This window comes from Sinorhizobium prairiense, assembly GCF_029201645.2.
In the GTDB taxonomy this organism is placed as follows: Bacteria; Pseudomonadota; Alphaproteobacteria; order Rhizobiales; family Rhizobiaceae; genus Sinorhizobium; species Sinorhizobium meliloti_A.
Genome location: NZ_CP104133.1, coordinates 399300 through 853831 on the forward strand (window position 1 = coordinate 399300; position 454532 = coordinate 853831).

Genomic DNA, 454532 nt, shown 5'->3' on the forward strand with positions numbered 1-454532 from the left:
CGCCCCTCGTAGGCGGTGCGGAACAGGCCGCGTCTCTGCAGTATGGGGACGACCAGATCGACGAAATCGTCGAGCGCGCCCGGAAGCCATGGCGGCAGGATGTTGAAACCGTCGGCGGCTTCGCTCAGGAACCACTCCTCGAGCTGATCGGCGACCTGCTCGGCGCTGCCGACGACGGTGCAGTGACCGCGTGCGGTCGCGATCCACTGATAGAGCTGGCGGATGGTGAAGCCATGCTCGTCCGCGATCTTTCGGATCAGCGCCTGCCGGCTTTTCATTCCTTCTGTCTCATTGCTGACGGGCAAGGGCCCATCGAGCGGATATCCCGTCAGGTCGAGCGTGCCGCCGGTCAGGCCATTCAACAGCGCCACGCCGTCCTCCGGCACGATCAACGCATTCAGCTCTTCATATTTGGAGCGCGCCTCCTCTTCGGTCCGGCCGACAAAAGGAGCCACCCCGGCATGATCAGCACATGGTCGGGGTTGCGCCCGGCGTGCTTCACGCGTGCCTTGATGTCGCGGTAGAACTCCTGCGCCGAAGCGAGGTTCTGATGGGCGGTGAAGATCACCTCGGCACTGGCCGCCGCAAGCCTGCGTCCGTCCTCGGATTGCCCCGCCTGCACCACGACCGGATGTCCTTGGACGGGACGCGGCGCGTTCAGCGGTCCTTTGACGCTGAAATGCTTGCCCTTGTGGTCGATGTCGTGAACCCGGCCGGCATCGAAGAAGCGGCCGGTCGCCTTGTCGCGGATGAAGGCATCATCTTCCCAGCTGTCCCATAGAGCCTTGACGGTCTCGACGTGCTCGTGTGCGCGCTCGTATCGGTCGGCGTGGCTCGGCTGCGTCTCTCTGTTGAAGTTGCGCGCGGTCTCGTCCCCGGCGGAGGTGACCACGTTCCAGCCTGCCCGCCCGTTGGACAGAAGGTCCAGCGAGGCGAACTTGCGGGCGAGCGTGTAGGGCTCCTCATAGGTCGTCGATGCCGTGGCGATGAAGCCCAGATGGGTCGTCAGCGGCGCGAGTGCTGCAAAGAGAGTGACAGGCTCGAAACCGGCGATCTTCGCATTGCCGCCTTCGCGGCCGCCAAGCCCGACGGAGAGGTTGTCGGCGAGAAAATAGGCGTCGAACAGGCCGCGCTCCGCGGTCTCGGCGAGCCTTCTGTGGAATTCGAAATTGGTGGCACCATCTGCCGGAGCGCCCGGATGCCTCCAGGCGGCAATATGCTGGCCGCCGCCGGGAAGAAAGGCTCCAAGCTTGATCTGTCTGGTCATCGCTGCCTCCGTTGGATTTGCTTCGCCGGCCGGCGTCACTCGCCTCGATTGCCGACGCAAACCGGGTTGGGTTGAAATTGCGGTTAAGCCGCCAGGCTTGCCCTGGCGGTGCGCGCGAGCGCCTGCGTTGCCTCGCCGACCGCCCTGCCGACGCGTTCATGGATCGCCTCGGAGGCGAGAGAGCCGTCGGCAAAGTCCTTGTCGGAAGCGTAGATCGCGGTCGGGATCGCCAATGCCTCGAAGAAGCCGAACAGTGGCCTCAACTGATGCTCCACCATCAGCGAGTGGCGTTCCCCGCCCCCGGTGGCGGCGAGGATGACGGGCTTGCCGCGAAGCGAGGAGGGATCAAGCAGGTCGAAGACGTGCTTGAAGAGGCCGGTATAGCTTCCCTTGAAGGTCGGCGACCCCACCACCAGAATGTCGGCTGCAAGCATCTGGCCGACGACATAGCGCGCTTCCGGTGCGAGTTCGTCGAGCCTTCTCGCAGGGGGCAGCGACGCCCCGAAGTCCTCGATATCGAAGGTCTGCGCCGACGCCCCTGCATCGACCGCCAGCCGGTGGACGATATGGTCCACGAATGCGCGTGTCCTGGACGGACGCGTGATATTGCCTGAAATACCCACCACTCGTGTCTGCGGCATCGCTTTAGCTCCTCGTGAGATCCGTGCTCGTGTGATACTCATCAAAATCTATAATCTTAGTAGACTAAAGGAACGCCGTTCTATTCCCGATGCGCGAACAAGAAGACTTTGCTTTCGAGGCCTACCTGGGGGAACAAAGCACCGGCCGCGGTGTTACCGCCAGACAAGTGCAAGACCGCCATGCATCTGCCCGACGCAACCTACCGTCTCCAATTCCGCAACGGGATGGACTTCGCAAAAGCCGTGGAGTTGATCCCGCACCTCGTCGGGCTCGGCATATCTCACCTCTACGCCTCGCCCGTTTTCACCGCGGTCCGCGGGTCAACCCATGGCTACGACATCGTCGACTACAACGAGATCGACCCGGACCTGGGTGGCTACGACGGATTTGTGCGGCTCGCCCATGCGCTGAAAGCCGAAGGACTCGGTCTCATTCTGGACATCGTCCCGAACCACATGGCCGCGCATCTCGAGAATGACTGGTGGCACAGCGCCATCGAATGGGGCCGCCTTAGCGAATTTGCCGACTATTTCGACATCGACTGGCGGGAGCCGCTTACGCTCCCCTTCCTCGGCCGGTCGTTTGCGGAAGAGGTCGCAGCCGGCAATCTGCGCCTTGCATACGACCACGGGCACCGCTGCCTGGCGCTCCGCTATTACGAGGCTCTCTATCCGCTCAATCCCGCCAGTTATGCGGCGATCCCGCGCAACGGCAATGCCGTGCTCGAAAGGCTCGCGGCTGTCGCCGGCACGGCCGAACGGAAAACCGCCGCACAATTCCACGCGGAAATCGCCTCTGTCGTCGCGACGCCATCGCTCGCTGCCGAGCTCGACCAATGTCTCGCCCGGTTCTCCGCAGACACACTCGACCGGCTGCATCGGAGGCAATCCTGGCGGCTGATGAACTGGCAGACGGCCCGGGACAAGCTCAGCTACCGGCGGTTTTTCGAGGTCGCCGGCCTCATCGGCATGCGCGTAGAAGATGACGCGGTCTTCACGGATACTCACCGACTTGCACTCGCCCTCGTCGGGGAAGCCCTGATCGATGGGCTCAGGATCGACCACATCGACGGCCTGGCCGATCCCAAGGGCTATCTCGACCGGCTCCGCCGGGAGGCCGGCGACGGCACCTATATCATCGTCGAGAAAATACTCGGCGAGAACGAAACGCTGCCGTCCGACTGGCCGGTCGACGGAACCACGGGCTACGAGTTCATATCGGCCCTCGCGGATCTCCTTTCCGACGACACTCCGTCTTCGTGGCTTTCGAGCGAGGAAAGGCGATCGGCGGCCGAAGAGGCGGTCACGGGATGCAAGCTCCAGGTCCTGAGCCGCAATTTCAATACGGAAGTCCGGCGGCTGACCGGACTGGCCGCTCGCTTCACAGGCGATGGGGCTCCGGATCAGAACGAGCGGACCGGTGAGGCCATTTCCCAGTTGATGGCTGCACTGCCCGTCTATCGGACCTATGTCGGCGACCGGGGGGCCGGAGCGCGCGACAGCCACATCCTCGACGCAGCCGCAGCGAAGGCAGCGGCGCGCGCGAGCGCCGTCGGCGCCGAGATCGCAGCGATCGTTCCCGCACTCAGGCTGCCGATCGACTCGGCCGACGGCAAGCTGCGGTCTGAATTCCGTACGCGCTTTCAGCAGTTGAGCGGCGCGGTCATGGCCAAGGCGGTCGAGGATACCTTCTTCTATCGGAGAGGCGATTACCTCGCGGCGAACGAGGTGGGTGCCTCCCCCTTATGGACGCCCGGCGGCGTCGGCCGCTTTCATGCGACGATGCAGGATCGCGCAAGCCGGATGCCGCACGGCCTGTCGGCTACTTCCACGCACGACACCAAGCGGGGTGAAGATGCGCGCGCCCGGCTGCACGTCATCGGCGAGGCACCGGACGTCTGGGCCGCAGCGGTGGACCGCTGGCACGGGATGAGTGCGGAAAACATGGGCCGACTCCCGGCCGGCGAGGAACCGGACGCTTCGGTCGAGCAATTCCTCTATCAGAGCCTGCTCGGTGCCTGGCCCATCGCGCCCCTTAGTGACGAAGGCGACCTGATCTTTCTGCACGAGCGGATGGTCGATTTTGCCGTGAAGGCGCTGCGGGAGGCAAAGCTCAGGACAAGCTGGGACGATCCGAACGAGCGCTATGAAGCAGCGATCAAGGCCTTTCTCGGCGATCTCCTGGATCGCCGGAACCGGTCCTTTCTCGGCGATTTCGAGAAAACGGCCGCACCGTTCATCCATGCCGGCCTGATCAACAGCCTCTCGCAAACGCTGGTGAAGCTAACCGCGCCCGGCATTCCCGATATCTATCAGGGCAGTGAACGCGTCGACCTTTCCCTCGTCGATCCTGACAACCGCCGCGGCTTTTCACCGCGCCCTTCACCTTCCCGGCTGCCGCAAGCGCCGCCGATCGGCGATTTCGAGGACTGCAAGCAGACGCTGATCTCGATAGGCCTGAACTATCGCCGGGGCGGCGCGGATTGTCTTGCGAGAGGCGACTATCGCGCGGTGCGCGTCGAAGGTCCGGGCGCCCGTCACGCCGCCGCTTTCATGCGTCGCGGCAGGAATGGCTTTGCGCTCACAGTCGTCCCACGGCTTGTCTTCGGCCAGACGGTCGACGGCCGCCTGTCCATCCGTCCGGAACTGTGGCGAAACGCCTTCCTCGCCTTGCCCGAGGGCTGCCAGTTCAAGCCCATGTGCAATCTCCTGACCGGCGGCGTCACCGAGCCTCGGCCTCTTCTTGCCGTGGCGGACATCCTGCGGGACTTTCCTGTCGCCTTGCTGGTCGAGGTGTGAGGGATCAACCTCACACCCGCCCCAGCCGCCGGACATTGCCGGCGAGCTCGGCGGCGAGCCTCAATGCGGCCGCCGTAGCGCCGACCATCTGCGGCAGGATCAGCCATTCGAGCGTCCAGGCGGAGCCCGACCGCTCCTGCTCGTGCACCAGCGACTGGTGGATGGCGGAAATCTGCGTCGCGTTGAAGCGGGCGAGCGTCACCAGCACCTCCGCGGCGACCGGGTTCTGCTTGTGCGGCATGGCCGAGGAGCCGCCGCCGCCCGCAAGCACGATCTCGTCTCCCGCCTGCGCCATCAGCGCCACGTCCTGACCGAACTTGCCGAGGCTGCCGGTGACGAGCGACAGGAGGTGGGCGAAATCAGCGATCGGCAGACGCTGGCTGTGCCATTGCGGGCAGTCGACCAGCGCGAGTTCCTCCGCCAGCGTCGCGCGGACGATATCGGCCTTGCCCTTGAGCTTTTCGAGCGTGCCGGCGGCTCCTCCGAACTGCACCGTAAAAATGTCCGTTCCCGTGGCATCCAGCCTGTCCTGATGGTCGAACAGCGGCTCGATCCAGCTCCGCAGGCGGTCGGCCACTGTAATCGGGAGCGCCGGCTGCATCCGCGTATGGGCGGTCAGCGTACGCTCGCCCCAGTGCCGCCCGCAAGCTTCGAGCGCCGTCACGACGTCGCCGATCCGGCCGGAGAAAAGTTCCGCGATCGCCTTCAGCCTCAGCATGAGGCTGGTATCGACCACGTCCTGGCTGCTGGCTCCGAAATGGACATGTTCCGCCGCCTCGTCGCCGACCGCCCGGCGCAATTGTCGCACGAGCTCGGGAACGACGACACCGTCGATGGCAGTTGCCCGGCGCATGGCGCCGACGTCCGGAGAGAAGCCACGGCATGCCTCGGCAATGCGATTTGCGGCCGCCTCGGGGATGACGCCGTGGCGCGCCTCGGCACGCGCAAGCGCCGCCTCGAAGGCCAGCATGGCGCGAACATCGGCGACGACGGAGAATTCCGCCGCCACTGCTTCGTCTCCCAGAAGACCGGAAAGATAGGGGTGATCGAAGGCCGAATAGGTCATGCCGCATCTCCAGCTCTCGCGCCCTTCGATTCGAAGGGAGCCTCACACGCATGCGGCAACGCGGGGGGCGGGCTGCCGAACGATCATATATCCAGGAAGACCGTTTCCTTCTCGCCCTGGAGATGAATGTCGAAGACATAATTAGGCGCCTGACCCGCCGCGACAAGCGTCTTGGCCCGGTGGTGGTGCTCGATGCGGGCAAGCAACGGATCTTCGGCATTCGCCGCCGCCTCGTCTGGGAAATACATGCGCGTGTGAAGGCCGATATTGATGCCGCGCGCGACGATCCAGAAGCTGACATGGGGGGCCATCAGCCGGCCGTCGTGGAATGGAACGCGGCCCGGCTTCACCGTCTCGAAAGCGAAGACGCCGTCCTCGTCGCTCGTCGGTGAGCGTCCCCAGCCGGTAAAGTTCGGGTCCGCCGTACCGCGCAGCTCCGACGGGGAATTGTAGAGCCCGGCTGCGTCCGCCTGCCAGATTTCGAGAAGTGCGTCCCTGAGCGGCATTCCGGCGCCGTCGATGACGCGACCGGTCACGGTGATGCGCTGCCCGAGCGTCTTGTCGTTGACCATCGAAGCGCCGAGGTCGCCATCATATACGCCGCCGATGCCGCAGAAATTCGGCGTCAGGCCGATATGGACATAGGGCCCGGCGGTCTGCGACGCCGTTTCCTTGAGGGTGCCTGGATCCTGAACCATCGGTGCCTCCTCAATTCCCTTCCGGCCTGTTTTCGAAGAAGGTCGAGCGGCGGCCACGCAGCACGATGTCGAACCTGTAGGCGCGCGCATCCATCGGCACCGTGTTGCCCCAGTCGAGAGCCGCGATCAGTTGCTCGATCGCCCGGCGATCGGGGATCGTGCCGACGATCGGACATTTCCAGATCATCGGATCGCCCTCGAAATACATCTGCGTGATCAGGCGCTGGGCGAAACCGTGGCCGAAGACCGAGAAATGGATATGGGCGGGCCGCCAGTCGTTGACGCCGTTCGGCCAGGGATAGGCTCCGGGCCTGACCGTGCGGAACCAGTACCGGCCTTCCTCGTCGGTGATCGTTCTGCCGCAGCCGCCGAAATTCGGATCCAGCGGCGCGAGATAGCTTTCCTTCTTGTGACGGTAGCGTCCGCCGGCATTCGCCTGCCAGAACTCGACGAGCACACCCCGGACCGGATGGCCGCGTTCGTCGAGGACGCGGCCGTGGACGATGATGCGTTCGCCGATCGCGCTTTCACCGGGACTGGCGAAGTTATGGATCAGGTCGTTGTCGAGCTCGCCAAGCATCGAATGGCCGAAGGCCGGGCCGGTGATCTCGGATATGGTCCCGTCGAGCGACAGCAGCGCCTTCTGCGGCGAACGCAGCACGGAGGTCTTGTAACCGGGCGCGAAGGCCGGCGGGTGCCAGGCGCGGTCGCGGGCGAAAAAGGCGCCCGTTTCGGGCTGGGCCTTCCGTCTGCCATTTTGATTGTCGGACATCGTCCTTCTCCCTCGCCCCTACCGGGCAGCCGTGCCGGCATCCATTTCCGCGAAAACCTGCTTGACGATCTTGATCGCGTGATTGGCCGCCGGAACGCCTGCATAGATGGCAACATGCAGCAGCGCCTCGCAAATATCCTCGCGCGTCGCCCCGGTATTGGCCGTGGCGCGGACATGCATGGCCACCTCCTCGTCCTGTCCAAGCGCGGCGAGCAGGGCGATGGTGACGATCGACCGCTCCCGCTTCGTCCAGCCGGGACGCGACCAGACATGCCCCCATGCCGCCTCGGTGATCAACTCCTGGAAAGGACGGTCGAAATCGGTCGATGCCGCCTCTGCCCGGTCGACGTGATCGTCGCCTAGAACGGCGCGGCGCGTCGCCATTCCCTGTCGGTAGCGCCCGGAAGGCGCGAGGGCATCGCTCATGGTTTGCCTCCAGACAACACGGATCGGAAGAAGCGTTTCAGCACCGACGTCAAGGCTTCCGGCTGCTCGACGCAGGGGATATGTCCCGCTCCGCGGATCACTTCGAAGCGCGCGCCCGCAATGAGATCGGCCGTCGAGCGGACCAGGTCGGGCGGCGTCGAACCGTCCTGGTCGCCGACGACGCAGAGCACCGGAACCGCGATCCTGCCTGCGGCTTCCGTGAAATCGGCGTCGCGGATGGCGGCGCAGGTGCCGACATAGCCCGGCACCGGCTGGCGGACCAGCATGTTGCGGTAGCCGGTGAAGGCGAGGTTTTCGGGTCGCCGGAAGGCCGGGGTGAACCAGCGTTCGAGCACGCCGTCGGCGACCGCCTCGATGCCATGCGCCTCGATCGCCGCGATGCGGGCGTCCCAGAACTCGGCGGTGCCGATCTTGTGGGCGGTGTCGGAAAGCACGAGCGCCCGCACGAGGTCGGGGCGGCGGCCGTAGAGCGATTGCGCGATGAGACCGCCGACCGAAAGTCCGCAAACAATCGCCTGTTTCACCGCGAGGCGATCGAGGAGTCCGGCGAGATCGGTCGCATGGTCCTCGATGGAATAGGGAACCTGGCCGATATCGGACAGCCCATGACCACGCTTGTCATAGAGCACGATGGTAAAATCGCCGGCCAGTCGGAGGACGACATCGCGCCAGATACGGAAATCCGTGCCGAGCGAGTTGATGAAGACGAGCGCGGGCCTTTCCGTGACCGCGCCGACCACGCGATAGTGAATCGTGACGTCGTTGATGCGGGTGAATTGCACGGCAGCTCTCCTCCGTCGTCAAATTGGATGTTTCATCTGGTTAGGTAAAATGATATTTCGTGGCTTTCCCTTAACCAGAGGGTTATGCGATCCGTGATCGACGCTCGCGTTAAGTTTCGCCATCTGCAGACATTTGTCGAGGTCGCGCGCCAGAAGAGCGTGGTGAAGGCGGCCGAACTCCTGCATGTCACGCAGCCGGCGGTCACCAAGACGATCCGGGAACTCGAAGAGGTTCTGGGCGTCGCGGTTTTCGAGCGCGAGGGGCGCGGCATCAAGATCACGCGCTACGGCGAGGTCTTTCTGCGCCATGCAGGCGCCGCGCTGACCGCGTTGCGCCAAGGCCTGGATTCCGTCTCGCAGGAGCGGTCCGGCGAATGCCCGCCGATCCGCGTCGGTGCGCTTCCGACCGTTTCGACCCGCATCATGCCGCGCGCCATCGCACTCTTCCTGAAAGAGAAGACCGGCGCACGCATCAAGATCGTCACCGGTGAAAACGCAGTGCTTCTCGAACAATTGCGCGTGGGCGATCTCGACCTCGTCGTCGGCAGGCTCGCCGCTCCGGACAAGATGACTGGCTTCTCGTTCGAGCATCTCTACTCGGAACAGGTGGTCTTCGCGGTGCACGCCGGACATCCGCTCATCTCCGGCAAGCAGTCTGTGTTCGCGCATCTGAGCGACTATCCGGTGCTGATGCCTACCCGCGCCTCGATCATCCGCCCCTTCGTCGAGCATTTCCTGATCGCCAACGGCATCGCCGGCCTTGCGAACCAGATCGAGACCGTTTCCGACTCCTTCGGCCGGGCGTTCGTTCGCTCCAGCGACGCCATCTGGATCATATCGGCGGGCGTCGTCGCCACGGATATCGCGGATGGCGTGTTGGCGGCGCTGCCGGTCGACACGAGCGAGACGAGGGGACCCGTCGGGCTTACCATGCGGACCGACGCTATCCCGTCGCTGCCGCTCTCGATCCTGATGCAGACGCTGCGCGAGGCGGCGGGGACGGCGATGGCTGCCGAAGCAAAGAGGACGGCGTAGCACCCGGGGAATTGAACCCCTCGCCAACCCTAAAGAGCCGGCATTCCGGCGGGTCGAAGCGAGCGCTTCTGAGCGGCGATGCGGAAGGGCGCGTTGGCTGCGCCGTAGCCGCGATAGCCGGCGCGCCGCTCGACAATTTCGAAGAAGAAGCCTTCTCCATAGGTCGGGCCGTAGATCTGGAAATACTCGCCGTCTTCATCGCGGTCATAGAGGATGCTCTCAGCCCTCAGTCGATCGACGAAGTCAGGTTCGAGCCCGAACCGCACCTCGATGTCGTCATAGTAGTTGCGCGAGATTGCCAATGGGCGAAAGCCGCTGCGGCGCATATGGTCGGCGGCTGCAAAGATATCGTCGGTGCGGAAGGCCACATGCTGGACACCCGAGCCAAAGCTCTCTGCTATGAAGTGGCCTGCCAGCGTGCGGTGGTTGTCCGCTCCGTTCAATGTCAGCCGGAGCGTCCCGCTCGCATTCTCCACGACCTGGCTGCGGATCAGACCAGCAGGATCGACGATATCGACCTCTGCCGATTTGTCGGCATCGAGGATAGAGGTGTAGAAAAGCAGCCAGCTCGGGAGCTCCTCCGCCTGCATGGATTGCGCCACATGGTCGATGGCGACGAGGGGCGATGATCCCTGAGGCGCCTTTCCCGACCGCACGAACTCGCGCGACCAGACGTCGTCGGCCTCGTTCAGGAAATAGATCAAGCCGCCGCCGATGCCGCGGATTGCGGCCATCGCCCCCTCTTCTTCGTTTGCCTCGGGCCGGAATATTTCGGCCCCGAGCGCGCCCGAGCGTTCGACGGCGGCCGCGGCATCGGGCACTTTCAGGCCGATCGCATAGGCCGATGCCCCGTGCACCAGGTAGCTCGAATGAGCGAAGCCATGCTGCTCGGTGTTGATGACGATGTTTACGCCTCCACGATCGCGACCCTGGCGCCATAGCGCCACCGATTTCTCGCGATGTGAGGCAACCGCGTGAAAACCCATCGTTCCCAGAAGCGACCCGAGCGCCTCCGCCTCTGCCCGATCGGCGGTGAACTCCACGAATTCGACGCCCAGCACCTCGACGCGGTCGGGCATTGCCTCCGCGCTCTTCGCGACCGGTTCGCACCGCTTCACCCGATCCATCAGGTAGACCAGGGAACGATGTCCGTCCTCGGCGATCGCCCTGGGTGATCCGCCCCGGAACTGGTCGTTGAAGATTTCGAGCGATAGGGCGCCGTCATAGCCGGTCGCGGCGACAGCCTGCATGAAATCGACGACCGGAAGATCGCCTTCGCCGGGCATGTTGCGGAAATGGCGGCTGAGATAAAGCAGATCCATGTCGATTCGCGGCGCGTCCGCGAGCTGAACGATGAAGATGCGGTCCCCCGGAATGGAGCGGATCGACCGCAGGTCGATATTGCGCGACAGGGTGTGGAAACTGTCGAGGATCAGCCCGATACTCGGGTGGTCCGCCCGCCGCACGATTTCCCAAGCATCCCGATGATCGTTGACGTGGCGGCCCCAGGCAAGCGCCTCGTAGCCGACGCGCAAGCCGCGCTTGGCCGCCCTCTCGCCCAGTTCCCGAAGGTCGTCGGCAGCGCGATCGATGCCGCCCAATGCGAGCGGGGAAACGCTGGAACAGACGAGCATCAATTCCGTTCCAAGCTCCTGCATCACGTCGAACTTGCGCTCCGCCCGGTCGAAAGCACGCGACCGGTGCGGTTCCGGCAGGCCTTCGAAATCGCGGAACGGCTGAAAAAGCGTCACCTCCAGGCCGTGATCGCCCACCATGCGGCCGACCTCCGCCGGCGAGCCGTCGAAGGTCAGGAAATCGTTCTCGAATATCTCCACGCCATCGAAGCCTGACGCAGCGACGGCGGCGAGCTTCTCCGAAAGAGTGCCGCTGATCGAAACGGTCGCGATCGAGGTCTTCATGCCGATCTCCTCTCGCCGGCCTCGTCCTTTGCCGGTCCGCGTGGCAGGGCCGGCTTGCTTCCGCAAAAAGGCGAAGCGTCGAAGGCTTGATGATGGTCACTTCTTACCTATACCGCAAATACCGTTTTTTTCGTCCTCCATAACCTGTTGCTATGTATCTCGGCCGCCGCGCGAACGGCGGGTCGATTCATCCATGACGCGGCGCAGCGTCGTGACCAGCCGCTCGGCATAGCTGGAGAGCGCGGCGTCGGCGCGATAGGCGACATAGGTCTGGAACTCCGTATCCTCGCTGATCGGAATGACGGCCAGTTCCTGGTCGGCGATACCGCCCACGGTGAAGGCGTCGATGACCGCGATGCCGAGATTCCGCTTGACCAGCGCACAAACCGTCGTGCCGAAACGCGCCCTGATCGGGGTACGATATTCGAGCTTCTCCCCCTCGAATATGCCCGCCATGATCGCCCCGTAGGGATCGCGCGGGTCGATACCGATGAGCGGATGCTCGGCGATCTCGCGGGCGGAAATTTCGGTCCGGCCGGCAATCGGATGCTCCCTGGCGGCGATGCAGACGAGGTGCCCTTTGGACAGGGGCTCGAACGTGATCGAGGGATGGGTGAGATGATAGCTCATCGCGACCAGCTCTCCCTTGCCGAGCAACAGGTAATCGATCGCCTCCTCTATCCTCAGAATATCGAAATTGATGCGGATGTCCGGGTAGAGCCGCATAAGCCCGGCGATGGCCTGCGGCATCATCGCATTCGCAATGCTCGGCACCGAGCCGAGCGCGAGTTCCACACCTCGTCCTCGCTCCAGCTGACGGATGGAAAATTGCAGGTCGTCGACCTTGCGATGGACCTCCTGGAGCTGGGCGAAGATGTCGCGCGCTTCGTCGGTCGGCACGTAACGCCCGGCCTTCTTGACGAAGAGCTTTATCCCCAGCGCGCTTTCGATATGCTTCATCGTCCGGCTGACCCCTGGCTGGGCGACATTCATCAGACGCGCCGCGCCGGCGATCGTGCCGGCGATCATCACCGCCCGGATCACTTCGATCTGGCGTAGCGTAAGCCCCATCGCACCCTCCCTGGCGGCTGCCTCACCGGCGGCAGTCGAGCAGAGCCGGTATCCGCGCGCAAGTAGCGTCCAGGGAGTTTGCGTGCGGCCTCAAAACGGCAGCCCCACATAGTTCTCCGCGAGCGCGGTCGCCGCCGCGCGCGAGTGGGTGAGATAATCGAGTTCCGCCTCCTGGATTCGCTGGTCGAAGTCGCTGGTCTCCGGAAAGCGGTGCAGCATCGTCGTCATCCACCAGGAGAAGCGCACCGCCTTCCAGACGCGGGCGAGTGCGCGGGCCGAATAGGCGTCGATGCCGGCATTCGAGCGGTCCCGATAGTATTCGAGCAATCCCTCGAACAGATAGTGCACGTCGCTCGCCGCAAGGTTCAGGCCCTTGGCGCCGGTCGGCGGAACGATATGGGCGGCGTCACCCGCCAGGAACAGCCGGTTGAACCGCATCGGCTCGGCGACGAAGGAGCGGAGCGGCGCGATGGACTTCTCGAAGGAGAGCCCCGTCACCACGCGCTCGGCGTGATGGGCGGGCAGGCGGCGGCGCAATTCGTCCCAGAAGCGCTGATCGTCCCAGTCCTCGAGCTTCTCCTCGAGCGGGCACTGGATGTAATAGCGGCTCCGCGTGTGCGAGCGCATCGAACAGAGCGCGAAGCCGCGCGGGTGGTTGGCATAGACCAGTTCGTGGTCGACCGGCGGCACGTCGGCAAGGATGCCGAGCCAGCCGAAGGGATAGATTTTCTCGAAATTGCGGATGGCCCTTTCCGGCAGGCAACGTCGGCTGACCCCGTGAAAGCCGTCGCAGCCGGCAATGAAGTCGCAGTCGATGCGCTGCGCAATCCCGTCCTTCTCGTAGGCGACATGCGGTGTCCGCCCGTCGAAGTCCCGCGGCATCACGTTCGCCGCTTCGTAAATCGAGAGCGCCCCGACCCGTTCCCGATGGTCCATCAGGTCGCGGGTGAGTTCCGTCTGCCCGTAGATCATCACCCTCCTTCCGCCGGTCAGGCCGAAGAGGTCGATGCGATGGTCGCGCCCGTCGAAGGCGAGCGAGAAGCCGTCATGGGGGAGGCCCTCGGCATGCATGCGGGCGCCGCAGCCCGCCTCCTCCATCAGCCGCACCGTGCCTTCCTCCAGAACGCCGGCGCGCACACGGCCGAGAATGTGATCCTTGGTCGCGCGATCGAGGATCACATTGGCAATCCCCGCTCCCGTCAGCAATTGCCCGAGCAGGAGCCCCGAAGGCCCGGAGCCGATAATGACGACCTGAGTGCGCATGATTGTCCTCCCACTTCCCCCCGGGAAATTGCAGTTGACCGGCCGGTATCGGCACGCGAATTCTTTCCGCTATCGTACATCGCCGGCGGCTCGGCTGTAGCGCTTTGATCTGCTGCATGCTTTTTTCCGTCAATCGCGATACGATCGAAGGAAACATGAGGGGAGAGCAGTCGTGGCCGACGAAACACAGGCGCCGGAAACCAAGTTGACTTCCACGAAGCGCCGCTGGGCGGCCGACGGCAAGTTTCTCACCGGCCGCATTGCCCGTCCGGAGACGGACCGCCTGCCGCCCGGTCAGCATCTCGTCAGGGACTGGCCGGTTCTCGATCTAGGGCAGCAGCCGCACCTGACCCACGAGACGTGGCGGCTCGACGTCACCGGCCTCGTCGAGAACCCGCTCTCGCTCGACTGGAACGCCTTCCAGGCGTTGCCTCAGAGCGACAGCCTCTCCGACATCCATTGCGTGACGACCTGGTCGCGCTATGACAACAATTGGCGTGGCGTATCCACGCGCGATCTTCTCGATCGCGTCATGCCGAAGCCGGAGGCCGCCTTTGTCATGCTGACGAGCTTTGACGGTTACACCACCAACCTGCCGCTCGCCGACTTTGCCGCCGAGGATGCGATCCTCGCGACCGCCTGGGAGGGCGCGCCGATTACGCGGGCCCATGGCGGGCCGGTGCGCCTGGTGGTCCCGCATCTCTATTTCTGGAAAAGCGCCAAGTGGCTGCAGCGCATCGATTTTCGCGCAGCCGATTCGGCGGGTTTCTGGGAGCGGAACGGCTACCACATGCGGGGCGATCCGTGGCTCGAGGAGCGCTATTCCGGCGATTGACGCCAGCGCGGGATGAGTGTGGTTTTCCGTCCGGGATTGCGGAAAAGCATTAGAGAGTGTCCGCGATTCGGAGAAAAACGGAAATGCTCTGACGCTCTCGTCTTCGACTGCAACTCGTGATTTTTGATGCTACAGTCCCCGGTTGAGGGGGGCGGTAACGCATCCCCGCGCCGAACTTGAAGCCAACATTCCTGTCCGGGAGGAAAGCATGCGCAGTCCCTGCCTGAAATCCCTGTCCATTACCCTGATCGTCGCGCTGAGTACGTTCTCGCCGCGGCCGGTCCTGGCGGCCTCGCCAGAGCCGGTCAAGGCCGAGCACGGCATGGTCGTGACCGCCCAGCATCTTGCATCCGACATCGGCGTCGAGGTCCTGAAGAAGGGCGGCAATGCGATCGATGCGGCGGTTGCGGTCGGCTATGCCCTCGCCGTCGTCTACCCGACGGCCGGCAACATCGGCGGCGGCGGCTTCATGACCATCCGCTTCAAGGACGGCAAGACGACCTTCCTCGATTTTCGCGAGCGCGCGCCTCTCGCCGCCACCAAGACCATGTATCTCGACGACAAGGGCGATCTCGTCGAGGGATTGAGCACCGAAGGCTATCTCGCCGTCGGCGTGCCCGGACCGGTCATGGGCTTCGAGTTCGCCCGCAGCCGTTACGGCACAAGGCCGCTGAAGGAGCTGATCGATCCGGCGATCAAGCTCGCGCGTGATGGATTCGTGCTCGAACAGGGTGACATCGAGTCTTTCGACGGCGAGACCGAGCGGCTCGCCAGGGATCCGGCCGCCGCCGCCATCTTCCTGAAGCCGGACGGCAAGCCTTTTGCAGCCGGTGACCGGCTGGTCCAGACCGATCTCGCCGCTTCGCTTTCGAGCATCGCCGAAAAAGGCACGGACGCCTTCTATAAGGGCGCGATCGCCGACGCGATCGTCAAGGCGAGCACGGATAAGGGCGGCATTCTCGCCAAGGAGGATTTCGAGCGCTATCAGGTTCGCGAGCTCGAGCCGGTCAAGTGCAACTACCGCGGCTATGACATCGTCTCCTCGCCGCCGCCATCGTCAGGCGGATTGATCATCTGCGAGATTCTCAACATCCTCGAGGGCTACCCGCTCGCCTATCTCGGTTACGGCTCGGCCGAGACGGTGCATGCTATGATCGAGGCGATGCGCCATGCCTATGTTGATCGCAACACCGCGCTCGGCGATCCGGCCTTTGTCGAAAACCCGGTCGCAAAGCTCGTCGACAAGAGCTACGCGAAAGACATCCGCGCCAAGATCGACCCGTTCAAGGCCGGCGTTTCCCAGGAGCTGATGCCGGCGGGCTTTACCGAAAGCAAGGAGACGACCCATTATTCCATCATCGACGACGAGGGGAATGCGGTTGCGGTGACCTACACGCTGAACGGCTCCTTCGGCGCGGGCGTCGTCGCGCCCGGCACGGGTATCCTCCTCAACAACGAGATGGACGATTTCACCGCCAAGCCGGGCACCCCCAATCTCTATGGCCTCGTGCAGGGCGAGGCGAATGCGATCGAAGCCGGCAAGACACCGCTCTCATCGATGAGCCCTACGATCATCTCGAAGGACGGCAAGCCCTTCATGGTGATCGGCAGCCCCGGCGGCGCCCGCATCATCACCATCACGCTGGAAGCGATCATCAACGTGATCGACCACGGCATGAACATCCAGGAGGCCGTCGACGCGCCGCGCGTCCACCATCAGTGGCTTCCGGACAAGGTCTTCATGGAGCCCTATGCTCTCTCGCCCGATACGCGCAAACTGCTTTCCGCCATGGGCCATGACGTTCAGGTCGACGAGAACTGGATGATCTGGGGTCAGGCAGCGGGCATCCTCGTCGGCGGCGAGAACGTTGCCGAGATCGAGGCGGGCGGCGGCGCCCGCTACAACGGCGCCGTCGACAGCCGCATCGGCGCAGGTGCGGCACGAGGATATTGAGGGCGATGGCTAAAGCGGGATGAGGAAAAATGCGTGCGGTTTTCCGCCCCCATCCCGCTCGTAGCCGGTCAATGGACAAAACATGCAGCAGCTCAAAGGGCTACAGTGACCTTTGCTCGTCTCATAAGACGCGCGGCGCTGCAGGAAACTTTTCGGAGGGCTGCAATCTCTCCTCATCCTCATCTCTGTGCTTGTCACAGAGATCCAGCAGCGCCGCGTCTGCGGCGCGGAAGAGCCTTTCCAGCCCAAAGACTTGGGCTGGCTGGATTCCTGTGACAAGCACAGGAATGAGGGACCGGGGATACGTCACGCAATGAAAGGTTACGTCTACATTCTCGCATCGAAGCGAAGCGGGACGCTATATACGGGCGGGACCCGCGCCGCCTCGCTAACTTCACGGTTTATGAAGCGCGCCGAGGAACCGCACCCTCTCCACCCTCGCCCCTGTGCTCGTCACAGGAATGAGGAAATCAAACAACCCGCCGCGGGTATCCGATCTCAACACGCCTAGCGCAATACAAGCCGCAATGCGGCTTGTGTTTCCTGAGCAGAGGCAGAAAGCGCTCCGCCATCTCGCGGGCCGGCACATGGGCGGCGGATGCGCCGATGTTCACGGCCGCGAGCACCTGCCCGCGATCATTGGCGACCGGTACCGCGATCGAGCAGAGGCCGAGCTCCAGTTCCTGGTCGATAACCGCATAGCCCTCGTCGCGAACCCGCCGCAATTCCGCCACCAGCTCTTCCGGGTCGGTTCTCGTCAGCGGTGTGTTCGCCTTCAAGTCGGAACGTCCGAGTATTTCGCGTGCCTCGGTCTCGGGTAGTGCGGCCAGCAACACCCGCCCCATCGAGGCGCAATAGGCGGGAAGACGCGAGCCGGGCGTCAGGTTGATCGACATCACCCGGCGCTGCGACGCGCGTGCCACATAGACGATCTCGGTCCCGTCGAGCACCGAGGCGGAAGCGCTCTGCCCGGCTCTTTCCGCGAGCTGGTCCAGGTAAGGCTGGACAATGGCCGGCAGCGGCGTCGCCGAAAGATAGGCATGGCCGAGCCTCAGGATCTTCGGTGTGAGCGTGAAGAACTTGCCGTCGTAATTGGCATAACCAAGCTGCGACAGCGTCAGCAGGGATCGCCTGACGGTCGCCCGGTCGAGCCCGGTGATCTTCGCGGCGTCGGCGATCGAAAGCCGCGGCTGCGACTCGCCGAAGGCTTCGATCACCCTCAGACCGCGCGCAAAGCCGCTGACGAAATCCGTTTCCCGCATCGTGTCTCCCGCCGGTTTCTGGCCTGCGATTTTGTGCGACATACGAACAAATGTCAAATTTCGCACAAAAGAAATTGACGCCTGGGAGGAACAGGCGCTTATTCGGCTCGAACATCACTGGAGGAAAACGATGGCGCGGATAGTGTCTCTCGCCGAGGCGGTGGCGGAGAATGTCAGGGATGGCGACACGGTGGCGATGGAAGGCTTCACGCACCTGATCCCCTATGCCGCGGGACACGAGGTGATTCGCCAGGGCCGGAAGGACCTGTTCCTCGTGCGCATGACGCCCGACATCCTCTACGACCAGTTGATCGGCGTCGGTGCGGCGCGGGGCATGAAGTTTTCCTGGGGCGGCAATCCGGGCGTCGGCTCGCTGCACCGCTTCCGGGATGCGGTCGAGAACCAATGGCCGCGGCCGATCGAGATCGAGGAACATTCGCATGCGGCCATGGCCAATGCTTATGAGGCGGGTGCCGCGAACCTGCCTTTTGCGTCCTTCCGCGGCTATATCGGCGCCGACCTGCCCAAGGTGAACCTCAATATCAGAAGCGTGACCTGCCCCTTCACCGGCGAGGTGCTCGCCGCGGTGCCTGCAATCCGCCCGGACGTCACGATCATCCATGCCCAACGCGCCGACCGCAAGGGCAACGTCCTGATCGAGGGGATCGTCGGCGTGCAGAAGGAAGCGGTGCTCGCCGCCAGGCGCTCGATCGTAACGGTCGAGGAGATCGTCGACGAACTCGACCCGCCCTCCCCCAATTCGGTGGTGCTGCCGGAGTGGGCGGTGACCGCCGTCGCGCATGTGCCGGGGGCGCCTTCCCGTCCTATGCGCATGGTTACTATCCCCGCTCCAACGCCTTCTACATCCGTTGGGACGAGATTGCGCGCGAACGGGAAACCTTCAACGCATGGATCAGGGAGAACGTCCTTGCCGCCACACCCGAGGACTTCGCCCGCCACGCCGCGAAGACAGCGGCCAAGGTTGCTTGAGGGGAAAGCGAAGAATGACTGATTTCACCCCCATAGAGATGATGACGGTCGCCGCGGCGCGCGCGCTTTCAAACGACGACGTCTGCTTCGTCGGCATCGGCGCGCCGTCAGCCGCCTGCAATGTGGCGCGGCTGACGCATGCGCCGGATATCACGCTGATCTATGAGAGCGGCACCGTCGGCACCAGGCCCGACGTACTGCCGCTCTCGATCGGCGACGGAGAGCTCTGCGATACCGCGCTTTTCACCGTCTCAGTGCCGGAAATGTTCCGCTACTGGCTCCAGGGCGGCCGGATAACCACGGGCTTTCTCGGCGGCGCGCAGATCGATCGTTTCGCCAATCTCAACACGACCGTCGTCGGCCCCTATGACCATCCCAAGGTGCGCCTGCCGGGAGGCGGCGGCGCGCCGGAAATCGCCGCCAATTGCGGCCGCATCTTCATCACCATGGCGCTGACGAAGCGCAGCTTCGTGGAGAGGCTGCCCTTCGTAACCTCCATGGGACACGGCGAAGGCGGCAATCATCGGGAGCGGCTTGGATTGACGACCAGTGGCCCGACCCGCGTCGTCACCGATCTCTGCATTCTGGAGCCAGATCCGGAGACGAAGGAATTGACCGTCGTTTCCATGCACCCCGGCGTCACCCGGGATCAGATCGCCGGAAATTGCGGCTGGCCGATCAAGTTCGCGGAAAACGTCATCGAAACACCGGCACCGACCGAGACCGAGCTTGTCGTTCTGCGCGACATCAACGCCCGCACCAAAAAAGCCCACGAGGCCGCGGGAAGAGAGGCCACCTGATGCGCGAAACCTATATCTGCGACTATATCCGCACTCCGATCGGCCGCTTCGGCGGCTCGCTCGCTTCGGTGCGCGCCGACGACCTTGGCGCCATTGCGCTGAAGGCGCTGATGGCCCGCAACAGGTCGGTCGACTGGGAAGCGGTCGATGACGTGATCTTCGGCTGCGCCAACCAGGCGGGCGAGGACAACCGCAACGTCGCGCGCATGTCGCTGCTACTTGCGGGGCTGCCCGTCGCCCTTCCCGCCACGACGATCAACCGGCTCTGCGGATCCGGCATGGATGCCGTGATTGCGGCCGCCCGGGCGATCAAATGCGGCGAGGCCGAACTGATGATCGCCGGCGGGGTCGAATCCATGTCGCGGGCGCCTTTCGTGCTGCCGAAGGCCGAGAGCGCCTTTTCGCGCAATGCCGAAATTCACGACACGACGATCGGCTGGCGCTTCGTCAATCCGCTGATGAAGGCACAATATGGGGTCGACTCAATGCCGGAGACCGGCGAGAACGTCGCCGAAGACTATAAGGTCTCGCGCGAGGACCAGGACGCTTTCGCCCTGCGCAGCCAGGCAAAGGCCGCGGCCGCCCAGACGAACGGCCGCCTTGCGAGCGAGCTCGTCCCCGTCACCATCCCCCAAAGGAAAGGCGAACCCGTCGTCGTCGACCGCGACGAGCATCCGCGCGCCACGACGATCGAAGCGCTCGCCAAACTCAAGGCACCCTTCCGGGAGGGCGGCACCGTCACCGCCGGCAACGCTTCGGGCCTCAATGACGGCGCTGCGGCGCTCATCATCGCCTCGGAGGAGGCTGCCAGAAAATATGGGCTGCGACCCATGGCCCGCATCCTCGGCGGCGCTTCGGCAGGCGTGCCGCCGCGCATCATGGGCATGGGACCGGTGCCCGCCTCGCAGAGGCTCATGACACGGCTCGGCGTGACGCAGGAGCGGTTCGACGTCATCGAACTCAACGAGGCTTTTGCCAGCCAGGCACTTGCGGTCCTGCGCGCGCTGGGAATCGCCGACGACGATCCCCGCGTCAACCGCAACGGCGGCGCCATCGCACTCGGCCATCCGCTCGGCATGTCGGGTGCGCGCATCACCGGAACGGCAGCGCTGGAGCTCGCCGAGACGGGTGGCCGCGCCGCGCTCGCCACCATGTGCATCGGCGTCGGTCAGGGCATCGCGGTGGCGCTGGAGCGGGTGTAGTTATCGTGTAATGCGAAATCCCGCGGGCGCTTCGACGGAAGAAGCCTCCTCGCTTGCGACATCGGCGACGGAAGCGCCGGGCGGCCCTTTCCAGAAATGATCCAGCATTCTGCTGACGGCGCCGTCCGGCCCGGCGATGAGGGCGGTCACCGAGCCGTCGCTCTCGTTGCGAATCCAACCGTCAAGGCCGAGCCTTTCGGCCTCCTCGCGTGTCCAGTCGCGAAAGCACACGCCCTGTACCCGTCCGGTAATTCTGACCAAAGCGGCCCTGCGGTCCTTCGTCATGGCGTTGCCCTCCTTTCCGCTTCGAATCTGGCGCAAATGGCGGCTAAGGCAAGCGTCTTCCTGACGCTTCCGGCGCGGGACCTCGGTCCCTTCTTTTATCAGCCGGAAAAAATTTCATTTTCGGCCTTGAAGATGCTGCACTGCAGCATTATTATATAACTGTCGATGGAACACTCCTCCTCCCAGTTCCATCGCGGGATCGGCAACCCTCCTCCTCCCAGTTGCCGGTCAGGATCGAAAGCCCGGCGCACCTCCTCCCGCGCCGGGCTTTCTCTTTCAGCCGAGGCGTCGAGCCAGCGCGATCCCGAATTCCGTTATCCCTGCAAGACCAGACCGCGGTAAGATCCGAAACATGGCCGGCACATAGCTGGGAACATTTCCGGAGATGGGGCATCCAATATCCGAGAAGGAGCCCGACCATGCCTATCGCTGAAACCGAGCTTTGCCTGAATGCGCCGCCACCTGCGCAGGACCTCTCCCGTTTCCGCGCGATCATGCAGGCACATAACCGCAAGCTCTACCGGATCGCCCGGAGCATCCTGCGCAACGACAGCGATGCGGAAGACGTGCTGCAGGAGGCCTATGTCCGTGCCTTCACGCGCTTTGAGGGTTTTCGCGGCGATGCGGCAATCACGACCTGGCTCGCCCGGATCGTCATCAACGAGGCGCTCGGCCGCCTGCGGAAAAAACGGCGGCTGATGAAACTTGCCGAAGATATGCGGCAGTCGCAAGAGGCGGAGATCATCGCCTTTCCCCTCAACTCAGGCATCGGCGATCCGGAAAAGACGATGGCACAGCGGCAAATCCTCGATCTCGTCGAAAGGCTGACGGACGATCTCCCGGACACCTACCGTACCGTATTCGTGCTGCGCGTCATCGAAGGGCTCGACAACGACGAGGCGGCCGCCCTGCTTGGTCTCAAGCCTGAAACGGCACGCACAAGGCTGCACCGGGCGCGCCGCATCCTGAAAGAGCAGTTGGAGCGGCAGATCGGCCCGGTTCTGCTGGATGCCTTTCCTTTTGCGGGAAAGCGCTGCGAGCGTCTGACCGAGTCCGTTCTTGCCCGCATTTCGCCTCGGTCGCCGGAAACAGACGGAAAATAGCGGGAACGCTTCGAGCCGCGAAGCATCCAAAGCATGGCGTTCAGACACGCTTTGATCTTCGAGGAAAGGAACATCCCATGACCATCAGACTGACGACCGCAACGGCCGTGATCGCCCTCCTTTTCGGCACCGGCTGGGCACTCGGCAACGACAAGCCGACCGACCCGCAGATCGCCCATATCGCCTACACTGCCGGCGTGCTCGATATCGAAGCCGCCAAACAGGCGATCGCGACGTCGAAGAACGAGACCGTCGTCGAATTTGCCGAGAGCATGCTGCGCGACCACGAGTCGGTTAACAAGCAAGCCCTCGATCTCGTCAAGAAGCTCAACGTCACGCCCGAGGACAACGATACGAGCAAGACCCTCTCGCAAGCGGCCGAGGCGAAGCGGCAGGAGCTGGCGAAGCTCAAGGGCGAGGAATTCGACAAGGCCTATATCGCGCATGAGGTCGCCTACCACAGGCAGGTCAACGGCGCGCTGGAAACGCTGCTGATACCGTCGGCTCAGAATGCAGAACTCAAATCGCTGCTCGAGACCGGGCTTAAGCTGTTCCAGGGACATCAGCAGCATGCCGAACACGTCGCGGCCGAATTGAAGTGAGACCGCGATGTTCATGACGCGAGCGGCAACTGTCTTATTTTCGATGGGAGCGGCCGTCGTGGCCACTCCTTCTCAGGCCGAAACCATCCGTGTGACGATCGATCGCCTCGTCTACCTGCCCGTGGAGATCGAGGCGAAGATGGGCGACGAGGTCGAGTGGATCAACAAGGATGCGCTCGTCCACACGGCGACCGTCAAAGGCGGTGCGGACGTGCTTCTGCCGGCGAAGAAATCCGGCCGGCTGGTGCTTCAGGAGGCGGGCAGCTTCGATTATATCTGCCGCTACCATCCCAACATGAAGGGCCACATCACCGTGCGGCCGTGACCCGCAGCTCCCTCCCGCCCGTAGGCGGAGGGAGCTGAAGCAACCGACAACTCAGTCCAGATCGTCGCTTTCCGGCTTCGGCGCATTTTCGCGGTTGCCGTAGATGATCTCGCGCTTGCCGACATGGTTCGCCGGGCCGACGAGACCGTCCTTCTCCATCCGTTCGACCAGCGAGGCGGCGCGGTTATAGCCGATGCCGAGGCGGCGCTGGATATAGGAGGTCGAGCACTTCTTGTCCCGCAGCACCACTTTCACCGCCTGATCGTAGAGCTCGTTGCCGTCTTCGGCGGCGATCGCGCTCTTGTCGAACACGGCGCCCTGATCCTCCTCGACCTCTTCCTCCTCTTCGTCCGCCGTCACCGTCTCGAGATATTCCGGACGCCCCTGCGTCTTCAGATGCGCGACCACATGCTCGACTTCCTGATCGGAAACGAACGGACCGTGGACGCGGGCAATGCGGCCGCCGCCGGCCATGTGCAGCATGTCGCCCTGGCCGAGGAGCTGTTCGGCCCCCTGCTCGCCGAGGATGGTGCGGCTGTCGATCTTTGAGGTCACCTGGAAGGAGATGCGGGTCGGGAAGTTCGCCTTGATCGTGCCGGTGATGACGTCGACCGAGGGACGCTGGGTCGCCATGATCAGGTGGATGCCGGCGGCACGCGCCATCTGCGCAAGCCGCTGGATCGCCCCTTCGATCTCCTTGCCGGCGACCATCATCAGGTCGGCCATCTCGTCGACGATGACGACGATATAGGGCATCGGCGAAAGGTCCATTTCCTGCTGCTCGAAGAGCGGCTCGCCGGTGCCCTTCTCGAAACCGGTCTGCACCGTCGCGAGGATCGGCTCGCCTTTTTCCCGCGCGGCCGCCGCGCGCTGGTTGTAGCCGTCGATGTTGCGCACACCGAGCCGCGACATCTTGCGATAGCGGTCCTCCATCTCGCGCACCGCCCATTTCAGCGCCATTACGGCCTTCTTCGGATCCGTGACGACGGGCGTCAGCAGATGCGGGATGCCGTCATAGACGGAGAGTTCGAGCATCTTCGGATCGACCATGATGAGCCGGCATTCTTCCGGCTTTAACCGGTAGAGCAGCGACAGGATCATGGTGTTGATCGCCACCGATTTGCCCGAGCCGGTGGTGCCGGCGACGAGCAGATGCGGCATCTTTGCGAGTTCGGCGATCACCGGTTCGCCGCCGATCGTCTTGCCGAGGCAGAGCGCAAGCTTGCAGCCGGTCTTCTGGAAATCGCCGGATTCGATCAGCTCGCGGAAATAGACGGTTTCGCGCGTGGCATTCGGCAGCTCGATGCCGATGACGTTGCGGCCGGGCACCACCGCGACGCGGGCAGAGAGCGCCGACATCGAGCGGGCGATATCGTCGGCCAAACCGATGACGCGGGAGGACTTGACGCCCGGCGCGGGCTCGAATTCGTAAAGGGTGACGACAGGGCCGGGGCGGACATGGATGATCTCGCCCTTGACGCCGAAATCCTCGAGCACGCTTTCGAGCAGTCCGGCATTCTGCTCGAGCTGCTCCTGCGTCATGAAGAAACCCTGGCCTTGCGGCGGCTCCTGCAGAAGTTCCTTCGAAGGAAACTCGTAGGCGTCGCCGCCCTGCAGCGGCTCGATGGCGCCGATCGGCGGCAGAGACGGCGACGAACGCTGTATCACGGCCGGCATGGTGATCGCCGCCCTGGTCACCGGCACTTCGGGAGGCGGTTCGCTTGCGGGCACGACGGCGGGCACGATGGGTTCGGCCGGTGCCGAAGCGGGTGCTTCGGCTATAACCGGGGCGGCTGTCTCGACGACGGCCGGCTCAGCGGCAAGATCCTGCGGCGCGGCCGAAGCCGGTTCGGCAGCGGCGGGCTCGGGCCGCCGGCATTCCACCACCCGGAACAGCGAGCTTATCGCCGTGGGCGGCTGCGGCCGGATCTCGACAGGCGTTGCCGCGGCGATCTCTGGTGGCGAGACCCTCGGCGCGGCTGCGACCGGCGTGCGAACGCGCGCGGCTTCCTTCACAGGTTCCGCGACAGCCGGCGGAACAGCCGCCGCTTCGAGCGGCATGAACTCGAAAAACGCAAAATCGGAGAGATAGGCCAGATGCGCTTCTGCCTGCTGGGGCACATCCTCCTCCACTCCGGCACTCCGGGGCGCAAGGTTCGCAACGGGCAGTGCACGCGGAACCACAGGCACCTCGTCCGCTACCGGCAGGGCCGATGACGTTTCAGGAGTGGCGGGCTCTTCCTCCGTCACGGCCGCGCTTTCGGTGATTGCCGGTTCGGCGGTGCCCGCTTCCGGCGCCGGCGAGCGTGCAGCGCTCCAGGAGGGCAGTTGCTGCGTCAGCACCCGGAGGAGCTCGGACGGACTGTAGGACGGCAGTTCCGTTTCGACCACCGACGGAGCGGGTTCGGCCGGTACTGCGTCCATCACCGTTTCGGGATCGGATGCTTCCGCCGCGGCTTCGTCGGCCTCAGCCCGGCTTTCTTCGGGCGCCGGCGGGTGACGCTTCATGAGTTCGCGCTCGGGCGTGCGCGTGAAGCGCACGTTCGGCGACAGGAAGAAATGGCTCTCCCAGCTCGGCTCGCCGGATAGGCCGGTGATCTCGGCAAGCGTGGGAAGCGGATCGCGCGTAGAGACGGTAACCTCGGCCGGAGCATAGGCGGAGCCATGACCGTAGAGGCGCGCGGCGCGTCCCGCATAGCCGGTCTCCTGGTCCCGATGGCCGGGCGCGCGCCGCGGCGCTTCCGGTGCTTCGAACAGATGGTCGTGAGCGGCCGCCTCAGGCGCCGAAGCGTCCGCGGAACCTTGCGCAACCGGATGCGGCTCCTCGAAATCAACCGCGTGATTTGCGTCATACAAAGCTGCAGGCGAGAAATTTGTCCGGGGAATGCGCATGGCCTGAAAACTCGAAATTCATCATCGAAGGGGCTGCCCTAGGGAATAGGAAATGAAGGTTAACAACTTCCTTCCGGGAGCCTCGCCGGAAGGGCGCCGGGCCGCCTTGAAAACCCTCCCAAGTGCCGTTCCGTGCTCGCGGCGCAAGGCTTTCCCGCGCTTTGGCGATGCAATTCCGTTCCGTTCAATTTCTGTTTCAGCTGTGGAAAATTTCCGATCCGCGGGCTCTGCATTTACAATCACGGCGCAGCGAACGCCTGCCGCCGTTCCGAAGGCCCGGAGCGGGTATGCGTTCGCGATCAGGCCATAGTGAAGAAAGGCACGTCACATGAGCGACAATCCCGCACTTCAAGGCTCCTTGGCCCTCATCGGCCGCCTGCTTCTCGCCGCCATGTTTATTCTTTCCGGCTTCGGGAAACTGGGTGATCCATCCGGCACGATCGGCTACATCGCCTCGGCGGGGCTGCCCCTGCCTCCGGTCGCCTATGCGATTGCTCTTGTCGTGGAGATCGGCGCAGGCATCCTCCTCGTCCTCGGCTATCGGGCCCGGTGGGTGGCGCTGATCCTTGCAGCCTTCACCCTGGCCTCGGCGATCGGCTTTCATACCGACTTCGCCGACCAGAACCAGATGATCCACTTCATGAAGAACCTGGCGATCACCGGCGGCTTCCTTCAGATCGCCGCCTTCGGCGCGGGTGCCTTCAGCCTGGACGGACGTACCGCCCCGGCCTGAACGGGTCCGCCTGCGGAGGATAATGATCCGCAGGCGGGCTTATGAATGGCGGTTCAAGGCTCAGCTGCGCGGCAGCAGGCTTTCGACTTCCGCGGCTGCGTCGTTCAGCGCCTCCTCGGGGGTTGCCGCCTGCTCGACGACGCGCGACAGGTTCTCGACGATCGTCTGCGTGACCTTGACGCCGTTCGTGCCCGGGAAGGCATACCACGGGATCATAACCGGCATCTGCTCGAGGCCGGCGCGGAAGAGCGGATTTTCCCTGTAGAAGTTTGCGAGATATTCCGGCGACTTCGCCGCGAGCTCGTTGTTCGGGACGTAGCCGGTACCCGGAACGACGACCGAAGCGCCATAAGGGCCGGCCGCGAACTTGGCGAACTTCCACGCAGCGTCCTGCTTGTCGGCGTCGCGCGTGAGGATCACGACCGCGTTGCCGCCGGTCGGCAGCTTGCCGTTCACCGGGTCGATCCGCGGAATGGCCGCGGTGCGCAGGTCGAACTTTTCGCCGACATTCTTGATCGTGTTGCGGAGCGCCCCGGTCGTCTGGAAGGCGAAACCGACCTTGCCCGCGACGAAGGCCTGCTCGCCGGCCTGCTTGGTGAGCACCGGCAGGCCGCCTTCCTTGACCATTCGGTCGAGAACTTCGATCGCCTTTTTGCCTTCCGGACCGTTGAAAGCGACCTTGCTCTCGTCCTCGGTCAGCATGCGGCCGCCCGCGCCGAAGAGGAGAGCGGAGAACATCCAGTCGTCGCCCTGCCAGCGGAAGTCGATCCCCTCGACGCCGTCGCCGAGCGCCTTGATCTTGCCACCGAGCGCAATCACCTCGTCCCAGGTCTTCGGCGGAGTATCCGGATCCCCGCCCGCTTTGCGCACGAGATCGGCATTGTAATACATGATCGGATTGGAGGTCGCGAAGGCAAGGCCCACCTGCTTGCCGTTGACCTGGGCGAGCTTCAGGATGTTCTCCGAGAAGCCCTGTTTGGCCATGTCGCCATCCTTGGCGATGAAGGCTCCGAGGTCGACCGGGACGTCGCGTTCGTTGAGCATGCGCAGGCGGTTGAGCCCGATGAAGGTGATGTCGGGCATTTCGGCCGTTCCGGCCTGGCGCATGATCGTCTGGATCCCCTCCTCGTAAGTTGCGGAAGGATTGGCGAAGGCGATCTTGATATCCGGATTTTCCTCCATGAACTTCTTGGAGATCGTGTCCATCACGTCCTTGAAGAAGCCGGGCATCGGATAATGCACAGTCAGCACTGTTTCGGCCCGGGCCGGTAGGGCAAGGGTCATCGACACCGCCGCGGCGGTGAGAAGTTGCGTGAAATGTTTCATGATGTTCTCCTGGTTCGACCGATCAGCCCTTGAGACCGGTCATGGTTATGCCCTCGACGAAGCGCTTCTGTGCGACGAGGAACGCGGCGACGAGGGGAAGGGTAATGATCAGCGTGGCGGCCATCAGCGCGCCGTAGTCGTCGCCGGCTTCCGCAGCGCGGAAATAGAGAAGGCCGAGCGGAGGGGTGGCGTAGTTCTGGTTGGTGACGACCACCAGCGGCCAGAACAGGTCGTTCCAGTGCGCCACCACCGAAAAGATTGCGAAGGCGGTGATCGCCGGCCAGGCATTGGGCACGACGACGCGTGCGACGATGCCGATCTCCGACATGCCGTCGAGCCGGGCGGCATGGATCAGATCATCGGGAATGGCACGGAAAAACTGCAGGAACAGGAAGATCGCGAAGACCGAGATCGAGAAGGGCGCGACGAGTGCCGTGTAGCTGTTGAGCACTGCCAGCCGGTCGAAGGCGACATAGAGCGGCAGCGCGGTCGCATGGATCGGCACGAGCAGCCCCAGCATCACCAGCACCATCATCAGGCGTGCGGCGCGGAACTTGAGTTTCGCCATGGCATAGGCGCAGGGAATGGCGACCACGACCTGAACAATAAAGATCATCGCGCAGACGATCACGCCGTTCAGAAGCAGGATCGGCATCGAGACGCGCGACAGCGCCTTGGTGAAGTTCTCGACATAGGACCATTGCTGCGGGATCAGCGACAGCGAGGAGGAAAAGATCTCGCTCTGCGCCTTGCCGGCCGTCGAGATCATGAAGATGTAAGGCGCAAGGAAGATGAGAGCGCCGAGCGACAGGAGCGTGAACCGCAGGATGCGGCCGGGAGAAAGGCTGTTTACGGTCATGCGTAATGCACCTTCCGGTCGAGAACGCGGTATTGCAGGAACATCAGGACGACGAGGATCGCGAGAAAGATCACCGTCATCGCCGAGGCATAGCCGACCCGGAGATAGACGAAGCCTTCCTGATAGATGGTGAAAAGCAGCACTTCGGAAGCCTTGTTCGGCCCGCCTTCGGTGAGCGTCTTCACCGTCTCGAAGACCTTGACGGAATTGATGATGCTGATGGTGGTGACGAAGAGCGTCGTCGGCGCGAGCATCGGCCAGGTGACGAGCCGGAACCGGTCCAGCCGGGATTTCGCGCCGTCCACCTGCGCGGCGGCATAGAGCTCGCCCGGGATCGCGGTCAGCCCGGCGAGAAACAGCACCATGTTGAAGCCCACCGACTGCCAGATGCCGATGATCGAAAGCCCGTAAAGCACGGTGCCGGAGGCGCCGAGCCAGTTCGGTCCGGGGATGCCGAGCTGTGCCAGGAAGGTGTTGATCGGCCCGATTGAGGGATGGAACAGGAATTGCCAGACCGTCGCCATTGCGACCAGAAGCGAGGCGACGGGCAGGAAATAGACGGTCCGGAAGAACGCCTTTGCGCGGGTCTCCGCCTCGATCAGGAGCGCGACGCCCAGCGCCAGCACGATCGATACCGGCGTGACGATCGCCGTATAGACGGCCGTGTTCCAGAGCGAACGGCGGAAGGTGCGGTCGCCGATCAGTTCCGCGTAGTTTTCCAACCCGACGAAACGGAAGCCGCCATAGCCGAGCTCGAAATCGGTAAAGCCGAGGAGCACGACCGCGAATGTCGGCAGCAGAATGAAGAGGAACAAGAGCACGATCGCGGGAGCGGCGAGCAACCAGGCGACCCGCGCTTCGCGCCGGTCGGCCCTCGCCATGGGCATATCGGACGCGATGCTAACCATGAGCCTTCTCCAGCGCCGCGGCGGCGGCAACTGTCTTTGCCCGCAGCCGCTCGCCCGAGGCGGCGAAGAGCATTGCCCGATCCGGTTCGATCTCGACCGACACCGGCATGCCGGTGGTAAGGGAGGAAGCTTCGGCCGGGCTGATCTTGGCGACGATCGTTTCGCCAATGGCGCCGAGACGGGCATGCACGATCACTTCGGAGCCGAGAAATTCCGTCCGCTCTACGCGCGCCATGAGGATGCCGTCCGGATTTCCGCTAAAACGGACGAATTCGGGGCGCACGGCCAGCATTACCGACGCCTCGCCCGAAGCCGGCTTCTCGCCAGCCAGCGTGAGCGGTCCGAAACGCACGATGCCCGACGGATCCATCCGCGTTTCCACCACGTTGATACGCGGCTGGCCCAGGAAGCGGGCGACCTCGACATGGGCGGGATCGTCGTAGATTTCCCTGGGCGACGCCAGTTGCAGGAGCGTGCCCCCGATCATCACCGCCACCCTGTCGGCCATGGACAGGGCCTCGGACTGGTCGTGCGTGACATAGAGCGTCGGCACGCCGGCGCGCCGGTGCAACTCGACGATCTCGCTGCGGGCATGGACCCGCAGATTCGCGTCGAGGTTGGAGAGCGGCTCGTCCATCAGGAAGACGCTAGGGCGGCGGACCATGGCGCGGGCGAGCGCCACACGCTGGCGCTGGCCGCCCGACATCTGTCCGGGTTTGCGATCGAGCAGATGGTCGATCTTGAGGGAGGACGCCATCTCGCGAACCTGCCGCTGGATGTCGGCGCGGATCTGGCGCTGACCGGGAAGAAGATTGCCGACGAACGGAAATCGCTCAGCCGCCGAAAGCCGCCGCATGGCGAGGGGTACTGCGATGTTCTGGCCGGCGGTCAGATGCGGATAAAGGGCGTAGGACTGGAACACCATGGCGACGTTGCGGTCGGCGGCTGCGACCGGGGAGACCTCGCGGCCGCCGATGACGATCTCGCCGCGATCCGCATGATCCAATCCCGCGACGATGCGGAGAAGCGTGCTCTTGCCGCAGCCGGAGGGTCCGACGAGCGCGACGAATTCGCCCTCCTCCGCTTCGAGGCTCACGCCCTTGAGGATCGCATTGCCGGCGAAGGACTTGGCGATGCCGCGGAGCGAAAGAATGCTCATCGCGCCGCTCCCACGAGCTTCTTCGCGGCCTGCGGATAGACCTCTTCCACCATGTGATCCAGGACGTAAGGCTTCAGCCCGGGCACCGCGACGATCTCGCTGTCGATGCGTCCTTCGCCCAGGTGGTGGACAACCGCGCCTACGAGGCGCTCGCCGGGCATTTCCCGCTCCAGCTTGTCGATGATGAAGGAGGTCGGCGGCGCCCATACGAGGTCGGTGCCGGCATGATGGCCTTGCCAGGCCCAGTGTAGATGACCGCTCGCATGGAGCTTGACATCGTTCTCCGCCATCAGCCCGTAAAGCCGCTGCCGCTGTTTCGGCCGCACGCTCCAATAGCCGGTATCGCCTTCCGCCGGATCGTCGACGAAAAGCGGCTTATGGGCGAAGATCGCGACGGGGCGGCCGTCGCGGCTCTCAAGTGCATCCGCCAGCCAGCGGAACTGCCTCTCCTCTTCCGCGTCGTCGAAGCCGAGAAGAAGGCTGTCGAGGCCGATGAGCCGCCAGCCACCGTGATCGGAGAACCAGAAATCCGGGCCGACGAGCCTGCGCCAGCGAGCGAGGCGGAAGGCGTTGACCTGCTGATCCGAGCCCGGCAGATGGCCGACATCGTGATTGCCGGGCACGATCAGCACCGGTACCGGCAGCCTGCGGAGGAGGTCCATCGCGAAGACGATGTCTTCCTCCTGGTCCGCGCCGTCGACCGTAAGGTCGCCCGTATGCACGACGACGTCGGCGCCGATCGTCTCGATCCAGCGGACAACGGGTTCCCAATTGTCGTTGAAATGGGATTTTGTCGGGCTGAAATGGGTATCGCTGATCTGCACGATCCTCATGGGAGCATGGCCTCCGGCGCGTGTTGACAGGGGCGACATGCATGAGAGGCCGTACCCCGCTCAGCGCCGCTTTGGCGCTCTCTTTAAGGGGCTCCCATGTCAGTTTGGTAACAGGCTTTCTCAGTTGTTTTTCAGTTTCTCCATGAAAGTTTCAATCTTCAGCCTATCGCTTTGCCGAGCGCGCGCTCCGAAAAATGGTTGACGCGAATCAGAGGATGAATCATTCCTCTAACGGAATAGACCGCATATTTCGCATTTCGGCGTAGCTCAGTGATTACCTGTTAGGAAATGCGGCAGGCGCATCTGCACGGCGGCGAGGCGCTATGCGGGCACGAGGAGTTTAGACCATGGATATGATGACGGCAGGAGCGACCGGCGGGGCATTGCGCAAACCGGCAGACGAGGCTATCGCCGCCGACGCGCGGGCGCTTTCCGAACAGCTGAAGGCGATGCGAGACCGGCTCTTTGCGCCGACGGCGAGGAAGACGCTCCGGAGCTTCACCTCCGGCGAGGCAGCCAAGCTCATCGGGGTTTCCGACGGATACTTGCGCCAGCTGTCGCTGGCTGGCGAGGGACCGCAGCCCGACACCGGAGCCGGCGGACGACGCTCCTATTCGCTCTCCGATATCAACGCGCTGCGTCGGCATCTGGCCGAACAGGCGATTGCCAAAGGCAATGGCGCCAAGGCGCGCGGTTATCTCAAATGGCGCGATGCCGCGAGAAGCGAGCATCTGCAAGTGATCTCGGTTACCAACTTCAAGGGCGGCTCCGGCAAGACGACCTCATCGGTCCATCTCGCACAATATCTCGCTCTGACCGGGCACCGGGTGCTCGCGGTGGACCTCGACCCACAGGCATCGCTTTCGGCGCTGTTCGGCTACCAGCCGGAACTGGACCTGACCGGCAACGATACGCTCTACGGCGCAATCCGTTACGACGCCGAGGCGCGGCCACTGAAGGATATCATCCGCAAGACCTATTTCGACGGGCTCGACCTGGTCCCGGGCAACCTCGAACTGCAGGAGTTCGAACACACGACGCCGCAGGCGCTCAGTGCGCGGCAGAGCGGTGCCGATGCGGGGCCGCTCTTCTTCGCACGGGTGCAGGCGGCGCTGACAAGCGTCGCCGACGACTATGACGTCGTCGTCATCGACTGCCCGCCGCAGCTCGGCTACCTGACGCTCTCGGCGCTCTGCGCTTCGACGTCGGTCATCGTCACCGTGCATCCGCAGATGCTCGACGTCGCATCGATGAACCAGTTCCTCTACATGACTTCGGACCTGCTCAGCGTCGTGCGCGAGGCCGGCGGCGAGCTCAATTTCGATTTCCTGCGTTATCTCGTCACCCGCTTCGAGCCGAATGACGGGCCGCAGGCCCAGATCGTCGGCTTCATGCGCTCGCTCTTCGGCGACCGGGTTCTGACCTCCGCGATGGTAAAATCGACCGCGATCTCGGATGCAGGTCTCACCAAGCAGACGCTCTACGAGGTCGGCCGGGAGAATTTCACCCGCGCGACCTATGACCGCGCGATCGAATCGCTGAACGCGGTCAACGGCGAGATCGAGGCTCTCATTCACGCGGCATGGGGGCGCTGAGTCATGGCTGGCAACAACCGGAAAAACGAATTGCGGGCGCTGTTTTCGGGAAGCGCGCCTGCCGGCGATCAGCAAGCCCCCGCCGAAGCGGCGCCGGCCGAGTTGACACCTGTCAACGCCAGGCCCGCCACCCCGCTCGATGCGCCCCGTGCGGCTTCCGGCGCAGTGAAGGCAATGGGGCTTTCTCTCGGCAGCATCACCCGCGAGGCCGAGGAAGCACGGGTGCTCAGGGAGGCGTTGACCCAGGGAGAACGTGTCGTTTCGCTCGATCCGGCTTTGGTCGAAAGCTCCTTCGTCGAGGATCGGCTGACCGATGGCGAGGTAGACGATGCGGATTTCCTCGCGCTCGTCGAGAGCATTCGCGAGAACGGCCAGCAATCGCCGATCCTCGTGCGGCCGCACCCGGAAAAGCGTGGCCATTACCAGACCGCCTACGGCCACCGGCGCCTGAAGGCGGTGCGCCGGCTCGAGCTCCAGGTAAAGGCGATCGTCCGGACGCTGACCGATGACGAGCTCGTGCTTGCCCAAGGCAAGGAAAATGCCGAGCGGCGCAACCTTTCCTTCATCGAACGGGCGCTTTTCGCCGCTGCGCTCGTAGCGCGCGGCTTCGACCGCAAGGTGATCGGCGATGCGCTCGCGGTGCAGAAAAGCGAGCTTTCGCGCCTCCTGCAGGTGGCGGACGGCGTGCCGCACGAAGTCGCCCGCGCCATCGGCCCGGCGCCGAAGGCCGGACGCGAGCGCTGGATGGCGATCGGGACGCTGCTTGAAAGGCAAGAGGCGCGCGCCAGAGCCCAGGACGAGATCGCTTCGCCACGCTTCCGCGCCGTCGATTCAGACCAGCGCTTTCAGCTCGTCTTCAATCGCCTGTCGCAAAGCGACAAGCCGGAACCGGAAAAGCCGGAGGAGCTGAAAGATGCTAAGGGGCGGGTCTTCGCGCGGCTGAAGCGTGACGGCAAAGCACCAAGGATCGAGTTCCTGCCCGGCACCCATCCGGCCGTCGTCCAGGAAGCCGTGTCGATGCTCGCCAAGTGGCATGCTGCCTTCGTCGAGAATCGGAAGACTTAGCCCGCCATCCTCACCGTCTCGCCGGGATAAAGCCGGTAGTTGAGGCAAAGGTGGCGGCATTGCACGCTGTTTTCAGCGATGTCGAGCAGCATGGCGGCCGCGGCGACACCCATGTCCGCATCCGGCATCGCCACGGTCGTGAGCGACGGCTTCATCAGCCGGCCGATCGCGATTCCGTCGAAACCGGCGACGGAAACGTCTTCGGGAACGGAGAGGCCTTCGCGCCGGAGCGCGGCGATCACCCCCAGCGCCAGGAGGTCGTTGGATGCGACAATCGCCGTTGGCGCATGCTTTTCGATGGCCTGGGAAAGCTCCAGATCTTGGTAGCCGTCGACGAAGGGGATTTGGAGCGCCGGAAGTGCCGAATACCCGCCGTCCCGCATCGCCGCTGAATGGCCGGCGTAGCGCAGGTGCGCGCGGTCGGACGAGGCGAAATAGCCTGAGACGAACTGGATGCGGCGGTGGCGATGGGCGAGAATGTGTTTGGTGATCTCGTATCCTGCCCGGTAATTGTCGACGGTCACGGCGGCTGGAAAACGCGGGACCGGCCGATTGTTGAGAAGGATCGTCGGCGGCAGCGCGGCCGAGAGCGCCTCGCTGGTCTCGGCGTTGCAGAGGGTCAGAATGAGCCCGGTCGGGCGCTGCTCCAGAAGTGCAGCGACGGCGCGGACTTCCGCCGAACAATCGTAGTTCGATTGGGCGATCAGAACGACATGCGACGCGGTCTGCATGCGGTGCTGTATGCCCGCCAGCGACGCCGCGAAGACCGGGTTGGTCACGCTCGGCACCAGCACGCCGACGACCGGGCGGCTGCGCCCGCTATTTGCGCCCGCGGAAGGCACCGGCCTGTAGCCGAGTTCGGCAGCTGCGCGGCGCACGCGGCGCACCATTTCGCCGCTCGCCGGCCCCTCGCCCCGCAAGACGCGTGAGACCGTCGCCAGCGAGCAGCCGGCATGAAAAGCTATCTGTTGCAGCGTCGCCATCCGCCGACGCCCTATCGCGGTTTCATGACAGCGGATTGAAGGTGCCGGCTTATGAAGGGCTCTAGCGGCTCGGCGGCGCGGGTCCGTAAAGCAGGAGCGTGATCAGGATGACGCCTGCTGCCGTGCCGAGATCGGAGTCCCGCCGCCAGGGATCGACGTGCCTCCGAGCACGACCGCCGCAGTCGACGGCAGGTGATATGCGTCCCCATCGCCTGGGCCGCCTTGGACGCATAGCCTGCGAGCAGCACGAACGAAGCACACCGACGCAAATGGCGCCAAAGGCACCCGGATAGCCGAGGCCGGCAGCGGCGACGGCAGGCGCGACCGGCGGGGGACTGCGCAGCACGGCCGCAACGATGACCATATCGGGCATCGCCACGGTCGCGGGCGGTGGCTTTATAAGCGTGCCGATCGAGATCCCGCCGAATCCGGCGATGGCGACGGAACGGAATGCATCGGATGGCTGAAGCGGTCGGCAAAGGCCTCGATGGAGCCGCGCCCGAAGCGTCTCAAGCGCCGCCGCACCAGAATGGACATGACCCGGGCGGCGGTCGAGAAGGTCATTGCGTCCAGCGGTCCGGCGCCGCTCCAGGGTTTCGTCAGCCGATCGGTGACTATACCGATCATATTGGCCGGCATGAGGTCCGTGCAGGGTCTCATCCATTCGAAAACGGCACTGACCGGAAGCACCTTGTCCTCGAAGGAAACGATGGGTTCGGGCATGCCCTCCTCCCAATCGTCATAGGCTTCGAGGGCGTCCTTGAAGAGCGTCTGGAGCGTAATGGGGGCGTGCCCTTCGTGAAGGGCGGGCAGGAAATTCGTCATTAGGGTCTCCTCCGATTGGATAGGCCGGAAACGCGAAATGGCCAATTCTGTCAGCGGGATGTGATTGCGAAACTCGCCACGGCACCATGTTTCGTCCGGAGACATGGAACGCGCCGTGACACTTTGAACTGCTGCATGGGCTAACCCTTCGACCGCCTCCGGTCGAAGAACCACGCAGGAGCAATCATCGAACATGCATGTGCAGTATGGGTCAAAGCGCTTGAGCGGGCAAACGCAATCCACAAAAGAAGTGGATTTTTCCGTCGCCCGCAGGCGACGCTGAGATCAGGTCTTCGGTCCAAACCATTGACTTTGCCGGCTATTTTCGGGTCTGTGGAAAACCGCGCGCAGGCTCGTTATGCGGGTTCAAACGGTTAGATGCCGGCGCGCCTGCGGCGTGTCGAGCGTCTCCGGCGGCCCCTCATGCACGAAAGCCCCGCGGTCCATGATATAGACGTGGTCGGCAAGCTCACGACAGAAATCGAGATATTGCTCCACGAGCAGGATCGCCATGCCGGTCGAATCCCGCAAATATTTGATCGCGCGGCCGATGTCCTTGATGATCGACGGCTGGATACCCTCGGTCGGCTCGTCCAGCACCAGGATTTTCGGGCGTGTCACGAGCGCGCGGGCGATCGCAAGCTGCTGCTGCTGGCCGCCCGAAAGGTCGCCGCCCCGCCGGCCGAGCATCGTCTGAAGCACCGGAAACAGGCTGAAGATATCGTCGGGGATCGAGCGTTGAGCCCGCCTCAGCGGAGCGAAGCCGGTTTCGAGATTCTCCTTCACCGTCAGCAGGGGAAATATCTCGCGGCCCTGCGGCACGTAGCCGACGCCCTGCTTGGCGCGTCGGAAGGGCGCCATGCCGTCGAGCGGCGTGCCGTTGAAAGAGATCGTGCCGCTCGTCACCGCATGCTGTCCGGTGACGGCCCTGAGCAGGCTCGACTTGCCGACGCCGTTGCGGCCGAGCACGCAGGTGATCTTGCCCATCTCCGCCTTGAACGAGACGTCGCGAAGCGCCTGGGCGGCGCCGTAATGCAGGCTGACGTTTTCGACGTTCAGCATCGGTTCAATTCCTTCCGCTCATCGGCCGAGATAGTTCTCGATCACCTTCGGATCGTTGCTGACGAAATCGATCGAGCCTTCCGCAAGCACCGAGCCTTCCGCAAGGCAGGTGACCTTGACGCCGAGATCGCGGATGAAGCCCATGTCGTGCTCGACGACGATCACCGAGCGCGTCCTGGCGATTTCCTTGAGGAGGATCGCGGTCTCCGCCGTCTCCGCATCGGTCATCCCGGCCACCGGCTCGTCCACGAGCAGGAGTTCCGGTTCCTGGGCGAGCAGCATGCCGATCTCCAGCCATTGCTTCTGACCATGCGAGAGATTGGCGGCGAGTTCGTCCCGACGCGCCGCGAGCCGCACCGTCGAAAGGATCTCCTCGATGCGGCTCTCGTCCTCTCTCGTGAGCCGATAGAACAGCGTCGCGAAGACGCCGCGGCTGCGGTTCAGCGCCAGCTCCAGATTGTCCCAGACGGTATGGTTCTCGAAGACGGTGGGCTTCTGGAACTTGCGGCCGATGCCGAGCTCGGCGATTGCCGCTTCGTCCCTCCTGGTGAGGTCGATGTCGCCCTTGAAGAAGACCTCGCCCTCATCCGGCCGTGTCTTGCCGGTGATGATGTCCATCATCGTCGTCTTGCCGGCGCCATTGGGGCCGATGATGGCGCGCAATTCCCCGGCTCCACGACGAAGGAGAGCGAGTTCAGCGCCTTGAAACCATCGAAGGAGACGGAGACGCCATCGAGATAGAGCAGGTTCCTGGGCTTCTTTCCGGTCATGGCGATCACTCCGCGGCCATCGTTTCGGCGGCCGCAAGGGTCGCCGCTTTTTCGCTCTCCCTTTCCTTCCGGGCCGCCGCGTGGGAAGCGCGCCGGCTTGCCAGATAGTTCTGCGCCGTGCCGACCACGCCCTTCGGCAGGAAAAGCGTGACGAGGACGAAGAGGCCGCCGAGCGCAAAGAGCCAGAATTCGGGGAAGGCGGCGGTGAAGATGCTTTTTCCGCCGTTGACTAGGATCGCGCCGACGATCGGTCCGATCAGCGTGCCGCGCCCGCCGACCGCCGTCCATATGACCACCTCGATCGAATTGGCGGGAGCGAACTCGCCCGGATTGATGATGCCGACCTGCGGTACGTAGAGCGCGCCGGCGACGCCTGCCATCATGGCCGAGACCGTGAAGGCGAAGAGCTTCATGTGCTCGACGCGATAGCCGAGGAAGCGGGTGCGGCTTTCCGCGTCGCGCAGCGCCACCAGCACCTTTCCGAATTTCGAGCGGACGATGCCCGAGGTGACGATGAGCGAAACGGCGAGCGCCAGCGCGGAGGCGGCGAAAAGCGCCGCACGCGTTCCGTCTGCCTGGATGTTGAAGCCCAGGATGTCCTTGAAATCCGTGAGCCCGTTATTGCCGCCGAAACCCATGTCGTTGCGGAAGAAGGCGAGCAGCAGCGCATAGGTCATCGCCTGGGTGATGATCGAGAGATAGACCCCGTTGACGCGCGATCGGAAGGCGAACCAGCCGAAGACGAAGGCAAGGAGGCCCGGCACCAGCACCACCATCAGCGCCGCGAACCAGAACATGTCGAAGCCGTGCCAGAACCAGGGCAGCTCCTTCCAGTTGAGAAAGACCATGAAGTCCGGCAGCAGCGGATTGCCGTAGGAGCCGCGTGAACCGATCTGGCGCATCAGATACATGCCCATGGCATAGCCCCCGAGCGCGAAGAAGGCAGCGTGCCCGAGCGAGAGAATGCCGCAGAAACCCCAGACGAGATCGAGCGCCAGAGCCAGGAGCGCATAGGTCAGGTACTTGCCGAAGAGTGAAACCAGATAGGTCGGCACATGCAGCGGGTGGTCCGGGGCGGTCAGGAGGTTGAGCGCGGGAACGGTGACGGCCAGTGCCAGCAGGATCGCGACGGCCGTGACGATGGTCCGATCCAGCGATTTGACGAGAAACGAGGTGATCATGCTTCCACCGCCCGGCCCTTGAGTGCGAAGAGCCCCCGCGGCCGCTTCTGGATGAAGAGGATGATCAGCACGAGCACGAGGATCTTGCCGAGCACGGCGCCGGCATAGGGCTCGAGGAACTTGTTGAGGATGCCGAGCGAGAAGGCGCCGACAAGCGTTCCCCAGAGATTGCCGACGCCGCCGAAGACCACGACCATGAAGCTGTCGATGATGTAACCCTGCCCGAGGTTCGGCGAGACGTTGTCGATCTGCGAAAGCGCCACACCCGCAATGCCCGCAATGCCGGAGCCGAGCGCGAAGGTCAGCGCATCGACCCAGGGCGTGCGGATGCCCATGGAGGAGGCCATGCGCCGGTTTTGCGTTACGGCGCGCATCTGCAGGCCCATCGGCGTCTTCTTGAGCAGAAAGAGAAGTGCTGCAAACACGGCAAGCGCAAAGACGATGATCCAGAGGCGGTTCCAGGTGATCGCCAGTCCGCCGATCTCGAAGGCGCCGGACATCCAGGACGGATTGCCGACTTCGCGGTTGGTGGGGCCGAAGATCGTCCGCACCGTCTGCTGCAGGATGAGCGATATGCCCCAGGTGGCAAGCAGCGTTTCGAGCGGGCGACCGTAGAGGAAGCGGATGACGCCGCGTTCCAGTGCGAGGCCCACGGCGCCTGTGGCAAGAAAGGCGAGCGGCAGCGCGATCGCCAGGGACCAATCGAAAAGATGAGGAAAGGAGGTGCGCACGACATCTTGAACGAGGAATGTCGTGTAAGCGCCGAGCATCACCATCTCGCCATGCGCCATGTTGATGATGCCCATGACTCCGAAGGTGATGGCGAGGCCGATCGCCGCAAGCAGCAGCACCGAGCCCAGCGACAGGCCGTACCATATGTTCTGGCCCGCATTCCAGAAGGCTTGCGCCTGTTCGATGCTGGCGAGCGCCGCCTCGATGTCCGGCTTCAGGCTTTCGTCGGCGGAGCCGAGCGCGGCAGAAAGGATCGGCAGCGCCTCGCGCCCGCCGCTTTCCTCCAGCAGCCTCACCGCGTCCTTCTTCTCCTCGACCGGCCGGTCGGAAAGAAGAAGCATCGTGGCGCGCGCCTGTTCGAGGACCGCGCGAACGGCTCCGTCCTTCTCGGCAGCCAGCGCGTTCTCGATGGCGCCAAGCGCGTCGGGATCGGGCGATTGCAGCACCGACTGCGCAGCCCTGAGCCGCTGATTTCGATCGGGACTGAGGAGCGTCAGGCTGCCGAGGGCGGTGCGCACGGCGCGCCGCACGCTGTTGTTCACCCTGATCTTCGAAAGTGCCGCCTTCGGCGCTTCGCCGGCGCTGTCGCCGGAGATCGGATCCGTGAGGGTCAGGTTCGAACCGCTCTCCTTCGTCAGGAAGACCTGGCCGTCCGCTTTGCGGGCATAGAGCCCGCCTTCACCGAGCGCCTCGAGGATGGCGACGGCTTCGGGCTTTCCGGTTCTTGCCAGTGCCGCGATGTGTTCGTCCATCTCGGACAGCTTCGCCTCGCCGAGCGCGTTCACCAGATCGCGCAGTCCCTCTTCCGCGCGAAGCCCCGGAGCCATCGCAATGAAGAAGAACAGGGCAGCCAGCACGGTTTGGATGATGCGGTACATTCGTCTCTCGCCTTGCAGTCCTCCGTCCGAAGGGACGCATTCGGACGGAGGGGATTTCGAGCTAGCGGTGCGTCATGAAAAGAGGCGTCTGGGGGAGCGACCCGACCCGGGACGCTTCCTTAGCAAGTCTTTCGTCATGAAATCAGGAACCCTTGCCGCCGCACTTGCCGGTGGCCACATTGAAGTTGCCGCAGGACATGGGCGCGCGCCAATCGGAGATCAGGTCCTTCGAGTCCGGCAGGTAGTCCGACCATTCGTCGCCGACGACGAGGCCGGGCGTTTCCCAGACAGTTTCGAACTGGCCGTCGGACTGGATCTCGCCGATCAGCACGGGCTTGGTGATGTGGTGGTTCGGCATCATCGTCGAATAGCCGCCCGAAAGGTTCGGTACCGAGACCCCGATCATGGCGTCGAGCACGGCATCGGTATCCGTGGTGCCGGCCTTCTCGACCGCCTTCAGCCACATGTTGAAGCCGATATAATGGGCTTCCATCGGGTCGTTGGTCACCCGCTTGTCGTTCTTGGTGTAGGCCTGCCAGGTCTCGATGAACTCGGCATTGGCCGGGTTGTCGACCGACTGGAAATAGTTCCAGGCAGCGAGGTGTCCGACGAGAGGCCCGGTATCGAGGCCGGCAAGTTCCTCCTCGCCGACAGAGAAGGCGACGACCGGGATGTCCTCGGCCTTGAGCCCCTGATTGGCAAGCTCCTTGTAGAACGGCACGTTGGCGTCGCCGTTGATTGTCGAGACGACCGCGGTCTTCTTGCCGGCCGAGCCGAACTTCTTGATGTCGGAAACGATCGTCTGCCAGTCGGAATGGCCGAAAGGCGTGTAGTTGATCATGATGTCCTCGGGCGCGACGCCCTTGGAGATCAGGTAGGCCTCGAGGATCTTGTTGGTCGTGCGCGGATAGACGTAATCGGTGCCGGCGAGCACCCAGCGCTCGACTTCCTCGTTCTCCATCAGATAGTCGACGGCCGGAATAGCCTGCTGATTGGGAGCGGCGCCCGTATAGAAGACGTTGCGCTGGCTTTCCTCGCCCTCGTACTGGACCGGATAGAAGAGGATGGAATTCAGCTCTTCGAAGACCGGCAGCACGGATTTGCGCGACACCGACGTCCAGCAGCCGAAGACGGCGGACACCTTGTCGACGGAGACGAGCTCGCGCGCCTTTTCGGCAAAGAGCGGCCAGTCCGAGGCCGGGTCGACGACGACCGCTTCCAGCTTCTTGCCGAGCAGGCCGCCCTTCTTGTTCTGCTCCTCGATCAGCATCAGCATGGCGTCCTTGAGCGTCGTTTCGGAGATCGCCATGGTGCCGGAAAGCGAATGCAGGATGCCGACCTTGATCGTGTCGTCGGCCGCAAAGGCGCCGTTGAACGCCGTCGTCGAAAGGACGGCAGCGAGAAATGCGCCGGTGACGCGTGCCCTGATAGTCATCTGATTGAACCCCCTTGTTCTGATCGCCGCAAGGCAAGTGGCCGTTCTCCATGGCCGTTGCTCGGGGATCATCGGGCAGCCGCGCTGCGCTGCACATACGTCATTCTACGTAGGTGGCGGGGGAAGAAGGAAGCTTGGGCTTACTGCCCGGGGTTTCTGCCGCGGTTCCAGGTCGCTACCGCGGCAGACGCGAAGGAGCGGCACGCTCCTCACAAATAGGCCGTCACCGCGGGTGGCCGGTCCCATGCATCATGGCGCCCGTCCTCATAAACGATCGGGGCATTCGCCAGCTCCTCGTCGGTCGCGTCGTCGAGACAGGCGATATTCACCGCATGGAACGGCCCGCCCATGATCTCGAAGTCGGCGCTGCCTAAGGGGTGGACGCCGCAGTGCCGGCAGAACACGTGGCGGATCATGCCCTCGCCGAAGCGGTACTCCGCCAAGGCCTCTTCGCCGGAAAGCAAGGAGAAATCCTCGGGCGTGACGAACACCTTCCAGAAACGCGTCTTGAGGCAGGAGGAACAGTTGCAGCGGAAGGTCGTCGTCCACCACACACCAGGCCGCGGCGCTGGGGAGCGTTTTCCCTCCGGCGCAAGGTCGAGTTTTGCGGAAAAGCGCACCGCGCCGCAGTGGCAGCTCCCGTGATAGGTTTTCTTCATTGCAGTTCCTCCTTCCGGGCAGCGACATAGGAGACGAGCCGGTCCATGCACTCGCCCCATCCTTCCGCATGAGAATCGCGGCTCTCGGCGCTCGTGAACGGCGCCTGGCGGAAGGTGAGACGCGTGCCGCCCGCCACGTCCTCAAGGGTGACCGTGATCAGCGTGTCGATGGCGCCCTCCTCTTCCCAGGCGAAGCTGAGGACGATACGGCTCGGGTCCACGATCTCGCGATAGATGCCGTGCGCCCAGTAGTCCTGGCCCTCAGGCGAGCGGATACAGCCGCGCCAGGCGCCGCCTTCACGGAAATCCACAGTGATCGCGGGCACCGTGAAGTCCTTCGGGCCCCACCAGCGCACCAGGTGTTCGGGTGTGGTCCAGGCTTTGAAGACGAGTTTGGCGGGCGCGTCGAAGACACGCGTGATGGTGAGCGCGATCTCTTCCTTCGGAGACGGGGCATTCATGATCTTCTCCCTTGCGGTCGGGCGAACCCGGTTCAGTCGTGATCCGATTTTTCGTTGCGCTGCAACTCGTGAAGATAGCTGTCGAGCCGGTCGAAACTGCCTTCCCAGAAGTGGCGGTAGCGCTCGACCCAATCGGCGATTTCCTTGAGCGGCGCCGCCTCCAGCCGGCAGGGCCGCCATTGGGCGTTGCGGCCCGGGATATCAGCCCCGCACGTTCCAAGACCTTCAGATGTTTGGAAACCGCCGGCAGGCTCATATCGAACGGAGCAGCAAGTTCGTTCACCGTCGCCTCGCCGGCGGCGAGGCGCGCAACGATGGCGCGGCGGGTCGGGTCGGCCAATGCCGAGAGGGTGCTGCTGAGTTGGTCCAACATTGATAAACCATCAGGTTAATTAACTTGATGGTTTATTGCAGTAGCGTGGCGTTCTGTCAAGAGCCGCGATCTGCAATGGGCGGGTGTTCTCGCTAGAGCACCTCCAGGAGGAGTGCCTACGGTGCGGAAGTAGGCAGATTCAAAGGCTTGGAGAGCTTCGGTGTTTAATGAACACTGGGCGCTCTGGCGCGGGAGTTTAGCGACGTTGCGGTTGCGGAGGGGTGCGGTGCAACCGATCAACGCATGCCGGCCGAACGCGGAGCGCAAACCACGTCGGCATGGATGAGGTGTTCCTCGGTGCCGTAGGCGATGCCGTTGTAGTCGAAGCAGAAGCGCTTCGGCAGGATGCGGAACAGGTACCGCTCGCCGCAGCTCGCCGGGATTTCGATGCTGTAATCCCGCGGCATGCTGGCGGGCAGCGGATCCGTCCACTTGCGATGGCCGATGAAGGACGCGTCCTTCAGGAGGATCGCAGAGCCGGACGTGCCGACCTCCCCCGTGACGGCTTGGAATTGATCACCCCTGGCCTCCGCCATGGTCGGGTAGTCTTCGGCGTGCGCAGGAGCCGTCCCGGACAAAGACTTCTTTTTGACGGCGATGTGAAAACGCACGTCGTCGCGTTCGGGCACCTTTCCATAGCCGTTCAGATATTTCCACTTCAGCCGTATCGCCCGGTCGAAACCGTCTCGCGGGGAGACCGGTGAAACGATCTCGGTGGAAAATTCCTGGGGACTGTAGCCGTCGCCGTTGCGCCCCGGGCTGGGGCATGCCGTGTAGAGCGGTCTGTATCCGCACTCCTCTCCGCCGGCGCTCCACAGGCATTGACTGAGCGCCCGCCATTCGGCGTCGGTAATCCGGGGCGATTGTTCGGACAGGTCGCCGCCATAATGGGGCAGCATCCATGGGTGGATCTTGCCTGCACCGCTTCTCGTCGCCCATGCCGTGCGGTGCTCGCCCACCACCGCCAGAAATTTTCGCTGGCCGAGAAGCGGCAGTGCCCGCTCGGGAGAGAGTATCGCCGTCGGCTTCTTTCCAGCGGCGTCAGCGGCAAAGCGCTGGCCCGTCTCCTGCGTCGTCAAGACATGGCACGAGGTGCACGGATGTCCCGGCATGGAGACGATCTTTGCTTCCGTCATTCGCCCCCGTCGAGCCGCCGTGTAGCTGGATCCTACGACGCGGAACGGAGCTTCTGCCCGCCCTTTCCTTTTCGGCAGAAACGCTCCGAGGCCAAAAGCGATGGAGCTCTCGTCGTCCCAGCCGTGACGATAACCGACCCTCGCCTGCTTGACGTGCGGGTCGATGACATGGGGTTCCTTGTTGTCGTGGCATGCGAAGCAATCGACCCTGAACGACCTGTCGTACAGATCTTCTGTGCGGGCTCTGCCTTCAACGTCGGAGTAGGATGCGCCACCGGGCGGCGGAAACGTTTCTCTCCAATCGAAGACTTCGCGGTCTTTCCTCCCGTCGATGAAGGAGACCTCCCCCGTCATCTCGTTGAAACCGATCGCGCCATAAAGGGCGAACCGCGGATCCCCCTCCCGCCAGTAGGGATCGGTGCTAAGCTCGAGGTTCCTGGATGACTTCCTGCAAAGGAACACCCACTCCACAGCGCCGCGCACGACGCGCCTCAGACGGGAGTTCATCCCGCAATAAGTCACCCCTGCAAGCGAAGGCTTGTCGCATCTGTCGATCCGGTCGGTCCATTTGACATGTCTGCCGAACGTATCGAGGTGCTCGAACTCCAGCGCGTTCGACTTCGACGGATTGGGCCTCAGCTCCACAAGATTGCCGCCCACTTCCAGACCGAGACGCCTCGAATCTTCAGCGAGGCAATTGCCTTCCGGCAGAGGTCCGAATACGGCGCGCAGCTCGTCGCCGAACTTGGTGACTGGCCTTTCCGTTGCGGAGGCCGGCGCCCAAGAGACTTCACGGTTCCAGGCCTCCAATGTCGTCGCGAAACCGTTCGCGCGGTCGGAAGGCCATAGCCGTGAAACCAGGTCACGAACGATGGCTTCGGCCGACCGTAATCGCAACACCATCTCGCGACAGGCGTGGAATGTTTCGTGGTTCGTCCGGCGAGGAGTCGAGCGTTCGGCTGTGGCCGCGGCCTGCCCGGGCTCGACCAGCTCCGGGGAGGAACGAGACATCCGGTAGACGCCTCGCAGTTCACGCTTGTGGCGCACTCAGGCCGGCGCCGCATAGCCTCCGCAACGAGGCTGAAGTCTACCGCTTCAGCAGCAAACGCGGCCGTCTGCGCGTTCAACGACACGAACAAGAGCAGGTATTTCAGCATCGTGGCCTTCTCTCGGCTACGCCTCGGCCGCTTATCTCGCTCTTATGCTGATCCGACCATCGGCCGGTGTAACCACAAGCCTCTTTATCAGAAAAGTTCCTCTTTCCACCGTGACGAATAGGTCGGCCAAGTAGTCTAACTGAGGCAAATTCGAGTCGAAATTCTTGATGAATACAATAACGCTCATGGTCACGTTTAGATCAGTTCCGCGATTGTCGATAATAAATCCACTTAGAATTCGTTTCGTATAAAGACCATTGTCCGATAACGGTCCAAATACGTCTTCGAAATGTCTCCCTATGCCGTCTTTCGAACTGTAACTCTCGTCGGCCGTCGACTTTCCCATTTGACAGAACACATAGGATCCGCTGTCGGCAAAAAGATTCTTCAGAGCGCCTATTTCCCTGTTGTTCATGGCCCAGGTGTACCGCGCCATCAAATCGCTGAGGGCATTTCGGTGATCGTTGGTGACATTGCTGAACGCGGGCGCGTCCTTCCATTCTTCCGCGGTGGGGCAATCTTGCGCGGCCCCGACGACAGGCATGCCAAACGTCAGGACTGCCGCTGGCACCAAACATTTGATAGTGTTGTGCATGGGAACACCTAATTGCGTTATGGGCATTCCAGCCCAGGAAAAGCGAGAAGACTGCAAAGTATTTGGACGCCATCTGTCAAAGCGCGTGAGAACGCGAAATCCTCCGCTAATGTGGCTGCATCGGCGACTTGGAAACTTCGGCTTTCAAAACAGGGTATTTCCCGTTACTAATGTAGCTTTATTGCAATAAAAGCGCAAGTTGAGGTGCCGAACCTTCGCGTCACGTGACGGGGGTACGATGAGCGATGTCGGAAAATGGCTGCAGAACATCGGGCTCGGCGATCTCGAGCAAACATTCGCGCGCGCCCGTGTCGATTTCGAGAGCCTGCACCTGCTTACGGAAGCCGACCTCCGGGAAATGCGCATCCCGATCGGCCAGCGTCGCAAGCTCATCGCCGCAATCGCGGCCATGGAGAAGACTCCTTCGCCCGACCTTGCCGATAAGAGGCTTCCCGAACGCCGGCAACTGACCATCCTTTTCTGCGACATGGTCGGCTCCACGGATTATGCGGCGAGGCTCGACCCCGAGGACTTCAGCGTCCTCACGCGCACCTACCTCAACACCTGCAACGGGCTCGCGAAATCACATGGCGGCTTTGTCGCGAACTATGTCGGCGACGCGTTGCAGGTCCTGTTTGGCTATCCGATCGCCGAGGAGGATGACGCGGAAAGGGCACTCGAGCTGGCCTTCGACATTCTGCGCGTGGCGCCTCAGGTCGAGACGCCAGACCATTCGCCTCTCAATGTGAGGATCGGCATCGCAAGCGGCCTTGTCGTGGTGGGTGACATCGAGGGGGCGCCGGCCGGCGTTTCCACCGTCGCCTTTGGCCCTGTCCCAAATCTCGCCCAGCGGCTTGAAGCGATGGCAGCGCCGCAGACGATCCTGACCGATCAGACCACCTGCCAGATGGCGCACGGCTCCTTCCTGTTCAGCGATCTTGGCGAAACGATCCTGAAAGGCTTCAGCACCCCCGTTCGCCTGTGGCGCGCCGATCAGCCGATTTCCGTCGGCAGCAGGTTCGCCCGCAAAGGTCATCTGACCGCGCTTGTTGGCCGCCAAAGCGAGATCGCACAGATCGCGGAAATCTGGCGGAGGGTCTCTCGGGAACGGCGCGGAAGAGCGGTCCTCATCAGCGGCGAGCCGGGCATAGGCAAGTCGCGGCTGCTCTTCGAGGTGAAAGAAGAGCTTTCCGGCGTGAAGACGCTTACCGCCCAGTGCTCGTCGGCCTACGCCAACAGCGCGCTCTTCCCTTTCCTTCAACTGTTTCGCCAGGAAGAGGGGATATCCGGCGCCGATCCGCCGGCCATTGCCGCCAGCAAACTGGAGGCCGCCCTCTCGGCGAGCAAGGTGCCGATCGCGGACTCCTTTCCGATCTTCGCCCGATTGCTGAACGTCGAGCAGTCTGACTACCCGCCATCCGCGCTTCCGCCGTCCCAGCAGCAGTTGACGGTCCGGCGAACATATATCGACTGGTTGCTGCGCCAGGCCGGAGCAGGCCCGATGCTGCTTGCCGTCGAGGACGAACAATGGATCGATCCGTCATCGGCAAATCTGCTCCACCGACTGATCGAAGAAGTATCGGATCTCCCCCTGCTCGTCGTTGTGACCTCCCGCGACGGCGCGCTGAAATCTGAACGCCGAAAGAGTTCCATCGAAGAGATCAGGCTCGCGCGCCTGTCGCGCGACGAAGCGAACGAACTCGTCCGGAAGGCTGCAACCGGGGTGCTGCTGGGGACGGACCTTACGCATGCCGTTCTGCGAAAGGCCGAAGGGGTGCCGCTCTTTCTCGAGGAGCTGGCACGGTCAACCTCTGAGCTCGCCGCCTCATCGGGCCCTCATCGATCGGGCGCTCACGACGCCGGTCTTTCGGTGCCGAACTCGCTCCAGTCCTCGCTCCTGTCACGGCTCGACAAGCTTGGCCCGGGCAAGACCATAGCGCAGGTCGCCGCGATCATCGGCCGCGAATTCGACGTCCGGATGCTCGCCAGCGTTGCCGACATGCCGATCGAAACATTGAAGCCGGAACTGGAGCGCCTCACCGCAGTCGGCCTGGTCGCTCCGCAACCCTTCTCGGACTGGCCGAGATACAGCTTCACCCACGCGCTTCTTCAGGAGGCGGCGAGCGGCGCTCTGCTGCGGGACAGGCGTAGACAGCTCCATGCACTGGTCGTGGATGCGATGGAGCGAACGGAGCCGTCGGCCGCAGCCGATCATCCGGAGGTCCTGGCCCAGCATCTGGACGAGGCCGGATTGTACGAGCGTGCCGCTGAACACTGGCTCACGGCCGGTTTGAAACTCGCAGCGACGTGGGCGAAGCAGGAGGCGGCCAATATGTTCGCCAGAGGCCTCGAATGCGCCCGCAAGCTGGCCCCCTCCCGCGATCGCGATGGTATGGAACTCCGCCTCGAGCTGGAGCGCGGTGATGTCCTCTACGCAACGTTCGGTTACATGACGCGCGAGGGAAGCGCTGCGTACCGCAACGTGATGCGCCTCAGCGAAGCGACGGGCGATCCGGAGGCAGCTATCAGGGCCCTGGACGGGCTTTTCGGCACGGCCTTCAACTCCGCCTCCCTCAAGGACGCCGAATGGGCGAGCGACCAGCTCCTGGAGATCGGGCAAAAACGGGACCACCTCAAGGCGCTCGTGCTTGGAAAGCAGTTCCGGGGCATGTGCGCCTTTTCTCGCGGCCAGTTCCGCAAGGCGAAGGCCCTGCTCGAAGATGCCCTTCGGCATCGCGAGAAGGCAGATCGGATCGGCAGCGATTTTCCGAGCATGGCGATGATCTATCTCTCCTGGACGCTTGAGCTTCTGGGGGAAGAGCAGGGCGCGCTTTCGCTCTTCCGGCAGGCGGAAGCCGATGCGAGAAAGCAGACCGACTACCGCCTCGCCGCATGCCTCGGCAACGGCTGCATCCTGATGGCCCTTCGCAACGACCCCGAAACGATGGAGCGCTTGACGGACGAACTCGTGCCGCTGGCGAGAAGGAACGGTTTTCAGCTTTGGCTGAACATGGGCTCCTTCTTCTCCGGATGGCTGCTCGCCATGACCCGCAAGGACGTATCGGGCCTCCAGCAGATGCGCCATGTTTGCGATAACATGGGCGAGCAGGAAATCGACAAGACCTGCTATTTGGGAATGCTCGCCAGCGGTTATCTGCAGCTTGGATTCGATACGGAAGCGTCACAAGCTATCGGTCAAGCCCTGGAACTCGCAAGGAAAACGGGCGAGAACTATTTCACGGCCGAGCTGTTGCGACTACAGGCCGAACTGCTCGTGAGAGGCGACAGCAAGCTTGAGCGAGGGTACAGGCCGCTCAAGCGTGCAATGGCACTGGCGCGCAGGCAGGGTGCCAGGACCTGGGAGGCCAAGGCAAGGCAGACCCTCGCTGGGTTCGAGGACAGGAAGGGGGCGACACGAAGCGAGGCGCGTGGGCCCATCTAGACTGGCTCATCGGTCTGCGGACGTTTTCCGCAATGCAGCAATTTCCCGGGGCGCGCGTCCGTGTTACGACATGGACGGCTGGCACATTCGGCCGGCGTTGAGATGACGAGGGACCATGGCGGCACGCCAGCGCATCATTCCCGTTCGGCGAGAATATAACCGCTGGGTCGCCAACCAGACGCTCGAAGACTATGCGCTGCGCTTCACCGCCAAGAGCGCGCGGCGCTTCTCCTCGGCGCGCATTTCGCAGACGGCGATCGGCGCCATCTCCTTCCTGGCGCTGGAAGCCATCGGCGGTGCCATTACCATGTCCTACGGCACGACCAACGCCATCGTCGCGATCCTCGTCGCGAGCCTGATGACCCTTCTCGTCGGCTTGCCGATCAGCCGCTATGCCATTCGTCACGGCGTCGACATCGACCTTCTCACGCGCGGCGCGAGCTTCGGCTATATCGGCTCGACGATCACCTCGCTGATCTATGCGAGCTTCACCTTCATCCTCTTCGCGATCGAAGCCTCGATCATGTCCGGGGCGCTGGAGCTTGCGCTCGGCATACCGCTCTGGATCGGCTACATCGTCAGCGCCGTCATGGTGATCCCGCTGGTTACCCATGGCGTGAAGCTGATCAGCCGGTTCCAGCTCGTCACGCAGCCCTTCTGGATCGTCCTGAACATTCTTCCCTTCGTCTTCATCGCGTTTGCGGACTGGGAGAAGGTCGGCCTGTGGCTCGCCTATGCGGGCATCCATCACACATCGGGTCCCCCCGGCACGCTCGCGCCGTTCCATCTCGTCGAATTCGGCGCTGCCTCGGCGGTCATCTTCGCTCTGATGGCGCAGATCGGCGAGCAGGTGGACTTCCTGCGCTTCCTGCCGCCTGACGGCGAGCGCAAGCTCCGCCACCGCATCGCCGTCTTTCTTGCCGGCTCCGGCTGGGTGATCGTCGGCGCGCCGAAGCTGCTGGCCGGCTCCTTTCTCGTCGTCCTGGCGCTCAGTACCGGCGTTCCCTCGACCAGGGCCGCCGACCCGGCGCAGATGTATTACACGGCCTTCGGCTACATCTTCCCATCGGACACGGCCGCGCTCCTGCTGATGGCAGCCTTCGTCGTCGTCTCGCAGCTCAAGATCAACGTGATGAACGCCTATGCGGGCTCGCTCGCCTGGTCGAACTTCTTCTCGCGGCTCACCCACAGCCATCCGGGCCGCGTCATCTGGCTGGTCTTCAATGTGGCGATCGCGCTCCTCCTGATGGAGCTCGGCATCTATCGTCTGCTGGAGGAAACGCTCGGTATCTTTTCGATCGTCGCCATGGCCTGGCTCTCGACGATCTCGGCCGATCTCTTCGTCAACAAGCCGCTCGGTCTCGCCCCGCCCGGAATCGAGTTCAAACGCGCCCATCTTTACGACATCAATCCCGTCGGTCTCGGCACCATGGGCGTGTCGACGCTCTTCGCCCTCGTCGCGCATTTCGGCGCGGCGGGCGAAATCGCCGCCTCGCTCGCACCCTATATCGCGCTCGTCACGGCTTTCGTCGTCTCGCCGCTGATCGCCTGGTGGACGGAGGGGAAATTCTATCTCGCCCGCAAGCCGCGCAAGAGCTGGCTCCGCGAAAACGAGATCACTTGCTCGATCTGCGAGCACCCGTTCGAACCGGAGGACATGGCCTGGTGCCCGGCCTATGCGGCGCCGATCTGCTCGCTCTGCTGTTCGCTCGACAGCCGCTGCCACGACATGTGCAAGCCGAAGGCGCGTCTGAACGCGCAGGTCGCGACCGTGGCCAAGGCAGTGCTGCCCGAAACGGTCGTCGCAAAGCTTGCGACAAGGCTCGGCCGTTACGCGATTTCGGCGGTGATCTCTATTACCGGCATCGGGGTCATCCTGGCGATGATCGCTCACCAGACCACGGCCGCCTCTCCCGAGACCGCCGACGTCGTCCAGCGGACCATCGCCATCGTCTTTTTCGTCTTCGCCATTCTAGCCGGCGTCGTGTCCTGGTTCTACGTGCTTGCCCATGACAGCCGGGTCGTTGCGGAAGAGGAATCCTCCCGGCAGAACACGGCTCTTCTGAAGGAGATCGCCGCCCACAAGAAGACGGACGCGGCGCTGCAGGACGCGAAGGAAAGGGCGGAGTCGGCCAATCGCGCCAAGAGCCGCTATGTCGTGGGCCTGAGTCACGAACTGCGCACGCCGCTCAATGCGGTGCTCGGCTACGCCCAGATCCTCGAGCGCGACGAGACCATACCGCCGCCGCGGCAGGGCGCGATCAAGGCGATCAGGCGCAGCGCCGATCATCTCTCCGGACTGATCGACGGCCTCCTCGACATTTCCAAGATCGAGGCCGGCAAGCTGCAGGTCTATTCCAACGAGATCAACATTCAGGACTTTTTGGATCAGATCGTCGACATGTTCCGCCCGCAGGCGCAGGCCAAGGGCATCGCCTTCGAGCACAACCGCGCAGCCTCGCTGCCGCAATATGTGCGGACCGACGACAAGCGCCTGCGGCAAATCCTCGTCAACCTGCTCTCCAATGCCCTGAAGTTCACGGAACGGGGGCATATCCGCTTCGACGTCGCCTATCGCAGCCAGGTTGCAAGTTTCACCATCGAGGATAGCGGCCGCGGCATCGGCGAGAAGGACCTGCCCAGGATCTTCGAGCCCTTTCAGCGCGGCGAGGCGGAATATCGCATGCCGGGCCTCGGCCTCGGCCTGACCATCACGCGCCTGCTCACCCAGACGCTCGGCGGCGAAATCTCCGTCACCAGCGAGAAGGACAAGGGCACGGCCTTCAAGGTCCGGCTGATGCTCTCTGCCGTCGACCGGCCCGCCGCGCTCAAGGACCCGGTCCGCAGGATCAAGTCCTATCGAGGACCACGTCGGACGATCGTCGTCGTCGACGACAATGCAGACCACCGCGACCTGATGGGCGAGCTGCTCGCGCCACTCGGTTTCACCGTTCTTGCGGCGGCGAGCGGGGCGGCCTGCCTGGCGCTCGTCGAACATACGAAACCGGACCTGTTCCTGATCGACATCTCCATGCCCGGCATGAGCGGCTGGGATCTGGTGATGCGGCTGAGGGAAGGCGGCCAGAGCGCGCCGGCGATCATGCTTTCGGCCAATATCGGCGACGGCTCGGCCGCCGGCGCCATCGGCCACAACGATGCGCTTGCCAAGCCCTTCGGCCTGCGCCAGCTCACCGACAAGCTCGCGATCCACCTGAAACTCGAATGGATCTACGACGACGGCCCGCAGGAAACGTCCGGCACCGGCATGACCCCTGCGGTGGCGAGCCCCGGCCATCATCATTTGAAGGAATTGATCGAGCTCGGCGAAATCGGCTACGTGAGGGGCATCGAAGCAAAATTGACGGAGATCGCCCTGAACCCGGACAACCGAGCCTTCGCCGAGGCGGCGCGCGCCTATGTCGGGGCATTCGACCTCGCGGGCTATGACGCCTTCCTCAAACGCCTGCTCGCCGGGGAGGCGAATGCCCGTGCCTGAGGCAGCGAACGTGCGAGATATCGTACTCCTCGTCGACGATTCACCGGAGGCGCTCGGCTTTTTGACCGAAGCGCTGGAACAGTCCGGCTTTTCCGTATTGATCGCGACCTCCGGCAACGCGGCGCTCAACATCGCCGATCGCATCACGCCGGACATCATCCTGCTCGATGCGGTCATGCCCGGCATGGATGGTTTCGACACCTGCACCCGGCTGAAGGCGAATGCTTCCGTCGCCCAGGTGCCCGTGGTCTTCATGACCGGCCTTACCGAGACGGAGCATGTGGTGCGGGCGCTCGAAGCCGGCGGCGTCGATTACCTGACCAAGCCTATCAATATCGACGAGCTGCGCGCCCGCATCCGCGTCCATCTCTCCAATGCGCGCTCCGCCCAGAGCGCCCGCGTCGCCCTGGACGCGGCGGGGCGGCATCTGCTGGCGGTGCGAGGCGATGGAACGGTCCGCTGGTCGACGCCGCAGGCGACCCGTCTCGTCAACGCGGCCACCGGCAGCGACGACGGTCTCGCCTTCGTCGCCGGGCGCATTGCCGAGTGGATGCGGGAGCGGGAAACCAGTCCCGGCGAAAGGCAAGGGACCTTCACCCTGCAGCGCGCCAGCCAGACGGGCCTGCAGATCTCCTATCTCGGCGCGGTCGGCGCCAATGAATACCTCTTCCGGCTGACGGCCGAGAACGGCTTGAGCGACGACGAAACGCTGCGCCAGCACTTCCGGCTGACCCAGCGGGAGTCCGAGGTGCTGCTGTGGATCGCCAAAGGGAAATCCAACCGCGACATCGGCGAGATCCTGGGCTTGAGCGCGCGCACCGTCACCAAGCATCTCGAACAGATCTATGTGAAGCTCGGCGTCGAAAACCGGGCCTCGGCGGCAGTGAAGGCGACGCAGGTGCTGCACGGGATTTGATCGGCCCGTGCGGCGGGGACCTTCCCGAAAAGCCCCGAGAGGATTGCCGGATGCCGCACGCCATCGCAAAAAAGCGCGGCCCGGAGAACCGGACCGCGCCAACCGCACCGGCGTGCGGTCTCGCCTTGGGAGGCAAGCTTATTCGGCGGGCTGGACGAGCGCCGGGATGGCTTCGGCAGACGCCCCGCCGCCGAGAGCTGCGGAAAGCTGCGCCTGGTCGAGCTCGCCTTCCCACTTCGCCACGACGATCGTCGCAACCGCGTTGCCGACGAAATTGGTCAGGGCGCGGCATTCCGACATGAAACGGTCGATGCCAAGGATCAGCGCCATGCCGGCGACCGGCACGGAGGGAACGACCGAGAGCGTTGCGGCAAGCGTGATGAAGCCGGCGCCCGTAATGCCGGCCGCACCCTTCGAGCTCAGCATGGCGACGAGGAGCAGCAGGATCTGGTCGCCGTATGAGAGCGGCGTATCGGTCGCCTGGGCGATGAACAGGGCCGCAAGCGTCATGTAGATGTTGGTGCCGTCCAGGTTGAAGGAATAGCCGGTCGGAATGACGAGACCGACGACCGAGCGCTTGCAGCCGGCCTTCTCCATCTTGTTCATGAGGCCCGGAAGCGCCGCCTCCGAGGAAGACGTCCCGAGCACCAGCAGCAGCTCCTCCTTGATGTAGCGGATGAGCGAGAGGATCGAGAAGCCGTTATAGCGCGCGACCGCGCCGAGCACGATGAAGACGAAGAGAAACGACGTCAGATAGAAGGTGCCGATCAGCATGGCGAGATTGGCGATCGAGGCGATGCCGTACTTGCCGATGGTGAAGGCCATGGCGCCGAAGGCGCCGATCGGGGCGGCCTTCATGAGAATCGCAACGAGCCGGAAGATCGGAAGCGTGAGCGCCTGCAGGAAATCGACTACGGGCTCGGCTTTCTTGCCGACGATTGCCAGCGAAATACCGAAGAGCACCGAGATGAACAGGACCTGCAGGATGTCGCCCTCGGCGAAGGCGCCGACGAGCGTCGTCGGGATGATGTTCATCAGGAAGCCGGTGATCGACTGCTCGTGCGCCTTCTCGGCATAGGTCGCGACCGCCTTGGCGTCCAGCGAGGCCGGATCGATATGCATTCCCGCGCCCGGCTGGACCACGTTTGCGACGACGAGGCCGACGAGAAGGGCAAGGGTGGAGAAGGCGAGAAAGTAGATCATCGCCTTGCCGGCCACGCGGCCGACCTTGGCGAGATCGGTCATGCCGGCAATGCCTGTCGCGACCGTCAGGAAGATCACCGGCGCGATGATCATCTTCACGAGCCTGATGAAGGCGTCGCCGAGCGGTTTGAGCTCCGTGCCGATGTCCGGATAGAAATGCCCGAGCAGGATGCCTGCGGCGATCGCCGCCAGCACCTGGACATAGAGATGGCGGTAAAGGGGTGTCTTGCCGCGGACCTCCGCGGAATGTTCGATGATCATGATGTCCTCCACGTGGCAGGCCCAGTCCGGCAACATGCCGGGCCTCCCGGGCCGCTTTCCGAAGATCGACAGCAATGGCTGCCTTGTGGAGCTGGTGAGCAACATGCGTGCCAGTGTGCCGCGGGGACCGAAGCAATTGAATTCATGAGATTTTTGGAGCGACGCACGCTTGCTGTTCGTGGGTATGTGCGGATTTCCGCACAGACAGGCTGGCGCGCTGGGCGAAATCATGCACAATGCTCGCATGGTCAGACTTCCTGCAGATACGAGCGATCCGCATGCGCTTCGCAGCCGGGCCCGACGGTCCTGGCTGGTTTTCGCGGCAGTCGCGCTGGTCCTTCTGGCGGCCGGCCTTCTTCTTGCGCGAGACTACGGCCGGTCGCAGGCGCTCGCCGGCCTTGCCTATCAGAGCCGGATCGACGCCAGCCTGAAAGCCTCGCTTCTTCGGGCAGTCGTGGAACGGCAGCGCGCCCTGCCGCTTGTCCTCGCCGACGACGCAGGCATTCGTGGGGCATTGCTTTCGCCGGACAGGCCGTCGCTCGACCGTATCAACCGCAAGCTCGAGGCGCTGGCGACAAGCGCCGAAGCCGCGGTCATCTATCTGATCGACCGGAACGGCGTGGCCGTCGCGGCCAGCAATTGGCAGGAGCCGACGAGCTTCGTCGGCAACGACTATGCCTTCCGCGATTATTTTCGGCTCGCCGTGCGCGACGGCATGGCCGAACACTTCGCCATGGGCACGGTCAGCAAGCGGCCCGGGCTTTATATTTCCCGGCGCGTCGACGGGCCCGGCGGTCCGCTGGGGGTGATCGTCGCCAAGCTCGAATTCGACGGGGTCGAGGCGGATTGGCAGGTCTCCGGCAAGCCGGCCTATGTCACCGACCGGCGCGGCATCGTCCTCATCACCAGCCTGCCCTCCTGGCGCTTCATGACGACGAAGCCGATCCCCGAAGACCGGCTCGCACCCATACGCGAAAGCCTGCAGTTCGGCGATGCACCGCTGCTGCCGCTGCCTTTCCGGAAGATCGAGGCGCGGCCCGATGGCTCCTCCACGCTGGACGCCCTGCTGCCGGGCGACTCCAACGCAGCCTTCCTGCGCGTGGAAACCATGGTGCCGTCGACGAACTGGCGGCTCGAGCAGTTGTCGCCGCTTAAGGCGCCGCTTGCCGCGGGTGCGCGGGAAGCGCAGCTCCTCACCCTTGCCGCGCTCGTTCCGCTTATCGCGCTTGCCGCATTGCTCCTGCGCCGTCGCCAGGTCGTCGCCATGCGCAGCGCCGAGGAGCGGCTGGCCCGCAATGCGCTTGAGGCGAGCGTCGAGGAGCGGACGCGCGACCTGCGCATGGCGCGCGACCGTCTCGAAACCGAGATCGCCGACCACCGGCAGACCACCGAGAAGCTCCAGGCCGTGCAGCAGGACCTCGTCCAGGCGAACCGACTGGCGATCCTCGGCCAGGTCGCGGCCGGGGTTGCCCATGAGATCAACCAGCCGGTCGCCACCATCCGCGCCTATGCCGATAATGCCCGCACCTTTCTAGACCGTGGCCAGAGCTCCACCGCCGCCGAGAACATGGAAAGCATCGCCGAACTCACCGACCGTGTCGGCGCCATCACCGACGAACTGCGCCGCTTCGCCCGCAAGGGCCATTTCGCCGCCGGGCCGACCGCGATGAAGGAGGTCGTCGAGGGTGCGCTCATGCTGCTCCGAAGCCGTTTTGCCGGACGGATGGACGCAATACGCATCGATCTGCCGCCCGATGACCTCCAGGCACTCGGCAACCGCATCCGGCTGGAGCAGGTCTTGATCAACCTTCTGCAGAATGCGCTGGAAGCGATCGGCGACAGCGAGAACGGCGCGATCCGGGTGCGCTGCGAGGACGTGGCCGGCGGTATCGCGCTGACCGTCGCCGACAATGGCCCGGGGATTGCGGCCGATGTCCGCGAAGAGCTGTTCACGCCGTTCAACACTTCGAAGGAAGACGGGCTGGGCCTCGGTCTCGCGATCTCCAAGGAGATCGTCTCCGACTATGGCGGCACGATCGAGGTCGAGAGCAGTCCCTCCGGAACGACATTTACCGTCAATCTCAAGAAGGCCTGAGCGATGAGCGCCGCCCCATCCGTGTTCCTGATCGATGACGACCGCGATCTGCGCAAGGCGATGCAGCAGACGCTCGAGCTTGCGGGCTTCACCGTCTCGTCCTTTGCCAGCGCGACGGAGGCGCTCTCCGAACTTTCCGCCGACTTCGCGGGCGTCGTCATCAGCGATATCCGCATGCCGGGCATGGACGGGCTCGCCCTTTTCCGCAAGGTTCTGTCGCTCGATCCGGACCTGCCGATGATCCTTGTCACGGGACACGGCGACATCCCGATGGCGGTGCAGGCGATCCAGGACGGCGTCTATGACTTCGTCGCCAAGCCGTTTGCCGCCGACCGTCTTGTCCAGAGCGCCCGGCGCGCAGAGGAGAAACGGCGGCTCGTCATGGAGAACCGGGCGCTGCGCCGCGCGGCCGAAGCCGCCTCCGAAGGCCTGCCGCTGATCGGCCAGACGCCGGCCATGGAGCGGCTTCGCCAGACCTTGAAACACATCGCCGACACCGATGTCGATGTGCTGGTCGCCGGCGAGACGGGCAGCGGCAAGGAGGTCGTCGCCACGCTGCTGCACCAATGGAGCCGGCGCAGAACCGGCAACTTCGTCGCACTGAATTGCGGCGCTCTGCCGGAAACGGTCATCGAAAGCGAGCTCTTCGGCCACGAGCCCGGCGCCTTTACCGGCGCCGTCAAGAAGCGGGTCGGCAGGATCGAGCATGCGAACGGCGGCACCCTCTTCCTCGACGAGATCGAGGCGATGCCGCCGGCAACCCAGGTGAAGATGCTGCGCGTGCTTGAAGCACGCGAGATCACCCCGCTCGGCACCAACCTGACCCGTCCCGTCGACATCCGCGTCGTCGCCGCAGCCAAGGTCGACCTCGGCGATCCGGCCGCGCGCGGCGATTTCCGCGAGGATCTCTATTACCGGCTGAATGTCGTGACGCTCTCGATCCCGCCCTTGCGCGAACGGCGCGACGACATCCCCTCCTCTTCTCCCATTTCCTGGCCCGCGCCTCGGAACGCTTCGGCCGCGACGTGCCCGCGATCTCGGCTGCCATGCACGCCTACCTGGCCACGCATTCCTGGCCGGGCAATGTGCGCGAGCTTTCGCACTTCGCCGAACGGGTCGCGCTGGGGGTGGAGGGAAACCTGGGAGCTCCGGCCGCAACGCCCGCCTCAAGCGGAGCAACCCTGCCGGAAAGATTGGAACGCTACGAGGCCGATATCCTCAAGCAGGCCCTCACGGAGCACCGCGGCGACGTCAAGGAGACCCTGCAAGCCCTCGGCATCCCCCGCAAGACTTTTTACGACAAGCTGCAACGCCATGGGATCAACCGGGCGGATTTTATCGACCGGGCAGGCGCGAAGAGTGGCGACGCGTAGGTGGACAGTTTGCCCCACGTTCTAACCCCTCCCCGTTCAACCAGCGTTGAACCAGGGAGTAGACTTTAGGCGGCCTGCGAGCCCTCTTCGCCCCGCTTGCGGCGAGAAGGCCGCTATTCCGCCGTCGCCTCGAAGTCGACCCTGTCGAGAAGCAGAAGCGGATTTTGCGAAGCAACCGCGAATTCGAGCGCACCGATGCCGCTGGCGGATTTGGACTTGGCCGTCAGCGTGAATGTCCCCGGTTTCGCGATGAACCGCGAAACTGCATCCACCACATTCCGCAGCCGAGGCTCCTGCGCGGCAAATTGATGCAGCATCACCGACGCCGTCATTTCCAGCATGCCGCGTGCCTGATCCTCCGTCATGCCGTTTTGTTCGGCATAGACCTGTATCCCTTTGGCGGTGAAGCCCTTGTCCTCGATCTTCAGGCTTGCTTCCCGCGCGGTGAGGCCGAACAACGCCGCCTGCGCCTTAGCCGCGTCGCCCGAAAGAAGTCGCCGCTCACGCCTCCCAGAAGGCCGGAGAGGGAAAAGCGGCCAATATCCTTTCCGCTCGTGGAGATATCCTTGATGACCAGAGTCTCGGTCGCTTCGTCCCAGGCGGCTTCGAGGTTGGAGGAGAGGACCAATTCGTTGAAGCCCAGCTTGCGAAGCTTGGCGAGAGTCTCGTCCTGCGTATGCTCCGGGATTTGAAGGGCGAAATCCTGGTATCCGGCGCGGACGTCAGTCGGAATGCCGTTTCGCGGTTTCGCGAGCGCCAGCTCGTATCCCTTCATCGTGAAGCGGATGCGTTGCGGCCGATCGCCCTCTCCAGCATCCGGAGTGTCGTTGTATTCGTCCCAGTCTTCCACGCCGGTGCTCGAGTCAGGCAGATCGGCATCGATTCCCGCCACGCGGAACGTTCCGAACTCCGGCAGCAGCGTCGTGAAAGGGAAGTTCTCATGCTGCCCATCCTGCAGAGCGACGAACTTCTTCAGCGCTTCCACGCTGGGATCCCAGGAAAAGCCCGAAATGCTTGCTTCGGAGACTTTGACGTAGTCCGCGCCCTCCGCCATCGAGAAGCCATTCACCGACGCGTCGAGCTTCCGGCCATCGAGCCGGAGCGCGAGGCGATCCATCGCCAGCTTGATCCTCTCGCCCTCTTCACCATCCTTGTCCGGCGCGTCGATCTTCAGACCCAGCATTTCCATGTCGGCCTTCCTCGTCAAATCGGCGACCGACAGAATCCGGGCGAAATAGTCTTGACGCTCCGCCACGGGCAGATCCTCGGGCGACGAGACCGAGTTGAGCTTCTCCAGAGTTTCGCGAAGTGGCTCGTCCAGCATCCGCATGCTTACGCCGCTGCTGCGAACCTCGTCATAGCCGAAGCTCGCCTCGCCATCCGAGAAGGCTATATCCTTGATCGAGAATGGCCCATAGACAGGCCTTGCCTGCCCGTCGCCCGGCCCGGCCTTTTCAGTATAGATGCGGGCCAGATAGGCGGCATCGACGTCCTGCCCCGTCATGGCTCCAAGGGAGCCCGTCAGCCGCTTCCTCTCGCCGCCCTCTCCATCGGAGGCGCCTATGGCGGCTTCGAAGCTCGCACCACTCGCCGAATAGCGCGCAATGCGGCCATCGACGATACCTTCCGAGACCACGTTCTTGTAGACCAGCTTCTGCTCGCTACCGGCAACCGTCTGCGTGATGATCACCTCAGGGGCGGTGACGCTCTTTGCCGTAAAAAGCGCCAACTGTTTCGGCAGCGAAAGGTTGCTTCCCGCGCCGAACATTTGCGCCAGCGTGTCGCGACCGAACTCCGCCTGCTCGACGATCACCTTCGGCACGGCGATCTTGCCCGGGCGCATATCGAGGTCCACGCCGCTGACCTCGAGCATGCCGTCCAGAAATAGGATCCTGGGCCGCCCGTCGATCGCGGCGACGCGAAGTTCGGATCCTTCCTTCAGCGGCAGCGTCAGGTCGCGCAGGTGAACGCGCCCGAAGAAGTCCGCTTCGACCGTGCCCACTCTGCCGCCCCGTTCGGCGATCAGCCTGCTCACGCTCTTTTCGACAGCAATCTTGTAACCGGTCGCGCCTGCGGCTGCGATTGCGATGACCGCAACGGCCGCCCAAAGCGCCTTGCGTCCCCTTTTCCTGGTCCCCGTCTCCGCCTGCCCCAAGACCTTCACCCCTTTTCGCTATGCGCATCATGGCGCTTCAGACTCGGACGGTAAGTAGATTTAGAACTTTGCATTTGCAAGCATGGCGCGAGCCCTGCGCACGGGATTTAGCCGGTGCAAAAACCATCTTGACGCCGCGGCGATAACCGTCCCTAATTGCGCCATTCACCAGGGGGGTCCCGGCAAGGGGCTGAGATACTGCTAGCGCGCGCAGTGACCCGTTGAACCTGATCCAGTTCATACTGGCGTAGGGACGGTGCAGACGTGCAGCAGCCAGGATTCCGTTTATCGGCAATTCATCGGTGATACGTCTTTTCATCCTTCCGGCTTCAGAACTGGGTCTCCAACGCGAAAACATTGGAGCCTCAAGATGAATCTAATCAAGCCTCTCGCCGCTGCGCCCTCGGTCACGCAAGGACCGCTCCCGGCATCCCGCAAGGTTTACAAGCCGGGCGAGATCCACCCGGAGATCCGCGTGCCGATGCGCGAGATCGCGCTGCATCCGACCTCCGGCGAGCCGCCGGTGACTGTTTACGATTCCTCCGGCCCCTACACGGTCGAAAACGCCGATATCCGCATCGACGCGGGCCTGCCGCGCCTTCGCAGCGACTGGGTTCTCAAGCGCGGCGATGTCGAAAGCTACGACGGCCGTGCGGTGAAGGCCGAAGACAACGGCTTTGCCACCGGCGAAAGGCTGACGCCGGAATTCCCGATTCGTCACCAGCCGCTCAAGGCGAAGCCGGGAAAAGCGGTAACCCAGCTCGCCTATGCCCGCGCCGGCATCGTCACGCCGGAGATGGAGTTCATCGCCATCCGCGAAAATCTCGGCCGGAAGGCCGCGAAGGAGGCGCTTGCCCGAGACGGCGAAAGCTTCGGTGCCTCTGTCCCCGATTTCGTAACGCCGGAATTCGTGCGCCAGGAAGTGGCGAGCGGCCGCGCCATCATTCCGGCCAATATCAACCACCCGGAAGCCGAGCCGATGATCATCGGCCGCAACTTCCTGGTGAAGATCAACGCGAATATCGGCAATTCCGCCGTCACCTCATCGATGGCCGAGGAGGTCGAGAAGATGGTCTGGGCGACGCGCTGGGGCGCCGACACGGTCATGGACCTTTCCACCGGCCGCAACATTCACAACATCCGCGAATGGATCATCCGCAATTCGCCGGTACCGATCGGCACCGTGCCGCTCTACCAGGCGCTGGAAAAGGTAAACGGCATCGCCGAGGATCTTTCCTGGGAGGTCTTCCGCGACACGCTGATCGAGCAGGCGGAACAGGGCGTCGACTATTTCACCATCCATGCCGGGGTCAGGCTTCATTATATCCCGCTCACCGTGGATCGCGTCACGGGCATCGTTTCGCGCGGCGGCTCGATCATGGCGAAGTGGTGCCTGCATCACCACCGCGAGAGCTTCCTCTACGAGCATTTCGAGGAGATCTGCGACATCTGCCGCGCCTATGACGTTTCCTTCTCGCTCGGCGACGGCCTGCGTCCCGGCTCTATCGCCGACGCAAACGACCGGGCCCAGTTCGCGGAGCTCGAAACGCTCGGCGAACTGACGAAGATCGCCTGGGCCAAGGATTGCCAGGTGATGATCGAAGGGCCGGGCCATGTGCCCATGCACAAGATCAAGGAGAACATGGACAAGCAGCTCGCCGTCTGCGGAGAAGCGCCCTTCTATACGCTCGGGCCGCTCACCACCGATATCGCGCCCGGCTACGACCACATCACGTCAGGCATCGGCGCGGCGATGATCGGCTGGTTCGGCACCGCCATGCTTTGCTACGTGACGCCGAAGGAACATCTGGGCCTGCCCGACCGCAACGACGTCAAGACCGGCGTGATCACCTACAAGATCGCCGCCCATGCCGCCGATCTCGCCAAAGGGCACCCGGCCGCCCGAACCCGCGACGACGCGCTGTCGCGCGCCCGCTTCGAGTTCCGCTGGGAGGATCAGTTCAACCTCTCGCTCGACCCCGAGACCGCGCGCAATTTCCACGACGAGACCCTGCCCAAGGAGGCGCACAAGGTCGCGCATTTCTGCTCCATGTGCGGACCGAAATTCTGTTCGATGCGGATTTCCCACGATATCCGCGCCGAGGCGCAGAAGGAGGGCCTCGAGGCGATGGCCGCCAGATATCGCGACGGCGGCGACCTCTATATGCCGGTCGATGAAAGCAATGCCGCGCCCGCTGGAGAATGAAATGCGCGTGCTGATCAGAGGTGCCGGCGTCGCCGGCCTCACCGCCGCCCATGAACTTCTCGGGCGCGGCGCCGCAGTGACGATCACAGAAAATGCCGCCGGCTCTACCGGGGCCGCTTCCTGGTATGCGGGCGGCATGCTCGCTCCCTGGTGCGAGCGCGAAAGTGCCGAGGAAACCGTCCTGAGGCTGGGGATCGGCGCCGCCGACTGGTGGGAAGCCGCGCTCCCTGCCGGCTCCGTGCATCGCAACGGCACGCTCGTCGTCGCGCAACCCCGTGACGGAGCCGAACTCAAGCGTTTCGCCTCCCGCACCTCCGGCTTCCGCTCGCTCGATGCAGAGGAGATCGCTGCGCTGGAGCCGGCTCTCGCCGGCCGTTTCCGGCAGGCGCTGTTCTTTCCGCAGGAGGCGCATCTCGACCCGCGCCGGGCACTCTCGGCGCTCCGGCAAGGGCTGACGGCACGCGGCGCGGTATTCGCCGGCGAGGACATGGACGATCGCGATTTCGCGCTCACCGTCGATTGCACCGGCGCGTCGAGCATCGGCGAGATCGACGGGCTACGCGGGGTGCGCGGCGAGATGGCCTATCTGCAGACGGACGAGGTGACGCTCTCGCGCCCCGTGCGCGTGCTGCATCCCCGCATCCCGCTCTATATCGTGCCGCGCGGCGGAGGGCTCTTCATGTGCGGCGCGACGATGATCGAGAGCGACGACGCCCGCCCGATCACCACCCGCTCGCTGATGGAACTGCTGAACGCCGCCTATGCGCTCCATCCGGCTTTCGCCGAAGCGCGCCTGATCGAGACCGGCACGGGCGTACGCCCCGCCTTTGCCGACAACCTGCCGCGGGCCTCGCGGCGCGAAAACAGGATTACAGTCAACGGCCTCTATCGTCATGGCTTCCTGCTCTCCCCAGCCACGGCCCGGGAAGTGGCGGCGCTGGCCCTGGGCGACGAGACACGCAAAGGAGATTTCCGATGAAGCTGACCGTCAATGGCGAGGAACACGACCTTCTGGCCGTTACACTCGCCGAGGTCTTGCAGCGCCTCGATTTCGAAGGCGACTGGCTGGCGACCGCCGTCAACGGCGAACTGGTCCAGAAGGCAGACCGATCCAGCTACCGGCTGCAGGACAGCGACCGGATCGAGATTCTGTCGCCGATGCAGGGAGGCTGACATGCCGCTATTCTATGGAACAGAAATCCGGTCGAGACTGCTGCTCGGAACCGCCCGCTATCCCTCGCCGGCCGTGCTCGCCGAGGCGGTGCGGCGGTCGGGCACCGATATCGTCACGGTCTCGCTCCGCCGCGAGACGGCCGGCGGGCGCCAGGGCGGCGCCTTCTTCGAGCTGATCCGCGAACTCGGCGTGCGCGTGCTGCCGAACACGGCCGGCTGCCATTCGGTCTCGGAGGCGGTGCTGACCGCGAAGATGGCACGCGAGGTTTTCGGCACGAGCTGGATCAAGCTCGAAGTGATCGGTCACCAGGACACATTGCAGCCGGACGTCTTCGGCCTCGTCGAGGGGGCCCGCATCCTCACCGGGGAAGGTTTCCAGGTCTTCCCCTATACGACGGACGACCTCGTCGTCGCCGAAAGGCTGCTGGAGGCGGGCTGCCGGGTGCTGATGCCCTGGTGCGCGCCGATCGGCAGCGCCATGGGACCGCAGAACGTGCAGGGCTTGCGCGCCATGCGCTCGGAATTTTCCGACGTGCCGCTGATCGTCGACGCCGGTATCGGCCGCCCGTCACATGCGACAACCGTGATGGAGCTCGGCTACGACGCGGTCCTGCTCAACACCGCCGTTGCCGGCGCTGCCCATCCCGCCGCCATGGCCGAAGCCTTCGCCAAGGCGATCGATGCCGGGCACGCGGCTCACGGCGCCGGCATGCTCGAGCCTCGTGACATGGCCGTCCCGTCCACCCCCGTCATCGGAAAGGCAGTCTTCTCGTGAAGCTCGATCCCTTTTATCTCATCGTCGACAGCGCCCAATGGATCGAACGGTTGGTGCCGCTCGGCGTCAGGCTCGTCCAGCTCCGCATCAAGGACCGGGACGAGGAAGACATCCGCCGTCAGTTACGGGTCGCCAGGGCAGTCTGCGCCGCCCATGAATGCCAGCTGATCGTCAACGACTACTGGCAGCTGGCGATAGAGGAAGGCTGCGATTTCATCCATCTGGGACAGGAGGATCTGGCGGAGGCCGATCTTGCCGCCATCCGTGCCGCAGGGCTCAAGCTCGGCGTCAGCACCCATGACGAGGCGGAACTGGCAAACGCGCTCGCAGCCGAACCGGACTACGTCGCGCTCGGACCCATCTATCCGACGATCCTCAAGAAGATGAAGTGGGCGCCCCAGGGGCTGGAGCGGCTTTCATGGTGGCGCGAGCGCGTTCACCCGCTCCCGCTCGTCGCCATCGGCGGCCTCAATACGGAGCGGATCGAGGGCGTCTTCGCGCACGGCGCCGACAGCGCCGCCGTGGTGACGGACATCACGCTGAATGCCGATCCGGAGGGAAGGACAAGGGAGTGGATACGGAAGACGGAGGCGTGGAGATGAAGTCGCCCATAGACAAGACGTCGGCGAAGCGCTGCTGTCCCTGAACCCGCTCGATCCATCCCCGGCACAACTCTCGAGACTTTTCTCAAGATCCGTTGTGGGTTGCAAACGCGGCATCCGATCAAAGCTCGACCACACGATTGCCGGGGTTCGGTCCCGATTTGAGGCGTGCAAGCGCTTCGGGCAGCTGCTCGAATGCAGAGATTTCCACAATCTGCGGATCGACGACGCCCTGCGCGATATCGGCGGCAATGGCGGCTCCGGCAGTCACCAGGCTGCCCCATTGCCAGTCGTCCGCATAGCCGTGCATGGCGTTCAGGCCCACCTCATGCAAGGAAATGGTCGTCGTGAAGGCGGGAAGCGGCGCCCTTTCCTGTCGGTCCTGAATGCAGACGAGGTGGCCGTTGGCCGCCAGCAAAGGCGCGAGCGTCGCGGCATGCTCGCCGCTGACCATGTCGAAGACGGCCTGCAACGGCTGTGCTCCCGTCCTTTCCCGAACCTCTTCGCGCCATTCCGCCCGATGATAGTCGGTGACGGTCGCCGCACCCAGGCGCTTGACCCTTGCTGCCTGAGAGGCGGAACAAACGGCGTGCACGACCCAACCGCGCCTGTGCGCGAGCTGCAGCAGAATGCCGCCGACGGCGCCGGACGCGCCCGTCACCAAAATGTGCGCGCCGGGTTTGAGCGGCACCTTGGATACGGCTTGAAAGGCGGTCAGCGCCGGGCAAGGGATCGTTGCCGCGGCGGCGAAGGGAAGCGTCGGCGGCAGCGGGATCAGTGCCCTTGCAGGCACGACCGTATATTCCGCGAACGAACCCGGCCGCACGAGATCGTTATGATAGGCGACCCGTGCTCCGGGTGCGACATGCGTGACACTCTCGCCGAGCTCTTCCACCTCGCCCGCACCGTCGACACCGGGAATATGTGGCCACTCCCAGGACGGATGTCCCCAATCGATGAACTTCCAGTCCACGGGGTTCAAACCGATCGCACGATTTCGCACCAGGACCTCACCCTTGCCCGGTCTCGGCCTCGGCCGTTGTTCGAGCCGCAGAACGTCCGGGGTGCCGGTTTCGTGATGAACCCAAGCCTTCATGGTGATCTCCTTCAGCAAACGGAATAGCCGCCGTCGACCGGCAGCATCGTTCCAGTGACGTAAGCGGCGTCCGATGAAAGCAGAAAGCGCACGACCGCCGCGACTTCCGAAGGCTGCGCCCAGCGCCCCATCGGAATGCGGCTGTTGATGCGATCGGCACGGTCGCGATCCGTGCGCGCTCGCGTCGACATTCGCGTTTCAACCCAGCCCGGCGCCACGGAATTGACCCTCACGCCCGCCGGCGCCCAGGCGACTGCCATGGAACGGGTCACCGCCGCCACGGCACCCTTGCTTGCGGTATAGGCCGGGGCGCCTGCCGAGCCGAAGATGGCCCACATGGAGGCAAGCATGACCACCGCACCGCCCGCAGCCTCCAACCGGGGCAAGAGTGCCGTCGCCAGCGCGAAGCCGGCACTTACATTGACCTTCATCACCGCTTCGAAATCCGCAATGTTCCATTCCCGCTCGTGGCGCAGGATGCCCGCGCAATGCACGAGACCCTGCAGGGCATTCTCGCCAGCAAGGAGAGGCAGGATCGCGTCCGGATCGGTCACATCAGCCCGGTGGAAACGAATATCCGCCGGCAGGTCGTCATCGCGGTCGAGGCCGGTGGCGATCACGCGCCAGCCTTCCAACAGGAGACGTTCGGCGGTGGCGCGGCCGATGCCGGTGCCGCCTCCGGTGATCAGGGCAAGTGGTGCGTTCATAGTACAGGACTCCTCGTAGCCGCTCTCGTCTCGACGCGCAGGACGGCATTCAAAAGCGTTCGTGCATCCAGCTCGAATGGCATGTTCTTCGCGTGGCGAACGGCGAGCGTTGCGTCCGCCAGGGCCGCGAGATCCGCAGAGGACGGCGGCGGCACGCCGAGATCCTCCAGGCAGAGCGGCAGGCCGACCGCCCGATAGAGGGCCATCAGTTCCGGCGGCGGCTCAAGACCCAGTGTTTCGAAATGGACGATCAGCGCCCAGGCGACCTGCATCCCATGCGGCACGGTGGCGCCGCGAGGCAGAAGCGGGATTCCCCGGGTAAGAGCATGGGGCAGCGAAAGCCCGCCGCTTTCGAAGCCGAGGCCGGCCATGAGAATCATCGCCTCGACGGCAGCGTCGAAATCCTCGGTAACGGCACCGGTCCCAGCGACCGACCAGGCGGCGGCCGCATGGCGCACAAGCGTCTCGTAGCAGAAGCCCGCGATACGATGGGCAAGGCGCGTCGAACTTGCCAGAAACATCGTCCCGCCGCCGTTCTTCAGACAGGCGTCCGCTTCGAACTTCTTGGCCAGCGCATCGCCGAGCCCGGCGCGGAACAGCGCCCTCGGCGCCTTCGACAGGATCGCGGTATCGACGATCACGAAGTCCGGGTTGCGCGTGAGATGACGCACTTCGAGCAGACGGTGCTCTTCGTCGTAGAGCACGAAGTTTTTGGAGGTCGGCGCATCGTTAGAGGCGACCGTCGGCAGGCTGATAAGACCGCCACCGACCCGCTCCGAGAGGGCTTTGCCGGCATCGATCGCGCGGCCGCCGCCGGCCGCGATCACCATCGAAACCGGTCCGCCAAGCTGCGCCTGAAGCTGCGAACCGGTGCATCTGCCGAGTTCGCCGGAAAAGGAGAGGACGGTGAGGCCTACCCCGGCAGCAGCGCAGCTCTCCCGGATCCTTTCGGCCAGCATATCTCGAATCACCCCGTCGATGACCAGCACCGCCGCCGAGCCGAGGGTAGCTGCACAATCCCCCACCAGGCGCAGGGCGCCGGGGCCCTGTACATAGCGGCCGGGCGCGCCGAAGACCGTGACGCTCGTATCGAACAGCTCCATAATGGATTTGTGCTTTAGCGGCATTGGGTCATCCTCCACGGACTTTCAATTACAAGATATATGATATATTTTAACATGGATAGCATTTTTCCTCGAAGGAGCCCTAATGAAACAGCGCATTTCCGGTACGACACGTGTGGTGGTGCACCTGGCCTATCCGTCCCATCATCTGCGCACGCCCACCTATTTCAACGCTTACTGCGCCGAAAGGAGCCTCGACGCCGTTCTCGTGCCGTGGCAGGTCTCGCCGCAAAATCTTGCAGCCGCTTTCGACGGGCTGCGCTGGGTCGAGAGCCTTGCCGGCGTGATCGTCACGATTCCGCATAAGACCAGCGTCGCCAGTCTGTGCGACGGCCTTTCCGAAACCGCGCGCTTTCTGGGTGTCGCCAATGTCGCGCGGCGCACGCCGGACGGCAGCTTCCACGGCGAAATGTTCGACGGCGCCGGTTTCGTGCAGGGCCTCCTTCGCGAGGGGCATGAGATCCGCGGACGTAGAGCGCTGCTGGTCGGCGCCGGCGGCGCCGCCACGGGTATCGCCGAGGCGCTGGTGCGCGGTGGCACCGAACGGCTGGCGATAGCCAACCGCTCCGCCGTCAAAGCCGAGGAGCTTGCCGAGCGGCTGCGGGAGGCTTTCCCGGGAAGCGACGCCGCGGCAGCACCGGCAGACGCCCGCGGCTTCGACCTCGTCGTCAACGCTACCTCGCTCGGCATGAAGGCGGGCGACCCGCTGCCGGTGGACCCCGGGACGCTGGAGCCGGGAGCACTGGTGGCCGAAGTCGTGATGGAACCCGACGTCACGCCTTTGCTGCGGCTGGCATCGGAACGCGGCTGCGTTGTTCATAAGGGTGTTCATATGATCACCGGTCAGATCGAGGTGCTCGCAAAATATCTCCTGGACGAGCCGGGCGCGTGAGCGCCCGGCCGATGGCTCAGGTCCGCTTCGCCTCACCGCTGACGTTCTGGAGCAGGACGGCGAAAACGATGATGACACCCTTGATGATCTGCTGCGGATAGGCGGGCACGGACAGGAGGTTCATGATGTTGCCGATGAGCCCCAGAATGAGCACTCCGATCATCGTGTTGAGAACCGTGCCCTTGCCCCCCGACAGCAATGCGCCGCCGATGACGCAGGCAGCGATCGCGTCGAGCTCCAGCCCGAAGCCGGTATTGGCCGTGCCGACCGCCGTACGCGAGGTCGCGACCACGCCGGCGAACGCGGAAAGACCGCCGGCAATGGCATAGACGAGGAATTTGTAACGGGCGACGGGGATGCCGGCGAGACGCACCGCGACCTCGTTGGAACCGGCCGCGATGACGAGGCGGCCGAACTTGGTCTGCGCCATGACCGTGACGAAGAGGATGATCAGGAGGACGGCCATCAAGACGGGCCAGGGCATGCCGAGAACCGGCACCGTGCCGCTGCCGAAGGCACGCATGAGATCCGCCGCGCCCGTATCGCGGGGGAAGCGGACCGGCTGGCCGTTCGACATCATGAACGCGATGCCGCGAGCAACCGTCATCATGGCGAGCGAGGCGATGAAGGGAGCCATGCGGAAGAGCGCGACGAGCGCGCCCGTCACCGCGCCGAGCAGAGAGCCGGCGGCAACCGCGGCCGCCATGCCGATGAGCAGGCCGACTGCCGCCTGATCCGGGAGATAGGGTAACAGCATCGCGATGACCATGGCGCCGATCGCTGCAACCGCGCCGACCGACAGGTCTATGCCGCCGGTCAGGATCACCAGCACCATGCCGATGGAGACGAGCGCAAGCGGCACGAGCTGCCTCATCAGGTTCCACAGATTCTGCGGCGTCAGAAAGACATCGGACAGCATCGCCGACGCGATGACTAGCAGCCCGAGCATGAGGAAGATGTTGTAGCGGATCAGCAAGGTGGCGACACCGGCTTTCTTGTGCATGAGGGTCACGCCTCCGTTCCCATGGCGAGGTCGATGATGGCTTCCTCGCTGATTTGATGTTTCTGAAGTTCGCCGGCGAGCCCACCCTGGCGCATGACGATGACGCGGTCCGACATGCCGATCACCTCGAGCATGTCCGAAGAGACCATGATGACGGCGGCGCCGGCTTCCGCGAGTTCGTTCATGACCCGGTAGATCTCGACTTTGGCGCCCACGTCGACGCCGCGCGTCGGCTCGTCGAAAATGAGTACGCGGCATTTCGCGGCGATCCACTTCATGAGCGCCACCTTCTGCTGGTTGCCCCCGAAAGTGTGCCTGCCGGTACGTCGGTGCCGCTGGCTTTCAGCCGCAGCTGCCGCGCAATGTCTTCGACGGCAGCGGTTTCCGCCCGGTTGCGCAGAAAGCCGAGCGCCGAGACGAACGGATTTGCCGGCGTCATCATGGCATTCACCCGGATCGGCAAGTCGAGAAGCAGACCCTGATGCTTGCGGTCCTCCGGCAGCATACCGATACCGTTGGCGACCGCCTGACCGGGCGAAAGAATGGCGATCTCGCGGCCTGCCAGCCGGATGCGGCCGGACTGGAGCGGATCGGCACCGAAGATGGCGCGCATTGTCTCCGTGCGCCCTGCCCCCACCAAACCGCTCACGCCGAGCACCTCGCCCGCGCGCACGGAAAAGGTGACGTCCCGCACCATCGGTCCGGCATTGAGCTTCTCTACCTCAAGCAGCACGTCGCCGACGGCCGCCTTGCGCTCCGGAAAGAGATCGGAGAGCTCGCGACCGATCATGTGACGGACGAGCGCCTTCTGATCGAGCGCGTCGACGGGCCAAGTGCCGACGGTCTGGCCGTCCTTCAGCACCGTCACGCGGTCGCAAAGGGCAAATATCTCCTCGAGCCGATGCGAGATGTAAAGGACGCACACGCCGCGCTGCCGCAGCATCCGGATGAGCCGAAACAGCTTCTCCGTCTCATGATGGGTAAGAACGGCGGTCGGCTCGTCCAAGACCAGGATCGTGCTTTCACGCGATAAGGCCTTGCAGATTTCCACGACCTGCTGGTAGGCCACCGGCAGTGTCCCGGCGGGCTGCATCGGATCGATGTCCTCGAAACCCATGTCCGCAAGCAGCGTTCGGGTTCGCCGCACCATGCCGGCCCAGTCGACGCGGATTCCCGGCCGCCCGAGTTCCTCTATCAGCACGTTCTCCGCGACGGACAGGTGGCCGGCAAGCGAGAATTCCTGGTAGATGACGGATATGCCCCTGGCGATCGCATCGTGCGGCGACGATATGTCGACGGCCCGGCCATCGATCCGGATCTCGCCGACGTCGCGCCGGTAGGCGCCGGCAAGGACTTTCATGAGAGTGGACTTGCCCGCTCCGTTTTCCCCCATGAGGCCGTGGACCTCGCCGCCGAACGCCTCCAGGCAAGCGCCCTGAAGCGCGGTGACACCGCCGAAGGCCTTGTCGATCTGCGACATCGAAAGATGCATCTGCTCCTCCTTCCGTGACGTACCGCCGGCCAGGCCGGCGGTACGCGGAACAACTTCAGCTGCGGATTTCCGAGATCGTGCGGAACGGAGGAACCTCGTATTTGAAGAACGGGTTCGACGGGTCCGGATCGGCGAATTCGTCGACGTTCTCCCCGGTGATGATCTCGGCCGGGAAATAGGAACCGAGCGGCAGATTGTTGGCGTCGAAACCCTTTCGGAAAATCTGCTCGATCAGGATCATGACGCCTTCACCCGTTGCGCGGCCGCTATTGGCGCCTGTCACCAGGAGATCGCCGTCCTTGATGTGCTCTAGCGCGATGCGGAAGCCGTCGGCTGCACAGGCGACCGGAATCTGGCCCTTCTTGCCGATATTCTCGATCGCTGTCAGCGCGCCGATGCCCATGAAGTCGTTTTCGGCCAGCATCAGGTTGATGCGGCTGCCGTGCCCGGCAAGCAGGTCCTCCGCTCCCTTCAGCCCGCCCTCTTCCGTCCAGCCGCCCGGCTGGATACCGACGACCTCGAAGCGGCCTTCCGTCCAGTTGAACGAGCCTCCTGTCTTCAGCTGTTGAAACAGTTCGAAGCCTTTCAGCTTGGCGTCCTCCTGGCTGAAGCCAAGGCCGAACTGGTTCGATCGTTCGAAGACGATCCCGGACAGCAGACCGGTGATGCGGCTTTCGGACGTCGAATTGCCGAGCGTGCCGATGGTTACGCCGGAAACGATCGGCACATCCATGCCGACCTGCTTGGCGGCGTAAATACCCGCTTCGAAGCCGTTGCCGAAGGGATTAGCGAGAACCGTCGTGACGAAGGGACCCGAGGCATCGGGAACCGTGCCGAGCGCGATGACGGGAATTCCAGCATCAACGGCACGCTGGGCATCGGTCGCGGCGCCAACCACATCCGTGGGATCGACGACGATGACGTCCACGCCCTTGGTGATGAAGGAATCGAAATGCGCCGAAGTCTTCGACGGGTCGCCGTCTGCAACCTGGATGTCGAGGGTGTAGCCGCCATATTCGGCCGCCTTGCGCTTTGCCGCTTCAACCACCTCGACGAACCAAGCGTTGCCGAGTGTGATCTCCGTCCAGCCGATCGCGATGTTCTTTGGATCCTTCGGCGTCTTCAGGCAGAGCTTTCTCGATGTCGCTTCTGTCGGCCATCTGAGGATCGATCACGCCGGATAGGGCCGTGTTCGGTAGGTGGGAATAGAGCTCGTGTTTCTCCGCGGCAGGCGCCGGTCCCGACAGCGCCGCGAACGTGAGCGCCGCGGCGGCGAATTTTTCATAGGTCTTCATTGGTACTCCTCCTCCTTTTTCGACTCGCGACGGTTCACGAGCCTCTTTTGTCGATACATGATATATTTTCTTCCCCGGCAAATGACTGCCGTCGCCCCTCCTTCAGCCGATCGCGGCGAGCACGACCTCCTCGATGCCCTTCTCGTCCAGCTTGTAATGGGCGTAGAGATGAGTCGGCGGCGCAATCAGCGCATATTCGTCGCGAATGCCGTGGCGGATGAGGCGCTTGCCAATCCCTTCATCCGTCAACACCTCTGCGACGGCAGCGCCCAGCCCGCCGAGCACGTTGTGCTCCTCTATGGTCATCAGGACCTTCGAGCGGGACGCCGCCTCCAGAATCGCGTCGCGGTCGATTGGCTTTACGGTCGCCATGTCGATGACGCCAATCGAACGGCCCGCGACGTTGAGGCGCCTGGCAACCTCAATGGAGGGGTGCACCGGCAGGCCGCAGGCGATGATCGTCAACTCCTCGCCGCGCGCGTGCTCTATCGCCTTGCCGAAGACGAAATCGGCCTTGGGATCGTAGAGGTCCGGCTCGCGTCCTCGCCCGGTCCGGAAATAGATCGGCCGGTCATGCGCGATGCTCGCGCGAATCGCCGCCTCGAGCTGTGGGCCGTCGGCGGTCGAAACGACCGTCAGGTCGGCTATCGACCGCATCGTGCCGATGTCCTCGGTCGCATGGTGCGACGTGCCGTAAAAGCCCATGGAGATACCGGTGTGATGACCGATCAGCCGCACCGGCAATGCGCAATAGGCTATATCCATCCGGATCTGCTCGCAGGTGAGCAATCCGAGAAACGATGCGAAGGTAGCGACATAGGGAATCATGCCGGTCGTGGCGATCCCGGCAGCCGCCGACACCATGTTCTGCTCCGATATTCCGAAGCCGACGTAACGGTCGGGATATCGCGCGGCAAATCGGTTGAGGCCGTTGGAGTATTGCAGATCGGCCGAACCCGCCACGACCGGATGTCCCTGCCCCACCAGGTCGATCAATCCGTTCGAGAGGTGATCCAGGCCGGGGTTTTTCTGATTCAATTCGCGGTAGTGCCAGGAATTGGGTGATTGCGGACGTTCAAGGGCGCGGCTCATATCATATGACCTTCGAAAGAATTTCGGCGCGGGCGGCTTCGGCATCACTCGGATCGAGATAGCCGAGATGCCAGCCGGGTTCGGTTTCCATATAGCTCACGCCCTTGCCCTTGACGGTACGGGCGATGATGCAGCATGGCCGCGTGCGCGCGCCGTCCGCCTTGGCGCGGCGAAGCGCGGCGGTCAGTTCGGCGATATCGTGGCCGTCGACCACCTGCACCTCCCAGCCGAAGGCGCGCCACTTCTCGTCGAGCGGCTCGATGCCCATGACGTCGTCTACCGCTCCGTCGAGCTGGTAGCCGTTGCGGTCGACGATCGCCACGAGGCGGGATAGCTTGTGATGCGCGGCGCCGAGGGCCGCCTCCCAGACCTGTCCCTCCTGCATTTCGCCGTCGCCCAGCATGACGAAAGTGGTGAAGGAGCGGCCCTGCATGCGCGCGGCGAGCGCCATGCCGAGACCGTTCGACAGGGCGTGGCCGATGGAGCCAGAAGAGAAGTCGACGCCCGGAACCTTGCGCATGTCGGGATGGTCGCCAAGCGGGTTGCCCAGACGCGTGTAGCCGTTCAGCACATCCGCCGGCAGGTAGCCGAGATCGGCAAGAATGGGGAAAAGCCCGACGGCCGCATGGCCCTTGCCCATCAGGAAGCGGTCGCGGTCGGCCCATTTCGGATCGCTGCTCAGGCTCATGACATCGTAATAGAGCGACGCGAAGATCTCGGCCGCCGAAAACACCGACGTATAATGGCCGACCTTGGCGATCTCGATCAGCCGGATCGTTTCCAGCCGCACGAACTGCGCACGATCGCGAAGCCGCGCAATGGTCGCCTCGTCCGGTCGGGAATCATTTTTCAATGGCGAATACAATCTGGATCCTCCTGCCCTTGCTGTCCTCGCGAGCAGCAACATTCGCTTGCCAACACCCATCTAACATCATATATCATATATGTCACTCAGAATTTGGAGGAAAATATGAACCTTCGCCTATCGAGATCCGATATCGAGGAAATTCGCAGCCGCCTTGCCATCAAAGGGCAGGCCTTCATCGACGGGCGTTTCGTCGAATCGGTTTCAGGCGAAACCTTCGACGATATTTCCCCGCGCGACGGTCAGATGATCGCCAAAGTCGCGGCTTGCGATGCGGCAGACGTCGACCTCGCCGTGAAGGCGGCGCGGCGGGCATTCGACACCGGCGTCTGGCGCGACAGGTCGCCGAAGGAGCGCAAGAAAGTGCTCCAGCGCTTTGCGGCGCTCTTCGAGAAGCACATGGACGAGCTGGCGGTCCTCGAAACGCTGGACATGGGCAAGCCGATTAGCGAAAGCCGGACGATCGACGTGAATGTGGTCCTCGATACTCTGCAATGGTACGCCGAGTGCCCGGACAAACTTTACGACGAGATCGCGCCGACCGGCCCGAACCAGCTGGCGACCATAACCCGGGAGCCTGTGGGCGTCGTCGGCGCCGTCGTGCCTTGGAACTTCCCCATGCTGATGGCCGCCTGGAAACTGGCACCGGCCCTGGCGACCGGCAATTCCGTGATCCTGAAGCCGGCCGAGCAATCGCCGCTGACGGCGCTGCGCATGGCCGAGCTCGCGGCGGAGGCCGGCATTCCGGACGGCGTTTTCAACGTGCTGCCGGGCTTCGGCCCGACCGCCGGCAAGGCGATCGGTATGCATATGGACGTCGATTGCCTCGCCTTCACCGGGTCGGGCGAAGTGGGCAAGCTCTTCCTGCAATATGCTGGTCAGTCGAACATGAAACGCGTGTTTCTGGAATGCGGCGGCAAGTCGCCGAACATCATCCTCGACGACGTGCCGGAATTGCGTGCGGCCGCCGAACGCGCGGCAACGGCGATCTGCTTCAACCAGGGCGAAGTCTGCGTCGCCCCCTCGCGCCTCATCCTGTCGGAGCGGATCCAGGACCAGTTCCTCGATATCGTCATCGAGACGGCTAGGTCGATACGGCCCGGCGATCCGCTGGATCCGGAAACAAGGCTCGGCGCGCTCGTCGAGGACGACCATCGCTCACGCGTCGAGAGCTACATCGCCAAGGGGCGTGAGGAAGGCGCCCGCCTCGTGCTCGGCGGCGACCGTCCGGACACGGAGCTCGGCGGCTATTACCTCAATCCGACGATCTTCGCGAACGTGAAAAACTCTATGGCTATAGCAAGGGAGGAAATCTTTGGACCGGTCCTCTCGACCATTACCGTGAAGGACGACGAGGAGGCCGTGCGCGTCGCGAACGATACGAGCTACGGCCTCGCGGCGGCCGTATGGACGCGCGACCTCTCCCGCGCCCACCGGATCTCACGGAAACTGCGCGCCGGGAGCGTCTGGGTCAATTGCTACGACCATGGCGACGTGACGGTGCCTTTCGGCGGCTACAAGCAATCCGGCAACGGACGCGACAAGTCGCTGCATGCGCTCGACAAGTACACCGAACTGAAGACGACCTGGATCGAGCTTTGATCGGGTGGGGCACATGGCCCCACATCTGCCCGAAACGAGCGGGTAACCTGCGCTGGGAGAGCGCCGGCCTCGCACCATGCGCGCTTCTCTCCGTCGATGACGGGGAGAAGATGCCGGCAGGCAGATGAGGGCCAAACGCAGACGAGCCATTCTAGCCCAGGCGGGAGCGATCAGCCCGCGGTTCCCGCGCGCTGCCGCTCCAGCCAGTCGACGAGGACTTTGCCCCAGGCGATGTCCTCCTGCATTGCGGCCCTGGCGCCTGCAGCATCGCGCTTTGCCAGGGCGCGAAGAAGGTCGTAATGCTTGTGTGCGCCGCTCGTCAGGTCGCGCACCGGCACTGTCATATGGAAAGTCCGAAGCAGAGGTCCCATCAGCGTCCACATGTTCTCGACCGTCGCAAAAACGAGCGGCAGGTCCGAGGCCGCGACGACCGCAAAATGGAATTGACGATTGATCAGAGAAGCCTCCTGCGGGTCCGTGCCGGCGGCGACCCTGAACGCCTCCTGCAGGTGCTCCAGATTGGCCAGTTGCTTCGACGTGATGCGCTCGGCAGCCAACGCCGCCGACTCACCTTCGAGGTGATGGCGAATGAACTGGATCTCGCGGAGCTCGGCAGGCGCGAGGTTGCGCACATGTATCGCCGTCGCCGCCTTCATTTCCAGTGCGTGTTCGCTGACGAGCCTAAAAATCGCCTCGCGGACGGGTGTGATCGATACGCCCAGCTCGTCCGCCAGACCGCTGATGCGCAGGCGCTCCCCGGGCTCGTATCGCCCGTCCATCAGTGTTCCCCGGATCGCCGCATAGACCTGCTCGGAAAGGTTGCCCCTATCCAGTTTGCTCAAACTCGTCATGGCGCCTCCATCCGCATTGCGTTCCGGCTCAAAAGTCTGATCGGCGTCAGGCATTGCTCGGCGGCAGCGGATCGATGCCGCGGATCAGATCCGACGCTTTTTCGCCGATCATAATAGCGGGCGCATTGGTATTGCCCGAAATCAATGTGGGCATAATGGAATTGTCCACAATTCTAAGATTCCTCAAACCCCGCACGCGCAGTTGCGGGTCGACGACCGCCATGTCGTCCGTTCCCATCCGGCAGGTTCCCACCGGGTGATACACCGTCTTGCCTTTGGAGCGTATATAGGACTGCAGCGTCTGATCGTCCTCGGCATCCGGCCCGGGGAATGCTTCCGCCTTCTCGACGAAAGGCGCGAAAGCGGGCTGCGCAAGGATCTCCCGCGCCAGTTTGAGACCCTTGATCGAAAGGCGCATGTCTTCGGGGTGGCTGAGATAGCGCGGATCGATCATGGGATGGTCGGCCGGGTTGGTCGACCGCAAGCGGATTTCGCCGCGGCTGTGGGGTCTGAGCACGCATGGATTGATCGTGGCACCCGCGCGCTTGATCTGCTCCTGATCCGAATCCATGAAGACGATCGGAACGAAATGAAGCTGCACGTTCGGTTCCTCCTCCTTATCGTCGACATTGACGAAGGCGCAGGCCTCCGTGACGTTCGACATGACCGGGCCTGATTTGAACAGCAGGTATTGGAGGCCGTTGCGGACGGAACGCACCAGAGTATCCTCACCAAAGTAACCGTAGCGCCCCGTGCAATAGCGGATCGCGGGGAATTCGAGGTGATCCTGAAGGTTCTGGCCTATTCCTTCGAGGCGATGCCGCACGGCAATGCCATGACGCTTCAACTCGTCCTCGGGCCCGACGCCCGAAAGCATCAGGAGCTTCGGAGTCTGAACCGCGCCAGCCGAAAGGATGACCTCCTTCTCCGCCCTGATCGTTTGCATTTCGCCGTTCCGCTGGTATTCCACGCCCACTGCCCGGTCTCCTTCGAACAGGATGCGAGTGACGAAGCAACCGGTGAGAATTTCCAGATTTCCGGACGATAGCGCCGGCCGCAGATAGGCCACGGCCGCACTGCAGCGTCTTGCGTTGCGCGTGGTGGTCTGGTTGTAGCCGACGCCGCTCTGCCGTCGGCCGTTGAAATCCGGCGTGAAAGGTATGCCGGCTTCCTGTGCACTACGCACGAAGGCGCGCGTCAGGTCGTTCACCTGCCGGAGATCGGAAACGCCGAGCGGACCCTTGGTGCCGTGATAGACGTCGGAGAACCGATCGTTGTCTTCCGCACGGCGAAAATCAGGGCAGCACGTCCGCATAGGACCAGCCTTCGGCTCCCAGCGACGACCAGGTGTCGTAATCCGCTCGCTGGCCGCGAATATATATGGTGGCGTTGACCGAACCGCCGCCACCGAGCACGGCGCCCTGCGGCATGACCGGCGCGCGGCCGCCAAGCCCCTCTTGCGCCTCGGTCTTGTAGTGGTAGAGAAGCTTCGAACCGAGAAGTTTGACGAAACCGGCGGGTATGTGGATCAGCGGATGGCTGTCGCGCGGCCCTCCTTCCAGCACGACGACCTTTCCCGTATTCGACATAGCGAGCCTTCCGGCGAGGGCACTGCCCGCCGAACCTCCCCCGACAACGACGTAATCTGCCACGGCAACCTCCACAATGATATATGATATATAGTCGCTGAGAGGGAGCGTCGTCAACGAGGAAATCGCGCGGAGGGTCGAGTGGCGACGCTGGGACAACAGCAAAAATGCCGTCCACCGCGAGGGCGCCCCCGCATGTGGGCCGATCGTCGGCCGGCGCACTTGACATTTGTCACGCGTGATGAATTATGTCAGCATCTCCGTCCGAAAGAACTTCATGCCGATCCGCGCCAACGACCAGATCATCCACAAGGCCGCCTGGCTCTACTATACGCATGGCCTGCGCCAGGATGAAGTCGCCCAGCGGCTGGAAATCTCGCGTGCTTCCATCGCCATGTATCTGCGCAAGGCGCGCGAGATGGGCATCGTCACCATCACCACATCGACGGAGCTCTTCTCCGACGACGTCCTTGCCCGCGAGCTGGAGGACGCCGCGGGACTGACGAGCGTCTGGATCGTCCCCGAGGACCGGCAGGCCATGGACCCGGCCGTCGAGATGCCCGTGGTGGCGGCCTCGGTTTTCCTGGAGCTCATCAATAAGGGGGACCGGATAGGGGTCGCCTGGGGCCGCACCGTGTATCACATAGCGGACGTCATGCCGTTTGCCGATCTTCGGGGCGTGTCGGTCGTGCAGCTCTGCGGCAATCTCGGCGCTCCCTACTCCTACCGCCCGGATCAGTGCACCACGGAAATCGCCCGTCGTCTCAATGCGGAAGGCATCAATTTCTATGCGCCCCTCGTCCTCTCATCCGAGCGGCTTGCCGAGGAGTTGCGCCGCGAGCCCGTCATCCGGGAGCAACTTGCCACGATTTCGGACTGCAAGCTCGCGCTCTACTCCGTCGGAGGCATCGAGGAGGACAGCCACCTCGTCAAATGCGGTGCCCTTTCGGCGAAAGACATGCATGCCATGGGCAAAAGGGGGGCAGCCGGCGTCATCGCCGGACAACTGATCGATCTCGACGGTCAGTGGATGGACTGCGCGCATAATCGGCGCTGCATCTCGGCAGACCTCGACTCCATCCGCGCGATCCGGAAGCGCATGCTGGTGGTGCAGGAGGACAGCAAATTCGAGCCGCTGGTGGCGGCTCTGAAGGGCGGGTTTGCTTCGCATCTCGTCGTCACCGCCTCGATGGCGCGGCGGATCATGGACCGCTGGAGCCGCGATCGTTGAATATGCGCGCCGAGCGTCCATCCGGACGCGCGGCGCACGCAATCAGGGCTTCGGCATCCAGGCCGGCATGGCGACGTCGGCATGAGCGAATTGCGGCAGCTTCACGCCGAGTTCTTCCATGTTCTTGATGTCCTGATCGCTCAGGTCCTTCTGGGTGATCAGCGTCGGCGGCACGATCACCTGACGGCCGGGATCCTCGCCGGCAAGCAGCATGGCAAGCGAGCGCACCGAGACCTGGCCGACGACGGCGGGATTCGTCGCGGCGGTCGCCACCCAGGCCGAGCCCGCCTCCCGCATGGCGGCGATGTCCGAGGTCGAAATGTCGGCCGAATAGATCTTCACGCTGGAGGAGAGGCCCGCCTCGTCGACCGCGATCTTCACACCCTTGGCGAATTCGTCATAGGGGGCGAACATCACGGTGATGTCCGGGTTGGCTGAAATCACGGAACGGGCCTGGTTGGCGACGGAATTTGCGATCGGGTTGTCCATCGTGCCGAACTGGGCAGCTTCCTCGATGCCGGAATATTTCGTCTTGAATTCCTTCCAGGTCTCGTCGCGGCGGTCGAGCGGGGCGATCCCGGCGACGTAGACGTAACCGGCCTTGAAGCTCTCGCCGTTATCCTTGATCGCCTGCTCGAGGGCGAGACGGGCGAGGTCGCGGTCGGACTGTTCGATCTGCGGGATCTTCTCGTTCTCGACATTCACGTCGAAGGCGACGACCTTGATGCCGGCATCGACCGCGCGCTGTGCAGCTTCCTTCATGGATTCGGTCAGGCCGTGCTGGATGATGATGCCATCCACTCCGAGCGCGATCGCCTGATCGACCATATCGGCCTGGAGCGCGGCGTCCTGACGGCTGTCGAAGATCTGAAGCTGCACCCCGAGCGCCTTGGCCTGCGCTTCGACGCCCGCGAGATAGGACTGAAAGAAGTCGCCGGTCGAAAGGTAACGCACGAGCGCGATCTTCACGTCGCCGGGCTTGTCGAACGGCTTCGGCATGTCGGCGGCAAGGGACGGTACGCCGAAGGCAGCCGCGCCCATAAGCGCGAGCGTCCATCTGCCCAGGGTTCTGCGAGTTATGTCCATGTCAGTCTCCTCCACTGATGAACTTTGACGGTCCGCCGAGGTCTCCTCAGCGTTTGCCTCTTTTCGAGAGCGCAAAGGTAAAGATCAGGGCGACGACGAGTACCGCGCCCTTGATGAAATCCTGCGTGTAGTACGGCGCATTCATCATCGTCAGGCCCTGCAGGAGGATGCCGACGAAAAGCGCGCCGACGGCGGTACCGAAAGCATTCGGCTTGGCCGCTCCCAGCACGGCAAAACCGATCAGCGCGGCGGCGACGGCGTCGAGCAGCAAATTGTTTCCGGAAGCGATATCGCCGCGGCCGAGGCGTGCTGCGAGCAGAATGCCGCCGATAGAGGCGAAGACGCCGGAAATGACGTAGGCCGAGATCTTGTAGGCATTGACCGGCGCCCCCGCGAGCGCGGCCGCGCGCTCGTTGGATCCGACCGCATACATTATGCGGCCGAAGCGGGTGTATTCGAGGAAGAACCAGATCGCCACGGCGAGCACCACGAGCACCACGACCGAGACCGGCACGAGGTTCGGCAGGACCAGATCGAAGCGGTGGCGCCCGAGCGCAAGGAAAGCCGGACTGAAAGTGCCGGTCGCGACCGAACCGTCGGGCAGCGTCATGCCCGCGGCAATCGAGCGGCCCTCGGTCGGGATGCGCTGAAGGCCGAGCAGCAGGAACATCATGCCGAGGGTAGCCAGAAGGTCCGGAACGCGCATGTAGACGATGATGAAGCCGTTGACCAGGCCGACGAGCGCGCCGACGGCAAGGCAGACGAGCGCCGCCGTAAGCGCGTCACCCCCCATCACCACCATGACATAGGACGAAGCCATCATCGCCGTGGTGGCGACCGAGCCTATGGACAGGTCGAACCCCCCGACGACAAGCGTCGCCGTCACGCCGAGGGCCAGAATGCCGGTGATCGACACCGATTGCAAAATGAAGACGGCGCTTTGAGGGGAGGCAAAACCTCCGGTTACGAGCGAGAAATAAAGAACCATGCCGGCGAGCAGCATGAGGAAGCCGTACTTGATCGCGGTTTCCCTGATGCTCCACGGGCCTGGAAGCACGGGGGCCGCGGCGGATTTGCTCTGTTCACTGCTCATAATGCATGACCTGCTGATGGGATTGACCGGCGATCTCCGACAGCAGGCGCTCGACATCGACTTCAGTGTTCCGATGTTCGCCGACGATGGTCTGCTCCGACATGACGAGGATGCGGTCGGCGACCTCGAACGCTTCGTCGAGTTCGGTCAGGAAGAGGATGGTGGAACGGCCCGCGGCCGAGATGCGCAGCTTGTTGCCGATGTCCCGGCGCGCGGCGATGTCGACGCCCTGGAACGGCTCGTCGAGGATGAGCAATCGGGAAGGCTCGCAGAGCCAGCGCCCGACCATCACCTTCTGCTGGTTTCCGCCCGAAAGTGTCTGCATCTCGTCGCGTTCGTTTCGGCAGATGACGCCGAGCGAGGTGATCTGCCCGCGCGCCTTCTCTCTTTCGGCCCTGCGGCTCGATATGCCGAAGCGGGAGAGCCTGCTCAGAAACGGCAGGCTGATGTTCTCGTAGATGTTGAAATCGGGCACGATACCGCTTTCGGCGCGATCCTTCGCAACGAGGAAAACGCCGCGCGCAATCGCCTGACCGGTTGTCGTCGGCGCATAGCGCAAGCCGTCAAGGGTCATTTCGCCGGCCACCGGGGAGCGCGCACCAAACAGCGTTTCGGCAAGCGCCGTCTTGCCGACCCCAACCAGGCCGGTGACCGCGACGATCTCGCCGTCGAGGAGATCGATATCGAAAGGCCGCGCATGGTCGGAGAGCTTCAGGCCGCGCACCTTGAAGATCGGCCCGCCGGCCTTGTGCACCGCGATTTTGCCGGCCGAAACCTTGCGGCCCAGCATCGCGTCGACGGCGCCCTCGTAGTCGAGGTCGGGCCCGTCGAAACGGCCCGTGATCCGGCCATCGCGAAGCGAGACGATGCGGTCGGCGAGACGGCGGATATCCGACATGCGGTGCGAGATATAGAGAATGGCGACGCCGCGTGCCTTCAGCCGGTCGACCAGATCGAAGAGGCGGTCCGCTTCGGCGCTCGAGAGGGAGGAGGTCGGCTCGTCGAGGATTAGCACCTTCGGCTCATGCGACATCGCCCGGGCAATCGCCACCATCTGCCGGTCGGCAAGCGTCAGGTCGTTGACGTTGGCGGCAAGATCGATGGAGAGCCCCATATGGGCGGCGACCGCGGCCGCCTCGCGCCGGACGCGCCGCGGATTGAAGAAGAACCGCGAGCCACGCCCGTTCAGCCGGTCGAACGTCAGATTGGTTGCGACATCGAGGTCGGCGACGACCCCGTCGTTGATGTTCTGGTGCACGGTGACGACGCCGGCGCGGATCGCCTCGGCGGGCGTCACCGGCTCGAAAGCTGCATCCGCAAGCGTTATCGCGCCGGCGTCGCGCCCATAGACGCCGGAGAGAATGCGCACGAGGGTGGATTTTCCGGCGCCGTTGGCGCCCATCAAAATCGTTACCGCGCCGGCCTTCAGATCGAGATCCACCCCCTGGAGGACCTGCACGGGTCCAAAGGATTTGCGCACGCCCTCGATGCGAAACACTGCCTGTCCGCTCATTGTCTCCTCCCGACGCTGCACGTTAGGATAGCCATTCATCAAATGTCAAGGTCATTGACATTTGCCAGAATGGCGCCTTAGCTGTGCCGTGGCGGCGGGTGGTGGAGGCCGCGCCCTGCGCAGGAGGAGGACGATATGGACAAGCAAGTCTTCGAGGCGCTCAGCGCCGAAACATTGCCGCATCGGCTCGGCGGCAATTCCGCTCTCAGGGAGAAGATCGGCGAGGACGTCTCGCACTGGACCGTCAAGGAGGTCGGCGACGGCAATCTCAACCTCGTCTTCATCGTCACGGGCAGCAAAGGCACGGCGGTCGTGAAGCAGGCGTTGCCTTATGTGCGCCTTGTCGGCGAGAGCTGGCCACTGCCTCTGAAACGCTCCTTCTTCGAATACCACGCGCTGGTGCGTCAGGCCGCGCGTGCTCCCGGCACGGTGCCGGCGATCTTCTTCTTCGACGAGACGCAGGCGCTGATCGTCATGGAGTATCTGACGCCGCACGTCATCCTGCGCCGCGCGCTGATCGATGGACGCGAATTGCCCCATATAGGCTGCGATCTCGGGCTGTTTGCCGCCCGCACGCTTTTCCGCGGCTCGGACCTTTCCATGGCGACGCGCGACAAGAAAGCGGACCTGGCGCTCTTTGCAGACAATGTCGAACTGTGCGACATCACCGAAAATCTCGTTTTTTCCGATCCCTATTTCGAAGCCGAACTCAACCGCCACACCGCGCCGCAGCTCGACCCGATCGTGACGGAGCTCCGTTCCGACCGTGACCTCAAGGTCGAGGCGCAGCGGCTGAAGCATCTCTTCTCTGCCAAGGCCGAAACGCTCTGCCACGGCGACCTGCATACCGGTTCGGTGATGGTCACGGACGCCGAGACCCGCGTCATAGACCCGGAATTCGCCTTCTACGGACCGATCAGCTTCGACGTCGGGATGCTTCTCGCCAATTTCTGGATGAGCTACTTCTCGCAGAGCGGCCAGGAGAGCACGACCGGCGCGCGCGACAGCATGCGCGTCTATCTGCTCGAGACGATCGAAACGATCTGGGAAACGTTCCGCTCCGAATTTGCCCGACTCTGGCGGACCGAGCGCATGGGCATGCTTTATCAGGCGCGCGTTTTTGAGGACAGGAACGACGCGCTCGGCGCCGAGCAGGCGCTCAATATCGTCATCGAGGAAATCTGGCGCGAGATGCTGGGCTTTGCCGGAATTGAGATCCACCGCCGCATTCTCGGTCTCGCCCACAATGCCGATTTCGAAACGATTGCCGATCCCGACCGCCGCGCCGCCTGCGAAAGCAAGGCGTTGAAGCTTGGACGTCATCTCGCCGTCAACCGGCATCGCATCCACAGCCTCAGGGACATCCGCGCCACGGCGGAGCGGCTTCAGAAGGAGACACTCGCGTGAAAATCGGAGAACGTCATTACCACACGATCTGGCTCAACGAGGATGGCCGCTCCGTCGACATCATCGACCAGCGCTGGCTGCCGCACGACTTGCGTGTCGTGACGCTGAAGACTGTTGCCGACGTGGCCGTCGCCATTCACGATATGTGGGTGCGCGGCGCGCCGCTGATCGGCGTCACCGCCGCCTACGGCGTTGCCATTGCCATGGCGAAGGACCCATCGGATGTGCATCTTGATGCCGTCTGGGACGAGCTTCACGAAACGCGACCGACCGCCATCAACCTGCGTTGGGCCCTCGACGCGATGCGGGACCATCTGCGCCCGCTGCCGGAAGCAGGACGCGCGGACGCGGCCTATGAGCGTGCCGCGGAAATCGCCGAAGAGGACGTCGAACTCAACCGCGCCATCGGTGCGAACGGCCTCAACGTCATCCGCGAAATCGCCGCAAAGAAGAAGCCGGGCGAGCCGGTTCGCATCCTCACCCATTGCAATGCCGGCTGGCTGGCAACCGTCGATTACGGCACCGCGACGGCGCCGATCTACATGGCGGTCGAGGAAGGCATACCGGTGCACGTCTATGTCGACGAGACGCGGCCGCGCAATCAGGGCGCCTATCTCACCGCCTGGGAGATGAGCAGCCATGGCGTGCCGCACACGCTGATCGTCGACAATGCCGGCGGCCATCTCATGCAGCACGGCGACGTGGACATGGTGATCGTCGGCACCGACCGCACCACGGCCAATGGCGACGTCTGCAACAAGATCGGCACCTACCTCAAGGCGCTCGCCGCACGGGACAACGACGTGCCCTTCTATGTCGCTCTGCCGTCGCCCACGATCGACTGGACGGTCCATGACGGGGTCAAGGAAATTCCGATCGAGGAACGGCCCGGCGACGAGGTGAGCTTCGTGCAGGGACGCGCGTCCGACGGCTCCATCGCCAGCGTTCGCATCTCGCCGGAGGGCAGTCCCGCGGCAAATCCCGCCTTCGATGTGACGCCCGCGCGCCTGATCACCGGACTCATCACCGAGCGCGGCATCGCCGCGCCGTCGCCGGAAGGGCTTAAAGCGCTCTTCCCGGAACGGCGCTGATACGATGCCGCGACCGGACGGAAGTCAGACCTCTATGCTGCGCCGCGAGGCCATGACATAGAGCCCGCTCGCGAGCGTCGCGACGGCGCAATAGGTGATGGCACCGAGCGGGCCGAAGCTGTCCACGAAGAGCCCGCCGAGAACAGCGCCGCTGGCGATGCCGACCTGGAAGGTCGCAACGATGAGACCGCCCGTGCTTTCCGCATGGTCGGGTGCGGCTCGCACCATCCAGGTCTGGACGGCGACGGGCAGCGCCCCGAATGCGAAGCCCCACAGGGTCACCGCCACGGCCGACACGACATCGAGCGAACCGAAGGTCACGAGGGCGAACGCCATCGCCGCGATGAGCAGCGTTCCGAGGCTCACGGCCGCCGTGATGCTGCGTTCGATGATGAGCCCGCCGGCGAGATTGCCGAAGAAGCCGCCGATGCCGTAAGCCAGCAGGATCAGGGAGATCGCCTCGATGCCGAACTCCGGGACGTTTTCGAGGAACGGGCGCACATAGGTGAAGCCGGCGAAGTGGCCCGAGACGAAAAGCAGGACGGTGATGATCCCGATTCGGATGCTCGGCATGCGCATGAGGTCGAACAGAAGCTTCATGCTCGGCGCCGACTGCGGCGGCAGCCGCGGTATGGTCGCCATCTGCACGATCAGCGTTACGGCACCGACCGCCGCAGCCATCAGGAATGCAGCTCGCCAGCCCCAGAGATCGCCGATATAGGCGCCTAAAGGCGCCGCACAGACCGTCGCCACCGAGACGCCGGTGAAGACGATCGACATGGCACGAGGCACGAGCGACATCGGCACGAGTCGCAAGGCGATCGCCGCCATCATCGACCAGAAGCCGCCGAGCCCGATGCCGAGGACGACGCGTGCGGCAAGGAGCATGGCGAGATTGGTGGCGAAAGCCGCAAGCAGGCTGGAGGCGATCAGCGCCAGGGTGAAGCCCCAAAGCACGAGCCGGCGGTCGAACCGGCGCGTGGCGATGGCGATCGTCAGCCCGGCGACCGCGCCGACGACGGCGGTCGCCGTCACCGCCTGGCCGGCCGTGCCCGTGCTGATACCGAGATCGGCGGCCATCGGCGTGAGAATGCTGACGGGGAGGAATTCTGCGGTGACGAGGCCGAACACGCCGAGCGCGAGGGAGCCCACCCCGGCCCATGCCGGATCGATTCGCTCCTCGCTTTCCGGTATGAACGTGGCGTCCAAAGTGGTCGCTGTATCTGTCATAAGAGCGGTCTCCTTGAGAGGGTCCGGCTTAGATAAGGCGTGACGCCCTGGACATTCCATGCTAGAAATTCCGCAATGCTTGATCATTCGTCCAAAACGTCCTCCTCCGCTTCGGAGGATTTTCTCAGCGAACTTCTGCGCGGACTGCGCCTCGACGGCGTCGATTACGTCCGTTGCGAATTGACCGCGCCCTGGGGAATTTCATTTCCGGCGCAGGAGGCGGCACGCTTCCACTTCATCTGCGGAGACTGCTGGCTGCGGGTGGCCGACGGAGACTGGATCGAACTGAAGCGCGGCGATGCCGTGCTTCTGCCGCGTGGCGGCGCGCATGCGCTGGCGAGTGCGCCCGGCGAGAAGCTGTCGCCGCTCGAAGCCTATTCGGTCCAGGAGGTATGCCATTGCGTCTACGACGTCTGCGGGGGCGGGCGCGGCAAGACCACCATCCTTTTCTGCGGCAGTCTGCGGTTCAACATGGATGCCATGCATCCGTTGTTGCGCATGATGCCGGACGTGATGCGCATCGACGCCCTGACGGCAAGCGAGCCGGCGATCCCGCACATGCTCGATGCCATGGCGCGGGAAGTCGGCGCCAGCCGCGTCGGCTCCGGCGGTGTGCTTGCGCGGCTGGCCGACGTGCTCGCGGCGCTCATCATCCGCTCCTGGGTGGAGCACGGATGCGGCAATACCAATGGCTGGGTGGCGGCGGTCCGCCATCCCGGGCTCGGCCGCGTAATCGCGGCCATGCACCTCGATCCGGAAAAGAGCTGGACCGTGGATTCCCTCGCCAAGCTCATGGGCGCCTCGCGCTCCGGCTTCGCGCAGCAGTTCGCCGCCGTGGTCGGCGAGACGCCGGCCCGCTACCTCACGCAGGTGCGCATGCATCAGGCACGGCAATGGCTGACCCGCGACCGCATGCGCATCTCCGTCGTCGCGCGCCGCCTCGGCTATGACTCGGAAGCCTCGTTCAGCCGCGCCTTCAAGCGTGTGATCGGCCTGCCGCCGAGCCACTATCGCGGATCCGAACCGCCAGAAGCACCGACATTTACCATCGGCGAGGGCTGAACGAGAGGCAAAGTAGGCCTACGGCACGTTTCCTTAATCGTAATCGATTGAAGGGCAAAGACATGCAGCAGATCAAAGTGCTGCAGGACTTTTGCGTGTCTGACACGCGGCGCTGTAGAGCATTTGACCCAACGCACTTCCGGCCGGAGAACCGTTACACACTTTTCCTGGACGTGCTTTAAGGCGGCCACTCCTCGGCTGTCCATTCCCGCGCGGTGTGGATGACGCGCAGGATCATGACGCTTTCGCGGTCGCCGTGGCTCATCAGTGCATATGCGATTACATAGGGCAAGCGGTTGATGGACTTCTCGTACGTGCCGATCACCCGCCCCGGCCTCCCGGTCGCCATCTCGCCGAGTGCTGCGGCCGTATCGCGAACCCGGCCCGCCACTCTTGCCGCTGCATCCGGGTCTTCCCGTGCAATAAAGAAAACCTGATCCTTGAGGTCATCCAGAGCTGCACGCGACCACTGAACAGGCCGCCTCAAACTTTATCGCCCTTGCCGGTCTCGGCCTTCCGGATCAAGCCGAAAATTTCAACCATGGCCTCTTCATGCGGAACGAGGCGGCCAGCTTCGGCATCAGCCATGCCGCGCTTGATCCCGTCGATGATTTCAAGCTCCCGGTCCACATAGGCAGCCAAGGCTTCGCCCGCGAGGAAGGAGCGGCTGCGCGAAGTGGCGCTAGCGATCCGATCGAGCTTTTTCTTTAACTCGGGGCTGACCCGAATGGTCATGGTGGTGCTGACGGGCATGACATTATCCTGTATTCGGTTGTGTACACGCTAACACAAGGTAGCGAAACCGTCCAATCTACCTTCCTAAGACGTGTGAACACGGCCGCCGTGGACGCAGTCATCAGACGCGGAAAACGAGTGGTCTACACGACCCGACCACATCGCAGAGTTGCAAAAATGCAGCACGCGACATGTTTGTCGGTTCTGCCGTAATGAGGACTCCATCTCAAGCGGATCATTTGTTATCGCTTTGGTGAAGAGCGTTGGCATGCAGAGGTCCACTTTGCCTAAGTAAAAACCGGTCTCAATCCATTTCTCACCCGTACTGCCGCCGGCCGACGAGAGTCGGTGGGGTATGAATGTGTTCATCGGGTGGTGGCATGAGACCGGTCTGGCATCGTTTAAATGTGCCAAGTGCAGCCCCGCTGTCTCAGCTCTTCACCCCCCGAACGCCGCCATGCCGTGCCCTAAGGGCTTTCTCACGCTCCCATCTTGGTGGACTTCCGAAAGGAAGGCCAAGACGGTATGTGCAATACACTTCAGGTCCGTTGGACCATCATTCCCCTAATCCCCCCTCAGCCTTGGGTAGCATGCAGCGGATGCGGCGGCGTTAGAGCCTTCGAAAGCAGCAACAAGATCAGGCTTAATGCCAATGGTCGGAAGCTTGATGCATGGCTTATCTACAAATGCTCGACGTGCGACAGGACCTGGAACCGCCCAATATTCGAACGCCGAAATGTTCGCGACATCCGTCCCGCTGTCCTCGACGCACTACAGTCCAACGATCCCTCTTGGATTCAAGCGGAGACTTTCAATCTCGAAGCACTCAGGCGGAAGTCGCAAAGGATCGATGAGTTTTCCGAATTCGAGGTTCGAAAGGAGCTGCTGCACGAGGTTGCTGATTGGGTGCACTTGGAGATCGAGCTTTCGGTTCCATTCCCGAGCAGTACGCGCCTGGATCGCTTACTTGCCTTGGAGCTAAGAATCTCGCGCTCTCAGTTGAGCGCACTCCATCGGAGCGCTTTGCTTCGGACGACACCTGATCGCACCGATCTCTTACGACGGCGAATCAGGAACGGTATTCGGGCAACCTTGGATCTTTCAGGCATGGCCGACAGGGATCTGGTGTGGAAGCCGGCTGCTATTGAAAATACTTCATAGAAGGAGCCCCCTAAGGGCGGGAACTTCAGGACCCCTTGCGGTGCTTTCCGATGGAAGACACTCCAGCTGCACTTAATCAGCGCGCTCTGCCGAAACTCGTCGTCGGTGGCCAGGATCGGTACGCCTTGCGCGTCAGGGCATCCGCCTTGGGGTTGTTGACATTGATCGGCACGCCGGCCCTCCATGTGGAGCGTTTCTTTAAATGTAGACCCCTGCATCTGCATAACCAAGCACGGCCATGCGGCAGTTGAGAGCGGGGCGCCGGCTCGCTACCGCAAGCGCCGCCCGTCTTCGGCGAAGAACCGCCTTCTGTCCTCGGGTACGGCGAAAGAAAGTCTTTCCCCTGCCTGCCAGTTCGGGCCCTCGCGCTGTTCGACGACGAGGCTCTGGCCGTCTTCGAGCTGGCAGTAGAGGTAGCGCGTTCCACCGAGATATTCCGAGAACTCGACCTGGGCAGTGATCCGTTCCGGTCCCGGCTCCGCCACGGCGATATGTTCGGGCCTTATGCCGAAAAGCAGGCGCTCGCCGTGCTTCAGGCTGCCGCCGTCGATCGCTGCCTCGAGTGTGGTCTCGCCGACCCGGATCGTCCCGTCCCCCTGCCATTCCGCATCGAGAAAATTCATCCGTGGCGAACCGATGAAGCCTGCCACGAACATGTTGGCCGGGTCCTCGTAAACGTCGCGGGGGCTGCCGGCCTGTTCGATCCGGCCGTCCCGAAGCACGACGATCTGGTCGGCCAGCGTCATCGCTTCCGTCTGATCGTGTGTGACATAGACCATCGTGTTACCGAGCTCGCGGTGCAGGCGGGCAATCTCGATGCGCATCGAGACGCGCAGTTCCGCATCGAGGTTGGAAAGCGGCTCATCGAACAGGAAGACGTCGGGCTTGCGCACGATCGCCCGGCCGATCGCTACGCGCTGGCGCTGGCCTCCGGAAAGCTGGCCGGGTCTTCGGTCGAGCAGATGGTCGATCTTGAGAATGGCCGAGACCTGCGCGACGCGGCGCTCGATTTCGGCCGAATCCGTTCGCGCCATCTTGAGCCCGAAGCCGAGATTGTCGCTGACGCTCATATGCGGGTAGAGCGCGTAGGACTGGAAGACCATGGCGATGCCGCGCTCGGAGGGGTCGAGGTCTGTCACGTCCCTGCCCTTGATTGCGATCTCCCCCTCGGTCACCTCTTCGAGCCCCGCGATCATTCGCAGCAGGGTCGATTTCCCGCAGCCCGACGGGCCGACGAAGACGACGAAATCGCCTTCCTCGATCGTCAGGTCGATGCCATGGATAACTTCCAGGCCGCCATAACTCTTGCGTATCTCGCTGAGCACGACGCTCTTGTTGCTGATGCCGTTCGCCATCCTGGAGGTCGCCTACTTTTCCGACTGGAGCCAGACGAGCATCTCTCCCGGCGCCCGGTTGTCCCAGAGATGATAGGGCACGAAGCGCGCTTTGTGCTGGCGGCGCTCAGGCCTCGTCTGTCGGTAAAGCGCCTTACCCCAGTCCTCCGTTTCCTCGCGCTCGACGGAAATGTCGATGGCAACCGCACCGTTCAGATCATCGAGCACGGCCGTTTCGGCAGCCGGCAGTTCACGGGGAAGCACAATTGCGTTCAGATCCTCGCCATTGTCCGTGGCTTCGACGCAATAGACCAGCGGGCCGCGCATCAGCGCCACGCGGCCGACATCCTGCCGGACCTTCGGATTGGCATATTGCGGCCGAAGCGCCAGCGGCAAATAAAGCGCCACCCGGTCGCCGTCCGACCATTCGCGTTCGATGCGGGCATAGCCGCCGGTCAAATGAGCCGAGAGATCGAGCATCCTACCGTTGACGCTTAGCGTCGCGCCGACCGCCCATTCCGGTATGCGCAAGGACAGCGCGAACTTCGCCGGCCTGGCGAGCTTCGTCGTGAAGGCGATCGCCCCCTCCCAGGGGTAGCTGGTCTCCTGCCTGAGCTCGACCTCGGCGCCGTTCGCGAGTTTCAGCCGCGCCGTACTTTCTCCGTAGAGATGGACTGCGATCTCGTCCTCCGCGACCGCATACATATAGGAACCGATCGAGGTCACGAGCCGCGCGATATTGGGCGGGCAGCAGGGGCAATGATGCCACTTCCATCGGTGGTGCCCGCCAGTGCTTTCGAGCGGGTTGTCGTAGAAGAAGGTCTTGCCGTCGATCGAAAGACCCGGCAAGGCGCCGTTGTAAAGCGCCTGCTCCATGACGTCGGCATAGCGGCGGTTCGGGCCGCGGCCGAGCATGCGGCTCGCCCAGAAGACAAGGCCGACGGAGGCGCAGGTCTCGGCATAGGCCGTGTCGTTGGGCAGGTCGTAATAGCAGGTGAAACCCTCGTTCGAGGCTGCCGGACCGATGCCGCCGGTAATGTACATCTGCTTCGTGGTGAGGTCGTCCCACAACGTTTCCAAGGCCGCCGTCAGGCTGTCGTCCCTGTATTCGGTCGCGATGTCGGCCATGCCGGAATAGAGATACATCGCGCGCACGGCGTGGCCGACGACCTTTTTCTGCTCGCGCACCGGCTGATGCGCCTGACCGTATTCATAGGTCTTCTGGATGAAACTCTCCGGATCGCGGCCATCCCTTTTGGCCTCTTCGGTGAAGAAATGCGGCTCGGTGCCGCGCTCGTCGATGAAGAACTTCGAAAGGTCGAGATACTTCTTCTCGCCCGTCACGCGCGCAAGCTTGACGAGAGCGAGCTCGATCTCCTCATGGCCGCAATAACCCGGAATCTGCCCTTCGCCATGCCCGAAGACCGTAATCATATAGTCCGCAAAGCGGCACATGATGTCGAGAAGCTTGCGCTTGCCGGTCGCCTGGTAATAGGCGACGGCAGCCTCGATCAGATGGCCGGCGCAATAGAGCTCGTGGTGGTCGCGCAGGTTGGTCCAGCGCCTGTCGGGCTGCACGCGCTGGAACCAGGCATTGAGATATCCGTCCCGGTCCTGCAGCTTCTCGTACATGTCGATGATCCGGTCGGCACGCGCCTCGAGTTCCGGATTGGGGCGGCGGTAGAGCGAATAGGCAATCGTCTCGATCGACTTGCCGAGGTCGGAGTCCCAGAACATCTGGGTGGTACCGCCCCAGGGTTGGATGGGGATGACGATACCGGGGCTCGGCTCACTGACGTCGATCGCCTCGATCATGCCAGCCTCGACGCAGCGGTCGAGCAGGGTTTCGGCGGTGGATTGGCAGACGGCATCCTGCCATTTGCCCCAGAATCCGCCGAGTTCGACATCGGGAACGGCAACGGGGCGGAACTGGCGGTCTTTCACGGTCTTTGTCATAAGGTTTCTTTCTCTCGGATCATTTAACCGCGCCGGCCATCAGCCCGCGCATGTAATAGCGTTGCAGAAGAAGGAAGACGAACAGGCAGGGAACCACCATCACCGCGACGCCGGCCTGCACCGCGCCCCAGTTGATCGCACCGAGACGGCCGGCGCGCACGGCGGTCATCAGAACGGGAAGCGTGTAGTTGTCGTTGCTGGACAGAAGGACGAGCGCGGCGAAGAATTCGTTCCAGGCATTGAGGAAGGCGAAGATCGACACGGTCGCAATCCCGGGCATGACCAGCGGCAGCAACACCCGCACGAGCAGTTTCAGGTCGCGGGCGCCGTCGATGCGCGCCGCCTCCTCGATTTCCTTCGGCACGGCATCGAAGGCGTTGCGCATCATGAAGACGGAGAAGGGAAGCTGCAGCGTCACATAGACGAGCATCAGCCCGATGAGCGAATTGTTGAGCCCGAGCCGCGCCAGGATGATGAAGAGCGGCGTCAGGATCGACTGGAACGGGATCATCAGAGTCGCGATGATCAGCACGAAGAGCGCGTTCTTGAAGGGAAAGCGGTAGCGGGAGAAGCCGTAGCCGGCGAGCACGCTGACGGCGACCGTCAGAGCGACCGTTCCGATCGACACGAGGAGCGAATTGAACATGTGCTGCCAGATGCCGGCACCGAAGCTGTCGAGCGCCCGGTAGGCGTCGAAACTCAGCCCCGAGATCGGCCATGGCGGCAGCGGCGGCCTGCCGGACTCGCTGTTCGGCCGGAAGGAGGCAAGAAAGGAAACGGCAAAGGGCGCCAGGAAGAAGAAGGCCGTGCCGATGCCGATGCCGTGATAGACGATCCTGTCCCGGAGCGCCTTGCGGGCGCGGATTTCGCGGCGCGTCCTCATGGGCGTTCGTCCCCCACCTTGAGCAGCCAGAGCTGGACGACGCTGAGCGTCACCAGGATCAGGAGGAGCGCGATCGACAGTGCCGCGCCGTAGCCGAGATTGAAGGACACGAAGGACTGGTTGAAGATATAGTAGACGACGGAGATCATCTTGTTCTGCGGGCCGCCGCTGGTCATGATGTAGAACTGGTCGAAGGCGAGGATCGAGCCGGTGACCGAAAGGATGAGCGCCAGCGCCATGGTCCGGCGCATCAGGGGCAGCGTCAGGTGGCGGAAGCGTTGCCAGCGGCCGGCGCCGTCGATGCGCGCGGCCTCGGTCAGTTCGGCCGGGATGGCCTGCAGCCCCGTCAACAGGATGATCATGGTGAAGCCGGCGATCTTCCAGACCACCATGACGATGATGGTGAGAAACGCGGTATCGAACTTGGCGAGCAGGTTGATCCGTCCGGAGGTGAGGCCCAGCATATCGAAGAGTGGCGCGAAAAGCCCGCTGTCGACATTGGCGAGCCACACCCAGAGCAGCGAGGCGGATGCGAGCCCCACCACGACAGGCAGAAAGACGATGGTCCGGTAGAGCGAGACCAACGGCCTTTGTTTCTCCACGAAAATCGCCAGCGGAAAGGCGACCGCGAAAATCGCTATCGTGACGATCAGAGTATAGTGAGCGGTGAAACCGAGCGCGTTGAAGAACCGCGCATCGGTGAACATCCGCGTATAGTTGCGCAGGCCGATCCAGGCCGGCTCGCCGAGCAGCGGCCATTTGTGCAGGCTCATCCACAGGGTGAACAGCACGGGCAGCACGAAGAAGAGCGTGACGAGCGCCATCGCCGGCGCGATATAGATGAGCCCGCGCCAGCCGGGTTGCCGCTTCGGGCGGCGTCGGTGCCTGGCGGATGTGAGCGCTGACGTCGTCATGTATGCACTTTCGAGAGTTTCGGGGCACTGGTGGCGGAGGGGGTTATCCCCACCCGCCATCCGCGAAGCGGCAGTTTCCTCGTGTCCGCCTTACTGCCCGGCGTCGATGATCGACTGCATCTCGTCTTGTGCGTTCGAGAACGCCCCGTCGACGTCGTCGCCATAGATCGCAGCATTGGTGAAGGTCGCCCACGGCCCGTTGGCGCTGTTGATCAGGTCGTTGAATTGCAGCGTATAAGGCGTCTGGGCAACGGCGATCGCCTCCATCCCGACCTTGAGGCGCGGGTCGAGGCCTTCGAGCACCTCATTGGCGATGTCGCCGCGGGTGGGCAGGCTGCCGAATTTCGCCATGATCTTCTGGCCTTCCGGCGAATAGGTATATTCGAGGAATTCCTTCACCTCTTCGAGCTTCGGCGTGCCCTTGGTGACGACGAAGTTGTCGCCGCCGGCGAAGGAGGACGGCTTGCCGTCGACGCCCGGGATCAGCGTCACGCCGAAATCGATCTCCGGATGCTGCGTCACCAGCGTGCCGATGGCGAAGGCGCCGAGGCTCTGCTGGCCGATCTTGCCATTGGTGAAGCTGAGGAAATTCACGCCGTTGTCGCTCGCGGCGCCCGCGGGAACGAGATCCTTCTCGACCATGTTGCGGTAGATGTCCACGGCCTTGCGCATTTGCGGCGTGTCGAGCGTCGCGGTCTTGCCGTCGGCTGAAAGGATATCGGCGCCCGCGCCCCAGGTCAGCGGCGTGAAGGTGAAGATCATGCAGCCACCGCAGCCGCCCCCGGAGAAATAGAAGCCGTAGGTGTCGCCACCGAGCGCGCGGATTTTCTCGGCATTGGCGGTGATCTCCTCCCAGGTCTCCGGCGCCTTTTCGGGGTCGAGGCCGGCCTTTTTGTAGAGGTCCTTGTTCCAGGCGAAGATCGAGGTCTCGACCGTGAGCGGCAGGCCGTAGATCTTGTCCTCATAGGTGCCGAGCTTCACATGCGAGGGCGAGAGCGAATTGAAGTAGGGCAGCGCCTTCGCCCAGTCGGTGAGGTCTTCCAGCTGACCGGCGGCGGCGAATGCCGGCGTGTAGATCAGGTCGAGCGAAAGCGCGTCCGGCGCCTGGCCGCCCGCGATCGCAGTGGCATATTTCTGCACGAGCTCGGCAAAAGGCACCTCGGTGAGCTCCACCTTGTGCTCGTGACCTGCATTGTAGGCCTTGACGACTTCCTTGAACGAGTCGCCGATACCCGAGCGGACCCACATGCTGATCGTCTCGGCCGATGCGACCGAGATCATGCTTGCCGATATGAGGGCCGTCGCTGCCATCAGTTTCGTGAACATTTCGCATTCCTCCCAAATGCGGGGCCACTCCGGGTGACCCCATCTCCTCAATCAGATCTGTCTTCCCCGCCTCCGCAGGAGTCCCGTACGACAAGCCGGCAGGGCAGCTTGCGCAGGCCGGGCTCGATCGTCCGCCCCTCTGCAAGTGCAAGCACCATCAGCCCGGCCTCCCGCCCAAGCTCCTTCAGGTTCATGTCGACGGTCGTCAGCGGCGGCCGCGTCTGAGCCGCCATGATCTCCCAATTGTCGAAGCCGATGACGGAGACATCCTCCGGCACCCTGACGCCGCGCTCGCGCAGCGCATCGACCACGCCGCGGGCGATCTGGTCGTTGCCGCAGAAGACGCCGTCGGGCCTCTCACCGCCCGCATCCCAGATGCGGCCGATCGCCTCGTGACCCCAGGCCTCCGACCAGACCCCATGCAGGACCGGCGCCCCATCGCCGGCGACGGCCCGAAATGCCTCGGCGCGCTCGACGGCGGAGGTAAATTCCAGCGGGCCTGTGATGTGCAACAGCCGCTTGCGGCCCATCTTCTGCAGCCGTCCTGCCGCCAGCCTCGCGCCATGACCGTCATCGGAGGTCAGCGTCACGCTGCCGGGCTCGCCCTTGGTGAAAGCATAGACGACGGGCACCGGCAGGCCGGCGAGATCGACCGGGAGAGACCTGTCGACCCGCTTGCCTGTCGCGATGATGCCGTCCACCTGCTTGTCCAGCATGGCGTCGACATGGATTTTCCCGAGCGCCGGGTCGTCCTCGATTGCGCAGAGGAAGACCGAAACCCCATGATCCACCAGCGCCTCGGAAATGCCGGCCATAACCGGAAGGGTGAAGCGACCATAGGTATCGTTGGTCAGAAGGCCGACTGTAAAGCTGCGGTTGCTGAGCAGGCCGCGCGCCAGTGCGTTCGGACGAAAGCCGATTTCCGCCGCGAGATTCTTGATACGCTCGCGCGTTCCGGCGGCCATGCGGCCGTTGTCGTTGAGAGCCTTGGACACGGTCGAAACGCTCACGCCGGCAACCCTTGCCAGATCGTGAATCGTGACGCGATGCCCCTTGCTGCGCTGTGAATTCAGTTTCGCCTCCTCCCAGAGAACTGCAGCTGAGAAAACCTTTTCTCAAACCGGGAGTCAAGATGGGAAAAGGTTTTCTCACGAAAAAGTATGATTTTTCCCGTTCCGCGTTAGCGATCGGCTGGCTCATCCCGCGGCGCGAGCGAGGCCGGCCGACGATACGCTCCCCGAGAGCTCCGCAGACGAGCGGCCGAGACGCTCACCCCGCGGGGTGATGCCAGGTCGAGGTTGATCGCCTATAGTAAGAGCCTGGGCTGCTCAGGAACTGCAGGCGGGGGACCTGCAGTCCGGAGCAGGTCTGCCCACTATGCAGGAGGGGCCGCCATGAGCATCGAAGCTGCAGTCGAGAGCAGGCTTGCCGACCGGATCTATTCCGCATTGCTTCACGAGACGACGTGGCAAAGTTTTCTCGACGGCTTGGCCGCTACGCTTCCGGACGGCCGATCGACCTTGTTCTATCACGACGTCGACAGTGGGGCTGGGGCATGGGAGCTTACATCGGGTCTGCCGGCCGACGTCGTCTCGGACTACGCCAGCCACTACGCGAAGCTCAATCCGTGGATGCCCGCAGCCTCTCGGCGGAAGATCGGGATCGGTGTCGTCGCCGAGCAGATGCTGCCACGCGAGCAATTCGTGAAAACACCCTTCTACAACGACTTCTTTCGACCGATGGTCGGGGAAAGCGCGGTCGGCGTGACGCTCGCCAGAGAGCGCGGACAGTCGATGCTGCTGTCGATTACCACCTCGAGAGCCGATCCCGAGAAGAACCGGGACGTGGCCGATCTCCTGACGCGGTTGGCGCCGCATCTGCGGCGGGCCTTCCGGTACGCCAACCGGCGGAGCGCCGTCGCGTCCGAAATTGGCCGTTCCGTATGTCAGAAGAGTGAGCTGGGCGTCGTCGTCGTCGACGAAGGCGCTCGCGCGATCAATTTCGGCGCCCAGGGCCAGGCGATGGTCGAAGCGGGACGGGTCCTGAGGCTGACCCCGGGGAAAACTGCATATCCGGGACAGCGATGCTGACGCGGCGCTCCATGGGATGCTCCGCCGCGGCTTCGACGGAGACACGGCCACGACCTTCGTCCTCGGTTCGACGAAGCTCACGCTCATTCGCACGTGCAAGGACTGCGAGTCTGCCTATTTCGAAGGCCCTTCCGTGATCGTGCTGATCGAATCCCAAGCAAAGGAGCCGCCCCTGGATCTCAGGGGATTTGCAAGCGCGAATGGTCTGACGGCCGCGGAGTTGCGGGCAATGCAGGGTCTGATCTCGGGGCAGAACGCGGCGCGGATCGCCGATGCCGCCGGCATCTCGCGGGAGACGGTCAGGACCCAGGTGAAGAGCCTCTACGGCAAGCTCGGCGTCAGAAGCCAGATGGAGCTTCTTCGAATAAGCGGGCTTCTGCGAATGGAAAACTGACAATCGCTGGCGGGGGAAACGATGGCGACAATAGAGAGCCCGACCCAGTCGGGTCGTGGGAAGCGCTGGGGAACGAAAATCATGTACTCTTTGATTGCGGGCGCTGCCTCGCTTGGCACGGCGATGGCGGAGCCGAGATGGGAGATGCTGCCGGAAACGCCGGACCTTCCCGCAGCAGGGCGCGAGGGAGAGGCGCCGGTGAACGGCATCAAGATCTGGCATGCGGTCTACGGCAGCGGCGAGCCCGTCATCATGCTCCACGGCGGACTCGGCAATTCGAACTATTGGGGAAACCAGATTTCCACGCTCGCCGGCTCCTATCAGGTCATCGTCATGGACAGCCGCGGCCATGGCCGCAGCACCCGGGATGAACGACCCTTGAGCTATGACCTCATGGCAACCGATGTGGTGGCGCTGATGGATTTCCTCGGCCTGCAGAAAGCCGCCATCGTCGGCTGGAGCGACGGTGCGATCATCGGACTGAAGCTCGCGATAGACCATGCGGAACGCATAAGCAGGGTGTTCGCTTTCGCAGCGAACAGCAAGCCGTCAGGCCTCTACCCACTGGACCAAAACGTGTTGTTCAAAGCCTATCTCGACAGGGCGCGCGAAGAATATGTGAAACTGTCTCCCACACCGCGCGGCTACGGCGACTTCCGTGAGCAGATGGACCGGATGTGGGAATCGCAACCGAACCTCACCGCAGAGGCTCTCGGCAGCATCGCCGTTCCCGTCTGGGTCGTGGATGGTGACCATGACGAGGTCGTCAGGCGAGAAGACACGCTGTTCATCGCGGACAGCATTCCCGCAGCGGGTTTATTGATCCAGCCGGAAGTCAGCCATTTTTCGCTGCTTCAGGGTCCGGAGCAATTTACCGATCACATCCTGCATTTCCTGGGCCGGGAATAAGGGGGCGTCGCGGCGATTGCAGCCCGGCCGTCATATGACGGCCGGGCTGCAACCGGACTCCCGTTCGGGCCCCGGCGTCTTTCAGGAAAAGCTGAGTGCCCGATCCCCCTGCTCGTCCCTGATGCGCGTCGGCAGGCCGATGCGGTTCAGGATGTCGAGGAAGGGCCGGGGCGGCAGTTCTTCGACATTTGCCATCTGCTTCACATCCCACTCGCCGCTGGCGATCAGCATCGCGGCGGCCACCGGCGGAACGCCGGCCGTATAGGAGATACCCTGCGAGCCCACTTCCTCATAGGCTTGCCTGTGGTCGGCGACGTTGTAGATGAACACCTCGTGTTCCCTGCCGTCCTTGAGGCCCTTCACGAAATCGCCGATGCAGGTCTTGCCCTCGTAGCCGGGCGCGAGCGACGCCGGGTCCGGCAGGACTGCCTTGACCACCTTCAGCGGCACCACTTCGAGGCCCTCGGCCGTCTTGACCGGCTGCTCTGAAAGGAGGCCCAGGTTCTTCAGAACCGTGAAGACGTTGATGTAATGGTCGCCGAAGCCCATCCAGAAGCGCACGTCGGCCCCGTCCATGTTCTTCGACAGCGAGTGAACCTCATCATGGCCGGTCATATAAGCCTTGCGCTTGCCGACGACGGGCAGGTCGAACTCCTTGCCGACCTCGAACATCCGGTTCGTCTGCCAGGCGCCCTTCTGCCAGGAATAGACGACGCCGGTAAATTCCCGGAAGTTGATCTCCGGATCGAAATTGGTGGCGAAATATTTGCCGTGGTTACCGGCATTGATATCGACGATGTCAACATCCGTGATCTTGTCGAAATATTCGTCCTTGGCGAGGCGCGCATAGGCATTGACCACGCCCGGGTCGAAGCCGACGCCGAGAATGGCGGTGATGCCCTTTTCCCTGCATTCGGCGGCGCGCTTCCATTCATAGTTCCCGTACCACGGCGGCGTCTCGCAGATCTTGTTCGGCTCTTCGTGGATCGCCGTGTCCATATAGGCCACACCCGTGTCCATGCATGCGCGCAGCACCGACATGTTGACGAAGGCGGAGCCGACATTGATCACGATCTGAGAGCCGGTGCTCACGATGAGCGCCTTCGTCGCCTCGACGTCGAGCGCGTCGAGCGCATGCGCCTCGAGCTTCACCTCGGTCTTCAGGCTGTTCTTTTCGCGTACGGAGTCGATGATCTTGCGGCACTTGTCGACCGTGCGTGAGGCAACATGAATATCTCCCAATACATCGCTGTTCTGGGCGCATTTGTGCGCCACGACCTGTGCCACGCCACCGGCGCCGATGATGAGAACGTTCTTTTTCATTTCGGGGGATATCTCCTTCTACCCGTCTTGCTTGCGCGAAGCCTCAGGAGAGGCTCTGCTCGTAGTCCGCGTAGGTGAATTCGCGGACGGTCCTGACGCTTCCGTCAAGTTCCCTGATGGCGATCGCCGGCATCTTCACGCCGTTGAACCAGTTCTTCTTGACCATGGTGTAGCCGGCGGCGTCCTGAAACGAGATGCGGTCGCCGACCTTCAGCTCTTCGGCGAAGCGGAACTCGCCGAAGACGTCGCCGGCGAGGCAGGACTTGCCGCAGATCATGTAGCTATGCGGCCCCTCGTTCGGCGAAACCTTGGCCGCCTCGCGATAGATCAGCAGGTCAAGCATGTGCGCCTCGATCGAACTGTCGACGATGGCGAGATTCTTGCCGTTATAGAGCGTGTCGAGCACCGTCACTTCGAGCGTCGTGCTCTTGGTAATCGACGCTTCGCCCGGCTCCAGATAGACCTGGACGCCGTAGCGGTCGGAAAATGCCCTGAGGCGCGCCGAAAAGGCCTCGACGGGATAGTCGTCCCCGGTGAAGTGAATGCCGCCGCCGAGGCTTACCCAATCGACGCGGGCGATGAGCGAGCCGAACCTTTCCTCGATCCGCGCGAGCATCCGGTCGAAGAGACCGAAATCCTTGTTCTCGCAATTGTTGTGGATCATGAAGCCGTTGATCCGGTCCATGACGCGCTCGACCTTCGCAACGTCCCACTCGCCGAGCCGGCTGAAGGGACGCGCCGGATCGGCGAGGTCGAAGCTCGAGGAACTGACCTGAGGGTTGAGCCGCAGTCCGCGCGCGATGCCCGCCGCCTGGTCGGCAAAACGCTCCAATTGCGAGATCGAGTTGAAGATGATCTTGTCGGCGTGAGAGACCACTTCGTCGATCTCGTTGTCACCATAGGCGACACTATAGGCATGGGTTTCCTTGCCGAACCGCTCGCGGCCGAGCCTCACCTCGAAGAGCGAGGAAGACGTGGTGCCGTCCATATGGTCGCGCATGAGGTCGAAAACCGACCAGGTGGCGAAGCACTTCAGCGCCAGCAAAGCCTTGGCGCCGGATTTCTCGCGCACATGGGCGATCCTTTCCATGTTGCGAGTAAGCTTGGCTTTGTCGATGAGGTAGTATGGGGTCTCGATCAAGGCAGGACCTGCTGTTCTTAAATCCGAAACGGTCCTCCTAGGAAAACGTGGCCGTTTGCGCAACCCGGCTCGGCCGGCCGAGACAAAATGCCCGCCCCGTGGCCCTTGCGGGGCGCGTCCGTCAAAGGAAGCTGCCTCCCGCGGCAGCCTGGAGCAGCGGGTCGCAAGGGGGATCGGCGAATCCCGCCTCCGCAAGCGCACTCAGCGCCTCCGCGACCTTGTGAAGGCCGTGCGCCTGGGCATGATGCATCAGCCCGCCCCGCCAGCGCGGAAAGGCGTAGCCGTGGATCTCCACGAGATCGATATCGGAGGCCCTCAGAGCCGTTCCGTCTTCGAGAATCCGCGTAGCCTCGTTGACCATCGGCCAGAGGATGCAGTCGACGATGGAGGCCTCGTCCCAAGCTCTTCGGGGCCGGCCCCGAGCCTCCTCCGCGATGAGGCGGGCGACCGTCGCGGAGGGCCGTGGCGTGCGGTCGCCGGGCGCGTAGTCGTACCAGCCGCCGCCGCTCTTCTGGCCGAAGCGCCCGATCTCCGAAAGGCGTTCGGCAACCGGCGCAAAAGTCCTCTCGCCGCGGGCGCGGGCGGCACGGCGCTGGAAGGCGGCGATATCGAGCCCGCCGAGGTCCTGCGCCTCGAACGGTCCCATCGGCAGCCCGAAGGCGCGCATGGCGGCATCGACGGCGGCGGGTGTCGCGCCGCCGAGCAGCAGCCGCTCGGCCTGGGCCCGCATCACCTTGAGAATCCGGTTGCCGATGAAACCGTCCGAGATACCCGCGCGCACGGGGATTTTGTTCAGCATCCGCGCCAGCGCGAAACCGGTCGCCAGCACCTCGGGCGCCGTCGCTTGCGTGGGCACGATTTCGAGAAGCTTCATCACCTGCGCGGGGCTGAAGAAATGCAGCCCGAGAAACCGCTCCGGGCTCCCGATGTCCGCGGCGATCCGTTCGGGATCGAGATAGGACGTGTTCGTCGCGAGAATGGCGTCAGCGCGACAGTCGGCGGCGAGCCTTCGAAAGACATCGCGCTTCACGTCCAGATCCTCGAAGACCGCCTCGATGATCAGGTCCGCCTCCGCCAGCGCCGTATAATGCGTCGTACCGGTAACGGTTGCCAGGCGCTCGGCCGCAAGCCTCACGGAGATGCGCCCGCGCTTCACCGCGCCGTCGAAGATTGCGCGCAGCCTGGCAAGCGCCCGTTCCACCGCCGCCTCGTCGCGCTCGACCAGGACGAGCGGAAGTCCGGCGTTGAGCAGGGCCGCGGCGATGCCGGTTCCCATAGTGCCGCCGCCGATCACCGCCGCCGAACGGATCGGGTGCGGCTCGATGCCGGCTAGCGCCGGCGGACGGCGTGCGGCGCGCTCGGCATGAAAAACGTGGCGCAGGGGGTTGCCCGCGGCGACGACGGCGACCCCGTCTCTATGCACGATGCTGAGGGGCACGATGCTCGTCCTCCGTGCGTCATGATTGACCGGCCGGTCGGACCATGCAAGGCTTTTATGGGCGGGAACCAGAGGGTGCAGGGAGGAAACATGTCCGATTCCGACACCGTACTGTCGGCGCTTGAAGCCGGCGTCCTGCGCCTGACGCTCAACCGGCCCGACAAGCTCAATGCCTTCAACGAGGAAATGCATCTGGCACTGCGCGCCGGCTTCGAGCGCGCCGGATCGGACGACGATGTGCGTGCCGTGATGCTGACGGGAGCCGGGCGCGGCTTTTCCGCGGGCCAGGATCTCGGGGACCGCGATCCCCGCAAGGGCGGCACGCCGGACCTCGGCCACACGATCGAGACCTTCTACAATCCGCTCCTGAAGCTGATCCGAAGCCTGGAAAAGCCCGTCGTCTGCGCCGTCAACGGGGTTGCCGCGGGGGCCGGGGCCAACATCGCCTTCGCCTGCGACATCACGCTTGCCGCCCGCTCCGCCCGCTTCATCCAGGCCTTCGCGAAAATCGGACTGGTGCCCGATTCCGGCGGAACCTGGAGCCTGCCGCGGCTCGTCGGCGAAGCGCGGGCCAAGGGGCTGGCGATGACGGCCGAACCGCTGGACGCAGAGACGGCGGCGAGCTGGGGCCTGATCTGGCGCGCCGTCGACGACGCGGCGCTGATGGACGAGGCCTCCGCACTTGCCGTGCGGCTCGCTGCCGGGCCGACCAGGGGGCTCGGTCTGACCAAGCGCGCGATCCACGCCGCCGCCGCCCATTCCTTCGACGAACAACTCGACCTCGAACGCGACCTGCAGCGCGAAGCCGGCCGCAGCGCCGACTATGCAGAGGGCGTGGCAGCCTTCCTGGAGAAGCGTAACCCGAAATTCAGCGGTCGGTGACCGATGCGGGACCTTGACGCCGGGCACCCCCTCTGAATTGGATCGGCAGGGCGGAGAGGGTATCGACGCCATCCGATCGGAGTCCGTCTACTCCCCAACATCCCGCCCCGTTTCCGCGACCGTCTTCAGCCGATGGGCGAATTCCCGCCGAAGCGTGCGGCGCAGCTCGGCCGCCTGGTGGCGGCGTTTTTCGGTTGCCGTCTCCGGATGGTACTCCGGGACCGTGACGGGACGGCCCGCTTCGTCCACGGCGACCATGGTGAAATAGCAGGAATTGGTGTGCCGCCGCGTGCCCGCCCGGATGTTTTCCGCCTCCACCCTTATTCCGACCTCCATCGAGGTACGGCCGGCATAGTTGATCGCCGCGCGGAAGGTGACGAGTTCGCCGACATGGATCGGCTCCTTGAAGATCACCTGGTCGACGGAGAGCGTCACCGCATATTGCTTGGAAAAGCGCGACGCGCAGGAGAAGGCCACTCGGTCGAGCAGGTTCAATAGCGCACCGCCATGCACCTTGCCGCTGAAATTCGCCATGTCCGGCGTCATCAGGACCGTCATCACCAGATGCCGCGTCTCCTGCTCCGTCATCATTCTTCCCCGCTTCCGGTCTTCGCCACCATGGTCAATACATCATACTGGGCGACGGTTGCGCCAGTCTGGTTGGAAACGCGGCAGTCCCATCGCACCTCCCCATAGTCGGCATTCATTCGCGGACTGATCTCCTTGCAGGTGAGGCGGACCCGAAGCGTGTCGCCGGGATAGACGGGAGCCAGGAAGCGCAGTCCGTCGACGCCGTAATTTGCGAGCACCGGCCCCGGGGCGGGATCGACGAAGAGACCGGCGGCCAGGGAAACGACGAGATAACCATGCGCGACGCGGCCGTCGAAGAACGGATTGGCGCGGGCGGTCTCCTCGTCCATATGCGCGTAGAACGTATCGCCGGTGAACTCGGCGAAATGCTCGATGTCCTCGAGCCTGACGGTGCGCGTCGCCGTGACGATCTGGTCGCCGACCCGCAGCTCTGCCAGCGACTTGCGGAAGGGGTGCTCGCCCCCGGCTCGCGCCGGCGCACCCTCCATCCAGCGGCCGGTGACCGCCGAGACGAGGCCTGGCGCGCCCTGAACGGCCGTGCGCTGCATGTAGTGCCTGACGCCCCGCATGCCGCCCAGTTCCTCGCCGCCGCCCGCCCGGCCCGGGCCGCCATGGACGAGACCCGGCAAGGGCGAGCCGTGCCCGGTCGAGGATTTCGCGCTCAGGCGGTTGCCGATCATCACGCGGCCATGAAACGGCGCCATGCCGATCACCAGCTCCTGCGCAATATCGGGATCATTGGTGAAGACGGAGGTGACGAGACTCCCCCTTCCGCGTCGGACGAGTTCAACCGCCTCTTCCGCCGTATCATAGGGCATTATCGTGCTCACGGGGCCGAAGGCCTCGACGTCGTGGACCGACCGCGCTGCGCCGGGACGATCGCAGTAGAGAAGAACGGGATTGAGGAAAGCCCCCGCCTCCGCATCGCCGGAGACGAGCTGCGGCCTTGCCGGATCGCCCGCAACGATCTCTGCATCCGTTGTGAGATCGCGGATGCGCGCCCTCACCTCTTCGCGCTGGCCGAGGCTCGCGAGCGGCCCCATCCGCACGTTCTCGTCGGCGGGATCGCCGAGCGGAACCTTGGCAAGCCGCTCGCCGAGAGCGGCGACCAGCGCGTCGCAATGGGCCCGCGGCGCAATCACCCGGCGAATGGCCGTGCATTTCTGCCCGGCCTTGGACGTCATCTCGCGCGCGACTTCGCGAACGAAAAGATCGAATTCCTCCGTTCCAGGGGCCGCATCGAGCCCGAGGACAGCCGCATTGAGGCTATCGGCTTCCATGGTGAAGCGCACCGAATTGCCGACGATCGCGGGATGGGTCTTGAGCTTGCGCCCGGTCGTGGCCGAACCGGTGAAGGTCACCACGTCCTGGACGCCGACATGATCCAGAAGATCGCGCGAGGAGCCGCAGACGAGCTGGAGCGCGCCTTCCGGAAGCAAACCGGCGTCGACGATCCGCCGCACCACCAGCTCGGCGAGATAGGCGGTCTGGCTCGCAGGCTTGACGATCGCAGGCATCCCCGCCAGCAGCGTCGGCGCGAGCTTTTCGAGCATGCCCCAGCAGGGAAAGTTGAAGGCATTGATGTGCACCGCGATGCCCTGAAACGGCGTCAGGATATGTTGGGCGGAAAACGTATCGTCGCGTGACAGCGCCTCGACGCCGCCGTCAAGGAGGACGCGGCTGTTCGGTAGCTCCCGCCTGCCCTTCGAGGCATAGGAGAAAAGTGTCCCGATGCCGCCTTCGATGTCGATCCAGCTGTCCGCACGCGTGGCGCCGGTGGCGGTGGAGAGCGCATAGAATTCCTCCTTGCGCTCCATCAGTACCTGGGCAAGCGCCTTCAGCATCATCGCCCGCTCGTGAAACGACATCCGGCGAAGCGCCGGCCCGCCCTTTTCGCGTCCATAGGCAAGCGCGGCGGCGAAATCGATGCCGCCGGAATCGACGAGCGCCACCGGCGCGCCGGTCGCGGCGTCGCAAAGGGTCACGCCGTCCTTCGCTCCGCGCATCCAGGTGCCGGCGATATAGCTTTCGAGCCGGCGCGGCCGGTCCGCCACTGCGTTCATCGGATGGTCCTCCCGTCAGTTCAGCTTCAGCGTCGGCTCGGCATCGGCGGTCACTGATCGTAGCTGACAACGATCCGGTCGCTGAGCGGATAGGATTGGCAGGTCAGCACATAGCCCTGCTCTACCTCGTAGTCTTCGAGCGCGTTGTTGCTCTCCATCTCCACCTCGCCTTCCAGCACCTTGGCGCGGCATGAGGAGCAGACCCCCGCCTTGCAGGCGAATGGCGCGTCCATTCTGTTTTCGAGCGCCGCTTCGAGCAGGCTCAGCCCCTCTTTCGGAAAGGTGAAGCTGCGCGTGGCGCCGTCGAGTGTCACGGTCGCCTCGCAGCGCGCCCGGCTATCGGCGCCGGCGGCGCTTTCGACCTTGCGCCGGGCACGGCCGGGCTGGGAGGCGGCGAACAGCTCGAACTTGATCCGATCGTCGCCAAGGCCATGCGCGCGAAGTGCTGCGGCAACCGCGAGCATCATCGGCTCAGGCCCGCAGATGAAGGCGGTATCGGCCGACCTCACATCGATCCAGCTGCGGAAGAGGGCAGTGCATTTTTCCTGATCGAGCCGCCCACTGAACAGGTCGACCTCCTGGGCTTCGTTCTCGAGGACGTGCAGGACGGAAAGCCGCCCCAGATAGAGGTTCTTGAGGTCGTCCAGTTCCTCGCGGAACATGATCGAGCTGAAGTGGCGGTTGGCATAGACAAGCGTGAATGCGGACCGCGGCTCCCGCGCGAGCACCGTCTTGATGAGCGAGAGCACCGGCGTGATGCCGCTGCCGCCCGCAAAGCCGAGATAGTGTCTTGCGGCCTCCGGCTCGATAGGCGTGAAGAAGGCCCCCATCGGCGGCATGGCTTCCAGCGTGTCGCCGGGCTCGAGCTCCTCATTCGCCCAGCTGGAGAAGCAGCCGTCATCGACGCGCTTGATGCCCACCTTCAGGGCGCCTTCGTCGAGACCGGCGCAAATCGAATACGAACGGCGCAGTTCCTCGCCGCCGAAGAGGCGGCGGAACGTCAGATATTGCCCCTGCTTGAAATCGAAGGCAGCGCGGTCCTCCTCGCGCGGCTCGAGCGTCACGACCACGGCATCGCGCGTATCGCGCCGGACGTCGATGACCTGAAGAGGATAAAAGCGTGCCATGTGAGCGTTCTTCCCGCCTCGCATTCAGATGCATTTGAAATAATCGAAGGGCTCCAGACAGTCCCGGCAGCGATAGCTCGCCTTGCAGGGCGTCGATCCGAACTGGCTGACCTTTTCGGTCCGGGCGGAGCCGCAACGCGGACAGGAGACTGTCTGCGCCGCGTCGCCCGAGAGGCCTTCGATCCGTTTCAACAGCCTGCCCTCGGCTCCGGTGCCGTCGACGGGAGCCGCAATGCCGTAGCTTTCAAGCTTTTCGCGGCCCTCGGCGCTGATCCAGTCGGTGGTCCAGGCGGGCGAGAGCTGGCGTTCGAGCCTGACACTCTCGATGCCATTCTCCTTGAGCTGCCGCTCGATATCGAGATTGATGACCGCCGTGGCGGGACAGCCCGAATAGGTCGGCGTCACCGTCACCACCAGCGTTTCACCATCCCAGCCGACGTTGCGGACGATGCCGAGGTCGGTCACGGAGATGACCGGAATTTCCGGGTCCGGCACTTGCGAGAGCCAGTGCCACACATCCGCGATCGAGGGGCGTATCGCCGTTGCCATGTGAGCCTCCTACCAGCTGGCGCCGGGATAGGCGCGCTGCAGGAACTGCATCTCGGCGAGCACATAGCCGAGATGCTCCGTATGGAGGCCGCGCCTGCCGCCCCCGTGCATATAGCGGTCCTCCGGTTTTTCGAGCGTCGCCGCGCGAAGTGTCTCGGCGGCCAGCGCCTCCCAATCGGCCCTCAAGCTCTCCGGTTCCGGCGCGACGCCGGCAGCCGCAAGGGCGAGGTCGTGCGCCTCGCTCACGAACATCTCGCCGGTATAGGCCCAGAGATCGTCCAGCGCCTCCTGCATCCGGGCGTGGCTTTCCGCCGTTCCGTCGCCGAGGCGGATCACGAGATCGCGGCTCCGTTCGAGATGATAGGCCACCTCCTTCGACGCCTTCTCGGCTATCCCGGCAATGCGCGGCGCGCAGGAGCCGCGAAGGCCTTTCAGTGCGAGATAGTGCCATGCATCGAACAGGAACTGGCGCATCAGCGTCTCGCCGTAATCGCCGTTTGGCCGCTCGGTAAGCAGCAGGTTGCGGAAGTCTCGCACGTCTCGGAGATAGGCAAGATCGTCCGCGCTGCGGCCCCTTCCCTCGACCTCGCCTGCAAGGCCGAGCCAGAGCTGCGTCTGGCCGATGAGGTCGAGTGCCGTGTTGGCGAGCGCGATGTCCTCTTCGAGAGCCGGGGCGTGGCCGCACCATTCCGAAAGGCGATGGCCGAGGATCAGCGTATTGTCGCCCATGCCGAGCAGGAAATCGAAAAGCGCGGCCCGGTCGACGGCCGCCTGCATCGCGGTTGCCTGAACCATCACATATGCCCTGCCTCGTCCGGAATGTCGAAGAAAGTCGGGTGCCGGTAGACCTTCGCATTCGCAGGCTCGAACAACGGACCCTTTTCCGAGGGCGCGCTTGCCGCTATGTCGCTCGAACGCACCACCCAGATGCTGACGCCCTCGTTGCGGCGGGTGTAGACGTCGCGGGCGTTGTTGATCGCCATTTCGGCATCCGGCGCGTGCAGGCTGCCGACGTGGCGATGGCTCAGGCCGTGCTGGCCGCGGATGAAGACTTCCCAGAGGGGCCATTCGCTGGACATAACGTTTCGCTCCCGATGTTCATTCGGCGGCAACCGGCTGCGCGCGACGTACGGCCTTTTCGGCATGTGCCGTCAGGCCGTCCCGGAACCAGGCGCCGTCCTCCCAGGCCGTCCTGCGCGCGCCGAGGCGCTCGGCATTACAGGGGCCATTGCCGGCGATCACCTCGAAGAATTCGTTCCAGTCCGGCTCGCCGAAATCGTAGCCGCCTTTTTCCTCGTTCCACTTCAGATCCGGATCGGGGACAGTCAGTCCGAGATATTCGGCCTGTGGTACCGTCTGGTCGACGAATTTCCGTCTGAGTTCGTCGTTGGAGTTCTGCTTGATCTTCCAGGCCATCGACTGGGCCGAGTGGACCGAGGCGTCGTCCGACGGGCCGAACATCATCAGCGACGGCCACCACCAGCGGTTCAGTGCGTCCTGCACCATGGCCTTCTGGGCAGGCGTGCCCTTCATCATCTTGATCAGGATGTCGTAGCCCTGCCGCTGATGGAAGCTCTCTTCCTTGCAGATGCGGATCATCGCGCGCGAATAGGGGCCGTAGGAACAGCGCTGCAGCGGCACCTGATTCATGATCGCCGCGCCGTCGACGAGCCAACCGATGGCACCGATATCCGCCCAGCTGAGCGTCGGATAATTGAAGATCGACGAATACTTGGCCTTGCCGGAATGGAGCTGCTCGTAAAGCGCGTCGCGGCTCACCCCCAGCGTTTCGGCGGCGCAGTAGAGATAGAGACCATGCCCCGCCTCGTCCTGAACCTTGGCGAGCAGGATCGCCTTGCGCTCCAGCGTCGGCGCACGGGTGATCCAGTTGCCTTCGGGAAGCTGGCCGACGATCTCGGAATGGGCGTGCTGGCTGATCTGGCGGATGAGCGTCTTGCGATAGCCTTCGGGCATCCATTCCTTCGGCTCGATCTTCTGACCCGCGTCGATCCGCTCCTGGAAAGCGCGCTCTTGCGGGTCCATGTCGTCGCGGCTTTTGACCCGAGGGGCATCCGTCTTCACCATTTGAGCATACATGCTGCTCTCTCCTCCGCCGGAGGCGTTCGGGAGTGATGTCGATGCAGTTCCTTTTGACCGATCGGTTAGAATTTAGCGCAGGACATGTCACACTTCAACGTCATTTACACATTTTTCTGTGACATTTAATGAATGAGATGGGGCGGGAATTTTCGCCCGTCTTCGTACGCGTCGCAGAATGAGGAACGAAGGAGCGCGGCAGGTTAACCGGGGCCGTCGGCTTTCCCAGGCGCAGCTTCGCCGCTCAGCATTTGAAGCCGATGCTCCGTCGCGCCGGTCGCCTTCGGCAGCGGACCGGTGAGCGTGACGCAGTTCCGCCCGACATGCAGGTCCGCCTGGGGAGACAGGCTGCGATACAGCCGGGCGAACAGGCGGCGGGCTTCGTCGCCCGGCCAATCGGCGGGCAGAATTTCGGCTGGCAGGCGCGGCTCGCGGAGCGTCACGAAGCGGAACTGGTGTACCATGAGTAGGCGTGCAGAAAGGCACTCAGCGGGAGCAATCGCCGTAGCGGTATCCGGAAGATCGGCGAGCCTGCCGAAGCAGGCAAGGAACCGCCGGTAGGCCTGCGCGTGAGGTGCGAGGTCCCAACAGCCCGAGGCAAAGGCCTTCAACTCGCTCGCGCCCTGGGCAGGCTCCGCGCGGAAGACCACGGCGGGCATGATCGCACTCGGGAACGGCCGCACGCCGACCGCGAGCCGGGGGCCAAGGCGCGCATGACCGGAGCGCTCGAGCACCTGCATCCGCTCCTCGGCCGACGAACCCATCAGCTGCACGAAGTGCCAGCTCGCTTCCTCCGGAGGTCCGAAGATCACCTGCGCCGCCGCGGCGAATTCCGCGCGTGCGGCATCCGTCAGCCGATAGAAGCTGCGCCGTCCCTCCCGTTCTCCGGCGAGCTGGCCGGCGGCGACAAGACGGGATACGGCGGTTCTCACAAGCGTCTCGCTGATGCCGACCCCGGCGCAGATCTCGATCAGGTTGCCGATCCAGATCGCGCCGCCGCGCGGCTCCACCACGTCGCCATAGATGGTAACGATGAAGCTTGCGGCCCTGAGCGGCGTTTCATCCAGAATTGCCCGGATGATCCTAGAGCCCTGCTCTGCCGAACTTTCGCCATTCGCCTGCATCCGACCGCCTTCCGAGCCCCACCCGCTGCGTGTTTTTAAACCGTAGCCGATTAAAGAACAAAAACATGCAGCAGATCAAAGCAAGCCAGCGCCGCGCGTCTGATCAGATGCGCGGCGCTGGCGTGAACGGTGCCTAGCCTGTTGCGGTGTTCGCAACCGGCGGGGCCAATGCGGCGGGTGGCCTCGCGCCGTTTATTTCACCAGGGTCAACTTCACGCTGGCAATTCCAACAGCGACATTCAGTCCGGTCTGGCCGTCAATCTTCACCGGCTGCAGCGCGATTTCCTTTTTCGAGCCGACCAGGGATTTCGCGCCCAGCCCGAGCCCGGCCGCGAATTCGGCAGAAAGGCCGGAATAGTTGCCGGCAAGAGCGCCCTTGAGCTTGGTTTTCGGCTTCGCGTAGACCGACCACACGACGCGGCTCTCCGCCGTTACGCCGATATCGAGGCCCAGCTTGTCGATCGTGCCGCTATATTTGTAAGGCGACTTTTGTCCGTCTGCTTCGAAAACGCACGTCAGCGCTTTCGACGACCCCACGACCAGCCCGATACCTGCCGCAATGTCGCAGGAGAGTGTGCCGCGTTTTACGAACTCGGCCTGAGCCTGCCCCTTGGCCTCCTCGGCCGTCGCGCCGGACACTGCGATAGCGCTGAAAGCGAGGCCGCCAACTGTCGCGCGGATCAGGACGTTACGGAATCGTTCAATCATTAAAGCTTCCTTACTGTGGGTTACGGCCTTTGAGTCAGGCATTGTCGAAAGCAGGCTTGAAGCCGCCAAGACCAGTTTCGGAAAGCGCTGCCTGTCGCAAAACATCTTGCCTGCGTGCGCTCCGTATAGCCGCTGTCCCACATCTCCCAGACCACGTCTATTGGACTACGGGCTTGCGCCCGGTCTTAGGTCTTCACCCTGAAAACCCAGAAATCTCGAGTGCGCGGTTGCGCCAGTCCGCATAACGATGCGGCCCCGGAACCGATCGGTTCCGGGGCCGTCTGGTCGCCTGACCGGGAGAAGAAATCAGGCGGCCGCTACCTTCTTCGTCACACGCGCCCATTCCGGAATCCAGTCGCGGTGCGCCGCCAGCAGATCGTCAACGAGCGACCAGATCTGGTCGAGATCGAGCTCGGCGGCGGTATGCGGATCCATCATCGCCGCGTGATAGAGGTGCTCGCGGTTCTCGGTGACGAGCGCCTGTACAGTCAACTCCTGGACGTTGATGTTGGTGCGGATCAGGGCCGTGAGCTGCGGCGGCAAGGCGCCGATATAGGTCGGCTGGATACCGGAGGAATCGACGAGACAGGGCACTTCCGCCGCACAGTTTTCCGGCAGCGAGGTGATGCAGCCATTGTTCCTGAGGTTGCCGTAGATGACCGAAGGTTCGCCGGTCCAGACCGAATTCATGATCGAGGAGGCATATTCACGGCTCTCCGCGACTTCGATCGTCTCGGCTTCCTTGAAGGCGGCCGCCTGTCCCTTCCAGCGCTCGATCTGCTCGACGCAGCGCTTTGGATATTCATCGAGCGGAATGCCGAATTTCTCGATCAGATCGGGGCGCCCGTCCTTGATGAAGTAGGGCGTGTACTCGGCGAAATGCTCCGAGCTCTCGGTGACGAAGTAGCCGAGCCGCGTCAGCATTTCGTAGCGCACCTTGTTCGGGCACCGCGGATTCCAGTGGCTGGGCTTCGGGAAGCGGCCCTCGCGGTAACCGCGGATCAGGTCCGGATAGAGATCGCGATAGCTGCCGTCCTTCTGACGGTGCTCGAACTTCAGATAAAACGCCATGTGATTGATGCCGGCGGCGCGGTAGCGGATTTCTTCGACTGGAATGTCGAGGTCCCGGGCAAGCTCGAAGGCCGTGCCCTGCACCGAATGGCAGAGGCCCACCTGTTTGATCGCCGGATATTTCTCGGCGATCGCCCAGGTGTTTATCGCCATCGGATTCACATATTGCAGAAGGATCGCCTCGGGGCAGACCTCGAGCATGTCCTCGCAGATCTTCCACAGATGCGGCACGGTGCGGAGCCCGCGCATGATGCCGCCGACGCCCAGCGTGTCGGCGATCGTCTGACGCAGCCCGTATTTCTTGGGCACTTCGAAATCGGTGACGGTGCAGGGTTCGTAGCCGCCGATCTGGAAGGCGACGACGACGAAGTCCGCTCCTTCCAGAGCCTTGCGCTGGTTCGAATGGGTTTCGATCCTGGCATCGGCGCCCAGAGTGCGCGCCAGTTTGCCGGCGACGATCTCGCTTTCGGCGAGCCGCTCGGGGTTGACGTCCATCAAGGCGATGGTCGCGGCCGAAAGCGCCGGCCGCTGCAAAATGTCGCCGATGATGTTCTTCATGAAAACGGTGGAACCGGCGCCGATGAAAGTAATCCTGGGTCGTCTCGTCATGGGATAGCCTCTGTTTGATTTCACGCGGCCACTTCGAAGGCGGCCTTAACCAGCCGCTTCGTGTAGGCAGTCTTGGGATTGTTGAGGATTTCGCTCACCGGCCCCTCTTCGACGATCTTGCCTTCCTGCATGACGACCACGCGGTGGCAGAGAGCGCGCACGACCTTCAGGTCGTGGGAGATGAAGAGATAGCTCAGGCCGCGCTCGTCCTGCAGCCGGCGGAGGAGTTCGATGATCTGCGCCTGCACCGAGAGGTCGAGCGCCGAAGTCGGCTCGTCCAGCAGGATGAATTCCGGTTCCAGCGCGACGGCGCGGGCGATCGCGATGCGCTGGCGCTGGCCGCCGGAGAATTCGTGCGGGAAGCGCGAAAGGATGTTCGAGGGCATGCCGGCGCTGACGAGCGCGTCCTCGACGCGCTTCAGCCTGTCCTTGCGGTCTTCGCCGATGCCGTTGACGATCAGACCCTCCTCTATGATCTGGCCGACCGACATTCGCGGGTTGAGCGAGGAGAAGGGATCCTGAAAGACGATCTGGATCTTCGAGCGAAGCGGCCGCATGCCCTTGCGGTCCTTGTCGTGGATCGGCTCGCCTTCGAAATAGATCTCGCCGCCATCGGTGTTGAGAAGCCGGATCAGCGCCTGACCGAAAGTGGTCTTGCCGGAACCGGACTCGCCCACCAGGCCGAGCGTTTCGTGCCGGCGAAGATTGAGGCTGAGCCCGTCGACCGCGACGAGCTCCTTGAATTCCGGCCTGAAGAACCCACCCTTCTTCAAAGTGAAGGACACACGGACATTGCGGCCGTCGAGCAGGATCGGCGCGTCGTCCGGCAACGGATTGGCAGAACCGGAGGGTTCGGAGGAAAGCAGCCGCCGCGTATAGGCGTGCTGCGGATCGGCAAACAGCGCCTCCGTCGTATTGTGTTCCTTCACCTCGCCGAGCTGCATGACATAGACGTAATCGGAGAATTGGCGGACCACCGTCAGGTCATGGGTGATCAGGATCACCGCCATGCCGAGCTCCTGCTGCAGCTTGCGGATGAGGTTGAGAATCTGCGCCTGCACCGTCACGTCGAGCGCCGTCGTCGGCTCGTCGGCAATCAGCACGTCCGGATCGTTGGCAAGCGCCATGGCGATCATCACGCGCTGGCGCTGACCGCCGGAAAGCTGATGCGGATACTGGTTGAGCCGTGCTTCCGGGTCGGGAATCTGGACATGACGCAAGAGCTCCAGCGCCCGCTCGGCGGCGGCGCGCCGGCTGACGCGGCGATGCGCCCGGATCGCCTCGATGATCTGGCTGCCGATCGTGTAGACCGGGTTCAGCGAGCTCATCGGCTCCTGGAAGATCATCGAGATACGATCGCCGCGCAGCGCCCGGCGCTCTCTCTTCGAGAATTTCAACACGTCCCTGCCGTCATATTCGATGCGCGCCTGCGGCGCGATCGTAGCGCGCTTCGACAAGAGCCCCATGACGGTGCGCGCCGTCACCGACTTGCCGGAGCCGGATTCGCCGACGATCGCCACCGTCTCGCCGCGGTAAAGCTGAAAGGAGACATCCTTCACCGCCTCGACGGTGCCGTTCTCGACCTTGAAGGATACCGCCACCTTTCGGGCATCGATCACCGGCCTCGCATCCTTCGTATCGCGGTCGCGCCGTTCCTCGGGTGCCGGGACAACACTTTCGATCGTTACCATCGGCATGCTCCTCAATAGGGGTCGATTGCGTCGCGCAGGCCGTCGCCCAGCGCATTGAAGGCGAAAACGGTGACGAGCACGAAGGCGACGGGCGAGAGGATCCAGGGATAGGAACCGATTGCGGAATAATTCGCCGTGTCCTGCAGCATCAGCCCCCAGGAGATCAGCGGCGGCTTGACCGCAAAGCCGAGGAAACCGAGGAAGGACTCGAGCAGCACCACATGCGGGATGGCGAGCGTCACCGCGACGATGACGTGGCTCATCACGTTCGGGAAGATGTGCTGGAATATGATGCGCCGGTCCGTGGCGCCGATGGCGATCGCCGCCCGCACATATTCGATCCGGGCAAGCGCCAGGGTCTTGCCGCGCACCTCGCGCGACATCTGCGCCCAGCCGAGCGCGGACATCACGATGATGACGAAGGCGAGAAAGACATTGGTCGGCGCGGTGACCGGGATCAGCGAGGCGAGCGCCAGATAGAGCGGCAATTGCGGGAAGGCGAGCACCAGCTCGACGAAACGCTGCACCCAGGCATCGAAGCGCCCGCCGAAATAGCCGGACACCATGCCGACGGTCGTCCCGACCACGGTGACGATGAAGACGACGGTGAGGGCAATCATCAGCGAGATGCGCGAGCCGTAGAGGATGCGGGACAGCACGTCGCGGCCGAATTTGTCGGTGCCGAGCAGATGCACCGGCGTACCGTCGACGGCGCCGAACAGATGCCGCTCGGCGGGGATCAGCCCGAAGAGCCTGTAGGGTGCGCCCTTGACGAAGAAGCCGAGGACCTGCGGGTTGTCGTAATCCGGTCCGATGATCGGCTGGAAGGTGACCGAATCGAGCTCCTCCGTCTCCCGCACCGGATAGCTCCTCGGCGGAAAGACGAAATTGCCCTCCTTGTCCCGGAAGCTGATCGTCTGCGGCTGCGCGAAGGCCACATCCGTCGCCTTCGGATCGACGGGCGACAGGAACTCGGCGAAGACCGCCATCAGGATCAGGAGGCAGACGAGGACAAGGCCAAGCAGGCCGGTCCACGAACGCTTCAGCCGCCGCCAGACGAGGGCGGAGTAGCTCTCGTGGTGGTGTTTTTCCCCGGGCTCGATCGCCACCGGAAGAGTTCCTTCGGCTTCGACGGTCATGCGTATACCCCCCTCCCATGCGCACGCGCGGATCGAGCGCGGCGAGCATCATGTCGGCGATGATGTTGCCGACGATCAGCGTTGCGGAGAGGACCAGCATGAATGTCGCCGTCACATAGACGTCGCCCACCCACATGGAACCGACGATCGCCGGCCCGACGGTCGGCAGCGCGAAGATGATCGCCGTCTCGATCTCGCCGGTCAGCATGTAGGGAAGCACGACGCCCTGGTACATGATCAGCGGGTGCAAAGCGTTCGGCACAGCATGGCGCATGACGACCGCACCCTCGCTCAGGCCCTTGGCGCGTGCCGTTTCGACATATTGCGCGTTCAGCGTATCGAGGAGATTGCCCCGCATCACCCGCATATTGTAGGCGAGCCCGCCGAAGGTGGCGATCGCCACGACCGGCCAGACATGTTTGACCAGGTCGACGAACTTGTCCCAGGACCAGGGCGCCCCGCCGTAGCGGGCGGAATGGAAGCTGTTGATCTCGCTCACATTGAAATGAAAGACGAGGATATAGACGATGATCAGCGCCATGAGGAAGCGCGGCACCGTCATGCCGAGGAACGATACGGTCGAAAGCAGGCTGTCTATCCAGGAATATTGCCGCGTCGCCGCGATGATGCCGAAGGCGATGCCGATCACCGACGCCAGGATGTGGCAGACGAGCGCCAGCGCCAGCGTTCGCGGCAGGCGCTCGCCGACCACGTCAGCGACGGGCTTGTTGTAGTAGAGGCTGTGGCCGAAATCGCCTCGCGTCACGATGCCCATTATCCAGTCGACGTACTGGATCGGCAGCGGCTTATCGAGGCCGTGCTCCTTGCGGTAGGCCTGCGCCTGGGCATCCGCCTCCTCGAAAGAAGCGCCGCCCTGATTGATGAGCTGCGAGCGGATGTAGTCGCTGTAATCTCCCGGCGGTGCCTGGATGATGCTGAAGGTCACCACGCTCAGGACGAGCAGCACCGGAATGGCAGAGGCGATTCGGACAAGCAGAAATCTGAACATGCCGTTTCCTTCTGTCTCGAGTTCCGCGAGAGCCATGCCTGCATCGGCTCGCGGCGGCGTGAAGGGCTTGCACCTCCGCCGGCTCCTTTCCTCGGAGCCGGCGGAGGCGGTTCAGCTTCAGTTGATCGGGCCGCTTTCGCCCGGCTTGCCGGGAAGCTGCTCGGGATAGAGTTCGTAATCGCCCTGCTTGTCGGCGGCAACGAAGACCCGTTCGCGGATGATCGTGTCTTCCGCCCAGTTGAACATGAAGATCGGCGCGCCCGGAGGAATGTTCGAGAAGCGCTTGTTGATGATCAGCGCGCCCGGATACTCCGTCAGGCCGACGGTATCGACATTGGTGGTGGCTACCTTCTGGTATTGCTTCATCAGCTCCGTTCGCTCGTCATTGTCGTTGCTGGCGATGAACTTGTTGACGATGTCGACGAGCTCCTGCTCGTGGGGCATGACATCGACTTCGCCGCCTTCCGGAGCGCGGTGATGCCAGCTCGTGCGCGGGCCGGTCGGGGCGAGCTGAGGCGTGTTCTGCACCACGGAAGCAAATTCGGCCGTGTTGCGATGAATCATCCAATCGAAGCGGCCGGCATAATTGGCGGCGTCCCGCTGCTTGCCGTCGAGTGCATTGAGGACGACCCGGAGCCCGAGCTTCTCCATCTGCCCGACCATCCCTTCGGCAAGATTACGGTCGGTGCTGTAGTCGGAATTGACGAGCAGAACGATTTCGACGTCGCGGCCGCCAAGCTTGTCGGCCGGGAAATTGACGAAGCCGTTGCCGTCCGTGTCCTTGAGCCCCACCTTTTCGAGAAGCGCCTTGGCGCCTTCGAGATCGTGGGGTAGTAGATGGTGGAGTTCCGGTCGTAGAAGCTCGTGCCGGAGGAAAGCCCGCCCGGATAGATCGCCGTGAAGGGACCCTTCACCAGGGCTTCGCCAAGCTTCTTGCGGTCGACCGCCGTGGTGACGGCCTTGCGGAAGTCCAGGTTGCGGTTGAGCTCTCGCACCGCCTTAGCGCGTTCGTCCGGGTCTCCCCAGCCATTGCCGGAGAAGTTCATGTGCATGTTATAGCCGATGACGCGCGGACCGAAGGCAAGCCGCGCCGGGGCGCTCTCATTGGCGGCGCGCTTCAGCGACTCCACGAAGTTTTCCGGCTGTTCGAGGTTCGAAATGTCGCCCGAACCCGCGATCGCCTGCACGTCGCGGTCGGCCCAGGTCGACAGCTTGTAATGGACTTCGTTCAGATAGGGGAGCTGATTGCCGGCCTCGTCGACCTTCCAGTAATAGGGATTGCGGCGCAGCACGATGATGTCGTCAGGACGATAGGCGACCGGCACCCATGCACCCATCACCGGAAGGTTCATATATTCGGCGGGGAAGCCGTTCTTGTATTCGTTGTAGGTCGTGCCGGCATATTTCGGATGCTTGGTCTTGAGGATATGCGACGGGCCGGGGCAGAAGGTACCGTAGGCCATCGCGAAAAGATGCTGGCGCGGGAAGGCCTCCTTGAAAGCCCATTCGACCGTATACTGGTCAATCTTCTTGAGCGTCGTGCCCTCGCCGAAGGTTTCGGGCGTCGCCCCGTTCAAGGGTGAAACGCTCGAGTCGAGGACATTGTCCTCCCAGTAGAACATGACGTCATCGGCATCGAAGGGATCGCCGTCCGACCATTTCGCGCCTTCGATCAGATGCATGGTCAGCTTGCGTCCGTCCTCCGACCAATCCCAGCTTTTCGCGAGATTCGGCAGCGGCTCCATATCGTCCGCCTCGACCTGGAAGAGCGGCGCGGTGCGCGTCAGGCACTCGAACATGCCGATGTCGATGCCGCCCCACCCTTGAGTCTGGCCTGCGCTGTAATTCCAGCCTTCCGGCCGGCCGCCGATCACGTGGCGCATGACATCGCCATAGACGCCCATGCCGTCGGGCATGTTGCCGGTCTTGTAGACCATCGGTTCCTTCGGAAGCCGCTCGGCCACCGGCGGCAGCTTGCCGGCCTTGACGAATTTCTCGGTGACCCATTCGGGCTCCCTGTATTCGGGCAGCGCCTTAAACTCGAGAATGGAATCGCGCGACACATAGGTGACCTTGCCCTGCGCCGGAAAGGGCGGCTGCTCCGGCACCACGGTCGGCTCGGATGCGAAGGCCTGCACGGCAAAGGCGGATATGCCGATCAGCAGGCTCGCGGTCATATTCAGTCGATGCGTTTTCATGTCCCAGGTTCTCCCTCCTGTCTTCGCCGGGCCGGGGCGGCCGGCGCTCCTCTTCCTTCGTGGCACTCGCGTCTCCTCACGCAGGTGACCTCGCGCATTACCTCAATTTGCGGGCGCTTTGCCCTGCCCCGACCGGGGGATTGCCCCTCATCCCGCCTGCCGGCCACCTTCTCCCCGCGAGTGGAGAGAAGGGGACTAGCAGCGCTCGCCGAAGTCCCCTCTCCCCGCCTGCGGGGGAGAGGGTTAGGGTGAGGGGCAATTCCGGGCAGAGGTAGCCACTCTTCTACCCAGCCACGCGCAGCTTCGCCGCTTCCTTCTCCGCGCGGATCTCCTCGATCGAGCGCACTTCGCGCCGAGCGGCGCCCTTCCACTCCCGGGTGGCGACCGTAGCGCGGGCGAGCCTTTCCTTGGCAGCGTCGATCGCATGGGCATATTGCGGCAGCCATTTGGCCTGCGCGACGACCATTTCGTCGACCATCTGCCAGACTTCCTCCGGCGTGCAGATGGCACCGACCAGCGGGTCGTGCAGCACGGCGAGCTTCAGAAGATCGATGTCGCCGGTGATCGCCGCATGAACGGACATGCGCTGGACGTTGACCGACGAGATGCAGGTGGCCGCACAGGCCTCAGGCAATGTGATGCCTGCCACCATGTTGATGCCGAAACGATCGACGAAGCCGGGCGATTCGATGATCGCATCCGCCGGAAGGTTGGTGATCACGCCGTTGTTCTTGACGTTGAAGTGGCCGCGATAGACCCGACCCGTCTCCAGCGCTTCGAGGATGCGGCTCGCATGTTCGTTCGAGCGCCTGATCGTTTCCAGCGGCCGGCCCGCCTCTTCGAGGAAGCGCGGATATTCGGTCTCGAACCAATTGCGGGTCTCGGTCGAATAGCGGAGATACCCGCCGGTTTCCCCATGGATCCAGTCCGACATGTCGATCCATCTGGAGATCTCGTCCGGACGCTTGCGGTACCAGGGCAGGTATTCGGACAGGTGTCCGTTGCTTTCGGTCGAATAGACGCCGAAGCGCTTCAACACGTCGATCCGAAGCTTCTCCTGCTTTGAAAAGACGGGATGCGCCTCGAAGGCGGCGACGAGTTCGTCCTTGCCGACCGTACGGCCGTTGAGGCGGATATCGACGAACCATGTCTGGTGGTTGATGCCGGAGCAGATGTAGTCGAGCTCGCCTTCCCCCGCGCCGAGAATCTCGGCGATCTGCTCGGCCCCGTGCTGGACGCCGTGGCAGAGACCGACCGTGTCGACCTTGCCGTATTCGATCGCCGCCCAGGTGTTCATCGCCATCGGGTTGGCATAGTTGAGGAACTTGGCGCCGGGCTCGGCCACTTCACGGATGTCCTTGCAGAAATCGAGGATCACCGGAATGTTGCGCTGACCGTAGAGAATGCCGCCGGCGCAGATCGTGTCGCCGACGCATTGGTCGACGCCGTATTTCAGCGGTATGCGGATATCGTCGGCATAGGCCTCGAGGCCGCCGACGCGCACGCAGCTGATGATGTAACGCGCGCCCTCCAGCGCCTTGCGGCGGTCGATCGTCGCGGTTACCCGCGTGGGCAGTTTGTTCGCCTCGACGATCCGGTCGAGGATGGACTTGATCATGGCGAGGTTGTGCTCGCTCAGATCCGTCAACGCGAACTCGACGTCCCGGAGCTCCGGCACGGAAACGATGTCGGTGAAGAGCTTCTTGGTGAAGCCGATGCTGCCGGCGCCGATGATGGCGATCTTAAAGCTGGCCATGGCCGTGCTATTCCTCCTCAGACTGCGACCTTCGCGCTAAAAGGGTAAAATCAATTCATTGAACTGGCCGGGATCGGCGAAGCGGTGCCCTCCTCGGCAAACCCTCGTCAAACGCCGTGGCAACCGCATGTCTTGCGCGATCTGGGGGCATTATGTGTATAATCGGATGCACGACTAGAGAGGTATTGTGCTTTCATGGGTAATTCTATGCTGCAGCAACTGATCGCCCGGGGACCCGCGATGCGGACGGTCTCGCTGCCGCGGGGACGCCAGAACCTGCACACCATGCCGACGAGCACCGGCTACGAGATCAGGACCGATGCAAGCTACGATTGGGACGGTCGCAAGCGCGGCCAAACCCCGTTCACCGTGCTGCAGTACACGATCGGCGGGGCCGGCAACCTGCGATATGAAAACCGCAGTCACCGCGTGCGTCCGGGCGAGACGCTGCTCCTGCTCGTGCCCCACAATCATCGCTACTGGCTTGAGGAAGGCGGGCGCTGGGAGTTCTTCTGGATCTCCATGAACGGCGAGGAGGCGCTGAGGATCCACCGCGCCATTCTCGCCGTCACCGGTCCCATCATAAGGTTGCAGCCGGATACCGTCGAACATCTTGCCGACTGCAGCCTGCGCCTCATGGCCGGTGGCGACACCCCGGGCAGCGCCTCGGCGATCGCCTATGAGGCGGCGATGGCGCTTTATGACGACGTGTTCGGATCGCATCCGGTTCTCAGTGACGAATACCGGAAGATGCAGCACGTGATCGATCATGTGCTGGGCAATCTCGACAAGCCCCTTCCGGTCGAGGAGCTCGCGCGCATTTCGGGGCTGAGCCGCGCCCATTTCTCCCGAGTCTTCGCCGCCAGCGAAGGCATGCCGCCGGCGGAATTCGTGCTGCAGAAGCGCCTGCAAAGGGCGGTAAAGCTGCTGACCAAGACCGCGGACCTGCCGGTCAAGGAAGTCGCCATCCTGTCCGGCTTCGAGGACCCCAACTACTTCGCCAAGGTATTCCGCCGCGTCTTCGGCGCGAGCCCGACCGAGTTCCGCACCACAGGCATGTATGCGAGCGTATCTGCCACGGGCCGCAATGCGAGGACCAACGAATCCGTGACCACGTTGGCTGCGGCTTGCGATTGAAAAAGCTGCAATAAAAATTTACTAAACAGGATACTCCAGCGCGGCACGGCAGAGGACAGGCGGAACCGAATGGTCACAATCAAGGAAATCGCGTCGGCCGTCGGCGTATCGTCGGCAACCGTCTCACGCGTCCTCAACTATGACCCGACGCTGTCGATCTCGAACAGGAAACGCCAGGCGATCATCGAAACGGCGGAGGCGCTCAACTATGCGACGCCGCGCAATCGCAGCCGCGCCGCAGCGCATGGCGTCGGCGTCGGGCTGAAGATCGCGCTCGTGCATTTTCTCGACCCCGCCCAGGAACTCGCCGATCCCTACTATGTCGGTGTCCGCCTCGGCATCGAAAGCCGCTGCCAGGCGCTGAAGAGCGAAGTCGTCAAGGTCTTCCTCACCGGCAATCCTCCGGAAGCGACGATCCTGGAGGGCGCCTCCGGCGTGGTGGCCGTCGGCCATTATTACGGCGACGAGCTCGAATGGCTGCGCCGCCACAGCCGCCACCTCGTCTTTGCCGATTACGCACCGGCCGGAGACATGGAGGACACCGTGCTCAGCGACGTCTCGCTGGCGATGACCCGGCTCCTGGAGGCGGTGCATGCCATGGGCTACCGGCGCATCGGCTTCATCGGCTGGATCGACGCTTTCTACGGGCCCGACAACATCCATTCGGAGCGCCGTTGCCGCACCTATATCGACTGGATGACCAAGGCCGGCCTTTATGATCCGGAATTGTGCATGGTGGAGCCGATGACGCCCGACAGCGGCTACAAGCTTGCCAGGGCGATGCTATCGAAGCCCAATCCACCGAAGATCCTCATCACCTGCAACGACAATATGGCGCTGGGCGCCTACAGGGCCATCCACGAGATGGGGCTCAGGATTCCCGAGGATATCGCGGTCGCGAGCTTCAATGACATTCCGGTCGCGCAGTTTCTCGGGCCGCCGCTTTCCACGGTGAAGATTCCGGCGGAGCTCATCGGCGAAACCGCCGTCGACCTGCTGCTGGAGCGCCTTTCGGGCCGAGAGGTCGCCAAGAAGGTGGTTTTCGGCACGGAAATCGTCTGGCGCGGCAGCACGCCGGCACCGGCCAAGACAGCGAACAAGGAAGATGACATCGCGGGCCGGTTCTAAAAATCCCTGGACGATATCGACTCGACCCGTCGTGGCGATACCCGCAAAGTCGCGTGTAGCCCATCTCCGCCATTCACTCTGGCAATAGCGCATCGGGCGCCGCCAGGCGCGAGCGTGACGGCTCACGTGCTTTCAAAGCACGCGTCGCAAGTGCCAAGTAAAAGTTTACTGAAAATAATTGCGCCCACTCGAGTTTTGAGAAATACTCGCCGCCGGGACAGAGAGGACTGTCTCGGGGAACACGATTTCGGGAGGAAACAATGGACATTCAGGCGCGTGCCTATCTGCCGCGTATCGCCGGTCTGGCTCTCGCGGGCGCAAGCTTCCTGGGGGTTACCGCGGCGCAGGCCAAGGAAATCACCATCTGGTGCTGGGACCCGAATTTCAATGTCGCGATCATGAAGGAGGCGGGCGCCCGCTATACGAAAACGCATCCGGACATCACCTTCAACATCGTCGATTTCGCCAAGCTCGACGTCGAGCAGAAGCTGCAGACCGGGCTTTCGTCCGGCACTGCCGACGCGCTCCCCGACATCGTGCTCATCGAGGATTACGGCGCTCAGAAATACCTTCAATCCTTCCCGGGCGCCTTCGCGCCTTTGTCCGGCACCGTCGATTATTCCGGTTTCGCCCCCTACAAGGTCGAGCTCATGACGCTCGACGGGCAAGTCTACGGAATGCCCTTCGATTCCGGCGTCACGGGTCTTTATTACCGCAAGGATTATCTGGAAGCCGCCGGCTTCAAGCCGCAGGACATGCAGGATCTCACCTGGGACCGCTTCATCGAGATCGGAAAGCAGGTCGAAGAGAAGACCGGCAAGAAGATGATGGGCCTCGACCCCAACGACGCCGGTCTCGTGCGCATCATCATGCAGTCGGCCGGGCAATGGTATTTCGACAAGGAAGGCAAACCGAACATCACCGGCAATGCGGCGCTGAAGGCGGCGCTCGAAACCATCGGCAAGATCATGCAGGCGAATATCTACAAGCCTGCCAACGGCTGGTCCGACTGGGTGGGCACCTTCACCTCCGGCGACGTCGCGACCGTCGTCACGGGCGTCTGGATCACCGGCACCGTCAAGGCGCAGCCGGACCAGTCCGGCAACTGGGGCGTCGCCCCCATTCCGGCGCTCTCGATCGAAGGCGCGACGCATGCCTCCAATCTCGGCGGCTCCAGCTGGTACGTGCTCGAAAGCTCCGAGGAGAAGGCGGAGGCCATCGACTTCCTGAACGAGATCTACGCCAAGGACATCGATTTCTATCAGAAGATCCTCCAGGACCGCGGTGCGGTCGGCTCGCTGCTCGCCGCCCGCGGCGGCGCGGCCTATGAGGCGGCAGACCCCTTCTTCGGCGGCGAGAAGGTCTGGCAGAACTTCTCCGACTGGCTGGCGAAGGTCCCCTCGGTCAATTACGGCATCTTCACCAACGAGGCCGACCTCGCCGTCACTGCGCAACTCCCGGCCGTGACGCAGGGCACACCGGTCGACGAAGTGCTGCAGGCGATCGAGGCCGAGGTCAGCGCACAGATCCAGTGATGCGGTGAATGGCGGCGGGCATGCGCCCGCTGTTTCCGGCCGCGGCTCTTGCCGCGGCCAAATTTCCGGCTGTCCGACCTTCCAGGAGGGGAACATGGTTCGAGCGCGCCGCGGTATCGGCCGATATTACGACGTCAATGGCTGGCTGTTCGTCGCGCCGGCCCTCGGGCTGATCGCCCTGTTCATGGTCTATCCCATCGCGTGGTCCCTCTGGATGTCATTCCAGTCCGGCCGCGGCATGACCATGAAGTTCGCGGGCTTCGCGAACATCGTTCGGCTCTGGAACGATCCGGTCTTCATCAAGGCCCTCACCAACACGATGACCTATTTCGTCGTGCAGGTGCCGATCATGATCCTGCTCGCGCTGATCCTGGCGTCGCTCCTCAACAACCCGCGGCTCGTCGGCCGAGGGGTTTTCCGCACGGCGATCTTCCTGCCCTGCGTCAGTTCGCTGGTCGCCTATTCGGTGCTCTTCAAGGGCATGTTCGCAACCGACGGGATCGTCAATTCGACGCTCCAGGCGATCGGTCTCGTCGCCTCGCCCATTCCGTGGCTGACGCATCCCTTCTGGGCGAAGGTTCTCGTCATTCTTGCCATCACCTGGCGCTGGACCGGCTACAACATGATCTTCTATCTTGCGGCACTTCAGAACATCGACAGGTCGATCTACGAGGTGGCGCGCATCGACGGCGTTCCGGCCTGGGCGCGCTTTACCCACCTCACCATCCCTCTGCTGAAGCCGGTCATCCTCTTCACGACAGTCATTTCGACGATCGGCACGCTGCAGCTTTTCGACGAGGTCTATAACCTGACCGAGGGCAAGGGCGGCCCGTCCAATGCCACGCTCACCTTGTCGCTCTACATCTACAACCTGACCTTCCGCTTCATGCCGAATCTCGGTTATGCGGCGACGGTCTCCTATGTCATCGTCGTCCTCGTCGCGCTCCTCGCCTTCGTGCAGTTCTTCGCAGCAAGGGAGCGTGACCGATGAACGGATTTGGACGTTTCGCGGCGATGGCGGCCACCTATGGCTTCCTCGGCCTGATGGCCTTCCTCTCCGTCTTTCCGTTCATCTGGATGGTGCTCGGCGCAACCAATTCATCGATAGACATCATCAAGGGCAAACTCCTGCCGGGCGCAGCCTTTGCCACCAATGTCGGCAACTTCTTCACGCTGGTAAACGTGCCGCTCGTCTTCTGGAACTCGGCGAAGATCGCGATCCTTGCGACCGTGCTCACGCTCGCAGTCTCCTCGCTCGCCGGTTACGGCTTCGAGATGTTCCGCTCGCGAAGACGCGAGCGCGTCTACCGGGCGATGCTGCTCACCCTTATGATCCCCTTCGCCGCGCTGATGATCCCGCTCTTCGTCATCATGGGCAAGGCGGGTCTCATCAACACGCATCTCGCCGTCGTCCTGCCGACGATCGGATCGGCCTTCGTCATCTTCTACTTCCGGCAGAGCACCAAGGCCTTCCCCTCCGAGCTCCGCGACGCGGCCAAGGTCGACGGGCTCAAGGAGTGGCAGATCTTCCTCTTCATCTACGTACCGGTCATGCGTTCGACCTATGCGGCCGCCTTCGTCATCGTCTTCATGACCGCGTGGAACAACTATCTCTGGCCGCTGATCGTGCTCCAGACCAACGAGACCAAGACGATCACGCTGGTCATCTCGTCGCTCGCCTCCGCCTACTACCCCGATTACGGCGTGGTCATGGTCGGGACGATTCTCGCGACATTGCCGACCCTAGCCGTTTTCTTCTTCATGCAACGCCAGTTCGTCCAGGGCATGCTGGGCTCAGTCAAATAGGAACGATGATGCGCTCTGTTACTTCCTTCAATAATTCGTGGGTCTTCTCCGAAGGCTTCGACGCCGCCGACGCCGGAACGCTCCGGGCGGGTCAGCCGATCAGCCTGCCGCACAACGCCGTCGAACTGCCGTTCAACTATTTCGACGAGACATGCTACCAGCGCGCCTTCACCTACCAGAAGGTGCTTGCCTGGCGCCCGGACTTCTCCGGCCGGGAGGTCTCGCTCGTCTTCGACGCGGCAATGGCCGATGCGGTCGTCTATCTCAACGGCGAAGAGATCTTGGCGCATAAAGACGGCTACACGCCTTTCGAGGCACGCCTGACGGACAGGCTCCTGGAAGGCGACAATCTCATCACGGTGAAGATCGACGGCAGCGAGAATCCGGAGATCCCGCCTTTCGGCGGCCGGATCGACTATCTGACCTATGCCGGCATCTATCGCGACGTCTGGCTGAAGGTCACCGATCCGGTTTCGATCGCCAATATCAAGATCGAAACCCGCGACGTGCTCTCCGACAACAAGGCCGTTTCCGTCCGGTGCGACCTTTCCAATCCGCAAGGGTTGCCCTTCTCAGGTACGGTCTCGGCTCTCCTCAAGAATGCGGCCGGCGAAGTGCTGGCCGAGGTCGCCGGCGAAACGGCCGGCGAGAGCCTCACCCTTGAGATGGAAGGCCTGAAGGGCCTCTCGCTCTGGGACATCGACGATCCGGTGCTGTACGAGATCGAAGCCGAGCTCCGGACCCGTCAGGGCTCCGACCGCCTGGCCTCGTATTTCGGTTTCCGTACGGCGGAGTTCACGACCGCAGGCTTCCGGCTCAACGGCCGCCCGCTGAAGATCCGCGGGCTGAACCGTCATCAGGCCTTCCCCTATGTCGGCTACGCCATGGGGCGCACCGCCCAGGAGCGCGACGCGGAGATCATGAAGCACAGGCTTCACTGCAATCTCGTGCGCACCTCGCATTACCCGCAGTCGAAATGGTTCCTCGACCATTGCGACCGCATCGGGCTCCTCGTCTTCGAGGAAATTCCCGGCTGGCAGCACATCGGCGGGGAGGAATGGAAACAGGAGGCGATCCGCAATGTCCGGCGCATGATCGAGCGCGACTGGAACCATCCGTCGATCGTCATCTGGGGTGTGCGCATCAACGAGTCGCAGGATTCGCACGACTTCTATGTCGAGACCAATCGCCTCGCCCGCGAGCTCGACCCTACACGGCAGACGGGCGGCGTGCGATACATTACCGACAGCGAATTTCTGGAAGACGTCTACACGATGAACGACTTCATCCTCGGCAACGAGGAGCTGCCCGGCTCGAACCGGCCGCGCACGGCGCTTCGCCCGCAGCAGGAATGCACCGGGCTTGCCCGCAAGGTGCCCTATCTCATCACCGAATTCGGCGGGCACATGTATCCGACGAAGATCTATGACCAGGAGCAGCGCCAGGCCGAACATGTTCGCCGGCATCTGGAAGTGCTGAATGCGGCTTATGGCGATCCCGGCATTTCCGGTGCGATCGGCTGGTGCATGTTCGACTACAACACCCACAAGGATTTCGGCTCCGGGGACCGGATCTGCTATCACGGCGTCATGGACATGTTCCGCGAGCCGAAATTCGCTGCTTATGTCTATGCCAGCCAGTGCGATCCCTCCGAGGAAGTCGTGATGAAGCCGGTGACCTTCTGGGCGCGCGGCGAGCGCAATATAGGCGGCGTGCTGCCCTTGATCGTGCTGACGAATTGCGACGAGGTCGAATTGAAATACGGCTCGCTTTCCAAGCGCGTCGGCCCGGATCGCGAGAATTTCCCGCACCTGCCGCATCCGCCGGTCGTCATCGACCACCGCCACTTCACCAAGGACGAGCTCGGAGTCTGGGGCATGAAGTGGGAAAGCGCGGAATTTACCGGCTTCGTCGCCGGCAAGCCGGTCGCCGATCTCCGCATGGCCGCCGACCCCGTGCCTACGACGCTTCACGTCGAGGCGGATAGCAAGACGCTGCGTGCGGAAGGCCGCGACAGCGTTCGCGTCATCCTGCGCGCGCTCGACCAGGCCGGCAACGTCCTGCCCTTCCTGAACGATGCAGTCGACGTCGAGGTTCATGGTCCGGCGCGGCTGGTCGGACCGGCCCGCCTCGTCCTTCAGGGCGGTTCCGCCGGTTTCTGGCTGGAGTCCACGGGCCCCGCCGGCGCCGTCGTCGTCTCGGTCGCTTCGGCGCGGCTCGGCGCGGCGAAGCTCGAGCTCGTCGCCCTGGCGGAAGGAGCGGCGAGCGCATGAGCCAACTCCAACTCAGCGATGTCCGTAAATCCTATGGTGGCCTCGAGGTCATCAAGGGCGTCGATCTCGACATAAAATCCGGCGAGTTCGTCGTTTTCGTCGGACCTTCCGGCTGCGGCAAGTCCACGCTGCTCCGGATGATCGCCGGGCTTGAGGAGATCACCTCCGGCGACCTGACCATCGACGATAGCCGAATGAACGATGTCGATCCGTCCAAGCGCGGGATCGCCATGGTGTTCCAGTCCTATGCGCTTTATCCGCATATGACGGTGCGCGAGAATATGGGTTTTGCGCTCCGCTTCGCCGGTGTCCCCAGGGCCGAGATCGAGAAGAGGGTGAACGAGGCCGCCCATATCCTGGAACTCGGGGCGCTGCTCGACCGCAAACCGAAGCAGCTTTCGGGCGGCCAGCGCCAGCGCGTGGCGATCGGCCGGGCGATCGTCCGCCATCCGAAGATCTTCCTCTTCGACGAGCCGCTTTCCAACCTCGATGCGGAGCTGCGCGTGCATATGCGCATCGAGATCGCACGGCTGCACAAGCAGCTCGCCACCACCATCGTCTACGTGACGCATGATCAGGTCGAGGCCATGACGCTCGCCGACAAGATCGTCGTCATGCGCGCCGGCGTGGTCGAACAGGTGGGCTCGCCCCTCGATCTCTATGACGACCCGGCCAACCTCTTCGTCGCCGGCTTCATCGGGTCGCCGAAGATGAATTTCCTGAAGGGCGTGATCGAAATCGACCAGGACCGGGCCTATGCGCGCCTGCCGGGCCACGGAGACGCGAAGATCCCCGTCACCCTGCAGGCGGCGGCGGGAACTGCGGTGACGATCGGCATCCGGCCCGAGCATTTCAATGAAGACGGTCCTGCAGGGCTAGCCCTCACGATCGACATGCTGGAACATCTCGGCGGAGAGACCTTCGCCTATGCCCGCCACGGCAACGGCGAGCTCATCGTGGTCGAAACGAAGAACGGCCGCGGACTCAAGGCCGGTGACCGCCTGACGGCCCGCTTCGATCCGGTTTCGGTTCTGGTGTTCGACGGAGAGGGAAAACGGCTGCGTTAGTGACGCAATTTCCCGGAATTGTTCTAATGTCGCCGGTACGAATCAAGGGAGTGAACAGCGATGCGTATTGGCTTCATCGGCACCGGCGCCATCACCGAAGCGATGGTGACGGGCATCGTCGGTTCCGGGCTCGACGTCGCCGGGATCCTCGTCTCCCCGCGCAACCGGGAAATTGCTGCCCGGCTTGCCGGCCGCTTCCCGCTCGTGCGCATCGCCAAGGACAATCAGGAAGCGGTGGACGCGGCCGACGTGCTGTTCCTCGCCGTTCGTCCTCAAATCGCCGAGGACGTGATCCCCAAGCTCAAATTCCGCAAGGGTCAGACGGTCGTCAGCGTCATTGCCGCTACCGATCGTTCCACGCTTCTCGGCTGGATCAGCGAGGAGGTGGAGCTCACGCAGGCAATCCCCCTGCCCTTCGTCGCCGAGCGCGAGGGCGTGACGGCGATCTATCCACCGAACCGCGCCGTTGCCGCGATTTTTGCGGCACTCGGAACGGCGGTCGAATGCGAGACCAAGGAGGAATATGACCTGCTTGCCGTCGGAAGCGCTCTGATGGCGACCTATCTCGGCATTCTCGACCGGACGACCGGCTGGTTCGCCGAAAAGGGTCTCGACCGCGACAAGGCACGCGCCTATATCGCCCCGCTCTTCGCCAGTCTCTCCCAGAGGGCGGTCAGGGACGAGGGGACGCCGCTCGAAGAACTCGCCCGCGAATTTTCGACCGCCGGCGGATTGAACGAGCAGGTTTTGACGGACTTCGACCGCGGCGGCGGCCACCGGGCGCTGACGGATGCGCTCGAACGCGTGCTGCTGCGGGTGCGCGGCGACGACCGGTAGAGGTCTTCAAAGCTCGGTGCCAAGACCCGCGTGGCGACGAAAACGCCCGGCGGCGAAGTCCACGAAGGCGCGCACCCTTGCAGAGACCATGCGGCCTTCCGCATGCACGATGTGGATCGGCACCGGCTCGCGCTCGTGGTCGGCAAGGACGACCTTGAGCCTGCCGGCTCTCACGTCGGGTGCCACCTGGTAGGACTGAAACCGCGACAATCCCCAGCCCGCCAAAGCGGCGGAGAGGACCGCGTCATTGGTGTTGCAGATGAGACGAGGGCTGATCGGAACGCGGATGCTGTTGTCGCGTCCGAAGAGCCATTCCGAGTGGCCGAAGAGGCCCTCTCGCCCGATGATGCGATGACGGGCAAGCTCCTGCGGGCTGCCCGGCTCGCCGAAGCGGGTGAAATAATCCGGCGAGCCGCAAAGCACTTGCCGGACCGAGCCGATCCGGCGCGCAACGAGCCCGGAGGGCGGGAGCGAGGCAATGCGGATCGCCACATCCAGGCCCTCGTCGACCAGATTGGTCACGCGGTCGACGAAGACGGTCTTAACCTGCATTGCCGGATAGTGATCGAGAAAGTCGAGGATGACGGGGAGCACGTGGATGCGCCCGAAGAGCGCGGGCGCCGTTACCGTGAGCAACCCCGCAGGTGCGGTGAAGCTGCCCGCCGCATTGGCTTCCGCCTCGGCGATCTCCCCGAGGATACGCCGGCAATCGGCCACGTAACCTTCGCCCGCCGCAGTCAGTTTCAGCGAGCGCGTGGTACGCACCAGAAGCCGTGTCCCGATCAGGTCCTCCAGCTTCGCCACCGCCCGGGTGACCGATGGCGGGCTCATATGCAGCACCTTGGCGGCCGCCGCGAAGCCGCCGCTTTCCACCACCTGCACGAAGATCCGCATCGCCTGCCAGCGATCCATCGAATGCTCCTCGATTATTTCATCAAGTGAAACGGTCTAGTGCCTCTATCGGAGCTTATCAACTCCGCGGATAACAATCATCTTGGTGTCGTTCCATCATTCAACGAGGCCGACATGAAACTCTATCACCATCCCCTCTCCGGCCACGCGCACCGCGCCCGCCTGTTCCTCTCGCTGCTCGGTATCGAGCATGAGCTGGTGGTCGTCGATTTCGCCAGGAGAGAGCACAAGCAAGCGGATTTCCTGAAGCTCAATTCCTTCGGTCAGGTCCCGGTGCTCGACGACGGCGGTACGATCATCTCGGACTCAAGCGCAATTCTCGTCTATCTGGCAAAGAAGACCGGCCGCACGGACTGGCTGCCGGAAGACGCCGCGGGGCGGCTGCCGTTCAGCGCTGGCTTTCGGTGGCTGCCGGCCAGATCGCCCATGGTCCGGCCCAGGCGCGGCTCATCAACGTGTTCAAGGCGCCCTACCGACCGGAAGAGGTGATCCCTCGTTCGCATGCGATCCTGGCGCTGATCGAGCAGGAGCTCAAAGGCAGAGGCTGGATTGCCGCCGACCGGCCGACGATCGCCGATGTCGCGCTCTACAGCTACGTGGCGCGCGCCCCCGAAGGCGACGTCGATCTCCAGCCCTATCCGGAGATCCGCGCCTGGCTCGCCCGCATCGAGGCATTGCCGGGCTTCGTCGAGTTCGCAAAGACGCCGGTGGGGTTGGCGGCTTAGCGAGCGTTATGACGACGTGCGCTTGCGGGAAGCCATCTCGCACGGCACGTGCTTTTAAGCGTATCGAAGGACTGAAACCACCCTCATCCCTGTGCTTGTCACAGGGATGAGAGCAGCGCCGCGTCTGCGGTGCGAGGAGTCCTTCAGGCCAATGACTTGGCCTGCTGGGTCCCTGTGACAGGCACAGGAATGAGGGAGTTTGGGCCGGGGGCGGATGTTATCGCCCGCGAACAAGCCCCGAGATGCCCAACATTCACGCAACCAAGGAAACAATCGTCATGGAGGCTCCCATCCTCGCACATTCGCCCTGGCACGAGGGCGAAATCGCCCTGCAGAAGAGGCTGGGTGTGGAAACGCGCATGGACGAGATCGGACGCCGCGTCATGCGCGACCACCTGATCGACCAGCACCGGGAATTCTATCCCCTTCTGCCGATGGTCGTGCTGGGCTCGGTCGACCGCGACGGCGACGCCTGGGCGACGCTCAGGGCGGGCGAACCCGGCTTCCTCCGCGCGCCGGACGAAAAAAGGCTTACCGTCGAACTCCCGCGGGAGCCGACGGACCCCGCCGAGGCGGGCATGGAGGACGGCGCTCCCCTCGCCCTGCTCGGAATCGATCTCGGCACCCGCCGGCGCAACCGGCTGAACGGCACGCTTAAGCGGCATGCCCGCGGTTTTGATCTCGGCGTCGACCAGAGCTTCGGCAACTGTCCGAAATACATCCAGCTCCGGCAGGTCCGTTTCGTACGCGACCCTTCCGTGCCACCTTCCGTACCGCCCGTTTCCAGCTTCGGGCTCAACGCCGCAGCGCGTGCTCTGGTGGCGCAGGCGGACACGTTCTTCGTCGCAACCTATGCCGATCTCGCCGGCGGCCGGCAGATCGACGTCTCCCATCGCGGCGGCCACGCCGGATTCGCGCATGTCGGCGAAGACGGCTGGCTGGTGATCCCGGATTTCGTCGGCAATCGCTTCTTCAACACGCTCGGCAACATCGCGCTCAATCCGCGCGTCGGGCTCACTTTCCCGGACTTCTCCACGGGCGGCCTCCTGCAGATGACCGGCGAGGCCGAGCTCCTGTCCGAAGCTCCGGACGGCGTGCCTCTCGACGGCGCCGAGCGCTATTGGCGTTTCCGTCCGCGCCGCAGCGTATGGCGGGCGGACGCACTACCTGTTCGCTACGACCTTGCCGGAGCGGGATGAGGAAAGTGCGTGCGGTTTTCCGACCGCATCCCGCTCCACCTCTTGGAATCGGCGATAGCAGCAGGCCGGATGTCCGGGTAATTTTTGCGTGCAGGGGAACCAACCTCCCTCGCCAAGGTTACGTGCCCATCCGCCCCCGACCAAGGAGTGCTGCCATGGCCAAGAAACCTTCTGCGCCGAACAATACGAAACCGGCCACCATTCATGACCAGAAAGCGACACGCGGCAACGGTGGAGAACTTCACCAGATCGCCGAAGGCGACACGCCCGTCCTGACGACGGCTCAGGGCGGCCCCGTCGCCGACGACCAGAACAGTCTGCGCGCCGGCGAACGCGGCCCGACGCTCATCGAGGATTTCCACTTCCGCGAGAAGATCTTCCACTTCGATCACGAGCGCATTCCCGAGCGCGTCGTGCATGCCCGCGGCTACGGCGTGCACGGCTTCTTCGAAACCTACGAGTCGCTTGCAGCCTACACCCGGGCGGATCTGTTCCAGCGACCGGGCGAACGAACCCCTGCCTTCGTGCGGTTCTCGACGGTGGCCGGAAGCAAGGGCTCGTTCGACCTCGCCCGCGACGTTCGCGGTTTCGCGGTCAAGATCTACACAAACGAGGGCAATTGGGACCTCGTCGGCAACAACATCCCGGTGTTCTTCATCCAGGACGCGATCAAGTTCCCCGACGTCATACACTCGGTAAAGCCCGAACCGGACCGGGAGTTTCCCCAGGCGCAGTCCGCGCATGACAATTTCTGGGACTTCATCAGCCTGACACCGGAAAGCATGCACATGGTCATGTGGGTCATGTCGGACCGGGCGATCCCGCGCTCCTTCCGGTTCATGGAAGGCTTCGGCGTCCACACCTTCCGTTTCGTCAATGCCAAGGACGAGTCCACCTTCGTCAAATTCCATTGGAAGCCCAAGCTCGGGCTCCAGTCGGTCGTCTGGAACGAGGCCGTGAAGATCAATGGCGCCGATCCTGATTTCCACCGGCGCGATATGTGGCAAGCCATCCAGTCCGGCAACTTCCCGGAATGGGAACTGCATGTGCAGCTTTTCGATCAGGACTTCGCCGACAAGTTCGATTTCGACATCCTCGATCCGACCAAGATCATCCCGGAGGAAGTGCTGCCGACGAAGCCTGTCGGCCGGCTGGTACTCGACCGCATGCCGGAGAATTTCTTCGCCGAAACCGAGCAGGTCGCCTTCATGACGCAGAACGTGCCGCCCGGCATCGACTTCAGCGACGATCCGTTGCTGCAGGGGCGCAACTTCTCCTATCTCGACACGCAGCTGAAGCGGCTCGGCAGCCCGAACTTCACCCATCTTCCGATCAACGCGCCGAAATGTCCCTTCCAGCACTTCCAGCAGGACGGCCACATGGCCATGCGCAACCCGGTCGGACGCGTGAACTACCAGCCCAATTCCTGGGGCGAGGGTCCGCGCGAGTCGCCCATGAAAGGCTTCCGCCATTTTCCTTCCGAGGAGCAGGGCCCGAAGCTGCGCATCCGCGCCGAGAGCTTTGCCGACCATTACAGCCAGGCCCGTCAGTTCTTCATCAGCCAGACGCCGCCCGAGCAGCGCCACATCGCCGATGCCCTGACCTTCGAATTGAGCAAGGTGGAGACGCCTGTGATCCGCGAACGGATGGTCGCGCATCTTCTCAATATCGATGAAACCTTGGGGAAAAAGGTCGGCCACGCCCTCGGCCTGGAGACGATGCCGAAACCGGCGGATGCGGCCGTTGCCACCCGCCAGGACCTCGACCCCTCGCCGGCCCTCAGCATCATCCAGCGTGGGCCGAAGCGTTTCGAGGGCCGCAAGCTCGGAATATTGGCGACGGACGGCGCGGACGCCGCGCTTCTCGACGCCCTGATAGCGGCTGTCGAGAAGGAGAAGGCGGTCTTCGAGCTGATCGCGCCGAAAGTCGGCGGCTTTACCGCCTCCGACGGAAAGCGCATCGCCGCCCACCAGATGCTCGACGGCGGCCCGTCGGTACTCTACGACGCGGTAGTCCTGCTTCCTTCCGCAGAGGCCGTCGCGGATCTGATCGACGTCGCCACCGCGCGCGATTTCGTGGCCGACGCCTTCGCCCATTGCAAATATATCGGCTATGCCGGCGCCGCCGTTCCGCTTCTCGAGAGGGCCGGCATTGCGGACCTGCTCGATGAGGGAACGATCGAACTCACCGACGCTGCGAGTGCGGCCGCCTTCCTCAAGGAGCTCGGCAAGCTGCGCGTCTGGGGAAGAGAGTCCTCGGTCAAGCTGAAATAGGCCGACGGTTTAGACGGAGTGGACGATGGCGTCGCCCGCGCATGGAAAGCCGACGAAGAAGGCCGCTCCGTCAAGCGCGGCGAAGAAGGCGGGGAGCTTTCCCCTGCCCGTCAGCACGGCGCCGATGGAAGCCCGTTCCGCGACCGGGCTTCCGGGCGGCGACGCATGGCAGTACGAGCCGAAGTGGGACGGCTTTCGCTGCCTTGCGTTCAAGTCCGGCGAGGACGTCGACATAAGGGCGAAATCCGGCAAGCCGCTCGGACGCTTCTTCCCGAGATCCTCGCCCTGCTGCGCCGATTGGAGCCGGACATGTTCGTCCTCGACGGCGAACTGGTGATCGAGGTCGACGGGCGCCTTTCCTTCGACGCCCTTCAGATGCGCCTGCATCCTGCAGCAAGCCGCGTGCAGAAGCTCTCGCGGGAAACGCCGGCCAAACTCATCCTGTTCGACATGCTGGCCGGCACCGACGGAACGGTCCTGACCGGCCAGTCCTTGACAGCACGGCGCGCTCGGCTCGAGACATTCGCCAAAGAGAACGCGGTTGCGGAGATGCTCGAGCTTTCGCCCTTCACGCTCGACGTTAAGGAGGCCGAGAGGTGGCTCACCTCATGGCAGGCGGGTGCCACCGACGGGGTCGTCGCAAAGCGGCGCGAGGGCGCGTATGAATGCGGCGAAAGGGCAATGGTGAAGGTCAAGCGGCTGAAGACGGCCGACTGCGTCGTCGGCGGCTTCCGCTACGAGAGCGACAGCTCTTTGGTCGGCTCGCTTCTGCTCGGCCTTTACGACTCCGAGGGACTGCTGAACCATGTAGGCTTTACCGCGACGATCTCGGACAAGGAGCGGCCTGCCCTGACGCGCCAGCTCGAAGCTTTGCAGGAGCCGCCGGGCTTCACCGGCAAGGCACCGGGCGGGCCCAGCCGCTGGAGCAGCGAGCGCAGCGGCGAATGGCAGCCGGTTCGGCCGGAACTGGTCGTCGAAGTCCGGTTCGACCATGTCAGCAACCGGCGCTTCCGCCACGGTACGAAACTCATGCGCTGGCGGCCGGACAAGGACCCGCGCCAATGTACCTACGAGCAGATCGTACGTCCCGAAGGATCGCCTTGAAAGCCGAGGATCCGGGCAGCGATGAGCAATGATCTCCTGATCATCCTGGGAATCGCGGCAGCGGCGGCCGTCGCATCGCCCCTGGGCGGCCTGGCGGCGATCTCGCTCAGGCCGTCGAGCCTCGTGCTCTCGATCGCGGTCGGCTTCGCGGCCGGCGTCCTCATGGGCACCTTCGCTTTCGAGATGATGCCCACCTCCATGGAACTTGCAGGTCTTCCGCTTGCCGTTGCCGGATTTCTGCTCGGCCTGGGACTCGTCTATATTCTCGACCTCTACGTCAACCGCTGGAAAATGGCTGGGCCGGAGGCGGATCAAAGGGCCGAGGTCGATCAGTTGCACCGAAGGCGCAAGCCGCGTGGGAGCAATGTCGCGGTGCTGGCCGGCGGCACGAGTGCGGAAGAGCTGATCGAAGGCATGACGATCGGCGTCGGCGCCACCTTCGAGCCGAAAGTGGCGCTTATCGTGGGCCTCGCCATCTGCATCGATAATTTCAGCGAAGGAATGAGCATCGGCGAATTGACGCTCGACGAGGAGCGGAAGAACGCGAAGCGCCGGACGCTCGGATGGACCTCCCTCATCGGCCTCTCCCTTTCGTGTCCGCCGTTGCAGGGTGGTTCCTGCTGAAAGGCCTGGTCCAGCCGGTCACCGGTTTTCTCTTCGCGACGGGAGCGGGCGGGATGTTCTACCTGACGATTACCGACCTCGTGCCGGAAGCGGAGTCGCATCAATTCCAGCAGACTTCGGCGATCGCCAACGCCGCCGGCTTCCTGCTCGTCATGGTGCTTGCCCAGATGAGCTGACTGGAACGCGTCTTGAGGCGCGTCCGTCAGACGATCGCCCGGTCCCAGCCGCCATAATGTTCTTCGCTGCGCGTCCCGCGCGGGAGGCTGAGCGCGATCAGTGCGCAGCCGATCGCGACGTCGGCAAGGGTGGCGACCGTGCTGCCGCCGGCAAGCAGGAAGGGCGAGGCCGCCACGCAGGCGCCGAGCAGCACATTCAGGAAGCGCACCGGCCGGACGACCTCCGCCATGGCGGTGACGGCAACCAGGATCACGACGCAGCCGAGAATGTGGTCGCTGTGATAGAGCGGCGGGACGCTGCCGAAAATCAAGGGCGTCGTCATCAGGACCGCGCCGAGCAATGCGCTGGCGACCAGCGTCCAGGGAAAGTTGACGCCGCCGACGATGAATTCCTTCAACAGCTCGGTGGCCGGACGGTTGAGGTCGGGCGCCGGCGTCTGGTCCTCCGAAATGGCCGGGCCGCCCATCCAGAACGTCCGCCAGAACGGCTCGCCCGCCTTCCTTACGCGCCAGAGATACTGGATGGTGGCGAGCACCTCGTCTATCGAATAGGGAATGAGCACGACGGTGCCGGCCGCCTGGATGATGCAGAGCGTACAGAGTGCGCCGATAAGCGGCGGCTGGATGATGATGAAGGAGACGCTGACGGCGCCGAGGGGCACGATCAGCAGGCCGAAGAGGAGCACCATCCAGGGCATGGTACGCCAGCGGCGGCTGTCTCCGATCGCGCCGGCCAGAATGTCCAGCGCATAGGCGAAGGCGCCGAGGCCGGCATCGGCGATCGGAAAGCCCTTGGAAACCCAGGACGTCACGACCGCCTCGCTGCCGTTGCGGACGGGTGCCTCGCCCGGCCCGAAGAACGGGTCCCACAGCCCGTCGACATGGCCCATCTGATAGGCGGCGAGATAGCGCGAGACGAAGAGGCCGACAAAGGCGAGCGCGACGATCGGCATGCGCTGCGTGAAGGAGGACGGCGAATAGCTCCAGCCGAGGGGCCGGTCGTCGTCGGCCGCGAGCGCCCGCAGCCTTATTCCGGGCGTCGGCGGAATCATCACCGCAAAGGCCACGATCAGCATGCCGGCAAGCGTATCGATGGCGTAGGCCGCGGCACTCGTCGTCCAGAAGACAAGCGGGGCCAGCATGATCCAGACGCCGAGCGCGGCCGTGATCCATTGCGCATGAGACCAGCGCCGGTACATGCCGAAAAGCGCGAATGCGGCAACGAGCAATCCGGACAGAATCTCGCTTGTCCCGAGACGGGCATTGCGTATGGCGGGTTCGTCGATCGCGTGGCCGAGCGCCGGCGGCAGCGGCACGCTGACGGGGTCGAAAAGGCCGAGCGTCGCCGGCGATGAGACGAGCCACAGGCCGAGAGCGACATTTGCCAGCGGCGCCCAGAGCGTGCGCAGCCGGTGCGCTTCCACGGCAGCGTCGACTTCGGCGTCGCTGCGCTCCAGCGGCTCCGCCAGCCTTTTCTCCGCCTGCTCGATCTCGGGATCCGAGGCGGCGACCACAGAGGGCTCCAGCTTGTTCTTCGCGTACCAGTCGGTCGGGTCTTGCTTGAGCCGCCGGATCATTTCCGGCAACGTGGCAGCTAGACTGTGCCTCGGCTCCCAGCCGAGTTTGTTGCGGGCACGGGAGATGTCGATCTCGTAATGATCGTCCGAGTTCTCGATCATCCACGGCTTGATCTCCGAGTCCTGGTCGAGCACCTCGGTCTGCATCCAAGCCCCCGGCTTTGCAAGGCTCTTGGGCAGAGCGAGCGTGCGCCAGTCCTCGCCGTGGATCAGCCGGCCGATGCGCTTCTGCAAGTCGCCATAGGAGAGGGTTTCCTCCTCGCCGATCAGCAACGCGCAATCACCGGGCAAGTCGTTGCGACGGTCGACCGTGCGCGCGAAAGCCTCGACCAGATCGTCCTTGTGCAGATAGGGCTGGCCTGCGTCCAGATCGCCGCTGAACAGATAGGCGGTCGGGAGCCGCTCGAAGATGCGGGCGATCTGCTGGGCGATGAAAGCGGCTCTGCAGTCCTCGTCATAGACGCCGGCGAGACGGAGGGTCACGGTCCTGATCGCGCCGCGATGTCTGGCGATCACCGCCTCGGTCTCGGCCTTCGATTTGGGATAGGCCCAGGCAGGGTCCAGCGGATCATCCTCGTTGATCCGCGCACCCCTGGCCGGACTGGGCGCCTGCACCAGCAGCGTGCTTGCATAGATGAACTGTTCGGTGGGAAGCCCCTGCAGCGCCTCCAATAGCCGGCGCGTGCCCTCGACATTGACGGCATCGTATTTGGGATTGTCCTTGCCGGAGGTGTCGTAATAGGCGGCGAGATGAATGACGGAAGCAAGGCGCCCGCCGCTGCGCTTACCCGCCGTCTCGATCGCCTCTCTCACGCTTTCGTCGGAGGTGATGTCGAGTTTGATCGTCTCTTCGGTCTCGGACTTGCCTTTCGGAGGGGACAGGTCGAGCCCGATGACGCGATACCGGTCCCTCAGGCGATGCGCGATCGCCTGGCCCAGGAAGCCGCTCGAGCCGGTAATGACAACGGTCGGCTGATTTGCATCTTTCGGCATGCCGAAGCAAACCGCGCTCAGGCAGGAAGGTTCCCGGTCGTGGCGTCATAGGTCAGCACTTCGCCGAGTTCAGGGGCAGAGTTTCGGATCCCATTCTGCAGTCGCGCCCGCAGACACCACCAAGCCGGCTCGGCGCACCCATCAGTGGTCTCGGGGGCCCCATTTGTCCGCGAGTGCCAGGCAATCCTTCCAAGGCAAGACCGCGCCGGTAGTCGAGATGCTGCGCAAGGACGCGGCCGCTGCTGCATGCGCCAGCCGGAGAGCCTGCTTCACGCTCCAGCCTTCATGGATGCCGTAGAGCATCCCGGCAGCGAAGGCATCGCCGGCCCCGTTCGCGCCCTTGATCTCCTCCTCGGGGATGGCGACGGACGGCAGCACCACGCCTTCCCCTTCGCGGGTGACGGCGATGGCAAAGGCGGGGCAATGCACGGCGACAAGTTTCAGCGCGCCGCGCTCCAGCACGGCACGCGCTGCGCGCATGCACGCCGCCTGGTCGGGTGCGTCGCCCAGAATTGTTTCAACGCCGGCGATTGCCCCGATTTCCAGGTCGTTGACGATGAGGAAATCGAGATGGGGCAGGCAGGGCCCGACAAGCCGCGCCATCAAAGCGCGGTCGATGCTCGCCAGCTCCAGGTTGGTTTCGAGGCCCGCAGCGCGCGCCTTCTTGAGCACCGCCACCCAGCCATTCGGCTCGTTTTGCCAGGGAGCATCGAGAATGCGATGCACGCCCGGCAGGCCGAGATGCAGATAGCGCATGCGCGTTGAAGAGAATTCGAAATGATCCGGCGTCAGCAGCGCTCCGCTTCCGGCGTGAAAGATGTGCGTGCGCCGGTGGGAACGCAGCGAGACATAAGCATCGCAGAACTGGGTGGCGGCCGCCTCAGTCACCATCATCTGACTGATGTCGATGCCGGCGGCAGCTGCCGTCTCCCTCAGGTAGCGGCCGTCGTCGTCGTCGCCGACGAGACCTATCGTCTCGACGGGGACGGACGGGTCCAGATGCTTGATGTCGAGCGCAAGGTTGCAGCCTGAGCCCCCGCCGTGGCGTTCTTCCTCGAGAAGTTCGGCAAGGCCGTCCTCGCCCGGCCAGTGGCTGACGGTGCGGTTGTAGTCTGCGCACCACGTTCCGCCCGTGACGATCCCCCGCCGGCCACCGCTCATCTGCTCTCTTCCTGTTTGAGCACCGCTTCGGTGACGACGTTGTCGGCGGCGAGATCGCGCAGCGGCGTGATGCCTTCCGTGGCAAGACCCGCATGATAGGCTTTCACTGCCTCTGAGGGCGAGACCGTACCGGAGGCAACTTCGCGCAGCAATCGCACCATCGACAGCGGGTCCTCGGCAAGGTTGATCTTGCGCCCGAACAGCGCTACTCGCGCGCCGAAACGTTCAGCCTGGTGGAGCAGCTCGAAGCAATCGCGCGTCGTGCCGGCGCCGCCACCGAGCACGCCGACGATGATGCTCGGATCGTAGGAGGCTAGCTCCTCCATCGCCTTGGCTCCATTGAACTGGATCTTCAGAAACTGCGGCCGGTCTTCCCGGGTGACGCCGGCAAGGCAGCGCATCATCACGTCGTTGACATAGTGGGGCAATACCTCAGGGTCGATGCCGCAGGCGACATTGGGATTGAAGACTTCAAGGAAATACTTGAACCTGTTGCGCGCCGCATCCTCGCGGAAGGCGCGGAAGGCTTCGAGCGCCTCATAGTCGCGGTCAAGATCGTTGTTGAAGGTGATGGAATAGAGACCAAGATCGGTGCCGGTGATCGGCGCGCCAGGCGCGGGATCGACGGACCCGGTCGTAACGCGCGAGAGGGAGGCGGTGCGGAAGGGGCGCGAGGCTGCTTTCACATAGGTCGCACCGCGGCCGACCCAGATGTCCGTCGTATCGTTGGCGCGGATTGCCGGCTTGACGGCACTGTCGCGATAGACGCCCATCTCGGTCAGCGCCTCCATATTGGAGGCGGAGGTGAGCATGATGTCCACGATATCCTGCTCCACGACGGCGCGGATATTTTCGAGAAATTCGGGGCGGGTATAGTGGCGTGACCAGCTGCCGTCCTTCTCCCGCTTGGGACCGCAGGAGGTTATCGAGGGACCCATGTCGCCGTCCTTGGCGTCGGCGATGATGAAGTCGCTGCGGGTATATTGGCCAGCGCGGATGCGCGCGAGCTTCCGGTCGAGGCGATACATGGTCTCACTCCTATTTCGGGACAAGAGGGTCAGGCAGTCGCTGCGCCGGTCATAATGGCAACGACGTCGTTCATGGAATGGGTCTTCGGGGTAACCACGGCGGCGCGCCGGCCGAGGCGCATGATGTGGATGCGGTCGGCGATGTCGAAGACGTTCGGCATGTTGTGGCTGATCAGAACGACGGGCAGGCCGCGATCCCGTATCGAGCGGATGAGTTGCAACACCTGCCCGGTTTCACGCACCCCGAGTGCCGCCGTCGGCTCGTCCATGATCACCAGTCTGCGGGCGAAAAGCGCGGCACGGGCCACGGCCACGCCCTGCCTCTGGCCCCCCGAGAGCGATTCCACCGGATTGTCGATCGCCGGCAGGCGAAATTCGAGTTCTCCCATGGCCCGGCGGGCTTCCTCGCGCATGCCTTTTTTGTCGAGGCGGCGAAAAAGGCTTCCGAGAAGCCCTGGTGCGCGCAGCTCCCGGCCGAGAAAGAGATTGGCGGCGATATCGAGCGCAGGCGCCACGGCGAGGTCCTGATAGACCGTCTCGATTCCGGCATGGCGCGCATCGAGAGGTCCCTTGAAGTGGATCGGCACTCCGTCGAGCAGAATTTCACCGCTGGTCGGGCGCACGGCGCCGGTCAGGGTCTTGATGAGCGTCGACTTGCCGGCGCCGTTGTCGCCGACGACGGCAAGGATCTCGCCGGCCCTGAGTTCGAAGTCGACGCCGTCGAGCGCAGTGACGTGGCCGTAGGTCTTCACCACGTTGCGCGCTTCGAGAACCAGGCGCGCGGAAGGCTCTTCGATGGGGGAACCGGCTGGCATCAACGCTTCCTCCGGGAGAGCTGGTCGAGTGCGACGGCGATGATGACGAGGATGCCCGTTATGAGGTCCTGCCAGAGCGGGTCGATGCCGGCGAGCGTCAGGCCGTTGCGCAGAACGCCGACGATGAGCGCGCCGATCAATGTCCCTACGAGCCCGCCTCGGCCGCCGAAAAGACTCGTGCCACCGATCACCACCGCGGTGATCGAATCGAGATTGGCGCTCTGCATGGCATTCGGGTCCGCGTTTGGGATACGCCCCAGCGCGAGCCAGGCGGCAATGCCGTAGATGAGGCCGGCCAATACATAAACCGAGAGCAGGTGGCGCCGTACTGGGATGCCGACCAGCCGGGCGGCCTCGGCATTGTTGCCGATCGCATAGACGTGCCGGCCCCATTTCGTCTGGTTCAACAAATACCAGACGCTCGCATAGAGCATGAACATGATCAGCACGCCATAGGTGAGCACGAAGCCGCCTATCTTCATCGTATTGCCCGTCCAGGCCAGGAAGGGATCGCGTACCGGGAAGGCGCCACCCTCGGAAATGAGTCGCAGCGCCGCGGTCAGGATGCCGAGAATGCCAAGTGTGACGATGAAGGGCGGGAGCCTGAGGCCGCTGACGAGGCCCCCCGCGGCAAGGCCGGCGGCCGTGCATATGAGCACGGCAATGCCCATGGAGAGAACCGGATCATAGCCAAGATTGGCCAGCTTTCCCGCGACGATCGTTCCCAGCACGCAAATGGCGCCGACGGCAAGGTCGATCCCGGCAGTCAGGATCACCAGCGTCTGACCGATCGCCAGAGCGCCTATGACGACCGTCTGCTGCAGGATGATCGACAAGTTGTGGGTGGCGAGAAAGCGGGGATTGGTCAGCGCGAAAATCACGCAGAATCCGAGCAGCACCAGAAGAGGTCCCGCCGACGGGCTGCCCAATATACGGGCTTTCAGGCTTCGCGGCGCCTCAGCTGGATATACGGTTGCTGTGTTCATGGACGTCCCGTGCCTCAGGGTTTTGTTGCGCGGCCGTTCGCCCGCGGGATCGCTGCGGCGCAGAGCGCCGCGCGATCCCGCCGCGGTAGCGGATCAGTCGCCCCAGCAGTTTTCGAGGCCCCAGGAGGTATCTTTCGAATCCAGCCCTTCGACCGGCTTGTCGGAAATGAGGACGGACCCGGTGTTGACGAACCCGCTCGGCTTCTTGCCGGTAGCCGCATATTCCACCACCGCGTCGACGCCCATGGTCGCCATCTTGTAAGGGAACTGCATAACCGTCGCGGCGATCTTGCCGTCCTTGACGTCGCGCACGCCGGCACAGCCGCCGTCGATCGAGGTCAGCATCACGTCACCTTCCTTGCCGAAAGCTTTGAGCGCCGCATGGGCGCCGGCCGCCGCTGGCTCGTTGATCGTGTAGACGGCGTTGATCTCGCTGTTCTTGGAGAGCAAATTCTCCATGCCGATCTGACCCTTGTCCTGCGCACCATTGGTGATGGCCGCGCCTGCTATGGAAGGGGTCACCCTCGGCTATTCCGAAGCCCTTCAGGTAACCGTCGTGGCGGAACGTATCGACCGTACCGCCGGGCGTGCCGTCCAGCATTGCGACGACCGCCTGCTTGTCGCCCATCGCCTTGCGGGCGTAGGCGCCCTGCTGCACGCCGGCCTCGAAATTGTCCGTGGCGAAGGTGGCGTCGACCGCATCGGCCGGATCGGTCGCCGTATCAAGCGCGATCACCAGCACGCCGGCATCCCGGGCCTTCTTGATGATGTCGAGCATGCCGGAAGAATTGTTCGGCGTGACCAGGATGCCCTTGGCACCGGCGCTGATCAGGTCCTCGATGGCGGCGACCTGTCCTTCGTTATCACCGTCGAACTTGCCGGCGCGGGCGATCAGCTTCACGCCCTTCTCCTTGGCACGCGCCTCGGCCGCCTGGCGCATCTTGACGAAGAAAGGATTGACCTCGGTTTTCGTGACGAGACCGACGATCACCTCGCTGGCGGCGGCGGAGCCCGGGCCGAAGGCAAGGCCGAAAACGAGTACGCCGGCGGCGATGCCGCCCCACAGGACGGCGGAGCGCGAGGACGCGCGAATATTGTGAAGTGCCATTAGATCCTCCTCCCAAATCCAAAGACGCCATGAACCCCTCCGGCTCTTTCGGCGTGGACGGCCTCTCCTCAAAGGCCACAGGGATTAACTCAGCCATTTTAGATGAAGTCAACTTAATATCGCCGATCTTATGTATATTTTTATACAAAATAACGCGAAGAGTCCTCCCCGGACGATAACCCGATGAGGAAAGAGGCGCGTCAGAGGCAGCGATGCGGATGAACGCTTGGGAGGACTTATGTATCTTATTTCCCATAAGTTATAATCTCTGAGGTTCGGTGCTTTCTCGCGCGCCGCTTTGCCGCTAAACCGGGCCGAAAACGGAGTTTTGCATGGCACGGCCGGTACAGGGGCCCGACAGACCCACTCTCGAAGGCGCCGGAGGTATCTTTTCCCTCATCGCGACCGGCAGCGCCGTCTCGCGCGCCGAACTGCTGGCCGCCTCCGGCTTGTCGCGGGCGACGGTGACTCAGCGGCTGAGCGCGCTCCTCGCCAGCGGGCTGGTACGCGAGACCGAGGAGACCCTGCCCAGCGGCGGACGGCCGACGCGTGTGCTCGCGATCAACGCGACGAGCGGCTTTCTGCTGGTCGCCAATGTCGGTGAGACGCACATCCATCTCGCCGCCATGGATCTGACGCCGGCGATCCTCTCCCAGATGACGCTGCCCTTTTGCGTGGCAAGCGGCCCCGAGGTGACGCTGGAACAGATTGGCCAAGCCTTCGCCGCGCTGGCGGCAGGGGCCGAAGAGACGCATGGTTTCCTCCTCGGCATCGGTCTCAGCCTGCCGACGCCGGTGGATTTCAAGCGCGGCTGCGTGGTCGGCCCATCGGTGTTGCCCGGCTGGGACGAATTCGACATCATCGGCCGTCTCAACACCCGGTTTTCAGTGCCGGTCTATGTCGAGAACGACGTGAACCTGATGACGATCTGCGAGCACAAGCGTCGCTTGCCGACCGTTGACGACATGCTCTTCGTAAAGGTCGGCACGGGCATCGGCAGCGGACTGATTGCAGGCGGACGCCTTTTCCGCGGCGCCCAGGGCGCTGCCGGCGATATCGGCCACATCCAGTTCCTGTCGGATGACGCACCGCTCTGCCGTTGCGGCAAATTCGGCTGCGTGGAGGCGCGCGCCGCCGGCTGGGCGATCGCCCGCGACCTCTCCTCCCGCGGCTTTCGCGCTGAAACCGCCCGCGATGTGCTCGACCTCGTCGAACAGCGCAAGCCCGAGGCACTGATGCTGCTGCGGGCTGCCGGGCGAACGGTCGGCGAGGTCATTTCGGATGCGGTGAGCATCATCAATCCGAGCCTGATCGTCGTCGGCGGTACTCTGGCGCGCGGCGGCGATTTGCTGCTGTCCGGCATCCGCGAGCTCGTCTATCAGCGCTGCCTGCCGCTCGCCACCAGAAACCTCTCGATAGAGCTGTCCAGCATCCATGACGACAGCGCTCTGTACGGCGCCGCCCACCTCCTGTTGGACGATATCTTCGCCCCGACGAAGACCGGTGAACTTCTCGCACGATATGCTGCGGCCGCCGCCCCGTCTACCAGAGCGGGATGAGGAAACCTGTGCTGTGCGGCTTTCCGCCTTCATCCAGCGTTTCAACTTATCGGAATCGCTCAGGTTCATGTTTTAGGTCGATCCAACGTACATCGTAATCCGGAGCCCTCGGAGGCGTGGCGTCGTCAGGCGGCGTCTCAACGGCCGTTCACGCCCCCACGCGCGCTACGACGGGAATATAGTTTTCGAGCTCCGGCGCCGGGAAATGCAGCGTCGCGCCGATCTCGGCGGAGCGGTAGAGGCCCATCAGGATTTCGACGACCGCCAGGCCGTCCTCGAAGGTTTCGAGCGGCCTTATCCCCTTGCGGAAGCATTCAACCATGTGGCGGTTTTCGTCCGTATAGCCGTAGACGCCGGCTTCGTCCTCCAGCACCGGCATCAGGCCCTGCTCGGCATTCTGCTTTTCGACGAGGTCCTCGCCCTCTGTGCCCTGCACGGCCCGCGACAGGAAGATCTTCAAGCCGGTGCCGAGCGAATTATACTCCAGCGCATATTCGGGGCCGAGGAGCTCGAGCTGAATGCGCAGGCCGGCGCCGACATAGGCCCAGGAGGTCGTTGCCTCGATCATCAGTTCGTTGCCCTCCTCGTCCTCCAGCGTCACGGTCGCCCGGGCGAAATCCTCCGATGGGCGCCGGCGGTAGTCGACATCCTCACCGAAGCGGCGGCGCAGCTCATCGGCATAGCCGGCCCGCGTCCATTTGAGGTTCGCGACCGTGCCGTTCACCGATTTGACCTTCAACGAATTGCGAGGTGCGCCGGGCGCCGTGAGCAGATGGCGCGCCACCTCGACGCTGTGGCACATCATATCGGAAAGCACCCCGCCGCCCTGCTTGTCGCCCTGCCAGAACCAGGGCTCGTGCGGACCGGCATGCTCTTCCGCGGCGCGTGCGAGATAGGGCCGGCCGGTGGTCGATGCGGCGCGCCGCCAAATGATCTCCTTGCCCCGCAGCACCGGCGTGCAGAAGACCTGGTTTTCGAGATAGCCATGGTTGAGACCTGCATCCTCGGCCAGGTGCAGCATCTCGCGTGCCTCCGCTACGGTGCGCGCAAGCGGCTTCTCGCAGGCGACGGCGAAGATCTTGCTTCGTCCCGCCTTGATCTCCCCGTGGAGCGTCCGCATGACGTCGAGCCGCGTGTAGTTCGGCGACAGAATCCAGACCGCGTCGACGTCACCGGCGGACAGGAGCGATTCGAGACTCTCATGCGCGCGGCACGCGCCGAGGTCGAGCGCCCCGACTTCGCTCACGAAGCGCGCGCGGTTTTCGGGATTGCGGCTGTAGACGCCGGTCACCTCGACATTGCGTACCCCGATGAGCGATTTCAGGTGGAAATGCGCGATAAATCCGGTGCCGACGAAGCCTACTCGCAAGGTCTGTTTCGGTAATGTGGTCATTCCTTCCTCCCCGACATCCAGCGGCGACCGCCTCGAGCCGCCCTCATGCGCTTTCAGATAAGTGGCGGCGCCGTGCTGCCGCGTACCTTCAGGACCGTGGGCAGCACGATCGGTTCGGCCCCCTCCGAGCCGCCCGCCAGAATTCCAAGGAGCACCGCCATGGCGGTGCGGCCGATCTCGGAGCGAGGCTGGACGACAGTCGTCAGCGGCGGATAGAAGGCCTTGCTCAGATAAAGATCGTCGAAGCCCACGACCGAAACGTCGCCCGGCACGTCGCGTCCGATCCGTCTCAGCTCGTGGACGGCACCATAGGCCATTTCGTCATTGGCGACGAAGAGCGCGGTCGGCGGATCGGAAGAGAGAAGAGCGAGCGGCAGCATTCCTCGCCGCTTTCGATCAGGAAGTCGCCCCGCACCTCGTAGCCGGCTGGAATCGGCAGCCCGGCAGCGCGCATCGCCAGGCGAAACCCCTCCCGCCGATAGACGCTCATCGGCTCGGGAACCGGCCCGGATATATGAGCGATCCTCCGATGGCCGAGTGAAATCAGGTGCTCGACGGCACCGCGGGCCGCGGCGACATTGTCGACCTGCACATGCGGCAGGCCAGAGCCCTCGATCATTTCCAACGCCACCACCACGGGCAGATGGTTCCAGCCGCCCGCTGGCGGCAGCTTGCCGGTCATCAGGATCATGCCGTCGGCATGCCCGTCGCGCAGCATGTTGAAATATTCGGTCTCGCGGGCCGGGTCGTCCTCGGTATTGCCCATCAGCACGGCATAGCCGGCTTCGCGCGCCGTCGCTTCGACACCCTTGAGGATGTCGAGATAGAAGGGATTGCCGACGTCGCGTACGACCATCAGCACCGTCATGGACCTGCGGGTGCGCAGGTTCCGGGCGCTGACATTCGGGCGGTAATCGAGCTCGCGCGCCAGGTCGAGCACGCGCTGGCGCGTCTCGGCGGTCACCAGCGTCGAAGCGGCGAGGGCGCGCGAGACGGTGGCCACCGACACGCCCGCCTTCTCGGCGATGTCCTTGATCTTCGGCCGGTTCCTCATGCGCGCATCGCCCGGCCCCGTCCGTAGAACATCATCAACAGGAGCAGCGTCGCGCCGAACACCATCTGGCGTCCGGACTCCTCGATGTTGATCGTCGTCAGGATGCTCTGCAGGATGACCAGCAGGACCGCGCCCGCCATGGTGCCGGTGTAGCCGCCCTTACCCCCGGCAAGCGATGTGCCGCCGAAGACGACCGCGATGATCGAGGGGAGCATGTACTGCTCGCCGACATTGGCGAAAGACGTGCCGGAATAGCCGAGCAGGCAGAGGCCGGCGATCGCGGCGAACATGCCGGAGATCATGAAGAGCGCGATGCGGACCAGCTTGACCGGCACGCCGGCCATGTAGGCCGCGTGCTCGTTGGAGCCGATCGCATAGATGCGGTGGCCGAAGACGGTGCGGTTGAGCATGAGCGCCATTAGGATGCCAATCACGATCCAGAGCCAGATGATGCCGGGAATGCCATAGGCGAGCGGTTGCGTGACGAAGCGCGAGAGCGCGGGCGCGGCCTGGCCGGAGGGAATTCCCATCCGGATGACGACGAGAAGCCCCTGCAGCACGCCCAGCATTCCGAGCGTCATCACCAGCGGCGGGATTCTGAGAAGCGTGACGCCGAGCCCGTTCAGGAGGCCGAAGAAGGCGCCGGCCGCAAGACAGGCGGCGACGGCCGGCAAGATGCCGCCATCGGCGCCGTTCATGACGTTGCCCGCGAGGATCGCCGAGAGCGAGACGACGCCGCCGACCGAGAGATCGATTCCTTCGCGTCCGCCGAGGATGACGACGTTCTGACCGGCCGCGACGATGCCGAGCAGCGAGGCGACGATCAGGAGCCGCAGGATCTGACCGCCGGTCGCAAAGCCCGGCGACAGCGCCTCGCCGAGATAGAGGAGCAGCACGATGAGCGCGAGCGCGACGACGATCGGCTGCCGGACGAAGGACACCACTCGGCTCATGAGCGCGCCCTCCTGCCGGCAAGCACGCCCGCCATCAGGACGAGGAGGATCGCGAGGCCCTGCACGAAGTTCTGCCACTCGGACGGCGTGCCCATGAAAAAGACGACCGAGTTGATGAGCCCTATCGTCAGCGCCCCGAGCAGCGAGCCGACGACGGTGCCCCAGCCGCCGGAGAGCGCGCTGCCGCCGAGCACGACCGCCGCGACGCTGTAGAGCGTCATCTTGCCCCCGACCAGCGGATCGCCGCTTGCGGTATCGCCGGTGATGCAGAAGGCGGCGAGCGCGGAAAAGAGGCCGCAGAGCACATAGCCCTTGATCCGGGTCGCTATGACAGGCAGCCCGGTCTGGTAGGCCGCCTGCTGGTCGTCGCCCACGGCAAGCAGTTGCGTGACCAGCCTGGTGCGGCTCATCACCGCGAGGAGGATGACGAGGGCCGCCAGGATGTAGAAGACGAAGGGAACCCCGAAAAGCCGGCCGCCATAGGTGCGCCAGAAGAGCGCCGGCGCCGGCGTGCCGGCAACGGGCAGGATGTAAAGCGCAAGGCCCGTGAAGAAGATGCTGGTCGCGAAGGTCGCGACGATCGCCTGCAGCCGCAAAGCCGCGACGACGAGGCCGTTCACGAGCCCGCAGGCCAGCCCGAGCAGGAGACCTATGGCCAGCGCCAGGAACACCGCGCCGGCCCCCCCTCCCCAGCGTTCCATCAGAACCACGATCGCGACATTGACCAGCGAGAGGATCGCGCCGGCAGAGAGGTCGATATCGCCGGCATAGACGACGTAGGTCTGTGCGATCGCGAGCAGGATCAGCGCCATATAGGTGCTGAGCAGCCCGGTCAGAGCCCGAAATGTCAGGCTGTTCGGCGAAAAGAAGCCGTTGAGGAGAAGGAGTACGGCGACGATCACGAGCGCGGGCAGGAAAGGATAGCGCTCCAGCAGCCTGCCGATGCCGCCGGCGCGCCGGTATGTCGGAACGGTTGCGGTCTCTGCCATCACGCGGCCTCGTAAGCGGCTTGATATAGATTGTAGCGGGTGCGGTCCGCCCCCGTGAGCTCCCGGCTGACCGATCCGCCGTTGAAGACGAGAATGCGGTTGGCGTTGCCGAGCAGTTCGGCATCCTCGGAAGAATAGAGAACGATGCCGAGCCCCTCCGCCGCCAGTTGCCGGATCAGCGCGAAGAGGTCCGCCTTGGCGGACAGGTCGATGCCCTTGGTCGGGTCGTCGAGCAGCAGCACGTCGGGGCGGTCGATCAGCCAGCGGGCGATGATCACCTTCTGCTGATTGCCGCCCGAAAGCGAACCGATCGGGTGGAAGAGGCTCGCGAATTTGGTGTGCATGCTTTCCAGCGCCGGCGCCACCCTGTCGCGCAGCTTGCCCGGCCGAGCGATCATCAGCCGGTCGCGCAGATAATGGATCGGCGTGACGTTCTCGATGATCGGTCTTCCGCTGATGACGCCGTCGCGGCTGCGGTCGCCGGAGACATAGGCGCAGCCGCGCCGGATCGCGTCACGCGGGTTCGAAGCGTCGAAGCGGCTGTCGCCGATGAGGATTTCGCCCGAGGCGATCGAGCCGGCGCCGAAGATCGCTCTGAGCACCGCCGATTGGCCCTGCCCGTGCAGCCCGCCGAAGCCGAGAATCTCGCCGCGGCCAACCTCGAAACTCACATTGCGGAAACCGCGGCCGGAAAGATCGCGCACCGTCAGCGCGGCGCCTCCTTCACCCTCCACCACCGCCGGCACTGAGGATTGCGTTGCCGGCATGTCGCCGGCACCGCCGACCATCAGCCGGATCACGGTCGCCGGGTCCGTGTCGCCCAGGTTGAGCGTGGTGATGGTCTCGCCGTCGCGAATGATGGTGACGCGGTCGCCGATCGCCTTGATCTCGTCCATGCGGTGCGAAATGAAGATGATGCCGCGCCCGCGACGTTTGAGATCGCGCAGGATTTCGAAGAAGCGCTCCACCTGGGCTCGGTCGAGCGCCGAGGTCGGCTCGTCGAAGATGAGGAGCGGCGCCTCGCTGGCCAGCGCCTTCATGATCTCGACGAGCTGACGCTGGTCGGGGCGCAGGTTGCCGACGAGTGTGTCGGCGGAAAACCCTTCGCCGCAGACGCCGTCGAAAAGGCCGATATAGCGCGCCGCGCGCTGCCGGAGTTCCCAGCGGTCGATGAAGACGCGCGATTTGACCGGCAGCTTGCCGAGCGAGATGTTTTCCTCGACCGAGCGGTGCGCGGCGAGGCTGAGTTCCTGATAGAAGATGCCGATGCCGTGGGCTCGCGCCGAGCGCGGTCCGCTGATCGTCACCGGCTGGTCGTCGACCAGGATCCTGCCGCTATCGGGCCGCACGCTGCCCGCAATGATCTTGCAGAGGGTGCTTTTTCCCGAGCCGTTGGAACCCATCAGGACATGGACTTCGCCGGCCATGAGCTCAAGATCGCCGCGGCGGACCGCCAGGGTCGCGCCGTAAGCCTTGCTCACGCCGCTCAGTTTCAATTTCGACATGGAAACTCGTCCGTTCGCTTCGGTTTGGCGGGCGCTGGCCGCGATCGGCTACTGTATGTTTCCTCAAATCCTGGCGGATTTAGGGATAGAAACATGCAGCAAGACAAAGTGGTTACCGGGAGCATGCGCGCCCAACGGGACGCGCAATGCCTCAGCGCCCCGCCGAAGGCTCACTTGAACAGCGCTTCCGCCTCCTCGATCGAAAGCGAGCTCGTATAGGAATAATAGCCGGGCTTGCCCTCGAGCTGCTTTGCGGCTTCCGCCACGTTCTTGGAGTCGATGAAGGGAATCGGCAGGTAGAGCGCGTTGCCGTATTGTCCGGCCTTTGCCGGCTCCTTCAGTTCCTTGCCCTGCAGCATCAGCACGGCGACGTCGAGGGCACTCGCCATGACGCCGGGCGGATTCACGGTCGCTCCCGAGTTCAGTTTTTCCTTGATCCAGAGGTCGATGAAGTCCTTGCGGATTTCGCCGGTCGCCGCGATCTCGCCGGCCTTGCCGGCGTCCATGATCGATTTCCAGGCGCCGGCCGCCATGCCGTCCTGCACCAGCACGCCGTTGATGTCCGGATAGGTGGCAAGAATGTTCTGCATCGCCTGCTGGCCCTGCGCCTGGTCCCAGTTGGCATTGACCTCGTTGACGACCTGGATATCCGGATAATCCTTGAAGACGCTCTTGTAGCCGGCGACGCGCATCTCGTTCGCCGGATGGCCGGCGACGCCGTTGATCGCAACCACCTTGCCCTTGCCGCCGAGCGTTTCGGCGAGCCACTTGGCGCCCGCGGCACCCCAGGCGGTCTGGTCGATGCCGACATAGATGGCATCGGGCGAAGAGACTTCCGCGTCGGTGGCGATCACCAGGATGCCGGCTTCCTTCGCCTGGGCGAAGATCGGATCGAAGGCGGTCGGGCTGTTGGGGTTGACGATGATGGCGTTCACCCCTTCCGCGATGAAGTTGCGGATATGCGCGATCTGCCCGGGCACGTCGACATTGGCGCTCTGGACGGAGACTTCGACGTCGACGCCTTTTTCCTTCCATTCCGCAGCGGCGGCCTTCGCCTCGTCGATCATCTGGGTGCGCCACTCGCTGCCGACCCAGCCGTTGGAGAGACCTATTTTAAAGGTCTCGGCGTGAGCGGATGCCGACAGGACGATGGACGCGACGGTGCCCAGCGCAAATGCGATAAGTTTCTTCATAAGATCCTCCCAAATCTTGCCGGCACATGAAGCCAGAAAATGTAATCGATTTCAATCGCCGTTTTGGGCGACGATCAAGGGCCGGGAGGGTCATTTACAGCCGCGCGTCTTATCAGACGCGCAAAGATCGTTAATCTGGGGCCTGTAATCGGCCCGATCAGTAGGCCAGGTCTCGATCACGCGGACGAAATGCGTCAGCCACGCATTGGTCTGGTGGCCGTCCAGCGCACGATGGTCGATCGTCAGCGACACATAGGCCATCGGGCGTATCTGGATCGTGTCGGCGCCGTCCACCTCGCGCACGACCACCCGCTTGTCGAGCTTGCCCACGCCCAGGATCGCCGATTGCGGCTGGTTGATAATGATCGGCGCTGCGAGCAGCGATCCGGAGACGCCATGATTGGAAATGGTGAAGGTGCCGCCCGTCACGTCCGCGCGGGAGAGCGCGTTCGAACGCGCGCGCGTCGTCAGGTCCTGCAGCCGGGCCGCAATCTCGGCAAGCGACAGGGCCTGCGCCCGATGGAGGACCGGCACGACCAGGCCCTTGTCCCCGAGGGAAATCCCCACGCCGATATTGATGTCGTCGAATGTTTCGAGCGCATCCTCGTGCCAGCGGCTGTTGACCTCGGGGACCGCGCGCATCGCCGCCACGCAGGCCGAAACCACATAAGCCGTATAGGAGAGCTTGGCGCCGTCAGCGGCAAGCCTCTTCCCATGTTCGTCCCGATGGCGCATCACCGCCGAGAAATCGGCTTCGAACACCGCCGTCACATGCGGCGCCGTCGTGACGGAGGTGAGCATATGTTCGGCGATCGCGGCGCGCATGGCGCTATGAGGTATCCTGCGCGACTTGGGTGCCGCTCCTCGGTCGCCAGCCTCGGCCGCGACCGAAGCAGTGCCCCCTGCCGGGCCGTAAACGCCCTGTCCATGTCGGCGCGCGTGACGCGACCACCCCGGCCGGTGCCGGTGACGGTGGCCGGATCCAGGCCATATTCTTCCGCTGCATGCCGCACGGCCGGCGAGTAATGCGGCGCGTGCCCCACCCCGGCAGCCTCGCTGCCGATCCGGCCGAGAACGGCGCCGGGCGGGGCATCGTCGCCATTTCGCATCAGGATTTCCGCGAGCACCCCGTCGGCGGGCGCCGACACCTCCTGGGTCACCTTGTCGGTCTCGAGCTCGACCAGCGGATCGCCCGATTTGACCGTCTCGCCGATCTTCCTCAGCCAATTGCGGACGACCGCTTTGGTCCCCTCCTGCTCCAGCGGAGCCTGAATGTCGATGAGATCGCCCATGCTCAGAACTCCAGAAGGTCGGTGATCTTCTGGCGTATGCGTTCCGTCGATGGAACCGCCCAGTCGAGCAGGATGGGATTATGAGGGCTGGGAATATCCGGCATGGTGAGACGCGAGATCGGCGCGTCGAGATCGATGAAGGCTTCGTCGGCGACCGCTGCGGCAATCTCCGCGCCGAAACCCGCCGTTGCGAGGTCCTCGTGGACGATGAGGCACCGGCGGGTGCGGCGCACGGAAGCGATGACCGCTTTCCTGTCCCAGGGCATCAGGGTTCTCAGATCGATCACATCGGCGGAGATCCCCTCGGCCGCCTCTTCGCAACGCGGCGCCATGGCGCCCCAGGTGACGATGGTGATGTCGCGACCTTCACGCGTGAACTTCGCCTTGCCGAAAGGCAGGGCGAAGGCATCGCCGGGATAGGGCCGCCGCGCCCAGGGATGGTCGAGCATGGCCCGGTGCTCGAAGAAGATCACCGGGTCGTTGCCGCGCAAGGCGGTGCGCAGGAGCCCGACGGCGTCCTCGGCATTGGAGGGAACGGCGATCTTCCAGCCGGGCTGGTGGACGAAGGCGACCTCGTTCGTCTGGCTGTGCCACGGATCGCCGCATTTGAAGAATCCCCCCGCCATCCGCACGACGATCGGCGCGGCGAAGCGGTTGCTGGTCCGCCAGCGGATCGTGCCGCAATCGTTGAGCTGCTCGATCGCGGGCTCGGCATATTTGCGGAACTGGATTTCCGGCACCGGCACGAGCCCCGCGAGCGCCATGCCCACCGCCCGGCCGATGATGCCTTCCTCCGAGAGCGACGTGTCGAAGACGCGGGCGGTACCGTATTTCTCCTGCAGCCCGAGGGTCACGGCATGGACGCCGCCCTTCGGGCCGATATCCTCGCCGAAGAGGACGACCCTCTCGTTCACCGACATCTCGTGATCGAGCGTGCGGCGGATCGCCGTAACCATGTTGATCCTCTGGCCGTCGCCCGTCACGGTTTCCGTCGTTTCCGGCGGACGGTAGCCGGCAGAGTGCTGTCCGCCCATGACCTGCATCTGGCCTTCGAAGAAGACATTGCTGGTCACTGTTTCGGGGTCGGCGACCGGCCGGGATTCGGCCTCCATGCGCGCCCGTTCGGCGGCAGCCTTCGCGTCTCTCGCAGCTTCGTTCCATTCCTCTGCGCTCAACAGGGCGGGGACGAGGTAGTCCCTCAGCCGCGGCAGGGGATCGTGTGCCCATTCGCTCCTGACGAGCTCTTCGCTCTTGTAGGTCTGGGTATCCTGGAAGCTGTGCCCTTCGAGGCGCGGCACCTCGAGCCTGAGCAGCACCGGCATCCGCCCTTCGCGTACCAGTTCCACGGCGCCCTTCGTCAGCCGGGCTGCCTCTTCGGGATCCGAGCCGTCGCCGTCGAGAACGGTCAAGTTTTTCCAGCCGGCGAGATTGCCGGCAATATTGCCCTCGGGTGTCTGGAAGCTCGACGGAACGGAGATGCCGAAGCCGTTGTCTTCGATATAGAAGAGCAGCGGCAGGCCCTGCGTCGTCGCGATCGTCAGAGCGGACCAGAAGCCGTTGGAGGCAACGGAACCGTCACCGCCCAGCACGACGGCAACATCCTTCCGATATTCCTCTTTTCCGAGAACTTCGCTGAAATAGGTGATCGCCTGCGCCCAGCCGGCCGTCGGCGTGTACTGGGTGCCCACGCCGCCGCACATCGGCAGGGCCGAGGCGCCGTGCGGGTTGGGATAGTTGAAGACGACACCGATATCCCGGCCGTCGGAATATCCGCCCGCGCGTCCCATCGCCGAGCCGAGCGCGTCCGCCGGATCGACGCCGAGCGCGAGCAGCAGCGGGCGCGAGCGATAATAGCCGCATGCCGCGTCATGCCTGCCCGTGAGGTGAAGCCCCAGGAGAATCTGCGCCATGTCATGGCCGCGCGCCGAAAATTGGTAGAGCACCTTTTTCTCCGGGACCAGCCGCTGCTCTTCCATCTCGTCGAGGGCGCGCGACAGGAGCAGAAGTTGCACGACCTTTTTCCAGTCGATGCTCTCGTTCGGTGCGTTGCGCCGGTCCTTTTTGAGTGCGGCCTGAGCCATCAGGGTCTCCTCCGGTCCTCCGAGATCAAGACTACGCCGCTCGACGCGCAAAACGGTTTCAATCTGGTCGTTTTTTAGCTAGGCTTTGATGAGAATGTTTCGGTTTTGAGGAGTTTATGATGAATTCATTCAATCTCGACGCGATCGACCGAAAGATTCTAGGAATCCTCCAGAACCGGGGCGACATCAGCCATGCAGCCTTGGCGGAGGCGGTCGGTGCCTCGCCGGCCTCCTGCTGGCGGCGCATCAAGGCGCTCGAGACGGCGGGGGTGCTGGTCAAGACCGTCAGCCTCGTCAATCCCGACCTGGTCGGACGCGGATTGAACGTCTTCTGCCAGGTGCGCATGAAGTCCCATGATCCGGTTGCGCGCCGAAATTTCGAACGGTTCGTGGAAAGCCACGAGGAAGTTCTCGAATGCTATTCCATGTCGGGCGACTGGGATTACCTGCTACGGGTCCTCGTTGCCGATGTCGCCGACTACGAGCGCCTTCTGATGCGCGGCATCCTCACCCACGAGGCAGTGGCGAACTCGTCGTCTCACTTCGCGTTGAAGAGCGTCAAATACTCCACTGCCGTTCCCGTCTAGATCGTTGAAGCGACGCCCTTTTCCCGGAAATGCTCTAAGACCTTAGTCCGATGCTTCCGGCCATAGGTCCTAGGACCGTTGCGTGCCGAGTTCCCATAACCTATGCCGGTGGTTGCGCGTTCTCGGGATAACGGAAAGCCCCAACTGCCGCCCGGGCGCGCGAGGGTCGCAGAGCGAAGACGCCCCAGCCCCAACTGTATCGCTCTGCGACCCTCGCCTCGAGCATTCCCTCCCATTTTGCCGTCTACGGCGCCGAACGTCCCCTCACATGTCGCGATTTTCTCGGAACCATCCGCCGGGCGAGACGTTAGACGCGGTCGCTTTTGCCCGAAGCGACTGGAAGCGTAAGAGGGTCGGCTCGTCATTCCCTCCCCCCTCCCCGAAGAGTCGACCGACAGGCGGCGCCCTTTCTCCTCCCTCGGGGGCGCCGCCATCGCTTCTTCGAAACGGACTGCAGGTCATGGATGCACCGTTGCCGTCGCTGGCTCCGCGTGTTCAAGTGCATCCTGCGCCAACAGCCCAGGGAACCGTGCCGTGACGACAGTGATCCTTTTCCATTCCGTCTATGGCCTGCGCCCGTTCGAGAGGGGCGTCGCCGAGCGCCTCACTGTCGCAGGCCACGAGGTGTTCACGCCCGACCTCTACGAAGGCCGGGTTGCTTCCTCGATGGAGGAGGGCTTTGCCCTGAAGGAAGAGATCGGCTGGAGCACCCTTTGCGAGCGCGCCGAGCGGGCGGTCGCGGATCTGCCTGCCGATGCCGTTCTCGGCGGTTTTTCCATGGGCGCTGCTGTCGCCGCCAGCCTGTGGCCGAAGCGGCCCGAGGCGGCCGGAATTCTCTTTCTGCACAGCATCGCCGAAATTCCGGCAAATGCACGTCGCGGGCTCCCGGTGCAGGTCCATCTCGCCGACCCGGATATCTTCGAGCCTGCAGACGAGGTCGCCGCCTGGCGTGCTGATGCCGAACGGACGCCGGTGGCACTGGAAGTCTTCATATATCCCGGTGCCGGGCATCTTTATACCGACGCCACGCTTGCCGATTACGACTCCGAGGCGGCCCGGCTCACCTGGAGCCGCATCGAACGTTGCCTTGCAGCACTTTGAGCGGACACTCGAAGTCTGCCCCTCATCCGGCTACCGCCACTTTCTCCCCGCAGGCGGGGAGAAAGGAGCAAGCCGCACGTTCTTGGATCCCCTTCCCGTCATAACCGGGAGAGAGGGGCGATCCGTGAAGCTTTGACGTTACGAAGCCTTCCCATAACCTCCGCCCGTCGGCGTCACGACGGTGAAAGTCTCGCCCGCCTCGAGCACCGTATGAGCCGAGCCCGGCAGCTCTTCGATGCGGCCGTCATTGCGGCGGACAAAATTTCGGCCGGTTTCCCCCGCCTCGCCGCCCTTCAGGCCGAAGGGCCGGATGCGGCGGTGGCCGGAAAGGATCGCGAAGTCCAGCCGCTCGCGCGCGCGGATCGTCCTCTGTGTACCGTCGCCCGCCGACCACTTGCCGCGCCCGCCCGAGCCCTTGCGGATGTGGAAGTCTTCGAGCACGACCGGGAAGCGCGTCTCCAGGATTTCCGGGTCGGTGAGGCGCGAATTGGTCATGTGCGTGTGAACCGCATCGGCGCCGTCATAGCCGGGGCCGGCCGGCGCGCCGGAGCAGATCGTCTCGTAATACTGGTAGTCGGCGTTTCCGAAAGTCAGGTTGTTCATTGTCCCCTGCGCGGCGGCCTGCGCCTCGACGGCGCCGAAGAGGCAATTGGTGACCGCCTGACTGACCTCTACATTGCCGGCGACCACCGCCGCCGGGTAGCACGGCGAAAGCATGGTGCCTTGCGGGATGACGATGCGGATAGGCCTCAGGCAACCGGCATTCATCGGGATGTCGGCCTCGACCAGTACCCGGAAGACATAGAGCACGGCGGCACGCGTCACCGGCTCCGGCGCGTTGAAGTTATCCGAGCGCTGTTGCGACGTTCCGGTGAAGTCGACCGTTGCTTCCCGGCTCTCGCGGTCGATGGATATCTTCACGACGATCCGGCAGCCCTGGTCCATCTCGTAGGAGAATTCGCCGTCCGGCAATCGGTCGAGCACGCGGCGCACGCTTTCGGCCGCATTATCCTGGACGTGGCCCATATAGGCCTCGACCACATCCTCTCCGAATTGCGCGATCATCTTCGTGAGTTCCGCCACGCCCTTCTCGTTGGCCGCGACCTGTGCCTTGAGATCGTTGACGTTCTGGAGGATGTTGCGCACCGGATAGCGCGCTCCGTTCAAGAGCTTCTCCAGTTCCTTCTCGCAGAAGCGGCCGCGGTCGATGAGCTTGAAGTTGTCGATATAGACGCCTTCCTCTTCGATATTGGTGGCCAGCGGCGACATCGAGCCCGGCGAGATACCGCCGATATCCGCATGGTGACCGCGGCTTGCGACCCAGAAGCGGATCTCGTGGCCCTCCTCGTCGAAGACCGGCGTGCAGACCGTCAGGTCCGGCAGATGCGTGCCGCCGTTGTAGGGCGCATTGATCAGGAACACATCGCCCGGATGGATGACCGGGTTCTCACGGATGGCGGTCGCGACCGAAGCGTCCATGGAGCCCAGATGCACCGGCATATGCGGCGCATTGGCGACCAGATTTCCCCTGTTGTCGAAGACCGCGCAGGAGAAATCGAGCCGCTCCTTGATATTGACCGAATAGGCGGTGTTCTGCAGCGTCACGCCCATCTGCTCGGCAATCGACATGAAGAGATTGTTGAAGATCTCCAGCATGACCGGATCGGCCTTCGTGCCGATCGCGGTGCGCTCGGGCAGCGCCTTGATCCGCCTCAGGACGATATGGTCTTTCGCCGTCAGTTCCGCCTGCCAGCCGTCCTCGACGACGATCGTCTGGTTGGCTTCGATGATGATTGCGGGCCCGGTGAGCTTCTGGCCGGGCCTGATCTGCGAACGCAGCGCCACCGGAGCGTCGTGAAACGCACCCTGCGAATAGAAGCGGGTCTGCCGGTTCGGGGCGACATCTCCGGCCGTCACGGCAAGACCTTCCGCTTCCATTTCCGCAGCCCCGCCGCCGACCGTTTCGACCTCGACCGCATCGATCACCAGAGCCTTGTTTTCGGCGACGAAGCCGAAGCGGCGCCTGTGCAGACGCTCGAATTCAGCGCGGAGCCGCGCCTGGTCGTCCGCATCCGGGAAGGTCGCTTCCACCGGCAGCACCGTGTCGGTTCCGGCATAGCGGATATGCGCGCGCAGATGTGTGCGTATCCGCTCACGGGAAATCCCCTGCGCCTCGAGTTCCGTCAGGCATTCCGATTGCAGTGCCCGGGCAAGTGCGGCAAGCGCCCTCGGCGCGGCCTCGTCGAGACTGGCCCCGAGCGCCTTCTGCCGCGTCGCGCGAATGTCGGCAAGGCCCATTCCATAGGCCGAGAGCAGCCCCGACATCGGGTGCAGGAGAATACTCTTCATGCCGAGCGCGTCGGCGACCAGGCAGGCGTGTTGCCCGCCGGCGCCGCCGAAGCAGTTGAGCGCATAGCGCGTCACGTCATAGCCGCGGCTTACGGAAATCTTCTTGATCGCCTCGACCATGTTGGCGACCGCGATGCGGATGAAGCCGTCGGCGACGTCCTCGGGGCTCCGCCCGTCGCCGATCTCGGCCGCTAGCGCGACGAAACGCTCGCGCACGGTCTCCACGTCGAGAGGCAGATTCTGTTCCGGCCCGAAGATCGCCGGAAAGTGTTCCGGCAATAGCTTGCCGAGCATGACATTGGCATCGGTGACGGCGAGCGGTCCGCCGTTGCGGTAACAGGCCGGACCGGGGTTGGCGCCGGCCGAATCCGGACCGACACGGAAGCGCTCGCCGTCGAAATGGAGGACCGAGCCGCCGCCGGCGGCAACCGTGTGGATCAGCATCATCGGCGCCCGCACCCGCACGCCGGCAACCTCGGTCTCGAAGGCGCGCTCGTACTCGCCGTCGAAATGGGCGACGTCGGTCGAGGTTCCGCCCATGTCGAAGCCGATCACGCGGCCGAATCCGGCCGCCTCGCCCGTCCGCGCCAGACCGACGACACCGCCCGCAGGTCCCGAGAGGATCGCATCCTTGCCCTGGAACATCTCCGCCGCCGTAAGCCCGCCGGACGACATCATGAACATGAGCCGGGCGCCGGACCGGGCGACGTCCAGCTCTTCCGAAACCTGCGCCACGTAGCGGCCGAGCACGGGCGAGAGATAGGCGTCGATCACGGTCGTATCGCCACGGCCGACATATTTGACGAGCGGCGAAACCTCGTGGCTGACGGATACCTGCTCGAATCCCATCGATCGTGCGATGCGGGCGACGATCGCCTCGTGGGCGGGATATCTGTAGGCGTGCATCAGGACGATGGCGACCGCCCCATAGCCATTGGCTTTCAAGTGTTCGAGCGCCCGGCGCGCTGCCGCCTCGTCGAGCGGCCGCTCGATCGTGCCGTCGGCGAGCACCCGCTCGTCGAGCTCGACGATCTCCGAATAGAGTGCCTCGGGCTTGATGATCTCGGTGGCGAAGATCTTCTTGCGTTCCTGATAGCCGATCCTGAGCGCATCGCGGAAGCCGCGCGTCGTGACGAGCGCCAGCCGCTCGCCCTTGCGCTCCAGCAAAGCATTGGTGGCAACCGTCGTGCCCATCCTGACCTCGCCGACCACGCCCGCCGGAACCGGATCGCGGGGGCCGAGGCCGAGATGCTGCCGGATGCCGTGGACCGCCGCATCGCGATAGGCGCCGGGATTTTCCGAAAGGACCTTCAGCGCGTGCAAGGCGCCCGCCGGATCGCGGCCGACCACGTCGGTGAAGGTACCGCCGCGATCCACCCAGAAATCCCAAGCTCCCGTCACGCTCATCTCCAGTTCCTCCACAATTCTGCCCGCCGCTTCCATGGGCGCTTTTTATGGGCCGGCGACGATCGGCAGGCAAGGGAAGAAGAGGCGCGCCACCACCGAAAAGGAAGCCGATACCTCTGCCGGATCTCTGGCCTCGCACCGCCATTTATGTCAGAGGAGGCACGATCCAACAGCGCGGAGGCGGAAACGGTGAAACAGCGCCACCCTACGGCGAAAGGGCGGGTCGGAGGCGCGAAAGCCGGCGAACTGCCCGGCAAGCGGGTGACGCTCGCCCGGGCGCTCTCCAAGCTCGGCTACTGCTCGAGGACGCAGGCCGAAAAGCTGATCGCCGAGGGGCGTGTCAGCGTCGCCGGCCGGAAGATCACGGATCTCTCCCATTGGGTCGACATCGAAACGGACAGGATCGCCGTCGACGGAACCGTCATCGCCGCGCAAGCCAGAGTCTATATCATGCTGAACAAACCGCGCGGCCTCGTGACCACCCGCGACGATCCCGAGGGCCGGCCGACTGTCTTCAGCTGCCTCGACAATGTCGACGTCCCGTCCCTCTCGCCGGTCGGCAGGCTCGACAAGGCCAGCGAAGGGCTTCTGCTCTTCACCAACGACACGGTGCTGGCGCAGCGTCTGCTCGATCCGGAGACCCATCTCGGCAAGGTATACCATGTTCAGGTGCGCGGCATTTTCGGCGAGGCCATGGCCGCACGGATGCTGGAAGGCGTTACGGAGGGTGGCGAACTGCTGCGCGCCGTGCGGGTCGAACTCCTGAAAAGCGGAGACAGGAACAGTTGGATCGAGGTGGAGCTTGACGAAGGACGCAACCGTCAGATCCGCCGCATGCTCGACGCGCTCGGCTTCGAGTGCCTGCGTCTCCTGCGCGTCTCGATCGGCGACATAAGCCTCGGCGACCTGCCGAAGGGAGCAAGCCGGCCGCTGACGGAGGCGGAGATCGTTTATCTCAGACACCGCACCGGGCTCTGACGAGGGCTTTCCCCGGCTGCCGGGGCGACAAGCCCGATGTCCCGAAATCCACCCATCGACAGGCGCTTTTGTTTCCAAATCCACCCATTTGACGCGCCGATGGTCGGTAAATGCATGAAACGGCGTCGGGCAGCGGTTGTCTGTGCTAAAATCCGGCCTGCTAATGGGTGAACCCAGAACCGGCGGGAGGAACCATGCCGGCTGGTCGATAATTTCATCCGGGAGGAAAAGATGAAAATCCTTAACGCGCTTCTGGGCGCAGCCGCCGCCGTTTCCCTTTTTGCCGCTTCGGCGAACGCCCAAACCTATCCGGAGCGCACGATCACCATGGTGGTGCCGTTCTCGGCCGGCGGCCCGACCGATACGGTGGCCCGCCTCGTCGCCGAGTCCATGTCGAAGGATCTCGGCCAGCAGATCATCGTCGAGAATGTCGGCGGCGCCGGCGGGACGCTCGGTGCCGGCCGCGTCGCTCAGGCCGATCCTGACGGCTACACGCTGCTTCTGCATCACATCGGCATGGCCACCAGCGCGACGCTCTATCGCAAGCTCGCCTATGACACGCTGAATGCCTTCGAATATGTCGGCCTCGTCACCGAAGTTCCGATGACCATCGTTGCCCGCAAGGATTTCGAGCCGACCGACCTCAAGGGCCTGATCGAACACGTCAAGGCGAACAAGGACACGGTGACGGTCGCCAATGCCGGCATCGGCGCGGCGTCGCATCTTTGCGGCATGATGTTCATGAGCGCGATCGAAACGCCGCTGACGACCGTGCCCTACAAAGGGACCGGCCCGGCGATGACCGACCTGCTCGGCGGCCAGGTCGACATCATGTGCGACCAGACGACGAACACGACGAAGCAGATCCAGGGCGGCACGATCAAGGCCTATGCGGTGACCTCGCCGCAGCGCCTCAAGATCTTCCCCGATCTGCCGACCGCCGAGGAAGCGGGCCTTGCCGGCTTCCAGGTCGGCATCTGGCACGGCATCTATGCGCCGAAGGGCACGCCGGCCGAAGTCACCGACCGCCTCTCCAAGTCGCTGCAGAAGGCACTCAAGGACGAGAACGTGGTTGCCCGCTTCGGCGAACTCGGCACCGAGCCGTCGAGCGAAGCCGACGCAACCCCAGCGGCGCTGAAGGCCAAGCTCGAAAGCGAGATCGCCCGCTGGAAGCCGGTGATCGAGGCCGCCGGCCAGTACGCCGACTGATCGCGCGTCAGGCCTTCAATCCGTGCGGGCGCCTAGCGAGAATGCGCCCGCACCGGCGTTGACAGCTGTCAACAGGCGATGCCTCGGCTTCCCACTTTCGGGCGACATGCATCAGCCAGCAGAACATGCGAAGATATTCGCCAAAAACCGGTGCGGCACGCTCCTCGGAAAAGGGATCGGCACTCACGGAAATAATGGGGAAACGATGAAATCCATCTCTTTCGACACGACCAACGCGCTGTGCGGCGGCATTCTGACGGCCGTCGGGCTGTTCTTCGCCTGGCAGTCGCTCGGGCTCGAGCTCGGCACCGCCTTCCGCATGGGCCCCGGCTATTTCCCGCTGGTTCTCTCCGCCGTGCTGATCCTGCTCGGTCTGATCATCCTGGTGCAATCGGCGCGCGTTCACGGCGAGCCGATGGGGCCGATCGCCATCCGCGGCATCGTCTTCATCCTGCCGGCGCCGATCTTCTTCGGGCTGACGGTGCGCGGCCTCGGCTTCGTCCCCTCCCTCTTCTTCACGGCGCTGATCGCCTGTTTCGCCTCCAGCCGGATGAAGCCGCTCTGGGCGATCGCTCTCTCGCTTGCCTTGACCATCTTTTCGGTCGGCGTCTTCAGCTACGGTCTCAACCTGCCTTTCGAGCGGTTCGGCCCGTGGACCCGGTTCTAGGAGTCGGCGACGATGGAACTCTTCAGCAATCTTGCCCTCGGCTTCGCCACAGCCGCCTCGCCGGCGAACCTGCTCTTCTGTCTGATCGGCGTACTCCTCGGAACCCTGATCGGCGTGCTGCCCGGCATCGGCGCCACGGCGACCATCGCCATGCTGCTGCCGATCACCTTCCAGCTTGAGCCGGTCTCTTCGCTGATCATGCTCGCCGGCATCTATTACGGCGCTCAATATGGCGGATCGACCACCGCGATCCTGATCAACATGCCCGGCGAATCCTCTTCTGCCGTCACCGCCATCGACGGGTATCAGATGGCGCGCAAGGGCCGCGCCGGCACGGCGCTCGCGATCGCGGCGCTCGGCTCGTTCTTCGCCGGCACGGTCTCGACATTCCTGGTCGCGCTCTTCGCGCCGCCTTTGACGGAGATCGCGCTCGAGTTCGGCGCGGCGGAATATTTCTCGCTGATGATCGTCGGCCTCGTCTCCTCGGTCGCGCTTGCGCACGGATCGGTCATCAAGGCGCTTGCCATGGTGGCGCTCGGCCTGCTTCTCGGCCTCGTGGGCACCGATATCTATACCGGCACGCCGCGCTTCACCCTCGGCATTCGGGAATATTCGGACGGCCTCAATTTCGTGGCGCTGGCGGTCGGCGTCTTCGGTATCGCCGAAATCCTCCGCAATCTCGAAAGTGAGAAGACGCGCGAAGTGCTGATGGCGAAGGTCACCGATCTGATGCCGACGCGCGAGGACTTCAGGCAGATGGTCGCTCCGGTCCTGCGCGGCACGGCCATCGGCTCGGCGCTCGGCGTATTGCCCGGCGGCGGCGCGATCCTCGCCGCCTTCGCCTCCTACACGGTGGAGAAGCGCCTCTCCGACCGGCCGGAGGAATTCGGCCGCGGCGCTGTCGCGGGTGTCGCCGGACCTGAAAGCGCCAACAATGCCGGCGCGCAAACCTCGTTCATTCCATTGCTCACCCTCGGCATTCCGGCAAATCCGGTGATGGCGCTTATGATCGGTGCGATGATCATCCAGGGCATCGTACCCGGCCCGAACGTGGCGGTGGAGCAGCCGGCGCTTTTCTGGGGCATCATCGCCTCGATGTGGATCGGCAACCTGATGCTGGTGGTCCTGAACCTGCCCTTGATCGGTCTCTGGGTGAAACTCCTGAAGATCCCCTATTTCGTGCTCTTCCCGATCATCATGGCCTTCTGCTCAATCGGGGTCTACAGCGTCAACTCCAACGTCTACGACCTCTACGCCGTCGCCTTCTTCGGCCTTGTCGGCTACCTGCTCCTGAAGCTGCGCTGCGAACCGGCGCCGCTGCTCCTCGGCTTCGTGCTCGGCCCCCTGCTCGAGGAAAACCTCAGGCGCGCCATGATCCTCTCGCGCGGCGACCCGACGACCTTCGTCACCCGGCCGATCAGTGCGACCCTGCTCCTCATCGCCCTCGCCGTGCTCGTCGTTGTCTTCCTGCCGAGCATCAAGAAAAAGCGCGAGCAGGTCTTCGTCGAGGAGGATTGAACCGGATCGGTCTGGTGCACCGGGCGCATGGCCCCATGCGCCCGCTCACTGACCGGGAAATCGATCGGTGAAGGTGTGCGTGTATTCGCCTGTCTGGAAATCCTCGAAACACTGAGACCAGCGTTTCCCGGGCCAGATATAGTCTACTCTGCCTTTTGCAGGTCGATAGACGGCTGTGTAGAGGGTGGGATGGGGGCCGCTCACGGAATAAAGCGGCGGCCGAAGGAAGCCATCCGTCAGCTTCTCCAGCGACATGGAAGGATCCTCTAGTGCTTGCAGAATAAATTGCTGTCGAGCCACCGAGAATGATGACGGTCGTGCCGCCCGCTGATGATTTGCGCATGCCTTCAGGCGCGTAATGATCGGGCGCTGGCCCGGTCCGAGGAACAGAGTGGCATAATTGCCGGCACTATCCAGTACGGTGACGTTCTGCGCGAGCGCCACAGGTATTCGGCATAGAGCTTTGACAGCCTGCTCGACCCGGTGAAAGGTTTCCAGCACGTAGCGGATCACGAGGATGATCGAGAACCCTTTGCCCTGAGAACGTCCGCCCCAAGAGTAACGCTTGCGGCCAGTCCTTCCTCATTCATCCCGTCCACGCAGCCTCCCCAAGGGCGTTGCGCCTTCGCGATCACCTTCGTCCCGGACCACTGGGTCATTTCGAAACGATCGGAGGCGACACTCGGCGGATAGTCGAAATTGCGGATCAGTGCCGGGCCCCCTTCCCCGAGCCAGACAGATTGACTGCAGCCGTAAGCATCCGGCGCGGGTCGAAAGTGACTGAGCATCCGATGAGCAACCTCATCATCTCCAACGAGAGCGCAGGCGTGCTCATAGTGAGGAACGAGTTCCGGCATGTACTGCCGTAAGGCCTCGCGACATTCTTTGGCGCTCGGACCCGATGCTCGTCGGGCCCGCCCGAAATACCAGCTCTCCGCCTCGGCTCGACCGGCGGCAAACCGCGAAAGCCAAGCTTCCCCAGGCCGTTCCTCTTGCGCCGCGACGAAGGTCTTCTCCATAGCCCGAGGAGTATAAGGACGGAATGATTGGCTTGGCAACGCAGCCTTGATGCCCGCTTTCCACCCGCGGAGACATCCAGCGAAGCACCGGCGACGGTTCTTCGCGCGTCGCCTATCGCACACGGCTCGGCGGCCGCGATCGCACCTGTGTTGTCCTCTCGGCCATCAAGATCGCGGTTGCCGCCGTCGTCGTCTTCCCGCCGCGTGGCCGAGCCCGAGATCGACCCTTGAATTCCTCCGATATCGGGCCAACTGGAAGCAATCGCGGTCGCGGCCGGTCACAGTCCCAGCATGGCCGATGCGCTGATCGCCGGCACAGCGAAAGTCCATGACCTGGTCGTGGTCACTAGGAATCTGAAGCACTTCGAACCCTTCGGGATTGGCGTGATGGCTCCCGGGGCGGACGATACGAGGAACTCCGGCGGTTCGCTGGAACAGTAAAAGTTCGATCCACGCACAAAAAATTTCGCATCGATGTCACACCGGCGGACGCTGTCTCGTCATGGTGTCGGAACCAACAAAAGGAGACCGACCATGACTGCCAGACTTGATCCCTTTGCCGCCGCCCCTTCGCTGATGAAGAGCTGGTTCAGCATCTCGACCACGATCGCTTCGAGCCTCGAGTCGAGCCTTATCGAGCTCGTCAAGATCCGCGCTTCGCAGATCAACGGTTGCGCAAACTGCATCAACATGCATACGACGGAGGCGCGTGCCAAGGGCGAGAGCGAGCAGCGGATCTACCTGCTCTCGGCATGGCGCGAGGCGCCGTGCTATACCGACCGCGAGCGCGCTGCGCTCGCCTGGACGGAAGCTTTGACGCGGCTGTCGGAGGGCCATACTCACGCCGCCGCCTATGAGGCGCTGAAGGCCGAGTTCACGCAGGAGGAGCAGGTGAAGCTCACGCTCATGATCAATGTCATCAACGGGTGGAACCGCCTCGCCGTGGGCTTCGGCCTGTGGGTCGAACCGGCAGCCGCAAAGACAATCGCCGAGAAGGCGGTCGCCTGATGACACAGGCTACGCAAGCGGATGCGGCAGCGAGTTTCGACCCGCTGCGTCCAAAGCTGATGCGCGTCGCCTATCGCATGCTCGGCTCGGTTGCCGACGCCGAGGATATGGTGCAGGAGGCCTTCATCCGCTGGATGGGGGCCGACCGCGCCGCGGTGCGCGAACCGGAGGCCTTCCTGCGCCGCACCGTCACCCGGCTCTGCCTCGATCAGCTGAAATCGGCTCGGCGCCAGCGCGAGACCTATGTGGGGCCTTGGCTTCCCGATCCCGTCGTGGAGGAGGAGGAAGAGGAAGACGTCACCTTGCCGCTGATGCTGGCGCTGGAGCGGTTGTCCCCTCTCGAGCGGGCAGCTTTCCTGTTGCACGACGTGTTCGGGCTCGGTTTCGAGGAGGTCGCGGCGACCATCCAGCGCGACGCCGCCGCCTGCCGGCAGCTTGCCGCCCGCGCACGCTCGCATGTCCGGGAGGTAAGGCCTCGCTTTCACGTCGAGAAGGAACGCGGCCTCCAGCTTGCGGAGGCCTTCTTCAAGGCCTCGCGCAGCGGGGACATGAACGCGTTCGGCGCGATGCTCGCGGCCGATGTCAGCATCCATGCGGACGGCGGCGGCAAGCGCTCGGCAGCGATCATGCCGATCGTCGGCTTTGATGCCGTTATGAAGGTCCATGAGAAGCTGGCTGCGCTTTTTCGGGCGAACGGCTCGAAACTGCTGCGCATCGGTTTCGTCAACGGGCTGCCCGGCTTCATCACGATGGAAGCCGACGGCGAAATCCAGACCACCGCCCTCGATATCGAGGGCGGCAAAATCGCTGCGATCTATGTCGTAAGGAACCCCGACAAGCTGAGGCACCTGCACTGAGCCCGACGTGAAAGCCGCTCGAAATTAGTGCGAGGCGCCCGAACCGCCGACGGCGACGATCGCAAAGGGCTGACCTTCGATGGGGATCGTGCGGGTCTCCTTTAGAGTCTCTGCATCGATCACCCGGAGGAGAGCGTGTCGCGGGTCGGTGATCACGATCTGGCCGTCGGCTGCCGCCAGGCGCGGGCGCGGATCACGCCAATGGCCGTCCTTGCTGTATGGCTCGGTGACCCTGCCCTTGCGGAGGATTTCCCCCTTGATCACGTCCAGCACATGAAGGCCGCCGTCTTCCGTCAGGATGTAGGCATTGGCCGGCATTGCAGGATCCAGGAGGAAGTCGACACGCCGGGTCGGCAGCGTGATCAGCCGATACGGTTCGCTGCTGTCGGGATCGATGAGCACGACTTTATCGTCGCCGTAATTGCCGAGGAAGAACTGCATCGCCTTGCCTCCGAGCAAGGTGCCGGTGTGACCCTTCGGGAAATCCGAGGGGTAGGGAAGCATTGTGAGCTTCGGCCCGTCGATACCGCCGGGGCGGGCGACGAGCACCCCTTCCTTGCAGCCGAAGGCGACGAGACGGGCTGATGTGGCCTCGCCATGCAGGTCGGTGCATTTGCTGATCTCGCCGATCTGCCCGCCCTTCTCGTCGATCACACGCACGCCGACGCGCGGCGGCAGTTCGTCCGGCTTCGGCTCGATTTCCGTGTCCGGCACCGAGACGAGGACGTGGCGCCCCATGCTCACGGCGACACCATGGTGCGGCCTGGTCGTATCGATGGTCCTGACCTGCGCCTTGCCTTCGAGAAGTGCGGCTTCATCGACGATGTCCGCCTTGCCGCCGCGATCGTAGAAAATGATCGCGTGATCGCCATGCGGCACCACATGGGCGGGGCGCTTGCCCTCGAGCACCACCGGGAGAAGCGCCACATCGGAGACTTCCAGATCGCGATGCTCCCCATGATCCGAGAACCCGATGCCGGTCTTGATAACGTGTACGATGTCCTCTTCCGACTGCGCGGCGAAGACCGTCTGACCGGATGCGCTGACCGTCAGGGCTGCATATCCCTTGGTGTCGTAGCGGCCCAGTTCCTTGCCGTCCGAAAAGTCGATGGCGCGTACCACCGGCTGCGTGTGATCGGCGACGAACAGGCGCCAGGCCTCCTTCGTCTCATGATCATCCGCGCGTGCGCCGGGTGCGGCCAGGACGAAAGCGGTCGCCACTGCTGCCATCAGGCGGGCCCGGGTGAGAGACAATGTCATGGGGGGTCCTTTCTTTGTTTTGAAACAGTTTTCGTCCGCGCAGTCCGTCGGCACGGCCGGGCCTATCGCGCAGCGGATATTCCCGGAGTCGCTATGTTATTACATTACTCGATAGCGACGTAATAACATTACCAAAGCCGTGCCTGTCAATCCCGAGAACGCTACAAGCGAATGCTTTTCGCCCTCGCTCCCCTGATGATCGCAGAAATGAAATCGGAGAGGATCTAGCGACGCGCCGCGCCGGGCTCGTCGCCCTTCAGATAGCTCACCACGGCATCGGCGATCATCGTGCGATGCCGCGCGATCGTCTCGGGCTCCGACAGGTCCCGACGGAAGATCGTGCCGAAGGTATAGCGGTTCGACACGCGGAAGAAGCAGAAGGCGCTGATCAGCATGTGCACGTCGATCGGGTCGGCCTTGCGGCGGAAGGTCCCGTCGCCAAGGCCGCGCTCGATGATGGCGTCGATCATCTGGATCACCGAGACGTTGAGGTCGCGGATCGCATCGGAGCGCAGCATGTGGGCGGCGCGATGGATGTTTTCGATGCTGACCAGACGGACGAAGTCCGGATTGGCCTCGTCATGGTCGAAGGTGGTCGCGATCAGCGTGCGAAGTGCCTCTTCCGGGGGCAGGTTCGCAAGCTCCAGGTCGGCCTCCAGCGTGCGGATCTTGCGATAGGACCGCTCGAGGACGGCGAGATAGAGCGCTTCCTTGCTGCCGAAGTAATAATAGATCATCCGCTTCGACGTGCGGGTGCGCTCGGCGATCTGATCGACGCGCGCGCCTGCGAGGCCATGGGTGGAGAATTCCTCCGTCGCGACTTCGAGGATGTCGTCCTGCGTCCGCTGCGGATCGTTCTTCCTGCCGTTTGCCTGCCGCTCCGCCATTTTCACCGCGCTGCTCCCCCGCTCTCCCTCAAGCCGTTTACCGATCCAATTTGCCGAAGCGAGGCGGCGGTCGAACCACGGACCTCCCGAACGATGGATCAAGACATATCACCTTGCCGAACCCTTTCAACCTCGCGGGATTGATTTTCCGAACTAGTTAGTACATTTTGCAACGAGACATGCCGAACGCCACGAAGGAGCGTGGTGGAGGGCTCCGGGCGACCGCCTGGTTGGGAGGAGAAGCCTGCGACAGGTCTGCGCCTTGCGCTGTCGCTCGCCTGTCGCTTGGGAGGAGCGGATGAGCCGCATCATCGATTTCTATTTCTTCGCGTTGAAGGTGACGATCGCGCTGCTGCTTGCCGGCATGGTCGTTCTCGTCTTCGGCAATGTCGTGCTGCGCTATGCCTTCAACCAGGGAATAACGGTGTCGGAGGAGCTGTCGCGGATGTTTTTCGTCTGGCTCACCTTTCTCGGCGCCGTGGTCGCCATGCGCGAGCACGGCCATCTCGGCGTCGACTCGCTCATCAAGCGCTTGCCGCCGCGCGCCGCGAAGGCGGCCGTGCTCTGCGGCCACGCACTGATGCTCTTTGCAATCTGGCTGGTGATCAGCGGCAGCTGGACCCAGACGCTGATCAACCTCCATGTCGGCGCGCCGGCGACCGGCATCTCCATGGCCTTCTTCTACGGTGCGGGCCTCGCCTTCGGCATTCCGGCCTTCCTGATCCTGCTCGCCGATGCCTTCGCGATCGCGACCGGCCGCATCGACGTGACCACGACCGATCTCGTACGCGACAGCGAAGACGAAGCAGCACTGGACGACCTTTCCGCCCCCGCACTCGGTCCGCTTTCGGCGAAGCATTGAGGAGGCGGCGATGACCGTATCCATCTTCCTCGGCGCCCTTCTCGGACCCATGGCTCTTGGCGTGCCGATCGCCTTCGCCCTCATCCTGAGCGGCGTGGCGCTGATGCTCTATCTCGGCCTCTTCGACGCCCAGATCGTGGCGCAGAACGTGCTGAACGGTGCCGACAGCTTCCCGCTGATGGCCGTTCCCTTCTTCCTGCTTGCCGGCGAGGTCATGAATACGGGCGGCCTCTCCCGTCGCATTGTCGCACTGGCCATGGCCATGGTCGGCCATATCCGCGGCGGGCTCGGCTTCGTCGCGATCTTCGCGGCCTGCATTCTCTCCAGTCTTTCCGGTTCGGCGGTCGCCGATGCGGCCGCACTCGGCGCGCTGCTTCTGCCGATGATGCTGAAAAGCGGCCACGACCCGGCGCGCGCCGGCGGGCTCATCGCCTCCGCCTCGATCATCGGCCCGATCATACCGCCCTCGATCGGCTTCATCCTATTCGGCGTGGTCGGCGGCGTCTCCATCACCAAACTCTTCCTCGCCGGCATATTCCCGGGACTGATGATCGCCGCGGCGCTTTCGATCACCTGGCTGATCGTCGCCCGCAAGGAGCAATTCGAACTGCCGCCGCGGCAGAGCGGCAGGCTGCGGCTCAGGGCCTTCGTCGACAGCCTCTGGGCGCTTTTCCTGCCCGTCATCATCATCGTCGGTCTGAAGTTCGGCGTCTTCACGCCGACGGAGGCGGGTGTCATCGCCGCCGTCTATTCGCTCTTCGTTTCGATGGTCGTCTATCGCGAACTGGCGCCGGCGCAACTCTTCCACGTCTTCGTCTCGGCCGCCAAGATCAGCGCCGTGGTGATGTTCCTCGTCGCCTGCGCGGCGGTTTCGGCCTGGCTGATCACCGTTGCCGACGTTCCCGGCGCGCTCGCCGCACTCCTCGAGCCCCTGATGGGCAACCAGACGGCTCTGCTTATCGCGATCATGGTGTTGATCGTGATCGTCGGCACCGCGATGGACATGACGCCGACGATCCTGATCATGACGCCGGTGCTGATGCCGGTCATCAAACAGGCGGGCATCGATCCGGTCTATTTCGGCGTCCTCTTCATCATCAACAACTCGATCGGCCTGATCACCCCTCCGGTCGGCACCGTCCTGAACGTCATCTGCGGCGTGTCGAAGCTTTCGATGGAGAATCTGATGAAGGGCGTGATGCCCTTCCTCTTCGCGGAACTGATCGTTCTTTTCCTGCTCGTCCTGTTCCCTGAACTGGTGACCGTTCCGGTCTCCTGGTTCGGACGCTGACGCGCGATTTTCGACTGTCAACAAGGCCGGCACGATACCGGCCCAACCTGGGAGGAAAACATGTTCGACAGACTGACCAAAATGGCATTGGGCCTGGCGGTGCCACTGGCACTCATGACGGCGGGCCCGGCATTCGCGGAAATCCGCGATCAGACGGTCAAATTCGCCTCGGCGAACAACAAGGGTCATCCGCAGGTGACCGGCATGGAGAAATTCGCCGAGCTCGTGAAGGAGAAGAGCGGCGGCAAAATCGAGGTGAAGCTCTTCCCGGGCGGGACGCTCGGCGGTGACGTGCAGACCGTTTCGGCGCTGCAGGGCGGCGTCATCGAGATGACGGTGCTGAACGCCGGCATTCTGGCGAGCAATGTCAAGGAGTTCGGCGCGGTCGACCTCCCCTTCCTGTTCGACAGCGGCGAGGAGGCGGACAAGGTGATGGACGGTCCCTTTGGCACCGGCCTGATGGAACGCCTGCCCGACACCGGGCTCGTAGGCCTCGCCTATTGGGAGCTCGGTTTCCGCAACCTGACCAACAACCGGCATCCGGTGACCAAGCTCGAAGACATCAAGGGCCTGAAGATCCGCACCATTCAGTCGCCAATCCCGGTCGAGCTTTTCAACGCGCTCGGCGCCAATGCGGTGCCGCTCCCCTATACCGAGCTCTATACCGCGCTCGAAACGGGAACGGTCGACGGCCAGGAGAATCCGTCCGCCAACATCATCAACGCAAAATTCTACGAGGTGCAGAAGTACATGACGCTCACCCGTCATCAGTACAATCCGCAGATCGTGCTCGTCAGCAAGAAGTTCTGGGACGGCCTCAATGACGAGGAGAAGGCCGTACTGCAACAGGCAGCCGTCGAAGCGCGCGACTTCCAGCGCAAGGTCTCGCGCGAGCAGGATGCCGCAGCACTCGAAGAGATCCGCAAGACGGGGATGGAGGTCAGCGAACTGAGCCCCGAGGAAACGCAGAAACTGCGCGATGCCGTCAAGCCGATGATCGAGAAGTTCAGTGCCGATATCGGCCAGGAGACGGTCGAGGCGCTCTTCAAGGAAATCGGCACCGCCCGCGGCCAGTGATCGTCATGCCGATCCGCCCGCAACCGGGCGGGCCGGCGCGCCGTGGCCGCAGCCGAAAACCGAAACAACCGGAACCCGACGCATGACCGAAACGCTTGTAAGATCCTTGAAGGTGGGCCTGATCGGCGCGGGCATCCAGGCATCGCTGACGCCGGCGATGCACATGGCGGAAGGTGCGGCGCAGGGCATTCGCTACGATTATGAGCTGATCGATCTCAACGTGCTGGGGGCGAGCGAGAAGGACCTGCCGCGCCTGCTCGCCGACGCCGAGCGGCGGGGGGTTGCCGGGCTCAATATCACCCATCCCTGCAAGCAGGCGGTCATTCCTTATCTCGACGAGCTCGCCCCCGAGGCGCGGCAACTCGGCGCCGTCAACACGGTGGTCCTCAGAAGCGGACGGCGTTACGGCCACAATACGGACTGGTGGGGTTTTGCCGAAGGCTTCCGGCGCGGCCTGCCGGATGCCGACCTCTCCTGCGCTGTGCAGCTCGGCGCCGGCGGAGCGGGGGTCGCCACGGCCTATGCCGCGCTCTCGCTCGGCTTGCAGCGGCTGGTCGTCTTCGACCGCGAGGCCGGCCGCGCGCAGGCGCTCGCCCGGATGCTCTCCCCTCTCTTTCCGAAAGCCGAGGTGGCAGCCGGCACCGACCTCCCCTCGGAAATGGGAAATGCCGCCGGCCTCATCCACGCGACGCCGACCGGCATGGCGAAATATCCCGGATTGCCGCTCGACGCGGAGCTTCTTTCGCGAAGCCATTGGGTCGCCGAGATCGTCTATTTTCCGCTGGAAACGGCGCTTCTCGGGGAGGCCCGGCGGCGTGGCTGCAAAACGCTCGACGGCGGCGGCATGGCGGTGTTCCAGGCGGTCGGCGCGTTTCGGCTGTTCACCGGGCTCGAACCCGACGCGGCGCGGATGCTCGGCCACTTCAGGGCGATGACCGCCTGAAGGCGCCCGGTCACGCAGGTTTCATTTGACGACCGGCTTGTGTAGCGTGTCATTCAAGGAGGCACGGGGCAACGGGCGGTTGTGATGGGGCTTACATTCTGGTTATCGGCGGCGGCGTTCGCCGTCAAGTTCAGCATAGACGAGCATTTTCTGAGCCTCCTCCGCAGGGGAGACCAGAAGGCGATGAGTGAGCTGATTGCACGGCACCACGGTGCTTTGGTCAGGCTGGCGGACAGCATCGTCAGGAACCGGGCCGTCGCGGAGGAAGTGGCCCAGGAAACCTGGCTCGCCGTCATCGCCAACCTGGGGTCCTTCGAAGGCAGATCGGCCCTTTCCACCTGGATCATTTCCATCCTCCTGAACAAGGCGAAGAACCCCGCGAAGCGCGAGAGCCGCTATGCCGCATTGGGAAAGGGGGAAGACCCGGGGCGGGATCCGGAGCAGACGCTGCGCAGCCGATTCGACGAAAGCGGCCATTGGAGCGAGGCGCCGGTCTCCTTCGATGGTCTCACGCCGGAGCGGATCGTCGCCGGGCGCCATCTCTGGGAGCATGTGCGGCAGATGATCGATCGCTTGCCGCCAGCCCAGAAGGCGGTCCTGGTGATGCGCGACGTCGAAGGGGCAGACGCTGCGGAAACCTGCCGCCTCCTGGACCTTACTCCCGAGAACCAGCGGACCCTTTTGCATCGGGCACGTACGCGCATCCGCGACGAGATCGAGACGCAGCCTGGAATGATCGTGATCTACGCAGCGGTCAGGAGTGCTGCAAGCTCGTGAAAAAGCCGCTCGTCTTCCGACTGGGCGACATTGAAGCGCAAGAAACCGCTGGCCGTATGCGTATGACTGAAGACATTGCCCGGTGCGAGCACGATGCCTCTGGCGAGCGCTTGCCTCGCGAGCTTGGCGGCATCGATGCCATCGGGCAGCCGGCACCAGAGGAACATGCCCGCCTGCGGCTCGATCCAGGGCGTGATGCCGATCCGGGCGAGTCTTCGGGCAGTCTCGGCCATCGCGCCTGCCAGGCGCTGACGCACCGTCTCAATGTGCTTGCGATAGCTGCCGTCTTTCAGGAGCGTCAGCACCAGTTCGGAGGAGAAGCCGGCGGCGCCGAAGCACGTGGCGATCTTGAGGTCGGTCAACGCCTCCACCCATTCGCGAGGCGCCACGATGAAGCCGCAGCGCACCGCCGCCGAAAGCGTTTTCGAGAAGCTGCCTATGTGCACCACCCTTTCGAGCCCGTCGAAAGCCGCAAGGCGCGGCGCCGGCGTCTCTTCGAAATCGGCGAAGATATCGTCCTCGATGATCGTCAGCCCGGCCTGCTCCGCAAGCTTGAGCAGACGATGGCCGACGAGCGGCGACAGCATTGCGCCGGTCGGGTTGTGAATGGCGGAATTGGTGATGTAGAGCCGCGGCTTGTGTTCTGCGAGCGCTTCGGCGAAGCGGCCGATGTCCGGCCCGCCGGGCGTATAGGGAACACCGACGATTTTTGCCTGATGCGCCCTGAGGAGTGCGTGGAAATTGAAATAGCACGGATCGTCGACAAGCACCGCATCCCCGGGCTTCAGCAGGAACCGGCAAAGCAGATCGATCGCCTGCGTGCCGGATTCGGTGAGCAATATCTGATCGGGCGACGCCTCTATGCCGTGCTGCGCCACGCGCCGTGCCAGAAGCTGACGCAGCGGCAGCAATCCGAGTGGCGAACCATAGTCGACGAGCGTGGCGGCGCCGCCGCGGGCGATGCCCCGCAACGCCCGCCGTAGTCCTTCCTCCGGCATCCAGTGCGGCGGCAGCCAGCCGCAGCCGGGCCTGAGTACCCCCTCCCCGGCTCAAGGGCCTGGCGCGAGATCCACAGGGGATCGACGGCCCGGTCCACGCGCGGGCCGATCTCGGCAAGCGTGAGCGGCGCGAGCGGCGCCGCTACGAAGAAGCCGGAGCCCGGCCGCGAGCGGATCACACCTTCGGCCTGAAGGCGCTCATAGGCCTCGACCACCGTGGACTTGGAGACTTTCATCGTCAAAGCGAAGGAACGGATGGACGGAAGCCTCGCGCCAGGCGTCAAACTCCGCGCCGCTATCCGGTGCTTCACCGTGCCCATCACCCTGGTGATCAGGCTTTCGCCAGCGGCACTCGTCGCTTTCAGCCGCATCCGTACTGGCCCTTTCTCCATGACAGTTCTTATCAACTGTACCCTACTGTCTCTGGAACGGCCAGCGATCCAGCCCGATACCGGAGAAAAAGGAGCATAGGTATGAACAAGGCAGCAAGCGGCTGGATGAGTGGTTTGATCGGCGTCGTGATCTTCAGCGGTTCGTTGCCGGCGACCCGCGTCGCAGTGATGGACTTCGACCCTATCTTCCTGACCGTGGCACGGGCGACGATCGCCGGACTTCTCGCCTTGTGCCTGCTCTTCGCGTTCCGAGAAAGACGGCCTGCCCGCGGAGACCTCGCATCGCTGGCCGTGATCTCGCTCGGCGTCGTCGTCGGTTTCCCGCTTCTGACGGCGCTTGCGCTGCGTCACGTGACCTCCGCCCATTCCATCGTCTTCATCGGCCTTCTGCCGCTTGCGACCGCGATTTTCGGCGTGCTTCGCGGCGGCGAGCGTCCACGCCCGACCTTCTGGGTGTTCTCCGGCCTCGGCAGCGCGATCGTCGTCGGCTTCGCGGCACGGCAGGGCTTTTCCGCCTCGCCGATCGGGGATCTCCTGATGCTCGCCGCCATCGTCGCCTGCGGGCTCGGTTACGCGGAGGGTGCGAAGCTGTCGCGCAGGCTCGGCGGCTGGCAGGTCATTTCCTGGGCCCTCGTCCTCTCCCTTCCGATCATGACGGCCCTGATGCTCGCCACCATGCCGTCGAGTCTTGCGGGCCCGAGCGTCGCTTCCTGGCTCGGCTTCGGATACGTCTCCGTCTTCAGCATGCTCATCGGCTTCATCTTCTGGTATCGCGGCCTGGCGCTGGGAGGGATCGTGGCGGTCGGCCAGTTACAATTGCTGCAGCCCTTCTTTGGTCTTGCGCTGGCTTCGACATTGCTCGGCGAAACCGTCAGCTGGGGCATGCTTGCCGCGACGGTCGCCATCGTCGCCTGCGTCGCCGGCGCAAGAAAATTTGCCTGACCTCCGGCGGCCGTTCTGGAGTCATCCGGCGTCTGCCCGCCGCGGCCGATCGGTGATACTGTTGCGATAACGGCCCGCCGGAACCTTCGCAGGCATCCGTGGTTTCATTCGGACCGGTCGCTCAACGAGCGTCTGCGGAAGACCGCGTGCCTTTCCTCACTCCGCTCCAGAACGGGAGGCTTATGACGATGATGCGGCGGAAGATATCCCGGTTCGTGCTTGCGGGGTTCGTGCTCGTCGGGGGATACTTCCCTTGGAGACGAGCGCTGCCCCGGCCGACGAGGCCGCCTTTCTCAATTCGCTGGAGGGCCGATGGACCGGCGGCGGCACGGTGCTGCTTCGCATCGACCGAGGACCGATCAATGTCTCGTGCAATTTCAGCTCGGATGCGACCGGTACCGCCCTCGCCATGAGAGGAACCTGCCGCGGTCTGCTCGTGGTGTCACGCTCGATCAGCGCGGATCTGCGATCCGACGGCGCCCGCTATACCGGCATCTATGTCGGCCCGAGAGGCGGGCGGTCCGCTTTGTCCGGGAGCCGCCGCGGCAACGCCATCAATCTCAGCGTCACCTGGGCAAGGGAAGTCAACGGCGATCGCAAGGCGACACTCATCGTGCACAAACGCGGCGAGAACGGAATGCGCCTCAGTACGGTCGACGTGGATCCGGCGACAGGAAAACGCGTGGTGACGAGCGAGCTCAATCTGCGGCGGAGCTGAAGCGGCCGTTTCCCCTCGCTCTTTCAGAGCACGCCCCAGCCGCGATAGCGCCCCCTGCCCGTCATTTCGCGCACCCCGAGTTCGCGCACAAGATTGAGGGCGCCGCGCGGCGTGACCCCGAGATGGCGCGCGATCAGGGGTGCGGAGACGATCGGCCGCGACAGAACGAGATCGATCAGGCCCGGGAGATTGCTGTTCGATCGGCGGTCTTTGATCCGCATTTCCATCTGCGTCCTGGCGAGCGACAGACGGTCGAGTTCCTTCATGCCGAGTTCGGCCGCCGCGGACATCGCCTCCAGAAAACCGGTGAGACGCGTCAGCCGGTCCTTTGAGCGTCGACGCTCGTGGCGGATCGTCTTCAGGCCGGTATTATAGGCGAGCACGTGCGAACCGACCTTGCCGCGAAATCGAAGATAGGCGCCGACCAGAAGCGAGCCGAGCCAGTGTTGCCGACGCAACGGCTCGATGCGCTCCCATGCATCGAAAAGAACGGCAGCCCCAAGCGCGGCGGGCAGTTGGTCGGCAACCGGCAGCACGGCGCGCCACGCGTCGAGCCGGGTGGCCTCATCCCAGTCGTCATCGAAGAGCAGGCCGAGTTGACCCGTCGGCTCTACTCTCGGCGACTGCGTTTCGATTGCGGGCCGTTCCGCCATGACCGCGCTTCCAGCATGAATGTCCAGCAGCCGCGCGGACCGGGCGATCGCCGCATCGATCTCGGCGAATGCATCGGAAAGGGAGCTGTCCATCGGACCGTCCGCCATGTCGGGCGCATCCGCTTCGTCCCGGAAAGCCGAAGTGTCGGGAGAGTCATGCCTGACTGCCGGACCCGCCTCGCCGCGCAACGCGCTCAGCCCGGGCGGCGACAAGGCCCAGTCGGCATCAGCCAAATCCAATCGTCGCCGCGCCCTCAGAACCGCGTGCGCGATGGTCAGCTCGTGCGACGGAGCGCGCGCGTCCATATGCGAATCGTGTAGAACCAGGTCCTCGACATGGACCAGTTCACCGGCGACCCAAAGGGCCGCCGCCGCGTCGAAAAACTGACCGCGCTCCCGGAAGCCCTCGGCGACGGCATGACGCCCTGCCCGCTCGTCGAGCCGGGCGAGCCCGTCTTCGGCGGCAATCAGGACCGGCAGCAGCGCCGGATCGAGCGGATCAGGGATCTCATATCTCATTTTGAAAGCAAGCGTTGGCGGTGAAACGGAAGGTAACACGTGCCTTCGTTCCGGCACAGCTATTCGAAGGTTTTCCACCCCTATTGTGCTCCGCTCACATCTGTTCCCCGCACGCCGTCCACAAGGACGCTTGCGCGGCGGCGGCGTTGATCTTAAGACCGGCCTGAGGCCAACCAACTTGATGAAGTTGACAGCTGTCAACTCCAGGCCGGCATGGCGGAGCGCCCTTGATCTCGGGGCGCCCGACGGCTCCCGGAACTCCAGAAGGTAACGGCTGTCTGCACAGCGGGAGAGTTCCGGACCGGAGCAAGTCGCCCCTCGGCAAGGCTCAGCTGTGCGGATGCGCCGTTAGACACAAGGAAAAGGCAAGCGTCTATGGTATCCGATATTCTCGCCGCTTCCGGCGGCGTCAAGCAGGTAATCTGTATAAATTGGGGAACGAAATACGGCGCACCTTTCGTGAACCGCCTCTTCGCGATGGTCGCCCGCAACATCACGCCGCCTTTCACCTTCACCTGTTTTACCGACAATAGGGAAGGCCTTCGGTCGGAAATACTCTGCGAGGACCTTCCACCGCTCGATGTCGAGATGCCGGTGAATACCAAGGGAATCTGGCCCAAGGCGCGCCTGTGGGGCCCGGAACTCGGCAGCCTCAAGGGACCGGTACTCTTTCTCGACCTCGATCTGGTGGTCGTCGAATCACTCGACGCGTTTTTCGAGATCGGCGGTCCCAACGATATCGTGATGACACGCAATCAGACGACGCCGCTTGAGCGTCTCGGGCAGACATCGCTGTTCCGCTTCCCTGTCGGAAAGCTGGTTCCATTGCAGGAGAAGTTCCGCGCCGACCCACAACAGGTGGCGGACGAATATGAATTCGAGCAACGCTTCGTGACGCGCAACGCGCCAGGAGGGGCGAAATTCTTCCCGCGGCGTTTCGTTCTACATTTCCGCCAGGATTGTCGGCGGCCATTCCCCTTGAACTACTTCCTGCCGCCACAGGTGCCGGCGGATGCACGCGTGGTTATTTTTCCGCGCGGTCTGCTGCCGCAACATGCGATAGACGGGCAGTTCGGATATAAGGGGCGGGTGGCGACGCCGATCGATCATATTCGCGGGCTCTTCTCTCCAGACAGAAGAGAAAAGAGCGCGTTCCGCTACCTCCGGCACTATATTCTCCCGAGCCCATGGGTCGCGGAACACTGGCGCGAGTGACGGCAAAGTTCGCATTGTTGACAGCTGTCAACTGGGGAAACGGCAGCAGGGATGGACACTTGCATATCGTCGGTCCCGATGCTCCCAAATTGGTTGGCCGTCCGGACGACGTTCGATCGATTGGAGAATAGGGGAGGTGGTTCGCCGCGTCGTTGTGGTAAAGCCCCGCAAGAGACCCGTCCGTGTGACGGAACTTATTGACGATTTAGCTTCCGCATTGCCGGTTTATTGCCTTGTTCGCCAATGCCTTACGATAGAAGCAAAATTGTTAAGAAACAGACACCAAGGCGGCAAATCAAAACGGATGCGAATCCCGAGCTGAGGCGAGTTTCCCCTATCTGGAGCGTCAAGGCAACCGCCAGTGGCCGGCGTCGCAAGCCTGAGTCCGCTGAGCGAGAGGCGTCAACCAGCAAGCGGCACGTTTGGCCCTCGCGCGCGCCTCAGTGCAGCGACCATCGGAGCAACCGAGAAAGACTGGCGCCGCGCTCTCGCGGTAAGAACCCGAAGATAGCCGCCGGGCGAACTTATGCAATCGGCTCTCTCCAGGATACAGGCGATGACGGTCGCAGCATTTTCCTGGCCGAGGACCGTGCATGCATCGTCATAGGCATCCGTGCTCACGTTCAGCATGGTCCTGACGACGACTGCCGCGGTCAGCAGTTCCTTCCAGGTCGTTATACGGCCCTGTGGTCCGTAATCGGTGATCTGCGGGCAAGCGGATAGGAGGACGGTCAGGGGAATTTCCCGGGCGAGACGGGAGATCGGCAGAGATGGAGGCGCCGGGCTAACAGGGGTCTGCGCATCGACATAGGTCGAGACCTCCGAGAGCTTCGCCTTCGGTGTTACAGGATCCACGTTGCAGCTTCGGGCGCTTGCCGAAAATTTCCCCGACCCTTTTCCCAAACCAGGTTCAAATTCAAATTGAGAGTCTGGATGTGAATTCTGTATGTGCTGCCCATTATGGCGATCATTGGCATCCATTTTTTCCGAATTAAGTAGTTTTTCCAATCGATTGGACAGATCGGCGCGAATTTCCGCCATAGCGTCGTGCAGGGCCTCGACGTCGCTGACCGATGCCTTGCGCGAGAGAGGCGCGGACAATTCTTCATATCGCCGCTGCTGCTGCTCCCAGCCGGCTGGCACGCCTGATTCACGAAGGAGCTCGAGCAGCTTGGCGATGTCGCGCCGGCAGAGGCTCAGCCTTTCGCGCATCTGACGGTGATACTGTTTGGCTGCGGCAAGTTCGGCAGCGGCGGTTTTGAACTCATCGGCCCGGGCTACGAGTGGGGAGAGGTCGAATCCGAAAGCTTCGCCTACCGCACCATTGCGGCTCCTTCGAGCGTAACGTTTACCATTTGGGCTGTCGCGCCGCAGGATCAGACCCGATTCCACGAGGCATGCAAGATGCCGGCGGAGCGTGGTGCCCGCCATTCCGTGGGTTCGGAGCGAGAGCTGCGCATTGGAGGGGAAAACGACGAGTCCATTTTCGCCCGAGAGCTCGGCTCCTGGGTAGAAGCTCAAAAGGGCGTTCAACACCGCAAGCGAACGATCGGACACGCCGATCACCGTCTTCGCTTCACAGAGAGAACGAAACAATTTCCACTTGTCCACCGACCGGTCCGGCGGGACGTTGCCGGCGGCGATCTGACTTGCGAGCATGCCAAGCGTCATCGCCCGCCGCCCAAAGGGCGTCGTCACACTTCCACGTTCCATTTTCTTCACCTTTTCCAAGGCAAAAGAAATTCGTTCGCCGAAACGACGTCAAAAATGCTTGACACTGATTCGCGGAAATGGGATTCTCTAGTTGCTACACGAGAGAAGGGTTTCCGCAGCGCTAGTCGTTCGGAAGCCTTTTTCTTTTGCTCTGTTTAGTCTCCTGTTTCCCGTTGATATTCGAGGTAGAGCGCTTCAAGCCTCTTCCTCACGAATTCTGCAAAGCCCGGTGCCGCCTTCTTGCTGAAGGCCAGCGTCGTTTCCGCATCCGTTTCACGAATCCGCACGGCGCGGCTCCTGTCCGGAGCAATCCAGGTTTCCGCCTTTGAGGGCTTCCTGGCGAGGCTCAGCAAGGCGAACAGCTTTTCGAAACGCTGATCGCTCTCCAGCGCCGTGAACTCGGGCGCATCGATGAAATCCAATGCCTTCGGACGCCAGTCATCGCGGTCGATGAGATCGGCGAGTTCGATCCATCGCCTCCTGCCGAAACCCGGCGCGGCACCGATGGCTTCGATGATTTCCAACGGCAATCGGCGGACGACGGCGATCATCTTGGAGAGCGCCGCCTTGTCCACCCCGAGGGCCGACATGATCGTGTCCCGCGAGAAGCCGCGATCTTCGAGACGCGTTGCGAATAAGGCTCGCTCTATGAAGGAGAGGTCGGTGCGGGCGTTGTTTTCCTGCCCCTGGGAAATGACGAGCTGCTCGTCGTTCAGGTTCCGGATGACCGCCTTGACCTTGGTGCCGATCTCGCGCAAGGCCGCAAGCCGCCTGTGGCCGTAGGCGACCTGATATCGGCCGCTCTCCGCCGGATGCGGCCGCACGAGGATCGGAACCTGTTGTCCGTGGTCCCGGATCTGCTGAACCAGCATGGCCTGAACCTCGGGGGCGACACCCAGCCTATCGATGATGAAAGAGGAATCGATCAGCTCCGGGTCCAGTTCGACGATCGCGTGCCCCTCGGCAAGCTGGCGCTCCAATTCCTCCGCTCGTTCGACCTTCTGGGTGATGTTCGAAAGGGATCTGGTGATGCCGCCGACGAGGCCATTGGAGCGCTGGGCGGGCGCAAGACCCGCGATCGGACGACCCACGGCCGGACGCTCCCCGTCTTCGGAGGCGAGGGGGCTGTCGGAAATGCCGATCAGGTTCTTGCGGGCCATCGGTTACTTCCTCCCCCAGACCCTGCGGATCATCTCTTCGATCTCTGCATTGACGAGGGAGAGCGAATCCATCGCCCGATCGTAGGTACCGCGTATGAATTGCGAGCGCTCCACCTCATAGAGCGTCTGCTTGGTCACGCCGGCGTCGGAAATCGCAGTCGATTTCACCATCGCGTTTTGCAGCATGCGGTTACCGAAGATCGCGCGCATGAAACCGGTCATCTGACTCTGCGGTCCGTCGTTCGGCTCGAAACGCGTGACCAGATAGCGCATCCAGTCATAGCTGGTGCGCCCGCCGGCGTTCTCGACAACGGCCATGAGCTCGCTCGTCATCGACAGGAACTGGGACATCGACATGACGTCGAGCATCTGCGGGTGCACGGTGATGAGCACGGAGGTCGCGGCGCAAAGCGCCGACATGGTCAGGAAGCCGAGCTGCGGCGGGCAGTCGATGACGACGATGTCGTAGAAGCTCTCGATCTCGGAAAGCACCTCGCCGATCCGCGCGAAGAACATGGTTTCGGTGGAGCCCGCGATCATGGCCTTCGGAGTCTCGTGCTCGAATTCCATGAGTTCGAGATTGCCCGGAATGAGGTGAAGATTGGCGGTATAGGTGGACCGGACCACCTCCGCGACCGGCCGGGGGGCCTCGTAGCGTATGGCGCCGTAGAGCGTTTCCCCTTCGCCGACGTCCAGTTCCGGCTGATGGCCGAAGAGGGCGGAGAGGGAGGCCTGCGGATCGAGATCGATCGCCAGGACCCGATAGCCGCGCAAGGCGAGATACTGCGCGAGGTGAGCGGATGTCGTCGTCTTGCCTGAACCGCCTTTGAAATTCATGACGGAGATGACCTGCAGCTTCTCGCCTGGTCGGCGATGCGGAATATATTTTCCGGTCTTGCTGCCTTCGTCGAGGACTCGGCGGATACGGTCGATGTCCTCCATCGCATACATGCGGCGGCCGTTTGACAGCGGCTGCGGGCCATGGCCTTCTGAGGCGATCTGGCGCAGATAGCCTTCGCCGATTCCGATGAAGGCCGCTGCCTCTGCCGGACTGAAGAGCCGCATCGTCTTTTGCGCCGACGGAGAAAAGATCTTCTTCTGATGCTCCTGCAACTGGTGTGCGAGTTCCTGAGCGTCGGCAGACAAGAGCGACGGCAGATGCTCCTGCTCCTCAAGACTCTGGATTCTCTGTTGCAACATTCCTATTCTCCAAAAACTGCGCAAAATTCCCCGATGGGAGCTGATCTGCGCAGTTATACTATGCGCCGATTCGTTGCCATTTTACAAACGCTTAACAAAAAGCTCGGTTGTGCTGCCGGAGCGCTGCAATTTTGTCATCCGGCAGTTCATTGGTTGTCCGCGGACAACTCGCCGGCAGCCCAGCCGGACCGATCCGGCCGACATTTGCATTGGCGAAACGTCGCGTATCCGAGCGGTCGCGCAAATCTCCTCCTGACGGTGCAATCGCCACGGGGCCGCTATAGATCATAATTTTAGTAGACTATTGACAGCGGACCGGATTGTGACAGGATCGAGCGCGGCAGGTCGGATAAGAGAAGGATAAGGCATGTTCTATCTCGGCGGAATGACCCTCGGCTACCTCGTCCCACCCCGGCGCACCGGCGTGGCCCGCAAACCCGCGGCCAGCAAGGAGCCGGCGAACGACCGTCCCGACCGGGAGAACGCGCCGGGTGACGGCGAAGGGGATCGGGAGTGGGCTCGAGCCTTCCTGGCGCCGTGGCACCTCTTCTATTGAAACGCCTCTGCCGCAAGTCCTTCTCTTGAAGCGACGATGCGTCGGGAAACATGCGGGAGGGCTGTCGTCTTGGCGCGAAATGGGTAAGGTACGGGGTCGTTTACGAGCGAGGGTCCCGCCATTTCCAGCAATCGTGCCTACACCGAAGAAAAACGTCAGGAACAGCCTCTGTCGCTGCATCAGAAAATTCTGAGCGAGGTTGAGGGCCACATTCTTTCCGGCGACTGGCCGCCGGGGTACCGCATTCCTTTCGAGCACGAACTCACGGAGCAATACGGCTGTTCGCGAATGACCGTGAACAAGGCCCTGAGCGAACTCGTGAAGCGGGGACTGATCGAGCGGCGGCGCAAGTCCGGAAGCTATGTCAGCTTTCCGCAGGTCCAATCCGCGGTGATGGAGATTCACGACGTCAAGCGGGAGGTGCAGTCCCTCGGGCTCGACTACGCCTACCGTCTCGGCGAGCGAGCGGTGCGCAAGATGCGTGCCGGCGATGAGGGGCGCATCGATCTGCCTCTCTCGTCGCGGCTTCTCGATGTCACCTGCCGCCATTTTGCCGGCGGCCGGGTTTTCTGCCTCGAGGAGCGGTTGATCAATCTTTCGGCGGTGCCGGAAGCCGAGATCGAGACCTTCGAGACCGCTGCCCCGGGCTCGTGGCTGCTCGGTAAGGTGCCCTGGAGCACCGCGGAACATCGCATCAGGGCCGTCGCGGCGAGCCGCCCGACGGCCCAGGCGCTCGAAGTGGCGGTCGGCGCGGCCTGTCTCGTCATCGAGCGACGGACCTGGAGCGGCGGCGTACCGGTCACCAGCGTGCTGCTCACCTATCCCGGAGATCGCCACGAGCTCATTGCGGAGTTCGCGCCGAGCGCGCCCGCATAGACCGCGTCAATTCCTGCTAACGCGCAATTTTTGCAAGAAAAAGCACCAATCTCTGGCGCTTTGGCTCGTCGAAGGGCATCCTGTCTGCAGTGTCATCCTGGCAGAGGGAGGAACGCCGATGCGCTGCTTTACTGTACTCGGTCCTTCGCAGATCGGAAAATCCACGCTCGTGGAGAGGGTGGGCTCGCTGGGAGGCGAGCCGAAAAAATCAGTTACGCCATATGGACTGGGCCTCACCGAATTCGAATTCGGCGGCGAGGCCTGGTGCGCGCTCGACGTTCCCGGCAATAATGAGGCCCTGGCGCATGCGCAGCATGCGCTGCTCGCGAGCGACGCATGTGTTCTCTGTGTTTCGCCGATACTGGACGAGGCGGTTCTCGCCGCCCCTTACTTGCGCATGATCGAGGCGTCCGGCACGCCTTGCATCCTCTTCATCAACCGCATGGACGAGCCGCGAGGGCGCATAAGGGACATCGTCGCCGCCCTGCAGGATTTCTGCAGCCGCCCGCTCATCCTGCGGCAGATTCCCATCCGCGACGGCGACAGGATCATCGGCAGCTGCGATCTGATTTCGGAGCGGGCCTGGCGCTATCGCGAGGGACAGCCGTCCTCTCTCTTCGATATCCCCGAAAGCGCGGTGGAGCGCGAACACGAGGCACGCGCGGAGCTTCTCGAGCACCTTTCGGAATTCGACGATTGGCTGCTGGAAGAGCTCATCGAGGACCGCGAGCCGACCAGCGACGCGATCTATTCGATCTCGACACGGGTTCTGAACGAAAACAGGATCATTCCGGTGCTCCTCGGCTCCGCCGGCCACGGCAACGGCCTGATGCGGCTGATGAAGGCGCTCCGCCACGAGGCGCCGCGCGCTGAGGCGCTGAGAAAACGCCTTGCCGCGGGTGCCGGCGTCGACGAGGCGACGCTCCTCGCAGTCAGTTTCCATGCCCATTATCGCCAGAGCGTCGGCAAGACGGTTCTTGCCCGCGCTCTCCAGAACGGAGTGAAGCAGGGGGCGACGCTCGGCGGCGGAAGTCTCGGCGCTCTGCAGGATCCCGCAAGCGGCCGGCCCATCGGTTCGGGCGTGACCGAGGCGGGCCAGCTCTTCGGAGCGGTCAAATCCGACCACCTGCCGGTCCCCTCGCTGTTGACGGCCGGCGCGGCCCTCGCTCCGCCCGACTGGACGACCCCCCGAACCCCATGCTCGAGCGGATACTGGTGCCGGCGAGCGAACGCGACGAGACCAAGCTTTCCGAGACCCTTGCGAAACTCGCCGAGACAGATCGCGGCCTGAAGGTGATGCAGGAGGAGGGGACAGGGGCGCAGCTCGTTTGCGCCCAAGGCCCGGTGCATCTGCGCGAAGTCTGCAGGACGTTGTCGGACGTCTTCCATGTCGAGGTGAGCGACCGGTCCCCGAGCCCGATCTACCGGGAGACCGTCTCGAAGTCCTCGGACGTCCATTACCGTCATCGCAAGCAGACCGGCGGGGCCGGGCAATTCGCGGATGTGAAGCTCAGCGTCCATCCGAACGGACGAGGCGACGGATTTTCCTTTGCCGAGACGGTCAAGGGCGGTGCCGTGCCGCGCAATTACATCCCTGCGGTCGAGGCGGGCGCACGCGAGGCGATGGAGAAGGGACCCCTCGGCTTCAAGGTCATCGATGTCGGCGTGCTGCTCACCGACGGCCAACACCATTCGGTCGACAGCTCGGAATATGCGTTCCGCACGGCCGGCAAGCTTGGCGTCCGGCAGGCGCTGTCGCAGGCCGCCTCCGTACTGATGCAACCGGTCTTTCGCGTCGAAATCCATGTCCCGTCGGTCTATTCGGGCAGTCTCGTGCCGATCGTTGCCTCGTTGAAGGGCCAGGTGCTGGGCTTCGATCGGGACGAAGCGGCGAAAGGCTGGGATATCTTCCGCGCCCTTCTGCCCGGCAGCGCGCTCGACGACCTGGCGCGCTCGCTCAGATCCGCCACCCAGGGCATCGGCTATTTTTCCAAGAGTTTCGATCATTTCGAGGAACTCTACGGCAAGGAAGCCCAGGCGATCGTCACCGCTCACGGAGCGCCGGCCAACGAGCATTGACCGACAGCACGGAGCGCGCCGTATCGATACGGCGCTTGTTGGGTCATCCCCGGCCTGGAGCGTTCAGCGTTTCCTTGAAACACCGAACGCTCCAACGTTTTGAAATTACGCACTGCCGACGGAAAACCGCTACGCACTTTTCCTGGATCTCGGGCGCACGGGCAGCGGCAATGCCGCCCGTCGCGACCCGATGACCGCAGTTGCGCCGAGCACGATGCCTGCCGTCAGCAACAGGGCTTGCGCAGCGACGAAGGGCGCCTCGGTTTGCGTCGGCGCCAGCGGCTGCAGCACCGGAACCTTGAGGAAGCTCTGCACGACAAGAACGAAGAGGTTGAGATAGAGCGCGAATGTCGCGCTCACCACATAGGCCGGCCGGGCCCAGCCGCGGAGCGTCAAGGCATAAAGCGCGGCAAAGGCGATGACGAGGGTGAGGACGGAAATCGCTCCGACCACCAGTGCGGGCGTGATCCCGCTGAAGGGAAAGAGGAAGCCGGTGATGCTGGTGGCCGCGGTGGTGACGAGGAAAACTGCGTGCCAATGGCCGAGCCAGCGGCCGGCGGCGAGCGCCGGCAGGGCGACGAGGCCGGTTCCGATCCCGATCAGACTGACGGCGACATGCAGGGCAAGAAGGGTCTCGATGGAAAATCCGGGGATCATAGCGCATCTCCTGGAGGCAGGGGGACGAAGCTGGGGGAGGGCGACGGCACCGCCGCCGCGCCTCGCCGGCGTTGAAGTCAAGCTTCGATGAATTCGAGCAGGTCGGCGTTGAAGCGGTCCTGATAGGTCTGCGTCAGGCCATGGTCGGCACCCTCGTAGACCTTCAGCACGGCATGCTTGACGATTTTGACGCTCGAAAGCGCCGAGGCGCCGATCGGCACGATCTGGTCGTCGTCGCCGTGGAGGACCAGGGTCGGCTTGTCGAACTTCGCCAGGTCGGCATTGAAATCGCTTTCCGAGAAGGCGCGGATGCTGTCGAGCTGGCCCTTGAGGCCGCCCATCATGCCCTGCAGCCAGAAGCTCTCGCGGATTCCCTCCGAGATGGAGGCACCCTCGCGATTGTACCCGTAAAAGGGGATCGTCAGATCCCTGAAGAATTGCGAGCGGTCGTCGTAGGTGCCCTTGCGAATGCCATCGAAGACGTCGATCGGCAGGCCGCCGGGGTTGGCCTCGGTTTTCAGCATGAGCGGCGGCACCGCGCCGATCAGCGCCACCTTTGCCACGCGCCCGGTGCCGTGCCGGCCGACGTAGCGGGTGATCTCGCCACCGCCTGTCGAATGCCCGACAAGGATCACGTTGCGCAAGTCCAGCGCCTCGATCAGTTCGGCAAGGTCGTCGGCGTACTGGTCCATGGTGTTGTTGTCCCAGACCTGGTCCGAACGGCCGTGGCTGCGGCGGTCGTGGGCGATGACGCGGTAGCCCTTGTTTGCAAAGAAGACCATCTGCGCATCCCATACGTCGGCCGTGAGCGGCCAGCCATGGGAGAAGAGGATGGGTTGAGCATTGCGCGAGCCCCAGTCCTTGTAGAAGATGCGGGTGCCGTCCCTGGTGGTGATCGTAGCCATTTTCTTCATCCTTTCAGCGGGTTGGAAGACTGCCGGGTGGGATGCCGTACTTGCCGCGCCCCGTGCTTGAAGATTTAGGCCGATTGCGAAATGATCGGGATTGGCGGATCGGACATTAGGCGGGCCGAAACCGACAAAGAGGGGCGACATGGCGAATGGACGAGCACTGCCAGCGAGAGCCGAGATCGGCCTCATGCTTTATCCGGGTTGCCAGATGGCGATGGTCCACGGCATGACGGATCTCATCGGCATAGCCGGTCAATTCTCCGCCGAGCGCGGCGGAACGGTGGCGCGAGTCAGTCACTGGCGGCTTCAGGACGACGGCTGTCTTGCACGCTGTTTCGACACCCATCCCGAACTCGGGTCCCGGCAGGCGCCGGAGATCCTGCTTGTCCCAGGCCGGCTGACGGGACCGATGGAAGCAGAGGAGGCAGCGCCCTATGCGCGCTGGCTGCTCGACCGGCATGCCCAGGGGGCGACGCTGGCATCGACTTGCGGCGGGACTTTCGTGCTTGCGGCGACGGGCCTGCTCAAGGGTCGCCCGGCGACGACGCACTGGCTGTTCGCCAATGCCTTCCGCGATCGTTTCCCCGACGTCCGGCTCGATCCGGACAAGATCGTCATCGAGGACGGGGACCTCATCACCGCCGGCGGCCTCATGGCGTGGACGGACCTCGGCATGCGCCTCGTGGACCGCCTGTTCGGTCCGACGGTGACGGTCGAGACCGGGCGTTTCCTGCTCATCGATCCGGCCGGACGCGAGCAGCGGCACTATTCCAGCTTTTCGCCGCGTCTCAATCACGGTGACGAGGCGATCCTCAAGGTGCAGCATTGGCTGCAGGCGCGCGAGGCCCGCGCCGTCAGCGTCGCGGAGATGGCCAAAGTGGTGGCGATGGAGGAGCGCACGTTCCTGCGCCGTTTCAAGGCGGCGACCGGTATGAAGCCGATCGAATATGCGCAGCATCTGCGCGTCGGCAAGGCGCGTGAGCTCCTGGAGTTCACCAAACGCTCGGTCGAACAGATCGCCTGGACCGTCGGCTATGAGGATGCTGCGGCTTTCCGCAAGCTGTTCCATCGCATCGTCGGGCTGTCGCCGGGCGACTACCGGCACCGTTTCGCCGTAGCGGCTGCCGGATAAACTGCGCGGAGGACGGCGTCGCTTCTTTCGCGCCCGCGGCTGCGGAACAAATTTTCGTCTGAAGAATTAACAGGTGTCGCTTCTGTCCCCCAGCGACATTCAGGACCCCAACCTGTTGCAGTGCCCGCGTCATCCCCTGCGCGGGCACTCGCATGTCTGCGAAACGATTCCCGCCCGCCCTCGGTTGACGACGCAAGCGGGACCCCGCAAAGCGGCGAGGCCCCGCCTGAAGTGTCGCTGAAAAGATCTAGGTCCTTGTATAGGTGGGAAGCCAGGAAGCTAGAGTGCCATCCGCTCCCATCTATAGGACCTTGGTCCGACCCCCTAAGGGCAAAGGTCCTAGGCCCGTTGCCAGCTGAGTCTCAGGGTACATATTGCAGCATTCGCGCCGCGGGAGCCTGGAGCGGAACATTGTGCGGTCTGCCGCCGGCATTTCTGCTCTGGCTCCTTGCACGATCACGTTCCATGATTTTGGGTCGACGGGGCCTAAAGTCATCGTGATCTCGGCAGGGGAACAACTCAACGATGGATCTCTCCCATGGCATTGTCGAACTACGGACGGAACAACACTGTCTCTGAAACCTGTTTCAGGACGCTCACCCACCCGTTGACGAACCTGATCTGCATTATCGTGGCCGTGTCGATCGCCGTTTTCGCGAGCGTACCGACAGGCATTCCCCCATACGTGCTCGCGCCGATCGGCTTCATGCTGGTTATCCTGATCGACCCTGCAGAAATTGCATCTAGATTGAAGGCGCGCTCCGCAACGCGGGACGTCACGGTTGGCCGCTCGGAATCGGCCGCCGGAGGCTGGCAGGCCAAGGGAGACGGTTGGAGCCTGACATTCCAACGCAAACACGGCCTGACGAGAGGAGCGGCTCGGTCGAATATCGCCGCCGCTGCACGGGGACGCGCGGCCGACAGCTGCCGCCGCTGAAATCGTACCTAAACGCCAAGCGCCGCGCGTCGCCGGACGCGCGGCGCTTGCGCAGGAATTTGTCCGGAGCCAGCGGAAGGCGGATTGTCGCCGATTGCTGCGGGGCACCGGGCAAGATCCGCCCGCATCGGCGAAGTTGTCGATTGCGCTTCCACAAAATCAATCATTTAGAGTTAGCCGATCTCTTGCCGGTGTACGCCGCGGCCCCTTTCCGGAGGAACGGTCTTCCGCGCCAGATTTGAATGATTGGGAGGAATCTCTGTGAATCGAACATTGAAACGCGCCGCCATCGCGGCGATCGCAAGTGCGTCCATCGCCCTTTCCGCGGCTTCGACGGGCGCAGCCGAGTTCATCAACGTCCTGACTGGCGGCACTTCCGGGGTGTACTACCCGCTCGGCGTCGCGCTTTCGAAGATCTATGGCGATAAGATCGAGGGCGTACGCACGCAGGTGCAGGCGACCAAGGCTTCGGTCGAGAACCTCAACCTCTTGCAGCAGGGGCGCGGCGAGATCGCCTTTTCGCTCGGCGATTCGGTCAAGCTTGCCTGGGAAGGCAATACGGATGCCGGTTTCAAGGCACCGCTCGACAAGCTGCGCGGTATCGCCGCCATCTATCCGAACTATATCCAGATCATGGCGTCGAAGGAGTCGGGCATCAAGACCGTCGCCGATCTCAAGGGCAAGAGCCTTTCCGTCGGCGCACCGAAGTCGGGCACGGAATTGAATGCCCGGGCGATCCTCGGCGCCGCAGGCATGAGTTATGACGACCTCGGCAAGACCGAATACCTGCCCTTCGCCGAATCGGTGGAGCTGATGAAGAACCGGCAGCTCGATGCGACGCTGCAGTCGGCCGGCCTCGGCGTCTCTTCGTTCAAGGACCTGGCGACCTCGCTCGACGTGCAGATGGTCGCAGTCCCCGAAGAGATAGCCACCAAGCTCGGCGCGCCCTACATCGCCGCGACCGTCCCCGCCGGCACCTACCAGGGGCAGGACAGCGACGTGCAGACGGTCGCCGTCGTCAACTTTCTCGTCACCCATTCGGAGGTTTCCGACGAAACCGCCTATCAGATGACGAAGCAGCTCTTCGAGAACATCCCCGCCCTGACGGCGGCTCACAAGGCGGCGGAGAATATCCGCATCGAGGATGCGCTCAAGGGAATGCCTATTCCTCTGCATCCGGGGGCGGAGCGTTACTACAAGGAAAAGGGTCTGCTCTGACCCATGTCGCCCGAAACCGTAAAGCGGTTTTAAAGCGACAGGCAGACACCCTGAAGCGCGTCGCGGAATTCGGTTGAATGCGACGGGCTTCAGGAATTCAGGGAGGAATCATGATCGACAATACCAATGAACAAAGCGCAACTGCGTCGGCCGAACTGCACCGGCACGACGCGTTGACCCGGGCGTTTCCGGCGACATGGGACGGACGGATCCTGTTTGCCATCGCGCTTGCCTTTTCCGTGTTCCAAATCGCCACCGCGGCGCATCTCGTCGATTTCGCGAGCCAGATCGTGCGCGTGGTGCATGTCGGCTTTGTCACGGTTCTCGTCTTTCCCCTGCTGGCGACGCTCGCAGGCCGCGGCACGGTTGCAAAAATCATCGCCTGGAGTCTTGCTTTCCTCGGCGCGGCGGTCGCCTTCTACCAGTGTTACGAATATGCGGAACTCTTGGTGCGTGCCGGCGATCCACTGCCGCGCGACATCTTCTTCGGGGTCGTCGCGCTCGCCGTCGTCTTTGCCGCAGCATGGGCGCTGATGGGGCCGGCTTTGCCGATCATTTCCGGCGTGTTCCTGGCCTATTGCCTTTTGGGTGAGTATCTGCCGCCGCCGTTCGATCACCGCGGCTACGACTTTTCGCAGGTGATCGATCATATGGCCTATGGCACGGAAGGCATCTACGGCATCCCGACCTTCGTCTCCTCGACCTATATTTTCCTTTTCATCCTGTTTGGCGCCTTCCTCGAAAAAGCCGGCATGATCCGGCTCTTCAACGATGTCTCGTTGAGTTTCGTCGGCGACAGGCGCGGCGGACCCGCGAAGGTGGCGATCATTTCTTCGGGCCTGATGGGCACCATTTCGGGTTCCGGCGTCGCGAATGTGGTCACGACCGGGCAGTTCACCATCCCGCTGATGAAAAAGTTCGGCTATCGGGCGGCCTTTGCAGGCGGCGTCGAGGCAACGGCCTCGATGGGCGGGCAGATCATGCCGCCTGTCATGGGCGCGGTCGCCTTCATCATGGCCGAGACGCTCGGCGTCGAATATTACGAGATCGTCAAGGCGGCGGTCATACCGGCGATCCTCTATTTCGTTTCCGCCTTCTGGATGGTCCATCTCGAAGCCGGCAAGTACGGGCTGCTCGGCCTGCCCAGGGACCAGCTGCCTTCGGCCAAGGCGGCAATCCTCGAACAATGGCATCTGATCCTGCCGCTCGCCGCGCTCGTCTGGCTGCTGTTCTCCGGCTATACGCCGCTTTTTGCCGGTACGGTCGGCCTGGCCTTCACCGGCCTTCTGATCCTGGGCAGTTCGCTCGCGCTCGGCCTTCCCGCCGGTGTCATACGCATCATCTTCTGGGTCGGCCTCGGCCTCGTGGCGGCCGCCTTCTTCCAGTTCGGCATCGGCGTGATCGTCGCAGCGCTGGCGCTGCTGATTGCCGGCAACGCCTTCCTGAAGGGCGGCCGGGAGACCCTGGTGATATGTCGCGACGCCCTTGCCGAAGGGGCCAAGACGGCCCTTCCGGTGGCGATCGCCTGCGCGCTCGTCGGCGTGATCATCGGTACGATGACGCTGACCGGAGCGGCCAATACCTTCGGCCAGTTCATCGTCTCGGTCGGAGGCAAAAGCCTGTTTCTGTCGCTGCTTCTGACCATGGTCACCTGCCTCGTACTCGGCATGGGCATACCGACGATCCCGAACTACATCATCACCTCGTCGATCGCCGGGCCCGCGCTTCTGGAACTCGGGGTACCGCTTATCGTCAGCCACATGTTCGTCTTCTATTTCGGGATTCTTGCCGATCTGACGCCGCCGGTGGCGCTTGCCTGCTTCGCGGCAGCACCGATCGCGCGGGAAAGCGGGCTGAAGATCTCGATCCAGGCGATCAAGGTGGCGGCGGCCGGTTTCGTCATCCCGTTCATGGCCGTTTATTCGCCGGCGCTGATGCTGCAGGATGGCGGCGCGATGGCCGCATCGGTGGGCTATCCGGCTGCCGTCGCCTATATCGTCGTCAAGACCGGTCTGGCGATCGCGCTCTGGGGTGCCGCCGTGGTAGGCTTCGCCGCAGTCCGGCTCGGGGTTTTCGAGCGGGTGCTCGCGGCCGCGGCCGCCTTCACGTTGCTGGCGGCGCTGCCGATCACCGATGAAGTCGGCTTTGCACTCTCCGCGCTCTTCGCCTTCGTGATCTGGCGGCGCGCCCGCCAGGCTGGCCGGCAGACGGCGAAACCGGCATGAGCGCGCTTGCCTGCATCATCGGCGGCAAGGCTGTCGCCGTTGCTGCGGGTGTCTTCACCCTCGGCTGGACCCATTCGGTCGAGAAGACCGAATGGCAGGAGCGTTGGGCCGTCACGGTCGATGGTCTCGTTCTCGAGGAGGCGCGCGTGCAGGGTTCGGGTGCGGGAATGGAGCCGGGAGACAATGCCCGTCGCCAGGGCCGCTGGTGGGTCTGGACGCCCGACCTGCCGCCCCTTCCCGAGCTGGTCCTGGCCGCCTCCGGAGCGACCGTCTCCGGCTGGACGCTTTGCGACGCCGGCGGCTGCCGCGAACTGGCGGCGCAAAGCCGGGAACCAATCGTCCTGCGGCCATGCGATGGCCCAAAGCCCTAATGGCCGATGCCGATCCGGCGGCACCGGTTGAAGGAACAGTACGTGGCGCTTGTGAAATGTTATTACATAACTTTCTGTTGACGAGTGTAATAACATAACATATTGAACCTCTACGCATCGGCGTCGCGTTTCACCTTGACCGGCGGCTGCATTCTAAATTAACTGAGCCTGACGGTTCCCCTACCCGTGAGGTGGAGGGGATTAATAGGGAACACGGTGCGGACGACCCAAGAGGGACCAAAACCGTGGCTGCCCCCGCAACTGTAAGCGGATCGTCGTTCATCGTGGCGCCCAGGCGCCAGCCACTGCGCGCGTTGCGCGGGAAGGCAGATGAGCGATTTCTGTCCGCGAGCCAGGAGACCTGCCGTCAAATCAGATCCAACGTCACGGGCGGGGATGCCCGGAACAGGAGCAAGCCATGACCATCTTTCGCGCCTTGCGGCGCACGCTTTCATCAGTTTCCCCGAGGTCGAGCCGTCACTCGTCCGATCGAACCCGATCGGCAGGCTGACGATCACGGCCGTATAGCGGCCTCACATTCGGGGACTATTCATGAACAGCTTTTGGAAACGACCGCTCATTGCGGGTCTCATCACCTTTTCCACAGGCGTAGCGGCTCTTGACCGTCCCGCCTTCGCTGCCGAGACGACCTATCCGCTGACACTCGAAAACTGCGGTCGGCAGATCACCTTCGACAAGACGCCGACGCGCACCGTCTCGATCGGCCAGAGCAGCACCGAAATCCTCTATCTGCTCGGCCTTGCGGACAAGGTCGCCGGCACCGCCCTCTGGGTCGGCCCCGTCCTTGAAGGTTACGAGGAGGTCAACGCCAAGGTCGAGCGCCTGGCAGACAACGATCCGAGCTTCGAAAGCGTGCTTGCCAAGAAACCGGACATGGTGGCGGTGCAATTTCAATGGCAGGTCGGCCCGGAAGGCGTGGTCGCGCGGCCGGAGCAGTTCGAGGAGCTCGGCATTCCGGTCTACACATCGCCTTCGGATTGCACCGGCAAGGAGAATTCGGCGGCGAGCGACGGCGTGCGCCGGCAGGTCTTCACCATGGATCTCGTCTATCGGGAAATTCGCGAGCTGGCGCAGATTTACGATGTTCAGGACAAGGGCGAGAAGGTCGTGGCCGAGCTGAAAAGCCGAGAAGAGGCGGCGCGCGCCAAGGTCGCCTCGGCCGGGGGCAAACTCTCGGCGGTCTTCTGGTTCTCCAGCGCTGCCGATGCCGACCCCTATGTCGCCGGCAGGAACGGCGCACCCGGCTACATAATGGCGGCGCTCGGAATCGAAAACATCATCGACACTGAAGACGAATGGCCGACGGTCGGCTGGGAAACCATCGCCAAGGCCGAGCCGACCATGATCGTTGCCGGCTCCATGGAGCGTCGACGCTACCCGCTGGACAGCCTCGACGCCAAACTCGAATTCCTGAAGACCGATCCCGTGGCGAGCCTCATGCCGGCAGTCGCCAAAGGCTATGTGTTCGACATGGATGCGCAGGCGATGAACCCGACGATCCGCACGATCGAAGGAATCGAAGCGCTGGCGGATGCCATCGCCGAGGCCGGACTTGCGCCCAAGGCTGGGCCGGCTTCCAAGGGTGGGTTGGGCAAGTGAGCCGCGTGCTGACCCTGGCCGGGCGAACGGGGACGGGACGCGTCGGCGCGGCTATCGCCGCGCTCGTGATCCTGTTCGCGGCACTCTGGATGGGCGCTGCGATCGGCGAAACGGCGATCCCGTTCAAGACCGTTGCGCAGACGGTCGCGAATCGGCTGTGGAACGCCGGCTATCCGCTGGCCCCGATCGACGAGGGCATCATCTGGAGCTACCGACTGAGCCGGGCGGTCGTGGCCGCTTCCTGCGGGGCGGCGCTCGCGCTCTCCGGCGCCGTGCTGCAATCGCTGCTGCGCAATCCGCTCGCCGATCCCTATATACTCGGCATCTCCGCCGGCGCCTCGACAGGGGCGGTCAGCGTCGCCATCCTCGGTGTGGGTGCCGGGATGCTGACGCTGCCGCTCGGCGCCTTCATCGGCGCGCTGGTCGCTTTCGTCCTGGTGAGCCTGCTGGCGGTGAAGGCCGGCCGCGGCACCGCGGCGATCATCCTGGCGGGTGTGGCGGGGTCACAGCTCTTCAACGCACTGACCTCCTTCATCGTCACCAAGGCGGCCACGGCCGAGCAGGCGCGTGGCATCATGTTCTGGCTGCTCGGCAATCTTTCGGGCGTGCGCTGGCCGGATGCCTGGCTCGCCGTGCCGGCGACGCTTCTCGGTCTCGTCGTCTGTCTCTGGCATGCCCGTCCCCTCGACGCGTTTACCTTCGGGTCGGAATCGGCTGCCTCGCTCGGCATCTCGGTCAGGCGAACCTATTTCGCGCTTGTCGGCGTCTCGGCGATGATGACTGCGGTGATGGTATCCATCGTCGGGTCGATCGGTTTCGTCGGCCTCGTCATCCCCCATGCGGCCCGCATGCTTGTCGGCGTCCGCCACGGTGTCCTGCTGCCGGCAGCAGCGCTCATCGGCGCCGTGTTCATGATCCTCGCCGACATACTGTCGCGCGTTCTCATTCCCGGCCAGGTCCTGCCGATCGGCGTGATCACGGCGCTCGTCGGCGCTCCGGCCTTCGCGTTGATACTCGGACAAAGGAGGGACCGCGCATGACGCTTTCGGCGCGCGGGGTTTCATGGTCGGCCGGCGGGGTGGACATCCTGAAGGAGGTCTCCCTCACGGTCGAGACGGGAGAGTTCCTCGGCATCATCGGCCCGAACGGTTCAGGCAAGACGAGCCTGATGTCGCTCATATCGGGCATCCGCAAGCCGAAGAAGGGGGAGGTGCTTCTGGACGGTTCTCGGATCGGGACGCTCGGCCGCCGCACGGTCGCGCAAAGGCTCGCTCTGGTCGAGCAGCAGGCCGAGACCGGCGAGAGGATCACGGCGCGCCAGGCGGTCGAGCTCGGCCGCACACCCTATCTCGGGCCGCTTTCGCCCTGGTCGCCGGAGGACGATGCGATCGTCGAGGCGGCGCTCGCAAACGTGGATATGGCGCATCTTGCCGATCGCCTGTGGCACACGCTCTCCGGCGGCGAGCGGCAAAGGCTGCACATTGCTCGGGCGCTGGCGCAGCAATCGAAGATCCTGCTCCTCGACGAGCCGACCAACCATCTCGACATCGGCCATCAGATCAGCCTGCTCGACCTCGTTCGCCGCCAGGACCTGACGGTGGTCGCAGCGCTCCATGACCTCAACCACGCCGCTATGTTCTGCGACCGGATCGCGGTGATGCAGGCCGGCCGGCTGGTGGCGCTCGGGCCCCCGCGGGAGGTACTGACGGTCGAGCGCATCCGCGCGGTGTTCGGGATCGAGGTCGAGGTCGAGCACGACTTCGACGGAAGCTGCTCCATCCGCTATCGCGCCAGACGCCCGCGTCCGCTTGCCGCAATCTCCGCCGTCGGAACCTGACCCATGGACATGCGCAACCACCACCTGAAGGAAGATATCCGCGAATACTGGTCGAGGCGGTCGGAAACGTTCGACCTCGCCTTCGGCCATCGCATCCCGCCGGGACCGGAGCTCGACGCCTGGGCGGCAGCGATGCGCAGCGCACTCGGGGCGAGGCCGCTGAAGGTTCTCGAACTCGCCTGCGGGACGGGGGAGGTGACCAACGTGCTCCTTTCGCTCGGCCACGAAGTGACGGCGCTCGATTTCTCCGAGGCCATGCTCGCGGTGGCGCGGCGCAAGCACGCAGGGAACGAAAGGGTTCGATTCATTCTGGCCGATGCCGAGCACACGATGGAGCCGGACGAGACCTATGATGCCGTGGTCTGCCGGCATCTCGTCTGGACGCTGACGGAGCCGGAGCAGGCTTTCGCCGAATGGTTCCGGCTGCTGAAGCCGGGCGGAAGGCTGCTCGTCTTCGACGGAGACTGGTCGAAACCGACGCCGCTCGGCCGTCTGGCGTCTGTCGCGGTGGCTGCCCTCGAGCGGATCATCGGCCATGACCCGCATTACGACGGCGCTATGAGCGAACGCCACGCAAAGATCATGGAGCGTCTGCCCTTTGGCGATGGCCTCACCGTCGAAAGACTTCTTCCCTTGATCGAAGAGGCGGGATTCCAGAACATAGAGTTGCCGTCCCGCCGCCCGATCGCGGCGGCCCAGCGCAGGAATGCCGATCTCAGAAACAGGCTGAGGACATTCTTCTACCGCAGGTTCCTCCTCGTCTGCTCGCGGCCTTCGGGAGATTCACTTTGAGTTTATGACGGCTGCCGCGGGATGGGCTTGAACGCCTTGAGTACCGGCCGTGCGTCCGCTGCAAAGTGCTACAGCGACATTTGCGCGTCTCATAAGACGCGCGGCGCTGTAGGATGCCTATCGGAGGACTGCAATCTCTCCTTTTTCCTCATCCCTGTGCTCGTCACAGGGATCCAGCAGCGCCGCGTCTGCGGCGCAGGAAGCGTTCTTTCAGCCCAAGGACTTGGTCTGGCTGGATTCCTGTGACGAGCACAGGAATGAGGAAATCAAACAAGCCGCCGCCGGTAGCCCGAGTCTCGACAGGCCTTAGATCACGATGCTTTCGGGTGGGGCCGACCTAAAAGCATGACCGTGATCGATTCCGAGAAGTTGAGACGCGGGATGCGGGTGGAAAACCGCATACACTTTTCCTCATCCCACTCCAAAGTCGCGGTTGCCTGATCCGCCTGCTCGCCCCTCGTCAGATCCAATTTCACCCTCAAAAGGAACTCCCGGCCCCCGGCCGCCGTTTCCGGGTTGCTGTCTCTGACAAGTTGGGACCCAGACACGGAGGATGAGCATATGGCACAGGAAAAGCGACTCGGATCCACCATACCGCGCGGCGTGGTCGATACGAAGAACGGATCGGTAGGCGTTCCGGACCAGGCAAGCATGGAAGAGGAAGTCAGATCGTTGCGCGAGCAGGTCAATGCGCTGACCGAAAAGCTCTCCGATCTCGGCATCTATTCCGGCAGGGCCATCGCAGATACGGGCCGCAGGGCCGGCGAGATGGCAAGGGAACATCCCGCCTGGACGGCGCTCGCCGTGGTCGGTCTTCTGGGGCTGCTCATCGCAGGAACCAGCCGGCCCTATTGGCATTCGCGAAGTTCCTCGCGCATCGAGGACCTGATCGCCGATATCGAGGATCGGCTGAGCGATCTGAAGGGCCGTTATTGGTCAAGCGGCTGGCGGCCCTGGTGAAAATTGGACCCGTCCTGCCGGAGACAATGTGCGGTCCATGGAAGGGCGCGCTGCCGCCATCGGGAGATCGGCGGCATGCTTTGCGAGGAACCGGTCGGTTTCTCGCTCCTTCGATCGCCGTGAGGTCGCCGGCGCGTGCCGGCCAGAAATAAGCGCAACCCGAGTTCGAGCGCGAAAAGCTGAACCTCATTCGGCGTCGAGGTCGATGAGTGCTATCCCGAGTTCCGGTCGCTTGCGCCGGCGCAATCCAGTCGGGCTTTCGCGGATGATGACCTCCAGGGTCGGACGGACGCGACCCTCCAGAAGGTGCCCGCCACGGGTCGACCCGTCTTCCAATCCCAGAACCGCATGCAAATGCAGGCTCGGGCGGCCGGCTTCGTCGCGGGCAATGTCGCCGATCGCGCTCAGAACTTCCGATTGCTCGGCTACGGGGATCTTCCTGTAATTTCTGCTTTCGACACGGAAGAAGCCCACCGTCGCGCTGCTGAAGGCGCCGATCGCCGTCACCGATGCGCCGGCGATGCCCGCCTGCGCTGCGAAGGCCGAAATGGCCGAGGATGCTTCGTCGCCCTCCTCGAGTACGAGAATGAAGGTGCGTTCGCTTGCGTCTTGCGCCAAAAGTTTCTGCTTCATCAATTCGTCCTCGTCTCCGCCCGAACCTGTACGACGGCGATCTGTTCCGGATTCAGCGAAGCGCCGGATCGTTCATCCCGTGCCGGTCACCTCCGCGAGCGCGTCAGGCTACAAAATCGAAACGCCCGAACTTGCCGTCCTCCGTGTCGCGAATGCCAAGCAGCAGCGACGGCGTATAAAGGTGATCACGGTCGTTCTGAGGTTCGTTCGGGAAGAAGAGTTGCGTCGTCAGGACCGCGGCGCCGGGACGGCGCACCCGAAAATGATAGTGGCGGGTGCGGCCGGGATAGAGTGCCGGGACGACGGTGCTGAACCACCATCGCCCGCGTTCGTCGGTCATGTGGTGACCCCGCAGCCTATAGCCGCGTGTATCGTAGGCGCCGGTTTCGTCCGCGTGCCAGATTTCGACGAGACTGCCGGCGATCGGCCGGCAATTGCCGTCGAGCACGTAGCCGGCAATGGTGATGCGTTCGCCGTTCGGGGCGTCGCCGGAAAGTTCGTGCCTGAGCGGCGCATCGGGCTTGTAGAAAGGGCCCGCCGTCAGTGCGGGCGTCAGGTCGTCATCGTCGTCGCAGGCGGGCGTGAGCGGCAATGCGGGTCGCTGCGCCGCGGCGCGATCGGCGACGGGCAGGGCGGGCAAGGCCAGAAACGCCCTCAGCAGGGAACGTCGGGTCGGCAGCATGGTCGCCTCCTTCGTGGAGCGTTCGCGCGGCCTTGGCGGGGCGTCGCGTTCGGACATGGCCAGTGACACGAGCATAGAGCATTTTAAACCCGAGGGCAGCCGGCCGCCTAGCGCGGCACAGGCCGATTTTCCCCGAACGCTGGCGGTTCGCGCCGAACCGGGGCATGATTGTCTCTGGCGGCGATCGCGCTGCCGTCCCTTGCCGCTCCCACAAGGAGACCCGGCGAGCCTGGAATCAACCTAGAAGCTTCAGGAGGAAACCGTGAGCGAGCACGTCTACAAGAAGATCGAGCTGATCGGCAGTTCGCCGAACTCGATAGACGAGGCCATCGAAGGCGCGATTTCGCGTGCTTCGAAAACGACCCGGAATCTCGACTGGTTCGAAGTGGACCAGGTCCGCGGCCAGATCGTGAATGGCAAGGTCGCGCATTACCAGGTGGTGATGAAGGTGGGCTTCCGCATCGACGATTGAAGCGCGCGCGGCGCCGAGAGCGGGATTCGACGTTCCGCCCTGACTTGTTCTGCGGGTTTCAACTGCCCGCGATTGGAGAGGAGACGCCGGCACCGATGAGGAAGCCGGCGATGCCAGGTGGTGGCCCGTTGCGAAGGCCGGCTGAACCGGATGGGTATGTATGTTCGCGCGCCGAGTCCTGACAATCTCGTGCCGGCCGCGCCGCTTTCCTATGCCGATCTCTCGGCCATCATCAATTTCATAAATAGAAGCATTCGAACTATGAAATTCACCAACCTCGACTTCTATGTATGATCGCGGCTCCCGAGGGGCCCGCATGTACCTATCGCGCCTGACGAATCGGCTCCACGGGTACCGCCTGCGTGTTCGCAGACGGGGGACACCCAGGCGTCCTCGATCGAAATGAATCAAGGTGCCTGTGGCCCATGAACAAGACGGGCTTGCAATATTCGCCGGTGAAGTTAGTCAGGCCGCAGGCGTGCGCAGGCTCGCGGAAAGACAGGCACCAGGGAGGAGAGCAGTCTCGTGGAAGCACTCAACCAATTCTTTAACTGGCTCAACGGCATCGTTTGGGGCGTGCCCATGATCGTGCTGATCATTGGCACCGGTCTGTATCTTCAGCTTCGCCTGGGCTTCATGCCGATCCGCAAAGTGGGCTACGGCTTCCGCATGATCTTGAAAAGCCGCAGGCCGGGAGGGCCGCCGAAGGCGAGATTACACCCTACGCCGCGCTGATGACGGCGCTCTCGGCCACCATCGGCACGGGCAACATCGCCGGCGTCGCTACCGCTATCGCGGTGGGCGGACCCGGTGCGCTGTTCTGGATGTGGATTACCGCCTTCGTCGGAATGGCGACGAAATACGCCGAGGTCGTCGTAGCGGTGAAATACCGCGAGGTCGACGACAAAGGCGAACACGCCGGCGGACCGATGTTCGCCATCAAGAATGGGCTCGGGAAGCACTGGCAGTGGCTGGGCACCGCCTTTGCCATCTTCGGCGGACTGGCGGGTTTCGGTATCGGCAACATGGTTCAGGCCAACGGTATCGCCAGTGCGGTCGAGAACGCCTTCGGCATCGAGACCTGGATCAGCGGCATCGTGATGACCGTCTTGACGGGTGCGGTGATTCTCGGCGGCATCAAGCGAATCGGCGCCGTGGCCGAGAAGGTCGTGCCCTTTATGGCGATCTTCTATCTCACCTGTGTGGTCGTCGTCCTGATCGTCTTTGCCGGCAACATCCCCGAGGCGATCGCCACCATCTTCACCCAGGCATTCAGTCCGACGGCAGCCACCGGCGGCTTCCTCGGCTCCACTGTACTGATGGCGATCCGCATGGGTGTGGCGCGCGGGATCTTCTCGAACGAGGCGGGCCTCGGTACCGCCGGTATCGCACAGGCTGCCGGCTCGACCGCCAATCCCGTTTTCTCCGGCGTCATCGGCATGATGGGGACGTTCATCGACACGATCATCGTCTGCACCCTGACCGGTCTGGCGATCATGGTGTCGGGCGTCTGGGCCTCGGGCGAAACCGGAGCGGTGCTGAGTTCTGCGGCCTTCGAAGCGGCGCTGCCCGGCTATGGGAATTATCTCGTGACCATCTCGCTGGCATTGTTCGCCTTCACGACGATCCTCGGCTGGGCCTATTATGCCGAGAAGTGCTGGGAATACCTGATCGGAACCGTGAGCGCGATACCGTTCCGCATCGTGTGGACCGTCGCGGTGTTCTTCGGCGCCACCCTCAGCCTCGACTTTGCCTGGCTGGTGGCCGACACGCTGAACGCACTGATGGCTATCCCCAACCTTATCTCGTTGCTGCTCCTGTCCCCGGTCATCGCCCAACTGACGCGCGACTACTTTGCCGAAGAACGCGCCGTCACCGGAGTGCCGTCGCGCAGCCGGAGCTAGCTGGCCAAGCGTGCGTGCGGGAAGGTTCGCAGAGCGTTCCCGCACTCGCGCTGGTTTGCGATCTTAGGCGCTGGATCGCTCTAAAGCTCCATCACCTCCGCATCGCCGAAGGCCGCGGTCACCATGATTTCTACCCGCATGTCCGGGTCGCCGAGCTCGACGGCGCAGCAGCATCGGGTTGGCGGGTTCTGCGGTGCCACCCATTCCTTCCAGACCGCATCCATCGCGGCAAAATCGGCCATGCTGGTAATCCAGACTTCGGCGGTCAGCAGGCGTGACTTGTCCGTGCCTGCGCGTGCAAGCAACTCGTCGATTTTCGCCAGCGTTTCCCGCGTCTGGGTGGCGACGTCACCGGCATTGTCGGAAAACTGGCCGGAGAGGTAACAGACGCCGTTGTATTTCACGAGGCGGCTTCTGCGTGCGTTCACGTCAAAGCGTTCCACTTTCATGATCGGTTCTTCCCTTAGAGTACTTCCAGGAAAAGTGCGTATCGGCTTTCCGTCCGGAAGTGCGTCGTTCAAACTCTCTAGGCTTCCAGGCCCGCTTTGCGGCTCTCGATTGCCGAGACGATCTGGAAGCCGATACTGCGGAAGGGTTCGGGGGCGATCAGGCTGGCCGTTCCCATCGCGCCGCTGACCCTTGCCGGATCGCCGGTGCCGAGCATCAGCTCGGCGAGGTGCCGGCCGAGCATCGTGCCCTTTGCTATCCCGCTGCCATTACAGCCGCCGGACGCGAAAAGGCCGTCATCGAGCTTGCCCCACCACGGCGCGCCATTCATGGTGAACGCCGTCGCGCCGCCCCAGACATATTCCAGGTCCACATGGCCCAAACCCGGCCACCGCCGAACAAAGCGGTCGCGCAACTTCGCGGACGCCTCCTCCACGGGCACTTCGTGCTCGTGGGCATAAAGGGAGCGCACCATGAGACGGTCGCGTCCGATACGCCGCAAAGTCGTCCCAAGCCGATGAGAGGGCAGGAGACCCCATGCCGGCGACTGGCCGAGATGGCCGAGGTCTGCCTCGGGGACCGGACACGTCACCGCGGCATAGGTAAAGATCGTGGTCATGCGGAGCTTGAGATAGCCGAAACGCCGGATGAACCCGTTGTTTGCGAGAGCGACGCTTCGCGCGCGCACGACGCCGCCATCGGTCAGAAGCTCCCAGCCCCCGCCGTTCCGCTTCAATCGTTGGACCGCCGTATTTTCGTAAAGATCGATGCCGTTCGGCAGGGAGTCGGCCAGGCCGCGAATGAGGGCTGCCGGTTGCAGCAAATAGGTGTCGTTCAGATAAATGCCGAAGCGGTAATAATCCGATCCGATGCGCTCGGCTACTTCGTTCCGCCCCAGCACCGTGTGGCTTATTCCGTTGGCCTTCGCGACTTCGACGACCTGCCTCAGCGAGGCCTCCCCGGCTTCCGTCGCCGCAGCACGGATCGATCCGACTTTCTGCAGCTCGCATTCGATGCCGGCATCTGCAATCATGCCTTTGAGCCAGTGGAAGGATTCCCTCATCAGAGCCGTTTGACGCCGCGCTTTCTCGGCGCCGGCAAGGGTGGCGGTGCGAGGCAGCACTTCGGACCCGGTGAAACCGGAATTGCGGGCCGAAGATCCTTCTCCGACGGATGATGCCTCGAACACGGCAATCCTTGCCTGCGGATCGAGTTCACGGAGCCGACGCGCGATTGCCAGTCCGGTGTAGCCGGCACCCACGATGGCATAATCGACGGTAAGGTCGCTCTGCAACGGCGAGCGGGGTGTACGCTTCGGGAGCATTGCGTTCCAGCCGCATGGGCTGGAATAGATCGGAAAAATCTCTTTGGACATAATGGGTTCATCACACAATGAATTGGGCTGCGGTTTCCCGCAGCCCGTGGATTGTTATTCCGTGAAATGAGTGAGTTCGGTCACCAGCGGCCCGAGCGACATCGAGCCCTTGAAGTCGAAGCCCCAGTCCAGGTTCTTGCGCCGCGCCCACACACCTGCTGTCTCGGTTATCGGAACCCCGCAGACCGCCTCGATGATCAGCCGCTGTGCTTCGTGCCACAGCTCCAGCTGCTTTTCCGGATCGGTTTCGACACGGGCTGCCTCGATCTGCTTGTCGGCCACGTCGCAATGGCTGAAGTTCGTCACCGCAGCGGGCGATCCGATGGCGCTGTTCGAATGGAAGAACTGGCTGAGATAGACATCCGCTACCGGGAAGCGGGCTGCACCGTAGGTCACGAGCGGGCTCAGGTCCTGGCGGATCATCTGGTGCCACGTGGCATGCTCGACCGGTTGCAGCTCGAGATTGAAGCCTGCCTCTCGAAGCTGAGCCTGAAGGATCTGGTTCGAGGATTCATAGCTCGGCAGCTGGCTCGAGATCATCTTGACCGTGATGCCGTCCGGATGGCCTGCCTCGGCAAGCAGTGCCTTGGCCTTTTCCGCATCGAAGGTTACCAGGCCGTTGTCTTCGGTGTAGCCGAGATTGTTCGAGGGAATGACCGACTTTCCCACGCGGGTGAATTCGGTTCCGCGATAGGCGGCGACACGGCTCGGATCCACGGCGTAGGCCAAGGCACGACGGACCCGGATGTCGTCGAACGGCGCCTTCTTGGTGTTGATGTGCAGCACGGTCAATTCGGCTGGATCGAAGATGTCCACGGTGGTGCCGTCGACCGCCAGGGTGCGTTTCAGCCAATTCGGGTCCGCAAGCCCTGTGGCCGCGTCGACTTCACCGGCGAGGAACGCCAGATCGCGGGCAGCCGCAGCATTGAGGAAGCGATACGTCACCTTCGTCAGTTTCGGCGCGCCGCGGAAATAATCCTTGTGGGCACTGAAATGCACGGCCACGCCGGGCTCGATCGAGTCGAGCTGGAACGGACCGAAACCGACCGGACGGCGCGAGAAGCTCTCCGCCCGTTCTTCGTAGGCCTTCTTGCTGACGATGAAGCCGCCGGCATAGTTCGCCAACGGACCCAGCACGCTCGGAATGGCGTTCTTCAGCGTGATGCGTACGGTATAGGGATCGACTGCCTCGATCTTGTCGAAGGAGGCGTAGTCGGTGGCGAAGGCCGAACGCTCGGGATCCGCTGCCTTCTGCAGGCTGAAGACGACGTCCTCGGCGGTCACTTCACCATAGTTGTGGTGGAACTGGACACCCTTGCGCAGTTTGAAGGTCCAGACCAGCTTGTCGGGGCTGGATTCCCAGCTTTCGGCAAGGTCCGGTTCGATCGAGGCGGGGTCTGTCGTGCCGGGAGCGAAGCGGACCAGGCCGCCAAATATCCAGGCGACCAGGGTGCGGTCGGTGGTGCTCGCCGAATAATGAGGATCGAGATTGCCGATGTCGGCTGCTGCCGCGCCGAGAGTGAGCTCCGTCTTTGCGGCCATCGCCGGCAAGGGAGCGAGCGCGGTGCCAGCCATAATCGCCGCCAGGACCAGAGCCCTCGGGAACTTGAATTGCATCATTGCGCTACCTCCTTGATTAGCATGATGTTGCGTTTGTTCAGATTGTATTGGCGAGGGTTCAGCACGGAGAAAAGCGGCCCAAAGCCATGGTCCAGAATCCCGTCGAGTGCCGGGAGAATGTCGTTCAGCCAGCCGGAGTCGACGCTTGCCGCGCCGATCCTGCGGAATTTCTCTTTCACCTGTTCGCGCGACATCGGATTGGCGACGTCGCCGAGCGGGTGGAGGACGGTGGCGCTCTGCGGACCTTCACCCTGATCGATGATCACGCGGCAGGGCGTGCCCTCGGGGAACGAGCCGGCAAAGTCCTCATGCGCTACCAGCTCGATGCGGCCGGCGAGATCGAGCACGTCCGGATCCTGCAACCGGTCCGGATCGACGGGTTGCAGGGCCGAAGGTCCGTACAAGGCTGCCAGAGCGCAGCTGAAGTAGAAGCTGTATTGCCCGGCTTCGAGCGATTTCGGCGTGCGGGCGTTCGAAAGCCTCAGTCCCTGCGGGAACGTCTCGATCCGAAGGCTGCGGATCGCCTTGCCGGGCTGGCGCAATCGGAGAACCGCGTCGATTGCAGCGTGCATGTACCGGCAGCAGGCATAGGGTTTGAGATAACACTGCTGCAGCCACCAGCTTTGCCCGAGGCCGCCGGTCAGGATTTCGCGCTTGAAATGCGAGGGCCTGTCCAGAAGGTCGAGGGGGCCGGTCGCTCCGGCGCGTGCGCGATAGGCGCCGGTAAGCCCCGCCGTCACCGCCGGCGGGATCGCCTCCTTCACGGTGGTTCCCTGATATTTCGAGCTGCCGGTCGGGAAGCTTATGGGCCCCTCGGCGCCGGCAATGGCCATTGCATTTGCAAGCTGTCCGGCGGTCAAGCCGAGCAGTCGTCCGGCAGCAGCGGCAGCTCCGTAGCCCACCCAGCGGCCACTGCTGTAGGTGTCGATGGTCGAGGTGGGACGAGACGACGCCACGCGCAGCGCGACGTCGTAACCGAGTACGATCGCGCTCATGATCTGCTCGTCGCTCGAGCCCGACGCCTGCCCCACGGCCAAGGCCGCGGGGATGACGCCTGCTCCGGCGTGACCGGCGGCACCGCGGTGGCCGTCGTCGATGTCGAGGGCGCTGGCCGCCGCGGCATTGGCCATGGCCGCCCCGGCGGGCGAAAGGTTGATGTCGGTCAGCCAGACTGCCGCCGGTCCGGTTCCGTACAGATCGACGGCGGCTTCGCGGGCGGCCGTCGCAAGAGGCGAGTGCAGGCCGGCGGCCGTCGCAGCCATCAGGTCGGCCAAGAGAAGCGACGCGGCTTCACGCGCCTGCCCCCCTATGTCTGCCGCCGGGCAGCCGGCGACAAAGGCTGCAAGCTCTTCGATCGTGTGCAAGTCGGTAGTCCTTCTGCGTTGGAGGTCAGGTCGCACTGCGGATGAAGTGCCCTTCGGAGGCCATGGACCAGCGGGGGGCCGGGGCCTGATATGCGAGTGGCTTGATGGGACTGCGCGGCTGGGTGACGTCCACGCCCTGGGGCGGGCGCCGTCCGCGCTGGTCGGGATGGGTGATCGGGATGGCCGAAAGCAGGCGCCTGGTATATTCGTGGCCCGGCCGGCCGATAACGTCCTCGGTCTTGCCGATCTCGACGATCTCGCCGAAATACATGACCGCCACCCGATCGCAGATGCGTTCTACCGCGGCCATATCGTGGCTGATGAACAGATAGGAGACGCCGAATTCCTTCTGCAGGTCGATCATCAGGTCGATGATCTGGCCTTTGATCGCCACATCGAGTGCGGAGACCGCTTCGTCGGCGATGATGAGCTTCGGCGACATCGCCAGTGCGCGCGCGATGCAGATGCGCTGCCGTTGGCCGCCCGAGAATTCGTGCGGCAGGCTCGAGGCGCGCGAAGGGTCGAGGCCCACCCGCTCCATCAGCCATTGCATCTTCTCGAAGGCTTCGGCGCCCCTGGCGAGCCCATGGACCTGCATGGGCTCCATGATCGCAGAGCCGATCGTCTGCCGGGCATCGAGCGACCCGTAGGGATCCTGGAATATCATCTGCACGTCGCGCCGCATACGGGCGAGGCTCTGCGGATCGTCATAGTCCACGCGCTGGCCGCACACCCGCACATCGCCGGAACCGAGCGGTGCGAGGTTTATGACGGCCTTGCCGATCGTCGACTTGCCGGAGCCGGACTCCCCCACCAGACCGAGCGTTTCGCCTTTCGTTATGGCGAGCGATGCACGTTCGACCGCGTGAACCATTCCCGTCAGGCGACCGAAGAATCCACTGCGTACGGGAAAGCGCACGGTGAGGTCGGTAACGTCGAGTACAGGCGTTTCGCCGGTGATCGAGGCCGGCACGCCTTGCACCGGCTGAGCAGGAACGCTGATCTCGCTGAGTTTTCCCACGAGGCTGGGAGCGGCTTCTATCAGGCTGCGGGTATAGGCGTCCTTCGGATTGGAGAAGACCTCGTGGACGGTGCCGCTCTCGATTTCGCGTCCCCGGCGCATGACCAGCACATTGTCTGCCAGCTCGGCGACGACGCCCATGTCGTGCGTGATGAACAGAACCGCAGCGCCGGTCTCACGCTGAAGGTCTTTCAGCAGGGCCAGCGTCTGAGCCTGAACCGTCACGTCGAGTGCGGTCGTCGGCTCGTCGGCGATGATCAGCGCGGGATCGCAGGCGAGAGCCATGGCGATCATGACGCGCTGCCGCATTCCGCCGGAGAAGGTGTGCGGGTACTGGTGCATGCGCGCTTCCGGGTCGGGGATACGCACCTTCCGCAGCATCTCCAATACTGCTTCCTTCAGCGCCGCACCTTTGAGCCCCCTGATGGATGCGGATCACCTCAGCGAGCTGGTCGCCTACGCGCTGGACCGGGTTCAGCGACGTCATCGGCTCCTGGAAGATCATGCTGATCCGTCCGCCGCGCACCTGCCGCATTTCCGGTTCGGTCAGAGTCAGCAGGTCACGGTCATCAAGCGTTATCGAGCCTCCGGCTCGTGCGACGCGCTCGGGCAGGAGCCGCATGATGGCAAGCGAGGTAACCGATTTTCCGGAGCCGGATTCTCCGACCAGCGCGAGTGTGCTCCCCGCGGCGATGTCGAAGCTGAGATCATGAACGACCGTGGTGCGACCGAAAGAGACGCTGAGATTGCGAACCGAAATGACAGGCTTCTTCTCCATCACGAGGCATCCTTAAGGCGGGGGTCGATGGCATCGCGCAGGCCATCGCCGATCAGGTTGAAGGCAAGGACCAGAAGCAGGATCGCCAAGCTGGGGACGAGTGCGAGATGGAAAGAGCTCAGTATGTTGTCGAACCCGTCGCGCACCATGCCGCCCCAGGTCGGCGTCGGCGGCGCCAGCCCCAGACCGATGAACGCCAAAGACGCTTCGGTGCGCACGGCAGTGGCCATCCACAGCGAGGCCATGACCATCACCTCGGGAAGGATCGCCGGCATGATGTGCCTGAAGAGAATTCTCGGGCCCGAGAACCCCATTGCCTGGCACGCCTGCACATATTCGCGGTCGCGCTGTGTGATGACGCCGGCACGGGCGATGCGTGCGAAAGCGGGCGTTGCCGTGAATGCGATCGCGATGATGATGTTGGTCAGCGTGGCGCCCATCAACGCCACGAGCGCGAGGCCGAGAATGAGCGAGGGAAAAGCCAGCACCACATCCATGATTTGCATGAAGACGATGTCTATGCGGCCGCCGACATAGCCGGCGATCATGCCGATCAACGTGCCGACGATCAGCGCCGTCAGGATGGCAAAGAACCCGATGGTCAGCGAGTATCGTGCGCCGTAGAGGATCCGCGACCAGATGTCTCGACCGAACTGGTCAGCGCCCAACCAGAAATTTGCGCCCGGCTCGGCCAGCTGGTCCATGATGTTCTGACTTGCAGGATCGTGCGTCGCCAGCTGCGGCGCGAAGATCGCGGCCAGGACCAGCGCCAGAACGATGAGCATGCCGATCCAGGTCGATGCGTTCAATTGTGCGGCAAAGTCACGAAAGGCGCTTCTGCGGCTGATCGGCCGTGAGGGTGTAACGGTGGCGTCGGTCATTTGTACTGCACCCTCGGATCGAGAAAGCCATAGGTAAGGTCGGTCAGCAGGTTCACGACGACGACCATCAGCGTGTAGATGACGATCATGCCTTGAAGCAGCGTGTAGTCCCGCTGCGTGAGTGCCGTGAGGATCAGCTTGCCCAGGCCGGGGCGCGAAAACACGATCTCCGTCAGAACCGAATTGCCGATCAGAATGCCGAGATAGAGCCCGACGACCGTGGTGATCGGGATCATGCAGTTTCCGAGAGCATGCCTCCAGATCACGGCGGCGGGGGTGGCACCCTTGGCGCGTGCCGTGCGCACGAAATCCTGATTGAGCACCTCCAGCATGGCCGAGCGGGTCACGCGGGTGATGTAGGCCATCATGATCAGTGCAAGCGCCAGTGTAGGCAGCGCCATTTGCCGAAGCCGGTCGGCTATCGTTTCACCGCTGCCTGCGCTGATGACGGGAAACCAGCGGAACTGGATCGCAAAAACCATCAGCAGTACGATTGCCGCGACAAAGGCCGGAAGCGAAAGGCCGAGCAGTGAGATAAAACGCAGAAGGTAGTCCGGGAGGCGATTGCGCCTTACGGCAGCCCAGACGCCGGCGGGAACGCCCAGCACCACGCCGAGGGCGAGTGCCGCGATAGTCAGCTCCATCGTATAGGGCAGAACTGCGAGGATTTCTTCCGAAACCGGCCGGCCGGTCACCATCGACTTGCCGAGGTCGCCCTGCACCGCTTGCAGGAGAAACTGGCCGTATTGCACGAGAACGGGCTGGTCGAGGCCGAGCCGCGCATGCAGGGCAGCGATGCTGGCCGGACTCGCCTGGTCTCCGAGAATGACGAGCGCCGGGTCCCCCGGCAGAACCCTCACGATCAGAAAAACCAGGGTAAGCACGCTAAACAGGGTCAGGATCGCGAACCCCAGGCGCTTGATCAGAAATGGCAGCATACACTCGCCCTTTGTCAGACCCCGGGCAGGACGGAGGCGCCTGACAAAGCATACCCGGCCGACGCCTGCGCCGACGATCGGGCGCAGGAAACCGGTGAGCGACAGCCTCCTCTCCTGTCCGGAAAACTCCGTTTCCTTGGTGGTCACGATGCTGGCAATCGTCCACCATGTCAACAAATTCCTTTAATCGATACGAAAACGCCTGTATTGTTCTGATTATAGGAATATAACGTAGGTGGCATTATGTCTGGAAGCGTCGGCTCCTCCCTCAACGCAGAGAGGGCATTGGAGATACTGATCGTCCTCGGGGACGCAGGGCCGGACGGATTGAGTCTCGCCGAAATCGCCCGAAGGACGGGGAGCGCGAAGTCGGCCGCCCACCGCAGTGTGGCCGCGCTGCTGCAGAAAGGTTTTGCCGAGGCGGCGGGGCGCTACGGGCACTACCGGCTGGGCCCGGCAATCCAAATGCTCGCCAAACGGCAGGAGCGGCTGGAGTCCCAGATTCAACTGATCCGGCCCGGCATGACCGAATTCGCGCGGCGCACCGGGTTCACCGTCTATCTGATGGTGCAGGCAGGCGTGGATGCCGTTTGCGCCGAAATGGTCAGCCGATCCACGCGCAGGCAGTTCACGATGGGCGTGGGCGCGCGCGTGCCCATGGGCGTTGCCGCGGGAAGCGTGGCCTTGCTTTCCATGCTGCCGGAGGACAATGCGGCACAGATCATCGAAGCGAATTCCGAGCGCTATGCAACGCACCCGGCGCTGCGACACGTCGATGCCGGTGTCGTGACGAAACTTGTAAGCGAGGCGCGCGGTCGCGGTTATGCGGTCAATATGGGCTATTATCTGCCTGGCGAGGGCGGCATCGGCCTACCGGTCCCGCGACGTGGCCAATACGAAGTGAATGTTGCGGTTTCATTCAATGCGCCGCTGGAACTGATGAACGATGTCTGGATCGCGGAGATAGTAGAGAACCTGCGGGAGTGTCTCGGCGGTAGCCTGCTGTAGTCGTGAGCCGCAGGGTATCTTCGGTTTAGTTCCGTCTGACTTTAGATGAAAAGCCGCAGGCAGCCGTGCTCGCCGGCAGGGCAACCCGTGTCCCTGTGGACGAGACCCCGGGTTGATCCTATCCGACCCGGGGCCCCATGAATTCAATGTGTTGCGGTGAGCGCCGCGCCTTCACTCTTGTCGTGCACGGCGAAGCGGTCGAGCATATGAGCGCTCGCCTCGTTGAGGCCGATCACCTCGACGGTTACGCCGTGGCGGCGATATTTAAGCACCACCTTGTCCAGTGCGCCGACTGCGGTGATGTCCCACAGATGCGCCTCGCCGACGTCGATGACGACCTTTTCCAACGGCTCGGCGAAGTCGAAGGCGCCGATGAATCCCTCGGTCGAGGCGAAGAAGATCTGGCCGTCGACATGGTAGGTGCGCACCGTGCCGCTCTCGTCGAGCATCGAGCGGACATGGAAGAGGCGGGCGACCTTTCCGGCGAAGAACACCCCCGACAGAAGCACCCCGACCAGAACGCCCTTTGCGAGATCATGGGTGCCGACCGTGGTGACGACGGTTGCCAGCATCACCACGGAGGAGGGCAGGGGATTGCGGCGCAGGTCGAGGATGGAGCGCCACGAGAAGGTGCCGACCGAGACCATGATCATGACAGCCACCAGTGCGGCCATCGGAATGATGCGGACGAGGTCGTCGAGGACGAGTATGAGGAAGAGAAGGAAGGCGCCGGCGACGAAGGTCGAGAGCCGCCCGCGCCCGCCGGAGGTCACGTTGATCACCGACTGGCCGATCATGGCGCAGCCGCCCATCCCGCCTATGAGACCGGAGGCGATGTTGCTGGCGCCCTGGCCGATGCATTCCTGGCTCTTGTTGCTCGTCGTGTCCGTCATGTCGTCGACGATCTGAGCGGTCAGAAGGGATTCGAGCAGCCCGACGGCCGCAAGCGCCACGGAATAGGGGAAGATGATCTGCAGCGTCTCGAAGGTGAGCGGCACCTGCGGCAGCGCGAAGATCGGCAGGCTCGACGGCAGTTCGCCGAGATCGCCGACCGTGCGAATGTCCATGCCGGTCCATACGGCCACCGCGGTCAGAACGGCGATGGCGACGAGCGGCGAGGGAACCGCCCTGGTGACGTAAGGAAACAGGTAAATGATCGCGAGCCCCGCCGCGATCATCGCATAGGTCACGTGCGGCACGCCGATGAGTTCCGGAAGCTGCGCCATGAAGATCAGAATCGCAAGCGCATTGACGAAGCCGGTGATAACCGAACGGGAGACGAAGCGCATCACCCGGCCGAGCTTCAGGAAGCCGGCTGCGATCTGGATGAGCCCCATCAGCAGGGTGGCGGCAAAGAGATATTGTAGGCCGTGATCCCTGACGAGAGTCACCATCAGGACGGCGGTGGCGGCCGTTGCCGCCGAGATCATCCCCGGGCGGCCGCCGGTAAAGGCGGAGACGCAGGCGATGGCGAAGGAGGCGAAGAGGCCGACCTTCGGATCGACGCCGGCGATGACCGAGAAGCCGATGGCCTCCGGGATCAGTGCAAGCGCCACGACGATGCCCGATAGGACGTCGGCGCGGATATTGGAGAACCATTCGCGTTTATAGCTGGCAAGTGTCAGTTTCATGATTTTCTTCGCAAGAGTAGCACACCAGGCCGGCGGGAGGCCGGCTCGTCATGGTTTGATGCTGTTGCGTTGTCTGGCGGATCGGCGGCCAGAAGAGCCACCCGGGGTTTCACCGGGTCCGGGGTGAGTACCGGCTTTATACGGACCGGCTGCTGCCGATGCAATGATGAATTGTGCGCTGCCGCAATTCCGGCGGCAGCGCGATGTTTCGCAATCTCAGCCGCTGACGGTGGCGGGCTCGAAGCACACCGTTTCGCGGCGGTCGAGAACGCCGCTCCAAAGCGTGAGCAGGAGCGCGCCCGAAACGAGAATGGCACCGACCCATGGCGTGGCAGCGAGGCCGAGCGGAGAGGCGACCACCAAGCCGCCGAGCCACGCGCCGAGCGCGATACCCAGATTGAAGGCGGCGATGTTCAGCGCCGAGGCGACGTCGACGGCACCGGGCCGATGCTCCTTGGCAAGCTGAACCACGTAGAGCTGCAGACCCGGTACGTTTGCGAAGGACACGAAGCCGAGCGCGGCGAGCGTCACGAGCGTCAGCACCGGCGAGATGGCGGTGAACGAGAAGATCACCAGCACCAGCGCCTGGAGCAGGAAGAGCCCGACGAGCGCCTTGACCGGATTGGTGTTGGCGATCCGCCCGCCGGCGATGTTGCCGATGGCAATGGCGACGCCGTAGAGCACGAGGATCAGGCTGACGCTCCGTTCGGAAAAGCCGGTGACCTCTTGCAGGATCGGCGCCAGGAAGGTGAAGGCGACGAAGGTGCCGCCATAGCCGAGCGCGGTCATGGCGAAGACGATGAGCAGACGGCCGGAACCGAGCACCCGCACTTGGTCGAGAAGGCTCGCCGGCGCGGCTTTGGTGAGCGTGCCCGGAAGGAGGGCGGCGATGCCGGCAAAGGCGACGACACCGAGCGCCGCAACGCCCCAGAACGTCGCCCGCCACCCGAAGATTTGGCCGATATAGGTGCCGATAGGAACGCCGGTGACGATCGCGACCGTCAATCCCATGAACATCATGGCTATCGCGGAAGCGCGGCGGTTCTCCGGTACGAGATCGGCGGCGATTGTCGAGCCGACCGAGAAGAAGACGCCGTGGGCGAAGGCCGAAAGCACCCGTGCGACGAGCAGCACTTCATAGTTCGGTGAGAGCGCCGCGGCCGTATTCCCGGCAATGAAGAGCGCCATCAGCCCGAGAAGCAGCGGCTTGCGTTCGATCCGCCCGGTCAGCGCCGTCAGGACCGGCGCGCCGAAGGTGACGCCGAGCGCGTAGACGCTGACGATGAGGCCGGCAAGCGGCAGGGTAATTGCGAGGTCGGTGGCGACCGTCGGCAGCAGACCGACGATCACGAATTCGGTGGTTCCGATCGCATAGGCCGCGATCGTCAATGCGAAGATGGCCAAGGGCATGGCAAATCCTTTCCGCCCGCCATTCGCGGTCGCGAAGCGGGACTCGAAGACGTTGGCGATGGTTGACGTTTCGCAGTGCAATATGCTGCAGCCGACCGGCCGCGAGAAGCACCTCGCCAGTCGCAATGCCTGTGAATGAAATTCACGAATGGTTGCCGGTTTTCCCCGAAGTGACTCTCATCGTTGTCAAACGGTGCGCCGAGGCGAATTCAATCGTGCGACCTGCCGGCCGCTTTTCCCTGCGGGCGGTGCGAGGAGAAAGGCGGCCGGCGGACGAGGACTGGATGAGGTCCTGGGAACCAGGGCCTACTGGTTGGCCGTGGCGTAGTCCTGCATGTTCTGCGGCGTCACCAGTTCGAAGGGAACCCAGATCTGCCGTTCGGTCTTCTGGCCGCGCGAAAGGGCGACGGCGGCGTCCATGGCGGCAGCCCCTTGGGCGATCGCATTCTGAAAGACGGTGACGTCCAGATCGCCGGCAGCCATGGCGGCTAGGCCGTCCGGCGTTGCGTCAATGCCCCCTACGACGACCTTGGACATGTCGACGCCCGCCGCCTTCATGGCCTGGATAGCGCCGATGGCCATCTCGTCGTTATTGGCGATCACGGCGTCGAATTCCCGTCCGGTCGAAAGCCAGTTGGTCATGATGTTGGCGGCTTCGAGACGATCCCAATTGGCGCTCTGCTCCTCGATGACGCTCATGCCCTTGCACTCGTCCGTGGCGATCACGTCATGGATGTCCTTCGTTCGGACGAGCGAGGAGTGATTGTTGAGCGGTCCCATGAGGACATAGGCCGCGCCCTTGCCACCGAGCAGCCGGCACACTTCCTTCGTTTCCAGGGTGCCGGAATCGACCTCGTTGGAGCCGACGAAGGCAGCCGTTTCGGGTAGCTTGTCGACATCGGCCGGCGGGTGGTTCGCGTAGACGATCGGGATGCCCGCATCGCTCGCCATCTTCGTCAGCGCCGGTGTGCTGTCCCCATCGACGGCGATGACGATGATTGCGTCGACGCCGGAGGAGACGAAGTTCTGCACCTGATCGAGCTGCCGGCTCGGATCGTTCTGCGCATCCTCGACCTGGACGGTGATGCCGTCGAGCTTGGCGGCCTGGTTCTGCATGCCGTCGCGCAGGATGGTCAGGAATGCGCTGTCGGAGCGGGCGATGGTGATGCCGATGTTTTCGGCGTTGGCCGCGCTGGCGAAGAGAGCCAGTGCGGCAGCGGACAATATGCGTTTCATGAGAAGTACCTCCCTCGGGCGACTGTGAAGTCGGGAGGAAATGGAATACGAATTCTGAAGAAAATCAAGGTGAAATATACATTTCATTCGGGGTGCAATCGACGAGCCGTTCGCCGACCGGCGGCCGCTCAGAGGAACGGCTTGCCGCCGGTCACGGCGATCGTCGCACCGGACACGTAGCTCGACATGGGGTCTGCGAGCATGACATAGGCCGAGGCGAGCTCCACGGGCTGCCCCGGACGCTTCATCGGCACCTGCTTGCCGAAATTCGTGACCGTATCCTCGGGCATGGTGGAGGGAATAAGCGGCGTCCAGATCGGTCCCGGAGCCACGACATTCACCCTTATCCCCCGCTCGGCCAGCATCTGAGCGAGACCGGCACTGAAATTGTGAATCGCGCCCTTGGTGGTCGCATAGGCAAGCAGGATCGGATTGGGAGCATCGGCATTGATGGAGGCGGTGTTGATGATGGCGCTGCCCTTCTTCATGTGCGGCACCGCTGCCTTGGTCAGGTAGAACATCGCGTGCATGTTGACGCGGAATGTCAGCTCCCATTCCTCGTCGCTGATGTCCTCGATGTTCTTGAAGGTCGCCTGATGTGCCGCATTGTTGACGAGGATGTCGATGCCGCCGAGCTCCCGAACGGCCGTTTCGACGATCCTGCGGCAATGGTCGGACGACTGAATGTCGCCGGCGGCAAGCACGGCCTTGCGGCCGGCTTCCTCCACCAGAGCCTTGGTGGCCATCGCGTCGTCATGTTCGCTCAGATAGCTGATGAGAACGTCCGCTCCCTCGCGCGCATATGCGATCGCCACGGCCCTGCCGATGCCGCTGTCCCCGCCGGTGATGATGGCTCTCTTGTCCTTCAGGCGTCCGGAACCCTGGTAGGAGTTTTCCCCGTGATCCGGCAGCGGCTGCATCCGATCGGTGGTGCCGGGCATTTCCTGGGTTTGGCGGGGAAAGGGAGGGTGCGGAAATTTTTCCATGGTCACGAACTCCTTCGCAAGGCTCCTTCTGGAATGGCGATCGGCATCGCTGCGCTGCCTCCGGCGAGTACGCGGCCCTGAACTCGGGCAGACTGGCTTTGTTCCGGGCCATGGCGGCCTTGAGAAGACCGCCGATGGAACTTCGCCTACGGCTTCACGTTGCCCTCCTGACCCAATGAAACAGCAGGAGAGTAAGATGGAGAGAGCCAAGCGCCCATCCGCGGCCCCCCTTGATGTGAAGACCGTGCAACCGCCTGTCGAGAATGACAGCGACCTGCGCCCGGAGGCCGACAAACCCCCGATCGAACCGGACGAGATCCCGAACGCCAAGGCCGCGCGGGAGGCGGCGCGTTTGAAGAGGGATGAATACATGGTCAAGTCCGACCTGGAGGATGCCGACCAGCGCAATCCCCTGCCCGACATGAAAGACCAGGAATGAGTGCGTTCCGGATGCACAGTGTTCGGTTCGCCTTGCAGCTTGATGGAGAATGACGATGAAAACGCCAAAGGAAGGTGCGCCCGGCACTACCGAGCAGTCGCCGCGGTGGGAAGGACCGAAGGAGACGCGCCCGAGAGGATATCTCCCCGCCAAGGATGATCCGGAACGCGATCGGGACGCCGTCGGCGAGAACCTGAAGGATCCGCATCGCGGCAAGGTTTCGGACGCCGGCAAGACGAAGCGTTAAAGGGCCGGCGCTGCCGGAACATCTTCGCTCCCTCGCGGTTCCACAGGCGGCGGGGGCATGCTCGTAATGTGGTTGCGGCCGGCGTGCGGACGGCAGATGGAGGAGCGATATGTTGAATTCTCTCGAAGATGCAGTGGTCGTCATCACCGGGGCGTCGTCGGGGGTTGGACAGGCCACCGCCGAGGCCTTTGCCCGGCGCGGGTCGAAGCTGGTGCTTGCGGCGCGCGATGCGGCCGCGCTTCACGAGGTCGCCAGAACCTGCCGTAAACTCGGAGCGGAGGTTCTCGTGGCCCCCACCGACGTGACGGACGCCGATGCGGTCAAGGACCTGGCCAGGAAGGCGATCAGCTTCGGCAAGATAGACGTCTGGTTCAGCAATGTCGGCGTCGGCGCCGTCGGCCGCTTCGAGGAAACGCCGATCGAAGCGCATGAACAGGTCATCCGCACCAACCTGATCGGCCATCTAAACGACGCGCACGCGGCGATCCCGATCTTCCGCAAACAGGGGCATGGTATTTTCATCAATATGATCTCGCTCGGCGGCTTCGCCTCTGCACCCTTTGCCGCGGCCTACAGCGCCAGCAAATTCGGCCTGAGGGGCTTTTCGGAAGCTCTGCGGGCGGAGCTTGCGGACGAGCGCGACATTCACATCTGCGACGTCTATCCGACCTTCATGGACACACCCGGGGTCCGGCACGGCGCCAATTACACCGGTCGCAGGCTGAGCGTTCCTCCGCCGGTCTACAATGCGCGCCGCGCTGCCCGGGCGATCGTGCGCCTGGCGGAGCGCCCCCGCAATTCGCTGACCGTCGGCCTCGTCGCCGACCTGACGCGGTTCGCGCATTTCGTCGCGCCGAACATGACCCCGCGGCTCATGGCGAAGCTGACATCGCGTTATCTGAGCCGCGCGCCGCGCGTGGCGAGGAGCCATGGCAATCTGTTCAGGGCACCGGCCGAGCCAGGGGGCATCGACGGCGGGCTGCGCTCCTCCCGCCGCGTCCCGGTCGCAACGACGGCCGCTGTCTGCGTGCTGGGCATTGCCGTCGCCGCGCTTGTCCTCGGCAAGCCGCGCGCGACGGTCGGCCGAAGCCGCTCCGGCGTCGCGCGTCTCTTCAGGCGCGCTTAGGCGGCACAGGATCGTTGACTTTCGCGCCATTCGAAGTGAAGATCGCGACATACTAATATAAATTTTCACTTCCGCGATCGCGCGAAGGCAGAGTTGCGCATGGCGATCACGCAGCCGACCCGGAATGACGCGCCTGTGCGCGCTCACCGCCCCGCCAAGGAATTTGCCGGGGGCGCGCGCGAGTGGCTGTTGCGCACCGACCCGGAACGCCTGATCTGCCTCGGTCGCGTGATCACGGCCGCTTTCGCAATTCTGGCGATCTATCTCGATCCCACTCGGCCGAACTCGCTTCTATACGAATCTCGCGTCGTTCTTTGCCTCTACCTTCTCCTCGCAACTGCGCTGGTGATCTTTCCGCTGCGGTACTCGTTCGTCAGTCCGGTGCACCTCTTGATCCATGGTATCGACGCGGCGGTCGTCGGCTGGCTGACGTTCCTGACGAACGAACTGGTGAGCCCGTTCTTTTCGATTCTTCCGTTCGTCATCCTGGCGATGACGATGCGCTGGGGTTTGAAGGGTGCAGCGCTCGGAGCACTGATCGCCCTTCTCGTCCAGCTCGTGGTCGGCCTTCCCGACCTTCTCGACGGCGACGCGGAACTCAACGTCTTCATCATGCGGTCCACCTATTTCGTGCTCATCGCGGCGACGCTCGGCTATTTCGGAGCCTATCGCGAACGAAGCCGGCAGCGCCTGGCGCAACTCGCACAGTGGCCGCCGGGCGCAATCGGCGAGGACCGGGTGTCCTGGCTGAGTATCCTGTTGGAACATGCTTCCGGCGTTCTCGGCGATGCGCATCTGCTCGTCATCTGGCGTGAGCAGGAATTCGAATCGGGATGCGTCGCATACTGGGCTAACGGCACGCTCCAACTGGCCGATCTCAGGGATACCGACTTCTGGCGTCGTCACGATCCCGATCACTACGACGGACGCGATCGCAAGAGCGGCGAGGCACTGAATGGCCTCTTCGCCGATCTGCCCCAGATCCGCGCAAACACCGACCAATCGGACCGCAAGGTATTTTCCGCCGCCTTCTCCAGTGTTCGATATCGCGGCTGCGTTTTCGTGGTCAGCTTCGCCAACGCCGCCGACGACACGAAAGATCTGTCTCAGATCATCGCCACCCGCGTCGGGACGGAGCTCGAGCGTGTCGCTCTTATCCAGGCCGCCCGTTCCGAGGGGCGCATGCGCCTTGCCCGCGATCTGCATGACAGCGTGCTTCAGAACCTCACTGCGGCGCGTCTCAAACTGAAACTGATCGGAGAAAGAATCCCGGATGGCGCAAAGACGCAGCTGACGGAGGTGGGCTCGCTCATCCTCGAACAGCAGCAATGTGTCCGCAAATTCGTGGATGAGAACCGACCGGGAGAGGAAGGTAATCTCGCCAGGATCGAGCAGGAACTTCCGGAATTTCTCGACCTGTTGAGAACGCAGTGGAATTGCGCAATCGACGTGTCACACGGACCCGCGCCGCTCGTGGTGCCCAAATGGATGCTTTACGAGATAATGCAGTTGATCTCCGAAGCCGCGAGCAATGCGGTGCGCCACGGACGGGCGACGCTGTTGCGGATAGCTTTTGTCAGGAGCGCGGAGCTCCTGAACCTGGAGATCACCGATAACGGCACGGGAATATCGGGTGAACTCGAGATGAAGCCCCTCTCGCTGTCGCAGCGGGTGGCGGAGCTTGGCGGAAAGCTGGCGGTCTGCCGGAATTCTCCTGGCCTCGGGCTCAAGATCGCGCTGCCGCTGAAGCTGGAGGTCAGGTGATGCATTCGGTGCTGCTCGTCGACGATCACCCGTTGCTCCTGCGGGGATTGCAGGACATCATCGCCGCAGCGCCGGACTTCGACGTCGTCGGCGCAACGGCAAGCGGCGTCGAAGCGGTTTCGCTCATATCCCGCCTCCAGCCGGACATTGCCGTCCTCGACGTGGCCATGCCCGGCATGGGCGGATTGGAAATCCTGAGGGCGATCCGCGGCACGCGGCGTCTGACGAGGGTGATCTTCCTGACTGCGACAATCAGCGGCCCGCAGGTCGCCGAGGCGCTGAAGATGGGGCTTTCCGGCCTTCTCCTGAAGGAATATGCCCCCGAAGCGCTGCTCGACTGCATGCGGCAGGTCGCCATGGGCGGGAAGTGGCTGCCGGCCGATCTGCTGGCAAATGCGTCTCAGGTCGGTAACGACGCGACGCTGGAGAGGTTCAGTCTGCTTACGCCACGCGAACGCGAGATCGCAGCGCTGATCTGCGGCGGTCTCTCCAACCGCATGATCGCGGCGAGACTCGGAACCTCCGAAGGTACGGTGGGGATCCACCTGCACAACATCTTCCGCAAATTGGACATCAGCAATCGCGCCACGCTTGCTGCGCTTCATGTGCAGTACACCAATCCCTTGAGATCTTGAGCCGCTCGACGTCGAAAAAAAACGGAGGCATTTGAGCCTCCGAGCTGGCATGGAGCTTGTTACGCGTCGGTGTAGGTCAACCGCCGCTATCCTGTTTTCCTTTGTCGCCCTTCTTGTGGCCGATATCGCGGCTGTCTGCAAAGGCCTTGTCGGAAGATCCGTCAAATACAGTGATCGAGACAAGCGGGAGCACCAGCAGGATGGATACTCCCAGCGCGCATACGGAAACAATTCTCCTACGTGTAAGCATAGGTAGCCCCTTCCTCTAAAAGGTAAAGATTTCTTGTTGCGATGCTCTTGGCGTGTAAGTCGACACGACTCCACCGAACGCATGATCGCATCAGATCATCGGAGATGAAATATAGGGAACGCTATAGCGCCGGTTCGCGCGCCGTGCGCCCCGCTTCTACTATAGGGTTTCCTATATATTCAGCTCCGATCGGTGGTGGCAGTATTCCTGAGGACAAGCGCGCGAGCGGACGAAGGAAAATTGAACGAAGAATTTCAAGGAACCGAGCAACCTCGCCGCAACCAGCGAAGGGGATAAGTCGGGAGCGGGCGGCGGCAGGATCAGAGACCGCAACCGGGCCGCGCCCCGGGAGGACGGGATGAAGCCGCGACGAGTGCGTGACGGGCACAAGCTATAGTGGCCCGCTTCGTTCGGCACCGCGGTGAGAGAGATCCGAACGTCATGTAACCACGAGGGGCCCCCTGGCCGCCCGGCCGGGGGATATTTCACACGCGCGCGTTGACCTTAGCTGGGTCTCGTCGGGAGCCTTCAGAGGGAATTTCCATGGCAGTCATCAACGGCACATCCGGAAACAATATTCTCATAGGCACGGACTTGGACGACACGATCAGCGGCCTTGCCGGTGACGATGTCATTCAGGGGCTGGGAGGCGCGGACATCATCAACGGAGGCGGGGGGATCGACACGGCCGACTATCGTGAGAAGACCGCAAGGATCACCGTCACGCTCAACGGAACCAACAATGCCGTCGTGACGGTCGGCGGCACTGCCGAGGACATCCTGCGGGCGATCGAAAACGTCTATGGAGGTTCGGGTGACGACGTCATCACCGGCGACGGGCAGAACAACCTGTTCCGAGGCGGCGGCGGCAACGACGTCCTCGACGGAGGCGCCGGGAACGATACGGCCGACTATACCGACAAGACCCAGTCCGTTGTCGTCACCTTGATGGGGGCGACACCCGCCACCGTCTTCGTGAACGGTATCGCCGAGGACACGATCAGCAACTTCGAAAACGTCTATGGCGGCTCGGGCAACGACATCCTCACCGGCGACGACCGAAGCAATATCCTGCGCGGCGAAGCAGGCGACGACATTCTCAACGGCGGTGCCGACGACGACTCGCTGTCCGGCGGTGCCGGCAACGACACGGCCGACGGTGGCACCGGGATCGATACCTTCGATCTCCGCGAAAAGACCTCATCAGTCGTCGTACAGCTCAGCGGCGCGAACGCGGCTACGGTCTTCGTCGGCGGCGTCGCCGAGGACACGATCCGCAATGTCGAGAACATCGTCGGAGGGACGGCGGACGACACGCTCACCGGCGATGCGGCGGCAAACAAGCTCTCGGGTGCGCGCGGCAACGACTGGTTCAAGGGAGGAGGCGGCGCAGACACCCTTGACGGCGGCGAAGACAGCGACACCGCCGACTACAGCGACAAGGCGGCGGCGATCGCCGTGTCGCTGAACGGCGGAAACCCTGTTACCGTAACGGTTGGAGGCGTTGCCGAGGATCTGATCGCGAAGATCGAGAACATCGTCGGCGGCTCGGGTGGCGACACGATCATCGGCGATGCAGCCGCCAATACGTTTCGCGGAGGCCTCGGTGCCGACGTGCTGGACGGCGGAGCCGGCAGCGACACCGCAGACTTCAGCGATAAGACGCAATCGGTCGTGCTGGCCCTCAACGGGGCGGCCGATGCCGTTGCAACCGTCGGCGGGACGGCCGAGGATACGGTTCGTAACATCGAGAACATCAACGGCGGATCCGGCAACGACCAGCTCACCGGTGACGCCGCCGCGAATACGTTCCGCGGCGGCCTTGGCGCCGATCTTCTGGACGGAGGTGCCGGCAGCGACACGGCCGACTACAGTGACAAGACGGCATCGCTGGTTGTAGCACTGGCCGGGTCGAACCCGGCGACGGTCTTCGTCGGCGGCGTCGCGGAGGACACTCTGCGCGACATCGAGAACGTCATCGGCGGCTCGGGCAATGACGTGTTCGCAGGCGACGGGTTCCAGAACCTCTTCGACGGTGGGGCGGGCAACGACACGGTCGACTACTCGGCTTCAGCCAAGGGGATCGCGGTGACGCTCAACGGCGCCAACGATGCGAAGGTGATCGTTGGCAGCGCTTCCGAAGATACGCTGCGTAACATCGAAAATGTCACCGGCAGCGCCTTTGCGGATGTGATCACCGGCGACGCACAGGCGAACATTCTCCTGGGCGGCAGCGGCGGCGACCTTCTCAAGGGCGCGGGCGGGCAGGACGTCATCGACGGGGGTGCCGGATCCGATACCGCCGACTTCAGCGACAAGACGGCAGGTGTCGTTCTGGCGTTGGCGGGCGCGTCGAACGCGATTGCGACGGTCGGCGGGCTGGCCGAGGACACGGTCCGCAACATCGAAAGCATCTTCGGCGGCGCCGGCGCTGACGTGCTGACCGGCGACGGCAACAGCAATACGATCCGCGGCGGTGCGGGCGCCGACCGTCTGGACGGTGGCACCGGTGTGGACACGGTCGATTATCGCGACAAAACCAAGTCGGTCTCCGTTACTCTCGATGGGGCCAACCCTGTGACCGTCAAGGTGGGCGGCGTGATCGAGGATACGATCAGCAATTTCGAGAACATCTCCGGCGGTTCCGCCGGCGACACGCTCACCGGAGACGGCCTGGCCAACGTGCTGGTCGGCAATGACGGCGCCGACACGCTGAGAGGGGGTCTCGGCAAAGACGTGCTGGACGGCGGCAATGGCGTCGACACCGCGGACTACCTGGAGAAAACCGATGCGATTTCCGTCACGCTGAACGGTGCGGCGAGTGCGGCCGTTCTCGTCGGCGGCACAGCCGAAGACACCATCCGCGGTGTGGAGAACATTCTCTCGGGTTCCGGTGACGACACGCTTGTCGGCGACGCCGCGAGCAATATGTTCCGGGGAGCTCTCGGCGCCGATCTCATAGACGGCGGCGCGGGCGCGGATACTGCCGATTACCGTGAGAAGACGGCGTCTGTCGAGGTGGCGCTTTTGGGAGCCGGCGACAGCTTCGTCTTCGTCGGCGGCGTCGCCGAAGACACGATCCGCAATATCGAGAATGTTTTCGGCGGCAGGGGCAACGATACGCTCACGGGCGATGGCTTCGCCAACACCCTCAACGGCAATGACGGCAAGGACGTCCTTACGGGCGGAGGCGGAGCGGACATTCTCGACGGCGGGGCGGCTTCCGATACGGCGAGCTACCGCGACAAGAGCGCATCCGTCTCCGTCGCACTCGACGGCGCCAGCTATACGACCGTCACGGTCGGGGGCGTGGCCGAGGACACGATCCGCAACATCGAGAACATCTGGGGCGGGACCGGCAATGACAGCCTGAGCGGCGACGCGAACGCGAACCTTCTTTCGGGCGGCGGCGGAAGCGACACCCTCTTCGGTGGTGCGGGCGCGGACATTTTCCAGTTCGACTTCGCTCTCGGGGCCGGGAATGTCGACACGGTCGTGGATTTCACCGCCGGAGACAGGCTCTTCCTCTCGAAGAGTGTCTTCACCACGCTGAGTGGCGGGACGCTGGCGGCGACGCAGTTCTACGCGGCGGCCGGTGCAACCGATGCGCAGAACGTGAACCAGAAAATCATCTACGACACGACGAGCGGTGCGCTCTACTACGACGCCGATGGCAGCCTTTCCGGTCATACGGCCGTGCAGTTCGCCGTGCTTTCGACGCAACCGGGTCTGACGGCGGGCGATTTCGTGCTCGTCGTGTGATCTGCCGGCTCCAGGGAACACCCGCCCAGGGTCCGTGTTTGGAAGAATGTCAAAGGACGAGCAGCGCCCGTCCTTTTCTTTTTCTACCAGCGAAAAGGAGCTCCGACGTGAAAGCCCTGACATGGCACGGCAAAGGCGATATCCGTTGCGAGAGCGTGCCCGATCCGAAGATCGAGGATGACCGCGACGCCGTCATCAAGGTCACCGCCTGTGCGATTTGCGGATCGGACGTTCATATTTTTCACGGCCTCATTCCATCCATGGAGAATGGCGACATCCTCGGCCATGAAACCATGGGCGAGGTCGTGGAGGTCGGCAAGGGCGCGACCGGCCTGCAGGTCGGCGACCGGGTGGTCGTTCCGTTCACCATCGCCTGCGGCGAGTGCTTCTTCTGCCGGAAGGGCTTCTATTCCGCCTGCGAGCGAACCAATCCCGACCGGGAAAAGGCGGCGAAGCTCTGGGGCAATTCACCCGCGGGCCTCTTTGGCTACTCCCATCTTCTCGGTGGCTATAGCGGCGGACAGGCGGAGTATCTGCGCGTGCCGCACGCCGATGTCGGGCCCATCAAGGTTCCCGACGAACTCACGGACGAGCAGGCGCTCTTCCTCTCCGATATTTTCCCCACGGGGTACATGGCGGCGGAGTTCTGCAACATCGAGCCCGGGCAGACGATTGCGATCTGGGGCTGCGGACCCGTCGGGCAGATGGCGATCCGGTCGGCATTTCTGCTCGGCGCCGAACGGGTCATCGCCATCGATACGATCGCGGAGCGCCTGAGGCTTGCGGAGTCCGCCGGCGCCATGACCCTCGACTACATGGCGGAGGATATCTATGACCGGATCATGGAGATCACCCGTGGCCGGGGCGCAGATGCCTGCATCGACGCCGTGGGAACGGAGGCCGACAGCCGGGCAAGCCTGGATTCGCTTGTCGACCGCGTGAAGGTGGCGACCTTCATGGGAACGGACCGGCCGCATGTATTGCGGCAGGCGATCCATTGCTGCAGGAATTTCGGCACGGTTTCCGTCGTCGGCGTTTATGGCGGTTATCTCGACAAGGTGCCGCTCGGTTCGGCGATCAACCGCGGCCTGACGCTTCGGATGGCCCAGACCCCCGTTCAGCGTTACTTGCCTTTGCTCCTGGACCGCATCCGGAAGGGCGAGATCGATCCGTCCTTCGTGGTGACCCACCGCGGCGGGCTCGACGACGGCCCCGAACTCTACAAGACCTTCGCGGAAAGAAAGGATGGCTGCATCAAGGTCGTCCTGAGGCCGTGACAGGACTCCTTTGAAGCTGCGCGCTTCCGGACGAAAATCGCTACACGTTTATCCTGAAAATGTCCGAACGCTCAGAGTTCGAGCATGGCGTAAGGCCTGCCCGTCGGTTTCTCCACATGGGCGGCGACGTTGAAGACGGGGGCGCCGCCGGGCGTCTGCCCCTGATAAGCGCCCTTGTGCGCATGGCCGTGAACGACGGCGCTCACCTTGAAGCGGTCGATCGTCTCCGCGAGCCGCGACGACCCGAGAAACGGATAGATTTCCTTCGGTTCTCCGGCAACGGTTTCAGGGATCGGCGCGTAATGCAGAACGACGAGCGCGCGCTCCGCCCTGGTAGCCCTCAAGGCGTTTTCCAGCCGAATGGCTTCGTCGACGCTGGTTCCGACCATGGTCTTTATCGCCGCTTCGCCAAAGGCGCCCAGCATATACCGGCCGAAGCCCCCGATGAAACCCTTGGTTCCGCAGAAGCCGACGCCTGAAATTTCGACGCTCTGACCGTCGAGAAGATGCACACCCGCCCTGACGAGGATCGACGAAACTTCCTCCACGGCATCGCATTGATGATCATGATTTCCGAGCACGGCGACGACCGGGATCGTGCAGGACTTCAGATCGGCGGCGAGAAGCTCCGCCTCCGCAGGCTTGCCGAGATCCGTCAGATCGCCGGCGATCACGAGCACGTCCGCCGCGCGCGAGATTTCCGCAAAGAGGTCGGTATAGGAGACCGATCGGTCCTCCTTCACATGCAGGTCCGCCACGGCGGCCACCTTCAACTTGCTCATGACTCCGTATCCTCAGTTTCTGCGCTGACGTCGGCGTCGCCTCCGACATCGGCGAAACCCCATTCCTTCACATCGATTTCGTAGTCGGGGCGCGAGTACATCCGGCCGCGACAGATCTTCGTCAGGGGCAGTGGGAGGTCTCTCTGCGCCGCCAGCCTGCTCAACAGCTCGTCCATCAGCCAGAGCGGGACCTTGTCGCGCTCGGAGGGATAGATCCATCGGAAATTCAGGAGGTGGACGAGCAGGACCTCCCAGTGGGCTTCCATGTATCCGAGCAATCTTGCCCAATCGATTCGGTCGTGTGCCTTCAGGATCAGGTGCGCGACGTCGGCGCCGTCATAGCGGTGGCGAAGCTGGATGAAGGCCTTGGACCAGACGAGTTCCGTCGGGGCGACGATCGCACAGGTGGAGGCACCGATCTCCGTCAACAGAGCATTGGCGAACCAGGCGTCGGTGACCATCATGGTTCCGTTAGGCGAGGAGAAGATGACGTCGAAGAAGGATTTCCCCTTGAAGACCTTGCCCAGCCATCGATCGTCCTCGATTTCGACGGCGTATCCGAGGGACTTGAAATGATTGAGGATGCGGGTGTAATCGCCGGGCTTGCAGAAGACGTCGAGATCCTTGGTCGGCCTCGAAATGCCGGTATGGGCGCTGACGGCGAAGGTGCCCGCGATCAGGAACGGAATTTGCGACCGGCCCAGCTCGGCAATCGCCTCGGCAACGAATGCTTCGGCCTCCTCGTCGACGAGACGCGGCAGCGCGAGCGGCTCGGACGGGTGTTCCGAAGGGGAGCGCGGGGGCATTGACGTCATGCTGGTCATCCAAGTGAACGAGACTTCCCTGACAACACGCCAGTCTTTCGGAAGTTCCGCTTGTCCCAAGGTGTGGGATTGCGTCCCCTCGCGCCCCCGCACTTGGGTCCGCCATTTTGGCCGGGAAGCACCAAGGCGCGAACGTGATGGAACCGCCGGCCACGTCATGGCGTTTGTCTGGCAGCTACCGCATGAGCGCCCGGAGCGGAAGTGAAGGGCGGAAACATTAGGTAAAACAAAGCGCTACAGCGACTGCGCGTGTCTATTGATGCGCCGCTGAGGGAGGAGCATATGCCTGTCATCAGCCCCACGATCCACACCCAGCAAAACAGCCGGGAGCTTGAGTGTCAGCGCGCAATGGAGGACGAGTTCCTGGTCTTTACCGCGCTGGCCGAGGAAGCGGGCTGGTCATGGCAGGAAATCGCGCTCGCCATGTTGGAGTTGACCGAACAATATGTTGCAGCCATGCGGCCGAGTTCGGCGATGGAGGCAAGATCAATGTTGCGCAGTCACTCCAAGAGCTTGCACTGACGGCAGCAGTATTGTGTTCGCCGAGGCGTTTCGCTGTTTCATCGAAGCAGTGAAACGCCTTTTAATTGAGACTGCGCATTCCAGACGGCTGTGAGACGGAGTGCTACGGCGACCTCCGAAGACGCGCGGCGCTGCAGGAACTTTTCGGAGGACTGCAGCCTTTCTTCCTCATCTCTCTGTGCTTGTCACAGAGATGAAAGCAGCGCCGCGTCTGCGGCGCGGGAAGCGTTCTTTCAGCCCAAGGACTTGGTCTGACTGGATTCCTGTGACAAGCACAGGAATGAGGAAATCAAACAAGCCGCCGCGGGTAGCCCGAATCTCAACAGGCCTCAGGAAGGTCTCGGAAGACTGCAATCTCTCCTCCGTCCTCATCAGTGCTCGTCACAGAGATCCAGCAGCGCCGCGTCTGCGGCGCGGGAAGCGTTCTTTCAGCCCAAGGACTTGGTCTGGCTGGATTCCTGTGACGAGCACAGGAATGAGGAAATCAAACAAGCCGCCGCGGGTGGCCCGAATTTCAACAGGCCTCAGGAAGGTATCGGAGGACTGCAATCTCTCCTCCACCCTCATCCCTGTGCTTGTCAACAGGGATCCAGCAGCGCCGCGTCTGCGGCGCGGAAGAGCCTTTCCAGCCCAAGGACTTGGTCTGGCTGCACCCCTGTGACAAGCACAGGGACGAGGCGATCAAACAAGCCGCCGCGAGCGCCCCGAATCCCAACGGGACTTAGGTTACGGCACCTCCGACGGCCAGTGCCAGTACGAGGAATACGAGGAAGATTATAACCGCAATGTAGAAGAGTATCTTCGCGATCCCCGCCGTCGCGGCCGAAACGCCGGAAAATCCGAGGAACCCGGCTATCAGTGAAATGACGAAGAAAATCAGTGCCCACTTCAGCATAATCGCTCCTTCCGTTCAGTTCCTGCCTCGCGGTCGTCGTCGCCCAGCCGTTCAGCGGCTGTCCCGGTTCGGATCCTTGCCAGCCGCCTGGCTGCTTTTCTTGACGTCGGCCTTCTTCGCCTGATCGCCTGCACGATTCCCGCCATGTGTCCCTTTCGAGTTCTTGGCGGCCTTGCCGTCCTTTGCGTTCGTAGCCATTTCGCATCCTCCAGCGCTGTACCGAAACCGGCAGCAGAGCGGATGCAACCGGGAAAGGGCGATAAAGTTCCTTCCGGGCCTTCAAAGCCGGGCGCCGACCCGCTTTCCTTCCCATCGTGCCGGCGACTGCCGGCGGAACCAAATCCGGCCCGGACGGTTTGGTTGGCCCATTGAGGATCGAGAGAGGAAAGGCCATGAAGAACATCGTCTTCGGCGTTGCGGTACTGTTGAGCGCTGCCGCAGGACCGGCCTTCGCGCAGACGGCCGGCAACACCCCGGCCATTGCCACTCCCGACACGCAGAACCCCACGGCACCTGTCCCCGGCAAGAACAGCTTCACCGAAGCCCAGGCACGGGAACGGATGCAGGAGGCGGGCTACACGGACGTCAAGGAGCTGAAGCTCGACGACAAGGGTATCTGGCGGGCAACCGCGATGAAGGACGGCAAATCCGTTTCCGTCGCTCTCGATTTTCAGGGCAACGTAGTCGCGCTTTAGAGATCAAGGAAGAAGACGATGAGAACCGTGGCAGGGCTGTTTGACGATTACGGGGAAGCCCGAGGGGCCGTGAGCGATCTGGAGGCGGCAGGGTTTCCTTCCGAAGATATAAGCATCGTCGCCAACAATGCGGGAGACCGCTATTCGGCCGACGGTTCCGGTGCGGCGAGCGGTGCCGGAGCAGGTGCCGGTCTGGGCGCCGTGGGCGGGGGCACGCTGGGGCTTTTGACAGGCCTGGGCCTGATGGCCATACCTGGGGTCGGTCCCGTGGTCGCGGCTGGGTGGCTGGCGTCGACCGCCGCAGGCGCGGCGGCCGGCGCTCTCGCCGGAGGTGCGGCCGGCGGCATCATCGGCTCGCTCACCGATTCCGGGATCGAGGAGGAGGATGCGCATCTTTACGCCGAGGGAGTGCGCCGAGGCGGTGCGTTGGTGGTGGTCAGGACCGAGGAGCCTCTGGTCGCACAGGCGGACGGGATTCTAAGAAATCGCGATGCCGTCGACATATCGGTCCGGCGCCGCGCCTATACGGAGGATGGCTGGACCCGGTTCGACACCGCCTCCGGTCCCTATAGCCTCGACGAGATCGAGCGCGAACGTGAACGCCTCAGCCGCCCGGCGCTGTAGCGACAGGCAGGTACCGCTGCCGCGGCATGGCTGACACCGCCGTCAGGGTCCGCAAAAGCAACCCGGCCGCCCGAAAGGAGCCAGGTCACCACGCCCCTTGGCGAAACAATGACACGATCTGGCGCGGCGGGTTGCGATGAAACGCAAGGAAGGCTTCCGCCATGATTGATTTTTCGCGCGCCCGCGAACGGATGATCACGTCGCATCTCTCGCGACGGGGGATAAGGGACAGATATGTCGTGGAGGCGATGGGCGTCGTCCCGCGGGAGGCATTCGTCGATCCAGGCTTCGAGGAATTCGCCTATGAGGATTCGGCCCTCTCGATCAGCCATGGCCAGACCATCTCGCAGCCCTATATCGTGGCGCTGATGATCGAACGCGCCGAAGTCCAGCCGGGCGATACGGTGCTCGAAATCGGAACCGGATCCGGTTATGCGGCGGCGGTGCTGAGCCGGATCGCGGCACATGTCTATACGATCGAGCGCCATGCCGGCCTCGCCGAGGTCGCCCGGAGACGATTTGCCGAGCTCGGTTACGGCAATATCGATGTGCGTGTCGGCGACGGCACGGCCGGCTGGCCCGAGGCTGGACCGTTCACCGCCATACTGGTCGCTGCCGGAGGTCCCGAGATACCGCATGCGCTCAAGGAGCAGCTCGACATCGGCGGCCATCTCGTCATACCCGTCGGCCCCCCGGAGGAGCAGCGCCTGCTGAAGGTCACGCGCGCCAGCGCCACGACATTCGAGGAGCAGGACCTCGGCGGGGTCAGATTCGTGCCTCTCGTCGGCGAATACGGCTGGCATGGGGAGCGGGTTCAATCCCGGGCAGGGCTCAGACCGGCGCCCACGCTGCCCGAGATGGTTGCAGAGTCGGCCGAGCCGCTGCCCGATTTCGACGATCCTGCCTTCGGGCGGCTTTTCGATCGCTTTGCCGGGCGGCGGGTCGTGCTGCTCGGAGAGGCGAGCCATGGCACGTCGGAATTCTACCGCGCCCGCGCAGCCATCACGCGTCGCCTGATCGAGGAACATGGGTTCACGATCGTGGCGGTCGAAGCGGATTGGCCGGATGCGGCGGCGGTCGACCGCTATGTCCGACATCGAACGCAAGGCATGCGTCTCGATGCGCCTTTCCAGCGGTTCCCGACCTGGATGTGGCGCAACCGCGAAGTCATGGATTTCGTCGAATGGATGCGCGAACATAACGGCCGCAGGGGCCTGTCCGGCCGGGCCGGCTTCTACGGCCTGGACATCTACAATATGCGCGGCTCCATTGCCGCGGTTCTCCGGTATCTCGATGAGACCGATCCCGAGGCCGCTACGGTTGCCCGCGAGCGCTACGGGTGCCTGACCCCCTGGCAGAACGAGCCGGCGACCTATGGCCGTGCGGCCATGACCGCGGGCTTCCGCAAATGCGAAGAGGCCGTCGTCAAGCAATGCCGCGAACTCCTGGAGAGGCAGCTCGAAGCCGGGCGCGACAGCGGCGACGAGCTTCTCGACGCGGTGCAGAACGCGCGCCTCGTCGCCTCGGCCGAGCGGTATTACCGGATCATGTATTATGCCGGGGCCGACTCCTGGAACATGCGCGACACCCATATGTTCGCGACGCTCGAGCATCTGTTGAATGCACGCGGCGCCCGCTCGAAGGCAGTGGTGTGGGCGCACAATTCCCATATCGGCGATGCTCGCCATACCGACATGGGCACGGCCCGCGAGGAGTTGAACATCGGTCAGCTCTGCCGCGAGCGGTTTGGCGATCAGGCAGCGCTGATCGGCTTCGGCACGCATGGCGGTCATGTGGCTGCCGCAAGCGATTGGGACGGCGAAATGGAGGTGAAGCCGATCCGGCCGTCGCTCGAAGGAAGCTACGAGCGCGTGATGCACGACTCAGGGGTCGAGCGCTTCCTAATCGACTTCGAACGCCACGCGCGTCTGCGCGACGGTCTCCTCAAGCCGATGCTTGAGCGCTTCATCGGCGTGATCTACCGGCCGGACACGGAACGCTTCAGCCACTATGCCCACGCCTCGCTGCCCCGGCAGTTCGGCGCCTTCGTCTGGTTCGATCAGACGACGCCGGTCGAACCGCTCGGCGCGGAACACATAAAAGCGGGCGTGCCGGATACGTTCCCGTTCGGTCTGTGAGGCTCGTGAATCGGTGCGTTAAAGCTGCGTCGAGATGATGTTGTCGACGCTCACCTCCCCGCGGAGCACGCCGCGTTGCGTGCCGTCCGGGGCCGGCCCCTCCTCGACCACGGTGTAGAGCTTCTCGCTGCGAAACGCGCTGGCCATGTCGGTCGTCACCCCTTCCGCCGGCTTGGCGTCGATTTCGAGGAAATCGAGCTCCGCCTCGCTTGCGACGATGCGGGCATCGCCGCTCGATCTTGCCGCCACCACGACCTCGCCCTGGTAGCTGGCATTCTGCCAGTTCGGATCGTCGGGCTCGGCGAGCGGCGACAGACGGTATATTTTGAGCTCTTCGTGCATGTGCTACTCCGACTGGTCGATCGCATGCGGCGGCGGTTGCCCCGATTCGGCCGACTGGTCGAGAGGGAACATCATCCAGAGCGCCGCAATCACCACCAGGACGACGATCACTGCTGCAGCCAGGATCTTGGACATGTGAACCTTCCGACGATTGTCGAGACCGAACCGCGAAACCTGCGGTCTTCCGGCCTCCAATCACCAAGGCGTCGAATTGTTCCGAAGCCGCAGGGTGAGGCGATCACGCGCCGTTCTGCAGGAACATTTCGGGAAACCGCCGGTTGGAGGGCGCGCGAAAAGAAAGGAATATCCGATGGCTACTGCGAACGAACACCTTGTGGCTTGGCTCAGGGATGCACATGCGATGGAAGAGCAGGCGATCACGATGCTCACCAGCCAATCGAGCCGGCTGGAAAACTATCCAGAACTCAAGACCAGGATCGACCGCCACCTGCAGGAGACGAAAGACCAGGCGGCCATGCTCGAGCGCTGCCTCGAACGGCTCGACGGCGGAACCTCGAGCATCAAGGATATCAGCGGCAAGATCGTTGCCTTCGGGCAAGGCCTGAGCGGCCTCTTCGTCAGTGACGAAGTCGTCAAGGGCACGCTGGCCAGCTATACATTCGAGCATATGGAAATCGCCAGCTACAGGATTCTCATCGCCGCAGCCGAACAGGCGGGCGATCAGGAGACGAAGCGGGTCTGCGAGAGCATCCTGCAGCAGGAAATCGCGATGGCCGAGTGGCTGGCTGAGAACGCCGGTGAGATCACGCGCAGATTCCTGGAGCGAGACCAGCGGGACGTGACGGCCAAACACTGAAACCGCTTCAGACCAGAATGCTGCGGGACCTGCGGGCAGCGCCGCGCCTCCGACAAGATGCGCGGCGCTGTCGTTTTCAGGCCTCCTGCTTTTCGTCTCGCTTGACGACATCCAGTTCGGCAAGCAGCGGAAGATGATCCGAAGCGCTTCGCGCCAGCGTGCTGCCGTGCACTCTGCAGGAAGCCACTTCTATGCCTTTGCCGACCAGCACGTGATCGATGCGCAGCAGCGGCAATCGCGATGGAAAGGTCGGCCGCGGCTTGGCGCCGGTCAGCAGCTGCGCATCGCTGAGCTGTCGGGCCAGGAGCCTGTAGGCGGTCGAGCGGCCCGTGGCGTTGAGATCGCCTGCCAGGACCACGTGAGCGTCCCCCTTGGCCATTCCTCCGAGCCAGCCGGGACCTAGAAGGGCGGTCGCCTGGCGCAGGCGCTCGGCGCCGCGCAATCCGAGATGCGTCACGATCACCTGAAGCTTGACTTCGGCGACGTCGATCTCCACCCAGAGCGCGCCTCGCGGCTCGCCGGACGAGGGGAGGGGTGCTGCCTTGATCAGCCGCATAGGCAAGGCCGTCAGAACGGCGTCTCCGTATTTCTCGTCCTCCAGGTGGAGAGCCGGATGGAACTCGGCTTCCATATTGAGATGCGTGGCGATCATATGGGCCTGGTCTATTCCGCCGGTACGGGCGCGCCCGACGTCGACCTCCTGCAATGCGATGACGTCGGGCTGGCACTCGGCGATGACGGCGGCGATGCGCGCGGGATCGAGCCTGCGGTCGGTGCCGAAGCAGCTGTGAACGTTGTAGGTGAGGAAACGTATCCGCTGTCGCATCGCCTTCGGAACACGCAGCACCTGCTTTTCGTTCCGGTGGGTGCGCAAGGGAGGGCCGATGTCCAGAAAAATTCTAGCGAGATTGTTCATCGCTGCCGGTATCTGCGTGGCGGGCTGGTTGATCTATCGGACCCTCAGCCAACACAGCTTTCATGAAATCGTCGGCTCGATCATGCGGATTCCGGCCCGGAATCTCTTGCTGGGCATCGGTTTCGTCTTTCTTTCCTATTTCTGCCTGACCCTCTTCGACACCCTCGCCATCCGCTATGTCGGGCGGAAGCTCGCCTATCCGCAAATCGCCATCGCCTCCTTCACCAGCCTTTCGATCGGCCACAATGTCGGCGGTGCGGCCTTGAGCAGCGGTGCCGTCCGCTACCGCTTCTACTCGCGCTGGGGGCTGAGCGCCGAAGAGGTGGCGAAGGTCATTCTCTTCTGCGGTGTCACCGTCGGCCTCGGCCTTGTCACATTGGCCGGGCTTTGTTTTCTGATCGTGCCGGCGGGTGCCGCGCGCCTTACGGGATTTTCCACGACCGGCGCTTTTCTGTTAGGCACTGCCTGCATTGCGGCCGCGGCCGGTTACGTGCTGCTCGCTTATTTTCTGCGGGGCTCGGTTCGCATCTTTCGCTGGACTTTCGAAATGCCCTCGGTGGGGATTGCGGCCTTGCAGGTTGTCGTCGGAGCCGCCAACTTCCTCTGCGTCAGCGCAGCGTTGCATCAGTTGCTGAGCGCCTTCCAGGAGGTGAGTTTCATCGATACGGCCATGGCCTATGTCGGGGCCGGCGTGACCGCGATCGTCAGCCATGTCCCCGGCGGCATCGGCGTACTCGAGGCGACGATCGCATTTCTGCTTGGCAGTTCGGCGAGCCTGGGCGCTCTGATCGCCTTTCGGGCGATCTATTTCTTCCTGCCGCTGCCGCTCGGCTTGATCTTGCTTTCGGTCACGGAGTTCGTCGCCCGTCGAGATGAGGAAAAAAGCCTGGCGAGCAAGGCGAAAAGCTGACCGATCCAGCGCCTCACGAGCTTGTGCGTGCGGTAAAAGGGTCGGATCGGCCTCTGCGGATCGACGATCTCCGTGCCCCAGATGAGACTGGTCGCGCCGTCGTCATCGATTCCGTCGAAGGCGCGTATGCCGCGCCGGCGCGTATTCAACATGTCCAGGGTGGCGACGAGAGAGTTCGTTTCCCTCAGTGCCTTCTCAACGGCGTTCGCTTCAACGTCGAGATGTTCTGCGATCAGGCCGTTGCGGACTCTGGCAATGGCGGCGCGCTGCCCTTCGTTGGCGGCTTCCACGGCGACGTCGCATTCGGTGTCGAGGCTTGCCGAGCGGTGGTTGAAGTTCGACGAGCCGACGCGGAAAAAACGATCGTCGATCGCGACCACTTTGGAATGGATAATCACCTCCTGCTCGGATCCGTCGGCGGCGGGAACGACCGGATAGGCGACCCTGAGCCTGCCGTAGCGGTCGGCCCGCTTGAGCCGCCGAACGAGGCGGTCGCGGTTTCCTCCCATGACGATGCGTTCCAGAAGCCCATGCGAGCTGCGGGTGGTGATGACCACCACTTCCGGACCGTCAGGCTCCTGCAGCCGGTCGCAGAGCAACTGTCCGATTCTCCCCGATGCGAAATACTGGTTTTCGATGTAGATGTGACTTCGCGCACTGCGCAAAGCATCGAGCGTCAGCCGCAGCGCCTCCTGACGGCCGCGTCGTTTGCCGGAGCCCGGTTCCGTGCGGGCGATTGCGACCGGGCAATCCTCGAGCACCGGCACCGTGCCGTTCGGCCATGCAAGCGCCCGCGCGGGCGGCGCCTCGATTTGGTCGCCCGTAGACGCTTTCCAGCGAGATCTGCAGAGATCGCCGATGGCACGGCTCGCCCCGCCTTCGAGCAACACCTGTATGTCATGCACCGGATCATAGGGTTTTCCGTCCGGATCGCGCCGCAACTCGTTCTCGGCCGCGTGCTCCGGCGTGTCCCAGCGGCGCGCCGTCAGGTCGATGCCCCCGGCAAAGGCGATGCTGTCGTCTATGCAGACGAGCTTCTGATGATGCGATCCGCGCAGCGCCCGATGGCTCGCGAAACGAAGTTCGATCTGCGGATGGGCCGCCCATTGCTGCTTGCGAAACAGCCTGAGCGACTTTCCCGAATAGATCGGTCCCATCGCCCAGACGAGAATGCGAATCTTCAGTTTCGGCTTTTGTGCAGCGAGGCGCTCGAGCCTGCTGCCGAGCGATTCCGCCTGGGGGTCGTCCGGTCTGAGCTTGATTCGCGGATCGAAGTCCCATCCGGTGATCCAGATCTGCTCTTCCGCCTGATCGAGCGTGCTGTCGAGACAAGCATAATAGGCGGCTGCGTCCACCAGGAAGGACAAATGCCGTGCGGGCGCGCTGCGCCAGACATTCTCCGCCTCCTTTATTATCGGCCGGCTTGTCCGACGCCGTCGGCCGGCCGGATTTCCGGTGAACGCGCTTTTCCAGTCCAAGCTTCCTATCCCGTGCGTGGCGACTGGAAATGAATCCCTTTCAACCGTGATTTGTTCCAGGAGCAGCATTGTTGTGGCGTGCGCCTGCGTCGGGGCGGCGAAGCTCGTCCCGCGGCGGAACTTTTCCGGGGCGGCCGCACACGGTTCCTGATCGTACGGCTCCCGCCTGTGCCCCGCGCACCCTGCTTTCCCGATGCCTGCAAGAACGCTATGCATGGCAAAGGACGCATCACATGTACGAGCCGGGAAGGTTGCGAGTTTGTACGAATATTGCATCATCGGGGGCGGCATCGTCGGCCTTGCTGCGGCCATGGCGCTGCAGGAACGGGTGCCGGGCGCCAGCATCGTGCTTCTGGAAAAGGAGCGCGAGCTTGCGCGCCACCAGACGGGCCACAACAGCGGCGTGATCCACGCCGGAATTTACTATGCACCGGGATCCCTGAAAGCGAAGTTGTGCCGCGAGGGAGCAGAGGCGACAAAGGAATTCTGCACCGGGAACGGCATCCCCTTCGAGACCTGCGGCAAATTGCTGGTGGCGACCACCGAGGCCGAGGTCGAGCGCATGGAGAGCCTGGAGGAAAGAGCGCAGCAGAATGGGATCGAATACTCTCGCCTGTCGACGTCGCAACTTCGATCGGAGGAGCCTAACATCGCCGGCCTAGGTGCGCTTCTCGTCCATACGACGGGGATTGTCGATTATTCGGCAGTTTGCCGGGCGATGGCCGAGCGCATCGGAGCCCGAGGCGGCGAAATCCGCTGCGGGGTCGAGGCCACTGCCATTGCCGAAGAGGATGGAGGCGTGCGGATCGCAAGTGCATCCGGCCGAATCGAGGCGCGCAAGCTGATCGCCTGCGCCGGCCTGCAGTCCGACCGCATCGCCTTGATGGCCGGGCTTAATATTGACCACCGCATCGTGCCGTTCCGGGGCGAATATTACGTGTTGCCGCCGTCGAAGGTCGGCGTGACCCGGCGCCTCATCTACCCCATTCCCGACCCGGACCTGCCTTTCCTCGGAATTCACCTGACCCGAACGATCGACGGAGGCATGACCGTCGGCCCCAATGCGGTGCTGGGCTTTGCCCGCGAGGGCTACCCGAAGGGCAGCTTCAAAGCGGCCGATGTGGCGAACATGGCGGCGTTTCCCGGCTTCTGGAAAATGGCGGCGAAGAACTGGCGGTCGGCGATCACGGAATTCGCCAATTCGGCATCGCGGTTCCGCTATCTGCGGGAGTGCCGGAAATACTGCCCGTCGCTCACGATAGACGACCTCGCGGTCCCGCAGACGGGCATCCGGGCGCAGGCGGTCATGGCCGATGGCAGCCTCGTCCACGACTTCCTCTTCAAACAGACCGAAAGGATGCTCCACGTCTGCAACGCGCCGTCGCCGGCTGCGACCTCTGCCATTCCGATCGGCCGCATGATCGTTGACCGCCTGCTCGAGGGGGCTCCTCCCAAGACGGAACGGTCACAATCGCTTCATGGGGCTCATCCGCAACTTTATCGGTAGTGCATCGAGCCGCCGCTTCCTTTACTTTCGCCCCTGCCATGCGCAAACTCTGCCGGAGGAGCAAGCGCGGTCCGTTGGGAGGCGGCGATGGTTTCACATTCCGAGCATATCCGCGAAATCGAACGCGTCAGCCGTGGTCTTCCCGTGCGCCGCGACAAGACCGTCGTGAAATCGTGGCTGCGCTGCCTGGAGCATCACCGGCTCGATCCGGCGCAGAGTTGTGAAGCCTATATCGTCCCGGAAACGCGACTTAGGGAACACCGCCAGCAATCGGAGGATCTGATCGCCATCGCCCGTTCGGGGCTCGAAAACCTGTTCCGCCAGGTGGCGGGGCAGAACTACGTGCTGCTGCTTTCCGACCGCGAAGGCGTGACGGTCGAGTTCCTCGGCGATCCCCTCTTCGGCAACAGCCTGCGCAAGGCGGGGCTCTATTTGGGTTCGGAGTGGTCCGAATGGCGCGCCGGGACCTGTGCGGTGGGCGCGTGCCTGGAAACGGGAGAGGCGCTGACGATTCACCAGACCGACCATTTCGACAACACCCACACGCCGCTCTCCTGCACGGCCGCGCCGATCTACGACATCCAGGGCGAACTCTCCGCCGTCCTCGACATCTCGCTTCTGAGTTCGCCGATCCTAAAGGCGAGCCAGAATCTTGCACTGCATCTGGTGACGGCGACCGTAAGGCGCATCGAGCTTGCCAATCTCATGGCGCAAGCGCGCAACCAATGGGTCCTGCGATTCTCGCGCTCTCCCGAATTCCTCGACGTCGATCCGGAGGCGGCGATCTCGATCGACGGTCTTGGCCGGATCGCCGGCATGACCCATGCTGGGGCGAAAATCCTAGCGCGCTCGACGGGCCTCGACTGGCGCGATCCACGGCAACTGATCGGCGAGCCGGTGTCGCGCTTCTTGGACATCGAGATCGATGATCTGTCCGACCTTACCCGCCGGCGTCCGACCCAGGAGCGGCTCGTCTTCGCCCGGGACGGAAATGCGCTCTTCGCCCATGCGATCGAGCCGCACTCGAAGGTCCGCGCACCGCTCGCTTCGCACGAACAGATTCCACCGGCCTTGCGGCGGCTCGGCGGCGAAGCGCCCGTGATCGCGGCGCTCCAGGCAAAGGCGGCAAAGCTTGCACGGACGCGATTGCCGATCCTCATTCAGGGCGAGACCGGGACCGGCAAGGAACATCTCGCGCGCGCCATCCACGAGGGCAGCGGTCTCAAGGGCCAGTTCGTCGCCATCAATTGTGCCGCGATTCCGGAGCAGCTGATCGAAAGCGAGCTTTTCGGCTACTTGCCGGGAGCTTTCACCGGTGCTTCGGCCAAGGGCCGCAAGGGCCTGATCGAGCAGGCGGACGGCGGAACGCTCTTCCTCGACGAAATCGGCGACATGCCGCTTTCCCTGCAAAGCCGGCTGTTGCGCGTGCTTGCCGAAGGCGAGGTGCTGCCGGTGGGCGGGACGGCGCCGCGGAAGGTGCGTATCCGGGTCGTCTCGGCGTCGCATCGGTCGCTGAAGACGCTCGTCTCGCAAGGAGCATTCCGCGAGGATCTGTATTACCGGCTCAATGCCGCTACCCTCTCGCTCCCGGCCCTCAGGGACAGACCGGACTTCGACTGGGTGCTGGAGCGGCTCCTGAAGCGGCACAGTGACGGCGAATTGATATTGTCCGCGGCGGCCCTGGCTGCGCTCAAGGCGCATGATTGGCCGGGAAACATCCGCGAACTCGACAACGTCATCGCCGTCGCCGCGGCACTTGCCGAGAACGGCGTCGTGGAGCCCGGCGACCTGCCGGACCACCTCCTGGCGAATGCGGGCACTGTCGGCGGAAGCGAGGCGAGCGCTGCCTTGAGCCTGACGCTCGCCGCTTGCGACTGGAACATTTCCGAGGCTGCCCGCCGGCTGGGGCTCGATCGCTCGACGGTGCACCGGCAGATCAAGCGCTACCGCCTCAAGCCGCACCGCCATTGAGGCGCGGCGCCCCCTGCAGCCGGGATACCCCCTGGCCTGCCGGCCGGAGGCGGTCACACCTCACCGCAGTCCTCGACGCGTATATCCGTTGGGAGGCGTAATCCCGGTGGCTGCCGTGCAACAGGCGCGGCGCCACACATGTTGCAGCCGCGTCGCTTCATGCGACACCTCCACGCTCTCTGCTCCTTGAAAATACGTGGTTTTCTGCCCTGGCACGGTCATTGCAGAAGGTGGTTCGACGATTGGCGTCTGCGGGCGGTTGAGGAGCCGCCCGTGTGCTATCCAAGCGAAGAGGAGGATACCCATGCTTGAAGAAAGTCCCGGCACCCGCATCGATACCGCGCTTGCCAAACTCGGAAAAGCCCTTGAGCAGGGCGACATCGATACGGCCGTCAATCTGTTTCAAGCCGACTGCTATTGGCGCGACCTCGTTGCCTTCACCTGGAATCTCAAATCGATGGAGGGGCAGGACCAGATCCGCGACATGCTGACGACGCAGCTCGCGGCGATCAAGCCGGCGCGCCTGCGCCAGGACGAGAACGAACCGGCAAGCGCCGGCGACGGCGTCACCGAAGGGTGGTTCGAGTTCGAGACCGAGGTGGCGCGCGGCCACGGCCATATCCGCCTGAAGAACGGACTGATCTGGACGCTCCTGACGACGATGACGGAGCTCAAGGGGCACGAGGAGCCGAAGGGGCTCAGGCGGCCGCTCGGCGCCGAACACGGTCATGACCCGAACCGCAGGACCTGGAAGGAAAAGCGCGAAGCGGAAGCAGCTGAACTCGGCTACACGACGCAGCCCTATGCCGTCATCATCGGCGGCGGCCAGGGCGGGATCGCGCTCGGCGCGCGCTTGCGGCAGCTCGGCGTGCCGACGATCATCATCGAGAAGAACGAACGACCGGGCGACAGCTGGCGCAAGCGTTACAAGTCGCTCTGCCTGCACGATCCGGTCTGGTACGACCATCTGCCCTATATCCCCTTCCCCGAAAACTGGCCCGTCTTCGCGCCGAAGGACAAGATCGGCGACTGGCTGGAGATGTATACCAGGGTGATGGAACTCGATTATTGGAGTTCCACAACCTGCAAGTCGGCCCGATACGACGAAGCGACCAGGGAATGGACGGTGGTCGCCGAGCGCAATGGCGAGGAGGTCGTACTCAGGCCGAAGCAGCTCGTTCTCGCAACCGGCATGTCCGGCAAGCCAAACGTGCCGAAGCTCGAAGGCCAGGACATATTCAAGGGCGAGCAGCAACATTCGTCGCAGCATCCCGGTCCGGACGCCTATCGCGGCAAGAAGGTGGTCGTCATCGGCTCCAACAATTCCGCGCATGATATCTGCGCCGCACTTTGGGAGGGCGGCGCCGATGTGACCATGGTGCAGCGATCGTCGACCCACATCGTCAGATCGGACACGCTGATGGAGATCGGGCTCGGCGATCTTTATTCCGAGCGGGCGCTTGCCGCGGGCGTGACGACGCGCAAGGCCGACCTGATCTTCGCCTCGCTGCCCTACCGAATCATGCACGAGTTCCAGATTCCGCTTTACGAGAAAATGCGCGAGCGGGACGCCAGGTTCTATGCCGATCTCGAAAAGGCCGGCTTCATGCTCGACTGGGGCGCTGACGGCTCCGGCCTGTTCATGAAATATCTGCGCCGAGGCTCCGGCTATTATATCGACGTTGGCGCCTGCGACCTCGTCATCGACGGCAGCATCAAACTGAAGTCCGGTTCCGACGTCAGCCACCTGACCGAGGATGCCGTTGTGCTGAAGGACGGCACCGTGCTTCCGGCCGAACTCGTCGTCTACGCCACGGGCTACGGTTCGATGAACGGCTGGGCAGCGGACCTCATCTCGAAGGAGGTCGCCGACAAGGTCGGCAAGGTCTGGGGCCTGGGCTCCGATACGCCGAAAGACCCGGGTCCATGGGAGGGCGAGCAGCGCAACATGTGGAAGCCGACGCAGCAGGAGGCGCTCTGGTTCCACGGCGGCAACCTGCATCAGTCGCGGCATTATTCGCAATATCTTTCGCTGCAGTTGAAAGCGCGCTGCGAAGGCATATCGACGCCGGTCTATGGCCTTCAGGAACGGCACCATCTATCCTGATCGGCAGTGCCAGCCGGAGAAGTCCGGCTGGCACCCGGCGGCCCGGTAGGCGGGCCGGATCCTGAGTGGAACCCGAGCGCACTCGATCGGCGGGATCAAGTGTGTCCCCGGCAAAATCCGCAGGAGCGTCTCTCTTTGTTCCCAGATCATCAACGCTCCGCTCAGCGCCATGAAGCCGATCACGATTGCGCGGAAATTCAGCTCGCTCATGTTCGTCAGCACGCGCTTGGCGAGCCAGTTGGAGACAAGCGCACCCAGCCCGGCTGCGATGCCGAACAGCAACAGCTTGCCTGTCAATGCTCCGAACGCCGTATAGGTGCCGATCTTGGCGAGATGCATGGGTAGGGAGATTGCTGTTTTGGTCCCCACCATCTTTTCCTTGGTGATGCCGGCATTGAGATAGAGCGTGTTGAGGATCGGCCCTATGGCTCCGATCAGGCCGGACAGAAATCCGACGATGAATTGTGCCGGGAAAAACCACCAGGTTGCAGTCGCGAAGGTCCTTTCCCGCCGGCCGAAGCCGTACTGGAATATTGTCGAGATCAGGAACAGACCGACGACGATCTGAAGCCATTCCGCCGAGGTGTTGGAGAAGGCGGCGGCGCCGAGGACGCCGCCGAGGGCCGCGCCGGGGAGACCCCAGGCGACGACGCGCCATTCGATATCCCGGAAAAACACCAGGATGCGCCCGCCTCCCGCAATGACGGTGGCGACCGCGGCCACGGGAGCGACGGCCTGGGCACCGGCGATGAAGCCGATGAGCGGCACGAGAAGCATGGCTCCGCCTCCGCCGCCGATCGTCGAAACGATCCAGGCGATGAAACCCGAGGCGGCGAGGAGCAGATAATCCATCATGTCGAACTTGCCCTCAGGCGAGCCGGATCAGACGAGGAGATCCGCGGGACCACCGTCCGCGAACCTATCGATGAGGTGGCCGCGCGTGGCTCCCGGCATGTTAGCCGAGTTCTATGTAGTCCGGATAACGCGCCGCGATGTCGTCGATCATCGACAACGTGCCGGAGAGGTGGGTCTTCATCGCTTGCGCTGCCTCGACCGGCGCACCCTTTTCGATGCTTTCGATGATCATGTCGTGGGTGTCCACCACACGTTTGGTGCCGACATTGACGAGATTGAGACGCCGCAGACGATCGATATGGCCGCTGTGGCGGCGGATGATCGGCCAGATATGCTCCAGCCCCGCTTCCTCGAAGATGATGAAGTGGAACGCACGGTCGGCCGCCAGAAACTCCGCATGTTCCTTGGAGGCGAGGGCTTTCAGCCTGGTGTTCGCCGCTCGCAGCCGGTCTGCGATCTGCCGCCTGCCGGGCTTTTCCGCCAGATTGAAGACGGCTTCCTGCTCGACGGCGCGGCGCATGAGGTGGGTCTGGCGTGCCAGATTGATATCGATTTTCGACACCAGCGTCGCATATTGCGGATAGACGGTGACGAGGCCTTCCTCCTCCAGGCGCATCAGCGCGTCACGCACCGGCGTCTGGCTGAGACCGAACTGTTTCTGCAACTCGACGCGCGAGAGCGCCGTACCGGGGGCAAGGTCGAGTGCGAGGATCCTCTCGCGCAGATATTCCACGATTTGCGGCGCGATCTGCCGGGTGCGGTCAAGGCCGCTGCGGTGTTTGGCAGCCGGAGCTTCCGATATCAAAAATCCAATCCTCCAGGACGGTTCCAGATCCTGTAATAATGCATTAATGTGTTAGTGTGAAGTGGATCTCGCCGGCCGGCCCGGCAGGACAGGAAGGATCGCCGTGCCCGCGAAGTCGCCCATCCTCGAAAGCCTAGCCGAAACCCGCCCGTCGAGCTATGCCGATCAGGTCTACGGGCGCATCCTGCACGACATATTGAACGGCATCTTTCAACCGGGCGCGCGGCTGCCGACGGAGAACGAACTTGCCGAACGCTTCGGCGTCTCGCGCCCGGTCGTCCGCGAGGCGCTTGCGCGCCTGCGGGTCGACGGCCTCGTGGAAGCGCGGCGCGGCAGCGGCACCTATGTCTTGAGCAGGCCCTCGCAAGATCTGCCGAACCTGGCCGACCTGGAGGACATTTCGCGCTTCCTGCGCTATCAGGAGCTTCGCTTCTACGTGGAAGGCCAGGCGGCAGCACTGGCAGCGGAGCGGCGTACGGAAAAGCAGCTTGCCGCCATCCTCGAAGCCCATGAGGCCTTCGCCCATGAGGTGGGCCGCGGGGCTTTCCTTCCCGAAAGCGACCGGCGTTTCCATCTTGCGATCTGCGAGGGAACAGGAAACGAGTTTTTCGCCAAGGCGCTGGAAGGTTCGGAGGTTTCGCTGACCAGCTTCATGAATGTCTCGCTTGCGCTCACCCGGTCCGGATCGCAGGCACGCGCCCGTCGGGTCATTGCCGAACATGCCGAGATCGTCGAAGCGATCCGCACGAAAGATGCCGTATGGGCGCGGGTGGCGATGGAAACGCACATCATCAAGGCGCGCCGAAGGATGACGGACGGAACGATCGACTCCTGATAGGTAAATATATTTTACAAATCATCGGGCATGTTGTAATGAAAACCGACGTATGGAGGAGGTTCTCATGCAAACTCGACTTGACGCCCGTAATTACGCAGCTTCCGTGGTGGCGGTCCCGCCCATCGCGTTGAATGCGGACCTGACGGTGAACGCCGACGCCAACGTGGCGATCATTCGCCATATCGAGGCAGGCGGGGTGCGTATTCTCCTCTATGGCGGAAATGCCAACCTTTATCATTTCGGCCTGGACGACTATCGCGCGGGCATGGAGGCGGTGATTGCGGGCGCTGCACCGCAGACCGCTCTCGTGACGTCGATCGGTCCGGACTTCGGCAAGGCCCTGGCGCAGGTGCCGATCGCCCGCGATCTGGGTTTCAAGAACGTGATGCTGCTCCCGACGCAGTTTCCGGCAGATTCGCCCGGTGTCGCCAATGGCGTGCGCCGCCTCGCGGCGGTCCTTGGCCATGGCCTGGTGCTCTATCTGAAGCGGGAGAATTATGTCGATCCGGACGAGCTTGCCCGCCTCGTCTCCGAAGGCGCGGTCGATTTCGTCAAATATGCGGTGGAGCGGGCCGATCCGGCGCAGGACGCTTATCTCGACGCCGTCATGGCGGCGATCGGGAAAGACCGGATGGCGAGCGGCATGGGCGAAACGCCGATCCACGACCATCTCGGCCGCCGCGCAATGACGACCTATACTTCGGGCGCGGTCTGCATTGCCCCTTCGGCCGCGATGGAACTCCTCACGCTCTACAAGGCGGGGCGCGGAGCCGAGGCGTTGGAGCTCAGCCGGCCGTTTCTGGAGTTCGAGAGAGTTCGCACAGACCTTGGCGGCTTGCAGGTGCTTCATGACGGCATGCGGCTGGCAGGGATCGCCGACACAGGCCCGCTGATGCCGATGATCTCCAATCTGAGCGCTGCGAAGCTTGGCCCCGTCGGCGTAGCGGTGGAGAGCTTGAAGCAGGCTGAAGCCGCCTGCCTGAGGCGCTCCGGAAAGGCAGCCGCGACCGCTTCAGCCTGAGTTGACACTTTCGTGTGGACACACTAATACATTAGTGCGCTAGTGCGGATGCGGTGCCGGAGGACTACGAGGCCGAAAACGGCCCGCCGCAACGTCCTGGTCTTTATCGAGGAGGAGAAAGAAATGACCATCCGCTATTGTACCCGCGCCGTGGCGCTTTTGACCGCGACGCTCTTTTCGGGCGTCGCGATGGCGGCCGAAGGCGAGGTGAAGATCGTGTTGCCGGAGCAGCCGGCCAATCTCGATCCCTGTCGCTCCATCAGGTCGGACATCGGCCGTATCATCAATTCAAACATTACCGAGACCCTGACTGTCATCGACACGGAGAAGGGCACCGTCGGCCCCTGGCTAGCGGAAAAATGGGAGCAGGTGGACGATCTGACTTGGCGTGTGCATCTCAAGAGCGGCGTCGAGTTTCAGGACGGCGCGGCATTCGACGCCGAAGCGGTGGTCAAGTCCATCAATCGCCTGATGAACCCCGACCTCACCTGCGACAGCCGCTCGAAATTCGGCGACGTCAAACTGACGCCGAAGGCGATCGATGCGCAGACGGTGGAGATCTCCTCCGACAGCCCGGTGCCGATCATGCCGACGCTGCTCGGCACTGTGCAGATCGTCTCCCCCAACATGCCGTTCGACAAGGAAAGCAACGATCCCGTGGGCACGGGACCCTATGTCGTCGAAAGCAAGTCCAACGAGCAGATCGTCCTGAAGCGTCACGATGCCTACTGGGGCGCCAAGCCGGACGTCACGCGCGCGACCTATGTCTGGCGCAGCGAGTCGGCCATCCGGGCGGCCATGGTCGAATCCGGCGAAGCGGACATGACCCCATCCATCGCCGTGCAGGACGCGACCAATGCCGAGTCGGACTTTGCCTATCTGAACTCAGAGACGACGCGCATGCGCATCGATGCGCAGATTCCGCCGCTCGACGATGTCCGCATCCGCAAGGCGCTCAACATGGCCATCGACTGGGACGGCATGGGCGAAGCGCTGTTCGGCAAGGACGTTCTGCGGGCTTCGCAAATGGTCGTCCCGGGCGTTCGCGGTCATAACCCCGATATCAAGCCATGGACCTACAATCCCGAAGAGGCGATGAAGCTGGTCGAGCAAGCCAAGGCTGAGGGTGCTCCGGTCGACAAGGAGATCGTGCTGATCGGGCGCAACGGTTTCTTCCCGAACTCGGCCGAAAGCCTCGAAGCGATGCGGTCCATGTGGCAGGAAATCGGGCTCAACGTCTCCATACGCCAGCTCGAAGCGGCCGACTGGGTGCGCTATCTCGACAAGCCCTTCCCGGAGGGACGGGGACCGACGCTCTTCCAGCAGCAGCACGACAACAATACGGGCGACGCCGGGTTTACCGCTCCGGTCATGTATCTGAGCGAGGGACAATATTCGACGATCGCCGATCCTGACCTCGACGTCGTGCTGAAAAAGGCGATGGCCGCGACCGGCGACGAGCGTGAAAAGCTGTTTCAGGAGGTCTTCGCGAAGGTGCACGACGAGATCGTCGCAGACGTGCCGATGTACCACATGATCGGCTATGTCCGCGTCGGCTCGCGCCTCGACTGGAAGCCGGACCTCAAGACGAACAGCGAGATCGCGCTCTCCGAGATCCATTTCAAGGACTGACCAACCCGACCTGCCGCCGCGGCGTGTCTCACGTCGCGGCGCCCTCCTTGATTACGGTGGAAAGGAAACGCCGTGTTCGCTTTCATTCTCAGACGCGCCGGCCAGAGCCTGATCGCGGTGATCGGACTTCTGGTGCTCGTCTTCTTCCTCTCGAGGCTTACCGGCGATCCGGCCTATCTCTATCTGCCGCTCGATTCTTCCGAAGCGCAGCGTCAGGCCTTCTCGGAAGCGCACGGCTTCAACGATCCCCTGGTCGTGCAATTCGGCCGTTACCTGGTCGATCTCGCGCGCTTCGATTTCGGGGACGCGCTGAGCCGCAACCGGCCGGCCATGGAAGTAGCGCTCGAGGCCTTTCCGCAAACGCTGAAGCTCGCCGTGATCGCGATCGTTCTTTCTCTCTGTCTCGCCGTCGTCGTCGGATCGCTTGCCGCGGCACGCCCGAACAGCCTGTTCGACAAGATCGCGAGCACCGCGTCGCTGGCGGGCGCCAGCGCCCCGGATTTCTGGGTTGCGATCGTGGCGATCCTTGTCTTCTCCGTCGGACTGGGCCTGCTTCCGACCTCCGGGACGGGAACGGCGCTGCATTGGATCATGCCGATCTTCGTGCTGACCCTCAGACCCTTCGGCCTGCTGGTCCAGGTCGTTCGCGGCACGATGATGGGTGCGCTTGCCTCGCCCTATGTGAAGACCGCGCGGGCCAAGGGCGTGAACCGGTCCCGGATTGTCTTCCGGCACGCCCTGCGCAACTCGCTCCTCCCGGTCATCACCGTCGCCGGCGACCTTGCCGCAAGCCTCGTCAACGGCGCCGTCGTCGTGGAAACCATCTTCGGCTGGCCGGGGATCGGCAAGCTCATGATCGACGCGATCGTACGGCGCGACTTCGCGCTCATCCAGGCGACGGTGCTGGTGACGGCGATTGCCATCTTCGTCCTGAACATCGCGATAGACCTCGTCTATGCGCGGCTCGATCCACGCATAAGGTTTGAAACGAGATGAGTGCGACGGCCATGACGACTTCCGCCGATACCCCCGAGACGAAAGTCTCGCGTTTTCAGATACTGCGTCTCGTCAGCCGGGACTGGCTGGCGCTCGCCGCCGTGATCTTCCTGCTGGTCGTGGTCGCATGCGCCGTTTTCGGTCCGTGGCTGATGGGCGACCTCATCGACAAACCGAATTTCCGCGCACGAAACATGGCGCCGTTCAGCCTGTCTCAGGGTTGGACCTATGTGCTCGGCGCCGACACGCTCGGCCGCAGCCTGCTCGCGCGCCTCGTGGTGGGTGCGCAGAACACGATCGGCATTGCGTTCTTTGCGGTGCTCTGCTCGGTCGTCATCGGCGGCATGCTCGGCTTGATTGCCGGCTATTCGCGAGGCGCCGCCGGCACGATGATCATGCGCGGTGCTGACATCGTGATGAGCTTTCCTTCGCTGCTGCTGGCGCTGATCGTCCTCTTCAGCCTGGGCCCTTCCGTCACCAACCTCATTCTGGTGCTGGCGATCACCCGCGTGCCGATCTATCTGCGCACCACGCGTGCGGAAGTGCTCGAGGTGAGAGAGCGGATGTTCGTCAGCGCCGCCGTCGCGCTCGGCGCCAACCACACACGCATCCTTTTCCGTCACATCGCCCCGATCGTGCTGCCGACGCTGGTCACGATCGGAGCCATCGACTTCGCGACCGTCGTTCTCGCCGAGTCGTCGCTGAGCTTCCTCGGCCTCGGCATCCAGGCGCCTGAATTCACCTGGGGAGCCATGGTCGCGACCGGTCGCGGCTACCTCTCGACCGCCTGGTGGATCGCCTTCTGGCCGGGCCTGGCGATCCTTTTGACGACGCTTTCGCTCAATATCCTGTCGAGCTGGTGGCGCACCTATGCCGATCCGCAGCAGCGGTGGCGGATCGAACTCGCCCGCTCGAAGAAGGGCATTCCGGAGAAACGCAAATGACCGGCCCACACCTCCTCGAGGTCAAGGATCTGACCGTGGATTTCCTGTCGCTCGGAGGTGCCTTCCGTGCGACGAGCGGGGTCAGCTTTCATGTCGACGCCGGCGAGACGCTCGTGATCCTGGGCGAGTCCGGCTCCGGCAAGTCGGTCAGCGCGAGTGCGATCATGGGGCTCATCGACACGCCTCCGGGCGATATCTGCGCGGGTTCGGTCGCCTATCGCGGGCGCGATCTCTCCTCGTTTTCGGAGGGTGAGCGGCGGGACCTCAACGGCCGGAGGATCGCGATGATCTTCCAGGACCCGCTCTCCCATCTGAACCCCGTCTATACGATCGGCTGGCAGCTGGAGGAGGTGTTCAGTGTCCACGGAGTTGCGACCGGTGCCGAGGCTCGGCAAAGGGCGGTCGACATATTGAGGCGCGTGGGCATCTCGGAGCCGGAGAAGCGCATCGACCAGTATCCGCACCAGTTTTCCGGCGGCCAGCGCCAGCGCATCATGATCGGCATGGCGATCGCGCTCAAGCCGGAAATCCTGATTGCCGACGAGCCGACGACGGCACTCGACGTGAGCGTGCAGGCGCAGATCCTCGAGCTTCTGAAGAAGCTGCAGGCCGAAGAGGGCCTTGCCATCATCATGATCACCCATGACCTCGAGGTCGCCGCCAATATGGCCGACCGGGTGATCGTCATGAAGGCCGGCCGCATCGTGGAGGAGGGCGAAGCCCGCGCCGTCTTCGAAAATCCCGCCCACAGCTACACGCGGACGCTGATCAATGCCCTCCCGCATGCCGACGATGGAGCGCCGGCGAGGCCGCCGCGGCCGGCCGGGAAACCGATCCTGGAAGTGAAGAACATCGACAAGTTCTACACGCTCTCGTCCGGGTTTTTTGCGAAGCCGGCGCGCTTGCATGCAGTCAAGAAACTGAGCTTCGACGTCGCAGCCGGCGAGACGATCGGGATCGTCGGCGAGAGCGGCTCCGGCAAATCGACCGTCGCGCGCGTGCTTCTGGGCCTGAACGAGGCTTCCGGCGGCCAGGCGCTGTTTCACGGACGCGACGTGCTGAAGATGGACCGCAAGCAACTGCTGGCCTTCCGCCGGAAGGTGCAGATGGTGTTCCAGGACCCCTACAGTTCGATGAACCCGCGCATGACGGTGTTCGACATCGTCTCGGAGCCGTGGCGCATCCACAAGGACATTCTGGAGAAGGCGCGCTGGCGCGACCGGGTCACCGAATTGCTGGGGCTCGTCGGCTTAAATCCAGAGCACGCCAAACGCTATCCGCACCAGTTCTCAGGGGGCCAGCGGCAGCGCATCGCCATTGCCCGAGCGCTTGCCTGCGATCCGGAACTCGTCGTCTGCGACGAAGCCGTCTCGGCGCTCGACGTCTCGGTGCAGGTGCAGGTCATCGACCTTCTGGCGGAATTGCGTGACCGGCTGGGCCTTGCCTACATCTTCATAACCCATGATCTGCCGATCGTTCGTCACTTTGCCGATCGCATCATCGTCATGAAGAGCGGCGAGATCGTCGAGCACGCGACGACGGAAGAGATCTTCCGCAACCCGCAACATGCCTATACGCGCCAGCTCATCAATGCGACTCCGAAGCCGAAGTGGCAGACAGCCGCCGACGCGGCATGACGAAGATCGCCCTGCCTGCGGCCGTCGCCGGAGCCCTGCTGATGGGGGCAAATTCCCTGGTCGCGGCGATGGACGGCGTCATCGTGCGCTTCGTGGCCGGGGAGGTCCACCCGATCGGCATCGTCTTCTTCCGTAACCTTGCCAGCCTGATCGCGCTCTATCTGATGCTGTGCCGCCGCGGATTTCCGCTCGGCATCGCGCAATTCAGCGGCCGGTCGATGCATTTCTCCGTCCATGCGATCAGGGCCGTCGTCAAGCTTCTGGCGCTCGTCGCGGCCTTCATTGCCGTCACCGAGATACCTCTGGCCTCCGCGACCGCGATCGCCTTCACCATGCCGCTCTTCGTCGCGCTCGGGTCGGTACTTTTCCTCGGGGAGCGGTTTGCCTTCGCCCGGGTCCTCAGCCTCATTGCCGGCTTCGCCGGTATTCTGATCGTCGTCAGGCCGGGCGCCGCAACCTTCCAGTCAGGCGCGGCCTGGGCGCTGGCGTCAGCGGTCGGTCTCGCCATTGTCGCGCTGTTGATGAAGGTTTCGGCCGAGCGCGAGGACCCGCTCAGCATCGCCTGGCTGAACCTGCTCGTGACGGTGCCCGTGGCTTTCGTCATGGCTCTGCCCTTCTGGCAGACGCCTTCGCTGTTCAGCCTCGCCCTCATGGCGCTGCAGGGTATCGGCGGCCTTTTCGCCCAGCTCTCCTTCGCGAGGGCAATGAAGCTCGCCGACGCTTCGCTGCTGGTTATCGTGGACTTCATCCGGCTGCCGATCGCCCTCGTTCTTGGCCTGGTGCTTTTCGGCGAGCCGATCCGGCTGGAGGTCGTGATCGGCGGAGCGATCATCCTTGGGGCGATCGCCTTGCTCTTTCACCGCGAGGGGAGGAGGCGAGTATAGGGACGGGGCCGCGAGCGTGCAATGCAAGGAACGAATGCCCCTCCCACCTGTGCGGCGGGGGTGGGGAGGGGTTCTTGCGAACGATCACGCGTGGCGGCTCTCGAAATGCTCCACCAATGCGGCAACCATGCTGTCGCCCATCTGCTGCCGCGTCTCGCGCGTACCGCTGCCCATGTGCGGCGAGAGGACGACGCGCGGATCGGCGCGGAGCGCTTCCGGGACGAAGGGCTCCTTCTCGAAGACGTCGAGTGCCGCGCCGGCAATGCTGTTTCCGGCGAGCGCCGTGATGAGCGCCTGTTCGTCGACGATCGTGCCGCGCGAGACGTTTACCAGATAGCCTTCCGGGCCGAGGCTCGCGAGCACGGCGCCGTCGACGAGGCCGATCGTCTCGGGAGTGGCGGGACAGGTGACGATCAGAAGATCGGCCCAGGCCGCGAGCGCCTCGATGCCGTCGAAATAGGGAAGGTCGACAGGCTTTCGTCTCGGGCCGTAATAGGCGGTCGGCGCTCCCATCACGCTCAGCCGGGCGGCGACCGCCGAGCCGATATGTCCAAGCCCGACGATCCCCGTCTTCATAGATCTCAGCGAGCGGCCGAGCGGGAAGGCGCTCTCGCCCCACTTACCCTCGCGCACGAAATCGTGGCCGCGCATGAGGCCGCGCGTGGCCGAAATGCTTAGTGCAAGCGCAAGATCGGCGACATCCTCGGCAAGGATCTTCGAGGTGTTGCGGACGACGACGCCACGGGCATGCGCGGTCTCGACGTCGATGCCGTCGAGACCGGCACTGTAGCTGGAGATGATCTCCAGCGCCGGCAGGCGGTCGAGCATGGCCGCATCGATATGGGCGTGCCTGACGGCGATGCCGCGAACCCGTGCTCCGTATTCGGAAAGAAACGGCCCGATCGCCGAGGCATCCTTCGGCAGCCGGACGGTATTGAAGGTTTCCTTCAGTTCCAGATCGGTCTTTTCCGGCAGTTCGGCGGCCTGAAGGATGGTGATGTCCCTAAGCATCGTCATGCCTAGCGTCCCTTGGCCCGGCGCCAGGCGGCAAATTCCGTCTTCGTCTCATCCTTGGTGGCGGGATAGAGGCCGATGATGGAGCGGCCCTTCAGGACCTCCTCGGTGACGAAGTCTTCGAAGGCCGTCATCTCGACGGCTTCGGCGGCGATCTCATCGGCGAGATGGGCGGGGACGATGACCACGCCTTCGCGATCCCCGACGACGACGTCTCCCGGCCAGACGGCGACGTCGCCGCAGCCGATCGGAACGTTGATGTCGAGCGCCTGGTGCAGCGTCAGGTTCGTCGGCGCGGAAGGACGGCTGTGATAGGCGGGGATGTCGAGTTCGCCGATTTCCGGGCTGTCCCGGAAGCCGCCGTCGGTGACGACACCCGCGACGCCGCGCACCATCAGCCGCGAAACCAGGATCGAGCCCGCGGAAGCCGCCCGCGGATCCTTCCGGCTATCCATCACCATGACGAAACCGGGTGGGCACTTCTCCACGGCCGCGCGTTGCGGGTGTTCGGGATTTTGAAAGACGGAAAGCTGGTTCAGGTCCTCGCGGGCCGGGATGTATCGAAGGGTAAAGGCCTGGCCGACCATGTTCTTCGCCTTCGGCGAGACCGGACGAACGTCCTGGATGAACTGGTTGCGCAGGCCGCGCTTGAAGAGGGCGGTGCATAAGGTGGCGCAGCTTACGCCTTCGAATTTCCTGCGTGTCTCGTCGGACAGAACATAGGTGGTCATGTTTCCTCCCTGGAATTTCGTGAAATCAGAAAATGTCGGGCTCGCCCACGGGGGCGCCGAAGGCAGTTTCGAGAAAGTCGAAATCGCAGCCCTCATTGGCCTGCTTGATGTGCTTCGAGAACATCCAGCCATAGCCTCGTTCGTATCTGTCGGCGGGCCGCGTCCATTCGGCGCGGCGTTTCGCCAAGGTCGCTTCGTCGACCAGCATGTCGATCGTCCGGTTGGGGACGTCGACGCGGATGATGTCTCCGGTCCTGACGAGCGAAAGGGGGCCGCCGACATGGGACTCCGGCGCCACGTGCAGGATGCAGGCGCCGTAGCTCGTCCCGCTCATGCGGGCGTCGGAGATGCGCAGCATATCACGGCAGCCCTGCTTCAGGATTTTTTTCGGGATCGGCAGCATGCCCCATTCGGGCATGCCGGGCCCGCCCTTGGGCCCCGCATTTCTGAGGATGAGCACGTGGTCGGGCGTGACGTCGAGATCCTCGTCGTCGATGGCGGCCTTCATCTCCGGATAGCTGTCGAAGACGAGCGCCGGCCCCTCATGGACCCGCAGCCGCTCCTCGCAGGCGGACGGCTTCACGACGCAGCCATCCGGCGCCAGATTGCCCTTCAGGACGGCGAGCGAGCCTTCATGATAGATCGGGTTCGAAAGCGGCCGGATGACGTCGGAATTGTACACCTCCGCCCCTTCCAGCGTCGCCCCCAGGGGAAATCCGCTCACCGTCATCGCGTCGAGATGCAGGAGCTCCTTCATTTCGGCCATCAGTGCGCGAAGCCCGCCGGCATAGTAGAAGTCCTCCATCAGGTACTGCTTGCCGGAGGGCCTGATATTGGCGATCACCGGCGTCGTACGGCTGACCCGGTCTAGATCTTCGAGCGTCAGCGGCACCCCGGCGCGTCGCGCCATGGCGATGAGATGCACCACGGCATTGGTCGAACAGCCCGTCGCCATCGCCACTGCACTCGCATTTGCGACCGATTTTTCGGTAATGATCTGCTCAGGTCCCAGCTTCTCGTGCACCATCTCGACGATCCGCCTGCCGCATCGCGTGCTCATGCGGATGTGGTTGGCGTCGGCGGCGGGGATGGAGCTTGCGCCGGGAAGCGTCAAACCGAGCGACTCGGCGATCGCCGTCATCGTGCTTGCCGTTCCGAAGGTCATGCAGTGGCCGTAGGAGCGGGCGATCCCCTCCTCCACGCCGACCCATTGCTCATCCGTTATCGTTCCCGCACGGCGCTCGTCCCAGTACTTCCACGCATCCGAGCCGGAGCCGAGATGCTCGCCCTTGTAGTGCCCGCGCAGCATCGGGCCGGCCGGCAGGAAGATCATCGGGAGGCCGGCACTGATGGCCCCCATGACGAGGGCAGGCGTGGTCTTGTCGCACCCGCCCATCAGCACGGCGCCGTCGATCGGATGGCCGCGCAGCAATTCCTCGGCCTCCATGGCGAGGAAATTCCGATAGAGCATCGTCGTCGGCTTGAGCGAGCTTTCCGAGAGCGACTGCACCGGCAGTTCGACGGGAAAGCCGCCGGCCTGCAGCACGCCGCGTTTCACGTCCTCGATCCGGTGCTTGAAATGAGCGTGGCACGGATTGAGATCCGACCATGTGTTCAGGATGGCTATGATCGGCTTCTCGCCCCAGTCCTTGGCGTCATAGCCCATCTGCATCAGGCGGGAGCGGTGACCGGAAGAGCGCAGGTCATCGGGGGCAAACCACCGTGCGCTTCGAAGTGTGGATGTCATTGGCTTGGATATTCCCGACAGGTGGATCTTCCACGCCGATGTAGCATGGCGGGAAACACGGTGCAATACACTAATGCATTAGTGTTGATTGGCCGGACCGGGAGCAGCCTGCGATGCTCCCGCAACGTTCCAACTCAATGCGTCGTCAGCACCTTCACTCCGCCTCTCCGGTCCAGGACGTCGACCACGACCTGGGATCTCGACCGTCTCAGGGCTATGTCAACCATCCCCGAACCGACTCGCAGCCGTTTCAGCACGACCTCGTCCAGGAAGGGCGGGAGCGTCGGTTCGTGCAAGGTCACATGCATCCTCCCGGCATCGAAGCCGAGGCCGATCATCGACTGGAGCAGATAGAGGGGCGCCGCCGCCGCCCAGGCCTGCGGCACGCAGGAAACCGGATAGAAGGTGGGCCCGCGGGCGCGCTGGCGCGCGAAGCCGCAAAATAGCTCCGGCAGACGTCTGAGGTCGGTGTAGGTGGAGGCCGCGAACAGCCCTTCGAAAATGCTCGCCGCCTCTGCTTGAAAGCCGTAGCGCACGAAGCCTGCCGCGATCAGCGCATTGTCGTGTGGCCAGACGGAGCCGTTGTGGTAGCTCATCGGATTGTAGCGCGCTTCCGAGGCGGCGATCGTGCGCACGCCCCAGCCGCAGAAGGAGGATTGCGCCATCAGCGTCGACACCACCCTGCCGGCGCGCTCCGGCAGGGCGATGCCGGTGAAGAGGGCATGGCCCGCATTGGAAGAGCGGACGCGGCAGGGGTTCTTGTCCCCGTCGAGGGCCAGCGAATAGGTTCCGAGCTCATCGTCGTAGAAGGCCGTGTCGAACCGGATGCGCAGGTCTTCGGCCCGTCGTTCGAGCCTCAGCGCATCCTCGGCATGGCCGAGCTTGCGCGACAATCGGGCGGCCGCCTGCCAGGCGCCGAAGACATAGGCCTGTACTTCGGCGGCCGCGATCGGCCCCGAGGCCAGATTGCCCCCGGCATGGAAGATCGAATCGTGGCTGTCCTTCCAGCACTGGTTCACCAGGCCCTTTGCGGTGCGGCTTCCATATTCGACGAAGCCGTCGCCGTCGCGGTCGCCGAAACGGTCGATCCAGTCAAGTGCCGCCACCACGTTCGGCCAGAGGCTCCGCACCGTATCGAGATCGCCGGTGCGATCGAGATAGGCGCCGGCAAGCATGATGAAGAGAGGGGTCGAGTCGATGCTGCCGTAATAGCGCCGGAAGGGCACCTCGCCGAGTTCCGCCATTTCGCCGTAGCGCATCTCATGCAGGATCTTGCCCGGCTCCGCATCGGCGGCGGGGTCGAAATCGGTCGCCTGGTTGGCGGCCAGATGCCTGAGCACGCCTTTCGCGATTGCCGGGTCGAGCCACAGTGTTTCGAGCGCGGTGATGAGCGCGTCGCGGCCGAAGACGGTGCTGAACCAGGGAATTCCGGCGTAAGGGTAGGGACCTTCGGGGGTTTCCGTGAGCAGCATGTAGAGATCGGCGACGCTGCGCCTGACGGCTTCGTTGAAGACGGCGTTGGAGGTGACCACCGCAGCGGCGCGCGAGGCCGAGTAGCGCAGCGCCCTCCTGGCATCCCGCAACGCCAGAAAGAAGTTGAAGGACGGCGGGTGCGGGTTGTCCCGGACACTGTTGCAGACGATCTCGATGAAGATCGATTGCGCCTGGTGCGGCGCGAGCTCGACGACAAAGCTCGCCTCCTGTCCGGTGAGCCTCTCCGGTTCCGGATCGAAGCGGAGCGTCGTGCTGCGGGTCTGGCCGTCGAGGCCGTCATAGGCCAGAACGACCCGGGCGTTGCCGACCAGCGCGCTGTGATGGGTGCCGCGGCGCCGCCTGGGGGTGCCCCGCACCTCGAAAAGGTCGGCGAAGTCGGCGGCGAAGGACAATTCGACCTGCAGCCTTCTCGGCACTTCATCGAAGTTTCGGAAGACCAGGCGCTCGTAGCATGCCTCCTGCCAGAGGAACCGGGTACGGCGCACGTGAATGAGGTCATGCTTCAACACCTCGCCACCGGGATCGAGCACGAGAGCCGGATTGGTGAGATCGCAGTCGAGCGTGGCATTGTCGTCCCTGAGCGTGGAACTCAGCAACAGCGACCGGGCGCCGTTCAACGTCAGCACGAACTGCGACAGATGGCGGGTGTCGCGGTGGAAGATCCCCTCCGGATTGGAAGGAGAGGAAAATGCGTCGCCGTTGTGATCGAACACGGCGAAGGTATCGCCGTGCTTCAGGGATCTGGAGCTTCGCTCGTAACGCGAAACCGCTGCAGGCCCCAGGTCGTCCGCAGATGTCACGTCGGGAGCGGCTTGGGCCGGCCCCCCGGAGAGATTGCTTCCCATCGGATCGGTCTCCGTTGCGTGCGAGCAGAATGAGGGAGGTGCGTGCCGTTTTCCACGCGCATCCCGCTTCGCTCCTCGAGTAGATCACGATGCGTTCAGGTCGATCAGAACTCATCCGTGATCCGGTATCAGGCGACCCTGGTAGAGCCGGGGCCTGCCCCGCTTTCGTTCGCCGCATGGATCGGCAGGACCCTTTGAGCGCCGCCTGCCACGGCGCGATAGAGATCCAGATAGTCATCTGCCATGCGTCGGGCGGTGAAGCGTCTGTCGAAGGTCGCCCGGACCGTGTGGCGATCGAGCCGGTCGAGTTCGTGGACCGCCTTCACGGCCTCCTCCATGCCGTCGACGATGAAGCCCGACACGCCGTGGTCGATGACCTCCGGCACCGAGCCGCAGCGGAAGGCGACCACCGGCGTGCCGCAGGCCATCGCCTCGATCATCACCAGCCCGAACGGTTCGGGCCAGTCGATCGGGAAGAGAAGGGCACGTGCGTTGCCAAGGAATTCGCCCTTCTGACCTTCATCTATTTCGCCGATGAATTCGACGTTCGGATAGCGCCGGACAAGCGGCTCGATCTCGTTCAGCCAATAGGCCGCGTCCGCTTTGTCGACCTTGGCGGCGATCTTCAGCGGCATGCCGACCCGGGCAGCGATTTCGATCGCGCGGTCGGGCCGCTTTTCGGGCGAGATGCGGCCAAGGAAGGCGAGATAATCGCCCCTCGGCTGGCCGGTGAAGGGAAGGACGTCCGGAGCCAGACCATGATGGACCGTGGCGATCCAATTGACCGGCGGCATCGGCTTTCGCTGGTCGTCGGAGATCGAAATCAGGGGAACATCCGGGAATGCGGCATAGAAGGGCTGGAGGTCGGGCAGATCGAGGCGGCCGTGCAGCGTCGTCACCGTCTTTCCGGCGAGGTTGCGAACGAGGGGAAAATGCAGGAGATCGATGTGGAAGTGCAGGACGTCGAAGCCGTTCGCCTGCCGGCGCACTTCCTCCAGCATCAGCATGTGATAGGGAATCGGGTCCAGAACCGCAGGGTTCAGTCTCAGCGCCATATCCGAGCAGGGAACGAGCGTTGCCGAGGTCATCGAGTCGCCGCTCGCAAAGAGGGTGACCTCATGGCCCTGCCGGACGAGCTCTTCCGTCAGGTGGTGAACGACGCGCTCGGTCCCGCCGTAGAGCTTCGGCGGTACACGTTCGAACAGCGGTGCGATCTGGGCTATCTTCATGAGCGACGCTCCTTGGATCGGGATGTCATGAAGCGTTGTGAGCCTCCGTTGGGAACCTCCGGGGCGGACAACATCTATGATCTAGTCGATGCGCCGGGCGCTTCAAGAGCAACGGCGAACCGACGCGGCCGGATGACGCCGATCTGTTCTTTATGGACGTGGGGCTCAGGCCGGCGCGCGGCCGGGCTCGTCATGCCGACCTTCGACGAGGTCTTCGCCCCGCACCGGTCGGCAGTTGATCTCACACACGCACGTCCGGTCGGAAGGTCGCTCAGCACTTTTCCTGGAAGTGGCCTGCATCACGAGAGTTTGCGGCTCGCTCCCATGAGAAATTCCTTCATTTTCGCCGCCGCCGGCGAGAGCATGGGTTGGCGGTATTGCAGAATGGAGATGTTGCGGCTGATGACCGGATCCACCAGCTCGACGATCCGGACGTCGACATTGGTCGTGAGCTGGCGGGAGTTTTCCGGAAGGATCGCTATACCCAGGCCTTCCGCCACCATGCTGATCGCCGTCGTCGAGAATCGCACCTCGTATCTCGTCTTGACCTCGACACCGGAGGCGATCAGCGCTCGATCGACGAGCCCGCGCAGGGGGTTGTCCTTTGCCAGTCCGATCAGGCCTTCGCCTGCGAGGCTTGCCCAGCTCACCTGCCGCGCCTTCGCGAACCTGTGGTCGGAGCGGCAGATCAAGGTGAGCTGGTCACGCATCAGCACGCTGGCCTGGATCTCCGGATCGTCGGCGGAAACGGTGCCGATGCCGAGATCCGCCTCGTTCCGCTTCAATGCGGAACGGATCTCCTCCTCCGGCATGTCCCGCACCTGTACCGATATGTCGGGATAACGCTTGACGAAGCGCGCGATGACCGGCGGCAGCAAGGTCGCGGCCAGCACGATTGCCGCCGCGATCGTGACCCGGCCGCGTTGCAGGCTTGCCAGTTCGTGCACATTCGCAACCGCGATCTCGAGATCCGACATGACCTTGCGGGCCTGGGGCAAAAATTCCGCTCCGGCCGTCGTAAGGCTGACCATGCGTGTGTGCCGGTCGAAGAGCCGGTGCTTGAGGGCAACCTCCAGATCCTTGATCAGGATGCTGATCGCCGACTGCGTCAGTCCGAGGTGGTCGGCCGCCAGGTGGAAACGCCCGAGCTCGGCCACGGCAATGAAGGCCTGCAACTGGCGAAGTGTCACATTCATCGGTACTTCTCTGTCTCGCGACAGGCAGCAGCGCTGCCTGTTCCCGTTCCGCTTGAGCCAAGTTCCCCTTTTTCTGGCGCAAAAACAATGGATGTACCCGCGATCGCCTTGGACGGGGTCGTCAAGCTGCCGACAGCGGAGATTTGCCGGCCATCAGCAACCCGATCTCTTCCAGACGGCTGCGGTCGGGCGGAATTTCGCCGACGAGGCGGCCTTCATACATGACGAGGATGCGGTCTGAGAGCGTGAACAGTTCCTCGAGCTCCGTGGATATCAGCAGAATGGCCTTGCCGGCGCTGCGCTGCTCGAGAATCTTGTGCATCACCAGCTCGGTCGCGCCGATGTCGATGCCGCGCGTAAGCTGATTGATCAGCAGGAAATCGAACCGGCGGTCCAGCTCCCGCCCGACGACGAGCTTCTGCTGATTGCCGCCCGACAAATTCCGGATGCGGTCCCCCGGTCCCGACGCCTTGACCTTGAAGCGCCGCATGAGATCACGAGTCTGCTTCGTGATCTCGTTCGGGTCGAGCAATCCACGAGAGGAGAAGGGCGGCTTGTCGAACCGCTGGAGGATCAGATTCTCCGTCAGTGGCAGCGGCAACACGATGCCCATCCTGTGCCGGTCCTCGGGGATATGCGCCATGGGCAATTGATTGATCTCGTGGGACGACAGGCCCGCCAGTTGGGTCCCGTCGAGCGTGACGCTGCCGGACGCCACCGGACGGAGCCCCGTCAGGGCCAGCGCCAGCTCGCTCTGGCCATTGCCGGAGACGCCTGCGATCCCGACGATTTCATTGGCTCTGACCTCGAAAGATACGTCTCGCAGTGCCGGAAGCCCGGCTTCGCCGTCGCAGCTGAGATGCTCGACCGACAGCACGACACGACCGGGCTCGAGAGGTGCGCGCGGCAAATCCATCAGGACGTCTCTGCCGACCATCATGCGCGCCAGTTCGCGCGCGTTCGTCTCGGACGTTTTCACGGTACGTACCACCTTGGCATCGCGCATGACGCTGACGCGATCGCTGACGCGCATCACCTCGTCCAGCTTGTGCGAAATGAAGATGACCGTCTTACCGTCCGCGACGAGTTGGCGAAGCAGATGCAGCAGACGGTCGGTTTCCTGAGGCGTCAGGACCGCGGTCGGCTCGTCCAGGATCAACAGTTCGATGCCGTGGTAGAGCACCTTGAGGATCTCGACCCGCTGCTGTTCGCCAACCGACAGGCTGGAGACGAGCGCGTCGGGCGCGACGTCGAGACCGTAGCGGTCGCTGAGCTCCAGAATACGCGCATGGACCGCCTTCATGTCGCGGATCACCCTGAAAGGCGAGCCCTGGCCCAGCACGTAGTTTTCCGCGACCGTAAGGTTGGGGACCAGCATGAAGTGCTGGTGCACCATGCCGATACGATGTTTGATCGCTTCGCGGGGAGAGCCCAGCTTGAGCGGCCGGCCCTTGAAGACGATCCGCCCTTCATTGGGTGAGAGAACGCCGCAAAGAATGCTCATCAGAACGGTCTTGCCGGCGCCGTTTTCGCCGAGCAGCGCGTGAATCTCGTTCTCTTCGACGTCGAGGGTCACGCCGGCGCTGACGATGAGCGGTCCGAACCGTTTATGGATGCCATCCATCAAAAGCAGTTGCTTGCCCGTCATTTCTCCCCCTCAGCTTTTCTTGTAGGCGACGCCGAGCATGCTCGGTGTGTCGACCCGGTTTCGGACGAATATCAGCGCCGCGATCGTCATGACGTAGGGCAGCGCCTGGAAGAGCTGATAGGGGAGGAAGAGCACCGGCTGCGCCTGCAATTGCAGCTGCAACGCATAGAACACCCCGAAGAGCAGCGAGACGATGAAGGCGCCGATTGGCGACCATCTCGCAAAGACCACCACCGCAAGGGCGATGAAGCCGCGGCCCGAGGAAATGCCTTCGACGAACTGGTTGGAGTGAGCGAGCGTCAGAAAGGCGCCGCCGAGCGCCGCGAGCGCCGAGCAGATGAGCACCGCGCCATAGCGGTAGAGCGCTACGCTGCGGCCCGAAACGTCGACAGCCCTGGGATGCTCGCCGACGGCGCGAAGCGTCAGGCCGAACGAAGTCCTGTAGAGCACGAAGACGGCAAGCGCGGCCACCGGAAGCGTGCTGTAGACAAAGGCGTTCTGCCGGAAGAAGGCGTCGCCGAAGAACGGCAGATCGCTCAGCCACGGCAGATTGATTGGCCTGGCGATCTCGATGCCCTTGCCGGCCGAGGAAAAATAGGCGCGGAACAGAAAAGCCGTCAGGCCGAGGCCGAGCAGGTTGATGGCAGCGCCCACCACGATCTGGTCCGCCTTGATCGTGATGGTGAAGAACGCAAACAACAGGCCGACGAGAACACCCGCGGCGATCGCCGCGGCGACTCCGAGCAGGATGCTTCCGCTGGTGAAGGCGGCGGCGAAACCGGCAAAGGCACCCGCCAGCATCACGCCTTCGAGGCCGATATTGAGGACGCCGGCGCGCTCGGAAAACACTTCGCCGATTGATGCGAACATCAGCGGCGCTGCCAGCCGCCATGAGGCTGCGATGGTCGCGGCGAGAAAGCTCAGGCTTGCTACATCTTCCATGGGTCCACCTATTCGGAAGGGCGCATCGACGGGATCCGCAACACGGCAAATCCCACGACCGAGAGAATGACGATGCCCTGAATCACGAGCACGAGAACCTGAGGCACCTGCGCCGTGATCTGCATGAGCTCGGAGCCGCTTCGCAGGATTGCAAACAAGAGGCCCGAGAAGACCGCTCCAATCGGATTGTTGTTTGCGAGAAGAGCGACGGCGATCCCTTCGAAGCCGTAGCCCGGAGAGATCGACTGAAAGAGCCGCCGGGTGACGCCGGCGATCTCGAAGGCACCTGCGAGCCCGGCCATGCTGCCGCTCAGGCAGATCGACAGCATGATGTTCCTGGGAACGCTGATCCCGGCATAGCGCGCGGCGTCCGGGCTGATGCCGACCACCCTCAGCGCATAGCCCCGGGTGCTGCGAAACAGGAAAACATACATCACGACGGCAAGCGCCAGGGCGACGAGGATGCCGATGTGGAGGCGGGTCGGCGGCAGGATGCGCGGCATCCACGCCTCCTGGACCAGCCGGGCGGATTGCGGATAGGCCGCAGCCGCATCCCGCAATGGGCCGGTCACGAGATAGCTCGTCATGATGATGGCGATGTAATTCAGCATGATCGTCGTCACGATCTCGCTCGCCCGGAAATAGACCTTCAGAAGTCCGGCGATCGCCGCCCATGCCGCACCGGCAAGAGCGCCTGCAAGCATGACGAGCGGCACATAGACCCATGCGCTCAATCCGTCGAAGGAAACGCCCACAGCGGTTGCGGCGATGGCGCCGGCATAGAATTGCCCCTCGGCGCCAATGTTCCAGATGCTGCAGCGGAAGGCGACGCAAAGGCCGACGCCGATCAGGATCAGCGGCGTCGCCTTCAGGAGAATTTCGGCGATCGAGCGGGTGTCCTGGAAGACGCCAAGTACCATCACGTCGATCACGGCGCGTGCTTCGTAGCCGTTGAAGGCAAGAAGCGCCGCCCCGCATGCGAGAGCCACAACGACAGCGGCGACCGGCTGGATGATCGTGCGTAAAGGACCGAGCAGGCCTCGCCAGAGGGCGCCATAGGCCTGGGGACAACCGCCAGCGGCTGTCCGCTTTCACTGTTTGCCATGAGTTTGCTGCCTTCGGATTAGGAAAAGCCTGAAGCTTTCCATCGAACAATCGATCGAAGCGGTTATCGTGGCCGGATGGGGCGCATGCGAACGGCCGGGCCGGCCCGATCCTTCGGGCAGTGCCCCATCCTTCTTGTACCTGCGGACGTTATCTCTGCCGGGTCTTGATTTCACCGGCTGCGATCTTGCCCTTCACCTCATCGACGTATTTGCGCACGTCCTCGGTCACCGGATTTGCAGCCTGATCATTGTAGGTGAACCTCATGACGTCGGCATCTTTCAGGCCGAACTCGACATTGGTCGTCGGCTTTTTGCCATTCTTGATGTCCCCGACGATGCGGATGACGCCCCGGGCATAGTCGGCGACGTAAAGCCCGAGAATGTTCTTGGGAGCGACCGAGGTGTAGTCGCTGAAGATGCTGAACGTCTTGACGTCGGCACCGGATTCCGCGGCTGCCTGGAATCCCCCCACCGTCGCCCCTGAAGCATTCGGCAGCACGAAGTCGGCCCCTTGCGAAATCAGGCTGAGGCTTGCCTCCTTGGTCGCGGTCGCGTCGGTGAAGTTGCCGATATAGACTTCACTGACGGGGAAGTCCGGCGCGACGCTTCGCACGCCGTTGGTGAAACCCTCGAAGGCCTCCTTTATCGGCGGGATCTCCATCCCTCCGACGAGACCCGCCTTCTTCCCCGTCTTGGCCGCAATCACGCCCATCAGGTAGAAAGGTTGGCTCGTATCCGTGTTGAGGCCGATGACATTTCCCTCGGATATGTAGCTCGAGGAAATGAGAAAGACCGTATCGGGATATTCCGGCGCGACCTCGAGAGCGGCATCCTGAAACTCGAAGCCGTGCCCGAGAATGACGTTGTAGCCCTGGCTGGCGAAGTCGCGGAAGGCTTTCTCGAAGGATGCCGGGTTCTGCTGCAGCTCGACATAGCTGACCTCGGCGCCAAGTTCCTTCTCCACGCCCTTGAGCGCGTTGAAGCCTATCCTGTTCCATCCTTCTTCCGAAATGCTGCCGGGAACCAGCAGTCCCATCTTGAACGATGCGCCCCCGGCGAAAGCCGGCCCGGCGGCAATGAGCGCGGCCATTGCGACCGCCGACGCCAAACAGCCTCTTCTCGTAATCATCATGATGCTCCTCCCTTCCTCTCCTCATCATGCCCGTCCGACGGCTTGTTGCCGTTCAGGGGACATCTTCCAATGCGCGTATGGCCTCCATGGCAGGCGATGCGGGTGCTGCAACCGGCCGGCCTTTCGCGAGGACCTGCATGCAGTCGGGACCTCCGCTGACGAGCGCGCTGACATCCTCGCAATCGGTGACGACGAGGTCCGCCCAGGCGCCCTGGCGGATGCCGTAATCGGTGCCGAGATTCATCATGCGTGCCGGTATTGCGGTGATCATGTCATAGGCGGTGGCAAGCTCGTCGCCCCGCAGATGCCCGGCAAGCAGCGTCCAGCGCGCGATCTCGAGCATGTCGCCCGAGCCGGTCGGCACGAACGGGTCCTGGATATTGTCGGATGCGGTCGCGATGGCGACCCCCGAACGGATCAGTTCGGCGACGCGCGTCAGACCGCGGGGCGGCAACATGTCGTGGCTGCGGCCCTGCAGGTAGAGATTGGCCGCAGGCAGTGTCACGACCGCGATGTCGAGATCGACCATCTGGTCGCGGATGCGCTCGAATTCCTTCCTCGGCAGCGCGCTCAGGACGGATGCGTGCCCGAGGAGGGTGCGACCCTGCAGGCCAAATCTCCGGACCCGCTCGAACACGGCGTCGAAAAGCGGCCGTTCGGGGTTCAGGTGTTCGTCAAGGTGCAGATCGATGGGCCGGCCATGCCGCTCGGCCGCGGCGAAGAGGATGTCGAGATACCGCATCGGGTCCTCGGCGACCGCCGGGGTGCCCCCGACCGCGTCGGCCTGTTCGGCTGCGGCATCGATGTTCTTCTCCAGCCATTCTATATCCTGGTTGGGATGCGGCGTCATGAACGCGACGAGTTGCAGCGTCAGCCGGTCCGCCCATTCCGATCTCAGCCGTGCCAAGGCATTGATGCCGTTGAAGCCGGCATCCTTGTCGACATCGATGTGGCTGCGGATCGCCGTGGTGCCGCGGGCAAGGCAGCGTTCCATGGTTCGTGCCGCACGTCGCGTCACGTCTTCTTCCGGCGCCTGGCGGGCATATCTGGCGAATGCTTCCCGCGCTCCCTGCAAGGTTCCCGAGGGATTGGGCGTGAATTTGAGGACGCCAGTCTTGTCCAGATGCTGGTGGACGTCGACGAAGCCCGGCGAGACGAGCGCGCCGCGGAGGTCGACGCCGATCACATCCGGGCCTGCTTCCAGGCGATGGCCGATGCTGGCGATGCGCCCGTCTTCCCCTATGAGAATGTCGCGTTCAGCGCCTGCCGCGGCTTCACCGGCAATCCGGCAGCCACGCAGGAGAAGTGCACGGCGGGCGCCGCCATGACGGGTTCCGAGAACCGTATGCATCGAGTGACTCCATTCCATTCCGTCTGGCCCATTCCGTCTGGCCCATTCGATCTGTATGGAGACTAAGAAGCGGCGATTATTGAGGCAATTTCATAGTAGATATATATTGTTTCGATTTGCTTATGAATTATCTGGCAGCGCCGCATCGCTCAGTGGAGCGTGCGGCTCCGCAAGAAATAAAATAAGATAACGGCATGTAATTCTCCATTACACCCCCCGGAAATCAGTTACAATCGGATAAAAACAGGTTTTTCTCCGGAGATCGAATCGGTAAAATTCCGAAAGTTATTTCATTAGGCCAAGTTTATGCATGATAGCCCGATGGAAATGGCGAGCAGTCTGCAAGATGAACGCTATAAATACACTGGATTCGTGAATATAGGCATCGATATTTCCGAATAACACATAACGTTGACATCCGGTCATCCAAGTATAGATTGTTGACAATCTAATCTGGAGTGTTTCGGATGGCCGCGTCGCCCTTTCTCAGGAGTGCAAGATACCGTCCCCCTGCCGGGGCCGCGATGAGCGGGCCTGAGGCCGAGCAACGTGTCGTCCAGGTCATCGTCGAGGCGATCATGCATCATCGGGTGGCCCCCGGCGCCAGGCTGATCGAGCGCGAGCTGGCCATCGCCTCGGGCGCCAACAGGTCGGCCATACGCAACGGGCTCATGCGCCTGGCGCATGCCGGGCTGGTGGAACTCAGTCCCAACAAGGGAGCGTCCATCGCCATGTGCTCGCCCGACGAAGCGCGGCAGATATTCGACGCGCGCATCGTGATCGAGACAGCGACGGTCGAGAAGCTCGCCGGCACCATCGGCGAGGCGGAGCGTGCGCGCCTGCGGTCGTTCGTGGAGGACGAACGCAACGCCTATGAAGAGGGCCGCATGGAAGAAGCCCGGCATCTGTCCCGGCGGTTCCATCTGCTTCTGGCGGAAATGGCCGGCAACGACGTGCTGACCGGGGTGATACGTGACCTCATCAACCGCCAGCCGCTGCTCTCCTGGTCAAGGCCGGACACCGAGCCGCGCTTCTGCGGCAATCACGCGCATTCCGAGATCGTCGAAGCGATAGCAAGCGGAGATGGCGAAAGGGCCGCCCGCCTCAACACGGAGCACCTGCGGGCCCTGGAACGTGAACTGGTGGCCGATCGAGCAGCGGCCATGCAGGCGTTTCGCTCCGTTCAGGCTAATGCCGGGTCGGGCGAAAGCGCACGAGGGGAGGATGGCGACCCCGGTTTCGATTGAATCAGTGCGGCACGCGGCGGCGACCGCTGTTTTTTTGGGAGGAGGAATGCATGAAACCGTTCGAATATTACGAGCCGGCGAGCCTGGCGGAGGCCAGCGATCTGCTGAAGCGGCTGGGCAAGGATGCCAGCATCATCGCGGGCGGTACCGATCTGCTGGTCGAGATGAAGGAGGAGCTTCGCAGCGTCCTTCACGTCGTCAACATCAAGAAGATCCCGAACCTGAGGGATTTTACCTATGATCCGGCCGCCGGGCTTCGCTTTGGCGCGCTGGTGACGGTCCGGGAGATAGAGACCTCGCCGCATGTCATCGGCAACTATCCGAATCTCGCCAAGGCGGTAAGCCTCCTCGGTTCGGTGCAGGTGCGCAACCGGGCGACCGTGGTCGGAAACATCTGTCGCGCCTCGCCCTCGGCGGATACGATCCCGCCCCTGATCGCCGACGGCGCCAGCCTCTCCGTCTATAATGGAGGCACCGAGCGGACCGTTCTGCTCGAGGACTTCTTCACCGGTCCCGGCCGGACTGTTCTTTCGCTCGGAGATATCGTCACCGGCATATCCCTGCCGGCGCCCCGCCCGACGAGCGGCCGCGCCTACATCAAGCACGGCCGCCGCAAGGCGATGGAACTCGCGACCGTCGGCGTTGCCGTCAGTATCGAACACGCGGCCGGGCACTGCTCGGACATCCGCATCGCGCTCGGCGCCGTGGCGCCGACGGTGATCCGCGCCCGCAGGACCGAGGACCTTCTCAGGGGACGGACCATCGACGCGGCGCTGCTGGCCGAGGCTGCGGAAAGCGCAATGCAGGAAGCCACTCCCATCGGCAATGTGCGCGCAAGCGCGGCCTACCGCCGCGACATGGTCGGCGTGCTTACGCGCCGGGCGATCGGCTACGCCATGGGAGGTGCACAATGAACCGGCTCGTTTCGATGACGGTGAACGGCGAGCTTTGTGAACTCGCGGTTGCTCCCAACCGTACGCTGCTCGATGCGCTACGCAACGAAGGCAGTCTCACCGGAACCAAGAAAGGCTGCGACGTCGGAGACTGCGGTGCCTGTACGGTCATCATGGACGGAAGGCCGGTCAATGCCTGTCTGGTGCTCGCCGTCGAGGCTGAAGGCGCGACGATCGAGACCATCGAAGGCCTGCAGCCGGCTTACGACCGGCCGCACCTGCTGCAGCAGAAATTCATGGAGCACGGCGGTGCCCAGTGCGGCTTCTGCACGCCGGGCATCATCATGATGGCCAAGGCGCTGCTCGACGAAAACCCGGACCCGAGCGAGGACGAAATCCGCTTCGCTCTAGCCGGCAATATCTGCCGATGCACCGGCTACACCAAGATCATCGACGCTGTTCGGGCCACGGCCGAGGAACTGAGAAAGGCGGAGACACTATGAACACCTATGAAAGGATCGACAGAGACCTGTCCGACCGGGACTTCACCGTCGTGGGCAAGAGCGTCAAGCGGTCCGATACGCTGGAGAAGGTCACGGGGACGGCCAAATATGCAGGCGACGTCGCCTTGCCCGGCATGCTCCATGCCAAGATGAAGCGCAGCAATGTCGCGCATGCGCGCATCAGGAGCATCGACACGAGCAAGGCGCTGGCACTCGAGGGGGTCAAGGCGGTGCTGACGCACAAGGACGTCCCGCGCGTCCTGCATGCGGGCTCGCCGCATCCGCGCTCGGCATCCGTTACCAAGGACCAGTACATTCTCGATGACAGGGTGCGATACTGGGGCGAGGGCGTCGCCGCCGTCGCTGCCGTCAGCGAGGAAATCGCCGAGCGCGCGGTCGCGCTCATCGAGGTCGAGTACGAGCCCTTGCCCGGCCTTTTCACCATCGAAGCCGCATCGGAGCCCGGCGCTCCGCCGATCCATGAGAACGGTCTCGACCGGAACCATGTGCTGCCGCCGGTCTTCGTCACCCGCGGCGACGTCGACAGGGGTTTCGCCGAGGCGGATCTTATCCTCGAGCGCGAATACGATCTCGGCCGCCCGACACCGGCCTATATGGAGCCCAATGTCTGTGTGAGCCAGTGGGACGGCAACGGCAAACTCACCATGTGGACCTCGACCCAGAGCGCATTCATGGTCCGCGGCACGCTTGCCGAAGTGCTCGGCGTACCGCTGAACAAGGTACGCGTTATCGTCGATCACATGGGCGGCGGCTTCGGCGCGAAGCAGGATCTTTTCCAGAACGAATTCCTCTGCGCCCTGCTTGCGCGGCAGACGGGGCGTCCGGTCAAGATGGAGTTCAGCCGCAAGGAAACCTTCCTCGGCGGCCGCTCGCGTCACCCCGGCAAGATATGGCTGAAGCAGGGCTTCACCAAAGACGGCCGGATCGTCGCACGCGAAGCCAGGGTCACCTTCAACTCCGGCGCCTACGGCTCGCACGGTCCCGGCGTCACCAATGTCGGCACTGCAGCGCTGACCTCGCTCTACCGCTGCGAGAATGTGCGGCTAGAAGGCCGCTGCATCTATACCAATTCGCCGATTGCCGGCGCCTTTCGCGGCTACGGCGTCGTTCAGACATATTATGCGCTCGACCTCATGATGGACGAGGCGGCCGAGAAGCTCGGCTTCGATCCGGCCGAGTTCAAGCTGATGAACGCGGTACGCGAGGGCGACATGGCACCCTCCGGGCACCCGATCGTCGGACATGGCCTCGGGGATTGCATCCGCCGCGTCATGCAGGAGACGAACTGGCACGACTTGCGCATGCGAGAGAAGCCGGAAGGCGTCAGGCGCCGCGGGATCGGGATCGGCTGCGAAATGCATGGATCCAGTGCCTATCCGGGTATCAAGGAACAGGGCAACGCAATCGTGAAGATGAACGAGGACGGAACGGTGACGCTGATCACCGGCACCGCCGGCCTCGGCACCGGCGCGCATACGGCGCTGTCGCAGATCGTCGCCGAGGAACTCGGCGTGCCCTTCGAAGCGGTCTCGGTCGTCCAAGGGGACACCGATATCGTCCCCTGGGATATCGGCGCCTTCGCCAGCCACACGACCTATCTCGGCGGACGGGCGGCTCAGCTCGCGGCCGCCGACGTGCGCAGACAAGTGCTCGAACACGCCGCGCCCCTGCTCAAGGCCGAGCCCGAGGATCTCGCGATCCGGGACGGTTTCGTGGTCGTCACCAACGGCTCGAACCGCAGCATCCGGCTTTGCGAGGCCGTCGGGCCGCAACGGGGAATGCCGGCGGTGCAACTGGTCGGCGTAGGCACCTACATGCCGACCAAGTCCTACTCCTTCGCCGCCCATTTCGCCGAAGTCGAGGTGGATACCGAAACCGGCGAGGTCGCCGTTATCGAGGTCGTGCCGGTACACGAGATCGGCAGGGTCATCCATCCGATCGCCGCGGCCGGACAGATCGAGGGCGGCATTCAGCAGGGCATCGGCCACACCCTCAGCGAGGATTATGTCATCGACCTTACCAATGGGCGTTCCCTCAATCCCAGCTTCGTCGATTACAAGATGCCCTTGTCGATGGACATGCCGTCGATCCGCACCATCATCCTCGAAACGGCGCCGGATCCCGGCGGTCCCTACGGTGCCAAGGGCGTCGGGGAGGATCCGATCATCGCGATCGGACCGGCCATCGCCAACGCCATCCACGACGCCATCGGCGTCCGCTTCCACCACTACCCGATAACGCCGGAGCAAGTGTTGAACGCCCTCAAGTCCAAAGCCAACGAAACGAGGCAGTGATGCAGACCAACCATCTTCAGGACAGCAAAATTCCCGTCACCATCCTGACCGGCTTCCTCGGTGCCGGAAAGACAACGCTTTTGAACCACATATTGACGGAACGACACGGTCACCGCATCGCGGTGATCGAAAACGAATTCGGCGAGGTGGATGTGGACTCGGATCTCGTGCTCGCCTCCGAGGAAGAGATCTACCAGATGAAGAACGGCTGCATTTGCTGCTTCGTCGATGTGCGCAACGATTTGATAGAGGTGCTGCAGAAGCTGCTTGCCCGAAAGGACAAGTTCGACCACATCCTGGTCGAGACCAGCGGGCTTGCCGATCCGACTCCCGTCGCGACGGCTTTCTTCATCGATGATGAAATCGGCAAGCACGTAACACTGGACGGCATCGTGACGCTGGTCGATGCCAAGCACATAGGGCAGCATATCGACGATCCCGTCCTGGACGGACGCGACAACCAGGCCGTCGACCAGATCGTCGCCGCCGACCGCATCATCATCAACAAGATCGACCTCGTATCGGAAGGAGAGATCGCTCCGCTCGAGCGCGGCATGCGCAAGCTCAACCAGACGGCCGAAATCGTACGCTCGAGCTACGGCAAGGTGGAGCTGTCGAGCATTCTCGGCATTTCCGGCTTCGCGCCGTCCTACGTCGCCGAACGCGCAAAGCTGCTCGACCTCGATCACCATCACCACCACGATCATCACCACCATAACCATCATCTGCATGACGCGACGGTCAGCTCGGAATCCTTCGTCTTCGACCGGCCTTTCGACCAGCGCCGCCTGACGGACTATCTCTCGCGCCTGCTTCGGGAGGAGGGCGACGACATCTTCCGGACCAAAGGCATCATAGCGATTGCCGGCGATCCTCGTTTCTTCGTGCTGCAGGCGGTGCACAAGCTGATGGACTTCCGTCCGGACCATGTCTGGGGGAAGGACATGCCTTACACGAAGCTGGTCTTCATCGGCCGCAACCTCGACCGGGCGGCGCTGGAAAAAGGGCTGGAGCTTTGCCTTGCCTCGGCGGGCAGTACGGATAATTGATCCGGGGGAATGACGCCAATCCGCCGAGGCCGGGAGGCTTCGGCGGATTTGTCATGTTTGAGCGGGAACAGCGGATCCCACTTGCCGCAGCCGGCCGGAAAGGCGAGGGCGGAAGGGGGTATCCTCACCCGCCGTTGATTGCATAAAACCGCACTGCCCCCGGAGATGGCCGGGGGCAGTGCATGCCGTGCATTCGCTTGCGGGTGCGCCTAGCCGGGATGCCGCATGGCGCCCTCACCGACCAAATCCGGCTGCACCTCCTCGCGCGGAGGAACGCCGTTGAAGAGCAGGTTGAGCAGCACCGCCGAGAAGGTTCCGACGAGAACGCCGCTGTGGAAGAACCGGTCGATGAACTCCGGCAGCTGGGCGAAGATCTTGTCCGCGACCACCGGGATCATCGCGAGGCCGACGCTGACGGCGACGATGTAGAGGTTGCGGCGGTTGTCCACGAAGTTGACGCGGGCGAGAATCTTGACGCCCGTCGCCGAGACCATGCCGAACATCACGATCGCGGCGCCCCCGACGACATAGCTCGGTATCGACGCGGTGATGAATGCGATCTTCGGCAGGCAGCCGAGAAGGATGAGGACCACGCCGCCCGCTGCAACCGCCCAGCGGCTCATCACACCGGTGATCTGGAGCAGGCCCACATTCTGGGCATATGTGGTATATGTGAAGGTGTTGAATATCCCGCCGATAATGTTGCCGAGACCATCCGTGCGCAGCCCGCGCGCCAGGTCGGCTTCGCTGATCGTGCGGCCTGCCATGTCGCCGACGGCCAGAATCTGGCCGGTAGCTTCGATCATCATGACGATCATGACCGTGCAGAGCGCAGCCGTCGCCCACAGGTCGAATATCGGCATGCCGAAGGCGAACGGCGTCACGACCGTGATCCAGCTCGCATCGGCGACCCCTTGGAAATCCACCTTTCCGAAAGCCACAGCGATGGTAAATCCGATCCCTATGCCGAACAGGACGGCCAGGTTCGCGAGAAATCCCTTGAGAAAGCGGGTCATCAGGAGAATGGAAACCAGCACGATGGCAGCGACCGCAAGAGCGAAGGGCTGACCGTAGGCCGGATTGGGAATGAGCCCGTCCGGGCCTTTTATCATGGGTTGACCACCCGCCGCCCAGTTTACTCCGACCCGCATCAGGGACAGGCCGATGACCAGCATCACCGTGCCGGTGACCACCGCCGGGAAGAAGCGAACCCAGCGGCTGAAATAGGGGGCGGCCAGAAGCGTGAACACGCCGGATGCGATGACCGCACCGAGAACGCCGGGCATTCCGAGGTCCGGATCCGTGCCCGTGGCGATGATCGGGGGAACCGCGGTAAAGCCGATGCCCATCATGATCGGCAGACGCGCGCCGACGTTCCAGATGCCGAGACACTGGATGAGGGTGACGATGCCGCAGCAGAAAAGATCCGCGCTGATCAGCATGGCGATCTGATCCTTGGAGAGATTCAGCGCGCTGCCGATGATCAGGGGAACCGCGATGGCACCGGCATACATCACCAGGACATGCTGCAGGCCGAGCGCCGCCAGTTTCGGCGCGGGAAACATTTCTTCGATAGCATCGCACTTCGAGTCCGTATTCATTTCGCTCCTCCCATTATTTTCCAAGAGCCTGACGCCGAACCCCGACCCTCCTCCGGCCGGCGACGGGCGGTATTCCTCACCTCATCTTCACCTCGATATCTTCACGTGGGCGGGAAGGGACGGCAGCGCGCCGCCCGCTCCAGCGATGTGCGAGCCCGGGATCGATATCGAACAGATCAAGGACGCGTGCCACGGTATGATTGACCATCTCGTCCAGCGTCTGCGGACGGGCATAGAAGGCCGGGACGGGGGGACAGATGATCGCCCCCGCCTCCGTCGCCTGGGCCATCGAACGAATATGGCCGATGTGCAATGGCGTTTCGCGCAGCATGAGAACCAGCCGGCGGCGTTCCTTCAGTGTTACATCCGCCGCCCGGGACAGTAAGCCGGAAGTTACGCCGGTCGCGATTTCCGACAGGGTCTTGATCGAGCAGGGCGCAACGATCATCCCGAGCGTGCGGAAAGAACCGCTGGAGCACGAGGCGCCGATGTCCTTGTTGGGATGGACGCAGCAGGCGAGGGCTTCGACATCGGCGACCTTGAAGTCCGTTTCCATCGCCAGCGTGATCTGGGCGGCACGGCTCATCACGAGGTGCGTTTCAATGTCCAGATCCCGCAGGATCTCCAGGAGCCGGATGCCGTATATCACGCCGGAGGCGCCGCTGATGCCGACGATGATCCGCTTTCTCTGTTCCCGGTCCGCCTTCATCGCTCTCACCTCCAAGCGTCGCCATTTTCTCTAAGGACGGCCGAATTTCGCGAGAATCGCCGAAGCGCGGTCGAAGGCAGCCTCGTCGATCCTGGCGAGCACGCCGTGAAAATCAGGCCCGCGGGTCGCGTCGAGGCCCATGCGGGACGTCGTACCGATACCGGATGCCGAAGGGTCGAGCGCGTTGCCGGGCAGCCCTTCGATGATGACGACATCCTTGTGCGGCTGGAAATGGGCGGACATGGCCCAAAGCACGTCGGAGTCCCGCGTTATGTCCACGTCGGCATCGACGGCGATCACGGTCTTCAGATAAGCATCCCAGCCGAGCAGTCCGAGCATGATCTGGCGGGCCTCGCCGGGTCTCGTCTGGTTGAGGGCGACATAGGCATGAAAATGCGTGCCGGATGCCGGATAGTGGACCGCCGTCACGCTCGGGAAGCGTTGCTTCAGCTTTTCCACCATCTCCGCCTCGCGCGGAACACGGCCGAGATTGAGATGTTCGGACGAGTTGCCGCCGGCGACGCTGACAAGGATCGCGTCCTTGCGGCGCAGCAACGTCTCGACGCGAAACAGATTGTTCGTCGATCGGTCGGACGAGTAGCCCGTGAACTCTCCGAAGGGCCCTTCGGCAACCTGCGTTTCGGGCTCGATCACCCCTTCCAGTACGATTTCGGCATAGGCCGGAACCCGGATGCCGTATTTCGGCGTCCGTACCACCTCGAGCGGCTCGCCCATGAGGCCGCCGGCGACGTCGCGCTCGTCCTCACCGAACGCCAGGCGCGCCGAGGCTGCGATCATGAAGAGAGGGTGCGCGCCGATGACCATGGCGACCTTCAGGTTCTCGCCGCGGTCCTTGGCCAAGTTGAGCAGCCGCCACAGATGTCCGCGCGAATGCAGGCTCGTCGCCAGCTCGTTCTTCGAATGGATCATGGCGCGGTGATAGCTGAGATTGCCGGCGCCGGTTTCGGGGTGCTCGGCGATAATTATGCCGCTGGTGATGTATTTCGACCTGTCAGTCGCGAAGTGCTTCAGCATCGGCAGGGTGCCTAGATCGATGTCGTGCTCCTCCACGCATTCGGTCACCGGTCCGCTGTCGACCAGCCGCGGCGGCAGGGCTTGCCGCGAGCGTGCCTGATAGGCTTCGTGCAGCCGGTCCTGGGAGGTCCCGAACATCCGGGCGATCCGCTCGCGCGATCCGAAGGTGTTGGCAATCACTTCACCGCCGACGCCCTCGACGTTGCGAAAATGCAGGAGCGGCGCCCTGCCTTGCTGGTTGAGCTTCCAGATGAACGCCGATGCGTCCTGGTCGTCCGTGATACGGTCTTCGATGGTGAGTACGTCTTCGGGATGCGCCTTCTGGTATTCCCGGAGAAAGTAGCGGACGTCCTGGCTGCCGAACTCCATAATACTGCCCTTCGCGCTGTCGTTACTTCACATGAGCGGGCAGCGGCCTTGGAGGGAGCCGCTGCCCTGGAGCGGGATGAGGAAAATGCGAGCGATGTTCCGCTCGAATCCCGCTCTGACTTGGGATCGGCCAGGGCCGATCAGGCAGGAGTAGGCTGGCGCTCCTCACGCCTCAGACCCGCATATGTATCGGTCAGGCGCGCCTGGGCTTCCTCGAGATTGCGTGGCGGAGGCGTCGGGTCGATGCCGACGAGCTTGGCGATGTTGTTGCCGAGATAGCCCTCGAGATCGTCCTCGGAAAGCCCGAGGCCGTGGGGCGGTTCGTGGCAGAGAACCTCGAGCTCGCGCAGCCACATGCCGGGTTCGTTTGGCGGCGAGTCCGTACCGAAGACGATCTTGTGTTTCGGCAGCTCTTTCGCGAATTCGACGATGCGGGATTGGAAGCACCAACCGGACTCGCAGTAGACGTTGGGTGTGTCCATCGCCATCCAGAAAGACTCGAACGAGTAGTTGCCCCCGGTCTGGATCCCGAAATGCCCGATGATGAAATTGACCATCGGGAACTCGCGAATGATCGGATAGAACATCGTCGGAATGGTGTAGGGCCCGTCACCGGTGTGGATGAGCACGACCACTCCGAGTTCCGCGCACTTCTTCATCGCCGGGCGAAGCCAGTCGAGGGCCCGGTCGGGCCGGTAACCATGCATGTTGGCATGCAGCTTCAGCATCTTGAAGCCGTATTCCTTGACATGGAATTCGAGCTCGGCCGCGCCGTTCTCCGGCCCCCAGCGGGGATTGTAGTTGAAGTTGCCGATGAAGCGGTCCGGGTATTTCTGGCAAAGTTCGGCGATATACGCCATGTAATCGCGGATGCCTTCGCGGCCCATGCGGTTGCCGTCGCGATAGCCTGTATTGCCGGGCGGCGGCTGGATGAAGCCCATGTCGATCCGGCGAGGCTTGCCGTTGATCATATAGGGTCCGTCCATCAGTTTCAGCATGCGCTCGCCGTTGAAGGGCGTGCCGGTGTGGCGCCATGCCTCGTCGACCAGATTGGTCGGGTGGAGGTGGGTATCGATGATCATGCTATTTCTCCGATTTCATGAAACGCGCGTGCGGAAGGCTCATGCCGGCTGAAGGCTGGCATGGGTGCCCTTGAGGCGGGCCTGTGCCTCCTCCAGGCTGCGCGGCGGCGGCGTCGGATCGAGACCGATCATCCGGGCGATGTTGTTGCCGAGGTAGTCCTCAAGCGTATCCTCGTCGAGGTTCAGCCCCTGGGGCGGCTCGTGGCACAGCACCTCGAGAAGGCGCAGCCACATTCCCGGCTCGTTCGGGGGTGTGTCGGTGCCGAACAGGATCTTGTGCTTCGGCAGTTCCTTGGCGAATTCGACGATGCGCGACTGCAGGCACCAGCCGGATTCGACATAGATGTTCGGCGCATCCATCGCCATCTGGAACGGCTCGAAGACATAGACGCCACCCGTCTGCACGCCGAAGTGCCCGAGGACGAAATTGACCGACGGAAACTCTCGAATGATCGGATAGAATTCGGTCGGGATGCTGTAGGGGCCGTCGCCGGTATGCACCTTCACGATGAGGCCGAGATCGGCGCATTTCCGCATCGCGGGTCGCAGCCAGTCGAGCGCCCGGTCGGGGCGGTAGGCGTGCATGTTCGCCTGAAGCTGCACCATCTTGAAGCCGTATTCCTTGGCGTGGTGCTCGATTTCTTCGGCGCCGTTCTGGGTGCCGTAGCGCGGATTGTAGACGAAACAGCCGAGGAAGCGGTCCGGATATTTCTGAACGAGCTCGACGGTGTAGGACATGTAGTCCCGGATCGCCGCCTTGCCGGTCAGATCGCCGTAGCCGTCGGTGTAAATGGTGTTGCCCTGCGGGGGCTGGATGAAAGCTTTGTCGATGCGGCGCGGCTTCCCGTTCACATAATAAGGGCCGTCCATCATCTTGAGGAGGCGCTCACCTGTAAAAGGCTCGCCATCGTGCCGCCAGGCCAGATCCACAATCTTGGTCGGGTAGCAGCTAATGTCGATAATCATCAGTCTCTCCAAAGTTGCCGTCAATCCAATTCACGGATTGTCCGTGAGCGAAGCGCTCCGGAGTTCGACGTCAACTTTGCTGAAGGCGAGGTCAGAAAGATCCGTCGGGCTGCGGTCTGCGCGATCGCATGCCAGCAATTCCCGACCGGATGTTGTATCGTGAGATACTAACGCGGCTGACCGCTTCTACTGACGTGGAGAATATTAAGACAGCTTAGGCGGAATGAAAAGTACATTTCATCAAACTGATCAATTAATAAATATTTCGAAAGAATGCATTCTGGGAGTGGTTGCTGAGCGGAGTACAGATATTGGACGACACCGCAAAAGAAAACGGAGAATTTCCCGCTGCGGCCGGGATCCTCCTCGGCCTGGGGCTCGGGGGCTTCTTCGACGGCATCGTCCTGCATCAGGTGCTGCAGTGGCATCACATGCTGAGCAGCGCAGGCTTTCCCCCGACAGCCTCGAAAATCTGAGATTGAATACGTTCTTCGACGGCCTCTTCCATGTGGCCACATACGTCTTCGTCGTGCTGGGCCTGATCGTCCTGTGGCGCCGTGGGCGGCGGACGCCCCTGCTTTGGTCGGCAAGGCTTATTGCCGGTACCTTCCTAATCGGGTTTGGTGCCTTCAACCTGATCGAAGGCACCGTCAATCACCAGATTCTCGGCCTGCATCACGTCAACGAGACCGTGCCGCGCGACCAGTGGGTCTACTGGGACACAGGCTTTCTGCTCTGGGGAGCCTTGATGCTGATTGCCGGATGGGTCCTGCACCGGTCCGGTAAACGAGAGCTTTCGAGATGACGGCTAGGGGGAACCGCCTCACAACAGCCGGTGCCGCACCAGAATCTCCCGAATGCTTGCGTCCTGCTCCTCGCTCGGAAGCAGCGCCGGCTGGCGGGAGGCCCCGACGGAGGGATCCTGCAGGTAAAGTGAGCGCTTGACCAAGGCGGGCGGGAAGCCGAGGGCGTAAAGTTCGGTGCGGAAGGCGGTGTAGAGTGCCTGCTGGCGTTCCGCCTCGGCAATGTTCCCGTTGTTGAACGCGCTGAGAATGCCGGCGAGGACCTCCGGCATTGCATTGCCGAGGCCGGAAATGCAGCCGGCCGCACCGTTCTGCAGCGACCAGAGAACCAGATGGTCCGGCCCGGAATAGACTTCGAAGCCCGGCACGTCGCGCGCCACCTGCAGATAGGCCTCGAGCGTATCCTGCGCACCGCCGGAATCCTTGATCCCGGCGATATTGCCGTGCGAGGCAAGCTTCAGAGCCGTCTCCGGCTCGATATGGTTCTGGGTGCGGGAGGGAATGTCATAGAGATAGACGGGGGTCTCGACGGCATCGGCGACCGTCGAGAAGTGCCGGATCAGGCCGTCCTGCGTACAGGCGATGAAGAAGGGCGTGATGACGGCGATGCCGCTGACGCCGATGCGGTCGAAAGCGCGCGCGAGCTGCAGCGTCTCGAAGGTCGCGGGCATGCCGGCATTGACGATGACATCGACGCGACCGCCGACCTCGTCGACCACTTCCTCGGTGAGCCGGATCTTCTCCTCGTGCGTGAGCGCAGTGAAATCGCCATTGGTGCCGGCGCACATGATATTGTTGCCGGCGGCCACCTGACGGCGCACCTGGGCGCGGGTCGCCTCGTAATTGATGGTCTCGTCCTCGTTGAAGCAGGTGACGAGGGCGACGAAGGCTTTCTTGGACATCAGTGACTCCGCTTTGGGATGAGAATGTCGGCAGCCCCGGCCGGCACCGATGCGAGGTGGCCGGCCTTTGCATCCGGATCGGGATCGAGGCTGGCCGCGAGAAGGGCGCGGGTATAGGCCTGCCGCGGCGTATCGAAGACCTCGCGGACGGTGCCGAGCTCGACGACCTCTCCCTGCTGCATGACCATGACGTAGTCGGCGAAATCGCGAACGACCGGCAGGTCATGGGCGATGAAGATGAAGGCGATCCCCATCTCGCGGCGCAGCCTGTCGAGAAGCTCGATCACCTGCGCCTGGACGGAGACGTCGAGCGCGGAAACGGCCTCGTCGCAGATGATCAGCTGCGGCTCGAGCGCAAGCGCCCGGGCAATGGCGATCCGCTGGCGCTGGCCGCCTGAAAACTGGTGCGGATAGCGGCTCATGTGTTCGGCCGAAAGGCCGACCTGCACCAGGAGCTCCGCCACGCGTTCACGCCATTTCGCCTTGGGCAGGATGTCCGGATGGATGACCCAGGCCTCGGAGATCAGCTGGTAGACCGTCATGCGCGGGTTGAGCGATTGGGTCGGGTCCTGGAACACCATCTGGAGGTCGCGCCTGAGCTTGTAGAGCTCAGCCGGCGAAAGCGCGAACAGGTCGCGGCCCTTCCAGAGCGCCGTGCCGCCATCCGGCTCGTCGAGACGCAAAAGGGCCCGGGCAAGCGTCGATTTGCCGGAGCCGCTTTCGCCGACGACAGCCATTGTCTCGCCGGGCATGAGATCGAAGGAGATGCCCTTCAATGCTTCGAAGGAGCCGTAGGTCTTGCGCACGTCGCGCACGCTGAGCAGGGGTTCGGCGCGGGCGCCGGGTTCGTGCATCGCGCCCTTGCCGGGGGCGGCGGCGATGAGCTTCTGCGTGTACGGATGCTGCGGGTTCTTGTAGATCTCGCGCACGGTTCCCGCTTCGACGATGGCGCCCTTTTCCATCACGACGACCCGGTCGGCGATCTCGGAGACGACGCCGAGATCGTGGGTGATGATCAGCACCGCCATGCCCGTTTCGCGCTGCAGCTCCTTCAGAAGCTTCAGCACTTCCGCCTGCACGGTCACGTCGAGCGCGGTGGTCGGTTCGTCGGCGATCAGGAGGTCCGGCCGGAGCGCCAGCGCCATGGCGATCATGACGCGCTGGCGCTGACCGCCGGAGAATTCGTGCGGATATTTGCGCATTGCCCGCTCGGGCTCGGGAATCCCGACGCGGCGAAGGAGCCGCAGCGCCTCTTCGCGCGCCTTGCTGCCGGCGAGCCCATGCGTGGTCATGGCTTCCGAGATCTGCCAGCCGACGCTGTAGACCGGATTGAGATGGCTGAGCGGATCCTGAAAGATCATGGCGACACGGCGGCCGTTGACCTCGCGCCGTTCCTCGGCAGGCATTGTCAGCAGGTCCCTGCCGTCGAGCAGGATTTCGCCGGCGCTGATGCGGCCAGGCGGCATGTCGATGAGGTTCATGATCGCCGAGGAGGAGACGGACTTGCCGGAACCGCTTTCGCCGAGGATCGCGAGGGTCTCTCCCTTGTCGAGGTGATAGGAGATAGACTTCACCGCATGGACCACGCCGGTCGCGGTGTGGAACTCGACGGAGAGGTTACGGACCTCGAGCAGATGTTCAGCCATTTTTGCCGCCCTTCATTTCGAGACGCCAGCGCTGTACCGGATCGAGCGCGATCCGCATCCAGTTGGACAGCAGGTTGAGCGACATGGTGGTGAGAATGATGGCAAGGCCGGGCCAGAAGGAGAGCCACCAGGCATTGGTGAGATATTGCCGGCCCTGCGAGATCATCAGGCCCCAGGTGATTTCCGGCGGCTGAATGCCGATGCCGAGAAAGGACAGCGCGCTTTCCGCCAGCATGACATAGGCGAAATCGAGGGTGGCGAGCGTCGTCAGCGTCGGCAGCACGACCGGCAGGATGTGGCGGAAGAGGATGCGCTTGCTGGAGGCGCCCATGACCCGGGCCGCCTGCACGAACATGCGTTCGCGGATCTCCAGCACTTCGGCCCGCGTGGTGCGCAGATAGACCGGAATGCGGGTGATGGCGAGCACCAGCATGAGGTTGAGGATCGAGGAGCCGAGCACATAGAGCACGATCACCGCGATCAGCAGAGACGGGAAGGACATGATCACGTCGGCGAGACGCATGATGATCTGGCTCATGCGCGGCGAGGAAAAGCCGGCGATGAGGCCGAGAACGGTGCCGATCACCGAGGACAGGATCACGGCGCCGGCGGCGACCATCAGGGTGTTCTGGGCCGCAACGATGATGCGGGCGAAGAGCGGACGGCCGAGCGCGTCGGCGCCCATCCACCAGACCCAGGCGCGTGTCCAGTCGAATGGCGGCAGATTGCGGCCGCGCAGGTTCTGCTTCGTCGCCAGGTCGCCCAGCCAGGCCGGGCCGATGACGGCTATGACGAGGATGACGAGAAGGAAGATCGCGGCGCAAAGCGCGAACTTGTCCGCCAGCAGCATGCGCAACATGCGTATCGGAAAGGACGGCTCTGCGGCGATGACGTTGTCGGTGGTGGCCAGGGTCATGGTCCGTCGCCTCCTCAGTGCCGGATGCGAGGATCGAGCAGCGCATAGGCGAGATCGATCAGCACGTTCATGAGGAAGATCGCAATGGCCGTGACGAGGATCGCCGCCAGCACCACGTTGAAATCGCGTTGCAGGATGGAATCGATCATGAGCTTGCCGACGCCGGGAAAGCCGAAGATCGTCTCGACCACGACCGCGCCGTTCAGCAGGCTCGCCGCCTGGTCGCCCACCACGGTGATGACGGGCAGCATCGCATTGCGCAGAGCGTGGATGAAGATGATCGGCCCGGACTTCACGCCCTTGGCCCGTGCGGTCTTCACATAGGCCGAGGACAGCGCGCTGACCATCGAGCCGCGCACCACCTGGACGATGATGCCGAAGGGGCGGACAAAGAGAACCGCGATCGGCAGGATCCAGTGCACAACCGATCCGGTGCCGGATGTCGGCAGGATCGCGAAGTTGATCGAGAAGATGACGATGGCGACGATCGCCAGCCAGAAATCCGGAACGGACGCGCCGATAAGCGAGACCATCGACGACAGCCGGTCGAAGAAACCGCCGGAGCGGAAGGCGCCCAGCGAGCCGACGACGATCGCCGCTCCCGTGACGAGCGTCATCGTGATGACGGCAAGCCAGAGGGTCCAGGTGAAGGCTTCGAGGACGACATCGAGCGCAGGGCGGGCCTTGCGCAGGGATTCGCCGAGATCGCCGGTGACGACATCGCCCACATAACGGGCGAACTGGACGAGGATCGGATCGTTCAGTCCGTGCAGCTCGCGGAACTGCTCCTTCATCTCGGCGGAGGCTTCGACGGGCAGAAACAGGGCTGCCGGGTCGCCGGTCATCCGGGACAGGAAGAATACCATGACGATCAGGCCGATGAGCGAGATCAGGCTTGCGAGCGCACGTTGGCGGATGAATCTGAGCATGGCAGCCCTCGATTTTGCATGAGGCGGCGGGGGTCCCGCCGCCGGAAGTTTCATTTCGAATGGCCGCTCGTCCGCGGTTCAGATCATTTGATCTTGATCTCGGAGAGCTGCAGCATGGAATTCGTCGCCATCGTGGGCTTGAAGTCCAGTCGCTCGGACACCCGCGAGAAACCGACCATGTGGAACAACAGCACATCTGCCACCACGTCGTCATGGACATAGGCGATGAGCTCGGACCAGAGCTTGGCGCGTTCGTCTCCGACGGCAGCCGAGGCACGGGCGATCAGGTCGTCGACCTTCGGATCGGAAAAGCCCGACTGCGTGCCTTCGGAGTCGTATTTGAAGAACATCGAGAAGGAGGGGTCGCCCTTCGAGTTGTCGTGCATCGCGGCAACCAGCTGCGGACCGCGTCCTTCCTTGAAGGGCTTCGAATAATAGACTTCGTGCTCGGCGACTTCTACGAATTTGAGCTCGACCTTGAGCCCGACCTCCTGCAGCTGCGCCTGGATGGCCTCCATGATCTCGGTCACGTTCGGGAAGTTCGCGGTACGCGCGATGATGGTGATCGGCGTGTCTACCTTGACGCCATCGGCCTTGGCCTCATCGATGAGCTTCTTGGCCTGCTCCGGATCGTAGGGGAAGACCTTCACGTCGGGGTTCCAGCCGAGCGTCGGCGGCGGAACGATCGCGGTGGCGAGGACGGCGCTGTCGGGCACCAGCGTACCGAGGAAGGCTTCGCGGTCGATCGCAAGGTTCAGAGCGCGACGGATGCGGACGTCGTTTAACGGCTCGATATTATGGTCGATGCGCAGATAGACGGTCTCGCTGTCGAGATAGGAGAAGTCGGTGGCCGGGTTGGTCGCCTCGGTCTGCGAGATGGACGGCGACAGATCGGCCTCACCGGTCTGGACCATGGCGGCGCGGACCGCAGGATCGGCGCGGAACAGATAGGTCGCCTCGGTAACCTCGGGCTTTTCGCCCCAGTAGTCGTCGCGGGCGGAAAGCACGATCTGCTGTCCGGGCGTCCAGTCGGTCAGCTTGTAGGGGCCGGTGCCGACGGGTTCGCGCACGAATTCCATCGGCGTCTCTTCCGGCACGATCGTCAGCAGCGACAGGAGCAGCGGCAGGATCGGCTGAACCGGATCGACCGTGAAATCGACGGTCGTGTCGTCGACGACGTCGATCTTGATGTTCATGCCGCCGAAATAGCGGCGCGACTCACAGGCATTCTTGTCGCTCATCACGCGGTCGAAGCTGTACTTGACGTCCTTGGCGTTGAAGTCGGTGCCGTCGGAGAACTTCACGCCCTTGCGCAAGTGAAAGCGCCAGCTGCCATCCTCCTTCTGCTCCCAGCTCTCGGCAAGGCGTGGCATCAGGCCCTTGCCCTCGCGAAGGTCGAGCTCGGTCAGGGTCTCGCTGACGTTTTGCATGATGATGCGGCCGATATTGGAGCGCGTGGCCATGCAGGGTTCGAGCAGGTCCGCCTCTTCCGGCAGAACGATCTTGACCGGCCCGGATGCCGCGAAGGCCGGGGCGAGCGCGGAGCCCAGCATCAGGGCTCCCATAATCAGTGTTCTTTTCATTTGCATTCTCCTCCCTCTAGGATCTCGTGTGTGGCGCGGCGACTTCGTTCGCCTCTCTCCATCCGGGCTGCGGCAATCAGCCTCCTCGCCGCTAAGCGCCCTTCTGCCGCCGAATTGCCCAGACCATCCGATTTCTTATCAAGTTTGTCAAATTGTTTTCGCCGTCATCCTGGAATGAAAAATTTTGAAGCAGAAAAAATAGCGTAAAAACAGCAACATGTAGACATTCAAACGCGGGTAAGAATGCGCCGTCTAAAAACAGAAAACTTGACAACTTTCGAAATTCCGCGATTGTCCGATGTATGAGGAGGCTTTCATGACGCCTGACGAAATCGCAAACGCAATGACCGGCAAGCTCCGGGAGACCGGGGGAGGGCGATTGGAATCGCTCCTGCCCTCGCCCATGGTGCAGAACCACGCAGCCTTTCTGCACAGGCTCGAGGACGGAAGTCTCGTCTGTGCCTGGTTCGGTGGGACGCTCGAGGGAAAATCCGACATTTCGATCTTCGCGTCGGTGCTCGCCCCCGGCGCCGCGCACTGGGGCGAGCCGCAGCGGCTGAGTTTCGATGCCGAGCACTCCGAGCAGAACCCGGTGCTGTTCACGGCCCCCGACGGGCGGCTCTGGCTTTTCCACACGTCGCAGCCCTCGGGCAACCAGGACGAATGCCGCATTCGCATGGCCGCAATCGAGAGGGATGCCGCTGATCCGACCAGGCTTGCCGCTTCCGAGGGGCGCTATCTCGACCTGCCGCGCGGTTGCTTCATCCGCGCGCCGCTCGTCATCAGAGATGACGGGGCATGGCTGCTGCCGATCTTTCGCTGCATCCAGCGCCCCGGTCAGAAGTGGAACGGCAGTCACGACAATGCGGCCGTCGGCATTTCGACCGATGGCGGCCGAAGCTGGCAGCTCGCCGACCTCGCCGGTTCGATCGGTTGCGTGCACATGAGCCCGGTGGCTGTCGGCGACACCCGCTACGCGGCTTTCTTCCGCCGCCGCCAGGCGGACCAGGTCTACCGCGTCGAGAGCGTCGACGGCGGGCGGACGTGGAGCCTCCCGGCGCCGACCGACGTGCCCAACAACAATTCCTCGATCGCCGTCGTCCGACTCGGGGACGGCCGGTTGGCGATGATCTGCAATCCGGTGAATGCGGCCCTTTCGGCCGACCGGCGCGCATCGCTTTACGACGAGCTCGGAGACGACGACGGCCGGCCCGACGCCGATCCTTCAGGCGGATGCGTGCCGATCTGGGGCGTGCCGCGGGCGCCGGTGAGCGTCTGCCTGTCGGCCGACGGCGGGCGCACCTTCCCCGACCGTATCGTGATCGAGGACGGTCCGGGGACCTGCCTTTCCAACAATTCGACCGACGGACACAACAAGGAAATGTCCTATCCGTGGCTCCTGGAAGGGGACGACGGCAGTCTGCACGTCGCCTACACCTACCATCGGCGCGCAATCAAATATGTCCGTCTGCCGCCCGGGTGGGCCGACGAGGGGAGAAACTGATGAGCAAGATTATCGGCATCACCATGGGCGATCCCTGTGGCGTCGGACCGGAGATCACGGTCCGGTCGCTTGCTGAGATGTCGGCTGCGGACCGGGAGGCGACCCGCATCTACGGCAACCTCGCGACGCTTGAGGCTGCAAGGGAGGCGCTTGGCCTCTCGGTCGAGCTTCAGCCCTATGTCGTCGACCTTCCGGTCGAGGGCGCGCCGCTCGCCTGGGGAAGCCTTTCGGCAGTGGCAGGCGACGCAGCCTTCCGGTTCATCGAGCGCGCGGTCCGCGATGCCCAGGCAGGCGACATCGGCTGCATCGTCACGGCGCCGATCAACAAGGAAGCACTCAACAGGGCGGGCCATCATTACGACGGCCATACCGGCATGCTGCGCAGCCTGACCGGATCGAGCGCCGCCTATATGCTGCTTGCCTCCGAGCGACTCAAGGTCATCCACGTCTCCACCCATGTGTCGCTCAAGGAGGCGATCGGCCGCGCCACCACCGAGCGGGTTCTTGCCACGATCCGCGCCGGCAACGCGCATCTGAAGCGCATCGGCTACGAGCACCCGCGCATCGCGGTCGCCGGCATCAATCCCCATTGCGGCGAGAACGGCCTGTTCGGCACGGAAGACGATGATCAGATCGGGCCTGCGGTGGCGGCCGCGCGTGAAGAAGGCATCGATGTGCAGGGCCCGATCTCCGCCGATACCGTGTTCCATCGCGCCTATTCGGGAGGCTTCGATCTGGTCGTCGCGCAATATCACGACCAGGGTCATATCCCGATCAAACTGGTCGCCTTCGATACGGCGGTCAATGTTTCCGTAGATCTTCCGATCGACCGCACCTCCGTCGATCACGGGACTGCCTTCGATATTGCCGGAAAGGGTATCGCCAATCACGGCAACCTGAATTCCGCGATCGCCTATGCGCGCAAACTCGTGGCCGGCAAGGCAAGCAGAAAGGCAGCGTCATGATCACGATCCATCAGCCGCGCCGACTCGTCGTCGGCGCCGGAAGCATCGGGGAAGTCGGCGCCTGGGCCGGTCAGGTCGGCTCCACCCTGGTCATCGCGACGCCGGTCACGTCCGGATTTGCCGACAGCCTGAAGCTCTCGGGCAAGGTCGATTTATTCGACGCGATCCCCGGCGAACCGGATATCGCGACACTCGAGGCGGCGCTGGATGCCGCGCGGAAAGCGCGCCCGGACCTGATCGTGGGTCTTGGCGGCGGCTCGGTGATGGATGTCGCCAAGCTGGTCGCGTCGCTCTGGGACTCCGGGCAATCGCTCGCCGATGTCGCCGGGCCCAATCGCGTGGCCGGCCGCAACACGCGCCTTGCGCAGGTCGCGACGACCGCCGGGACGGGTTCTGAGGCCGGGATCCGTTCGCTGATCACCGACCCGGACAAGGGCAGCAAGATCGCGGTCGAAAGTCCGCACATGATCGCCGATCTCGCCGTGCTCGATCCGCAACTCACCTACAGCGTGCCGCCTGCCGTCACCGCGGCGACCGGCGTGGATGCCATGGCCCACTGCGTCGAGGCCTTCACCAACCGCAAGGCCCATACGATGATCGACGGCTTCGCCCGCATGGGGTTCAACCTCGTCGGCAAATATCTCGCCCGTGCCGTGCGCGACGGCGAAGATACCGAAGCGCGCGAGGGGATGATGCTGGCATCCTATTACGGCGGCATATGCCTCGGTCCCGTCAACACGGCGGCCGGGCACGCCATATCCTATCCGCTCGGCACGCTGATGCATCTGCCGCACGGCCTCGCCAATGCGATCATCTTTCCGCATGTGCTCGCCTTCAACCAGCCGGTCGTCGCGGCAAAGACGGCGGAAGTCGCGGATGCCCTGGGGCTTGGCAAAGATCTCTCGCAACGTGATCTGCTGTCGGCCGCGAAAGGTTTCTGCGCCAGCCTCGGCATAGAGATGTCTCTGGCCGCCAATGGCGCGAAGGAGTCCGACCTGCCGCGCTTTGCCGCCGATGCGCATGCGATCCGGCGGCTGATGGACAACAATCCGGTCGACATGAGCGCGGCGGATGTGCTGGAGATCTATCGGGCGGCGTTCTAACGCCTGTTGCGATTGGGGAGATGCTTCCCTCCCTTCGCCTTCCCGGCCGGTTCTGCCTCTACTGTGAGGCCAGGAACAGACGATCGCGCGATCCGGTCAGATGCTTCAGCATCAGCATGCGGGCCTCCTCCGCACTGCCGGCGGCGATGGCATCGGCAATCGCCTCGTGCTCGGCGAAAACCCTGGAGAGGCCGCTGGCCTCTCGCTTCACCGAGATGCCATGGAACTTCATGCCCACGGCGATGTGCTCTTTCAGCGCCTCCATGGCCGTCGAGAAGTAGCTGTTCTGGGCAGCACGGGCGATCGCAAGATGGAACTGGAAGTCGGCATCCTCCCGGTGGGACTGCCGGTTGGTGGCGTCGCGCAGCAGTTCGAGTGCCCGGCGAATCGATGCGAGGCTCGTCTCGTCGTGCCGGAGCGCTGCCGCGGCCGCAGCCGCAGGCTCCAGCGTCAGCCGGAATTCATAGCAGTTCAGGAGATCGGCGACGTTTTCGAGCTGGCCGAAACCGAGCGGCTCGCGAAGGCCCACGGCTCTCACGAAACTGCCCGCGCCACGCCGGGAATAGATGAGCCCCTGGTCCCTGAGGCGCTTCAGCGCCTCCCGGACGATCGGCCGGGATACCTCGAACTCCGTCGCCAGCTCATGCTCCGTCGGCAGACGCTCGTCCGGCTTATAGGCGCCGGACTTGATCGCGCGGTGCATTCTTTCGAACACGATGTCGGGCAGGCCCTTGCGGGGGTCCCTTCCTGCAGTCCCATCGTCTATCTCGCCTCCCCCGTGATTTGCCTTGCGATGTGGCTCAGCGTATCCGGCCCGCCGAAGCCGCCGGACTTGGTGATGATATAGCGGCCGTCGGCGAAGGCCAGCGCCATTCCGGGCATGCATTCGCCGAGGAGGCGGAAACGGGAAACGCCCATTCTTGCCAGCACGGCCTCGGCCGTTGCGCCACCGGTAAGAAGCAGGGTCGTGGCCGCGCCGGTGAAGGCCGGAACGACGCTGTCGGCCAGGTTGGCGGAGACCTCGGCCGGGCTGAGCGGCGTCTCGCCTTCGACCGCCTGAATGATCGTCACCGGCCCGGCTGCCGGGGTGCCAGGCTTCAGCACCCTGCCTCCGACCGCCGGGATATACTCGGCGGGGCGGTTATCGCGCAGCACGTCGACCTGCTCGACGGTGATCGGGTCGCGCGATCCGACGACGATCAATATCGGCTTGCGGGGCAGCGGTATCAGCGGCAGCGTTTCGCTATCCGTCATCCGGTGGGCAAGTGCATCGGCAAGGCCTCTCGCGCCGATCATGAGATCGCAGCCCGCCGTCTCGGCGCTCGCCAATGCGGCGAGCATGTCCTTGCGCGACATGGTATCGGGGATCAATGCGCGAGCCGCATGCCGGCCGAGCCTCTGAGCGACCGGGATAGGCGCCTCCACACCGAACCCCCGGACCTGGCCGTCGACCACGATACGGCCGAAATCGGGGATGGCCGGCGCGACAAGGGCGCTCGAAAACGGGGTAGCGTCGAGTTCGGCCTCGATATTGCCCTTCAGCCTCGAGTCGACCTTCTTGAAAATCCGCGCATCTTCGGGGACGTGCTTCAGGACGTCGAATGTCGCCTTGCGCGCCTCATCCGGGGAAACCTCGCGGGACTTCACGTTGACGACGAGGATGTCCGGTCCGTCCGCCAGTGCAGCATTCACGGAGTCCAGGGCGAGAGCGACTTCCGTATGAAGGCCGCGGCCCGCAAACGGGGCAGCTGAATCAAGGGCACCCGTCAGATCATCGGCGAGAATGACAAGCATGGGGAGACGCTTCAAATCCGATTGTTGTTATCTTAGGTGCCGTATTTTCTACATGTATTGCAAGGATTTGCAAATTTAAATTTACAAATATGCCGCTGGGTGAGCTGCTGATTGCCTTCGGGGATGAAGGCTATGTGGCCCCGTACGGCCACGAGCCGGCCGACGATGCAGCGCATGTTCGCCTTCCGATACCAGAAAGAGGCGGCGTATCGATCGTGACAGTGGCCGATCTGTCGCGGGTTCAGGAGTTCTGCCGGGCTTCTGACGCAGCCCGTCTCATGTGACCTTAAGTTCAGGAGAACCGACGGACGGCGCGGCGCGTCGCTCTCACCGTTGTGAAATTACGCACGTCCGCCCGGAAAGGTTGATCTGCGGCTTCACACTGCAAGGCGGCCGTGCCGTCCGAGCAGGTCGACCAGCGCGTCATGAGGAATCGCGTCGATCTTCAGACGGTCATGTGGCGTGCCGCCGCAGTCCTCCGCCGCCAGCATTGCATTGACGACGGCTTCTTCGACGCTGTCCACCGTCGCCGCGTAGATCGGGTCGAGTTGTTCGTCGTTGACAATCTGCAGGGGCAGCAAAGGTGGCGCGCGATGGAGCATCGGCTGCTTATTGGCGGTCGAGAAGGCGAGAAAGATATCTCCCGAATTGTTGCCGCCAGGCGTTCCGTTGCGGCCGATGCCGATAGCGGCGCGGCGTGCGACCCGCTTGAGCTGGTGAGGCGCCATGGGCAGGTCCGTGGCGATCACGACGATGATGGATCCGCGCTCCTGCAACTGGCTTTGAGGCGTGTTGTCCCGGAGGTGCTTGCCGACCGGCACGCCGCAAATCGTCAACCAGTCCCGCTGGCCGTGGTTTGCCTGCACGAGCGTGCCGATCGTGTAGTCCCGGCCGCCGAAGGAGAGAATGCGCGATGCCGTGCCCGTGCCGCCCTTGAAGCCGTAAGCGATCATGCCGGTCCCGCCGCCGCAATTCCCTTCGGCCACGGGCCCGCGCGCAAGCGCCGCGAGGGCGGCACGCACATCCGCTTCAGAGACCGGCATGCCGTTGATGTCGTTCAGCACCCCGTCATAGGTCTCCGCGATCACCGGCATGAGCCAGAGGAAGTCACCGGTCTCGTAAGTCGAGGCGTAGCGCTCCAGCATCCACCGGACGGTCGTATGATGCGTGATACCGACCGCGTGGGTGTTGGTGATCATCACCGGCCCCAGGAACGTGCCGCCGTCTTCGATCCAGTGCGTTCCGGTCATCTCGCCATTGCCGTTGAAGCGATGCACGCCGGCATAGACCGGGACCGGTGTATCGCTTTGCGCATGCGGGAGGATCGCGGTCACACCCGTGCGCACCGGCAGGTTGCGGCCGGGCCGCGGCGTCTCCTCGCGGATCGTGCGGAAGCCTACGGCGACGCCTTCCACGTCGGTAATGGCATTGTTGGGTCCCGTAGGTCCGAAGAAAGGCAGGCCGAGATCCCGAGCGCGGACTTTGGTCTTGGGCGTCTGATTCATGTTACTTCTGCCGGGAACGGAGGTAGAGGCCGAGCGAGGCGACGACGAAGGAGAAGGTCAGCATCATCACGGCGATTGCGTTTATCTCCGGCTTGATGCCGCGCCGGAGCATGGCGAAGATGAACATCGGCAGCGTCGTCACGTCGACGCCGGCGATGAAATAGGTGATGACCAGGTCGTCCATCGAGATGATGAAGGCGAGGAGAGCGCCGCCGACAATGCCGGGCAGGAGCTGCGGGAATGTCACCTTCCGGAAGGTCGTCCATTCCTTCGCGCCGAGATCGGCCGAAGCATGCTCCAGCGTGCGGTCCATGCCGGCGAGGCGGGCAGAGACCACGATGAAGACATAGGAGATCAGGAAGGTGCACTGACCGATGATGATCGTCTTCAGGCCGAGGTTCACGCCGGCATTCACGAAAAAGATCAGAAGCGCAATGCCGAGCACGATATCCGGCATCAGCATCGGCATGAACATGACGGCCCTGTAGAGGCGCCGGCCGAAAAAATCGAAGCGGTAGAGCCCGATCGCGATCGCGGTTCCGAGGATCGTGGCGATGGCCGTCGTCGAAGCGGCGATGACCAGGCTGTTCCAGACGGCTTGAACCAGCTGGTCGGTCGATTCGATATAGAGCGCGTTCTCCGAGACCGTCGTCTTGAAGCCGAGAACCTGTGCGTACCACTCGGTGGTGAACCCCGTCCACGTCATCATGTTCACGGGGTTGGAATTGAACGAATAGACGGCGATCAAGACCAGCGGGATGTAGATGAAGGCGAAGAACAGCGCGGTATATGCGATCAGGCTGCGTCCGAGGGTAGCGAGGATTTTCATTGCACCTCCTTCAGCGGCCGGTCGCGGCATCGATCCCGCGGCGGCCGGACAGGATCACATGGACGAACAGCAGGGCGAGCATGACGCTCATGACCATCATCGCGAGCGCTGATCCGAAGGGCCAGTTCCGCGCCGAAAGGAACTGTTGCTCGATGAGATTGCCCAGCATCATCACCTTGGCCCCGCCGAGAACCGCGGGAACGACGAAGTTGCCGAGCGCCGGGATGAAGACGATCAGCGCGCCGCCGGCGATCCCGGGCGCCGTCAGCGGCAGGATGATGCGCAGGAAAGTGCGGACCGGCCCGGCACCAAGATCGAGGGAGGCGCGGACGAGCGTCCAGTCGAGCTTTTCCACGCTCGCATAGACCGGCATGAACATGAAGGGAATGAAGATGTAGACCATGCCGAGGATGATCGCGCCGTCGGTGTATATGAGGTCCAGCGGCCGGGCGATGAGGCCCGTGCCGAGCAATACGCCGTTGACGAGGCCGGTCTGGCGCAGGATCAGCACCCAGATGAACAGCCGGACGATAAGGCTGGTGAAAAAGGGCAGGGTGATCAGGAAGAGGCAGAAATTCTTCCAGCGTTCCGAAAGCCGGCTGATGCAAAAGGCAGCCGGATAACAGACGAGCAGTGTCGCGACCACCGTCAGCGCGGCGATCTTCAGGGAACGAAGGAAGATGGAAATGTAGACCGGGTCGAAATCTTCGAACATCGGATCGGCGAATCCGAGAATGCGGCCGTAGTTGTGCGGGTACCATGTCCATTCCACGCCGCCGTAAAGACCGGGCGCAAGGAAACTCGTGACGATCATGATCCCAAGCGGCCCAAGGAAGAAGACGGCGAGGAAAATCGAGACCGGACCGATCAGGACGGCGAGCTGAGTGCGGCGGCGCAGCGCGATCGACGACATGTCAGGCCGCCTCGGCGGGGATCAGATGGACGGCTGAGGGGTCGTAGGCGAGGCGTGCGCGGCGCGATTGTTCGATCTCGCCGATGAGACTGCGGCGCGCGGCCGGAATTTCCGCGATGACACGCCGCCCGGTCGGCATGCGGCCGAAGATTTCGAACACCGAGCCGACGAAGACGATCTGTTCGAGGTCCACGTCAAGGCTCGGGAAGCCTTCGCCGGGACCTGCCAGGAAGAACTGTTCCGGCCGTATAAGCGCCGTTGCCGGTCCGGTGGAGCCCGGCAGCGCATGGGAAATGGCGATCCCGTCATCGGTCACGAATTGCACCCCGTCCGCATGTCCTGCGAAAAGGTTGCTCGCGCCGACGAAGGTTGCCACGAAGCTGCTCTTCGGTCGGTCGTAGACAGCGCGCGGCGTATCGATCTGCTGGATGCGACCGCCGGAAAGCACGGCGACGCGGTCGGACATGGTGAGCGCTTCCTGCTGGTCGTGGGTGACGAAGATGAAGGAAATGCCGAGCTCGTGCTGTAATGTCTTGAGTTCGATCTGCATGGCCTGGCGCAGGTTCTTGTCGAGCGCGGAGAGTGGTTCGTCGAGAAGGAGAAGCTTGGGGCGGGCGATGATGGCACGGGCGAGTGCCACACGCTGTTGCTGGCCGCCGGAGAGTTGGCGCGGCATGCGGCGTTCCAGACCCTCCAGGCCGACCAAATTCAGCGCCTCGGCCACGCGCTTGGCACGCTCCGCTTTCGCCACCCCCGCCACTTCGAGCGCGTAGCCCGTATTCTCCGCAACGGTCATGTGGGGAAAGAGCGCGTAATTCTGGAAAACGGTGTTGACCGGCCGCCGATAGGGCGGCCGCTCCGTCATATCGTCACCATCGATCAGGATCCGGCCGGAATCGAGTTCCACGAAACCGCTGATCGCCTGCAGAAGGGTTGTCTTTCCGCAACCGGAGGGACCGAGCAGAGTGAGGAATTCGTTCCGGCGGACGCTGAGGTCGATCGCCCCGAGCGCCGTCACGCTGTGGCCTTCAGGCGCGGCGAAGGTCTTCGCCGCCTTCTCCAGGCAGACTATGGATTCTCGCATCATCGTTCCCCAAAATGTTATTAAAATAACGCTTGTGCGACTAGGATATATGGATACCATTTGTGCATCCAAGTCAACGGCCGGAAGAAGTCGTGGCGGGAAAAGCCGGTGCAGGGAACGCACGGGCGCACCGAAACTTCAGAGGAGAATTTCGATGACAGCGAATGATCGCGCCGGCACATCCGGACTCCGCGCATGGATGCGCGGCACTGTGTTTTCCCTTGCCGCATTTCTGGCGACGACCGGCCTGGCGTGTGCCGCAGAACTGAACATCTACAATTGGGGTGAGTACATCAATCCGGAGGTGCTCAAGAAATTCGAGGAGGAGACCTCGATCAAGGTCAACCTGTCGACCTATTCCTCCAACGAGGAAATGCTCGCGAAAATCCAGGGCGGCGCGACGGGTTACGACATCGTCTTTCCCTCCGTGCACATGCACGACATCATGGCCAAGCTCGACCTCCTGGAGAAAACGGACATTGGCCGCTACGAGGGCTTCAAGAATATCGATCCTTCCTTCCTGCGGGCCAAGAGCGATCCGGACGGCGAATACTGCCTGCCCTACGCCTGGGGATCGGTCGGCATTTTTTATAACCGCAAAGTGCTCGGCAAGGACATCACCGGCTGGAAGGACCTGATCGCCACGGTCAAGGAGAAGGGGCTGAAGTTCACACTTCTCGACGACATGCGTGAGGTGCTCGCCGTAGGACTCATGCTCAACGGGCACAAGGTCAACTCGGCCGACCCGGCGCAGCTCCAGCAGGCGGCCGACACGATCATCGAAATGAAGCCCTATGTGGCGGCCTTCACCTACGACACGCGGCCCATGGTTCAATCCGGCGACGTCGCAGCCGGCCATTTCTTCGTCGGAGCCATGGTCGACGTCTTCGGCAATCAGAAGGACCTCGGCTACGTAATCCCCGAGGAAGGGGCGACTATGTACCAGGAAGATATCTGTGTCCTGAAAAGCGCGCCGAATAAGGAGAATGCCATCAAGTTCCTCCAGTTCTACACGCGTCCGGAAGTGGCGGCGCTCAACGTGGCGCAGCAGACCAACGGCACCGCCAATGTTCCCGCGCGGCAATTGACCCCCGAGCAGATCAAGAATAGCAAGGAAATCAATCCGCCGGCCGACACGATGGCGCGCCTGCGGATTTTCGAGGATCTCGGGCCGGCGCTCCGTCAGTTCGATCGCGCCTGGACGCGGGTGAAGACGGCGCAGTGATGGCGTACCCGCCCGTCTTTGGACGGGCGGTCCTTTGGAAGAGGGCGACGTGTCGAAACGAATTCTGAAGCTCGTTCAGTCCGACGACCTCAGACGGTCCAAATCCGACAAGCTGATCGCCAACTATATCGAGCGCAACATCGCCGATCTGCCTTTCGAGACGGCGCGTTCGATCGCTCAGAGACTGGAACTCTCGCCCATGACGGTGGGCCGTTACCTGCGCCGCATGGGCTTCGACGGGCTGGATGAGCTCAAGGGCGAGCTGCGCCGCGGCCGGTCGAACCCGGCCTGGCAGGTTAAGGCGCAGGTCGATCGGCTGGAAGAGGACCGGAGAGAGGGCAAACTCCTTGCCCGCCTCATCCAGCAGCAGATCGACAATCTCGGTCAGATATACGAACTCACCAGCGCGCCGGAATGGCAACAGACGATCGAGGCGCTTGTCGGCGCCAGCGAGGTCTATGTCGCCGCCTACCAGAACGTGCGCGGCATTGCACAATATTTCGCGAGCCAGCTCTCCTACACGCGGCCCCGCGTGCAATTCGTCGACGGCCTCAACGGTACCTACGCCGAATTGCTGGACGGCTCGGTCGAGGGGCGTTTGCTGTTCCTCCACGATGTCCGCCGCTTCGCTTCAAAGGCGAAGCCGCTCGCCCTCGAAGCGCGCCGCGCCGGCGTCAAGGTTGTCCTCCTGACCGACGAATTCTGCCCTTGGGGCAAGGACGTTTCCGATGTCTGTCTCGTCGTCCCCGGTTCCCACGGACCGCTTTGGGACGGCGCCGCGACCATGACCGCGGTTATGGACCTCATGTTGAGCAACGTCATCGTCGTGCTCGGCGAGGAGGTGAGCGAGCGGGTCGACACGCTCACCCGCCTGCAGGACATCTTCGGCGATTTCGAAAATTGAACACGCATGGTCAGAGGATTGCGGTTGCTAAACGGGCTTGAACCCTATGAACACGTGTGCAATATTGCGCGCGTGTGCAATGAAGTGGAAGCGCCGGTGAGTCGACAGCCCTATTCCGATGACCTCGATAGTCGTGCAGAACTTTGTCGCGAGATCATTCGCTCAGCCGGCGCATTGACCCTCAAAGGGTTTCATGGCGAGGCCAGGCAGAACGTTTCGATGAAAGGGCCTCAGGACTTCCTGACCGAAGTGGATGCCGCCTCCGAGGCCTATATCCGCCACGCGCTTGCCGCGCATTTTCCGGGCGACAGCTTCTTTGGCGAAGAGGGTGGGGGAGCGATAAGCGACCGGGTCTGGGTGGTCGATCCCATCGACGGCACCGCGAATTTCGCGCGGGGCATCCCGCATTTCTGCATCTCGATCGCCTTTGTCCAAAACGGGGCGACCGAGATCGCCGCGATCTACAATCCGGCGCTGGACGAGCTCTACTTCGCGCGCCGAGGGGCGGGCGCGACGCGGAACGGCGTTCCCATCCGGGTCGCCCAGACCGCCCGCTTCGACGCTGCGTCGCTGGAAATGGGTTGGTCGATGCGCGTGCCGAACACGGCCTATCTCGGCGTCATGGAAGCGCTGCTCGGGATGGGCGCCAATGTTCGCCGCGCCGGTTCCGGCGCATTGGCGCTCGCTTACGTCGCTGATGGCCGCTCGGACGGCTATATTGAACTGCACATGAATTCCTGGGATTGCCTTGCCGGCCTTCTGCTCGTGAGCGAGGCGGGCGGAGTCGTCTGCCCATACCTCGAGATCGGCAGCCTGGATGCCGGTGGCCCGGCTCTTGCCGTGGCGCCCGGCCTCGCATCGGACACGAGCCGCGCCTCGAACATACCCCTGGCCGCATATGCGATGCCGACGGACCGGCAGACGGCTCCGGCCTGAGCAGCGCGCGGACCGGCCGATTGGCGTATTGGAGGCTGACGCGGCGTGGCCGCGAAGAGGAGACTGCATGGATGCACCTGTCCATACCCGACCGGCCATCAGCCTGATTGCCGAGGGACTGGGGCCGCACGGCTCCGCTCTCTACATCGGCGGCAGCGAAGGCGCGCGCGACCTGGGGCTTCTGCGACAAAACGGCATCACGGCCGTCGTCAATTGTGCCATCAACCTCGACATCAACTATGTCGAGGGGCCTTCCGACGAGGCCGATGGCGAGCGCAGGGCGTCCGGCTTCGCGGCAATACGCTACTACAAGATCGGCATGATCGATGACGAGGGCAGCCCCGAAACCATGATGCTGGGAGCCTATTACATACTCGACGGTGCGCTTCGCCAGTCGATGCCGAAGCGGCCCACCTATCCGTTCCGGGACGGCGGAAACATTCTCGTCAACTGCCGCGGCGGACGAAGCCGTTCCGTCTCGCTCGTCGCGCTCTTCCTCCACAAGCAGCAACCGAACCTTTACCCGACGCTTGAAGATGCCGTGGCGGCGATCCGCACGCGCAGGCAATTGATGCCGGACGAATGGTTCGAGACGCCGAAGCCGATGCTCTACGAGGCAGCAAGGAGGGCCTCCGCCTGGATCGACATGATCGAGCGCGAACGGCAGAAGGAGGGGCCATGCTGAAGCGTACCGTGCCGGCCGTCGCCGTAATCGCCGATGCCCATTTCCACGATGTCGAAACGGATTTCGGCTTTGCGAGAGTGGCCGTCGAGGGTCGGGAAATCACCATGCGCAGCTGGGCGGACACCCGGCAATCCACACGCGTCTTCAATGAAAGTGCGGAGGCGTTTCTGGCGGCCCTTGCCGAGGTACGCCGGCGCGGCATCCGTCACGTCGTGCTGCTCGGGGACTATACGGACGACGGCCAACGCGCGACCACGAGCGCTCTGCGGGACATTCTCCATGAGCACGCCGATGCGTTCGACATCTCGTTCTATGCGCTTCCCGGCAATCACGACATCTTCGGGCCGCGGGGCAGGCATCACACAAAACAATTCCTCGGCCGCGACGGCCGGGGCATTCTCGTCACCAGCGATGCGAACCGCGCGGGCAGCGGCGTCACCGTCAGTGACCGGATGTATTGCGAAGGCTATCCGGCGGGCCTCGATCCGATGGCGGCCTTCGGCTATTTCCGCAGGCCCGAATATCTCCATTGGGAGACCCCGTTCGGCACCTCCGATGCGGTCGAAGACCGCCGATACGGGGTGGCCTCACCGGACGGCAGCAATCGCTACGAGTTGATGGACGCGTCCTATCTGGTCGAACCCGAGCCCGATCTCTGGCTGCTGATGATCGATGCCAATGTCTTCGAACCCGTGAACGGGACGTTTGAATGGGGTGAGGAAGCGGCTTTCATAGACAGCACCTCGGGCGGCTGGAACGCGATGATCCGCTTCAAGCCTTTTGTCGTCTCCTGGATCGCCGACGTCTGCGCACGGGCACGGAGGCTCGGGAAGACTCTGCTTGCATTTTCGCACTATCCGGTGCTCGACCCTTTCGATGGCGCGACCGGCGCCGAGGCAGCGCTGTTCGGCGAGACCAACATCGCCCGGCGCACACCCCGAAAGGATGTCGAGCGGGCGCTGCTTGCGGCCGGACTGTCGCTCCATTTCAGCGGGCACCTTCATGTGGAGGGCGTCACGCGCCGCGGCAGCGGCGACCGGTCGCTCACCAATATTGCGGTCCCGTCGCTCGTAGCCTTTCCGCCGGCCTTCAAGATCGCGCATCCGGGAGAGGGGAGCGTCGTCGTGGAGACGGTTGAGCTGTCCGGACTGCCTGCCGACCAGCGGCTCCGCAGCGCCTATGAACGAGAAGTCGCGCTGCTCGGCGAAGAGCCGGAGGCCGCCTTTTCAAGCTCCACTTACGGAGCCTTTCTCAGGGCACACAAGCGGGCACTGGTCAGCCACCGCTATTTTCCCGAGGAATGGCCGCCGGCAGTCGTCGAGCGCGTGGCAGACCTCACGCTCGAGGAGATCGGGTGTCTCTTCACCGAAGAGAGCGCCGGCGGCGCTCCGATTCTGTCCGCTTTGGTGCACGCTTCGGCGATCGACATCGCCGAGCTGAGAAGCCTGCCGATGATCGAGCTCGTCGCCGATTGGTACTGCCTTCGGCAGGGGGCATCGCTCGCTTTGCCGCATATCGAAAAATCGCGGCTGCCCGTCTATCGCTTTCTGGCCGAGCGGTTCGGATGCGAGGCGAGGAGCCGACACGACAGTTCGGTGAAAGGCTTCCTTGGCATATTCCTTGGAGCGTTGGGTCTGTTTCTGGACCGCGCGGAAAATGGCGAGGCGCAGATCGTCGTTGCCTCGGATCCGGTGCAGCAAGACGCTCCGGCGTGAGTGGTCGGATGGCCTATGCGGCGCGGGAAGAGAGGCGCACCGTCGCGTCAACCCGTTGGCAGGCAGGTTAGGGTGGGCTCATGGAATCGGCCATTGTCGGCATCAATCTCTTCGGCGCGGTCGCGCTGCTGCTCTACGGGCTGGCACAGGTCAAGGACGGCATGTCGCGGGCCTGGGGCGCGCGGCTGAGGACCGGCCTCGCCGCCGGCACGCGCGGCGGGCTGCGTTCGTTCGCTGCAGGATTCGTCGCCACAGTGGCCCTCCAGAGTTCGACTGCGACCGCACTCATGGTCGCCTCTTTCGTGGAAAAGGACCTGATTGCGCCGGCGATGGCACAGCTCGTGTTGCTGGGCGCCAATGTCGGGACGGCCGCCACGGCGTGGATCGTGGCGCTCGGTCTTGGCTGGCTGTCGCCGCTGCTCATTCTCGCCGGGGTTGCCCTCGCCCGAGCGCGGTCCGGCGCGCGCAGCGGCGCCGGCAGCGCCGTCGTCGGCATCGGCCTCATGCTGTTGTCATTGCATCTGCTCTCAGCGGCGACCGATCCGCTTCTGCAGTCGCCGGCACTCCGCGCCTTCCTGGCGATGCTCGACAATGCCTGGCCGGTGGCTTTGATCTTCGCCGCCGCACTCGCCATTCTCGCCTCCTCCAGTCTCGCCATCGTGGTGCTCATCCTGTCGCTGGCCTCCGCGGGCGGCATCTCGACCGCGCTCGTCGTCGTTCTTGTCCTCGGTGCCAACCTCGGGGGGGCCGTGCCGCCGGTGCTTGCGACGCTCGGCGCTTCCGCAGGCGCGCGGCGCGTAACGATCGGCAACCTCATCGTCAGGGCAACCGGCTGCGCCATCGCCCTGCCGCTGGCCGGCTATTGTGCGGAATTCATGGAATTGGCAGGGCTTTCGCCGCAAAAGCTCGCCGTCGATGCCCATCTTCTGTTCAACCTGGCCGTGGCGCTGATCGCCTTTCCAGTGTCGCCCCTCCTTTATCGGCTGACGGCCGGCCTCATCCCGCAGGAGGCGGAGAGCGACAACGGGCCACGCTACCTGGACATGAAGGCCCTCGCGAGACCCGTCGCCGCACTAGCCGGTGCCGGTCGCGAGGTCATGGCGGTGGGCGACCTGATCGAGAGCATGCTGGTGCGGGCCCTGGACGCGCTCAAGACGAACGACCTCGCGATGCTTGCCGATATCAGCATGCTCGAAGGGCGGGTGGACCGGATCCAGCATGAGATCAAGCTCTACGTGTCGAGGGTGGGCAAGGACGATATGACGGAAGACGATCACCGCCGGGCCCGGCATATCGTCGATTATGCCATCAACCTCGAGCATATCGGCGATATCATCGAGAAGGGGCTGCATCCCGAGATCGCAAAGAAGATCCGCCTCGGCCTGCGCTTCTCCGAGGACGGCCAGGGCGAACTCGCAAGGCTCTTCGCGATCACGCTCGACAACCTGCGCATGGCCCAGGCGGTCTTCGCGACCGGCGACGCTGAGCTGGCACGCCGTCTCGTGGAGGTGAAGGAGGAGGTGCGCCGGCTCGAGAAGCAATCGGCGGAATGCCACCTGCAGCGCCTGCGCGAAGGGCGGTTGGACAGCATGCAGACGAGTTCGCTGCATCTCGACATGCTGCGCGACCTGAAGCGGATCAACGCCCATGTCGCCTCGGTTGCCCACCCGATCCTCGACGGCAGCGGCCTCCTGATCGAGAGCCGCATCCGCCAGGCCGTCTGAAGCTGAAGCACTTCCAGCAAGAGTGCGCAGCGTCTTCCATCCGGACGTGGCCGAATCAACAGGCCTTAGCGCGCCGTCTGCCGCTCCACCAGGGCTACCGGCACGACCTGCATCCGCGTTTCCGGTTCGTCGCTGTCCAGGGCTGAAAGCACCTTTTCCGTCAGGGCCTGGAAGGATTGGGCAACCGTCGTGAGCCCGTAGCCTTTCCAACCGGCTTGCGGAATGTCGTCGAAGCCGACGATAGAGACGTCCTGCGGTACCCGCCGGTTCATTTCCAGCCGCGCCGCGTCGAGGAAGCCGAGCGCCAGAAGATCGGTCACGCAGAAGGCACCGTCGATCGCCGTGTCGACCAGAAGCTCACGCCCCGCCTGCAGCCCGGACTCGTAACTCGTCGGACCGCCCGACCAGGCGACGACGTCCACGCCCTCGGCCTGCATTCGTTGCGTGAAGGCCCTCGCGCGCCGCAGCTGGGCGGGGGTCTGGCTGCCGCTCGTGACGACGGCGACTTTTTTGCACTTCGCCTCAATCAGCCGCAGTGCCGCGAGGTCGGCGCCGTGGGAGTCGTCGCTCAGCACCATGTTCGTGTCCGTGCGGTCAAGACGCTGGTTGATGAGGATGAGACGCACGCCATTGGCGATGCATTCATCGACGATCGAGGCGGGCGGCTCGCCGGAGAGAACGACGATCGCCTGGGCGCGAAACTCGAACAGAAGCTCGATCAGAGGGGCTATGTCCTGGCGGGCGTCGGCGGCATTCAGAAGGAGGCATTGCTTACCCTGGCGCAAGAGCCCGATGCTCAGCAGGTCCAGCTGCTTGGAAATGAAGGGCGAGGAGAGATTGGCGCCGACGACGCCGATCAGGTTGGAGCGGTCATTGTTCAAGACCTGGGCGAGCCGATTGACGCGATAGCCGAGCTCGCGGGCAGCCTTCAGGACCTTGCGCCGGACAGTCTTCGAGACGCTGGCACCGGGAGTGAAGGTACGCGATACTGCCGAGCGCGAGACGCCCGCACGTTTTGCGACCTCCTCGGCCGTCACAAAAGTCCTCGCCATCCGTCCTCCTTTCGGCATCGATCAGCCCTCTATCAGAGGCCATGAACCGCGAAAAGTTCCAAGCGGAAAATTGCTCGGGCCGCGGCCGGCCGGCTTTCAATCCCTGCTGCCTTTCCCGGGCCCGACAGGCACATCGAGCCCGTTCCGGAGCGGGAATACAAATGAACACGTGTGCTTATCAAGAATATGCAGCAAATACAATATGATAGATGACTGATCACGTGTGCATTTTTCTGTTGACAAACGGGCGGACTGAATCGATCATACGTTCCATAAAGACACGGAATTTGGAATTTTCATTCCGTCAGCGGGCCGGACGACGGCGCGGTTCGTCTCAGGGGAGGAGACGCCGCGAAGCTGTTGGCGGCGACGTCGCAGCAACGGCATGGCCCGGGAGGAACGGAGGCGGGCTGCCGGTGCGGTACAGCGGGCCCGAGCTTTCCGCAAACGACTTCAGCGCGCGGTGACGGACATCGATGCCGGCGAAGCAAGCATAAGCGGCCATGGGAGGAACAATGGCTCTTCTAAGTGAACCGGCAAAGGCGGCAGCCGAAAACCGGTCTGCCGCGCCTTCGGCCTGGCAGGCATGGCGCTATCGGTTGAAGGTTGCCCTGCGTGAACCCACGACCCTGATCGGTGTTCTGACGGCGTTGCTGTTCACATACCTGATCGTCGTTCCGATCATTTCCATCGTGCTCGACGCCGTTCGCGTGCAGTTCGGGCACGAGCGGCGTCTGAGCAAGGATGTCGGCGATCTCACGCTCTACTATCTCGACAGAGCGCTGTTCTCGCCGGTGTCGGCGGACCTGTTCTGGCGACCGCTCTTCAATACGCTCTCGGTAGCCGTGGGCGCCATATCGCTGTCGCTGCTGATCGGCACTGTGCTTGCCTGGCTCATCAGCCGGACGGACATGTTCGGGCGCCGCTGGTTCGCGACCGCGCTGATCGTGCCCTACATGCTGCCGGCCTGGACCTTCGCGCTCGCCTGGACGACGCTCTTCAAGAACCGTACGGTCGGCGGCCAGCCCGGATGGCTGGAAGCGATGGGGCTGACGCCGCCCGACTGGCTTGCCTATGGCCGGATTCCGATCACCATCATCCTCGCGCTGCACTATACGCCCTTCGTCATTCTCCTGTTCGGCTCGGCGCTCAGGCGCTTCGATTCCCAGCTCGAGGATTCGGCACGCATTCTCGGCGCCAGGCGCCACCAGGTGGCGCTGCAGATCATCCTGCCCCTGATGCGGCCGGCATTGCTCTCCTCGATGGTGCTCATCTTCGCCAAGTGCCTGGGCGAATTCGGCGTGCCCTATGTGCTTGGTCTGCCGGTCAAGTTCGAAGTTCTCTCGACGTCGCTCTTCCGCAGCATCGCCTCGCGCCAGACGGGCGTCGCCGGGGTGATCGCCGGCTCGATCATGCTGATAGGCATCATCACTCTGTGGATCGATGCACGGCTGGTGCGCGAGGCACGGCGGTTCGTCACGATCGGTTCGAAGGGGTCGATGAACCGGCAGAGTCGCCTTGGCCCCATGCGTCTGCCGGCGGCGGGATTCGCCGCCACGGTCTTTCTGTTGAGCGTAGGCTTGCCGCTCCTCACCTTGTTGCTGTCGACGATCATGAAGATACCTGCGAGGTTCACGCTCGACAACTTCACGCTGGACTACTGGATCGGTCGGGATCTCGACACGATTGCCCTGAAGACCGGCATCCTCTTGAGCCCCGATCTCTGGGACGCTGCAAAGAACACGCTGACGATCGTCGGCCTCGCCTCGGTAACCTCCGGCATTCTCGGCCTGCTGGTCGGCTACGTGGTCATCCGCACGCCGGTGCGCCTCCTGTCGGTCTATCTTCGGCAGGTGACCTTCCTGCCCTATCTGGTACCCGGCATCGCCTTTGCCGCTGCCTATTTGTCGCTTTTCGCGGTTCCCCGCGGCCCATTGCCGGCGCTCTATGGCACGGTCATCATCCTCATTCTCGCGCTCATCGCCGACCAGATGCCCTACGCCTCGCGCGCCGGCATCTCGGCCATGACGCAGCTCGGCAAGGACCCGGAGGAGGCGGCCCAGGTCGCCGGAGCCGGCTGGCTCAGGCGGATGATCTCGATCGTCATTCCGATCCAGAAAGGCTCGCTCGTGACGGGGGTGCTGCTGCCGTTCATCTCCGGGATCAAGGGCCTCAGCCTTTTCGTCATCCTGGCGGTGCCGAGCACGGATGTGCTGACCACCTATTCGTTGCGGCTGGTCGACTACCACTACACGCAGGCCGCGAATGCCGTGGTGCTCATCATCGCCGCCATCGCCTATGGCGGCACGCTCATCGCCCAGAAGCTGACCCGCACAAATCTTGCAGAAGGACTTGGAAGCTGATGCCAACGATCAACCTGCGCGGTGCGCAGAAGAACTACGGCGTGAATTCCGCAAACGCCGTGTCCAACCTCGATCTCGAGATCCGCGATGGCGAATTCATGTGCCTCCTCGGGCCATCGGGTTGCGGGAAAACCACGACGCTCCGGATGATTGCCGGCCTCGAGAACCTGTCGGGCGGCGAAATCAAGGTCGGCGATCGTGTGGTCGACTGCGTGGCCGGCGGGGTCTTCGTACCGCCGGAGAAGCGGGAGATGGGCCTCGTCTTCCAAAGCTATGCCTTGTGGCCGCATCTGACGATCGAGCGCAACACGGATTTCGGCCTCAGACTGCGGAAGCTCCCCAAAGCGGAAAGGGAGGAGCGCGTCGAGCGCGTCATGCAGGCGCTCGATATCGCCAAATACCGGGACCGCTATCCGTCGCAACTGTCCGGCGGCCAGCAGCAGCGAGTGGCCCTTGCCCGCATGCTGGCCATCAACCCCGGCGTGCTGCTCCTCGACGAGCCGCTCTCCAATCTGGATGCGCGGTTGCGCCTGGAAATGCGGGCGGAGCTCAAGCGGCTGCATAAGGAATTCAAGACCACCATCGTCTTCGTCACCCATGATCAATGGGAGGCGATGACGCTCGCGACGACGATCGCCGTCATGAACGAAGGCACTCTGCAGCAGATGGGCACGCCGAACGACATCTACGATCGCCCGGCGAACCGTTTCGTCGCAGAGTTCGTCGGCAGTCCCCCGATCAACATATTGACCTTCGGCGAGCCCGGCACGTCTGACGTGGCCGACAAGGCGGAGGCCTATCTTGCCACGCGTTATCCGCACCTCACGGGGGTAGGCTCCGTCGGCATCCGCCCGGAGGCGATCGGCTATGCAACGCGGATCGAGGATGTGCCGAAGGGCAGCTTCTCCGGCGAGACAACCGTGACCGGCGTTCTGCCGACCGGAGGCAACTGGATCCTGGAGCTCAGGAGCGAGAGCCACACCCTGTTCCTGACGACCCATGTTCTGCCGCGGATCGAGCAGGGCGCCAGGGTGTTTTTCTTCGCGCCGCCGGAGGCCCTGCATGTCTTCGATACGGACGGCCGCCGGATCGCGGAGGCGGACGCGCGACTGAGAAGCCTCGCCTACAACTGATAACCGACAAACCGGAAAAACCTGCGGAGGGAGAAAAAATATGAAGCGGAATGTGAGAAGCGGCAGATTTTTGCTTTGCGCGACGGCGATGCTGACCGTGCTTGGCACGGGAGCACGGTCGGAGGAACCTTTCGATATCGACGCCCTTGTCGAGGCGGCCCGCAAGGAAAAGCCGATCACCGTCTATGACAGCACCGGCAAAATCGTCGAGATGGCGAAGAATTTCGCCGACAAATACGACGTCGGCGCGGAGGGCTCGAAGGTCAAGGCATCGGCCCAGCTCGAGATGATCATCCGTGAGGCCCGGGCCAACAACATCCAGGGCGACGTCTCCATCATCAGCGACGCTCCGGCCGCCATGGCGCAGCTCATCCCGCAGGGATTTGCCGAGAGCTGGCTGCCCCCGGATCTCGCAGCGAACATTCCGGCGGAGTACCAGGACCCGTTGACGGTGGTCACCAGCGCCAATGTCTGGGCCTACAATACCGAGCTCTTCGACAAATGCCCGGTCACGAATATCTGGCAGCTGACCGAGCCCGAATGGAAGGGCAAGGTCGCCATGCAGGATCCGCTCGGGAAGGCATCCTATGTCGACTGGTTCAACCAGATGGCGAAGCACGGCGACGAAGAGGTCGCTGCCGCCTATAAGGCGCTCTACGGCAAGGATATCCAGACCGAGGAGGCAAGCGCGACCGCGGCCTGGGTCAAGGCGCTTGCAGCCAACGCGCCGCTCCTGACCGATGCGGACGCCGCGGCGGCCGATGCGGTCGGCGCGCCCGGGCAATCCGAACCCTTCATGGGACTGATGAGCTCCGCGAAGTTCCGCGACAATGCGGAAAAGGGCATGAAGCTCGGCCTCTGCAAGGACCTGAAGCCATGGGTCGGCTGGCTCTATCCGGGCGTCGGGCTGATCACCAAGGGCACGGACAGCCCAAATGCTGCGCGCCTCTTCATCCACTACGTCATGACGGCCGAAGGGATCGCTCCGCAGGCCGTGGACGGCAAGATGTCGACCAACAGGGAAGTGGCTCCGCCGGCGGACGAACCGTCGGGGATAGCGACCGTTCTCGACCAGCTTCTGCCCTACAGCATGGCGACCAGCCTCGACGACTGGGACGCGCGTGAGACGTGGCAGGATTTCTGGCGCGTGCACTATCAAAAATAGAAGCCGGAAGCGGGAGGAGATGATGAAGGCGCATATTCACAGGATAGGGCGGACCGCGGTGGCCGCGCTCGGAACTCGCAGCCGGAGTGATTTCGGCCACGGCTGTTGCGGCAGACGGGTTCGACCTCGATCGCGTGATCGCGGCGGCAAGGAGCGAAAAACCGATCACCATCTATGACAGCACCGGCAAGATCGTGGAGATGGCGGAAAATTTCAGCGCCAAATACGGGCTGAAGGCGGCCGGCATGAAGGTGTCGGCGAACAGCCAGCTCGAAATGATCATCCGCGAGGCGCAGGCGGACAATGTGCAGGGAGACGTCGTCCTGATCACCGACGCGCCGGCAGCCTTGGCGCAGCTTCTGCCGGAGGAATTCGTGCAGAGTTATCTGCCGGAGGACATGACTGCCAAGATACCGGCGGAGTTTCAAAATCCGCTGGCGATTTCGACCAATGCCAATGTCTGGGCCTACAACACCGAAGCCTATGACAAATGCCCGGTTTCCAACATATGGGAACTGACGGAGCCGAAGTGGAAGGGCAAGGTCGCGCTCGTCGACCCGTTGACGAAGAGCACCTATACCGACTGGTTCAACCAGATGGAGGCGCATGGCGACGACAAGGTCGCCGCCGCCTACAAGGCGCATTTCGGCAAGGATTTGCAGACGGAGGAGAAAGCGCATCCGCCGCCTGGATCAAGGCGCTGGCGGAGAATGCGCCGCTAGCGACGGACGGCGACGATCCCGTGGCCGAGGCCGTGGGCGCGCCAGGGCAGAAGGCGCCGTTCTTCGGCCTCCTGAGCTCGGCCAAGTTCCGCGACAACGAAGCCAAGGGATACAAGCTCGGCATCTGCAAGGACCTCGACCCCTGGATCGGCTGGACCTACGTCAAGCTCGGGCTGATCGCCTCCAAGACAGCGAGCCCGAACGCCGCCAGGCTCTTCGTCCACTATATCCTTACGGAAGAAGGCATCGGCCCGCAGATGAAGGACGGCAAGCTGCCGACCAACATCGACATCAAGATGCCCGCCGACGAGCCGTCCGGATTGATGGCCGTGTCCGATCGGCTCTTCGGCTACGATTCATCCACCGGCCTCAGCGACTTCGACCGGCGCGAGGAGTGGCAGGACTTCTGGCGCAGCAATTACAGCAAGTGACCGCGTTCCGGCGCGGGCGTCGCGCCGGGCTTTCCTCCAACAGACTGGGATATCCAATGCAGCAAAGTCCGCCTTCCGGACCGATGATCGCCGATCGCCATGCCGTTGCTCTCTCGCAGCGCCTTGCGGAGACCGCGCGGGGAGCAGCCCTTGCGGTCCGAGCGCCCCTTCTCGAGGCGTTCCGTTTCGAAATGGCGGTGGACTACAAGGCCGATCTGCACGACATCGTGACTGTCCACGACCGGCGGGCGGAGGCGATCATTCGAGCTTATATATTCGAGCATGAGCCGAACTCGGCGGTCATGGGCGAGGAGGGCGGCCAGACGGGCGACGGCGAGTTCCAGTGGTATGTCGACCCGATCGACGGGACGGCGAATTTCGCGCGCGGAATTGCCTTCTGGTGCGTATCGGTCGCCGTGGTCAAGGATGGGGCCGTGCTCGCCGGCGCCGTCTACGACCCGGTGGCGGACCTCATGTTCTCGGCCGATCTCGAAAAGGCGGAGCTGAACGGCAAGGCACTCGCTTCGCGTGCCGCCGGTGATGAAAAGCGCGCCACTCTGATCACGGGCTACCCGGTTGCGCGTGATTTCCGGCTCGACGGCCGCGAGGCGGCGCTTGCCAATTTCGGAGCATTGACGGAAACCTTCTCGACACTGCGCCGGCCCGGAAGCGCGGCGCTCAGCATCGCCCATGTGGCGGCCGGATGGGCGGACGCCGCAGCCGGCTTCGGCGTCAACGCCTGGGACGTCGCCGCTGCAACGCTCATCCTCAGGAATGCCGGCGGGCGATACGAGCCGCTAACCCTCGGCAAGGTGGCGGTCGATGCCGCGGATTTCATGTGCCCGGGCTATATCGCCACCGGGAGAGGGGCGGATTATCCGACCCTCGAGCGGGTCGCCCGATCGATCTCGGCGTCACGGATCGCAAAGGCCGGACATTAGCAGGCGCATCGACGCAGTCAGACACAGCGCGACGACCTTATGTCGGCGCCGGAGAAAAGCATGCAGCACTTGGAAACAGACCCGCAATCGATCGACGCCGAACTTCCGAAGCTCAGCCTGGTCTACGATAAGCACCCGCTCTACGGCGTCGATCTCTTCATCAGCGGCAAGGAAGGCGCGAGCGATCTCGATCTGCTGCGCCGGAACGGCGTCACCACCGTGGTCAATTGTGCGGTCAACCTGGATTTCAACTATGTGCGGCAGGCTGACTTGGTATCGGATCACCAAGGCAGCGCCTACGGACCCGGGGAGATCCGCTATTACAAGATCGGCTTGATCGATGGTTCCGGCAACCCGGACACGCAGATGGTCGCGGCCTATTACATTCTGCGCGCCGCCCTGGAGCAGATCTTGCCGGAGAAGCCGTCCTATCCGAGGCGGGAACGTGGCAACGTGCTTGTCAATTGCCGGGGAGGACGATCGCGTTCGGTGATCGTCATGGCGCTGTTTCTGCACCTGACGCTTCCTTCGGAATTCTCGACGCTTGCCGGCGCGATCGCGCACATTCGCGAGCGCCGCCAACTCGCGCGCGCAGAGTGGTACAAGGCCCCGAAACCCGTTCTCATCGAGGCAGCAGCCCGTGCGGCGGAGTGGGTGCGGCTGATCGAGGATGTCCGTTGATGGCTTTGCTGTCCGCAACGGCCGAGGAGAAAGAAACCGATCGCAAGGCAATGAGCTGCCGACGCGGAAGAATGCCTCCCTCCAACCTTCGCGAACTCAAGGCCATGATCGCGAAGAAGGAGGTGATCTTTGCCGGCGAACGCAAGCGCGTCATGCGCGCCATACTCGACCATCCCGACATCATCGCCTTCGGCACGGCGACTTCGATAGCGGATGAGTGCGGCGTGTCCACGGCCACGGTCGTGCGTCTGGCGGGTCACCTCGGTTTCAGGAAGTTCCGCGATTTCAAGAATCTGTTTTGCGATCATCTGAAAGAAACGCGCGCCTCGCCGCAACGGATGCTCCGCTCGCCTCCCCGATCACGATGATCCCCGGCCGCGCATGCCCACCGCTTTCGGCCGGTGGCTGGCGCATTCCCGCGCGGGCGGTTATATTAGTCCGTGCGTAAGCTTCATCCGAAACGGGAGAAGTCATGGACCCGGTGACGCTCGTACTGACCGTATGCCTTGCAATGGCACCCGAAAAATGCCGGGAGGAAACGCTGCAGTTTCAGGACCTGAGGTCGTTGAATCAATGCATGTTCCAGTCCGCGGTGTACATCGCCGAATGGTCCGAGCAGCATCCGGCGCTTCGCGTCAAGAAGTGGCGATGCAGGGTTGCGGATGCGAGCCGCCCTGTCTGAATACCTGGGCCCCTGAACGAGGCGCTTGAATCTCGCAAGCGTATCGCCGACAGTGTAGCGTCGCATGGCAAATCTCGGAATTGCCCGGGGTGGAAAACTGTGCGACAACGATTCGCGTCGTGCTGGGGAGAGTACGACGGCCTGGGAGAGAGATATTCTCGGTGAATTCGGAGTGGCCTTGAGTCGCTCTGTTGGCTTGGAAGTATCTCGGGAGGAGAGCCATGCCGCGGACAGCCTTGCCCGTTCATTCGCTTTCGATAAAGTCGGCCCTGGTGATCGATGATCATCCGCTCTATTGCGATGCTCTGGCCGCGACGATGGAAAGCACCTTCAATACGCGCCGCATCAGAACGGCGACGTCGCTGAGCGAAGCGTTGCAGCAGCTCAGGATGCGCTTCTCGCCCGATCTGATCATGCTGGATCTGAACCTGCCCGATGCATCCGGCTTGAGCGGTTTTCTGAAAATCAAGGAGAAGATGCCCGATATTCCGGTCATCGTGATCTCCGCCTTCACGTCGAAGGACGTGGTTCAATCGGTCATCGCCGCCGGTGCCGCGGGGTTCATCCCCAAGGACATCGACCGTCATAATTTCCAGGAAGCGATGCAGGATATCTGGAACGGCAAGACCTATGTGCCGCCGGGCTATGCGGTGCCGGCGCGCGCGACGGCGACGGACCAGTCTGTGGAGACGATCTCGCGCAAGATCGCGCATCTGTCGCAGCAGCAGACCCGCATTCTGAGCCTGATCTGCGAAGGCATGCCGAACAAGCTGATCGCCTACGAGATGCAACTGGCCGAGGCGACCGTCAAGGCGCATATCACGGCGCTTCTGCGCCGGCTGGGCGTCCACAATCGCACCCAGGCGGCGATGCTGGTACGCGAAGTATCGATCCGCCACAGCCTGCAGTGAGGTGTGCCCGGCCTGCCGGGATGGAGTTGGAGGGTGACGGTGCATGACGGCTGTCGACGATCTTGACCGCAAACCCGCCGAGGCGGTGCGGCTCGCGACATCACGCGCCGATGATGCGTTCACCGCCCTCGCCGAAATCAGACGGCAGCTCGCCACGGCGAGGCCGAGCTTTATCTTTCTGTTCGTGCCGGACCGGCTGCAGCCGGAAGACCTTGCCGCTGCGCTCAGAAAGTCGCTGCCGAATACGGTCGTCTTCGGCTGCACGACAGCCGGCCAGATCACGCCGCGCGGCTATGAAAACGATACTCTGCTGGCGGTCGCCTTCCAGCGGCATCATTTTCGGGTGGCGTCGATCCTGTTCCAACCGATTTCGCCGGTCTCGATTGCCGATGTCGTTTCGCAGACCGAGCGGCTCGCCACACAGTTCCGCGTGACGCCGGGCCGCAAGCGGCTGGCGCTGATTTTCGCCGACGGACTGTCCAAGCAGGAGGATATTCTGGTGGCGGCCCTGGAGGCAGGGCTGAAGGACATTCCCGTCTTTGGCGGTTCGGCCGGCGACGGGCTGCGGTTCCAGCGCACCCAGGTGCTTCGCAACGGTGAATTCCACAGCAATGCCGCGCTCCTCCTGCTGCTCGAAACCGATCTGGAGTTCAGCGGTCTCGGCTTCGATCATTTTCAGCCCACCGACAAACGCATGGTGGTTACCCGCGCGGTCCCCGAGGAACGGCTGGTCCTGGAGATCAATGGTTCGCCGGCGGCGGAGGAATATGCCCGGCTGGTCAAGGTGCCGGTCGGCGAATTGTCGCCGATGGTCTTCGCCGAGAATCCGGTACTGGTGCGCAACGGCAATCTCTATCACGTGCGGGCGATCCAGCAGATTCAAGGCGAGCACGGGCTCACCTTCCTGTCGGCGATCGACGATGGTCTGCTGTTGCGCCTCGGCCGCGGCAAGGAAATCATCCGAACGCTCGAGACGGGGCTGGCGGTCAGCGGCCACGACGGTGAGGCCCCGGATTTCATCCTCGGTTTCGATTGTTATCTGCGCAAGCTCGAGATCGAGCGCAAGGGTCTGGACAGCGAGGTTTCCGAGCAGTTGCGGCAGCGCCGGGTCGTCGGGTTCAACACCTATGGAGAACAGCATCTCGGCGTGCACGTGAACCAGACCTTTGTCGGCGTCGCCTTTTTCCGGCCGAAGGCGGGAGCGCCGCTATGATCGATCCGAACGAGCCCTACGAACTTCAGATCGCCAAGCAGGCAAGGATCATCGAGGCGCTGGTCAACCGGGCCGAGCGCGGCCACGAAGTCGGGGGTTCCGCCTATTCGCTGTTCGAATCCGCCATCGCCCTTCAGGCGGAGGTCTGGGAAAAGACCAAGGATCTCGAAAAGGCTCTCGATACGCTCGACCGGGCCTCGAGCGAGCTCGAGGTCGCCTACCAGGCGCAGGAGCGGATTCAGAGAAATCTCGCCGATGCCATGGTGGCGATGGAGGACGGCTTCGCACTTTTTTCCGAGGAACGACTGCAGGCGTGCAATGCGCAGTTCCGCAATTTGCTGCCCGACGTGGAGCCGCTGATCAAGCCCGGCCTCGGTTTCGACGACTATCTGGCAGCGGTCAACGCAAGCAAGTATCTGAACCGGGAGGAGAATGGCCTGGCGGGCCGGCCCCAGCCGGTGGCGAAGGGGCAGGGATCCGGCCAGCGCTTTTCGTCCTTCGTGATGGTGCTGCGGAACGATCGCTGGTTCCAGATTTCCTATCGGCAGACCAGTTCCGGCAATATCACTGTCCTGCAGACCGAAATCACCGACATCGTGCGGGAGAACCGGCGCGAGAAGAACCGCCTGATCGACCAGCAGTCCCATCTGCTGCAGGCGGCCTTCGATCACATGTCGCTCGGCGTCTGCACGTTTTCGTCAGGCGGCGAATTGCTGGTTCGCAACGAGCGCTTCGGTGAGCTTCTCGGCGTGCCGCTTGCGCTTCTGAAAAAGGGGAGTCCCTTTCAGCGCATCGTCGAACATGTCGAGCGCCACGAGATTCTCGAGCGGGAAGGGCGCCGGTCCAGGGTCGCCGGCTGGTTCAAGGCGGTGCGCCGCGGCGAGGCGGTGCAGGAGCGCTTCCGCCGGCGCGACGGCATGAGCCTCGACATCCGCATCCATTCCCTGCCCGATGACGGTTTCATCGTTTCGATCATGGACGTGACGGCAGAGACGCAGGCCTCGGCGCTTCTGGAGCAACGGGTGCAGGAGCGCACGGCCGAATTGACCGAGGCCAATCGCCTGCTGCAGATACACGCCGACGAGCAGACCAAGATCGAGGCGGCGCTTCGGCACGCCAAGGAGGCTGCCGAGGCAGCCCACACGTCCAAGACCCGCTTTCTGGCGGCTGCCAGTCATGATCTCCTTCAGCCGATCAACGCCGCCAAACTCTATCTGTCGATGCTGACGGACAAGGTGGGGCAGCCGGGCACGGAGGAGGTGGTCAGGCGCCTGAAGCGATCCTTCACCTCGATCGAATCGCTCCTGCAGGCGCTTCTCGACATTTCGCGCCTCGACAGCTCGGGAGCCGAATTCAACGTCACCTCGTTCAATCTCGGCAATCTGCTGCAGGGCGTGGCCGAGGATCTGGCGCCCCTGGCAACGGAAAGGGGGATCGACCTTCGGATCGTGCCTTCCTCACGCTGGATCAGCAGCGATCAGCGCTACCTGATGCGCTGCGTCCAGAACCTTGTCGTGAACGCCATTCAATATACGGAGCGCGGGCGTGTCCTGGTCGGTTGCCGGCTGGCGGGCGATGCCGTGCGAATAGAAGTGTGGGATACCGGCGTCGGAATATCCGAGGAAGATCGGACACGGATATTCAAGGAGTTCACCCGGGCAAGCGGCGCGGCAAAGGGTCCGGGCATGGGACTTGGTCTGTCGATCGTCGAGCGGGCATGCCGGCATCTCGATCACCCCATCCGGCTGGCATCGCGGCCGGGCCAGGGTTCCGTCTTCTCGATCGAAGTGCCGCTGGCCGCGCCCGGCCATGCCAGCGTCAGCGAGGATCCGAGGATGGAGCCGATGCTCGACGGCAGCCTCGATCTGATCGTGATGATCGTCGAGAACGATGCAGACGAGCTGCACGCGATGACTCAGGTTCTGGAGAGCTGGGGAGCCAGCGTTCTGGCGGCGGACTCGACTGCGGATGCGGCGGCGCTGATGCAGGAAATCGGCACGGCTCCCGACATCTTGCTGGTCGATTATCAGCTGGACGAAGAGGACAACGGCATAGAAACCATTCATACGCTGCGCGCGCTCGCAGGAGCCGAAATACCGGCGATCATCATTTCCGCCAACCGGCAGCGGCAATTCCTGCAGCTTTGTAACGAAATGTCCTTCGCCGTGCTCACCAAGCCGGTGCAGCTGGTGCGGCTCAGGGCGCTGATCGACTGGAAGACCCGGGCCCGCGTGGCGTGAGACAAACACAGACAAAGGTATCCGATGACATTGCCGGGGCCGCTGCTAGGCTCGAAACCGGTAAACGGAGCCTCGGAACGGGCCACAATCGGACGGTGGATCTGCGATGCGTATTTTTCTCCTGATCGCTCTATTCCTGCTGGGGCAGGGGCACGGACCCGTGGCTGCTGCGGAGACCTACGAGCTCCTCTTCCATTCGGCGGCGTTGAAAGGGCTCGCCGCGGCGACGAACGGTTCCGTAGACGAGCAGAGCTCGCTCGTCTACGACAAGGTGGTGTCGGGGCCTGATGCAGGGCAGAGGGCCGGCAGCTTCACGATCGACCTCAAGGTTGGCGACAATGTCGCGATGACGCTCCATCAGGGCAGCCAGTCCCGGGGGCTCGGCAACTATCCAGCCTCGGTCGGCAATCCGCTGATCATGTATTTTCTCGAAAGCGTGCTTTCCGATCTTGCGGCACAATCCGGCGGCAGTCCCTTCTACATGCGCAACCGCATCAAGGAAGCCCTGCTGCGGGATGCGCAGATCGAGCCGATATCGCTGCGCTATCACGACCGTGAAATCGCCGCGCGCGAGGTGACGATCCGGCCGTTCGAACACGACAAGGCGCGCGCGCAAATGGGGCGGATCTCGCAGTTGTCGCTCGCCGTCACCGTGTCGGAAGAGATTCCCGGCTGGTATTATGCGCTGGTAGCCACCGTTCCTTCGGCGGCGGGCGGGGCCGAGGCCGGCTATTCCCACGCGATCACCTTGAAAGAAGCTGCGGAGGGCGGCCGGCCATGATGCGCGCCGCCCTGACCGCGCTCGCAATCGCGACGGCGGCAATCCCCGCAAGCGGACAGAGCATGTCTGAGCGCCTCAACGATTACCCCACCGAGGTCCGGGCCGACTATGTGTTCGGCTGCATGGCCGCCAACGGCCAGAGCCGGGAAGTATTGAGCAAATGCGCCTGCTCGATCGATGTGATCGCATCGATCCTGCCCTATGACAAATATGTCCAGGCCGAAACGGTGCTGTCTCTCCAGCAGGGGAGCGGCGAACAGCTGGCCATGTTCAAGTCGGCGGTCGTGCCACGCACCATGGTCGCGGATCTGAGACGCGCCCAGGCGGAGGCGGAGATGCTGTGCTTCTAGAGCACCTCCAGGAAAGTGTGTAACGGTTTTCCGTCCGGAAGTGCGTTGAACCAAAGGGTTAGAGCACTTCCAGGAAAAGTGTGTAACGGTTTTCCGTCCGGAAGTGCGTGATCAGGCGGGCGGCGTCTTCGGCAGGACGCGGTCGAAGACATTGCCGTCCGTATCGACCGCATGGACCGTGAAGTCCGGGGCACCATTATCGGTATAGCTGAAGCGGAACACGGGATTTTCACTGATCGATATCCCGCCGTCGAGCGAGAACAGAAGCTCGTCTCCCTGCTTCACGACCAATTCCGTGATGAATTTCGCACCGACGAAGAGCTGGGTGATCTGGTCGCGCTGGAGACCGGAATAGTTCGGATGGCGGATCATGATCTGCGCCTCGCGGCGGGCCTTCTGTCCGTCCCCCTTGCCGTCGAAGAGCTTCAGCCGCATCTCTCCCATATCCTTCAGCGCCGCGACGGGGTCCTTTGTGGCGGGCGCCGAGCAGCCGCCGGATGCCTTGACGAAGCGGCCATTCATGAAAATGCCCCGCGGCGTTTCGGCGATCGCCCGGACGTTCGAATATTGGTTGACGCGCACGCGGGTTTCGAATTTCAGCGGTGCCATCGCGGGGCCGAAGCGGATTTCGGCGGCCACCGGCGCCGGGTTCTCGTCGATCACCAGCTTGAGGGATTCGATCGGATCCGCCGCGGCGTCCGTCTGCTCGATCGTGACCGGCACCGTCGCGGCGTCGTTGGCGCGGTAGGGCGCGGTGACGGAGAACAGGGTGGCGCCGTCGAGAATGGCCGCTTCGCCGACGACGTCGCCCTTCAAATCGGGCCAGGTCGCGCCGTCTGCTAGCGGGTTGTTCGGCTTCTCCGGCTCGGCAAGTGCAAGGCTTGCCGACAGCATGGCGGGAACAAGCGCGAGAATGAGCTTCATGGTTCAAAGCCCCCTTTTTGGACAGGCTGCGAGTATCTTATAGCATAGAACGAGATGCCCGGGAGCAGAAGCGAGCCTTTCGGATATGTTGTCTGACGCGACCGGCGGCCGCAATCTTGTTGATCGCCGGGTTTGTGTATTGCCCACTTTTTCGAAAATGCCGGGGGCTCGAGGTGTTCGAAGCATTCGTGACGATGTGCATCCTTGCTGCAGCAGCACCTGACGCGCCGCCGAGCGAGATCTGCCGGGTGGCACTGCTGCCCGGCTTTGCGGCGGAGACGAAAGCGGGGTGCGAGCATGCGCTGCATTCCGTCACGCGCAAGCCGGGCGACTGGACTGAGAAGCCGCCATTTTGTGCCCCGAGGCCCAACTCGGCCCTCTCCTTCAGCGAGGCGGCCCCAGGGGTCTTCCTGCATCGCGGCCGGGTGGCGGAGCCGGATGTGGAAAACGGCGGCGACATGTCCAACTTCGGCTTCGTCGTGGGGTCGCGCAGCGTCGCCGTGATCGATTCCGGCGGCGCGCGCAAGCTCGGAGAAGAGATCTATCTGGCGATCCGCGAACGAAGTCGCCTGCCGATCAGTCATCTGATCCTGACGCACATGCATCCGGACCACGTCTTCGGCGCCGAGCCGCTCCGCGAGGCAGGCGCGGCAGTGGTCGGCCAGGCCAATTTGCCGCGTGCGCTCGCCGACCGCGCCGAGAACTATCGCGCAAGCTACGCCCGGCGGATCGGCGAGGCCGCCTTCCTGGGCAGCCGCATAGTCGCACCGGATCGGGCGATAGCGCAGCAGGAGGCAATCGACCTCGGCGGCAGGGTGCTGGAACTGCGCGCCTGGCCAACGGCGCACACCTCTACCGACCTCACCGTCTTCGACCGGACGTCCGGTATCCTTTTCGCCGGCGATCTGCTGTTCGACAGGCACACGCCGGCCCTCGACGGATCGCTGCGCGGCTGGCTCGCCGCTCTTTCCGAGATGAAGGGGCTGGGCGCGCGGAAGGTCGTACCGGGCCATGGAGGGCCGCTGCTCGACTGGCCTGAGGCCGCCGCGCCGCTCGAACGCTACCTCCATGTTCTGGAGTCCGATACCAGGAAAGCGCTCGACGACGGCCTGGCGCTCGGGGAAGCAAGCGAGGTCATCGGTCGAAGCGAAGCGGACCGATGGCGCCTGTTCGACCTCTTGAACCCGCAAAACGCCACGTCCGCCTATACGGAGATGGAGTGGGATCCTTCAGAGCACTCCCAGGAAAAGTGCGTAGGGCCTTCCGTGCGGAAGTGACCAGATTCAAAGCGTGGGGTGAGAAAAGCGGAATCGCTTCTCGTGAGGCACGATGGGCGGATCCGATGCGTTCAGGCGTCAGTCCGGCATATGCTTCAGCAGCATCTGTGCAATGGCATAGGCGCGTTTTTCCAAAAGCACCGGTGTTTCGCACACATAGGTGAGCGCCTGCGAGCGATCGCGATAAATGCGCTCATCCCAGTCGATCTGTTCCTCCAGCTTGTCGATACGGTCGAAGTCGGGGCTTTTCTCCCGCGAAAGCTTCGCCATCTCGACGCGCGCGCCCTCGATGCGGGACGAGAGCGCGATCTGGCTGCGGGAATAGCGGGCTATTCCCGTGATCAGCCGCTGGCGGGTCGCGGCGATATTGTCGAACACGCCGTAGAAGATGTTGCCGAGCAGTTGACCGTCGACCTGCTTGTTCCGCTCCACGAAAGCCCTGATATGCGCGTCGGCCTCTTCCAGGCTGACCCGGCGAAGCGATAATGCTTCCACGAGATCGTTTGCTTCGGGCGAAAGAGGCGTGCGGGTCACCGGCGCGGGCCACATCAGGCTCGCCGACAGGTTCTCGACCTTGCGCTGGATACAGGGCCAGTCGGGATCGGAAAAATCCATTGCTGCTGCGATGCCGGGGGCTTGGGTCAGGCAAAGCGCCAGACCGATCGCCAGCTTGAGCGGCAAACCGCGCATCCGGCGAAGCGCGTGACAGGCGACTCTCATTCTTGATGTCTCCGTGTTCTCACGGGCGTCAGTATAGGGTGACCGCGGACGAAGCCAAAGGTCGCGTTTTACACACTAAGGTCGCAATTGTCTTTGTGCTTTGGCCCGTCTGTAATCTGTGTACAAGCCCTCATAAGGGGCCCTTACATAACGTAGTACCGGAGGAATCCATGCGCACTCGCGCTGCTCTGGCCGTTCAGGCCGGAAAACCCCTTGTCGTGACCGAAGTCGAGCTCGAAGGCCCTCGGGCCGGCGAGGTGCTGGTCGAGGTGAAGGCGACCGGCATCTGCCATACCGACGATTTCACGCTGTCGGGGGCCGATCCGGAGGGGCTGTTCCCGGCGATCCTCGGTCATGAGGGCGCCGGCATCGTCGTCGATGTCGGCCCCGGCGTCACCTCGGTGAAGAAGGGCGACCACGTCATCCCGCTCTATACGCCGGAATGCCGCTCCTGCCCCTCCTGCCTCAGCCGCAAGACCAATCTCTGCACCGCCATCCGCGCCACCCAGGGGCAAGGGCTGATGCCGGACGGCAGCTCGCGGTTCTCGATCAACGGCGACAAGGTCCACCACTATATGGGCTGCTCGACCTTTTCGAACTTCACCGTGCTGCCGGAGATCGCGCTCGCCAAGGTCAATCCGGACGCCCCCTTCGACAAGATCTGCTATATCGGCTGCGGCGTCACCACCGGCATCGGCGCGGTGATCAACACCGCCAAGGTCGAGATCGGCGCCACCGCCATCGTCTTCGGTCTCGGCGGCATCGGGCTCAACGTCATCCAGGGGCTTCGCCTTGCCGGCGCCGACATGATCATCGGCGTCGACCTCAACAACGACAAGAAGCCCTGGGCGAAAAGTTCGGCATGACCCACTTCGTCAATCCGAAGGAGGTCGGCGATGACATCGTGCCCTATCTCGTCAACCTGACGAAGCGCGGTGCCGACCAGATCGGCGGCGCCGACTACACCTTCGACTGCACCGGCAACACCAAGGTCATGCGCCAGGCGCTCGAAGCCTCGCATCGCGGCTGGGGCAAGTCGGTGATCATCGGCGTCGCCGGCGCCGGCCAGGAGATTGCCACCAGGCCGTTCCAGCTCGTCACCGGCCGCACCTGGATGGGCACCGCCTTCGGCGGCGCGCGCGGGCGCACCGACGTGCCGAAGATCGTCGACTGGTACATGGAGGGCAAGATCGAGATCGATCCGATGATCACCCACACCATGCCGCTCGAGGACATCAACAAGGGGTTCGAGCTCATGCATTCCGGCGAGAGCATTCGGAGCGTGGTCCTCTATTGAGCGCGAAGATGGAACTCGTAACGCAAAGCCAATGTTTCGGCGGGACCCAGTCCGTGTACCGCCACGCCTCCGAGGTTTGCGGTGTCGAGATGACATTCGGCCTCTACATGCCGCCGCAGGCGCGGACGCGTTCGGTGCCGCTGTTGTGGTATCTCTCGGGCCTGACATGCACGCATGAGAATGCCATGATCAAGGCGGGTCTGCAGCGGCACGCGGCCGAGCAGGGGCTGGCGCTGGTTTTCCCCGACACCTCGCCGCGCGGCGAGGGCGTGGCCGACGACGAGGCCTACGATCTCGGTCAGGGTGCGGGCTTCTATGTCAATGCGACGCAGAAGCCCTGGTCGCCGCACTATCGCATGTATGATTACATCGTCACCGAATTGCCCGCTCTTCTGCAGGATCAGTTGCCGCTGAACGGCGTCAACGGGATCACCGGGCATTCGATGGGCGGCCACGGCGCGCTGACGATCGCCTTCCGCAACCCGGAACTGTTCCGCTCCGTTTCGGCCTTCGCGCCGATCGTCAATCCGACCCGGTCGGACTGGGGCCGCAAGCAGTTCTCCGCGTATCTCGGCGACGACGAGGCCGACTGGGGCAGCTATGACGCCTGCCTGCTTCTGGGCGAGCTCGGCTGGCATGGCGATATCCTGATCGATCAGGGCGCGGCGGATCAGTTTCTGGACGAGCTGCAACCCGAGGCGATGGCCCGCTTGCTGGCGGAGCGGCGACAGGCCGGCGTCGTCCGGCTGCAGGCGGGTTACGATCACAGCTACTACTTCGTGGCGAGCTTCGGCGAGGACCACGTGCGCTGGCATGCAGAGCGGCTGAACGCCGCGTAAGGGAGAGGAAAGAATGGCTTTTAGACTTGGTACCCGACTGACCGCTTTCGTCCTGTTCGGTGGAATTCTTGGCGCTGCTGCGCCGGCTCTTGCTCTGGATCCTTCGGTCGGAGATCCCGGTGCAGGCGAGAAAGTCTTCCGCAAGTGTCAGGCCTGTCATGCCGTCGGTCCGGATGCCAAGTCGAAGACCGGACCCTTGCTGAACGGGATAATCGGCCGGTCGGCCGGCAAAGCCGAAGGCTACGCCTACTCGCCGGCAATGAGCAAGGCGGCCGAGGCAGGGCTTACCTGGACGCCGGAGAAGATCGCTGAGTTTCTGACCAGTCCGAAGGGCTTCCTACCCGGCACCAAGATGACCTTTGCGGGTCTGCGCAAGGATCAGGAGCGCGCCGATATAATCGCATATCTGGCAACCTTTCCCTGACCGAAGAGGAGGAAGCGAAAACAAGGACAGAAGCAAGTTACCCCTGAAGCAGACGGAGTTTTCTCCAGCAGCAGGGGCAGAGTCGCAAGCCGATACCGGGAGATGAGGAGACCGCGAGGTTTTCCCGGAGCGAGCGGGTTCAACGGCCCTATCGGCAGCACCCAAGAGGAGGATGAAATGAAACGACTTCTTACAATGCTTGCCATTTTGTCGATAGGCGGCGGTGCACAGGTCGCTTTCGCCAACGATGATTTGCAGAAGCTCATCGATGACCCCAATCAATGGGCTATCCAGACCGGCGACTATGCCAACCTGCGCTACTCCAAGCTCGACCAGATCAACAAGGACAACGTAGGCAAACTTCAGGTTGCCTGGACCTTCTCGACCGGCGTTCTGCGTGGTCACGAAGGTTCGCCGCTCGTCATCGGCGACCTGATGTACGTCCATACGCCGTTCCCGAACACGGTCTACGCGTTGGATCTCAGCAAGGACGGCCAGATCGTCTGGAAATACGAGCCGAAGCAGGATCCGAACGTGATCCCGGTGATGTGTTGCGACACCGTCAATCGCGGCGTGGCCTATGCGGATAACAAGATCTTCCTGCATCAGGCCGATACGACGGTCGTGGCACTCGACGCCAAGACCGGCAAGGTCATCTGGAGCGTCAAGAACGGCGATGCCACCAAGGGCGAGACGAATACCGCCACCGTCATGCCGGTGAAGGACAAGATTCTCGTCGGCATATCCGGCGGCGAGTTCGGCGTCCGCGGTCACGTGACGGCCTATTCGATGGCAGACGGGAAACTCCTGTGGCGCGGTTACTCCATGGGGCCCGACAGCGATACGCTGATCGATCCTGAAAAGACCACCCATCTGGGCAAGCCGGTCGGCAAGGATTCCGGCCTCACCACCTGGGAAGGCGATCAGTGGAAGATCGGCGGCGGCACGACCTGGGGCTGGTACTCCTACGATCCGGAAGAAAATCTGGTATATTACGGATCCGGTAACCCTTCGACCTGGAACCCGACCCAGCGGCCGGGCGACAATCGGTGGTCGATGACCATCTTTGCGCGTGATGTCGATACCGGCATGGCGAAATGGCTCTATCAGATGACGCCCCATGACGAATGGGACTATGATGGCGTCAACGAGATGATCCTGACCGAACAGCAGATCGACGGCAAGGACCGCAAGCTGCTGACCCACTTCGACCGGAACGGCTTCGGCTATACGATGGACCGCGTCACCGGCGAGCTGCTCGTGGCCGAGAAGTACGATCCCACGGTCAACTGGGCGACTGAAGTGGTCATGGATCCGAAGTCCGACAAATACGGTCGGCCTCAGGTCGTGGCACAGTATTCGACGGAGCAAAACGGCGAAGACACCAACACCACCGGCGTATGCCCGGCGGCACTCGGCACCAAGGACCAGCAGCCTGCGGCCTATTCGCCGAAGACCGAGCTGTTCTACGTGCCGACCAACCACGTCTGCATGGACTACGAGCCGTTCCGGGTAAGCTACACCGCCGGCCAGCCCTATGTCGGGGCCACGCTGTCGATGTACCCGCCGAAGGACAGCCACGGCGGCATGGGCAATTTCATTGCCTGGGACAACAAGGAAGGCAAGATCAAGTGGTCTCTGCCGGAGCCGTTCTCGGTCTGGTCCGGCGCTCTGGCAACAGCCGGCGACGTGGTCTTCTACGGAACGCTCGAGGGTTATCTGAAGGCGATCGACGCGGCAACCGGCAAGGAGCTCTATCGCTTCAAGACACCTTCCGGGGTGATCGGCAACGTGATGACCTATGCCCGTGACGGCAAGCAGTACGTGGCCGTGCTTTCGGGTGTCGGCGGCTGGGCCGGTATCGGTCTGGCAGCGGGCCTGACCAACCCGACTGAAGGTCTCGGAGCCGTCGGCGGCTACTCGGCCCTCAGCAACTACACCGCACTCGGCGGCACGCTTACCGTGTTCAAGCTGCCGGAATAAGAGGCAATCTTCGCCCGGGAGTTGGCGCGGGCTCACAAGCCCGCGCCAACTCATATCAGCCCCCAAAAGGACGCAAGATGACCAGATCAAGACCAGCCGTACCGATGATCCTCGCCTTTTTGACGTTTATGGCGAGCGCCGCAGGCGCAGAAGATGCGCCAAAGGACAACATCACCGCTGTGCGCGACGAAAACGGGCGCTACTACACCGCCGACGACGTTCCCACTTTCAAGATCGCCGAGGACGGCACGGTCGACTGGCTCACCTATTCGGGCTTTCGCCGCTATCACTCGGAATGTCACGTCTGTCATGGCCCGGAGGGCGAGGGGTCGAGCTATGCGCCGGCCTTGAAGACCTCCGCGATAAACATGGACTACTACGATTTCGTCGATGTCGTCACGAACGGGCGCAAGAAGGTGAACGCTGCCGAGAACTCGGTGATGCCTGCCTTCGGCGAGAACGTCAACGTGATGTGTTATCTCGACGACATCTACGTCTATCTGAAAGCGCGCGGAGCCGATGCGCTGCCGCGCGGACGTCCGGCCAAGAAGGAAGCGAAATCCGATGCGATCAAGGAAGCTGAAACGGCTTGTCTCGGTCACGAGTAGCCTTCTGGCAGGCGCCGGCGCTCTGTTGCTGGCGGCCGCCGGCTCTCAGCCGGCGGTAGCGCAGACATCGGACCTGGTGTCGAAGACGGCTTTTCGGGTCTGTGCCGATCCGGCCAATCTGCCGATGTCCGATCGGTCGGGTAAGGGATACGAGAACAGGATCGCCGAGCTGATGGCGTCCAAGCTCGGGTTGCCGGTGGAGTACACCTGGTTTCCGATGGCGACCGGCTTCGTGCGCAAGACCCTGCAGGCCAATGCCTGCGATGTGGTCATCGGTTTCGCCCAGGGCGACGAGCTGGTCCTGAACACCAACCATTATTATACCTCGTCCTATGTGCTGATCGTTGCCTCGGAAGGTCTGCTGGGCGGCGTCACGACGCTTGCCGACCCTCTTCTCAAGGACAAGCGGATCGGCATCGTCGCGGGAACGCCGCCGGCGACCCATATGGCGAGAAACGGACTGCTGCCCAAGGCGAAGGGATATCATCTGATGGTCGACCGGCGCTATGAGGATCCGGCCGACGACATGCTCGCCGACCTGGAATCCGGCGCCCTCGACGCAGCCATCCTCTGGGGGCCGATCGGCGGGCCGCTCGTCAAGGCAAGCCACCCGAAGCTGAAGGCGACCCCGCTCCTGTCGGAGACCACCCCGCCAAGGCTCTTCTACCGCATCACCATGGGCGTGCGGCAAGGCGAGAAGGTCTGGGAGCGCAAGCTCAATTCCCTCATTCGTCGCAATCAGTCCGAGATCAACGCGATTCTCGCCGAGGCCGGCGTGCCGCTCCTGAACGACATGGGAACCGGCCCGCTCGAGGCACAGCAATGACCCGCCAGTGGCTCCATTCGCTGGTCCTGCTCTTGTTTGCCGCCTTCCCGGCGGCGGCGGCCGAGGAGCCTGCGGGCTACCGGGAGAGCGAATACCGCGCCGAGGTGCCGGCGACGCTTTCCGGCGCGACCGTCGTGTCGACCGAAGCCGCCCATGCCTTGTGGAAAACCGGTCAGGTGGCCTTCATCGACGTCCTGCCGCAGCCGCCGAAGCCCGCCAACCTGCCCGAGGGAACGGTCTGGAACGAGAAGCCGCGGCTGTCCATTCCATCTGCCTTATGGCTCCCGAATGTCGGCTATGGCCGGCTGGCCGACGTCATGCACGCCTATTTTCGCGCCGGCCTGGAAAAGGCGACCGGTGGCGACAAAAGCCGGCCGGTGCTGTTCTTTTGCCTCGACGGCTGCTGGATGTCCTGGAATGCCGGAAAGCGCGCCCTCGAATACGGCTACACCCACGTCTTCTGGTATCCGCAGGGCACCGATGGTTGGACGGCGGCCGGCTACCCCACGGAGCGCATCGAGCCGGAGCCCGGCGGCCGGTGAAACGAGGGAACGTATCGGAGGACTGCAATCTCTCCTCTTCGCGTCATCCCTGTGACGAGCGCTCAAACAGGCGGCGGGTATCCCGAATCTCAAAAAAGCCTTAATCGGGCATCCTTCAGGATTTGAAGAAGTGGTTTTTCAGGATGTAGCGGATGCCGCGCAGCCAGCTGTCATCGGTGTTCGAGCGGATGTCGACGGCAAGGCCGCGCAGCATCTCGCCGGAGTTCACGTCGCGCAGTACGAGCTCCACCGATAGGATAAGGTTGGAGATCTTACGCACTTCGCCGACCAGCACATAGTCGGCGCCAAGTCGCTTGCCCATACTCAGGTCGCAGCCGTTGCAGTCGGCCGGATTGACCGTGCTGGCGAGTTCGGCTGCCACTGGCTCGTTCGTGAGAATGACGAAGCCTTCCTGAACGAAGCGGTCGCGCGCCGCGTTTTCCATGAGCTCGAGCCGCGCGGTCTCGTCGGCGCGCACTCCGTTATAGGCCCCCTCCGTCGACAGATCGATGAATGTCATGCCGAGGAATGCGACCTTGGCGCCCGGCGCCAGCGGCTTGTCCAGCGCAGCACGAGCGAGCGCCGGCGACAGGGCCAGAACAAGGATCGAGACAACGACTGTCAGGATGTGCCGCATGACATCCAGCCTAGCACACGCATGTCGCTAAACTACGCTCCTTAAGTATCGGTTTTGCCACACCTACTGCGCTGTTAGTCTCCATCTCCGAGGGAGTGTCAGGGAGATTGGGAGGTCGTTCCGGCAATGCCTAACCCATCGCTTTTGCATGTCGTTTTCTGGGTGACGGTGTTTGTTACGTCTCCCGTGCAGGCGGCGGAGGTGAAGACGGCTGTGCTGCGGATCGATCGTGTCGTCGGTCCGCCGATCTCGCGGCTCGATGCGCCGCCCGCCGATCTGGGCTTTGCCGGCGCCATGCTTGGCAACGAGGACAACCGGACCACCGGCGCCTTCACCGGCATGGACTACACCGTGAAAACGCAGGCGGTTGCGCCGGAAGAGGCGGAGGCGGCGCTCGATGGGCTGAAGGCGGAAGGCATCGGCCTCATCGCGGTGATCGCAGAAGGCGACGTACTGAAGGCGCTCTCCGACAAATCCGGGCCGGACGTGCTGCTTTTCAATGCGGGCGCTCGCGACGACGGGCTGCGCGATGCCGATTGCCGGGCCAATGTGCTGCACGTCTCGCCGAGCCGTTCGATGCTCAGCGACAGCATCGTTCAGTTTCTCATGTGGAAGAAATGGCCGCGTATCCTGCTGATCCACGGCTCGCATCCCGAAGACAAGCTGCTTGCCGACAGCTACCGCAAATCGGCCGCCAAGTTCGGTGCTGAGATCGTCGAGGAGCGGGAGTTCGTCGACACCGGCGGCAGCCGGCGCACGGATACCGGTCATGTCTTGGTGCAAAAGCAGATTCCCATCTTCACCCAGGAGGCCGAGGAATATGACGTGATCGTCGCGGCCGACGAGGCTGGCGTTTTCGCGCCCTATCTGCCCTATCACAGCTGGGATCCGAGGCCGGTCGCGGGCTCTGCGGGCCTGCGTCCGGTCTCCTGGCATCCCGCCCACGAGGCCTGGGGTGCGACCCAGTTCCAGCGCCGCTTCGAAAAACTCACCGGCCGCTACATGCGCGAGGAAGATTACCAGGCATGGCTTGCAATGCGCGTGATCGGAGAGGCGGTGACGCGGTCCGGCAAGGCCGACCCGGGGAGCGTGCGGGCCTACGCCCTTTCCAAGGATTTCGAACTGGCTGCGTTCAAGGGCCAGAAATTGACCTTCCGCACCTGGAACGGGCAGTTGCGGCAGCCGGTCCTTTTGACCGAGGGCCGGGTGACCGTTTCCGTATCGCCGCAGGACGGCTACCTGCACCAGCATTCGCCGCTCGACACGCTGGGCATCGATGCGCCCGAGACAGCCTGTCACGCATTTGGAGGATAAGATGCTCAGACCCGCACTGGCGATTGTGTCCGCCGTTCTGTTGTCTGCCGGTTCGGCCGAGGCCAACAAGGTCTTCGTGAGCAACGAGCGCGGTAACAACATAACCGTGCTCGACAGTGAAAGCTGGGAAGTGATCGCCACGTTCCCGGCCGGAAACAGGCCGCGCGGCATCACCATCAGTCCGGACGGCAAGGAACTTTACGTCTGCGCGTCGGATGACGACACCGTCAGGGTCTTCGATCCCGAGACCTATAGGGAACTGCACACGCTGCCGTCGGGTCCGGATCCGGAACTTTTCGCCCTCGATCCTTCCGGCAATCCGCTCTACATCGCCAATGAGGACGACAATCTCGTGACCGTCGTGGATGTCAAGGCGCACCAGGTACTGGCTGAGGTGCCGGTCGGGGTCGAGCCGGAAGGCGTCGCGGTCAGCCCGGATGCCAAGACGATCATCAATACGTCCGAAACCACCAATATGGCGCATTTCATCGACGCCTCGACCTACAAGATCGTGCACAACGTGCTGGTGGATCAGAGGCCGCGTTATGCGGAGTTCACGGCAGACGGCAAGAAGCTCTACGTCAGCGCCGAGATCGGGGGTACCGTTTCGGTGATCGACGTGTCGGCGGCCGAGCCGAAAATCACCAAGAAGATCACGTTCGAAGTCCCGGGCGTCCTGCCGGAATGGCTGCAGCCGGTCGGCGTCAAGGCCACCAAGGACGGCTCGCGCATCTTTGTGGCGCTTGGACCCGCAAACCGGGTTGCAGTGATCGACGGAGCGACGGACGAAGTGCTCGACTATCTGCTCGTCGGGCAGCGGGTCTGGCAGATGGCATTCACGCCGGGCGAGGAATTCCTGATCACCACCAATGGCAATTCCAATGACATCAGCATAATCGACGTGAAGGCGGAAAAGGTGATCCGCTCGGTTCAGGTGGGCGAGCAGCCCTGGGGCGTCGTAGTCGCGCCGGATTGAAGCGGAGCAATGGGCAAATACCAATGGGGAGGATTCATCGTGCATAAATCGGTTGTTGCGGCGCTCGCCGCGCTCTTTCTGGCGAGTCCGGCCGTTGCCGCGCCGCTTTGCAGCGACCTCGGCTTTGCCGGGCTGCTGGCCAAATGCAATCGGGGAGAGCCGATCGAGATCACGCTTGCGTCCGGAAAGCCGCTCGGCAAGGGTGCCATTACGCTCCAGTCAGGCGCATACTACGAAATGCAGATCACGGCGGACGGATCGGCGGAGCTGGCGATCACCGGTGCGCCGTTCTTCCGTGCGATCTGGATGAACGAGATCGTCGTCAACGGCATCGAGGTGCGCCCCATGGCGATCGACAGCCTGGAATTCGACGAGGCCGGGACTGCAACGCTGTCTTTCATCGCCGTCAAGCCGGGCAGCTACGAAGTGAAGATTCCGGAATCCTCCGGCGACAGCCAGAAAGTATCGATTTCCATACAGTGAAACGGTGCCCGAGAAAGTCCGCGGGACAGGGTGCCCGAAGGCGGCGGTTCCGGGGAGGAAGAGATGAAAGTTATTCGACTGTTCATGGCCGCTTGCCTGTTCGCATTCGGACCGGCTGCGGCCTCGGCCGACGAGTTGCCGCAATTGCGGGCGGCCATGCTGGCATCGGGAACCGTCAACTGGGAAATCTCGACCATCAAGACCCACGAATTCGACCGCAAGAACGGCTTCGAACTGGCCGTGCAGGACTATGCGGACAACGGCGCGACGCGCGTCGCCTTCGAGGGCGGCGAGGCCGACACGATGGTGGCCGACTGGATCTGGGTGGCCAACCAGCGTGCCTCCGGCAAGGATTATGTCTTCATCCCCTATTCGCGCGCGGTCGGCGGCCTGATGGTCAAGGATGAAAGCGGCATCAAGGCGCTGCCGGACCTTGCCGGCGAGAAGATCGGCATTGCCGGAGGTCCGCTCGACAAGAGCTGGCTGATCCTGCGCGCCTATGCCAAGCAGCAGCATGGCATGGATCTCGCAGCCGAAACCGAGCAGGTGTTCGGCGCTCCGCCATTGATCTTCAAGTCGGCGCTTTCCGGCGAGACGGCGGGTACCATCAATTTCTGGCACTTCCTCGCGAAGATGAGGGCCAAGGGCATGCATGAACTGGTCTCCGTCTCGGATGCGGCGGCGGCGCTCAAGCTCGATCCCGATACGCCGCTCCTCGGCTACGTGTTGAAGGGCGAATATGCCGCGACCCATCCGGAAATCGTGAAGGGGCTTTACAAGGCCTCGCGCGCAGCCAAGGATCTGCTGCGCGAGAACGACGAGGTGTGGGAGGAATTGCGGGACAAGATGAATGCGGCCGACGACGCTGAATTCATTGCGCTACGCGATGGCTATCGCGCCGGCATTCCAAGCGGCAAGCCGATCGACGAGGCGGCCGCCGACCGTTTTCTGCGGCTGATGGCGGAACTTGGTGGAGAAGAGCTCGTCGGCAAGGCGACAAGCCTGCCCAGTGGATTGTTCCTGCACCTTGAATAGAACGCTGCAACATCCTGCCTTGGTGCGCGCATTGTCGCTGGGGCTGCTGTTGCTCTTGTGGATAGCGGCCGCCGGCTTCACGGATGACGCGTCGGTCCTGCCCCAGCCCTGGACGCTCTGGGCACCCTTCGTGCAAGCGGTCAGTTCCGGCGCCTTGCCCTATCACCTGGGCATGACGCTCTGGCGCGTGATCTGCGCATTCGTGCCGGCCATGGTGATCGGCGTGGCGATCGGCTTTCTGATGGGGCGCGTTGCCGCGGTCGATCGATGGCTCGACCCATGGCTCGTCGTGTTTCTCAATCTGCCGGCACTGGTGCTCATCGTGTTGTGCTACATCTGGATCGGTCTCAACGAGACGGCCGCCATCACCGCGGTGGTGCTCAACAAGATCCCCAATGTCGCAACGCTTCTGCGCGAGGGCGCGCGGGCGCTTGACCCGGATCTCGACTCCATGGCGGCGGTTTACCGCATGCGTCCGCTGGCGCGGCTGCGACACGTGATCATGCCGCAGCTTGCGCCTTTCATTGCCGCTGCCGCCCGATCCGGCATTGCGGTGATATGGAAGATCGTGCTGGTGGTCGAGTTTCTCGGCCGCTCCAGCGGGATCAGGGTTCCAGATCCATTTCTATTTCCAGCTTTTCAACGTTGCCATGGTGCTGGTCTATGCGCTTTCCTTCATCGGCGTGATGCTGCTGGTGGAGGCTTTCTTCCTGCAGCCGGCCGAACGCCGGGTGCGGCGCTGGAGGACGGCGTGATCAGGATCGATGTCAGACGAAAGGCATTCGGCGAAGAGGAGGTCCTGCGCGACATCCGCTTCGAGATGGAGATCGGCGAGACGGTCGCCATCCTCGGTCCGTCGGGCATCGGCAAATCGACGCTGCTTCGGCTCGTCGCCGGCATCGACACCGCTTTCGACGGCGAGATCACCCGGCCGGAAAATATTGCCATGGTTTTTCAGGAGCCTGTTCTTCTGCCGTGGAGAAGCGTCATCGAGAACCTGACATTGGTGCATCCGCAACTCGGGATGCAAGCTGCACTCTCAGCGCTGGAGCGGACCGGCATCGCCGACAGGGCCGCGCTCTTTCCCGGCCAGCTATCGCTCGGCCAGCAGCGGCGGCTGGCGCTGGCGCGGGCCTTTGCCGGTCGGCCGGAGCTTCTCGTCCTGGACGAGCCCTATGTGTCGCTCGATCCTGCGATGGCCGAGGACATGCTGGCCCTGACCGAGGCGCTGATCGCGGAAACCGCACCTGCCGTCATTCTCGTGACCCATTCGGAAGCCGAGGCGCGGCGGCTTGCCCGGCGCTGCCTCCGCCTTGCCGGGAAACCGGCGACGATTATAGAAGAGTTTGCGGCCGCGCCGGGAAGGGCATCATGATCGGGCTCGACATCAGCCATGTCAGCTACAGCTACGGAAAATCACGGGCGCTGGACGATGTCAGCTTCTCCGTCACGACCGGTCGGTTCTGCGCGCTGCTCGGGCCGAACGGCGCCGGCAAATCGACGCTGTTCGCTCTTCTGACGCGGCTGCTCGCGACAAGGGCCGGCACGATCGGCGTGGCCGGCTTCGACATTGCGCGCGAGCCGCGTGCGGCGCTCGCGCGCATCGGAGTGGTGTTCCAGCAACCTACGCTCGATCTCGACATGTCGGTGCGCCGAAACCTGCGCTATTTCGCCGGGCTTCATGGTTTGTCGGGGCGGCAGGCCGCTGTGGCGATCGAAGCGGCGCTGACACAGCTCGGCATGGCCGAGCGGGCCGACGAGCAGGTGCGTGCGCTCAACGGCGGTCACCGGCGGCGCATGGAGATCGCGCGGGCCTTGATCCACAAGCCGCAGATATTGCTGCTCGACGAGCCGACCGTCGGACTGGACGCTGCCTCCCGGCAGGCGATCACCGATCATGTGCATCTGCTTGCCGCGAGCGGCCTTGCGGTTCTCTGGGCGACGCATCTGGTCGACGAGATCCGGCCGGAGGATCAGGTCGTCGTTCTGCATCGCGGCAAGGTGCTGAGCGACGGCACCGCCGCGGAACTTGCGGGCGGGCAGGGGCTCGCCAAGGCGTTCCTGTCGATGACGGCCGAGAACCGGGAGGTTTCGGCATGAAGGCATGGCTGGTCGCGCTTTGCGCAATCGTCACCCGCGAAAACCTGCGCTTCGTCCGCCAGCGCGGGCGGTTTCTGGCGGCACTCGTCCGCCCGCTCGTCTGGCTGATCGTCTTTGCCGCCGGCTTCCGCGCGGCGCTCGGCGTGTCGATCATCCCGCCCTACCAGACCTATATCACCTATGAGGTCTATATCCTTCCGGGGCTCTGCGGCATGATCCAGCTCTTCAACGGCATGCAATCGTCGCTGGCGCTGGTCTATGACCAGGAGATGGGATCCATGCGCCTCCTGCTGACCTCGCCCCTGCCGCGCTGGTGGCTGCTGTTCTCGAAACTTCTCGCCGGTGTGATCGTCTCCATCCTGCAGGTGGCGGTGTTCCTGGCCATCGCTGCGCTGACCGGCATCACCGTGCCGCCCGTCGGCTATGTCGCGGTGCTGCCCGCCCTCCTCATCAGCGGATTGATGCTCGGTGCCTTCGGCCTGCTGATATCCTCGACCGTCCGGCAACTCGAGAACTTTGCCGGCGTCATGAACTTCGTGATCTTTCCGATGTTCTTCCTTTCCTCGGCACTTTATCCGCTCTGGAAGATGGCCGAAAGTTCGCCGCTGCTGCGCGACATCTGCGCCCTCAATCCGTTCACCTACGCGGTCGAACTGATACGCTTCGCGCTTTACGGCGAACTCAACCTGACGGCGCTCGTCTGGGTCGGCGCGTGCTTCGTCCTGTTCATGCTCGCCGCCCTTTGGGGCTATAATCCGGCCCGCGCCATGCTCCGGTCGAAAGGCTGAGCCCTGCCCTTGCTGGGGTGTTCGGCGCCGAAAACCGACACTTTCCGCTATATTGCCGCGAGCCGCATTTCAACTGATCCTGCTTGTGAACGAAGGACGTTCAAAGCCGAGGAGGAACCAATGCTCAAGCTACATCCGTCCATCGACAACGGCTTTCCGCCTGCCAGTCCGGGCTTTGCCGGCGGTACGCTGAAATGCAAATGCGCCACAAATCCGGTAACCGTGCGGATCGGCTCGCAGACGGCGCACAATCATGCCTGCGGCTGCACCAAATGCTGGAAGCCCGAGGGTGCGATCTTCGCCCAGATCGCCGTCGTCGGCCGCGACAACGTGAACGTCACCTCAGGTGCGGAGAAACTGCAGGTCGTCGATCCGAGCGCGACGATCCAGCGTTACGCCTGCCGCGATTGCGGCACGCACATGTATGGCCGGATCGAAAACACCAAGCATCCCTTCTACGGCCTCGATTTCGTCCATACCGAACTCAGCGACGAAACGGGCTGGTCGCCGCCCGAATTCGCGGCCTTCGTTTCTTCGATCATCGAAAGCGGTGTGAACCCGGAGAGCATGCCGGAGATACGCGCAAGGCTGACCGAACTCGGCCTGCAGCCCTATGATTGTCTGTCTCCGCCGCTGATGGACGCGATCGCCACGCATATCGCCAAACAAACCGGCGCCCTGCCGGCCTGACCTGTTGAACATTGGGGACTCCGCTCCACCAGCCGACCGTCTCCTCCCTCGGACCCCGCCCGTCGCCTCTTATTGCAGAGGCATTTCGACGGGCGGGGGCTGAGGCGTTTTCGCGTCCGCATTGGAGGAGCCGCACATCCCGGCCTTCATTCCTGTGCTTGTCACAGGAATCCAGCCAGCCAAGTCCTTGGGCTGAATGAACTCTTCCCGCGCGCCGCAGACGCGGCGTTGCTGGATCTCCGTGACAAGCACAGAAGATGAGGTGAAAGGAGGGACCGATGCAGTTCCTCGCCAGAGTTCGTGCGGTCAGAGAAGACGAAACGGCAAGCCTTTGGTCGGCTGTCTGCATCGGGGCAGGTCAGAAGGCGCGTGGCGCGATGGTGGGCGGTTCCATCAAACCTGAAAAGCCGAAATCTTCCATTTGATGGTACACCCTATGGAAGGCTGCTGCTCGGCCGGGCCCTTGCCGAACAGCGCGACCATGACCATGGCCTCGTAGAGATCGCGTCGCAGATCGGCGGGGCCGATCTCCTTGCGCGATGCGTCCAGCCGCCCGCGATATTGCAGCTTCATGTCCTTGTTGAAGCCGAAGAAGTCGGGCGTGCAGACGGCGCGGTAGGCTTTGGCGACGGATTGGTCCTCGTCGTGGAGGTAGGGAAAGGGCAGGGCGTTTTGCGAAGCGAAGCGCTTCATGTTTTCGAACGAGTCCTGCGGGTAATTGCCGGCGTCGTTGGAGTTAACAGCCACGAAGCCGATCCCGTGAGCCCTGAGGTCGATGGCGTCCCGCACGATCCGGCCGATGACCGCTTTCACATAGGGGCAGTGATTGCATATGAAGGCAACGACCAGCCCTTTCGGGCCGGCCTGGCCGAATATGGTGCGGGTGAAGCCATCGACGCCGGGAAGCGTGGCGTCGATCGCTGGCCAGCCGAAATCACAAAGGGGTGGTGTAGCGGCCATGGCTCACGCTGCCTTCCTGATGGCGCCATCGGAGGCGGCGCGGATGGCCGCGATGTTCCTGGCGTAGTGCTCCTCGCTGCCGCCTTTGAATACCGCCGAGCCGGCAACCAGCACATCGGCGCCTGCGGCGGCAACCAGCGGTGCGGTCTCCGGCGTCACGCCGCCGTCGATCTCTATGTGGATCGGACGGCCGCCGATCATCGCCTTCACCCGCCGCACCTTGTCGACCACGGCCGGAATGAAATCCTGGCCGCCGAAGCCCGGATTGACCGTCATCAGGAGGACGAGGTCCAGCCGGTCCAGCACATATTCGATGACGCTCTCCGGCGTGGAGGGATTGAGCGATACGCCCGCCTTGCAGCCGACGTCGCGGATGGCCTGCAGCGAGCGATCGAGATGCGTCGTCGCCTCCGCATGCACGGTGATGATGTCGCAGCCGGCACAGGCGAAGGCGCCGAGATAGGGCGTGGGCGGTGCGATCATCAGATGGCAGTCGAACACCTTGTCCGTGCGGTCCCGCAGCGCCTTGATGACCGGGGGACCGAAGGTGATGTTGGGCACGAAATGGCCGTCCATCACGTCGAGATGGATCCAGTCCGCACCGGCCCGGCACACGGCCTCGACCTCTTCGCCGAGCCGTGAGAAATCGGCCGACAGAACCGAAGGCGCTATGATGGTCTTCTCATTCATGGCGATGTCTCCGTATGACTGGGTTCGACTGTGGTGAACACCCGGCTCGCGGCGATGTCACGAGCCGTGATGGTCGACAGCTGTTCGGCATCGACCGGTCCGGCGCTTTCCTCGAAAAGGCGGTTCGCCTGCCGCAGCCGGGCCCGGTCGAGCGCATTTCGGATGGAGCGCGCATTGGCGAAATGCGGCTGTCGCCGGCGGCGCGCGATGTAGTCGCTCATCACCGCAGACGCCTTGCTGTCGAAGCGGTACCCCTGCCGGCTGAGCATGCTCTCGGCGATCGATAGAAGCTCCCCGTTATCATAATCGGGGAAGTCTATGTGATGGGCGATCCGGGATCGAAAGCCGGGATTGCTCTCGAAAAACCGGTCCATGCGGTCGGCGTAGCCGGCGAGGATCACGACCAGGTCGTCGCGATTATTCTCCATCACCTGCAGCAGGATCTCGATTGCCTCCTGGCCGTAATCGCGTTCGTTGTCGGGACGGTAGAGGTAATAGGCCTCGTCGATGAAAAGCACGCCCCCCATTGCTTTCTTCAGGATCTCCTTGGTCTTGGGTGCGGTGTGGCCGATATATTGCCCGACCAGGTCGTCGCGCGTCACCGAGACCAGATGGCCCTTGCGGATATAGCCGAGCCTGTGCAGCAGGTTGGCCATGCGCAGCGCCACCGTGGTCTTGCCGGTGCCGGGATTGCCGGTGAAGCTCATATGCAGCGACGGCGGCTCATGGCTGAGGCCCATTGCACGGCGCGCCCGCTCGACGAGAAGCAGCGCCGCCGTCTCGCGGATACGCTGCTTCACGGGTTTCAAGCCCACGAGTTCCCGGTCCAGTTCGTCAAGGATCTCGGCGACGCCGGAGGCTTGGTATTCCTCAGCGAGGTCGACCGAAGTCGGCAGGCTTTCGGTGTTCGATGGAGCATCCGGCATCAGCATTGTCGCTCCTCCTATCGCTGCGTTTCCCACATATAATGCTGGCTGCGGCCGTTGCTCTCCGTCCGGGTCATTCTGAGGCTCGGCTCGTTTTCGGGGCGGTTGACGATGAACGACATTGTCACCGTCTCCAGGCCGCGGCTGGAATCGAAAGCGTTGAGGCGGATATAGTCCTGCGGGTGGGCCTTGCGGCAATCCTCGAGCTCCATCATCACGCCTTTGGCGTCCTTGAGGTCGAACATCGGATTGCCCCACATTTCCCAATAGGTGTTTCTGGGGTGCGGGTCGTCGGTATATTCGACGCCGATAGCCCAAGCCTTTCCGAGGCAATATTCCACCTGTGCCGTGATCTGCTCATCGGTCAGGTCCGGCAGGAACGAGAAGCATCCCTGGGTGATACGCATGTCGTCTCTCCTTCTCTTCTTGTCCGTCAGTTCGGGTCCGTCAGGCCCTCGTGTCTGTCAGGCCGCGGTTACGCTCGGCACGAAATCCGACGTATCGGTCGGGGTGTAGTTGAAGCTGATATTGCCCCAGATATCGAGGGCCGCTTCCAGCGGCTTGCACCACTTCGCCGCCGCCCGCAGGATCTCGGGACCTTCGTGGGCGATGTCGCGCCCCTCGTTGCGGGCAAGCACCATGGCTTCCAGGGCGACGCGATTGGCGGTGGCCCCTGCCTGGATGCCCATCGGATGACCGATCGTGCCGCCGCCGAATTGCAGTACGACATCGTCGCCGAAAAGATCGAGCAGCTGGTGCATCTGGCCGGCATGGATGCCGCCCGAGGCGACCGGCATGACCTTCTTGAGGTCCGCCCAGTCCTGCTCGAAGAACAGACCGCGCGGAAGGTCGACCTCGTTCTTCATTTCGCGGCAGACATTGTAGTAGCCCTGCACCGTCGGCGGGTCGCCCTCGAGCTTGCCGACGGCCGTGCCCGCATGCAGGTGGTCGACGCCGGCGAGCCGCAGCCATTTGGCGATCACGCGGAAGGAGATGCCGTGGTTCTTCTGCCGCGTATAGGTGCCGTGACCGGCCCGGTGCATGTGCAGGATCATGTCGTTCTGCCGGCACCATTCCGATATGGACTGGATCGCAGTCCAGCCGACGATGAGATCGACCATGACGATGACCGAGCCGAGCTCCTTGGCGAATTCGGCTCGGCGGTACATTTCCTCCATCGTGCCGGCAGTGATGTTGAGATAGTGCCCCTTTACCTCGCCGGTGACGGCGGAAGCATGGTTGACGGCCTCCATGCAGTAGAGATACCGGTCGCGCCAATGCATGAAGGGCTGCGAATTGATGTTCTCGTCGTCCTTCATGAAGTCGAGGCCGCCCTTCAGCCCCTCATAGACGACGCGGCCATAGTTCTTGCCCGACAGGCCGAGCTTCGGTTTGGTCGTGGCACCCAGCAGCGGCTTGCCGAACTTGTCGAGCCGTTCGCGCTCGACGACGATGCCGGTCGGCGGACCCCTGAAGGTCTTCACATAGGCGACAGGCAGGCGCATGTCCTCGAGCCTTGCCGCCTTCAGCGGCTTGAACGAGAAGACGTTGCCGATGATCGATGCGGTCAGGTTCGCGATAGACCCCTCCTCGAAGAGGATGAGGTCGTAGGCGACATAGCAGAAATACTGCCCCGGCGTTCCCGGCACCGGATCGACCCGGTAGGCCTTGGCGCGGTATTGATCGCAGGCCGTCAGGCGATCGGTCCAGACGACTGTCCATGTGGCCGTCGAGCTTTCGCCGGCGACGGCGGCGGCCGCTTCGATCGGATCGACGCCGTCCTGCGGCGTGATGCGGAAGAGCGCGATCAGATCGGTGTCCTTCGGCTCGTAGTCTCCGTTCCAATAGCCCATCTGGGCGTATTTCAGCACGCCGGCCTTGTAACGTTCGCGGCCCTTGATCTCTGTCTTTGCGTCGGCGTTCATGGTTGGGGTCCTTTCCTCTGAATGGATGCGATCAGGCGGCTTCCGACCGCTCAGGCTGGGATTTCAGGGAGCCGCTTGCGTAGCGGCGGGCCATCTCCGACATCGGCACGACCTTGATGCGGGATGCGTTTCCGGCGGTGCCGAAGGCCTCGAAACGCGCCTTGCAGACCGACGACATGGCTTCCATGGCCGCTTTCAGGAATTTGCGGGGATCGAATTCGGTGCGGCTCGTGTCGGCGACGCGGCGAAAGGCAGCGGCTGCGGCAAGGCGCAGGTCGGTGTCGATATTGACTTTGCGCACGCCGAAGCGGATGCCACGGACGATCTCCTCGACGGGGACGCCGTAGGTCTCGCGCATCTGGCCGCCATGGGCGTTGAAAACGTCCTGCCATTCCTGCGGTACGGAGGAGGAGCCGTGCATGACGATATGGGTGTTCGGCAGCCGCTCATGGATCTTCTCGATCACGTCCATAGCGAGGACTTCGCCGGTCGGCTTGCGGGTAAACTTATAGGCCCCGTGCGAGGTGCCGATGGCGACGGCCAGCGCATCGACGCCGGTCTCGGCGACGAAGCGGGCGGCTTCGTCCGGATCGGTAAGCAGTTGCGAACGGTCGAGCGCGCCTTCGAAGCCGTGGCCGTCCTCGGCCTCGCCATGGCCGGTCTCGAGCGAACCGAGACAGCCGAGTTCGCCTTCGACCGAGGCGCCGACCATGTGCGCGAGGCGGCTCACCTCTGCCGTGATCGAGACGTTATAGTCGTAATCGGCAGGGGTCTTGGCATCCTCCTTCAGCGAGCCGTCCATCATCACCGAGGTGAAGCCGTGCTGGATCGCCGTGAGGCACGTCGCGACATTGTTGCCGTGATCCTGGTGGATGCAGAGCGGAATGTCCGGATACATCTCTTCCAAAGCTTCCATCATCTTGGCGAGCATGACGTCGTTCGCGTAGGAGCGGGCACCACGGGAGACCTGGAGGATCACGGGAGCGTCGCAGGCGCGCGCCGCCTCCATGATCGCAAGCCCCTGCTCCATGTTGTTGATGTTGAATGCCGGCACGCCATAGCTGCGTTCGGCGGCGTGATCGAGCAATTGGCGAAGCGTGATGCGGGCCATTGTCATGCCTCCTCGGATGATCTGACGATGTGGGCGACCGGATTGCCGGTCCGGGCACCTGCTGGCGGCGTTTCCGGGTAAGCCCGGCGGAGAAGCTCCAGGGCTTCTGCGACGACATGGTCGGCGGTGATGCCGAAATGGCGGTAGAGGTCTCCGGCCGGTGCCGAGGCACCAAAGCCCGTCATGCCGACGAAGGCACTGTCGGGGCCCATCCAACGGTCCCAGCCGAGGCGGCCCGCCGCCTCGATGGCGATGCGCGGTGCATCTCCGAGGACCTGCCTGTGATAGGCCGCGTCCTGAGCCTCGAACTTCTCCCAGCACGGCATGGAGACCACCGCCGCTGCTATGCCTTCTTCGGCCTGCAGGCGCTCCGCCGCGGCTACGGCGATCTCGACTTCGGATCCCGTGGCAAGAAGCGTGACGTCCCGGTCGCCGCGCGCTTCCCTCAGGACATAGGCCCCGAGCGCCGACAGGTTCTCGTTCCCGTTTGTCCGGCGCAGCATCGGCAGGGCCTGCCGCGAAAGGGCGAGGACGCTCGGCGTGTTCTTCTCGCCAAGCGCGATCTCCCAGCATTCTGCCGTCTCGATGATGTCGGCCGGCCGGAAGACATTGAGGTTGGGCGTGGCGCGCAGCATGGCCAGATGCTCGACCGGCTGGTGCGTCGGTCCGTCTTCGCCGAGCCCGATGGAATCATGCGTCAGCACATAGATGACGGGCAGGCCCATGAGGGCCGAAAGGCGCATCGCACCGCGAGCATAGTCTGAAAAGACCAGGAAAGTGCCCCCATAGGGGATGAAGCCGCCATGGAGCGCGATGCCGTTCATGGCGGCCGCCATGCCGTGCTCGCGGATGCCGTAATGCAGGTAGCGGCCCTTGAAATTGCCCGACGAAATGGGCTGGGTCTGCGAGGTCAGCGTCAGGTTGGAGCCGGTCAGGTCCGCCGAGCCGCCGATCGTCAACGCGGTGGCGCCGTTGATGACTTCCAGAGCCATCTGCGAGGCCTGACGCGTCGCGACCTTCGTAGCCCTTGTACGATGCGCGTCCCGGAATCTTGCAAGCAGATCGCCGACCTCGCCGTCGAGCTGCCGCCCTATGGTCTGCTCGTAGCGCTTTTTCGAGCGCGAAGAGTCGAGGCGGATTTCCCAGGCCTCGCGGGCCGAGCGGCCCCGCGCCGCCACCTTTTCCCAGGCAGCCTTGATCTCAGATGGAACGAAGAAGGGCGGATGCGGCCAGGCGAGGTTTTCGCGTGTGGCAGCGATCTCCTTTTCGCCGAGCGCCGCGCCGTGGGTCTTGTGCGAGCCCTCCATGCTGGCGGCACCCTTGCCGATGCGGGTGCGGCAGGCGATCAGCGACGGCTTTCGGGTCCTGCGCGCCCGCTCGATCGCTTTTGCCACCGCGCCGGGGTCGTGGCCGTCGACGGCTTGCGCATCCCAGCCGGCGGCGCGGAAACGCGCAAGCTGGTTCATCGAGGTGGAGAGATCGGTGGAGCCGTCGATCGATATCCGGTTGTCGTCCCACAGCACGATGAGCTTGCGCAATTTCAAATGTCCGGCAAGGTCGATCGCCTCGTGGCTGATCCCCTCCTGCAGACAGCCGTCTCCGGCGACCACGTAGGTGAAGTGGTTGCAGAGCGCACTGCCGAAGCGGGCGGCCATCATTTGTTCGGCAATCGCCATGCCGACAGCGGTCGAGATCCCCTGGCCCAGCGGTCCGGTGGTGGTCTCGATACCGAGGGCATGGCCGTATTCGGGGTGGCCGGCCGTTTTCGAGCCGAGCTGGCGGAAGGATGAAAGCTCGGCCATCGGCATATCGGCGAAGCCGATGAGGTGATGGAGCGAATAGAGCAGCATCGAGCCATGGCCGGCCGAAAGCACGAAACGGTCCCGGTCCGGCCAGTCGGGGCGTGACGGATCGATCCTGATGAAGCGGTTGAAGAGGACCGTCACCGCGTCGGCCATGCCCATCGGCATGCCGGGGTGGCCGGAGTTGGCCTTCTCGACGGCGTCCATGGAAAGAAACCGGATGGCATCGGCCATGCTACGCTCCGAGGCGGCGCGGGGTCCGATCTGCTGCGAAACATTCATGATGTCCTCCTCACGACATGCGGTGCTTGCGCTCGAGCAGCTTGTGAATGAGCGGGGTGAAGATCAGCTGCATGGCGAGATCGAGCTTGTCGCCCGGCACCACGATGGAATTGGCGCGCGACATGTAGCTGTTGTGCAGCATCGACAGCAGGTAGGGGAAATCGATGCTTTGCGGCTTGGCGAAGCGGATGACCAGGATGGATTCGGCCGGCGTCGGTATCCAGCGGGCGATGAAGGGATTGGACGTGTCGACGATCGGCACGCGCTGGAAATTGATGTCCGTCAGGGAGAACTGCGGGCAGATATAGTTCACATAGTCGGGCATGCGCCGCAGGATGGTGTCGGTCACGGCCTCGGTGGAGTAGCCGCGGGTCGCCTTGTCGCGATGAATCTTCTGGATCCATTCGAGATTGATGACGGGCACGACGCCGATCTTCAGGTCGCAATGCTGGGCGAGATTGACCGTGTCGGTGACGGCGCAGCCATGCAGCCCCTCGTAGAAGAGAAGATCGCTGTCGCGGAATTCTTCCCAGTCGGTGAACGTGCCTGGGTCCGAGCCGAATTTCGCGGCCTCGGCCTCGTCGTGCACGTAGTGACGGGTGCGCCCGACCCCGCGCCGGCCATATTCGGCAAAGACGCTTTCGAGGATCTCCAGTTCGTTCGCCTCGGCGGAGAAATGCGTGAAGTCGACGCCTCGGGCTTTTTCCTCCGCGATCTTGCTGCGCATGGTTTCCCGGTCGAAGCGATGAAAGGCATCGCCTTCGATGAAGGACGCCGAGATGTTCTCGCGCTTGAATATCTTCTCGAAAGTGTCCTTGACGGTCGTGGTGCCGGCGCCGGACGAACCTGTGATGGAGATGATGGGGTATTTGGCCGACATATTTTTCTCCTCAGGCCCGGAACAGACCGCGCTTGCCGAAGAGCGGAGCGCGTTCGCCAATCATGTTCGGGTCGACGTGATAGCGGGTGATGCGCGCCACCTCGCGGCGGGAGCCGAAAACCAGAGGCACGCGCTGGTGCAGATTTTCCGGAACGAGATCGAGAATGCGGTCGATGGACGTGGTGGCCGCGCCGCCGGCATTCTCGATGATGAAGGCGATGGGGTTCGCCTCGTAGACCAGCCGCAGCCGGCCCTGGTTATATCCCTTCCGGCCGTCGGCGGGATAGAGAAAGATCCCGCCGCGGATGAGGATGCGATAGGTTTCCGCGACGAGCGAGGCGATCCAGCGCATGTTGAAATCCCGCTCGCGGGGCCCCTCGGAGCCTGCCAGGCAGTCGTCGACATAGAGCCGGATGGCTTCTTCCCAGTGCCGGTAGTTCGACATGTTGATGGCGAATTCGTGCGCGCGCTCCGGGATGCTGGCCGACTTGCAGGCCTCGACGAAACATCCGAGCCTGCTGGAGAAGACGAAGATCTCCGTCCCCTTGCCGAGCGACAGCACCAGAGCGGTCTGCGGCCCGTAGATGAAGAAGCCCGCCGCCAGTTGCCGGTTTCCAGGTTGCAGGAAGGACTGGGAGGGGTCCACGTCCGGCCCCTTGGCGGCGGGAAGCACCGAGAAGATCGTGCCGATGGAAACGTTGTTATCGATGTTCGAAGAGCCGTCGAGCGGGTCGATGGCAACCGCGAGGCGCGCAGCCGGGTCGAGCAGAACGGGATTTTCCAGTTCTTCCGAGGCGTAGCATGCGACGGGGGCGCCTTGCAGCGACGACAGGAACTGGTCGTCGCACAGGATGTCGAGGTCCTTCTGCAGATCGCCATCCGTGTTGCTGCTGCCGTGGGTGCCGTTGAAAGCGGTGCCGAGCGCTCCCTGGCCGACGAGCTTGCGGATGTCGAGAGCGGCCTTAGCCAGCCTCTGGATCACGGCGGCCACGTCCCGCGTAAGGTCGTCGCCGCGGGCCGTGCATGAAGCGAGGTATGCTTCGAGAGTTGCGCCTGACATGATGTCTCCTCCGCACGCTGTCGAGGGAAGGATGGCGTAAAAGGGGAGTTTGTAAAATTTATTCATTTGACTTCATAAGTTAAATTTACTTACTTTGATCTATGCGCAACGTGACCTTTCGCCAGCTCCGCACCGTCGAAGCCGTTTGCCGGTTGGGGAAGATCAACCTCGCCGCCGAAGCCTTGGGACTGACCGGACCGGCGCTCACCCTGCAGATCCAGCATCTGGAACGGGATGCGGGCATTGCGCTCTTCGACCGCACGCGCGGCGGCATGGTGCCGACGGCTTACGGCCTTGCCTTTCTCGAAGCGGCGCGGGCGATCGAGGACAGCCTCATTGCCCTCGAGGACTCGATAGATGCCATCAAGGGGCTCAGAACCGGACGGTTGCGCCTCGGAGTCGTGTCGACGGGGAAATATTTCGCGCCGCAGCTCATTGCCGCCTTTCGCGATCAGGTTCCTGCCGTGGAGATAAATCTCTTCATCGGCAATCGGGCCGAGATCATCGCCAAGCTGCGGGACCACGAGATCGACATCGCTCTGATGGGGCGGCCGCCGCGCGATTTCGAGGTGCGGGCGCAGGTGTTCGGCGATCATCCACTGGTCTTCATCGCCCCCGCCGGTCACCCGCTCGCGGGCGTGCTGGAGATTTCACGGGAGCGGATCGCCCAGGAACAGTTCCTGGTGCGCGAAAAAGGATCGGGAACGCGTATCTCCCTCGAGATCTTCCTGAGCGACACGCCGCACGAGCTCGAGGAGCTCGGCACCGAGATCGCCTCGAACGAGACGATCAAGCAGGCCGTAATCGCCGGTCTCGGAATCGCCTTCATCTCGGCCCATACGATAGAACAGGAGGTAAAGCTCGGCAGGCTCGTGATCCTCGACGTGGTCGACACGCCGATCCGCCGGCAGTGGTTTACCGTGTCGCGCCTGGACCGTGCCGCCACCCCGGCCATGCAGGCTTTCGAGCGGTTCGTGCTGGCGTCCGGAGCGCGCTATCTGCCTGTGGTCAGCAAGCCTTATCCAGCCAACGCATTCGGCTAGAGGTGAGCTTCATGTGGGCGGAAGGCGGCGGCGACCGACACCTAGGTCGTAATTGTGGGGCACCACATCGCTTGCTACCATGCGCCCCAAGAGGAGACTTTACGATGCCTAAAAGCCCGGCTACGGCGCCGCCGGGCTCTGCCGGAGCAGCGGACTGCCGTTCCGGCCCTTGACCCGGGCAGCGACTGCTATAGGTCCTGCCTGGTTTCATGCCCGCCCCGACCGCAAGGGCGCCTGCCGGAACGGGAGCGAGCACAACGACCCCACGGGCGAATGGAGGAAGTATGGCCTGGCATAAACCGAAATTCATCGAAGTCAGCTGCGCTATGGAAATCACCCGCTATGCTCCTGCGGACGGGGATGAACCGATCCTCTTCTGAAGGCCAGCTTGACGAGGATCGGTAAGGCATCAGGTATCCCGGTGAACAAAACGTCCGATCTTCGCATCATCGTCTTGGGGGCCGCCGCCGGCGGCGGTCTCCCGCAATGGAATTGCGGCTGTCGCAACTGCGCGATGGCGCGCGATCCGGCCTCCGGCCTCAGACCGCAAACGCAGTCGTCGCTCGCGGTGAGTCTCGAGGGTGAGAGCTGGGCCGTCTTCAACGCCTCCCCCGACATCCGCCAGCAGGTCCAAATCAATCGGCCGCTTCAGCCGCGCCGCCTTCGTCACAGCCCCATCGAGAGCGTGGTGCTGACGAATGGCGATATCGACCATCTGGCAGGACTTCTCGTCTTGCGGGAGAAGCAGGCATTCACCCTATTTTCGACCGGCGCGGTCGGCCGGATCGTCGCCGACAATCCGGTTTTCCAGGTCCTCGACCCGGAACTGGTTTCAAGAGAAACCATTGAAATCGATGAGGCGTTCTCTCCGCTGTCGGGCCTCGATGCACGGCTCTTCGCCGTTCCGGGCAAGGTGCCGCTCTTTCTGGAGGACGGCGAGCCCGATCTGGGTATCGAGGGCGAGCACACGGTCGGTGTCGAACTGAAGGCCGGCGACAGGCGGGTCTATTATGTTCCGGGCTGCGCCGTGATGACGGATAGTCTCGCCGCGCGCCTGCGCGATGCCGATGCCGTCTTCTTCGACGGCACGCTCTTTTCCGATGACGAGATGATCCTGACCGGGACCGGCCGCAAGACAGGCCGTCGCATGGGCCACATGCCGATCGACGGGGAGGGCGGCAGTCTCGAGGCGCTCGATCTCTTGAACATCCGCAGAAAGATCTATGTCCATATCAACAACACCAACCCGATCTGGCGGGCCGGCACCGAGCGCGAGCGCGTCGAGGCCCGCGGTTTCGAGATCGGCTATGACGGCATGGAGGTCCGGCTGTGACGACGGCAACTGACAGACAAGCTTTCCATGCCCGCCTGCTGGAGATCGGCAAGGAGCGCTATCATGACAAGCATCCGTTTCATGCGATGCTCCATGGCGGCGGCTGCACGACGACGCAGGTCCGCGCCTGGGTGATCAACCGCTATTATTACCAGAGCCGCATCCCCATGAAGGATGCGGCCTTTCTGTCGCGTTGCGACGACCCGGATATGCGCCGGGCCTGGCGCTCCCGCATCGAAGATCACGACGGCGGCGTCGAAGAGGGCGGCGGCATCCGGCGCTGGCTGCGTCTGGCCGAGGCCGTCGGACTCGATCCAGCCTATGTCGGCTCGGCAAGGGGCGTTCTGCCGTCGACCCGGTTTGCCGTGGACGCCTATGTTTCCTTCGTGCGTGAGAAGCCGCTCCTCGAGGCGGTGGCCTCCTCGTTGACGGAGCTTTTTGCGCCGAAGATCCACTCGGAGCGCATTGCCGGGCTGCTGGAGCACTACGCCTTCGCCGATGACGCGGCGCTCGCCTACTTCCGCCAGAGGCTGGCGGAGGCGCCCCGGGATGTCGAGTTCGGCCTCGCCTATGTCCTCGACCATGCCGATACGCGGGAAAAGCAGGACGCTGCCGCTCAGGCTCTCACCTTCAAGACGAATGTTCTTTGGGCCCAGCTCGATGCACTTTATTCGGCCTATGTCACGCCGGGGCGCATTCCGCCGGGGGCCTGGGACGGCCGGGAGGGGGTGATCCGCGAGCCGAGAGCACGGGAGGCGCCGGAATGACGGCCGACGCGCCCGAGATTTCAGGATCGAGCGTCGTCAAGCTGGCACGAGGGGTCCGGCTGCATGAGGATCCGGTCCGCGGCCAGACTGTGCTTCTGGCTCCGGAGCGTGCCATGGCCGTGGACGACATCGCCGTCGCCATCGTACAGGCTCTCGATGGCGAACGGAACCTTGACCGGATCGCCGCCGACTTTGCCGAGAAGTTCGACGCCCCGGTCGAAGAGATCGCGGAGGATGTCAGGACTTTCGTCCAGGAGCTCTCGGTCCGCCGCATGCTGGAGATCGTCCAATGAGCGATACCATCGCCCGACCAGCCGATATTGTGCGCGCCATCCCGCGTGTTCCCCCACCGATGGCCATGCTGGCCGAACTGACGCATCGCTGCCCGCTCGCCTGTCCCTATTGCTCCAACCCGATCGCCCTGACGCAAGCCAAGGAAGAACTGTCGACCGAGGAATGGACAGGCGTCTTCGCGCAAGCCGCCGATCTCGGCGTTCTGCATCTGCACCTGTCCGGCGGGGAGCCTGCCGCGCGCCGGGACCTCGTCGAATTGACGCAGGCGGCGAGTTCGCTGGGCCTTTACACCAACCTGATCACCTCGGGCGTGGGACTGACGGAAGCGAGAATGAACAGTCTCGCCGAGGTGGGGCTCGACCATATTCAACTTTCCATCCAGGGCGTTTCTCCCGAAAGCGCCGATCGGATCGGCGGGTACAAAGGCGGCTATGAACGGAAAATGGCGGTTGCAGGCTGGGCGACCGATGCCGCTATACCGCTGACGCTGAACGCCGTCTGCCACAGGCAGAACATGGGCGAGATCGATGAGATGATCGAGCTGGCGATCCGGCTGAAGGCGCGACGCATCGAAGTCGCCACCGTGCAGTTCCACGGCTGGGCCGAGCGCAACAAAGAGGTTCTCATGCCGACCCGCGAGCAGGTCGAGCGCGCTACGCGAACCGTCGCCGAAGCACGCGAGAAGTATCAAGGCCTATTGGTGATCGACTATGTGCCCGCCGATTATTATTCGAAGTATCCGAAAGCCTGCATGGGCGGCTGGGGCCGCGTCGGCTTGAACGTCACGCCGTCGGGGCGGGTGCTTCCATGCCATGCCGCGGAAACCATTCCGAGCCTCTCCTTCGAGAACGTGCGCGAAAAATCACTTTCCAGCATCTGGTACGAGAGCAATGCGTTCAATGCCTATCGCGGCGAGGACTGGATGCCGGAGCTCTGTCGGAGCTGCGAGCGCAAGAAGGTGGATTTCGGTGGGTGCCGCTGCCAGGCGATGGCGCTTGCCGGCGACGCGAGCGCAACGGACCCGGTTTGCACCCGGTCTCCGCTTCGCGATCGCCTGACGCTTGAAGTCGAACAGCTTTCGGCGCCGCCGGTCGTCGCCATGAATTATCGCGGCCGGGCATGACCGTTAAATGTGTCGGCACGCTTCTAAAGTGAAGCGTGCCACGAGCGGCGGGGCAGATGAGCCGGTTTCAGAATTGTGCCGCCTCCGCGCGCTGCCGGCGGTATTGCACCGTCGGGAGGCCACCCCAGCCCCAGTTATCGAGATCGACTTCCTCGATAACCACATAGGTGGATTCAAGCGGTTTGTTCAGGACATCGAGCAGCACTTCGCTGACGCCCCTGATGATCGCGGCCTTCTCCTCGGCGGTGACCGAGTCGCGGCCGGGTGCGCTTCCCTCGCGGGTAACCTGTACGGTGACGATAGGCATTGCAGTCTCCTTTGCGGATCTGGTTCGTGTGTCGTCGCAGGGCGATATGCCGTTTACCAGCGTCCCGCGTTCTGACCGCCGTCGACATGAAGGATCTCGCCGGTGATGAATCCCGCATTTTCGAGATAGAGGACGGCATCCACGACGTCGCGAATTTCGCCCATCCGGCCGACCGGGTGCAGGCCGGCGAGCGTCGAATGCGTCTCAGCCGGATGCATCGAGGTCTTGATTACTCCTGGGGAGACCGCGTTGACGCGGACGCCGCTCCTGGAAAACTCCATCGCCAGCGACCGGGTCACCGCGTTCAGGCCACCTTTGGTGAGCGACGCGAGTGCGGAGGGCATGCCGACCATCGGCTGATCGACCAGGCTGGTGGTGATGCTGACAATATGGCCCGAACCCTGCTTCAGCATTTCCGCTGCGGCACGCTGGGTGATGTGGAAGAAGCCGGCGACATTCACCCCGAGATTGTGGTCGTAATCCTGCTGGGTCATTTCGACGAACGGCTTGGCGAGGAAAACGCCGGCATTGTTCACCAGAGAGTCGATGCGGCCGAAGCGCTCGATCCCCTCGCGCACGATCCGGTCGGCGGTCTCCGGCTTGCTGATGTCGCCCCCGACGGTATGGATATCCGGATCGGCGCTCGGCTTGATGGACCGGGAGGTCGCGACGACGCGGTAGTTCCGGTCACGATAGGCGCGAACCAGTCCGGCGCCGATGCCTTGCGAGGCGCCGGTGATGACGACGACTTTCTGTTCGTTACGCATTGATGTGATCCTTTCTCGATCGCAGCGGCCGCCTCCTGCGTCCGCCCTCCGCCCTCGGCGTTGGTGCGATCGAAATTAGATCGGTGCGATCCTTGGGAGAATTGCCGGCACTTGACAGACACTCGACCGGATTTCGGCATAATCAGGTAAGCGTCCCCGCCTCCGCTGCCATGCGCGCAAATTCGGAGCGCAGACGCGGCGCCGCAAAGTCGACAAAGGCGCGGACCTTCGGGACCGACATTCGGCCCTGCGGTGCGAGCAAATGCGCCGGCAGGGGCGGATGCTCGGCGTCGGAGAGCACGATCTCCAGGCGCCCGTCCTTCACATATTCCGCGACGTGATAGGAATAAAGCCTCGTCAGGCCGCGCCCGGCAGCCGCCGAAGCGGCGGCTGCGCGCACGCTGTTGACGATGCATCTGGGCTTAAACTGGATCGTCCTGGGGAGGGACGAGCCCTTCGCCGGGGTGAAGCTCCAGGATTCCAGACCGAAATTGGTGAAGGCCAGTATTTGGTGCCTGGCGAGATCGGCCGGTTCTTCGATGCGGGGGTGATTGGCGAGGTACCGAGGCGAGGCGACCACGACGCGCCGCACATCGCCGCCGAGCCGGGTGGAGATGAGCGACGAATCTGCCAGTTGGCCGATGCGCAGCGCAATGTCGACGCCTTCGTCCACCAGGTTGACGAAGCGATCGAGGAGAAGAAGCCGGACAGAAACGGTCGGGTAGAGATCGAGAAAATCATCCAGGATGGGACGAAGTATTTCCTCCCCGAGGATTGGTGGCGACGAAATCGTCAACATCCCACGGGGTGCGGAGCGCTCGCCTCCTGCGAGCATGTCGGCTTCCTCGAGGTCGGTTAGCACCCTTCGGCAGGCAGCCGCATAGCGTTGGCCTGCTTCACTCAGTTTGAGGGTGCGGGTGGTTCGATGCAGAAGCTCGACACCGACATGCGCTTCCAGGAAGCTCAAGGCGCGACTCACCGCCGTGGGCGAGCGCTTCAGCCGGCGGGCCGCCCCGGCGAGGCTGCCTTCGTCGATCGCGGCGACGAAAACTTTCATTGCATCGATGCGGTCCATTATTCTGCCGTTCCCCGGTACAGTGACTGCCACATAGCGAGTATTCACCCGAAGACGGCAATACGCAAATGATGGTGGCAGGGCTGTACTGGCCGGCGGTCCGCGAGAGCCTCGCCAACATACGGTCACGGCTCGAGAATAGGCTGCGTATCCGCGCGATCCTGCGCTTGGAAGCGCTTCAACGAAGGAGAATGACCATGAAGATCCTGATGGTTCTGACTTCGCATGACCGGCTCGGCAACACAGGCAAGCCGACCGGCTTCTGGCTGGAGGAGTTTGCTGCGCCCTATTACGTCTTCAAGGACGCCGGGGCGGAGGTCACGATCGCGTCGCCCAAGGGCGGCCAGCCGCCGATCGATCCCAAGAGCGATGAGCCAGCCAGCCGGACTGCAGCGATGGAGCGCTTCAAGGAGGACCCCGCAGCGAGGGAAGCATTGGCAAATACTCTGAAGCTCGGTGAAGTCAACCAGGAGGACTACGACGCGGTGTTCTATCCGGGCGGACACGGTCCGATGTGGGACCTCGTCAACGACAGGAATTCCATCGCCCTTATCGAAGGCTTCTACGACGCGGGCAAGCCGGTCGCCGCCGTCTGCCACGGCCCGGCCGTCCTGACACAGGTCACGCATCGCGGCGAGCCCATCGTCAAGGGAAGGCGCGTCACGGGCTTCACCAATTCCGAAGAGGAGGCCGTTCAACTGACCGATGTCGTGCCCTTCCTGGTCGAAGACGAATTGAAGCGCCTCGGCGGGCGCTACGAGAAGGCCGAGGATTGGGCCGACTTCACGGTTGTGGACGGCAGGCTGGTCACCGGCCAGAACCCGTCGTCGTCCACATCCGCCGCCAGAGAACTGCTGAAGCTTCTACAGTAGTCATCCTTGCCGGCTGGCATGATGCTGCAGAAGGCCCGTGAGGCTTTCTGCACTTCGATACAGATCCCCTCGTTACGAGACACAATCGGGATACCTCGCTCTGGTCCCATGCTCCGCGTGTCAAGCGCGACCGCCGCCGCGAGAGGCGCAGGTCCAATGCAGAGGGACGAAAATGATCCTTTTCACGATAGCTTATCTTGCAGGTGTGCTGACCATCCTCAGCCCCTGCATCCTCCCGGTCTTGCCCTTCGTGTTTTCGCGGGCCGGCCAGCCCTTCGCCAGGAGCGTTCTACCGATGCTCGTCGGCATGGTTCTCACATTCTCGGGCGTGGCAACACTCGCCGCGCTCGGCGGGGACTGGGCGGTGAACGCGAATGTGGCCGGGCGGTATGCGGCGATCGCAGTGCTCGCCGGTTTCGGCGTGACCCTGCTTTCGAAGCGGGCCGCGGCCCTGTTCACTCGTCCGGCCGTCGCACTCGGCAGCCGGCTCTCACAAAGGGTGGCCGGTCAGCAGCCGAGCGTCGGAGCGTCTCTCCTTCTCGGTGTTGCAACCGGACTTCTTCGGGCGCCCTGCGCGGGCCCAATTCTGGGCCTGGTGCTGACCGGCGCCGCCCTCCATGGTGCGAATGTCGAGACCACGCTTCTGCTGGCGGCCTATGCTGCCGGCGCGGCGACTTCGCTCGCCTTGGCCGTTCTTGCCGGGGGAGAGTTTTTGCGGCGATGAAGCGCTCACTCGGCCTTGGCGAGCGGCTCCGGCAGGGCCTCGGCATTGCCGTCCTTGCCGGCGTTGCCGCAATCGCGCTGGGGCTCGATACGGGGCAGCTTGCGCGCCTCTCCTATGCAAGCACCGCAGCCCTGGAGCAGTCGCTCCTCGACCGTGTACGGGACGAACCCGTCGAGGAGAGGGCGAGCGCGTCAACGGCCGCCGACGGCGAGCGACCGGCCTACCGAAGCGACTTGCCGGTGGAAGGCATGTTCCCGCCGCTGGACGGAGCCGTCGAGTGGGTCAACTCGAAGCCTTTGAGCGTGGAACAGCTGCGCGGCAAGGTCGTGCTCGTCGATTTCTGGACCTACTCCTGCATCAATTGCATCCGTACGATCCCTTATGTCCGCGCCTGGGCCGAGAAGTACCGGGACCAGGGGCTGGTGGTGATCGGCGTGCATGCGCCCGAATTCGCCTTCGAAAAGCGCATCGACAACGTCAAGCGTGCAGTGACGGACTTTGATATCCGCTATCCCGTTGCGATCGACAACGATTTCGCGATCTGGCGCGCCTTCGGCAACAGCTACTGGCCGGCGCACTATTTCATCGATGCAGAAGGGCGGATCAGACACCATCACTTCGGTGAGGGCGATTATGCGCGGTCGGAGCGCGTCATACAGGAGCTGCTCGCGGAAGCGGCAGGGAGTAGCCGGAGCGACAGTGGTTTCGTGCGGCCGGATGCGACGGGTGCAGAAGCCGCGCCCGATCTCGCCCACCTCCAGTCGGGCGAGGATTATGTCGGCTACATGCGCGCTTCGAACTTCGTGTCGCCGGAGCGTGTCGCAGCCGATGCGGCGCGCGACTATACCGCCGGCAAGCCTCGGCTCAATCAATGGAGTCTCGCCGGCAACTGGACGGTTGGTGCAGAGCAGGCGACACTCAATCGGGCCGGGGGCGCAATCACCTACAAGTTCAGCGCGCGCGATCTGCACCTTGTCCTCGGCCCTGCGAAAAACGGCGGCAAGGTGCGCTTTCAGGTGAAAGTCGACGGTGTAGCACCGGGCCCGGATCACGGTTCGGACATCAATTCCGACGGCAATGGAACGGTGGGCGAGACGCGCCTCTATCAGCTCGTAAGGCAGTCGGGAGAAGTGCGCGAACGGACGTTCGAGATACGCTTTCTCGATCCCGGCGTTGAAGCCTTCGTTTTTACATTCGGATGAAAGAAGAGAGGAGAGCGCGCGTCGGTGCCGTGAGGTCTGGCGCGCGTGAATTGTAGCCTACTGTATCGGCGGCCGTGAAACGGTACACGGGCTTTCAATTGCGGTCGGGCGGGCTCACATTCGAGATACATCACCATCGCATTTCACGGCTGTGGTTCACACTATCCGGAGAAGTTCGATGACAGGGGAATTCAATCTGCGGCGGCGGCGGTTCATGGGAATGGCGGCATTGACCGTCGCTGCGGCGCATTTCGGCGTTGGACGCGGCGCCCTCGCAAAATCAACGAGCGAGGCTCGCATTCCGGCGACAACGCCGGGGACCAATACATCTTTCGCTAAGATCAGGCAGATCGACGCGGGTGTCCTCAACATCGGGTATGCCGAGGCGGGCGCGAGCGATGGCCCCGTGGTCATCCTGCTGCATGGCTGGCCCTATGACATCCACACCTATGTCGATGTGGCGCCCCTGCTCGCCAATGCGGGCTACCGGGTGGTCGTTCCTTATCTGCGTGGCTACGGCACGACGCGATTTTTATCCCCCGACACACCGCGCAACGGTCAGCAGGCGGCGATCGCCGCCGACATCGTCGCCCTGATGGATGCGCTCGGCATCGAGAAGGCCGTCATCGCCGGCTGCGATTGGGGCGCACGCACCGCCAATATCGTCGCCGCACTCTGGCCGGAGCGCTGCAAGGCATTGGTTTCGGTGAGCGGCTATCTGATCGGCAGCCGTGAAACCAATAAGAAGCCTTTGCCCCCGAAGGCGGAGCTTGCCTGGTGGTACCAGTTCTACTTCGCCACGGAGCGCGGGCGCGCGGGCTACGAACAGTACCGGAAGGACTTCGCGAAGCTCATCTGGCAGCTCGCATCGCCGAAATGGGATTTTGACGACGCCACCTTCAATCGAAGCGCTGAGGCCTTGGACAACCCGGATCATGTCGACATCACCATCAATAATTACCGCTGGCGGATCGGCCTTGCCGACGGCGAGCGCAAATATGATGGGCTGGAAGCCCGGCTTGCCGAACTGCCGGTGATCGGTGTTCCGACGATCACCCTGGAAGGCGATGCCAATGGCGCTCCGCATCCGGAGCCCGCGGCCTATGCCAAGAAGTTCTCCGGCAAGTACGAGCACCGGCTGATCTCGGGCGGTATCGGTCACAACCTGCCGCAGGAAGCCCCACAGGCTTTTGCCCAGGCGGTCGTCGACGTCGATCGTTTCTGATCGCTTTCGCCTGCGGAGCAATGTCCTCGTATCGAACTGTATCCGCCGGCGGTCCCGTGCGGATTGGCTTACAAATTCCGCCCCCTTGCGAAACATCCCATACACGTGCGGGGCGGCATATGTGTCTCGACAGTCGGACGAGGCATGCAGCTTCCGTCCCGCATCGTCAACCAAGAAGGCACATGGCGCCTGGCGCCTCCCAGACAAGAGGAGAATGACATGACCACCGCAATCAATAGCGAAAGAGCCCGGCCGGTCGATATGAAGCTCGAAGTTATCGTCGTACCCGTGTCGGATGTCGATCGCGCAAAGGAATTCTACACGAGCCTCGGCTGGAGGCTCGACGCCGACTTTGCCGGTGCCGACGACTACCGCGTGATACAGTTTACCCCGCCCGGATCGGGTGCCTCGGTCATCTTCGGAAGGCATGTGACCGATGCGGAACCGGGTTCTGCGCAGGGATTGTACCTCATCGTTTCCGACATCGAGGCCGCCCGCGAGGAGTTGCGCGGCCGCGGCGTCGATGTCAGCGAGGTGTTCCATGCGGGCGACGTGAATGCCGGGAGCGACGAACCGTATCTGTTCGGAACGCATCGTGTCGACGGCCCTGATCCCGAGCGCCGCAGCTATCGCTCCTACGCTTCGTTCCGCGATCCGGACGGCAATGGCTGGCTTTTCCAGGAGGTCACCACGCGATTGCCCGGCCGCGTCGACGCGGACGCGACGGCGTTCGGTTCGGCCGCCGATCTCGCAGCCGCGTTCCGCCGCGCCGAAGCAGCCCACGGCGAGTACGAAAAGCAGCTCGGACACCGGGACGAGGACTGGCCCATCTGGTACGCCGATTACATTGTCCGGGAGCAGTCCGGCGAGCCGCAGCCGGCCTGAGACACTGCAACCTGAAACGATCGTGCATAACGGGGCGGTCCAGACCGCCCCGTTCGTTTGGTAAGCTGCCCGTCTCTTGGATCAGACGGGGTCGATAGCTCCTCAGGCAGCCCTTGGAGCACTTCCGGGAAGTGCGTCGTTTTAAAGGTGAGCGTTTCACTGTTTTGATGAAACAGGGAAACGCTCCAGGGAAAGCTCCGCGGCAAGGCCGCCGCCGTCACGGTTGCGCAAGGTCAGGGAGCCGCCGATGACCGTCGCGAGCTGTTGGGCGATTGCGAGGCCGAGCCCGGTCCCGCCCGTATCCCGGCTGCGTGATTGCTCCAGGCGGAAGAAGGGCTGCAGAACTGCTTCGAGCTGGTCTTCCGGAATGCCGGGACCGCGATCGAGGACGTTTATGGTCACTGTGCCCTCGGCACGGCGCTGAACCTCGATCTCGGCGCTGCCCCCGAACTTCAGCGCATTGTCGATCAGGTTGGTGAGAATCCGTCTCAAGGCGTGCGGCCGGGTCACGATTGCGCCGTCCGCCAATTTGCCGAAAGTCACGGCCTTGCCGGTATCCTGATAATCATAGGCCAAACTCTCGATGAACGAGGCGAGATCGATGCGGGTAGCCTTTTCGTCCTTGCCGTGGGCGCTGCGTGCATAGGCGACACCTTCCCTGACGAGACGTTCGACCTCGTCCAGATCCCTCATCAGCTTGTCTCTCTCGATGGACGCTTCGGCCATTTCCGCTCGGAGTTTCATCCGTGTGATCGGTGTTTGCAGGTCATGCGAGATCGCGGCCAGTATCTGCACGCGCTCCTCCAGATACTGCGCGATGCGATCCCGCATCGCATTGAATGCCGTCGCTGCATAGGCGACTTCCCTCGGTCCGGTCTCGCTGAGGCGCGGCGTCTTGCTGTTCGGATCCAGCGTGTCGGCGGCCTTCGCCAGATCCGCGAGCGGGCGGGTGGCCTGCCGCACTGCCAACCAGCTGCACAGGACCAGAAGGGAGAGCTGAGCGACGAGAACGTAAGGCAGCCAGTCGGCAACCGGCATGACGCCCCTTGGCGTGACGTCGATCGTCAGCGGCTCACCGTCGCTCAAGCGAAGATGTGCCTGAAGACGGCGGACGCCGCCGGGGACGGATTCGACCTCGATCGGATATTTCGCACCGATGGCAGCCCGGACCTTGTCGGCGACCTCGGCGTCGGCTTCATTGAGCACGGGACTGCCGGGCATGCCCGGCCCCAGGACGAAGCGGTAGGATCCGCGAGCGAGCCGGCCCAGCCAGGCGGCGCGTTCGCTCGCGGGGAGCCGGTCGAGAATGGCGATCGACGTCGCGACGTCGGTTTCGAGCGTATTGAACATCACCGACCTGGCGGCGATGTAGCGTTCCGAGAACAGAACCGCAAAGGACATGGCGTGGGCGACCGCCAAGCCGGTGAGAAGGATAACGAAAAGCCGCGCCCTGAGTGTGCGCGGCCACAGGTGAATACCATGGAGAATCGACCGCGCCGCCATCAGCGGGGCTCCACGATCTCGACCGGCACCGAAAAAACATAGCCTTCGCTGCGGACGGTCTTGATATAGGTCGGCTCCCGGGCATCGTCGCCGAGCCGCTGGCGAACCCGGCTGACCAGGAGATCAATAGATCGGTCGAAGAGTTCGGCCTCGCGCCCCTGTGTGAGGTTGAGGAGCTGGTCGCGGTTGAGAACGCGCTGGGGGTGATCGACGAAGACGCGCAGCAGCCGATATTCGGCGCCGCTGAGCGCGATCGCAGTACCGTCCGCATCGATGAGATGCCTTGCCGTCGTGTCGAGCCTCCATTGGCCGAAACGCAACAGCTGACCCGCCTCCGAGACCTGCAGGTTCGCCGGCAGCATTCGCGCGCGCCGCAGGACCGCCTTGATGCGGGCGAGCAGTTCGCGCGCCGAGAACGGTTTGGCGATATAGTCGTCGGCGCCCATTTCCAGCCCGATGATGCGATCCATCTCGTCCGAGCGGGCGGTCAGCATGACGATGGGCGTCGCCTTGTGTCTGCCGACACGCAGTTCGCGGCTCAAGACGAGGCCGTCGTCGCCCGGCATCATCAGATCGAGAATGATCAGATCGACCGTATTCGCCTCCAGGAAGGTCCGCATCTGCCGCCCGTCGGCGACGGCGGTCACGCGCAAACCGTTCTTCTTCAGGTAAGCCGACACAAGCTCGCGGATTTCCCGATCGTCATCGACGATCAGGATGTGATCGATGTGCTCCATGGCAAGACACCCCTTTGACCGCCATTTCTTATCAGAACGAGAATACCGTGACAGCAGTATTCACCGGCTCATGCCTGTGCCGTAATGCGGGGGTCGACGCAAGGACCGGAAAGCGGCACGCAGCTCGGCGCTGAAGAGATCCGGCCCTTCTTACGCGGCGAAATGTCCGCCTCTATCCACGCGGTTGAGACCGGCGGGAGCACGGAGCCGCCGGTTTGTTGTCGCGCCGCGGTTCTCGGCATCCATGACGGACGCTCACTTGGCCGGAACGACAAGCGGGGAGCCTTTTTCGACTATGTATGTCGCGAGTTCCGATGCCTTGCCGCTTCCGACATTCTTCGCGAGATGAGCCACCCCGGCCGGAATGAACAGGGCATCGCCGGCATGGAGCGTGACCGGCGCTCTCCCCTCGAGCTGATATTCCAACGAGCCTTCGAGCACATAGGCTACCTCTTCGCCCGGATGGGAGTGCTTGATGGAGACGGCACCGGGATCGAAATCGACGCGCACCTGGATCGTTTCGCGGCCCGGCTGGCCGAGATCGTGCTGCAAGAGATCGGTGCGGTGAAGTCCCGCCTGTTGTGCTTTGGCCGCTTGCAATGCCAATCCGCTTCCAACGACCAGCAGCGCGGCCGCCAAGATCCGAGACGTCTTCTTCATAGAGGTCATCCTTTCCGCTTTGGCAGAGGCTCGTCCTCGATGCCAGTGCGGTTATTTGAACGACCGCGTGTATTGACGATGTGTCGGCCGGGCGGGACTTTTGTAACGGCATGTGTCTGCGGCGAGGCGTCGGCCTTCGCCGCACGACGCCGACGATGGCCACGCTTATTCGCCGGCCTGCCTGCATCAAATCCTGTCGAGGCACCGCTACGGCGCCTGGCGGTCGAGGATGGTGGATCCGGGGCACCAGGTGGACGAGCGGTTCCATGGGCTGGCTTGCTGGCGCCACAGAGGACCGAACCACAGAAGCACGAGCGCCGCTCCCAGCGGGAGGGCGGGGATCGCGATGAACAATGCCGTTTGCATAAGCTTTGTCGGTCACGCGGGGGTAACCGCTCCTATCGGCCGTTGTGCGGCCTCTCGATTCTTACAACCGGATGGTCCTAAGAAAGTTCCTTGCAGTGCACATGCTCGCCGGGGCGGCTGCAAAGTCTTCGATGCGAGCAGATGGGGAACTTTTTACGCCATGAAATGTCGGGCGCGCCTTGTTCGTTGATCCCACCTCGGGTCGCTGCCGCTTTAGCCATTGATCCAGCGCCCTCCCGGACGGAAGAGCGACACACTTTTCCCGGAAGTGCCGTTCCCCCGGATGCCTGCCTCTCAAGCGATGTTGCGATCGGTGTTGCCGGCATTCCAGCCGGGTGATCCTCCCGATGGGCGGATGCGAAGGCTGTTCTGGACATGCTTCACGCCGGAGACGGCCTCGGCGCAGTCCTCGGCGCGGCGTTTGGCCCATTTGGAATCGACCAAACCGCTCAGTTGGACTTCGCCATTGGTGACCGAGACCGCGATATCGGAGGCGTCGAGCATTCCGTCGTCGCTCAGGCGATCGCTCACATCTTCCTGGATGCGGGTGTCCGAACGGATGTAGCCCTTGGGACCTTTGCCGCGATACTGGTCCATCTCGCGTCTACGCTCGGCGCCCTTGTCGCCCAACCAGGACGCGACTTCGTCGCTGGCGCGTTCGAGAAAGCCGCGCTCCCCGTAGCCCCTGCCGAGGCGGGGATAGTCCTCGCCATAGTCGTCGTCGCGGTAAAAGCCTCCACCGCCGAAGTGACCTGGACCGTATGCGCGTTCCCGTTCCCAGCTGTCATCGCGGCCGCGATATGTGCCGGAGCGGCCCGGCTCGTTACCGGCAAAATACTCCGAGCTCTCGTAGTCCGTAAGCCGCGGACCGGCAGTCAAGGCGCGGCGCCTCTCGTCCTCGTAGGTTTGGCCGCGCCGGCGCCGGTCCGATTCGGGATAGCTCTCGTAGACGTCCCGGCTCCAGCTCCTGTTCCTCGCCATGATCTCCTCCTTGGCTTGGTTCGTCGACGTCGGTCAAACCCGCGAGCAGACACTCGGTTCCGGCGCAATGAGCGCTCCGGCACGGGCCCGGGCATGCCGCGGAAACAGGACCGCCCGGAACCTTCGGCGGCCGACACGGTTGGCTGCATTTGAGGAGATACGACGATGTTGACGAACTATTTCTGGCTTTTTGTCACCGGCGGTGGCGCCTTCATACTCGGCGCTGCGGTCGCCTATGCCATCCTGAAGCAGAGGCCGCTCTCGCGTGCCGAAAAGCAGGCGCAGAAGCGCAAGGTCGAGGAACTTTACGAACAGTCGCCGGAGAACCGGCCCCGCTGATCGCCGGGCGGCGAGATGGCTGCAACGGGAGGTTTCCTGAACAAGCGAAGCACGCAAGGGAAGGCCTGCGGCGCTTTGCAGGGAACAAGGCTCCAAATGGCTCGTTTGATTGCGTAGACGATAACGATCCCCGTTATGCATGGGAGGAACCGAGAATGACCAATGACACAAGCGGCCGCGGGTCCGGCGATCCCTTGGGCAGGCCTTTGACGTCCGCGCAAGGCATCGAGCGCGTGAGCGGCGTGCAAGCTGGTGACACCCGCGGACAGGGGGAGGCGGGTGACCGCAGCCTCGAGAACGCCGTGCGTGAAGACGTGAACGAGTTCAAAGAGTTCGCCAGTGAACAGACGGAACAGGCAAAGGCGGCGGTCGGCCGCGCCGTCGAGGATGAGAAAAACGTGGCAGCACGCCAGTTGAGCGGTGTTGCTGACGCACTCGAGAAGGTCGGAAACGAACTCGAACAATCGGATCAACGGGCCATCGGCCGCTATGCAAAGCAGATCGGCACGTCGCTCCAGGGCTTCGCACGCAAGGCAGAGGGCCGCAATCTCGGCGAGATCGCCGGAATGGTCGAAGATTTCGGCCGAAAGCAGCCACTCGCCTTCCTCGGCATGGCCGCGATCGCAGGACTGGCCGCAAGTCGGTTCCTCACCGCTTCGCCTCCACGCCGCGACGGACGGGATGCTTCGGGACGGACCCGTCAATCAAGCGAGAAGGAACGCTATAATGGCTAATCATCGGGACGAGCGCCCCCTGACGGAACTGATGACCGGTCTGGTGGCGGATATATCCGGTCTTTTCCGGAAGGAAATCGACCTCGCGAAAGCCGAGGCATCCGAGAATCTCAATCGGGCGGTCGGCAGCCTCGAGACGCTGCTCGTCGGGCTGATCTTTGCCATAGGCGCAGTCGGCGTGCTGCTGAGTGCCGTCGTCCAGGGTCTGGGCGCCTTCCTCGTGGCTCAGGGCATGACCGAAGCGAATGCCGATGCGTTGTCGGCGGCCATCGTCGGCGTGGTTGTTGCCTTGCTTGCCTGGGTGATGATTTCGCGCGGCCTCTCGGCGCTCAAGGGCAGCAGCATCCAGTTCGATCGGACGGCCGCCTCCCTGCAGCGCGACGCGAACGTGGTGAAGGAGAGACTGCAATGAACGATTCCGCACACACCCACTCCGCTGCCGAACTGCAGCGCGAAATAGAGGCCGATCGCCAGCGAATCGAGGAAAAGCTCCACGAAATTCAGGAGCGCATGTCGCCGGGAGAACTAATGGACGAACTGCTCGAATATGCAAAAACGAGCGGCGGATCCGAATATCTGAGCAATCTCGGCGTGGCGCTCAAGTCAAACCCGATCCCGGTTGCCCTGATGGGGGTAAGCCTCGCCTGGCTGATCGCCGACCCCGCCTCGCGCGCGCCGCGACACGGGGAGGGGAATGACGATGCGGATGATTACCCGCTTGCACCCGTAAGGGGCTCCGTCCGGAGAGTGGGGCCGGTGGAGGCGAGCTTCGGCGAGCGCTACAGTCACTTCACGGATGAAAGCGGCAGCCGCTTCCGCGCCCTGACGGACGATGCCGGCCGGCGGGCCGGCCACTTCGTCGACCCGGCCGGGAAGATCTATCGCGGCTTTACCGACGCGGCAGGCAAGCAGATCGAAGATATCAGGGACGAGACCGGCGCCCTGTTCGACGAAGCGTCCGGCTGGGCGTCCCGGACGTGGAGACAGGTGAGCGCCGCAGCGGGCCGTATGTCCGATTCGGTGACGGGAGCCGGCAGGTCTCTCGCCGGCAGCATGCAGGGTGCCGGCCGGTCACTCGAAGAACAGGGCGCGCAGCTCAACGCCGCCATCTTGAGGCATTTCCGCGACCAGCCGCTTGTCGGCGGAGCGCTCGCCTTTGCCGTCGGTGCGGCAATCGGGGCGGCGCTGCCCCACAGCGAGGCCGAGGACGAGGCACTGGGCGAAATGGCGGAAGATGTGCGGTCCAATCTCGCGGCCAGGGCGAATGCCGGCGTGGCGCAAGCCATGGAGGCCGGGCAGGAAATCCTCGACAAGGCCGGCGATGCGGCGCTGGAAGTGCATGACGCGGCCAAGGATCGCCTGCAGCAGTCGGTCCGGGAGTAACCTCCTCGCAGCGATTAGTCTTTCTAAATCGCGGAGCGTTTCAGGAACACTGAAACGCTCCGTTGTGTGAATCTTCCCGGACCGGAGCCTCCCATACCTACAGATCTGCGCGCTTTTGGCAGCCAGCCGGTTCAGGCCGGTGTGTCGCAAATCGTTTTGCAAATCGATTTGAAAAACGATTTGCAAAACGATTTATCCTCTATTATTCATTGAGGCATGACAACGATTGCCAAGGTAGCGAAACGAGCGGGCGTATCTCTGACAACGGTCTCGCACGTGCTGAATCATGCGGACCGTGTTTCGGCGGAAATGCGTCGAAGGGTGGAAGTCGCGATAGCGGAGCTCGGTTACGTGCCGAACCCCCAGGCGCAGAGTCTGCGCACAGGGCGGACCAATCTCGTCGCAATGCTGATCCCGGATATTCGCAACCCCTTCTATCCGGAACTCGTAAAGGCGGCTCAGTCGGATCTCCAAGCGACGGGGCTGGATCTTCTGATCTTCAACACCGACGTTCCCGGCGGTCACTCGCAGGAGCATAGTCAGCAGTATCTGAGGCATATACGAAACCGCCGGATTGACGGGTTGATCGTGGGCGACTTTGCCCTGCATGACATGCACGACGCATTGATCGGCATAGGCGTTCCCACCGTCTTTATCGGTGACCTGCCGAATGCAGCCGTCGACAGCGTCAAGATCGACGATTTCGGCGGCGGTTATCAAATGGGCGCCTACCTTGCGAAGAAAGGCCACAAGCGCATCGCCCATGTCACCGGTCCGTCTTTCTTTGCCGAGGCCATGGCAAGAGCGGCGGGTTTCGAACAGGGTCTGCGCGATCACGGGGTGGAACCGCTCGCCGAACTGCGGCGCGAAGGCACCTATCTTAGCCCGTCGGGCCAGGAAGCCGTAGAATGGCTGCTGGCGAGCACTGGGGATCACCTGCCTTCAGTCGTCTTTTTCGGCAATTATCTCATGGCGGCGGGGGCTATCGCCGAATTCCATGACCGCGGCGTCCGCATTCCCAACGACGTTGCGATTGCCGTTTTCGGCGACCAGCCCCAGCTCGAATATGTGCGGCCGCGGATCGCGCGTGTCGGCAACACCCCTTCGCTGCTCGCGCATCGAGCAACCGCCATGCTGCTCGAACGGTTGTCGGGCGAGTATTCAGGGTCGCCCCGCTCGGAGGTGATCCCCTGCATCCTTCACGCCTTCGATACGGCGTAAGGCGAAGCCGTCCTCCGGAGAGGAGCCGGGGGCGTTTACCAGCAAAACGGGAGGAATTAATGAGTGACAGAGAGAAGGTTTTTCCGACACTGACCCGCCGCGGCCTGCTGAAGGGCGGTGCGGCTGTTGCCGGTGGTGTCGTCGGCCTCGGCGGATTTCCCTACATCAACCGCCTGGCCGTACGGGCCCAGGAAGCACCGCTGAAATTCTGGCAGTTTTACGCACCCGGCGGTCCGGTAGCGAGCCAGGTCGCGTGGTTCGAGAAGACGGTTGCCGATTGGAACGACAGCCACCCGCAAAAGATCGAACTCGAATTCATTCCGAACTCCGAATACATCAGCGGCCCGAAACTTGCGACTGCGTTTGCCTCCGGCGAGGGACCTGACATCTTTATCATCTCGCCGGGTGACTTCCTGCGCTACTATAATGGCGGCGTCCTCAAGGATCTGACCCCCTTCATCGATGACGAGGCGAAGGCGGACTTCCCCGAAAGCGTCATCGCCAACCGCATGGTGGACGGCAAGATCTTCGGCATCCCGATGGAAGTCGAGCCGATGGCGATGTACTATTCGGTCAAGGCTTTCGAGGAGGCCGGCCTCAACGAGAACGATGTCCCCAAGACATGGGAGGCGTTGCTGGAGGTGGCCAAGAAGCTCACGACTCCGGAGCGCTTCGGAGTGATGTTCGAGACCCAGCCGGGATACTACCAGAACTTCACGTGGTATCCCTTCCTTTGGCAGGGCGGCGGCGAATTCCAGACGGCCGACGGCAAGAGCAGCTTCGATTCGCCGGCAACGGTGCAAGCGCTCAAATTCTGGCAGGACGCGATCAACAGTGGGGCGGCGCCCCGCCAGATCATGGGTGCGGGCGGGCACGACACCATTGCGAACCTCGCATCCGGCTATGTCGCCATGCAGAATGTCGGCATCTGGGGCATTTCACAGCTTCAGAGCAATGCCAAGGACTTCCAGTATGGCGTCTTCCGGCTGCCCACGCCGCCAAACGGCAAATATGTGACCGTCGGCGGCGGATGGGCATTCGTCGCCAATGCAAATGGCCGCAACTCCGACGCGGCGGGCGAATTCTGCGCCTGGGCCCTCGCCTCCATGGATCAGGGCTCTGTCGACCGGGTCGCCAACTGGTGCACCAAGGGCAAATCAGACATGCCGCCGCGCAACAGCGCGCTGAAGAGTGGCGGCGGAGCCTTCTCGACGGGTATGATCGGTAAATTCGCCGAGGAGATCCATCCCGGGACCCGGGCCGAGCCGCGCGTTCCGCCGGAGGTGTACAAGATCATCTCCGACGCGATCCAGCAGACGCAGCTGGGCGGCGCCGATCCGCAAACGACGGCGACGGCCGCCTCTCAGCAGCTCGACGCGTTTCTCGCGAGCTATCAAGGCGCGCCGATCCTTTGATGACGGCCACACCGGCGGCCGCAACGGATGCGGCCGCCTCAGCAAGCTGGACATGATGCCATGACAATCATTGCCGAAACGGCCGCGCGGCGCAGGCACGCCGGGCGAACCCGCCTTTCCGCCAAGCATCGCGAATGGATCGCGGGCTATCTTTTCGTGTTGCCCGATGCGCTGGGGCTATTCATTTTTCTCGGCGTCCCGATGGCGCTGTCCCTCGTGCTCAGCGTCTTCGAGGTCAACGGTTTCGGCGGTTACTCCTTTGTCGGGGCCAGGAATTACCTGCGCATGTGGAACGACCCGCTGTTCTGGAAGGGAGCGAGGGTCACCGCGCTCTACGCGATCATGCTGGTCCCGCTGCTCTACGTGTGCGGGCTGGGCCTTGCCCTTCTCGTCCAGCGCACCGATCGCTTCAACGCGATCATGCGTTCAATGTTCTTTGCACCGCACATGGTCAGCCTCGTCGTGGTCGCGCTGGTTTGGCAATTCATGGTCGTCGACAAGATCGGCGTAGTCAGCAGACTAACCGCCGCTCTCGGCATCGGCAGCATCTCCCTCCTCGGCGATCCCAACTTCGCGCTGATCACCATCGTCCTGGTCAGCGTCTGGTTCCTGATGGGATTCTACATGCTGATCTTCCTCGGCGGCCTGCAAGACATTCCCCGTCAATATTACGAGGCGGCGATGATCGACGGGGCAGGCGCCATCGCCCGCTTCTGGTTCATCACGCTGCCGCTTCTCAAGCCCACGAGCTTTTTCGTGATCATGGTGTCCATGGTCGCGGCCGTCGCAGGCGCGCAGGCCTTCGACATCATCTACGTCATGACCAAGGGCGGGCCTGCGAACGCGACATCGGTATTGATCGTCTATATCTATCAGCAGGCTTTCGGTTTCGGCGCCTTCGGCTACGCGGCTGCCATGGCCTCCATCCTGGTTGTGGCGCTGATGATCGTGACGGCTGTTTTCTTTGCTCTGACGCGGGGAGGACGGTTCCATCATGAGCAGTAAGCGCCCCCAGCCTTTTTTCTCCCGATCGCAGGTGACGCTGGTCCGCGGCCTCTGGATGGTGGTGACCGCCATACTCGCCTTCATGACGCTCTTTCCGCTCCTCTGGATGGTGTCGATCGCCTTCAAGCCGGCCGCCGAGTCGTTTTCTTCGAACCTCATTCCGCAGGCACCGACGCTAGACAATTTCATCTATGTGCTGACCGGCGTTCCGTTCATCCGCTACATGGCCAACAGCTTCCTCGTGTCCGCCACGGTCACGATCGTGGCGCTGTTCTTCCACACCATGGCCGGCTATGCGCTGGCGCGGCTGAGATTTCCCGGCCGAGAGGTGATGTTTCTCTCGATCTTCTCGACGTTCCTGGTCTCGCTGCCGGTGATCATCGTGCCGCTCTTCGTCATCGTCAAAGCCATGGGCATGCTCAACTCCTATGCAGGATTGATCATCCCGGCGATTTTCAACGCCTTCGGCATCTTCCTTCTCAGGCAGTACTATCTGTCGCTGCCCAAGGAGATCGAGGAAGCCGCGCGCATCGACGGCGCGGGTTACTGGCGGATCTACTGGAGCGTCATCCTCCCGCTAAGCCGCCCTATCATGTCGGCACTGGCGATCCTGTTTTTCCTGGCCAACTGGAATTCCTTCCTGTGGCCGCTCACCATCACATCGGACCCCGATCTCTGGGTCGTCCAACTCGGGATTGCGAACTTCAAGAGCCAGTATTCGGCATCCTGGAACTATATGATGGCCGCGTCCACGATCGTCGCCATCCCGACCCTCATCCTTTTCGTGATCTTCCAGAGGCAGATCATGGATTCCCTCAAGACAAGCGGACTCAAGTGAGCTGCGAGCGATTATACAGGAGCAATTCGAATGACCAATGCCGGCCTCTCGCCCCTTCGCGGTCTCGCGAAGCTGCGCAAAGCGAAAACGCGCCGCTTCTCCAGCCATGACCGCACCGGCGGCAACGACGACAGGCTGCACATCGAACCCGGCAAGACGGTGGTGATCGGCGAATATGAAGGTGCCGGCATCATCACCCATATCTGGGCGACGCTCGCATGCGAGAGCGAGGACTTCCTGCGCAAGATCGTGCTCAGGGCCTACTGGGACGGTGAAACGGAGCCGAGCATCGAAGCGCCTGTCGGCGACTTCTTCGGCATGGGCCACGCCCGCACCGCCAATTATGCAAGCCTGCCGATGCAGGCGAGCCCGGAGGACGGCAAGGCCTTCAACTGCTACTTCCCCATGCCCTTCGGCTCGCAAATGAAGTTCACCGTCACCAACGAGGCGGAACACGACCTCCTCTTCTACTACTACATCGATCTCGAGCTTCACGATGTCCTCGAAGAGGACATGGGCCGTTTCCACGCACATTACCGCCAGGCACGGCCGGCGGGTATGAGCGAAGCCGGGCTGACAAACGAACAGTTTCTTTTCGGCGGCGAGAACGTCGATGGTCGGGAGAACTACACGATCCTCGAGGCCGAAGGGCGCGGCCATTACGTCGGCGTACTCTACAGCGTTTATTCGCGGCGCCGTTCCGAGGTTTGGGATTGGTATGGCGAAGGCGACGACATGATCTTCATCGATGGCGAGCAGGGACTGTCGGTACCGGATACGGTGCGCAAGCCCGATCCCCGCATCGGTCCGAAGGCGGCGTTGATCGAACCGCGGCCGGAGTCCGAACCAGGTGCCAACGACGCCTGGCCGCCGACCCTGCACGGCACGGGCACGGAAGACTATTTCAACACCGCCTGGTGCCCCACCCAGGATTACAGCGCGCCCTACCACGGCATCATCGCGGCCGGCGGCCCCAACTGGACCGAACCTGTCACGCTCTACCGGTGGCACATCGAAGATCCCGCCATCTTCCACAAGGCCATTCGGGTGACCATCGAGCGGGGCCATGCCAACCGCCGCGGCGACGATATCTCCTCCGTCGCCTTCTGGTACCAGGCGGAGCCGCATAAGCCCTTCGGCAAGTTCCCCGATGTTGCGGACCGGATACCGGCTTATCGCCGCCCGTTCCACAACATGGAAGCGGCGATGAAAAAAGTGAGAGGCTGAGATGGCCAGCGTTGAAATAAGGAATGTGGTCAAGCGCTTTGGTGCGCTGGAAGTCGTTCATGGTGTCTCGGCAGAGATCGCCGACGGCGAATTCGTCGCGTTGGTCGGACCGTCGGGCTGCGGCAAGTCCACCCTTTTGCGGATGATCGCGGGCCTTGAAGAAATCTCCGACGGAGCGGTCGTGATCGGAGGAGATATCGTCAACGAGGTCGCTCCGAAGGACCGCAACATCTCGATGGTCTTCCAGAACTATGCGCTCTACCCGCACATGACCGTTGCCGAGAACATGGCCTTCGCGCTTCGCTTAGCCCGCCTCCCCAAGGACGAGCAGAAGAGAAAGGTGGGCGAAGCGGCTACCATGCTTGGCCTCGACGGCCTGCTCGAACGGTATCCGGGGCAGCTCTCCGGCGGCCAGCGCCAGCGCGTCGCCATGGGCCGGGCCATCGTCCGCCGTCCTGAAGTCTTCCTGTTCGACGAACCCCTCTCCAATCTCGACGCAAAGCTCCGAGTGCAGATGCGTGCCGAGATCAAAGGTCTGCACCAGCGCCTGCGCACCACCAGCATCTACGTGACGCACGACCAGATCGAAGCCATGACGATGGCCGACCGCATCGTCGTCATGCGCGACGGCAATGTCGAGCAGATCGGGACGCCGCTGGAGATTTTCGACTATCCTCGCAATCTCTTCGTCGCGAGCTTCATCGGCAGTCCCTCGATGAACTTCATCGAGGGCGAGGTCGTTGACGGCACGTTCCGGGCGCCCGGCGACATCGTCATTCCTGCTCCCGATCTGTCTCACAAGGGGCCGGCCGTCGCGGGAATAAGGCCGAACAAGCTGCAGATCGGCGCCAACGGCCCCTCCGCCAAGGTGCTGATCGTGGAACCGACGGGCGACGAAACACATCTTTTGGTGGAGCTTGGCGGAGCGCAACTGGCGATGTTGCTTCGCGAACGCACCAGCCTCGCGCCCGGTGACCGGATCGGTCTCGACCTCGCCTCCGCTGATATTCACTTCTTCGACGCTCATACCACCCTGCGGCTTGGAGCATGTCCAGGAGAAGTGCGAAACGGTTTTCCGTCCGCAAGTGCGTAGAGCCGGCCGCTTGACCTCGCCGCGAGTGGCGCCGGTCAGCCCGGGTACGACGCCGCGGAGGAGCAGGGAACAAATATCCCGAAAGCCGGTTGAGTCGCGAAGCGGAAAGGAGCGACCATGTCCAAGCCGGCAAGTAATTCTGCGCAGGTGCGCGGCGACATCCAGCATGGAAGGACGGGCGACAAGAGGCGCGGCTTCGACCCCGCGGCGGCGCCGCTCGAGACCGATGACGAAGCAGGCGGTATGCCGCCCGGCAGTGAAGCGGTCCGAAACGCCAGGGCCGGGCAGGCCGCGGGGAGGCCGGCCGATACCTCTACCGAGTACAACGACGCGATGCGGCCGCTTGCAGCGGCGGAGACCGCCGCACCGAACAGGCAACGGCTGGGGCTGAGCCTGGCCATCATAGCCATGGCCGTCGTGATAGGCGCCTTGATCTACGCCGGCGGGCTTCTCTCGCCGTAAAAGCGGTTCTTCAAACAAGCGAAGGAGTCTCCAAATGCCTGACCGTCGACGCCCCTCGAAAGATCCTCTATCGGAACTGGCCGCTCGCGAGGAAGCCATGTATTTGCGGCGCTCGTCGACGCGCTTTCTCGAATGTGCGATTCATCTCTGCGTGACGCACATGACGCTTCAGGAAGTCGCCGACCTGCTCGAGAAGGAAGCTGCGCAGCTTCGCCGCTTCGGATGAGGTCCGTGAGCGACGGACCGTCAACGCCAAGGCGACGGTGAATTGCCCCTCTGGCCTGCAGGCCGGAGGTTCGCCGCAGCCACTAGTTCCCGATATCTGCTGAATTTCCGAGGATCCTCAAGGTGGGCTCGTCCAGATACGGACGCTCGCCGCGCCGCAGGAGATAGACTTCCCGCTCGGGATTGGCTTCGATGACGAAGCCGGCGCTTCGCAGCATCGCTTCGACGCCGGCGCGGTTGGGGATGAACCAGTTGGTGGGGTCATCCGCGAAGCGGTGTTCCACGAAGAACAGCTTCGGATAGTCGGGCCGATCGAAGATCTCCCACTCCCGGAAATCGTAATCACCCTTGAGAGTTGCCACGGATTCCGACCCGCGCTGCATACACTGGAAGAGCATCTGGTCGCCGACGACATGCTCGTAGAGGAGGTCGAGTGCCAGCAGCGGATGGCGCAGGTGATAGAGAACGCCCATGAAGATGACCAGATCGAACCTCTCGCGCAGCCGTGCCGCGTCGTAGACTGACATCAGCCTGTACTCGATGTCGACCCCCGCCTGCTCCGCGGCAAACTTCGCCTGCCGCAGATAGTGCGGGTCCGAGTCGATGCCGAGTACACGTCCGGCATTGCGGCGTTTCATCTCCTGCGCGTAGAACCCTGCATTGCAGCCGATGTCGAGGACGCTCCTTCCTTCGAGGTCCTCCGGCACCACATGCCTGAAGGCCTTCCATTTCACCGCGGGATAGTCGCCGAGGAAGTGACCGGGTGCCGTCTCGATGCCTCCGATCCGCATGTTGTGGAACCAGGGACCGAGCGCCGCAATCTCTTGCGCGATGACCGTTCGGTCTTTCGTCTGCTGAACCATGATCACAGATCCTGAGTGACGACGGAAAGTTGCGGCTGGCGCCGGGTGCGGCCGGACCGGCGTTCAGCGCGGCTTTCGGCAAGTGCGCTCTGGAACCAGGCGATCGTATGGGCCAACCCGTCCTCCAGAGGAACTTTCGGCTCCCAGCCGAGAAGCTTCCTGGCGCGCGCGATATCGGGACGGCGACGCTGCGGATCGTCCGCCGGCAGCGGCTCATGGACGATCGTCGAGGCCGTCTCGATCCTGGAGAGGACCAGCTCCGCAAGTTCGATGACGGTGAATTCTCCGGGATTGCCGAGGTTCACCGGCACGGCAGGGTTCTCCTCGCGGTTCATCAGCCGGATCAGTCCGTCCACGAGATCGGATACGTAGCAGAAGGAGCGCGTCTGCTCGCCACTGCCGTAAACGGTGAGCGGCTCGTTTCTCAGCGCCTGGACGATGAAGTTCGACACGATGCGGCCGTCATTGGGGCGCATATGCGGACCGTAGGTATTGAAGATGCGGGCGACCCGCGTGTCGACACTTCCCGCCCTCAGACTGTCGAAGCACAGGGCTTCGGCCGCGCGTTTGCCTTCGTCGTAGCAGGCCCGCGGCCCGGTGCAATTGACGTGGCCCCAGTAGTTCTCCTGCTGCGGATGCTCCTCGGGATCGCCGTAGATCTCGCTTGTGGAGGCCTGCAGCAGCGTGGCCCCGTGCCTTTCGGCAAGCCGGAGGAGGTTTCCCGTCCCGGTCACGCTTGTCATCATCGTGTGAATGGGATCGGCCTGGTAGGAGGGCGGCGAGGCGGGGCAGGCCAGATTGTAGATCTGGTCGAGCGGTTCATCGATGTCGATCTCGTCGCAGACGTCCTGTTCCACCATTGCGAAATAGGGGTCGTCCTGCAGACCGACGAGATTGGCAGGGGAGCCGGTGAGATAGCTGTCGAGGCAGATCACCCGGTTGCCGGAGCCTAGAAGTGCTGTACAGAGGTGCGACCCGACAAAGCCGGCGCCGCCGGCAACCAGGATGATCTTTCCTCGGCTTGCTTTGTTTCTTTTAGCCATCGGCCGTTCTCCTTTCGGGTTAAACCGGAAGCCGCCGCTCGGAACGCCTTGTGGCGAGACCGGTCCTGGCGGCGACGCTTTCGATTGCCTCGACAAAGGTCCGTGCGCGCGCCGCGGAACTGTGCGCGGCGGCGACGCGTCGATAGGCGCAATCGGCAAGTGCTTTGCGTTGTTCTTCGTCGAGCCGGGTCAATGCCGTGACGACATCGCTGCTGTTTCGCGCGATGATCACGGCCTCGCCGGCCGGGAAGAAGCTTTCGATTCCCTCCCACCAGTCGCTGATGAGCGGCGTGCGGCACGCGGCGGCCTCGAAGAGGCGAACGCTCGGGGACCAGCCGGCGGCCACCATGTCGGCCCGTGTTACGTTCAGGGTGAATCGCTGGCGGCTGTAGAATTCGGCATGTTGGCCGGGCGGCAGATGTTCGATGCGCGCGACGTTTTCCGGCCAGTCGATGTCCTCAGGATAGCTCGGTCCGGCCACGACGAAGCGCATGTGCGGCAAGCGCCGCGCCGGCTCGATCAACAGGCGTTCGAGCGCGGGTTGCCTGTCGGGGCTGAAGGTGCCGAGATAGCCGAGGTCCCACTCGGTGGCCGCACCGGTATCGCGATAGGCGTCGAGGTCGACGGCGCAATAGAGGGGCACCGGCCGCCGCGCCGAGAACTCGTCCCGCAGCCGGTCGAGCGTTCTGCCGCCGGAGAAGGAAAAATAAATGTCGAAGTCCGCAACCTGTCTTCGCGCGAGAAACTCCTCGTCGCCGCGCTCGAGCTTGGCGAGCGTCACGGGCGTGTCGATGTCGTAGAAGCACAGGCGTTTCGGTGCGAGATCCGCGACCGCGTCGATGACCTCCACGCCATCAGGCACGTAGGAGCCGATGACGACGGCATCCGCGCCGGCCAGCCTGTGCGCATGCCTGGAGACGAGTTCGTCCGGGTTCGCGTAGAACAGGAGGTCGCAGAAATCCGGCGCGGCCAGATCGCGGTTGCTCGCATACCAGGGCACGTCCCGTTCCAGGAACGTCACCTTGTGCCCGGCAGCGTCGAGCGCGCGAAGCAAAGCGCGATAGGTGGTCGCATGACCGTTGCCCCACGAGGAGGACAGCGAGAGACCGAGAATGACGATGTCGAGCGGTCGCTTCATTCGGCAGCCTCCATGCGGCGCGCCTGCCGCAGGACGCGGTCCACCTCCTCGGCACGGTGCGCATAGGTATGCTCGGCGAGAACGCGGCGGAGCGCCCGCTCGCCGATCTCCCGGGCGCCGGCCGCCGTCAGCTGCTGCATCAGTTCGGCGACGTCGCGGCCGTCTCTGGCGACCAGCACTTCTTCTCCGGGTTTCAGGAAGAGCTCGATGCCCTCCCAGTAGTCGGTGATCAGGCAGGCGCCGGCGCCCGCGGCCTCGAAGACGCGGGTTGCCGGCGAGAAGCCGTTTTCGGCCATGCTGGCGCGTGAAATATTCAGGACGGCATTCGGCGTCGTGTTGAAGGCATTGTGGTCGGCGGTCGGTACGTGCCCGATATAGGCGACATTCGGGGACAGAGACTTATCGTGCCATCCGGATCCGCCGAGCAGGAAACGCCGTTGCCAGAGCTTTTGCGCCGGCTCGAGGAAGAAGGCCTCCACGCGCTCCTCCCGGTCCGGCAGGCGGTTGCCGAGAAAGGCGAGATCGGCGGCAAAGCGCGGATCCGGCGGCACCGGGTGGTGTGTCTCGGGATCGACGGCATTGTAGATCGGAACGCAATCGCGGGCGCCCAGCGCGCGATAGGCTTCGACCACGGGATCGCCGCCGCCATAGGTCAGCACGAGATCCAGGGAGGAAAGCGCGTGGCGAAGCGGGTGGTCGGGCGCGGCCCTGAGATCGGCCAGAGTGGCGGGTGCATCGACATCCCAGAAGATTTTCAGCGCCGCCGGGCCTGCCGCGGCCATCACCTCGGCGAGCAGCAGTTCGTCCTCGAAGCCGACGCCGCTTGCCTTGACGACGATGTCCGCCTTGGCTGCTTCCCGCGCCACTCGCTTCAACGCCTCGACGGTCCCGTTATAGACGACGACCCTGCACCAGGAGGGCGGATCGATATCGCGGTGCTTTTGCCGATCGTAGACATCGGGCTCGTAGAACGTGATTTGATATCCCCGTTCGGCAAGCGCCCGGAGCAGGCCGCGATAGTAGGTGGCCGCGCCGTTCCAGTAGGCCGAAACGAGACTCGATCCGTAAAATGCCAGCCTCATACCTCGACCTCCTCCGAAATGATCTGTCGCGCGCCGGAGCGTGGCCTGTAGGAGGCCACGATGGCGAGAAGCTCGTCGACGCGATGGCTGCATGTGTGGCGCGCCCGGATCGTCTCCAACCCAGAGGCGGTCATCTCCGCGGCGAAGTCCGGTTCGGCGAGCAACTGGCGCAAAAGGCGCGTCATTTCCTTGCCGTCCTTGGCCAGGCAAAAATCCCTGCCCGGCCGGAAAAGCCCTTCGGCATCGGTCCAAGGCGCCGAAATCAGCGGAATGCCGCAGGCAAGCGCCTCGAAGACGCGGATCGTCGGTATGCCCGGAAGGGCCTCGACATAAGGCCGGCGCGGAATGTGCACGGTGACCCGATGCTCGGCGAAAGCCCGCGGAACGGCGGCATTGGCGAGCCAGCCGCCATAGTCGGCTTTCGCGGACCGTAAAGCCCTGAGCGCGGTCTCGGGATATCGCACGCCGCGGACGGTGGTCCTGAGCTTCAGCTTTTTCGCCGGTTCGACCAGGAAGGACATGATCTCGCTGCTGCGCTCGTCGTCGCCCCAATTGCCGATCCAGATGAGTTCGCCCCGCTTTTCCACGTCCGGCATCGGGTGGAACAGCGAGGTATCCGCAGCCTCGTGCCAGGTATGGACATGCCTTCCCCAGCCCGCCTGCAGATAACGCTCCCGCAGCGCCTCACCGAAGGCCAGAACGAAGTCGTATCCGGAAAGGTCGAGCCGGGCGATGTCCCGCTCGGCGCTGACGGCGCGGTGATGGGTATCGTGGAAAGCGAGCGTGAAGCGGCCGCCGTTCAGGCGAATACGGCCGAGCTCGGCCACGAGAGCGGGATCGGTCCACTCATGCACGATAACCATATCGGCCTCGCGGGCCGCCGCTTCATGCTCGAAATCGGTCCCGTAGATCCCGACCCTCAAATCGGGGAAGGTCTTGTGGAAGGCAGCGATCGCTGCGTTACCCTGATCTGCGACGAGATTGCGCCGGCTCCAGGAATCGCCGGGCTCGAGCGCTACGGCCTCGTGGCCGCGCCGGATGAGTTCGCGCATGACGCCGCGTAGAAAATGCGCATTGCCGTGGTTCCAGTCGGACACCAATGAGTGGGTGTAGAAGAGAAATCGCATCCGCTCACTCCGCTGCCGTCAATCGATCGGACCCGCTCATCACGCGCCGGTAGGCGGCGAGCACCGCGTCGCGCTGAGCCTCGACCGTGAAATCGCCTGAGCGCAGCTGCGCCCGCCGCCCGAGGTCGGCCCTGAGCCCTTCATCCTCCGTCAGCCGGTTGACGGCTTCGGCAAAGGCGGCGGGATCACGGGGGTCGGCGAAAGGGCAACGCCCTCCCAGAGCTCGCGATAGGTCTCGATGTCGGCGAGGACCAGTGCAGCGCCTGCACGCGCGGCTTCCAGCGCCACCAGCCCGAAGGGTTCGTAGACCGATGGAGAGACGACGATCGCGGCCTTCGACATCAGCGTCATCGTCCGGTCGTGGCTGAGTTCGCCTTCGTGATCGGCATGCATGATCACCAGGTGCTGCCCGGTAGGGCCGTCGCAGGCGCCGGCCATCACGACCGGCCAGCCTATGTCGGCGGCGGCCCTGTCGAGCACGGCGCCGTTCTTGCCTTCGTCCCACCAGCGACCGGCGGCAAAGACGAAGTTTTCCTTGGTGCTGACGGAGCATGCGTTCCGGCTCGCATTGTAGACGACTGCGAGATCGGGGATTGGGCCGTAAGTGCGCGTCAGGGTCGCGGCATGGCTTCGGCTCGGCGCGAGCACCAGGTCGGCGCGGTCGAATCCCAACCGGTTCAATCGCTTCTGCCAGGCCCAGGCTTCCGGCAAACCAGACCCGCGCACCGCAGCGAACCAGGAGGCGACGCAGGAATGCGACATGGTGACGAGCGGTAGTTCCGCCGTTATCCGAGCCGCCTGGGACGGCAGGTTGAGATGGAGGAGATCGACGGAATGCCGGAGCGCAAGTTCGGACAGGAGGTGCGGCACGCGGTCGAGCTCGCTCTCGTCTTCGACCATCCAGTCGAGCGGCTGAGCCGTCCATTCGAGCCGGCCGATGCTGTTCGCCTCGCGCCGTTGCTCCGGGGAAGGTTGCGGGCCGAGGCCGACGATCAGCGGCTCCACGCCGCAATCGCGCATGGCCGCGGCGAGATCCATCGCATAGCGCCAGACGCCGCCGACGGCATCGACGGTCATCAACACCCGCCGCGGCAGTGGGCCCGGGGCCCTGCGGCGGCCGTCAAATCGAGCGGCGGAAACGGCGGGAAGGCTCATGCGGTGACCCTCCGCGGTTGGCGCCGGATCCTGCTGACCGCACCCCGATCGTCGTGAAGCCAGGCGTAGAGGTCGCGCAAGCCCTCGCGCCAGGGCATTGCGGCCTTCCAGCCAAGCGCATCGGCGATCGCGCGCGTATCGGCGACGAAGTACAATTGGTCGCCCGCGCGCCAATCGCTTTTTGCCCTCGAGAGCGCGCGGCCGGTCAGAAGCTCGATCTCGCTCAGCACGTCCATAATGCTGACGGCATTGGCGGGTCCGCCTCCAAGGTTGAAAGCGCGCCCCTTCAGGCGGTCGATCGATTTCAGGAGCGCTCTATAGGCCGCGACCGCGTCGGTGACATGAAGAATGTCGCGGACCTGCTTGCCGTCGCCATAGATCGAAACAGGCTCGCCGGCGAGGGCGCGAATAAGGAAATGGGCGACCCAGCCCTGGTCTTCGGTGCCGAACTGCCTCGGCCCATAGACGCAGCTCATCCTGAGCACGGCCGTCGGCAAGCCAAAGGAGCGGGCATAATCCAGCACATACTGGTCGGCGACACCCTTCGAGCAGCCGTAGGGCGTACAGAAATCCAGCGGTTGGGCCTCGCCGACGCCATGCTCGCGTGTCGCCTCGTCGGCCGGCATGTAACGGCCCCGCATGTCCTGCATCGCCATGTGCCCGAGGGCGCCATAGACCTTGTTTGTGCTGGCGAAGATGACGGGCGCACGGCGGCCGGCCAGGCGTGCGGCTTCGAGCACGTTGAGCGTGCCGCGGGCATTCGTCTCGAAATCGTCCGTCGGCTGCTCGAGGCTGGTGGTTACCGCCGTCTGGGCCGCAAAGTGAAACACAGCCCTGGCTTCTCTGAAGGCAGGTTCGATCGCGCCGAGGTCGCGGATATCCGCGATCAATGCCTCGACGGCACGGCCGTGGCCGTCCACCAGCCATTCGAGGTTTCGCTCGACGCCGGGACGGCTGAGATTGTCGAGAACGATCACGTGCTCGCCGTCGCGCAGAAAGCTGTCGGCCAGATTGCTGCCGAGAAAGCCGCTGCCGCCAACGACCAGGATCGGCGCCGTCTTGCCGGAAAGAGCGGGCGCCGCCAGATGCCGGTCCGTGCCGACCGTCCGGCCGCTCATAGGACCAGCCCCCGTGCTTCCAGATGGCGTTTCATCTCGGCGCCGCGGTCGATCGCGCCGGCGCTGCGGACCCATTGGGCGAAGTCCGCAAGCGAGTCCTCGAGCCGGTGGGCCGGTTCGAAGCCGAGAAGGTCGCGTGCCTTGGCGATATCGGCAAAGCAATTGCGGATATCGCCTGAGCGGGCCTTGTTCATGATCTCCGGCTCGATCTCCGGTACACCCATCGCTTCGGCAAGCAGCGAGGCGATGTCCGCAATGGCGTAGGCGTTGCCGCTGCCTATATTGATGACGTGGCCGGCGGCGTGCGGCTGTTCGAGCGCCAGCCGGAAGGCACGCGCCACGTCGCGGACATGCACGAAGTCACGTTTCTGCCGGCCGTCCTCGAAGACCATCGGCGATTGCCCGTTGGCAAGGCGGGAGGCGAAGTTGGCAAGCACGCCCGTATAAGGGTTGGAAAGCGCCTGGCCGGCGCCGTAGACGTTGAAGAGCCGCAGCGCCACCGCGTCCGTCCCATAGGCTTCTCCGAATATAAGGACCTGACGCTCCTGCGCATATTTGGTGAGCGCGTAGATGGAAGCGAGGTCGACCGGCTTGTTCTCGTCGGTGGCGATCGGCCTCAGGCGTTCGCCGTCAGGACCGGACGGGTTCCAGGCGCCGGCTTTGATTTCGGCGGGGGATCGCCGGATATGCGCACGACGATCGCCGGCCGTCGTCTCGTACAAGCCTTCGCCGTAAACGCTCATGGAAGAGGCGACGACGATCCGCCGGATCGGCATGCCGATCATCGCCTCGAGCAGGACGGCGGTGCCCAGGTCGTTGACGCCGACATAGCGGGAAATCTCGTACATCGATTGGCCGACGCCGACTTCCGCGGCGAGATGAATGACGTGATCGACGTCCTTCAGCGCGCTTTTCACCGCGTCTGCGTCGCATATGTCGGCGCGCCGCATGTCTACTTCCGGTGGCAGCGTGACCTGCGCATCCGCATGGACCTGATCGTTCAACGCATCGAGGACGCGCAGGTCGTAGTTCCTTGAAAGAAGCTCTTCGACAACATGCCGCCCTATGAAGCCGCAGCCGCCGGTAACAAGTACTTTTGTCATAATGCACCTGATGATGACCAATCAGAGATAGAGACAAACCTCCAACAAACGTGCGTCGCAAATGTTCCTTCTTCTTTGACTTCTTCTTCTTTGATGTTCTTCTTTGATCCCCCGGGGGCGTCGCCCCGTGCCAAGGTACAAACCTCTCTTTCGCGGGAGTGTTCCACGCGAACTGCGGGCATCAGGAACAAAAGCTGCAACATCAAGTTAAGGGCGGGAGGCTCTTGAACATTGCTCGGAGCTTTCTTTGGCCGGGGCAGGGGCGGGTCCGGCGGACCTCGCGACACCCTTTTCGTGCTGCCGGACAGGTCGCCACGAGGGAAGGAGCTGACATGAACATCAGCATATCTCAGCGGACGGACACGATGTCCGCCGCTATCGTCACCGGGCCGGGCGCGGTGCGCATAGAGACGTTGCCGTTGCCGCAACCGGATCGCGGCCAGGTGCGGATAAGGCTCGAAGGCTGCGGCGTCTGCGCCTCAAATCTCGTTCCCTGGGCGGGTCCGGAATGGATGCAGTTTCCGACGGAACCCGGCGCGCTCGGACACGAGGGCTGGGGCATTGTCGAGGCGGTCGGCGAGGGCGTGCAGGGTTTCGCGCCGGGCGATCGCGTGGCGGCACTTTCCTACCATGCCTATGCCACGCACGACATCGCCGATCAGAGCGCGATCGCGCCCTTGCCGGCGTCTCTTGCAGATCAGCCCTTTCCCGGCGAACCGCTCGGCTGTGCCTTCAACATCTTCCGGCGCAGCGCGATCAGTCCGGGAGAGACTGTGGCGATCGTCGGTATCGGCTTTCTCGGGATTCTTCTGACCGAGCTCGCAAGCGCTGCCGGCGCGCGGGTGATAGCGATATCGCGCAGGCCGTCTTCGCTCGCCGCGGCCAAGCAGGCCGGTGCGAGCGAAGTGATTCCCATGGACGATCACTGGCGGATCATCGAAGAGGTGAAGCAACTGACCGACGGGCGTTTCTGCGATTGCGTCATCGAGGCGGTCGGCAAGCAATGGCCGCTCGATCTTGCCGGCGAACTGACGAAGGAGCGCGGCAGGCTCGTCGTCGCAGGCTACCACCAGGACGGCCCCCGACAGGTGAACATGCAGCTCTGGAACTGGCGCGGCCTGGACGTGATCAACGCGCATGAACGCGATCCCGCCGTTTATATGCGCGGCATGAACGAGGCGATCGAAGCGACGGCAGCGGGTGGTTTTTCTCCCTCGCGGCTCTACACCCATCGGTTTCCGCTCGAAGAACTCGGCGCCGCGCTCGACATGACGCGCGACCGGCCGGAAGGTTTCATCAAAGCGCTGGTGATCTGCCATGAGTGACGCAATGCAGCTTTCAACGAGCCCGAAGGCCGTCATTCGCCCCCGCGTCGGCTTTCTCGGCGTCGGAAGAATCGGCTTGCACCGGATGAAGGCGGTGGTCGAAACCGGATCCGTCGAAACCGTCGCGATCTTTGATCCTTCGCCGGAAATGGCGGCGGCGGCCCGCGAGCTGACCCCCGAGGCCTCCGTCGTGAACTCGCTCGAGGCACTGCTCGACCAGGAGCTCGACGGCATCGTGATCGCCTCGCCGAGCGCGCTCCACGCCGCCCAATCGATCGTGGCACTGGAGCAGGGCGTGGCGGTTTTCTGCCAGAAGCCGCTCGGCCGCACGCGCGACGAGACCGCGGCGGTGGTCGAAACCGCCCGGCACGTCGACAGGCTTTTGAGCGTCGATCTCTCCTATCGCTACACCGACGGCATGCGGCAAATTCGCAACCTGATCGCGTCGGGCGAACTCGGCACCGTGTTCGCCGTAGACCTCACCTTTCACAATGCCTACGGGCCGAGCAAGCCGTGGTTCTACGACAAGGCGCTTTCCGGCGGCGGCTGCGTCATAGATCTCGGCGTGCACCTGGTCGACCTCCTTCTCTGGGTCCTCGGGTTCCCGGACGTCGTCCGCGTGGAAAGCCGGCTCTTCGCTAAAGGTCTGCCCATCCGCCGCGACGGCGACGAGGTCGAGGATTACGCCGTCGCTACGGTCGAACTGGCGAACGGCGCTCTCGCCAGGATCGCATGCTCATGGCATTTGCAGGCCGGATGCGATGCGGTGATCAGCGCCGACTTCTATGGCACCGAAGGCGGCGCCAGCCTGAGAAACGTCAACGGATCGTATCTGGACTTCACGGCCGAACGGTATCGCGGCACGCAGCGCGAGGTGCTTGCGGTTCCCCCCGACGCCTGGGGCGGACGCGCGGCGGCCGGCTGGGCCGAGAGGCTGGCCGCAGGCGCGCGCTTCGATCCCGACAACGAATATCTGGTCACAGTGGCGGATGTGCTGGACAGGATTTATGGGCGGTAGGGCGGCGTGCCGTCCGCTGCGGCTCCTATCCTAATCCTCGATCCGGCGCCGAAGGAACCTCGCATAGCGCGCGGCTGCGGCCTCCAGCCGGGGGACTTCCTCGGGGGCGGCCACGGCCTTTGCCGACATCCACAGGCCCAGCTGGAAGGCGAGATAGGAGAGTTCGAAGAGCTCCAGCAGCCCGGCATCTGGAATGCGCGAGCAGCCTTCGGATACGGCCGCGCGCAGCGCCGCCCGCTCCTCCCGGGTGAGGTCGAATTCTATGCTCGCTCCCGCAATGTCCCAGCCGATATCCTGACAGCCGACGAGGTCATGGGCGCTGCTGTGGTCGAACGCATCGGTCTTGAGAATGTGTCGCTCTCCTGCGACCAGCCATTCCCACCGGTGAAGCCGGTTGTCCGTATCGACCGGCACGATCGTCGAATCGTATCGTTCCGCATCGCCGAGGCGGCTCTTCAGCCGCGACGCTGCCGCTCTGCCCAATGCCTCTTCGGTGTTGATCACTGCCATCTCGCAAAGTTTGGCCATGGATGCCCCTTGCGCCGCAGGCGGCGGCAGGCTGTGCGCCCGGAAGGACAGATAGCGGCCGAGATGGGCGATGAAGGCCGGCCGGCGGAATTCCGGCGGCGCCATCGGCTTCGCCGAAACCCATTTCTGAACCAGAAAGCCATGGCATAATCCGGCGACCGGTGGCGTGAAGCCTGCCTCGGCAAGAAGACGCGCCTTGACGAGCTTGCGCTGCCCGGCTTCGCCGAGTCCCGCAAACTTGACGAGCCACGGACCGTCGGCGGTTTGCGCCAGGAATTTCCGGCGTTCGAACCTGCCGTCTGCGGGAGGCCAGCGATCGCCGGGAAGCATCTTGCGCCAAAGGCCGGCTGAGACATCTTCGAGCGGCTTCTCGAGCGGGCCGACCAGATGGGCGACCCAATCGGCGAGGTGGCGCGCAGATTGCGACGGCTTGATCAGGAGATCGTCGACGTCGATGACATGACGCGGCCTTTCCGCCCAGCGCTGGCGATGACGGCCGCAGGATTGCGGCCCAAGTCCTCCCTTGTGGCCGGGGAAGAAGTGAATGCGGTTGGCGCTGACGCCGTGATCCTCCAGCCAATCCGCGACGCATCCGAACGAGCTGCCGGAAAGGCCGGGTCCTTCGTCCACGATCGCGAAATCCGCCGCCGGGTCGCGCAGCAGCCGTTCCGCGAGTTGCGGCGCGACTGCAAGCCGCCTTCGGAACGGATCGCCGATCGGCCGCAGTGTAACCGGAGGCGCGGCACCAATGGAAGCCGCGACAAGTGCCGAGAGCGTGGTGCCGATGCTGCGCAGGCCGATCACCACCGTGTCGGCAGGAAGCCCGGAACCTGCCGCGGCCTCGAGATAGCTCTCCGGGTAAAGAGCATAGAAGGCATAGCCTTCCGGCTCGCGAATGCTGAGGGAAAGCGGTGCCTGGCTGTCCGCCAGCGACCTTGCGACACGGGCCGGCACGACCACCGGGCCGGCGAAGCCCTGGCGCCAGGACCGGGCGACGAGCCCGGCAAGGTCGAGGAGGAGGCACTCGCCGGTCTGGCGCGATGCGGAGATGTCGTCGGCTCCCATCCGCACCAGTTCCAGGTCGGCAAGCCCCTGCACCAGTTCCCCGGCCCTGAGCAGGATGGCGACGAGCTCGGTGTGGCGGGCGATGCCCGGCGGCTGGTGTTGGGCCCTATGCAGGCGCGAGGCGATCTCGGCGCATAGCGTGTCGGCGCGCTCCAGGCGCTTTGCGTCACCGTATACGAGCATGAAGTCTCGCTCACTTTCCTGTCCGCCCCTTCAACGCGCTGCGGCTGAATTCGATCCCCGATGCGCGAGAAACGGGAGAAAGAAGAAGGAACCAATCGGTTGCGCGCGGGTTTGGCAAGCATTGTAGATACTGCGCAGGAGTAGTGGTGAGATGCGATCGAACTCCATTCGGGTCGGGCTGGTCGGTGTCGGCAATTGCGCGTCCTCCCTCGTCCAAGGGCTGACATTCTATCGCGACGCGAAGGAGGACGAGCCGGTTCCGGGGCTGATGCATACCAGTCTCGGCGGATACCACGTCGGTGATATCGAGCTCTCAGCGGCCTTCGACGTCGCCGCTTCGAAGGTCGGGCGCGATGTCGCGGAGGCCATCTACGCCGCTCCCAACAACACGTTCCGCTTTGCGGAAGTTCCCGCCACCGGCGTGCTCGTCGAGCGCGGCAGAACGCTCGACGGCATCGGCCGCTATCTGCGCGAGGAGATCGAGGAATCCGATGCGCCCGCCGCCGACGTCGCGGAGGTCCTGCGCCGGACCGAGACGGACGTGCTCGTCTCCTATCTTCCGGTCGGTTCCGAAGTCGCCACGCGGTGGTATGCGGAGCAGGCGCTTGCCGCTGGCTGCGGTTTCGTCAACTGCATTCCCGTTTTCATCGCCTCGGACAAGTCGTGGCAGCGCAAGTTCGCCGAGCGCGGCCTGCCGCTCATCGGCGACGACATAAAGAGCCAGGTCGGCGCGACCATCGTGCACCGGTTGCTTGCCAACCTCTTTCGCGACCGGGGGGTGCGCATAGATCGGACCTACCAGCTCAATTTCGGCGGCAATACCGACTTTCTCAACATGCTCGAGCGGGAACGGCTCGAATCGAAGAAGATTTCCAAGACCCAATCGGTCGTCAGCCAGATGGATATTCCGCTCGCGGCCGGCGACATCCACGTGGGCCCGAGCGATCACGTCCCTTGGCTTGCCGACCGCAAGTTCGCCTATATTCGCGTCGAGGGCACGACATTCGGCAACGTTCCCCTCAACGTGGAACTGAAGCTCGAAGTCTGGGACTCGCCGAATTCCGCAGGAGTCGTCATCGATGCGGTTCGCTGCGCCAAACTCGCAATCGACCGCGGCATCGCCGGTCCGCTGATTGCCCCTTCGAGCTACTTCATGAAGTCGCCGCCGCAGCAGTTCACCGATGCCGAAGCGCGCAGACGCCTCGAGGAATTCATCGCCGGCGATACCGACGCACTCCTGGGGGCGGCCGAGTGACGACCACTTTCCTTCTGGTACGGCATGCCGCCCATGACAGGGTCGGCTGCTTTCTTGCCGGGCGGACCGGCGACGTGCCGCTCGGCACCGCGGGCCGCGAGCAGGCTCAGCGGCTCGCGGCGCGTCTGGCCGGCGAAGGCATAGGCTCGATCTATGCGAGCCCGCGCAAACGCACGCAGGAAACGGCCGCGGCGATCGCCGCGGCGTCGGAAGTTGCGGAAGTCGTGACCACGGAAGCGCTGGACGAGGTGGATTTCGGCGACTGGTCGGGCAAGACTTTCGACGTCCTCGATACGGACCCCCTCTGGCGGCGATGGAACGCGATGCGAAGCCTCGTGCGTGCCCCCGGCGGGGAGACGATGCTGGACGTGCAATGCCGGGCGGTGGGACTTGTGGCGGCGCTTGCGCAGCGCCACGGCCAGGAGAAGGTCGCCCTGGTCAGCCACGCGGACGTCATCAAAACCCTGGTCTGTCATGTCCTAGGCCTTTCCGCCGACGCCTGGCCGCGCTTCGAAATCACGCCTGCCTCCGTCTCGGTGCTGGTGATGGGCGATTGGGGCGCGAAAATCCTGACATTGAATGAAAACGCGTCGTAGCCGGCCGGCTGCGCCCGCCGGTGCCGCAAATGCGGGGGGCCGGCCGGCGTTTCCCGCAATTCGGAGGTACTCATGATCGAAGCCGCCATGATCTGGAACGAGCCGAACAACAAGTCGCATTGGGATCCGGAGATCGATCCGGACTGGAGCCGCTTTGCCCATATGGCGAAGCTGGCGGCGGCTGCGATCCGGGAGGTCAATCCCGGGCTCACGCGCGTGCTCGGCGGAATTTCGCCGATCGATCCGAACTTCCTCGCTCTGATGAAATCGGAAGGCGTGCTCGACCATGTCGACGCCGTCGCGGCCCATGGTTTCCCGCTCGACTGGAACCTCTGGCAGATCCATGAATGGCCGCAGAAGCTCGATGAACTGAAGAGCGTCACCGAACTGCCGGTCTGGGTAAGCGAGGTCGGCGTCTCCACCTTCGGCGCCGAGGAAGTGCAGCTTTGGGGACTGAAGCGAACCGCCGAACTCCTGAAGGGCCGGGCGGATCGGATTCAATGGTACAGCCTTTACGACCTGCCGCGGGCCTGGCCGGCGACGACGCGGCATCGGGAGGCCGAGGGTTCGTCCTACTACCGGCATTTCTACATGGGTCTTCTGCGCGAGGACGGAACGCCGAAACTGGCGTTCGAGGAGTTTGCCCGCCACACGCCGGAGATCGGGCTCGTACAATGGTTCCATTTCGAGGACCCGCGCCTCGACGATGCCGTCGCCTGGATGAAGCGCCTAGGCGTGACATATCTGCGCACCGGGCTCTCCTGGGCCGACCGCTTCCGGCCGAATGCGCTCGACTGGTTCGATCGCCAGATGGAGGCGCTCGAGGATTTCGACGTCACCGTCACCTATTGCTTCACGCCCGAGCACCGGGGGCTTGCTCCGCACCACACGAGCGCGCCCCTCGTACCGGAGGAGTTTGCCGAATTCTGTGCCGAAATGACGGCGCGCTATGCGCCCGCCCCGTCGTCCTTCGAGCCCTTGCGCCAAGGCGTCGCGATGGCATCGGCGAGCTTGCCGATCCAGCCGCGTGAATAGGTCACGCCCTGGTAGAGAGCGAGCATCGCCGCCGCCCAGCGGAGATAGGCGGCTGGCATGTTCAGGGTTCTGGCAAGCCAGAAGACACGGTGGCTGTTTGCGCTGATCGCGCTGCGCAGCCAGTAAATCAGCATCCGCCGTGCAGGCAAGCCCCTCCACTTCGGCGCAACGCGTTTCCTCGGTCGAATGCCGGAACGCGGCCAGGCCAGCCGGAAGGCCAGCCCCTCCCGTCTTTGCCTGAAACCGGCAGCCTGCGTCTCCACGACGAAGGCACTGTCGACCGCGCTCAGGTCGAGCCTTCCCGCGTCGATCGCCTCGGCCACGAGCGTCTGCAGCAGGGGCGAGCGAACGACGACCACATTCGTTCCGCGGCCGTCGGACGAATAGGGTTCGACCCAGGCGTCGCCGAAGGAGATGTCGGCCGTTTCTGCAACCACGTCATCGCAGAAATTGCAGGCGGAATTCTGGAAGAACCCGGCTCCCCAGTCGCCGTCGACCAGATGCCACCAATCCTTGCTTCTCGTGCTTCCGTCCCTGAGCCGCAGATGGGCCGTGTACCAGTTTGCCGGTCTTGCGGAATCCTTCAGGCGGTAGTCCACGCCCGCTACGGCGTTCATTTCCGTGGCCATCTGCCAGGCGAAACTTTCCACGAAGCGGGTGCTCTTCATGTGTCCGCAGAACAGGCCGAGGGTGAAGGCAAGGCGCTCCTCAAGCACCGGGTCGTTGAGGCAGAGGAGATGGATCGCCTTGATGAAACAGGGTATCCCGACGACTGCGTAGCGGCCGGGATGCCGCTTCATTTCGGCGATGACGCCGGAGAGCTCCACCGGATAATAGCGCGACTTGGCGCCCTTGCGCAGGTCATCCGCGGACCGCGAGACCTGATACCGGAACAGACGTTCGCCGGCGCCCGAACAGGGAACCACATGCGCAACCGCGTCGACCAGGTTCCTCTTGAGAAGCTCCGCGGCGGTCCAACTGGCCATGCCGCCGGAGCTGCCATCCGCTCGAAAGCTGCCCTCGCTGACATGGCCGACATAGGCTGCCTCGAAGCGGCCGATCCGCGGGTCGTAAAATCGCGCCGATCCGAAGCGTGCCTCGGCGATCTGGTCTTCGCTTCGGGCGTGGGGCGAAAAGGGGCACAGCTCGGCGAACCCGTCGGGGCGATGTGTAGCGGCCGGTTTGAGCTGGCCATAGCGGTCGAGACGCATCGCGGCGCTGCCGCCCGATTGCGCCATGCACGTGCCGCAACCGATGCAGAGCCCGGATTTCGCCATCTGCCCCGGCGAGAGCGAGGCGCTGGCCAAGGCGGGTGCGGGTCGCTCAGGCGAGGACATCTGTCAGATAGGTCCGTGATTGCCGGCGGAGTTCGGCGAGCCTTCTCGCGATAGCCGGGCTCGGGGATTGCGCGAGAAGTGTTTCGTAGTCGGCTTGCGGCGTCTCCTGCGATACCACGTGCCGTTCCGCGCCGGCGGTGCGCGCGAGATCGGCGATTTTGTTGGAACGATAGTCGGAAAGGACCGTGACGAATGGCTTGGCGTTGAGGAGGGAGAAGATGCAGCCGTGAAAGAAATTCGTCGCGACGGCCTCGGCACCCCCCATGCAGGCGGCGAACTCGTAGGGCCCGGCATCGAGCCACTGCTCGTCCGCCCATTCGTTGCGATAGCCTATGCTGACGAGAGGCAGCGAGCGCGTCGTCGCCCAATGGCGGATCGTGTGCTGAAACCACGACGGGAACGAATGTCCGTAGACGGCTATGTAGGGGCGTGAAGCCAGAGCATTCGGGCCGAAGGAAATCGTCTCGGGGAACTGCAGGCACGGGTCGAGAACGAGCGTCGCCTCGCGTCCCACATCTTTTTCGATGATCGCCCTCGAATTGTCGTCGCGGACGGAAATTCCATCGAATTTGCGCAGCCTTTCAGCCCAGTATGGTTCGAGGCCATCGGCCGCGGGGTGGTTTCCGAACGTCGCCGCGTAGGAAACGGTTCTCTTGGCGGAGAGACCCTCCCCGTAGAAAAGCGAGCAACCGCCGTACCAGGGGTGCCGCAAGTTCCAAACCTCATCGCTGCCCACGACGACGATATCGCATTCTTCGGCGCCGGCCGGATCGTCCAGTGCGAAGGGGGCACTCATCGGCACCGAAGCCAGGGCGCTCTGAAATTTTCTGATCTTGGAAGCGTAGAGCGGAATGTCGGCGCGCGGGGTCCTCTCCGGCAGAAGCGGCTGCATCGCGCAGCGCCACTCGGCCCGGGTGACGCGGGCGGAATGATGGTCGAGGACAATGGGGTCGGTGCCGAGCGAACGAAGACCGTGGACAAGAGATCGCGCCTGCCAGAACGATCCATAATTGATGCAGCGGTGGAAGGTCAAAACGCCGAGTTTCGCCAACGGCCTCTATCTCCTGATCGTGGAAGCAGATCGCCGGGTTCAACCGGTTTCAATCGAAGATGGTTCCTTTCGCGCCCTCATATTCGCGCGCAAGCTCCTCGATCGCCGCCGATGCCTCCTCGAACGTCCAACCGGCCGCCTCGGCCCGATGGGCGAGCGCCAGCAGATCGTCGGTCAACTCCCCGCCCATCGCCGCCACGATGCTTTCCTGGGATGTCGCCGCCAGGTCCGAAACGGCCGGCCGCAGAGCGGCGATGCAGTCCATCCGGCGACCGGAATAGTCGGAAGCGCGTTGCGGACGGGAAATGGCTTGTGACTCCTCCATCTTGGACTCCTTTTGTTGTCAGTCGTCAAATGACGGGCCCGGCCGATTGTTCCTGCGGCAAATGGGCGTGGTTCTAATCGCCCGACCGGACCTTCTGGTCCTCGAGCCGATTGAGGACCTCTTCCGGCGTGATCTCCTCGGTGAGTTCACGGATGTCCTCTTCACCGTCCACCTTCACGCCCAGCCGGCCGGCTATCTCACGAAGAAGCGCGAGCAGTTGCGTCGCCTCCTGCTCGGCAAGGAGCGAAATCTGCAGATTGAGGTCGGAGCGCTCGTCGTCCTTCTCGGCCATCCGGTTCTGGCTGATCAGAACGAAAGTGGAAATGAAGATCGCCTCCACCGAAGCAACCATGGCGAGGACCGCGAAGGTCGGGTCGAACACCGGTATGCCGGGAACCAGGCCGAGGTTTAGAGCGATCCAGGCGCCGAACGCCAGGACGTGCAAGCCGACAAAAGTCATGGAGCCTGCGAAGTTCGTGATCGCCTGCGCGACCCTGTCGTGCGCCCTCCGTCCGCGCTCGTCTTCCTCGCGCCGCTTCAGAATGGCGTTTATGTTGCGCTCGAGCCTCGGCATGGTTCGAGCGGCGGACGATCTTTCCTCGGTTCTGTTCCTTCTCGATCCCATTCGAACACTCGCGACACCTTGTGGGCCGCCTTGTTGCCGGCGGCTACGGCAAACACGTCAGGCACCGCAAAGTTCCGCGCGAGAAGGACGAGGCGGAAGCTCCCAGGTCAGCGGCCGGGGCCGAGGCTCACCCGGTACGGCCGTGCCACGGGTCAGGCCCCGGGTCGCGTCCCGCGGCAACTTCCGAAAGCCGATCGAGATAGTGGGCCCAACCTTCGGCATGACCGGCACATTGCTCGGCATTGGGCAGGCCCGAATGGGTCAGTCGCACCAGCGTTCCATCCGGCTGCTCGATCAGGTCGATCTCGACCAGGCTCGAGCCCGGCGGCACGACATCGCTGTCGTCCCAGCCGAAGCTGTAAGCCAGGCGGTGCACCGGCACCACCTCGCGAAAGGAGCCGCGGGCGAAGCGGGCCCCGGTAACATTGACGAGATAAAGCCCCTCGGGCTTCGGCTCGACATCAGCCTCCGTTCCCATCCAGCGCAGGATCTTCTCCGGGTCGGTGAGTAGGGCGAACACTGCCGCTGGCGGTGCCGAGACATGCGTTTCGCGGCGGACGACGAGAGCTTCTTGCATCGCACTCCCCTTCGGTTGCCGTCGAGCGCCGGCGAGAAAGAAGGCCGCGCGCCGGATCCGGACGGGAACGATCATATCCCGAGGGGAGCGCCCGCGCCACTGCCTGCGGAGCCGGGGCGATTTTCGGATCAGTGCCGCGAGGCCAGATCGGTTCACACATTTCCTGCAACTGCTCTATGATCAACGCATGGACCTGCCCGCACCCCTCGCATGGCTTCTGGATGAGGCCGGTACCTCGTCCGGCCCCGATCCCTTCCTGGCAGAGCTCGGAACCCGGCTCCGCGCAGACGGCCTTCCGCTGGCCGGCGGTGCCCTGACGCTGGCGGTGCCGCATCCGATCATCGCGCGGCGCACCTGGCTTTGGCGGGCGGAGGACGGCGCGGTCATCGAAGCGCTCGGCTTTGCCGAAGGGCCGGTCGACCACGCCGGTCGCGACTGGCTGGCGGGGTTCGGTCCGGTGCAGGAGGACGTGGTCGGCCAGACGGAAGAGAAGGTGGTGCTGGGCTGGGCCGGGACGAGGCAGTTCGATCCGGCCGAGGTCGCGCGGTTGCGCCAGGCCGCCCGCTTCGCGGCGGCGCCCTTGGCCGTCCTGGCGGAGCGGGCGACGCGCGCGGCGCTGCTCGAGGCCTATCTGGGCCGCCGCAGTGCTGCCCGTGTGCAGGCCGGGGCGCTGAGCCGCGGCACCGGAGAGAGCATCCGTGCGGCGCTGCTCTATGCCGACTTGCGCAACTTCACCGGCCTTTCCGAGGAACATGAGCCGGCCCGCGTGATCGCGGCGCTCAACGACTGGTTCGACCGGCTTGCCGGAGCGATACACGCCTTCGGCGGCGAGGTGCTCAAGTTCATCGGCGACGGGGTGCTGGCGATCTTCCCGGTCAACGCTTTGCCGGCGGAGGCCTGCGACCGGGCCCTGCGCGCGGTCGTTGCCGCCCGCGCGGGCATGGCGCATCTCGAGGCTCTGCGCCACGAACAGGAACTGCCGCCGTTGCGCTTCGGCGCGGCGCTGCATCTTGGCGAGATACTGTGGGGCAATGTCGGATCGATCGACCGGCTGGACTTCACGGCCATCGGTCCGGCCGTCAATCTGGTGAGCCGGCTGGAGGGCCTGTGCCGGCCGCTCGGGCGATCCGTGCTGATTTCGGGCGCACTTGCCGCCGAGACCCGAACCCCGCTGGTGCCGCTGGGCGAACACGCGCTGCGCGGCATCGCGGCGCCCTGCGCCGTCTTTACCCTGCCGGAGACCTGAAAGATTATCGGTAAAACGGCCTGAAATCCGCGAAACATGCGGGCAAGCCCGTTGATCCCATCGTCGCGGAGAAGTATTTCTTTTGTCGACAAGAAGGAGATCGCATGACCAACAAGGATACGGACACCAATTCAGCTCCCGAACGCAAGCGCGGTTCCGGCGTGAAGGTGGTCTATGACCTCTTGCGGGACGAAATCCTCGATCTGGTTCTGCCGCCGGGCTGTCCGATCGACGAGGTGCAGCTTGCCGAACGGTTCAAGATGTCGCGCACGCCGATCCGCGAAGCGCTGGTGCGGCTGGCGGGAGAGGGGCTGATCGCTACGCTGCCCAACAGATCGACGATGGTGTCGAATATCGATTTCCTGAACCTGCACACTTTCTTCGACGCGCTGGTGCTGATGTATCGCGTCACGACGCGCCTGGCGGCCGAACATCACCGCCCGGAGGATCTCGAGGTGATCCGCGCCCGTCAGGCGGAATTCGCCGCAGCGGTCCAGGCGCAGGATGCGCTGGCGATGATCGCCACCAATGCCGCCTTCCATTCGGCCATCGCCGAGGCAGGCCGCAATCCCTATTTCATCGGCCTGTTCAACCGGCTTCTCGACGAAGGCCGGCGGATCCTCCGGCTCTATTATCAGTCCTATGACGACCGGCTGCCGCAGCGCTTCGTCGACGAGCACGAGGACATGATCGCCGTTATCGCCGCACGTGATGTCGAGGCGGCCGATCGGCTGGCCCGCACACATGCCGAGCAGATCGTCCAGCAAATTCAAAAGCTTTTCGCCCGCAACGACCGGCTTGAAATTGCCCTGTGAGCCGAGCACGATTTCTGTCGACAAATAAAATACAAATGGTATTTTCATATCGAAGCACAGGCAATCGCCGCGATGGCGTCCTGTCTCTGCCATCCGTCAGGCCAATAGGAGTTTGAAATGAAGGCCAAGATTTTTTCGGGCGTGATCCCCGCCCTGATGACCCCTTGCAGGGAAGACCGCTCGCCCGACTTCGATGCCCTCGTCCGCAAGGGCAAGGCGTTGATTGCCGACGGCATGTCGGCGGTCGTCTATTGCGGTTCGATGGGCGACTGGCCGCTTCTGACCGATGCGCAGCGCATGGAAGGCGTGGAGCGCCTGGTCAAGGCGGGCGTCCCCGTGATCGTCGGCACCGGTGCCGTCAACACCGCCTCGGCCGTCGCGCATGCGGCGCATGCCCAGAAGGTGGGAGCGCAGGGCCTGATGGTAATCCCGCGGGTGCTGTCGCGCGGTCCCTCGATCGTGGCGCAGAAGGCGCATTTCAAGGCGATCCTGGCTGCCGCCCCGGACCTGCCGTCCGTGATCTACAACAGCCCCTATTACGGGTTCGCCACTCGCGCCGACCTCTTCTTCGCGCTGCGCGCGGAGCATCCGAACCTCGTCGGCTTCAAGGAATTCGGCGGCAATGCCGATATGCGCTACGCGGCCGAGCACATCACCAGCCGTGACGACGGCGTCTCGCTGATGATCGGCGTCGATACGGCCGTCTTCCACGGCTTCGTGAACTGCGGCGCGACCGGCGCCATCACCGGTATCGGCAACGTGCTGCCGAAGGAAGTGATCCACCTCTGCAACCTGTCCCAGGCAGCTGCTGCCGGCGATGTCGACGCACGCCAGCGTGCACAGGAACTGGAGCAGGCGCTTGCCGTGCTTTCCTCCTTCGATGAAGGGCCGGACCTCGTCCTGTATTTCAAGCACATGATGGTGCTGAAGGGAGACAAGGAATACACGCTCCACTTCAACGAGACCGACGCGCTGACCGAAAGCCAGCGCGGCTATGTCGAGGCGCAGTTCAAGCTCTTCAACACCTGGTATGCCGAGTGGAGCAAGCTCCCGGGCGCCGTCGAAAAATACAAGGCCTGATCGGGCCGGAGACGGAGGAGGCTCTCCATCAGGAGGGCCTCTTTCTTTTACCGCGCGGCGGCAGGGGGGCCGAGCGCCGCCCAAAAGAGCAGAACTGCCAGCAGAAGCCATATTGAAACGACGGCCACCAGCCCGGCCCGGCTCACCGGCTGCGCGGTGTGTTTCATTGCGGTGGCGCGCAGATCCGCAAGGACATCGACCGGGATGAGCTTCAGCACGACGATGATGCCGACGGGAACGATGATCAGGTCGTCGAGATAGCCGAGGACCGGGATGAAGTCGGGTATCAGGTCGATCGGCGACAATGCATAGGCCGCGACTGCGCCTGCCGCCAGCTTCGCGTACCAGGGCACACGGCGGTCACGCGCCGCGAGCCACAGGACGACGACGTCTCGCTTGATGCCCCTTGCCCATCGGCGTACCCGTTCCAGCCACGTCATGTCTGAATTCCCCGAAATCCCTCCTGTGCCCGAATCCCTCCTATGCTTGCCACAGGAGGGTGGAAGAGTGCCCGCCGGGGATCACGCCACGGCGTCGAGTCCGAGCGCCAGCAGCCGGTCGAGCTGCTCGATCTCGGCCGCGCTCAGCGTGATGCCCTCGGCCTCCGACTTCGCTCGGGCGGCAAAGCGGCGCTGCGAAGGCAGGCGGGCGCCCTGGCCGACGATCGCTTCGAACAGCAGCTCGGCCCGGGCGAAGGGGTCGCCTGGACGGCCGGCGGCGAAAGCCTCCGGGGAGAAGGCGACGATGAGTTCGCCATGGAAGGGTGCGAGCGTCGTGGTGCCGAGATAGTCGAGCACTTCGGGGCTGGTCAGGTCGCCGATCATGATGCCCGCCAGCAGTTCGATCATCGTGCCGATGGCCGAGCCCTTGTGTCCGCCGAAGGGCAGCATGGCGCCCGCGAGCGCAGCCTCCGGGTCGGTCGTCGGATTGCCTTGCGCATCGATGGCCCAGCCTTCGGGCAGCGCTTTACCCGCCCTGCGGTGCAACTCGATCTCGCCCCGGGCCGCGACCGATGTCGCGAAGTCGAAGACGTAGGGCGGCTTGCCCGCGCGCGGCCAGCCGAAGGCGAAGGGGTTGGTGCCGAGCAACGGCTTGTTGCCGCCGGTCGGCGCGACCGTGGCATAGCTCGGGCACATGACGAGCCCGGCAAGCCCTTCTCCCGTGAGCGCCTCCGCTTCCGGCCAGAGCGCCGAAAAATGCGTGCAGTCGTTGATGGCGAGTGCGGCGATGCCGTGCTTGCGGGCACGCTCGGCAAGCACCGGCAGACCGAGTTCGAAGGCGGGATTGGCGAAACCGCCCCTGGCATTCACCTTGACGATCGCCGAGGCTTCCTGCGCGACGATTTCCGGTTCGGCATCCGGCTTGACCTTGTCGGCCTTGACCGTGCGCAGCGCGCCCTCGATCCGGTAGATGCCGTGCGACTTGCAGGCATCGCGTTCGCCGGCGACGATCACCCGGGCGAGAGCGCCCGCCTGGACCACGTTAAGGCCGCCCTTGCGGAAGATCGCCTCGACGCGCTCCTGAAGCGCGGTGGTCGTCAGGGTGGTTGTCTCGCTCATGTCGTCTCTCTCATGCTGGGCCTGATTCAGGGGCAGGCGGTTGATGTTCTGCATACATAGAGTATACAAACCCCCGGCAAGTGCAATTCGTCTGTTCGCCGGAAGGTAACGGTTCCGCAACGGGCGAGGAGAGTGTATGCGAATTTCCGCCGGCAATCCCGCTTCGTTGCGGGAATCGACGCGTTTTATGATCTTGTGCCGAATCGACCAGGGTCATCGTGATCCAGAGAAAGGAAAGTCAGATGATTTTCACCCCCAAAGGAAAACACCTCGTCGCGGGCGAATGGCTCGATGGGGCAGGCACCTTCGCCTCGGCTCCGGCGCATGGCCCGGCGCATGATTTTGCCGTCGGCACCGTAGAGCTGGTGAACCGGGCCTGCGAGGCGGCCGAGGAAGCCTTCTGGACCTATGGCTATTCCTCGCGCAAGGAGCGCGCCGCCTTCCTGCGCGCCATCGCCGACGAGATCGAGGCCCGGGCGGAGGCGATTACCGAGATCGGCAGCCAGGAAACCGGCCTGCCCGAGGCGCGGCTCAACGGCGAACGCGGCCGCACGACCGGCCAGCTCAGGCTCTTTGCCGATCATATCGAAAAGGGTGATTATCTCGACCGGCGCATCGATGCGGCGCTGCCCGAGCGTCAGCCGGCGCCCCGTCAGGAGATACGGCTGGTTCAGCGCCCCGTCGGTCCGGTCGCCGTCTTCGGCGCCTCGAATTTCCCGCTCGCCTTTTCGACCGCCGGCGGCGATACGGCCGCGGCGCTCGCGGCGGGCTGCCCCGTAGTGGTAAAGGGCCATTCGGCGCATCCCGGCACCGGCGAGATCGTCGCCGAGGCCATCGACGCAGCGATCCGCAAGACGGGTGTTCACCCCGGCGTATTCTCGCTGATCCAGGGCGGCAGCCGCGACGTCGGTCATGCGCTGGTGCAGCATCCCAACATCAAGGCCGTCGGCTTCACCGGGTCGCTTGCCGGCGGACGTGCCCTGTTCGATCTTTGCGCAGCACGCCCCGAACCGATCCCGTTCTTCGGCGAACTCGGCTCGGTCAACCCGATGTTCCTGCTGCCGGAAGCGTTGAAGGCACGGGCGGAAACGCTGGGGCAGGGATGGGCCGGTTCGCTCACCATGGGCGCCGGGCAGTTCTGCACCAATCCCGGCATCGCCGTCGTCACCGAAGGTGCGGATGCCGACCGCTTCACCACCGCCGCCGTCGAGGCGCTTGCCAAGGTGGCACCGCAAACCATGCTGACGGACGGTATCGCCAAGGCTTACCGCGACGGTCAGGCGCGCTTTGCGACGCGCAACGCCGTGAAACCGCTGCTTGCGACCGAGTCATCCGGCCGTGACGCATCGCCCAATCTCTTCGAAACGACGGGCGCGCAATTCCTGGCCGACCATGCGCTCGGCGAAGAGGTATTCGGTCCGCTTGGACTCGTGGTTCGAGTAGGATCGGTGGCCGAAATGGAAGAGCTCGCGCGCGGCTTCCAGGGCCAGCTGACCGCAACCATCCACATGGATGCGGGCGACCTGGAGACGGCGCGCCGTCTGCGTCCGGTGCTCGAGCGCAAGGCGGGCCGGGTGCTGGTCAACGGCTTCCCGACCGGGGTTGAAGTCGTCGATTCGATGGTGCATGGCGGCCCCTATCCGGCCTCGACCAATTTCGGCGCAACCAGCGTCGGGACCATGTCGATTCGACGTTTCCTGCGTCCCGTGGCTTACCAGAACATGCCGGAAGACCTGCTGCCCGAGGACTTCCTCGGCTGATCCAGCCCGTCGACTGCGCAATGAAAGGGGCTTTTCCACAAGGGAAAGCCCCTTTTCATTGCGAAAAGGCGTCCTGTTATATACTTTTTGTATACTAATTGTATTTTTAAATTGATTTGTGGTCTCCGACGCGGAATAGTGCGCGCGCCGTCACACCGATCGGCCAACTCAAGGGAGAGAACAAGAATGAAGACCTCGGTCCTCGCCTTCGGCCTCGTTGCCGCCACCGCTCTGACGAGCCCCGCCCATGCCGACAAGCTGGACGACATCATCGCTTCGGGAACGCTGCGCTGCGCCGTGGTGCTCGACTTCCCGCCGATGGGCTCGCGCGACGAGAACAACGAACCGATCGGCTTCGACGTGGATTACTGCAACGATCTGGCCAAGGCGCTCGGCGTCACCGCCGAGATCGTGGAGACGCCGTTTCCCGAGCGCATCCCGGCGCTGATGTCCGGCCGTGTCGATGTAGGTGTCGCCTCCACCTCCGATACGCTCGAGCGCGCCAAGACCGTCGGGATGACGGTGCCCTACTTTGCCTTCGAAATGGCGGTAACCGCCAACGAGAAGTCCGGCATCAAGTCCTTCGAAGACATGAAGGGCAAGGTGGTGGGCGCCACCGCCGGCACCTATGAGGCAATCGCACTCGAAAACCAGGTCAAGGCCTGGGGCGAGGGCGAGTTCCGCCCCTACCAGACGCAGGCCGACGTCTTCCTGGCGCTGAGCCAGGGCCAGCTCGACGCCACCGTCTCTACCTCGACGGTCGCGCAGTCCAACGTCAAGGGCGGCAAGTTCCCCGGCATTTCCGTGGTCGACAAGGCGCCCTTCGACATCGACTACGTGGCCCTCTTCACCAACCGCGAGGAATACGGCTTCCTCAACTACCTCAACCTGTTCGTCAATCAGCAGGTCCGCACCGGCCGCTATGCCGAACTCTACGAGAAGTGGGTCGGTGGCGAGGCTCCGTCCCTGTCGGTGAACGGCGTTTACCGCTGATCCGAGGATCTGACGGTGCGGGGCAACCCGCGCCGTCGCTGCATTCCGAGGGGTGAGACGGGAATGTTCAACTACACCTTCCACTGGAATCAGGCGCTGAGGGCGCTGCCGCAGATGCTGGATGGCGCGGTGGTCACGCTGCAGGTCGCGGTGCTGTCGATGGTCATCGGCGTCGCCTGCGCGATCGCGCTCACCGTGTTCCGTCTATCCGGCAGCCGTATCCTTGGCGGCATCGCCACGACCTGGGTCGAGGTCGCGCGAAACACGCCGGCGCTGTTCCAGATCTACATGGCCCATTTCGGCCTCGGCAATTTCGGGATCCACCTGAGCCCCTATACGGCGCTTCTGGTCGGGATCGCCTTCAACAATGCGGGCTATCTTGCCGAGAATTTCCGCGGCGCGCTCAAGGCCATTCCGGATACGCAGGCGCGGGCGGGCCGGTCGCTCGGCATGACCTCGCTGCAGGCGTTCCGGCTGATCGTTCTGCCGCAGATGCTGCGCGTGGCCTTCCTGCCCGCGACCAACCAGATGGTCTGGGCCATCCTGATGACGTCGCTGGGCGTCACCGTCGGCATGAACACCGACCTGGCCGGCATCACGCAGGAGCTGAATGCCCGCTCCTTCCGCACATTCGAATTCTTCGCGCTCGCTGCGGTGATCTACTACCTGATTGCCAAGGCGGTCACGCTTGCAGCCCGGGCCTTCGCCTGGCGCATGTTCCGCTACTGAGAGGGGTGAGAGATGTTTGAAACTGCCCTCACCTGGAACGATCTCGCCTTTCTTGCGCAAGGCGCCGGAATGACGCTGGCGGTCACCGCCGTCGCCGTCACCGCCGGCACCGTTCTCGGCATCCTGTTCGGAGTGATCCGGTTCCAGATCGGACCCTATTGGTCGGCACCGCTCACCTTGCTGCTCGACGTGTTCCGCTCGGTACCGCTCCTGATCCAGCTCGTGCTCGGCAATGCCTTCCAGTCGATCGCCAAGCTCGGATGGGGCGCCTTCACCACCTCCGGTGTGGTGCTTTCGCTCTACACGGCGGCGTTCTGCGCGGAGATCGTGCGCGGCGGAATTTCGTCGGTGCCGGTGACGACCCGCCGTGCGGCGCGCTCCCTCGGCATGACCTGGTGGCAGGACATGCGCTACATCGTGGCGCCGCTTGCCACCCGGGTCTCGCTTCCGTCGTGGATAGGCCTGACGCTCGGCGTGATGAAGGACTCCGCACTGGTGCTCTGGCTCGGCCTGGTCGAGCTCTTGCGTGCCTCGCAGATACTGGTCACGCGTCTGCAGGAGCCGCTCTTCATTCTGCTGATCTGCGGCGCCATCTACTTCCTCCTCAGCTTCCCCGTCGCCCGGCTTGGCGGGTATCTCGAAAAACGGTGGTCCCCCAATGATTGAGATCGAAAACGTCCGCAAATCCTTCAGCTCTCTGGAGGTTCTCAAGGGCATCGACCTGACCGTCGAAAAGGGCGAGGTGGTCACCATCATCGGCGGCTCCGGCTCCGGCAAGTCGACGCTGCTCACCTGCATCAACGGGCTCGAGCCGATCGACTCCGGCCGGATCGTGATCGACGGCACCGATGTCCATGCCAAGGGCACCGATCTCAACAGGCTGCGCCGCAAGGTGGGGATCGTGTTCCAGCAATGGAATGCCTTCCCGCATCTGACCGTGCTGGAAAACGTCATGCTCGCCCCGCGCAAGGTGCTCGGCCTCTCTAAGGACAAGGCCGAGGAGATTGCGGTGAAGCAGTTGACCCACGTCGGTCTCGGCGAGAAGCTCAAGGTCTATCCGAACCGCATGTCGGGCGGCCAGCAGCAGCGCATGGCGATCGCCCGGGCGCTTGCCATGTCGCCGGAATACATGCTGTTCGACGAGGTGACTTCGGCGCTCGATCCGATGCTGGTCGGCGAGGTGCTCGACACGCTGAAGATGCTGGCGGAAGAGGGAATGACGATGATCTGCGTTACCCACGAAATGACCTTTGCCCGCGACGTGTCGGATCGCGTGGCCTTCTTCCATCAGGGGATCATGGCCGAGATCGGCTCGCCCGATCAGATTTTCGCCTCGCCGCAGAACCCCGAGACGCAGAAGTTCCTGGCGAGCGTACGATAAATGGCCGAACCGGACGTCATCGTGATCGGCGCGGGGGTCGTCGGCCTATCGGCTGCGATTGCCGCCGTGGCCAGCGGCCTGTCGGTCACCGTTCTGGACCGCGAGGGGCCGGCGGCCGGCGCTTCCGCCGGCAATGCCGGGGCATTCGCCTTCACCGATATCCTTCCCCTTGCCTCGCCCGGCATCCTGAAAAAGGCGCCGAAATGGCTCCTGGATCCGCTCGGACCGCTAACCGTGCCGCCCGCCTATGCGCTGAAGATCGCGCCATGGATGTTCCGCTTCTGGCGTGCTTGTCAGCCGGCCCGCGTGGCGCATTCGACCGCGGCCCAGACCGCGCTGATGGACCTGTCGAAAGCGGAACTCGAGCCGTTCCTCGGAGCAACCGGCACGGCGCCCATGCTGCGCAAGGAAGGCAACCTCCAGGTCTATGAGGGAGAGGCGGAATTCAAGGCGTCGCTTGCCGGCTGGAAGGCCCGCGCGGATCACGGGATCGAGTTCCGCCATCTCGATGCCGCAGGCATTGCCGAGATCCAGCCGGGCCTGGCGGCGCGCTTCACCCACGCCACCTTCACGCCCGGCTGGTACTCGATCGCCGATCCGAAGCTCTATACGCTTGCCCTTGCCGACCATTTCCGCACGATCGGCGGGGTGATCGAGCGCGCGGAGGTCATTGCGCTGAAGCCCGTCGACGGGGCGGTTGAAGTCCTGAGCGCCGACGGCAGGGTCCGGCGGGCGGCACAGGTGGTTCTCTCGGCAGGCGCTTTCTCGCACCGGGTTGCGCGCACGCTCGGCGAAAGCATTCCGCTCGAAACCGAGCGCGGCTACAATACGACGCTTCCCGCCGACGCGTTCGATCTGCGCACGCAGATCACCTTCGGCGGCCATGGCTTCGTCGTGACACGGCTGTCGACCGGTATCCGGGTCGGCGGTGCGGTCGAACTCGGCGGGCTCGATCTACCGCCGAACTTCCGCCGCTCGGAAGCGATGCTGAAGAAGGCGCAGGCCTTCCTGCCCGGCTTGAAACCGGAAGGCGGGGTGCGGTGGATGGGCTTCCGGCCGTCGCTGCCCGACAGCCTGCCGGCCATCGGCCGCGCCCGCGCGACGCCGCGGGTGATCTTCGCCTTCGGTCACGGCCATCTCGGGCTTACCCAATCGGCGGGGACGGCCAGGATCGTCGCCGATCTCTTGACGGGCCGGACTCCGGCCATCGACATTGCACCCTTTTCGCCGCAAAGATTCTGACAGAGGTTTCGACCATGGCCACCCACACCTTCTCCTGCATCGACGGCCACACCTGCGGAAATCCCGTCCGCCTGGTTTCGGGCGGGGGCCCGCGTCTCGAAGGCGCGAACATGCTGGAAAAGCGCGCGCATTTCCTGAGGGAGTTCGACTGGATCCGAACGGGCCTCATGTTTGAGCCGCGCGGCCACGACATGATGTCGGGTTCGATCCTCTACCCGCCGACCCGGCCCGACTGCGACGTGGCGGTGCTCTTCATTGAGACCTCCGGCTGTCTGCCGATGTGCGGTCACGGCACCATCGGCACCATCACCATGGGCATCGAGAACGGCCTGATCACCCCGCGCGAGCCCGGAAAGCTGTCGATTGATGCCCCCGCGGGCAAGGTCGACATCACCTACCGCCAGGAGGGCCGCTTCGTCGAGGAGGTGCGCCTTACCAACGTGCCGAGCTTCCTTTATGCGGAAGGCCTCACGGCGGAGGTCGAGGGGCTGGGCGAGATCGTGGTCGACGTCGCCTATGGCGGCAATTTCTACGCCATCGTCGAGCCGCAGAAGAACTTCCGCGACATGGCCGACCATACGGCGGGAGAACTGGTCGGCTGGAGCCCCAAGCTCAGGGCCGCACTGAATGCCAAATATGAGTTCGTCCATCCCGAACACCCGGAGATCCGGGGCTTGAGCCACATCCAGTGGACGGGCAGGCCGACGCAGCCGGAGGCCCATGCCCGCAACGCGGTGTTCTACGGCGAGAAGGCCATCGACCGCTCGCCCTGCGGCACCGGCACGTCGGCCCGGATCGCGCAGCTTGCCGCCAAGGGCAAGCTGAATGTCGGCGACGAATTCGTCCACGAGTCGATCATCGGGTCGCTTTTCAAGGGTCGCGTCGAAGCGGCCGCGAAGGTCGCCGACCGCGATGCGATCATCCCGTCGATCGCCGGCTGGGCGCGGATGACCGGCATCAACACCATCTTCATCGATGACCGCGATCCCTTCGCCCACGGCTTCGTCGTAAAATGAGCGGCCTCGATCCCGCCCGCAGCATCCTTCAGGGGTGGGCCGAAGGCCCGGTCATCGCGACCGGGGAGGCGCTGAGTTTCTGGGGCGGGGTCGATCCCGCGACGGGCTGCGTGATCGACGTGCACCACCCGCTGCATGGCGTCCCGCTCACCGGCTGCATCCTGATGATGCCGTCGAGCCGCGGTTCCTGTACGGGCTCGGGTGTGCTGCTCGACCTCGTGCTGACCGGTCGGGGCCCGGCTGCACTCATATTTTCCGAACCGGAAGATGTGCTGACCCTCGGCGCGCTGATCGCTTCCGAGATGTTCGCCAGCCCGCTGCCGGTGCTGCGTCTTGCGCCGGAAGCCTTTGCGGCGCTCGCTCGTGCGAAGACGGCGCGGATCGGTGACAGGACGATTGAAGCCGAGGGGCTGACGATCCCCGTCGTTCCGCCGGCGACGGCCGCGCTCGACCTGACCGATGGCGACCGTGCCATGCTCGACGGAGAGGAAGGCGTCGCGGTTGCGCAGGCCATGCGCATCATTACGGCCATGGCGGCGCAGCAGGGGGCACAGGGCCTCGTGGATGTGACGCAGGGGCATATCGACGGCTGCATCTATGCCAGCCCCGCGAACCTGACCTTTGCCGAGAAGATGGCGGAGATGGGCGCGAAGGTGCGGATCCCGGCGACGATGAACGCCATCTCCGTGGACCATGCCAATTGGCAGAGGCAAGGCGTGCCGCCGTCCTTCGGCGACCCTGCGGCGCGGCTCGCCGACGCCTATGTCCGCATGGGCTGCCGTCCGACCTTCACCTGTTCGCCCTATCTGCTCGACAGCGCGCCTGGGACGGGCGAAGCCGTCGCCTGGGCGGAGTCCAATGCCGTAATCTTCGCCAACAGCGTGCTCGGTGCGCGGACGGCGAAGCACCCGGATTTCCTCGACCTTTGCATCGCGCTTACCGGACGGGCGCCGCTCTCCGGCGTCTATCTCGACGAACACCGCAAGGCACGGCGGATCATAGACGTCGAACTGCCCGCGGGCGCCGACGACGCTTTCTGGCCGCTGATCGGCTATCTCGCCGGGCGGGCGGCGCCAGATCGCATTCCGCTCATCCGCGGGCTTGCTCCGGCGGAGCCTTCGCGCGACGACTTGAAGGCGCTTTGTGCCGCCTTCGGCACTACCTCGGCCGCGCCGATGCTGCATGTGGAGGGCGTGACGCCGGAGGCCGGCGGTGCTGCGGCTGAGGACGCGGATCATGCAACCATCACCCGCGATGAAATGACGGCCGCGTGGTCCGCCCTGAACGAGGGTCCGGATGAAATCGAACTCGTGGCGATAGGCAGCCCGCACGCGTCCCTTGCCGAGTGCCGGGCGCTGGCCGAGGCGCTCGACGGCCGCAAGCGGCATCCGGACGTGGCGGTGATCGTCACGGCCGGCCATGAGGTCATTGCGGCGGCGCGCCGCGAGGGAATTCTCGCGCGGCTTCAGGAGAGCGGCGTGCAGGTGCTGCCGGACCTCTGTTGGTGCTCAATCTCCGAGCCCGTGTTCCCGACGCATACCCGGGCGGTCATGACCAACTCCGGCAAATACGCCCATTACGGTCCCGGTCTTTCCGGGCGCGCAGTGCGCTTCGGCAGTCTTGCCGATTGCGTCGCCGCGGCCTTGACGGGGCGCGTCCCGGTCCGGATGCCGGACTGGCTTCCCTGAAGCGCGGCGGACGTTCGTAACCGCGCTGGTTTTTGAAACGAGGAGTTCGCGATGCGCAGCACCAAGACCATTCATGTCATTTCCGCCCATGCCGAGGGCGAAGTGGGCGACGTGATCGTCGGCGGTGTCGCGCCTCCGCCGGGCGAAACGATCTGGGAACAGAGCCGCTGGATCGCCCGCGATCAGACCCTGCGCAACTTCGTCCTGAACGAGCCGCGCGGCGGCGTCTTCCGCCATGTCAATCTCCTGGTGCCGCCGAAGCATCCGGACGCGGATGCCGCTTTCGTCATCATGGAGCCGGAAGATACGCCGCCCATGTCCGGCTCCAACTCGATCTGCGTCTCCACCGTGCTGCTCGACAGCGGCATCCTGCCGATGAAGGAGCCGGTGACGGAGATCACGCTCGAGGCGCCCGGCGGTCTCGTTCGCGTGCGCGCGGAGTGCCGTGACGGCAAGGCCGAACGCATCTTCGTCGAGAACCTGCCGAGCTTTGCCGAGCGGCTGGACGCGAAGCTGGAGGTCGAGGGGCTCGGGACCCTCACAGTCGACACCGCCTATGGCGGCGACAGCTTCGTAATCGTGGATGCTGCCGCAATGGGCTTCGCCCTGAAGCCGGACGAGGCGCACGACATCGCCCGGCTTGGCGTCAGGATCACCAACGCGGCAAATGCCCAGTTCGGTTTCCATCATCCGGAAAACCCCGACTGGCGGCATTTCTCCTTCTGCCTCTTTGCCGGCCCCGTGGAACGCACGGCGGAAGGCCTGCGGGCGGGTGCTGCGGTTGCGATCCAGCCCGGCAAAGTCGACCGCTCTCCGACCGGCACGGCGCTCTCGGCACGCATGGCCGTGCTGCATGCCCGAGGCCGGATGGGGCTCTCGGACCGGCTGACGGCCGTTTCGCTGATCGGCTCCACCTTCTCCGGCCGCATCATTGGCACCACCGAAGTCGGCGGCCGGCCGGCCGTGCTGCCGGAAATCTCGGGCCGCGCCTGGATTACCGGCACCCATCAGCACATGCTCGACCCGTCGGACCCGTGGCCCGAGGGCTACCGGCTGACCGACACCTGGGGTGCGCGCTGAGCGAATTGGCGCGCGGGTGGAAATCGGCAGCGTTTTGCGTCATTGGAACGAAGATGAACGCATCGCGACAGGAAGGAGAATCGGATGAAAGCACGCATCAAATGGGTCGAAGGCAGGACCTTCGTCGGAGAATCCGGAAGCGGCCACAAGGTCGTGCTCGGCACGGCCGCCGGCCCGGATAGCCCGAAACCGGGGCCGAGCCCCATGGAAATGGTGCTTATCGGCACCGGCGGCTGCTCGGCTTTCGATGTCGTCCACATCCTCGAGAAGGGCCGCGAGGCCGTCGAGGATTGCGTGGTCGAGATGGATGCCGATCGGGCGGATCAGGACCCGCGCGTCTTCACCCGCATCCACATGCATTTCATCGTCAAGGGCCGTGGTCTGGCCGCCAAGAAGGTCGAGCGCGCGGTGGCCCTCTCCATCGAAAAATATTGCTCCGCATCCGCGATGCTCGCAAAGACGGCGACCATCACGCATGATTTCGAGGTCGTCGACACGTCGAACACGGTGGCCTGATCGGGCGCCTCCGCCCCTCATCCGCCGGGAGACGGAACAAGCGGGTCGCTCCTCGCATCTCATCGGTCTTGAACCTTGCCGCGAGTCCCTTCGTCCCGCTTGCGGGGAGAGGCGGGCTTCGGGAATTCCGCTGAGCGCCACATGGTTCAACCGCATCCAGCGCAAAGCAGCCTGAAAATTTTCCACTCCCATGTCGGCGCCTTTGGGCGCCGTTCGTCCTATCGTATGCGCGGCACAGCCGCGAACGGGAGAATGCCCTTGATTTGATCGGCAATCCGGGCGTGGACTGAAAAAGAATGCCGCGCCGGATTGCCCTGAGCGGAGACACGAGAAATGATCGATGCGCATTATCGCTGGGTGATCGTTGCTGCCGGCGGCCTGCTCGGCTGCATTGCAATCGGTGCCATGTTTTCATTGCCGGTTTTCCTTGTGCCCATCTCGCGGGATACCGGATGGTCCGTGACCGGCATATCGAGTGCCATGACGGTGGGTTTCATCGCAATGGCCCTGGCAAGTATGGTCTGGGGGAGCGCTTCGGACCGCTGGGGCCCGCGCCCGGTCGTGCTGGTCGGTTCCGCGCTCCTTGCGGCGAGCCTTGCGCTTTCCAGCCTTGCGCCAACGCTGATCGCATTCCAACTCCTCTTCGGGGTGATCGTCGGAGGTGCCTGCGCGGCGATATTCGCGCCGATGATGGCTTGCGTGACAGGCTGGTTCGATACGCATCGCAGCCTTGCCGTATCTCTTGTATCGGCCGGCATGGGAATGGCGCCCATGACCATGTCGCCGTTGGCCGGGTGGCTGGTTACGATCTACGACTGGCGGACATCGCTGCAGATCATAGCCGCCCTTGCCGCCGTCACGATGATTCCGGCTGCGTTGCTCCTGCGCCGCCCGCCTGTCCTCGAAGGTCGCAATGCCGTCTCTGCAAGTGAGGGGCAGCCGGACATGTCCCTTGGACAGGCGCTGAGGTCGCCGCAATTCGTCATATTGCTGCTGACGAACTTCTTTTGCTGCGCCACTCATTCGGGGCCGATATTTCACACCGTGAGCTACGCCGTGAGCTGCGGGATCCCGATGATGGCCGCTGTTTCCATCTACAGCCTCGAGGGTCTGGCGGGAATGGGCGGCCGTGTCGCCTTCGGTATCCTCGGAGACCGCTACGGCGCCAAGCGCATTCTGGTATCGGGACTGCTGCTGCAGGCCTTCGGTGCGCTCGCCTATTTCTTCGTGCGCGACCTCGGCGCCTTCTACGCGGTGGCTGCCGTGTTCGGCTTCATCTATGCGGGCGTCATGCCGCTTTACGCCGTGATCGCCCGCGAGAATTTCCCGCTGCGCATGATGGGCACCGTCATCGGCGGCACGGCAATGGCCGGCAGTCTCGGCATGGCGATCGGCCCGGTTGCCGGGGGGCTGATCTACGACGTTTTTGCCAGCTACGGCTGGCTCTATATCGGTGCCTGGGGTCTCGGCATCGGTGCTTTCCTGATCGCACTGACCTTCAAGCCCTTCCCCAGGGAACGGCCGGAACTGGCTGCCGCCTGAGGCAATCGCGAGGAAAATCGTGCCACGGTTTTCCTCGTCGCCCTGTCGGAATGAGCCGATCGGCTTCAGGCTTTACTGCGTACCGGGACGGTCAAGCTGCAGCGAAAGCTGCACGCCGCGCTTGAGGGGCGGGAGCGGTATACCGACCTGAATCCGTCCGAAGGTTTTTCTGCGCCACTCCTGTTCGCGTTCCCGCCGGCGTCTTGCCTGGGCGACGGCGGCCATAGCGCGCTCGATCACTTCCTCTGCATGGGTCATGAGGGACTCTCCAGAATGTTCACGTTATGTTCTCATCACGATTCCTGAAAGTCAAGCCTCACCGGGGAAGCACGTCGGTCCGAGGCGGTTCCTTTTCGTCGGGCGGATTCTGCGTGTCGTCCTCGGGCCCCTTATCGGGCTGGGGCTCGTTCGGCGGCGGATCGGGAATGCCGAGTGGCGGAACCGGGTTCGGCGGAATTATTCCCGGCCCGGGGCCGGGACCGACAGGATCGGACGTCATTGAAGGTCTCCCACTCATCGAGGTGCCGGCGCGTCGGCGATCGGCGGTGTGTAGACGACCGTTCCGGTTTCACCTTCCAGCATGGCGCCGCCGATCGCCAGATAGGCGAAGATGGCGCATATCGCGAGCAGTATGAGACCTATCGGAAATGCCGCTGTGGCGCGCCTTTCGGGCATGTTGCGATCTTCATGGGTCAACATGGTGCACTCCCATACGGCTGCCTGCTTCGGTAAATCCGGCGATCAGGATCAAAGCAAGCAGCACTTCAAGTGTTGCAGGCGCCCTTGCGCGCCGGATAAGGCGCGAGGCGCTGTCATCATGGGAGAACGAAACCGGCGTTCACCGGTTCCAAAAGGCGGGCGACGGAAAATGGGCGCGCGTCAGCCTTTCGGCATACCCGCAGAACCGATGCGGGTAAGCATCTGTGCGAGCGCCGGCCCCTGGAGCAACGGGACCGACAGCGGCAGCAGCGCAGCCGCAACCGTGCGGACGAGGTCGGCGTTGGAGCCGGCGGCCGCTCCTTCCGGAAGCCAGAGATTGTTTTCGAAGCCGACGCGGACATGGCCGCCGAGGAGTGCTGCGGCTGTGACGCAGGCCGCTTCGTGGCGTCCGAAGGCACAGACGCTCCAATGGGTGTAGGCGGGCATGTCCGGCGCCAGAAAGGGCAGCAGATCACCGGGGACGGACCTTTGCCCCGGCGTATAACGACCGAGTACGTAAAGCACGGGAATATCGTCGCGGGAAAGCAGACCTCGTCGCCGCATGCCGTCCAATCGCACCGCCTCCTCCGGATCGTAGAGGATGATCTGCGGCGAAACCTTCTCCCGGGCAGCCCACGACAGAAGATCCGCAAAGGCAGCCTCGTGCGTTTCGTCCGGGACCAATTCTCTGAGCGCCAGAGACACGGCCTCGGGCCGGACCGCCTTGACGACTGCGATCTGCTCGGCCGGCGAGTAGATGCCCAGCGCCTCGCTGGTGATCTGAATCACCATGCGATCGCCCACGGCAGCCCGGATCGCTGCGATCGCGGCGCGGTAGGCGTCGGCATCGAGAAGATGGCTTCCGTCGTCCTTGCGCACGTGGACGTGGATCATCGCCGCGCCGGCATCGAGGCAGTCGCGTGCGGTAAGCGCGAGTTCTTTCGGGGTCAGGGGTATGGCGGGATGGTCGGCCTTCGTCCGGCGCCCGCCATTCGGCGCGACCGCGATCGAAATCCCCTGCAAAGCATCGCCAGCGTTCATGTGGGCACCATCGAGCTATGATTTTCGCAAATCATAAAATTGCACACTGAAACATTCGTTGCAATGGTCGCGGGATCGTTGTTAAATGAAGCATGGACAAGGGGCCGCTCAGCGACGCGATCATCACTGCATTCGACGGGCTTTCGTCGCAATTGCGGACGGCGGCCCGCTATATCGTCGACCATCCCCGCGACGTCGCTCTTCTCTCCATGCGCGAGCAGGCGCGCCAGGCGGGGGTGCAGCCCGCGACGATGACCCGCCTTGCCAAGCAGCTCGGTTTCGATGGTTACGATGCCATCCGCGAACGCTATGCCGAGGCGCTGCGGGAGGGTGATGCAGGATTTGCCGGAAAGGCCGGCGAGCAGGCCCGAAGCCAGAAGCTCAGGGGCGACCATGCGCTCGCAGCCGATATGCTGAGCGCCATCGGCACGCAGATTTCGCGGCTGGCAGAACCGGCGGTGCTCGATCGCATCGTTGCAGCGGCAAAGCGGATTGCCGATGCCCGGCGGGTCTATTGCCTCGGGCTGCGCTCGAGCCACGCGGTCGCCTGGCAGTTCCACTATACCCTTTCGCTGGTCGGCGAAAAATCCGTGATGCTGGAGGGCATCGGCGGCACCGGCGCGGATGCCGTCGCCCGTGCCACGAGTGCAGACGTGCTGCTCGTGGCCAGCGTTCTTCCCTATACACGGGCGACGATCGAACTTGCCGAATATGCTCGGGACAACGGCGTACCGGTCGTCGCGGTGACCGACAGCGAAGTGGCGCCGCTTGCGCAGATCGCCGAGACGATCATCGTGGTGCCGACCGAAAGTCCTTCCTTCCTGCACGCCATGTCGCCGGCCTTCGCCGTCGCCGAAGTGCTCGGCGCGCTCATCGCAGGCCGGGGCGGCGAAGCCACGCTCGCGGCTCTGAAACGCTTCGACGGACAGCTCGCGGCGCTGAACACTCATCTCCAATCCCGCAACTCCAAGAGAGCGCCATGACCCATCTTCTCCACCGCGCCATCCATGCGAAACTGCCGGTCGCCGTCCGCGGCGAAGGCATCCGGCTCTTCGATGCCGAGGGCAAGGCTTATATCGACGCCTCCGGGGGAGCCGCCGTCTCCTGCCTCGGTCACGCTCATCCGGATGTGCTCGGCGCCCTCCATGCGCAGCTCGACCGTATGGCCTATGCCCATACCGGCTTCTTCACCACCGAGGCCGCGGAACGGCTTGCCGACCGGCTTGTTGCCGATGCACCTGACGGGCTCGATCACGTCTATCTGGTGAGCGGCGGATCGGAAGCCGTCGAGGCGGCGCTGAAGATGGCTCGGCAATACTTCGTGGAGAAGGGCGAGCCGCAACGCCGCCACATCATCGCCCGGCGTCAAAGCTATCACGGCAATACGCTTGGCGCATTGGCGGCCGGGGGCAACGAGTGGCGGCGCGCTCAATTCCGGCCGTTGCTCGTCGAAACCCACCACATTGATCCATGCTTCGCCTACCGGCTGCAGCAAGCCGGCGAGAGCGATGCGGACTATGCCGCGCGTGCCGCGGCCCAACTCGAGGCCAAGATCCTCGACCTGGGCTCCGATCAGGTGATCGCCTTCGTCGCCGAGACGGTGGTGGGCGCCACGGCCGGTGCGGTGCCGCCCGTCGCGGACTATTTGAAGCGCGTTCGGGCGATCTGCGACAAATACGGAGTGCTGCTGATCCTCGACGAAGTGATGTGCGGCATGGGCCGGACCGGGACTCTGCATGCCTGCGAACAGGACGGCGTCATCCCGGATCTGATGACCATCGCCAAGGGGCTCGGCGGCGGCTATCAGCCCGTCGGCGCGGTTCTGCTGTCCTCCGCAATCTTCCGGGCATTTGCCGAGGGGTCGGGCTTCTTCCAGCACGGCCATACCTATATGGGCCATCCGATGGCCGCGGCGGCCGGCCTTGCCGTGCAGGACGTCATCCGCCGCGACGGGCTGCTCGAGAACGTCGTATCGATGGGCGACTATCTCGAAAGATGCCTGGTCGAGCGGCTCGGCAATCACCATCACGTCGGCGACATTCGCGGCCGCGGCCTCTTCCGTGCCGTCGAGCTTGTCGCAGACAGGACGACGAAGTCGCCTTTCGATCCCGGCCTGAAGCTCAATGCCCGGATCAAGAAGGAAGCCATGGCACGGGGTCTGATGGTCTATCCGATGGGCGGCACGATCGACGGGCAACGCGGCGATCATGTCCTCCTGGCGCCCCCCTTCATCCTTGGACGGGAGGACGTCGATCAGATCGTGGAGCGCCTGGGCGATGCCGTGGATGCGGCCATTGCCTCGCTCACTGAAGCTGCCGGTTAGGGCAAGCGGACCAAAGCTATAATGCGCCCTCTGGTCGGCAGGCCAGAGGGGCACTGCTTTCGCAGACCTCGCAACAGGCCACTGTTCGCTGCATTTTTTCAGCGTGACGCTAAACAGATCCGGATGGTGCAAATTTTCATGGCGACAAAGCATAAAAAGCATTCTATATTTGCACACTGGCGCCGGCGGCAAAACGCTGATGCCCGAATGCAAAACAGGGGAACGCCATCATGAGAAACAGACTTCGCCATTTCTTCGCGGGCTTTTTCGCCGCGGCACTCTCGCTCTCCGGCCCGGCAGCTGCCGAAGACCTGGTCGTAGCCACCGACACGGCCTTCGTGCCTTTCGAGTTCAAGCAGGGCGACAAATATGTCGGTTTCGACATCGATCTCTGGGACGCGATCGCGAGCGAGATCGGGGTTACCTACACGCTGCAGCCGATGGATTTCAACGGCATCATCCCGGCGCTGCAGACGAAGCAGGTCGATGCCGCCCTCGCCGGCATCACCATCAAGGACGAACGCAAGAAGGTGATCGACTTCTCTGATGGCTATTATGACAGCGGATTCATGCTGATGGTGCCCGCCGACAGCGCCATTGCCGGTTCGTCGGACCTCAAGGGTAAGACGCTGGCCGTTAAGACCGGCACGTCGGCCACCGACTATGCGAAGGAGAACTTCACGGAGACCGAGCTTCGCCAGTTCCCGAACATCGACAACGCCTATCTGGAACTGCAGACGGGCCGCGTCGACGCCGCGATGCACGACACGCCGAACGTCCTCTATTACGTGGCGACTGCCGGCGGCGGCAAGGTCAAGGCGGTGGGCGAACAGATGATGGCGCACCAATACGGCATCGGCTTCCCGAAAGGCAGCGAACTCGTCGCCAAGGTCAATGAGGCGCTCGCCAAGTTGAAGGCCGATGGCCGTTACGCCGAAATCTACAAGAAATGGTTCGGCGTCGAGCCGAAGAGCTGAGTCTCTTGCATCGAGGCGGGCCGGATCGATCCAGCACGCCCGCCGGAATGGCGAGAGCACTTCCAGAAAGCCGCGGCGGCTGCCACTGCAGCCGCCCATAATCTCTATCGGTAGCGTCGCCATCGCCGCAGGGGCAGATCGCGATGCAGCGGAGCAATTCAATGGAATTCGATTGGTCTGTGGTCGTGGAGGCCATGCCCGCTCTCCTGGGTGGTGCACGGCTGACCATTCTGATAGCACTGGCGGGCCTCGTCGGCGGCCTGGTCGTCGGTGTCGTCGCCGGCTTCATGCGTGCCTATGGCAACGCTATCCTGAACGCCGTCGCCTTTGCCTATGTCGAGGTGATCAGGGGCACGCCGATCGTCGTGCAGGTGATGTTCATCTACTTCGCCCTGCCGCTGCTCGCGGATTTTCGCGTCAATCCGATGACCGCGGCGGTGACGGCGATCGTTGTCAATGCGGGCGCCTATATTGCCGAGATCGTTCGCGGCTCGCTGCTCTCGGTGAACAAGGGACTGAAGGAAGCGGGGCTGGCGCTCGGCTTACCGGTCTGGAAGGTGCTCGCCTACATTGTCGGCCCGATCGCCTTCCGGCGAATGATCCCGCCGCTTGGCAACCAGTTCATCGTCAGCCTCAAGGACACATCGCTATTCATCGTCATCGGTGTCGGCGAGCTGACCCGCCAGGGGCAGGAAATCATGGCGGCGAATTTCCGCGCAGTCGAGATCTGGTCCGCCGTCGCCGTTCTCTACCTCATCATGACGAGCACGCTGACCCTGATCCTGCGCGTGACGGAAAAGAGGATGCGCATCCTATGAGCATTGTGGAATTCAGGAACGTCACCAAGGCATTCGGCAACGTAACCGTGCTCAAGGAAGTCGACCTCAACATCGAGGCCGGTGAGGTCGTGGTGCTCATCGGCCCTTCGGGCTCAGGCAAGTCGACCCTTCTGCGCTGCATCAATGCACTCGAGGAGATCGATGGGGGCGACCTCGTGGTCGACGGCATCAGCGTGCGCGAAGGGCGCTCCAAGGTGAGACTCATCCGGCAGGAAGCCGGCATGGTGTTTCAGCAATTCAACCTTTTCCCACAGATGACGGCGCTCGCGAACGTCGCTTTCGGGCCGCGGCGCGTGCGTGGCGTCGGCAAGGCCGAGGCGATCGGGCAAGCCCGCGAGCTGCTTGCCAAAGTAGGTTTGGCCGACCGCGGCCATCACTATCCCTCCGAGCTCTCCGGGGGCCAGCAGCAGCGCGTCGCCATCGCCCGCGCGCTGGCCGTCAAGCCGAAACTCATGCTCTTCGACGAGCCGACCTCAGCGCTCGACCCCGAACTGCGCCATGAGGTTCTGCGGGTGATGCAATCGCTTGCGGAGGAGGGCATGACGATGATCGTCGTCACGCATGAGATCGCCTTTGCACGCCAGGTAGGCTCCCGGCTGATCTTCATGGAGGGCGGCAAGATTTCCGTCGACGGCGATCCGACCGAACTTCTCGATAATCCCGAAAATCCGCGTCTTCGTGAGTTTCTCCAGCATGTCCATTGAGGTTTCAAGCAGCCTGCCCCTGGTCGAGATCGACGGATCGCCCTTCGAGGTCGGCGTTGCGCTTGGCCGCCATGGCCGCGACATCGTCCACCGCCATCTGATCAGGACACACGGCTGGGCGAGTGTCATCGCCTTCGCCGGCCATGAACGCATCGTCGCGGCGAGGGCACTGGTCGAAGCACACTTTCCCCGCTATTTCGAGGAACTGCACGGTCTCGCAAAAGGCCTCGAACTGCCCTTTGACGAGGTCTTTGCTTGGAACTGCCGCGGCGATATCCGGGCGATCGCCCCCGACGGATGCACCACCGTCATGCTGCCCGGCCAGAGGCTCACGCTGGCTCATAACGAAGACGGAGATCCGGGCCTTCGTCCGGGCTGCGCCATTGTCCGTATCGCTTCCGCAGGGGGCCGCGCCTTCTTCGGCTTCGTCTATCCCGGTTCGCTTCCGGGGCATACATTCGCGCTCAACGATGCCGGGCTCGCCATGGCCGTCAACAATATCCGCTCGCGCCAGACAGGACCAGGAATGCCGCGCATGGTCCTCTGCCGCGCCGTGCTCGATTGCGGCACGGTCCGCGAGGCACTCGACATGCTGCGCAGTTCGCAGCGCGCCGCCGCCTTCCATATTTCCCTGGCGCAGCCCGGAAATCGGGGCATAGCCAGCGTCGAGTTTACCCATTCGGCCTGTTCGGTCCGGCAGGTCGATGCGCCCGAAGTGCACGCCAACCATCTGATTCACGACGGCACGCGCGAAGAGCGCCAGCGCGTCACCGCCTCCTCCCGTTCCAGACAGGAACGTGGAGAGGAAATTCTGGCCGGCGGCATGACCGGCGTCGAACCTCTTGCGGTCCTTTGGGACCGGCAGCGCACGGCCCTGCCGATCTATCGCGAGCAGCCTGACGATCCGGACGGCGAGAACACGCTGGCGACGGCGGTCTTTCGCGTCGACATGGACAGAATCGCCTGCGAGATCTACGACAGGGCGCATGCCGCACCGCTCTTTCGCTTCGAGGAAAGGCGGTCGCTGCTCGATTGAGGTTCACGATGGCACCGCCCACCGATCCCCCGGCGTCGTACCGTCCAGGCACGATCGAGGAACTGCGCGACCTGACGCTCAGGATCAGGCGCAAGGAAATCGACCTCGCTCTCGGCAGCAAGGCGCTCGACGTGCTGGCACGCCTGGTCGATACGCCCGAACAGACGGCGGTGCGCAGCATATCCGAGCTCGCCGACGGCCAGGGCGTTAACGCCTCGACGCTTACCAGGCTTGCCAAGCGGCTCGGTTATGCCGGCTTCAGCGATTTCCAGAGCGTCTTCCGCCAGGCGATCGCCGATGACGAGCGCTACTTCTACAGCCGCCAGGCTGGCCGTCTGATGTCGGTCACGCGCGGCGAGCGGGAAGAGGTCCATGTCCTCGAACGCATCGGCCAGGAGACGAAGGCGAATATCGACGGCTTTCTGGGTCAGACGGATGCCGAGACGCTGAAGCGGGCGGCGGCGTTGCTCGCGACCGCGCCGCGTGTGCGCGTGCACGGGGTACGCCAGTTCCATGCTTTCGCGAGCTTTATGGTCTACGGCCTCGGAATGTTGCGCAGCGACGTCGCTTTGCTGGACGCACCGCGTCTCGGCGAGGCGGAGGCGCTGTCGCAGCTTTCTCCCGGAGACCTGGTTCTGGTCGCGAGCTGCGCGCCCTATACCCGCAGCGTGGCGGAAGTGGCCGCGGTGGCAGAAAAAGCCGGACTGGAGGTGATCGCAGTAACGGACAGCCGTTCTTCGCCGCTCGTTCCCCCGCCCGGCACGCCTTCTTCATCCCGCACGCCAGCAGTTTCTTCAGCAACAGCATGGGAGCCTATATCGTCTTTTGCGAAGGGCTACTCAATCTCGTGGCTCGCGAATTGGGCGAACGCGCCATCGCTGCCCTTGCCGCGCGGGAGAGGCTGATCGGAGAAATGGGCATCGAAACCGGTTGATTCGGAACGAAGGCCGGCGCTGAAGGCTTCTACGCCACACGCAGGTGGCAACCGCCCAACGTCTCACTCCTTCAGATGCGGTTCGCCGAGCGTATGCATCAGGCGGTTCGCCCAGCCGAAGATTGCGATCGAATGGATCAGGTCGAGGATCTCCAGATCGTCGAGCCCGATCTCGCGCAGGTGGTAGAACTGGTAGACGCCGACATTGTCCGGGTGCGCCGTCAGATCCACGCCGAAATTGAAGAGCGCCTGCTCGAAATCCGGCAGGTCGGCGTCGAGGCCGCTTCTGTAGATTTCGTCCACCACCTCCGGCCGCTTTTCCAGCTGGATGTAGCGGTTGGCATGCACCGAGGCGCAGTAGATGCAGCGGTTGACGAAGGAAGCTGCCAGCGCGCCGATTTCGCGCCCGCCGCGCGAGAGCCCGCCTTCGCTGTACATGATGTCGTTGAAGAGCGGCGTACGTTCGGCGAGCATCTCGGCGTCGTTGGCCAGAACCAGGACATAGTTCGAAACCTTGGTGTTCGAGGGCGTCACTTTCAGAGCGTCGAGCTGCTCCGGCGTCGCCTCGTCGAGCTTCACTGGCTTGACGTAGGGCTGCCAATCGAGCGGCTCCAGGGTGAATTCGTGTACGGCTTCCGACATGTCAGTTGTCCCTCAGCATCTTGAGGCCGGCCACGACCAGCACCTGATAGTTCACGAAGGCGATGAGACCTGCGAGGGTTACGATATCGCGGTCGTCGAGACCGACGGCGTAGAGCGCTTCGATATTCGCGCGCGTCGCTTCCTTCGGCTTGAGCGTCACCAGATCGACATGCGCAAGCATCGTTGCGAGCCGCTTGTCGCCCTCGGGCCTGAAGGACGGATCGGCGATCGATCGAAGGTCGGGTGTCGATCCCTTCTCCTCGAGCTGCGCCTTGTAATGGGCCTGGAGTTCTGCCGCTTTCCAGAGGCCGGCGATGCGCGCCGCGAGAGCCGCCCTCATGGCGTAGGAGAAATTACCTGGTTCGGCGGGGAGAAGCGCCGCGTCATGACTGGTTTGCGTGAAATGCTTGAGCTTTTCGCGCCGCTCGCGCAGCGCCTGAACGGGCGAGGAGGGATCCAGGCCGAGCACGGCGTCGATCACATCTGTTTTCGGGGAAACGGTCATCGTAATCCTTCAGCTTGGGCAATCGTCATCGAGAAATTCAAGCAGTTTTGTGTGCCGGCTGCGGCGCGTCCGCGTCGGTCCATTCGGAGCCGTCGAGTTCGGGCTTCTCATAGGCGAGCAGGGCTTTCCAGTGGTAGTCGATGTCGCGGATGAAGAGCGAGGCGGCGACCCCGCGTGCCAGCCAGAGCGCGCCCTCGCTGATTGCCGGAATGTCGCCGCTCACCTTGCCGATGCTTATCGAGGCACCATAGTTGAAGCAGTGGATGTCCTTGAGCCATGACGCGGTGCCGGGCTCCTTCTCGGTGAAGGCGAAATCGTCATCGAGCCAGGGGAAACGGCCAAGGTCTGAATTCTCTTCTCCGGCCGGCGGCGTGTAGCGGTCCTCCCAGCAGGCGATCCGGTCCTGATAGGGTGCGAGCTCGTCGCGGCTGAGCGGATCGACCGTGAACCCGGTTCCGAGGATGACGAAATCGGTCCGGAAGACGCGGCCCTTCGTGGTGGTGATCAGCACTTCGCCGCCTTCCTCCCGCATCGAGCCGATGGCGCAATCGAAGTGGAAGAAGGCGTTGGGATGGCGGCTGACGCGCAGCGTCGAATTGTGCGGCGCCGGCGTCTGCTGCTTGACGGAATAGTCCATGATCCGCCAGCGCCACTCCGGATCGATTTTGGCAAACCCCGCCGTTACCCCGTAGGAGCCGATGCCCATCAGCTTGTTGACGGTCGGCATCTCCTTGCGGCGCGCGAGCAGGCGGACCTCGCCCGCGCCGGACTCCAGCGCCTCGGCCGCATTGTCGACAGCGGATGCGCCGACACCGATGACGACGACGCGCTTTCCCTTGAGTGCCTCGAAATCGATGTCGTCGGCGGAGTGAGCCCAGGACGCGTGGCGCTTCATGCCTTTGACGAAAGCCGGAACGACCGGCTCGCCAAGGCCTTCGCGGCCCGTGGCCAGAACCAGCTTGCGCGTGACGATGGAAGGCTTTCCGCCGCCGGCGATCTCCAGCTCCAGGAGACCGTCCTCGCGAGGGCGGACGCGGGTGACATGCGTGTCGTTCTCGACGGGAATGGACAAAACCCCGCGGTACCATTTCAGATAGTCCATCCACATCGGGCGGGGAATGCGGAACAGCGTTTCCCACGCCGCTTCACCGAAGCAGGCGGTGTACCAGGCGCGGAAGGTGAGCGAGGCCATGCCGAGCGCCGGGCCCAGCAGGTTCTTCGGCGACCGCAGGGTTTCCATGCGCGCAAAGGTGACCCAGGGGCCCTCCTGGCCCTCGGGGGCACGGTCGAGGATGCGCAGATTGGCGATGCCTGCCCGGGTCAGGGCAAGCCAGGCGACCATGCCGCACATGCCGCCGCCGATGATGACGACATCGCTCACCGGCTGTCCGTCAGCCGTCGTGACCGGCTTCGACCAGTTGGCAGGCGGGTAGTTGAGATAGTCCAGGTCCTGTTTGACCCTCGCATTCAGTTCCGCGAGCCGCCCATGCTGTTCATTCGTCATAATAGCCTTTGCTCCTGAAATCCGCTTTCGGGGCCGCCGCTGCCGGCGGCCCCCTGAAAGACTGCGCCAATCAGGCGCGTCAGTCGGCAAGAACGACCGCGTCGCGCTCGCGCCAGCCGAGCCACACCTCGTCCGTCCCGATGTGCGAAAGCGCTACCGGATCGAGCTGCAAGGCCAGCTCCGCGCCATTTTCGAGTTGCACGGTCAGGGACGTATGGGCGCCCTTGAAGACGCGCTGAACGATGCGCCCCTTCAGGGCAAACCGGTCCTTCGGCTGTTCCGCCACGCAGTAGAGGGCCTCGGGACGAAGCGCGACGGTCACGCCGGTGCCGGCCGCCGGCTTCGTCCCGTTGAGGTCGGCGTGGATGATGCTTCCGTTCCAGTCGATGGCCGCGGTCGTGCCGTCGTCGGAAAGCAGCTTGCCTTCGAGGAAATTGCTCTGGCCGATGAAGTTGGCGACGAAGCGGCTGCGCGGCCGGGAATAGAGCTCGTTCGGGCCGCCCATCTGCTCGATCCTGCCTTTGTTCATCACCACGATGACGTCGGACATGGTCAGCGCCTCCTCCTGATCGTGGGTGACGAAGATGAAGGTCTTGCCGGTGGTCCGCTGGATGGTTTTCAGCTCGATCTGCATCTGCTGGCGCAGCTTCGCATCGAGCGCCGAAAGGGGCTCGTCGAGCAGGAGCACGTTCGGGTCTGGGGCGAGCGCGCGCATCAGCGCGACGCGCTGGCGCTGGCCGCCCGAAAGCTGGTCGGGCATGCGGTCGGCGAAATCCTGGAGCTTGACGAGGGCCAGCAGCTCCATGGTCCGTTTGTGGATCGCGTCCGAAGCCAGTCCTTTCAATTCCAGTCCGAAGGCGATGTTGCGTCCGACGTTGAGGTGCGGAAAGAGCGCATAGTCCTGAAAGACGATGTTGACGTTGCGTCTGTTCGGCGGCAGATGCGAGATCGGCTCGCCTTCGAGATAGATCTCCCCGACGAGGGTTGCTCGAAACCGCCGAGCATCCTGAGCGTCGTAGACTTGCCGCAACCGGAGGGGCCGAGCAGCGTCACGAATTGTCCCGGCTCTACGGCGAGGTCCAGGCCATCGACCGCAGGCAATCCGCCGTAATATTTGTTGACGTTTTTGAAGTGGACCACAGGCTGCATCGTCAGTTCCTTGAACGGCGGGTGAGGTGCTCGGCGTAAACGCCGACAGCGGCTGTCACGACCAGCACGATCGTCGCCATGGCGTTGATCTCCGGCGACATGCCGCCCTGTACCTTCGCGAAGATGAGCATCGGGAGCGTGGGCTTGTAGCCGCCGAGGAAGAAGGTGCGGACGAAGTCGTCGATACTGGTGAGCACGCAGAAGATCATGCCGCCGAGAAGTGCCGGCATCAGGTACGGGATCGTGACCCTGAGGAAGGCCACGAACCGATCGGCGCCGAGATCGCGGGCTGCGTCGACCAGATTGGCCGGCATGGAACGCAGCCGCGTGAGCACCATGATCACCACGAAGGGCACGGCATGGACTGCATGTGACAGGATGATCGCCGCCGTGCCGGTCGGGATGTCGACGGTGCGGATGAATATCCGCATTGAGATTGCGTTGATCAGGCCCGGAACGACCGCCGGCAGGCAGGCGAGTGCGAAGATGATGGCCTTGCCCCAGATACCTTCGGTCGAGACCAGAAGAGCGATCCAGACGCCGATGACGGTCGCCGCGGCAGTGGTCGCCAGCGCAATCCCGACCGAATAGAGCGAGGCTTCGATGAATTGCTTGTCCTGCAACACCTGGGCATACCAGTTGAGCGTCCAGTCCGTGATCGGAAAGGCGACGAAGCTCGCATCCTTGAAGCTCATGGCCGTCATCAGCGCCAGCGGCAGCAGGAGATAGACCGCAAACAGCCAGTAGGCGGCACCGAGGGCGGTTTTCGGGAGATCGGCGAAGTATGGTCGCATCGTGGCCTCCTTACATCAGCCGGACGGAACGGCCGCCGATCACCCGCATGAACAGGCCGACCGTCGACAGCGAAACCGCGAGCAGCAGCATGGCGAAGGCGGCGCCTTCGGGCCATTTGTCGTTCGAGGAGTGGAAGAGCGTCGCGATCACCTCGGGGAAGATGACCGTATTCGGGCCGCCGAGCAGGAGCGGTGCCGCGAAGACCCCGACGGAGGTGAGATAGACGAGGCTGCAGCCGGAGACGATGCCGTCCTTCGACAAGGGCAGGATCACGCGGCGGAAGCGCTGGAACGGGCCGGCACCGAGGTCGGCCGCCGCATGAATGAGCGGTGTCGGTATCTTCTCGATGGCCGAATAGAGCGGCAGCAACATGTAGAGCGCCAGCAGATAGATGACGCCGAAGCTCAGCGAGAACGACGTGTAGAGCATCGGGATCGGCCGGTCGATGAAGCCGAGTTCGCGTAGCGCTACGTTGACCGCGCCGCGATTGGCGAGAAGCATGATGACCGAAAAGGTGCGGATCAGTTCTCCAGCCCAAAAGGGGATGAGCAGGAGCAGCAACGCGCGCATGCGGTTCTTCGGCTGAACGATTTTCGCGACGTAGTAAGCGACCGGATAAACGATCACCAGGGTCGAGATCGTGACGACGGCCGCGAAGATGAGGCTGCGGATGAAGGGCATGAAATAGAGCTGGTCGGAGAAGAACAGCTCGTAATTGGCCAGCGTATAGGCGGGGCCTCCGTCCGGTGCCTGCGGGTAGTCCGTCATGAAGCTGATCCGCCCCATCTGGAAGATCGGGTCGATGTGCAGCGCCGCGATCCAGAAGAGAGGGACGCCGGCAAGCAGCGCCAAGCGGGCACGGCGGCTGTCCGCAAGGCGTCCGATGGTGTGGCGATAAAGACCCGAACCGACGGCCTTGCCGATCCATCCGGCATAACGGGGCACCCGTAAAGAACCGGCGGATCGGGCTTGCATTGTGGTCGTATCTACCATTGTCGTCGTTCCAGGCTCATGAAATGCTCTTTCTCGCGGCCGATCCCAAGGGGACCGGCCGCGTCGGATGGGCCTCGGCGATCGATCAGGCGGCCTTGATCTCGGCGACCGCCTTGTCGACCATCTCGTTTTTCATGTCGCGGTTGACGGAGCTGAAGAACTGGATGCGCTCGGTCTGCTCCTGCGGCAGGGTCATTGCAGCACGCTCCTTGTCGTTCAGCACCTTGTCCACGCCGTCGAATGCGGAGGCGAAGCCCGACTGCCGGCTCATCGCCGCGCCGATCTCCGGAGACGAGAGGATGGCGTCGAGGAAGGTATAGGCCGCATCCGTATTCGGGCCGTTCTTCACCACGTTGAAGGAGTAGAGGAAACCATAGGTCCCCTCCTTCGGAACCGATATTTCGATCGGATGTCCGTCCATGATCAGCTTCGCCGCGGGGCCGGACCAGCTATGGGCGACATAGATGTCCTCGTTGACGAACATCTGCTGAACTTCGGAGCCGGCGTCGTAGTATTTGCGAACCATGTCCTTGTTCTGGATCAGGTAGTCGCGCGCCTTGTTGGTTGCGGCCTGCGCCTCCTCCGGCTTGCCTTCATAGGTGACGAAGTCGCCGTCATTGCCCTGATAGCGCATGGTAATCTGGAGGAAGTCGGAAATGATGTAGGACGTCAGGCCCTTGTATTCCTGATCGAACATGATGGCCCAGCTGTCGGAGGCCTTGGTATAATCCGTGTTGCGGGCGAGGCCCTCGAAGCCGGCCAAAAGCGGCACCCCGAAGACCGAACCGTCGACGGTAAGCTGCGGTGCGCCCTTGTAGGCGGAGGCGAGCTTGTCCCAGTTCTTCAGCCGGCCGGTGTCGAGCGGCGTGAGCAGCTTGGACCCGATGAATTGCGACAGACGATGGCCGGTGACCGTGACGATATCCGTCGAGGGCGTCTCGCCTTCGGCCGACAGCACGTTGTACTGCTTGCCCTGGTCGTCTGTCAGGCGAATGCGCACTTCAATACCCGTATCCTTCTGAAACTGGTCGATAAAGGATTGCGGAACGAACTTGTCATAGGTGGTGATGTTCACGACCTTGGACTGGGCAAATGCCGGGCGAATGATTGCCGGCGCTGCCAGGACGCCCGTGCCAGCGGCCAGAAGCTTCAGCGTGGAGCGGCGGGTTGCGGTGAAGTCTTTCATGTCATTCTCCTCTTTTGGTTCTCAGTTTCGTTGTTATGAATTGGATACTTCCCGGCATTTGGCAGGGCGGTTTCGCGGGCTAGCGTGCGTCGGTCTGGTCTCCTCCCAAGATCATATCGGCGACGCGATTGACGTTGCGCGGGTCGTGAGCGGTAAATCCCGGGATGTGAGCGGAAGCAATCTGTATGATCGCCTGAATCAGTTCGCGCGAGCTGTCGGATAACGGACGCGCGGCGGCCGAAAAGATCGCCCACGGGAAAGGAATGTCGACGTCGAGCGGACGGACCGCGACATTGGCCAGCTTCAAACCGTAGGCTGTCGCAGGCTCGATGATCGCCACGCCGAGCCCCGTCGATGCGATCTGTACCGCATTGACCGAAACGCTGGTCGCGATGATCCTGGCCGGGCGGATATTCGCTGCCTCCAACGCTATGTCCACGCGGTGGCGCAGGCGGAACGGATTGGCCATCGTGATAATGTTGCGTCCGGCAAGATCTGCGATCGAAATCACCTCGCAGGCGGCAAGAGGATCACCTTCCGCCACGGCGGCAACGCAAGGTCCCTGAAACACCCCGTGCACTTCCAGTCCCGGCTGGTCGGCCGGCAGAGACGTGACGCAGAAATCTGCCGTGCGGGCCAATACCGATTGCACCGCCGCCTCCGCCGGCAGGCTGCGCAGATGGATTTTTCGCGGCAGCAGCTTTTCCGGCAACGCCGCAAGCGCCAAGGGGATGATGCCGCTGGCGAAAGCTGGGATCGCCACGATCTCGATCGGCTGCGGCTCCTTTTCCGCGATCGTCCTTGCCCGCTCCCGCAAATGGCCGATGCCGCTCAGGAAGCGCTCGGCTTCCGCGTGGAAGGCGATCCCCTTTTCGCTCGGTGCGATCTTCGGACCGTTGCGGTCGAAGAGCGCGAAGCCGACGGAGGTTTCGAGGTCCTGGATGAGGCGCGTGACCTGGGACTGGGAGCGATCGAGCAGCCGGGCGGCGGCGGTGATGCTGCCGGTGGACATCACCGCAAGAAAGGCCTCGAGTTCCCGTATCTCCATCACGATCATGCGCCCAGTGCATTATAGCTGTCTCATACTGCATAAAACGTATCTTAAGCGCCAGTGACAAAGGACAATTTTTCGTTTCGGTGCTATCCAGTGAAAAATCTCCGGTTTCCCGCTGGATGCTTCGCGAAGAGCGGTGTTGGGCGACCTTGAAGGGCAAGGCGGCAAAGCACGTCGCTATTTGAGAAAGGAAGACAGAACTACGATGCGTATTGGTATTCTCGGCGCCGGGGCGATCGCCTTCGGCATGGCGGCTTTCCTGGCAAAAGCCGGTCATCACCCCGTTCTGTGGTCTCCTTCGGGGGCGCGCACGCGCAAACTGGCGGAAGGGGAGCCGCTGACGGCGACAGGCGCCGTCGAGTTTTCCGGTCCGGTGGCGGTTGCCCGTGACGCAAGCGAGGCGGTCGCCGACGTCGACGCGGTCATCGTTGCGCTGCCCGCCAATGGTCATCGCGTGGCGTTCGATGCGGCGCTGCCGCACCTGAAGTCCGCCCAGCCCCTGATCGTCAGCTCGCACAGCTCCTTCGGCGCGCTCTATCTTTCGAAGCGGCTGGCCGAACGGGGCGTTTCCCTGCCCATCATCGTCTGGGGCACGACCCTTCTGACCGGCCGCCAGCAGCCGGACGGCGCAAGCGTTTCCGTCAATACCGTCCGCCAGAAAATCGACGTCGCCACCTTGCCGAAGGCTGCCGCAGCCGAGGGGAAGGCGCTGTGCACGGAACTCTTCGGCGACCGCTTCGTCGAGCGCGACGGGCTTCTGGCCATCTCGCTTTCCAACCTCAACCCGCAGAACCACCTGGGCATCGCGCTTCTCAACCTGACCCGCATGGAGAAGGGCGAGAAATGGGGACAGGGCGAGCATGTGACGCCGGCCGTCGGACAATTGATCGAAGCGCTCGACGCGGAGCGGCTGAAGATCGCCGAAACCTTCGGTCTGTCGGTCAGAACCGTACGCGAACATTTCTCCCTGTCTTTCCATGTGCCGATGGGCACGGTCTCGGACATGAACCAGCAGATGCACACCGAAGGACGGGGCGGTTTCGGCCCGGCGACAGCCGACAGCCGGTACATCTACGAGGACGTGCCCTTCGGGCTCGTCCCCACCAGTCTGCTTGGAAGGATCGCCGGCCAGCCCGCTGTTCTGCACGAAGCGGGAACGAGCCTGTTTTCCGCTGCCATGAACCGCAACCTCGCGGCCGATAACGACCTGTTGCCGGAGCTTGCGCTCGACAGTTTCTCGCCCGCCGCTCTCAGAGAGCTTTGCGACCAGGGTTTCACGGCCTGACGCCGAGCAGGGCGTGCGCCTATCTCAGGATCAGAAAAGCCCCGCTGGCCAGCGCGAAGGTAAGCACGCCCAAGCGCAGGCCGCGGCCGCGAATATGGTCGTGCGTCAGCCGCGACAGAGCGCTTCCGAGGAGAACTGCCGGTGCGAGGTAGAGCGCAGCCAGTAGCTGGTCCGCTCCGAGACGGCCTGCAAAGGCGAGTATGACGAGCGACATGATTTCGCCGACGAAGAAGCACACCGCCACGGTTGCTCTGAGTATCGGCCCCTGGGCGTGCTGGTAAAGGAGAGCGAGCGGCGGGCCGCCAATACCGGTCGCCGTTTCGGTCACACCGGTGAACAATCCGACGCCGAGCGCGCTCGGGCGGCCCGGTTCGAAGGGCGGCGCGAAGAGCGCGGCGGCGGCGGCGATGACCGTGAACCAGCCGACGGCCAGATCCAGCTGCTGCGTCGAGAGCGCGGCGAGCAGCCACACGCCGGCAAAGGTGCCGGCGAACCTGCCGAGCGTGATCCATTTCGCGCCGGACCAATCGACCGCCGACCGTTCCCGCCAGGCGACGTGGAAATTGAGCGGCAGCATCAGAAGAAGCAGCGTCACCGGCAGGAGATCGGGCTTCAGGATGCCGACGACGGGCGCCACGATCAGTGCGAAGCCGATGCCGAGCGCACCCTGGATGAAGGACGAGACGAGCGTAACGGCGCTCAGGATCGCAAAAAGGCCGAGGGTCATGCGAAATGCCCCAGCGCCCGATGCTCGGACGACGGCTTGTGGACGCGTTGGATCGGCGCCCTTGCGATGGCCTCGGCCGTGACCTCGCGCACCTCGGCAAGAAGAGCGCGTGCATCCCATCCGACCGGCCAGCCCTGCCAGAGACGGAGTTGCCCGGCGGTGAAGACTGCGTCGATCTGGTCGCGATTGCCGTAGCGCACGAGCTCCCACGTGAGATCGTGGGAGGGGTGAATTCAGGACGATCCAGGTCGACCAGAAGGAAATCGGCGGCAAGTCCCTCGCGGATCGCACCGGTCACTCCGGCGAGACCTGCGGCGTCCGCAGCCTGAGCTGTTGCCCGCTCGACCCAGAGCCAGCCGCCGCCGCAGGAGGAGTCGCCTGTCGCAAGGCCGAAGCCGGCGCGTTGCAGGCCTTCGGCGGCATCCATCAGACGGAAGCCGTCGGCGCGCGTCCCGTCCGTTCCCAGCCCGAAGCGGATGCCGAGTGCGGCCATCTGCAGGGCGGGCGCGATGGCATTGCCCTTCCAGAGGCTGGCGACCGGATTGTAGGCGACGGCCGTGCCGCTGTCGCGCAACAGGTTCAGCTCGTGAGGCGTCACCAGCGTGGAATGGGCGATCAGCACATGCGGGCCGAGGGCGCCCAGATGGGCGAGGTGCTCCAGCGGACGGCGGCCGTTTGCGACCAGCGAGCGCTCGACGGCGACGAGGTGTTCGTTGACATGGGTCTGGAATATCGCTCCCGATTCACGTGCCATCCGGGAAACGTCGGCCAGCATATGGTCGCTGGCCGCCTCCGGAATGGAAATGGCGAGCGAGGCATGAACGAGAGGGTCGCCCTCGAATGCGGCCAGGTGCCTGGCTGCGTTCTTGAGGATCGTCGTGCGTTCGGGGACGACGGCGGCTCCGCCGAGGTCGTTGCAGATCAGGCCTATGACGCTGCGCAGGCCGGTTTGCCGCGCCGCCCGTATCAGCGCATCGACATGGCCGGCTGAACGCGTGCCCGCATCGACGGCGGCGGTAAAGCCACCGCGCAGGCACTCGAGCGCCGCAAGCTTTGCGGAAAGATAGACCATCCGTTCGTCGAGACTGCCTTCGAGCGGCACCCATATCCGGCGAAAGATCTCGGAAGGCTCGCCGAAGACAAGCGATTTGCCGAGCGACTGGGTCAGATGGGTGTGTGTATCGATGAAGCCGGGCATCACCAGATGATGCGGCAGCTCGATCGGTGTCAGATCCGGGTTCCGGCTACCGACAAGCCCTGCGGCGCCGATGTCCGTGAAGCGCCCGTCGCGGACCACTACCCCCATTCCGGATCGAGGCCCGTCCGGCAGGAGAACCTTGCCGGGGTGAAGCAGGAATTCACTGCTGCCCTGTAACTTGTCGCGCAATTCCGTCACTTTTGTATTCCTTTCAGCTTCGACGCTGGCTGCTGCCTTTTCGGCGGCGCCAGAGCATTCCCGCTTTGAACCGCGGAAATGCTCTGATCCTTGTTTTGCCGCTATTCCGGACGGAAAACCGCTGCGCACTTTGCCTGGAATTGCTCCAGAGGCAGGTGTTGAAAAAATGCGTTCACAATCACCGCCGTGATTGTTCCGGCGGCAAGGCCGTTGGCCAGGATCATCTGGCTCCAGTGCGGAAACTGGCTGTAGACGCCCGGGACCAGGATCGGCAGAAGCCCCATGGAAAGCGCCGCCGCGAGCGTGAACATCGGCCCGTGCTCGCGCAGATCGACGCGACGCAGAAGATCGATCCCGATCACGCCGATGATCGAGAACACGATCACCGCCGTTCCACCGACGACGGGGCCGGGCAGGGCATTCGCCAGACGACCGATCGGCGCAAACAGGGCGATGAGGACGAGGATCACGCCGGCCGTTGCGGTGACGTAGCGGGATTTGACGTTGGTTGCCCGGACGATACCCACGTTTTCACCGCTGGTAATGATAAGCGAGGTTCCGAACAGACCGCCGACGAGCGAGGCGACGGCGTCGCCGCGGATGGTCGCGGGCACGATCGCGTGAGCGTCGCCTCGACGCCCGACGATCTCGGCGGTGGCAATGGTCTGCCCGGTCGCTTCGGCCATCGATATGATCGAAAACACGATCAGCGGAAGGGCGGCGAAAAAGTCGAACTTCGGCATTCCGAACGGAAGAAGCTGGGGCACGGCAATCATCGGTCCGTCGAAGATGCCGGAAAGGTCCATATACCCGGCTCCCATGGCGATGGCCGAACCCGCGATGAGGCCGAGCATTACCGATATCCGCTGAAGCGTGCCCGTGAAGACTCTTGCGAAGATTATCGTCAGCACGATCGTCGCAAGGGCAAGCCCGACATTCATCGGATCGGCGAAGCCTTCGCTCCCCTGCTTGCCGGTGATCGTGCCGCCGTAGATGCGCACGAGGTTCACCGATACGAGAAGGAGCATGGTCCCGACCACTATGGGCGGAAAATAGCGAAGCAGCCGGCGGAATACCGGCAGCGCAAGGAAATAGAAGACTGCAGTGAGGATCACCGCGCCGACGGCCGTCTGCACGTCCGTCTGCTGGGCGATGGCCAGAAAGATCGCGATCGGCGCGCCACCCGGCACCATGATGAACGGCAGCCGCGCGCCGAAGCCCGCCGGCCCGAAGCTCTGCAGGATTGTGCCCAGGCCGCAGATCAGAAACGTCGCGCTGATCAGCGAGACGGTCAGCGCATCGGAAAAGCCGAGCGCCTTGCTTACAAGAAACACCGCGGTGATCGGCGAAGCAGCCATCACCAGCACATGCTGAAGACCGAACAGCGCCAGGCTGCGCGGCGGCAGCACTTCGTCCGTCGGGTCGATAGAATCGATTTTGTTCCCGGTCATTTGATCTCCTCCACGCCAGCCTCTCTCCCGCTGGCTATGCAAATCGTTTTGCATAGTGTGTAATAGCACATTCTTTCTCTCTGGCAAATCGATTTGTAAAAGCCGCGCCGCAATGCCATCATCCGGGCCGGTTCATGGACGGGGTGTTTGGATGGCAAGATCGACGATCGTGGAATTGGCGAAGGCGGCGGGCGTATCGCCGACGACGGTTTCCCACGCCTTCAGCGGACGGCGCTATGTCGACCCTGAGACGAAAGCCAGGATTGTGGCGCTGGCGGACAAGATGGGTTACCGGGCCAATCCCCGGGCCCGCAGGCTCAGAACGGGCGGCGCGGGGATCATCGCCCTGGCATCGTCAATGCCCTTTGCGGTGGCTGCAGGCCCTGCGAGGCTGGGCTTCCTGATGGAGATCGCTGCCGCCGCTGCCGTTACGGCTCTTTCGCGGCATCTCGCCCTCTGCCTGGTGCCGCCTTTGGAGCCCGACTCCAACCTCGACGCGCTGGAAGTCGACGGCGCGATAATCGTCGAACCCATGGTCGAAGACCGGTTACTGGATTTCTTCTCTGCCCGCGGCGTACCGGTTGTCTCGATCGGGCGGGCGCCGGGGAGAGACGACATTCCGTCGGTGGATATTCAGAGCACTGCGACAGCCCGGCTGATGCTGGAGCACCTTGGCGCGAACAGCCGCCGGGTCGGCCTGATTACCGGCGAGCAGCGGCGCAATTCCTACATCGAGACCGAGGCCGTCTATGCGGCTTACGCCGCGGAGAGGGGATTTTCACCGGTTGCCTTGCGCATCGACGAAAGTGGCGGGGAATCGGAGGCTGCCGCGGCTGCCGAGAGGCTCCTGCGAAGCAACCCGGATATCGACGCGCTATGCGTGCCTGTCGACGCTTTCGCCAGGGGGGTGCTCGATGCCGCCCGGTTGCTCGACCGCCCCATTCCGCATGGTCTACGACTGGCGACGCGATACGATGGAATGCGGGCAAAACTCGCCACGCCGCAATTGACGGCTGTCAACCTGCATCTGGATCAGGTCGCGGAAGCGGCGATCGACGTGCTGATCGCAGCGATGGAGGGCAAGGAGCCCCAACGGCACGCGATCGCCCCGCCACTGCTGATCGTGAGGGAATCCTCGGCGGCATGACTGTCGCTTATTTGCGCGCGGCGCCCCTCAGACCGGCTCCGCTGCGATCTGCCTTTTTGCGCCCGAACTGCAAGCCGGCAATTCCCGCGGTCACAGCCAGCGCGATACCCACCGGGATGGCGGCTGACGGTTGCTCGGCTTTTCTCAGCACTGCGACGATGTCAAAGCCGACATCGAGGCCGATGCGCTTGGCATAGGAGCCGAAGTCGACATTGCTGATCATCAGACTGTCGCCCGCCGGTGTGACCGTGAGCCCGATCGATTGCAGCCGTTGAAGCGGCTCGCCGGGCTCGCCGAGCGGCACGTTGACGGTTTTGCGAACCTCGTCGCCCATCAGGTCGAAGCCTTGGACCACGAAGTTGATCCGGCCTTTTGCCGGAGCCTCCTCGACGGACCGCAGGAATTCTGAGGCGGGCAGTTCCTCATAGGGTGGCGAAATCTGGTTGAGCCACCAATCGGGACGGAACAGCGTGAAGCAGACGAGCAGCAGGACCGCGCTCTCCCACAGCCGGCTTTTCGTCACGAACCAGTTCATCGTCGCGGCCGAGAAGATGAGGATGGCGGCAAGCGAGACGAAGGCGACCCAAAGTGTATGCGCCCAGGTGTCGACGCCGATCAGCAGTATCGCCGGATTGAATATGAAAACGAAAGGCAGGATCGCGGTGCGCAGCGAATAGAGTGCACCCTGAAAGCCCGTGGCGATCGGGTCTTCCTTGGAAATCGCCGCCGCGGCGAAGGAGGCCAGTCCGACGGGCGGCGTGATGTCGGCCATGATGCCGAAATAGAAGACGAAGAGATGAACGGCAATCAAGGGGATGGCGAGGCCCGCCTGCGAACCGAGCTCGACGACGACCGGCGCCATCAGTGTGGCGACCAGGATGTAATTGGCGGTAGTCGGGATCCCCATGCCGAGCACAAGGCTGATCGCCGCGATCAGAACGAGCATCATGATGACGTTGCCGCCCGAGATGAATTCGACGAGTTCCGTCATCATCAGGCCCAGACCCGTAAGCGTGATCGTTCCGACGACGATGCCGGCCGTCGCCGTTGCGACCGCGATGCCGATCATGTTGCGCGCGCCGAGCGCCAGGCCGTCGACGAGGTCCCAGGCGGCGGCACGGGCCGCGCTTGCGAAATTCTCTTTGCGAAAGATCGCCATCAGCGGTTTGCGGGTGGCGACGATTGCGAGGATCGTCAGCGTGGCCCAGAAGGCGGAGAGCCCCGGCGAAAGCTGCTCGACCATGAGGCACCAGAGCAGAACGACGATGGGAATGAGGAAATCGAGCCCGGTCCGTGTAACGTCCCATGCGCGCGGCAGTTCGAGGATAGGAGCATCCGGATCGTCGAGTTCCAGGTCGGGATAACGGGACGAATACCAGATCGTCGCGAGATAGAGCGCCACGCCCGCAATCGCGAGCAGCAAGGGCGCGCCTGCTCCGAATGCGGCCCGGATGGCGATGATGCCGTAATAGAGCAGGCAGATTGCAAGCACGCTGCCCGCAAGCCCCAGGCCCATGCGCAGCCACTTTTCGCGTGCCGGCGTGGGACGCTGGGGGATCGGCTGCATGTTCAGCTTCACCGCCTCCAGATGCACGATGTAGAGAAGCGCGATGTAGGAAAAGACTGCTGGAAGCAGCGCGTGCTTCACGATCTCCGAATAGGGGATGCCGACATATTCGACCATCAGAAACGCGGCGGCGCCCATGACCGGCGGCATGATCTGGCCGTTGATCGATGCGGTTGCCTCGATCGCGCCGGCCTTCACACCGGAAAGTCCCGTACGTTTCATTAGGGGAATAGTGAATATGCCACCCGACACGACGTTCGAAACCGAGGAGCCGGAGACGACGCCGTTCAGCGCCGAGGAGACGACGGCCACCTTGGCGGGGCCGCCCCGCAGATGCCCGAGCAAGGCGATGGAGATCTGCATCATCCAGTTGCCGGCGCCGGCCTTTTCGAGCAGCGTTCCGAACAGGACGAAGAGGAAAACGAAACTCGTCGATACGCCGAGCGCAATGCCGAAAACGCCCTCCGTGGTCAGCCACTGGTGATTGATGAACTTCACCAGCGAAGCGCCGCGATGCTGGATGACGTCGGGCATGTACTGGCCGGCGAAGGTGTAGAAGATGAACAGGCCGGCGACGCACACCATCGGCAGGCCGAGCGCGCGGCGCGTGGCCTCGAGCAGCAGCAGGATCCCGACCGTACCGGTGACGAGATCGAGCGTCGAGGGCTGGCCGGGCCGTCCGGCAAGCTCGCCATAAAAGAGGAACAGATAGGCGCCCGCGAAGGCGCCGAGCGCCGCAAGCACCCAATCGGCGAGCGGCACCCGGTCGCGCGGCGAACTTTTCAGTGCGGGATAGGCAAGGAAGGTCAGGAACAGCGCGAAACCGAGATGGATGGCGCGGGCTTCGGTATCGTTGAGAATGCCGAAGCCGAAGACGAAGGGCAGGGGAGACGCGTACCAGAGCTGGAACAGCGACCATGCCACAGCGGTGCAGAGCAAGATCTGCCCGGTCAATCCTTTGGCGTTGCGTCCGCCGGTATCCGCTTCGGCGACCAGTTGCTCGAGGTCGACATCGACCTGCCGTTCTTGAAGTTCGCTCGTGACACCCTCCCATGCCGATATTGCCGGCGAGCCGCCTTTGGCCCGCCGGTAGACGTCAGAACGCGAAGCTTACTTCAGCCAGCCCTTTTCCTTGTAATATTTTTCCGCACCCGGATGCAGTGGTGCAGAGAGGCCGTCCTTGATCATCTTGGGGGGCTCGAGATTGGCGAAAGCCGGGTGCAGCGACTTGAACTCGTCGAAATTCTCGAAAACCGCTTTCGTCAGCGCGTAGACGCTCTCTTCCGGAACATTGGCGGAGGTGACCAGTGTCGCCAGAACGCCGAAGGTTTCCGTGTCTTCCGGATTGTTGTTGTAGAGGCCGCCCGGAATGGTCGCCTTGGCGTAATAGGGATTGTCGGCGACCAGCTTGTCGACGACTTCGCCGGTCAGCGGCACCAGCTTCGCCGCGCAGGTCGTCGTCGGATCCTGAATATTGGCGGAGGGATGCCCCACGCCGTAGAAGAAGCCGTCGATCTTGCCGTCGCAAAGCGCCGGGCCATGCTCGTCCGCCTTGAGTTCGGATGCGAGCGAGAAGTCGGCGAGCGTCCAACCCATGGCGCCGAGCAGGCGCTCCATGGAAGCGCGCGTTCCGGAACCGGGATTGCCGACATTGAAGCGCTTGCCCTTGAAGTCCTCGAACTTCGTCACGCCGGCATTCGGATGCGCCAGCACCGTGAACGGCTCCGGATGAATCGAGAAGACCGCCCTGAGGTCGGCATGCGCGCCGCCTTCCTTGAACGCCTCATCGCCCTTGAAAGCGTTGTACTGCACATCGGACTGCGCCATGCCGAAATCGAGCTCGCCCTCCTTGATCGTGTTCACGTTGAACGCCGATCCGCCGGTGGATTCGACCGAACAGCGGATGCCGTGCGTCTTGCGGTCCTTGTTCAAAAGCCGGCAGATGGCGCCGCCCGCGGCATAATAGACGCCGGTGACGCCGCCGGTGCCGATCGTCACGAATTTCTGCTGCGCCGCGGCGCTGCCCGAGAAAAACAATGCTGCCGAGAGCGCGGCGATCTGCGCTCCGCGCACGGTAATCCGTTCATGTTTCATCAATTTCTCCCATAATGCTTCGCGTGCCACTGAGCCGTTCCGAGATTTATGCCTGCAGCGCCACGCGTCCAGTCGGACGCGCAAAGGTCGCAGCGGCAGTTTGTATTACACGCAGAAGGGCACGTCAGCGCATGTTACGATCGTTGCGCTTTGTCAAGCAAGGGGAATACTTGCAAATCGGTCGATCGGGACAACCGGTGATCGGGGCAGCCAATGTCTCGTCGCCATGGCGACCTTCGCGGATGCCGACAATTGCGGAACCAAGCAAGGCGCCGGATGTTTTCCTCCTTCAAACGGGAGCATCGCCATGGTGACGATACGATATGAGATTGTGGAACACGACGGGGGCTGGGCCTACAAGGTAGACGACGTCTTCTCCGAAACCTTCCTTACCCATGACGATGCACTGGCCGCAGCCGAGATCGCGGCGCGCCATCATGAGCTTCCCGGCTCTACCGAAGCCATCGAATTCCAGGATCCCGCCGGACGTTGGCATGAGCAGGTCGCCTCCGGCTTCGATCGCCCGCATACCAGGGTCGTCGATACGCCGGGTGCCTGGCGCGCGGACGAAAGCCCCGCCGCCGAGCCTCGCCGTCCTCTGCAAACGATCCTGGTCCTTGCCGGTCTCGGCCTGGCGATCGGATATCTTCTTCGCAGACATTGAACCAGGTGAACACTGCGGTCCGCAGGGGCGGCAGATAGGTGGCGCCGCGCTGCTGCAAGCGGCGTGAGCGCGGTTGTCTGCTGCGCCCGCGAGGTTCTCTTGACTCTCGTGGTATAACACCTTAACAATCACACCATGAGCACACTCGCCGTCCGCAAGAAGCTTTCCGACGAAGTCCGGTTGAAACTGGAGGAGATGATCCGCGACGAGATCTATCCTTTGGGTGCGACGCTCCCTTCCGAGCGAGACCTGATGGAATTGTTCGGGGTCGGGCGGCCCTCGATCCGGGAAGCGCTTTATGCCCTGGAGCGGATGGGGCTCGTGAAGGTCAGCACGGGCGAGCGTGCCAAAGTCACGCGGCCGACGCCGGACCATTTCCTGTCTTCGCTTGCGGGCGCTGCGCGCATGCTGCTCGGCCAACCCGAGGGTGTGGCCAATTTCGAGCAGGCCCGCCTGTTTCTGGAGGAGGGATGCGCGCGCCATCTTGCGGCCCATGCGACAGCGGAGCAGATCGAGGCGATCGACGCCGCGCTGGCGCGCAACGAGGCTGCGATCGGCAAGGCCCGCGCCTTTGCCGCCACCGATGTCGCCTTTCATCGCACGCTGACCCAGATGGTCTCGAACCCCATTTTCGTCGCGGTCCACGATGCGTTCGTGGATTGGCTGATCGGCCAAAGGCCTCTGCCGACCAGGCCGGAGATTTCCAACCGGGAGAGTTTCGAGGAGCACGTGGTGATCGTGGAGGCCATCCGCGCCGGCGATCCGGAGCGTGCCGGACGGGTCATGCGCGAGCACCTGGAGAGTGCGGCGCGCAAATACAGGCAAACGAGCCCATAGCATCGGGCCGACAGCGGGAGGAGCAATAATGAAAACGGGACTGATTACGATCGTGCTTGCGGGGCTGCTGATGGGGTCGCAAGCCTTGGCTCAAGAGGCGCGCACCTTGCGCCTTGGGATGCAGGGTACGGCCGGCGACCCGCAATTCGAGGGCGTCACGGAGGCCGCGCGCATCATCAAGGAAAAATCGGGCGGCCGGCTGACGCTGGAAATCTTCCCGAATTCTCAGCTCGGGACATTCACCGAGATGATGGAGCAGGTGACGCTCGGCGAACTCGACTTCACGCTGAATCCGTTCGGCGGCATGGACGCCTGGGTTCCGCGGGCCGTGTTGGCGAGCACCGCCTACGTCGTCGGCGACTTCGATCACCTTCAGAAGATCATCGCCTCCGACTGGGGCAAGGGGATCGTCGACGAGATGCGGACCGAGCACAAGTGGCGCATGGTCGACTCCTGGTACTTTGGAACGCGGCACACGACGGCAAAGAAGCCCATCGAAAAGCCTGCCGATTTCGCGGGCATGAAGCTGCGCGTCCCGAATTCCGCGCCGCTTCTTACCTGGGCAAAGGCGATGGGCGCGAGCCCCACGCCGGTCGCATTCGCCGAGGTCTATCTTGCACTCCAGACCAATCAGGTGGACGGCCAGGAAAACCCGCTACCCATCATCGACTCGATGAAGTTCACCGAGGTGCAGTCCCATGTTTCCCTGACCGGGCATCTGGTGCAGGACCAACTCATCCTCATGTCGGAAGACACGTGGAATGCGCTCGAGCCCGCCGACCAGAAGGTCGTTATAGAGGCATTCGAGGCGGGCGGCGCCCTCAACGACAAGCTGGTAAGCGAGAAGGAAGCGAACCTCGTCAGCGATTTTCGCGAGCGCGGCATCACCGTGATCGAGCCCGACAAGGCAGCGTTCCAGGAGGCGATGAAGCCAGTCTATGCCGATCTCGACGCTAAATTCGGTGCCGGCACGGTGAAGACGCTGCTCGATCTCCGTTAACCACCCGCAGGCGCGGCCAGAGCTGGCCGCGCCCTCCATTCCGGGGAGTTCAACAAATGGCCAATCCAAGCCGCTGGCGAAGCTTTGCCCATATCGAAGAGACAATGGCCGCGATCCTGCTGGTCCTCGCCTTCGTCGTGATCGCACTGCAGATCGTCACCCGTTTCGTCCTCCAGGATCCGATGTTCTGGACGGAGGAGGCTGCGCGTTATGCCTTCGTCTGGCTGGTGGCGCTTGGCGCCGCGGAGGGCGTCACCTCACGGACACACATCACCATGGATATTGTGCCGCGGATGCTCCCGGAGCGGGCGCAGCTCTTCCTGCGGATCGTTTTGGATGTCCTGGTGCTCACCGCGCTGCTCGTTCTCGTTTACTACGGTTTCTTCGGGGCCTTGCGCGCCCACAAGGTCATGTCGATCGCGATCGGCGTTCCGGAATCGTGGCTTTACGGCGCCTTGCCCGTATTCGGCCTGCTGGCGGCTGTCCGGATCATGCTTGTCATGGCGCGGGATGTCCGGCTGCTCTTCGGCAGCCGCCGCCCTTCGGCCGAAGCCCCCTTCGAAAGGTATCTATAGATGGCGACGCTTTTCGGGGGATGGTTTGCCCTTCTGATTGCCGGCATGCCGGTCGGATTCACGCTGATCGTGGCTGCGCTTGCCTACATGCTCTGGCAGGGAACGGGCCTGAACTTTGCCGGCCAGCGCATGATCGCCGGCCTCAACAGCTTCCCGCTGCTGGCGGTCCCCTTTTTCATCCTCACCGCACAATTGATGAATCTTTCGGGCGTGACCGAGCGCATCTTCGACTTCGCCAAGGCGCTCGTCGGCCATATCAGGGGCGGGCTCGGCCATGTGAACATCATGGCGAGCGTGCTGTTTTCCGGCATGTCCGGCTCCGCCGTCGCCGATGCCGCCGGCCTTGGCCAGCTTGAGATCAAGGCCATGCGCGACGCCGGCTATGACGAGCAGTTTTCCGGTTCGATCACGGCCGCATCGGCAATCATAGGGCCGCTCATCCCGCCCTCCATTCCCCTCGTCGTTTATGGCGTGATCGCCAATACCTCGATCGGAGGCCTTTTCCTCGGCGGGATCGTACCGGGGCTTCTTTGCGCGGCCTCGCTCATGATCATGGTCTATGCGATCGCCTGGCGCCGGAACTATGCGACCGCCCAGCGCGCCGGCTTTCGCTATGTGTGGTCCACGTTCTGGCGTGCGCTGCTCCCGCTCATCACGCCCTTCATCATCATCGGCGGCATCTTTGCAGGGGTGTTCTCGCCGACCGAGGCTGCGGTGGTCGCGGCCAGCTATGCTCTCTTCCTCGGTGTCGTGGTCTACCGTGAAATCACCTTCGCCAAACTCGTGACCGTACTGCGCGAGACAGTCAGCCATACGGCCGCCGTCGGCCTTCTCATCATGGGCGTGTCACTATTCGGCTATGTGATCGCGCGCGAGCAGGTACCCCAGCACGTCGCCACGTTCTTCCTCACTTATGCGCACGACCCGCTGACATTCCTGATCCTCGTCAATCTCATGCTGCTTGCGCTCGGGACCTTTATCGAGGCCCTGGCAATCCTGCTGCTCATCGTACCGGTGCTGGTCCCGACCGCGCTCCAATTCGGGGTGGATCCCGTCCATTTCGGTGTCATGGTCGTGTTCAACCTGATGATCGGCATATTGACGCCGCCCATGGGCGTTGCGCTCTTCGTCGTCTCCAAGGTTGCCGACATTCCCTTCGGCGTGCTCGCACGCGGCATCCTGCCTCTTCTCGTTCCGCTCATCGTCGTCCTGGTGCTGATCACCGTCTTTCCGGCGCTCGTCACCTTCATCCCCGACCAGATGCTCGGAGCCGCCCGATGAGCCTCCAAGCCAAGCCGCCCGAAGGGATCTGGGGAGCAGTGCTCCTGCCGGTCGGCCGGCGAGGGGAAGTCGAATGGTCCGCTTTGGACGAGCAGCTTTCCGCGCTTCTCGAAAGCGGAATTCAGGGCGTCTACACCAACGGCACCGCGGGCGAATTCCATAGCCAGACGGAGGACGAATTCGACCGGCTGAGCCAGCGGGTCGCCGAGTTTTGCCATTCCGTCGCCCTGCCGTTCCAGATCGGCGTTTCCCATTCGAATGGTCGTGTCGCGCGCGAACGCCTGGCCCGCGTCGCCTCTCTGCGACCCGATGCCGTTCAGATCACCCTGCCGGACTGGTGGGCGCCGAGCTATGAAGAGGCGGAGGTCTTCTTTGCCGGCATGGCGGCAACTGCGCCGGACACTCCGCTGATCGTCTATAACCCGCCTCATGCCAAGCGCCGGCTGAGCCTCGACGAGATCGCAAGGCTAAAGGCCGGTCTCCCGATGCTTATCGGCGCGAAACTGCCGGGCGGCGACGAAGTCTGGTACGAGGAGCTTCGTCGCAAGCTGCCGGATCTCGCCGTCTTCATTCCCGGACATTTCATGGCGAGCGGCTGCCTCGCAGGCGGTCGCGGCTCCTATTCCAATGTCGCCTGCCTGAGTCCCGCCGGCGCCGTCAGGTGGTGGCATCAGCTTCGGGAGGATCCGGCAGCCGCTCTTGACTTCGAGGCCCGCGTCGTCGGCTTCATGAACGAGCACGTCCTGCCGCTTGCCGTGCAATACGGCCTGTCCAACGCCGCACTCGACAAGGCGATAGCTGCCGCCGGCCGCTGGTGCCCGATCGGGCCGGAGCTGCTCTGGCCCTATAGTTCCGCCCCCGGTGAAGCGGTGATCGAGCTTGGCACCGCTGCCCGCCGCCAATTGCCCGAGCTTTTTTCTACGAGCCAGTGAAAGCGATCATAAGATGAAACTCGAAGGGATCTATTCGGCCCTCCTTACCCCGTTTTGCGAAGACGAAAGCATCGACCGGCAGGCCATCGGGGCGCTCCTCGATTTTCAGGTCCGGCTCGGCATCGATGGAGTCTATGTCGGCGGCAGCTCGGGCGAAGCGATGCTGCAGTCGCTCGACGAGCGCGCGGTCTACCTCTCCGACGTTGCCGCCGCCGCGTCCGGCCGCCTGAAGCTGATCGCTCATGTCGGCACGATCGCGACGAGGGATGCGCTCACGCTTTCGCAGCACGCGGCCAAATCGGGCTACCAGGCGATCTCGGCCATTCCCCCTTCTACTACGACTTCTCCCGGCCCGAAGTCATGGCGCATTACCGGGAGCTGGCCGATACTTCGGCCCTGCCTCTCATCGTCTATAACTTCCCCGCCCGCACCAGCGGTTTCACCTTGCCCGAACTGGTCGAGCTTCTCTCCCATCCCAACATCATCGGCATCAAGCATACGTCGAGCGACATGTTCCAGCTCGAACGCATCCGGGATGCGGCACCGGACGCCATCGTCTACAACGGCTATGATGAAATGTGCCTGGCCGGTTTCGCGATGGGTGCACAGGGTGCGATAGGAACCACCTATAACTTCATGGGCGATCTGTTCGTCGCGCTCAGGGCCTGCGTAGCGGCTGGGCGGATCGAGGAGGCCCGGCTGTTGCAGGCCATGGCGAACCGGGTGATCCAGGTGCTGATCAAGGTCGGCGTCATGCCGGGGTCCAAGGCGCTGCTCGGCATTATGGGTCTTCCCGGGGGGCCTCCAGACGCCCCTTCCGGAAGGTCGAAGAGGCGGATCTCGCAGCGCTTCGCGAGGCCGTGGGGCCGGTCCTCGCGTGGCGCGAGAGCGCATCCAGGAAAAGCGTGTAACGGTTTCAGAAACTGCGCAGTTTCAAGGTTGGGGCGTTTCAGTGTTTTTATGAAGCACTGAAACGTCCGACTGCGCCCGACCGACTGCAATGGAATGTCGCCACCCAAAGGCCGCAATCCTGTGCAGTGTATGAGCGACCGTTCGCGTCCTTCTGCGTAGCCATTCCTCCTTACGGCCAATCATCCCGGTTTCTTGTCAGCGGCGAGCTGGAATGCGTACGCGTTGTCCGCAGGATAGGCTCCTCAGGCGATGCGGCGGACACGGAGTTGTGAGTGGACGGGTGGGGTCGGTCCCATAAAGATGCGCGTGAAGACTGTCGAGGCTCGTGATGGAACGTAAACTCGCAGCAATCGTAGCTGGCGACATCGTCGGCTATACCCGCCTGATGTCCGAGGATGAATCCTCGACCTATGCCGCCCTGCGGGCGACGTTCAGCGGACTGATCATACCTTCGGTCGAGAAGCACGGCGGCCGCACCTTCAAGACGACGGGGGACGGTTTTCTCGCGACGTTTCCTAGCGTCAACGAGGCGCTCGATGCCGCGATCGAAATCCAGAACGGATTTTCCGAGCAGCCCTTCGACATGCGCCTCGGCATCAACCTCGGCGACGTCATAGAAGCCGACGGCGACATGTTCGGCGACGGCGTGAACGTCGCGTCGCGGCTCGAAGCCATGGCCGAGCCGGGCGGCATTTTCGTGAGCGAGGCGGTGGTTCGCAGTGCCGACCGGAACCGCAGCAAGCTCTTCTACAGCATAGGCCGGAGGCAGGCGAAGAACATTCCCGAGCCGCTCGCCGTCTATGCGGTGCGGCTCGATGCGGACGAAAAGAACGGTCGCGGCTGGATCGGGCGGATCGCCCGTGGCCGGCGTGCGGCATTGCCCTACGCCATCGGGGCCGCGGCACTCGTCCTCGCCGCTGCCGCAACGCAGGCGCCGGAGGTAAGAGCCGTCGGCGCCGACCTGGCCGGCAGCCTCGCGCGCCTGGCGGGCGGCGAACTCGCCGATGCAAGGCCGACAGTCGCGGTGCTGCCCTTCGACAATATGAGCGGCGACGCCGAGCAGACCTATTTCGCCGACGGGCTTACCGAGGACATAATCGCCAATCTGGCGCGAAACCCCGAGCTTCAGGTGATTGCCCGCAATTCGACCTTCGCCCTGCGCGGTCAGGCAGAAGACATCCGCCTGATCGGCGAGAGGCTTGGTGCCGGCTATGTGGTCGAAGGCAGTGCCCGGCGCGCCGGGGACCAGCTTCGCGTGGTGGCGCAGTTGATCGATGCGCGCAGCGGTGCGCATCTCTGGTCGCGCAGTTACGACCGCCGGGTCGAGGACATATTTGCGGTTCAGACCGACCTGACGGCCGAAATCGTCTCGCATCTGGTTTCCTATGTGCGCGAGTCGGAGGTCTCGAATGCGGCGGAACGGCCGACCGAGAACCTCCAGGCCTACGACCTCGTCCTCCAGGCGCGTGACCGCTACAAACACGGCTCGAAGGATGCGGAGGCGCTGATCGCCGCCCGTGCGCTGCTTCATCGCGCCCTCGAGCTCGACCCCGGTTACGCCGCGGCGCGCGCGAATCTGGGGATGACCTATATCGTCGACTTCGTGCAGAACCTCAGCGGCAGGGCGACCACGACCGATGTGGAAACCGGCCTCAGCGAAGCACGCCAGGCAGTCCGTCTCGATCCGAACCTGGCTGCCGGCTATCAGGTCCTCAGCTTCGGCCTCTCGGCAACCGGCGATTACCCCGGCGCCATGCAGGCGGCACAAAGGGCCGTCGAACTCAATCCGAACGATCCGGACAGCCTGATGGCGCTGGCAAAGGCGCAGGTCCGGTTCGGCAGCTATGACGAGGCGGTGCAAAACGCCGAGCGGGCGCGCCGGCTGCATCCCATGGCGCCGGAATATTATACCTATGTCTACGGGCAGGCCCTCTATGCTGCCGGTCGTCTCGATGAGGCCGACGAGGTCTTGCGGGAATGCCTCATCCGGGCGCCGCAGCAGGCGGATTGCCTGCTGATACGGACGGCGGTTTTGAGCCAGCGGGGAGACGTTGAGGGAGCGCAGCGCACAATGGCGCGCCTGACCGAAGTGGACCCGGAATTTTCGCTCGCAAGCGAGCGCTCCATGCGCCGCTTCGGCGAATCCGCGCTCATGGAGCAATTCCTCTCCCGGCTCGCCGAGGCCAATGCCCCGGATGTTACGAGCGGTTTCCTTCACCCGCACACGCGATCCCGGACCTAGAGCATTTCAATGTTTCATGAAAACACCGAAATGCTCTAACTCTTTGGTCCAACGCACTTCCTGACGGAAAACCGGTACACACTTTTCCTGGGAATGCTCTAGTTGGCGGGCCTCAGCCGCAGAATCCTGCCGGATGCGGCGTCGATCAGCGCGAGTACCGAGCCATCGGAGGCCTGGAGGAGATCGCGAACCCGTGCCTCGAGCGAAAGAACTTCCTCCCCGGTTACCTTCCGGCCGTTCGTCTGCACTCTGACGATACCGCCCGCCGACAGGCCGCCGATCAGGAGGTCGCCCCGCCAGTCTGCAAACAGGTCGCCTGTATAGAACATCATGCCCGAGGGTGAGATCACGGGCGTCCAGCTATGGATGGAGCCAGCGAATTCGGGGCGGCTCGGCGGATCGGGAATTCGTTCGCCCGAATAATGTCTGCCCCAGCTCACCACGGGCCAGCCGTAGTTTTTGCCCGCCTCGGGTATGTTCAACTCGTCTCCCCCATCGGCCCCATCTCTGCCGTCCAAAGCACGTCGGTTTCCGGATGGATGGCGGCGCTCTGAACGTTGCGGTGGCCGTAGGACCAAATCTCGTCGGCGCCCTCGCGGTCGACAAAGGGGTTGTCGTCCGGTATCGAGCCGTCGGGATTGAGGCGGACGATCGCGCCGAGATGGTTGGCCGGATCCTGGGCCTCTTGCATGTCGAAGCGTTCGCCGAGCGTGATGAAAAGTTTGCCGTCCGGCGCGAAGGCCAACCTCGAGCCGAAATGATTCTCGCCTGAAGCCGCCGGCTCCTGCCGGAAGATTACCTTGAAATCCGAAAGTGCGGTGGCGTCGTCGTTCAGACGGCCACGGCCGACCGAGGTAGCCGCGCCGCCTTCGCGTTCCTCGGCAAAGGATAGATAGACAGTCCTGTTCGTGGCGAAATCCGGATCGAGCGCAACATCGAGGAGTCCACCCTGACCTTGGGCGAAGACATCCGGGACCCCTTCGATGGGTTCGCCGACGGCTCCCTCGGCCGACACGAGGCGCAGCCTGCCGGGACGCTCCGTCACCAGCATGTCGCCATCCGGCAGAAGGACAGCGCCCCAGGGATGCTCGAGGCCACCGGCGAAGACTTCGACGCTGACAGGTCCGCTTTTGGTGTCGAGCATACGCGGCGAATCCTGCGCGATCGCCGGATCGTGCCGCGCAGCGGCCATTGCCGCAAATGCCAGGAAAACAGCTGCTCGCAACATAGCCGCCTCCGTTCGTTTCACGAACCGGACTGTTCACTCGGCTCCTAATGGGGAAGCCGGGCCAAGGTTCCCCACGGATACGCAGGCCGCGTTCACATGTTTGCGCCACCGGGAAAGGACAGAGGACCGCGGCCTCTGTGGAGTTCAGAACACGGCAAGATACCGCAGCAGCGACAGGATGCCTATGATGATGACGATGGCCTGGACGATTTGCTTGGTGCGCCCGTCGAGGGGAAGGCGGTTGACGAGATAAAGAACCAGAATGACGACGAGAAAGGTGATCAGGATGCTGATCAGTACCGACATGTTGTCCGCCCCGTTCGTTGAAAAATGCTGTCTTCTATTTCAACTATGGGACGCAGAGCAAAAGGCAAGTGGAGGGCCTTGGCGTTCGCGTAACTCTCTTCACTGAAGAATGATGGGGGGTCTGGATTCGCGCCGTCTCCGCACCGATATTAAGTCATCATCAACAAAGCCACTTTGATTAGAGGGTCAAAGGAAATGTCGGTGCGCTTCTCGGATCTCGCCATTGACGACGACGAAATCTTGATGTTGCGACGTGTTCACGTTTATGCCTGCTCCTCCAGGGAGCTGGCGCCGGAAAGCGAACACGGTGCGGAGTTGGGAAAGATGCTGTTCCACCTTTACCGGCAAGGCGTGAGGAGCGAACTCGCGCTGATGCAGATGTTGACGACGGGTGAAGCCCCGCCGGCACTGGATGATGCGGGTTAGAGCACGCCTCAGGAAAACTGTGTCATCGAGCGTAGGGTCGACCAAGAGCATTTCGATGTTTCATGGAAACACTGGAATGCTCCACCCCTTCGGTCCAACGCACTTGTTTGATTTCCTCATTCCTGTGCTTGTCACAGGAATCCAGCCAGACCAAGTCCTTGGGCTGAAAGAACGCTTCCCGCGCCGCAGACGCGGCGCTGCTCTCATCCCTGTGACAACGAGCACAGGGATGAGGATGAGGAGAGATTGCAGTCCTCCGGAAAGTTTCTACAGCGCCACGCGTCTTATGAGACGCGCAAAGGTCGCTGTAGCACGTTGAGCTGCTGCATGTTTTTGTCCATTGATCGGCTACGATCAAAGGACACCTACAGTGGCGCACGGTCGGTACGCAAGGAATTCAAGCGCATCGCCATGCGTGCCGAGAAAACCGAACAGGCCTTAGCTCGTCCGCAGGGTTTGGGCCATGGCGCGGATGATCATGACGGCCGAGGCGGCGCCGGGATCCATGTGTCCGAGCGAGCGCTCTCCGACCCGGGCCGCGCGGCCCTTCGTTGCGACCATGGAACGCGTCGCGCTGGCGCCGTTTTCGGCGGCTGCGGTGACATCCGCCCAGAATGCCTCGGCGGACTTGCCGGCTGCGGCCGCCTGCGCCGCCGCGTCGGCGGCGGGAAGCCAGACGTCGAGCATCGTCTTGTCGCCGCGCTGCCCCTTGCCGCGCTCGCCTATGCCGGAGGCAACCGCCTGGATGAGAAGGGAGCAGGCCTCGAGGTCCAGTGTGTCGCGTCCTTCCAGGGCCTGGGCCGCACGTCGGAAGGCGGTGGCGTAAAGCGGTCCCGTCGAGGCTCCGACGGCGTTCAGGAAGGCGCTTGCCGCCGCCGTCATGACACCGCTCAGCCCGGCGCTGCCTGCATCCGTCCTCGCAAGTTCGCCGGTCACGGCAGAAAAGCCGATCGCCATGGTGATCCCGTGATCGGCGTCGCCGATCGCGCCGTCAAGTTCGGACAGATGGTCCCTCTCCGCCTCGATGGCATCGGAGATCGTCTCGAACATTTCGATCAAGCGGCGCACCGCGTTTTCCGGCATCATTTTCCTCCCGCGGCCTTTGGGTGGATCCGCAACCACCCGCCAGAGCTTCGCCCAGTTCTAGTTGACCTTCAGAAACGCCGTTTCGCAAGGGTGATGAAGCAGATCGGACAATTCCTGATCAAGATGGAGAATGGTGATCGAAGCGCCCGCCATGTCCAGCGAGGTGCAATAATGTCCGATCCAGTTTGCTTCGATCAGTATGTCCTTTGCCGCCAGTCGCTGCTGAACCCGCCGGAACAGGATATAGAGCTCCATCAGGGGCGTCGCTCCGAAGGAATTGACGAGCACGGCGACGCGCTCGCCGGGTGCTGTCTTCATCTCCTTGAAGATGCGGTCCATGATGCTGTCGGTAATCTCGTCCGCCGATCGGATGCGCTCGCGCGTCACGCCCGGTTCGCCGTGGATGCCCATGCCGACCTCCATGTCGTCCGGGCCTATCTCGAAATTGTGCCGTCGCGTCTGCGGCATCGAGCCGGGTTCGAGCGCGACGCCCACCGTATAGGTGCGCAGGTTCGCCTTGCGCGTGACGGCTTCGCAGGCTTCCAGCGACAGGCCGCGATCGCAGGCCGCGCCCGCGACCTTGAAGATGAAGAAGTTGCCGGCGACGCCGCGCCGGCCTTCGCGGTCCTCGACCGGCGAGGAGGCGACGTCATCCGTCGTCAGGACAGTCCTTACCTTGATGCCCTTTTCTTCGGCAATTTCAGCCGCCATCTCGAAATTCATCACGTCGCCGGCATAGTTGCCGTAGACGAAGAGCACGCCTTCGCCTCCGGACGCGGCCTCGGCGCATTGCACGATCGGATCGGGCGGCGGCGAGGAAAAGATGTTCCCCACGGCAACCGCATCGGCAAGACCCTTGCCGACATAACCGAGGAAGCACGGCTCATGCCCCGTGCCCCCGCCGATGACGAGGCCGACTTTTCCGGGCCTGGGGCCGCTGCGCGCGACGAGCGCCCGGTGCGATCCGTTGATCGGCTGCAGATATTTCTGATGCGCCCTGACGACCCCTTCGAGCATCTCTTCGACGACTTCGTTCGGGTTGTTGAGGAATTTCTTGACGTGGGTGCGATAGGAGCTCGGTGTCTGGACAAGCTTCGGCCGGTGCAAAAGCTTGGCGTCGAGTGCCCTGACGCCGTCGGCCCGCAAGATGCCGTGACCGGTCGCCGCGTCGGTGATGAGCACGTTGACATAGCCGCCGCGTAGCGCCGCGAGCAGGGCCGGCACCTTGTCGAAGCCGCCGGCGACCGCAATGCGCGTGCCTATCTTGCGGAGCAGGTCAAGCGAGATGCCGACCGTACGATCGTCGAGCGGGCCGGCGACCGGACGGCCGCGTTCATCGATGAAACGGCCCGCGACGACGCCGACCGCGCCGGCTGCCAGATAGTCCTGCAGCGAGACCGATTCGAAGAAGCCGCTGGTATGAATGGTGGAATTCGGCCGAAGCGAGGAGATGCCGAAAAGCACCCGGTTTGCCCTTGCCAGAGTCGCGAACTGCTCCTGAACCAGAGGTTCCTCCAGAAGCATATGCAGGAGTTCCGGCGATTTGACCACGGCCGGCGCGGTGATGTTGACGCAGCGGGCCGAAATTGCCCGTGCGACCGCCGAGGCACAAAGCTCCGGCGTATAGGCAAATGAGGCCGTGGTGCCGCCGGTCGCCTGAACCACCGTCATGTCCTGAAGGGAAGCGATACCGGCGTGCTCGCCAACCGAAAGCACGGTGCGGCCCCAGGCGACGGCGAGCGTATCGCCGGATTTCAGGAGTTTTGGAAGCGCCTGCGCCCCGGCCGCTCCGAGGCGGTCGATCAAAGGACGCGCATTGTCGTCGCTCGGGACCACGAGACAGTCGGTCAGGCCGAAATGCCGCTTCAGTTCCTGGGCGATGGTGAGCGATGCCAGTCGCGCCGACTCGATCGAAATGTTGACGATGCCTTTTTCGCGGGCGTCGGCGAGATAGCTGTTTACCGTCGCCCGCGACACACCCATGGCCTCGGCGATCTCGCCCTGCGTCATGCCGTCTTCGTAATAAAGCCAGCAGGCCCAGACATAGGGGTCGTCACCGTAGCGCAAGGGGATCGCGTCCGAAGCATCGATCGTACCGCTTCGATTGGCAGCGCCCTTGCGCGGAGAAGGTGTCTTGATCGTCATGCAGTCCTGTACTTCCCCTGTTTTCGGACCGCGAGGATGGAAGCAACGCCGTGCTTTTGCAATGGGGGCTGGGTGCCGCTGCCCCCTTTGCGCGCAATCGCGAAACCGCGGCGTCAGGCGAGCCGGGCGCGAGCCCCGTGCGACAACTCCCTGAGGATGATCGCACAGGAGGTGGCGCCGGCGTCCAAGACGCCGAGCGAGCGTTCGCCGAGGCGGCTCGCCCGGCCGATCTTGGCGACGAGATCGCGCGTCGAATCGCGGCCGGCCTCCGCGGCCGATACGAGTGCGTCGAGCGCTTCGGCGAAGGGCTTGCCGTCGGCAGTCGCCGCATCGAAGGCGTCCACCGCGGGCACCAAGGTGTCGAGCAGCGTCTTGTCGCCCACCTTGGCGGAGCCGATCGACTGGATGCCTTCGAGCCCCGCATGAAGCATGCGGCTATAGGCGGCGGCGTCGATTGCATCGGCACCCTCGATCTTTTCGGCGAATTCGGTGAACATCACGCCGTAGAGCGGCCCCATCGATCCGCCGATCTCCGTCATCAGCACGGTGCCGAGCGTATCCAGCGCCTCTGCAAGAGAGGCGTCTTTGCCCTTCAGGCGTTCTGCGGCAAGGCCAAAGCCCTTGGCCATGTTCACGCCGTGATCGCCATCGCCGATCTTGCCGTCGATCTCGCTCAGATAGGCGCGGTTTTCGATGATCCGGTCGGCAAGCGTGAGGACGATGTCGCCGGCTTTTGCATTTTCAAACGTCTGCATGTCCATTTCCTCAGAGAACGGCGGTGCAGCGGACCTCGACATCGAGGAGCGCCTTGAGTTCGTCGTCGAGCGCCATGACCGTCAGCGTCGCTCCGACCATTTCGAGCGAGGTGAAGTAGTTGCCGACGAAGGTGCGGTAGATCCTGAGGCCCCGTGCGGTGATCTCGCGCTCGATCGTGTCGTTCAGGATGTAGAGTTCGTTGAGCGGTGTCGCGCCGAGGCCGGAGACGAGCACAGCCACTTCCGTGCCCTCTGGCAGGTCGTGATCGTCCAGCACGATCTTGCACATGTCGACCGCGACCTCTTCGGCGGTCTTCAGCGCTTCGACGCGCACGCCGGGCTCACCGTGATGGCCGATGCCGACTTCCATCGTGCCGGGCTCGATCCGGAAGTTCGGATGCCCGACCGCGGGCAAGGTGCAGGGGCCGAGCCCGACCCCGATCGAGCGGCAATTGTCGATCGCCTTCTGGGCAGCCGCACGGACCTCTTCGAGGCTCGCGCC

382 protein-coding genes, 37 pseudogenes, 2 riboswitches and 1 other annotated feature (2 of these 422 cut by a window edge) are annotated in these 454532 nt (G+C 63.5%); of the genes and pseudogenes, 208 read left to right on the top strand and 211 right to left on the bottom strand.

The window, feature by feature from the left end; genetic code table 11:
* Both N0Q91_RS25230 and msuE read right to left on the bottom strand, forming a co-directional pair.
* A pseudogene (locus tag N0Q91_RS25230) lies at window positions 1-1267 on the bottom strand (LLM class flavin-dependent oxidoreductase) (it extends 82 nt beyond the left edge of the window).
* Between the two features lie 83 nt (window positions 1268-1350).
* The gene (msuE, locus tag N0Q91_RS25235) at window positions 1351-1908 is read right to left on the bottom strand and encodes an FMN reductase (protein WP_275599460.1); all 558 of its coding nucleotides are present in this window, start codon (window positions 1906-1908) and stop codon (window positions 1351-1353) included.
* Window positions 1909-2088: 180 nt separating this feature from the next.
* Between msuE and N0Q91_RS25240 the strand changes: the two genes are divergently transcribed.
* Complete coding sequence (locus tag N0Q91_RS25240; protein ID WP_275599461.1) at window positions 2089-4707, top strand: malto-oligosyltrehalose synthase; 2619 nt, start codon at window positions 2089-2091, stop codon at window positions 4705-4707.
* Between the two features lie 10 nt (window positions 4708-4717).
* Here N0Q91_RS25240 and N0Q91_RS25245 read toward each other — a convergent pair whose 3' ends face one another.
* The 5 genes from N0Q91_RS25245 to pcaD all read right to left on the bottom strand — a co-directional run bounded on the left by N0Q91_RS25245 (window position 4718) and on the right by pcaD (window position 8472).
* Window positions 4718-5773: a 3-carboxy-cis,cis-muconate cycloisomerase gene (locus tag N0Q91_RS25245; protein ID WP_275599462.1), complete on the bottom strand. Its 1056-nt coding sequence runs from the start codon at window positions 5771-5773 to the stop codon at window positions 4718-4720.
* Between the two features lie 83 nt (window positions 5774-5856).
* On the bottom strand, window positions 5857-6471 hold the full coding sequence (gene pcaG, locus N0Q91_RS25250) for a protocatechuate 3,4-dioxygenase subunit alpha (protein ID WP_275599463.1): 615 nt from the start codon (window positions 6469-6471) through the stop codon (window positions 5857-5859).
* A gap of 10 nt (window positions 6472-6481) precedes the next feature.
* On the bottom strand, window positions 6482-7243 hold the full coding sequence (gene pcaH, locus N0Q91_RS25255; RefSeq protein WP_275599464.1) for a protocatechuate 3,4-dioxygenase subunit beta: 762 nt from the start codon (window positions 7241-7243) through the stop codon (window positions 6482-6484).
* Between the two features lie 18 nt (window positions 7244-7261).
* The gene (pcaC, locus tag N0Q91_RS25260; RefSeq protein ID WP_275599465.1) at window positions 7262-7669 is read right to left on the bottom strand and encodes a 4-carboxymuconolactone decarboxylase; all 408 of its coding nucleotides are present in this window, start codon (window positions 7667-7669) and stop codon (window positions 7262-7264) included.
* Window positions 7666-8472 carry a 3-oxoadipate enol-lactonase gene (gene pcaD / locus N0Q91_RS25265; protein ID WP_275599466.1) on the bottom strand — a complete coding sequence of 269 codons (807 nt, stop codon included), beginning with the start codon at window positions 8470-8472 and terminating at the stop codon, window positions 7666-7668. Before pcaD ends, pcaC begins: the two co-directional genes overlap by 4 nt.
* Window positions 8473-8565: 93 nt before the next feature.
* Here pcaD and pcaQ point away from each other — a divergent pair, with 93 nt between their 5' ends.
* On the top strand, window positions 8566-9507 hold the full coding sequence (gene pcaQ, locus N0Q91_RS25270) for a pca operon transcription factor PcaQ (RefSeq protein ID WP_275599734.1): 942 nt from the start codon (window positions 8566-8568) through the stop codon (window positions 9505-9507).
* Window positions 9508-9536: 29 nt separating this feature from the next.
* Here the strand turns inward: pcaQ and N0Q91_RS25275 are convergent, their stop codons facing one another.
* From N0Q91_RS25275 to pobA, 3 genes are all read right to left on the bottom strand, one after another.
* Entirely contained in the window at window positions 9537-11426 is a 1890-nt protein-coding gene (locus N0Q91_RS25275; protein WP_275599467.1) for a bifunctional sugar phosphate isomerase/epimerase/4-hydroxyphenylpyruvate dioxygenase family protein, read from the bottom strand.
* 150 nt (window positions 11427-11576) lie between these two features.
* On the bottom strand, window positions 11577-12497 hold the full coding sequence (locus tag N0Q91_RS25280) for a LysR family transcriptional regulator (RefSeq protein ID WP_275599468.1): 921 nt from the start codon (window positions 12495-12497) through the stop codon (window positions 11577-11579).
* A gap of 90 nt (window positions 12498-12587) precedes the next feature.
* The gene (pobA, locus tag N0Q91_RS25285; protein WP_275599469.1) at window positions 12588-13760 is read right to left on the bottom strand and encodes a 4-hydroxybenzoate 3-monooxygenase; all 1173 of its coding nucleotides are present in this window, start codon (window positions 13758-13760) and stop codon (window positions 12588-12590) included.
* Between the two features lie 172 nt (window positions 13761-13932).
* On the opposite strand from pobA, the gene N0Q91_RS25290 reads away from it, so the two are divergent.
* The gene (locus N0Q91_RS25290) at window positions 13933-14595 is read left to right on the top strand and encodes a sulfite oxidase-like oxidoreductase (protein ID WP_100671208.1); all 663 of its coding nucleotides are present in this window, start codon (window positions 13933-13935) and stop codon (window positions 14593-14595) included.
* Window positions 14596-14803: 208 nt separating this feature from the next.
* A complete protein-coding gene (ggt, locus tag N0Q91_RS25295) occupies window positions 14804-16549 on the top strand; it encodes a gamma-glutamyltransferase (protein WP_275599470.1) in 1746 nt (581 codons plus the stop codon).
* Between the two features lie 507 nt (window positions 16550-17056).
* Here the strand turns inward: ggt and N0Q91_RS25300 are convergent.
* Window positions 17057-17811, bottom strand: a pseudogene (locus N0Q91_RS25300) (IclR family transcriptional regulator).
* Between the two features lie 130 nt (window positions 17812-17941).
* Between N0Q91_RS25300 and N0Q91_RS25305 the strand changes: the two are divergent.
* The 3 genes and pseudogenes from N0Q91_RS25305 (at window position 17942) to pcaF (ending at window position 20803) form a co-directional block, all read left to right on the top strand.
* Window positions 17942-18801: pseudogene (locus N0Q91_RS25305) on the top strand (CoA transferase subunit A).
* Between the two features lie 14 nt (window positions 18802-18815).
* Window positions 18816-19601, top strand: a complete 786-nt coding sequence (locus N0Q91_RS25310) for a CoA-transferase subunit beta (RefSeq protein WP_275599471.1) — start codon at window positions 18816-18818, stop codon at window positions 19599-19601.
* Window positions 19601-20803, top strand: a complete 1203-nt coding sequence (pcaF, locus tag N0Q91_RS25315; protein ID WP_275599472.1) for a 3-oxoadipyl-CoA thiolase — start codon at window positions 19601-19603, stop codon at window positions 20801-20803. Before N0Q91_RS25310 ends, pcaF begins: the two co-directional genes overlap by 1 nt.
* On the opposite strand, the gene N0Q91_RS25320 is transcribed toward pcaF, so the two are convergent.
* A complete protein-coding gene (locus tag N0Q91_RS25320; protein ID WP_345774935.1) occupies window positions 20804-21088 on the bottom strand; it encodes an acylphosphatase in 285 nt (94 codons plus the stop codon). It abuts the gene before it with no gap.
* Window positions 21089-21507: 419 nt separating this feature from the next.
* Here N0Q91_RS25320 and N0Q91_RS25325 point away from each other — a divergent pair, with 419 nt between their 5' ends.
* From N0Q91_RS25325 to N0Q91_RS25335, 3 genes are all read left to right on the top strand, one after another.
* Window positions 21508-22191 (top strand): RNA polymerase sigma factor, encoded by a 684-nt coding sequence (locus N0Q91_RS25325; protein ID WP_018096126.1) that lies wholly within the window; start codon window positions 21508-21510, stop codon window positions 22189-22191.
* 77 nt (window positions 22192-22268) lie between these two features.
* Window positions 22269-22793, top strand: a complete 525-nt coding sequence (locus N0Q91_RS25330; protein ID WP_275599474.1) for a DUF4142 domain-containing protein — start codon at window positions 22269-22271, stop codon at window positions 22791-22793.
* Window positions 22794-22800: 7 nt separating this feature from the next.
* Window positions 22801-23118, top strand: a complete 318-nt coding sequence (locus N0Q91_RS25335) for a cupredoxin domain-containing protein (protein ID WP_275599475.1) — start codon at window positions 22801-22803, stop codon at window positions 23116-23118.
* Between the two features lie 51 nt (window positions 23119-23169).
* Here the strand turns inward: N0Q91_RS25335 and N0Q91_RS25340 are convergent, their stop codons facing one another.
* Window positions 23170-26010 carry an FtsK/SpoIIIE domain-containing protein gene (locus tag N0Q91_RS25340; protein WP_275599476.1) on the bottom strand — a complete coding sequence of 947 codons (2841 nt, stop codon included), beginning with the start codon at window positions 26008-26010 and terminating at the stop codon, window positions 23170-23172.
* Window positions 26011-26338: 328 nt separating this feature from the next.
* Here N0Q91_RS25340 and N0Q91_RS25345 point away from each other — a divergent pair, with 328 nt between their 5' ends.
* A complete protein-coding gene (locus tag N0Q91_RS25345; RefSeq protein WP_102763696.1) occupies window positions 26339-26743 on the top strand; it encodes a DoxX family protein in 405 nt (134 codons plus the stop codon).
* 60 nt (window positions 26744-26803) lie between these two features.
* On the opposite strand, the gene N0Q91_RS25350 is transcribed toward N0Q91_RS25345, so the two are convergent.
* From N0Q91_RS25350 to N0Q91_RS25370, 5 genes are read right to left on the bottom strand one after another with little or no spacing between them, the layout of a single operon-like run.
* Window positions 26804-28069 (bottom strand): ABC transporter substrate-binding protein, encoded by a 1266-nt coding sequence (locus N0Q91_RS25350; protein WP_275599477.1) that lies wholly within the window; start codon window positions 28067-28069, stop codon window positions 26804-26806.
* A 22-nt stretch (window positions 28070-28091) separates the two neighbouring features.
* The gene (locus N0Q91_RS25355; RefSeq protein ID WP_275599478.1) at window positions 28092-28928 is read right to left on the bottom strand and encodes a carbohydrate ABC transporter permease; all 837 of its coding nucleotides are present in this window, start codon (window positions 28926-28928) and stop codon (window positions 28092-28094) included.
* Window positions 28925-29836 carry a carbohydrate ABC transporter permease gene (locus N0Q91_RS25360; protein WP_275599479.1) on the bottom strand — a complete coding sequence of 304 codons (912 nt, stop codon included), beginning with the start codon at window positions 29834-29836 and terminating at the stop codon, window positions 28925-28927. The genes N0Q91_RS25355 and N0Q91_RS25360 overlap by 4 nt, the downstream gene beginning before the upstream one ends.
* Window positions 29829-30995 (bottom strand): ABC transporter ATP-binding protein, encoded by a 1167-nt coding sequence (locus N0Q91_RS25365; RefSeq protein ID WP_275599480.1) that lies wholly within the window; start codon window positions 30993-30995, stop codon window positions 29829-29831. The genes N0Q91_RS25360 and N0Q91_RS25365 overlap by 8 nt, the downstream gene beginning before the upstream one ends.
* The gene (locus N0Q91_RS25370; protein WP_275599481.1) at window positions 30992-31828 is read right to left on the bottom strand and encodes a metallophosphoesterase family protein; all 837 of its coding nucleotides are present in this window, start codon (window positions 31826-31828) and stop codon (window positions 30992-30994) included. The genes N0Q91_RS25365 and N0Q91_RS25370 overlap by 4 nt, the downstream gene beginning before the upstream one ends.
* Before the next feature lie 347 nt (window positions 31829-32175).
* On the opposite strand from N0Q91_RS25370, the gene repA (N0Q91_RS25375) reads away from it, so the two are divergent.
* Window positions 32176-33423 carry a plasmid partitioning protein RepA gene (gene repA, locus N0Q91_RS25375; protein ID WP_275599482.1) on the top strand — a complete coding sequence of 416 codons (1248 nt, stop codon included), beginning with the start codon at window positions 32176-32178 and terminating at the stop codon, window positions 33421-33423.
* Between the two features lie 3 nt (window positions 33424-33426).
* The gene (gene repB, locus N0Q91_RS25380; protein ID WP_275599483.1) at window positions 33427-34488 is read left to right on the top strand and encodes a plasmid partitioning protein RepB; all 1062 of its coding nucleotides are present in this window, start codon (window positions 33427-33429) and stop codon (window positions 34486-34488) included.
* Here repB (N0Q91_RS25380) and N0Q91_RS25385 read toward each other — a convergent pair.
* The 13 genes and pseudogenes from N0Q91_RS25385 to N0Q91_RS25445 all read right to left on the bottom strand — a co-directional run bounded on the left by N0Q91_RS25385 (window position 34485) and on the right by N0Q91_RS25445 (window position 46735).
* Window positions 34485-35471 (bottom strand): substrate-binding domain-containing protein, encoded by a 987-nt coding sequence (locus tag N0Q91_RS25385; RefSeq protein WP_275599484.1) that lies wholly within the window; start codon window positions 35469-35471, stop codon window positions 34485-34487. The two genes, repB (N0Q91_RS25380) and N0Q91_RS25385, sit on opposite strands and share 4 nt — an antisense overlap.
* 61 nt (window positions 35472-35532) lie before the next feature.
* Window positions 35533-35719, bottom strand: a pseudogene (locus N0Q91_RS25390) (ABC transporter permease); the annotation flags it as partial.
* Between the two features lie 148 nt (window positions 35720-35867).
* On the bottom strand, window positions 35868-36296 hold the full coding sequence (locus tag N0Q91_RS25395; protein ID WP_102763705.1) for a BRA0787 family protein: 429 nt from the start codon (window positions 36294-36296) through the stop codon (window positions 35868-35870).
* 366 nt (window positions 36297-36662) lie between these two features.
* The gene (gene urtE / locus N0Q91_RS25400; RefSeq protein WP_100671186.1) at window positions 36663-37358 is read right to left on the bottom strand and encodes an urea ABC transporter ATP-binding subunit UrtE; all 696 of its coding nucleotides are present in this window, start codon (window positions 37356-37358) and stop codon (window positions 36663-36665) included.
* Between the two features lie 18 nt (window positions 37359-37376).
* Window positions 37377-38128: pseudogene (gene urtD, locus N0Q91_RS25405) on the bottom strand (urea ABC transporter ATP-binding protein UrtD).
* 5 nt (window positions 38129-38133) lie between these two features.
* On the bottom strand, window positions 38134-39309 hold the full coding sequence (gene urtC, locus N0Q91_RS25410; RefSeq protein WP_275599486.1) for an urea ABC transporter permease subunit UrtC: 1176 nt from the start codon (window positions 39307-39309) through the stop codon (window positions 38134-38136).
* Window positions 39306-40919, bottom strand: coding sequence for an urea ABC transporter permease subunit UrtB (gene urtB / locus N0Q91_RS25415; protein ID WP_275599487.1), 1614 nt, complete (start codon window positions 40917-40919; stop codon window positions 39306-39308). Before urtB ends, urtC begins: the two co-directional genes overlap by 4 nt.
* A gap of 142 nt (window positions 40920-41061) precedes the next feature.
* A complete protein-coding gene (gene urtA / locus N0Q91_RS25420; protein ID WP_275599488.1) occupies window positions 41062-42354 on the bottom strand; it encodes an urea ABC transporter substrate-binding protein in 1293 nt (430 codons plus the stop codon).
* Between the two features lie 209 nt (window positions 42355-42563).
* Window positions 42564-43013, bottom strand: coding sequence for a GFA family protein (locus N0Q91_RS25425; protein WP_275599489.1), 450 nt, complete (start codon window positions 43011-43013; stop codon window positions 42564-42566).
* Entirely contained in the window at window positions 43010-43474 is a 465-nt protein-coding gene (locus N0Q91_RS25430; RefSeq protein ID WP_275599490.1) for an SRPBCC family protein, read from the bottom strand. Before N0Q91_RS25430 ends, N0Q91_RS25425 begins: the two co-directional genes overlap by 4 nt.
* A 32-nt stretch (window positions 43475-43506) precedes the next feature.
* Window positions 43507-43844: pseudogene (locus tag N0Q91_RS25435) on the bottom strand (ArsR/SmtB family transcription factor).
* Window positions 43845-44083: 239 nt separating this feature from the next.
* Window positions 44084-45994 carry a hypothetical protein gene (locus N0Q91_RS25440; protein WP_275599491.1) on the bottom strand — a complete coding sequence of 637 codons (1911 nt, stop codon included), beginning with the start codon at window positions 45992-45994 and terminating at the stop codon, window positions 44084-44086.
* Window positions 45995-46171: 177 nt separating this feature from the next.
* Window positions 46172-46735 carry a hypothetical protein gene (locus N0Q91_RS25445; RefSeq protein ID WP_275599492.1) on the bottom strand — a complete coding sequence of 188 codons (564 nt, stop codon included), beginning with the start codon at window positions 46733-46735 and terminating at the stop codon, window positions 46172-46174.
* Between the two features lie 238 nt (window positions 46736-46973).
* Here N0Q91_RS25445 and N0Q91_RS25450 point away from each other — a divergent pair, with 238 nt between their 5' ends.
* From N0Q91_RS25450 to N0Q91_RS25460, 3 genes are all read left to right on the top strand, one after another.
* Window positions 46974-50177, top strand: coding sequence for an ATP-binding protein (locus N0Q91_RS25450; RefSeq protein WP_275599493.1), 3204 nt, complete (start codon window positions 46974-46976; stop codon window positions 50175-50177).
* A gap of 115 nt (window positions 50178-50292) precedes the next feature.
* On the top strand, window positions 50293-53673 hold the full coding sequence (locus N0Q91_RS25455; protein WP_275599494.1) for a hybrid sensor histidine kinase/response regulator: 3381 nt from the start codon (window positions 50293-50295) through the stop codon (window positions 53671-53673).
* On the top strand, window positions 53660-54589 hold the full coding sequence (locus N0Q91_RS25460; RefSeq protein ID WP_127708172.1) for a response regulator transcription factor: 930 nt from the start codon (window positions 53660-53662) through the stop codon (window positions 54587-54589). Before N0Q91_RS25455 ends, N0Q91_RS25460 begins: the two co-directional genes overlap by 14 nt.
* A gap of 138 nt (window positions 54590-54727) precedes the next feature.
* Here the strand turns inward: N0Q91_RS25460 and N0Q91_RS25465 are convergent, their stop codons facing one another.
* Window positions 54728-56053, bottom strand: coding sequence for a dicarboxylate/amino acid:cation symporter (locus N0Q91_RS25465; RefSeq protein WP_033047415.1), 1326 nt, complete (start codon window positions 56051-56053; stop codon window positions 54728-54730).
* 229 nt (window positions 56054-56282) lie between these two features.
* On the opposite strand from N0Q91_RS25465, the gene N0Q91_RS25470 reads away from it, so the two are divergent.
* On the top strand, window positions 56283-58148 hold the full coding sequence (locus N0Q91_RS25470) for a sensor histidine kinase (protein WP_275599495.1): 1866 nt from the start codon (window positions 56283-56285) through the stop codon (window positions 58146-58148).
* A 3-nt stretch (window positions 58149-58151) separates the two neighbouring features.
* Window positions 58152-59521 (top strand): annotated as a pseudogene (gene dctD / locus N0Q91_RS25475) (C4-dicarboxylate transport transcriptional regulatory protein DctD).
* 113 nt (window positions 59522-59634) lie between these two features.
* Here dctD and N0Q91_RS25480 read toward each other — a convergent pair.
* Window positions 59635-61676: pseudogene (locus N0Q91_RS25480) on the bottom strand (aq_1923 C-terminal domain).
* 160 nt (window positions 61677-61836) lie between these two features.
* A riboswitch (TPP riboswitch) is annotated at window positions 61837-61948 on the top strand.
* 98 nt (window positions 61949-62046) lie between these two features.
* On the opposite strand from N0Q91_RS25480, the gene thiC reads away from it, so the two are divergent.
* Genes thiC through N0Q91_RS25505 form a run of 5 tightly spaced genes read left to right on the top strand, consistent with a single transcriptional unit; the run spans window position 62047 to window position 66432 of the window.
* Window positions 62047-63882, top strand: coding sequence for a phosphomethylpyrimidine synthase ThiC (gene thiC, locus N0Q91_RS25485; RefSeq protein ID WP_275599496.1), 1836 nt, complete (start codon window positions 62047-62049; stop codon window positions 63880-63882).
* A gap of 1 nt (window position 63883) precedes the next feature.
* On the top strand, window positions 63884-64861 hold the full coding sequence (thiO, locus tag N0Q91_RS25490; protein ID WP_275599497.1) for a glycine oxidase ThiO: 978 nt from the start codon (window positions 63884-63886) through the stop codon (window positions 64859-64861).
* Window positions 64858-65055, top strand: a complete 198-nt coding sequence (gene thiS, locus N0Q91_RS25495) for a sulfur carrier protein ThiS (RefSeq protein WP_275599498.1) — start codon at window positions 64858-64860, stop codon at window positions 65053-65055. Before thiO ends, thiS begins: the two co-directional genes overlap by 4 nt.
* 1 nt (window position 65056) lies before the next feature.
* A complete protein-coding gene (locus N0Q91_RS25500) occupies window positions 65057-65830 on the top strand; it encodes a thiazole synthase (protein ID WP_275599499.1) in 774 nt (257 codons plus the stop codon).
* Complete coding sequence (locus tag N0Q91_RS25505) at window positions 65827-66432, top strand: thiamine phosphate synthase (protein ID WP_275599500.1); 606 nt, start codon at window positions 65827-65829, stop codon at window positions 66430-66432. Before N0Q91_RS25500 ends, N0Q91_RS25505 begins: the two co-directional genes overlap by 4 nt.
* Window positions 66433-66553: 121 nt before the next feature.
* Here the strand turns inward: N0Q91_RS25505 and N0Q91_RS25510 are convergent, their stop codons facing one another.
* Genes N0Q91_RS25510 through N0Q91_RS25520 form a run of 3 tightly spaced genes read right to left on the bottom strand, consistent with a single transcriptional unit; the run spans window position 66554 to window position 69362 of the window.
* Complete coding sequence (locus tag N0Q91_RS25510; protein WP_275599501.1) at window positions 66554-67528, bottom strand: zinc-binding dehydrogenase; 975 nt, start codon at window positions 67526-67528, stop codon at window positions 66554-66556.
* Window positions 67529-67539: 11 nt separating this feature from the next.
* Window positions 67540-68235, bottom strand: a complete 696-nt coding sequence (locus tag N0Q91_RS25515) for an SDR family NAD(P)-dependent oxidoreductase (protein WP_275599502.1) — start codon at window positions 68233-68235, stop codon at window positions 67540-67542.
* Window positions 68232-69362, bottom strand: coding sequence for an iron-containing alcohol dehydrogenase (locus tag N0Q91_RS25520; protein ID WP_275599503.1), 1131 nt, complete (start codon window positions 69360-69362; stop codon window positions 68232-68234). The genes N0Q91_RS25515 and N0Q91_RS25520 overlap by 4 nt, the downstream gene beginning before the upstream one ends.
* 82 nt (window positions 69363-69444) lie before the next feature.
* Here N0Q91_RS25520 and N0Q91_RS25525 point away from each other — a divergent pair, with 82 nt between their 5' ends.
* Window positions 69445-70251: a shikimate dehydrogenase family protein gene (locus N0Q91_RS25525; RefSeq protein ID WP_100671150.1), complete on the top strand. Its 807-nt coding sequence runs from the start codon at window positions 69445-69447 to the stop codon at window positions 70249-70251.
* 16 nt (window positions 70252-70267) lie between these two features.
* Here N0Q91_RS25525 and N0Q91_RS25530 read toward each other — a convergent pair whose 3' ends face one another.
* From N0Q91_RS25530 to N0Q91_RS25555, 6 genes and pseudogenes are all read right to left on the bottom strand, one after another.
* Window positions 70268-71254, bottom strand: coding sequence for an ABC transporter permease (locus tag N0Q91_RS25530; protein WP_275599504.1), 987 nt, complete (start codon window positions 71252-71254; stop codon window positions 70268-70270).
* A gap of 5 nt (window positions 71255-71259) precedes the next feature.
* Window positions 71260-72746: pseudogene (locus tag N0Q91_RS25535) on the bottom strand (sugar ABC transporter ATP-binding protein).
* Window positions 72747-72801: 55 nt separating this feature from the next.
* A complete protein-coding gene (locus N0Q91_RS25540; RefSeq protein ID WP_275599505.1) occupies window positions 72802-73794 on the bottom strand; it encodes a sugar ABC transporter substrate-binding protein in 993 nt (330 codons plus the stop codon).
* Window positions 73787-74041: a hypothetical protein gene (locus N0Q91_RS25545; protein WP_275599506.1), complete on the bottom strand. Its 255-nt coding sequence runs from the start codon at window positions 74039-74041 to the stop codon at window positions 73787-73789. Before N0Q91_RS25545 ends, N0Q91_RS25540 begins: the two co-directional genes overlap by 8 nt.
* Window positions 74042-74143: 102 nt before the next feature.
* On the bottom strand, window positions 74144-75133 hold the full coding sequence (locus N0Q91_RS25550; protein ID WP_275599507.1) for a transketolase family protein: 990 nt from the start codon (window positions 75131-75133) through the stop codon (window positions 74144-74146).
* 1 nt (window position 75134) lies between these two features.
* Window positions 75135-75998, bottom strand: a complete 864-nt coding sequence (locus tag N0Q91_RS25555) for a transketolase (RefSeq protein WP_100671140.1) — start codon at window positions 75996-75998, stop codon at window positions 75135-75137.
* Between the two features lie 105 nt (window positions 75999-76103).
* Here N0Q91_RS25555 and N0Q91_RS25560 point away from each other — a divergent pair, with 105 nt between their 5' ends.
* A complete protein-coding gene (locus N0Q91_RS25560) occupies window positions 76104-77600 on the top strand; it encodes an aldehyde dehydrogenase (protein WP_275599508.1) in 1497 nt (498 codons plus the stop codon).
* A 170-nt stretch (window positions 77601-77770) separates the two neighbouring features.
* Here N0Q91_RS25560 and N0Q91_RS25565 read toward each other — a convergent pair whose 3' ends face one another.
* Window positions 77771-78451 (bottom strand): GntR family transcriptional regulator, encoded by a 681-nt coding sequence (locus tag N0Q91_RS25565; protein ID WP_100671606.1) that lies wholly within the window; start codon window positions 78449-78451, stop codon window positions 77771-77773.
* Between the two features lie 46 nt (window positions 78452-78497).
* Window positions 78498-80103, bottom strand: a pseudogene (locus N0Q91_RS25570) (GMC family oxidoreductase).
* Between the two features lie 178 nt (window positions 80104-80281).
* Between N0Q91_RS25570 and N0Q91_RS25575 the strand changes: the two are divergent.
* Entirely contained in the window at window positions 80282-81271 is a 990-nt protein-coding gene (locus N0Q91_RS25575) for a sugar-binding transcriptional regulator (protein ID WP_275599511.1), read from the top strand.
* A 42-nt stretch (window positions 81272-81313) separates the two neighbouring features.
* Here the strand turns inward: N0Q91_RS25575 and N0Q91_RS25580 are convergent, their stop codons facing one another.
* Genes N0Q91_RS25580 through N0Q91_RS25590 form a run of 3 tightly spaced genes read right to left on the bottom strand, consistent with a single transcriptional unit; the run spans window position 81314 to window position 84963 of the window.
* Window positions 81314-82357: a substrate-binding domain-containing protein gene (locus N0Q91_RS25580; protein WP_275599512.1), complete on the bottom strand. Its 1044-nt coding sequence runs from the start codon at window positions 82355-82357 to the stop codon at window positions 81314-81316.
* Between the two features lie 46 nt (window positions 82358-82403).
* Complete coding sequence (locus N0Q91_RS25585; RefSeq protein WP_275599513.1) at window positions 82404-83450, bottom strand: ABC transporter permease; 1047 nt, start codon at window positions 83448-83450, stop codon at window positions 82404-82406.
* Entirely contained in the window at window positions 83440-84963 is a 1524-nt protein-coding gene (locus N0Q91_RS25590) for a sugar ABC transporter ATP-binding protein (protein ID WP_275599514.1), read from the bottom strand. The genes N0Q91_RS25585 and N0Q91_RS25590 overlap by 11 nt, the downstream gene beginning before the upstream one ends.
* Window positions 84964-85098: 135 nt before the next feature.
* Between N0Q91_RS25590 and mtnK the strand changes: the two genes are divergently transcribed.
* Both mtnK and mtnA read left to right on the top strand, forming a co-directional pair.
* The gene (gene mtnK / locus N0Q91_RS25595) at window positions 85099-86370 is read left to right on the top strand and encodes an S-methyl-5-thioribose kinase (RefSeq protein WP_275599515.1); all 1272 of its coding nucleotides are present in this window, start codon (window positions 85099-85101) and stop codon (window positions 86368-86370) included.
* Window positions 86367-87461, top strand: a complete 1095-nt coding sequence (mtnA, locus tag N0Q91_RS25600) for an S-methyl-5-thioribose-1-phosphate isomerase (RefSeq protein WP_275599516.1) — start codon at window positions 86367-86369, stop codon at window positions 87459-87461. The genes mtnK and mtnA overlap by 4 nt, the downstream gene beginning before the upstream one ends.
* 24 nt (window positions 87462-87485) lie before the next feature.
* On the opposite strand, the gene N0Q91_RS25605 is transcribed toward mtnA, so the two are convergent.
* Window positions 87486-88691 (bottom strand): MFS transporter, encoded by a 1206-nt coding sequence (locus N0Q91_RS25605; protein ID WP_275599517.1) that lies wholly within the window; start codon window positions 88689-88691, stop codon window positions 87486-87488.
* A gap of 75 nt (window positions 88692-88766) precedes the next feature.
* Here N0Q91_RS25605 and N0Q91_RS25610 point away from each other — a divergent pair, with 75 nt between their 5' ends.
* Window positions 88767-89753: an AraC family transcriptional regulator gene (locus N0Q91_RS25610; protein WP_018096092.1), complete on the top strand. Its 987-nt coding sequence runs from the start codon at window positions 88767-88769 to the stop codon at window positions 89751-89753.
* Between the two features lie 178 nt (window positions 89754-89931).
* On the opposite strand, the gene N0Q91_RS25615 is transcribed toward N0Q91_RS25610, so the two are convergent.
* Together N0Q91_RS25615 and N0Q91_RS25620 are read right to left on the bottom strand one after the other, a co-directional pair.
* Window positions 89932-90240, bottom strand: coding sequence for a type II toxin-antitoxin system RelE/ParE family toxin (locus N0Q91_RS25615; protein ID WP_275599518.1), 309 nt, complete (start codon window positions 90238-90240; stop codon window positions 89932-89934).
* The gene (locus N0Q91_RS25620; protein ID WP_100671119.1) at window positions 90237-90506 is read right to left on the bottom strand and encodes a CopG family ribbon-helix-helix protein; all 270 of its coding nucleotides are present in this window, start codon (window positions 90504-90506) and stop codon (window positions 90237-90239) included. Before N0Q91_RS25620 ends, N0Q91_RS25615 begins: the two co-directional genes overlap by 4 nt.
* A gap of 507 nt (window positions 90507-91013) precedes the next feature.
* Between N0Q91_RS25620 and N0Q91_RS25625 the strand changes: the two genes are divergently transcribed.
* Complete coding sequence (locus tag N0Q91_RS25625) at window positions 91014-91649, top strand: DUF1062 domain-containing protein (RefSeq protein ID WP_275599519.1); 636 nt, start codon at window positions 91014-91016, stop codon at window positions 91647-91649.
* Window positions 91650-91918: 269 nt separating this feature from the next.
* Here the strand turns inward: N0Q91_RS25625 and N0Q91_RS25630 are convergent, their stop codons facing one another.
* From N0Q91_RS25630 to N0Q91_RS25655, 6 genes are all read right to left on the bottom strand, one after another.
* Window positions 91919-93004, bottom strand: coding sequence for an ABC transporter ATP-binding protein (locus N0Q91_RS25630; protein ID WP_275599520.1), 1086 nt, complete (start codon window positions 93002-93004; stop codon window positions 91919-91921).
* A 12-nt stretch (window positions 93005-93016) separates the two neighbouring features.
* Window positions 93017-94939, bottom strand: a complete 1923-nt coding sequence (locus tag N0Q91_RS25635) for a glycoside hydrolase family 127 protein (RefSeq protein ID WP_275599521.1) — start codon at window positions 94937-94939, stop codon at window positions 93017-93019.
* 19 nt (window positions 94940-94958) lie between these two features.
* On the bottom strand, window positions 94959-95822 hold the full coding sequence (locus tag N0Q91_RS25640; RefSeq protein ID WP_275599522.1) for a carbohydrate ABC transporter permease: 864 nt from the start codon (window positions 95820-95822) through the stop codon (window positions 94959-94961).
* Window positions 95819-96736, bottom strand: a complete 918-nt coding sequence (locus N0Q91_RS25645; RefSeq protein ID WP_018096085.1) for a carbohydrate ABC transporter permease — start codon at window positions 96734-96736, stop codon at window positions 95819-95821. The genes N0Q91_RS25640 and N0Q91_RS25645 overlap by 4 nt, the downstream gene beginning before the upstream one ends.
* Window positions 96737-96826: 90 nt before the next feature.
* On the bottom strand, window positions 96827-98062 hold the full coding sequence (locus tag N0Q91_RS25650) for an ABC transporter substrate-binding protein (protein WP_018096084.1): 1236 nt from the start codon (window positions 98060-98062) through the stop codon (window positions 96827-96829).
* A 47-nt stretch (window positions 98063-98109) separates the two neighbouring features.
* Window positions 98110-99072, bottom strand: a complete 963-nt coding sequence (locus N0Q91_RS25655; protein ID WP_275599523.1) for a LacI family DNA-binding transcriptional regulator — start codon at window positions 99070-99072, stop codon at window positions 98110-98112.
* Between the two features lie 384 nt (window positions 99073-99456).
* Here N0Q91_RS25655 and N0Q91_RS25660 point away from each other — a divergent pair, with 384 nt between their 5' ends.
* The 3 genes from N0Q91_RS25660 (at window position 99457) to N0Q91_RS25670 (ending at window position 101455) form a co-directional block, all read left to right on the top strand.
* A complete protein-coding gene (locus tag N0Q91_RS25660) occupies window positions 99457-100152 on the top strand; it encodes a hypothetical protein (protein ID WP_275599524.1) in 696 nt (231 codons plus the stop codon).
* 16 nt (window positions 100153-100168) lie between these two features.
* Window positions 100169-100546 (top strand): helix-turn-helix transcriptional regulator, encoded by a 378-nt coding sequence (locus tag N0Q91_RS25665; protein ID WP_275599525.1) that lies wholly within the window; start codon window positions 100169-100171, stop codon window positions 100544-100546.
* Between the two features lie 81 nt (window positions 100547-100627).
* Window positions 100628-101455: an alpha/beta fold hydrolase gene (locus N0Q91_RS25670; RefSeq protein ID WP_275599526.1), complete on the top strand. Its 828-nt coding sequence runs from the start codon at window positions 100628-100630 to the stop codon at window positions 101453-101455.
* 81 nt (window positions 101456-101536) lie between these two features.
* Here N0Q91_RS25670 and N0Q91_RS25675 read toward each other — a convergent pair whose 3' ends face one another.
* The 3 genes from N0Q91_RS25675 to N0Q91_RS25685 form a co-directional block, all read right to left on the bottom strand.
* Window positions 101537-102778, bottom strand: coding sequence for a saccharopine dehydrogenase family protein (locus N0Q91_RS25675; RefSeq protein WP_100671101.1), 1242 nt, complete (start codon window positions 102776-102778; stop codon window positions 101537-101539).
* Between the two features lie 43 nt (window positions 102779-102821).
* Window positions 102822-103919 carry a carboxynorspermidine decarboxylase gene (gene nspC, locus N0Q91_RS25680; RefSeq protein WP_102761556.1) on the bottom strand — a complete coding sequence of 366 codons (1098 nt, stop codon included), beginning with the start codon at window positions 103917-103919 and terminating at the stop codon, window positions 102822-102824.
* 121 nt (window positions 103920-104040) lie between these two features.
* The gene (locus N0Q91_RS25685) at window positions 104041-105357 is read right to left on the bottom strand and encodes a 3-hydroxyacyl-CoA dehydrogenase family protein (protein WP_275599527.1); all 1317 of its coding nucleotides are present in this window, start codon (window positions 105355-105357) and stop codon (window positions 104041-104043) included.
* Window positions 105358-105447: 90 nt separating this feature from the next.
* On the opposite strand from N0Q91_RS25685, the gene paaG reads away from it, so the two are divergent.
* On the top strand, window positions 105448-106239 hold the full coding sequence (paaG, locus tag N0Q91_RS25690) for a 2-(1,2-epoxy-1,2-dihydrophenyl)acetyl-CoA isomerase PaaG (protein WP_275599528.1): 792 nt from the start codon (window positions 105448-105450) through the stop codon (window positions 106237-106239).
* A gap of 87 nt (window positions 106240-106326) precedes the next feature.
* Here the strand turns inward: paaG and N0Q91_RS25695 are convergent, their stop codons facing one another.
* From N0Q91_RS25695 to N0Q91_RS25765, 15 genes and pseudogenes are all read right to left on the bottom strand, one after another.
* Window positions 106327-106827, bottom strand: a complete 501-nt coding sequence (locus N0Q91_RS25695) for an acyl-CoA thioesterase (RefSeq protein WP_018096076.1) — start codon at window positions 106825-106827, stop codon at window positions 106327-106329.
* Entirely contained in the window at window positions 106827-108893 is a 2067-nt protein-coding gene (gene paaZ, locus N0Q91_RS25700) for a phenylacetic acid degradation bifunctional protein PaaZ (RefSeq protein WP_275599529.1), read from the bottom strand. Before paaZ ends, N0Q91_RS25695 begins: the two co-directional genes overlap by 1 nt.
* Window positions 108894-108943: 50 nt before the next feature.
* On the bottom strand, window positions 108944-110020 hold the full coding sequence (paaE, locus tag N0Q91_RS25705) for a 1,2-phenylacetyl-CoA epoxidase subunit PaaE (RefSeq protein WP_275599530.1): 1077 nt from the start codon (window positions 110018-110020) through the stop codon (window positions 108944-108946).
* A gap of 24 nt (window positions 110021-110044) precedes the next feature.
* On the bottom strand, window positions 110045-110569 hold the full coding sequence (gene paaD, locus N0Q91_RS25710) for a 1,2-phenylacetyl-CoA epoxidase subunit PaaD (RefSeq protein ID WP_102763746.1): 525 nt from the start codon (window positions 110567-110569) through the stop codon (window positions 110045-110047).
* 9 nt (window positions 110570-110578) lie between these two features.
* Window positions 110579-111364: a 1,2-phenylacetyl-CoA epoxidase subunit PaaC gene (gene paaC, locus N0Q91_RS25715; RefSeq protein WP_275599531.1), complete on the bottom strand. Its 786-nt coding sequence runs from the start codon at window positions 111362-111364 to the stop codon at window positions 110579-110581.
* Window positions 111364-111648 (bottom strand): 1,2-phenylacetyl-CoA epoxidase subunit PaaB, encoded by a 285-nt coding sequence (paaB, locus tag N0Q91_RS25720; protein ID WP_100671085.1) that lies wholly within the window; start codon window positions 111646-111648, stop codon window positions 111364-111366. The genes paaC and paaB overlap by 1 nt, the downstream gene beginning before the upstream one ends.
* A 19-nt stretch (window positions 111649-111667) precedes the next feature.
* The gene (paaA, locus tag N0Q91_RS25725; protein ID WP_275599532.1) at window positions 111668-112666 is read right to left on the bottom strand and encodes a 1,2-phenylacetyl-CoA epoxidase subunit PaaA; all 999 of its coding nucleotides are present in this window, start codon (window positions 112664-112666) and stop codon (window positions 111668-111670) included.
* 203 nt (window positions 112667-112869) lie between these two features.
* Entirely contained in the window at window positions 112870-113790 is a 921-nt protein-coding gene (paaX, locus tag N0Q91_RS25730) for a phenylacetic acid degradation operon negative regulatory protein PaaX (RefSeq protein ID WP_275599533.1), read from the bottom strand.
* A gap of 192 nt (window positions 113791-113982) precedes the next feature.
* On the bottom strand, window positions 113983-114498 hold the full coding sequence (locus tag N0Q91_RS25735) for a DUF992 domain-containing protein (RefSeq protein WP_102763750.1): 516 nt from the start codon (window positions 114496-114498) through the stop codon (window positions 113983-113985).
* A 306-nt stretch (window positions 114499-114804) separates the two neighbouring features.
* Window positions 114805-116178, bottom strand: coding sequence for an alpha-glucosidase/alpha-galactosidase (locus tag N0Q91_RS25740; protein ID WP_018096068.1), 1374 nt, complete (start codon window positions 116176-116178; stop codon window positions 114805-114807).
* Between the two features lie 20 nt (window positions 116179-116198).
* The gene (locus tag N0Q91_RS25745) at window positions 116199-117869 is read right to left on the bottom strand and encodes an ABC transporter ATP-binding protein (protein WP_275599735.1); all 1671 of its coding nucleotides are present in this window, start codon (window positions 117867-117869) and stop codon (window positions 116199-116201) included.
* Between the two features lie 11 nt (window positions 117870-117880).
* Window positions 117881-119008, bottom strand: a complete 1128-nt coding sequence (locus N0Q91_RS25750; protein ID WP_275599736.1) for an ABC transporter permease — start codon at window positions 119006-119008, stop codon at window positions 117881-117883.
* A gap of 7 nt (window positions 119009-119015) precedes the next feature.
* Window positions 119016-120017: pseudogene (locus N0Q91_RS25755) on the bottom strand (ABC transporter permease); the annotation flags it as partial.
* A 117-nt stretch (window positions 120018-120134) separates the two neighbouring features.
* A pseudogene (locus tag N0Q91_RS25760) lies at window positions 120135-122215 on the bottom strand (ABC transporter substrate-binding protein).
* 283 nt (window positions 122216-122498) lie between these two features.
* The gene (locus N0Q91_RS25765; RefSeq protein ID WP_275599534.1) at window positions 122499-123971 is read right to left on the bottom strand and encodes an alpha-glucosidase/alpha-galactosidase; all 1473 of its coding nucleotides are present in this window, start codon (window positions 123969-123971) and stop codon (window positions 122499-122501) included.
* A gap of 195 nt (window positions 123972-124166) precedes the next feature.
* Between N0Q91_RS25765 and N0Q91_RS25770 the strand changes: the two genes are divergently transcribed.
* The 8 genes from N0Q91_RS25770 (at window position 124167) to N0Q91_RS25805 (ending at window position 133754) form a co-directional block, all read left to right on the top strand.
* A complete protein-coding gene (locus tag N0Q91_RS25770) occupies window positions 124167-125108 on the top strand; it encodes an AraC family transcriptional regulator (RefSeq protein WP_275599535.1) in 942 nt (313 codons plus the stop codon).
* Between the two features lie 69 nt (window positions 125109-125177).
* Window positions 125178-126236 carry a LacI family DNA-binding transcriptional regulator gene (locus tag N0Q91_RS25775; RefSeq protein ID WP_275599536.1) on the top strand — a complete coding sequence of 353 codons (1059 nt, stop codon included), beginning with the start codon at window positions 125178-125180 and terminating at the stop codon, window positions 126234-126236.
* Window positions 126237-126496: 260 nt separating this feature from the next.
* Window positions 126497-127771 (top strand): ABC transporter substrate-binding protein, encoded by a 1275-nt coding sequence (locus N0Q91_RS25780; protein ID WP_275599537.1) that lies wholly within the window; start codon window positions 126497-126499, stop codon window positions 127769-127771.
* Between the two features lie 94 nt (window positions 127772-127865).
* Complete coding sequence (locus tag N0Q91_RS25785; protein WP_018096059.1) at window positions 127866-128762, top strand: carbohydrate ABC transporter permease; 897 nt, start codon at window positions 127866-127868, stop codon at window positions 128760-128762.
* Window positions 128759-129577: a carbohydrate ABC transporter permease gene (locus N0Q91_RS25790; RefSeq protein WP_018096058.1), complete on the top strand. Its 819-nt coding sequence runs from the start codon at window positions 128759-128761 to the stop codon at window positions 129575-129577. Before N0Q91_RS25785 ends, N0Q91_RS25790 begins: the two co-directional genes overlap by 4 nt.
* 8 nt (window positions 129578-129585) lie before the next feature.
* A complete protein-coding gene (locus N0Q91_RS25795) occupies window positions 129586-131850 on the top strand; it encodes a glycoside hydrolase family 2 protein (protein WP_275599538.1) in 2265 nt (754 codons plus the stop codon).
* Window positions 131847-132917, top strand: a complete 1071-nt coding sequence (locus N0Q91_RS25800; RefSeq protein WP_018096056.1) for an ABC transporter ATP-binding protein — start codon at window positions 131847-131849, stop codon at window positions 132915-132917. The genes N0Q91_RS25795 and N0Q91_RS25800 overlap by 4 nt, the downstream gene beginning before the upstream one ends.
* Before the next feature lie 60 nt (window positions 132918-132977).
* A complete protein-coding gene (locus N0Q91_RS25805; protein WP_275599539.1) occupies window positions 132978-133754 on the top strand; it encodes a pyrroline-5-carboxylate reductase in 777 nt (258 codons plus the stop codon).
* Between the two features lie 6 nt (window positions 133755-133760).
* On the opposite strand, the gene N0Q91_RS25810 is transcribed toward N0Q91_RS25805, so the two are convergent.
* Window positions 133761-134666 (bottom strand): LysR family transcriptional regulator, encoded by a 906-nt coding sequence (locus N0Q91_RS25810; RefSeq protein ID WP_275599540.1) that lies wholly within the window; start codon window positions 134664-134666, stop codon window positions 133761-133763.
* Between the two features lie 114 nt (window positions 134667-134780).
* Here N0Q91_RS25810 and N0Q91_RS25815 point away from each other — a divergent pair.
* The 5 genes and pseudogenes from N0Q91_RS25815 to N0Q91_RS25835 all read left to right on the top strand — a co-directional run bounded on the left by N0Q91_RS25815 (window position 134781) and on the right by N0Q91_RS25835 (window position 140767).
* Window positions 134781-135391 (top strand): annotated as a pseudogene (locus tag N0Q91_RS25815) (glutathione S-transferase).
* Between the two features lie 242 nt (window positions 135392-135633).
* Window positions 135634-136590: a pyridoxamine 5'-phosphate oxidase family protein gene (locus N0Q91_RS25820; protein ID WP_275599541.1), complete on the top strand. Its 957-nt coding sequence runs from the start codon at window positions 135634-135636 to the stop codon at window positions 136588-136590.
* A gap of 155 nt (window positions 136591-136745) precedes the next feature.
* Entirely contained in the window at window positions 136746-138863 is a 2118-nt protein-coding gene (gene katE / locus N0Q91_RS25825) for a catalase (protein WP_275599542.1), read from the top strand.
* A gap of 25 nt (window positions 138864-138888) precedes the next feature.
* A pseudogene (locus N0Q91_RS25830) lies at window positions 138889-139967 on the top strand (ATP-dependent DNA ligase).
* Between the two features lie 21 nt (window positions 139968-139988).
* Window positions 139989-140767: pseudogene (locus N0Q91_RS25835) on the top strand (ZIP family metal transporter).
* A 26-nt stretch (window positions 140768-140793) separates the two neighbouring features.
* On the opposite strand, the gene N0Q91_RS25840 reads toward N0Q91_RS25835, so the two are convergent.
* From N0Q91_RS25840 to N0Q91_RS25865, 6 genes and pseudogenes are all read right to left on the bottom strand, one after another.
* The gene (locus N0Q91_RS25840; protein WP_275599543.1) at window positions 140794-143337 is read right to left on the bottom strand and encodes an NAD-dependent epimerase/dehydratase family protein; all 2544 of its coding nucleotides are present in this window, start codon (window positions 143335-143337) and stop codon (window positions 140794-140796) included.
* A gap of 141 nt (window positions 143338-143478) precedes the next feature.
* Complete coding sequence (locus N0Q91_RS25845; protein ID WP_275599544.1) at window positions 143479-144498, bottom strand: carbohydrate kinase family protein; 1020 nt, start codon at window positions 144496-144498, stop codon at window positions 143479-143481.
* Entirely contained in the window at window positions 144495-145526 is a 1032-nt protein-coding gene (locus N0Q91_RS25850) for a beta/alpha barrel domain-containing protein (RefSeq protein ID WP_275599545.1), read from the bottom strand. Before N0Q91_RS25850 ends, N0Q91_RS25845 begins: the two co-directional genes overlap by 4 nt.
* A 29-nt stretch (window positions 145527-145555) precedes the next feature.
* Window positions 145556-146341: an ATP-binding cassette domain-containing protein gene (locus N0Q91_RS25855; RefSeq protein ID WP_275599546.1), complete on the bottom strand. Its 786-nt coding sequence runs from the start codon at window positions 146339-146341 to the stop codon at window positions 145556-145558.
* A complete protein-coding gene (locus N0Q91_RS25860) occupies window positions 146341-147327 on the bottom strand; it encodes an ABC transporter permease (RefSeq protein ID WP_102761533.1) in 987 nt (328 codons plus the stop codon). Before N0Q91_RS25860 ends, N0Q91_RS25855 begins: the two co-directional genes overlap by 1 nt.
* A 93-nt stretch (window positions 147328-147420) precedes the next feature.
* Window positions 147421-148435 (bottom strand): annotated as a pseudogene (locus N0Q91_RS25865) (substrate-binding domain-containing protein).
* A 332-nt stretch (window positions 148436-148767) separates the two neighbouring features.
* Here N0Q91_RS25865 and N0Q91_RS25870 point away from each other — a divergent pair.
* Entirely contained in the window at window positions 148768-149994 is a 1227-nt protein-coding gene (locus N0Q91_RS25870; RefSeq protein WP_275599547.1) for an ROK family transcriptional regulator, read from the top strand.
* Between the two features lie 148 nt (window positions 149995-150142).
* Here N0Q91_RS25870 and N0Q91_RS25875 read toward each other — a convergent pair whose 3' ends face one another.
* The 8 genes and pseudogenes from N0Q91_RS25875 to N0Q91_RS25910 form a co-directional block, all read right to left on the bottom strand.
* The gene (locus tag N0Q91_RS25875) at window positions 150143-151387 is read right to left on the bottom strand and encodes a Gfo/Idh/MocA family protein (protein ID WP_275599548.1); all 1245 of its coding nucleotides are present in this window, start codon (window positions 151385-151387) and stop codon (window positions 150143-150145) included.
* Between the two features lie 53 nt (window positions 151388-151440).
* A pseudogene (locus N0Q91_RS25880) lies at window positions 151441-152441 on the bottom strand (LacI family DNA-binding transcriptional regulator).
* Window positions 152438-153394 carry an ABC transporter permease gene (locus tag N0Q91_RS25885; protein ID WP_100671044.1) on the bottom strand — a complete coding sequence of 319 codons (957 nt, stop codon included), beginning with the start codon at window positions 153392-153394 and terminating at the stop codon, window positions 152438-152440. The pseudogene N0Q91_RS25880 and the gene N0Q91_RS25885 overlap by 4 nt, the downstream one beginning before the upstream one ends.
* Window positions 153391-154383 carry an ABC transporter permease gene (locus N0Q91_RS25890; RefSeq protein WP_100671042.1) on the bottom strand — a complete coding sequence of 331 codons (993 nt, stop codon included), beginning with the start codon at window positions 154381-154383 and terminating at the stop codon, window positions 153391-153393. The genes N0Q91_RS25885 and N0Q91_RS25890 overlap by 4 nt, the downstream gene beginning before the upstream one ends.
* Window positions 154383-155888: a sugar ABC transporter ATP-binding protein gene (locus tag N0Q91_RS25895; protein ID WP_275599549.1), complete on the bottom strand. Its 1506-nt coding sequence runs from the start codon at window positions 155886-155888 to the stop codon at window positions 154383-154385. Before N0Q91_RS25895 ends, N0Q91_RS25890 begins: the two co-directional genes overlap by 1 nt.
* Window positions 155889-156058: 170 nt before the next feature.
* On the bottom strand, window positions 156059-157081 hold the full coding sequence (locus N0Q91_RS25900) for an ABC transporter substrate-binding protein (RefSeq protein ID WP_275599550.1): 1023 nt from the start codon (window positions 157079-157081) through the stop codon (window positions 156059-156061).
* A 90-nt stretch (window positions 157082-157171) separates the two neighbouring features.
* Window positions 157172-158373: pseudogene (locus tag N0Q91_RS25905) on the bottom strand (2-oxo acid dehydrogenase subunit E2).
* Window positions 158374-158375: 2 nt separating this feature from the next.
* On the bottom strand, window positions 158376-160454 hold the full coding sequence (locus tag N0Q91_RS25910; RefSeq protein ID WP_275599551.1) for an alpha-ketoacid dehydrogenase subunit alpha/beta: 2079 nt from the start codon (window positions 160452-160454) through the stop codon (window positions 158376-158378).
* Between the two features lie 116 nt (window positions 160455-160570).
* Here N0Q91_RS25910 and N0Q91_RS25915 point away from each other — a divergent pair, with 116 nt between their 5' ends.
* Window positions 160571-161041 (top strand): Lrp/AsnC family transcriptional regulator, encoded by a 471-nt coding sequence (locus N0Q91_RS25915; RefSeq protein WP_275599552.1) that lies wholly within the window; start codon window positions 160571-160573, stop codon window positions 161039-161041.
* Between the two features lie 534 nt (window positions 161042-161575).
* Window positions 161576-162142: a dienelactone hydrolase family protein gene (locus N0Q91_RS25920; protein WP_018096040.1), complete on the top strand. Its 567-nt coding sequence runs from the start codon at window positions 161576-161578 to the stop codon at window positions 162140-162142.
* 138 nt (window positions 162143-162280) lie between these two features.
* Here N0Q91_RS25920 and N0Q91_RS25925 read toward each other — a convergent pair whose 3' ends face one another.
* Window positions 162281-165898: a hydantoinase B/oxoprolinase family protein gene (locus N0Q91_RS25925; RefSeq protein ID WP_275599553.1), complete on the bottom strand. Its 3618-nt coding sequence runs from the start codon at window positions 165896-165898 to the stop codon at window positions 162281-162283.
* Window positions 165899-166045: 147 nt separating this feature from the next.
* Between N0Q91_RS25925 and N0Q91_RS25930 the strand changes: the two genes are divergently transcribed.
* The 4 genes from N0Q91_RS25930 to N0Q91_RS25945 all read left to right on the top strand — a co-directional run bounded on the left by N0Q91_RS25930 (window position 166046) and on the right by N0Q91_RS25945 (window position 170270).
* A complete protein-coding gene (locus tag N0Q91_RS25930; RefSeq protein WP_275599554.1) occupies window positions 166046-166876 on the top strand; it encodes a pseudouridine synthase in 831 nt (276 codons plus the stop codon).
* A gap of 231 nt (window positions 166877-167107) precedes the next feature.
* A complete protein-coding gene (locus N0Q91_RS25935) occupies window positions 167108-168085 on the top strand; it encodes a tripartite tricarboxylate transporter substrate binding protein BugD (protein ID WP_100671028.1) in 978 nt (325 codons plus the stop codon).
* A 205-nt stretch (window positions 168086-168290) separates the two neighbouring features.
* Complete coding sequence (locus N0Q91_RS25940; RefSeq protein ID WP_100671026.1) at window positions 168291-168752, top strand: tripartite tricarboxylate transporter TctB family protein; 462 nt, start codon at window positions 168291-168293, stop codon at window positions 168750-168752.
* A gap of 12 nt (window positions 168753-168764) precedes the next feature.
* Window positions 168765-170270, top strand: a complete 1506-nt coding sequence (locus N0Q91_RS25945; protein ID WP_275599555.1) for a tripartite tricarboxylate transporter permease — start codon at window positions 168765-168767, stop codon at window positions 170268-170270.
* 45 nt (window positions 170271-170315) lie between these two features.
* On the opposite strand, the pseudogene N0Q91_RS25950 reads toward N0Q91_RS25945, so the two are convergent.
* Window positions 170316-171289, bottom strand: a pseudogene (locus tag N0Q91_RS25950) (C45 family autoproteolytic acyltransferase/hydrolase).
* Between the two features lie 534 nt (window positions 171290-171823).
* On the opposite strand from N0Q91_RS25950, the gene N0Q91_RS25955 reads away from it, so the two are divergent.
* Window positions 171824-172297, top strand: a complete 474-nt coding sequence (locus N0Q91_RS25955; RefSeq protein ID WP_102761515.1) for a carboxymuconolactone decarboxylase family protein — start codon at window positions 171824-171826, stop codon at window positions 172295-172297.
* Window positions 172297-173154, top strand: coding sequence for a sigma-70 family RNA polymerase sigma factor (gene sigJ / locus N0Q91_RS25960; RefSeq protein ID WP_275599558.1), 858 nt, complete (start codon window positions 172297-172299; stop codon window positions 173152-173154). The genes N0Q91_RS25955 and sigJ overlap by 1 nt, the downstream gene beginning before the upstream one ends.
* Before the next feature lie 24 nt (window positions 173155-173178).
* On the opposite strand, the gene aztD is transcribed toward sigJ, so the two are convergent.
* Together aztD and N0Q91_RS25970 are read right to left on the bottom strand one after the other, a co-directional pair.
* Window positions 173179-174414, bottom strand: coding sequence for a zinc metallochaperone AztD (gene aztD / locus N0Q91_RS25965; protein ID WP_275599559.1), 1236 nt, complete (start codon window positions 174412-174414; stop codon window positions 173179-173181).
* A gap of 224 nt (window positions 174415-174638) precedes the next feature.
* Complete coding sequence (locus N0Q91_RS25970) at window positions 174639-175301, bottom strand: TetR/AcrR family transcriptional regulator (RefSeq protein ID WP_102761513.1); 663 nt, start codon at window positions 175299-175301, stop codon at window positions 174639-174641.
* 298 nt (window positions 175302-175599) lie between these two features.
* Between N0Q91_RS25970 and N0Q91_RS25975 the strand changes: the two genes are divergently transcribed.
* From N0Q91_RS25975 to N0Q91_RS25995, 5 genes are all read left to right on the top strand, one after another.
* Window positions 175600-176163, top strand: a complete 564-nt coding sequence (locus N0Q91_RS25975; RefSeq protein ID WP_275599560.1) for a TRAP transporter small permease — start codon at window positions 175600-175602, stop codon at window positions 176161-176163.
* Window positions 176164-176173: 10 nt separating this feature from the next.
* Entirely contained in the window at window positions 176174-177454 is a 1281-nt protein-coding gene (locus tag N0Q91_RS25980) for a TRAP transporter large permease subunit (protein ID WP_102761511.1), read from the top strand.
* Window positions 177455-177514: 60 nt separating this feature from the next.
* The gene (locus N0Q91_RS25985; protein ID WP_102761510.1) at window positions 177515-178531 is read left to right on the top strand and encodes a TRAP transporter substrate-binding protein; all 1017 of its coding nucleotides are present in this window, start codon (window positions 177515-177517) and stop codon (window positions 178529-178531) included.
* 82 nt (window positions 178532-178613) lie between these two features.
* On the top strand, window positions 178614-179474 hold the full coding sequence (locus N0Q91_RS25990; RefSeq protein ID WP_275599561.1) for a shikimate dehydrogenase: 861 nt from the start codon (window positions 178614-178616) through the stop codon (window positions 179472-179474).
* Window positions 179475-179657: 183 nt separating this feature from the next.
* The gene (locus N0Q91_RS25995) at window positions 179658-180251 is read left to right on the top strand and encodes a sigma-70 family RNA polymerase sigma factor (protein WP_275599562.1); all 594 of its coding nucleotides are present in this window, start codon (window positions 179658-179660) and stop codon (window positions 180249-180251) included.
* Here the strand turns inward: N0Q91_RS25995 and N0Q91_RS26000 are convergent.
* Window positions 180218-181641 (bottom strand): annotated as a pseudogene (locus tag N0Q91_RS26000) (aminotransferase-like domain-containing protein). The gene N0Q91_RS25995 and the pseudogene N0Q91_RS26000 sit on opposite strands and share 34 nt — an antisense overlap.
* 81 nt (window positions 181642-181722) lie before the next feature.
* On the opposite strand from N0Q91_RS26000, the gene N0Q91_RS26005 reads away from it, so the two are divergent.
* A complete protein-coding gene (locus N0Q91_RS26005; RefSeq protein WP_275599563.1) occupies window positions 181723-182583 on the top strand; it encodes a DMT family transporter in 861 nt (286 codons plus the stop codon).
* A gap of 188 nt (window positions 182584-182771) precedes the next feature.
* A pseudogene (locus tag N0Q91_RS26010) lies at window positions 182772-183301 on the top strand (hypothetical protein).
* Between the two features lie 23 nt (window positions 183302-183324).
* On the opposite strand, the gene N0Q91_RS26015 reads toward N0Q91_RS26010, so the two are convergent.
* Window positions 183325-184473 (bottom strand): RHE_PE00001 family protein, encoded by a 1149-nt coding sequence (locus tag N0Q91_RS26015; RefSeq protein WP_275599564.1) that lies wholly within the window; start codon window positions 184471-184473, stop codon window positions 183325-183327.
* Window positions 184474-184848: 375 nt separating this feature from the next.
* Between N0Q91_RS26015 and N0Q91_RS26020 the strand changes: the two genes are divergently transcribed.
* Window positions 184849-185688, top strand: coding sequence for a glycosyl transferase (locus N0Q91_RS26020; protein WP_275599565.1), 840 nt, complete (start codon window positions 184849-184851; stop codon window positions 185686-185688).
* Window positions 185689-186090: 402 nt separating this feature from the next.
* Here N0Q91_RS26020 and repC read toward each other — a convergent pair whose 3' ends face one another.
* The 3 genes from repC to repA (N0Q91_RS26035) form a co-directional block, all read right to left on the bottom strand.
* Window positions 186091-187401 (bottom strand): plasmid replication protein RepC, encoded by a 1311-nt coding sequence (gene repC, locus N0Q91_RS26025; RefSeq protein ID WP_275599737.1) that lies wholly within the window; start codon window positions 187399-187401, stop codon window positions 186091-186093.
* A gap of 155 nt (window positions 187402-187556) precedes the next feature.
* Window positions 187557-188561 (bottom strand): plasmid partitioning protein RepB, encoded by a 1005-nt coding sequence (gene repB, locus N0Q91_RS26030; protein WP_100670990.1) that lies wholly within the window; start codon window positions 188559-188561, stop codon window positions 187557-187559.
* A 3-nt stretch (window positions 188562-188564) separates the two neighbouring features.
* Complete coding sequence (gene repA, locus N0Q91_RS26035) at window positions 188565-189758, bottom strand: plasmid partitioning protein RepA (RefSeq protein WP_375341903.1); 1194 nt, start codon at window positions 189756-189758, stop codon at window positions 188565-188567.
* A gap of 370 nt (window positions 189759-190128) precedes the next feature.
* Here repA (N0Q91_RS26035) and N0Q91_RS26040 point away from each other — a divergent pair, with 370 nt between their 5' ends.
* From N0Q91_RS26040 to N0Q91_RS26050, 3 genes and pseudogenes are all read left to right on the top strand, one after another.
* The gene (locus N0Q91_RS26040; protein ID WP_100670988.1) at window positions 190129-190317 is read left to right on the top strand and encodes a hypothetical protein; all 189 of its coding nucleotides are present in this window, start codon (window positions 190129-190131) and stop codon (window positions 190315-190317) included.
* Between the two features lie 168 nt (window positions 190318-190485).
* A complete protein-coding gene (hutC, locus tag N0Q91_RS26045; RefSeq protein WP_100670986.1) occupies window positions 190486-191193 on the top strand; it encodes a histidine utilization transcriptional repressor HutC in 708 nt (235 codons plus the stop codon).
* Between the two features lie 118 nt (window positions 191194-191311).
* Window positions 191312-193272, top strand: a pseudogene (locus N0Q91_RS26050) (elongation factor G).
* A 129-nt stretch (window positions 193273-193401) separates the two neighbouring features.
* Here N0Q91_RS26050 and N0Q91_RS26055 read toward each other — a convergent pair.
* Both N0Q91_RS26055 and N0Q91_RS26060 read right to left on the bottom strand, forming a co-directional pair.
* Entirely contained in the window at window positions 193402-193929 is a 528-nt protein-coding gene (locus N0Q91_RS26055; RefSeq protein WP_100670982.1) for a hypothetical protein, read from the bottom strand.
* A 77-nt stretch (window positions 193930-194006) separates the two neighbouring features.
* Entirely contained in the window at window positions 194007-194834 is an 828-nt protein-coding gene (locus tag N0Q91_RS26060; RefSeq protein WP_275599566.1) for an alpha/beta fold hydrolase, read from the bottom strand.
* Between the two features lie 148 nt (window positions 194835-194982).
* Here N0Q91_RS26060 and N0Q91_RS26065 point away from each other — a divergent pair, with 148 nt between their 5' ends.
* The 10 genes from N0Q91_RS26065 (at window position 194983) to N0Q91_RS26110 (ending at window position 205932) form a co-directional block, all read left to right on the top strand.
* Window positions 194983-195972 (top strand): GlxA family transcriptional regulator, encoded by a 990-nt coding sequence (locus N0Q91_RS26065; protein WP_100670978.1) that lies wholly within the window; start codon window positions 194983-194985, stop codon window positions 195970-195972.
* Window positions 195973-196510: 538 nt separating this feature from the next.
* Window positions 196511-196909, top strand: a complete 399-nt coding sequence (locus N0Q91_RS26070; protein WP_157813658.1) for a hypothetical protein — start codon at window positions 196511-196513, stop codon at window positions 196907-196909.
* A 273-nt stretch (window positions 196910-197182) separates the two neighbouring features.
* Window positions 197183-198127: a TAXI family TRAP transporter solute-binding subunit gene (locus N0Q91_RS26075; protein WP_275599738.1), complete on the top strand. Its 945-nt coding sequence runs from the start codon at window positions 197183-197185 to the stop codon at window positions 198125-198127.
* 110 nt (window positions 198128-198237) lie between these two features.
* The gene (locus N0Q91_RS26080; RefSeq protein ID WP_275599567.1) at window positions 198238-200352 is read left to right on the top strand and encodes a TRAP transporter permease; all 2115 of its coding nucleotides are present in this window, start codon (window positions 198238-198240) and stop codon (window positions 200350-200352) included.
* Window positions 200349-200723, top strand: a complete 375-nt coding sequence (locus N0Q91_RS26085; RefSeq protein WP_275599568.1) for a DUF1850 domain-containing protein — start codon at window positions 200349-200351, stop codon at window positions 200721-200723. Before N0Q91_RS26080 ends, N0Q91_RS26085 begins: the two co-directional genes overlap by 4 nt.
* Window positions 200724-200877: 154 nt before the next feature.
* Window positions 200878-201106, top strand: a riboswitch (cobalamin riboswitch).
* Between the two features lie 169 nt (window positions 201107-201275).
* On the top strand, window positions 201276-202343 hold the full coding sequence (locus N0Q91_RS26090) for an ABC transporter substrate-binding protein (RefSeq protein WP_275599569.1): 1068 nt from the start codon (window positions 201276-201278) through the stop codon (window positions 202341-202343).
* Complete coding sequence (locus N0Q91_RS26095; protein ID WP_018095987.1) at window positions 202340-203383, top strand: FecCD family ABC transporter permease; 1044 nt, start codon at window positions 202340-202342, stop codon at window positions 203381-203383. The genes N0Q91_RS26090 and N0Q91_RS26095 overlap by 4 nt, the downstream gene beginning before the upstream one ends.
* Window positions 203380-204180, top strand: coding sequence for an ABC transporter ATP-binding protein (locus tag N0Q91_RS26100; RefSeq protein ID WP_275599570.1), 801 nt, complete (start codon window positions 203380-203382; stop codon window positions 204178-204180). Before N0Q91_RS26095 ends, N0Q91_RS26100 begins: the two co-directional genes overlap by 4 nt.
* 3 nt (window positions 204181-204183) lie before the next feature.
* Entirely contained in the window at window positions 204184-204972 is a 789-nt protein-coding gene (locus tag N0Q91_RS26105) for a class I SAM-dependent methyltransferase (protein WP_275599571.1), read from the top strand.
* Between the two features lie 561 nt (window positions 204973-205533).
* The gene (locus N0Q91_RS26110; RefSeq protein WP_010974988.1) at window positions 205534-205932 is read left to right on the top strand and encodes a hypothetical protein; all 399 of its coding nucleotides are present in this window, start codon (window positions 205534-205536) and stop codon (window positions 205930-205932) included.
* A gap of 186 nt (window positions 205933-206118) precedes the next feature.
* On the opposite strand, the gene N0Q91_RS26115 is transcribed toward N0Q91_RS26110, so the two are convergent.
* Together N0Q91_RS26115 and N0Q91_RS26120 are read right to left on the bottom strand one after the other, a co-directional pair.
* Entirely contained in the window at window positions 206119-206565 is a 447-nt protein-coding gene (locus N0Q91_RS26115; protein WP_275599572.1) for a PPC domain-containing DNA-binding protein, read from the bottom strand.
* A 103-nt stretch (window positions 206566-206668) separates the two neighbouring features.
* Entirely contained in the window at window positions 206669-207247 is a 579-nt protein-coding gene (locus tag N0Q91_RS26120; protein ID WP_275599573.1) for a dioxygenase family protein, read from the bottom strand.
* 262 nt (window positions 207248-207509) lie between these two features.
* Here N0Q91_RS26120 and N0Q91_RS26125 point away from each other — a divergent pair, with 262 nt between their 5' ends.
* Together N0Q91_RS26125 and N0Q91_RS26130 are read left to right on the top strand one after the other, a co-directional pair.
* On the top strand, window positions 207510-207719 hold the full coding sequence (locus tag N0Q91_RS26125; protein ID WP_018095980.1) for a dodecin: 210 nt from the start codon (window positions 207510-207512) through the stop codon (window positions 207717-207719).
* A 525-nt stretch (window positions 207720-208244) separates the two neighbouring features.
* Window positions 208245-209623: pseudogene (locus tag N0Q91_RS26130) on the top strand (alanine/glycine:cation symporter family protein).
* Between the two features lie 80 nt (window positions 209624-209703).
* On the opposite strand, the gene N0Q91_RS26135 reads toward N0Q91_RS26130, so the two are convergent.
* The 7 genes and pseudogenes from N0Q91_RS26135 to N0Q91_RS26165 all read right to left on the bottom strand — a co-directional run bounded on the left by N0Q91_RS26135 (window position 209704) and on the right by N0Q91_RS26165 (window position 218047).
* Window positions 209704-210072 carry a RidA family protein gene (locus N0Q91_RS26135; RefSeq protein ID WP_100670960.1) on the bottom strand — a complete coding sequence of 123 codons (369 nt, stop codon included), beginning with the start codon at window positions 210070-210072 and terminating at the stop codon, window positions 209704-209706.
* Window positions 210073-210149: 77 nt separating this feature from the next.
* A complete protein-coding gene (locus tag N0Q91_RS26140; RefSeq protein WP_275599574.1) occupies window positions 210150-211445 on the bottom strand; it encodes an NAD(P)/FAD-dependent oxidoreductase in 1296 nt (431 codons plus the stop codon).
* A 54-nt stretch (window positions 211446-211499) separates the two neighbouring features.
* On the bottom strand, window positions 211500-213065 hold the full coding sequence (locus tag N0Q91_RS26145; RefSeq protein WP_275599575.1) for an ABC transporter substrate-binding protein: 1566 nt from the start codon (window positions 213063-213065) through the stop codon (window positions 211500-211502).
* On the bottom strand, window positions 213062-214429 hold the full coding sequence (locus N0Q91_RS26150) for an MmgE/PrpD family protein (RefSeq protein WP_275599576.1): 1368 nt from the start codon (window positions 214427-214429) through the stop codon (window positions 213062-213064). The genes N0Q91_RS26145 and N0Q91_RS26150 overlap by 4 nt, the downstream gene beginning before the upstream one ends.
* A 25-nt stretch (window positions 214430-214454) precedes the next feature.
* Window positions 214455-216228 (bottom strand): annotated as a pseudogene (locus N0Q91_RS26155) (ABC transporter ATP-binding protein).
* Window positions 216228-217109, bottom strand: coding sequence for an ABC transporter permease (locus N0Q91_RS26160; protein WP_018095972.1), 882 nt, complete (start codon window positions 217107-217109; stop codon window positions 216228-216230). The pseudogene N0Q91_RS26155 and the gene N0Q91_RS26160 overlap by 1 nt, the downstream one beginning before the upstream one ends.
* Entirely contained in the window at window positions 217106-218047 is a 942-nt protein-coding gene (locus tag N0Q91_RS26165) for an ABC transporter permease (RefSeq protein ID WP_026168699.1), read from the bottom strand. Before N0Q91_RS26165 ends, N0Q91_RS26160 begins: the two co-directional genes overlap by 4 nt.
* Window positions 218048-218290: 243 nt before the next feature.
* Between N0Q91_RS26165 and N0Q91_RS26170 the strand changes: the two genes are divergently transcribed.
* Window positions 218291-219055 (top strand): IclR family transcriptional regulator, encoded by a 765-nt coding sequence (locus tag N0Q91_RS26170; RefSeq protein ID WP_275599577.1) that lies wholly within the window; start codon window positions 218291-218293, stop codon window positions 219053-219055.
* Between the two features lie 143 nt (window positions 219056-219198).
* Here the strand turns inward: N0Q91_RS26170 and N0Q91_RS26175 are convergent, their stop codons facing one another.
* The 4 genes from N0Q91_RS26175 to N0Q91_RS26190 form a co-directional block, all read right to left on the bottom strand.
* On the bottom strand, window positions 219199-220686 hold the full coding sequence (locus tag N0Q91_RS26175; protein WP_102763807.1) for a SulP family inorganic anion transporter: 1488 nt from the start codon (window positions 220684-220686) through the stop codon (window positions 219199-219201).
* A gap of 67 nt (window positions 220687-220753) precedes the next feature.
* Window positions 220754-220809: a sequence feature (sul1 is cis-regulatory element that is thought to sense ions involved in sulfur or methionine metabolism; They are found in Alphaproteobacteria), on the bottom strand.
* A 93-nt stretch (window positions 220810-220902) separates the two neighbouring features.
* On the bottom strand, window positions 220903-222096 hold the full coding sequence (locus tag N0Q91_RS26180) for an MFS transporter (protein ID WP_275599578.1): 1194 nt from the start codon (window positions 222094-222096) through the stop codon (window positions 220903-220905).
* 306 nt (window positions 222097-222402) lie between these two features.
* On the bottom strand, window positions 222403-223332 hold the full coding sequence (locus N0Q91_RS26185) for a substrate-binding domain-containing protein (RefSeq protein ID WP_275599579.1): 930 nt from the start codon (window positions 223330-223332) through the stop codon (window positions 222403-222405).
* Window positions 223333-223460: 128 nt separating this feature from the next.
* Window positions 223461-224318 (bottom strand): SDR family oxidoreductase, encoded by an 858-nt coding sequence (locus N0Q91_RS26190; RefSeq protein WP_275599580.1) that lies wholly within the window; start codon window positions 224316-224318, stop codon window positions 223461-223463.
* A gap of 196 nt (window positions 224319-224514) precedes the next feature.
* Here N0Q91_RS26190 and N0Q91_RS26195 point away from each other — a divergent pair, with 196 nt between their 5' ends.
* The 5 genes from N0Q91_RS26195 to N0Q91_RS26215 all read left to right on the top strand — a co-directional run bounded on the left by N0Q91_RS26195 (window position 224515) and on the right by N0Q91_RS26215 (window position 228529).
* Window positions 224515-224757 (top strand): hypothetical protein, encoded by a 243-nt coding sequence (locus tag N0Q91_RS26195; protein ID WP_100670936.1) that lies wholly within the window; start codon window positions 224515-224517, stop codon window positions 224755-224757.
* 55 nt (window positions 224758-224812) lie between these two features.
* The gene (locus N0Q91_RS26200) at window positions 224813-225004 is read left to right on the top strand and encodes a hypothetical protein (protein ID WP_003532118.1); all 192 of its coding nucleotides are present in this window, start codon (window positions 224813-224815) and stop codon (window positions 225002-225004) included.
* Window positions 225005-225113: 109 nt separating this feature from the next.
* Window positions 225114-226130 carry an SDR family oxidoreductase gene (locus N0Q91_RS26205; RefSeq protein WP_275599581.1) on the top strand — a complete coding sequence of 339 codons (1017 nt, stop codon included), beginning with the start codon at window positions 225114-225116 and terminating at the stop codon, window positions 226128-226130.
* A 99-nt stretch (window positions 226131-226229) separates the two neighbouring features.
* A complete protein-coding gene (locus N0Q91_RS26210; protein WP_275599582.1) occupies window positions 226230-227894 on the top strand; it encodes a sensor histidine kinase in 1665 nt (554 codons plus the stop codon).
* Window positions 227894-228529, top strand: a complete 636-nt coding sequence (locus tag N0Q91_RS26215; protein ID WP_275599583.1) for a response regulator — start codon at window positions 227894-227896, stop codon at window positions 228527-228529. The genes N0Q91_RS26210 and N0Q91_RS26215 overlap by 1 nt, the downstream gene beginning before the upstream one ends.
* A 76-nt stretch (window positions 228530-228605) precedes the next feature.
* Here N0Q91_RS26215 and N0Q91_RS26220 read toward each other — a convergent pair whose 3' ends face one another.
* Entirely contained in the window at window positions 228606-228779 is a 174-nt protein-coding gene (locus N0Q91_RS26220) for a hypothetical protein (RefSeq protein WP_275599584.1), read from the bottom strand.
* Between the two features lie 543 nt (window positions 228780-229322).
* Between N0Q91_RS26220 and N0Q91_RS26225 the strand changes: the two genes are divergently transcribed.
* Entirely contained in the window at window positions 229323-232541 is a 3219-nt protein-coding gene (locus N0Q91_RS26225; protein WP_275599585.1) for a calcium-binding protein, read from the top strand.
* Window positions 232542-232648: 107 nt separating this feature from the next.
* The gene (locus N0Q91_RS26230) at window positions 232649-233818 is read left to right on the top strand and encodes a zinc-dependent alcohol dehydrogenase (RefSeq protein WP_275599586.1); all 1170 of its coding nucleotides are present in this window, start codon (window positions 232649-232651) and stop codon (window positions 233816-233818) included.
* Between the two features lie 71 nt (window positions 233819-233889).
* On the opposite strand, the gene N0Q91_RS26235 is transcribed toward N0Q91_RS26230, so the two are convergent.
* Entirely contained in the window at window positions 233890-234600 is a 711-nt protein-coding gene (locus N0Q91_RS26235; RefSeq protein ID WP_018095956.1) for a metallophosphoesterase family protein, read from the bottom strand.
* The gene (locus tag N0Q91_RS26240; RefSeq protein WP_275599587.1) at window positions 234597-235415 is read right to left on the bottom strand and encodes a hypothetical protein; all 819 of its coding nucleotides are present in this window, start codon (window positions 235413-235415) and stop codon (window positions 234597-234599) included. Before N0Q91_RS26240 ends, N0Q91_RS26235 begins: the two co-directional genes overlap by 4 nt.
* A 291-nt stretch (window positions 235416-235706) precedes the next feature.
* Here N0Q91_RS26240 and N0Q91_RS26245 point away from each other — a divergent pair, with 291 nt between their 5' ends.
* Window positions 235707-235946 carry a hypothetical protein gene (locus N0Q91_RS26245; protein ID WP_018095954.1) on the top strand — a complete coding sequence of 80 codons (240 nt, stop codon included), beginning with the start codon at window positions 235707-235709 and terminating at the stop codon, window positions 235944-235946.
* Window positions 235947-236667: 721 nt separating this feature from the next.
* Here the strand turns inward: N0Q91_RS26245 and N0Q91_RS26250 are convergent.
* Together N0Q91_RS26250 and N0Q91_RS26255 are read right to left on the bottom strand one after the other, a co-directional pair.
* Window positions 236668-236841, bottom strand: coding sequence for a DUF1328 domain-containing protein (locus N0Q91_RS26250; protein ID WP_010975005.1), 174 nt, complete (start codon window positions 236839-236841; stop codon window positions 236668-236670).
* Between the two features lie 51 nt (window positions 236842-236892).
* Window positions 236893-237039 (bottom strand): hypothetical protein, encoded by a 147-nt coding sequence (locus N0Q91_RS26255; RefSeq protein WP_275599588.1) that lies wholly within the window; start codon window positions 237037-237039, stop codon window positions 236893-236895.
* A gap of 194 nt (window positions 237040-237233) precedes the next feature.
* On the opposite strand from N0Q91_RS26255, the gene N0Q91_RS26260 reads away from it, so the two are divergent.
* The 3 genes from N0Q91_RS26260 (at window position 237234) to N0Q91_RS26270 (ending at window position 240298) form a co-directional block, all read left to right on the top strand.
* The gene (locus N0Q91_RS26260; RefSeq protein ID WP_275599589.1) at window positions 237234-237536 is read left to right on the top strand and encodes a PepSY domain-containing protein; all 303 of its coding nucleotides are present in this window, start codon (window positions 237234-237236) and stop codon (window positions 237534-237536) included.
* A gap of 18 nt (window positions 237537-237554) precedes the next feature.
* A complete protein-coding gene (locus N0Q91_RS26265; protein ID WP_100670922.1) occupies window positions 237555-238160 on the top strand; it encodes a general stress protein in 606 nt (201 codons plus the stop codon).
* A 161-nt stretch (window positions 238161-238321) separates the two neighbouring features.
* The gene (locus tag N0Q91_RS26270; protein ID WP_275599590.1) at window positions 238322-240298 is read left to right on the top strand and encodes a protein-L-isoaspartate(D-aspartate) O-methyltransferase; all 1977 of its coding nucleotides are present in this window, start codon (window positions 238322-238324) and stop codon (window positions 240296-240298) included.
* A gap of 18 nt (window positions 240299-240316) precedes the next feature.
* On the opposite strand, the gene N0Q91_RS26275 is transcribed toward N0Q91_RS26270, so the two are convergent.
* Both N0Q91_RS26275 and N0Q91_RS26280 read right to left on the bottom strand, forming a co-directional pair.
* The gene (locus N0Q91_RS26275; protein ID WP_100670920.1) at window positions 240317-240640 is read right to left on the bottom strand and encodes a hypothetical protein; all 324 of its coding nucleotides are present in this window, start codon (window positions 240638-240640) and stop codon (window positions 240317-240319) included.
* 3 nt (window positions 240641-240643) lie between these two features.
* Window positions 240644-240775 (bottom strand): hypothetical protein, encoded by a 132-nt coding sequence (locus tag N0Q91_RS26280; RefSeq protein ID WP_018095947.1) that lies wholly within the window; start codon window positions 240773-240775, stop codon window positions 240644-240646.
* Window positions 240776-240950: 175 nt separating this feature from the next.
* Between N0Q91_RS26280 and N0Q91_RS26285 the strand changes: the two genes are divergently transcribed.
* Entirely contained in the window at window positions 240951-241457 is a 507-nt protein-coding gene (locus N0Q91_RS26285; protein ID WP_100670916.1) for a ferritin-like domain-containing protein, read from the top strand.
* Between the two features lie 76 nt (window positions 241458-241533).
* On the opposite strand, the gene N0Q91_RS26290 is transcribed toward N0Q91_RS26285, so the two are convergent.
* Window positions 241534-242331, bottom strand: a complete 798-nt coding sequence (locus N0Q91_RS26290; RefSeq protein ID WP_275599739.1) for an endonuclease/exonuclease/phosphatase family protein — start codon at window positions 242329-242331, stop codon at window positions 241534-241536.
* A 10-nt stretch (window positions 242332-242341) separates the two neighbouring features.
* Here N0Q91_RS26290 and N0Q91_RS26295 point away from each other — a divergent pair, with 10 nt between their 5' ends.
* The gene (locus N0Q91_RS26295) at window positions 242342-243283 is read left to right on the top strand and encodes a putative bifunctional lysylphosphatidylglycerol flippase/synthetase (RefSeq protein WP_275599591.1); all 942 of its coding nucleotides are present in this window, start codon (window positions 242342-242344) and stop codon (window positions 243281-243283) included.
* Here the strand turns inward: N0Q91_RS26295 and N0Q91_RS26300 are convergent.
* The gene (locus N0Q91_RS26300; protein WP_275599592.1) at window positions 243178-244830 is read right to left on the bottom strand and encodes a phospholipase D-like domain-containing protein; all 1653 of its coding nucleotides are present in this window, start codon (window positions 244828-244830) and stop codon (window positions 243178-243180) included. The two genes, N0Q91_RS26295 and N0Q91_RS26300, sit on opposite strands and share 106 nt — an antisense overlap.
* A gap of 190 nt (window positions 244831-245020) precedes the next feature.
* On the opposite strand from N0Q91_RS26300, the gene lhgD reads away from it, so the two are divergent.
* From lhgD to N0Q91_RS26315, 3 genes are all read left to right on the top strand, one after another.
* On the top strand, window positions 245021-246268 hold the full coding sequence (gene lhgD, locus N0Q91_RS26305) for an L-2-hydroxyglutarate dehydrogenase (protein WP_275599593.1): 1248 nt from the start codon (window positions 245021-245023) through the stop codon (window positions 246266-246268).
* Window positions 246269-246355: 87 nt separating this feature from the next.
* A complete protein-coding gene (locus tag N0Q91_RS26310) occupies window positions 246356-248239 on the top strand; it encodes a sigma-54-dependent Fis family transcriptional regulator (RefSeq protein ID WP_275599594.1) in 1884 nt (627 codons plus the stop codon).
* A 304-nt stretch (window positions 248240-248543) separates the two neighbouring features.
* A complete protein-coding gene (locus N0Q91_RS26315) occupies window positions 248544-250346 on the top strand; it encodes an NAD(P)/FAD-dependent oxidoreductase (RefSeq protein WP_275599595.1) in 1803 nt (600 codons plus the stop codon).
* On the opposite strand, the gene N0Q91_RS26320 is transcribed toward N0Q91_RS26315, so the two are convergent.
* Window positions 250338-251201, bottom strand: a complete 864-nt coding sequence (locus tag N0Q91_RS26320; protein ID WP_275599596.1) for a sulfite exporter TauE/SafE family protein — start codon at window positions 251199-251201, stop codon at window positions 250338-250340. The two genes, N0Q91_RS26315 and N0Q91_RS26320, sit on opposite strands and share 9 nt — an antisense overlap.
* A gap of 100 nt (window positions 251202-251301) precedes the next feature.
* Window positions 251302-252006: a GntR family transcriptional regulator gene (locus N0Q91_RS26325; protein ID WP_275599597.1), complete on the bottom strand. Its 705-nt coding sequence runs from the start codon at window positions 252004-252006 to the stop codon at window positions 251302-251304.
* 103 nt (window positions 252007-252109) lie between these two features.
* Here N0Q91_RS26325 and N0Q91_RS26330 point away from each other — a divergent pair, with 103 nt between their 5' ends.
* The 7 genes from N0Q91_RS26330 to N0Q91_RS26360 all read left to right on the top strand — a co-directional run bounded on the left by N0Q91_RS26330 (window position 252110) and on the right by N0Q91_RS26360 (window position 259958).
* Window positions 252110-252841: a FadR/GntR family transcriptional regulator gene (locus N0Q91_RS26330; protein ID WP_018095931.1), complete on the top strand. Its 732-nt coding sequence runs from the start codon at window positions 252110-252112 to the stop codon at window positions 252839-252841.
* Window positions 252842-252893: 52 nt separating this feature from the next.
* Complete coding sequence (locus N0Q91_RS26335; RefSeq protein WP_275599598.1) at window positions 252894-253865, top strand: dihydrodipicolinate synthase family protein; 972 nt, start codon at window positions 252894-252896, stop codon at window positions 253863-253865.
* Between the two features lie 123 nt (window positions 253866-253988).
* The gene (locus N0Q91_RS26340) at window positions 253989-255497 is read left to right on the top strand and encodes an ABC transporter substrate-binding protein (protein ID WP_275599599.1); all 1509 of its coding nucleotides are present in this window, start codon (window positions 253989-253991) and stop codon (window positions 255495-255497) included.
* Window positions 255498-255569: 72 nt separating this feature from the next.
* A complete protein-coding gene (locus tag N0Q91_RS26345) occupies window positions 255570-256493 on the top strand; it encodes an ABC transporter permease (protein ID WP_003532182.1) in 924 nt (307 codons plus the stop codon).
* On the top strand, window positions 256490-257437 hold the full coding sequence (locus N0Q91_RS26350; protein WP_018095928.1) for an ABC transporter permease: 948 nt from the start codon (window positions 256490-256492) through the stop codon (window positions 257435-257437). The genes N0Q91_RS26345 and N0Q91_RS26350 overlap by 4 nt, the downstream gene beginning before the upstream one ends.
* A complete protein-coding gene (locus N0Q91_RS26355; RefSeq protein ID WP_275599600.1) occupies window positions 257434-259074 on the top strand; it encodes an ABC transporter ATP-binding protein in 1641 nt (546 codons plus the stop codon). Before N0Q91_RS26350 ends, N0Q91_RS26355 begins: the two co-directional genes overlap by 4 nt.
* Complete coding sequence (locus N0Q91_RS26360) at window positions 259071-259958, top strand: DMT family transporter (RefSeq protein ID WP_275599601.1); 888 nt, start codon at window positions 259071-259073, stop codon at window positions 259956-259958. The genes N0Q91_RS26355 and N0Q91_RS26360 overlap by 4 nt, the downstream gene beginning before the upstream one ends.
* An 84-nt stretch (window positions 259959-260042) precedes the next feature.
* On the opposite strand, the gene N0Q91_RS26365 is transcribed toward N0Q91_RS26360, so the two are convergent.
* The 11 genes and pseudogenes from N0Q91_RS26365 to N0Q91_RS26415 form a co-directional block, all read right to left on the bottom strand.
* Window positions 260043-260975, bottom strand: coding sequence for a 2-hydroxyacid dehydrogenase (locus N0Q91_RS26365; protein ID WP_275599602.1), 933 nt, complete (start codon window positions 260973-260975; stop codon window positions 260043-260045).
* A gap of 2 nt (window positions 260976-260977) precedes the next feature.
* Window positions 260978-261703, bottom strand: a complete 726-nt coding sequence (locus N0Q91_RS26370; protein ID WP_127708420.1) for a ribonuclease activity regulator RraA — start codon at window positions 261701-261703, stop codon at window positions 260978-260980.
* A gap of 25 nt (window positions 261704-261728) precedes the next feature.
* The gene (araD, locus tag N0Q91_RS26375; RefSeq protein ID WP_275599603.1) at window positions 261729-263450 is read right to left on the bottom strand and encodes an L-arabinonate dehydratase; all 1722 of its coding nucleotides are present in this window, start codon (window positions 263448-263450) and stop codon (window positions 261729-261731) included.
* 134 nt (window positions 263451-263584) lie between these two features.
* Complete coding sequence (locus tag N0Q91_RS26380; RefSeq protein WP_275599604.1) at window positions 263585-265789, bottom strand: amylo-alpha-1,6-glucosidase; 2205 nt, start codon at window positions 265787-265789, stop codon at window positions 263585-263587.
* Between the two features lie 128 nt (window positions 265790-265917).
* Window positions 265918-267018 carry a glycosyltransferase family 4 protein gene (locus N0Q91_RS26385; protein WP_275599605.1) on the bottom strand — a complete coding sequence of 367 codons (1101 nt, stop codon included), beginning with the start codon at window positions 267016-267018 and terminating at the stop codon, window positions 265918-265920.
* Between the two features lie 299 nt (window positions 267019-267317).
* Window positions 267318-268214, bottom strand: coding sequence for a LysR family transcriptional regulator (locus N0Q91_RS26390; RefSeq protein WP_013850166.1), 897 nt, complete (start codon window positions 268212-268214; stop codon window positions 267318-267320).
* 121 nt (window positions 268215-268335) lie between these two features.
* Window positions 268336-269862 carry an ABC transporter ATP-binding protein gene (locus N0Q91_RS26395; RefSeq protein WP_275599606.1) on the bottom strand — a complete coding sequence of 509 codons (1527 nt, stop codon included), beginning with the start codon at window positions 269860-269862 and terminating at the stop codon, window positions 268336-268338.
* A 9-nt stretch (window positions 269863-269871) separates the two neighbouring features.
* Window positions 269872-270804 carry an ABC transporter permease gene (locus N0Q91_RS26400; protein WP_275599607.1) on the bottom strand — a complete coding sequence of 311 codons (933 nt, stop codon included), beginning with the start codon at window positions 270802-270804 and terminating at the stop codon, window positions 269872-269874.
* 8 nt (window positions 270805-270812) lie between these two features.
* Window positions 270813-271909: pseudogene (locus tag N0Q91_RS26405) on the bottom strand (ABC transporter permease).
* 149 nt (window positions 271910-272058) lie between these two features.
* Entirely contained in the window at window positions 272059-273042 is a 984-nt protein-coding gene (locus tag N0Q91_RS26410; protein ID WP_275599609.1) for a BMP family protein, read from the bottom strand.
* 52 nt (window positions 273043-273094) lie between these two features.
* Entirely contained in the window at window positions 273095-274393 is a 1299-nt protein-coding gene (locus N0Q91_RS26415; RefSeq protein ID WP_275599610.1) for an amidohydrolase family protein, read from the bottom strand.
* Window positions 274394-274860: 467 nt separating this feature from the next.
* Here N0Q91_RS26415 and N0Q91_RS26420 point away from each other — a divergent pair, with 467 nt between their 5' ends.
* Genes N0Q91_RS26420 through N0Q91_RS26440 form a run of 5 tightly spaced genes read left to right on the top strand, consistent with a single transcriptional unit; the run spans window position 274861 to window position 280400 of the window.
* Window positions 274861-275640, top strand: a complete 780-nt coding sequence (locus tag N0Q91_RS26420) for a GntR family transcriptional regulator (RefSeq protein ID WP_100670868.1) — start codon at window positions 274861-274863, stop codon at window positions 275638-275640.
* 50 nt (window positions 275641-275690) lie between these two features.
* Window positions 275691-276554 (top strand): FAD binding domain-containing protein, encoded by an 864-nt coding sequence (locus N0Q91_RS26425; protein WP_275599611.1) that lies wholly within the window; start codon window positions 275691-275693, stop codon window positions 276552-276554.
* The gene (locus N0Q91_RS26430) at window positions 276551-277036 is read left to right on the top strand and encodes a (2Fe-2S)-binding protein (protein ID WP_275599612.1); all 486 of its coding nucleotides are present in this window, start codon (window positions 276551-276553) and stop codon (window positions 277034-277036) included. Before N0Q91_RS26425 ends, N0Q91_RS26430 begins: the two co-directional genes overlap by 4 nt.
* Entirely contained in the window at window positions 277033-279351 is a 2319-nt protein-coding gene (locus tag N0Q91_RS26435) for a xanthine dehydrogenase family protein molybdopterin-binding subunit (RefSeq protein ID WP_275599613.1), read from the top strand. The genes N0Q91_RS26430 and N0Q91_RS26435 overlap by 4 nt, the downstream gene beginning before the upstream one ends.
* Window positions 279351-280400 carry a CobW family GTP-binding protein gene (locus tag N0Q91_RS26440; RefSeq protein WP_275599614.1) on the top strand — a complete coding sequence of 350 codons (1050 nt, stop codon included), beginning with the start codon at window positions 279351-279353 and terminating at the stop codon, window positions 280398-280400. Before N0Q91_RS26435 ends, N0Q91_RS26440 begins: the two co-directional genes overlap by 1 nt.
* 209 nt (window positions 280401-280609) lie before the next feature.
* On the opposite strand, the gene N0Q91_RS26445 is transcribed toward N0Q91_RS26440, so the two are convergent.
* From N0Q91_RS26445 to N0Q91_RS26465, 5 genes are all read right to left on the bottom strand, one after another.
* Window positions 280610-282001, bottom strand: a complete 1392-nt coding sequence (locus tag N0Q91_RS26445) for a nucleobase:cation symporter-2 family protein (protein ID WP_275599615.1) — start codon at window positions 281999-282001, stop codon at window positions 280610-280612.
* A 76-nt stretch (window positions 282002-282077) separates the two neighbouring features.
* Entirely contained in the window at window positions 282078-282710 is a 633-nt protein-coding gene (locus N0Q91_RS26450) for a UbiX family flavin prenyltransferase (RefSeq protein ID WP_275599616.1), read from the bottom strand.
* Window positions 282711-282740: 30 nt separating this feature from the next.
* A complete protein-coding gene (locus tag N0Q91_RS26455) occupies window positions 282741-284114 on the bottom strand; it encodes a UbiD family decarboxylase (RefSeq protein WP_275599617.1) in 1374 nt (457 codons plus the stop codon).
* A gap of 140 nt (window positions 284115-284254) precedes the next feature.
* Window positions 284255-285196 (bottom strand): amidohydrolase family protein, encoded by a 942-nt coding sequence (locus tag N0Q91_RS26460; RefSeq protein ID WP_003532048.1) that lies wholly within the window; start codon window positions 285194-285196, stop codon window positions 284255-284257.
* Window positions 285197-285235: 39 nt separating this feature from the next.
* Window positions 285236-286162 (bottom strand): amidohydrolase family protein, encoded by a 927-nt coding sequence (locus N0Q91_RS26465; protein WP_018095905.1) that lies wholly within the window; start codon window positions 286160-286162, stop codon window positions 285236-285238.
* 311 nt (window positions 286163-286473) lie between these two features.
* Between N0Q91_RS26465 and N0Q91_RS26470 the strand changes: the two are divergent.
* Window positions 286474-286967, top strand: a pseudogene (locus N0Q91_RS26470) (DUF2243 domain-containing protein).
* A gap of 18 nt (window positions 286968-286985) precedes the next feature.
* Here the strand turns inward: N0Q91_RS26470 and N0Q91_RS26475 are convergent.
* The 5 genes from N0Q91_RS26475 to N0Q91_RS26495 all read right to left on the bottom strand — a co-directional run bounded on the left by N0Q91_RS26475 (window position 286986) and on the right by N0Q91_RS26495 (window position 292941).
* On the bottom strand, window positions 286986-287867 hold the full coding sequence (locus N0Q91_RS26475; RefSeq protein WP_275599618.1) for a dihydrodipicolinate synthase family protein: 882 nt from the start codon (window positions 287865-287867) through the stop codon (window positions 286986-286988).
* Window positions 287867-289513, bottom strand: a complete 1647-nt coding sequence (locus tag N0Q91_RS26480) for an ABC transporter ATP-binding protein (protein ID WP_275599619.1) — start codon at window positions 289511-289513, stop codon at window positions 287867-287869. The genes N0Q91_RS26475 and N0Q91_RS26480 overlap by 1 nt, the downstream gene beginning before the upstream one ends.
* Window positions 289506-290429: an ABC transporter permease gene (locus tag N0Q91_RS26485; RefSeq protein WP_275599620.1), complete on the bottom strand. Its 924-nt coding sequence runs from the start codon at window positions 290427-290429 to the stop codon at window positions 289506-289508. The genes N0Q91_RS26480 and N0Q91_RS26485 overlap by 8 nt, the downstream gene beginning before the upstream one ends.
* A 14-nt stretch (window positions 290430-290443) precedes the next feature.
* A complete protein-coding gene (locus N0Q91_RS26490; protein ID WP_003532054.1) occupies window positions 290444-291358 on the bottom strand; it encodes an ABC transporter permease in 915 nt (304 codons plus the stop codon).
* 83 nt (window positions 291359-291441) lie between these two features.
* Window positions 291442-292941, bottom strand: coding sequence for an ABC transporter substrate-binding protein (locus N0Q91_RS26495; RefSeq protein WP_275599621.1), 1500 nt, complete (start codon window positions 292939-292941; stop codon window positions 291442-291444).
* A gap of 316 nt (window positions 292942-293257) precedes the next feature.
* On the opposite strand from N0Q91_RS26495, the gene N0Q91_RS26500 reads away from it, so the two are divergent.
* From N0Q91_RS26500 to N0Q91_RS26510, 3 genes are read left to right on the top strand one after another with little or no spacing between them, the layout of a single operon-like run.
* Window positions 293258-294445, top strand: a complete 1188-nt coding sequence (locus tag N0Q91_RS26500) for a sialidase family protein (protein ID WP_102761745.1) — start codon at window positions 293258-293260, stop codon at window positions 294443-294445.
* Window positions 294445-295410, top strand: coding sequence for a 4-hydroxythreonine-4-phosphate dehydrogenase PdxA (pdxA, locus tag N0Q91_RS26505; protein ID WP_275599622.1), 966 nt, complete (start codon window positions 294445-294447; stop codon window positions 295408-295410). The genes N0Q91_RS26500 and pdxA overlap by 1 nt, the downstream gene beginning before the upstream one ends.
* A complete protein-coding gene (locus tag N0Q91_RS26510; RefSeq protein WP_275599623.1) occupies window positions 295407-296513 on the top strand; it encodes an iron-containing alcohol dehydrogenase family protein in 1107 nt (368 codons plus the stop codon). The genes pdxA and N0Q91_RS26510 overlap by 4 nt, the downstream gene beginning before the upstream one ends.
* Window positions 296514-296571: 58 nt before the next feature.
* On the opposite strand, the pseudogene N0Q91_RS26515 reads toward N0Q91_RS26510, so the two are convergent.
* The 6 genes and pseudogenes from N0Q91_RS26515 to N0Q91_RS26540 all read right to left on the bottom strand — a co-directional run bounded on the left by N0Q91_RS26515 (window position 296572) and on the right by N0Q91_RS26540 (window position 302638).
* Window positions 296572-297272 (bottom strand): annotated as a pseudogene (locus tag N0Q91_RS26515) (FadR/GntR family transcriptional regulator).
* A 3-nt stretch (window positions 297273-297275) separates the two neighbouring features.
* The gene (locus tag N0Q91_RS26520; RefSeq protein WP_275599624.1) at window positions 297276-298307 is read right to left on the bottom strand and encodes a four-carbon acid sugar kinase family protein; all 1032 of its coding nucleotides are present in this window, start codon (window positions 298305-298307) and stop codon (window positions 297276-297278) included.
* 377 nt (window positions 298308-298684) lie between these two features.
* Window positions 298685-299812: a DmpA family aminopeptidase gene (locus tag N0Q91_RS26525; protein WP_275599625.1), complete on the bottom strand. Its 1128-nt coding sequence runs from the start codon at window positions 299810-299812 to the stop codon at window positions 298685-298687.
* Between the two features lies 1 nt (window position 299813).
* Window positions 299814-300641, bottom strand: a complete 828-nt coding sequence (locus N0Q91_RS26530) for an ABC transporter permease (RefSeq protein WP_275599626.1) — start codon at window positions 300639-300641, stop codon at window positions 299814-299816.
* Window positions 300642-300651: 10 nt separating this feature from the next.
* Window positions 300652-301554 carry an ABC transporter permease gene (locus N0Q91_RS26535; RefSeq protein ID WP_275599627.1) on the bottom strand — a complete coding sequence of 301 codons (903 nt, stop codon included), beginning with the start codon at window positions 301552-301554 and terminating at the stop codon, window positions 300652-300654.
* A 1-nt stretch (window position 301555) separates the two neighbouring features.
* Entirely contained in the window at window positions 301556-302638 is a 1083-nt protein-coding gene (locus N0Q91_RS26540) for an ABC transporter ATP-binding protein (protein ID WP_275599628.1), read from the bottom strand.
* A gap of 199 nt (window positions 302639-302837) precedes the next feature.
* On the opposite strand from N0Q91_RS26540, the gene N0Q91_RS26545 reads away from it, so the two are divergent.
* The 6 genes from N0Q91_RS26545 (at window position 302838) to N0Q91_RS26570 (ending at window position 309827) form a co-directional block, all read left to right on the top strand.
* On the top strand, window positions 302838-303863 hold the full coding sequence (locus N0Q91_RS26545) for a polyamine ABC transporter substrate-binding protein (RefSeq protein ID WP_275599740.1): 1026 nt from the start codon (window positions 302838-302840) through the stop codon (window positions 303861-303863).
* A gap of 49 nt (window positions 303864-303912) precedes the next feature.
* Complete coding sequence (locus tag N0Q91_RS26550; RefSeq protein ID WP_100670828.1) at window positions 303913-304767, top strand: MurR/RpiR family transcriptional regulator; 855 nt, start codon at window positions 303913-303915, stop codon at window positions 304765-304767.
* A gap of 96 nt (window positions 304768-304863) precedes the next feature.
* Window positions 304864-305703 carry an inositol monophosphatase family protein gene (locus tag N0Q91_RS26555; RefSeq protein ID WP_275599629.1) on the top strand — a complete coding sequence of 280 codons (840 nt, stop codon included), beginning with the start codon at window positions 304864-304866 and terminating at the stop codon, window positions 305701-305703.
* A gap of 67 nt (window positions 305704-305770) precedes the next feature.
* Entirely contained in the window at window positions 305771-306388 is a 618-nt protein-coding gene (locus N0Q91_RS26560; RefSeq protein ID WP_275599630.1) for a dual specificity protein phosphatase family protein, read from the top strand.
* Window positions 306382-308103 carry a metallophosphoesterase family protein gene (locus N0Q91_RS26565; protein WP_275599631.1) on the top strand — a complete coding sequence of 574 codons (1722 nt, stop codon included), beginning with the start codon at window positions 306382-306384 and terminating at the stop codon, window positions 308101-308103. Before N0Q91_RS26560 ends, N0Q91_RS26565 begins: the two co-directional genes overlap by 7 nt.
* Window positions 308104-308183: 80 nt before the next feature.
* Complete coding sequence (locus N0Q91_RS26570) at window positions 308184-309827, top strand: Na/Pi cotransporter family protein (RefSeq protein WP_275599632.1); 1644 nt, start codon at window positions 308184-308186, stop codon at window positions 309825-309827.
* 65 nt (window positions 309828-309892) lie between these two features.
* On the opposite strand, the gene N0Q91_RS26575 is transcribed toward N0Q91_RS26570, so the two are convergent.
* Window positions 309893-310879 (bottom strand): LacI family DNA-binding transcriptional regulator, encoded by a 987-nt coding sequence (locus tag N0Q91_RS26575; protein ID WP_275599633.1) that lies wholly within the window; start codon window positions 310877-310879, stop codon window positions 309893-309895.
* 515 nt (window positions 310880-311394) lie between these two features.
* On the opposite strand from N0Q91_RS26575, the gene N0Q91_RS26580 reads away from it, so the two are divergent.
* The 13 genes and pseudogenes from N0Q91_RS26580 to N0Q91_RS26640 all read left to right on the top strand — a co-directional run bounded on the left by N0Q91_RS26580 (window position 311395) and on the right by N0Q91_RS26640 (window position 324492).
* Entirely contained in the window at window positions 311395-313242 is a 1848-nt protein-coding gene (locus tag N0Q91_RS26580; protein WP_275599634.1) for an ABC transporter permease, read from the top strand.
* Window positions 313242-314375, top strand: coding sequence for an ABC transporter ATP-binding protein (locus N0Q91_RS26585; RefSeq protein ID WP_275599635.1), 1134 nt, complete (start codon window positions 313242-313244; stop codon window positions 314373-314375). Before N0Q91_RS26580 ends, N0Q91_RS26585 begins: the two co-directional genes overlap by 1 nt.
* A gap of 40 nt (window positions 314376-314415) precedes the next feature.
* Window positions 314416-315540: an ABC transporter substrate-binding protein gene (locus N0Q91_RS26590; protein WP_275599636.1), complete on the top strand. Its 1125-nt coding sequence runs from the start codon at window positions 314416-314418 to the stop codon at window positions 315538-315540.
* A 22-nt stretch (window positions 315541-315562) separates the two neighbouring features.
* Window positions 315563-316693 (top strand): annotated as a pseudogene (locus N0Q91_RS26595) (substrate-binding domain-containing protein).
* Window positions 316694-316749: 56 nt separating this feature from the next.
* Window positions 316750-317634: an inositol monophosphatase family protein gene (locus N0Q91_RS26600; protein ID WP_275599637.1), complete on the top strand. Its 885-nt coding sequence runs from the start codon at window positions 316750-316752 to the stop codon at window positions 317632-317634.
* A 39-nt stretch (window positions 317635-317673) separates the two neighbouring features.
* Window positions 317674-318315, top strand: a complete 642-nt coding sequence (locus N0Q91_RS26605) for a dual specificity protein phosphatase family protein (RefSeq protein ID WP_375341897.1) — start codon at window positions 317674-317676, stop codon at window positions 318313-318315.
* Entirely contained in the window at window positions 318315-318683 is a 369-nt protein-coding gene (locus N0Q91_RS26610) for a MurR/RpiR family transcriptional regulator (protein WP_275599638.1), read from the top strand. Before N0Q91_RS26605 ends, N0Q91_RS26610 begins: the two co-directional genes overlap by 1 nt.
* A gap of 104 nt (window positions 318684-318787) precedes the next feature.
* The gene (locus N0Q91_RS26615; protein ID WP_100670804.1) at window positions 318788-318997 is read left to right on the top strand and encodes a hypothetical protein; all 210 of its coding nucleotides are present in this window, start codon (window positions 318788-318790) and stop codon (window positions 318995-318997) included.
* A gap of 221 nt (window positions 318998-319218) precedes the next feature.
* Complete coding sequence (locus tag N0Q91_RS26620) at window positions 319219-319908, top strand: response regulator (protein WP_003532082.1); 690 nt, start codon at window positions 319219-319221, stop codon at window positions 319906-319908.
* Window positions 319909-319951: 43 nt separating this feature from the next.
* A complete protein-coding gene (locus tag N0Q91_RS26625; protein ID WP_018095882.1) occupies window positions 319952-321121 on the top strand; it encodes an FIST signal transduction protein in 1170 nt (389 codons plus the stop codon).
* Window positions 321118-323361 (top strand): PAS domain-containing hybrid sensor histidine kinase/response regulator, encoded by a 2244-nt coding sequence (locus N0Q91_RS26630; RefSeq protein ID WP_275599639.1) that lies wholly within the window; start codon window positions 321118-321120, stop codon window positions 323359-323361. Before N0Q91_RS26625 ends, N0Q91_RS26630 begins: the two co-directional genes overlap by 4 nt.
* Before the next feature lie 106 nt (window positions 323362-323467).
* Window positions 323468-324142, top strand: coding sequence for a hypothetical protein (locus N0Q91_RS26635; RefSeq protein WP_275599640.1), 675 nt, complete (start codon window positions 323468-323470; stop codon window positions 324140-324142).
* Window positions 324139-324492 carry a hypothetical protein gene (locus tag N0Q91_RS26640; protein WP_100670798.1) on the top strand — a complete coding sequence of 118 codons (354 nt, stop codon included), beginning with the start codon at window positions 324139-324141 and terminating at the stop codon, window positions 324490-324492. The genes N0Q91_RS26635 and N0Q91_RS26640 overlap by 4 nt, the downstream gene beginning before the upstream one ends.
* Before the next feature lie 111 nt (window positions 324493-324603).
* On the opposite strand, the gene N0Q91_RS26645 is transcribed toward N0Q91_RS26640, so the two are convergent.
* A complete protein-coding gene (locus N0Q91_RS26645; RefSeq protein WP_275599641.1) occupies window positions 324604-325416 on the bottom strand; it encodes a quinoprotein dehydrogenase-associated SoxYZ-like carrier in 813 nt (270 codons plus the stop codon).
* 173 nt (window positions 325417-325589) lie between these two features.
* Here N0Q91_RS26645 and N0Q91_RS26650 point away from each other — a divergent pair, with 173 nt between their 5' ends.
* Window positions 325590-326693, top strand: coding sequence for a quinoprotein relay system zinc metallohydrolase 2 (locus N0Q91_RS26650; protein WP_275599642.1), 1104 nt, complete (start codon window positions 325590-325592; stop codon window positions 326691-326693).
* A gap of 78 nt (window positions 326694-326771) precedes the next feature.
* Here N0Q91_RS26650 and N0Q91_RS26655 read toward each other — a convergent pair whose 3' ends face one another.
* Window positions 326772-327413, bottom strand: a complete 642-nt coding sequence (locus N0Q91_RS26655) for a hypothetical protein (protein WP_275599643.1) — start codon at window positions 327411-327413, stop codon at window positions 326772-326774.
* A gap of 170 nt (window positions 327414-327583) precedes the next feature.
* Here N0Q91_RS26655 and N0Q91_RS26660 point away from each other — a divergent pair.
* The 7 genes and pseudogenes from N0Q91_RS26660 (at window position 327584) to N0Q91_RS26690 (ending at window position 333932) form a co-directional block, all read left to right on the top strand.
* Window positions 327584-328710, top strand: a pseudogene (locus N0Q91_RS26660) (S-(hydroxymethyl)glutathione dehydrogenase/class III alcohol dehydrogenase).
* An 8-nt stretch (window positions 328711-328718) separates the two neighbouring features.
* Complete coding sequence (gene fghA / locus N0Q91_RS26665; protein WP_018098069.1) at window positions 328719-329549, top strand: S-formylglutathione hydrolase; 831 nt, start codon at window positions 328719-328721, stop codon at window positions 329547-329549.
* A gap of 13 nt (window positions 329550-329562) precedes the next feature.
* Window positions 329563-329973 (top strand): c-type cytochrome, encoded by a 411-nt coding sequence (locus N0Q91_RS26670; protein ID WP_100672565.1) that lies wholly within the window; start codon window positions 329563-329565, stop codon window positions 329971-329973.
* A 177-nt stretch (window positions 329974-330150) separates the two neighbouring features.
* Window positions 330151-331956, top strand: coding sequence for a lanthanide-dependent methanol dehydrogenase XoxF5 (gene xoxF5 / locus N0Q91_RS26675; protein WP_100672564.1), 1806 nt, complete (start codon window positions 330151-330153; stop codon window positions 331954-331956).
* 77 nt (window positions 331957-332033) lie between these two features.
* The gene (locus tag N0Q91_RS26680; protein WP_010975085.1) at window positions 332034-332564 is read left to right on the top strand and encodes a c-type cytochrome, methanol metabolism-related; all 531 of its coding nucleotides are present in this window, start codon (window positions 332034-332036) and stop codon (window positions 332562-332564) included.
* Window positions 332521-333390 (top strand): substrate-binding domain-containing protein, encoded by an 870-nt coding sequence (locus N0Q91_RS26685; RefSeq protein ID WP_275599644.1) that lies wholly within the window; start codon window positions 332521-332523, stop codon window positions 333388-333390. Before N0Q91_RS26680 ends, N0Q91_RS26685 begins: the two co-directional genes overlap by 44 nt.
* The gene (locus N0Q91_RS26690; protein ID WP_100672561.1) at window positions 333387-333932 is read left to right on the top strand and encodes a PQQ-dependent catabolism-associated CXXCW motif protein; all 546 of its coding nucleotides are present in this window, start codon (window positions 333387-333389) and stop codon (window positions 333930-333932) included. Before N0Q91_RS26685 ends, N0Q91_RS26690 begins: the two co-directional genes overlap by 4 nt.
* 115 nt (window positions 333933-334047) lie before the next feature.
* Here the strand turns inward: N0Q91_RS26690 and N0Q91_RS26695 are convergent, their stop codons facing one another.
* Window positions 334048-334569, bottom strand: coding sequence for a DUF3280 domain-containing protein (locus N0Q91_RS26695; protein WP_275599645.1), 522 nt, complete (start codon window positions 334567-334569; stop codon window positions 334048-334050).
* 126 nt (window positions 334570-334695) lie between these two features.
* Between N0Q91_RS26695 and pedA1 the strand changes: the two genes are divergently transcribed.
* From pedA1 to N0Q91_RS26745, 10 genes and pseudogenes are all read left to right on the top strand, one after another.
* Complete coding sequence (gene pedA1 / locus N0Q91_RS26700; RefSeq protein WP_275599646.1) at window positions 334696-335883, top strand: lanthanide ABC transporter ABC transporter substrate-binding protein PedA1; 1188 nt, start codon at window positions 334696-334698, stop codon at window positions 335881-335883.
* Window position 335884: 1 nt separating this feature from the next.
* A complete protein-coding gene (locus N0Q91_RS26705; RefSeq protein ID WP_275599647.1) occupies window positions 335885-336859 on the top strand; it encodes a YVTN family beta-propeller repeat protein in 975 nt (324 codons plus the stop codon).
* A 39-nt stretch (window positions 336860-336898) separates the two neighbouring features.
* Window positions 336899-337342: a cupredoxin domain-containing protein gene (locus N0Q91_RS26710; RefSeq protein ID WP_275599648.1), complete on the top strand. Its 444-nt coding sequence runs from the start codon at window positions 336899-336901 to the stop codon at window positions 337340-337342.
* 63 nt (window positions 337343-337405) lie between these two features.
* Window positions 337406-338377, top strand: a complete 972-nt coding sequence (locus tag N0Q91_RS26715) for an ABC transporter substrate-binding protein (protein WP_275599649.1) — start codon at window positions 337406-337408, stop codon at window positions 338375-338377.
* A pseudogene (locus tag N0Q91_RS26720) lies at window positions 338370-339132 on the top strand (ABC transporter permease). The gene N0Q91_RS26715 and the pseudogene N0Q91_RS26720 overlap by 8 nt, the downstream one beginning before the upstream one ends.
* Window positions 339129-339752 (top strand): ABC transporter ATP-binding protein, encoded by a 624-nt coding sequence (locus tag N0Q91_RS26725; protein ID WP_275599650.1) that lies wholly within the window; start codon window positions 339129-339131, stop codon window positions 339750-339752. The pseudogene N0Q91_RS26720 and the gene N0Q91_RS26725 overlap by 4 nt, the downstream one beginning before the upstream one ends.
* A complete protein-coding gene (gene pedB / locus N0Q91_RS26730; protein ID WP_100672555.1) occupies window positions 339749-340477 on the top strand; it encodes a lanthanide ABC transporter ATP-binding protein PedB/LutE in 729 nt (242 codons plus the stop codon). The genes N0Q91_RS26725 and pedB overlap by 4 nt, the downstream gene beginning before the upstream one ends.
* Window positions 340474-341265 carry a lanthanide ABC transporter permease protein PedC gene (gene pedC / locus N0Q91_RS26735; RefSeq protein WP_100672554.1) on the top strand — a complete coding sequence of 264 codons (792 nt, stop codon included), beginning with the start codon at window positions 340474-340476 and terminating at the stop codon, window positions 341263-341265. Before pedB ends, pedC begins: the two co-directional genes overlap by 4 nt.
* 120 nt (window positions 341266-341385) lie before the next feature.
* Complete coding sequence (gfa, locus tag N0Q91_RS26740; RefSeq protein ID WP_015008668.1) at window positions 341386-341955, top strand: S-(hydroxymethyl)glutathione synthase; 570 nt, start codon at window positions 341386-341388, stop codon at window positions 341953-341955.
* A gap of 278 nt (window positions 341956-342233) precedes the next feature.
* On the top strand, window positions 342234-342380 hold the full coding sequence (locus N0Q91_RS26745; RefSeq protein WP_275599651.1) for a hypothetical protein: 147 nt from the start codon (window positions 342234-342236) through the stop codon (window positions 342378-342380).
* Here N0Q91_RS26745 and N0Q91_RS26750 read toward each other — a convergent pair.
* The 9 genes from N0Q91_RS26750 to N0Q91_RS26790 are packed head-to-tail and all read right to left on the bottom strand — an operon-like array spanning window position 342349 to window position 351591.
* Window positions 342349-342915 (bottom strand): thioredoxin family protein, encoded by a 567-nt coding sequence (locus tag N0Q91_RS26750; protein WP_018098055.1) that lies wholly within the window; start codon window positions 342913-342915, stop codon window positions 342349-342351. The genes N0Q91_RS26745 and N0Q91_RS26750 overlap by 32 nt on opposite strands.
* A gap of 3 nt (window positions 342916-342918) precedes the next feature.
* Window positions 342919-343605 (bottom strand): ribulose-phosphate 3-epimerase, encoded by a 687-nt coding sequence (gene rpe / locus N0Q91_RS26755; RefSeq protein WP_275599652.1) that lies wholly within the window; start codon window positions 343603-343605, stop codon window positions 342919-342921.
* Window positions 343602-344537, bottom strand: a complete 936-nt coding sequence (gene cbbX / locus N0Q91_RS26760) for a CbbX protein (protein ID WP_275599653.1) — start codon at window positions 344535-344537, stop codon at window positions 343602-343604. The genes rpe and cbbX overlap by 4 nt, the downstream gene beginning before the upstream one ends.
* An 11-nt stretch (window positions 344538-344548) precedes the next feature.
* The gene (locus N0Q91_RS26765) at window positions 344549-344938 is read right to left on the bottom strand and encodes a ribulose bisphosphate carboxylase small subunit (protein ID WP_018098053.1); all 390 of its coding nucleotides are present in this window, start codon (window positions 344936-344938) and stop codon (window positions 344549-344551) included.
* Between the two features lie 57 nt (window positions 344939-344995).
* The gene (locus N0Q91_RS26770) at window positions 344996-346456 is read right to left on the bottom strand and encodes a form I ribulose bisphosphate carboxylase large subunit (protein WP_010975100.1); all 1461 of its coding nucleotides are present in this window, start codon (window positions 346454-346456) and stop codon (window positions 344996-344998) included.
* A gap of 31 nt (window positions 346457-346487) precedes the next feature.
* Window positions 346488-347567, bottom strand: a complete 1080-nt coding sequence (fba, locus tag N0Q91_RS26775; protein WP_275599654.1) for a class II fructose-bisphosphate aldolase — start codon at window positions 347565-347567, stop codon at window positions 346488-346490.
* Window positions 347568-347569: 2 nt separating this feature from the next.
* Window positions 347570-349651: a transketolase gene (gene tkt, locus N0Q91_RS26780; protein WP_275599655.1), complete on the bottom strand. Its 2082-nt coding sequence runs from the start codon at window positions 349649-349651 to the stop codon at window positions 347570-347572.
* A gap of 10 nt (window positions 349652-349661) precedes the next feature.
* Window positions 349662-350531 (bottom strand): phosphoribulokinase, encoded by an 870-nt coding sequence (locus N0Q91_RS26785; protein ID WP_100672548.1) that lies wholly within the window; start codon window positions 350529-350531, stop codon window positions 349662-349664.
* A gap of 10 nt (window positions 350532-350541) precedes the next feature.
* Entirely contained in the window at window positions 350542-351591 is a 1050-nt protein-coding gene (locus N0Q91_RS26790) for a class 1 fructose-bisphosphatase (protein ID WP_275599656.1), read from the bottom strand.
* A 101-nt stretch (window positions 351592-351692) separates the two neighbouring features.
* On the opposite strand from N0Q91_RS26790, the gene N0Q91_RS26795 reads away from it, so the two are divergent.
* The 6 genes from N0Q91_RS26795 to pqqE all read left to right on the top strand — a co-directional run bounded on the left by N0Q91_RS26795 (window position 351693) and on the right by pqqE (window position 356151).
* The gene (locus N0Q91_RS26795) at window positions 351693-352634 is read left to right on the top strand and encodes a LysR family transcriptional regulator (RefSeq protein ID WP_100672546.1); all 942 of its coding nucleotides are present in this window, start codon (window positions 351693-351695) and stop codon (window positions 352632-352634) included.
* 284 nt (window positions 352635-352918) lie between these two features.
* On the top strand, window positions 352919-353014 hold the full coding sequence (pqqA, locus tag N0Q91_RS26800; RefSeq protein WP_003528714.1) for a pyrroloquinoline quinone precursor peptide PqqA: 96 nt from the start codon (window positions 352919-352921) through the stop codon (window positions 353012-353014).
* A gap of 41 nt (window positions 353015-353055) precedes the next feature.
* Window positions 353056-353967 (top strand): pyrroloquinoline quinone biosynthesis protein PqqB, encoded by a 912-nt coding sequence (pqqB, locus tag N0Q91_RS26805; RefSeq protein ID WP_275599657.1) that lies wholly within the window; start codon window positions 353056-353058, stop codon window positions 353965-353967.
* A complete protein-coding gene (gene pqqC, locus N0Q91_RS26810; RefSeq protein ID WP_275599658.1) occupies window positions 353964-354734 on the top strand; it encodes a pyrroloquinoline-quinone synthase PqqC in 771 nt (256 codons plus the stop codon). The genes pqqB and pqqC overlap by 4 nt, the downstream gene beginning before the upstream one ends.
* Window positions 354731-355027 carry a pyrroloquinoline quinone biosynthesis peptide chaperone PqqD gene (gene pqqD / locus N0Q91_RS26815; RefSeq protein WP_018098044.1) on the top strand — a complete coding sequence of 99 codons (297 nt, stop codon included), beginning with the start codon at window positions 354731-354733 and terminating at the stop codon, window positions 355025-355027. The genes pqqC and pqqD overlap by 4 nt, the downstream gene beginning before the upstream one ends.
* A complete protein-coding gene (pqqE, locus tag N0Q91_RS26820; RefSeq protein WP_275599659.1) occupies window positions 355024-356151 on the top strand; it encodes a pyrroloquinoline quinone biosynthesis protein PqqE in 1128 nt (375 codons plus the stop codon). The genes pqqD and pqqE overlap by 4 nt, the downstream gene beginning before the upstream one ends.
* A gap of 67 nt (window positions 356152-356218) precedes the next feature.
* Here pqqE and N0Q91_RS26825 read toward each other — a convergent pair whose 3' ends face one another.
* The 3 genes from N0Q91_RS26825 to N0Q91_RS26835 all read right to left on the bottom strand — a co-directional run bounded on the left by N0Q91_RS26825 (window position 356219) and on the right by N0Q91_RS26835 (window position 358300).
* Window positions 356219-356458, bottom strand: coding sequence for a tautomerase family protein (locus tag N0Q91_RS26825; protein WP_275599660.1), 240 nt, complete (start codon window positions 356456-356458; stop codon window positions 356219-356221).
* A gap of 53 nt (window positions 356459-356511) precedes the next feature.
* Entirely contained in the window at window positions 356512-357225 is a 714-nt protein-coding gene (locus N0Q91_RS26830) for an SDR family NAD(P)-dependent oxidoreductase (RefSeq protein ID WP_275599661.1), read from the bottom strand.
* Between the two features lie 142 nt (window positions 357226-357367).
* Window positions 357368-358300, bottom strand: coding sequence for a LysR family transcriptional regulator (locus N0Q91_RS26835; RefSeq protein WP_275599662.1), 933 nt, complete (start codon window positions 358298-358300; stop codon window positions 357368-357370).
* A 197-nt stretch (window positions 358301-358497) separates the two neighbouring features.
* Between N0Q91_RS26835 and N0Q91_RS26840 the strand changes: the two genes are divergently transcribed.
* The 4 genes and pseudogenes from N0Q91_RS26840 (at window position 358498) to N0Q91_RS26855 (ending at window position 363208) form a co-directional block, all read left to right on the top strand.
* Complete coding sequence (locus N0Q91_RS26840) at window positions 358498-359172, top strand: type 1 glutamine amidotransferase domain-containing protein (protein WP_180980824.1); 675 nt, start codon at window positions 358498-358500, stop codon at window positions 359170-359172.
* Between the two features lie 172 nt (window positions 359173-359344).
* A pseudogene (locus N0Q91_RS26845) lies at window positions 359345-361098 on the top strand (cytochrome c biogenesis protein DipZ).
* Between the two features lie 178 nt (window positions 361099-361276).
* The gene (locus tag N0Q91_RS26850) at window positions 361277-362323 is read left to right on the top strand and encodes an alpha/beta fold hydrolase (protein WP_275599663.1); all 1047 of its coding nucleotides are present in this window, start codon (window positions 361277-361279) and stop codon (window positions 362321-362323) included.
* Window positions 362324-362467: 144 nt separating this feature from the next.
* Window positions 362468-363208 carry a VOC family protein gene (locus tag N0Q91_RS26855; protein ID WP_275599664.1) on the top strand — a complete coding sequence of 247 codons (741 nt, stop codon included), beginning with the start codon at window positions 362468-362470 and terminating at the stop codon, window positions 363206-363208.
* Between the two features lie 156 nt (window positions 363209-363364).
* Here the strand turns inward: N0Q91_RS26855 and N0Q91_RS26860 are convergent, their stop codons facing one another.
* The 5 genes from N0Q91_RS26860 to N0Q91_RS26880 all read right to left on the bottom strand — a co-directional run bounded on the left by N0Q91_RS26860 (window position 363365) and on the right by N0Q91_RS26880 (window position 367455).
* Window positions 363365-364711, bottom strand: coding sequence for an ATP-binding protein (locus N0Q91_RS26860; RefSeq protein WP_275599665.1), 1347 nt, complete (start codon window positions 364709-364711; stop codon window positions 363365-363367).
* Entirely contained in the window at window positions 364711-365448 is a 738-nt protein-coding gene (locus N0Q91_RS26865) for a response regulator (RefSeq protein ID WP_275599666.1), read from the bottom strand. Before N0Q91_RS26865 ends, N0Q91_RS26860 begins: the two co-directional genes overlap by 1 nt.
* 255 nt (window positions 365449-365703) lie before the next feature.
* The gene (locus N0Q91_RS26870; RefSeq protein ID WP_018098034.1) at window positions 365704-366108 is read right to left on the bottom strand and encodes a cupin domain-containing protein; all 405 of its coding nucleotides are present in this window, start codon (window positions 366106-366108) and stop codon (window positions 365704-365706) included.
* A gap of 207 nt (window positions 366109-366315) precedes the next feature.
* Window positions 366316-366474 carry a hypothetical protein gene (locus tag N0Q91_RS26875; RefSeq protein ID WP_275599667.1) on the bottom strand — a complete coding sequence of 53 codons (159 nt, stop codon included), beginning with the start codon at window positions 366472-366474 and terminating at the stop codon, window positions 366316-366318.
* Between the two features lie 294 nt (window positions 366475-366768).
* On the bottom strand, window positions 366769-367455 hold the full coding sequence (locus N0Q91_RS26880; RefSeq protein ID WP_275599668.1) for a BON domain-containing protein: 687 nt from the start codon (window positions 367453-367455) through the stop codon (window positions 366769-366771).
* Window positions 367456-367620: 165 nt separating this feature from the next.
* On the opposite strand from N0Q91_RS26880, the gene N0Q91_RS26885 reads away from it, so the two are divergent.
* From N0Q91_RS26885 to N0Q91_RS26940, 12 genes are all read left to right on the top strand, one after another.
* Complete coding sequence (locus N0Q91_RS26885) at window positions 367621-367794, top strand: hypothetical protein (RefSeq protein ID WP_080662009.1); 174 nt, start codon at window positions 367621-367623, stop codon at window positions 367792-367794.
* 155 nt (window positions 367795-367949) lie between these two features.
* The gene (locus tag N0Q91_RS26890; protein ID WP_100672530.1) at window positions 367950-368528 is read left to right on the top strand and encodes a nutrient deprivation-induced protein; all 579 of its coding nucleotides are present in this window, start codon (window positions 367950-367952) and stop codon (window positions 368526-368528) included.
* A complete protein-coding gene (locus N0Q91_RS26895) occupies window positions 368521-368940 on the top strand; it encodes a phage holin family protein (RefSeq protein WP_018098028.1) in 420 nt (139 codons plus the stop codon). The genes N0Q91_RS26890 and N0Q91_RS26895 overlap by 8 nt, the downstream gene beginning before the upstream one ends.
* Window positions 368937-369911: a DUF3618 domain-containing protein gene (locus tag N0Q91_RS26900; RefSeq protein WP_275599669.1), complete on the top strand. Its 975-nt coding sequence runs from the start codon at window positions 368937-368939 to the stop codon at window positions 369909-369911. The genes N0Q91_RS26895 and N0Q91_RS26900 overlap by 4 nt, the downstream gene beginning before the upstream one ends.
* A 216-nt stretch (window positions 369912-370127) precedes the next feature.
* A complete protein-coding gene (locus tag N0Q91_RS26905; RefSeq protein ID WP_275599670.1) occupies window positions 370128-371132 on the top strand; it encodes a LacI family DNA-binding transcriptional regulator in 1005 nt (334 codons plus the stop codon).
* A 59-nt stretch (window positions 371133-371191) separates the two neighbouring features.
* Complete coding sequence (locus N0Q91_RS26910) at window positions 371192-372547, top strand: ABC transporter substrate-binding protein (protein ID WP_275599671.1); 1356 nt, start codon at window positions 371192-371194, stop codon at window positions 372545-372547.
* A gap of 60 nt (window positions 372548-372607) precedes the next feature.
* Window positions 372608-373552, top strand: coding sequence for a carbohydrate ABC transporter permease (locus N0Q91_RS26915; protein WP_275599672.1), 945 nt, complete (start codon window positions 372608-372610; stop codon window positions 373550-373552).
* Window positions 373542-374390, top strand: coding sequence for a carbohydrate ABC transporter permease (locus N0Q91_RS26920; RefSeq protein ID WP_275599673.1), 849 nt, complete (start codon window positions 373542-373544; stop codon window positions 374388-374390). The genes N0Q91_RS26915 and N0Q91_RS26920 overlap by 11 nt, the downstream gene beginning before the upstream one ends.
* A gap of 30 nt (window positions 374391-374420) precedes the next feature.
* The gene (locus N0Q91_RS26925; protein WP_275599674.1) at window positions 374421-375617 is read left to right on the top strand and encodes a glycoside hydrolase family 172 protein; all 1197 of its coding nucleotides are present in this window, start codon (window positions 374421-374423) and stop codon (window positions 375615-375617) included.
* Between the two features lies 1 nt (window position 375618).
* Window positions 375619-376710 carry an ABC transporter ATP-binding protein gene (locus N0Q91_RS26930; protein ID WP_275599675.1) on the top strand — a complete coding sequence of 364 codons (1092 nt, stop codon included), beginning with the start codon at window positions 375619-375621 and terminating at the stop codon, window positions 376708-376710.
* A 117-nt stretch (window positions 376711-376827) separates the two neighbouring features.
* A complete protein-coding gene (locus N0Q91_RS26935) occupies window positions 376828-377172 on the top strand; it encodes a hypothetical protein (RefSeq protein ID WP_018098023.1) in 345 nt (114 codons plus the stop codon).
* A gap of 34 nt (window positions 377173-377206) precedes the next feature.
* Window positions 377207-377398, top strand: coding sequence for a hypothetical protein (locus tag N0Q91_RS26940; RefSeq protein ID WP_033046178.1), 192 nt, complete (start codon window positions 377207-377209; stop codon window positions 377396-377398).
* Between the two features lie 82 nt (window positions 377399-377480).
* On the opposite strand, the gene N0Q91_RS26945 is transcribed toward N0Q91_RS26940, so the two are convergent.
* From N0Q91_RS26945 to N0Q91_RS26980, 8 genes and pseudogenes are all read right to left on the bottom strand, one after another.
* Window positions 377481-378260, bottom strand: a complete 780-nt coding sequence (locus N0Q91_RS26945; protein WP_026168915.1) for a TIGR04290 family methyltransferase — start codon at window positions 378258-378260, stop codon at window positions 377481-377483.
* A gap of 2 nt (window positions 378261-378262) precedes the next feature.
* Window positions 378263-379303 carry a UDP-glucuronic acid decarboxylase family protein gene (locus N0Q91_RS26950; protein ID WP_275599676.1) on the bottom strand — a complete coding sequence of 347 codons (1041 nt, stop codon included), beginning with the start codon at window positions 379301-379303 and terminating at the stop codon, window positions 378263-378265.
* Between the two features lie 19 nt (window positions 379304-379322).
* A complete protein-coding gene (locus N0Q91_RS26955; protein WP_275599677.1) occupies window positions 379323-380441 on the bottom strand; it encodes a CgeB family protein in 1119 nt (372 codons plus the stop codon).
* Window positions 380438-381523: a CgeB family protein gene (locus N0Q91_RS26960; RefSeq protein WP_275599678.1), complete on the bottom strand. Its 1086-nt coding sequence runs from the start codon at window positions 381521-381523 to the stop codon at window positions 380438-380440. The genes N0Q91_RS26955 and N0Q91_RS26960 overlap by 4 nt, the downstream gene beginning before the upstream one ends.
* A complete protein-coding gene (locus N0Q91_RS26965; protein ID WP_275599679.1) occupies window positions 381520-382650 on the bottom strand; it encodes a CgeB family protein in 1131 nt (376 codons plus the stop codon). The genes N0Q91_RS26960 and N0Q91_RS26965 overlap by 4 nt, the downstream gene beginning before the upstream one ends.
* 4 nt (window positions 382651-382654) lie before the next feature.
* Window positions 382655-383805, bottom strand: a pseudogene (locus N0Q91_RS26970) (glycosyltransferase family 4 protein).
* A complete protein-coding gene (locus N0Q91_RS26975) occupies window positions 383802-384923 on the bottom strand; it encodes an NAD-dependent epimerase/dehydratase family protein (RefSeq protein WP_275599680.1) in 1122 nt (373 codons plus the stop codon). The pseudogene N0Q91_RS26970 and the gene N0Q91_RS26975 overlap by 4 nt, the downstream one beginning before the upstream one ends.
* Window positions 384920-386026, bottom strand: a complete 1107-nt coding sequence (locus N0Q91_RS26980; RefSeq protein ID WP_275599681.1) for an NAD-dependent epimerase/dehydratase family protein — start codon at window positions 386024-386026, stop codon at window positions 384920-384922. Before N0Q91_RS26980 ends, N0Q91_RS26975 begins: the two co-directional genes overlap by 4 nt.
* A 332-nt stretch (window positions 386027-386358) precedes the next feature.
* Here N0Q91_RS26980 and N0Q91_RS26985 point away from each other — a divergent pair, with 332 nt between their 5' ends.
* Both N0Q91_RS26985 and N0Q91_RS26990 read left to right on the top strand, forming a co-directional pair.
* Window positions 386359-387351, top strand: coding sequence for an MDR/zinc-dependent alcohol dehydrogenase-like family protein (locus N0Q91_RS26985; RefSeq protein ID WP_275599682.1), 993 nt, complete (start codon window positions 386359-386361; stop codon window positions 387349-387351).
* On the top strand, window positions 387344-388369 hold the full coding sequence (locus N0Q91_RS26990) for a Gfo/Idh/MocA family protein (protein ID WP_275599683.1): 1026 nt from the start codon (window positions 387344-387346) through the stop codon (window positions 388367-388369). Before N0Q91_RS26985 ends, N0Q91_RS26990 begins: the two co-directional genes overlap by 8 nt.
* A 30-nt stretch (window positions 388370-388399) precedes the next feature.
* On the opposite strand, the gene N0Q91_RS26995 is transcribed toward N0Q91_RS26990, so the two are convergent.
* Window positions 388400-390145 carry a hypothetical protein gene (locus N0Q91_RS26995; RefSeq protein ID WP_275599684.1) on the bottom strand — a complete coding sequence of 582 codons (1746 nt, stop codon included), beginning with the start codon at window positions 390143-390145 and terminating at the stop codon, window positions 388400-388402.
* A 151-nt stretch (window positions 390146-390296) separates the two neighbouring features.
* Here N0Q91_RS26995 and N0Q91_RS27000 point away from each other — a divergent pair, with 151 nt between their 5' ends.
* From N0Q91_RS27000 to N0Q91_RS27010, 3 genes are all read left to right on the top strand, one after another.
* Window positions 390297-391400, top strand: a complete 1104-nt coding sequence (locus N0Q91_RS27000; RefSeq protein WP_275599685.1) for an inositol-3-phosphate synthase — start codon at window positions 390297-390299, stop codon at window positions 391398-391400.
* Window positions 391397-391996: a histidine phosphatase family protein gene (locus tag N0Q91_RS27005; protein ID WP_275599686.1), complete on the top strand. Its 600-nt coding sequence runs from the start codon at window positions 391397-391399 to the stop codon at window positions 391994-391996. The genes N0Q91_RS27000 and N0Q91_RS27005 overlap by 4 nt, the downstream gene beginning before the upstream one ends.
* Window positions 391997-392068: 72 nt before the next feature.
* Window positions 392069-393031 (top strand): glycoside hydrolase 5 family protein, encoded by a 963-nt coding sequence (locus tag N0Q91_RS27010; protein ID WP_275599687.1) that lies wholly within the window; start codon window positions 392069-392071, stop codon window positions 393029-393031.
* On the opposite strand, the gene N0Q91_RS27015 is transcribed toward N0Q91_RS27010, so the two are convergent.
* From N0Q91_RS27015 to N0Q91_RS27035, 5 genes are all read right to left on the bottom strand, one after another.
* Entirely contained in the window at window positions 392944-394368 is a 1425-nt protein-coding gene (locus tag N0Q91_RS27015; protein WP_275599688.1) for a Coenzyme F420 hydrogenase/dehydrogenase, beta subunit C-terminal domain, read from the bottom strand. The genes N0Q91_RS27010 and N0Q91_RS27015 overlap by 88 nt on opposite strands.
* Entirely contained in the window at window positions 394355-395419 is a 1065-nt protein-coding gene (locus N0Q91_RS27020) for a polysaccharide pyruvyl transferase family protein (protein ID WP_275599689.1), read from the bottom strand. The genes N0Q91_RS27015 and N0Q91_RS27020 overlap by 14 nt, the downstream gene beginning before the upstream one ends.
* A gap of 49 nt (window positions 395420-395468) precedes the next feature.
* Window positions 395469-395744: a hypothetical protein gene (locus N0Q91_RS27025; RefSeq protein ID WP_018098005.1), complete on the bottom strand. Its 276-nt coding sequence runs from the start codon at window positions 395742-395744 to the stop codon at window positions 395469-395471.
* Between the two features lie 73 nt (window positions 395745-395817).
* Complete coding sequence (locus N0Q91_RS27030; RefSeq protein ID WP_275599690.1) at window positions 395818-396369, bottom strand: DUF1003 domain-containing protein; 552 nt, start codon at window positions 396367-396369, stop codon at window positions 395818-395820.
* Window positions 396370-396496: 127 nt separating this feature from the next.
* Window positions 396497-396946, bottom strand: a complete 450-nt coding sequence (locus tag N0Q91_RS27035; RefSeq protein WP_003528608.1) for an SRPBCC family protein — start codon at window positions 396944-396946, stop codon at window positions 396497-396499.
* A gap of 187 nt (window positions 396947-397133) precedes the next feature.
* On the opposite strand from N0Q91_RS27035, the gene N0Q91_RS27040 reads away from it, so the two are divergent.
* The 3 genes from N0Q91_RS27040 to N0Q91_RS27050 all read left to right on the top strand — a co-directional run bounded on the left by N0Q91_RS27040 (window position 397134) and on the right by N0Q91_RS27050 (window position 400087).
* Window positions 397134-398192, top strand: a complete 1059-nt coding sequence (locus N0Q91_RS27040) for an adenylate/guanylate cyclase domain-containing protein (protein WP_275599691.1) — start codon at window positions 397134-397136, stop codon at window positions 398190-398192.
* Window positions 398193-398296: 104 nt separating this feature from the next.
* Window positions 398297-399007 (top strand): GntR family transcriptional regulator, encoded by a 711-nt coding sequence (locus tag N0Q91_RS27045; protein WP_275599692.1) that lies wholly within the window; start codon window positions 398297-398299, stop codon window positions 399005-399007.
* A 117-nt stretch (window positions 399008-399124) separates the two neighbouring features.
* Complete coding sequence (locus tag N0Q91_RS27050) at window positions 399125-400087, top strand: dihydrodipicolinate synthase family protein (protein WP_100672508.1); 963 nt, start codon at window positions 399125-399127, stop codon at window positions 400085-400087.
* A gap of 47 nt (window positions 400088-400134) precedes the next feature.
* Here N0Q91_RS27050 and N0Q91_RS27055 read toward each other — a convergent pair whose 3' ends face one another.
* Both N0Q91_RS27055 and N0Q91_RS27060 read right to left on the bottom strand, forming a co-directional pair.
* On the bottom strand, window positions 400135-400527 hold the full coding sequence (locus N0Q91_RS27055) for a YkvA family protein (protein WP_275599693.1): 393 nt from the start codon (window positions 400525-400527) through the stop codon (window positions 400135-400137).
* An 81-nt stretch (window positions 400528-400608) separates the two neighbouring features.
* A complete protein-coding gene (locus N0Q91_RS27060; protein WP_275599694.1) occupies window positions 400609-401646 on the bottom strand; it encodes an Ldh family oxidoreductase in 1038 nt (345 codons plus the stop codon).
* 242 nt (window positions 401647-401888) lie between these two features.
* On the opposite strand from N0Q91_RS27060, the gene N0Q91_RS27065 reads away from it, so the two are divergent.
* The 11 genes from N0Q91_RS27065 to N0Q91_RS27115 all read left to right on the top strand — a co-directional run bounded on the left by N0Q91_RS27065 (window position 401889) and on the right by N0Q91_RS27115 (window position 413593).
* Window positions 401889-403406: an aldehyde dehydrogenase (NADP(+)) gene (locus N0Q91_RS27065; protein WP_275599695.1), complete on the top strand. Its 1518-nt coding sequence runs from the start codon at window positions 401889-401891 to the stop codon at window positions 403404-403406.
* A 186-nt stretch (window positions 403407-403592) separates the two neighbouring features.
* The gene (locus N0Q91_RS27070; RefSeq protein WP_018097996.1) at window positions 403593-404399 is read left to right on the top strand and encodes an ABC transporter substrate-binding protein; all 807 of its coding nucleotides are present in this window, start codon (window positions 403593-403595) and stop codon (window positions 404397-404399) included.
* Between the two features lie 63 nt (window positions 404400-404462).
* A complete protein-coding gene (locus tag N0Q91_RS27075; protein ID WP_010975155.1) occupies window positions 404463-405128 on the top strand; it encodes an amino acid ABC transporter permease in 666 nt (221 codons plus the stop codon).
* Window positions 405129-405140: 12 nt separating this feature from the next.
* Complete coding sequence (locus N0Q91_RS27080) at window positions 405141-405794, top strand: amino acid ABC transporter permease (protein ID WP_275599696.1); 654 nt, start codon at window positions 405141-405143, stop codon at window positions 405792-405794.
* A complete protein-coding gene (locus N0Q91_RS27085; RefSeq protein WP_018097994.1) occupies window positions 405787-406509 on the top strand; it encodes an amino acid ABC transporter ATP-binding protein in 723 nt (240 codons plus the stop codon). Before N0Q91_RS27080 ends, N0Q91_RS27085 begins: the two co-directional genes overlap by 8 nt.
* Complete coding sequence (locus tag N0Q91_RS27090; protein ID WP_275599697.1) at window positions 406510-407751, top strand: NAD(P)/FAD-dependent oxidoreductase; 1242 nt, start codon at window positions 406510-406512, stop codon at window positions 407749-407751.
* A gap of 14 nt (window positions 407752-407765) precedes the next feature.
* Window positions 407766-408767: a 4-hydroxyproline epimerase gene (locus tag N0Q91_RS27095; RefSeq protein WP_100672503.1), complete on the top strand. Its 1002-nt coding sequence runs from the start codon at window positions 407766-407768 to the stop codon at window positions 408765-408767.
* Window positions 408764-410455: a cis-3-hydroxy-L-proline dehydratase gene (gene lhpI / locus N0Q91_RS27100; protein WP_275599698.1), complete on the top strand. Its 1692-nt coding sequence runs from the start codon at window positions 408764-408766 to the stop codon at window positions 410453-410455. The genes N0Q91_RS27095 and lhpI overlap by 4 nt, the downstream gene beginning before the upstream one ends.
* 51 nt (window positions 410456-410506) lie before the next feature.
* Window positions 410507-411535, top strand: a complete 1029-nt coding sequence (locus N0Q91_RS27105) for a trans-3-hydroxy-L-proline dehydratase (protein ID WP_275599699.1) — start codon at window positions 410507-410509, stop codon at window positions 411533-411535.
* Between the two features lie 84 nt (window positions 411536-411619).
* The gene (locus tag N0Q91_RS27110) at window positions 411620-412051 is read left to right on the top strand and encodes an OsmC family protein (RefSeq protein WP_275599700.1); all 432 of its coding nucleotides are present in this window, start codon (window positions 411620-411622) and stop codon (window positions 412049-412051) included.
* A 333-nt stretch (window positions 412052-412384) separates the two neighbouring features.
* Window positions 412385-413593: an MFS transporter gene (locus tag N0Q91_RS27115; RefSeq protein ID WP_275599701.1), complete on the top strand. Its 1209-nt coding sequence runs from the start codon at window positions 412385-412387 to the stop codon at window positions 413591-413593.
* Window positions 413594-413665: 72 nt separating this feature from the next.
* Here the strand turns inward: N0Q91_RS27115 and N0Q91_RS27120 are convergent, their stop codons facing one another.
* From N0Q91_RS27120 to N0Q91_RS27135, 4 genes are all read right to left on the bottom strand, one after another.
* Entirely contained in the window at window positions 413666-413851 is a 186-nt protein-coding gene (locus N0Q91_RS27120) for a hypothetical protein (RefSeq protein WP_015243438.1), read from the bottom strand.
* Between the two features lie 58 nt (window positions 413852-413909).
* Window positions 413910-414092, bottom strand: a complete 183-nt coding sequence (locus N0Q91_RS27125; RefSeq protein ID WP_275599702.1) for a hypothetical protein — start codon at window positions 414090-414092, stop codon at window positions 413910-413912.
* A gap of 14 nt (window positions 414093-414106) precedes the next feature.
* Window positions 414107-414292, bottom strand: coding sequence for a hypothetical protein (locus N0Q91_RS27130; protein ID WP_100672497.1), 186 nt, complete (start codon window positions 414290-414292; stop codon window positions 414107-414109).
* Between the two features lie 180 nt (window positions 414293-414472).
* Window positions 414473-415333: a beta-keto acid cleavage family enzyme gene (locus N0Q91_RS27135; RefSeq protein WP_275599703.1), complete on the bottom strand. Its 861-nt coding sequence runs from the start codon at window positions 415331-415333 to the stop codon at window positions 414473-414475.
* A 92-nt stretch (window positions 415334-415425) separates the two neighbouring features.
* On the opposite strand from N0Q91_RS27135, the gene N0Q91_RS27140 reads away from it, so the two are divergent.
* The 7 genes and pseudogenes from N0Q91_RS27140 (at window position 415426) to N0Q91_RS27170 (ending at window position 422146) form a co-directional block, all read left to right on the top strand.
* Window positions 415426-416316, top strand: a complete 891-nt coding sequence (locus N0Q91_RS27140; protein ID WP_275599704.1) for a MurR/RpiR family transcriptional regulator — start codon at window positions 415426-415428, stop codon at window positions 416314-416316.
* On the top strand, window positions 416313-417656 hold the full coding sequence (locus N0Q91_RS27145) for an aspartate aminotransferase family protein (RefSeq protein ID WP_275599705.1): 1344 nt from the start codon (window positions 416313-416315) through the stop codon (window positions 417654-417656). The genes N0Q91_RS27140 and N0Q91_RS27145 overlap by 4 nt, the downstream gene beginning before the upstream one ends.
* Window positions 417657-417886: 230 nt before the next feature.
* The gene (gene glnH, locus N0Q91_RS27150; protein WP_275599706.1) at window positions 417887-418633 is read left to right on the top strand and encodes a glutamine ABC transporter substrate-binding protein GlnH; all 747 of its coding nucleotides are present in this window, start codon (window positions 417887-417889) and stop codon (window positions 418631-418633) included.
* Window positions 418634-418794: 161 nt separating this feature from the next.
* Window positions 418795-419451 carry a glutamine ABC transporter permease GlnP gene (glnP, locus tag N0Q91_RS27155; protein WP_275599707.1) on the top strand — a complete coding sequence of 219 codons (657 nt, stop codon included), beginning with the start codon at window positions 418795-418797 and terminating at the stop codon, window positions 419449-419451.
* Window positions 419448-420176: a glutamine ABC transporter ATP-binding protein GlnQ gene (glnQ, locus tag N0Q91_RS27160; RefSeq protein WP_018097980.1), complete on the top strand. Its 729-nt coding sequence runs from the start codon at window positions 419448-419450 to the stop codon at window positions 420174-420176. The genes glnP and glnQ overlap by 4 nt, the downstream gene beginning before the upstream one ends.
* Window positions 420166-421212, top strand: a complete 1047-nt coding sequence (locus tag N0Q91_RS27165) for a C45 family autoproteolytic acyltransferase/hydrolase (protein ID WP_275599708.1) — start codon at window positions 420166-420168, stop codon at window positions 421210-421212. The genes glnQ and N0Q91_RS27165 overlap by 11 nt, the downstream gene beginning before the upstream one ends.
* Window positions 421213-421220: 8 nt before the next feature.
* Window positions 421221-422146, top strand: a pseudogene (locus tag N0Q91_RS27170) (MurR/RpiR family transcriptional regulator).
* Window positions 422147-422209: 63 nt separating this feature from the next.
* On the opposite strand, the gene N0Q91_RS27175 reads toward N0Q91_RS27170, so the two are convergent.
* From N0Q91_RS27175 to N0Q91_RS27210, 8 genes and pseudogenes are all read right to left on the bottom strand, one after another.
* The gene (locus N0Q91_RS27175) at window positions 422210-422788 is read right to left on the bottom strand and encodes a peroxidase-related enzyme (protein WP_100672490.1); all 579 of its coding nucleotides are present in this window, start codon (window positions 422786-422788) and stop codon (window positions 422210-422212) included.
* A 1-nt stretch (window position 422789) separates the two neighbouring features.
* Window positions 422790-423293 carry a CMD domain protein gene (locus tag N0Q91_RS27180; RefSeq protein WP_018097976.1) on the bottom strand — a complete coding sequence of 168 codons (504 nt, stop codon included), beginning with the start codon at window positions 423291-423293 and terminating at the stop codon, window positions 422790-422792.
* 37 nt (window positions 423294-423330) lie between these two features.
* Window positions 423331-424797: an NAD(P)-binding domain-containing protein gene (locus tag N0Q91_RS27185; RefSeq protein ID WP_275599709.1), complete on the bottom strand. Its 1467-nt coding sequence runs from the start codon at window positions 424795-424797 to the stop codon at window positions 423331-423333.
* 79 nt (window positions 424798-424876) lie between these two features.
* A pseudogene (locus N0Q91_RS27190) lies at window positions 424877-425946 on the bottom strand (ABC transporter ATP-binding protein).
* Window positions 425947-425948: 2 nt separating this feature from the next.
* A complete protein-coding gene (locus N0Q91_RS27195) occupies window positions 425949-426740 on the bottom strand; it encodes an ABC transporter permease (protein ID WP_100672486.1) in 792 nt (263 codons plus the stop codon).
* 10 nt (window positions 426741-426750) lie between these two features.
* Window positions 426751-427734: an ABC transporter permease gene (locus N0Q91_RS27200; RefSeq protein WP_275599711.1), complete on the bottom strand. Its 984-nt coding sequence runs from the start codon at window positions 427732-427734 to the stop codon at window positions 426751-426753.
* Window positions 427735-427819: 85 nt separating this feature from the next.
* Window positions 427820-428920 (bottom strand): extracellular solute-binding protein, encoded by a 1101-nt coding sequence (locus tag N0Q91_RS27205; RefSeq protein WP_275599712.1) that lies wholly within the window; start codon window positions 428918-428920, stop codon window positions 427820-427822.
* 79 nt (window positions 428921-428999) lie between these two features.
* Window positions 429000-429977, bottom strand: a complete 978-nt coding sequence (locus N0Q91_RS27210) for a LysR family transcriptional regulator (RefSeq protein ID WP_275599713.1) — start codon at window positions 429975-429977, stop codon at window positions 429000-429002.
* Window positions 429978-430179: 202 nt separating this feature from the next.
* On the opposite strand from N0Q91_RS27210, the gene N0Q91_RS27215 reads away from it, so the two are divergent.
* Entirely contained in the window at window positions 430180-431259 is a 1080-nt protein-coding gene (locus N0Q91_RS27215; RefSeq protein WP_275599714.1) for an NAD/NADP-dependent octopine/nopaline dehydrogenase family protein, read from the top strand.
* 19 nt (window positions 431260-431278) lie between these two features.
* Here the strand turns inward: N0Q91_RS27215 and N0Q91_RS27220 are convergent, their stop codons facing one another.
* The 3 genes and pseudogenes from N0Q91_RS27220 to N0Q91_RS27230 form a co-directional block, all read right to left on the bottom strand.
* Window positions 431279-431986 carry a sulfite exporter TauE/SafE family protein gene (locus N0Q91_RS27220; protein ID WP_275599715.1) on the bottom strand — a complete coding sequence of 236 codons (708 nt, stop codon included), beginning with the start codon at window positions 431984-431986 and terminating at the stop codon, window positions 431279-431281.
* Window positions 431983-433382, bottom strand: a pseudogene (locus N0Q91_RS27225) (amidohydrolase family protein). The gene N0Q91_RS27220 and the pseudogene N0Q91_RS27225 overlap by 4 nt, the downstream one beginning before the upstream one ends.
* A 101-nt stretch (window positions 433383-433483) precedes the next feature.
* On the bottom strand, window positions 433484-434833 hold the full coding sequence (locus N0Q91_RS27230; protein WP_275599716.1) for a uracil-xanthine permease family protein: 1350 nt from the start codon (window positions 434831-434833) through the stop codon (window positions 433484-433486).
* Window positions 434834-434984: 151 nt separating this feature from the next.
* Here N0Q91_RS27230 and N0Q91_RS27235 point away from each other — a divergent pair, with 151 nt between their 5' ends.
* Window positions 434985-435980, top strand: a complete 996-nt coding sequence (locus N0Q91_RS27235) for a LacI family DNA-binding transcriptional regulator (RefSeq protein WP_275599717.1) — start codon at window positions 434985-434987, stop codon at window positions 435978-435980.
* Window positions 435981-435987: 7 nt separating this feature from the next.
* Here N0Q91_RS27235 and N0Q91_RS27240 read toward each other — a convergent pair whose 3' ends face one another.
* Both N0Q91_RS27240 and N0Q91_RS27245 read right to left on the bottom strand, forming a co-directional pair.
* Window positions 435988-438501 carry a TRAP transporter permease gene (locus N0Q91_RS27240; RefSeq protein WP_275599718.1) on the bottom strand — a complete coding sequence of 838 codons (2514 nt, stop codon included), beginning with the start codon at window positions 438499-438501 and terminating at the stop codon, window positions 435988-435990.
* Between the two features lie 156 nt (window positions 438502-438657).
* Window positions 438658-439641, bottom strand: a complete 984-nt coding sequence (locus N0Q91_RS27245; protein ID WP_275599719.1) for a TAXI family TRAP transporter solute-binding subunit — start codon at window positions 439639-439641, stop codon at window positions 438658-438660.
* Between the two features lie 307 nt (window positions 439642-439948).
* Here N0Q91_RS27245 and N0Q91_RS27250 point away from each other — a divergent pair, with 307 nt between their 5' ends.
* The 8 genes and pseudogenes from N0Q91_RS27250 (at window position 439949) to N0Q91_RS27285 (ending at window position 448084) form a co-directional block, all read left to right on the top strand.
* Window positions 439949-440305, top strand: a complete 357-nt coding sequence (locus N0Q91_RS27250) for a DUF2188 domain-containing protein (protein ID WP_275599720.1) — start codon at window positions 439949-439951, stop codon at window positions 440303-440305.
* A gap of 135 nt (window positions 440306-440440) precedes the next feature.
* Complete coding sequence (locus N0Q91_RS27255) at window positions 440441-441142, top strand: transcriptional regulator NanR (protein ID WP_275599721.1); 702 nt, start codon at window positions 440441-440443, stop codon at window positions 441140-441142.
* Between the two features lie 28 nt (window positions 441143-441170).
* Window positions 441171-442142, top strand: a complete 972-nt coding sequence (locus N0Q91_RS27260; RefSeq protein WP_275599722.1) for a sialic acid TRAP transporter substrate-binding protein SiaP — start codon at window positions 441171-441173, stop codon at window positions 442140-442142.
* A 56-nt stretch (window positions 442143-442198) separates the two neighbouring features.
* The gene (locus N0Q91_RS27265; protein WP_275599723.1) at window positions 442199-442717 is read left to right on the top strand and encodes a TRAP transporter small permease; all 519 of its coding nucleotides are present in this window, start codon (window positions 442199-442201) and stop codon (window positions 442715-442717) included.
* On the top strand, window positions 442718-443998 hold the full coding sequence (locus N0Q91_RS27270; protein WP_275599724.1) for a TRAP transporter large permease: 1281 nt from the start codon (window positions 442718-442720) through the stop codon (window positions 443996-443998). It abuts the gene before it with no gap.
* A complete protein-coding gene (locus N0Q91_RS27275) occupies window positions 443995-444930 on the top strand; it encodes a dihydrodipicolinate synthase family protein (protein WP_275599725.1) in 936 nt (311 codons plus the stop codon). The genes N0Q91_RS27270 and N0Q91_RS27275 overlap by 4 nt, the downstream gene beginning before the upstream one ends.
* A 13-nt stretch (window positions 444931-444943) precedes the next feature.
* A pseudogene (locus N0Q91_RS27280) lies at window positions 444944-445902 on the top strand (N-acetylneuraminate lyase).
* 268 nt (window positions 445903-446170) lie between these two features.
* Window positions 446171-448084, top strand: a complete 1914-nt coding sequence (locus N0Q91_RS27285) for an adenylate/guanylate cyclase domain-containing protein (RefSeq protein ID WP_275599726.1) — start codon at window positions 446171-446173, stop codon at window positions 448082-448084.
* 98 nt (window positions 448085-448182) lie between these two features.
* Here N0Q91_RS27285 and N0Q91_RS27290 read toward each other — a convergent pair.
* Both N0Q91_RS27290 and N0Q91_RS27295 read right to left on the bottom strand, forming a co-directional pair.
* Window positions 448183-449312 (bottom strand): annotated as a pseudogene (locus N0Q91_RS27290) (PQQ-dependent sugar dehydrogenase).
* Window positions 449313-449456: 144 nt separating this feature from the next.
* Complete coding sequence (locus tag N0Q91_RS27295; RefSeq protein ID WP_017266304.1) at window positions 449457-449618, bottom strand: Thivi_2564 family membrane protein; 162 nt, start codon at window positions 449616-449618, stop codon at window positions 449457-449459.
* A 195-nt stretch (window positions 449619-449813) separates the two neighbouring features.
* On the opposite strand from N0Q91_RS27295, the gene N0Q91_RS27300 reads away from it, so the two are divergent.
* The gene (locus tag N0Q91_RS27300) at window positions 449814-450044 is read left to right on the top strand and encodes a hypothetical protein (protein ID WP_102764100.1); all 231 of its coding nucleotides are present in this window, start codon (window positions 449814-449816) and stop codon (window positions 450042-450044) included.
* 438 nt (window positions 450045-450482) lie between these two features.
* On the opposite strand, the gene dhaL (N0Q91_RS27305) is transcribed toward N0Q91_RS27300, so the two are convergent.
* The 4 genes from dhaL (N0Q91_RS27305) to N0Q91_RS27320 all read right to left on the bottom strand — a co-directional run.
* On the bottom strand, window positions 450483-451127 hold the full coding sequence (dhaL, locus tag N0Q91_RS27305; RefSeq protein WP_275598704.1) for a dihydroxyacetone kinase subunit DhaL: 645 nt from the start codon (window positions 451125-451127) through the stop codon (window positions 450483-450485).
* Window positions 451128-451187: 60 nt separating this feature from the next.
* The gene (locus N0Q91_RS27310) at window positions 451188-453275 is read right to left on the bottom strand and encodes a bifunctional sugar-binding transcriptional regulator/dihydroxyacetone kinase subunit DhaK (RefSeq protein ID WP_275598705.1); all 2088 of its coding nucleotides are present in this window, start codon (window positions 453273-453275) and stop codon (window positions 451188-451190) included.
* A 113-nt stretch (window positions 453276-453388) separates the two neighbouring features.
* Window positions 453389-454030, bottom strand: coding sequence for a dihydroxyacetone kinase subunit DhaL (dhaL, locus tag N0Q91_RS27315; protein ID WP_275598706.1), 642 nt, complete (start codon window positions 454028-454030; stop codon window positions 453389-453391).
* A gap of 10 nt (window positions 454031-454040) precedes the next feature.
* Window positions 454041-454532, bottom strand: the final stretch of a protein-coding gene (locus N0Q91_RS27320; RefSeq protein WP_100672462.1) for a dihydroxyacetone kinase subunit DhaK. 501 nt of this gene lie beyond the right edge of the window; only the last 492 of its 993 coding nucleotides appear in the window; its start codon lies off the right edge, out of view — the gene reads right to left on this strand; its stop codon occupies window positions 454041-454043.

Excerpts from the sequence above, each read along its gene's own strand:
- N0Q91_RS26520 (WP_275599624.1), bottom strand. The coding sequence starts at position 298,307 with ATGCTTGTCATTCTCGCCGATGATCTGACGGGTGCCCTTGATTCAGCT.
- N0Q91_RS25930 (WP_275599554.1), top strand. The coding sequence starts at position 166,046 with ATGTCAGAGGAGGCACGATCCAACAGCGCGGAGGCGGAAACGGTGAAA.
- N0Q91_RS27175 (WP_100672490.1), bottom strand. The coding sequence starts at position 422,788 with ATGTCGGAAGCCGTACACGAATTCACCCTGGAGCCGCTCGATTGGCAG.
- N0Q91_RS25585 (WP_275599513.1), bottom strand. The coding sequence starts at position 83,450 with ATGAGCAGTGAACAGAGCAAATCCGCCGCGGCCCCCGTGCTTCCAGGC.
- N0Q91_RS26855 (WP_275599664.1), top strand. The coding sequence starts at position 362,468 with ATGCAGCTTCCGTCCCGCATCGTCAACCAAGAAGGCACATGGCGCCTG.
- N0Q91_RS27265 (WP_275599723.1), top strand. The coding sequence starts at position 442,199 with ATGGCCAATCCAAGCCGCTGGCGAAGCTTTGCCCATATCGAAGAGACA.
- N0Q91_RS26545 (WP_275599740.1), top strand. The coding sequence starts at position 302,838 with ATGCGCGGCACTGTGTTTTCCCTTGCCGCATTTCTGGCGACGACCGGC.
- N0Q91_RS26070 (WP_157813658.1), top strand. The coding sequence starts at position 196,511 with ATGGCATTGTCGAACTACGGACGGAACAACACTGTCTCTGAAACCTGT.
- N0Q91_RS25860 (WP_102761533.1), bottom strand. The coding sequence starts at position 147,327 with ATGAACACAGCAACCGTATATCCAGCTGAGGCGCCGCGAAGCCTGAAA.
- N0Q91_RS26850 (WP_275599663.1), top strand. The coding sequence starts at position 361,277 with ATGACAGGGGAATTCAATCTGCGGCGGCGGCGGTTCATGGGAATGGCG.
- N0Q91_RS26180 (WP_275599578.1), bottom strand. The coding sequence starts at position 222,096 with ATGCCCTTGGCCATCTTCGCATTGACGATCGCGGCCTATGCGATCGGA.
- katE (WP_275599542.1), top strand. The coding sequence starts at position 136,746 with ATGGCCAAGAAACCTTCTGCGCCGAACAATACGAAACCGGCCACCATT.
- N0Q91_RS26455 (WP_275599617.1), bottom strand. The coding sequence starts at position 284,114 with ATGGAGTTCGGCAGCCAGGACGTCCGCTACTTTCTCCGGGAATACCAG.
- paaX (WP_275599533.1), bottom strand. The coding sequence starts at position 113,790 with ATGCAGGCGAATGGCGAAAGTTCGGCAGAGCAGGGCTCTAGGATCATC.
- N0Q91_RS25445 (WP_275599492.1), bottom strand. The coding sequence starts at position 46,735 with ATGCACAACACTATCAAATGTTTGGTGCCAGCGGCAGTCCTGACGTTT.
- N0Q91_RS26110 (WP_010974988.1), top strand. The coding sequence starts at position 205,534 with ATGGCACAGGAAAAGCGACTCGGATCCACCATACCGCGCGGCGTGGTC.
- N0Q91_RS26105 (WP_275599571.1), top strand. The coding sequence starts at position 204,184 with ATGGACATGCGCAACCACCACCTGAAGGAAGATATCCGCGAATACTGG.
- N0Q91_RS25350 (WP_275599477.1), bottom strand. The coding sequence starts at position 28,069 with ATGAAACATTTCACGCAACTTCTCACCGCCGCGGCGGTGTCGATGACC.
- N0Q91_RS26560 (WP_275599630.1), top strand. The coding sequence starts at position 305,771 with ATGGATGCACCTGTCCATACCCGACCGGCCATCAGCCTGATTGCCGAG.
- N0Q91_RS25245 (WP_275599462.1), bottom strand. The coding sequence starts at position 5,773 with ATGACCTATTCGGCCTTCGATCACCCCTATCTTTCCGGTCTTCTGGGA.
- N0Q91_RS26905 (WP_275599670.1), top strand. The coding sequence starts at position 370,128 with ATGACAACGATTGCCAAGGTAGCGAAACGAGCGGGCGTATCTCTGACA.
- N0Q91_RS26765 (WP_018098053.1), bottom strand. The coding sequence starts at position 344,938 with ATGCGTATCACCCAGGGATGCTTCTCGTTCCTGCCGGACCTGACCGAT.
- N0Q91_RS25640 (WP_275599522.1), bottom strand. The coding sequence starts at position 95,822 with ATGAGGACGCGCCGCGAAATCCGCGCCCGCAAGGCGCTCCGGGACAGG.
- N0Q91_RS26085 (WP_275599568.1), top strand. The coding sequence starts at position 200,349 with ATGAGCGCGCTTGCCTGCATCATCGGCGGCAAGGCTGTCGCCGTTGCT.
- N0Q91_RS25320 (WP_345774935.1), bottom strand. The coding sequence starts at position 21,088 with ATGACGAAGGACCGCAGGGCCGCTTTGGTCAGAATTACCGGACGGGTA.
- N0Q91_RS25845 (WP_275599544.1), bottom strand. The coding sequence starts at position 144,498 with ATGAGCGGTGGCCGGCGGGGGATCGTCACGGGCGGAACGTGGTGCGCA.
- N0Q91_RS25780 (WP_275599537.1), top strand. The coding sequence starts at position 126,497 with ATGGACATTCAGGCGCGTGCCTATCTGCCGCGTATCGCCGGTCTGGCT.
- N0Q91_RS26840 (WP_180980824.1), top strand. The coding sequence starts at position 358,498 with ATGAAGATCCTGATGGTTCTGACTTCGCATGACCGGCTCGGCAACACA.
- N0Q91_RS27055 (WP_275599693.1), bottom strand. The coding sequence starts at position 400,527 with ATGACGTGGCTGGAACGGGTACGCCGATGGGCAAGGGGCATCAAGCGA.
- N0Q91_RS26415 (WP_275599610.1), bottom strand. The coding sequence starts at position 274,393 with ATGCATACGGTTCTCGGAACCCGTCATGGCGGCGCCCGCCGTGCACTT.
- N0Q91_RS26335 (WP_275599598.1), top strand. The coding sequence starts at position 252,894 with ATGGAGGAGGTTCTCATGCAAACTCGACTTGACGCCCGTAATTACGCA.
- N0Q91_RS25385 (WP_275599484.1), bottom strand. The coding sequence starts at position 35,471 with ATGGCGACGCTGCAACAGATAGCTTTTCATGCCGGCTGCTCGCTGGCG.
- N0Q91_RS26140 (WP_275599574.1), bottom strand. The coding sequence starts at position 211,445 with ATGTCCAAAGAGATTTTTCCGATCTATTCCAGCCCATGCGGCTGGAAC.
- N0Q91_RS26250 (WP_010975005.1), bottom strand. The coding sequence starts at position 236,841 with ATGCTGAAGTGGGCACTGATTTTCTTCGTCATTTCACTGATAGCCGGG.
- N0Q91_RS27260 (WP_275599722.1), top strand. The coding sequence starts at position 441,171 with ATGAAAACGGGACTGATTACGATCGTGCTTGCGGGGCTGCTGATGGGG.
- N0Q91_RS26605 (WP_375341897.1), top strand. The coding sequence starts at position 317,674 with ATGTCGGCGCCGGAGAAAAGCATGCAGCACTTGGAAACAGACCCGCAA.
- N0Q91_RS25590 (WP_275599514.1), bottom strand. The coding sequence starts at position 84,963 with ATGAGCGGACAGGCAGTGTTTCGCATCGAGGGCGTGCGCAAATCCTTT.
- N0Q91_RS26430 (WP_275599612.1), top strand. The coding sequence starts at position 276,551 with ATGAACCGGCTCGTTTCGATGACGGTGAACGGCGAGCTTTGTGAACTC.
- N0Q91_RS25470 (WP_275599495.1), top strand. The coding sequence starts at position 56,283 with ATGCACAATGCTCGCATGGTCAGACTTCCTGCAGATACGAGCGATCCG.
- N0Q91_RS26690 (WP_100672561.1), top strand. The coding sequence starts at position 333,387 with ATGACCCGCCAGTGGCTCCATTCGCTGGTCCTGCTCTTGTTTGCCGCC.
- N0Q91_RS26235 (WP_018095956.1), bottom strand. The coding sequence starts at position 234,600 with ATGAGCAAGTTGAAGGTGGCCGCCGTGGCGGACCTGCATGTGAAGGAG.
- N0Q91_RS27250 (WP_275599720.1), top strand. The coding sequence starts at position 439,949 with ATGGTGACGATACGATATGAGATTGTGGAACACGACGGGGGCTGGGCC.
- repB (WP_275599483.1), top strand. The coding sequence starts at position 33,427 with ATGGCTGGCAACAACCGGAAAAACGAATTGCGGGCGCTGTTTTCGGGA.
- N0Q91_RS27210 (WP_275599713.1), bottom strand. The coding sequence starts at position 429,977 with ATGATCGTGATGGAGATACGGGAACTCGAGGCCTTTCTTGCGGTGATG.
- N0Q91_RS25365 (WP_275599480.1), bottom strand. The coding sequence starts at position 30,995 with ATGAGCATTCTTTCGCTCCGCGGCATCGCCAAGTCCTTCGCCGGCAAT.
- N0Q91_RS27140 (WP_275599704.1), top strand. The coding sequence starts at position 415,426 with ATGGACAAGGGGCCGCTCAGCGACGCGATCATCACTGCATTCGACGGG.
- N0Q91_RS27300 (WP_102764100.1), top strand. The coding sequence starts at position 449,814 with ATGTCGGTGCGCTTCTCGGATCTCGCCATTGACGACGACGAAATCTTG.
- N0Q91_RS26340 (WP_275599599.1), top strand. The coding sequence starts at position 253,989 with ATGACCATCCGCTATTGTACCCGCGCCGTGGCGCTTTTGACCGCGACG.
- N0Q91_RS25645 (WP_018096085.1), bottom strand. The coding sequence starts at position 96,736 with ATGACGACGTCAGCGCTCACATCCGCCAGGCACCGACGCCGCCCGAAG.
- N0Q91_RS25885 (WP_100671044.1), bottom strand. The coding sequence starts at position 153,394 with ATGAGCCGAGTGGTGTCCTTCGTCCGGCAGCCGATCGTCGTCGCGCTC.
- N0Q91_RS26625 (WP_018095882.1), top strand. The coding sequence starts at position 319,952 with ATGACGGCTGTCGACGATCTTGACCGCAAACCCGCCGAGGCGGTGCGG.
- araD (WP_275599603.1), bottom strand. The coding sequence starts at position 263,450 with ATGACATCCACACTTCGAAGCGCACGGTGGTTTGCCCCCGATGACCTG.
- N0Q91_RS26015 (WP_275599564.1), bottom strand. The coding sequence starts at position 184,473 with ATGAGATATGAGATCCCTGATCCGCTCGATCCGGCGCTGCTGCCGGTC.
- N0Q91_RS26295 (WP_275599591.1), top strand. The coding sequence starts at position 242,342 with ATGTCCAGAAAAATTCTAGCGAGATTGTTCATCGCTGCCGGTATCTGC.
- pcaC (WP_275599465.1), bottom strand. The coding sequence starts at position 7,669 with ATGAGCGATGCCCTCGCGCCTTCCGGGCGCTACCGACAGGGAATGGCG.
- N0Q91_RS26895 (WP_018098028.1), top strand. The coding sequence starts at position 368,521 with ATGGCTAATCATCGGGACGAGCGCCCCCTGACGGAACTGATGACCGGT.
- N0Q91_RS27130 (WP_100672497.1), bottom strand. The coding sequence starts at position 414,292 with ATGTTGACCCATGAAGATCGCAACATGCCCGAAAGGCGCGCCACAGCG.
- N0Q91_RS27025 (WP_018098005.1), bottom strand. The coding sequence starts at position 395,744 with ATGGAGGAGTCACAAGCCATTTCCCGTCCGCAACGCGCTTCCGACTAT.
- N0Q91_RS26615 (WP_100670804.1), top strand. The coding sequence starts at position 318,788 with ATGGACCCGGTGACGCTCGTACTGACCGTATGCCTTGCAATGGCACCC.
- N0Q91_RS27115 (WP_275599701.1), top strand. The coding sequence starts at position 412,385 with ATGATCGATGCGCATTATCGCTGGGTGATCGTTGCTGCCGGCGGCCTG.
- N0Q91_RS26055 (WP_100670982.1), bottom strand. The coding sequence starts at position 193,929 with ATGATCCCCGGATTTTCCATCGAGACCCTTCTTGCCCTGCATGTCGCC.
- N0Q91_RS27105 (WP_275599699.1), top strand. The coding sequence starts at position 410,507 with ATGCGCAGCACCAAGACCATTCATGTCATTTCCGCCCATGCCGAGGGC.
- N0Q91_RS27060 (WP_275599694.1), bottom strand. The coding sequence starts at position 401,646 with ATGAGCGAGACAACCACCCTGACGACCACCGCGCTTCAGGAGCGCGTC.
- N0Q91_RS27045 (WP_275599692.1), top strand. The coding sequence starts at position 398,297 with ATGACCAACAAGGATACGGACACCAATTCAGCTCCCGAACGCAAGCGC.
- N0Q91_RS26825 (WP_275599660.1), bottom strand. The coding sequence starts at position 356,458 with ATGCCTATCGTCACCGTACAGGTTACCCGCGAGGGAAGCGCACCCGGC.
- N0Q91_RS25935 (WP_100671028.1), top strand. The coding sequence starts at position 167,108 with ATGAAAATCCTTAACGCGCTTCTGGGCGCAGCCGCCGCCGTTTCCCTT.
- N0Q91_RS27125 (WP_275599702.1), bottom strand. The coding sequence starts at position 414,092 with ATGACGTCCGATCCTGTCGGTCCCGGCCCCGGGCCGGGAATAATTCCG.
- N0Q91_RS26640 (WP_100670798.1), top strand. The coding sequence starts at position 324,139 with ATGATGCGCGCCGCCCTGACCGCGCTCGCAATCGCGACGGCGGCAATC.
- N0Q91_RS25870 (WP_275599547.1), top strand. The coding sequence starts at position 148,768 with ATGGCACGGCCGGTACAGGGGCCCGACAGACCCACTCTCGAAGGCGCC.
- dhaL (WP_275598704.1), bottom strand. The coding sequence starts at position 451,127 with ATGCCGGAAAACGCGGTGCGCCGCTTGATCGAAATGTTCGAGACGATC.
- N0Q91_RS26955 (WP_275599677.1), bottom strand. The coding sequence starts at position 380,441 with ATGAAGCGACCGCTCGACATCGTCATTCTCGGTCTCTCGCTGTCCTCC.
- N0Q91_RS26205 (WP_275599581.1), top strand. The coding sequence starts at position 225,114 with ATGTTGAATTCTCTCGAAGATGCAGTGGTCGTCATCACCGGGGCGTCG.
- N0Q91_RS25620 (WP_100671119.1), bottom strand. The coding sequence starts at position 90,506 with ATGCCCGTCAGCACCACCATGACCATTCGGGTCAGCCCCGAGTTAAAG.
- N0Q91_RS26190 (WP_275599580.1), bottom strand. The coding sequence starts at position 224,318 with ATGGAAAAATTTCCGCACCCTCCCTTTCCCCGCCAAACCCAGGAAATG.
- paaD (WP_102763746.1), bottom strand. The coding sequence starts at position 110,569 with ATGGCAACGGCGATACGCCCCTCGATCGCGGATGTGTGGCACTGGCTC.
- N0Q91_RS27120 (WP_015243438.1), bottom strand. The coding sequence starts at position 413,851 with ATGACCCATGCAGAGGAAGTGATCGAGCGCGCTATGGCCGCCGTCGCC.
- N0Q91_RS26570 (WP_275599632.1), top strand. The coding sequence starts at position 308,184 with ATGGAATCGGCCATTGTCGGCATCAATCTCTTCGGCGCGGTCGCGCTG.
- N0Q91_RS26210 (WP_275599582.1), top strand. The coding sequence starts at position 226,230 with ATGGCGATCACGCAGCCGACCCGGAATGACGCGCCTGTGCGCGCTCAC.
- pcaG (WP_275599463.1), bottom strand. The coding sequence starts at position 6,471 with ATGGTTCAGGATCCAGGCACCCTCAAGGAAACGGCGTCGCAGACCGCC.
- N0Q91_RS25460 (WP_127708172.1), top strand. The coding sequence starts at position 53,660 with ATGCCCGTGCCTGAGGCAGCGAACGTGCGAGATATCGTACTCCTCGTC.
- N0Q91_RS26460 (WP_003532048.1), bottom strand. The coding sequence starts at position 285,196 with ATGATCATCGATACCCACCTCCACCCGACCAATCTGGTCGACGAGGCA.
- N0Q91_RS26865 (WP_275599666.1), bottom strand. The coding sequence starts at position 365,448 with ATGGAGCACATCGATCACATCCTGATCGTCGATGACGATCGGGAAATC.
- N0Q91_RS26685 (WP_275599644.1), top strand. The coding sequence starts at position 332,521 with ATGCGATCAAGGAAGCTGAAACGGCTTGTCTCGGTCACGAGTAGCCTT.
- N0Q91_RS25575 (WP_275599511.1), top strand. The coding sequence starts at position 80,282 with ATGAATTATGTCAGCATCTCCGTCCGAAAGAACTTCATGCCGATCCGC.
- N0Q91_RS25525 (WP_100671150.1), top strand. The coding sequence starts at position 69,445 with ATGAAACAGCGCATTTCCGGTACGACACGTGTGGTGGTGCACCTGGCC.
- paaC (WP_275599531.1), bottom strand. The coding sequence starts at position 111,364 with ATGGTTCAGGCAACCGCGATGCAGGCGGCCGTCGACCGGGCCGCGCTT.
- N0Q91_RS25665 (WP_275599525.1), top strand. The coding sequence starts at position 100,169 with ATGCTCCGCCGCGGCTTCGACGGAGACACGGCCACGACCTTCGTCCTC.
- N0Q91_RS25660 (WP_275599524.1), top strand. The coding sequence starts at position 99,457 with ATGAGCATCGAAGCTGCAGTCGAGAGCAGGCTTGCCGACCGGATCTAT.
- N0Q91_RS25450 (WP_275599493.1), top strand. The coding sequence starts at position 46,974 with ATGAGCGATGTCGGAAAATGGCTGCAGAACATCGGGCTCGGCGATCTC.
- N0Q91_RS27015 (WP_275599688.1), bottom strand. The coding sequence starts at position 394,368 with ATGTCCTCGCCTGAGCGACCCGCACCCGCCTTGGCCAGCGCCTCGCTC.
- N0Q91_RS25425 (WP_275599489.1), bottom strand. The coding sequence starts at position 43,013 with ATGAAGAAAACCTATCACGGGAGCTGCCACTGCGGCGCGGTGCGCTTT.
- N0Q91_RS26285 (WP_100670916.1), top strand. The coding sequence starts at position 240,951 with ATGGCTACTGCGAACGAACACCTTGTGGCTTGGCTCAGGGATGCACAT.
- N0Q91_RS25985 (WP_102761510.1), top strand. The coding sequence starts at position 177,515 with ATGTTCGACAGACTGACCAAAATGGCATTGGGCCTGGCGGTGCCACTG.
- aztD (WP_275599559.1), bottom strand. The coding sequence starts at position 174,414 with ATGACATTGTCTCTCACCCGGGCCCGCCTGATGGCAGCAGTGGCGACC.
- tkt (WP_275599655.1), bottom strand. The coding sequence starts at position 349,651 with ATGAATGTTTCGCAGCAGATCGGACCCCGCGCCGCCTCGGAGCGTAGC.
- fba (WP_275599654.1), bottom strand. The coding sequence starts at position 347,567 with ATGGCCCGCATCACGCTTCGCCAATTGCTCGATCACGCCGCCGAACGC.
- N0Q91_RS26990 (WP_275599683.1), top strand. The coding sequence starts at position 387,344 with ATGAGTGACGCAATGCAGCTTTCAACGAGCCCGAAGGCCGTCATTCGC.
- N0Q91_RS26410 (WP_275599609.1), bottom strand. The coding sequence starts at position 273,042 with ATGATGATTACGAGAAGAGGCTGTTTGGCGTCGGCGGTCGCAATGGCC.
- N0Q91_RS25515 (WP_275599502.1), bottom strand. The coding sequence starts at position 68,235 with ATGAACGCACCACTTGCCCTGATCACCGGAGGCGGCACCGGCATCGGC.
- N0Q91_RS26600 (WP_275599637.1), top strand. The coding sequence starts at position 316,750 with ATGCAGCAAAGTCCGCCTTCCGGACCGATGATCGCCGATCGCCATGCC.
- N0Q91_RS25530 (WP_275599504.1), bottom strand. The coding sequence starts at position 71,254 with ATGCACAAGAAAGCCGGTGTCGCCACCTTGCTGATCCGCTACAACATC.
- N0Q91_RS26950 (WP_275599676.1), bottom strand. The coding sequence starts at position 379,303 with ATGGCTAAAAGAAACAAAGCAAGCCGAGGAAAGATCATCCTGGTTGCC.
- N0Q91_RS25565 (WP_100671606.1), bottom strand. The coding sequence starts at position 78,451 with ATGACGAGTTTGAGCAAACTGGATAGGGGCAACCTTTCCGAGCAGGTC.
- N0Q91_RS25795 (WP_275599538.1), top strand. The coding sequence starts at position 129,586 with ATGCGCTCTGTTACTTCCTTCAATAATTCGTGGGTCTTCTCCGAAGGC.
- N0Q91_RS27230 (WP_275599716.1), bottom strand. The coding sequence starts at position 434,833 with ATGACCGGGAACAAAATCGATTCTATCGACCCGACGGACGAAGTGCTG.
- N0Q91_RS27310 (WP_275598705.1), bottom strand. The coding sequence starts at position 453,275 with ATGACGATCAAGACACCTTCTCCGCGCAAGGGCGCTGCCAATCGAAGC.
- N0Q91_RS25500 (WP_275599499.1), top strand. The coding sequence starts at position 65,057 with ATGCCGCTATTCTATGGAACAGAAATCCGGTCGAGACTGCTGCTCGGA.
- N0Q91_RS26680 (WP_010975085.1), top strand. The coding sequence starts at position 332,034 with ATGACCAGATCAAGACCAGCCGTACCGATGATCCTCGCCTTTTTGACG.
- N0Q91_RS26360 (WP_275599601.1), top strand. The coding sequence starts at position 259,071 with ATGACGAAGATCGCCCTGCCTGCGGCCGTCGCCGGAGCCCTGCTGATG.
- N0Q91_RS26145 (WP_275599575.1), bottom strand. The coding sequence starts at position 213,065 with ATGATGCAATTCAAGTTCCCGAGGGCTCTGGTCCTGGCGGCGATTATG.
- N0Q91_RS25990 (WP_275599561.1), top strand. The coding sequence starts at position 178,614 with ATGACCGAAACGCTTGTAAGATCCTTGAAGGTGGGCCTGATCGGCGCG.
- N0Q91_RS25630 (WP_275599520.1), bottom strand. The coding sequence starts at position 93,004 with ATGGCGAACGGCATCAGCAACAAGAGCGTCGTGCTCAGCGAGATACGC.
- N0Q91_RS25345 (WP_102763696.1), top strand. The coding sequence starts at position 26,339 with ATGAGCGACAATCCCGCACTTCAAGGCTCCTTGGCCCTCATCGGCCGC.
- N0Q91_RS26435 (WP_275599613.1), top strand. The coding sequence starts at position 277,033 with ATGAACACCTATGAAAGGATCGACAGAGACCTGTCCGACCGGGACTTC.
- N0Q91_RS25310 (WP_275599471.1), top strand. The coding sequence starts at position 18,816 with ATGACTGATTTCACCCCCATAGAGATGATGACGGTCGCCGCGGCGCGC.
- N0Q91_RS26225 (WP_275599585.1), top strand. The coding sequence starts at position 229,323 with ATGGCAGTCATCAACGGCACATCCGGAAACAATATTCTCATAGGCACG.
- N0Q91_RS25340 (WP_275599476.1), bottom strand. The coding sequence starts at position 26,010 with ATGCGCATTCCCCGGACAAATTTCTCGCCTGCAGCTTTGTATGACGCA.
- N0Q91_RS25745 (WP_275599735.1), bottom strand. The coding sequence starts at position 117,869 with ATGGTAACGATCGAAAGTGTTGTCCCGGCACCCGAGGAACGGCGCGAC.
- paaE (WP_275599530.1), bottom strand. The coding sequence starts at position 110,020 with ATGGCACGCTTTTATCCTCTTCAGGTCATCGACGTCCGGCGCGATACG.
- N0Q91_RS27180 (WP_018097976.1), bottom strand. The coding sequence starts at position 423,293 with ATGACCGTTTCCCCGAAAACAGATGTGATCGACGCCGTGCTCGGCCTG.
- N0Q91_RS25580 (WP_275599512.1), bottom strand. The coding sequence starts at position 82,357 with ATGGACATAACTCGCAGAACCCTGGGCAGATGGACGCTCGCGCTTATG.
- N0Q91_RS25970 (WP_102761513.1), bottom strand. The coding sequence starts at position 175,301 with ATGGCGGAGCGGCAGGCAAACGGCAGGAAGAACGATCCGCAGCGGACG.
- N0Q91_RS26440 (WP_275599614.1), top strand. The coding sequence starts at position 279,351 with ATGCAGACCAACCATCTTCAGGACAGCAAAATTCCCGTCACCATCCTG.
- N0Q91_RS25800 (WP_018096056.1), top strand. The coding sequence starts at position 131,847 with ATGAGCCAACTCCAACTCAGCGATGTCCGTAAATCCTATGGTGGCCTC.
- N0Q91_RS26465 (WP_018095905.1), bottom strand. The coding sequence starts at position 286,162 with ATGATTATCGACATTAGCTGCTACCCGACCAAGATTGTGGATCTGGCC.
- N0Q91_RS26260 (WP_275599589.1), top strand. The coding sequence starts at position 237,234 with ATGAAGAACATCGTCTTCGGCGTTGCGGTACTGTTGAGCGCTGCCGCA.
- N0Q91_RS27050 (WP_100672508.1), top strand. The coding sequence starts at position 399,125 with ATGAAGGCCAAGATTTTTTCGGGCGTGATCCCCGCCCTGATGACCCCT.
- N0Q91_RS26280 (WP_018095947.1), bottom strand. The coding sequence starts at position 240,775 with ATGTCCAAGATCCTGGCTGCAGCAGTGATCGTCGTCCTGGTGGTGATT.
- N0Q91_RS26500 (WP_102761745.1), top strand. The coding sequence starts at position 293,258 with ATGACGCCTGACGAAATCGCAAACGCAATGACCGGCAAGCTCCGGGAG.
- N0Q91_RS25855 (WP_275599546.1), bottom strand. The coding sequence starts at position 146,341 with ATGCCAGCCGGTTCCCCCATCGAAGAGCCTTCCGCGCGCCTGGTTCTC.
- N0Q91_RS26860 (WP_275599665.1), bottom strand. The coding sequence starts at position 364,711 with ATGGCGGCGCGGTCGATTCTCCATGGTATTCACCTGTGGCCGCGCACA.
- N0Q91_RS26590 (WP_275599636.1), top strand. The coding sequence starts at position 314,416 with ATGAAGCGGAATGTGAGAAGCGGCAGATTTTTGCTTTGCGCGACGGCG.
- N0Q91_RS26450 (WP_275599616.1), bottom strand. The coding sequence starts at position 282,710 with ATGAAGGCGGACCGGGAACAGAGAAAGCGGATCATCGTCGGCATCAGC.
- N0Q91_RS25325 (WP_018096126.1), top strand. The coding sequence starts at position 21,508 with ATGCCTATCGCTGAAACCGAGCTTTGCCTGAATGCGCCGCCACCTGCG.
- N0Q91_RS27285 (WP_275599726.1), top strand. The coding sequence starts at position 446,171 with ATGGAACGTAAACTCGCAGCAATCGTAGCTGGCGACATCGTCGGCTAT.
- N0Q91_RS26485 (WP_275599620.1), bottom strand. The coding sequence starts at position 290,429 with ATGACCCTGGCCACCACCGACAACGTCATCGCCGCAGAGCCGTCCTTT.
- N0Q91_RS25735 (WP_102763750.1), bottom strand. The coding sequence starts at position 114,498 with ATGATTGAACGATTCCGTAACGTCCTGATCCGCGCGACAGTTGGCGGC.
- paaG (WP_275599528.1), top strand. The coding sequence starts at position 105,448 with ATGTCCGATTCCGACACCGTACTGTCGGCGCTTGAAGCCGGCGTCCTG.
- urtE (WP_100671186.1), bottom strand. The coding sequence starts at position 37,358 with ATGCTGAACGTCGAAAACGTCAGCCTGCATTACGGCGCCGCCCAGGCG.
- N0Q91_RS26065 (WP_100670978.1), top strand. The coding sequence starts at position 194,983 with ATGGCGAATGGACGAGCACTGCCAGCGAGAGCCGAGATCGGCCTCATG.
- N0Q91_RS25240 (WP_275599461.1), top strand. The coding sequence starts at position 2,089 with ATGCATCTGCCCGACGCAACCTACCGTCTCCAATTCCGCAACGGGATG.
- N0Q91_RS26215 (WP_275599583.1), top strand. The coding sequence starts at position 227,894 with ATGCATTCGGTGCTGCTCGTCGACGATCACCCGTTGCTCCTGCGGGGA.
- N0Q91_RS26795 (WP_100672546.1), top strand. The coding sequence starts at position 351,693 with ATGCGCAACGTGACCTTTCGCCAGCTCCGCACCGTCGAAGCCGTTTGC.
- N0Q91_RS26040 (WP_100670988.1), top strand. The coding sequence starts at position 190,129 with ATGTTCTATCTCGGCGGAATGACCCTCGGCTACCTCGTCCCACCCCGG.
- sigJ (WP_275599558.1), top strand. The coding sequence starts at position 172,297 with ATGACACAGGCTACGCAAGCGGATGCGGCAGCGAGTTTCGACCCGCTG.
- N0Q91_RS26170 (WP_275599577.1), top strand. The coding sequence starts at position 218,291 with ATGTCTGGAAGCGTCGGCTCCTCCCTCAACGCAGAGAGGGCATTGGAG.
- N0Q91_RS26445 (WP_275599615.1), bottom strand. The coding sequence starts at position 282,001 with ATGAATACGGACTCGAAGTGCGATGCTATCGAAGAAATGTTTCCCGCG.
- urtA (WP_275599488.1), bottom strand. The coding sequence starts at position 42,354 with ATGACTATCAGGGCACGCGTCACCGGCGCATTTCTCGCTGCCGTCCTT.
- paaA (WP_275599532.1), bottom strand. The coding sequence starts at position 112,666 with ATGTATGCTCAAATGGTGAAGACGGATGCCCCTCGGGTCAAAAGCCGC.
- N0Q91_RS27235 (WP_275599717.1), top strand. The coding sequence starts at position 434,985 with ATGGCAAGATCGACGATCGTGGAATTGGCGAAGGCGGCGGGCGTATCG.
- N0Q91_RS26370 (WP_127708420.1), bottom strand. The coding sequence starts at position 261,703 with ATGACCACCTATGTTCTGTCCGACGAGACACGCAGGAAATTCGAAGGC.
- N0Q91_RS27255 (WP_275599721.1), top strand. The coding sequence starts at position 440,441 with ATGAGCACACTCGCCGTCCGCAAGAAGCTTTCCGACGAAGTCCGGTTG.
- N0Q91_RS26655 (WP_275599643.1), bottom strand. The coding sequence starts at position 327,413 with ATGAGAGTCGCCTGTCACGCGCTTCGCCGGATGCGCGGTTTGCCGCTC.
- N0Q91_RS27000 (WP_275599685.1), top strand. The coding sequence starts at position 390,297 with ATGCGATCGAACTCCATTCGGGTCGGGCTGGTCGGTGTCGGCAATTGC.
- N0Q91_RS26490 (WP_003532054.1), bottom strand. The coding sequence starts at position 291,358 with ATGCTCAGATTCATCCGCCAACGTGCGCTCGCAAGCCTGATCTCGCTC.
- N0Q91_RS25810 (WP_275599540.1), bottom strand. The coding sequence starts at position 134,666 with ATGGATCGCTGGCAGGCGATGCGGATCTTCGTGCAGGTGGTGGAAAGC.
- glnH (WP_275599706.1), top strand. The coding sequence starts at position 417,887 with ATGAGAAACAGACTTCGCCATTTCTTCGCGGGCTTTTTCGCCGCGGCA.
- N0Q91_RS26475 (WP_275599618.1), bottom strand. The coding sequence starts at position 287,867 with ATGTCCAAGAAAGCCTTCGTCGCCCTCGTCACCTGCTTCAACGAGGAC.
- N0Q91_RS26385 (WP_275599605.1), bottom strand. The coding sequence starts at position 267,018 with ATGAAGATAGCCCAGATCGCACCGCTGTTCGAACGTGTACCGCCGAAG.
- N0Q91_RS26400 (WP_275599607.1), bottom strand. The coding sequence starts at position 270,804 with ATGGAAGATGTAGCAAGCCTGAGCTTTCTCGCCGCGACCATCGCAGCC.
- N0Q91_RS26420 (WP_100670868.1), top strand. The coding sequence starts at position 274,861 with ATGGCCGCGTCGCCCTTTCTCAGGAGTGCAAGATACCGTCCCCCTGCC.
- N0Q91_RS25545 (WP_275599506.1), bottom strand. The coding sequence starts at position 74,041 with ATGAAGACCTATGAAAAATTCGCCGCCGCGGCGCTCACGTTCGCGGCG.
- N0Q91_RS25820 (WP_275599541.1), top strand. The coding sequence starts at position 135,634 with ATGCCCAACATTCACGCAACCAAGGAAACAATCGTCATGGAGGCTCCC.
- N0Q91_RS26365 (WP_275599602.1), bottom strand. The coding sequence starts at position 260,975 with ATGACGATGCTTAGGGACATCACCATCCTTCAGGCCGCCGAACTGCCG.
- N0Q91_RS27035 (WP_003528608.1), bottom strand. The coding sequence starts at position 396,946 with ATGCAAGAAGCTCTCGTCGTCCGCCGCGAAACGCATGTCTCGGCACCG.
- N0Q91_RS26355 (WP_275599600.1), top strand. The coding sequence starts at position 257,434 with ATGACCGGCCCACACCTCCTCGAGGTCAAGGATCTGACCGTGGATTTC.
- N0Q91_RS27010 (WP_275599687.1), top strand. The coding sequence starts at position 392,069 with ATGATCGAAGCCGCCATGATCTGGAACGAGCCGAACAACAAGTCGCAT.
- thiC (WP_275599496.1), top strand. The coding sequence starts at position 62,047 with ATGAATCTAATCAAGCCTCTCGCCGCTGCGCCCTCGGTCACGCAAGGA.
- N0Q91_RS26090 (WP_275599569.1), top strand. The coding sequence starts at position 201,276 with ATGAACAGCTTTTGGAAACGACCGCTCATTGCGGGTCTCATCACCTTT.
- cbbX (WP_275599653.1), bottom strand. The coding sequence starts at position 344,537 with ATGCTGATGCCGGATGCTCCATCGAACACCGAAAGCCTGCCGACTTCG.
- N0Q91_RS27145 (WP_275599705.1), top strand. The coding sequence starts at position 416,313 with ATGACCCATCTTCTCCACCGCGCCATCCATGCGAAACTGCCGGTCGCC.
- N0Q91_RS27090 (WP_275599697.1), top strand. The coding sequence starts at position 406,510 with ATGGCCGAACCGGACGTCATCGTGATCGGCGCGGGGGTCGTCGGCCTA.
- N0Q91_RS25765 (WP_275599534.1), bottom strand. The coding sequence starts at position 123,971 with ATGGCCAGCTTTAAGATCGCCATCATCGGCGCCGGCAGCATCGGCTTC.
- N0Q91_RS27245 (WP_275599719.1), bottom strand. The coding sequence starts at position 439,641 with ATGAAACATGAACGGATTACCGTGCGCGGAGCGCAGATCGCCGCGCTC.
- pqqA (WP_003528714.1), top strand. The coding sequence starts at position 352,919 with ATGGCCTGGCATAAACCGAAATTCATCGAAGTCAGCTGCGCTATGGAA.
- N0Q91_RS26200 (WP_003532118.1), top strand. The coding sequence starts at position 224,813 with ATGAAAACGCCAAAGGAAGGTGCGCCCGGCACTACCGAGCAGTCGCCG.
- N0Q91_RS26670 (WP_100672565.1), top strand. The coding sequence starts at position 329,563 with ATGGCTTTTAGACTTGGTACCCGACTGACCGCTTTCGTCCTGTTCGGT.
- N0Q91_RS25910 (WP_275599551.1), bottom strand. The coding sequence starts at position 160,454 with ATGGCTCAGGCCGCACTCAAAAAGGACCGGCGCAACGCACCGAACGAG.
- N0Q91_RS26255 (WP_275599588.1), bottom strand. The coding sequence starts at position 237,039 with ATGGCTACGAACGCAAAGGACGGCAAGGCCGCCAAGAACTCGAAAGGG.
- N0Q91_RS25650 (WP_018096084.1), bottom strand. The coding sequence starts at position 98,062 with ATGTTCACGAAACTGATGGCAGCGACGGCCCTCATATCGGCAAGCATG.
- N0Q91_RS25895 (WP_275599549.1), bottom strand. The coding sequence starts at position 155,888 with ATGTCGAAATTGAAACTGAGCGGCGTGAGCAAGGCTTACGGCGCGACC.
- N0Q91_RS25770 (WP_275599535.1), top strand. The coding sequence starts at position 124,167 with ATGGGTAATTCTATGCTGCAGCAACTGATCGCCCGGGGACCCGCGATG.
- N0Q91_RS25900 (WP_275599550.1), bottom strand. The coding sequence starts at position 157,081 with ATGAAGAAACTTATCGCATTTGCGCTGGGCACCGTCGCGTCCATCGTC.
- N0Q91_RS26495 (WP_275599621.1), bottom strand. The coding sequence starts at position 292,941 with ATGAAAAGAACACTGATTATGGGAGCCCTGATGCTGGGCTCCGCGCTC.
- N0Q91_RS25395 (WP_102763705.1), bottom strand. The coding sequence starts at position 36,296 with ATGACGAATTTCCTGCCCGCCCTTCACGAAGGGCACGCCCCCATTACG.
- N0Q91_RS25980 (WP_102761511.1), top strand. The coding sequence starts at position 176,174 with ATGACCGTATCCATCTTCCTCGGCGCCCTTCTCGGACCCATGGCTCTT.
- N0Q91_RS25355 (WP_275599478.1), bottom strand. The coding sequence starts at position 28,928 with ATGACCGTAAACAGCCTTTCTCCCGGCCGCATCCTGCGGTTCACGCTC.
- N0Q91_RS27065 (WP_275599695.1), top strand. The coding sequence starts at position 401,889 with ATGATTTTCACCCCCAAAGGAAAACACCTCGTCGCGGGCGAATGGCTC.
- N0Q91_RS26695 (WP_275599645.1), bottom strand. The coding sequence starts at position 334,569 with ATGCGGCACATCCTGACAGTCGTTGTCTCGATCCTTGTTCTGGCCCTG.
- N0Q91_RS27270 (WP_275599724.1), top strand. The coding sequence starts at position 442,718 with ATGGCGACGCTTTTCGGGGGATGGTTTGCCCTTCTGATTGCCGGCATG.
- N0Q91_RS26380 (WP_275599604.1), bottom strand. The coding sequence starts at position 265,789 with ATGGGAAGCAATCTCTCCGGGGGGCCGGCCCAAGCCGCTCCCGACGTG.
- N0Q91_RS26885 (WP_080662009.1), top strand. The coding sequence starts at position 367,621 with ATGTTGACGAACTATTTCTGGCTTTTTGTCACCGGCGGTGGCGCCTTC.
- N0Q91_RS26980 (WP_275599681.1), bottom strand. The coding sequence starts at position 386,026 with ATGACAAAAGTACTTGTTACCGGCGGCTGCGGCTTCATAGGGCGGCAT.
- urtC (WP_275599486.1), bottom strand. The coding sequence starts at position 39,309 with ATGATCACCTCGTTTCTCGTCAAATCGCTGGATCGGACCATCGTCACG.
- N0Q91_RS26960 (WP_275599678.1), bottom strand. The coding sequence starts at position 381,523 with ATGAGGCTGGCATTTTACGGATCGAGTCTCGTTTCGGCCTACTGGAAC.
- repC (WP_275599737.1), bottom strand. The coding sequence starts at position 187,401 with ATGGAACGTGGAAGTGTGACGACGCCCTTTGGGCGGCGGGCGATGACG.
- thiO (WP_275599497.1), top strand. The coding sequence starts at position 63,884 with ATGCGCGTGCTGATCAGAGGTGCCGGCGTCGCCGGCCTCACCGCCGCC.
- N0Q91_RS26510 (WP_275599623.1), top strand. The coding sequence starts at position 295,407 with ATGATCACGATCCATCAGCCGCGCCGACTCGTCGTCGGCGCCGGAAGC.
- N0Q91_RS27085 (WP_018097994.1), top strand. The coding sequence starts at position 405,787 with ATGATTGAGATCGAAAACGTCCGCAAATCCTTCAGCTCTCTGGAGGTT.
- N0Q91_RS26540 (WP_275599628.1), bottom strand. The coding sequence starts at position 302,638 with ATGCGAGAATCCATAGTCTGCCTGGAGAAGGCGGCGAAGACCTTCGCC.
- N0Q91_RS25625 (WP_275599519.1), top strand. The coding sequence starts at position 91,014 with ATGTGCAATACACTTCAGGTCCGTTGGACCATCATTCCCCTAATCCCC.
- N0Q91_RS27040 (WP_275599691.1), top strand. The coding sequence starts at position 397,134 with ATGGACCTGCCCGCACCCCTCGCATGGCTTCTGGATGAGGCCGGTACC.
- N0Q91_RS26835 (WP_275599662.1), bottom strand. The coding sequence starts at position 358,300 with ATGGACCGCATCGATGCAATGAAAGTTTTCGTCGCCGCGATCGACGAA.
- pobA (WP_275599469.1), bottom strand. The coding sequence starts at position 13,760 with ATGCGCACTCAGGTCGTCATTATCGGCTCCGGGCCTTCGGGGCTCCTG.
- pedB (WP_100672555.1), top strand. The coding sequence starts at position 339,749 with ATGATCGGGCTCGACATCAGCCATGTCAGCTACAGCTACGGAAAATCA.
- N0Q91_RS26715 (WP_275599649.1), top strand. The coding sequence starts at position 337,406 with ATGAAAGTTATTCGACTGTTCATGGCCGCTTGCCTGTTCGCATTCGGA.
- N0Q91_RS26275 (WP_100670920.1), bottom strand. The coding sequence starts at position 240,640 with ATGCACGAAGAGCTCAAAATATACCGTCTGTCGCCGCTCGCCGAGCCC.
- N0Q91_RS25360 (WP_275599479.1), bottom strand. The coding sequence starts at position 29,836 with ATGGTTAGCATCGCGTCCGATATGCCCATGGCGAGGGCCGACCGGCGC.
- repA (WP_275599482.1), top strand. The coding sequence starts at position 32,176 with ATGGATATGATGACGGCAGGAGCGACCGGCGGGGCATTGCGCAAACCG.
- N0Q91_RS25945 (WP_275599555.1), top strand. The coding sequence starts at position 168,765 with ATGGAACTCTTCAGCAATCTTGCCCTCGGCTTCGCCACAGCCGCCTCG.
- N0Q91_RS25605 (WP_275599517.1), bottom strand. The coding sequence starts at position 88,691 with ATGACAGATACAGCGACCACTTTGGACGCCACGTTCATACCGGAAAGC.
- N0Q91_RS27165 (WP_275599708.1), top strand. The coding sequence starts at position 420,166 with ATGTCCATTGAGGTTTCAAGCAGCCTGCCCCTGGTCGAGATCGACGGA.
- N0Q91_RS26135 (WP_100670960.1), bottom strand. The coding sequence starts at position 210,072 with ATGAAAGTGGAACGCTTTGACGTGAACGCACGCAGAAGCCGCCTCGTG.
- N0Q91_RS26100 (WP_275599570.1), top strand. The coding sequence starts at position 203,380 with ATGACGCTTTCGGCGCGCGGGGTTTCATGGTCGGCCGGCGGGGTGGAC.
- dhaL (WP_275598706.1), bottom strand. The coding sequence starts at position 454,030 with ATGCAGACGTTTGAAAATGCAAAAGCCGGCGACATCGTCCTCACGCTT.
- N0Q91_RS25670 (WP_275599526.1), top strand. The coding sequence starts at position 100,628 with ATGTACTCTTTGATTGCGGGCGCTGCCTCGCTTGGCACGGCGATGGCG.
- paaZ (WP_275599529.1), bottom strand. The coding sequence starts at position 108,893 with ATGAACGCAGTGGCGGACCGGCCGCGCCGGCTCGAAAGCTATATCGCC.
- N0Q91_RS25280 (WP_275599468.1), bottom strand. The coding sequence starts at position 12,497 with ATGGGGCTTACGCTACGCCAGATCGAAGTGATCCGGGCGGTGATGATC.
- N0Q91_RS25925 (WP_275599553.1), bottom strand. The coding sequence starts at position 165,898 with ATGAGCGTGACGGGAGCTTGGGATTTCTGGGTGGATCGCGGCGGTACC.
- N0Q91_RS26965 (WP_275599679.1), bottom strand. The coding sequence starts at position 382,650 with ATGCGATTTCTCTTCTACACCCACTCATTGGTGTCCGACTGGAACCAC.
- N0Q91_RS26870 (WP_018098034.1), bottom strand. The coding sequence starts at position 366,108 with ATGAAGAAGACGTCTCGGATCTTGGCGGCCGCGCTGCTGGTCGTTGGA.
- N0Q91_RS26770 (WP_010975100.1), bottom strand. The coding sequence starts at position 346,456 with ATGAACGCCGACGCAAAGACAGAGATCAAGGGCCGCGAACGTTACAAG.
- N0Q91_RS26005 (WP_275599563.1), top strand. The coding sequence starts at position 181,723 with ATGAACAAGGCAGCAAGCGGCTGGATGAGTGGTTTGATCGGCGTCGTG.
- N0Q91_RS26645 (WP_275599641.1), bottom strand. The coding sequence starts at position 325,416 with ATGAAGCTCATTCTCGCGCTTGTTCCCGCCATGCTGTCGGCAAGCCTT.
- N0Q91_RS26890 (WP_100672530.1), top strand. The coding sequence starts at position 367,950 with ATGACCAATGACACAAGCGGCCGCGGGTCCGGCGATCCCTTGGGCAGG.
- N0Q91_RS26480 (WP_275599619.1), bottom strand. The coding sequence starts at position 289,513 with ATGGCTGAACATCTGCTCGAGGTCCGTAACCTCTCCGTCGAGTTCCAC.
- N0Q91_RS26635 (WP_275599640.1), top strand. The coding sequence starts at position 323,468 with ATGCGTATTTTTCTCCTGATCGCTCTATTCCTGCTGGGGCAGGGGCAC.
- N0Q91_RS27295 (WP_017266304.1), bottom strand. The coding sequence starts at position 449,618 with ATGTCGGTACTGATCAGCATCCTGATCACCTTTCTCGTCGTCATTCTG.
- N0Q91_RS26220 (WP_275599584.1), bottom strand. The coding sequence starts at position 228,779 with ATGCTTACACGTAGGAGAATTGTTTCCGTATGCGCGCTGGGAGTATCC.
- N0Q91_RS26875 (WP_275599667.1), bottom strand. The coding sequence starts at position 366,474 with ATGCAAACGGCATTGTTCATCGCGATCCCCGCCCTCCCGCTGGGAGCG.
- N0Q91_RS26985 (WP_275599682.1), top strand. The coding sequence starts at position 386,359 with ATGAACATCAGCATATCTCAGCGGACGGACACGATGTCCGCCGCTATC.
- N0Q91_RS25890 (WP_100671042.1), bottom strand. The coding sequence starts at position 154,383 with ATGGCAGAGACCGCAACCGTTCCGACATACCGGCGCGCCGGCGGCATC.
- N0Q91_RS26790 (WP_275599656.1), bottom strand. The coding sequence starts at position 351,591 with ATGTCAGGCGCAACTCTCGAAGCATACCTCGCTTCATGCACGGCCCGC.
- rpe (WP_275599652.1), bottom strand. The coding sequence starts at position 343,605 with ATGAATGAGAAGACCATCATAGCGCCTTCGGTTCTGTCGGCCGATTTC.
- N0Q91_RS25675 (WP_100671101.1), bottom strand. The coding sequence starts at position 102,778 with ATGAAAAAGAACGTTCTCATCATCGGCGCCGGTGGCGTGGCACAGGTC.
- N0Q91_RS27075 (WP_010975155.1), top strand. The coding sequence starts at position 404,463 with ATGTTCAACTACACCTTCCACTGGAATCAGGCGCTGAGGGCGCTGCCG.
- N0Q91_RS25370 (WP_275599481.1), bottom strand. The coding sequence starts at position 31,828 with ATGAGGATCGTGCAGATCAGCGATACCCATTTCAGCCCGACAAAATCC.
- N0Q91_RS25840 (WP_275599543.1), bottom strand. The coding sequence starts at position 143,337 with ATGCCGAAAGATGCAAATCAGCCGACCGTTGTCATTACCGGCTCGAGC.
- N0Q91_RS27205 (WP_275599712.1), bottom strand. The coding sequence starts at position 428,920 with ATGAAAGACTTCACCGCAACCCGCCGCTCCACGCTGAAGCTTCTGGCC.
- N0Q91_RS25510 (WP_275599501.1), bottom strand. The coding sequence starts at position 67,528 with ATGAAGGCTTGGGTTCATCACGAAACCGGCACCCCGGACGTTCTGCGG.
- N0Q91_RS25695 (WP_018096076.1), bottom strand. The coding sequence starts at position 106,827 with ATGACGGAGCAGGAGACGCGGCATCTGGTGATGACGGTCCTGATGACG.
- glnQ (WP_018097980.1), top strand. The coding sequence starts at position 419,448 with ATGAGCATTGTGGAATTCAGGAACGTCACCAAGGCATTCGGCAACGTA.
- N0Q91_RS26705 (WP_275599647.1), top strand. The coding sequence starts at position 335,885 with ATGCTCAGACCCGCACTGGCGATTGTGTCCGCCGTTCTGTTGTCTGCC.
- N0Q91_RS25610 (WP_018096092.1), top strand. The coding sequence starts at position 88,767 with ATGCTTGATCATTCGTCCAAAACGTCCTCCTCCGCTTCGGAGGATTTT.
- N0Q91_RS27110 (WP_275599700.1), top strand. The coding sequence starts at position 411,620 with ATGAAAGCACGCATCAAATGGGTCGAAGGCAGGACCTTCGTCGGAGAA.
- N0Q91_RS26020 (WP_275599565.1), top strand. The coding sequence starts at position 184,849 with ATGGTATCCGATATTCTCGCCGCTTCCGGCGGCGTCAAGCAGGTAATC.
- msuE (WP_275599460.1), bottom strand. The coding sequence starts at position 1,908 with ATGCCGCAGACACGAGTGGTGGGTATTTCAGGCAATATCACGCGTCCG.
- N0Q91_RS27195 (WP_100672486.1), bottom strand. The coding sequence starts at position 426,740 with ATGCGACCATACTTCGCCGATCTCCCGAAAACCGCCCTCGGTGCCGCC.
- ggt (WP_275599470.1), top strand. The coding sequence starts at position 14,804 with ATGCGCAGTCCCTGCCTGAAATCCCTGTCCATTACCCTGATCGTCGCG.
- N0Q91_RS25775 (WP_275599536.1), top strand. The coding sequence starts at position 125,178 with ATGGTCACAATCAAGGAAATCGCGTCGGCCGTCGGCGTATCGTCGGCA.
- fghA (WP_018098069.1), top strand. The coding sequence starts at position 328,719 with ATGGAACTCGTAACGCAAAGCCAATGTTTCGGCGGGACCCAGTCCGTG.
- repB (WP_100670990.1), bottom strand. The coding sequence starts at position 188,561 with ATGGCCCGCAAGAACCTGATCGGCATTTCCGACAGCCCCCTCGCCTCC.
- N0Q91_RS26900 (WP_275599669.1), top strand. The coding sequence starts at position 368,937 with ATGAACGATTCCGCACACACCCACTCCGCTGCCGAACTGCAGCGCGAA.
- N0Q91_RS26565 (WP_275599631.1), top strand. The coding sequence starts at position 306,382 with ATGCTGAAGCGTACCGTGCCGGCCGTCGCCGTAATCGCCGATGCCCAT.
- N0Q91_RS27185 (WP_275599709.1), bottom strand. The coding sequence starts at position 424,797 with ATGACGAATGAACAGCATGGGCGGCTCGCGGAACTGAATGCGAGGGTC.
- N0Q91_RS26315 (WP_275599595.1), top strand. The coding sequence starts at position 248,544 with ATGCTTGAAGAAAGTCCCGGCACCCGCATCGATACCGCGCTTGCCAAA.
- N0Q91_RS26120 (WP_275599573.1), bottom strand. The coding sequence starts at position 207,247 with ATGCTGCCGACCCGACGTTCCCTGCTGAGGGCGTTTCTGGCCTTGCCC.
- pdxA (WP_275599622.1), top strand. The coding sequence starts at position 294,445 with ATGAGCAAGATTATCGGCATCACCATGGGCGATCCCTGTGGCGTCGGA.
- N0Q91_RS26940 (WP_033046178.1), top strand. The coding sequence starts at position 377,207 with ATGCCTGACCGTCGACGCCCCTCGAAAGATCCTCTATCGGAACTGGCC.
- mtnK (WP_275599515.1), top strand. The coding sequence starts at position 85,099 with ATGGACAAGCAAGTCTTCGAGGCGCTCAGCGCCGAAACATTGCCGCAT.
- N0Q91_RS26975 (WP_275599680.1), bottom strand. The coding sequence starts at position 384,923 with ATGAGCGGCCGGACGGTCGGCACGGACCGGCATCTGGCGGCGCCCGCT.
- N0Q91_RS26910 (WP_275599671.1), top strand. The coding sequence starts at position 371,192 with ATGAGTGACAGAGAGAAGGTTTTTCCGACACTGACCCGCCGCGGCCTG.
- N0Q91_RS26785 (WP_100672548.1), bottom strand. The coding sequence starts at position 350,531 with ATGTCGGCCAAATACCCCATCATCTCCATCACAGGTTCGTCCGGCGCC.
- N0Q91_RS26585 (WP_275599635.1), top strand. The coding sequence starts at position 313,242 with ATGCCAACGATCAACCTGCGCGGTGCGCAGAAGAACTACGGCGTGAAT.
- N0Q91_RS26240 (WP_275599587.1), bottom strand. The coding sequence starts at position 235,415 with ATGACGTCAATGCCCCCGCGCTCCCCTTCGGAACACCCGTCCGAGCCG.
- N0Q91_RS25455 (WP_275599494.1), top strand. The coding sequence starts at position 50,293 with ATGGCGGCACGCCAGCGCATCATTCCCGTTCGGCGAGAATATAACCGC.
- N0Q91_RS26080 (WP_275599567.1), top strand. The coding sequence starts at position 198,238 with ATGATCGACAATACCAATGAACAAAGCGCAACTGCGTCGGCCGAACTG.
- N0Q91_RS25335 (WP_275599475.1), top strand. The coding sequence starts at position 22,801 with ATGTTCATGACGCGAGCGGCAACTGTCTTATTTTCGATGGGAGCGGCC.
- N0Q91_RS27135 (WP_275599703.1), bottom strand. The coding sequence starts at position 415,333 with ATGAACGCTGGCGATGCTTTGCAGGGGATTTCGATCGCGGTCGCGCCG.
- N0Q91_RS26425 (WP_275599611.1), top strand. The coding sequence starts at position 275,691 with ATGAAACCGTTCGAATATTACGAGCCGGCGAGCCTGGCGGAGGCCAGC.
- N0Q91_RS27215 (WP_275599714.1), top strand. The coding sequence starts at position 430,180 with ATGCGTATTGGTATTCTCGGCGCCGGGGCGATCGCCTTCGGCATGGCG.
- N0Q91_RS26930 (WP_275599675.1), top strand. The coding sequence starts at position 375,619 with ATGGCCAGCGTTGAAATAAGGAATGTGGTCAAGCGCTTTGGTGCGCTG.
- N0Q91_RS25440 (WP_275599491.1), bottom strand. The coding sequence starts at position 45,994 with ATGTCTCGTTCCTCCCCGGAGCTGGTCGAGCCCGGGCAGGCCGCGGCC.
- N0Q91_RS26270 (WP_275599590.1), top strand. The coding sequence starts at position 238,322 with ATGATTGATTTTTCGCGCGCCCGCGAACGGATGATCACGTCGCATCTC.
- N0Q91_RS26945 (WP_026168915.1), bottom strand. The coding sequence starts at position 378,260 with ATGGTTCAGCAGACGAAAGACCGAACGGTCATCGCGCAAGAGATTGCG.
- N0Q91_RS25995 (WP_275599562.1), top strand. The coding sequence starts at position 179,658 with ATGAGTGAGCTGATTGCACGGCACCACGGTGCTTTGGTCAGGCTGGCG.
- N0Q91_RS26745 (WP_275599651.1), top strand. The coding sequence starts at position 342,234 with ATGCAGTTCCTCGCCAGAGTTCGTGCGGTCAGAGAAGACGAAACGGCA.
- N0Q91_RS25750 (WP_275599736.1), bottom strand. The coding sequence starts at position 119,008 with ATGACCGTCGAAGCCGAAGGAACTCTTCCGGTGGCGATCGAGCCCGGG.
- N0Q91_RS26750 (WP_018098055.1), bottom strand. The coding sequence starts at position 342,915 with ATGGCCGCTACACCACCCCTTTGTGATTTCGGCTGGCCAGCGATCGAC.
- N0Q91_RS25740 (WP_018096068.1), bottom strand. The coding sequence starts at position 116,178 with ATGACGAGACGACCCAGGATTACTTTCATCGGCGCCGGTTCCACCGTT.
- N0Q91_RS26390 (WP_013850166.1), bottom strand. The coding sequence starts at position 268,214 with ATGAATGTGACACTTCGCCAGTTGCAGGCCTTCATTGCCGTGGCCGAG.
- N0Q91_RS26630 (WP_275599639.1), top strand. The coding sequence starts at position 321,118 with ATGATCGATCCGAACGAGCCCTACGAACTTCAGATCGCCAAGCAGGCA.
- N0Q91_RS26310 (WP_275599594.1), top strand. The coding sequence starts at position 246,356 with ATGGTTTCACATTCCGAGCATATCCGCGAAATCGAACGCGTCAGCCGT.
- paaB (WP_100671085.1), bottom strand. The coding sequence starts at position 111,648 with ATGTCCAGCGAATGGCCCCTCTGGGAAGTCTTCATCCGCGGCCAGCAC.
- glnP (WP_275599707.1), top strand. The coding sequence starts at position 418,795 with ATGGAATTCGATTGGTCTGTGGTCGTGGAGGCCATGCCCGCTCTCCTG.
- pqqE (WP_275599659.1), top strand. The coding sequence starts at position 355,024 with ATGAGCGATACCATCGCCCGACCAGCCGATATTGTGCGCGCCATCCCG.
- N0Q91_RS25955 (WP_102761515.1), top strand. The coding sequence starts at position 171,824 with ATGACTGCCAGACTTGATCCCTTTGCCGCCGCCCCTTCGCTGATGAAG.
- N0Q91_RS26300 (WP_275599592.1), bottom strand. The coding sequence starts at position 244,830 with ATGCTGCTCCTGGAACAAATCACGGTTGAAAGGGATTCATTTCCAGTC.
- N0Q91_RS27275 (WP_275599725.1), top strand. The coding sequence starts at position 443,995 with ATGAGCCTCCAAGCCAAGCCGCCCGAAGGGATCTGGGGAGCAGTGCTC.
- N0Q91_RS26575 (WP_275599633.1), bottom strand. The coding sequence starts at position 310,879 with ATGGCGAGGACTTTTGTGACGGCCGAGGAGGTCGCAAAACGTGCGGGC.
- pedC (WP_100672554.1), top strand. The coding sequence starts at position 340,474 with ATGAAGGCATGGCTGGTCGCGCTTTGCGCAATCGTCACCCGCGAAAAC.
- urtB (WP_275599487.1), bottom strand. The coding sequence starts at position 40,919 with ATGTACCGCATCATCCAAACCGTGCTGGCTGCCCTGTTCTTCTTCATT.
- pcaF (WP_275599472.1), top strand. The coding sequence starts at position 19,601 with ATGCGCGAAACCTATATCTGCGACTATATCCGCACTCCGATCGGCCGC.
- N0Q91_RS26175 (WP_102763807.1), bottom strand. The coding sequence starts at position 220,686 with ATGAAACTGACACTTGCCAGCTATAAACGCGAATGGTTCTCCAATATC.
- N0Q91_RS26320 (WP_275599596.1), bottom strand. The coding sequence starts at position 251,201 with ATGATGGATTATCTGCTCCTCGCCGCCTCGGGTTTCATCGCCTGGATC.
- N0Q91_RS25430 (WP_275599490.1), bottom strand. The coding sequence starts at position 43,474 with ATGAATGCCCCGTCTCCGAAGGAAGAGATCGCGCTCACCATCACGCGT.
- N0Q91_RS27030 (WP_275599690.1), bottom strand. The coding sequence starts at position 396,369 with ATGGGATCGAGAAGGAACAGAACCGAGGAAAGATCGTCCGCCGCTCGA.
- N0Q91_RS25330 (WP_275599474.1), top strand. The coding sequence starts at position 22,269 with ATGACCATCAGACTGACGACCGCAACGGCCGTGATCGCCCTCCTTTTC.
- N0Q91_RS26920 (WP_275599673.1), top strand. The coding sequence starts at position 373,542 with ATGAGCAGTAAGCGCCCCCAGCCTTTTTTCTCCCGATCGCAGGTGACG.
- N0Q91_RS25635 (WP_275599521.1), bottom strand. The coding sequence starts at position 94,939 with ATGACAAAGACCGTGAAAGACCGCCAGTTCCGCCCCGTTGCCGTTCCC.
- N0Q91_RS27200 (WP_275599711.1), bottom strand. The coding sequence starts at position 427,734 with ATGGTAGATACGACCACAATGCAAGCCCGATCCGCCGGTTCTTTACGG.
- N0Q91_RS26115 (WP_275599572.1), bottom strand. The coding sequence starts at position 206,565 with ATGAAGCAGAAACTTTTGGCGCAAGACGCAAGCGAACGCACCTTCATT.
- N0Q91_RS25940 (WP_100671026.1), top strand. The coding sequence starts at position 168,291 with ATGAAATCCATCTCTTTCGACACGACCAACGCGCTGTGCGGCGGCATT.
- N0Q91_RS26165 (WP_026168699.1), bottom strand. The coding sequence starts at position 218,047 with ATGCTGCCATTTCTGATCAAGCGCCTGGGGTTCGCGATCCTGACCCTG.
- N0Q91_RS26395 (WP_275599606.1), bottom strand. The coding sequence starts at position 269,862 with ATGACGGGCAAGCAACTGCTTTTGATGGATGGCATCCATAAACGGTTC.
- pcaH (WP_275599464.1), bottom strand. The coding sequence starts at position 7,243 with ATGTCCGACAATCAAAATGGCAGACGGAAGGCCCAGCCCGAAACGGGC.
- N0Q91_RS26195 (WP_100670936.1), top strand. The coding sequence starts at position 224,515 with ATGGAGAGAGCCAAGCGCCCATCCGCGGCCCCCCTTGATGTGAAGACC.
- N0Q91_RS26530 (WP_275599626.1), bottom strand. The coding sequence starts at position 300,641 with ATGAAAATCCTCGCTACCCTCGGACGCAGCCTGATCGCATATACCGCG.
- N0Q91_RS25560 (WP_275599508.1), top strand. The coding sequence starts at position 76,104 with ATGAACCTTCGCCTATCGAGATCCGATATCGAGGAAATTCGCAGCCGC.
- N0Q91_RS27080 (WP_275599696.1), top strand. The coding sequence starts at position 405,141 with ATGTTTGAAACTGCCCTCACCTGGAACGATCTCGCCTTTCTTGCGCAA.
- N0Q91_RS25805 (WP_275599539.1), top strand. The coding sequence starts at position 132,978 with ATGCGTATTGGCTTCATCGGCACCGGCGCCATCACCGAAGCGATGGTG.
- N0Q91_RS27070 (WP_018097996.1), top strand. The coding sequence starts at position 403,593 with ATGAAGACCTCGGTCCTCGCCTTCGGCCTCGTTGCCGCCACCGCTCTG.
- N0Q91_RS26245 (WP_018095954.1), top strand. The coding sequence starts at position 235,707 with ATGCCTGTCATCAGCCCCACGATCCACACCCAGCAAAACAGCCGGGAG.
- N0Q91_RS27220 (WP_275599715.1), bottom strand. The coding sequence starts at position 431,986 with ATGACCCTCGGCCTTTTTGCGATCCTGAGCGCCGTTACGCTCGTCTCG.
- N0Q91_RS25915 (WP_275599552.1), top strand. The coding sequence starts at position 160,571 with ATGATGAATTCATTCAATCTCGACGCGATCGACCGAAAGATTCTAGGA.
- N0Q91_RS26580 (WP_275599634.1), top strand. The coding sequence starts at position 311,395 with ATGGCTCTTCTAAGTGAACCGGCAAAGGCGGCAGCCGAAAACCGGTCT.
- thiS (WP_275599498.1), top strand. The coding sequence starts at position 64,858 with ATGAAGCTGACCGTCAATGGCGAGGAACACGACCTTCTGGCCGTTACA.
- N0Q91_RS25790 (WP_018096058.1), top strand. The coding sequence starts at position 128,759 with ATGAACGGATTTGGACGTTTCGCGGCGATGGCGGCCACCTATGGCTTC.
- N0Q91_RS26830 (WP_275599661.1), bottom strand. The coding sequence starts at position 357,225 with ATGCGTAACGAACAGAAAGTCGTCGTCATCACCGGCGCCTCGCAAGGC.
- N0Q91_RS25975 (WP_275599560.1), top strand. The coding sequence starts at position 175,600 with ATGAGCCGCATCATCGATTTCTATTTCTTCGCGTTGAAGGTGACGATC.
- N0Q91_RS26995 (WP_275599684.1), bottom strand. The coding sequence starts at position 390,145 with ATGCTCGTATACGGTGACGCAAAGCGCCTGGAGCGCGCCGACACGCTA.
- N0Q91_RS26915 (WP_275599672.1), top strand. The coding sequence starts at position 372,608 with ATGACAATCATTGCCGAAACGGCCGCGCGGCGCAGGCACGCCGGGCGA.
- N0Q91_RS26160 (WP_018095972.1), bottom strand. The coding sequence starts at position 217,109 with ATGACCGACGCCACCGTTACACCCTCACGGCCGATCAGCCGCAGAAGC.
- N0Q91_RS26350 (WP_018095928.1), top strand. The coding sequence starts at position 256,490 with ATGAGTGCGACGGCCATGACGACTTCCGCCGATACCCCCGAGACGAAA.
- N0Q91_RS27095 (WP_100672503.1), top strand. The coding sequence starts at position 407,766 with ATGGCCACCCACACCTTCTCCTGCATCGACGGCCACACCTGCGGAAAT.
- N0Q91_RS25465 (WP_033047415.1), bottom strand. The coding sequence starts at position 56,053 with ATGATCATCGAACATTCCGCGGAGGTCCGCGGCAAGACACCCCTTTAC.
- N0Q91_RS26610 (WP_275599638.1), top strand. The coding sequence starts at position 318,315 with ATGGCTTTGCTGTCCGCAACGGCCGAGGAGAAAGAAACCGATCGCAAG.
- N0Q91_RS26535 (WP_275599627.1), bottom strand. The coding sequence starts at position 301,554 with ATGTCGTCGATCGCGCTGCGCCGCCGCACTCAGCTCGCCGTCCTGATC.
- N0Q91_RS26185 (WP_275599579.1), bottom strand. The coding sequence starts at position 223,332 with ATGAAACGCATATTGTCCGCTGCCGCACTGGCTCTCTTCGCCAGCGCG.
- N0Q91_RS26525 (WP_275599625.1), bottom strand. The coding sequence starts at position 299,812 with ATGAATCAGACGCCCAAGACCAAAGTCCGCGCTCGGGATCTCGGCCTG.
- N0Q91_RS25785 (WP_018096059.1), top strand. The coding sequence starts at position 127,866 with ATGGTTCGAGCGCGCCGCGGTATCGGCCGATATTACGACGTCAATGGC.
- N0Q91_RS26620 (WP_003532082.1), top strand. The coding sequence starts at position 319,219 with ATGCCGCGGACAGCCTTGCCCGTTCATTCGCTTTCGATAAAGTCGGCC.
- N0Q91_RS25275 (WP_275599467.1), bottom strand. The coding sequence starts at position 11,426 with ATGAAGACCTCGATCGCGACCGTTTCGATCAGCGGCACTCTTTCGGAG.
- xoxF5 (WP_100672564.1), top strand. The coding sequence starts at position 330,151 with ATGAAACGACTTCTTACAATGCTTGCCATTTTGTCGATAGGCGGCGGT.
- N0Q91_RS25875 (WP_275599548.1), bottom strand. The coding sequence starts at position 151,387 with ATGACCACATTACCGAAACAGACCTTGCGAGTAGGCTTCGTCGGCACC.
- pedA1 (WP_275599646.1), top strand. The coding sequence starts at position 334,696 with ATGCCTAACCCATCGCTTTTGCATGTCGTTTTCTGGGTGACGGTGTTT.
- gfa (WP_015008668.1), top strand. The coding sequence starts at position 341,386 with ATGCTCAAGCTACATCCGTCCATCGACAACGGCTTTCCGCCTGCCAGT.
- lhpI (WP_275599698.1), top strand. The coding sequence starts at position 408,764 with ATGAGCGGCCTCGATCCCGCCCGCAGCATCCTTCAGGGGTGGGCCGAA.
- N0Q91_RS26265 (WP_100670922.1), top strand. The coding sequence starts at position 237,555 with ATGAGAACCGTGGCAGGGCTGTTTGACGATTACGGGGAAGCCCGAGGG.
- N0Q91_RS26935 (WP_018098023.1), top strand. The coding sequence starts at position 376,828 with ATGTCCAAGCCGGCAAGTAATTCTGCGCAGGTGCGCGGCGACATCCAG.
- pqqD (WP_018098044.1), top strand. The coding sequence starts at position 354,731 with ATGACGGCCGACGCGCCCGAGATTTCAGGATCGAGCGTCGTCAAGCTG.
- N0Q91_RS25550 (WP_275599507.1), bottom strand. The coding sequence starts at position 75,133 with ATGAGCCGCGCCCTTGAACGTCCGCAATCACCCAATTCCTGGCACTAC.
- N0Q91_RS26060 (WP_275599566.1), bottom strand. The coding sequence starts at position 194,834 with ATGGCTACGATCACCACCAGGGACGGCACCCGCATCTTCTACAAGGAC.
- N0Q91_RS25850 (WP_275599545.1), bottom strand. The coding sequence starts at position 145,526 with ATGTATCGCCTCGACCGGAAGCTCGCGCGCATCCGCGCTGGCCAATAT.
- N0Q91_RS26925 (WP_275599674.1), top strand. The coding sequence starts at position 374,421 with ATGACCAATGCCGGCCTCTCGCCCCTTCGCGGTCTCGCGAAGCTGCGC.
- N0Q91_RS26880 (WP_275599668.1), bottom strand. The coding sequence starts at position 367,455 with ATGGCGAGGAACAGGAGCTGGAGCCGGGACGTCTACGAGAGCTATCCC.
- N0Q91_RS25520 (WP_275599503.1), bottom strand. The coding sequence starts at position 69,362 with ATGCCGCTAAAGCACAAATCCATTATGGAGCTGTTCGATACGAGCGTC.